General features: G+C 53.5%; 386 protein-coding genes, 3 tRNA genes, 4 pseudogenes and 1 riboswitch (2 of these 394 running past the window's edge). Of the genes and pseudogenes, 276 read left to right on the top strand and 117 right to left on the bottom strand.

Features of this window, described 5'->3' with window-relative positions:
* The 3 genes from F605_RS0102610 to F605_RS0102600 form a co-directional block, all read right to left on the bottom strand.
* Positions 1–357 carry the beginning of a malate dehydrogenase gene (locus F605_RS0102610; protein WP_022864357.1) on the bottom strand. 642 nt of this gene lie to the left of the window's left edge, so 357 of the gene's 999 nt are visible here — the first part of the coding sequence; its start codon is at positions 355–357; the stop codon falls past the left edge of the window.
* A 244-nt stretch (positions 358–601) separates the two neighbouring features.
* Positions 602–1,048, bottom strand: a complete 447-nt coding sequence (locus tag F605_RS0102605; protein ID WP_027723531.1) for a GtrA family protein — start codon at positions 1,046–1,048, stop codon at positions 602–604.
* Positions 1,049–1,057: 9 nt separating this feature from the next.
* Positions 1,058–2,557, bottom strand: coding sequence for an RCC1 domain-containing protein (locus tag F605_RS0102600; RefSeq protein ID WP_022864356.1), 1,500 nt, complete (start codon positions 2,555–2,557; stop codon positions 1,058–1,060).
* Between the two features lie 166 nt (positions 2,558–2,723).
* Between F605_RS0102600 and galE the strand changes: the two genes are divergently transcribed.
* Positions 2,724–3,713 carry a UDP-glucose 4-epimerase GalE gene (gene galE, locus F605_RS0102595; protein ID WP_022864355.1) on the top strand — a complete coding sequence of 330 codons (990 nt, stop codon included), beginning with the start codon at positions 2,724–2,726 and terminating at the stop codon, positions 3,711–3,713.
* A 134-nt stretch (positions 3,714–3,847) separates the two neighbouring features.
* Here the strand turns inward: galE and F605_RS0102590 are convergent, their stop codons facing one another.
* The 3 genes from F605_RS0102590 to F605_RS0102580 are packed head-to-tail and all read right to left on the bottom strand — an operon-like array spanning position 3,848 to position 7,326.
* Positions 3,848–5,239 (bottom strand): LCP family protein, encoded by a 1,392-nt coding sequence (locus tag F605_RS0102590; protein WP_022864354.1) that lies wholly within the window; start codon positions 5,237–5,239, stop codon positions 3,848–3,850.
* A 50-nt stretch (positions 5,240–5,289) separates the two neighbouring features.
* Positions 5,290–6,612, bottom strand: coding sequence for an LCP family protein (locus F605_RS09450; protein WP_022864353.1), 1,323 nt, complete (start codon positions 6,610–6,612; stop codon positions 5,290–5,292).
* A 51-nt stretch (positions 6,613–6,663) separates the two neighbouring features.
* Positions 6,664–7,326: a uracil-DNA glycosylase gene (locus F605_RS0102580; protein WP_022864352.1), complete on the bottom strand. Its 663-nt coding sequence runs from the start codon at positions 7,324–7,326 to the stop codon at positions 6,664–6,666.
* A 104-nt stretch (positions 7,327–7,430) separates the two neighbouring features.
* On the opposite strand from F605_RS0102580, the gene F605_RS0102575 reads away from it, so the two are divergent.
* Positions 7,431–8,045, top strand: a complete 615-nt coding sequence (locus F605_RS0102575; protein ID WP_022864351.1) for a LytR C-terminal domain-containing protein — start codon at positions 7,431–7,433, stop codon at positions 8,043–8,045.
* Between the two features lie 308 nt (positions 8,046–8,353).
* Positions 8,354–9,988: a chaperonin GroEL gene (groL, locus tag F605_RS0102570; protein WP_022864350.1), complete on the top strand. Its 1,635-nt coding sequence runs from the start codon at positions 8,354–8,356 to the stop codon at positions 9,986–9,988.
* A gap of 172 nt (positions 9,989–10,160) precedes the next feature.
* Here the strand turns inward: groL and F605_RS0102565 are convergent, their stop codons facing one another.
* The 4 genes from F605_RS0102565 to F605_RS0102550 all read right to left on the bottom strand — a co-directional run bounded on the left by F605_RS0102565 (position 10,161) and on the right by F605_RS0102550 (position 14,247).
* Positions 10,161–10,451, bottom strand: a complete 291-nt coding sequence (locus F605_RS0102565; protein ID WP_022864349.1) for a WXG100 family type VII secretion target — start codon at positions 10,449–10,451, stop codon at positions 10,161–10,163.
* Between the two features lie 220 nt (positions 10,452–10,671).
* Positions 10,672–11,805 (bottom strand): HD domain-containing protein, encoded by a 1,134-nt coding sequence (locus F605_RS0102560; protein ID WP_156005235.1) that lies wholly within the window; start codon positions 11,803–11,805, stop codon positions 10,672–10,674.
* Positions 11,806–11,902: 97 nt separating this feature from the next.
* A complete protein-coding gene (locus tag F605_RS09445; protein WP_022864347.1) occupies positions 11,903–13,543 on the bottom strand; it encodes a sensor histidine kinase in 1,641 nt (546 codons plus the stop codon).
* Entirely contained in the window at positions 13,543–14,247 is a 705-nt protein-coding gene (locus F605_RS0102550) for a response regulator transcription factor (protein WP_022864346.1), read from the bottom strand. The genes F605_RS09445 and F605_RS0102550 overlap by 1 nt, the downstream gene beginning before the upstream one ends.
* A 148-nt stretch (positions 14,248–14,395) precedes the next feature.
* On the opposite strand from F605_RS0102550, the gene F605_RS10900 reads away from it, so the two are divergent.
* The 8 genes from F605_RS10900 to F605_RS0102510 all read left to right on the top strand — a co-directional run bounded on the left by F605_RS10900 (position 14,396) and on the right by F605_RS0102510 (position 25,269).
* Complete coding sequence (locus F605_RS10900) at positions 14,396–15,247, top strand: pantoate--beta-alanine ligase (protein ID WP_022864345.1); 852 nt, start codon at positions 14,396–14,398, stop codon at positions 15,245–15,247.
* Positions 15,248–15,297: 50 nt separating this feature from the next.
* The gene (lysS, locus tag F605_RS0102540; RefSeq protein ID WP_027723529.1) at positions 15,298–16,839 is read left to right on the top strand and encodes a lysine--tRNA ligase; all 1,542 of its coding nucleotides are present in this window, start codon (positions 15,298–15,300) and stop codon (positions 16,837–16,839) included.
* A 74-nt stretch (positions 16,840–16,913) separates the two neighbouring features.
* Entirely contained in the window at positions 16,914–18,101 is a 1,188-nt protein-coding gene (locus F605_RS0102535; RefSeq protein WP_022864343.1) for a cobalamin-independent methionine synthase II family protein, read from the top strand.
* A gap of 19 nt (positions 18,102–18,120) precedes the next feature.
* Positions 18,121–19,305 (top strand): mannose-6-phosphate isomerase, class I, encoded by a 1,185-nt coding sequence (manA, locus tag F605_RS0102530; protein WP_022864342.1) that lies wholly within the window; start codon positions 18,121–18,123, stop codon positions 19,303–19,305.
* Complete coding sequence (locus F605_RS10895) at positions 19,305–20,081, top strand: TIGR03089 family protein (RefSeq protein WP_022864341.1); 777 nt, start codon at positions 19,305–19,307, stop codon at positions 20,079–20,081. Before manA ends, F605_RS10895 begins: the two co-directional genes overlap by 1 nt.
* Before the next feature lie 130 nt (positions 20,082–20,211).
* Positions 20,212–20,505 carry a WhiB family transcriptional regulator gene (locus F605_RS0102520; RefSeq protein WP_022864340.1) on the top strand — a complete coding sequence of 98 codons (294 nt, stop codon included), beginning with the start codon at positions 20,212–20,214 and terminating at the stop codon, positions 20,503–20,505.
* Between the two features lie 4 nt (positions 20,506–20,509).
* Positions 20,510–23,947 carry a glycosyltransferase gene (locus tag F605_RS0102515; RefSeq protein ID WP_022864339.1) on the top strand — a complete coding sequence of 1,146 codons (3,438 nt, stop codon included), beginning with the start codon at positions 20,510–20,512 and terminating at the stop codon, positions 23,945–23,947.
* Complete coding sequence (locus tag F605_RS0102510; RefSeq protein WP_022864338.1) at positions 23,944–25,269, top strand: DUF5719 family protein; 1,326 nt, start codon at positions 23,944–23,946, stop codon at positions 25,267–25,269. Before F605_RS0102515 ends, F605_RS0102510 begins: the two co-directional genes overlap by 4 nt.
* 93 nt (positions 25,270–25,362) lie before the next feature.
* Here the strand turns inward: F605_RS0102510 and F605_RS0102505 are convergent, their stop codons facing one another.
* On the bottom strand, positions 25,363–25,782 hold the full coding sequence (locus F605_RS0102505) for a metallopeptidase family protein (protein WP_022864337.1): 420 nt from the start codon (positions 25,780–25,782) through the stop codon (positions 25,363–25,365).
* Positions 25,783–25,844: 62 nt separating this feature from the next.
* Between F605_RS0102505 and F605_RS11255 the strand changes: the two genes are divergently transcribed.
* From F605_RS11255 to hpf, 6 genes are all read left to right on the top strand, one after another.
* Positions 25,845–26,324: a DUF3499 domain-containing protein gene (locus tag F605_RS11255; protein ID WP_022864336.1), complete on the top strand. Its 480-nt coding sequence runs from the start codon at positions 25,845–25,847 to the stop codon at positions 26,322–26,324.
* Positions 26,325–26,415: 91 nt separating this feature from the next.
* The gene (gene mtrA, locus F605_RS0102495; protein ID WP_027723527.1) at positions 26,416–27,099 is read left to right on the top strand and encodes an MtrAB system response regulator MtrA; all 684 of its coding nucleotides are present in this window, start codon (positions 26,416–26,418) and stop codon (positions 27,097–27,099) included.
* 6 nt (positions 27,100–27,105) lie between these two features.
* Positions 27,106–29,082, top strand: coding sequence for an MtrAB system histidine kinase MtrB (gene mtrB / locus F605_RS09425; RefSeq protein ID WP_022864334.1), 1,977 nt, complete (start codon positions 27,106–27,108; stop codon positions 29,080–29,082).
* A complete protein-coding gene (locus F605_RS0102485) occupies positions 29,079–30,863 on the top strand; it encodes an LpqB family beta-propeller domain-containing protein (protein WP_022864333.1) in 1,785 nt (594 codons plus the stop codon). The genes mtrB and F605_RS0102485 overlap by 4 nt, the downstream gene beginning before the upstream one ends.
* 148 nt (positions 30,864–31,011) lie before the next feature.
* Positions 31,012–31,761 (top strand): ComF family protein, encoded by a 750-nt coding sequence (locus tag F605_RS0102480; protein WP_022864332.1) that lies wholly within the window; start codon positions 31,012–31,014, stop codon positions 31,759–31,761.
* Positions 31,762–31,910: 149 nt separating this feature from the next.
* Positions 31,911–32,579, top strand: coding sequence for a ribosome hibernation-promoting factor, HPF/YfiA family (gene hpf, locus F605_RS0102475; protein ID WP_022864331.1), 669 nt, complete (start codon positions 31,911–31,913; stop codon positions 32,577–32,579).
* Between the two features lie 162 nt (positions 32,580–32,741).
* Here hpf and F605_RS09420 read toward each other — a convergent pair whose 3' ends face one another.
* Both F605_RS09420 and F605_RS0102465 read right to left on the bottom strand, forming a co-directional pair.
* Positions 32,742–34,193: a threonine/serine exporter family protein gene (locus F605_RS09420; RefSeq protein WP_022864330.1), complete on the bottom strand. Its 1,452-nt coding sequence runs from the start codon at positions 34,191–34,193 to the stop codon at positions 32,742–32,744.
* 141 nt (positions 34,194–34,334) lie between these two features.
* The gene (locus tag F605_RS0102465) at positions 34,335–35,936 is read right to left on the bottom strand and encodes an aspartate:alanine exchanger family transporter (protein ID WP_022864329.1); all 1,602 of its coding nucleotides are present in this window, start codon (positions 35,934–35,936) and stop codon (positions 34,335–34,337) included.
* A 380-nt stretch (positions 35,937–36,316) separates the two neighbouring features.
* Here F605_RS0102465 and F605_RS0102460 point away from each other — a divergent pair, with 380 nt between their 5' ends.
* The 6 genes from F605_RS0102460 (at position 36,317) to ilvD (ending at position 44,106) form a co-directional block, all read left to right on the top strand.
* Positions 36,317–38,101: an acetolactate synthase large subunit gene (locus tag F605_RS0102460; RefSeq protein WP_022864328.1), complete on the top strand. Its 1,785-nt coding sequence runs from the start codon at positions 36,317–36,319 to the stop codon at positions 38,099–38,101.
* Positions 38,102–38,106: 5 nt separating this feature from the next.
* Complete coding sequence (ilvN, locus tag F605_RS0102455) at positions 38,107–38,619, top strand: acetolactate synthase small subunit (protein ID WP_022864327.1); 513 nt, start codon at positions 38,107–38,109, stop codon at positions 38,617–38,619.
* Between the two features lie 2 nt (positions 38,620–38,621).
* Positions 38,622–39,647, top strand: a complete 1,026-nt coding sequence (gene ilvC / locus F605_RS0102450) for a ketol-acid reductoisomerase (protein WP_022864326.1) — start codon at positions 38,622–38,624, stop codon at positions 39,645–39,647.
* Between the two features lie 160 nt (positions 39,648–39,807).
* Entirely contained in the window at positions 39,808–40,863 is a 1,056-nt protein-coding gene (locus F605_RS0102445; RefSeq protein WP_022864325.1) for a 3-isopropylmalate dehydrogenase, read from the top strand.
* A gap of 100 nt (positions 40,864–40,963) precedes the next feature.
* Complete coding sequence (locus F605_RS0102440) at positions 40,964–42,127, top strand: branched-chain amino acid aminotransferase (protein WP_022864324.1); 1,164 nt, start codon at positions 40,964–40,966, stop codon at positions 42,125–42,127.
* A 107-nt stretch (positions 42,128–42,234) separates the two neighbouring features.
* The gene (gene ilvD / locus F605_RS0102435; protein WP_022864323.1) at positions 42,235–44,106 is read left to right on the top strand and encodes a dihydroxy-acid dehydratase; all 1,872 of its coding nucleotides are present in this window, start codon (positions 42,235–42,237) and stop codon (positions 44,104–44,106) included.
* Between the two features lie 296 nt (positions 44,107–44,402).
* Here ilvD and F605_RS0102430 read toward each other — a convergent pair whose 3' ends face one another.
* From F605_RS0102430 to F605_RS09415, 3 genes are read right to left on the bottom strand one after another with little or no spacing between them, the layout of a single operon-like run.
* A complete protein-coding gene (locus F605_RS0102430) occupies positions 44,403–44,897 on the bottom strand; it encodes a GtrA family protein (RefSeq protein WP_022864322.1) in 495 nt (164 codons plus the stop codon).
* Positions 44,894–46,489 carry a xylulokinase gene (locus tag F605_RS0102425; protein ID WP_022864321.1) on the bottom strand — a complete coding sequence of 532 codons (1,596 nt, stop codon included), beginning with the start codon at positions 46,487–46,489 and terminating at the stop codon, positions 44,894–44,896. Before F605_RS0102425 ends, F605_RS0102430 begins: the two co-directional genes overlap by 4 nt.
* The gene (locus F605_RS09415; protein WP_022864320.1) at positions 46,489–47,127 is read right to left on the bottom strand and encodes a TetR/AcrR family transcriptional regulator; all 639 of its coding nucleotides are present in this window, start codon (positions 47,125–47,127) and stop codon (positions 46,489–46,491) included. The genes F605_RS0102425 and F605_RS09415 overlap by 1 nt, the downstream gene beginning before the upstream one ends.
* A gap of 260 nt (positions 47,128–47,387) precedes the next feature.
* Between F605_RS09415 and F605_RS0102415 the strand changes: the two genes are divergently transcribed.
* The 3 genes from F605_RS0102415 to F605_RS0102405 are packed head-to-tail and all read left to right on the top strand — an operon-like array spanning position 47,388 to position 51,357.
* On the top strand, positions 47,388–48,845 hold the full coding sequence (locus F605_RS0102415; protein ID WP_022864319.1) for an aspartate aminotransferase family protein: 1,458 nt from the start codon (positions 47,388–47,390) through the stop codon (positions 48,843–48,845).
* The gene (locus F605_RS0102410; RefSeq protein WP_022864318.1) at positions 48,842–49,888 is read left to right on the top strand and encodes a class II aldolase/adducin family protein; all 1,047 of its coding nucleotides are present in this window, start codon (positions 48,842–48,844) and stop codon (positions 49,886–49,888) included. The genes F605_RS0102415 and F605_RS0102410 overlap by 4 nt, the downstream gene beginning before the upstream one ends.
* 59 nt (positions 49,889–49,947) lie before the next feature.
* Positions 49,948–51,357 (top strand): aldehyde dehydrogenase family protein, encoded by a 1,410-nt coding sequence (locus tag F605_RS0102405; RefSeq protein WP_022864317.1) that lies wholly within the window; start codon positions 49,948–49,950, stop codon positions 51,355–51,357.
* Positions 51,358–51,445: 88 nt separating this feature from the next.
* Here F605_RS0102405 and F605_RS0102400 read toward each other — a convergent pair whose 3' ends face one another.
* Positions 51,446–51,931, bottom strand: coding sequence for a beta-class carbonic anhydrase (locus F605_RS0102400; RefSeq protein WP_022864316.1), 486 nt, complete (start codon positions 51,929–51,931; stop codon positions 51,446–51,448).
* Positions 51,932–52,081: 150 nt separating this feature from the next.
* On the opposite strand from F605_RS0102400, the gene F605_RS0102395 reads away from it, so the two are divergent.
* Positions 52,082–52,154: transfer RNA gene (locus F605_RS0102395), tRNA-Ala, on the top strand.
* A gap of 289 nt (positions 52,155–52,443) precedes the next feature.
* Here F605_RS0102395 and F605_RS11595 read toward each other — a convergent pair.
* Positions 52,444–52,584: pseudogene (locus F605_RS11595) on the bottom strand (IS3-like element IS987 family transposase); the annotation flags it as partial.
* A gap of 988 nt (positions 52,585–53,572) precedes the next feature.
* Here F605_RS11595 and F605_RS0102385 point away from each other — a divergent pair.
* The 4 genes from F605_RS0102385 to F605_RS0102370 all read left to right on the top strand — a co-directional run bounded on the left by F605_RS0102385 (position 53,573) and on the right by F605_RS0102370 (position 57,701).
* Positions 53,573–54,253, top strand: coding sequence for a GNAT family N-acetyltransferase (locus F605_RS0102385; RefSeq protein WP_022864314.1), 681 nt, complete (start codon positions 53,573–53,575; stop codon positions 54,251–54,253).
* A 71-nt stretch (positions 54,254–54,324) separates the two neighbouring features.
* Complete coding sequence (locus F605_RS0102380; RefSeq protein ID WP_022864313.1) at positions 54,325–55,257, top strand: restriction endonuclease; 933 nt, start codon at positions 54,325–54,327, stop codon at positions 55,255–55,257.
* A 170-nt stretch (positions 55,258–55,427) separates the two neighbouring features.
* Positions 55,428–55,925, top strand: a complete 498-nt coding sequence (locus tag F605_RS0102375; RefSeq protein WP_022864312.1) for a PTS sugar transporter subunit IIA — start codon at positions 55,428–55,430, stop codon at positions 55,923–55,925.
* A 162-nt stretch (positions 55,926–56,087) separates the two neighbouring features.
* Positions 56,088–57,701, top strand: a complete 1,614-nt coding sequence (locus F605_RS0102370) for a bacterial Ig-like domain-containing protein (protein ID WP_022864311.1) — start codon at positions 56,088–56,090, stop codon at positions 57,699–57,701.
* A 348-nt stretch (positions 57,702–58,049) separates the two neighbouring features.
* Here F605_RS0102370 and F605_RS09410 read toward each other — a convergent pair whose 3' ends face one another.
* The gene (locus F605_RS09410) at positions 58,050–58,871 is read right to left on the bottom strand and encodes an alpha/beta hydrolase family protein (RefSeq protein ID WP_022864309.1); all 822 of its coding nucleotides are present in this window, start codon (positions 58,869–58,871) and stop codon (positions 58,050–58,052) included.
* Between the two features lie 152 nt (positions 58,872–59,023).
* Here F605_RS09410 and F605_RS0102355 point away from each other — a divergent pair, with 152 nt between their 5' ends.
* Positions 59,024–59,347: a hypothetical protein gene (locus F605_RS0102355; protein ID WP_022864308.1), complete on the top strand. Its 324-nt coding sequence runs from the start codon at positions 59,024–59,026 to the stop codon at positions 59,345–59,347.
* Between the two features lies 1 nt (position 59,348).
* Positions 59,349–60,458: a VIT1/CCC1 transporter family protein gene (locus F605_RS0102350; RefSeq protein ID WP_027723520.1), complete on the top strand. Its 1,110-nt coding sequence runs from the start codon at positions 59,349–59,351 to the stop codon at positions 60,456–60,458.
* 5 nt (positions 60,459–60,463) lie between these two features.
* Here the strand turns inward: F605_RS0102350 and F605_RS09405 are convergent, their stop codons facing one another.
* The 4 genes from F605_RS09405 to F605_RS0102330 form a co-directional block, all read right to left on the bottom strand.
* On the bottom strand, positions 60,464–61,291 hold the full coding sequence (locus tag F605_RS09405) for a trimeric intracellular cation channel family protein (RefSeq protein WP_022864306.1): 828 nt from the start codon (positions 61,289–61,291) through the stop codon (positions 60,464–60,466).
* A gap of 165 nt (positions 61,292–61,456) precedes the next feature.
* Positions 61,457–63,460 (bottom strand): MFS transporter, encoded by a 2,004-nt coding sequence (locus F605_RS09400; RefSeq protein ID WP_022864305.1) that lies wholly within the window; start codon positions 63,458–63,460, stop codon positions 61,457–61,459.
* A gap of 39 nt (positions 63,461–63,499) precedes the next feature.
* A complete protein-coding gene (locus F605_RS0102335; RefSeq protein WP_022864304.1) occupies positions 63,500–63,985 on the bottom strand; it encodes a MarR family winged helix-turn-helix transcriptional regulator in 486 nt (161 codons plus the stop codon).
* 106 nt (positions 63,986–64,091) lie between these two features.
* On the bottom strand, positions 64,092–64,883 hold the full coding sequence (locus F605_RS0102330) for an HNH endonuclease family protein (RefSeq protein WP_027723519.1): 792 nt from the start codon (positions 64,881–64,883) through the stop codon (positions 64,092–64,094).
* A 94-nt stretch (positions 64,884–64,977) separates the two neighbouring features.
* Between F605_RS0102330 and hrpB the strand changes: the two genes are divergently transcribed.
* A complete protein-coding gene (gene hrpB / locus F605_RS09395; RefSeq protein ID WP_022864303.1) occupies positions 64,978–67,635 on the top strand; it encodes an ATP-dependent helicase HrpB in 2,658 nt (885 codons plus the stop codon).
* Between the two features lie 74 nt (positions 67,636–67,709).
* Here hrpB and pgm read toward each other — a convergent pair whose 3' ends face one another.
* Complete coding sequence (pgm, locus tag F605_RS0102320; RefSeq protein ID WP_022864302.1) at positions 67,710–69,380, bottom strand: phosphoglucomutase (alpha-D-glucose-1,6-bisphosphate-dependent); 1,671 nt, start codon at positions 69,378–69,380, stop codon at positions 67,710–67,712.
* Positions 69,381–69,464: 84 nt separating this feature from the next.
* Between pgm and tadA the strand changes: the two genes are divergently transcribed.
* Positions 69,465–70,043, top strand: a complete 579-nt coding sequence (gene tadA / locus F605_RS0102315; RefSeq protein WP_022864301.1) for a tRNA adenosine(34) deaminase TadA — start codon at positions 69,465–69,467, stop codon at positions 70,041–70,043.
* Between the two features lie 86 nt (positions 70,044–70,129).
* Here the strand turns inward: tadA and F605_RS11250 are convergent, their stop codons facing one another.
* Positions 70,130–70,705, bottom strand: coding sequence for an N-acetylmuramoyl-L-alanine amidase (locus F605_RS11250; RefSeq protein ID WP_244865169.1), 576 nt, complete (start codon positions 70,703–70,705; stop codon positions 70,130–70,132).
* Between the two features lie 46 nt (positions 70,706–70,751).
* Here F605_RS11250 and F605_RS11510 point away from each other — a divergent pair, with 46 nt between their 5' ends.
* Both F605_RS11510 and F605_RS0102305 read left to right on the top strand, forming a co-directional pair.
* Entirely contained in the window at positions 70,752–70,985 is a 234-nt protein-coding gene (locus F605_RS11510; protein WP_051132079.1) for a hypothetical protein, read from the top strand.
* A gap of 327 nt (positions 70,986–71,312) precedes the next feature.
* Positions 71,313–72,815 (top strand): CoA-acylating methylmalonate-semialdehyde dehydrogenase, encoded by a 1,503-nt coding sequence (locus tag F605_RS0102305; protein WP_022864299.1) that lies wholly within the window; start codon positions 71,313–71,315, stop codon positions 72,813–72,815.
* A 15-nt stretch (positions 72,816–72,830) separates the two neighbouring features.
* Here the strand turns inward: F605_RS0102305 and pdxT are convergent, their stop codons facing one another.
* Both pdxT and pdxS read right to left on the bottom strand, forming a co-directional pair.
* Positions 72,831–73,400, bottom strand: coding sequence for a pyridoxal 5'-phosphate synthase glutaminase subunit PdxT (gene pdxT / locus F605_RS0102300; RefSeq protein WP_022864298.1), 570 nt, complete (start codon positions 73,398–73,400; stop codon positions 72,831–72,833).
* Between the two features lie 35 nt (positions 73,401–73,435).
* Entirely contained in the window at positions 73,436–74,350 is a 915-nt protein-coding gene (pdxS, locus tag F605_RS0102295) for a pyridoxal 5'-phosphate synthase lyase subunit PdxS (RefSeq protein WP_022864297.1), read from the bottom strand.
* A gap of 409 nt (positions 74,351–74,759) precedes the next feature.
* Between pdxS and F605_RS0102290 the strand changes: the two genes are divergently transcribed.
* On the top strand, positions 74,760–75,626 hold the full coding sequence (locus tag F605_RS0102290; RefSeq protein WP_022864296.1) for a sugar phosphate isomerase/epimerase family protein: 867 nt from the start codon (positions 74,760–74,762) through the stop codon (positions 75,624–75,626).
* Positions 75,627–75,878: 252 nt separating this feature from the next.
* On the top strand, positions 75,879–76,913 hold the full coding sequence (locus tag F605_RS0102285; RefSeq protein ID WP_022864295.1) for a LacI family DNA-binding transcriptional regulator: 1,035 nt from the start codon (positions 75,879–75,881) through the stop codon (positions 76,911–76,913).
* Between the two features lie 166 nt (positions 76,914–77,079).
* Here the strand turns inward: F605_RS0102285 and F605_RS0102280 are convergent, their stop codons facing one another.
* The 3 genes from F605_RS0102280 to F605_RS0102270 form a co-directional block, all read right to left on the bottom strand.
* Positions 77,080–77,907 (bottom strand): MetQ/NlpA family ABC transporter substrate-binding protein, encoded by an 828-nt coding sequence (locus tag F605_RS0102280; protein ID WP_022864294.1) that lies wholly within the window; start codon positions 77,905–77,907, stop codon positions 77,080–77,082.
* Between the two features lie 180 nt (positions 77,908–78,087).
* Positions 78,088–78,828, bottom strand: coding sequence for a methionine ABC transporter permease (locus F605_RS0102275; protein WP_022864293.1), 741 nt, complete (start codon positions 78,826–78,828; stop codon positions 78,088–78,090).
* Positions 78,825–79,847, bottom strand: coding sequence for a methionine ABC transporter ATP-binding protein (locus tag F605_RS0102270; RefSeq protein WP_022864292.1), 1,023 nt, complete (start codon positions 79,845–79,847; stop codon positions 78,825–78,827). The genes F605_RS0102275 and F605_RS0102270 overlap by 4 nt, the downstream gene beginning before the upstream one ends.
* 333 nt (positions 79,848–80,180) lie before the next feature.
* Here F605_RS0102270 and F605_RS0102265 point away from each other — a divergent pair, with 333 nt between their 5' ends.
* A complete protein-coding gene (locus tag F605_RS0102265; protein ID WP_022864291.1) occupies positions 80,181–81,485 on the top strand; it encodes a TrpB-like pyridoxal phosphate-dependent enzyme in 1,305 nt (434 codons plus the stop codon).
* Positions 81,486–81,567: 82 nt separating this feature from the next.
* On the opposite strand, the gene F605_RS09390 is transcribed toward F605_RS0102265, so the two are convergent.
* The gene (locus F605_RS09390; RefSeq protein ID WP_022864290.1) at positions 81,568–83,112 is read right to left on the bottom strand and encodes an AMP-binding protein; all 1,545 of its coding nucleotides are present in this window, start codon (positions 83,110–83,112) and stop codon (positions 81,568–81,570) included.
* 562 nt (positions 83,113–83,674) lie between these two features.
* On the opposite strand from F605_RS09390, the gene F605_RS0102255 reads away from it, so the two are divergent.
* From F605_RS0102255 to F605_RS10875, 3 genes are all read left to right on the top strand, one after another.
* Positions 83,675–84,766 carry a 1,4-dihydroxy-2-naphthoyl-CoA synthase gene (locus tag F605_RS0102255; protein WP_022864289.1) on the top strand — a complete coding sequence of 364 codons (1,092 nt, stop codon included), beginning with the start codon at positions 83,675–83,677 and terminating at the stop codon, positions 84,764–84,766.
* Between the two features lie 114 nt (positions 84,767–84,880).
* Entirely contained in the window at positions 84,881–85,963 is a 1,083-nt protein-coding gene (locus tag F605_RS0102250; protein ID WP_022864288.1) for an o-succinylbenzoate synthase, read from the top strand.
* Entirely contained in the window at positions 85,960–88,119 is a 2,160-nt protein-coding gene (locus F605_RS10875) for a thiamine pyrophosphate-binding protein (RefSeq protein ID WP_022864287.1), read from the top strand. The genes F605_RS0102250 and F605_RS10875 overlap by 4 nt, the downstream gene beginning before the upstream one ends.
* A gap of 190 nt (positions 88,120–88,309) precedes the next feature.
* On the opposite strand, the gene F605_RS11245 is transcribed toward F605_RS10875, so the two are convergent.
* Together F605_RS11245 and F605_RS09370 are read right to left on the bottom strand one after the other, a co-directional pair.
* On the bottom strand, positions 88,310–89,263 hold the full coding sequence (locus F605_RS11245) for an InlB B-repeat-containing protein (protein WP_022864286.1): 954 nt from the start codon (positions 89,261–89,263) through the stop codon (positions 88,310–88,312).
* Between the two features lie 357 nt (positions 89,264–89,620).
* On the bottom strand, positions 89,621–91,027 hold the full coding sequence (locus F605_RS09370; RefSeq protein WP_022864285.1) for an isochorismate synthase: 1,407 nt from the start codon (positions 91,025–91,027) through the stop codon (positions 89,621–89,623).
* Between the two features lie 397 nt (positions 91,028–91,424).
* Here F605_RS09370 and rpsL point away from each other — a divergent pair, with 397 nt between their 5' ends.
* From rpsL to F605_RS0102135, 19 genes and pseudogenes are all read left to right on the top strand, one after another.
* A complete protein-coding gene (gene rpsL, locus F605_RS0102225; protein ID WP_022864284.1) occupies positions 91,425–91,799 on the top strand; it encodes a 30S ribosomal protein S12 in 375 nt (124 codons plus the stop codon).
* Between the two features lies 1 nt (position 91,800).
* On the top strand, positions 91,801–92,271 hold the full coding sequence (gene rpsG, locus F605_RS0102220; RefSeq protein WP_022864283.1) for a 30S ribosomal protein S7: 471 nt from the start codon (positions 91,801–91,803) through the stop codon (positions 92,269–92,271).
* A 21-nt stretch (positions 92,272–92,292) separates the two neighbouring features.
* On the top strand, positions 92,293–94,455 hold the full coding sequence (fusA, locus tag F605_RS0102215; RefSeq protein WP_022864282.1) for an elongation factor G: 2,163 nt from the start codon (positions 92,293–92,295) through the stop codon (positions 94,453–94,455).
* A gap of 128 nt (positions 94,456–94,583) precedes the next feature.
* Entirely contained in the window at positions 94,584–95,774 is a 1,191-nt protein-coding gene (tuf, locus tag F605_RS0102210; RefSeq protein WP_022864281.1) for an elongation factor Tu, read from the top strand.
* Between the two features lie 230 nt (positions 95,775–96,004).
* Positions 96,005–97,274 (top strand): annotated as a pseudogene (locus F605_RS09365) (IS30 family transposase).
* 90 nt (positions 97,275–97,364) lie between these two features.
* Positions 97,365–98,045, top strand: a complete 681-nt coding sequence (locus F605_RS0102200; protein WP_156005232.1) for a pilin N-terminal domain-containing protein — start codon at positions 97,365–97,367, stop codon at positions 98,043–98,045.
* 507 nt (positions 98,046–98,552) lie between these two features.
* Positions 98,553–98,861, top strand: coding sequence for a 30S ribosomal protein S10 (gene rpsJ / locus F605_RS0102195; RefSeq protein ID WP_022864279.1), 309 nt, complete (start codon positions 98,553–98,555; stop codon positions 98,859–98,861).
* Positions 98,862–98,872: 11 nt separating this feature from the next.
* Positions 98,873–99,541 (top strand): 50S ribosomal protein L3, encoded by a 669-nt coding sequence (gene rplC, locus F605_RS0102190; RefSeq protein ID WP_022864278.1) that lies wholly within the window; start codon positions 98,873–98,875, stop codon positions 99,539–99,541.
* A gap of 2 nt (positions 99,542–99,543) precedes the next feature.
* On the top strand, positions 99,544–100,188 hold the full coding sequence (gene rplD, locus F605_RS0102185; protein WP_022864277.1) for a 50S ribosomal protein L4: 645 nt from the start codon (positions 99,544–99,546) through the stop codon (positions 100,186–100,188).
* 4 nt (positions 100,189–100,192) lie between these two features.
* Positions 100,193–100,498 carry a 50S ribosomal protein L23 gene (rplW, locus tag F605_RS0102180; RefSeq protein WP_022864276.1) on the top strand — a complete coding sequence of 102 codons (306 nt, stop codon included), beginning with the start codon at positions 100,193–100,195 and terminating at the stop codon, positions 100,496–100,498.
* Between the two features lie 14 nt (positions 100,499–100,512).
* Positions 100,513–101,349, top strand: a complete 837-nt coding sequence (gene rplB / locus F605_RS0102175; protein ID WP_022864275.1) for a 50S ribosomal protein L2 — start codon at positions 100,513–100,515, stop codon at positions 101,347–101,349.
* A 14-nt stretch (positions 101,350–101,363) separates the two neighbouring features.
* On the top strand, positions 101,364–101,645 hold the full coding sequence (rpsS, locus tag F605_RS0102170; RefSeq protein WP_022864274.1) for a 30S ribosomal protein S19: 282 nt from the start codon (positions 101,364–101,366) through the stop codon (positions 101,643–101,645).
* 27 nt (positions 101,646–101,672) lie between these two features.
* The gene (gene rplV / locus F605_RS0102165) at positions 101,673–102,041 is read left to right on the top strand and encodes a 50S ribosomal protein L22 (protein WP_022864273.1); all 369 of its coding nucleotides are present in this window, start codon (positions 101,673–101,675) and stop codon (positions 102,039–102,041) included.
* Positions 102,041–102,937 (top strand): 30S ribosomal protein S3, encoded by an 897-nt coding sequence (gene rpsC / locus F605_RS0102160; protein WP_022864272.1) that lies wholly within the window; start codon positions 102,041–102,043, stop codon positions 102,935–102,937. The genes rplV and rpsC overlap by 1 nt, the downstream gene beginning before the upstream one ends.
* A gap of 1 nt (position 102,938) precedes the next feature.
* A complete protein-coding gene (gene rplP / locus F605_RS0102155; RefSeq protein ID WP_022864271.1) occupies positions 102,939–103,358 on the top strand; it encodes a 50S ribosomal protein L16 in 420 nt (139 codons plus the stop codon).
* Entirely contained in the window at positions 103,358–103,588 is a 231-nt protein-coding gene (gene rpmC / locus F605_RS0102150; protein WP_022864270.1) for a 50S ribosomal protein L29, read from the top strand. The genes rplP and rpmC overlap by 1 nt, the downstream gene beginning before the upstream one ends.
* 5 nt (positions 103,589–103,593) lie before the next feature.
* On the top strand, positions 103,594–103,878 hold the full coding sequence (rpsQ, locus tag F605_RS0102145) for a 30S ribosomal protein S17 (protein ID WP_022864269.1): 285 nt from the start codon (positions 103,594–103,596) through the stop codon (positions 103,876–103,878).
* 300 nt (positions 103,879–104,178) lie between these two features.
* The gene (locus tag F605_RS0102140; protein WP_022864268.1) at positions 104,179–105,378 is read left to right on the top strand and encodes a Gfo/Idh/MocA family protein; all 1,200 of its coding nucleotides are present in this window, start codon (positions 104,179–104,181) and stop codon (positions 105,376–105,378) included.
* A 91-nt stretch (positions 105,379–105,469) separates the two neighbouring features.
* A complete protein-coding gene (locus tag F605_RS0102135; RefSeq protein WP_051132107.1) occupies positions 105,470–107,062 on the top strand; it encodes an MFS transporter in 1,593 nt (530 codons plus the stop codon).
* Positions 107,063–107,569: 507 nt separating this feature from the next.
* Here F605_RS0102135 and F605_RS0102130 read toward each other — a convergent pair.
* A complete protein-coding gene (locus F605_RS0102130) occupies positions 107,570–108,325 on the bottom strand; it encodes a sulfite exporter TauE/SafE family protein (RefSeq protein WP_022864266.1) in 756 nt (251 codons plus the stop codon).
* 417 nt (positions 108,326–108,742) lie between these two features.
* Between F605_RS0102130 and F605_RS0102125 the strand changes: the two genes are divergently transcribed.
* Complete coding sequence (locus tag F605_RS0102125; protein ID WP_027723514.1) at positions 108,743–109,870, top strand: zinc-binding dehydrogenase; 1,128 nt, start codon at positions 108,743–108,745, stop codon at positions 109,868–109,870.
* Positions 109,871–110,360: 490 nt separating this feature from the next.
* On the opposite strand, the gene F605_RS0102120 is transcribed toward F605_RS0102125, so the two are convergent.
* A complete protein-coding gene (locus F605_RS0102120; protein WP_022864264.1) occupies positions 110,361–110,591 on the bottom strand; it encodes a hypothetical protein in 231 nt (76 codons plus the stop codon).
* A gap of 438 nt (positions 110,592–111,029) precedes the next feature.
* Here F605_RS0102120 and F605_RS0102115 point away from each other — a divergent pair, with 438 nt between their 5' ends.
* A complete protein-coding gene (locus F605_RS0102115) occupies positions 111,030–111,788 on the top strand; it encodes an HAD-IIB family hydrolase (protein WP_022864263.1) in 759 nt (252 codons plus the stop codon).
* Here the strand turns inward: F605_RS0102115 and F605_RS10870 are convergent.
* Positions 111,778–113,238 (bottom strand): hypothetical protein, encoded by a 1,461-nt coding sequence (locus F605_RS10870; RefSeq protein WP_022864262.1) that lies wholly within the window; start codon positions 113,236–113,238, stop codon positions 111,778–111,780. The genes F605_RS0102115 and F605_RS10870 overlap by 11 nt on opposite strands.
* Before the next feature lie 235 nt (positions 113,239–113,473).
* Here F605_RS10870 and F605_RS0102105 point away from each other — a divergent pair, with 235 nt between their 5' ends.
* Together F605_RS0102105 and F605_RS09350 are read left to right on the top strand one after the other, a co-directional pair.
* Positions 113,474–115,462: a hypothetical protein gene (locus tag F605_RS0102105; protein ID WP_156005229.1), complete on the top strand. Its 1,989-nt coding sequence runs from the start codon at positions 113,474–113,476 to the stop codon at positions 115,460–115,462.
* 112 nt (positions 115,463–115,574) lie between these two features.
* Positions 115,575–116,762 carry an ADP-ribosylglycohydrolase family protein gene (locus F605_RS09350; RefSeq protein ID WP_022864260.1) on the top strand — a complete coding sequence of 396 codons (1,188 nt, stop codon included), beginning with the start codon at positions 115,575–115,577 and terminating at the stop codon, positions 116,760–116,762.
* Between the two features lie 61 nt (positions 116,763–116,823).
* Here F605_RS09350 and F605_RS09345 read toward each other — a convergent pair whose 3' ends face one another.
* From F605_RS09345 to F605_RS0102085, 3 genes are all read right to left on the bottom strand, one after another.
* Complete coding sequence (locus F605_RS09345) at positions 116,824–117,660, bottom strand: polysaccharide deacetylase family protein (protein ID WP_022864259.1); 837 nt, start codon at positions 117,658–117,660, stop codon at positions 116,824–116,826.
* A 129-nt stretch (positions 117,661–117,789) separates the two neighbouring features.
* Positions 117,790–118,647 (bottom strand): 5'-methylthioadenosine/S-adenosylhomocysteine nucleosidase, encoded by an 858-nt coding sequence (locus F605_RS09340; protein WP_022864258.1) that lies wholly within the window; start codon positions 118,645–118,647, stop codon positions 117,790–117,792.
* Positions 118,648–118,661: 14 nt separating this feature from the next.
* A complete protein-coding gene (locus F605_RS0102085; RefSeq protein WP_022864257.1) occupies positions 118,662–119,123 on the bottom strand; it encodes an S-ribosylhomocysteine lyase in 462 nt (153 codons plus the stop codon).
* A 471-nt stretch (positions 119,124–119,594) separates the two neighbouring features.
* Here F605_RS0102085 and nrdH point away from each other — a divergent pair, with 471 nt between their 5' ends.
* The 3 genes from nrdH to nrdE all read left to right on the top strand — a co-directional run bounded on the left by nrdH (position 119,595) and on the right by nrdE (position 122,542).
* Positions 119,595–119,843 (top strand): glutaredoxin-like protein NrdH, encoded by a 249-nt coding sequence (gene nrdH / locus F605_RS0102080; RefSeq protein ID WP_022864256.1) that lies wholly within the window; start codon positions 119,595–119,597, stop codon positions 119,841–119,843.
* A 144-nt stretch (positions 119,844–119,987) separates the two neighbouring features.
* Positions 119,988–120,401: a class Ib ribonucleoside-diphosphate reductase assembly flavoprotein NrdI gene (gene nrdI / locus F605_RS0102075; RefSeq protein WP_022864255.1), complete on the top strand. Its 414-nt coding sequence runs from the start codon at positions 119,988–119,990 to the stop codon at positions 120,399–120,401.
* Positions 120,386–122,542 carry a class 1b ribonucleoside-diphosphate reductase subunit alpha gene (gene nrdE / locus F605_RS0102070; protein ID WP_022864254.1) on the top strand — a complete coding sequence of 719 codons (2,157 nt, stop codon included), beginning with the start codon at positions 120,386–120,388 and terminating at the stop codon, positions 122,540–122,542. Before nrdI ends, nrdE begins: the two co-directional genes overlap by 16 nt.
* A 138-nt stretch (positions 122,543–122,680) precedes the next feature.
* Here the strand turns inward: nrdE and nrdF are convergent, their stop codons facing one another.
* Complete coding sequence (nrdF, locus tag F605_RS0102065) at positions 122,681–123,655, bottom strand: class 1b ribonucleoside-diphosphate reductase subunit beta (RefSeq protein WP_022864253.1); 975 nt, start codon at positions 123,653–123,655, stop codon at positions 122,681–122,683.
* A 119-nt stretch (positions 123,656–123,774) separates the two neighbouring features.
* Here nrdF and F605_RS09335 point away from each other — a divergent pair, with 119 nt between their 5' ends.
* The gene (locus F605_RS09335) at positions 123,775–125,505 is read left to right on the top strand and encodes an ABC-ATPase domain-containing protein (protein ID WP_022864252.1); all 1,731 of its coding nucleotides are present in this window, start codon (positions 123,775–123,777) and stop codon (positions 125,503–125,505) included.
* Between the two features lie 336 nt (positions 125,506–125,841).
* Here the strand turns inward: F605_RS09335 and F605_RS0102055 are convergent, their stop codons facing one another.
* The 3 genes from F605_RS0102055 to F605_RS0102045 all read right to left on the bottom strand — a co-directional run bounded on the left by F605_RS0102055 (position 125,842) and on the right by F605_RS0102045 (position 129,493).
* Positions 125,842–127,329 (bottom strand): amino acid permease, encoded by a 1,488-nt coding sequence (locus F605_RS0102055; RefSeq protein WP_022864251.1) that lies wholly within the window; start codon positions 127,327–127,329, stop codon positions 125,842–125,844.
* Positions 127,330–127,517: 188 nt separating this feature from the next.
* Positions 127,518–127,997: a low molecular weight protein-tyrosine-phosphatase gene (locus F605_RS0102050; RefSeq protein ID WP_022864250.1), complete on the bottom strand. Its 480-nt coding sequence runs from the start codon at positions 127,995–127,997 to the stop codon at positions 127,518–127,520.
* Positions 127,998–128,053: 56 nt separating this feature from the next.
* On the bottom strand, positions 128,054–129,493 hold the full coding sequence (locus F605_RS0102045; protein WP_022864249.1) for a GuaB1 family IMP dehydrogenase-related protein: 1,440 nt from the start codon (positions 129,491–129,493) through the stop codon (positions 128,054–128,056).
* Positions 129,494–129,668: 175 nt separating this feature from the next.
* On the opposite strand from F605_RS0102045, the gene F605_RS0102040 reads away from it, so the two are divergent.
* The 3 genes from F605_RS0102040 (at position 129,669) to F605_RS10865 (ending at position 132,242) form a co-directional block, all read left to right on the top strand.
* Positions 129,669–130,199 carry a phosphoribosyltransferase gene (locus tag F605_RS0102040; RefSeq protein ID WP_022864248.1) on the top strand — a complete coding sequence of 177 codons (531 nt, stop codon included), beginning with the start codon at positions 129,669–129,671 and terminating at the stop codon, positions 130,197–130,199.
* Positions 130,200–130,233: 34 nt separating this feature from the next.
* Positions 130,234–130,764 (top strand): SprT-like domain-containing protein, encoded by a 531-nt coding sequence (locus F605_RS0102035; RefSeq protein WP_022864247.1) that lies wholly within the window; start codon positions 130,234–130,236, stop codon positions 130,762–130,764.
* 86 nt (positions 130,765–130,850) lie between these two features.
* A complete protein-coding gene (locus F605_RS10865; RefSeq protein WP_022864246.1) occupies positions 130,851–132,242 on the top strand; it encodes a serine/threonine-protein kinase in 1,392 nt (463 codons plus the stop codon).
* A gap of 10 nt (positions 132,243–132,252) precedes the next feature.
* On the opposite strand, the gene hrpA is transcribed toward F605_RS10865, so the two are convergent.
* On the bottom strand, positions 132,253–137,091 hold the full coding sequence (hrpA, locus tag F605_RS09325) for an ATP-dependent RNA helicase HrpA (RefSeq protein WP_419184827.1): 4,839 nt from the start codon (positions 137,089–137,091) through the stop codon (positions 132,253–132,255).
* A 91-nt stretch (positions 137,092–137,182) separates the two neighbouring features.
* Here hrpA and F605_RS0102020 point away from each other — a divergent pair, with 91 nt between their 5' ends.
* The 3 genes from F605_RS0102020 to F605_RS10860 all read left to right on the top strand — a co-directional run bounded on the left by F605_RS0102020 (position 137,183) and on the right by F605_RS10860 (position 139,404).
* Positions 137,183–138,478, top strand: coding sequence for an FAD-dependent oxidoreductase (locus tag F605_RS0102020; protein ID WP_022864244.1), 1,296 nt, complete (start codon positions 137,183–137,185; stop codon positions 138,476–138,478).
* A 1-nt stretch (position 138,479) separates the two neighbouring features.
* Complete coding sequence (locus F605_RS0102015) at positions 138,480–138,776, top strand: ferredoxin family protein (RefSeq protein WP_022864243.1); 297 nt, start codon at positions 138,480–138,482, stop codon at positions 138,774–138,776.
* Positions 138,777–138,840: 64 nt separating this feature from the next.
* Positions 138,841–139,404, top strand: coding sequence for a GNAT family N-acetyltransferase (locus F605_RS10860; RefSeq protein ID WP_081639093.1), 564 nt, complete (start codon positions 138,841–138,843; stop codon positions 139,402–139,404).
* 183 nt (positions 139,405–139,587) lie between these two features.
* On the opposite strand, the gene F605_RS0102005 is transcribed toward F605_RS10860, so the two are convergent.
* Positions 139,588–141,531, bottom strand: coding sequence for an OPT family oligopeptide transporter (locus tag F605_RS0102005; protein WP_022864241.1), 1,944 nt, complete (start codon positions 141,529–141,531; stop codon positions 139,588–139,590).
* Positions 141,532–141,797: 266 nt separating this feature from the next.
* On the opposite strand from F605_RS0102005, the gene F605_RS0102000 reads away from it, so the two are divergent.
* Positions 141,798–142,352, top strand: coding sequence for a YagU family protein (locus tag F605_RS0102000; protein ID WP_022864240.1), 555 nt, complete (start codon positions 141,798–141,800; stop codon positions 142,350–142,352).
* 579 nt (positions 142,353–142,931) lie between these two features.
* Positions 142,932–143,684 (top strand): VIT1/CCC1 transporter family protein, encoded by a 753-nt coding sequence (locus tag F605_RS0101995; RefSeq protein WP_051132077.1) that lies wholly within the window; start codon positions 142,932–142,934, stop codon positions 143,682–143,684.
* Positions 143,685–145,320: 1,636 nt separating this feature from the next.
* Here the strand turns inward: F605_RS0101995 and cas3 are convergent.
* Positions 145,321–148,080 carry a CRISPR-associated helicase Cas3' gene (gene cas3, locus F605_RS0101990; protein WP_040765046.1) on the bottom strand — a complete coding sequence of 920 codons (2,760 nt, stop codon included), beginning with the start codon at positions 148,078–148,080 and terminating at the stop codon, positions 145,321–145,323.
* A gap of 2 nt (positions 148,081–148,082) precedes the next feature.
* The gene (gene cas6e / locus F605_RS0101985) at positions 148,083–148,775 is read right to left on the bottom strand and encodes a type I-E CRISPR-associated protein Cas6/Cse3/CasE (RefSeq protein WP_022864238.1); all 693 of its coding nucleotides are present in this window, start codon (positions 148,773–148,775) and stop codon (positions 148,083–148,085) included.
* Between the two features lie 177 nt (positions 148,776–148,952).
* Here cas6e and F605_RS0101980 point away from each other — a divergent pair, with 177 nt between their 5' ends.
* Genes F605_RS0101980 through cas5e form a run of 4 tightly spaced genes read left to right on the top strand, consistent with a single transcriptional unit; the run spans position 148,953 to position 152,970 of the window.
* On the top strand, positions 148,953–150,518 hold the full coding sequence (locus tag F605_RS0101980) for a type I-E CRISPR-associated protein Cse1/CasA (RefSeq protein WP_022864237.1): 1,566 nt from the start codon (positions 148,953–148,955) through the stop codon (positions 150,516–150,518).
* Complete coding sequence (gene casB / locus F605_RS0101975) at positions 150,511–151,080, top strand: type I-E CRISPR-associated protein Cse2/CasB (RefSeq protein WP_081639092.1); 570 nt, start codon at positions 150,511–150,513, stop codon at positions 151,078–151,080. The genes F605_RS0101980 and casB overlap by 8 nt, the downstream gene beginning before the upstream one ends.
* 40 nt (positions 151,081–151,120) lie before the next feature.
* Positions 151,121–152,278, top strand: coding sequence for a type I-E CRISPR-associated protein Cas7/Cse4/CasC (gene cas7e / locus F605_RS0101970; RefSeq protein ID WP_022864235.1), 1,158 nt, complete (start codon positions 151,121–151,123; stop codon positions 152,276–152,278).
* Positions 152,275–152,970 carry a type I-E CRISPR-associated protein Cas5/CasD gene (gene cas5e / locus F605_RS0101965; protein ID WP_022864234.1) on the top strand — a complete coding sequence of 232 codons (696 nt, stop codon included), beginning with the start codon at positions 152,275–152,277 and terminating at the stop codon, positions 152,968–152,970. Before cas7e ends, cas5e begins: the two co-directional genes overlap by 4 nt.
* Positions 152,971–153,316: 346 nt before the next feature.
* On the opposite strand, the gene F605_RS0101960 is transcribed toward cas5e, so the two are convergent.
* The 7 genes from F605_RS0101960 to F605_RS09300 all read right to left on the bottom strand — a co-directional run bounded on the left by F605_RS0101960 (position 153,317) and on the right by F605_RS09300 (position 161,619).
* Positions 153,317–154,726 carry an ATP-binding protein gene (locus tag F605_RS0101960; protein WP_040765162.1) on the bottom strand — a complete coding sequence of 470 codons (1,410 nt, stop codon included), beginning with the start codon at positions 154,724–154,726 and terminating at the stop codon, positions 153,317–153,319.
* A 216-nt stretch (positions 154,727–154,942) separates the two neighbouring features.
* Positions 154,943–155,326: a monovalent cation/H(+) antiporter subunit G gene (mnhG, locus tag F605_RS0101955; RefSeq protein WP_022864233.1), complete on the bottom strand. Its 384-nt coding sequence runs from the start codon at positions 155,324–155,326 to the stop codon at positions 154,943–154,945.
* Positions 155,319–155,669: an MrpF/PhaF family protein gene (locus F605_RS09315; protein WP_022864232.1), complete on the bottom strand. Its 351-nt coding sequence runs from the start codon at positions 155,667–155,669 to the stop codon at positions 155,319–155,321. The genes mnhG and F605_RS09315 overlap by 8 nt, the downstream gene beginning before the upstream one ends.
* A gap of 5 nt (positions 155,670–155,674) precedes the next feature.
* Positions 155,675–156,403 (bottom strand): Na+/H+ antiporter subunit E, encoded by a 729-nt coding sequence (locus F605_RS0101945; RefSeq protein WP_022864231.1) that lies wholly within the window; start codon positions 156,401–156,403, stop codon positions 155,675–155,677.
* Entirely contained in the window at positions 156,396–158,108 is a 1,713-nt protein-coding gene (locus tag F605_RS09310) for a Na+/H+ antiporter subunit D (RefSeq protein WP_022864230.1), read from the bottom strand. The genes F605_RS0101945 and F605_RS09310 overlap by 8 nt, the downstream gene beginning before the upstream one ends.
* Positions 158,105–158,533 (bottom strand): Na(+)/H(+) antiporter subunit C, encoded by a 429-nt coding sequence (locus tag F605_RS09305; RefSeq protein ID WP_022864229.1) that lies wholly within the window; start codon positions 158,531–158,533, stop codon positions 158,105–158,107. Before F605_RS09305 ends, F605_RS09310 begins: the two co-directional genes overlap by 4 nt.
* Positions 158,530–161,619 carry a Na+/H+ antiporter subunit A gene (locus F605_RS09300; protein WP_022864228.1) on the bottom strand — a complete coding sequence of 1,030 codons (3,090 nt, stop codon included), beginning with the start codon at positions 161,617–161,619 and terminating at the stop codon, positions 158,530–158,532. The genes F605_RS09305 and F605_RS09300 overlap by 4 nt, the downstream gene beginning before the upstream one ends.
* Positions 161,620–161,929: 310 nt before the next feature.
* Between F605_RS09300 and sucC the strand changes: the two genes are divergently transcribed.
* The 5 genes from sucC to F605_RS0101905 all read left to right on the top strand — a co-directional run bounded on the left by sucC (position 161,930) and on the right by F605_RS0101905 (position 170,663).
* Positions 161,930–163,096: an ADP-forming succinate--CoA ligase subunit beta gene (gene sucC / locus F605_RS0101925; RefSeq protein WP_027723507.1), complete on the top strand. Its 1,167-nt coding sequence runs from the start codon at positions 161,930–161,932 to the stop codon at positions 163,094–163,096.
* 29 nt (positions 163,097–163,125) lie between these two features.
* Positions 163,126–164,058 carry a succinate--CoA ligase subunit alpha gene (gene sucD / locus F605_RS0101920; RefSeq protein WP_022864226.1) on the top strand — a complete coding sequence of 311 codons (933 nt, stop codon included), beginning with the start codon at positions 163,126–163,128 and terminating at the stop codon, positions 164,056–164,058.
* A 267-nt stretch (positions 164,059–164,325) separates the two neighbouring features.
* Positions 164,326–166,602 (top strand): cell division protein PerM, encoded by a 2,277-nt coding sequence (locus F605_RS0101915; protein WP_022864225.1) that lies wholly within the window; start codon positions 164,326–164,328, stop codon positions 166,600–166,602.
* Between the two features lie 29 nt (positions 166,603–166,631).
* Positions 166,632–166,710: riboswitch (ZMP/ZTP riboswitch) on the top strand.
* Positions 166,711–166,736: 26 nt separating this feature from the next.
* Positions 166,737–168,347, top strand: coding sequence for a bifunctional phosphoribosylaminoimidazolecarboxamide formyltransferase/IMP cyclohydrolase (gene purH / locus F605_RS0101910; RefSeq protein WP_022864224.1), 1,611 nt, complete (start codon positions 166,737–166,739; stop codon positions 168,345–168,347).
* A gap of 183 nt (positions 168,348–168,530) precedes the next feature.
* Complete coding sequence (locus tag F605_RS0101905; RefSeq protein WP_022864223.1) at positions 168,531–170,663, top strand: alpha/beta fold hydrolase; 2,133 nt, start codon at positions 168,531–168,533, stop codon at positions 170,661–170,663.
* Between the two features lie 49 nt (positions 170,664–170,712).
* On the opposite strand, the gene F605_RS09295 is transcribed toward F605_RS0101905, so the two are convergent.
* Complete coding sequence (locus tag F605_RS09295) at positions 170,713–172,188, bottom strand: L,D-transpeptidase (protein WP_162138266.1); 1,476 nt, start codon at positions 172,186–172,188, stop codon at positions 170,713–170,715.
* Positions 172,189–172,510: 322 nt separating this feature from the next.
* On the opposite strand from F605_RS09295, the gene rpmE reads away from it, so the two are divergent.
* From rpmE to F605_RS0101775, 25 genes are all read left to right on the top strand, one after another.
* Positions 172,511–172,729: a 50S ribosomal protein L31 gene (rpmE, locus tag F605_RS0101895; RefSeq protein WP_024059374.1), complete on the top strand. Its 219-nt coding sequence runs from the start codon at positions 172,511–172,513 to the stop codon at positions 172,727–172,729.
* Between the two features lie 159 nt (positions 172,730–172,888).
* The gene (locus F605_RS0101890) at positions 172,889–173,938 is read left to right on the top strand and encodes a galactitol-1-phosphate 5-dehydrogenase (RefSeq protein ID WP_022864221.1); all 1,050 of its coding nucleotides are present in this window, start codon (positions 172,889–172,891) and stop codon (positions 173,936–173,938) included.
* Positions 173,939–173,943: 5 nt separating this feature from the next.
* Entirely contained in the window at positions 173,944–174,894 is a 951-nt protein-coding gene (locus F605_RS0101885; RefSeq protein WP_022864220.1) for a sugar-binding transcriptional regulator, read from the top strand.
* Between the two features lie 2 nt (positions 174,895–174,896).
* Positions 174,897–175,538 carry a deoxyribose-phosphate aldolase gene (gene deoC, locus F605_RS0101880; protein ID WP_022864219.1) on the top strand — a complete coding sequence of 214 codons (642 nt, stop codon included), beginning with the start codon at positions 174,897–174,899 and terminating at the stop codon, positions 175,536–175,538.
* A gap of 28 nt (positions 175,539–175,566) precedes the next feature.
* Positions 175,567–177,105, top strand: a complete 1,539-nt coding sequence (locus F605_RS0101875; protein WP_027723504.1) for an FGGY-family carbohydrate kinase — start codon at positions 175,567–175,569, stop codon at positions 177,103–177,105.
* 209 nt (positions 177,106–177,314) lie between these two features.
* Positions 177,315–178,418: a peptide chain release factor 1 gene (prfA, locus tag F605_RS0101870; RefSeq protein WP_022864217.1), complete on the top strand. Its 1,104-nt coding sequence runs from the start codon at positions 177,315–177,317 to the stop codon at positions 178,416–178,418.
* 19 nt (positions 178,419–178,437) lie between these two features.
* Positions 178,438–179,292 carry a peptide chain release factor N(5)-glutamine methyltransferase gene (gene prmC, locus F605_RS09290; protein ID WP_051132076.1) on the top strand — a complete coding sequence of 285 codons (855 nt, stop codon included), beginning with the start codon at positions 178,438–178,440 and terminating at the stop codon, positions 179,290–179,292.
* Between the two features lie 76 nt (positions 179,293–179,368).
* Complete coding sequence (locus F605_RS0101860) at positions 179,369–179,773, top strand: hypothetical protein (protein ID WP_022864216.1); 405 nt, start codon at positions 179,369–179,371, stop codon at positions 179,771–179,773.
* Between the two features lie 9 nt (positions 179,774–179,782).
* Positions 179,783–180,406 (top strand): L-threonylcarbamoyladenylate synthase, encoded by a 624-nt coding sequence (locus tag F605_RS09285; protein WP_022864215.1) that lies wholly within the window; start codon positions 179,783–179,785, stop codon positions 180,404–180,406.
* Positions 180,407–180,415: 9 nt separating this feature from the next.
* Positions 180,416–181,561 carry a glycosyltransferase family 4 protein gene (locus tag F605_RS09280; RefSeq protein WP_022864214.1) on the top strand — a complete coding sequence of 382 codons (1,146 nt, stop codon included), beginning with the start codon at positions 180,416–180,418 and terminating at the stop codon, positions 181,559–181,561.
* Positions 181,558–182,076 carry a Cg1360 family ATP-synthase-associated protein gene (locus F605_RS0101845; protein WP_022864213.1) on the top strand — a complete coding sequence of 173 codons (519 nt, stop codon included), beginning with the start codon at positions 181,558–181,560 and terminating at the stop codon, positions 182,074–182,076. The genes F605_RS09280 and F605_RS0101845 overlap by 4 nt, the downstream gene beginning before the upstream one ends.
* A gap of 177 nt (positions 182,077–182,253) precedes the next feature.
* Positions 182,254–183,051 (top strand): F0F1 ATP synthase subunit A, encoded by a 798-nt coding sequence (gene atpB, locus F605_RS0101840; protein ID WP_022864212.1) that lies wholly within the window; start codon positions 182,254–182,256, stop codon positions 183,049–183,051.
* Between the two features lie 57 nt (positions 183,052–183,108).
* Complete coding sequence (atpE, locus tag F605_RS0101835; protein ID WP_022864211.1) at positions 183,109–183,312, top strand: ATP synthase F0 subunit C; 204 nt, start codon at positions 183,109–183,111, stop codon at positions 183,310–183,312.
* Between the two features lie 23 nt (positions 183,313–183,335).
* Entirely contained in the window at positions 183,336–183,890 is a 555-nt protein-coding gene (locus F605_RS0101830) for a F0F1 ATP synthase subunit B (protein ID WP_022864210.1), read from the top strand.
* Positions 183,890–184,720 carry a F0F1 ATP synthase subunit delta gene (locus tag F605_RS0101825; RefSeq protein ID WP_022864209.1) on the top strand — a complete coding sequence of 277 codons (831 nt, stop codon included), beginning with the start codon at positions 183,890–183,892 and terminating at the stop codon, positions 184,718–184,720. The genes F605_RS0101830 and F605_RS0101825 overlap by 1 nt, the downstream gene beginning before the upstream one ends.
* Positions 184,721–184,748: 28 nt before the next feature.
* Positions 184,749–186,404 (top strand): F0F1 ATP synthase subunit alpha, encoded by a 1,656-nt coding sequence (gene atpA, locus F605_RS0101820; RefSeq protein WP_022864208.1) that lies wholly within the window; start codon positions 184,749–184,751, stop codon positions 186,402–186,404.
* A 2-nt stretch (positions 186,405–186,406) separates the two neighbouring features.
* Positions 186,407–187,330 (top strand): F0F1 ATP synthase subunit gamma, encoded by a 924-nt coding sequence (locus F605_RS0101815; RefSeq protein ID WP_022864207.1) that lies wholly within the window; start codon positions 186,407–186,409, stop codon positions 187,328–187,330.
* A 27-nt stretch (positions 187,331–187,357) separates the two neighbouring features.
* On the top strand, positions 187,358–188,803 hold the full coding sequence (atpD, locus tag F605_RS0101810) for a F0F1 ATP synthase subunit beta (RefSeq protein WP_022864206.1): 1,446 nt from the start codon (positions 187,358–187,360) through the stop codon (positions 188,801–188,803).
* Entirely contained in the window at positions 188,803–189,060 is a 258-nt protein-coding gene (locus F605_RS0101805; protein ID WP_022864205.1) for a F0F1 ATP synthase subunit epsilon, read from the top strand. Before atpD ends, F605_RS0101805 begins: the two co-directional genes overlap by 1 nt.
* Before the next feature lie 38 nt (positions 189,061–189,098).
* Positions 189,099–189,518, top strand: a complete 420-nt coding sequence (locus tag F605_RS0101800; protein ID WP_022864204.1) for a DUF2550 family protein — start codon at positions 189,099–189,101, stop codon at positions 189,516–189,518.
* A 66-nt stretch (positions 189,519–189,584) separates the two neighbouring features.
* Positions 189,585–190,283: an endonuclease NucS gene (gene nucS, locus F605_RS0101795; protein ID WP_027723501.1), complete on the top strand. Its 699-nt coding sequence runs from the start codon at positions 189,585–189,587 to the stop codon at positions 190,281–190,283.
* Between the two features lie 40 nt (positions 190,284–190,323).
* Positions 190,324–191,544: an N-acetylglucosamine-6-phosphate deacetylase gene (locus tag F605_RS0101790; RefSeq protein WP_022864202.1), complete on the top strand. Its 1,221-nt coding sequence runs from the start codon at positions 190,324–190,326 to the stop codon at positions 191,542–191,544.
* The gene (locus F605_RS0101785) at positions 191,545–191,826 is read left to right on the top strand and encodes a hypothetical protein (protein WP_022864201.1); all 282 of its coding nucleotides are present in this window, start codon (positions 191,545–191,547) and stop codon (positions 191,824–191,826) included.
* 111 nt (positions 191,827–191,937) lie between these two features.
* A complete protein-coding gene (locus F605_RS0101780) occupies positions 191,938–192,711 on the top strand; it encodes an alpha/beta fold hydrolase (RefSeq protein ID WP_162138265.1) in 774 nt (257 codons plus the stop codon).
* 197 nt (positions 192,712–192,908) lie between these two features.
* Complete coding sequence (locus F605_RS0101775; protein WP_022864199.1) at positions 192,909–193,322, top strand: ACT domain-containing protein; 414 nt, start codon at positions 192,909–192,911, stop codon at positions 193,320–193,322.
* 22 nt (positions 193,323–193,344) lie between these two features.
* Here F605_RS0101775 and F605_RS0101770 read toward each other — a convergent pair whose 3' ends face one another.
* The gene (locus F605_RS0101770) at positions 193,345–194,418 is read right to left on the bottom strand and encodes a DNA adenine methylase (RefSeq protein ID WP_244865150.1); all 1,074 of its coding nucleotides are present in this window, start codon (positions 194,416–194,418) and stop codon (positions 193,345–193,347) included.
* 89 nt (positions 194,419–194,507) lie between these two features.
* Here F605_RS0101770 and F605_RS0101765 point away from each other — a divergent pair, with 89 nt between their 5' ends.
* Entirely contained in the window at positions 194,508–195,854 is a 1,347-nt protein-coding gene (locus F605_RS0101765; RefSeq protein WP_022864197.1) for a DUF4921 family protein, read from the top strand.
* Positions 195,855–195,988: 134 nt separating this feature from the next.
* On the opposite strand, the gene F605_RS0101760 is transcribed toward F605_RS0101765, so the two are convergent.
* From F605_RS0101760 to F605_RS09275, 6 genes are read right to left on the bottom strand one after another with little or no spacing between them, the layout of a single operon-like run.
* The gene (locus tag F605_RS0101760; protein ID WP_022864196.1) at positions 195,989–196,234 is read right to left on the bottom strand and encodes a CsbD family protein; all 246 of its coding nucleotides are present in this window, start codon (positions 196,232–196,234) and stop codon (positions 195,989–195,991) included.
* Positions 196,235–196,246: 12 nt separating this feature from the next.
* A complete protein-coding gene (locus tag F605_RS0101755; RefSeq protein WP_022864195.1) occupies positions 196,247–196,879 on the bottom strand; it encodes a hypothetical protein in 633 nt (210 codons plus the stop codon).
* Positions 196,876–197,472, bottom strand: a complete 597-nt coding sequence (locus tag F605_RS0101750; RefSeq protein ID WP_022864194.1) for a hypothetical protein — start codon at positions 197,470–197,472, stop codon at positions 196,876–196,878. The genes F605_RS0101755 and F605_RS0101750 overlap by 4 nt, the downstream gene beginning before the upstream one ends.
* Complete coding sequence (locus F605_RS0101745; protein WP_022864193.1) at positions 197,469–197,825, bottom strand: hypothetical protein; 357 nt, start codon at positions 197,823–197,825, stop codon at positions 197,469–197,471. The genes F605_RS0101750 and F605_RS0101745 overlap by 4 nt, the downstream gene beginning before the upstream one ends.
* Positions 197,826–197,839: 14 nt before the next feature.
* A complete protein-coding gene (locus tag F605_RS0101740; protein ID WP_022864192.1) occupies positions 197,840–198,034 on the bottom strand; it encodes a hypothetical protein in 195 nt (64 codons plus the stop codon).
* 23 nt (positions 198,035–198,057) lie between these two features.
* Positions 198,058–198,552, bottom strand: coding sequence for an Asp23/Gls24 family envelope stress response protein (locus F605_RS09275; protein WP_081639128.1), 495 nt, complete (start codon positions 198,550–198,552; stop codon positions 198,058–198,060).
* 175 nt (positions 198,553–198,727) lie between these two features.
* Between F605_RS09275 and F605_RS0101730 the strand changes: the two genes are divergently transcribed.
* The gene (locus F605_RS0101730) at positions 198,728–199,741 is read left to right on the top strand and encodes a hypothetical protein (RefSeq protein ID WP_022864190.1); all 1,014 of its coding nucleotides are present in this window, start codon (positions 198,728–198,730) and stop codon (positions 199,739–199,741) included.
* 3 nt (positions 199,742–199,744) lie between these two features.
* Here the strand turns inward: F605_RS0101730 and F605_RS0101725 are convergent, their stop codons facing one another.
* Entirely contained in the window at positions 199,745–200,290 is a 546-nt protein-coding gene (locus F605_RS0101725; protein ID WP_022864189.1) for a gamma-glutamylcyclotransferase family protein, read from the bottom strand.
* Between the two features lie 294 nt (positions 200,291–200,584).
* Between F605_RS0101725 and F605_RS0101720 the strand changes: the two genes are divergently transcribed.
* Positions 200,585–201,028, top strand: coding sequence for an Hsp20/alpha crystallin family protein (locus F605_RS0101720; protein ID WP_022864188.1), 444 nt, complete (start codon positions 200,585–200,587; stop codon positions 201,026–201,028).
* 131 nt (positions 201,029–201,159) lie between these two features.
* Here F605_RS0101720 and F605_RS0101715 read toward each other — a convergent pair whose 3' ends face one another.
* Both F605_RS0101715 and F605_RS0101710 read right to left on the bottom strand, forming a co-directional pair.
* Positions 201,160–205,959, bottom strand: a complete 4,800-nt coding sequence (locus F605_RS0101715) for an InlB B-repeat-containing protein (RefSeq protein WP_022864187.1) — start codon at positions 205,957–205,959, stop codon at positions 201,160–201,162.
* A gap of 227 nt (positions 205,960–206,186) precedes the next feature.
* Positions 206,187–206,933: an alpha/beta fold hydrolase gene (locus F605_RS0101710; protein ID WP_022864186.1), complete on the bottom strand. Its 747-nt coding sequence runs from the start codon at positions 206,931–206,933 to the stop codon at positions 206,187–206,189.
* Between the two features lie 193 nt (positions 206,934–207,126).
* Between F605_RS0101710 and F605_RS0101705 the strand changes: the two genes are divergently transcribed.
* The 4 genes from F605_RS0101705 (at position 207,127) to pgi (ending at position 213,417) form a co-directional block, all read left to right on the top strand.
* Positions 207,127–208,353, top strand: coding sequence for an NADP-dependent isocitrate dehydrogenase (locus F605_RS0101705; protein WP_022864185.1), 1,227 nt, complete (start codon positions 207,127–207,129; stop codon positions 208,351–208,353).
* 206 nt (positions 208,354–208,559) lie between these two features.
* Positions 208,560–209,402, top strand: a complete 843-nt coding sequence (locus tag F605_RS0101700; RefSeq protein ID WP_022864184.1) for a substrate-binding domain-containing protein — start codon at positions 208,560–208,562, stop codon at positions 209,400–209,402.
* A gap of 22 nt (positions 209,403–209,424) precedes the next feature.
* Positions 209,425–211,692 carry a 6-phosphofructokinase gene (locus F605_RS0101695; RefSeq protein ID WP_051132074.1) on the top strand — a complete coding sequence of 756 codons (2,268 nt, stop codon included), beginning with the start codon at positions 209,425–209,427 and terminating at the stop codon, positions 211,690–211,692.
* Positions 211,693–211,719: 27 nt separating this feature from the next.
* Positions 211,720–213,417: a glucose-6-phosphate isomerase gene (gene pgi, locus F605_RS0101690; protein ID WP_022864182.1), complete on the top strand. Its 1,698-nt coding sequence runs from the start codon at positions 211,720–211,722 to the stop codon at positions 213,415–213,417.
* 347 nt (positions 213,418–213,764) lie between these two features.
* Here the strand turns inward: pgi and F605_RS09270 are convergent, their stop codons facing one another.
* The 3 genes from F605_RS09270 to F605_RS0101675 form a co-directional block, all read right to left on the bottom strand.
* Positions 213,765–214,838: a polysaccharide deacetylase family protein gene (locus F605_RS09270; RefSeq protein WP_022864181.1), complete on the bottom strand. Its 1,074-nt coding sequence runs from the start codon at positions 214,836–214,838 to the stop codon at positions 213,765–213,767.
* A 65-nt stretch (positions 214,839–214,903) separates the two neighbouring features.
* Positions 214,904–215,752, bottom strand: coding sequence for an aldo/keto reductase (locus F605_RS0101680; RefSeq protein WP_022864180.1), 849 nt, complete (start codon positions 215,750–215,752; stop codon positions 214,904–214,906).
* 244 nt (positions 215,753–215,996) lie between these two features.
* A complete protein-coding gene (locus tag F605_RS0101675; protein WP_022864179.1) occupies positions 215,997–216,425 on the bottom strand; it encodes a GNAT family N-acetyltransferase in 429 nt (142 codons plus the stop codon).
* A gap of 402 nt (positions 216,426–216,827) precedes the next feature.
* Between F605_RS0101675 and dnaK the strand changes: the two genes are divergently transcribed.
* The 8 genes from dnaK (at position 216,828) to F605_RS09245 (ending at position 227,080) form a co-directional block, all read left to right on the top strand.
* On the top strand, positions 216,828–218,705 hold the full coding sequence (gene dnaK, locus F605_RS0101670) for a molecular chaperone DnaK (protein WP_022864178.1): 1,878 nt from the start codon (positions 216,828–216,830) through the stop codon (positions 218,703–218,705).
* Between the two features lie 105 nt (positions 218,706–218,810).
* Positions 218,811–219,590 (top strand): nucleotide exchange factor GrpE, encoded by a 780-nt coding sequence (locus F605_RS09265; protein WP_022864177.1) that lies wholly within the window; start codon positions 218,811–218,813, stop codon positions 219,588–219,590.
* Positions 219,591–219,611: 21 nt separating this feature from the next.
* Positions 219,612–220,619: a DnaJ C-terminal domain-containing protein gene (locus tag F605_RS0101660; protein WP_022864176.1), complete on the top strand. Its 1,008-nt coding sequence runs from the start codon at positions 219,612–219,614 to the stop codon at positions 220,617–220,619.
* Positions 220,619–221,062: a heat shock protein transcriptional repressor HspR gene (locus F605_RS09260; RefSeq protein ID WP_022864175.1), complete on the top strand. Its 444-nt coding sequence runs from the start codon at positions 220,619–220,621 to the stop codon at positions 221,060–221,062. The genes F605_RS0101660 and F605_RS09260 overlap by 1 nt, the downstream gene beginning before the upstream one ends.
* 39 nt (positions 221,063–221,101) lie before the next feature.
* Positions 221,102–222,079, top strand: coding sequence for a hypothetical protein (locus F605_RS0101650; RefSeq protein ID WP_022864174.1), 978 nt, complete (start codon positions 221,102–221,104; stop codon positions 222,077–222,079).
* 223 nt (positions 222,080–222,302) lie between these two features.
* Positions 222,303–224,924 (top strand): ATP-dependent chaperone ClpB, encoded by a 2,622-nt coding sequence (clpB, locus tag F605_RS09255; protein ID WP_022864173.1) that lies wholly within the window; start codon positions 222,303–222,305, stop codon positions 224,922–224,924.
* 335 nt (positions 224,925–225,259) lie between these two features.
* Complete coding sequence (locus F605_RS10855) at positions 225,260–226,204, top strand: TetR/AcrR family transcriptional regulator (protein WP_146001695.1); 945 nt, start codon at positions 225,260–225,262, stop codon at positions 226,202–226,204.
* 12 nt (positions 226,205–226,216) lie between these two features.
* Positions 226,217–227,080 carry a serine hydrolase domain-containing protein gene (locus F605_RS09245; RefSeq protein WP_022864171.1) on the top strand — a complete coding sequence of 288 codons (864 nt, stop codon included), beginning with the start codon at positions 226,217–226,219 and terminating at the stop codon, positions 227,078–227,080.
* A gap of 5 nt (positions 227,081–227,085) precedes the next feature.
* Here the strand turns inward: F605_RS09245 and F605_RS0101630 are convergent, their stop codons facing one another.
* On the bottom strand, positions 227,086–227,877 hold the full coding sequence (locus F605_RS0101630) for an exodeoxyribonuclease III (protein WP_022864170.1): 792 nt from the start codon (positions 227,875–227,877) through the stop codon (positions 227,086–227,088).
* Positions 227,878–227,918: 41 nt separating this feature from the next.
* Here F605_RS0101630 and pyrE point away from each other — a divergent pair, with 41 nt between their 5' ends.
* The 13 genes from pyrE to F605_RS0101565 all read left to right on the top strand — a co-directional run bounded on the left by pyrE (position 227,919) and on the right by F605_RS0101565 (position 241,831).
* Positions 227,919–228,494 (top strand): orotate phosphoribosyltransferase, encoded by a 576-nt coding sequence (gene pyrE, locus F605_RS0101625; RefSeq protein ID WP_022864169.1) that lies wholly within the window; start codon positions 227,919–227,921, stop codon positions 228,492–228,494.
* A gap of 2 nt (positions 228,495–228,496) precedes the next feature.
* The gene (locus F605_RS0101620; protein WP_022864168.1) at positions 228,497–229,270 is read left to right on the top strand and encodes an SDR family NAD(P)-dependent oxidoreductase; all 774 of its coding nucleotides are present in this window, start codon (positions 228,497–228,499) and stop codon (positions 229,268–229,270) included.
* A 4-nt stretch (positions 229,271–229,274) separates the two neighbouring features.
* The gene (locus tag F605_RS0101615) at positions 229,275–229,886 is read left to right on the top strand and encodes a TrmH family RNA methyltransferase (RefSeq protein WP_051132103.1); all 612 of its coding nucleotides are present in this window, start codon (positions 229,275–229,277) and stop codon (positions 229,884–229,886) included.
* 149 nt (positions 229,887–230,035) lie between these two features.
* A complete protein-coding gene (fbaA, locus tag F605_RS0101610) occupies positions 230,036–231,061 on the top strand; it encodes a class II fructose-bisphosphate aldolase (protein WP_022864166.1) in 1,026 nt (341 codons plus the stop codon).
* A 363-nt stretch (positions 231,062–231,424) separates the two neighbouring features.
* A complete protein-coding gene (locus tag F605_RS09240; RefSeq protein WP_022864165.1) occupies positions 231,425–232,411 on the top strand; it encodes a glycosyltransferase family 2 protein in 987 nt (328 codons plus the stop codon).
* Positions 232,404–232,856, top strand: coding sequence for a PssD/Cps14F family polysaccharide biosynthesis glycosyltransferase (gene pssD / locus F605_RS0101600; protein WP_022864164.1), 453 nt, complete (start codon positions 232,404–232,406; stop codon positions 232,854–232,856). Before F605_RS09240 ends, pssD begins: the two co-directional genes overlap by 8 nt.
* Positions 232,853–233,389 carry a glycosyl transferase family 28 gene (locus F605_RS0101595; RefSeq protein ID WP_022864163.1) on the top strand — a complete coding sequence of 179 codons (537 nt, stop codon included), beginning with the start codon at positions 232,853–232,855 and terminating at the stop codon, positions 233,387–233,389. Before pssD ends, F605_RS0101595 begins: the two co-directional genes overlap by 4 nt.
* Before the next feature lie 64 nt (positions 233,390–233,453).
* Complete coding sequence (glf, locus tag F605_RS0101590; RefSeq protein ID WP_022864162.1) at positions 233,454–234,629, top strand: UDP-galactopyranose mutase; 1,176 nt, start codon at positions 233,454–233,456, stop codon at positions 234,627–234,629.
* 3 nt (positions 234,630–234,632) lie between these two features.
* Positions 234,633–235,499: an ABC transporter permease gene (locus F605_RS0101585; protein ID WP_022864161.1), complete on the top strand. Its 867-nt coding sequence runs from the start codon at positions 234,633–234,635 to the stop codon at positions 235,497–235,499.
* A 4-nt stretch (positions 235,500–235,503) separates the two neighbouring features.
* The gene (locus F605_RS0101580; protein ID WP_022864160.1) at positions 235,504–236,271 is read left to right on the top strand and encodes an ABC transporter ATP-binding protein; all 768 of its coding nucleotides are present in this window, start codon (positions 235,504–235,506) and stop codon (positions 236,269–236,271) included.
* A 199-nt stretch (positions 236,272–236,470) separates the two neighbouring features.
* A complete protein-coding gene (gene carA / locus F605_RS0101575) occupies positions 236,471–237,676 on the top strand; it encodes a glutamine-hydrolyzing carbamoyl-phosphate synthase small subunit (RefSeq protein WP_022864159.1) in 1,206 nt (401 codons plus the stop codon).
* A complete protein-coding gene (carB, locus tag F605_RS0101570; RefSeq protein WP_022864158.1) occupies positions 237,660–240,941 on the top strand; it encodes a carbamoyl-phosphate synthase large subunit in 3,282 nt (1,093 codons plus the stop codon). The genes carA and carB overlap by 17 nt, the downstream gene beginning before the upstream one ends.
* A gap of 2 nt (positions 240,942–240,943) precedes the next feature.
* Positions 240,944–241,831 carry a sulfite exporter TauE/SafE family protein gene (locus tag F605_RS0101565; protein WP_040765041.1) on the top strand — a complete coding sequence of 296 codons (888 nt, stop codon included), beginning with the start codon at positions 240,944–240,946 and terminating at the stop codon, positions 241,829–241,831.
* 210 nt (positions 241,832–242,041) lie between these two features.
* Here the strand turns inward: F605_RS0101565 and F605_RS0101560 are convergent, their stop codons facing one another.
* The 3 genes from F605_RS0101560 to F605_RS0101550 form a co-directional block, all read right to left on the bottom strand.
* Entirely contained in the window at positions 242,042–242,755 is a 714-nt protein-coding gene (locus F605_RS0101560) for a PspA/IM30 family protein (RefSeq protein WP_022864156.1), read from the bottom strand.
* 68 nt (positions 242,756–242,823) lie between these two features.
* Positions 242,824–244,806, bottom strand: a complete 1,983-nt coding sequence (locus tag F605_RS0101555) for a TPM domain-containing protein (protein ID WP_022864155.1) — start codon at positions 244,804–244,806, stop codon at positions 242,824–242,826.
* Between the two features lie 88 nt (positions 244,807–244,894).
* On the bottom strand, positions 244,895–247,900 hold the full coding sequence (locus F605_RS0101550; protein WP_022864154.1) for a hypothetical protein: 3,006 nt from the start codon (positions 247,898–247,900) through the stop codon (positions 244,895–244,897).
* Between the two features lie 132 nt (positions 247,901–248,032).
* Between F605_RS0101550 and F605_RS0101545 the strand changes: the two genes are divergently transcribed.
* From F605_RS0101545 to F605_RS0101535, 3 genes are all read left to right on the top strand, one after another.
* Entirely contained in the window at positions 248,033–248,410 is a 378-nt protein-coding gene (locus F605_RS0101545; RefSeq protein WP_022864153.1) for a cold-shock protein, read from the top strand.
* A 28-nt stretch (positions 248,411–248,438) separates the two neighbouring features.
* On the top strand, positions 248,439–249,212 hold the full coding sequence (locus F605_RS0101540; RefSeq protein WP_022864152.1) for a DUF3027 domain-containing protein: 774 nt from the start codon (positions 248,439–248,441) through the stop codon (positions 249,210–249,212).
* Positions 249,213–249,335: 123 nt separating this feature from the next.
* On the top strand, positions 249,336–250,811 hold the full coding sequence (locus F605_RS0101535) for an NCS2 family permease (protein WP_022864151.1): 1,476 nt from the start codon (positions 249,336–249,338) through the stop codon (positions 250,809–250,811).
* A 129-nt stretch (positions 250,812–250,940) separates the two neighbouring features.
* Here F605_RS0101535 and serC read toward each other — a convergent pair whose 3' ends face one another.
* Positions 250,941–252,083, bottom strand: coding sequence for a phosphoserine transaminase (serC, locus tag F605_RS0101530; RefSeq protein WP_022864150.1), 1,143 nt, complete (start codon positions 252,081–252,083; stop codon positions 250,941–250,943).
* A gap of 161 nt (positions 252,084–252,244) precedes the next feature.
* Between serC and F605_RS0101525 the strand changes: the two genes are divergently transcribed.
* Positions 252,245–252,931 (top strand): metal-dependent transcriptional regulator, encoded by a 687-nt coding sequence (locus tag F605_RS0101525; RefSeq protein ID WP_022864149.1) that lies wholly within the window; start codon positions 252,245–252,247, stop codon positions 252,929–252,931.
* Positions 252,932–253,199: 268 nt separating this feature from the next.
* Positions 253,200–253,934, top strand: coding sequence for a C40 family peptidase (locus tag F605_RS10850; protein ID WP_022864148.1), 735 nt, complete (start codon positions 253,200–253,202; stop codon positions 253,932–253,934).
* A 699-nt stretch (positions 253,935–254,633) separates the two neighbouring features.
* On the opposite strand, the gene F605_RS0101515 is transcribed toward F605_RS10850, so the two are convergent.
* On the bottom strand, positions 254,634–255,704 hold the full coding sequence (locus tag F605_RS0101515; RefSeq protein WP_022864147.1) for a PDDEXK family nuclease: 1,071 nt from the start codon (positions 255,702–255,704) through the stop codon (positions 254,634–254,636).
* Positions 255,705–256,440: 736 nt separating this feature from the next.
* Here F605_RS0101515 and F605_RS0101510 point away from each other — a divergent pair.
* From F605_RS0101510 to secA, 7 genes are all read left to right on the top strand, one after another.
* Positions 256,441–260,118 (top strand): leucine-rich repeat protein, encoded by a 3,678-nt coding sequence (locus tag F605_RS0101510; RefSeq protein WP_156005226.1) that lies wholly within the window; start codon positions 256,441–256,443, stop codon positions 260,116–260,118.
* The gene (locus F605_RS0101505) at positions 260,066–265,321 is read left to right on the top strand and encodes an MSCRAMM family protein (RefSeq protein ID WP_022864145.1); all 5,256 of its coding nucleotides are present in this window, start codon (positions 260,066–260,068) and stop codon (positions 265,319–265,321) included. The genes F605_RS0101510 and F605_RS0101505 overlap by 53 nt, the downstream gene beginning before the upstream one ends.
* Complete coding sequence (locus tag F605_RS0101500) at positions 265,314–266,885, top strand: SpaH/EbpB family LPXTG-anchored major pilin (RefSeq protein ID WP_022864144.1); 1,572 nt, start codon at positions 265,314–265,316, stop codon at positions 266,883–266,885. Before F605_RS0101505 ends, F605_RS0101500 begins: the two co-directional genes overlap by 8 nt.
* Before the next feature lie 295 nt (positions 266,886–267,180).
* Entirely contained in the window at positions 267,181–268,221 is a 1,041-nt protein-coding gene (locus F605_RS09230) for a class C sortase (protein WP_022864143.1), read from the top strand.
* 116 nt (positions 268,222–268,337) lie between these two features.
* Positions 268,338–269,243, top strand: coding sequence for a universal stress protein (locus F605_RS0101490; protein ID WP_022864142.1), 906 nt, complete (start codon positions 268,338–268,340; stop codon positions 269,241–269,243).
* A 1,328-nt stretch (positions 269,244–270,571) separates the two neighbouring features.
* Positions 270,572–271,765 carry a methionine adenosyltransferase gene (gene metK / locus F605_RS0101485; RefSeq protein ID WP_022864141.1) on the top strand — a complete coding sequence of 398 codons (1,194 nt, stop codon included), beginning with the start codon at positions 270,572–270,574 and terminating at the stop codon, positions 271,763–271,765.
* A 163-nt stretch (positions 271,766–271,928) separates the two neighbouring features.
* Positions 271,929–274,706, top strand: coding sequence for a preprotein translocase subunit SecA (gene secA, locus F605_RS0101480; protein WP_022864140.1), 2,778 nt, complete (start codon positions 271,929–271,931; stop codon positions 274,704–274,706).
* A gap of 149 nt (positions 274,707–274,855) precedes the next feature.
* On the opposite strand, the gene F605_RS0101475 is transcribed toward secA, so the two are convergent.
* Positions 274,856–275,479: an Rv3235 family protein gene (locus F605_RS0101475; RefSeq protein WP_022864139.1), complete on the bottom strand. Its 624-nt coding sequence runs from the start codon at positions 275,477–275,479 to the stop codon at positions 274,856–274,858.
* 292 nt (positions 275,480–275,771) lie between these two features.
* Between F605_RS0101475 and F605_RS0101470 the strand changes: the two genes are divergently transcribed.
* Positions 275,772–276,311 carry a DUF6912 family protein gene (locus F605_RS0101470; protein ID WP_027723497.1) on the top strand — a complete coding sequence of 180 codons (540 nt, stop codon included), beginning with the start codon at positions 275,772–275,774 and terminating at the stop codon, positions 276,309–276,311.
* Here the strand turns inward: F605_RS0101470 and F605_RS0101465 are convergent.
* Positions 276,308–276,736 carry an HIT family protein gene (locus tag F605_RS0101465; protein WP_027723496.1) on the bottom strand — a complete coding sequence of 143 codons (429 nt, stop codon included), beginning with the start codon at positions 276,734–276,736 and terminating at the stop codon, positions 276,308–276,310. The genes F605_RS0101470 and F605_RS0101465 overlap by 4 nt on opposite strands.
* A gap of 193 nt (positions 276,737–276,929) precedes the next feature.
* Here F605_RS0101465 and ftsZ point away from each other — a divergent pair, with 193 nt between their 5' ends.
* From ftsZ to F605_RS0101400, 11 genes are all read left to right on the top strand, one after another.
* The gene (gene ftsZ / locus F605_RS0101460) at positions 276,930–278,270 is read left to right on the top strand and encodes a cell division protein FtsZ (RefSeq protein ID WP_022864138.1); all 1,341 of its coding nucleotides are present in this window, start codon (positions 276,930–276,932) and stop codon (positions 278,268–278,270) included.
* 6 nt (positions 278,271–278,276) lie between these two features.
* The gene (gene pgeF, locus F605_RS0101455; RefSeq protein ID WP_022864137.1) at positions 278,277–279,023 is read left to right on the top strand and encodes a peptidoglycan editing factor PgeF; all 747 of its coding nucleotides are present in this window, start codon (positions 278,277–278,279) and stop codon (positions 279,021–279,023) included.
* A gap of 109 nt (positions 279,024–279,132) precedes the next feature.
* A complete protein-coding gene (locus F605_RS0101450; protein WP_022864136.1) occupies positions 279,133–279,597 on the top strand; it encodes a cell division protein SepF in 465 nt (154 codons plus the stop codon).
* 3 nt (positions 279,598–279,600) lie between these two features.
* Positions 279,601–279,930, top strand: a complete 330-nt coding sequence (locus F605_RS0101445) for a YggT family protein (RefSeq protein ID WP_022864135.1) — start codon at positions 279,601–279,603, stop codon at positions 279,928–279,930.
* Positions 279,931–280,112: 182 nt separating this feature from the next.
* Positions 280,113–280,913 carry a DivIVA domain-containing protein gene (locus tag F605_RS10845; RefSeq protein ID WP_022864133.1) on the top strand — a complete coding sequence of 267 codons (801 nt, stop codon included), beginning with the start codon at positions 280,113–280,115 and terminating at the stop codon, positions 280,911–280,913.
* A gap of 124 nt (positions 280,914–281,037) precedes the next feature.
* On the top strand, positions 281,038–281,580 hold the full coding sequence (gene lspA, locus F605_RS09220; RefSeq protein WP_022864132.1) for a signal peptidase II: 543 nt from the start codon (positions 281,038–281,040) through the stop codon (positions 281,578–281,580).
* Positions 281,573–282,493, top strand: coding sequence for an RluA family pseudouridine synthase (locus tag F605_RS0101425; RefSeq protein ID WP_022864131.1), 921 nt, complete (start codon positions 281,573–281,575; stop codon positions 282,491–282,493). Before lspA ends, F605_RS0101425 begins: the two co-directional genes overlap by 8 nt.
* Before the next feature lie 95 nt (positions 282,494–282,588).
* Complete coding sequence (locus tag F605_RS0101415) at positions 282,589–283,362, top strand: ComEA family DNA-binding protein (RefSeq protein ID WP_156005215.1); 774 nt, start codon at positions 282,589–282,591, stop codon at positions 283,360–283,362.
* A 7-nt stretch (positions 283,363–283,369) separates the two neighbouring features.
* Positions 283,370–284,998 carry a ComEC/Rec2 family competence protein gene (locus F605_RS0101410; RefSeq protein ID WP_022864129.1) on the top strand — a complete coding sequence of 543 codons (1,629 nt, stop codon included), beginning with the start codon at positions 283,370–283,372 and terminating at the stop codon, positions 284,996–284,998.
* Entirely contained in the window at positions 284,980–285,948 is a 969-nt protein-coding gene (gene holA, locus F605_RS0101405; protein ID WP_022864128.1) for a DNA polymerase III subunit delta, read from the top strand. Before F605_RS0101410 ends, holA begins: the two co-directional genes overlap by 19 nt.
* 30 nt (positions 285,949–285,978) lie before the next feature.
* Positions 285,979–286,380, top strand: coding sequence for a Fur family transcriptional regulator (locus F605_RS0101400; protein WP_022864127.1), 402 nt, complete (start codon positions 285,979–285,981; stop codon positions 286,378–286,380).
* Between the two features lie 24 nt (positions 286,381–286,404).
* Here F605_RS0101400 and F605_RS0101395 read toward each other — a convergent pair whose 3' ends face one another.
* From F605_RS0101395 to rpmB, 6 genes are all read right to left on the bottom strand, one after another.
* Positions 286,405–287,235 carry a TrmH family RNA methyltransferase gene (locus F605_RS0101395; protein WP_022864126.1) on the bottom strand — a complete coding sequence of 277 codons (831 nt, stop codon included), beginning with the start codon at positions 287,233–287,235 and terminating at the stop codon, positions 286,405–286,407.
* Between the two features lie 24 nt (positions 287,236–287,259).
* On the bottom strand, positions 287,260–287,640 hold the full coding sequence (rplT, locus tag F605_RS0101390; protein ID WP_022864125.1) for a 50S ribosomal protein L20: 381 nt from the start codon (positions 287,638–287,640) through the stop codon (positions 287,260–287,262).
* A gap of 21 nt (positions 287,641–287,661) precedes the next feature.
* Positions 287,662–287,862, bottom strand: coding sequence for a 50S ribosomal protein L35 (gene rpmI / locus F605_RS0101385; RefSeq protein ID WP_022864124.1), 201 nt, complete (start codon positions 287,860–287,862; stop codon positions 287,662–287,664).
* Between the two features lie 62 nt (positions 287,863–287,924).
* Positions 287,925–288,620, bottom strand: a complete 696-nt coding sequence (gene infC, locus F605_RS0101380; protein ID WP_022864123.1) for a translation initiation factor IF-3 — start codon at positions 288,618–288,620, stop codon at positions 287,925–287,927.
* Positions 288,621–288,910: 290 nt separating this feature from the next.
* Positions 288,911–289,483 (bottom strand): TM2 domain-containing protein, encoded by a 573-nt coding sequence (locus F605_RS11505; protein WP_022864122.1) that lies wholly within the window; start codon positions 289,481–289,483, stop codon positions 288,911–288,913.
* A 139-nt stretch (positions 289,484–289,622) separates the two neighbouring features.
* Positions 289,623–289,808 (bottom strand): 50S ribosomal protein L28, encoded by a 186-nt coding sequence (gene rpmB / locus F605_RS11240; protein WP_081639087.1) that lies wholly within the window; start codon positions 289,806–289,808, stop codon positions 289,623–289,625.
* A gap of 194 nt (positions 289,809–290,002) precedes the next feature.
* Here rpmB and F605_RS0101370 point away from each other — a divergent pair, with 194 nt between their 5' ends.
* The 9 genes from F605_RS0101370 to F605_RS0101330 all read left to right on the top strand — a co-directional run bounded on the left by F605_RS0101370 (position 290,003) and on the right by F605_RS0101330 (position 299,277).
* Positions 290,003–291,937 (top strand): dihydroxyacetone kinase family protein, encoded by a 1,935-nt coding sequence (locus tag F605_RS0101370; RefSeq protein WP_022864121.1) that lies wholly within the window; start codon positions 290,003–290,005, stop codon positions 291,935–291,937.
* The gene (locus tag F605_RS0101365; protein WP_022864120.1) at positions 291,934–294,171 is read left to right on the top strand and encodes an ATP-dependent DNA helicase RecG; all 2,238 of its coding nucleotides are present in this window, start codon (positions 291,934–291,936) and stop codon (positions 294,169–294,171) included. The genes F605_RS0101370 and F605_RS0101365 overlap by 4 nt, the downstream gene beginning before the upstream one ends.
* Positions 294,172–294,237: 66 nt before the next feature.
* Positions 294,238–294,840, top strand: coding sequence for an RsmD family RNA methyltransferase (locus tag F605_RS09210; RefSeq protein ID WP_022864119.1), 603 nt, complete (start codon positions 294,238–294,240; stop codon positions 294,838–294,840).
* 63 nt (positions 294,841–294,903) lie between these two features.
* Positions 294,904–295,428, top strand: coding sequence for a pantetheine-phosphate adenylyltransferase (gene coaD, locus F605_RS0101355; protein WP_022864118.1), 525 nt, complete (start codon positions 294,904–294,906; stop codon positions 295,426–295,428).
* A gap of 15 nt (positions 295,429–295,443) precedes the next feature.
* Positions 295,444–296,133, top strand: coding sequence for a hypothetical protein (locus F605_RS09205; protein ID WP_022864117.1), 690 nt, complete (start codon positions 295,444–295,446; stop codon positions 296,131–296,133).
* Between the two features lie 55 nt (positions 296,134–296,188).
* Complete coding sequence (locus F605_RS0101345; RefSeq protein ID WP_022864116.1) at positions 296,189–296,779, top strand: YceD family protein; 591 nt, start codon at positions 296,189–296,191, stop codon at positions 296,777–296,779.
* A complete protein-coding gene (gene rnc, locus F605_RS09200; protein WP_022864115.1) occupies positions 296,776–297,495 on the top strand; it encodes a ribonuclease III in 720 nt (239 codons plus the stop codon). The genes F605_RS0101345 and rnc overlap by 4 nt, the downstream gene beginning before the upstream one ends.
* Positions 297,496–297,550: 55 nt before the next feature.
* Positions 297,551–298,459, top strand: coding sequence for a bifunctional DNA-formamidopyrimidine glycosylase/DNA-(apurinic or apyrimidinic site) lyase (mutM, locus tag F605_RS0101335; protein ID WP_022864114.1), 909 nt, complete (start codon positions 297,551–297,553; stop codon positions 298,457–298,459).
* A gap of 197 nt (positions 298,460–298,656) precedes the next feature.
* Complete coding sequence (locus F605_RS0101330) at positions 298,657–299,277, top strand: response regulator (protein ID WP_040765138.1); 621 nt, start codon at positions 298,657–298,659, stop codon at positions 299,275–299,277.
* Positions 299,278–299,679: 402 nt separating this feature from the next.
* On the opposite strand, the gene dapD is transcribed toward F605_RS0101330, so the two are convergent.
* A complete protein-coding gene (gene dapD, locus F605_RS0101325; protein WP_022864112.1) occupies positions 299,680–300,663 on the bottom strand; it encodes a 2,3,4,5-tetrahydropyridine-2,6-dicarboxylate N-succinyltransferase in 984 nt (327 codons plus the stop codon).
* A 17-nt stretch (positions 300,664–300,680) separates the two neighbouring features.
* Positions 300,681–301,403, bottom strand: a complete 723-nt coding sequence (locus tag F605_RS0101320) for a Maf family protein (RefSeq protein WP_022864111.1) — start codon at positions 301,401–301,403, stop codon at positions 300,681–300,683.
* A 213-nt stretch (positions 301,404–301,616) separates the two neighbouring features.
* Between F605_RS0101320 and F605_RS09195 the strand changes: the two genes are divergently transcribed.
* From F605_RS09195 to F605_RS0101300, 3 genes are read left to right on the top strand one after another with little or no spacing between them, the layout of a single operon-like run.
* On the top strand, positions 301,617–302,717 hold the full coding sequence (locus F605_RS09195) for an adenylate/guanylate cyclase domain-containing protein (RefSeq protein ID WP_022864109.1): 1,101 nt from the start codon (positions 301,617–301,619) through the stop codon (positions 302,715–302,717).
* 60 nt (positions 302,718–302,777) lie between these two features.
* Positions 302,778–303,458 carry a response regulator transcription factor gene (locus F605_RS0101305; RefSeq protein ID WP_022864108.1) on the top strand — a complete coding sequence of 227 codons (681 nt, stop codon included), beginning with the start codon at positions 302,778–302,780 and terminating at the stop codon, positions 303,456–303,458.
* Between the two features lie 6 nt (positions 303,459–303,464).
* Entirely contained in the window at positions 303,465–304,787 is a 1,323-nt protein-coding gene (locus F605_RS0101300) for a sensor histidine kinase (protein ID WP_022864107.1), read from the top strand.
* A gap of 110 nt (positions 304,788–304,897) precedes the next feature.
* Here F605_RS0101300 and F605_RS09190 read toward each other — a convergent pair whose 3' ends face one another.
* Positions 304,898–306,178 (bottom strand): DUF4032 domain-containing protein, encoded by a 1,281-nt coding sequence (locus F605_RS09190; RefSeq protein WP_022864106.1) that lies wholly within the window; start codon positions 306,176–306,178, stop codon positions 304,898–304,900.
* 111 nt (positions 306,179–306,289) lie between these two features.
* On the opposite strand from F605_RS09190, the gene F605_RS10835 reads away from it, so the two are divergent.
* The 3 genes from F605_RS10835 (at position 306,290) to F605_RS0101280 (ending at position 309,472) form a co-directional block, all read left to right on the top strand.
* Positions 306,290–308,038 (top strand): serine/threonine protein kinase, encoded by a 1,749-nt coding sequence (locus tag F605_RS10835; protein WP_022864105.1) that lies wholly within the window; start codon positions 306,290–306,292, stop codon positions 308,036–308,038.
* A gap of 119 nt (positions 308,039–308,157) precedes the next feature.
* A complete protein-coding gene (locus F605_RS0101285) occupies positions 308,158–309,063 on the top strand; it encodes a DsbA family protein (RefSeq protein WP_022864104.1) in 906 nt (301 codons plus the stop codon).
* A gap of 333 nt (positions 309,064–309,396) precedes the next feature.
* Positions 309,397–309,472: transfer RNA gene (locus tag F605_RS0101280), tRNA-Thr, on the top strand.
* Positions 309,473–309,483: 11 nt separating this feature from the next.
* On the opposite strand, the gene F605_RS0101275 is transcribed toward F605_RS0101280, so the two are convergent.
* Positions 309,484–310,617, bottom strand: a complete 1,134-nt coding sequence (locus tag F605_RS0101275) for a glycerate kinase (RefSeq protein WP_022864103.1) — start codon at positions 310,615–310,617, stop codon at positions 309,484–309,486.
* Positions 310,618–310,702: 85 nt separating this feature from the next.
* On the opposite strand from F605_RS0101275, the gene F605_RS11590 reads away from it, so the two are divergent.
* From F605_RS11590 to F605_RS0101245, 8 genes are all read left to right on the top strand, one after another.
* Complete coding sequence (locus F605_RS11590) at positions 310,703–310,858, top strand: type II toxin-antitoxin system RelE family toxin (protein ID WP_211209980.1); 156 nt, start codon at positions 310,703–310,705, stop codon at positions 310,856–310,858.
* A gap of 118 nt (positions 310,859–310,976) precedes the next feature.
* Positions 310,977–311,390, top strand: coding sequence for a DUF1643 domain-containing protein (locus F605_RS09180; protein ID WP_022864101.1), 414 nt, complete (start codon positions 310,977–310,979; stop codon positions 311,388–311,390).
* A 51-nt stretch (positions 311,391–311,441) separates the two neighbouring features.
* A complete protein-coding gene (locus tag F605_RS0101260) occupies positions 311,442–311,816 on the top strand; it encodes a TnpV protein (protein WP_001129922.1) in 375 nt (124 codons plus the stop codon).
* A 366-nt stretch (positions 311,817–312,182) separates the two neighbouring features.
* Positions 312,183–314,102, top strand: coding sequence for a tetracycline resistance ribosomal protection protein Tet(O) (tet(O), locus tag F605_RS0101255; protein WP_022864100.1), 1,920 nt, complete (start codon positions 312,183–312,185; stop codon positions 314,100–314,102).
* A 51-nt stretch (positions 314,103–314,153) separates the two neighbouring features.
* Complete coding sequence (locus F605_RS11230) at positions 314,154–314,327, top strand: cysteine-rich KTR domain-containing protein (protein ID WP_002779755.1); 174 nt, start codon at positions 314,154–314,156, stop codon at positions 314,325–314,327.
* Positions 314,328–314,813: 486 nt separating this feature from the next.
* Entirely contained in the window at positions 314,814–315,257 is a 444-nt protein-coding gene (locus F605_RS09175) for a sigma-70 family RNA polymerase sigma factor (RefSeq protein WP_473242984.1), read from the top strand.
* Complete coding sequence (locus F605_RS11635; protein WP_473242985.1) at positions 315,248–315,325, top strand: hypothetical protein; 78 nt, start codon at positions 315,248–315,250, stop codon at positions 315,323–315,325. Before F605_RS09175 ends, F605_RS11635 begins: the two co-directional genes overlap by 10 nt.
* A gap of 94 nt (positions 315,326–315,419) precedes the next feature.
* Complete coding sequence (locus F605_RS0101245; RefSeq protein ID WP_027723486.1) at positions 315,420–315,605, top strand: hypothetical protein; 186 nt, start codon at positions 315,420–315,422, stop codon at positions 315,603–315,605.
* A gap of 255 nt (positions 315,606–315,860) precedes the next feature.
* Here F605_RS0101245 and F605_RS11500 read toward each other — a convergent pair.
* Positions 315,861–315,953: pseudogene (locus F605_RS11500) on the bottom strand (type II toxin-antitoxin system RelE family toxin); the annotation flags it as partial.
* A 40-nt stretch (positions 315,954–315,993) separates the two neighbouring features.
* Positions 315,994–317,211, bottom strand: a complete 1,218-nt coding sequence (locus tag F605_RS0101235) for an amidohydrolase (RefSeq protein WP_022864099.1) — start codon at positions 317,209–317,211, stop codon at positions 315,994–315,996.
* A 537-nt stretch (positions 317,212–317,748) separates the two neighbouring features.
* Between F605_RS0101235 and F605_RS0101225 the strand changes: the two genes are divergently transcribed.
* On the top strand, positions 317,749–321,261 hold the full coding sequence (locus F605_RS0101225) for a SpaA isopeptide-forming pilin-related protein (RefSeq protein WP_022864097.1): 3,513 nt from the start codon (positions 317,749–317,751) through the stop codon (positions 321,259–321,261).
* Positions 321,262–321,534: 273 nt separating this feature from the next.
* Here F605_RS0101225 and F605_RS09170 read toward each other — a convergent pair whose 3' ends face one another.
* The 3 genes from F605_RS09170 to F605_RS0101215 form a co-directional block, all read right to left on the bottom strand.
* Entirely contained in the window at positions 321,535–322,521 is a 987-nt protein-coding gene (locus F605_RS09170; protein WP_272867065.1) for an MFS transporter, read from the bottom strand.
* A 3-nt stretch (positions 322,522–322,524) separates the two neighbouring features.
* Positions 322,525–322,764 (bottom strand): hypothetical protein, encoded by a 240-nt coding sequence (locus tag F605_RS10825; RefSeq protein ID WP_051132069.1) that lies wholly within the window; start codon positions 322,762–322,764, stop codon positions 322,525–322,527.
* Between the two features lie 61 nt (positions 322,765–322,825).
* Positions 322,826–325,375, bottom strand: coding sequence for a Cna B-type domain-containing protein (locus F605_RS0101215; RefSeq protein ID WP_022864096.1), 2,550 nt, complete (start codon positions 325,373–325,375; stop codon positions 322,826–322,828).
* Between the two features lie 259 nt (positions 325,376–325,634).
* Here F605_RS0101215 and F605_RS0101210 point away from each other — a divergent pair, with 259 nt between their 5' ends.
* The 8 genes from F605_RS0101210 (at position 325,635) to F605_RS0101175 (ending at position 340,580) form a co-directional block, all read left to right on the top strand.
* Positions 325,635–326,945, top strand: a complete 1,311-nt coding sequence (locus F605_RS0101210; RefSeq protein ID WP_022864095.1) for a G5 domain-containing protein — start codon at positions 325,635–325,637, stop codon at positions 326,943–326,945.
* Between the two features lie 20 nt (positions 326,946–326,965).
* Positions 326,966–327,376: a hypothetical protein gene (locus tag F605_RS0101205; protein ID WP_022864094.1), complete on the top strand. Its 411-nt coding sequence runs from the start codon at positions 326,966–326,968 to the stop codon at positions 327,374–327,376.
* A 407-nt stretch (positions 327,377–327,783) separates the two neighbouring features.
* Positions 327,784–333,528 (top strand): Ig-like domain-containing protein, encoded by a 5,745-nt coding sequence (locus F605_RS09165; protein WP_022864093.1) that lies wholly within the window; start codon positions 327,784–327,786, stop codon positions 333,526–333,528.
* A complete protein-coding gene (locus tag F605_RS0101195) occupies positions 333,525–334,493 on the top strand; it encodes an AAA family ATPase (protein ID WP_022864092.1) in 969 nt (322 codons plus the stop codon). Before F605_RS09165 ends, F605_RS0101195 begins: the two co-directional genes overlap by 4 nt.
* A gap of 3 nt (positions 334,494–334,496) precedes the next feature.
* On the top strand, positions 334,497–335,747 hold the full coding sequence (locus F605_RS0101190) for a DUF58 domain-containing protein (protein WP_022864091.1): 1,251 nt from the start codon (positions 334,497–334,499) through the stop codon (positions 335,745–335,747).
* Positions 335,744–338,401 carry a transglutaminase TgpA family protein gene (locus F605_RS0101185; protein ID WP_022864090.1) on the top strand — a complete coding sequence of 886 codons (2,658 nt, stop codon included), beginning with the start codon at positions 335,744–335,746 and terminating at the stop codon, positions 338,399–338,401. Before F605_RS0101190 ends, F605_RS0101185 begins: the two co-directional genes overlap by 4 nt.
* Complete coding sequence (locus F605_RS0101180; protein WP_022864089.1) at positions 338,382–339,833, top strand: serine/threonine-protein kinase; 1,452 nt, start codon at positions 338,382–338,384, stop codon at positions 339,831–339,833. The genes F605_RS0101185 and F605_RS0101180 overlap by 20 nt, the downstream gene beginning before the upstream one ends.
* 39 nt (positions 339,834–339,872) lie before the next feature.
* Complete coding sequence (locus F605_RS0101175) at positions 339,873–340,580, top strand: FHA domain-containing protein (protein WP_022864088.1); 708 nt, start codon at positions 339,873–339,875, stop codon at positions 340,578–340,580.
* 1 nt (position 340,581) lies between these two features.
* Here F605_RS0101175 and ptsP read toward each other — a convergent pair whose 3' ends face one another.
* Complete coding sequence (ptsP, locus tag F605_RS0101170; RefSeq protein WP_022864087.1) at positions 340,582–342,255, bottom strand: phosphoenolpyruvate--protein phosphotransferase; 1,674 nt, start codon at positions 342,253–342,255, stop codon at positions 340,582–340,584.
* Between the two features lie 365 nt (positions 342,256–342,620).
* Between ptsP and F605_RS0101160 the strand changes: the two genes are divergently transcribed.
* From F605_RS0101160 to F605_RS0101045, 24 genes are all read left to right on the top strand, one after another.
* On the top strand, positions 342,621–344,705 hold the full coding sequence (locus tag F605_RS0101160; RefSeq protein ID WP_022864085.1) for a PTS fructose transporter subunit IIABC: 2,085 nt from the start codon (positions 342,621–342,623) through the stop codon (positions 344,703–344,705).
* 35 nt (positions 344,706–344,740) lie between these two features.
* Entirely contained in the window at positions 344,741–345,001 is a 261-nt protein-coding gene (locus F605_RS0101155; protein ID WP_022864084.1) for an HPr family phosphocarrier protein, read from the top strand.
* A 67-nt stretch (positions 345,002–345,068) separates the two neighbouring features.
* The gene (locus F605_RS0101150) at positions 345,069–345,995 is read left to right on the top strand and encodes an HPr family phosphocarrier protein (RefSeq protein ID WP_022864083.1); all 927 of its coding nucleotides are present in this window, start codon (positions 345,069–345,071) and stop codon (positions 345,993–345,995) included.
* Positions 345,996–346,036: 41 nt separating this feature from the next.
* Positions 346,037–346,486, top strand: coding sequence for a nucleoside-diphosphate kinase (gene ndk, locus F605_RS0101145; protein WP_022864082.1), 450 nt, complete (start codon positions 346,037–346,039; stop codon positions 346,484–346,486).
* 13 nt (positions 346,487–346,499) lie between these two features.
* Complete coding sequence (gene smc / locus F605_RS0101140; protein ID WP_022864081.1) at positions 346,500–350,177, top strand: chromosome segregation protein SMC; 3,678 nt, start codon at positions 346,500–346,502, stop codon at positions 350,175–350,177.
* 83 nt (positions 350,178–350,260) lie between these two features.
* A complete protein-coding gene (locus F605_RS0101135; RefSeq protein ID WP_022864080.1) occupies positions 350,261–351,025 on the top strand; it encodes a hypothetical protein in 765 nt (254 codons plus the stop codon).
* Positions 351,026–351,113: 88 nt separating this feature from the next.
* Positions 351,114–352,439 carry a signal recognition particle-docking protein FtsY gene (ftsY, locus tag F605_RS09160; protein WP_022864079.1) on the top strand — a complete coding sequence of 442 codons (1,326 nt, stop codon included), beginning with the start codon at positions 351,114–351,116 and terminating at the stop codon, positions 352,437–352,439.
* 35 nt (positions 352,440–352,474) lie between these two features.
* The gene (gene ffh, locus F605_RS0101125; protein ID WP_022864078.1) at positions 352,475–354,061 is read left to right on the top strand and encodes a signal recognition particle protein; all 1,587 of its coding nucleotides are present in this window, start codon (positions 352,475–352,477) and stop codon (positions 354,059–354,061) included.
* Positions 354,058–355,176 carry an amidohydrolase family protein gene (locus F605_RS0101120; RefSeq protein ID WP_022864077.1) on the top strand — a complete coding sequence of 373 codons (1,119 nt, stop codon included), beginning with the start codon at positions 354,058–354,060 and terminating at the stop codon, positions 355,174–355,176. The genes ffh and F605_RS0101120 overlap by 4 nt, the downstream gene beginning before the upstream one ends.
* A gap of 24 nt (positions 355,177–355,200) precedes the next feature.
* A complete protein-coding gene (locus F605_RS10820) occupies positions 355,201–356,253 on the top strand; it encodes an inositol monophosphatase family protein (protein ID WP_022864076.1) in 1,053 nt (350 codons plus the stop codon).
* Positions 356,254–356,543: 290 nt separating this feature from the next.
* Entirely contained in the window at positions 356,544–357,035 is a 492-nt protein-coding gene (gene rpsP / locus F605_RS0101110; protein ID WP_022864075.1) for a 30S ribosomal protein S16, read from the top strand.
* A 2-nt stretch (positions 357,036–357,037) separates the two neighbouring features.
* Positions 357,038–357,286: an RNA-binding protein gene (locus tag F605_RS0101105; protein ID WP_022864074.1), complete on the top strand. Its 249-nt coding sequence runs from the start codon at positions 357,038–357,040 to the stop codon at positions 357,284–357,286.
* A gap of 89 nt (positions 357,287–357,375) precedes the next feature.
* The gene (rimM, locus tag F605_RS0101100) at positions 357,376–357,861 is read left to right on the top strand and encodes a ribosome maturation factor RimM (RefSeq protein WP_027723484.1); all 486 of its coding nucleotides are present in this window, start codon (positions 357,376–357,378) and stop codon (positions 357,859–357,861) included.
* Positions 357,862–357,881: 20 nt separating this feature from the next.
* Positions 357,882–359,276 (top strand): tRNA (guanosine(37)-N1)-methyltransferase TrmD, encoded by a 1,395-nt coding sequence (gene trmD / locus F605_RS09150; protein ID WP_022864072.1) that lies wholly within the window; start codon positions 357,882–357,884, stop codon positions 359,274–359,276.
* Between the two features lie 135 nt (positions 359,277–359,411).
* Positions 359,412–359,762: a 50S ribosomal protein L19 gene (gene rplS / locus F605_RS0101090; RefSeq protein WP_022864071.1), complete on the top strand. Its 351-nt coding sequence runs from the start codon at positions 359,412–359,414 to the stop codon at positions 359,760–359,762.
* Positions 359,763–359,856: 94 nt separating this feature from the next.
* Complete coding sequence (gene lepB, locus F605_RS09145) at positions 359,857–360,606, top strand: signal peptidase I (RefSeq protein ID WP_040765125.1); 750 nt, start codon at positions 359,857–359,859, stop codon at positions 360,604–360,606.
* A 1-nt stretch (position 360,607) separates the two neighbouring features.
* The gene (locus F605_RS09140) at positions 360,608–361,447 is read left to right on the top strand and encodes a ribonuclease HII (protein WP_081639083.1); all 840 of its coding nucleotides are present in this window, start codon (positions 360,608–360,610) and stop codon (positions 361,445–361,447) included.
* Positions 361,444–361,749, top strand: coding sequence for a DUF2469 domain-containing protein (locus F605_RS0101075; protein ID WP_022864068.1), 306 nt, complete (start codon positions 361,444–361,446; stop codon positions 361,747–361,749). Before F605_RS09140 ends, F605_RS0101075 begins: the two co-directional genes overlap by 4 nt.
* A gap of 108 nt (positions 361,750–361,857) precedes the next feature.
* Positions 361,858–362,421, top strand: coding sequence for a redoxin domain-containing protein (locus tag F605_RS0101070; protein WP_022864067.1), 564 nt, complete (start codon positions 361,858–361,860; stop codon positions 362,419–362,421).
* 2 nt (positions 362,422–362,423) lie between these two features.
* The gene (ahpF, locus tag F605_RS0101065; protein WP_022864066.1) at positions 362,424–363,980 is read left to right on the top strand and encodes an alkyl hydroperoxide reductase subunit F; all 1,557 of its coding nucleotides are present in this window, start codon (positions 362,424–362,426) and stop codon (positions 363,978–363,980) included.
* 160 nt (positions 363,981–364,140) lie between these two features.
* Complete coding sequence (locus F605_RS0101060) at positions 364,141–364,509, top strand: YraN family protein (protein ID WP_022864065.1); 369 nt, start codon at positions 364,141–364,143, stop codon at positions 364,507–364,509.
* Between the two features lies 1 nt (position 364,510).
* Positions 364,511–366,064 (top strand): YifB family Mg chelatase-like AAA ATPase, encoded by a 1,554-nt coding sequence (locus F605_RS0101055; protein ID WP_022864064.1) that lies wholly within the window; start codon positions 364,511–364,513, stop codon positions 366,062–366,064.
* Between the two features lie 30 nt (positions 366,065–366,094).
* On the top strand, positions 366,095–367,264 hold the full coding sequence (gene dprA, locus F605_RS09135) for a DNA-processing protein DprA (protein WP_040765121.1): 1,170 nt from the start codon (positions 366,095–366,097) through the stop codon (positions 367,262–367,264).
* A complete protein-coding gene (locus F605_RS0101045) occupies positions 367,243–368,178 on the top strand; it encodes a tyrosine-type recombinase/integrase (RefSeq protein ID WP_022864062.1) in 936 nt (311 codons plus the stop codon). Before dprA ends, F605_RS0101045 begins: the two co-directional genes overlap by 22 nt.
* Positions 368,179–368,331: 153 nt before the next feature.
* Here the strand turns inward: F605_RS0101045 and F605_RS0101040 are convergent, their stop codons facing one another.
* A complete protein-coding gene (locus F605_RS0101040) occupies positions 368,332–368,874 on the bottom strand; it encodes a M23 family metallopeptidase (protein WP_022864061.1) in 543 nt (180 codons plus the stop codon).
* A 419-nt stretch (positions 368,875–369,293) separates the two neighbouring features.
* Here F605_RS0101040 and rpsB point away from each other — a divergent pair, with 419 nt between their 5' ends.
* The 15 genes from rpsB (at position 369,294) to F605_RS0100965 (ending at position 383,835) form a co-directional block, all read left to right on the top strand.
* The gene (gene rpsB, locus F605_RS0101035; RefSeq protein WP_022864060.1) at positions 369,294–370,175 is read left to right on the top strand and encodes a 30S ribosomal protein S2; all 882 of its coding nucleotides are present in this window, start codon (positions 369,294–369,296) and stop codon (positions 370,173–370,175) included.
* A 34-nt stretch (positions 370,176–370,209) separates the two neighbouring features.
* The gene (tsf, locus tag F605_RS0101030) at positions 370,210–371,046 is read left to right on the top strand and encodes a translation elongation factor Ts (protein ID WP_022864059.1); all 837 of its coding nucleotides are present in this window, start codon (positions 370,210–370,212) and stop codon (positions 371,044–371,046) included.
* Positions 371,047–371,268: 222 nt separating this feature from the next.
* Positions 371,269–371,967, top strand: coding sequence for a UMP kinase (gene pyrH, locus F605_RS0101025; RefSeq protein WP_051132098.1), 699 nt, complete (start codon positions 371,269–371,271; stop codon positions 371,965–371,967).
* Positions 371,968–371,971: 4 nt separating this feature from the next.
* The gene (frr, locus tag F605_RS0101020; RefSeq protein ID WP_022864057.1) at positions 371,972–372,529 is read left to right on the top strand and encodes a ribosome recycling factor; all 558 of its coding nucleotides are present in this window, start codon (positions 371,972–371,974) and stop codon (positions 372,527–372,529) included.
* Positions 372,530–373,420 carry a phosphatidate cytidylyltransferase gene (locus tag F605_RS0101015; RefSeq protein WP_022864056.1) on the top strand — a complete coding sequence of 297 codons (891 nt, stop codon included), beginning with the start codon at positions 372,530–372,532 and terminating at the stop codon, positions 373,418–373,420.
* Between the two features lie 138 nt (positions 373,421–373,558).
* Positions 373,559–374,767: a dual-specificity RNA methyltransferase RlmN gene (gene rlmN / locus F605_RS0101010; protein WP_027723479.1), complete on the top strand. Its 1,209-nt coding sequence runs from the start codon at positions 373,559–373,561 to the stop codon at positions 374,765–374,767.
* A complete protein-coding gene (locus F605_RS0101005; protein ID WP_022864054.1) occupies positions 374,760–375,311 on the top strand; it encodes a DivIVA domain-containing protein in 552 nt (183 codons plus the stop codon). The genes rlmN and F605_RS0101005 overlap by 8 nt, the downstream gene beginning before the upstream one ends.
* Positions 375,312–375,364: 53 nt before the next feature.
* Positions 375,365–376,579, top strand: a complete 1,215-nt coding sequence (gene dxr, locus F605_RS0101000; protein ID WP_022864053.1) for a 1-deoxy-D-xylulose-5-phosphate reductoisomerase — start codon at positions 375,365–375,367, stop codon at positions 376,577–376,579.
* 9 nt (positions 376,580–376,588) lie between these two features.
* Positions 376,589–377,878, top strand: a complete 1,290-nt coding sequence (locus F605_RS0100995; RefSeq protein ID WP_022864052.1) for a M50 family metallopeptidase — start codon at positions 376,589–376,591, stop codon at positions 377,876–377,878.
* 156 nt (positions 377,879–378,034) lie between these two features.
* The gene (ispG, locus tag F605_RS0100990) at positions 378,035–379,165 is read left to right on the top strand and encodes a flavodoxin-dependent (E)-4-hydroxy-3-methylbut-2-enyl-diphosphate synthase (protein ID WP_022864051.1); all 1,131 of its coding nucleotides are present in this window, start codon (positions 378,035–378,037) and stop codon (positions 379,163–379,165) included.
* 372 nt (positions 379,166–379,537) lie between these two features.
* Positions 379,538–381,400 carry a proline--tRNA ligase gene (locus F605_RS09130; protein ID WP_156005209.1) on the top strand — a complete coding sequence of 621 codons (1,863 nt, stop codon included), beginning with the start codon at positions 379,538–379,540 and terminating at the stop codon, positions 381,398–381,400.
* 3 nt (positions 381,401–381,403) lie between these two features.
* Positions 381,404–381,895 carry a peptide deformylase gene (def, locus tag F605_RS0100980; protein WP_022864049.1) on the top strand — a complete coding sequence of 164 codons (492 nt, stop codon included), beginning with the start codon at positions 381,404–381,406 and terminating at the stop codon, positions 381,893–381,895.
* A 439-nt stretch (positions 381,896–382,334) separates the two neighbouring features.
* Positions 382,335–382,832 (top strand): DUF3145 domain-containing protein, encoded by a 498-nt coding sequence (locus F605_RS0100975; RefSeq protein ID WP_022864048.1) that lies wholly within the window; start codon positions 382,335–382,337, stop codon positions 382,830–382,832.
* A gap of 1 nt (position 382,833) precedes the next feature.
* Positions 382,834–383,268: an acyl carrier protein gene (locus F605_RS10815; RefSeq protein ID WP_022864047.1), complete on the top strand. Its 435-nt coding sequence runs from the start codon at positions 382,834–382,836 to the stop codon at positions 383,266–383,268.
* 120 nt (positions 383,269–383,388) lie between these two features.
* Positions 383,389–383,835 carry a hypothetical protein gene (locus tag F605_RS0100965; RefSeq protein ID WP_156005207.1) on the top strand — a complete coding sequence of 149 codons (447 nt, stop codon included), beginning with the start codon at positions 383,389–383,391 and terminating at the stop codon, positions 383,833–383,835.
* Between the two features lie 173 nt (positions 383,836–384,008).
* Here F605_RS0100965 and F605_RS09120 read toward each other — a convergent pair whose 3' ends face one another.
* Complete coding sequence (locus tag F605_RS09120; protein ID WP_022864045.1) at positions 384,009–384,350, bottom strand: DUF4298 domain-containing protein; 342 nt, start codon at positions 384,348–384,350, stop codon at positions 384,009–384,011.
* A 221-nt stretch (positions 384,351–384,571) separates the two neighbouring features.
* A complete protein-coding gene (aceE, locus tag F605_RS0100955) occupies positions 384,572–387,319 on the bottom strand; it encodes a pyruvate dehydrogenase (acetyl-transferring), homodimeric type (RefSeq protein WP_022864044.1) in 2,748 nt (915 codons plus the stop codon).
* 307 nt (positions 387,320–387,626) lie between these two features.
* Here aceE and F605_RS0100950 point away from each other — a divergent pair, with 307 nt between their 5' ends.
* On the top strand, positions 387,627–388,055 hold the full coding sequence (locus F605_RS0100950; RefSeq protein WP_040765034.1) for a DUF3052 domain-containing protein: 429 nt from the start codon (positions 387,627–387,629) through the stop codon (positions 388,053–388,055).
* A 12-nt stretch (positions 388,056–388,067) separates the two neighbouring features.
* On the opposite strand, the gene F605_RS0100945 is transcribed toward F605_RS0100950, so the two are convergent.
* A complete protein-coding gene (locus F605_RS0100945; protein WP_022864042.1) occupies positions 388,068–388,433 on the bottom strand; it encodes a hypothetical protein in 366 nt (121 codons plus the stop codon).
* Positions 388,434–388,706: 273 nt separating this feature from the next.
* Positions 388,707–388,780: transfer RNA gene (locus tag F605_RS0100940), tRNA-Val, on the bottom strand.
* 250 nt (positions 388,781–389,030) lie between these two features.
* Between F605_RS0100940 and hflX the strand changes: the two genes are divergently transcribed.
* The 3 genes from hflX to F605_RS0100925 all read left to right on the top strand — a co-directional run bounded on the left by hflX (position 389,031) and on the right by F605_RS0100925 (position 393,671).
* Positions 389,031–390,548 (top strand): GTPase HflX, encoded by a 1,518-nt coding sequence (gene hflX, locus F605_RS09115; protein WP_022864041.1) that lies wholly within the window; start codon positions 389,031–389,033, stop codon positions 390,546–390,548.
* Complete coding sequence (locus F605_RS09110) at positions 390,549–392,543, top strand: ATP-dependent DNA helicase (protein WP_022864040.1); 1,995 nt, start codon at positions 390,549–390,551, stop codon at positions 392,541–392,543.
* 135 nt (positions 392,544–392,678) lie between these two features.
* Positions 392,679–393,671 (top strand): L-lactate dehydrogenase, encoded by a 993-nt coding sequence (locus tag F605_RS0100925; protein WP_022864039.1) that lies wholly within the window; start codon positions 392,679–392,681, stop codon positions 393,669–393,671.
* 26 nt (positions 393,672–393,697) lie between these two features.
* Here F605_RS0100925 and F605_RS09105 read toward each other — a convergent pair whose 3' ends face one another.
* The 5 genes from F605_RS09105 to F605_RS0100900 form a co-directional block, all read right to left on the bottom strand.
* Positions 393,698–395,491, bottom strand: coding sequence for a GAF domain-containing sensor histidine kinase (locus F605_RS09105; protein ID WP_022864038.1), 1,794 nt, complete (start codon positions 395,489–395,491; stop codon positions 393,698–393,700).
* Entirely contained in the window at positions 395,481–397,292 is a 1,812-nt protein-coding gene (gene cydC, locus F605_RS0100915; protein WP_022864037.1) for a thiol reductant ABC exporter subunit CydC, read from the bottom strand. Before cydC ends, F605_RS09105 begins: the two co-directional genes overlap by 11 nt.
* On the bottom strand, positions 397,293–399,074 hold the full coding sequence (cydD, locus tag F605_RS0100910; protein ID WP_022864036.1) for a thiol reductant ABC exporter subunit CydD: 1,782 nt from the start codon (positions 399,072–399,074) through the stop codon (positions 397,293–397,295).
* Between the two features lie 366 nt (positions 399,075–399,440).
* The gene (cydB, locus tag F605_RS0100905; RefSeq protein WP_022864035.1) at positions 399,441–400,577 is read right to left on the bottom strand and encodes a cytochrome d ubiquinol oxidase subunit II; all 1,137 of its coding nucleotides are present in this window, start codon (positions 400,575–400,577) and stop codon (positions 399,441–399,443) included.
* A gap of 21 nt (positions 400,578–400,598) precedes the next feature.
* Positions 400,599–402,134, bottom strand: a complete 1,536-nt coding sequence (locus tag F605_RS0100900; protein WP_022864034.1) for a cytochrome ubiquinol oxidase subunit I — start codon at positions 402,132–402,134, stop codon at positions 400,599–400,601.
* Positions 402,135–402,647: 513 nt separating this feature from the next.
* On the opposite strand from F605_RS0100900, the gene F605_RS09100 reads away from it, so the two are divergent.
* The 3 genes from F605_RS09100 to F605_RS09095 all read left to right on the top strand — a co-directional run bounded on the left by F605_RS09100 (position 402,648) and on the right by F605_RS09095 (position 406,966).
* Positions 402,648–404,978, top strand: a complete 2,331-nt coding sequence (locus F605_RS09100) for an Rne/Rng family ribonuclease (protein WP_081639125.1) — start codon at positions 402,648–402,650, stop codon at positions 404,976–404,978.
* Positions 404,979–405,170: 192 nt separating this feature from the next.
* Positions 405,171–406,742 (top strand): sodium-dependent transporter, encoded by a 1,572-nt coding sequence (locus F605_RS0100890; protein ID WP_022864032.1) that lies wholly within the window; start codon positions 405,171–405,173, stop codon positions 406,740–406,742.
* A 2-nt stretch (positions 406,743–406,744) separates the two neighbouring features.
* On the top strand, positions 406,745–406,966 hold the full coding sequence (locus tag F605_RS09095) for a methionine/alanine import family NSS transporter small subunit (protein WP_022864031.1): 222 nt from the start codon (positions 406,745–406,747) through the stop codon (positions 406,964–406,966).
* A gap of 185 nt (positions 406,967–407,151) precedes the next feature.
* On the opposite strand, the gene F605_RS09090 is transcribed toward F605_RS09095, so the two are convergent.
* Positions 407,152–408,003 carry a TrmH family RNA methyltransferase gene (locus F605_RS09090; protein ID WP_022864030.1) on the bottom strand — a complete coding sequence of 284 codons (852 nt, stop codon included), beginning with the start codon at positions 408,001–408,003 and terminating at the stop codon, positions 407,152–407,154.
* 148 nt (positions 408,004–408,151) lie between these two features.
* Here F605_RS09090 and F605_RS10810 point away from each other — a divergent pair, with 148 nt between their 5' ends.
* Positions 408,152–408,784 (top strand): hypothetical protein, encoded by a 633-nt coding sequence (locus F605_RS10810; protein WP_022864029.1) that lies wholly within the window; start codon positions 408,152–408,154, stop codon positions 408,782–408,784.
* An 89-nt stretch (positions 408,785–408,873) separates the two neighbouring features.
* Positions 408,874–409,950, top strand: a complete 1,077-nt coding sequence (locus F605_RS0100870; protein ID WP_022864028.1) for a quinone-dependent dihydroorotate dehydrogenase — start codon at positions 408,874–408,876, stop codon at positions 409,948–409,950.
* Here the strand turns inward: F605_RS0100870 and F605_RS09080 are convergent.
* Positions 409,947–410,576, bottom strand: coding sequence for a DUF3043 domain-containing protein (locus tag F605_RS09080; protein WP_022864027.1), 630 nt, complete (start codon positions 410,574–410,576; stop codon positions 409,947–409,949). The genes F605_RS0100870 and F605_RS09080 overlap by 4 nt on opposite strands.
* 116 nt (positions 410,577–410,692) lie before the next feature.
* Between F605_RS09080 and F605_RS0100860 the strand changes: the two genes are divergently transcribed.
* The 5 genes from F605_RS0100860 to F605_RS0100840 all read left to right on the top strand — a co-directional run bounded on the left by F605_RS0100860 (position 410,693) and on the right by F605_RS0100840 (position 415,396).
* The gene (locus tag F605_RS0100860) at positions 410,693–412,042 is read left to right on the top strand and encodes a M20/M25/M40 family metallo-hydrolase (protein WP_022864026.1); all 1,350 of its coding nucleotides are present in this window, start codon (positions 410,693–410,695) and stop codon (positions 412,040–412,042) included.
* A complete protein-coding gene (locus tag F605_RS0100855) occupies positions 412,043–413,044 on the top strand; it encodes a hypothetical protein (protein ID WP_022864025.1) in 1,002 nt (333 codons plus the stop codon).
* A gap of 70 nt (positions 413,045–413,114) precedes the next feature.
* Positions 413,115–413,474 carry an iron-sulfur cluster insertion protein ErpA gene (gene erpA, locus F605_RS0100850; protein ID WP_022864024.1) on the top strand — a complete coding sequence of 120 codons (360 nt, stop codon included), beginning with the start codon at positions 413,115–413,117 and terminating at the stop codon, positions 413,472–413,474.
* Positions 413,475–413,493: 19 nt separating this feature from the next.
* The gene (locus tag F605_RS10805; protein ID WP_022864023.1) at positions 413,494–414,390 is read left to right on the top strand and encodes an FKBP-type peptidyl-prolyl cis-trans isomerase; all 897 of its coding nucleotides are present in this window, start codon (positions 413,494–413,496) and stop codon (positions 414,388–414,390) included.
* Between the two features lie 19 nt (positions 414,391–414,409).
* Complete coding sequence (locus tag F605_RS0100840; RefSeq protein ID WP_022864022.1) at positions 414,410–415,396, top strand: FKBP-type peptidyl-prolyl cis-trans isomerase; 987 nt, start codon at positions 414,410–414,412, stop codon at positions 415,394–415,396.
* A gap of 203 nt (positions 415,397–415,599) precedes the next feature.
* On the opposite strand, the gene F605_RS0100835 is transcribed toward F605_RS0100840, so the two are convergent.
* Complete coding sequence (locus F605_RS0100835) at positions 415,600–416,226, bottom strand: superoxide dismutase (protein WP_022864021.1); 627 nt, start codon at positions 416,224–416,226, stop codon at positions 415,600–415,602.
* Between the two features lie 261 nt (positions 416,227–416,487).
* On the opposite strand from F605_RS0100835, the gene F605_RS0100830 reads away from it, so the two are divergent.
* Positions 416,488–416,874: a response regulator transcription factor gene (locus F605_RS0100830; protein ID WP_022864020.1), complete on the top strand. Its 387-nt coding sequence runs from the start codon at positions 416,488–416,490 to the stop codon at positions 416,872–416,874.
* A 50-nt stretch (positions 416,875–416,924) separates the two neighbouring features.
* Here the strand turns inward: F605_RS0100830 and F605_RS09070 are convergent, their stop codons facing one another.
* Together F605_RS09070 and F605_RS0100820 are read right to left on the bottom strand one after the other, a co-directional pair.
* Entirely contained in the window at positions 416,925–418,736 is a 1,812-nt protein-coding gene (locus F605_RS09070) for a DEDD exonuclease domain-containing protein (RefSeq protein WP_022864019.1), read from the bottom strand.
* Complete coding sequence (locus F605_RS0100820) at positions 418,733–419,134, bottom strand: hypothetical protein (RefSeq protein WP_022864018.1); 402 nt, start codon at positions 419,132–419,134, stop codon at positions 418,733–418,735. The genes F605_RS09070 and F605_RS0100820 overlap by 4 nt, the downstream gene beginning before the upstream one ends.
* Positions 419,135–419,196: 62 nt before the next feature.
* Between F605_RS0100820 and F605_RS0100815 the strand changes: the two genes are divergently transcribed.
* From F605_RS0100815 to F605_RS09065, 3 genes are all read left to right on the top strand, one after another.
* Positions 419,197–420,018, top strand: a complete 822-nt coding sequence (locus F605_RS0100815; RefSeq protein ID WP_022864017.1) for a lysophospholipid acyltransferase family protein — start codon at positions 419,197–419,199, stop codon at positions 420,016–420,018.
* Between the two features lie 233 nt (positions 420,019–420,251).
* On the top strand, positions 420,252–421,463 hold the full coding sequence (locus tag F605_RS0100810; protein ID WP_022864016.1) for a pyrophosphate--fructose-6-phosphate 1-phosphotransferase: 1,212 nt from the start codon (positions 420,252–420,254) through the stop codon (positions 421,461–421,463).
* A gap of 275 nt (positions 421,464–421,738) precedes the next feature.
* On the top strand, positions 421,739–423,136 hold the full coding sequence (locus F605_RS09065; protein ID WP_022864015.1) for a class II 3-deoxy-7-phosphoheptulonate synthase: 1,398 nt from the start codon (positions 421,739–421,741) through the stop codon (positions 423,134–423,136).
* Positions 423,137–423,209: 73 nt separating this feature from the next.
* Here F605_RS09065 and pknB read toward each other — a convergent pair whose 3' ends face one another.
* Entirely contained in the window at positions 423,210–425,321 is a 2,112-nt protein-coding gene (pknB, locus tag F605_RS0100800) for a Stk1 family PASTA domain-containing Ser/Thr kinase (RefSeq protein WP_022864014.1), read from the bottom strand.
* 84 nt (positions 425,322–425,405) lie between these two features.
* Here pknB and F605_RS0100795 point away from each other — a divergent pair, with 84 nt between their 5' ends.
* Complete coding sequence (locus tag F605_RS0100795; protein WP_022864013.1) at positions 425,406–425,747, top strand: Rv2175c family DNA-binding protein; 342 nt, start codon at positions 425,406–425,408, stop codon at positions 425,745–425,747.
* A gap of 10 nt (positions 425,748–425,757) precedes the next feature.
* Here F605_RS0100795 and F605_RS09060 read toward each other — a convergent pair whose 3' ends face one another.
* Positions 425,758–426,828 carry a polyprenyl synthetase family protein gene (locus tag F605_RS09060; protein ID WP_022864012.1) on the bottom strand — a complete coding sequence of 357 codons (1,071 nt, stop codon included), beginning with the start codon at positions 426,826–426,828 and terminating at the stop codon, positions 425,758–425,760.
* 136 nt (positions 426,829–426,964) lie between these two features.
* Here F605_RS09060 and F605_RS0100785 point away from each other — a divergent pair, with 136 nt between their 5' ends.
* Positions 426,965–428,890, top strand: a complete 1,926-nt coding sequence (locus F605_RS0100785) for an RNA polymerase sigma factor (RefSeq protein WP_022864011.1) — start codon at positions 426,965–426,967, stop codon at positions 428,888–428,890.
* A gap of 127 nt (positions 428,891–429,017) precedes the next feature.
* Complete coding sequence (locus F605_RS0100780; RefSeq protein ID WP_022864010.1) at positions 429,018–429,251, top strand: DUF7455 domain-containing protein; 234 nt, start codon at positions 429,018–429,020, stop codon at positions 429,249–429,251.
* A 66-nt stretch (positions 429,252–429,317) separates the two neighbouring features.
* Here F605_RS0100780 and F605_RS0100775 read toward each other — a convergent pair whose 3' ends face one another.
* The 3 genes from F605_RS0100775 to F605_RS0100765 all read right to left on the bottom strand — a co-directional run bounded on the left by F605_RS0100775 (position 429,318) and on the right by F605_RS0100765 (position 433,375).
* Positions 429,318–430,403, bottom strand: coding sequence for a hypothetical protein (locus tag F605_RS0100775; RefSeq protein ID WP_022864009.1), 1,086 nt, complete (start codon positions 430,401–430,403; stop codon positions 429,318–429,320).
* Between the two features lie 300 nt (positions 430,404–430,703).
* Positions 430,704–431,732, bottom strand: a complete 1,029-nt coding sequence (locus F605_RS0100770) for a hypothetical protein (protein ID WP_022864008.1) — start codon at positions 431,730–431,732, stop codon at positions 430,704–430,706.
* 143 nt (positions 431,733–431,875) lie between these two features.
* Positions 431,876–433,375: a PAT1 family protein gene (locus tag F605_RS0100765; RefSeq protein WP_022864007.1), complete on the bottom strand. Its 1,500-nt coding sequence runs from the start codon at positions 433,373–433,375 to the stop codon at positions 431,876–431,878.
* A 212-nt stretch (positions 433,376–433,587) separates the two neighbouring features.
* Between F605_RS0100765 and F605_RS0100760 the strand changes: the two genes are divergently transcribed.
* The 3 genes from F605_RS0100760 to F605_RS0100750 are packed head-to-tail and all read left to right on the top strand — an operon-like array spanning position 433,588 to position 437,847.
* Positions 433,588–435,714 (top strand): DNA gyrase/topoisomerase IV subunit B, encoded by a 2,127-nt coding sequence (locus F605_RS0100760; protein ID WP_022864006.1) that lies wholly within the window; start codon positions 433,588–433,590, stop codon positions 435,712–435,714.
* Positions 435,715–435,754: 40 nt separating this feature from the next.
* The gene (locus F605_RS10800; protein ID WP_022864005.1) at positions 435,755–436,843 is read left to right on the top strand and encodes a GNAT family N-acetyltransferase; all 1,089 of its coding nucleotides are present in this window, start codon (positions 435,755–435,757) and stop codon (positions 436,841–436,843) included.
* Complete coding sequence (locus F605_RS0100750; RefSeq protein WP_022864004.1) at positions 436,843–437,847, top strand: GNAT family N-acetyltransferase; 1,005 nt, start codon at positions 436,843–436,845, stop codon at positions 437,845–437,847. Before F605_RS10800 ends, F605_RS0100750 begins: the two co-directional genes overlap by 1 nt.
* 40 nt (positions 437,848–437,887) lie before the next feature.
* Here F605_RS0100750 and F605_RS0100745 read toward each other — a convergent pair whose 3' ends face one another.
* Positions 437,888–440,257 (bottom strand): DNA gyrase/topoisomerase IV subunit A, encoded by a 2,370-nt coding sequence (locus F605_RS0100745; RefSeq protein WP_081639123.1) that lies wholly within the window; start codon positions 440,255–440,257, stop codon positions 437,888–437,890.
* Positions 440,258–440,534: 277 nt separating this feature from the next.
* On the opposite strand from F605_RS0100745, the gene F605_RS0100740 reads away from it, so the two are divergent.
* The gene (locus F605_RS0100740; protein ID WP_022864002.1) at positions 440,535–441,704 is read left to right on the top strand and encodes an alkaline phosphatase family protein; all 1,170 of its coding nucleotides are present in this window, start codon (positions 440,535–440,537) and stop codon (positions 441,702–441,704) included.
* A gap of 37 nt (positions 441,705–441,741) precedes the next feature.
* Here F605_RS0100740 and sepH read toward each other — a convergent pair whose 3' ends face one another.
* Positions 441,742–443,043 (bottom strand): septation protein SepH, encoded by a 1,302-nt coding sequence (gene sepH, locus F605_RS10795; RefSeq protein ID WP_022864001.1) that lies wholly within the window; start codon positions 443,041–443,043, stop codon positions 441,742–441,744.
* A 168-nt stretch (positions 443,044–443,211) separates the two neighbouring features.
* On the opposite strand from sepH, the gene F605_RS0100730 reads away from it, so the two are divergent.
* The 4 genes from F605_RS0100730 to F605_RS09045 all read left to right on the top strand — a co-directional run bounded on the left by F605_RS0100730 (position 443,212) and on the right by F605_RS09045 (position 445,326).
* Complete coding sequence (locus tag F605_RS0100730) at positions 443,212–443,514, top strand: DUF4193 domain-containing protein (protein ID WP_022864000.1); 303 nt, start codon at positions 443,212–443,214, stop codon at positions 443,512–443,514.
* Between the two features lie 9 nt (positions 443,515–443,523).
* On the top strand, positions 443,524–444,255 hold the full coding sequence (locus F605_RS0100725) for a DUF3710 domain-containing protein (protein ID WP_081639080.1): 732 nt from the start codon (positions 443,524–443,526) through the stop codon (positions 444,253–444,255).
* The gene (locus F605_RS0100720; RefSeq protein ID WP_022863998.1) at positions 444,255–444,590 is read left to right on the top strand and encodes an OB-fold nucleic acid binding domain-containing protein; all 336 of its coding nucleotides are present in this window, start codon (positions 444,255–444,257) and stop codon (positions 444,588–444,590) included. The genes F605_RS0100725 and F605_RS0100720 overlap by 1 nt, the downstream gene beginning before the upstream one ends.
* A gap of 136 nt (positions 444,591–444,726) precedes the next feature.
* Positions 444,727–445,326: a DUF3159 domain-containing protein gene (locus tag F605_RS09045; RefSeq protein WP_022863997.1), complete on the top strand. Its 600-nt coding sequence runs from the start codon at positions 444,727–444,729 to the stop codon at positions 445,324–445,326.
* On the opposite strand, the gene F605_RS0100710 is transcribed toward F605_RS09045, so the two are convergent.
* Entirely contained in the window at positions 445,323–446,024 is a 702-nt protein-coding gene (locus F605_RS0100710; protein ID WP_022863996.1) for a potassium channel family protein, read from the bottom strand. The two genes, F605_RS09045 and F605_RS0100710, sit on opposite strands and share 4 nt — an antisense overlap.
* Position 446,025: 1 nt before the next feature.
* Positions 446,026–446,733 (bottom strand): potassium channel family protein, encoded by a 708-nt coding sequence (locus tag F605_RS0100705; RefSeq protein WP_244865146.1) that lies wholly within the window; start codon positions 446,731–446,733, stop codon positions 446,026–446,028.
* A 47-nt stretch (positions 446,734–446,780) separates the two neighbouring features.
* Here F605_RS0100705 and F605_RS09040 point away from each other — a divergent pair, with 47 nt between their 5' ends.
* The 12 genes and pseudogenes from F605_RS09040 to acnA all read left to right on the top strand — a co-directional run bounded on the left by F605_RS09040 (position 446,781) and on the right by acnA (position 459,952).
* Positions 446,781–448,949 (top strand): APC family permease, encoded by a 2,169-nt coding sequence (locus tag F605_RS09040; protein WP_022863994.1) that lies wholly within the window; start codon positions 446,781–446,783, stop codon positions 448,947–448,949.
* 17 nt (positions 448,950–448,966) lie between these two features.
* A complete protein-coding gene (locus F605_RS10790; protein ID WP_022863993.1) occupies positions 448,967–450,364 on the top strand; it encodes a class I SAM-dependent RNA methyltransferase in 1,398 nt (465 codons plus the stop codon).
* Between the two features lie 507 nt (positions 450,365–450,871).
* Entirely contained in the window at positions 450,872–451,321 is a 450-nt protein-coding gene (locus F605_RS0100685) for a hypothetical protein (RefSeq protein WP_211209979.1), read from the top strand.
* Positions 451,322–451,362: 41 nt separating this feature from the next.
* Complete coding sequence (locus F605_RS09025) at positions 451,363–451,779, top strand: DUF2975 domain-containing protein (protein ID WP_081639078.1); 417 nt, start codon at positions 451,363–451,365, stop codon at positions 451,777–451,779.
* Between the two features lie 74 nt (positions 451,780–451,853).
* Positions 451,854–452,003, top strand: a pseudogene (locus F605_RS11555) (helix-turn-helix domain-containing protein); the annotation flags it as partial.
* Between the two features lie 83 nt (positions 452,004–452,086).
* Positions 452,087–452,290 (top strand): type II toxin-antitoxin system RelB/DinJ family antitoxin, encoded by a 204-nt coding sequence (locus F605_RS09020; RefSeq protein WP_022863989.1) that lies wholly within the window; start codon positions 452,087–452,089, stop codon positions 452,288–452,290.
* A gap of 163 nt (positions 452,291–452,453) precedes the next feature.
* Positions 452,454–452,999, top strand: a complete 546-nt coding sequence (locus tag F605_RS0100670; RefSeq protein WP_022863988.1) for a glutathione peroxidase — start codon at positions 452,454–452,456, stop codon at positions 452,997–452,999.
* Between the two features lie 109 nt (positions 453,000–453,108).
* Entirely contained in the window at positions 453,109–454,059 is a 951-nt protein-coding gene (locus F605_RS0100665) for a metal ABC transporter solute-binding protein, Zn/Mn family (RefSeq protein WP_022863987.1), read from the top strand.
* Complete coding sequence (locus tag F605_RS0100660) at positions 454,052–454,717, top strand: metal ABC transporter ATP-binding protein (RefSeq protein WP_022863986.1); 666 nt, start codon at positions 454,052–454,054, stop codon at positions 454,715–454,717. The genes F605_RS0100665 and F605_RS0100660 overlap by 8 nt, the downstream gene beginning before the upstream one ends.
* Positions 454,714–455,505, top strand: coding sequence for a metal ABC transporter permease (locus F605_RS0100655; RefSeq protein ID WP_022863985.1), 792 nt, complete (start codon positions 454,714–454,716; stop codon positions 455,503–455,505). The genes F605_RS0100660 and F605_RS0100655 overlap by 4 nt, the downstream gene beginning before the upstream one ends.
* A gap of 9 nt (positions 455,506–455,514) precedes the next feature.
* Positions 455,515–456,957, top strand: coding sequence for a hypothetical protein (locus F605_RS09015; RefSeq protein ID WP_022863984.1), 1,443 nt, complete (start codon positions 455,515–455,517; stop codon positions 456,955–456,957).
* Between the two features lie 292 nt (positions 456,958–457,249).
* Positions 457,250–459,952, top strand: coding sequence for an aconitate hydratase AcnA (acnA, locus tag F605_RS0100645; protein WP_022863983.1), 2,703 nt, complete (start codon positions 457,250–457,252; stop codon positions 459,950–459,952).
* A gap of 290 nt (positions 459,953–460,242) precedes the next feature.
* Here acnA and F605_RS0100640 read toward each other — a convergent pair whose 3' ends face one another.
* A protein-coding gene (locus tag F605_RS0100640; RefSeq protein ID WP_027723472.1) for a chloride channel protein crosses the window boundary here: on the bottom strand, positions 460,243–461,373 show its 3' portion. Its footprint extends 669 nt past the window's final position; the window shows 1,131 of its 1,800 coding nt (coding positions 670–1,800); the start codon falls outside the window, past its right edge; it ends in the stop codon at positions 460,243–460,245.

Here is a 461,373-nt window from a genome sequence, read left to right as displayed (position 1 = left end):
CTTGCCTTGCGGGCCGAAAATGCCACCATTGGCGGCTAGTAGGTCTGCGCGCTCCATGCCTTTACTGCGGGGGCGAGCTCCCACCAAGAGACCATAGGAGCAGCCGGCGAAGGCCTGGTTGGGGTCATCATAAATATCTACGCCTGCTAGTAGCGGGAATGCCGAGTCATTAAGCTCCATTGCGGTGCCTTCCGCAGCTTTAACCGCTTGCGGGATTTCCAGTAGGTTTAACTTTACTGGCTGATCGGGGCCCAACATAGCGCCCGAGGCAATACGGAATAGGAGGGCGTATCCGATATTACCGGCAGCACCGGTAACGGTAACGGTAACAGGTTTCTTGCAGCAGCATTCTGCCATGTGATTCTCCTTCGATGAGAATTGTTTTCCTACCGACCACTCCCGGTCGGTCAAGCCAACTAGACTTATGTTTCCACCCTAACGCTTTAAGGTGGCATCTGCCACTAAAAGATTTCTTAAAAATACCTATATAAACGCAGGTAATAAGGCGCATCTCGATATCGAGAAATATTCATTGACCCTTAGTCCTAACTGGGGGCGCTGGTAAAAACTCTCTTTAGACGCGTCCTCAGAAAATCAGACTTCACTCGCGCTGCTGCTTACCGGTAAAAATCAGGTGTTCATACAAGAAAAAACGTAAAATAGTTCCTAAAATCAATCCGATAATATTGGCGGAGATATTGTCAGCCAGCAGCGAGGTCAACCCCAAAAGGTAGTGGCTGATGCCCAGACAAATAACCGCAGGCACCATTCCGAGTAAGTTAACTACCGCGAAGCCAATAAACTCTTGCAGGCGATTGTCGGTGCGTTGGTTGCGGAAAGTCCATTGCCGGTTAACCACCCAGGAAAATATGGTGGCTACCGCGGCGGCTAAAATTTTGGAAGTCAAGGGGTGTGAGGAAAGCCAACTTACCATTAACAGGTTGAAAACAGATACATCAACCAGGTAGTTCATTCCGCCCACTAGACAGAACTTGATAATCCTGATCAGGCGTCCGGGGGCGCGTAGATAGGTGTAGAATTTTCCCACGGCTTAAGATTACAGGCGGGAATAGACCGGGGTGATCTGGGCGGTTCGCGCGTTTGAAAGCCGATCGCTACGCCTTCCATCTGCTAACTGTCCCTGCGCCCAGTTGCCTACACAGTACATATTGTTCTGTTTATCTAACATGCAGGTAAAGGTACTTCCCATAAAGATAGTGGAGCGGGCATTTGCCCCTAGGCGAGCATCTAAACCACTAACCGCGGGAGCTGCCCCGATAATCTGCGTGTTATTGCCAGCTACCCGTTTAGTTAGAGCAATCCCCGGTCCCAGTTGGCCGAAGTCATTGCGTCCCCAACAGTAGGTACTGCCACTGGGAGTGACTGCACAGCCCCCGTAGTAGCCTAGGTACACCTGGCTAACTTCTGGGAGGGAGCTGATCAGTTCCGGCTGCAGCATTTTGCCTCGCGTAGACATATCGCCCGGTTTTCCTGCCTGACCGTCGGTGTTGATTCCCCAGCAATATAGCCGTTTATTTTCAGCAATTGCGCAGCTGCGATCCCCTGCGGCTCGCAAAGAGACGAATTTAAGCTGTGAAACCGGGACCGGGCGCAGCTGGTAGTTGACTGCCAGGCGATCGTTCCAACCGTCCCAGCCAGCTTTTACTCCCCAACAATAAACCGTGCCGTCTTGCTTGAGCGCACAGGTGTGGTCATTACCGGTGGCGACCTCTTTTACTTCGGTCATTACCGCTACCGGTTTTAGCTGATTCCCAATATTAGTGCTGTTACCCACCTGCGCCATTTCATTGGCTCCCCAGCAAGTAAGTACTCCGGAGTTGGAAAGGGCGCAGGCATGGCGCCCTCCTGTGGCGATTTGAGCGGTATCTGCGGGCAGGGTCGCTACCCGCAAGGGATTGAAAGACCCCGATAGTTGGGTTCGGGACTTAACCTGTCCCAGTTGTCCAAAGGAGTTATCTCCCCAGCAGTAAACAAACTTGTCGGTGCCCAGGCCGCAGGTGTATTCCCGCCCCGTGGAAATCTGAGTAAATTTCACCGGTTGATTCGCTATGGTCTGCGGTAATATTGCCGGTTGGCGAGTTATGGGAATCCCTAACTGACCAGAATCGTTCACTCCCCAGCAGCGGGCAGTGCCATCGGTGCGCAAGCCACAGGCAAAAGAACCAGAGGCAGAGGCACGCCGTAAGTCCTGGGCTACACCCACCTCTTGCACCGTGTCGGAGGGGGAAGTGGTTTGGTTAAAAGTGGGAACCGGAGAAGGGCCGGGCTGTACCGGACGCAGCGACAGGATAATGCGCGGACCGTTAAAGGTAGGAGTAGGAGAAGGTCCGGGCATCACCGGATCGTAATCAGAAGTCGGAGTAGTGGTAGTGGGCTGGGGATTTACTGGTGTCAGGGTGATTTCATAGGTAGGTTTTACGGCGCCCGCGATGGAGGTAGTGGGGGCGATAATTAGAGTTCCCAGGGCAACGAATACCGCCACTACTGCCAGCGCTACCTGCATTCCAATGCGACGTTTAGACGCGGCGTCACGCACCCTGGTTCACCTCCTGCCTAACCGAGAACCCTATTGATACTCCTTAGCCCATTTTAACCTATTTTTAACGAAGTTTGAAGTCAGAAAACAGGTAAAAGCTGATTAAAATCCCTGAGAATTCCCGGTTAAAGACAACGATCGCCGTCTGCTGAAGTAATCTGTTGCTATGAGTATTTTAGTTGTGGGAGGCGCGGGTTATATTGGCGCTCACGTAGTGAGACTTTTGGCTCAGCGTGGAGAAAAAGTAGTAGTTATTGACGACTTGTCTTATGGAACCGCAGATCGGATCGGTGACGCCAAACTAGTCCAGCTAGATGTGGCCGCCGCGGGAGCGCGAAAGAAGATCTTCCAAACGCTCATCGACGAGGACGTAACCGCAGTTATTCACTTTGCCGCGCGCAAGCAGGTGGGAGAATCGGTTGAAAAACCCATGTGGTACTACCAGCAGAACGTAGGGGGATTGGCCAATGTTATGGCAGCTATGCGTGATGCCGGTACCCGGCAGATGATCTTTTCCTCTTCGGCAGCCGTCTACGGTCAACCAGATGTGCCAGTAGTTTCCGAAGACCTTGCCGGTAAACCTATCAACCCCTATGGAGAAACCAAGCTGATAGGGGAATGGATGATGGCCGATTGTGAACGCGCCTGGGGTCTGCGCTGGATCGGACTGCGTTACTTCAATGTAGCGGGCTCCGGTTGGGACGAACTGGGTGATCCCGCTCGCCTCAACTTGATTCCGATGGTGCTGGAGCGTCTTGCCAAAGGACAAAGTCCCAAGATTTTTGGCACCGATTACGACACTCCGGATGGCACCTGCATCCGTGACTATATCCATGTTCGTGATTTGGCGGACGCACACCTACACGCCCTCGATTACGTGGCCTCCGGGAAAGAAATGGAACACCATGTGTTCAACGTAGGTACTGGGCAGGGGACTTCAGTTCGCGAAATCATCGACGGTATTCGGGAGGTAACCGGGATTGAATTCACCGCGGATGAAGATCCGCGTCGCCCTGGGGATCCCGCGCAGTTGATCGGCGACACCACCAGGATCCGGGTTGACCTAGATTGGAAAGCCGAAAACGGAATTAAAGAGATCCTAGAGTCAGCTTGGAGTGCTTGGCAGGCCGGACCAGATCGCATTCCCGGTGTTTAAACACCTTGAAACGTCAGTATCCTTCCTAGTTTTCCCGCTCGCAAAATCTGCACCGGGGGACTAGAGGGATATTAGCTGCCCAAAAGCCGGGTATCTCGCCCTGGCTAGCTAAGCTGCGCGATTTTGCTGGGAGGCTACTGGAACTGGTGATATTGGCTCGGCTGCAGGGTACCCTTTCGGAAAGCCGACCAGAAACTGGGGGTTCTCTGCTCATCTAAGAGCACCATGGCTCCATGCCCGCCGCGGTAATAAGCCATTTTGGCAATGGGAGGAACCCCAGTGAGGTTATTGCTGGCGGCGCTGCGATAGGCAAAGAGCATCTTACCCAGTGCCCAGGCACCTGAATCAGAATCACAAGTCAGATTGCTTGCCCCCGCGTTTGCCAAGTCGCGCTGCTTGAAAGGGCTGAGGAAGGTCGAAGGGGTAATCAGAGTTTGTGACAGCTTAGAAACCACCTGGCGTTGACGTTCCGCCCTCCCAATATCCCCGCGAGGATCTTGGTGTCGCATCCGGGAAAATGCCAACGCAGTTGCCCCATCGGCCTGGTGGCAGCCACTCTTCCATTTCAAAGCAGAATCGGCATCGTCGACATCATAGTCGAGGCAGAGTTCCACCCCACCTACTGCGTCTACTAGTTGGGTCACCGCACCCATGGTTACCTCAACATAGTGATCTACCTTGACTCCGCTTACTCCCTCTACCGTTTTTACCAGTAGTTTCGGTCCTCCTAGTGCGTAGGAAGCATTGAGTTTATTGAGGCCGCGTCCGGGAATATTAACTGCGGTGTCGCGGGGTAGGGATACTAGTTCCGCTACCCCATTGACTTTGCGCAGCAGCATAATGCTATCGGCGCGAGCCCCGCGAACCCAAGGCTGTTGCACGCCCCCATCGCTGCCATCGGAGCGCTGATCGGAGCCGGCTATTAGCCAAGTTTCGCCCTCCCCAGCCGGTAACTCTGAGAGGGCGTCAACCCGGTTTAGCTGGGAATCCACTAGGTGCCACAGATAAAACGGCCAGGCGATAACGAAAACCAGGAGCACAGTGAGTGCCCATTTAAAAACTCGACGCGCAGGGAGGCGGAGACGAGGAACCTGGGGAGAGCGCGAAGGCGGGGTAGGCTCCAGTTTGGGAGTGGCGGGTTGGCTATGCCGCGAGCCAGAGTCTGCGGGAAGATGATCGGCGGGCATTACCCGAGTGCGGGTAGGAACCGCACGTCCCGCAAACCGGGACTCAGTACGCGGCTGTATCGGAATATATTGTGCCTTAGAACTGGATGACGCGGCGCTAACTCCCTGATCTTTAAGACGTCGGGAGATCGCTGGGCGCGAAGGACGCCCCGGGGAGGGGGATTGAGGATTCCCGGCACGATTCGCATTCTGGTCAGAATCTAAATAGGTGCGACTAGCGGAAACTGTAGAACGTTGCCGCCTTTGCTGCGGAGCGTAGGAGGGGGGAACTGCTTGACTTGGCCGGGGGCGTCGCCTATTTGGAGGCGGGAAAGATTCCGGTGGGTTCTGTTGACTCAAGTTATTTGCTTCCTAACTGTTAACCGGAGGGCGCTTTAAATCCCTGCTTATTAATTCCCTGCTTCGCATTTACGTTGCAGCTCAGCTAGTTCTTCGGGGCTTAATTTGGAGTTAAGCGAACCGCTTTGACGCAGATCCTCCGCTGGCCGCAAATCTTGAGAGGTAGACCCTGAAGTCGCAGGAGTCTCACTCGCAGAAGCGGAAGGGGAGGCACCCGCCTGTGGGGACTGGGAAGCAGAGGTCTGTTCGGTAATAGTGTGAACATTGCCGTTTCCATCTCGCACTTCCACCCCGGGGGGTAGGGAAGTGTCATTGATGAAGGAATCCCAAATCGGCTTCGCTTTTTTCTCAGACAGCAATAGCCGGTTGTGGTCAAAAGGAGCCTCGTAGACAGGGAGGGTGAGGAAGAGCAGCTGATCTGGTTTAAGTGATTGCAAGGACCAGCCCAATCCGGCCAGCTGGGAAACTGAAGAAAGCCCCTCTGACATGGTTAAAGCTCCCAAACCATTACCTACAAAGCCATAGAGCTGATTCAGGGAGGTAAGCATGTTCTTTTGTAAGGCTGCCCGCATCATAATGCCCATCACTGCCTGTTGGCGCTGGATGCGTTGGATATCGGAACCATCCGATCCTTTGACTCCGTGCCGCACCCGCGCGTAGGCTAAGGCTTCCTTGCCGTTGAAATGTTTACAGCCGGGTTCTAGCACTAGCCCGGAGTTTATTTTGTCGTTTATCTTGGTGGGGACGTAAATGTTGATTCCCCCCAGGGCGTCGATCATTGATGAAAAACCATTGAAGTCCACCACTATGGATTCATCAATATGTATACCGGAGAGTTTTTCCACCGTTTTCCAGGTGCACACTACCGCCGAGGCGCGGTCACCGCCTAGCGATCCAATCGAATATGCCCAGTTAAATTGGGCTCTTTGGGGCTTAGAAGTGCTGCCATCACTACGTTGACAAGCAGGAATATCGACTATTAGATCGCGGGGAATAGAAACTACATTTACCTGAGAACGATCCTTAGAGATATGCATAATCATCGTGGTATCGGAGCGTTCGGTGGGATCGTCGTTATTAGTTAGAGTCTGGTTACCTTTGCCGGCGCGAGAGTCAGAACCAATTATCAAAATATTGAGGGCGCGCCCGTCGTAGGAATCCGGAGGTGTGCGATTAAGTAAAGTTGAGGTTCTTAAGTTGGTGACTCGGCTGGATAGATCCTGGTAAATGAGGAGTGCACCAGTTAAGGAAAATGACAACAAAAACACCAAGGCGCAGGATAAAGCACGTCGTATCTTGGGAGGATACGGCGGCTTTTTAGCGTGGCGAATACGCCCGATATAGTCTTTCGCGCTCTTCTTGTGTGAACTCACGTGTCCTACTTTATGCTGTTTGCGCCTAATTGTAACGATTTGGATAAGGAGTCAGGGAAGTTGCCAATTTACCGGAGCCGCCCCTAACTGCTGCAACCAGGAATTGGTACGCGAAAACGGACGCGAACCGAAGAATCCCCTGGAGGCCGAAAGAGGTGAGGGGTGGGCAGACTCTATACAAGGAGTTTCCCCCAGTGCAGGCCGCAAAGACTGTGCTTGCTTTCCCCATAAGATGGCGACCAGGGGTCGATCCCGTTGTACCAGAGCTGAAATAGCGCAGTCGGTTACTTCTTCCCATCCGCGACCGCGATGAGATCCCGCTTCATTAGGGGAGACAGTGAGTACCCGATTTAGCAGCATTACGCCCTGCTGAGCCCAGGGACGCAGATCCCCGCTGCTGGGCAGGGAACAACCTAGATCTTCGTGGAGCTCCTTGAAAATATTTTGCAGCGACTTCGGGATGGCTACTCCCGGTTTTACCGAAAATGATAGTCCCATCGCGTTCCCCGGGGTGGGATAGGGATCTTGTCCCACGATCAATACTTTTACCTGATCATACGGGTAGGTGAAAGCTCGAAAAATGTCTTTGCCAGCAGGAAAATAGTTATTTCCTTCCTCCCGCAGCATTTTACCCATCTCGCTGATTTTGCCAGCTACCGGTTTCATAGCCGGCACCCAGGAAGGGTGCATGATTTTTTCCAGGTTGCTACTCATGCTGCTACTTTACCCTGTGCACGCAGATAAACCAGGAGAGGCAAATGTGCTTTATCGGCGTGGCAGGTATGCGGCCGGTATCCGGATGCGGTTAATCTGGGCTTGTGAGCAAACAAGAGTTTCCGCCAGATGAATTCGACGCGATGGGCGAAGAAGGTCCCTCGGGGGCTCATCGCCGTCCTATTAGGCGCTGGCAAACCCTGCTGCCAATTTTGATTGTATTGGTTTTAGGGCCGGCTTTGGCCTGGGGCGGGGTAGCGCTCATGAAGTCCACTGGCAAAATTGACGAGGTTAAGTCGACTGCCACTGCCAGTGCTACTGCTACTACTAGTGATAGTGTCACTATCCCCAGTACTCAACCGACGAAGATTAATAAACCTGAAGATTCTACCTCGCCGGATGGAGGAAATAGTTCTCAATCAAGTGTGGCGGCTGCAGAGAAGGCCAATGTGCGGGTACGGGTGCTTAATGCTTCTAAGCGTTCGGGTTGGGCGAAAGAGGTAGCAGACGACTTGCAGTCTGAAGGCTTTATTAATCCGGTGGCCACCAATTCTCAGGCTCGGGGTTTAAATGGTTCTACGGTGCTTTACCGGGGGGCAAAGTTCAAGGCTGCTGCCGAGGAGGCCGCTAAAGTTGCCGGAATCTCCCGGGTTGAAGATGCCAATACCGGCAAGTATCAAATCGGAGATACTGATATCGCCATTTACCTGATTAAATAACGGGCTAAGTGGTGACTCCTCGCAGATTTCGCGAGGAGGAGATGCTTACTAGCCAGTTTTTCGCGGGTATGTTCTCTGTCAGGATATTTTTCCCTTGTAGAGGGCGAAAGTTTGCACTTGGAGTAGGAGAGTGCCAAAATCGTATCTAGCACTCGAACCTAGAGAGTGATAAAAATCGAGTTCTTGATGAGGGGGCAATGTTCCGAGACAGGATCGGCGCAGGGTTCTCGTCCGTCGCGGGCATCAAGGCTGGATCAAAGATCTAACCGCGTGACGCGATCGCGTTGCGATGGAGGGAATAAAAGCATATGAGCAAGATTATTGCTTTTGATGAGGAAGCTCGTCGGGGAATGGAGCGAGGGCTAAACACCCTGGCCGACACGGTGAAAGTAACGCTAGGACCGCGTGGTCGCAACGTGGTTTTGGAAAAGAAGTGGGGCGCCCCCACCATCACCAAAGATGGCGTTTCGGTAGCTAAGGAAATCGATCTCGAAGATCCTTACGAAAAGATTGGCGCTGAGCTGGTTAAAGAGGTCGCTAAGAAGACCGATGATGTGGCTGGTGACGGCACTACTACCGCAACCGTATTGGCTCAGGCGCTGGTACGCGAGGGATTGCGTAACGTGGTAGCTGGGGCGAACCCGATTGCCCTCAAGCGTGGCATCGACAAGTCGGTAGAGGCAGTTGTGGATCAGCTGCACTCCGATGCCAAAGAGATTGAGACCCGTGACGAGATCGCGGCTACCGCTTCTATCTCCGCCAATGATCCCGAAATCGGGGCTTTGATTGCGGATGCCATGGAAAAGGTGGGCAACGAAGGGGTTATTACCGTTGAGGATTCCAACTCTTTTGGCACTCACCTGGAAGTCACCGAGGGTATGCGTTTCGATAAGGGCTACATCTCTGGTTACTTTGTAACTGACCCGGATCGTCAGGAAGCGGTACTGGAAGACCCCTACATCCTGTTGGTGGAATCGAAAGTTTCCCAGATTAAGGATCTGTTGCCGCTGTTGGAAAAGGTCATGGCCACCGGTAAGCCGCTGCTGATTATTGCGGAGGACGTAGACGGGGAAGCTTTGACCACCCTGGTGCTGAACAAGATTCGCGGTACCTTCAAGACCGTTGCGGTTAAGGCTCCGGGATTCGGTGACCGTCGCAAGGCAATGTTGCAGGATATGGCGATTCTAACTGGCGGCCAGGTAATCTCCGAGACCGTGGGGCTCACCCTGGAAAACGCGGAACTGGATATGCTGGGTAAGGCTCGCAAAGTGGTAGTCACCAAGGATGAAACCACTATCGTGGAAGGTGCGGGAGCTGCCGAAGATATCGAGGCTCGCGTAAAGCAGATTCGTCAGGAAATCGAGAACACTGAATCTGATTACGACCGCGAGAAACTGCAAGAACGCCTGGCCAAGCTGGCCGGCGGGGTTGCAGTTATCAAGTCCGGTGCCGCCACCGAAGTGGAAATGAAAGAGCGTAAGCACCGGATCGAGGACGCGGTTCGTAACGCCAAAGCAGCTGTTGAAGAAGGCATCGTGGCCGGCGGTGGGGTTGCCCTGCTGCAGTCCGGTTTGAAGGCTTTGGACAGCTTGAAGCTTGAAGGCGATGAAGAAACCGGCTCCTCCATTGTGCGGGTGGCCCTGTCTGCCCCGATGCGTCAGATTGCCGAAAATGCTGGTTTGGAAGGCTCGGTAGTGGCGGAACGGGTAGCCCACCTACCTGCTGGTGAGGGTCTGAATGCCGCCACTGGCGAGTACGAGGATCTACTCAAGAGCAATATTGCTGACCCGGTTAAGGTTACTCGTTCTGCCCTGCAGAATGCGGCCTCAATCGCGGGGATGTTCTTGACCACTGAAGCGGTAGTAGCTGACAAGCCGGAACCTCCGGCTGCACCTGGCGCCGATGAGGCGGCCGCAGCTGCCGGTATGGGTGGAATGTACTAAACCGTACTCAGTTGGTTTTTGCTACTAGGTAGCAAAAACCAAGGTGATACTAAAAGGTGGGGGCGAACCGAGAGGTTCGCCCCCACCTTGTCTCTCCATTAGGGGCTAATGCGGGTTGATGCCCATGTCCTGCCCCCTCGCGTTAATACCGATATCGATATGCGGTTAACACTTAACCCGCAAACATGGCGGCGGCACCACTTTCAGCTTCTTCATAACTTGCGGAGGCAGCTTGCAAGGCCTGACCGATGGAATCCAAGGCTGCTTCCATTTGGGCTTGGGCGGCGCGCCAACGAGTTGCGCAATCGGCGAAGGAACTAGCAGCTGCCCCGGTCCACGATCCTTGCAGCGCCTGTACTTGCGCCATCATGGCGGCAGCATCGCTGCGTAGCTGTCCGGCGATTGCTGCTGCCTGAGCTCCGGCTGCCGCTACCTGACCGGAATCTACATTGAACTGTGCCATTTTGGTTTCTCCTTAAAATAACTGATTGATTGGCTTTCGCCCTCAATCTAGAACCGGAATAGCCCAGCTAGAACCTGCACGATAATAGTTTTAGAAAACCGACTCCTTAGCTGTTCCTGGGGACAAACTATTAGCCGGGTCAGGGGTAGGAAGACATGAGCAGTAATCGCAGATCGAAAAACTCCGCACCCCTAATCTGGGGAGATCGGAAAAGGAATCCCTAAAATTCGGTAAGGGAATCCTCGTCATCAGCTGAAGAATACATGGTCTCTTCTGCCTCCTCATCTGCGGGGATAGCAGTCGTTTCTTCCTCTTCAAAATCTTCTTCCCCGGAGTCGATGCGACGATAATCGCCATTTTTAATATTGACTTTCCGCATCGTCAAAGTGGAAAACTGATCAGCCACATTCTCCATTGAAGACAGTCCATTTTCGCTCGCATTAAGGGCATTTTCAGCTTGTAAACGAGCGCTACGCTCTTCAAGATCTTTTCTCTCGGTCGCCGATAGTTTTCTCAAGGGAGTCTGCAAAGAGCTCGGTTTTTCTCCCCCATTTAGAATGGGTCGTCGCCCAACTGTGCGCGGGGATGCCCCCTTGATAACCACGGTTTCGGAAGTGTCTGCACTGCGGACTTTTTCTTTACTGCGAGGAGGCAGTCCCACTCGCTCTTTCCCGGAAGCATCCCCGGGGATCAATGTCGATAACTTCGCGTATTCACCCTCTAAATTCTGGCGCGCCGCATTTTCATTGCCACTGCCCAGAGGAGAACGAAAAATGGCATCGCGCGCTAATAACTTGGAGATTAGCGACCGGCGTAACCGCGCGTAGCGCAGCGGTTCCATAGTGTCCATTTCCGCTTGCATTAACTGGCAGTAACTACGGTAATCCTGAGGAGAAGCTCCCAAGTAAGACATAGAGGCATCAACGAAAACGCAGGCGTCCAGATCGTCAGGCGGTGGCTGGCGTCCTTCCAGCATTAAAATCAGTTCTCCCACCCGGATAGCCAACTCTTTTTGCAGTCCCATTTCTGCTAGGCGAGTGAGGGCAAAATCGGCCGAGGCCGGATAGTTCTCGTAGTTAGTAGTGTTTTTAGCCCGCGTTTGCGACTGGGTGATTACCCCGTGATACCAGGCAGCAACTGTCAATACCGCCGGCTGCTGGGAAGTGTTCGTAAAATGATCCAGACAGGTAAGCAAACGAATTAAATGATTCTTGGTATGGAATTGGCGTCCAGTAGACTGCCACATTTGCAGTAACGTCGCTGCTTCTTTACGCAATAGGGTATCGTCGGTGATCCCGAGCTCTCGCATAGCTTTGACGAATCCCGTCTGCAGCCAAGATGGTGCACCTGGCATAGCCTTTGTACCCCCGACGTTTGAGTGTTGCAGTGGTTATCCTACGGCTAAAACCGTCATAGAGAAAATACAGTCAAGGAAGTCTTCGTAACTGCGCTTATTCTTCAACATTTTTCGGCATATCGGGCTCTGCGCTCCGGGAAGTTTTCTTTCCCGTACTTTTCTTAAATACTTTGCCGGTTTTCTTACTCGGTTTTTTCTGCGCCTTAGGAGGAGGAAGCGCCGGGAAAGATATTCGGATTGTGAGCCCCCCGCCGGCAGTAGGCAGCGCCTGGGCAGTTCCGCCATGTACTGCGGCGATAGCCGCCACGATCGACAGTCCGAGACCAGTGCCGCCGGTTTCTCGGGAACGGGAACCGTCGCGGCGATAAAAGCGGCCAAAAATCTCGTCAAGTTCTTCCTCGGGGACGCCCTCGCCGTGATCACGTACTTCTAAGATTGCGGTGCCGGCGTCAATCCCCGCCAAGATTTCTACCGGCACCTGTGGGCTGGTATAGCGTTCCACATTCCCAATTAGGTTGGTCATCACTTGGGTGAGTTGGTCACGATCGGCGAGCACCAGGGCGCTTTCTCCCTCATCCAGCTGCAAGGCAGAGCCATCTAGGTGGAGTAAATTGATTTCACGTTCTGGCGAAAGTGCCGATAAGTCTAATGCTCCTGCCGCGGCTATCCGATAGAGATCTACCGCCCCCATTTTTATTTTCCGTCCTTCGTCCAGACGGGCAAGTTTTAGCAGATCCTCTACTAGCAGTCCCATCCGGGTGGCTTCTGACTCGATCCGCCCCATAACTTCTTCCACCCGCTCGGGAGGAACCCCTCCCATCTTGTACAGTTCCCCGTATCCGCGGATGGCTGCTAAGGGGGTGCGTAACTCGTGAGAAGCATCAGACACAAATTGACGTACTTTTTGTTCGTTGCGCTTTTGGGTAACAATCGTTTCCTCAATCCGAGAAAGCATAAAGTTGAGCGCAGAAGCCAGCGAAAGTACCTCTCCGGCACGTACCTGGGATAAATCTATACGTTCGTGCAGGTCACCGGAGGCGATTTTGCCGGCGACTTCCTCCATTTGCCGCAGAGGACGCAGGGAGACTTGCACTAATACGTAGGCTAAAACCCCGCCGATCAAAATTATTATGAGTGAGGTGCCCAAGACGTTAATGCCGGTAGCAGTCACTGTTTGGGTAACGGTTTGCAGCGGCAGCGCCACTATCAAGGTACCGGTGATCTTGGGATTTTGGTCGCTACGAATTGGCAGCATAATGGCACGCCAAGATGAGGAGGACTCGCCCGCAATCGTAAAAGGCTTTTCCCACTGGATATTGCGGGAACGTTCTGCCAGCTCTAAAGCTTTAGAGTCCGGGCGTCCCCTGTCTAAAGCCGCAGCAGAAGAGGTAGCTTCTGCTACCTGTCCCGCGTAGTTGACTCGCACAAAATAGTTGGTGGGTTGATTCCCCTGGAAAGTACCTTTATCCAGTAGATCTACTAAATCATTAGTTTTTATTCGCGAGGCAGTGGCTTTCAGATTGGAATCTATCTGCGCGGCCAAATGCGAATGCAAAATCCCCAGCATCGCGGCTCCGGTTCCACCCAGTCCACCGGCCAGTAGCGCCATAATAATTAGCACTAGCCGCCAGGTGAGTGGGATTCGTTGCCAATAGGTGCGGTGCTGCTTACTGTCCTTTGGTGCCGGATTCTCTGCAGAAAATTGTTCAGCTTTGCCGTCTGCTGCTGCCGTCATTAGTGCTTTCCGGTGCGAATCATGTAGCCGATACCCCGGCGGGTGGTGATAATGTCCCCACAGGATCCGGGCACATCCAGTTTGCGACGCAGATAGGAAATATATGATTCCACAATCGCAGCTTCGCCGTTCCAGTCGTATTCCCACACGTGGTCAAGGATTTGGGCTTTCGAAACCACTCGCCCTTCGTTAATCATGAGGTAGCGCAGCAATTTGAACTCGGTAGGGGAGAGGTCGATTACCTGCCCAGCGCGCCGTACTTCATGGGCGTCCTCGTCTAAAGCAATATCGGCCACTCGGATAATCGCATCTTCGCCAGCCAGTCCCCGGGTACGTCGCAAGATAGCGTTAATCCGCGCCACCACTTCCTCGAGGCCGAAAGGCTTAGTTACATAATCGTCCCCGCCCACAGTCAGACCCTGGACTTTATCACTCATATCGTCTTTTGCGGTTAGAAAAAGAATGGGGGTGGTGAAACCATTTTCGCGCAGGCGGCGGGTGACGGTGAAACCGTCTACGTCAGGCAACATTACGTCTAATACGATCAAATCCGGATCGGTGGATTCTGCCTGTTTTATCGCTTCGGAGCCGTTAGCGGCAGTGAAAACTTCAAATCCGGTATAACGCAAGGAAGAGGCCAGGAGGTCGCGGATGTTTGGTTCATCATCTACCACCAGGAGGCGGGCAGTGTCATTAGCAGTCATGCAATAAATTATTACCGAGAAAACTGGATAATAGCTGAATGAACTCTGGCAGCTAGGTGGGTGAAAGCTTAGCGTCAGCAGGTGTCAATCTCGGCTCTCGGCAGGTAGAATCAAGCCAGTAACAAAAAGATAATCTGAGGGAAATAGCGTGAATAAAGCGAAAGAACCGCTGGTAGTACATGATCGCCAGACCTTGGCGCGGGTAGAAAAAAAGGCCGGAACCGTGGGGCTGATGGTCACCCGTGGCAACTGGCATCCCGGGCATCAGGCTGCTTTTACTGAGGCCAGCGGGCGGGTAGATACCCTGGTGGCTTCGGTTTATACCGATCCGGTAGGGTCAGCCTTTGAGACTACTTCCGATATGATTAGCGCTGCTGATTTGCAGTTAGCGGCGCGCAGCGGGGTGGATATTATTTTCGCGCCCTCAACCGAAGCTTTTTATCCTTTCGGAGCGGCACTAACGGTTTTAGACCCCGGGCAGATCATCCGGAAATATGAAGGTGCCCATCACCCTGGGCAGGCACGGGATCGCCTAACCCAATTGGTGAAGATGCTGGGTATCGTCCGCCCCCACAAAGTGTTTATCGGGCAGTGCGACGCCCAGTTATTAGCGGCGGTGCGCTTGGTGGTGCGGGATTTGGATATTCCGGTTTCGGTAGAGGTGGTTCCTACTTTCCGGGATTTGGATGGGCTTACGGTTTCGCAGACTACTCTGGCGCTGTCTGCCACCCAGCGCGAGGATGCAACCTGCTTCGCAAAAGCTCTGTTTGCGGGGGTGCGCCAGGCAGCGGCCACCGGATCTGGGGCGGCAGTGCTTGCGGCAACTCGGGAAGCCCTCAATGATAGTGAGGCCGAAATCGAGTATCTAGATTTGGTGGATCCGATTTCCTTTGACCCCTGGCAGACAGACGGGCCTAGTACCGCTTGCCTGATAGCAGCGGTGAAGCTGGGTGACGTTCGGTTGCGCGATAACCAGTTAGTGGTGCTTTCCCGTCCTTAAACCCGGGTCGGATTTAGCGAGATTGAACAGGTTAACCGCTCATAGCTAACATGGAGGGCGTGAGTGAAGCTAATAACCAAAGTGTGCCTGAACAGATTCGTATTCGCGCTGAGAAACGGCAGCGCCTGATTGACGATGGTCGCAACCCCTATCCCATCGCGGTTCCCATCACCCATACCCTCAGTCAAGTGCGGGAAAAATACCCGAACCTAGCGGCTGGGGAAGAAACTGAGGACTTCGTAGGGGTTGCCGGCCGGGTAGTGTTTTCCCGCAATACCGGCAAACTCTGTTTCGTAACTTTGCAGCAAGGTGATGGCACCCGCCTGCAGGCGATGCTTTCTGCCGCCCAGGTGGGTAAAGAATCCCTAAGTGAGTACAAAGCCGATGTGGATCTAGGGGATCACCTGTTTGTTTACGGGCGGGTAATCGCCTCCAAGCGCGGAGAACTTTCGGTAATGGCGCAGCCGGGCGCAGAAGGACAGCCCGCCTGGCAGCTCACGGCAAAATCTTTACGCCCCCTGCCGAAAACTTTCAAAACTGAGGACGGCCAGGAAGTTTCCCTCTCTGAAGACCAGCGAGTACGCCACCGGGAAGTAGATATGATCACCCGGGAAGCTGCTCGAGAAATGGTGCGCACCCGCGCGAAGGTGGTAGCTTCCCTGCGCGCCACCCTGAGTGGAGAAGACTTTATCGAGGTGGAAACCCCGATGCTGCAAACCCTGCACGGCGGGGCAGCCGCACGTCCCTTCGTCACTCATATGAACGCCTATGACACCGACCTGTATCTGCGGATCGCTCCGGAACTGTTCTTGAAGCGCTGCCTGGTGGGCGGGATTGACCGGGTTTTCGAAATCAACCGTAATTTCCGTAACGAGGGCGCAGATTCCTCTCATTCCCCCGAGTTCACCATGCTAGAGGCCTATCAGGCCTACGGAAATTATCGCCAGATCGCGGAACTCACCCGCCAGCTGGTGCAAAACGCGGCGCAGGCTGCCCTGGGAACCACCGTCGCCACCTTGCCGAATGGGGAATCCTATGATCTAGGGGGAGAGTGGGAATGGATTGACCTTTATGGCTCCCTATCAGTGGCATTGGGACAAGAAATCACCCCGCGCACCCCGCGGGAAGAACTGGTAAAACTAGCCCAGGCGCGCGAGATTGAAGTCGAAAAATTCTATTCTCCCGGCAAACTCGTGGAACTGCTGTGGGAAGAAGAAGTAGGAGACGACCTCTATGCCCCCACTTTCGTAGCGGACTTCCCCGAAGACACCTCTCCGCTGGTGAAATCACATCCCGAAAAACCCGGACAGGTACAAAAGTGGGATCTGTATGTACGCGGATTCGAGCTGGCCACCGGTTACTCGGAACTGAACGACCCGGTGATTCAGCGCGAACGATTCGAAGCGCAATCCCTAGATGCCGCCAACGGCGATCCGGAAGCTATGCAAGTTGATGAAGAGTTCTTGCAAGCAATTGAAGCCGGGATGCCGCCAGCCGGAGGTATGGGGATGGGGCTTGACCGCCTGCTAATGGCGATTACCGGCCTCGGAATCCGTGAAACCATCACGTTCCCGCTGGTAAAGCGGATTTAAATAATCCGGGCGCGCCGCAAATCCGTCTGCGCCCTCCAAAACTTTTATTTCAGTAATTTAGGAAGAGAATAAGTATGCCCGTAAAAACTACCCATGTGGGTTCCCTACCGCGAACTCCCCAGCTTTTAGAAGCCAATAATCTGCTGTCTGCCGGGAAAATCAGCCCCCAAGATTTCGAAGAAGTGATCGAACGTGCCTCCGCGGAAGTGGTGGCCAAGCAACGCGAAATCGGGATCGATATTGTTAACGAGGGCGAGTACGGCCACATCACCTCGGGGGCAGTCGACTATGGCGCCTGGTGGAACTATTCTTTCTCCCGCCTGGGGGGTCTTACCCAAACCGATGAGGATCGCTGGGCTAAAACCGAGGTTATTCGCTCTGAACCCGGCAATATTCGGCTCACCACCTTCACCGACCGGCGCGACCGCAACCTGTTCCGGGAAGCCTATGAGGATCCGGATTCGGGAGTGCTCGGCAACCGTAACTCCGTCGGCAACCCGGTGATTACCGGTCCGCTGAGCTATATCGGGACCGATGCTGCCCGCCGAGATGTAAATCTGCTGCTTAAAGGGCTGCAAGCTAATGGTTTAGATGCCTCCTCCGGTTTTGTTGCTGCCCTTTCGCCCGGATCTTGTGCGCGGGTAGAAAACCGTTATTACCGCACCGATGAGGAAGTGGTTTGGGCGTGCGCAGAGGCGATGCGCCAAGAATACAAAATCATCACCGATGCGGGGCTCACGGTACAGATTGATGACCCCTCCATCGCGGAATCTTGGGATCAAATCAACCCGGAACCTTCCTTAGAGGACTACAAAAAGTTCATCGGGGTGCGTATCGAGGCTCTGAACTGGGCGTTAAAAGATATTCCCACCGAACTTACGCGGTTCCATGTGTGTTGGGGTTCCTGGCACGGCCCGCACACCACCGATATTCCCTTCGCCGATATTGTGGGGGACGTGCTGCGGGTAGATGCCAAAGGCTACACTTTTGAAGCCTCCTCCCCGCGCCATGCCCACGAATGGCGCATCTGGCACGAATACCAATTGCCGGCGGACAAGGTGCTAATCCCGGGGGTGGTTTGCCACTCTACTAATGTGGTGGAGCATCCACAGCTGGTTGCCGATAGGTTGTCGCGCTTCGTGGCAGCAGTCGGCCCCGAGCGGGTAATTGGTTCTACCGACTGCGGACTGGGCGGACGCCTGCATTCTTCAATCGCCTGGGCGAAACTGCAGTCCCTGGTAGACGGGGCGCGCCTGGTTTAGGGCAGGAAAGGTTCGTGAAGTGCTGAGGCTTTCCGGGGCGGTCAAAGACTATGCTTGGGGATCTCCCCGCGCTATCAGTGACTTTACCGGGATCGATTTTGGCGGCCAGCGGGTGGCCGAGCTATGGTTTGGCGCCCATAATGGGGCGCAGACCCTAGCGGGAGGACGACCGCTTTCGGAAGTCATCGCCGCAGATCCAGTCGAGATTTTAGGTGCGGATGTCGCGGCGCGTTTTGACGGACAACTGCCGTTCTTACTGAAAGTGATCGCTCCCGAGCAGCCGCTATCTTTGCAGGTACACCCGGGTAAAGAGCTGGCAGAGGCAGGTTTTCAAGCCGAAGAAGAAGCCGGGATCCCCCTAGACAGTCCGCGGCGAAACTATCGAGATCGTAACCATAAGCCGGAAATGATTTTCGCGCTTACCCCCTTCGAGGCCTTCGCGGGTTTCCGCGCTCCGCGTCGGGCGATCGAGGTATTAGACAATCTGAATGCCCCCCTAGCGCGGGAAATGCTAGAAATTTTACGCGCCCATCCCGGCTATCGCGGTTTACGGGCAGTGGCGCGTAAGCTGCTCGCACCCTTAGATGAAGAACGCCGAGTGCAAATAGAAGCAGTTATAACCGCTTGCCAAGACCGCCTAGATCGGGGAACTTCACCCTCGCTCAGGGTAGACCGGCAAGCAGTCGCCCTGGCGCGCACCTATCCGTCCGATCCCGGAGCGGTGCTATCTTTACTGCTTAACCCGGTCACTTTACGTGCGGGCGAGGCATTATTTATCCCTACCGGCGCGGTACACGCCTACGTCTCCGGCTTGGGTATCGAAATTATGTCTTCCTCCGATAACGTGTTGCGTGCCGGGCTCACTCCCAAGCATATTGATGCTGGCGAAGCCCTCCGGTGTATGGATTTTCACGGCGCACCCCCCGTGCGGATTGCCCCGGAAATGAATGGTCGTGGCACCGGGATCTACTATGCGCCAGTGGATGATTTCGAACTTTCTGCTTCCGAGATAACCGGCGGGGAATGGATTCCGATTCCCGGTTTTGGGCCGCGAATACTGTTAGGGGTCTGCGGCGATCTGGAAATTGGAGTGGGCGGGGAAGTAGAGACCATCAGTACCGGCCAAGCCGTCTTTGTTCCGGCAGCTGAGGGAACGGTGCGTGTACGGGGAAACGGGAAACTAGCGCAAGCGGGAGTGCCGTAATGGAAGCTGAATATTGCTGGGATAGCCACTGGGTAAGTGCCCTTGCCGGGATCTCTTCTCCGCGGCTTACCTGGTATGGCGAGGATCGCATAGAGCTATCGGGACAGGTAATAAATAACTGGGTAACTAAGACCCAAAATCTTTTGGCGGGTGACCTAGCAGCTCAGCCCGGCGGGGTTTTAGCCCTGGGACTAGGGCTTTCCTGGCGCGATTTGCTCTGGCGAATCGCAGGGTGGGGGCTAGGTATGACAGTGAAGAGCCTGACAGATCCTGCCCCTGACAGCGCAGAGACGGCAGAGCTAGTTGCAGATCCTGATCTAGTCGCCTGCGCGCTAAATGATCCGGGCGCTGGTTCCGGTTTTGTGGATAGCGGAATCGAAACCTACCTGGTCAGCCTGTCTCCGCTGGCTTGGCGGTACCCGGAGGATTTACCTGCCGGGTTCCTCGATGGAAACCGGGAAGTGCTTTCTCAAGCCGACCAATTGCTTTTCCCCCTGCCTGATCAAGCTAGCCTGCTAGGTGATACCTCTTTGGAAATATGCGCGGATGGAAAAATAATTTCGGATTTTCCCCGCTGGTGTGAACAGAACTGTCCGGGGGGCCGAATCTTAATCAAAGTAACTTCCGATACAACCCCACATTCCCTGGCACTAATTGTCGGGCAGATTTGGCGTTACCAAGGTGCAGCGGTAGTCCTAGAGCCAAATTGTGGGGAAATCGAGAAAATCTCTTCTCTAGAACACATAACCAAAGTTGTTGAACTTAGCTGCAGGTAAAAGGCCTTTTCTAAGCTTTAATGTGAACGGCAATCTTAGAAAATCTATACCATTTTTTCGACTGACTTCCCCGAATGACACGCTTGTAGTTTATACTCTTAGAGAAACCTATTTTTGCGAGGAGAAGAATATGTGGAACATATTTGGCGAGGGACCCATCTCGTCTAATCCGCAATCCTGGCAAATTGGGCAGGATGATCAAGGCCCCCTCTCATGGCAAGAACAAGCATTATGTGCCCAAACCGACCCCGAGGCGTTTTTCCCTGAAAAAGGGGGATCTACTCGGGAAGCAAAAGCGGTTTGTGAGCTTTGTGAAGTTCGCGATGAATGCCTCAGTTATGCCTTAGAAAACGATGAACGCTTCGGAATCTGGGGCGGTCTTTCGGAGCGGGAACGGCGCAGATTACGGCGCAATGTAGGGTAGCCCAGTGGCCTCTGCCTCTGAAACATCCGCTTCCTACCAGCATCCCAGCGTCCAGGTTTTTATAGCTACGCGGGGACTTACTCCTTATCTGAAGCAGACTTTAAAAGCGCTGCGTGCTAGCCGGCACCCAATAACTTCCCTGGTGGTCGTAGATACTGCCGTTGATAGTACCCTCACTCCCTCTGAGCTGCGCCCCTATGCGCCTTTGCATTATTCCCAGGTAAAAGCCCGCAACCTGGGGCAGGCGGTTAGCGCTGCCCGGGCTGGCAATCTAGAGGCCGTGGACTATCTGTGGCTACTGCACGATGACTCTGCCCCCGACCCGGCTTGCCTGGGGGAACTTGTCCAGGCGTTCGAGAACTCCACTACCTTGGGGATTGCCGGCCCGAAAGCCCTGGATTGGGATAAACCGGAAACCTTGGCATCGGTGGGGATCCACGCTACGCGTGGCGGCCAGCGCCTCACCCCCTTCGATCCGGGCGAAGTCGACCAGGGACAATATGACGGTATCAGTGATGTACTGGCGGTAGGTACTGCCGGGCTGCTAATAAAAGCTCAGCTCTGGGATCGTTTGCGGGGCACTAGCCCCTTGCTGGGGCTATTCACTGAAGGGCTGGAGCTGGGACGCCGCGTACGCCTGGCTGGCTACCGCGTTTGTCTGGTGCCGGCAGCACGGATTTACCACGCGCAAGCCGGACTCTACGGATTACGCGAATATATGGAGGATAAAACCTCCGCTGGTCAGGGCACCGATAAGCAGAGTAAAAATACCGCAGGAGAGCAGAGCAAAAAGTCTCCCGAAGTAGACAAACCGGCGGCTAGGCCAGCAGAACAGCGCCCGGACAGAAAGGACAACCCGCCGATTGAAGGGGCGTCCTCGTCGCCGGAAGTCGAAACTCAGGCTGATAGACAAAAGGAACAGAGCCCAGAGGAAGAGCAGGCTGCCACCGGGGATAACGTGCGGCTGGAAAGCGAAGAAGAGGGGCAACCGGAAGATCCGGATTCTCCTGTTCCCCATCAGCCAGTTTACGTTTATGACCCGGTTCCGGTTACGCCGGTGGCAGCCAAGGCTTCTCGAGAAAAAGAGCAATCTTGGTCGGCGCGGCGCGCTGACAGCTATATCTACCGTGCCCTAACCATAAGCTCTGTGCTCCTGCCGGTATGGTTGCTTTTGCTGCCACTTAAATCGTTGCTGTTAGCTCTCTATTGGGTGGTGCGCTCTGAAGGTGAGCGAGCAGCGGTAGAGATTAACGCGGCAAGCCGCGTGTGGGGATCATTAGGGAAAATCCTGGCGGCGCGGCGGATTCAGCGGCGCCAATCCCAGGTCTCCCGGAGCGAACTTGCCCGCCTGGAAGTACCAGCTAGCAGGGTACGTGAAAACCGTCGTCTGATTCGGCGGGTAAACCGCGAAAGCGGACAGGAAGTGCTCAAACTGGGGATGGTAGCTAAATCCCAGTTGGACAACATAACTTGGCACGCCCAAATAATAGCTTGGCTCCTCGCCTTATTCTTCCTGCTTATAAGTTTTTTTGGGATGCGAGATTTCCTCGGGGGAATGCACGGGGGATTCTGGAGTGTGCTGCCTGGAAGCTGGCATGATTTTTGGATATTGGCAACCAACTCTTGGCGTACCTTTTCTACTGGGGTGAGTGGCCTCCCTGACCCGATCGCCTATCCGCTGCTGGCAATCACCGCGCCTTTCGCTATTTTCGGGATAGCTCCCACCACGGTCTTGCGTTGGCTACTGATTTTGTCTCCACTAGGGGCCGGGATGGGGGCTTGGCTGGCAACGGCGGCATTCACTCGGGTCAATGCGGTGCGAGCCCTGATCGCTCTCAGCTGGGGCGGAGCGCTACCTTTCTTAGTTTCGGTACAGGCGGGAAATATTTCCGCTGTCCTTAGCTATCTATTCTTGCCCCTGGCAGTATGGGGAATTGTTTCCTTTTTTGACCTGCGTCGCCCCTATCTGTTGGCGGGAGTTATGGGAACCGAGACCTATCTGCCAAACTATTCGCGCAGCACTGCCGCCGGCCTCGGAGCGCTCTGCCTAGTGGTGGTGAGCGCTGCCGCCCCGTGGCTGTGGCTAGTGGCCTTAGCATTCGTCTTAGTTTGCGCCCTGAGTGTCACGCTAAAGAAACATTTGCCCTGGCGGCGAGCCTGTACGTATCTAGGTGGCGGTTTAGCAATCCTGGTTCCGGCCTTGGTTACGCTGTTACCGTCTTTTATCTGGGCGCTACGTACCCACAGCCTGCACGCTTATTTGTTCCTTACCCCCTCAGCTGCCACCCCGCTAACAATGCGCTCTCAGCTGCACCTTTGGGGACAGACGCTAGCGGGAGTGCCTCTTTACTTAGGGATAGCCTCTCTCGCCAGCGTGCTTTTAGCCGCTGCCGGAGCGCTATTTACCGGACGGGAGCTATTAGCCACCCGCATAGCCTGGTTGTTTACCCTGGTAACTGCCTTAGTGGGAATGTTTGCGGTGACGCAAACGGTAGCGCCCGGACAAAGCCCCTGGCTACTTTCGGTATTTTCGGTAGTGCTAATGGGGATGCTCGGGGCGACCTCGCTGGGGTGGAGTGCGGTAAAACCCCCTAAACAGCTCCGCTATCTGTTAGGAAGCCTAGTTACCGTGGCGCTGATATTACCCCTGGCCACCATAGTTACCTGGGCGCTGCCTACAGCGAACATTCCCTTGCAGGCCGGTTCTGACCGCGCGCCGGTAGCTTTCTCGATTCTGTCCTCCTCGGAAAAACGAACCCGGATGCTGCTGATAGATAGGGAAGGGGATCACTATCAGGTAGCGATGCGCCGCGACGCGGGGCCGGGTCTGCTAGCCACCAACTGGCAAATCCGAGCTAAAGCAACTGGCCAGATTGCTGCCCCCGAAAGTGGGGTGCTGGTGGCACTAATAGCTGGAAATGACCATCAAGCTGCAACCAAATGTGCGGATTTAGCGGTAGAACAGTTACTGCTTACCAAGCAGGCGACCGCTGACGGACTGGGCGCCAAGCTAAGCGCTTCGAGCTATTTTCATCCGGTCTCTAGCAATGATGATTACAGCGTGTGGCGCCTGGATACTTCCAAGTTCACTCCTCCGCGCTCAGCTGCGCGAGTGCGCATTGCCGCTGGAAAACGCCACGAAACGGTTCCCTCGGGGGTGCTAAGTGCGGAGAAACCCCTGGCTTCCTCCGCGAACGAACGGCAACTATTGCTGGCGGAATCAGCTTCGCCGGCCTGGAAAGCCCAAATAGCTGACCGGGAGCTTGAGGCTCGATCCCAGGGAGACCGGCAAAGCTTTACTATTCCTGCCGGTGTTTCCGGAAACCTCCAGGTGTACTTCACTACCCCCGGCCGTTATCTAGCGGTAGGGGCATTCCTGCTGGTCTACCTGGGTGCAGCAGCTGCCTGTCTGCCGCTGGGGGACAGGAGGAAACAAAAATGAAAAAACCAGCCGCTAAATCTTTGGTTTCTCTGTTCTCGGCGCTAGTAATTCTTCTGGCTGCATTGGCAATTGCCCTGGTTATACCCAAAACGCTTCCCGCTACCTCCAGCTCCGACAATGGTGGCCGTGAGGTGGCAGTCCCGGCCGGAATTCGCCAAGTGGTATGTCCTGGAATGTTAGGGAGCGCCCAGGCTTGGGTGCAGGGAACTTCCGCCGGGGGAGCTGCAGAACTTACCGATAGCTCCGGGAAGCTAATCCCGCCGGGAACTGCGCAGGCAGTCAGTAAATCTGGGCTGCAACTGCAGGTAAAACCGGTATCTGGAAAAAATTCGGCAGCCGTGGGCTACGTTAGTGGCAGCGGGAAAGAGGGCGAGAATGGATTTTTCGCGGACTATTGCGTTGCCCCCACTAATCGTGCCTATTTTCTAACCCCCGGTACCACCACCGGCAATGCCTCCACTTTGTACTTGGTGAACCCAGCGGGAGCAGCGGTTACTGCTCGGATCCAGATTTGGACGGAACAGGGGCCCTTGGCAGCCAAAGTGACACAAAAAATCCCAGCCCACGCTAGCAGCTCTCTAGTATTAGATGGGCAAGCACCAGGATTTAATCGGCTCGGAGTATTGGTAGAGGCCGAGGGGAAAGGGGTTAGCTCTTGGGTCAGTTCCACTTTGGCAACTGGGGCCCAAAAGGCTGGCGCAGCGTATTCTCCAGCTCTCGCCTCTCCCTCCCCAGAAGTGCTGATTCCGGCAGCTAAAATTACTGGTAAAGCCAGTTTAAGGGTGCTTAATCCCAGTTCGGCGGTGGCGACTTTGCAAGTTTCGCTGCTGGATACATCAGGGGAAACCACGGTGCCTGCCCCCAAAAAGTTACAGGTCTCTAGAGGAGCGATTTTCGATATTCCCCTGGGAGGAGTAAAGGACGGTTTAACTGCAGTCAAGGTTAAATCAGATCAACCGGTAGTGGCCGCGGTTTTCGCCCAGGAGACCTATGCGCAGCAGAGCACGCTGGCAGTTTATCCCTCTGTATCTCCCAGTACTTCCGGAGCGGCGCTGAGCAATCAACAAGCTGCTAATCTCGCTTTTACCAGCGCACAAGAACAAAAAATTGTTTTAACTTCTGCCGGGAAAACCCAGGAGGTAACGCTAAAACCAGGCATCTTGACCTTGGTAAAAATACCTGCGGGAGTCTGGCAGTGGCACAGCGAAACTGCGATCCACGCCGGGCAGCTGGTGGGAGATCCCGCCGGAACTTTCCGCACGATAGGGGTCGGGAAAGCAGTCCGGGAAATAGCCGCGATTACGGTAAAAATTAACCCCTAAGAGCTAGCAAGGAGCACAAAGGATCATAATCGGGTGAGGGCGCAGGCAAAGTTATTGCCAAAGCGAATGTCTTAAAGATTTCTTGCGTATCGCCTAGAAATATCCGGGGAAAACCTCTTCGGGTAAACACCCGATTTCTGTACTGAGATGCTCTGCAAGTACCGCTTTAACTGCTTGTGCTATTTCCTCCGCGCTGCGACAGCGCCACTGAATGGGCAAGCGATACACCACAATTCGAGTAGCTAGCTTCCCGCTTTTATCTGCGGGAAATAACCGTCCTAAGACCGCGTGTGGAGATTCCCAGTCTGCCGGATCTGAGGGAGGAATATCTTCCACCCCAAATTCGATACGATTAACTACCTCATGTTTGCGGGCAGCTTGGGTAGCCAAATCCACCACCAGTTGATCAAAATTTTCTCGCCGTGTTTTCCAGGCGGGGATCATCGGCAAGAAAGTTACTCCGCGTGCCCCGCGTCCGTGGCGATCTCGCCGGTTTCGTGTCAAACCCCTCACGAGAACGCACCTTACCGCGAGTTAGACTTGGGTTTTATTTCCCGCGCCGCTAACGTGCAATTGTGCGGGTAACTAGATCTTGTTCTAAAAACGGCTGCAATCAGGTAGCAGCCGCTACTTTAACCTATGTATATAAGGATTCCACGGTCGTCCTCGGCCCCCTTGCTACCCAGGCAGAACCGCACGCCTACGATCTTTGTGCCGAACACGCGAATACTTTGACCGCTCCCCGGGGCTGGCAAGTAGTCCGGCTAGCCAGTGAATTTACTCCCGCGGAGCCCAGTGATGACGATTTAGAGGCCTTAGCAAATGTGGTGCGGGAAGCTTCCAAGCGGCGGCATCTTCCCACCGCGAAAGTAAATAAGAACTGGGATGGGCGGCTGAGCCCCGAAGCCACCAGTGGAGGTAGCGTACACGTGGGGCACGAGTATGATGCCGGCGTTAAACAGGGACTTTCTGCCGGGCGTCGGCGAGTACCAGAGAAGCGCCGCGGGCATTTACGCCTCCTACCGGGAGGATTGCCGGATCCGGCCAGCGAATAGGTTTAGCCAGTTTTTCTCCTCGCCCGCAATAAAAGGATTCATAGGTGGGCAATAGCGGCAAAAATAGCAGCGGCGTGGCAGAATGGAATTCATGACCGTGAAAATTTTGGTAGTAGATGACGATGAGGCACTCGCAGAGATGGTGGGCATTGTAATGTCAACCGAGGGTTATAAGTCAGTCTTCTGTCATCACGGTGACGAGGCTTTCAATATTTTTCAGGAAAGCCAACCAGATTTAGTGTTACTGGACGTAATGTTGCCTGGCAAAGACGGAGTCGAAATCTGCCGACAGATTCGCGCCGTATCCGATCTGCCGATTATCATGCTGACTGCTAAATCAGATACTGCCGATGTGGTGGCGGGGTTAGAAGCCGGAGCAGATGACTATATCCCCAAACCTTTCAAACCTAAAGAGCTAGTAGCCAGGATTAAAGCGCGGCTGCGGGGACGCACCAGCGAGGGACAGGACGAGGACGTAGATCTGGGAGATCTCCATATTAACGTGGCTGCTCACGAAGTTTTCCGTGGCAGTGAACGTATCGACCTCACCCCGTTAGAGTTTGACTTGCTGCTGACCTTGGCGCGCTCCCCTTGGAAGGCTTTTAGCCGAGAAGAATTGTTAGAAGAAATCTGGGGATATCGCCACGCTAATACCGATACTCGTTTGGTTAATGTGCATGTGCAAAGGCTCCGTGCCAAAATCGAGGAAGACCCCGAACATCCCAAGATTGTGCGCACGGTGCGGGGAGTTGGCTATCGCGCTGGGGGCAACTAAGGGGATATGAGCAGCGAACCCCCAGCCCAGTCAGCAGCGCGGATAGAAGCGCCCAGCAGTTTTTGGGGATTGCTGCGGGACAAGAAATGGCGATCGGCTTTTCGCCGCCTGGGAAACCAAGTTGCGAACTGGCCGCCAGTCCGCTTTTTTCTGTCTTCGATTTCCGCGCGGCTAACCGCACTAATGGCATTAGCTACTGCGATGATGATGGTGATCTTGATTGTCTCCGTAACCTCGCATGTGTCTAATGGGATTTTTCAAAAACGTTTAAATATTGTGCTACAAGATGCATCCTTGCGCACAGAAAGTTTGCAAGCTGCTTTTGACGCCACAGTGACTGATTCGGTCAGTGGCGTACAAGATGCGGCCTATACTTTAATGTCGGATCAGCGAGATGCCTCGGCGGGTGCCGGTGGGGTGGGGGCGATGCTGCTGCGGGATCCAAATGAGACTCGTCCCCTAGCTATCAACGAGATTATTGACCCCGAACAGCGCAGCTTAATTACTCCACAGTTACGCAGAGCGGTGGAGCAAAAAGGGGGAGTCCACTGGCAATCCGTATCTTTGAAAAACTCGCAAGCGGAGAAAACTCCGGGGATTGTTGTAGGCTCGCGGGTGTTTTTACCCTTGGTGGGTAGCTATGAAGTTTATATGGTTTATTCCTTAGCCTATGAACAGCAAACCATTTATATGGTGAACCAGGTGCTTATTTTCGGAACCGTGGTGCTACTAGCGGTACTAACGGTACTGATGGCGGCGGTTTCTTATTCGACTATGGCGCCTGCGCGACGAGCGGCGAAGGCTGCGCGCAAAGTCTCGGCCGGCAATCTGCAAATCCAGCTGCCGGTACGCGGCAGTGATGAGTTAGCACAGTTATCCCAAGCGTTAAACGATATGGCTAGTTATCTGCGCGAACAGATCAGTGACTACGAAGAACTTTCAACTTTGCAGCAGCGGTTTGTATCAGATGTTTCCCATGAGTTGCGCACCCCGCTGGCCACTATCCGGATGGCGGCTGACTTGATCTATGACGAGCGTGACCAGTTGTCGGAAACCAATGCCCGCTCAGTTACGATTCTGCATCGCCAAGTTGACCGTTTTGACAAGATGCTCGCGGACCTGATTGAGATTTCCCGAATTGATGCTTCAGTAGCGCAACTTTCTTTATCCGAGGTCAGCCTGGCTTCTCTAGCAGCCGGGGTTTTGGAATCTAACCGGGCGTTGGCCGAGAGTTTGGGGGTAGAGGTACGTCTAAGCACCTTCGGCGACACCGTGGCGCAGATAGATGAAACCCGCGTTACCCGAATTACCCAAAACTTACTGGTGAACGCGATCGAGTTTGCGGAAGGAAAACCGGTACAGATTACGGTGGCCGGCTCGCAAACCGCGGTAGCTTTGCAGGTACGTGATCACGGTCCGGGAATGACTGACGCGGTTGCGCAACATGTTTTCGATCGTTTTTACCGCGCGGATCCTTCCCGTAAACGTACCACCGGCGGTACCGGTCTGGGGCTGGCGATTTCTGCTGAGGACGCGGCGTTGCACTCCGGTTTACTTACGGTTTTGTCCTGCCCTCAGCAGGGGTCGGCTTTTACTCTGCTATTGCCCCGGCAGCAGGGAGAAGAAATTGCAGATCTGCCCGAGCAGGTCGAAAACCAGGATTTGATTACTGCCCGTTCCCAGTGGGCAGCCACCCATCCTGAGGATATTTTGTTGTCGGAAGATTTAGAGGATACTTCTTTGGAAGTGCGACATCTAGAAGGTGGCGAAACCGAGCAGCAAGAAATCCCGGTAAGTGCGGCAGACAGCCTCCCGCAGATGCCGGCACAGCTGCCTGCAGATATGAAGGAGTCTACTGTCGCTCAGCCGTTGCCCCATATGCCAGCGTCAGACACGGTGATTGATATTCAAGAGCGGATTAAGAATCTGGAAGCCGACGAGGCTGCCCAAACCAGCAAAGGCGTAAAGGGGGAAACCCGATGAACTGGTTAACTTATAGGCGCCAGCATCGGGTAAGGAGACTGCTGTGGACGCGGCGAAAAGATCCGCTGGCCTCCTTGGGAAAGCTGAGCGCGCCCTCGCAAACCTTGAGACATGAGAAAAATGGGGTTAGAAAGCGATTTTGCCTGGGGATAGTGTCCGCTTTTCTGGTTTTTAGTGTGGCAGCTTGCGCTTCCCTGCCTGATTCCGGACCGGTTCACGAAGGCCAGGTAGATTCGGATTCTCGTAACCCGCTTGCCCAGTTGGCTAGTGGCCCAATTGATGGCTCTAGTCCCGAGAAACTACTCGCAGATTTCCAGCAGGCCTGCGCAGCAGGTACTTACGATGACTATGGGATAGCTAGACAGTTCTTAACCTCTGGTACTCGTCGTAGCTGGCATCCGCAAAGCCAAGTAACGGTACTTAAGCCGAAGACAGAGTTAAAACTAACTTTTACTGATGATTCAAAGGCAGCTACCGGCAGCGGACAACCGGTATTGCGGGTAAATCAAGTGGGAATGCGACAAAGTTTCCGGGAAGAGGAAACCATTAAATACGAGCTGGCGAAGGAAGATGGCCAGTGGCGGATTAATTCTTTGCCTGATGGAGTGGTGCTAACCAACACGGCCTTCAAAAATGCTTATTCGCAGCGTAACGTCTACTACTGGTCTAGTGATCATCGCTTTTTAATTCCTGATCCGCGGTGGGTACCGCGCAAGAATATTGTCCAATATTTGCTAACAGCACTGTTCTCTGCCCCTACCGGTGATCTTGAAGGTGCGGTTAGTGTCCATGAGCCGATTACGAAGATTCCTTCTAACTTGGTTACGGTGCAAGGGCGCAAAGCGATGGTGCAACTGCCCGACACTTTACGATTGCGTTCCGAAATGGAAATGACGCGGTTATATCAGCAGCTGCGAGCCACTTTGTTGAATGTTGCTGGGATTGATGAAGTTACAGTTTCGCAGAACGGGAAAGTGCTACCGGATCCTAGCGAACAGCCAGCTCCAGTGAAGAAGCAGATGATGCTGGGGGTGAAGAATGGTGAGGTAATTGAGGAATCCGATACCCGCAATGGGGTATTTACGGCCGCTCAAGACCTGGCGGGGGAGATCTCTTGGCCTACTCCCGGCCCGGTTGGTACTGATTTCCAGGTGGCGATTCGCGGTGGGACGGAACTGGTGCGTTTGCAACGGGGAAAAGCCCCTCAGGTTCTTTACCGGGGCGAGAATCTGCGAGTTCCGCAAGTTGACCCTTGGGGTTGGGCGTGGACCGGAGATGCTTTCAAACCAGGAGACCTGGTGGCAGTAAATAGTAATTTCCAGGTAGTGCGAGTGAAAATTCCCGAGGGCGAAAAATGGAAAATTCCGTTTTTTGCGCTTAGTTCTCCGGGGGTGCGCGGCCTAGTCGTATGGCAGGTGGGCTACAGTTTTCAAGGCAAAATGGTAACTGTGCTCCGGGGGGAAGATGGTACCCCCACCCAGATCGTGCTGGGCAACCTTGGTACCGACATCCTGTCCGAGGTAACTTCGGCGGCTTGGATAGATTCGGGTAAGGTGGCGATTTTACAGCCAGGAGCCACCCCGAAAATACAGGTTTTAGCGATTAACTCTTACGATGATTCCTTCGAGGCAGCGCCAAAGTCGCAATATCTGGTGCCTAATCCTCCCAATGGGGATGTGCAAGTAGTTAACGATCGGGGAGCGCGGCTAGGGCATATTCAACAGTCGTGGCGAGTGCTCGAAAATGGCGTTTCCTATCCCACATTTGCAGGCACCAGATAACCTTCACCTGCGGTCTTTTCTGATTGCCGGTGTTTTCACCTCGGTGACGCTTGGGGAGCTTTGATCCCCAAGTTAAATCGTTAGGAGTTTTCCTGACAAAATTATTTAGTGCAGCTACCGCCGTTGACGATGGCAGCAAGCTATAACCATGGGTGAGCACCTTCTTTCCGGCAATACTCCTAAGATTTCCACCAGCCTTGGCGCGCAGGTGGCTAAGACGTTTCGGGGTTTTTCTACCCTAATATTTCCGGAAAGCTGCCCCGGCTGCGGCCAGCTGGATACTTTGCTGTGTGATCGGTGTAGAGGGATATTTTTGCGCCCTCCCCATAGTGTGAGTGCCGCAATCCCTATAGATGCCGGCATAGTTAAAATTTGGACGCTCAGCGTCTACCAGGGGTCGGCTCGCAAAGTGGTGCTGGCGATGAAACATTCGCAAGCCCCGTACTACCAGGAGTTACCCTTCTTTTTTGGAGCTACGGCAGGAAAGAGTATCGCTGCTAGCTTTCCGCGTCCGGTCATTGTGTGTCCCGCGCCTTCCACTTTCCATTTTGGCAAAACTGCGATCTCATCTACTGCTGGCAGGCTGGCCGCCGGCATTACCTCCGCTTTAGAAGCGGAAGGCGTACCAGTAAGGCTATCGGGTTTGTTAGAGCTAAAACCGGGAAGTAAGAAACAGGCAGGGCGCAGCTTTGAAGAGCGGCTGCGCGGGCGAGCCGGTAGCATGCGGTTAGCAACGAAAGCGGATTTAGATTTTAGTGAGGAAGTGTTGCTAGTTGATGACGTGATTACCACCGGAGCAACCATCCGGGAAGCAGTTCGGGTGATAAATGGGGAACAAGCACAGGTGAAAGCGGTGTTCTCGTTTAGCGTAGCAGAAGGCAACCTCAAAACCGCTTAATCATGCTGGGTAATGAGGTAAAATTCTGGTACTTGAAAAGCCCAAAGATGGGCGAAAGGGGGTGGTAGCTGCAATCACCGCGACCGGAATGATCCGGTTCGCATCGATTCGGGATCTTTGATCCCCATACCGTGCCCTGGAGGACACCAATGGAAATTATCGTTGAAGCACGTAACGCTGAAATCCACCCCAATTTCCGCCAATACGCCGAGGAAAAAGTCGCTAAGGTTGAACAATTTTATCCGCGGGTACAGCGGGTAAACGTGGAACTTACTCACGAACCAAATCAGCGGCAAGCAGACACCTCCGAAAAAGTGGAACTGACAGTTTTCGGTAAGGGACCGATTATTCGCGCCGAGGCCAGTTCTTCTGACCGTTATGCCTCAGTAGATATTGCTTGTGGCAAGCTCTATGAACGTCTGCGTCGCGCCCGTGATCGGGCCAAGGATCATCGCCGTCACCGGGATCCTCACCGTCACGAAGAACCTTTAAAGATTGAGGAACTCAATTTGCGAGATGCGGCTAAGGCGGTCACCCCGAAAGATGATGAGTTTTCCCCCGATATTGCGCGGGAAAGACAAATCGGGGTGCCTGATGAAAGCCAATTAGGGGATTCCCCAGTGGTGGTGCGGCAGAAACTGCACGAAGCATCAGTGATGACGGTAAGCGAGGCTCTTTACCAAATGGAACTGGTAGGACATCCGTTCTTCGTGTTTATCGATTCTGAAACCATGCAACCGTGCGCGGTTTATCATCGTCGTGGCTGGACATACGGGGTTATTCGTCTGGATGCCACCGCGACTCCCCGGGAAAAATAATCGCCACCGTAGCCGATTATTGCCATTAATGAATACCAGCTACCCCGTGCGGTTGGTATTTTCCCTATAACTCGTGGCCTAGAACCTTGGGACAAGTGGTAAATCTCGAAAATGTGGAGGGGGGACGCCGACAATCGTCGGCGTCCCCCCTCTAACTTTTAGTTAACGCATCTGGAAACGGCGATTGCCGTCATTCCACCCGGTTTTCTCCAACATCTGGGGTTGCGCGGTATCACGGTCAATCCGCCAGTCAGGATCAGTGAGCATGCGGGAAATCGCCAGACCCACCCCGATAGACAAAATCACAAAGAAAACTTGCACTAAAGCAGCGCTGGCTTGGGGAATATCACCATTGGAAAGGTGGGTAATCGCGGCATAGAGAGGCACTCCCGGAATCATGATGACCACTGCAGGCACGGTAAGTGAAGTACGGGAGAACCGGAAACCGCTGAGGCGAGAAATAAAGTGTGCCACGATCCCAATAGTTAAAGCTGCCAGACCCACCGCTGCTTGCGGTAACATCCCCTGTGCCACTAGGAACAGTCGTCCTACGTTAGCGAATCCGGCAACTAGGGCAGCGCAGATCGCCACGTGGGGGCGGATGGAAAATAGCACGGCGAAACCGAAGGAAGCCACCATCGAACAGATAAATTGCAGTAGGTAAAGAGCTATTCCGGCGACCGGGAAAGCTGCGGGCGGATCAATATGCCACTGAAATATAGTGGCAACCATCCACACCGAAATCCCGGCTGAGATAACCAGCATTAGAACGTAGGTCATGCGGGAAATTCCGGCCAGGAAATCCATCCTTACCAGGTCTAATATTGCGGTTACCAGGGGGAAACCGGGAACCAGGAACAATACTGCGGAAATAATTCCCTGCGGGTGACCGACCGAAAGCAGCCCGGACAGCAACAATGCCTGACTAATCCCCATGTAGATTAGGGAGGCAAGTAGACCGCAAAGCATCCACACCCCAAAATGGTTGGCGTGACGCTTTAGCATCGCGCGGCGCAATATCTGTCCACAAAGAGCCGCAATCGCCACCACGGAGCATTCTACGAGTCCGCCCCGGTTTAGAAAACAAAAGCCGGCGCAAGCAACCCCGGAGGCTAGACAGTTGATAACGGCAGGATAAGGGGGCTTACGATGAATAATTTCGTCGATACGCTGCTGGGCATCTTCCACTAGCAATCCCGGTTTTAAAGAGCGCACAAACAAGCGTAAATCATCTAGACGAGCGGCATTAGTCCCGAATGCGCGTTGCTCATGAGACTCAGTCCGGAAAGTTCCATGCGCATAAACCGAGGTTACGATCTCTGAAAAAGTTACCTGGGAGTGCTGGGCTTCGATCCCCACGGCATTGGCGAGCCTCGCCATGGAAAACTTAACAAGGTAAGCACTAGCACCCGCTGCTAACAGCGTGCGTCCCAGATGGGTTACTACCCCGGATTGGGCAGCCAGTCTGTCCCGCAAGAGACGTAGCTGATCATGCTCACTGCCGTGCGGGTTCAGAATCTCGCCTTTAGGGGCGGTGGCCCCAGAAGCAGTGCTAGCGGGCGTGGACTGGTCTTTATTGGTGCCGTCTTTATCTGCGGAAGGTGTTCTATGCATAAAACAATTATCACCCTCCCTGCCTCGCTAATCCGGGACGAAGGAGGTGCGTTAGGCGCGATTTAGATTACACAGCGTCAGCTAGTTAAAAGCTGACGCCGTGTTTAAAAAATATTTATTTTTGTAAATTTAACTATAGATTTACAGGCCACCCAGGATTTGGGCGATTAGAATCTTCCCTACCATAGCTAAGGGGTAAACCAGGGAATATCCCAACGCTACCCGAGCATCAAAGTTGGTGCGGTTATTCGCATAGGCGAGGACGGCCGGCTGAGTTTGCGCGCCTGCCAACAGGCCGGACAGGCGAGTACCACCCATCTTGAATCCGTAGCGCATTACGAAGTACAAGCCGAAGCCTACGGTGAGGGTGACTGCCATACCCACCAATAAAATCCCGAGCCATGCCCCGGAGGTAAATGCTTTCTCTATCTGACCGCCAGCGTTATATCCTGCTTGGGCTAAGAAGATTAATAGCCCCAGTTCTGCGAGAACCTGGCAGGCGGTGTAAGGCAAAGTAGTGGGGAACGGACCGATGCGGCCAACCTTGCCGAAGATTAGTCCTACCAGCAGGGTTCCTGCGGCTGAACCAATAGAGAAGTACTCCCCAGTGGGAGTAAGGATGGGGAACTCGCCGATCAACAGACCGAGAACCATGCCAATACCCAGAGCCACCGGGTTGATCGAGGTAAGACCAGTGGTGGAGTCTCCGAAATATTTCGAAAGTTCTTTCAGATTTTTTGTAGGGGCCACTACCCGCACGCGGTCTCCGAGCTGTAGAACCAGTTCGGGCCGACCCAACATATCAGTATCGCCACGACGAACCCGAGAAACCGTTGCCTGGTAGCGTTCCTCCAGTCCAAGCTCGCCCAGGGTGCGCCCGGATAGCTTCGGGTCAGAAATGGTGATCCGGCGGTAGTCCCAATCGGTACGATCGGCGGAAAGAGAAATGGAAGAGTCGTGTCCTAGCTCGGAGATCACCTCTACTACTAGGTTTTGGGGGCCGACTACGGTAGCTAAGAAGCCTTTACCAAGTCTAGTGTCGGGAGTGGGACGCACAATGGGTCCGTCCTCAGTTTCCCGAAGTCGGGAGAAACGGACGTTTCCATCAACATGGGCCCGAATATCGCGCACCGAGGGACGGTCATCGCGCTCGATCCGCACGGTGCGGGAAACCAAAGCAACCGGCCGGTCTTTATCGTTCTTGCCGTAGTTCAGTGCCAAGGTGGCCACAATCAGCATCCCGAAAACCCCAAAGAGGTAAGTAATCGAATAGGCAACGGTCGCTGCCTTCTCGTCACCAGAAGCTGCTCCTGCCGCTGCTAGTGCCGGGGTGTTAGTAATGGCGCCGGCGAAAGTCCCGCCGATAGTGGCCGCGTCCATACCCGCAATCTTGCCTAGCAGGTAAGCTACTACGCCGCCTCCAGCCAGGACTGCGAAGGTAGCGGCCATAATCCCCAAAGATTTCTTAAGGGAAGCAAAGAAAGAGTTTCCAGAGTTTATCCCAATGGCGAAGGCAAAGAGGGCAAGCCCCAATTTGCCGAATGTGTGCGGGATGCTCGCAGCCATATCTTCTACGCCTACAGAAGTACCCCAGGCGGAGATGCCGATCGCTAGGAAGAGGACGGCAGCCGCCCCCAATCCGATTCCTTTAATCCGAAAATGTCCCAGGTACATCCCGATACCGATTAACCCGAAAAGTACCAGTACCGGTTGCTCTGCCAGGTATTGGAAGACTGTCTGCACGGTGCCTCCTTGTAAAGCCATACAACGATATCTATCTTGTCACAGTCTCTCTCAGGACCGTCAGACCAAAGTCCATTTACTAGGTGGAAATAGCGAGGAATGTGTCACCATTACGGCGAAACTTAATGCTTTCCCAGTAAGGGTCCGTAGCTTCGCGTATCAAAAAGTGAGACGACGCCACTCGCGGAGACCACACTGCGTAGGGTTTAGCTTGTTATGACGAAACGAATTATTAGCCTAGTCGCCCTAGTACAGCTGGTACCGGGGAGGGCTAGACGCGTCTAAAAATCGTTTCCAGACGTAGCAAGCCCTAGGTAACAGCGCCTAGGGCTTTTTTGTTTAGAAAAATCGAGGAAAAATCTACCAGAACGGGGATAACGATGAGCAACAAGGAGCAATCACCGGGCGCGGCTCCTCCTCCCAAAAGGATGAGTGGAGCTCGCGCAGTGGTCGCTACCCTGGAACGCCTGGGAGTGACCGATGTGTTTGGTTTACCAGGCGGGGCAATTATGCCGGTTTTCGATGCGCTCTATGACTCGCCGATCAACCAGATCATAGTGCGTCACGAACAAGCCGCGGGACATGCGGCCGAAGGTTACGCGCTGTCGAGCGGGAAAACCGGAGTAGTAATCGTAACTTCTGGGCCAGGGGCAACTAACCTGATGACCGCTTTGGCGGATGCCCACATGGATTCAGTGCCGTTGGTGGCGATTTCGGGGCAGGTAGCTGCCAGCGCAATCGGCACTGACGCATTCCAAGAATCTGACGTGGTGGGGGTATCGATGCCGATTACCAAACATAATTTTTTGGTAACTGAGCCGGCAGAAATCCCCGCAACCCTAGCTAAAGCCTTCCATCTGGCCTCTACCGGACGTAAAGGACCGGTGTTGGTGGATATCGCCAAAAATGCCCAAGTTGGCGAACTTGATTTTTCTTGGCCAGTGACAGTGGATTTGCCTGGCTACAAAGTTCCGAGCAAACCGCACGCCAAGCAAATAAAAGCCGCTGCGAAACTGATGGCGCAGGCAGAAAGGCCCGTGCTCTATGTAGGCGGAGGCGCGCTGGCTGCCGAGGCCACGGCAGAGCTAAAGGAACTGGTGGAAGTTACCGATTTCCCAGTGGTACTTACCTTGACCGCGCAGGGAGCGTTCCCGTCCTCGGATCCCCATTGCTTAGGGATGCCAGGAATGCACGGTTCGGTGCCGGCAGTGACTGCCTTGCAACGCGCAGACGTGATGGTGGCGCTAGGGACACGTTTCGATGACCGGGTAACTGGCCGTCTGGATGCTTTCGCCCCTGACGCCAAAGTGATTCACGCTGATATTGACCCCGCCGAAATCTCGAAAAATCGGGTAGCGGACATACCGATCGTGGGAGATCTGCGGCAGACCCTACAGGGACTACTGCCGAAAGTTAAAGAGGAAATGCAGCGTAACCCGCGGGACATTTCCGGTTGGAAACACCATTTGGATTACATCTGTGAGCGTTACCCGCTTGCCTATGATGAACCAGATGACGGTCTCCTCCCCGCCCAATATGTGGTCAAACGGATCGGGGAAATGGTGGGTAAGGACGCTATTTATTGCACCGGCGTGGGGCAACATCAAATGTGGTCGCAGCAATTTTTGCCGCACGAAAACCCGCGGGGCTTCCTCACTTCCGCCGGCTTAGGCACTATGGGGGTAGCGATTCCCGAGGCGCTCGGGGCGCAAGTAGCTAACCCCGGGGTGCAAGTCTGGGCGATTGATGGGGATGGTTGTTTCCAGATGACCAATCAAGAGCTCGCGGTCGCGACCTTAGAGAATCTGCCGATCAAAGTGGCGATTATTAACAACTCGGTGCTGGGGATGGTGCATCAGTGGCAAGAATTGTTCTTTAACTCGCGCTTTTCGGGCACCCTACTGCAAGACGGTGAAGGCGGTAAAGATATCCCGGACTTCGTGAAACTGGCGGAAGCCTATGGAGCGCTAGGGTTGCGGGCACGCACTAAAGAACAGGTCGACCAGGTAATCGCGCAGGCCATGGAAACTAATGATCGCCCGGTGGTGATTGATTTTCGAGTCTCTACCGATTCTCAAGTCTGGCCGATGGTGCCAGCCGGGGAATCAAATAGCAATGTTATCTATGCAGGCGGGCAGGGTCCAGTCTGGGAAAATGAGGAGTGATCGTGATGGATAATCGCCACACCCTTTCCATCTTGGTGCAAAACCAGCCCGGCGTCCTCGCGCGGGTAGCTGCCCTGTTCACTCGGCGGGCTTTCAACATTCATTCCCTAGCCGTCGGAGAAACCGAAGAACCTTCGATTTCTCGGATAACCGTACAGGTAGATGCGGAAGATTTACCTTTTGAACAGGTAACTAAACAGTTAAATAAACTGATAAACGTGCTGAAAGTGGTAGAGCTCCACCCCCAGGACGCGGTCACCCGCAAATTTGTGCTGTTTAAAGTGCAGGCGAATGCGCAAAATCGTTCCCAGGTGCTACAGATCGTGGATCTGTTCCGCGCTTCGGTAGTAGATGTTAACCGCGAATCTCTGGTTATCCAAGCTGCCGGGGTGCAATCCAAACTGGAGGCACTGATGGAGACGTTAGCGCCTTACGGTATCAACGAAATCGTGCAATCGGGGGCGGTCGCCATTGGCCGTGGCCCGCGTTCAATCACAGATCAACTAAAGGAGAAGTAACAATGGCTGAAATCTTTTACGACACTGACGCAGATATGGCCGCACTTGCGGGTAAGAAAGTTGCCATTATCGGTTACGGCTCGCAAGGTCACGCTCATGCTCTAAACCTGCGCGATAGCGGGGTAGAGGTAGTTGTAGGGCTGCGGGAAGGCTCGTCCTCGGTAGCTAAAGCTAAAGAGCAGGGTCTAGAGGTTAAATCGATTGAGCAGGCTACCGCGGAGGGCGACATTGTAATGGTGCTGGCCCCCGATCAGGTACAGCGGATGGTTTATGCCGAAAAAATTGCCCCTAATCTGAAACCGGATGCCGCGATTTTCTTCGCCCACGGTTTCAATATCCGTTTTGGTTACATTCAACCAGGCGTCGGCCATGACGTGTGTATGGTGGCGCCGAAAGGCCCCGGTCACAAGGTACGTGCCTCCTATGAGGCTGGCTACGGTACCCCGGCGGTTATCGCGGTGGAACAGGATGAATCGGGTAACGCTTGGCAGGTCACCAAGGCCTATGCGAAAGCTCTGGGGGCTACTCGCGCGGGCGTAATCAAGACTACTTTTACCGAGGAAACCGAAACCGATCTTTTCGGGGAACAGGCAGTGCTCTGTGGCGGGGTATCTCACCTGATCCAGGCCGGTTTTGAGACCTTGACCGAGGCGGGGTATCAACCGGAGATCGCCTACTTCGAGGTTTGCCACGAGATGAAACAGATCGTGGATCTGATCAACGAAGGCGGAATCACCAAGCAACGTTGGTCCTGTTCGGATACCGCCGAATATGGCGACTATGTATCTGGTCCGCGAGTGATTACCGAACAAACTCGCGAGGCAATGCGCGGCATTTTGTCCGATATTCGCGATGGTTCTTTCGCCAAACGTTTCATCAATGATCAAGATAACGGAGCTCAGGAGTTTAAACAGATGCGTGCAGCAGAAGAAGCCCATCCCATCGAGAAAGTAGGGCGCGAACTACGTGCCATGTTCTCGTGGAACCAAAATGATGATGACTACCAGGAAGGGCAGGCGCAGCGCTAAGGGCGGACTTCGCATGATGACCGTAGCTGCTGTTGTGGCCGGTTCCCGAAAAGATGTGAGAGGGGGCTTGAGCCGAGCGAAGCAAGGCTCACTGGGGTCCCCCGAACACTTTTCGGGAGCCGGTCAACGGTAGTAGCGCGGAGGAAGGTTAGTTACAACTATGGGTAATACCATTAAGCTCGCGGTTATTCCCGGGGACGGGATTGGCAAGGAGGTAGTTGCCGAAGGCCTAAAGGTCATGGACGCTGCCTTGGCTGGTAGCGGGATTACAGTCGATAAAACTGAATTCAACTTGGGGGCTGCTCGCTACCGGGAGACCGGAGAAATTCTGCCTGAGGCCGAGCTAGACAGCATTAAGAACCACGACGTGATTTTGCTGGGGGCGGTCGGAGATCCCGCGGTTCCCTCCGGGGTGCTAGAACGCGGCTTGCTGCTCAAGTTGCGTTTCAGTCTGGATCACTACGTTAATCTGCGCCCTGCCCACTACTACCGGGGAGTGCCTACTCCGCTGGCGAACCCGGGAGAGATTGATTTTGTAGTAGTTCGAGAGGGTACCGAGGGCTTGTACTGCGGTAACGGCGGAGCAATCCGGGTGGGTACCGACCAAGAGATCGCCACCGAAGTTTCCGTCAACACTGCTTTTGGGATCGAACGGGTGGTGCGCTTCGCGTTTGCCCAGGCTGCCAAGCGGCGTCAGCACGTAACTTTAGTGCATAAACACAATGTGCTGGTTCATGCCGGGCATCTATGGCGGCGAACGGTAGAACGGGTCGCGGAAGAATACCCGGAGGTTACCTGGGATTATGCGCATGTAGATGCCGCTACTATTTACCTGGTGCAAGACCCGGCACGATTTGACGTAATCGTCACCGATAACCTGTTTGGCGATATTTTGACTGACGAAGCAGGCGCGATTACTGGGGGAATTGGGCTGGCGGCCTCGGGAAATATCAATCCTGACCGCACCTTCCCCTCCATGTTTGAGCCGGTACATGGTTCGGCACCCGATATCGCCGGGAAGGGGATTGCGGATCCCACGGCCACGATTTCTTCAGTAGCGATGCTGCTAGAAAACGAGGGCGCTGGCCAGCAGGCAGACAATATCCGCGCCGCGATCGCTGCCGATATGGAGGAGCGCGCCCTCGCCGCCGAGCAAGGTCAGCCTTTGCAGCGCAGTACTAGCCAGATTGGGGATGCGATTGCTGCCCGCCTCTAAGGGGGGGCGAAAATCCGTACTCTGTTGAGAAAAACTGGTCACCCGGTGACCTTGAAAAAAATTTAAACCCCACAATAGGCTCCCCGGAGCCGGAAAGAACATGATGATGAGCGAGAATGGTTTAACCCATGTGCCTACCCAGTTAGAGGCGGCATCGCAAGTTCCATTGCCGAGCGCGGATGAGTTGGCGGGGCGTTTTGCTTTGCAGCCCAACCAGCATCCAGCCAGCGAGGAAGAATACCGCGAGATTATGGATTCTTTGTCTTTTGGCTCCAAGTTCGGCGACCACATGGCGGTTGCTGAATGGAAAGCCGGCGAAGGGTGGAGCGGACACCGCGTGCAAGCCTTCGAAAATCTCAGTCTCTCGCCGGGGGCGGTAGTGTTTCATTACGGCCAAGAAGTTTTCGAAGGGCTGAAAGCCTACCGCCATAAAGATGGCTCTATCTGGGCTTTTCGCCCTCGCTATAATGCTGCTCGCCTAAATGCTTCGGCGCGGCGTCTGGCGCTACCGGAAATCCCGGAAGAGGACTTTGCGGCTTCGGTAGTAGACCTGGTGCGTGCCGATAAACGTTGGGTACCAACCGCCCCCAATACTTCCCTCTACCTTCGCCCCTTCTTAATCGCAACTGAGCCTTACCTGGGGGTGCATTCTGCCAATGAAGCGAAATATCTGGTGATTGGTTCTCCTTCTGGTGCCTATTTCTCGGGAGGGGAAGCCAAAGGGGTGTCCATTTGGGTTGACCGCCACTACCATCGGGCCGGTCCAGGTGGTACCGGGGAAGCGAAATGCGGAGGCAACTATGCGGCCTCTTTGCTGCCCCAAAATATGGCGGCCGAGAAAGGCTATGAGCAGGTCTGTTTCTTGGATACCACCCACACCAACCTGGAAGAACTGGGTGGCATGAACGTGTTCGTGGTGCGTAGGGACGGTTCAGTGCACACCCCGCGTCTAACCGGAGTAATTCTCGAGGGCGGAACTCGCTCGGCGATCTGCCGGTTGCTGCGCGATAGCGGCACCCCGGTTTTCGAGCGTGATATCTCTCTAGAGTCGCTGGTAGATGATATTCGCTCGGGTGAAGTGAGTGAAGTATTCGCCTGCGGAACTGCCGCGGTAGTAACCCCGATTGGGCGGCTCGGCTCCGATGATTTCGAGGTGGAAGTGCCTTGCGGACCGGTTACCGCCAGTATTCATCAGCGCCTGGTAGACATCCAAAATGGGGAAGCTCCCGATCCTTACGGCTGGACGTACCAGCTTTGTGACTAGCTAGCGTTTAGGAGGGCGTGGGTTCTGCTGTTAGCAGCGGGGCTCGCGCCCTCGTCCTCGTAAGCCCATCACCCCGCCAACAATAGACAATATTTTTTAGGAGAAAAATGGCTTATCCACTTCGTTCAAGAACTTCCACTGCCGGCCGCAATATGGCAGGCGCCCGCTCGCTGTGGCGTGCCACCGGCATGAGTGACAGTGATTTTGGGAAACCGATTATTGCCATTGCCAACTCCTTTACCCAGTTTGTTCCTGGTCACGTACACCTAAACAAAGTGTCTCCGCTGGTGGCGCAGGCTATTAAAGCTGCGGGCGGGGTAGCGAAAGAGTTTAACACCATCGCCATTGATGACGGGATTGCCATGGGGCACCAGGGGATGCTCTATTCTTTGCCCAGTCGGGAAATCATCGCCGACAGCGTGGAATATATGGTGAATGCCCACTGCGCAGACGCCCTGGTTTGTATCTCTAACTGCGACAAGATCACTCCGGGAATGATGATTGCCGCTATGCGCCTCAACATTCCCACCGTGTTTGTCTCTGGCGGTCCCATGGAGGCCGGGCGAGGGATCGACCCCAATATGATTGTGGGGCCGTCCCAAAACGGGCACGGCAATCTGATTACGGTAATGAATGCCACTGCTGACCAGGAGATTTCTGATCAACAGCTGACCGAGATCGAAAAAGCGGTCTGCCCCACCTGTGGGTCTTGTTCGGGAATGTTCACCGCTAACTCGATGAACTGCCTGACGGAAGCGCTGGGGTTGGCGCTGCCCGGAAATGGTTCCACCCTGGCAACTCACGTTGCGCGCCGGGAACTATTTACCCAGGCAGGAAAGCTAATAGTGCAGCTATGCCAGCGTTATTATGACCAGGAGGAGGACGCGGTTTTGCCGCGGCAAATCGCATCGCGGGAGGCGTTCCTGAATGCCATGAGTCTAGATATGGCGATGGGGGGTTCCTCAAACACCGTGCTACACCTGCTGGCAGTTGCTCGCGAAGCCGGGGTGCGCTTTGATTTGGAAGATATTTCCCGACTGGGGCGCAGCGTGCCTTGTCTGTGCAAGGCGGCGCCTAACCACAATGATTACCATATGGAGGACGTGCATCGCGCCGGCGGGATTCCCGCACTGCTGGGAGAACTTGACCGCGCCGGGCTATTAAACCGTGAGGTCACCTCGATTCACGCGCCCTCGCTAGAAAAATGGCTAGCCGATTGGGACGTACGGGGTGGCTCTGCGACTGAACAGGCGGAAGAATTGTTTAAGGCAGCTCCTGGGGGAGTGCGTACTACCGAGCCATTCTCCACTGCTAACCAGTGGAAAGACCTGGATGCCGATACGGTCAGTGGTTGTATCCGCGATACCGCCCACGCCTATTCGGCCAACGGGGGATTGACGGTTTTGCGGGGGAATCTGGCAGAAAAAGGTGCCATTATTAAAGCCGCTGGAATCGATAGCGACCTGTACCATTTCCGCGGTAAAGCGATCGTGATGGAATCCCAAGAAGAGGCCATTGAGAAAATCCTAAATCACAGTGTTAAGCCTGGTCACGTAGTAGTGATTCGCTACGAAGGGCCGGCGGGCGGGCCGGGAATGCAAGAAATGCTCTACCCGACCTCCTTCCTAAAGGGGAGAGGATTGGGTAAAAAGTGCGCCCTAATCACCGATGGGCGGTTTTCGGGTGGTACTTCCGGGATTTCGGTGGGGCATATTTCTCCCGAGGCCGCTGATGGGGGGTTGATTGCCCTGATTGAGGACGGCGATGAAATCACTATCGATGTCAACACCGAATCCTTAACCCTAGAGGTGTCGGAAGCAGAACTGAATCGCCGTCGCCAGCAAATGGAACAGCGTCCCCATCCCTACACTCCGCGCAGCCGCAAACGCACAGTTTCTGACGCTCTGAAACTCTACGCTGCCTGCGCTTTAAGTGCCGACCAAGGCGGCGCCCGCGATGTAAGTCGGGTGACAGGTTAAAGTTCTGAATGCCAATAACCTCCGGTATTACTGAGCTGGCTGTCAAAAAGATGCGAATGGGGGCTTGAGTCGAGCGAAGCAAGACTCACCGGGGTCCCCAGAGCGCTTTTTGGCGGTCAGCGTCACGATACCAGCGTGCGTTTAGATAAGCAGTTTTGACGAGTAGTAACGGCTGAGTAGCTGAGCTGGGGGATGAAAAGATGCGAGAGGGGGCTTGAGCCGAGCGTAGCTAGGCTCACTGGGGTCCCCCGAGTGCTTTTCATCCCCCGGCGGTACCCAGCCCGGGTGTCGGCGAGCTACTTAAGTGCTAGGTCGTTGGTGTTTTCCGTGCCGCGGAACACTACCCACTTCCACCAGGCGAACTCGCCAATGAAGTTAAGAATCATGGTTACGCCCTTGATAATGAAATCGTTGACGCCGGCGTTGGCGGCCAGCGCCCCCAGCCACATAGTGACGGGAATAAAGAAGGCGTAGAAAACCGCAACTTTGGCCATTGCGATCGGAACGTTATTGGCGGACTTAAAGGTGTAACGCCGGTTGAGGGTGAAGTTATAGATCACCGACAAAGTAATGGAAATAAAGTGGGTCCAAGCGTAGGGCAGGGGAGTTAACCACTCTAAAAGGGAGAAGCTGGCGGCCTCCACCAACCCGGCGGAGATAGATAGCAAAGTGAACTTAAGGGCTTGAATGGCAGCTTCTTTACCCTTAGCGGCCTCGCCAGGCAGAGGTGCTTTTTGGGTAGCTGCGGGTTCGCCCTCGGTTTCCGAGGGAAGATTTCCTTCCGAGTTCATCGAATCGCCTCCAATTGCGCGAAAATCTTTTTATTTGCCGGATAAATATCTTTAAAAGCCGCGAACATTTGGTCGTAGCGGTCTTTGTGCTCAAGGTTCGGCTGATAGGAGGCGGTAACCGGTACTAGGGAAGACGCTTCCGCTAGTGAAGGGATTTCCCCTAGTCCGGCGGCTATCACCAGCGCGGCTCCTACCGCTCCTACATCTTGCGGATTGGCTACTGTGTCCACGGGTTTGCCGGTAATATCAGCCAGAATCTGGCAGGTAACCGGGCTGAGCGCCCCGCCGCCTACAAACCGCAGTCGGGGAGCGGTTTTAACTTTCTTTTCTTGGGTTTCCAGGAACCAGCGCACGTGATAACACACGCCCTCCGCCACTGCGCGTAGCAGCTCGGTTTTCCCAGTTTCTAAGCCAATCCCGATAAAGGCTCCCCGGGCATTGGGGTCTTCGAAGGGGCAGCGGTTGCCGTGCAGCCAAGGCGCAAATAGCACCCCACCGGCTCCCGCGGGTGCGGAGTCGATGACGGTTGACATGTATTCGTAGAGGGAATGGAACTCGCTTTCAGGATCATCCGCCACATCTCTTTGATCCAGGTAAATATGGATCTCATCTTTAGCAAGATGGTCGCGTACCCACTCCAGGCATTTTCCGGCGGTTTCCATCTCGGCGAAATAGTTATAGTTTCCGCTGATAGCTCCCACCACCGTGGCAATCATGGCGGAAGTGTCGATCGTGATCTTGTCGGTTACGGTTTCCACCCACCCGGAAGTACCCACATATACGTGGGTGTCGCCCTTCCTAGCGGCCCCCGCCCCTACCGGGATCAAGGAGGCATCCCCTCCTCCGGAAAAGACCGGCACCCCTGCTTTCAACCCGAGTTCGCGGGCTTGCTGAGGGCGAAGTTCCCCCACGATATCGGTAGAAGCCACGATGGGTGGCATCAGCTGCGGGTCTACCTTCAGCATCTTTAGCATTGCGGGGCTGAAACGCTTTTCTTTTGAGCGAATATCGTACAGCAACGTAGAAAATGCGCTGTCCTCACTCATAGTAAATTCGCCGGTCATCCGGGCAATGATCGCATCTTTAACGTCTAGCCATTTATGGGCTTTAGCGAGTTCTTCCGGCCGGTTTTCTTTCATCCAATGGTATTTCCAGACCGGATCTTTCGCCGAGGCGGACACTGCGCCGGTATGGTAGAGGCTGCGCAGCAGTTTCACCAGGTTAATCCCGGCTATCCGGGGAGCCTGGCCAGCAATTTTTCGCAGCTGGGAGCCGCCGCGCTGATCCATATAAGACATTGAAGGGTGTACCGGACGAGCCTCTTCGTCTAGCAGCACTAGAGACTGCATTTGGGAACAGAAGCTGATCCCCTGGATTTGCGCTAGTTCCGTCTCCGCCTGGGCTTTTATTTGTGCGGTAGCGCTAGCCATTGCTGCCCACCAGTCATCGGGGTTTTGTTCAATGCCGCCCCCGGGAACTACTTGCAGTCCGTAGCCTTCGCTGGCACTGGCCACCGGGCGTATCTGGTCGCTGACTTCAAATAAACAGGTTTTAACGCCGGTGGTTCCCACGTCGTAGGTTAAGCAATACATTAAGACCTCTTTTCTAGGGCCGACCAGAGGATTTCCGTCATCTGTTCGGCAAATTCGTTTGGTTCGGCCACTTGGTAAAGCTGGGCGCGTCCTTTGAAATAGGGGGTAGATAGCGAGTACTGCATCATTACCATGGCATTATCGACGGTGAAGGACAGGACTTCCGCAGGTAAATCCGTGCGGATGTCTCCCCGCTCTTGTCCCTGTTCAATCAGCTTTACCAGCCCAGATGCGGTATAGCTTTCCAATTCACGGGCGATATCAAGGGTTAACTCCCGATTCCCGATCGCGGTGATCTCGTGGTAAAGCTGCTGGTATTCCGGATATTCCTCACAAGCATTCACGGTGAGCAGCATCAGTTTACGGATTTTTTCCCGGCCGCTGATTTCTGCTTGTAGTATCTCGCCGATATCGGTTTCGATAAGCCCGGCTCCCAGGTGAATCACATAACGGAACAGATTTTCTTTGGTTTTAAAGTACTGAAACAGTGATCCTACGGAGATTTCGGCAGCTTTAGCGATCCGGTTGGTATTCGCGGCTTCGTAGCCCTTTTCTGCGAACTCACTGACGGCTGCGTCAATGATCCGCCTTGCTTTCTTAGGATCTAACTGCTGGAAGCGCTGCGTTGCCCATTCCATTTATGAATTCCTCTTTCCAGTGAGTGAGCTCTCACTTATCTGGCGTGATAGTAACACGTTTTCGCGTCTTTCAGACGTGTTTTCGGTTATTAGCTGAGGGATCGGGAGAATTGCTCTCGACAAAATAAGTTATTATCCCAGTTAAGAAGCGATTTGGAGGGGGTGGTTATGGGCGGCAATCATTGACAGTAACGCCCCCAAAGGTTAATCTAGGTCACGTTGTTGTGAGTAAGCGCTCACGTTGTCTAATGGGGGTCAAAATGGATATCAATCGTCCCGGAGCGCGGCAGGTAACGCGCGAGCTAGATGAGCTAATCAAACAACCTGTTTACTCGATTTCTTCTTCCGCTTTGCGTGAGTATGAGGACGAGTATTTTGCAAAAAAGTGCACCAAGTCCCGGACGATGATCCGGGAAGCGCAGGAGGTAATCCCGGGCGGGGTGCAGCATAATCTGGCATTTAATCATCCCTTCCCCCTGGTATTTACCGGCGCCAACGGCAATAAGTTGAGGGATCTGGATGGCAATGAGTATCTGGACTTCCTGCAGGCGGGCGGACCCACAGTTCTGGGGTCAAACCCCCCGCAGGTGCGGGAAAAAGTTATTGACTTACTCAATACTTGCGGCCCCTCCACCGGGCTTTTCCATGAATACGAGTACCGTCTGGGCGCGCTAGTGCGCGACCTGATTCCCTCTGTGGATATGTTCCGGGCTTTTGGATCCGGTACCGAAGCCTGTATGGCCTCAATTAGGGTGGCACGCCTAGCCACTAAGCATCGCCACGTCCTAAAAATGGGGGGTGCCTACCATGGCTGGTCAGATCAGCTCGCCTATGGGATCCGGATTCCAGGGTCAAAGTTTACCCAGGCCAGCGGGATTCCCCTGCGTTGTATGTCGCTGACTGACGAGTTTTTCCCCGGCGATCTCGAAGACTTGGAACGCAAACTAAAGCATAAGAAACTCACCGGTGGTACCGCCGCGATTATGATCGAGCCGATCGGGCCGGAGTCCGGTACTCGGCCGATTACTCAAGAATTTTTACGAGGCGCGCGGGCGCTGGCTAACAAATACGGAGCGCTACTTATTTTTGACGAAGTAGTGACCGCCTTCCGCATTTCTGAGCATGGGGCGCAGGGCTACTTTGGAGTAATGCCCGATCTGACTGTATTCGGCAAAGTAATCGCCGGTGGCTATCCCTCTGCGGGTGGCCTGGGAGGGCGCAAAGAATATATGCGCTACCTCGCCGCGGGGATTCAAACCGGAGATAAAGTTAAGAAAGCGCTGGTCGGGGGAACTATGACCGCGAATCCGCTGTCTTCGCTGGCCGGTTACTACACGATTAAAGAGATCGCCGAGACCTCAGCATGTGATCGCGCCGCCAAGATGGGGGATCGCTTAACCGATGGGCTGCGCGCCCTCATCAAGCAATATCGCCTGCCGTTTGTGGCGTTTAACCAGCGCAGCGTGTGTCACCTGGAGACCGTGGGGACTATGCATTTTGCGATCAACTGGAAGAAACCCTGGGAGATCCCGAACGTTTTGAAGGCGACCAGCCAGCGGAAGAAAGAAATGGAGCATATGGGCGCGGCCTATATGGCAGAAGGAATCGTGACTCTGGCAGGTTCCCGCCTTTACACCTCGGCTGCTTATAACGAAGAGGATATCGACCAGGCGCTTGCTGCCTTCGAGCGGGTATTCCAAAAGGTGGTAGAGCTGTGAACTGTGATGAAAATAAGAAGCGTGCCAAGCTAGTCGAGCTTTCGCATCAGCTGCTCTCCGATGGGCTAGTGGTGCGCACCTGGGGGAACTTTTCGGTACGCGGCAGCGGGGACGACTTTTTGATTACCCCCTCGGGACGCCGCTACGAAACCATGACTGAGGAGGAACTTCCTGTATGTACCGGACCTAAAGATTGGTCTGGCCCTTATAAACCTTCCTCTGAATACCCGATGCACGCCCTTACCTATCGCTTATTTCCGCAGGCGCGGTGGGTGATTCATACGCACCAGCCCTATGCGTCTGCGCTGTCGCTGGCGAAAAAAGATTTCCCGCTGGATGAAGAAGCACAAGCCGAATTGGGACAAGAGGTGCTGCCGGTGGCTCCCTATGGGTTGCCCTCGACGAAGAAGCTGCACCGCGGGGTGGAAGAAACCCTGCAGCGCACCGGGGCGCAGGTGATTTTGATGAAAGCCCATGGCGCCATGATCTGGGCAGAAAGTGCCGATCAGGCACGGCGGCTCGCAAATGCTTTGGAAAAGGTAGCCAAGGATTTATATCAGCGGGAGCTCTCCTGCTTGCCGCCTTTGCCTGCGCGTTCGCTTACTTCCCGGCGTGAAGGGGAGGGTGACGCCCTAGTTTGGGTTGATGAGCAAGGCCGTCCCACCACCCCGGACGCTGCTACGCAGGCGAATCACTTGCGGATTTATCGACAGCGCCCCGATGTTGGCGCTATTATTACCTGCCACCACGCGCAGGTGGCGGACTTTTTTGGAGGAAAACTACCTGCCTACCTGGATGATTTTGCGCAGATTATCGGCCTGAAAGCTGATGGAACCACCCGAGGGAATGCGGTACTGACCAACACGGCGGCCTATTGCCTCGGCGCGGATCTGGATGCTGCTCACAGTGCGCAGATAGTGCTAGAGAAAAACGCCTTAGCGGCGCGTTACGCCCGTGTTTGCGGGGCAAAGCCGTTAAAAAAGGCGGAAGCACTGTTAATGCGGGAAATCTATCGTCGTAAATATTCAAAACAGGCTAGTTGATAGCAAAATAATAGGGAACCGGATAGGAAGAAGGTGCTCGCCGGTAGAGAGGGACAGGCATGAGTAGTTCGCAAGGGCAAGCTATTAGGCAGGCGGTAGAGGAGGCTCGTAGCTGTTTTAACCGCGGAACTACGATTCCGATAGCAGGACGGCAGAAAAATCTCACTGCCCTGTTACGGGAAATAGAAAAATCGCAAGCAGAGATCTATCGCGCCCTCAAGCATGACTTAAATAAAAGTCGCGCCGAAGCCTATATGAGCGAAATTTCCCTGGTGAAAGCGGAAATAAAACATTTACGGCGTCGCCTACCTTGGCTGGCTCTGCCTCGCCCAAAAATACCTGCCCTTTCCCAACTGCCCGGGTGGCTGCAGGTGCAACGCGAACCCTACGGGGTGGTGTTGGTGATGAGTCCGTGGAACTATCCTTTTCAACTCACTATGGAACCCATTGCTGCCGCTATCGCCGGCGGAAATACGGTGGTAGTCAAGCCCTCTGCCTATACCCCGCATACCTGTGAGGTGATTGAAAAAATCTTGCGCCGCGCCCTCCCGCCCGGAATGGCGAGCGTTATCCGTGGGGGACGCGCCGAAAATACCGCCCTGTTAGAGCAGCGCTTTGACCATATTTTCTTTACCGGCTCCCCGGCGGTAGGACGCGTAGTAATGGAAGCCGCGTCCCGCTACTTGACCCCAGTAACTTTGGAACTGGGCGGAAAATCTCCTTGTTTTGTGGATCGTACCGCCAATATCGAAAAAGCGGCACGCAGAATTCTTTTTGGAAAACTGCTTAACGCAGGGCAAACATGCGTCAGTGTCGATTATGTTTATGTACACGAGGACGTGCGAGCGCAGCTAATTGCGGCTTTGCAGGCGGGAATCGCCCAGGTTTTCCCCACTGAGCAATACCGAAAATCTGCGTTTGTAAAAATCATTTCTCCCAAACATTTTTCCCGCCTGTCGGGGCTGCTCGCGGGACAAAGACTGCTGGGCTCGAATGGAGGAGGCCGAGCGGAAGATTTTCTTGACCGGCAAACCCAGCAAATCAAACCGGTGATTGTGGACAATCCTTCCTGGGATTCTCCGGTGATGTCGGAAGAAATTTTTGGCCCGATTTTGCCGGTTCTTACCTTTACGGATCTGGAAGCAACTTTGGCGGACTATGAAGAGCGAGAACATCCACTGGCTCTATATATCTTTACGAAAGATCGGAGCTTTGCCCGGCAAGTGATGAGTAAAGTGAACGCCGGGGGAGTATGTATCAATGACACTTTGCTCCATATGAGCTCTTCGAAGGCACCTTTTGGGGGCGTAGGTAACTCGGGGATGGGAAATTATCACGGAGACTGGTCGTTTAAGGCCATGACCCGGGAACAAACGGTTCTCCGTAAATCATGGCTTTTTGATATTCCGGTGCGCCACCACCCCTATGGAGAGAGATCTTTTAAAATCCTGCGTTCCCTGTTGCGTTAGCACCTAGAGGGCGGCGGAGCAAAGTAACGCTACTCTTTCAGTGTTGCAACAGGTATTAATGGCAAGGTACGGGAACTGCTGTTCCGGTCTAGAGGCTTACTTCCTCTAGACGCGCAGTCTTTACGTCGAGGACGAATCCGCGGACAGTGCCGCCCACGAATGGGCTGTCTAGCAGTTTTTTCATGTCGTTTCTAACTGATTCGCGCACGTCCTTGAAGCCTCCGGGCCTCCAAGTGGGACGCTGTCCAGTGTCTTTTTCTAGTTCGGCGAGAAATTCTTCATCATCGGTCTTTGACATTCCGCAGTCGGTGTGTTGGATCAGCATTACATACTCTGTTCCCAGGCTGCGTTGTGACGCGGTGAGGGTGCGGATGGTGTCCTGGGTGACCAAGCCACCGGCATTGCGGATCACGTGGATTTGTCCGGGTTCTACCCCCAACATGGTTTCCACATCAATCCGGCAATCCATGCAGGTTACTACCGCGACTTTCATTTCGGGTAGATGGGGAGCTTCCCCGGGAAACTTCGCGGCGTAGGCGGTTTCGTTTTCTAGTAACTGTTCGATGGGGTCCATGGTCGCTCCTGTTTTTCTGACGGTTAGTTAAATGGTAATAAATCTGCCTGTTTGGCGGGGTATAACCGAGTGATTTTTCTTGAGCGCAATCCCACAGCCTCATAGTTTGCAAATTTGCCCGTTACCCGCTTAGGCTTTTGAGAGTACCTAGGGGCTATGGCGCAGTTGGTAGCGCGTCTCGTTCGCAATGAGAAGGTCAGGGGTTCGAATCCCCTTAGCTCCACTGAAGGGACGCTCATTTTGATACAAAGTGGGCGTCCTTTTGTATGCCCGAAATCTGAACGCAAAGACAGGTCAGAGAGGATTTGTTTTCGTCTGGTCTGTTGGGCGGTGCCTGCAGGTAGGGGAGTAGGGCAGCCGAATTTCGGGTACTCGTGCTGCCTGGTGCGTGCCCGCAGGTCTGTCTTGGACATGCGGAAGGACTGCTTGACGTACCACAGGTCGTGGCAGGAACTGATCACCTCCCGACTTGCACAGTTTTTGTGTGTCATTTCGCCAGAGCATTGAGGATGTGACGCCAACTTTAAAATTTCATTCGTGCGCCGCAGCTCCGCGTTCTCCTGACGCAAACGCTTGAGTTTGGCGCTTTCCTCAGTGGAAACCGGAGGACGGACTCCGGCATCCACACGCGCTCGCATCACCCAGCGCCGAAGAGGTTCCCGCGACGTCCCCAACTTCATCGCGGTATCGGCGATCACGCGGGTTTCAGAAACTCCCAGATTATCCCGCAGACGATCCTCAACAAGCCTTACAGCCCGCTCCCCAAAAACTTTTATATAGTTCCTTGGCATGCGAAATCCTCTCACAAAAACCTCGGAACAAAACCCGGGATGCTTCAACGCCGAATCCTTACTGTGCGGGGGAACCTTGTGAGATACTGAATTATGGCTATCGCTGAATGGATTGTGCTCGCGGTTCTCGTGCTAGTTGGATTTGCCATTTGGTGGCATTTCTCTCTGCGAAGGAGAATTGACAAGAGAGTGCATGAAGCTTCGCCCGAAGAGCGTGAAGCTTTGATGAAAGTTCAACGAGATATTGATCGTGGCAAGGCGGCGAGCCAGGGATTCTTCTTCTAGGTACCGTAGGCTGCGACTCGTCTACAAGGAATGTCTGATGACTGGGCTTGGCCAGGATCGCGCTAACCAGAGACCTGTGGCAGCCAAATTAGTTGATCCGTCTGTGTGAGTATTCGGTAGTCACGATAGGGCGCCCAACGCATGAACTTTGGGTTCGGACATGAGAGTTCTTCTCGGAGGTCTCTTGATACCCTAGTCTGCGCTCTGTGGGGCTACTCGTTCGAGAACGAGATCCGGGTCAATGCCGGACGCACTCACTTCGATGAGTCTTTCACCACCCTCTCAGCACAATTGAATCGAGTAGTTCTTAGTGAGTGCTGGGATCTGTGCAGAGTATGAAGAAATCCAGAACATAAGAATAGACCTGCAAAGAGACCCCATAGGAGTTCTTGAAGGAGCGATTGCAACTATGGGAAGAATTGGGTCTATCCCGGAAGAAATCTCGCAACGGTATCAAAAGTACATAGACCTGGAAATCTTACAACCCTAAACCTAGAGTCAACAAGATAACCTGCGAACTATCACCAGAAATAATCCTAACTAGCTTTTGGGCTAGGGTTGAGGGGTGCAAATCGAATATCAAAACCACCTGGAGCCGGGTCAGGGAGAAATCCTGGTTCATGAACTTTTGGAACAGGCTTTTGGCCCTGAAGAACTCGGGGAGCCGCAAGATTTAATCACTCAGCTGCAGGCTGGGCAGTTTCAGACTTTTTCTGCTTGGGAGGGGACGCGCCCGCTAGGGGCAGCGATATCCTGGCCGGCGACCAGGGAAGTCACTTTGTTGAGTTGGCTGGCAGTCAGTCCCCGCACTCGCGGACATGGCGTGGGATCCAGCCTTTTCCGCCAGGCGATTTCCGCTCTGGAGACAAGCACTCATCCCCTTTTGATTTTAGGAGAGATTGAGGACCCCACCAGCCACTCCGCCTCGGAAGATCACGGTGATCCGCAACGGCGTTGGGCTTTTTACCAGCGCCTGGGAGCCAAACGCCTGGACTTTCCTTTCATAATGCCGCGCCTTAGCTCAAACGTGCCAATAGGGCAGGATATGTGGCTTATCAGTTTCGGAGGGCGCGCTCACGCGGGAATCGACGCTAGTACTGGTAGTCTTGCGGGGCAAGGCTTGGGTCGTCCTCTAGAAAAATTCTTGAATAACTACCTAGAAGACAGTGGGGAAGTGCGGAACGCAGACGGAAAATACCGCGCCGAGATCGAACAAATGCTGACCGTCGCCGCCAAGCTGGATTAATCCCCCCCCCCCTAAAGCAAAAGCCGGATAAGATCGACTTGAGAGCAGAAGATAACCAGGTAGGCGAAGAAATGAGCATAGAAAACACCCCAACTATTTACCAATTTAGGCCCGTGGTTCTTCGAGTTCTGCGAGACGGTCAGGTGCGACACGTCCGCGAAATCTGCAAACTTGTTGCCGACTCGATGGGGTTAAGCAAGCAGCTGCGTCAAGAGCTTATCCCCTCCGGTAAACCGCGTTATCAACACCGTATTAACTGGGCATGCTTTGGTCTTTTTCATGCGGGTCTGATAACCCGACCTCGCCGGGGACATTGCCAGATTACCGATGCTGGACTCCAGGTTGCAGAGCGTAATCTTTCCATCTATACCGATAAAGACATGCTCGAATGGGAAGTATGGGCGAAATATCAGGAAGAGATTGCTCAGCGCAAGCCGAAAAGTGGCGAGGCGGAAGCAACGACTGACCCTAGCAGCAATCCGATTGAAGTGATGAGTAATGCCGAGCGCGATTTTAATGCGCAAGTAGAAACTGAACTCCGCAAATATCTGCAAGATTCCTCGCCAGAGTTTTTCGAGAAAGCGGTCATCGATTTGTTATGGGCTATGGGATACGGAGGTGACTACGGGGGTAAACAGCATGTGGGTCGCTCTGGTGACGGAGGTATCGACGGGATTATTCGCCAGGATGCATTGGGGTTAACCAATATCTATATCCAGGCAAAACGTTATGCAGATACCAATAAAGTTGGAGATCCGGAGATCCGTAATTTCATAGGTTCCTTGGATTCACGTGGCGCCAACCTAGGAGTGTTTATCACTACCTCGGACTTCCAACCCCGCGCAGTCACTACTGCAAAAAATTACCGACACGGCAAAATCATCTTGATTAACGGAATTAAACTCACCGAGCTGATGCTTAGTTATGGAGTGGCGGTTCACCAAGCAAAGCAGTTCACGCTTTACAGCATTGATGAAGATTTCTTCGAAGAATCGATTGCTTGAGGACGGTGAACCATGCTTCGTTTTAGACGGCGAGGCGGCGTAGCAGTTTTCAATGACCGCGGGTATCGCCCGTCGCCCTCTGGAAAACAACACATTTTCCTGGAGGATGTGGGCGGGCTAGGCTGGTTTGTAAAGAAAGCTAGTTTTCCTTTTTGGGATAGGGGTGAAGCATGGAGGAACAGACCGTGCAAGTGGGTGCGCCGATTCCCGGGCGTATCGTGAGCTTGCGGCAGGTACCGGATTTGGTGTTCTCCGGCATGATTGTGGGGGCGGGAGTAGCCTTGCGCCCGCTGCCGGGATCGAAAGAAGTAACTGCAGTAGCTCCCATTTCGGGGCGCTTAGTTAAGCTGTTTCCCCACGCCTTTATGATTACCAGCAGAGAACAAACGGTATTGGTGCATTTAGGGATTGACACCGTGAAGATGCGGGGGGACGGTTTTACCTGCCACGCCCTCGAAAATGAAATGGTTAAAGCCGGAGAGCCCATTACTACTTTCTCGGTTAAACAAATTGAAAAGGCGCGCTACTCGCCGTTATGCCCGGTGGTGGTATTGGATTCCACCCCCTCTGAACTGGAAAATCTCCGTCCGGAAGGTAATCAGGTCGAAGTCGGGGATTTGCTGTTTGAAATCAGTGCCGCCCCTACCGGCGATCCCAGCGAGTGGTGACCCCTGCACCCTAGTTTTCGAAGATGATTAACCGCGCCGAGTACCGCTTGTATTCAATGACTTTAATTACTTAACCAGCTTTTAACTGCGACTAGCCGTTATCATTAAAGGGTGTAAACCGATTTTAATTTTACACCGACGAAGAATTTGAGTGGAGAGAAAATGTCGAAAACTATGGAAAGAGTGGTCAGTTTCCTGCTGGCTCCGCTGCTATTAGTGGGGATGGGGTTACTGGCTGTCACGCAACTGCCAAGTGCTCACGCCGAAGATAGTAACTCCGAGAAAACGATGCGGATTGAAATCCTACCGGAAATATTTCTCAAACCCGGCAGCAAGGAATTATTCTCCAAACCAGAGGAAACTGTCGGAGTGAAACGCACGATGGACGTATATGGCGGAGCCCCTACAGGACAGGTTTTGGAAGCTTGGAAGAAAGTTGCCTTCCAGGTTTTTGACGGCGAGGGCAATCTGATTGAGACCACCACCGGTACGGTTGGAGATCAGAATCGTTGGAGTGCAGGTAAATACCTGGGACCATATAAGCAGGGTGAAGCCTATACCGTAAAGGTGGATCCCTCCACGTTGCCGGATGGGTATCACTCGTGGTTCACAGCCCTAAGTTCTGGGTATCCGGAGGCTAGAGGCGGAAAAACTGACCTGATGACGGTAAGCAAAGACTCCCAGTCCGCAACTAATGCCGCGACCAACTCTAACCCGATTGCGGAAACCCGCTTCCACATGGACTATGTAAACATTGCCTATACGAAGACCCCAGAAGTCGCTAAAGATCTTTTCAGCTTAGATGCTGAGGGCAAAGTGACCGGTCTTAATCCGAAATATAAGGCCGGCAGCGACTATGTGCTCAAGCCCATCGATAAAGATTGCAAGGTGGTATTACCTACCTCGGCAGAGACCGATAAGCTCGCTGCCGAAGGATATAAGCCTGGAAAGTACTATTTCTATTACGGAAAAAAGCCGTTTCCGGTTTCCGCGGTGAAATGCTATGAGGGTTTTGGGTATCTAAAAAAATGGAAAGGCGACGACCAGGTAAACACTAACACCAAATTTAAAACTTCCAGCGTCTTCACCGTGATGTTGGATCAAAAGATCCCGGAAGTTACCTTCTATAAGGGCGCGCCTGAGGAAGGTCAAGAGCCTGAAGTGCTGGCTACCCAGAAGGTTTATTACCGCCACTCTCTTGGCACTAACTGTCTAAGTGACGGAAAGACTTGTCTGCCGAAGCAGCTCCCGGCGGCTCCCGCAGCTCCCGCGGGGCAGGTTTTCAAAGAATGGAATACCAAGGCGGATGGCAGCGGGCAAGCCTTTAACGCTGACACCGTAGTTATGTCGAATATGGCGGTCTACCCCGTGTACCGCCCGAACACCCCGCCGGTATTAGAGGTTAAAGACGCCACTATTACCGCTGGCGATAAACTTGATCTCCGTTCGCTGATTACTAAGGCGTTCGATGAAGAGGACGGAGCTGACCTCGCCGGAAAGGTAGTGATTGCAAAAGGGAACTTCGATCCGACTAAACCGGGTACTTACGAGGTTAAGTTCACCTTGACCGATATGAACGGGGAAAGCGTATCTGCCACCGCGAAGGTTACGGTGAAAGAAGCAGCTAAAACTAAAACTCCGCAGCCTGACTCGAAAGTGAAGCAGCAGATGCCACCAACCGGAGCTGCTGGGATTAGTGCTTTAGGGATTGCTATGGTTTGCCTCTTAGTGGGTATTGCCGCCACTGCCGGAGCCCGCGTAAGCCGGAAAAGGTAGACTCTAGGCTCGCGCCGCCGCTAGACTCCTCCCTCTGGGCGCGGAGTCTGGGGCGCAGAACCGGGTAGACAGAGAGTGGGGGGCGGATTCCTTTGGAATCCGCCCCCCACTTTTGTTCCCCATCTCAAGCAAATAAGGAGATATCGATACGCTCAATCCTTATTGCTGGTCTTAACTCTAAGATACGTTCCTGGAAGGGAATATAAATGAACCTGGAAGTATCCTCTACGTTTGGTAAAGGTTGCACTTCACAACGGTTTCTGAAGATTCGCTTTATTTTTCCCAAGAAGTTCCTGAAGGTTAAAATCCCAGGTAGGGGCAATATAATGTAAGTTATTGTTCGTAAACCTAGTTGCTGGCAGGGGGAACTAGGCGGCTAACCCAAGCGACTACCTGGTCACGTAGAAAATCTACTTTTTCCGCATTCGGGAAGTTCCCGTCAGGCTTGCGATAGTTGGTAGGCAATTGCCCGTATAGGCTGAGCTTTTCTAAGAACAGCAATTCACAATTGGGAGGCAGTAACGCCTGGGGATCTTCGAGCAGGGGTGCAAACCACTGGGAAGCCAAGGTTTGGGGATCAACTACAAATAAAGCTGGTAACGCAATATCGTGCAGTAACTTCTCGGTATCAACCATGGTTAGTTCCCCCAGGGTGCGCTTACCGATCACAAAATAGGGTCGCGAAGCCCCCTGGTCGTTGGGGATTCGCGTATGTCCCACCCGCTCCAATTCGGCTAGCTGGGAGGAAGAAAACACGTCCTCCCATGGGACCTCGGCAGAGCCTAGAATCGGCGCAGTTAACACTAGCGCCTGCACCTTATCGGGTACGGCGCGCAAAGCCACCAATACCCCCGATCCATCTGCGTGCAGCACCTGTTGGTCAAATCCGCGTTCAGAAAGCCAGCCGCAAGCTGCTTTGAGATCTTCTATCTGATTTTCCAAGCTGATCACGTCATCGGCGCTGTTTCCGCAACCCGAAAAATCTAATTGCAAGGTGCTATATCCAGCAGCGCGATAGGATTTTGCGAAAGCATCAAACCATCCTAAACCGTGCCGATCCAGTAAAAATGAGTGCGCGAAAATCACGGCGCGATTACTGGCGTCCACTGGAATTACAAAGTCGGCCGCCAAAGTTACCCCGCGAGAAGTGGGGATTCTGATTTCACTCATATATCCACCGTAAACGGTGAGGCATAAAATATGTTGTGAAAAAATACAAAAAATACTTAAGGAAAGCTTCTAATCTTTCCTCATAAAGCCCTCGCGCCTCCGTGAGATAGAATGGCTAGCAGTTGTTCTTGTCGACGTGAAAGGTGTTAGCCGTGGGAAAGAAACTTTTGACCGTCCTCGGCATCGGTGCTGGTATCGCCCTAGTTCGCCGCGAACTTCGGGAGAATCCCGAGGGCGGGGTGGCTAAAACTGTTAACGCGGTGACCTCCAACCCCCAGGTGCGCCGAGCAGGCGATGTCACCAAACAAAAAGCTTCCGAGATTTTCCGTCGTCAAGGCGAAGTTGTCACCGACAAGATTGCGGACGTAGTTAAAGAACGAATCTTCGGGGTAGCGCCGGCCAGTAAATCGGAACCGGAATTCGTAGATGTAGAGATTGAAGAAATAACCGTTGAAGGACCGGATTCCCGCCTCTAAAATGGCTGATGCAATTGCTAAAAGTGCAGGTGCTGACCCACAGCAGGTATCCCCAATTTCCAAAAAACAGCTACGGCGGTGGCGGAAATACCTCGCGGAGGAACGTTTAGAGGCCGATACTTATCGTTATCTGGCCAGGCGGCGCAGTGGGGATGAGCGGGAAGTTCTGCAAGAATTATCAATCGCGGAAGAGCGTCACGAGCAGTATTGGTTGAATCTTTTGGGTGAGGACGCGCTTCCCACTCCCCGGGCAAGCCTGCGTTCGCGCCTCCTTAATTTTTTCACTCGTATTTTCGGCACCATCTTTATGTTGGCGATGATGCAGCGGGCGGAACAGCGTCACGACTACGAGGCTGACCTGGATGTTCCTAAGGAAATCGTGGCGGATGAAAAAATTCATTCCGAGGTAGTGCGGGGTCTTGCCGCCCGGCAGCGAGCCACTATCTCGGGGAGTTTCCGGGCTGCAGTTTTCGGGGTAAACGATGGCCTGGTCTCTACCTGCGCCCTCATTTTGGGAATTTTTGGTACGGGAGTTTCTAAAACCACCATTATTGCTACTGGTTTGGCCGGTCTACTTTCGGGCGCCCTGTCCATGGGGGCGGGGGAATATGTTTCGGTACGTTCCCAAACTGAACTTTTGGCTTCCTCATCCCCAGATCCTGAGTCCGAACATGCCATCGATAAATTGGATATGAACGAAAACGAATTGGCCTTAGTGTTTCGGGCGCGGGGAGACGATGCCGAAACCGCTGACCGTAAGGCTTCCGCCGCTTTTTCAAAGATTAAAAAAGGTGGGCATGCTCATTTAGAGGCGAATAATCAGGAATACGAAGAAATCGGTACCGGTATGAAAGCAGCGATTTCTTCGTTCACTTTCTTCGCTATCGGGGCCTTCGTTCCACTGTTTCCGTTTTTGCTGCCGCTTTCACCCTTACAAGGCGCGATAGTGGCGGTGATCTTAGTAGGTTTGGCGCTAATTATTGTGGGCGGAATCGTGGGGCTGCTTTCGGGGGTTGACCCGGCTCCTAAAGCCCTGCGCCAACTAATGATCGGTTACGGAGCCGCAGGAGCCACCTACCTGTTGGGGCTAGGAATCGGCACGCGGCTGTAAGCTACTTAAATCCCGTTGTCGGAGGTTGGACTGTTAGCCGGATTCTCCCGGGAACCAGGATCTTCCGGGCATGCGTTTTCATCACCGCCCAAGCCATTGTCGCCCTTAGTCTGCTGACCAGTATTTTTAAAGCGCCGTTGCCGACTATCGCGCCATCGTAAAATCTGCCGCAACTGACGGGGGGTGAGAGTGATCCTAATATCCGGCGCCTCGGGAAGCACCCAACCTCGCCACTGGGACAAGAGCACAAATACCAGAGCGGTTATTATCGACAGCGCCATTCCTAGTACCGGCATCCCGAGTTTGAAAAATACCACCATGATCACTGCGGAGGTCGCAGCGGGCGTGGCGTAAAGGTTGGCACCCCCAAAAATCTTGGGGATTTTTCCCACCATCACGTCGCGGATGATGCTCCCGCCTACCGCGGTAGTTAATCCCATCATCAGTGCAGGTAGTACCCCTAGGCCTAGGGCGAGCGTTTTTTGGGCTCCCGTGGCAGCCCAGCATCCCAGGCAGAGGGCGTCAGCTACCGTGATTAACCGGTTTGTCCATTTTGATTCGAGGCGCCAAAAAAATGCCACGGTCGCTCCCAGGAGGGCGCCACCTAGATAGAACGGATCGGTGAACGCTACCGGAATCTGTTGTAGTAGTACGTCCCGGGTCATCCCGCCCCCTAGTGCGGAAATAACCGCTAGGGTAGCGAAGCCTACCGCATCGAAATGGCGTTCCCGCGCAAGTTTTGCTCCGATGATCGCGGCGCAAAACACTCCGGTCACATCAACTGCTCGGAATGCGAGCTCGAGGACTTCGGGGCCAAAGGAACTTGTGGGCATACCCCTATTTTTCTCTTTTTCTCCCCATTTTTTCCACTCATGGGTTTATCGCCGCCTCAGCTTTCCCTCCATTTTGAGGTACGCAGATGCGCAGAAGCGGGCGTTTATCGGAGTTTGGGCAGGAGGGAAAACTCGCCCCTACACGCCGAAATAGCTGGAGTGCTTTTACCGAGCCAGACCCAAATCCGGATCGGGATTGATAATGGCATCGATTTTGCGTTTCGAAGGTAGTCCCGCCAGCAGTAATATCCCGGCTAAGGACAAGATGGTATAGAACCAGAACAGGCGAGTGAATCCTTCGTTTAGCCCCAACTGGAACGCGGTCTCTATCTGGTCGCGGTGGGACTCAATATCTTTTAGATATTTAGCTCGCATCTGTTCCACACCAGGAGGCACCGTTCCCATCTTGGCTTTCATCTTCGCTTCTTGTTGATCAAACATATAGTTCGCGATGTCTTTACTGCGATCTACTACGTTGGTAACATCAGCGGTTTTAATTTTATTTTGCAGAGAAGCAGGCATATCGGACATCTTGAATCCCCTATCGGCTTTCGTCTGGGGAGCAGCCGCTTTAGGACTAGTTTTTTTCTCCGGGGTATTCGCCTGGACATTAGAGGGCATAGTCTGATTCTTCGCTTGCTCCTGCGGAGGCATTGCCTCCTTTTGGCCTTGGGCTTGCGGCGGCATCCCGGCGGGTATCTTGCCGTCAGCTGCGGGCACCTCCGCCGTCATAGCGGGCATCTCCATAGCCGGCATCGCGTCCATGACTTTACCGGACAGTCCTCCCATCGCGGTGGCGAGCAAACCAACTAGAATCGCGGGAGCCAAAGTGGTGCCTAGGGAGCGGATTAGAGAGAGTGTCGCCTGGCCGGAGTTAGCGTCAGTTTCGGGAATCAGGTGCAAGATCAGGTAGGTTAACGGCGCCCCCATCAGGAATCCTAGTCCTAGCCCCATCACGAAAATGGAAACCGAGTTAGAAACTAGACCTGGGTAGGGGCTAGCCCAGTAGATCAGCATGAAGCCGGCGATTGTCGAAATCAGTACGCCTACTCCAAGCACTGCTCGCGGACCGAAACGGTCAGTTAGTCGTCCACTTAAAGGCGCCCCGATAGCTGAGGCTACGCCAATAATGATTGTGGGATATCCACCGGCTCCCGAGGGCAGACGTAGGCAGTTTTCTGCGAATTGGGGGATGAACATGACGGTCATCATCAAAATGCCGGATACTGCCCCGAACATAAGGGTAGTGCCCACGTTGATAGTGGCGAAGTATTTGAAGTCGATTATCGGATCCTCGGCGCGCACTTCCGCTATCCAAAATGCGGGGATCAGCACCAGGAAGATTAGTAGACCACCCCAGACATCGCGATCGCTAAGCGATTCGCTGATCTTAGTGAAATCCAGGTTTTGGAACGCCCATAGCAGGGCGGTAATCATCACCACCAGAATGAAAATGCCGGGTAAATCCAATTTTCGGGTGGAACTTTGGGGTTCTTGGGGCAGGGCCCAAATTCCCAGTAGCACTACGATTATTGCGATAGGAACGTTGATGTAGAAAATCCATTGCCAGTTTTCCTGTCCGGCTATATCTAAAACCAAAGATCCTGCAGAGGCGCCAAATACCGAGGCAGCACCGTACACCATACCGACCAGCCCCAGAGCCATTCCGCGCTTGGGGGGAGGAACAATGGTTCCTACCGCGGCGGTGGCCACCGGAACCATCCCGCCACCCCCGATTGCTTGAATCGCCCGAGAAGCTAGCAGCAGCCCTAAAGAGGAGAAATCTTGCGACAATCCACACCCGAGAGAACCCAGTCCAAATAGCCCGATAGCCAGCACGTATACTGGCTTGCGGCCAATAATGTCCGCGATTTTTCCGATAACGGGGATCGCTGCCGCATAGGCGAGGGTGTAAATGGTAAAGACCCAAACCCCCACTTTGTCATCTACCCCGAGCCCATTTTGAATAACCGTGCGCGCTGGGTTCACGATCCCCATATCTAGGGCGCCCATGCCGATACCTGCTAAGTAGAGGACGAGGACGAGTTTCCAGCGCTTGGGAGCGGTAAAGTCGGCCGTTGCGGCCGCGCCTTTCCCCTTGGCCGCTGCAGAGGTTTCTTTTGTTTGTGCTGTCCGTGCGGTATTTGAGGGATTAAGTTCAGTGCTCATTTTAGATCCTTAGTTTTGCCAGTGAATTTTGGCGAAGTCTTAATCTTCGAGGTCGTGGGAAGTGTCTAAGGATTCCACGAAGTCTCGGAGCATTTCAGTAAAGATGGTTAGTTCTTTTTGGCTGCGTTCGGCAAATAATCCGCTGAGACCGGCCTCCATAGGGGCAGTGAAGTCGTGCCCAATTTGCCCACCTAATTCCGAGATCCGCAGAACCGTCTTGCGCCGGTCGGCCTCATTAGTTTCCCGATTTACGTAGCCTGATTCCATGAGTCGATCGGTTAGGTAGCTAACTGCCGCCCGGGTGATATGCAATTGTTCGGCTAATTCCGAGGGGGAGAGGGGAGCGCCTGCCAGTTCTGCCTGCCAGATTTGTAATAGCGCTTCCCCGTCTTTCCCATGTAGCCCCATTTTTGAGGAATACCGGCTAATCAGGTCATTTGAAGCAAAAACTAGTCGGTGTAATTCGTACAGAAGTTGGTCTAATAGCTGCTTACGCTCATCGGCAGGTTGTGAAGTGTTGTCCATGTAGTTAAGTATATTAATAATTAAGAAACTTAAGCAACAAGAATCTAAAATTACCTACCCCTGCGCATCTAGGGCTATAACACTCGCTGACTATTACCGCACCAGGCTAACCAGCGGGGAGGGGCTGCGCGGGGCAGGAGGCCGCCACTGCCGCCATCGCCCGTTTTTCCTCCGGGGTAACCCACAACTGCCATTTCTGTTTAATCGCAGTCTGTAAAGCCACATACTGACAATGGAACCCTTTATTTGGGGGCAGCCAACTCGCGGCATCTTTATCTTGCTTATCTTGATTGGCGGGCCCATCAACCGCCAGCAGGTTCAACGGGTCATTGGCGAACTGTTCGCGACTGTGGGCATCCCACCGGCTGGCTCCGGTTTTCCAAGCATTGGACAGGGCAACTACGTGATCAATTTGTACCTTGCTGGAGCTCTGAGCGCCCTTGCGAAACTGCTGGTAGCGACCGGTGTAGGGTTCGGTAAACTCCCCGGAAATTACCACGCAATCATGGGTTCCGGTCTTGGCCTGCACCTGGGACAAGTCACGCCTTAAAATATCGTTCCGGGTATCACAACCATTGCGATCAATATCTGCCCAACGAACCCCGAACTGGGAACGCTCATAGGGGGAGACGCTTTCCCACTCGCCCACTGGTAAAGAGGCAACTGCCTTGACTAAATCTGTTTGCACCGATTCGGAGAGGATTTGGTCCGCGCTTTTACCCCAATCAGGAAGCGCTATCTTGGGGGCTCCTTTGGTGGAAAGTCCGGCTAAATCTGGACCTAAACCGGGAATAAAAGCCCAGGCTAACAGGGCAAGAATTAAGGTGGCGATGACCCGGTTTCCCCAGGAACCCTTCCCTGGCCGCCACCGGCGTCTACCGCGTCTGTTATACCCCATGTATCTATTGTGCTTATTTTGGAGACGGTTTCCTATTTAACTGTTCCGCTGCCGGAAGTATTGGCTTTTTTCTTCCGCGGTGCACAATAGAAGCATGTTCACGCTTTCCCAGGCAGGCGCCCTCGCCCCCGAGCTGCCGGCGAAGAGTATCTTGCCGGAGTTGCAAGACGCCCTCGAAACCGTGGGGAAAGCGATTGTTACTGCCGAGCCGGGGTCGGGGAAAACTACTTTGGTTCCTCCGGTTTGTTGGGCGTTAGAGGACGCGCGAGCAAAAAATAATTCTCCGGCAGCTGAGGTATTAGTGACCGAGCCGCGCCGGATTGCCGCTCGGGCTGCCGCCAGTTACCTGCAGACATTGCTGCCTAAAAGTGAGGATAACTTGGCAGCTAAAGTCGCATTTTCTGTCCGGGGAGAATCTACTCGGGGTCACAATACACGCCTAGATTTTGTCACTGCCGGCCTGTTTTTGCGGCGCCTGCTGGCAGATCCGGAAATCTCGGGTATCGGCACCGTAATTATTGATGAGGTACACGAACGGTCACTAGATACCGATGTCTTATTAGCTCTGCTCTGTGAAGTGCGTCAGTTGCGCCCCGAGCTGCGAATAGTGGTGATGTCCGCGACTATAAATAGCGATCTTTTCCGCCAGGTCTTAGGGGAAGATACCCCGGTTCTAGAGGCGGAGGGCAAGCTTTTTCCCCTGCAAGAAGTATTCGCACCGCCGCCAGCGCGGGTGCGGCGGATTAGTGAGCGCGGCACCTCCTGGGAGTTTCGGGATTATTTGGCCGATCTGGCGTTAAAGCATCGTATCCAAGGTGACACTCTAGTGTTTGCCCCCGCAATCGCAGATGTGGAGGCGATTGCCGCTACTTTGCGGTCGCGCGCCAGTCACCCGGAACGAATCCTGACCTTGCACGGGCAGTTACCTCCCCGCGAGCAGGCAAAAGTACTGTCCCAGGGTGCCTCTTCTGCTAGTGAGGAAGCTCTGAAACCTGGGGAAGGCAGGATTATTGTGGCCACTTCGGTGGCCGAATCGGCACTGACTGTTCCCGGGGTTCGCCAGGTGATTGACAGCGGACTATCGCGGGTTCCGAGCCGCCGCCTGCGCGGAAATGCCGGAGGTCTCAGCACTTTGAGTTGCTCGCGAGCCGCGGCAACACAACGCGCAGGGCGCGCCGCGCGCCTGGGACCCGGATATGTGATTCATGCTTATGACCAGCAAACTTATGCGCGTATGGAACCCGATACGCAGCCGGAAATCATGTGCAGTGACTTGACCGAGACATATTTGCAGCTGGCGGATTGGGGGCAAACCGATCTGGAAGTTCTGGCGCTGCCTACTTCCCCTCCGCCTGCTGCCTGGCAGCAGGCGGAGAAGGATTTGCAGGCTCTCGGCGCCTTAGATGCAGATTCTCGAATTACCGCTTTTGGGCGTCAGCTGGTACAAATTCCCGCTCACCCACGTTTGGCACGCGCTTTGATTTTGGGGGCGCGCCTGGTGGGTGAGCGCCGCACCGCCCAGGTGGTGGCAGCTTTGCAGGCAGATGTACGCAGTCCAGACGGTGATTTATGGGCAGCGATTCGCCGCGCGGAACGCCAAGGAGATAGAACTTATCGCAGCGAGCGTAGCCGCTTTGAAAAATTGGCGCGGCGATATCAAGGTATGGCTACTGGTAGTGAAGGATTTGTATCTTCCCTGTCAGCTCGGGGCGGGCAGCTAGGGCAAGACAACGCTAATAGTCAGACTCCAAGTTCACCAGCAAATTTGGAAAAACTTGCGGGAGATTTAAGCGTGGGATTAGTGGTGGGGATGGCTTTTCCTGACCAAATAGGACATTTAACCAGTAAAGAGGGGGTCTATCAGCTGTCTGGTTCGGGAGCAGCTCGCCTAGACAATGACAGTTCTTTATCCACCAGTAAGTGGTTGGCGATTGCAGAAATAGGGGTGCGTAAAGGAGGGACCGATCTAATTCGTCTAGCCGCCCCTCTCACCGAGGAGCTGGCTTTAGAACTAGGAAGTCACCTAAAGCAAGAAAAGTATTTGGCAGAATTTCGAGATGGAAAAATAGTTGCGTGGCAGCAACAGTGTCTAGGAGAAATCCTTCTGCAGCGACAAAAAGCGAAAATCCGGGAACCTGAGCGCGTCCTCGAAGCCGAATATCAGCGGGTGGGGCTAGGTTTTCTGTCTTGGAACTCTAAAGCCGCTCGCTTACGTGCCCGCTTGTGCTGGGCGGCGCACTATTTTCCCAATGTCCCTGCAGTTAGCGACCAGGATTTACATGACAACCCCCGCTTCTGGCAGGTGTTGCTCAGTTATTTTGCAGACGGAAAAAACGCTGCGAATGCCCCGGTAACTGCCTGGCTGGAGGGAGTGCTGGACTATGAGACTCGGCGCACTTTGGAAAAAGAAGCACCCAGCGAGTTTTTACTTCCTTCCGGCCGGCGTACCGCTATTAGCTATCCAGACGATATCACCAGCGGTCCGCCTCGGGTACAGGCGAAATTACAAGAGTTCTTTGGACTGCAAGCCGCGCCTAAAATCCTGGGCGGCCAAGTCGACCTGGCGATGGAGATGCTGTCACCGGCAGGACGCCCGCTGGCGTTAGTGACCGACTTAGAACACTTCTGGGAGGAAGTGTATCCGCAGGTTCGAGCGGAAATGCGGGGCAGGTATCGCAAGCATCCGTGGCCGGAAGATCCCCGCGCCGCCCTCGCCACTGCCGCCACCAATCGCCAACTCCGCTCCCGGTAGGAGGGCGAGGATTACTTTTGTCTCCCACAGTAAGGACGAGAGAAAGAACCTAGCCCCCTCACTTATTACGTGCTCTAGGAGAGGGCGGCGCCTACTACCTCTTGTGCTTCGGAGATTACTTGATCAACGTGCTGGTCACCTTGGAAGGATTCCGCGTAAATCTTGTAGATATCTTCGGTACCCGAGGGGCGAGCCGCGAACCAGGCGTCCTTGGTGACTACTTTCAAGCCGCCGATTTCGGCGTCATTACCGGGGGCACGCACCAGTTTGTCGGTGATGTCTTGACCGGCGAGTTTCTCCGCGGTGACGTCCTCAGAAGAAAGTTTCTTGAGCTTGGCTTTCTGCTCCGGGTTGGCGGCGGCCTCGAAACGCTTGTAGCTGGAAGCTCCGAAACGTTCCACCTGCTGCTTATGTAGCTGCGAGGGAGAAGTACCGGTTACTGCCAGGATTTCGGAAGCCAGTAGCGCCAAAATAATGCCGTCTTTATCGGTTGTCCAGACAGACCCGTCCCTACGCAAGAAAGAGGCACCGGCCGATTCCTCACCCCCGAAACCGATAGTCCCGGAGAGTAGTCCTGGCACGAAATACTTAAAGCCCACCGGAACTTCCACTAGTTTGCGCCCCATATGGGCAACCACCCGGTCGATTAGCGAGGAGGAAACTAAGGTTTTCCCGACCCCGCAATCCGCACCCCATTCCGGTCGATGGGTGTACAGGTATTCGATGGCGACTGCCAGGTAGTGGTTGGGGTTCATTAAGCCATCCGGGGTGACGATTCCGTGGCGATCCGAATCGGCATCATTGCCGGTCGCAATATCGAAGGGCGTAACCCCGTCCTCGTCAGGCGCCATTTTTTCCCGCAGCGATGCCATTGCATAGGGGGAGGAGCAGTCCATGCGGATTTTCCCGTCCCAATCCAAGGTCATGAAGCTGAAGGCGGGGTCCACGTCCGGGTTGACTACCGTCAGGTTCAGGTCGTGGCGTTCAGCAATCATGCCCCAATAGTCCACCGAAGCCCCACCTAACGGATCCGCTCCGATGCGTACTCCCGCAGAGCGAATCGCGTCCAAGTCAATCACGCTGGGCAGTGCATCCACATATTCATGCAGGTAATCATGGGGGTGGACGCAGTCGGCGCGCGTTAGATCCGCTAGGGTAGAACGCGGAACATTCCGCCAGCCGTCCTCAAGAATTTGATTAGCGCGATCAGCAATCCAACCGGTGGCGTCCACATCTGCCGGACCGCCGGTGGGGGGATTGTATTTGAAGCCACCATCGCGTGGCGGGTTATGTGACGGGGTGATTACAATCCCATCAGCTACGTCCGCGCCCGAGGTGCGCACCTTGCCAGGCGCCCCATTGGCCTGCAGGATCGCTAAGGAAACTGCCGGGGTCGGTACATAGGAGTTGCGCGAATCGATCCGCACGTCCACTCCGTTAGCCACCAGCACCTCTAGGGCGCTGCGGTGAGCAGGCTCCGAAAGGGCGTGGGTGTCACGCCCGATAAATAGCGGTCCGTTAATCCCCTGGTTACGGCGATATTCCACAATCGCCTGGGTGATAGCCACGATGTGGGCTTCGTTAAATGCATGGTCGAAGGCGCTACCCCGGTGTCCCGAGGTGCCGAAACTAACCCGCTGGCTAGGCTCGGCGGGGTCTGGCTCCAGGTCGTAGTAGGCGGCTAGGAGGTCATCGACATTGATTAAATCTTCTGGTTTGGCTTTCTGCCCGGCTCGTTCAAACATGTATTAAGTCTTTCACTTATTTGTTTTTTTGTCTGCGGAAAAGACCGTGTTTTCTTAGCTAAAAATGCCGGGTAAGTTGGAGCTATGGATCGCTTTGACGAGGTAATGCGTCGCGCTATGGATTTGGCGACCTGCGCGCAGCAGCAATCGGATGTTCCAGTGGGGGCGCTTTTGCTCGCACCTCGCGTCGAAAATACTGTGCCTATGAGCGTCCGGAACGCGGATAGTTTTGCCGCGGAGGAGGTGCTGGGTTCCGCGAGTGAGGGCGCGCCTACTCCCAAAAGTGCTTCCCCTTCTTACCTGGGGGACTGGGAAATAATCGGACAGGGCTGCAACCAGCGCGAAACCTTTCCTTATGATCCCACGGCTCACGCGGAGATTATGGCTTTGCGGCAGGGCGCAGTCCGCCTGGGCACTTGGCGGCTCACCGGCACCACCTTGGTGGTTAACTTGGAGCCTTGCACTATGTGTGCCGGGGCTCTGGTTAATGCTCGGGTTTCGCGGGTAGTGTTCGGTGCCTGGGATGAAAAAGCGGGAGCGGCCGGCTCTGTCCGTGATGTTCTGCGCGATAGCCGCCTAAATCACCGCATCGAAGTCATTGGCGGGATTTTAGAGGAGGAATGTTCGGCGCAACTAAAAGACTTCTTTGCTAGTCGGCGCTAAGGCTTTTAACCAATTCCGGCAAACAGGTGGATAGGCGAAATGAAAATAGGGTTTAGCAGCTTAAATACTTTATCTTCGAGTCTGCCTTAACGGGCGGAAAAGAAGCTTAGGATTCCTTGGGCGAGGCCGGCCGCGTATTGCTGTTGCCCCTCGGGGCTCGACATGCGCTGGGCATCCTGGGGGTTACGCATTTCCCCCAGCTCCACCATGACTGCCGGTACCTGCGCGAAATTTAGTGTGGCGAGGTCAGAGCGGGGGACTGGATTCGCCCCAAAAGTCGTAGAGGGGGTGAGTCCCGCGCCTCTAAGACCGGTGGCAACTGCGCGTGCCAACTCCCGGGAAGGTTCGCCTTGGGCAGCGTTTAGCGGGGGGCTGGAAACCATCACAAAAAATCCGTGGGGAGCGCTGGACTTTGAACCGTTACCGTGAATAGATATCAACGCTGCCGCGTCATTTTCGTTCGCAATTTTCCCGCGCCTATCCACACATACTTCCGCGTTACGGTCATTATCTCTAGTAAGAACCACTGTGGCGCCCTGTTTCTGTAGTTGATTGCGCAGATAGTCGGCTACCTGCCAAGTGAATTTATATTCCGGATATCCGGCATTAGTGGCGGTGCCGGAGGTATTACAAATTTTGCGGCCTCCGCGCCCATTGGAAATCGGGTTGCTTAGCTGCCTGCCCTTCCCGTGGCCAGGGTCAAGGACAATGACCTTTCCGCTCAGTGGTTTAGTAGCGGGAGTAGTTGCTGCCCTGGGAATGGCAGGGGTAGGCGGGCTGGAGGGCGCCTTAGCTTTGGGGGAAGAGGTGGCGGTTTTGGGTGTTGACGGGGAGGGGACAGTTCCAGGTGTTGCTGCCGGGCTGCAAGCAGTAAGGGTTAAGGATCCCACGCTGATAAACCCCAAAATTGCGAGCATTATTTTGTCGCGTCTGCGGGGATGATGGGGAAGCATGCTCTAACCCTAACTCCATATTCGCCAAGCGGGCAGGTAAACGTTTGCTAAGGGGTGACATTTGCTGCTTTCCGTGGTCTCAATGTTTGGTTAGCGGGCACCTAATCCTGTTTCCGAATTCTGTTTGGAAAGCGATGTTCAAGCTGCTGCTCCCGCATATCCCGTGGTAAAAGAGATTTTTAACTACTCCTCTTGTGTCTGGGACTTAAGTCGATTAGAGTAGACTTTGTAAGGACAATTAAGCCAGTCGTGGTGATGCTAATAGCTTAGGCATGATCGGCGATAAGGTCAGCGGAAATCGAAGGAGATACTGACAATGGTAAAACAGTTGCAGCACTGGATTAACGGTGAATATGCGCAGGGAAAACCTTCCGGAGAAATTAAAATCGAAGATCCGGCGCTAGGTGAAGTAGTAGCTACTGTTCCCTCCGCATCAAGTGAAGATCTGGATCACGCAGTAGAAATTGCTAAAAAAGCGCAAAAAGAGTGGGCAAAACTCTCACTAGCTAAACGCGTGGACATTATGTTCAAGATGCGCCACCTGGTTTTGGAAAACCAGGACAAGATGGCACAACTGATCGTGCAGGAACACGGCAAGAACTACTCGGATGCGATCGGGGAAATCCAGCGTGGCCGGGAAACCCTTGATTACGCCTGTGGAATTAACGCCAATATGAAGGGCGAACATTCCTACCAGATTTCTACCGGCGTTGATATCTTCACCGTGCGGCAACCGGTCGGAGTAGTGGCGGGGATTTGCCCGTTCAACTTCCCGGCAATGGTACCCATGTGGATGCACCCGCTGGCTATTGCCACTGGTAACGCCATCATTATTAAGCCTGCTTCTTCCACTCCTTCCGCTGCGCTCTTGACCGGTGAACTGTACAAGCAAGCGGGACTACCGGATGGCATTTATCAGGTTTTGACCGGTAACCGTAACCTAGTTACCTCGATTTTGGAGCACCCCGGAATTGATGCGATTTCCTTTGTGGGATCCACTCCGGTTGCACATATCGTACAGAACACCGGGGTTGCTCACGGCAAGCGCGTTCAGGCGCTGGGCGGGGCAAACAACCACGCCATCGTGATGCCGGATGCAGATATCGATTTCGCCGCCAAACATATTTCGGCAGCGGCTTTCGGAGCAGCTGGTGAACGCTGCATGGCGCTGCCGGTGGTAGTAGCTGTGGGAAGCGCTGGTGAAAAACTAGCCGAGAAAGTTAAAGCCCACGCCGACAAGATCCATGTAGATCAAGGCATGGTTGAAGGCTGCGAGATGGGGCCGGTTATTGACAAGAAAGCTCAGGAGCGGATTGAAGGTCTGATCACTGATGCTGAAGAACGCGGTGCGACTATCGTGCGTGATGGCCGCGGATTCCGGCCAGAAGGCTACCCGAACGGTTACTTCGTAGGGCCCACCATTATCGATAACTGCCCCAAAGATGCCCCCGCTTATTACGAGGAAATCTTTGGTCCGGTGCTGGTTATTACCCGCGCCGACACCTATGAGGAAGCCATCGAGATCGTTAACTCCGCTCCCTTCGGCAATGGCTCTGCCATCTTCACCAATGACGGCGGGGTAGCGCGCAAGTTCACCCTTGAGGTTGAGGCTGGGATGGTGGGCGTTAACGTCCCGATTCCGACCCCGGTTGCTTACTACTCCTTCGGTGGCTGGAAAGACTCCCTGCTTGGTGACACCCATATTCACGGCCCGGAGGGTGTGAAGTTCTACACCAAGGCCAAGGCAATTACCACCCGCTGGCCGAGCGAATCCGGGCACTACGAAGCCACCATGAGCTTCCAGCGTGAGGAAGGCTAGAGGTAGCTAAAGAACCTAAAGGTTCAAAAACATTTGGTGCAGGCGCGGGTCGCCGGTCAATTCGGGATGAAAAGTAACCCCGATTTGATTGGCGGCTCGCGCCCCCACAATTAGCCCATTTACTCTTCCGAGTTCTTCAACTCCCGGGCCGACCTCGCTAATGCGCGGAGCGCGAATGAAAGTCATTGGCAGATCTTCCATGCCCGCAAAGTCAGCTCGGGCATTAAAGGAACCGAGTTGGCGGCCGTAAGCATTACGTTCCACGGTTACGTCCAAGGTGCCGAGTGCGGTGCGATCCACGCTGCGCTTACCCATAATCCGCTTGGCCAGCAAGATTAATCCAGCACAGGTGCCCAGCACCGGCATCCCGGCGGTGATCATTTCCCGCAGCCGCTCCGCCATCCCCAGTTCAATCAGTAGTTTTGATTGCACCGTGGATTCGCCGCCTGGTAATACCAGACGGTTAAAACCGGTCTGCAGGTCTGCGGCTTCGCGGAGCTCAACTACCTGAGCTCCCAGTTTTTCAAGGCAGTGTTCATGTTCAATGAAAGCCCCTTGAACTGCGAGTACGCCAACTTTCTCCATTTAGTTTCGCTTACCGTTTCTGTTGGGGGGGGGAGTTACTTTCCGCGCTCTGCCATCAGCAGGTCAATTTCGTTTTCGTTGATCCCCACCATGGCTTCGCCCAAGTTTTCGGACAGCTGGGCAATCAGTTTCGCGTCTTTGAAGTTAGTTACCGCCTTGACGATGGCGCTAGCGCGTTTGGCGGGATTACCGGATTTGAAGATACCGGAGCCTACGAACACGCCCTCGGCACCGAGCTGCATCATCAAAGCCGCATCGGCGGGGGTGGCTACTCCGCCTGCGGCAAAGTTAACCACCGGCAGACGCGAGGAATCGTGTACTTCTTTGAGTAGCGATAGCGGTACTTCTAGCTGTTTGGCGGCTTCAAAAAGTTCATCCTCGCGTAGGCTAGAAATCCGCCGAATCTCGGCGTTCATCTCGCGCATATGGGTAACTGCCTGTACGACGTCACCGGTTCCCGGCTCGCCCTTGGTGCGAATCATGGTCGCGCCCTCGCCAATGCGGCGTAGCGCTTCACCTAGATTTCGTGCCCCACATACGAAAGGTACTTTGAACTGGGTTTTATCAATGTGGTAGATGTCGTCGGCGGGGGAGAGTACCTCGGATTCGTCGATGTAGTCGATCTCGATAGCTTCTAGCAGTTGTGCTTCTACAAAATGCCCGATGCGGCACTTCGCCATTACCGGGATGGACACCGCTTCTTGGATCCCTTTGATCATTGCCGGGTCACTCATCCGGGAAACGCCTCCGGCGGCCCGAATGTCGGCGGGAATACGCTCTAGTGCCATCACCGCTGCTGCGCCCGCATCTTCGGCGATCCGTGCTTGCTCCGGGGTGGTGACGTCCATAATCACGCCGCCCTTTAGCATTTGCGCAAGTTGACGATTGAGCGCCACCCGCTCTTTGAGGTCGTCTGCATTCTGGACGCGGGGAGCGTTTCCGGTTTCCATTTCGGTTCCTTCTTTCTGTACCTAGCGCTTGGGGTCGCCTAGTAAAGCGTGGCATGACCCTCTAGGTTTATACTTTACAAATTAACCCAGCAAAATAGTTATTTGTATTAAGAAACAGGCGCTGCTAGCGAAAAGCTAGTGCCTAAGAACTTCTTGTTTTTCAGCTGAAAAATAAAGTGCGAGACCCTTGACAACCTCGCTTAACGCGTGTTAAATAGCGATAGGTGGACATTTGTCAAGAAAAATTGGCAAAAAGAAAAACCTGGCGCACTCTGGATTAAGCGAAACGTTTCGGGTAAACTGGGGGTGCCCAAGATCGGGTGGAGCAATGAGGCTAGAGCTTCGACAGAAGAAGACTCAAGACCGCCCTACGGAAGATAGCTATTGCTACAACAGAAGGAATGAATAAATGGTCAAGATCGCCCTCGACCCCAATATGTATTACTGGTTCATGCCAGTTTCGCAGACCCTGCATAAAGCACGAGAGCTAGGGTTTGACTATGTGGAGCTGTCTCCTACGGCAGATTTTCACTTTTGGCATCACTACCCCAAAGCTGATGACGAATATGTTGCTGAACTGAATAAGGCACAGAAAGAATCTGGGGTTAAGATTGCCACCTTGAACCCGGTGTTTAACTGGGCGTGCGTAGATGAAGAAGAACGCCAAGCCCAGGTGCGCAACTGGCGCCGGCTGCTAGAAATTGCCGATCAGCTAGACGTGCGCGAGATCGTTTCAGAATTTTCCGGCGACCCCAATACTCCCCGGCGCTGCGAACATCAGTGGTACAAGTCCATTGAAGAACTCACTCCCGATTTTGAAAAATATGGGATCCAGCTGCATATGGAAGCGCACCCCTATGACTTCGTGGAGCTGCACGATCCCGCCATCAACCTGATCCGCGGGGTAAATAAACCCTGGATTGGCTATGAATACTGTGCCCCGCACACCTTCCACCTTTCGGATGGTAAAGGTGATGTGGAACGGATGCTGCGCTCTGCTGGCGACCTACTTAAAGAAGTACATGTCGCCGATGTGTTCAACCACAAGGCCTTCGATGGAAACCGTTACGTAATTAATCCTCCGGGAGTTGATGCTCGCGTGCATCAGCACAACGAGATCGGCATGGGGGAAGTTCCGTGGGACGAGCTGTTTAGCACCCTGCGGGATATGAACTTCGACGGCGTGTTATCTCTGTGCGTATTCGGTTGGCACGACCGGGCTGATGAAATCAATAAGAAGATGATTGCCCGGGTAAAGAGCGAGTTTGGGCAGTAACAGTTATTCGGTAAAAGAATAGGATTTGGTTTTTCCGAGGGCGTAGCAGGCGTCCTCGGAAAAACCATCCTTTAGGGCTGCTCTTCTTAGGGAACAGCAGTCAAAAAAGATTAAGTTCTCCAGATTTACCTGTGGATATTAGGATAAAGCAATGTGCATTCTAGGAAGCTATCGGTTAATGCCAAAATGTGGTTCAACGGTGGTGCTTCGCCACTTTCTAGGGTTATTTAGCGATAATCTTAAGGCAATGCTATGAAAGAAAAACTAACTATTTCCGATGTGGCCAAGGAAGTGGGAGCCTCCATTTCCACGGTGTCTGTTGCGCTGTCCGGACGGCCAGGAGTCTCAGATAAGCGACGCGCGGAGATTCAGCGCGCCGCTTTTGAAATGGGGTATCGTCCAGATCGGCAGGCTGCCCTTATTCGCCTGGAACGTACGCACCTGATAGGTGTGGTGTTCTATATGGAGCAAGAGTTCCAAATATCGATGATGGATCCGCTCTTTCGTTATGCTGAAGAACAAGGATATCGCCTGGTGGCAGCTGGTTGTGTGGGGAATCGCAGCGAAATGGATTGCATCGAGTCCTTGATGCAAGATCGCTGCGAAGGGATTGTGCTAATAGGTACCAAACTTTCTGCCGAGTATTTGGAAAAAATTGCGGAGGTGACCCCCCTAATTACCCTGTGTCAAGAAGTGGGGTCCCACAGTGTGGATGCTGTGGTCTCCAACGATGCCTATGGGATTTCAAAATCTTTTGAGTACTTGTGGGAACAGGGTTTTCGCGACATTGTACATATCAGGGGTGACAATCAAACCAATGCAAACGTGCGGGAAGCGACCTTTAAGCAGTGCCTTGCAGATAAGGGTTTAGCAGCAGAAGAAAGTACTTCGCTGCGGATCTATCAAGGTGGGCAAAACCCCGGTGATGGGGCGCGGGTGGCCGATCAGATACTATGCCAGGTCAGTAACGGAGAAAGGGTAATGCCGCGCGCAGTGATCTGCTTTAATGATCTGAGTGCCCAAGGATTTATGATTCGGATGTGGCAAGAGGGGGTGCATATACCTCAGGAAATCGCGGTGGTGGGTTTTGATGATACCCCGATCGCATCCGAACCCTATGTGGAACTAACTACCGTGAGCCAAGATCGGGAAAAACTGGCCAGTTTAGCTGTCAAACGGCTGGTAGAACACGTGGAATTCTTCTTTGATAAAGAAAACCATGGCAAAAAATGGGATGCGGTTGAAACCCAAGTGGATACTCGCTTGATTGTGCGCAAGACCGCCTAAAAACTTGCAATCTGAAAGTTATTGCTATCCGCAATAGGTGACTGCGGACTAGTAGTGGTAACTACTCGTAGATATACATAGCGGGGGGCGGGTTCGAAGATTTTCTTCGAACCCGCCCCCATAGATTTCAAGCGATTAGATTTTCAAAGCGACTAGGTCAGTCGAATTAAAAACCAGGTAGCACTGCCTTATTCGGCCACTTCTTCTCGATGAAAGCCTTTACTTCCGGAGAGTGCAGCAACGCGTCCAGCTTCTTAATCGCTTCCAGCTTTTTGGAATCCTTCTTCCAAACCAGAATGTTCAGGGAAGGGTTGTCCTTGGGGGATTCTAGAACCAAAGCGTCGGAAGGCTTTTTGCCGCCATCTAGAGCAAAGTTACCGTTAATTACCGCGATATCCAGGTCAGCCAGCGAGCGTACCAACTGGGGACCTTCCACCTCAGACAGGTCAAAGCCACGCGGATTGTATTCTTTAGACTTGGCAATCACCGCCACCAACTGTTGATTTTCATCCTTCGGCAACTTAATCAAACCATTATCAGCCAGTAGCTGCAGGCCGCGCTTCTGGTTAGTTTCTTCAGTGATGACCCCAATCTTGGCGCCGTCCTTCAGATCCTTAATATCCTTGAGCTTTTCGGAATAAATACCCACCGGCTCCAAGTGGATTCCCTTACCGTGGTCGAACTGCCAGTTGTTCTTAGCGGTCTTCTCATCGAAATAGGGAACCGTCTGATAATAGTTGGCATCCAGATCCCCAGAGTTCAAGGCTTGATTCGGTTGGTTATAGTCGGTGTACTCTTTGATTTCCAACTCGATGCCCTGCTTCTTAGCCAAGTTATCGGCCACGTAACGCAAGATCTGCGCATGCGGCGTAGGGGAGGCTCCCACAATTAGTTTGTTGGCGTCAGCAGCGGAATCTCCGCCACCGCAAGCTGCAAGTCCCAATGCCAAGCTAGCAGCCCCAGCTGCGGCTACAATTTTCTTCCAAGTTTTCATTTTCTTTTCCTTTAAATGGTTGTTATTTAGGTAGTTTACAAAGTTTTCCTGCCCGTCCTCGCCTGCGTCTATAGAGCGGCCGAGGATGGAAGCTTCCCCAGATACCTAGCATGGTGCCAGGGAATAATAATTTTTACTGAAAACCGCTAAGAGCGGTGAGAATCTCCGACTGGTTTTCCCTTAGCGGTGATCGACCAGCCGGCTAAGCATGTCGCCCACCCACTGTACGATGACTACGATCAGCAAGATGTCTATGACCACGATTAGCATCACGTCACCCATAAAGCGGGTGTAGCCGTAGTTCATGGCGAGAGCACCTAGGCCGCCGGTACCTAAAGTACCTGCCATCGCGCCGTAACCTATCAAAGAAATCAAGGTGACGGTAATCGACTGGATTAGAGAGGGAAGCGCTTCGCGTACCTGCACCCCCAACATGATTTGCCAGTTAGAGGCCCCCGCCATTTTTGCGGCTTCCAGTTTTCCGCTTTCTACGCCTTGCACATTAGATTCCACCAGGCGGGCAAAGAAAGGCGCCGCCGCCAGAGTTAGTGGCACTACCGCCGCTTTCCACCCTAAAGAGGTGCCCACCAGCAGGCGAGTGAAGGGGATAATCGAAATCATCAAGATTACGAAGGGCAGCGAGCGGCCTACGTTCACGATGAATCCCAGCACCGCGTAGAGCACGCGCGCGACCTTAGAAGCTGATAGTAGCCCCGCCGGAGCAGTAGCTACTAGCAGCAAACCAATCGGCAGTCCCAGCAGTATCGAGAAAAATCCCGACCATAGCGACATATAGATGGTTTCTAAAGTGGCGTCCAGAAGATTATTAGTAATTACCGGATTGGAAAACCAACGGCCGGAATCATCCGCAGCCAGGGGCATCAGGGTCGCAACCTGTGAGGTAGTAACGATAAGACTCATGCCCGCACCTCCGTATAGACGTGATGATTTTCCAGTTCCCGAATAAAGCCGTCCAGTTCCGTGGTTTTTACTCCCAGAGCTAAGCGGCCAACCTGCGTGGTTCCCACGGTTTCAAAGGTCCCGGCCACAATATCGCCACCCAATTGGGCGACCAGATCCATAACTTTAGATCCGGTAGGCACCCCCGGCGACGAAGTGAAAGCAATATCCACTACCGAGGCGGGCTGACCGTCTAAAGTTACTTCATCGTCAACAATTGGGGGCGGAACCAGGTCTTTTGCTAGGCGGGAGGAAGGATCCTTGACTACGTCCTCCACCGAACCGGTCTGCACAATCTTTCCGCCCTCTAGCAAAGTAACGTGGGTGCAAATCTCCCGCACCACGCTCATCTCGTGGGTAATAATCACCACGGTTACGCCCAGACGATCGTGTACATCCTTAATTAAATGCAGAATCTGCTGGGTGGATTCAGTATCCAAAGCGCTGGTGGGCTCATCGCATAGTAATACTTGCGGTTCATCAGCAAGTGCTCGGGCGACCCCTACTCGTTGCTGTTGCCCCCCGGAAAGCTGGGAAGGATAAGAGGAACCGCGGTCATGCAGGCCCACCAAATCGAGAAGCTTTTGCACCCGCTCGTGGCGTTCCCCGCGTTTTTGACCCGCCAGATATAGCGGATAGGCAATATTGCCGGCGGCAGTACGTGAATCCAGCAGGTTAGCCGCCTGAAACACCATGCCTATCGAACGGCGCGCCTGACGCAAATGCTTTTCCGAAAGAGTGGAAAGATTTTGTCCTGCCACCAGGATTTCCCCCGAAGTGGGATGCTCCAAGGCAGTTAAGCAACGAATCAGCGTAGATTTTCCGGCTCCCGATTGCCCCACGATGCCGTGGATTTCTCCGGCCCCAATTTTTAGGGAGATACCGTCGAGGGCGTGTAGCTTGTCCTGCTTTTTGCGGGGATAAATTTTATAGACGTCCCGCAACTCAATTAACGGATTTTCCGCTTTCGCGTTACTCATAAGTTCCTTCCCATCGGTCCTGGCATTAGCACCGTCTTATCGGTTGCTGCAGCGCGCGAGCCAGGTCTCTGCGCTGCTCTTGATGGCTACGTTTAGATTAAAGCCTCGAGAAACAAAACGCCAATTTTTGAGACGGCTTGTAGTTGCTCTCACGTTTTCGTTAGCATGAGGGCATGGAAGAAACAGCAATCAAATCGATTCAGTGGTGGTGGCTCGCTTAGGCGGGTCCTTTCTTTCAGGTATTTATAGAACCCGCCAGTTGGCGGGTATTTTTTTGTCTCCCGCCAGCGGAAACTGTATTAATAGAAGTGATATTTCATTGAGGAGCAAGAGATGACTGATAACCCTAGAATCCAACCTTTAGGATTTCCGATCGATAACCATATCCCTGCTCGCTGGTACAACCTGGCTGCGGATTTCCCGGAGCCGATGCCTCCCTACCTGAACCCGCAGACCCGGGAGCCAATCACCGCGAAAGACTTGGAACCGTTATTTGCTCCCGGACTCATCGAACTAGAGATGAGCAAGGAACGCTATATCGATATTCCCCAGCGGGTCCGAGAACTGTACACCAACTTCCGTCCCGCTCCCCTTTATCGTGCTCATAACTTAGAGCAGGAATTAGGTACCAAGTGTCGTATCTACTACAAATATGAAGGTAATTCGCCGGCCGGATCCCATAAGCCCAACTCGGCCTTAGCGCAGGCTTATTACAATGCGGTGGCTGGGATTAAACGGCTCACCACGGAAACTGGTGCCGGGCAGTGGGGCGCTTCCCTGGCGATGGCCTGCTCCATGCTGGGAATGGACTGTGAAGTATGGCAGGTGCGTTCCTCCTACGATCAAAAGCCCTATCGGCGGATGCAAATGGAAACTTACGGTGCAAAATGCTGGAGTTCGCCCTCCGATCGCACCGAGGCAGGTCGCCGCATCCAAGCTGAAAACCCCGATACTTCTGGGTCTTTAGGAATGGCGATTTCAGAGGCAGTCGAATCTGCGGTTTCGGATCCGCAGGCGCACTACGCTTTGGGCTCGGTAATGAATCAGGTGATTATCCACCAGACGGTAATCGGCCTGGAAGCCCAAGTTCAACTGGCTAAAGCTGGTGAATCCGGCGCGGACTTTATTTTCGGTTGCGCCGGGGGCGGCTCTAACCTGGGCGGATTGTCCACTCCTTTTATCGGCGAGAATCTGCGCGAAGGAAAGAACTCGCGGGTGGTGGCCTGTGAACCGGCTGCCTGTCCTTCGCTCACGCAAGGCGAATATCGCTATGACTTTGGGGATATGTCGGGGCTGACGCCGCTAATGAAGATGTATACCCTGGGGCATGAGTTTGTTCCGGATCCGATTCACGCTGGTGGCTTGCGTTATCACGGGATGGCACCGATGGTGTCTCACGCCTACCACCTGGGATTGATGGAAGCACGCGCCTATCCGCAAGAAGAAACCTTTGCGGCCGGGCTCGAGTTCGCGCGCGCCGAGGGAATTATTCCCGCTCCGGAATCTACCCACGCGGTAGCCGGCGCACTGGACTTCATCCGCTCCGGGGAGGCTCGGGATGGTCAGGTGCTCTTGATCGGACTGTCTGGTAACGGGGTGCTGGACTTGGCGGCCTATCACCAGGTGCTACAGAAGTAACTGAACTTTTGGTAGAGGCGGCGGGGTTTTCCTCGCCGCCTCTTCTTATTTGGGGCTAATGCCAGTTTGGTCAGTAACCCCGTTATTTGCGCCAGGTGCGGTTTTCTTTATCGGCGGCGCGGGCGGCAGCTTGTAGGGCGCGGCGATCTAGTTTCCCACTGGGCAGCAGCGGAAATTGGGGGAGTAGCGCCACCGCGCGGGGCAGATGCGCGGGCGGTAACTGCTGTCTGAGGGATTCGCGCAGTTGGTGGCCTAATTGAGCCAGGTCGCGGGTGTCATCGGGCCTTGGGGTGGGCAAAGCGGCAGCCGAAAAAACTGCGCAGAGCAGCTGTCCCCATTCCTCATCGGGCAGCCCGCAGAACTCTATTCCCGAAAATCCCGCCTGTTCCGCCGCCCGGGTCACCCGGGGGAGGGAGATATTTTCCCCGCCGGAAATGATGGTGTCATCCAGGCGGCCGAGCACTTCCAGTTGAGCTGGGGTGGAGTCATCAATAGTTTGGGTTGCGACTTTACCCGCGTCCTCGTCCTCAAAAATAATTCTGCCCGCATCATTGGTAGCCAGCCAGGTTTGCCCCGAATGTTCGCGGATTTCTGGATCTGATTCTGCCTCCAAATAGCCGCTCATCAAAGTGGGGGTAGACAGACAAATCCTGCCCCCGTTAACTGCAACTTTGACTCCCGGCAGGGGGACACCGTCATAGACGCAGCCCCCGCAAGTTTCGGTCATCCCGTAGGTGGTGACCAGTTTCAACCCCTGTTCGCGTCCGGCAGCAAGCAATGAGGGCGAGATGCGCGCCCCGCCTACCAGGATCGCAGAGCAAAGGCGCAAAGCCTTGAGGGTTTCTGGATCGGCGAGGGCGCGGGTCATCTGCGTGGGAACTAGCGAGAGATAAATAGGGGCGTTCGCCGGGGAAATATTTTCCAGTGCCTCCCTCAGGCGCGAAAGTTTAAAACCGCCGGTCATATCAATAGTTGCCGGCTCAGTTCCCCCCGCATAGGCGCGGGCAATCACTTGGAAACCAGCAATATGATCTCGGGGGAGCGCCGACACCCAAGTGCCGGCACCCCCTAAACGCTGGGCGGTTGCCTGATGGGAGGCGCGCAAAGCCGCCAGAGAAATTCCCACGAGGCGTCCCCCGGGTTTCGTAGAACCAGAAGTCGAAAGAATAAAACTTACCTGCTCCGGCAGGCGTTGCAACCGCGATGCTTGCTGGCGAGCCCAAGAGCGGGACAGACGCTCGGTACGCGCTGGGAAAAATACCGGGTGGTAATCTGCCAGGATCCGCAACGCAAAAAAGGGTTTCGCCGGGCTGGCAACCGCCGACAAATCAATAGTGGGTAAGGAGGTAAATTTGTCCGGCCAGAGGGCGGTGCGCAGCGCGGTAAAGAATAAGGTATCGTGCGCAGGATTATCGGATACCGGTAGAAAAATCAGCGGTCGCACGGCAGGAACCTCGCGGTTTTCTCCCAGTTCTTTCCCTGCACTCAGTTCGCTTTGCAACCAGATGATCTGCGGACTATTTTCAGCTTCCTTAATCTGGGAATCTTTAGCACCAATGTCGCCCTGAGGAGCTAAAACTTCACTGGCTGCCTGAGCCTCCCTGCTCGGTGGGGGAACAATACGCAAAGCTAACCTCCGAAAATAACCGTCACCGCCCAGTCTATCGCCACTCCCGGCTATCCGAATTCAAGCACGGGGGCTAGGTTTTCCTTCCGCATCGGGTCGGACCGTAAAAGCGCTCGGGGGACCCCGATTTCCTCGCCAAAGCGAGGATAGGGAACTATCTCAAGAGATTAATAGGTATGTTTCCGACTAAGGAAGATAGTCGTGGCTTGCGTGTCCCTCTCGTGTCTTTTACCGGCCGCGACCCTAGCTTGTCAGCTGAGTATCCGGTGTTTTCGGCAATGAGGTCTTGTCTGTCCTTCGGCATAAATCCGCCCCTGCACACTCAGTGCGTATCTCGCGGGTTTTTCGTACCAGCCGTGACCCTAGCGCGGGGGGAGAAGTTTTATCCGAGCAGGCTAGGCGGGCGTAAAACTCGAAAAATGCCCTTGGGGCTTTTTCGAGTTTTTGGGCAGGAGGAAAAACTTCTTCCCCCGCGCACAGGCCGGGAGGAAAACTTCTTGCCTCGCGTGGTACTGACTTAGGGGGAAACTTGGGAAACGTGCTCACGCGGTAGGGTGGGGGTATGAGCCAGCTTGCATATGTTTCTGACACTTTTGACGCGCAGCGTTGGATTCCAGTTCCCGGCTTTGAAAAGCTAACCGACCTCACCTTTCACCGGGCGGTAGTGAAAGCGGGAAGCCCGGATGCCTCTGCGTCCGCGTCCTCGTCCGAATTGAAAGAGCCAAAAAATCCGTATAAGCCGGGACGGGATCGCTATGAACTAAGCGACTTAGCGGCCACCGAATTAGCCGATCGTGGGAAAAGCGGGCAAAAACTTCCGGTTTTGCGAATTGCCTTTGATCGCCCGCAGGTGCGCAATGCTTTTCGTCCCCATACCGTAGATGAACTGCTAGCTTGCCTGGAATATGCGCGCAGCGGCGCCGATGTAGCGGCGGTAATCCTCACCGGGAACGGTCCGAGCGACCGCGATGGAGGCTACAGCTTTTGCTCCGGCGGTGACCAGCGGATTCGTGACCGGGGTGGGTATCGCTACGAACAAGAAGGCGCTGATCCAGATGCGGAAGTTTCCCAACGCCGCCAAAACCTGGATTTGGCGCGTACTGGACGCTTGCACATTCTGGAAGTCCAGCGTCTGATACGTGCTATGCCGAAACCGGTGATTGCGGCGGTTCCCGGGTGGGCCGCTGGGGGCGGACACTCTCTGGTGGTGGTGTGTGATTTGGCGCTGGCGAGCCAGGAGCATGCGCGCTTCAAACAAACCGATGCCAATGTGGGCTCCTTTGATGCCGGATACGGTTCGGCGCTGCTGGCGCGGCAGGTGGGAGATAAACGCGCGCGGCAAATCTTTTACCTGGCGAACACCTATGATGCTCAGCAAGCGGCAGACTGGGGAGTTATCAACGCGGCCGTTCCGCACCCGCAGCTAGAAACCGTGGCGCTAGAGTGGGCACTTACTGTAGCCCGCAAATCCCCGCAGGCTATCCGGATGCTAAAATATGCGTTTAACCTGGCAGATGATGGTTTGCTGGGGCAACAGTTATTCGCCGGGGAGGCTACTCGCTTGGCCTATAGAACCGATGAGGCCGAGGAGGGGCGGCGCGCCTTCTTGGAGCATCGGGAACCGGATTGGTCAACTTTCCCCTACTACTATTAGGCTTTTCTGGGCAAATAGGCTGACAATAGAAAACGGTAGAAGTTAGCCCGGTCGGTGCCAGGCAAGGGCTATGGGAATCAGTAGCAGGAAATTAGAAACAACAAGGGAAACGTGATGGCAGGAAATATCAGTACCCCGATGCTAGTGGAAGTACCGGAGGCACAAGTTAGTGTCCTCGGTAAACTATTTGAAAACTCTGAGTTTCCCGCGATCGACATTGACCAGGCACTGGTGTATTCCCTGCCGCTCGTGAACCGTTTCCGCCGCATAATTGTGCGCGAGGGCGTGTTGCTGCGTTCCGGGAACCGTTGGGGAGAGTTCGCTCCCTTCTGGGATTATGGCCCGCACGAATCGAAACGGTGGCTATGGTCAGCCGTCAACGCCCTCACCGAGCCAGCACCTCAGATAGTTCGGGGCAGCGTACCGGTGAACGTGACCGTGCCGGTGGTATCGTCCAAACGCGCCGCGGAAATTGTGGAGCAAAGCGGAGGCTGCCGGACTGCGAAAGTTAAAGTTGCTGATCGCGGCACTGAACTTGCCGATGATGTAGAACGGATAAAAGCCGTGCGCGCCGCCCTCGAAAAACAGTTTGGGCAGGATTATCGGATTCGCGTCGATGCTAATGGGGTATGGAGCCTGGCAGAAGCCAAAGCCGCGATTGCTGCCCTAAATGAGGCTGCGGGGGGACTGGAATATGTGGAACAGCCCTGCAAGAGCGCGGAAGATCTTCTAGAGCTACGCGCCACGACCTCGGTGCCGATCGCGGTTGACGAACTGATTCGCCGCTCCCCAGATCCGCTATCTGACCTGCCCGATGGCTGTGCGGATGTAATGATTGTGAAAATCCAGCCCCTGGGGGGAGTATCGACGGTTATCGATTTGGCGAAGAAAGCCAAGCAACGCGGCCTGGAAGTGGTGGTTTCTTCCGCAGTTGATAGTGCGGTAGGTATCGGACTAGGGGTACGCGCCGCCGCCGCGATGGCACAGCTTCCGCATGCCTGCGGCCTGGCCACCAGCCAGTTGCTTAAATCTGATGTTTCTCGTCAACCCTGGCAGGTACGGGACGGTCAACTAGCAGTGCGAGAAGTAGAAGTAAACACTGATTTAATCTGCGCTCCCAGCAACGATGATCACCGCGACCTGGTTAACCGTTGGAGTCAGCGGATGCGAGACGTGGCGGAGGTAGCTAGTCGGTGAGCGACGTTTCTTGCTCCTTAAGTGCCTCCCACGACAAGCAAAATATGGAAGGGGCAGGAGAAAATCTGGATGATGCGACTGCCTTTGCGCGGCTAGCGGTCAGCGAGCTAGTGCGCGCGGGAGTGCGCGATTTCGTGATTTGTCCCGGCTCTCGCTGTGCGCCTCTCACCTATGCTTTGGCGGCGTTAGCACAGGCAGGGATAGTGCGTACCCATGTGCGCTTGGATGAACGTTCTGCAGCGTTCTTTGCTTTAGGGCTGGCAAAATCCGGTATTTATAAGGGCGAGGAAGCGGCCTACACTCCGGTAGCGTTGGTAGTGACTTCGGGTACGGCAGTCGCGGAGTTACATGCCGGATTATTGGAGGCTTTCCACTGCGGCATCCCGCTGATTGCGTTGACCGCTGATCGTCCTCGCGCTGCCCGCGGCACCGGGGCGAACCAAACTACCTGGCAGGAAGGGTTTTTTGGGACTGCCTGCCCAGTAGCGCTAGATATTGACGCCAGCGAGGACGACCTATCAGCTACCAAAGACCGCCTGGGGGCGGCGCTAGCGCAGGCTGGGGGACAGGGAGAGAGCCGACGCGGGCAGCGCTACCCGCTACATATTAATTTGGGGTTTGCGCCGCCCTTGGTGACTTCCAATACCTGGCAGATTCCTGCTGAGCTGCTAGCTCACCCCTCTGATAAGGACATCTCCGCGCCCTCTTCACTAGTATCCTTGACAACGTCGCTAACGGCTGATGGCGCCGAAACAACGCCCCGAAAAAACGCAAAAACCCTGGTAGTTTTGGCCGATCAGTGTCCCCCGCAGGTGGCGCAGGCAGCACAAAGTTGGGGACTCCCGGTGTTGGCGGAACCAACCGTTACCCTGAAACCGGGCAACGTGGTGCAGATCGCGCACACTCCACAGGTGCTTCCCGCCCTCGCTGCTGAAATCGAGCAGATTATTATAGCTGGACACGCCACTTTGTCTCGTCCTATAAGTGCCTTGCTTTCCCGGGGCGATATTCCCATCTATTGCCTGCCTAGCTTGGGAGCGAAAACTAATCTCACCGGTAAATATGTTCCTACCACTACCGCGCAGGTGGATACAGTTTTCCCTGCGGCTGCTAGCCCTGCCTGGTTGGCGCGGTGGCGCGAGGTAGCGCAAGGGGTGGAACGTGCCTATCGCCGGGGGGTGGATCGGCGGGCAGTGACCGTGTGGCAAAACGCTAACTATGCGGCGTTTGATCCTCGTGATCTTTCGCAGGTAGCAACGGAGAGGGCGACTGCGCCTTCGGGAAACCTAAAAAATCATGTTTTTGCGACCTCTAGTGAAGAGGGACAGGGCGCGAGTGAAGCTGCTCACCGCCTCCGGATGCCCACGTCCGAAGGAGCCCCGGAACTTAGCGATAACCTGCGGGAATTAGAAATGGGGATCGATCCTTTCGCTCTCGCCCGTATTTACGAGGACGTCTATGAAGCCTGGATTAATCGTGACCCCGATTCGACTAGGAACAGTGACCCATCGGCGAGTAAGCCCCTCAGCAGTGCGGATAGCGTCAGGGATGCGGATGGCGCGGGGAGCGTGCTGGCGCAACCTGACGGTAAGAAGGTGACCGCCGCTGGTGCCCCTCCGCTGACTATGCTTGGTGCCTCTAATACCATTCGCGCTTTCGATTTGGCGGCGCGCGGAGATCGGGGGATTCGCTATTGCGCGAACCGTGGTCTGGCGGGCATTGATGGAAATATTGCTACTGCTTTGGGGTTAGCTGCCGGAACTGGGCGTGCAGTCCGGCTGATTGCCGGCGATTTGACCTGCCTGCATGATTTGACCGGCTTGCTCACCGGGCAATTGGAGGACACGCCTACCGTACAGGTAATGGTGCTCAACGATGGGGGAGGACGTATTTTCGCTACCCTAGAGCACGGTGAACTGGCGAACCCGGAAGTCTTCGAACGCTATTTCTTAACGCCGCAGCGTTTCGACCTGTCTGCCCTGGCCGCCGGCCTCGGTTGGGACTACCGCTGCGCTCAGGACATAGAAGAACTGAAAACAATTCTTTGTGAGAAACCGCGCCGGGAAATCGTAGAAATTAATGCTTATCTACCAGATTTGCGTGCTCGCCGCGCCGCCTTAGAATCTGAAATTCGGCGGGAGCTAGCTGCCCTCTAGTTAGGTTTTGCGTTTAGAGGGCGTGTGTCTGGGGGGGGGGTAGTCACTTCGTGACCGACAGCAGGGTTGGTTGTTCTCTTTGAGAACTGAGACTCCTGCCTCGGTAGGGCAAGAAAAAATTTTGGGCAGCCAGAAAAATCTGGCTGCCCAAAATTCTTGAGAAGTTTTCCGGTATAAACCCGAGTTTTCCTTAAAGGATTGCTTTCTTACGGCGAGAGGCAATCAGTACCGCACCCGCGGCGGTCATCGCAATAGACATCGGGATTGCCAATAGGGAGTGGCTACCAGTAACTGGGGTTTTAGCCTCCCCCTGGGGGATCTTCTTGGCAGCTTTTACAGCTTTGGAACCGGTAGCTACCGAGGCAGTGCCCCTATTAGTGGCAGAAGGCTTTGGCTTAGGTGCCGGATTGGGTGCCGGTGCCGGCTGATTTTCGGAATCACCAGGTTGTGCAGGCTGCGGATTTTCGGGGGCTGCGTTTTCATCTTCAGTCCACTTCGCGTAAACGGTGATGTTCTGACCTAAAGCTACTTCGTCCATTTTTTGAGTAAGCGCTGCATCAGCATACCAACCTGCAAATTTGAAACCCTTTTTGGTGGGCAGATAATCAGCTAGGTCAATAACCGTGTTTTCGGGTTCGGTGACGGGATTAATATTGCTGCCGCCATTGGTGTTGAAGGTAAGCGTATGGTTTTGGGGAATGCGCTTCAGCTCGAATATAGCTAGCTTATGTGCAGCATCATATTCAACCGCTTTTTCGCCGGTTTCCAGTTCAATCTGCTCTTTTGTCAGGCCATCGAAATCATAACCGGTGGTGGCGCTAAAGCCGATTTTGATGCGATACTTAAATTCGGGGGCAAAGGTCCCGGTAGCATCTTTCCAAGCATCTGCATTCCGGTCAGCCTGTAAAAACTTTTTGGACTGAACCGTTACATTCTCGGTGGAAGTTCCAACCTGAACTCCGTTGGGGGATTGACCAAACTCGTAATTAAGTACGCTGAATTTCAGCGCAGTGATGTGTTTAGACCCTGCAGGATCCTGAGCCCAAGCATTTGCAGCGGAACCCGCAAAGAATAGTGTTGTCATTGCAAAAAGTGTTGCCACTATCAACGCCAGCAAGCGGATGGACCGTTTGTTTTCGTTCATTTATTTTCCCTTCGATTGGTTAGTGGAAATTTCTGGGGTAACCCTTTTTATTAGGACAAAGTTATACAGTAGAAAAATATGCTGTAAAATTTTTTATTTCTGCCTAAAATAACTGCTTACACTGTTGTGAACTGCTTATATAGGGAAATTTCTTTCAGAGAGGTGGTGAAAATATCCTCAAAAAATTTTTCTTTGAAAAACAAATTGGCCCATAGGTCCTATAAGATATTCCAATACAATTAATTTAGCTTTAATCAAGAAAATTGATGGCACTGCAAACGTTGCTTGCGGTAGTAGGGGGAAACTTATCTTTGTTATTCCTGGAATAGTTAGCGGTACTTGTTATACAAACTCGGTTTACGCCTGGAGGGCGCGGAGCAGCGGCGACATTTTGGTTTCAGTTTCGGCCAGTTCGCGCTGGGGATCAGAATCTCCCATAATCCCTGCCCCCGCGATCAGGCGATAAATGTCTGCGCGCTCCGGGTCACGCTCGGCGCAGCGCAGGGCAATCGCCCATTCACCCTCGCCACCGGCGTCCATCCAGCCGATTGGGGCGGCATAACGGCGCCTATCCATAGCCTCTAGGGCCGCCAGGCGCTGGGCCGCTACCTTCCGGGGCTTTCCACAAACCGCGGCCGTGGGATGGAGCGCCGCTGCCGCCCGCAAAGAAGTAACCGCCTGTTCCGCCAGGTTTTCAGCGGTAATATCGGTTGCCAAATGGGTAACATACCCCAGGTGCAGCAGATGCGGGGCAGGTATCTCTAAATCTAAGTTCAATTCAGTTAGCGACTCCTGGGCGCTTTGCACTGCCAAGCGGTGCTCGAGCTGCTCTTTCGGATCGCTTAGTAAGCGTTGTTCCTGGGAAGGAACAGCCGAGCCGGCGAGGACGCGGCACAGCAGCCTCCCTTCGCTGACGCTAGCCAGCATTTCGGGGCTGGCTCCTACCAGGTCACCAATCGCATAAGTCCAGCAAGTGGGGTATTTGTCTGCCAAGTATTTGGTGACTCTCGCCAAGGAAACCTCGCGGTCAAAGCGTAGTTCTTTATCGCGGGCGAGCACGATTTTGTCTGCGCGTCCGGCGCGGATTTCTGCTGCCGCGCGCGCCACTGCAGCCTTCCAGGCATCTGGCTGTAAATGTGGGTGTGCTTCGCTTACTATCTGTGCCGGGCTGGCGGGAGATAGCGGGGATTCCTCAGCGATGAAGCTGGCTGCAGGTTGCGCCGTTTCTCCGGAATTTCGCCGCCGTCCTCGGAAATCTGCTTGCCCCGCCTGCCAACGAGCCTGCCAGAGCCAGGTGTTAGCGCCACTGGAAACTACTGCTAAAGCCGGAACTAATAGCAAGGAGGGGGTGGAGGAGGTAAACCCGAAACTACCCAAAACCAGTGGCCAGTTGATTTTTTCTGCTTCTGAACAGCAGTTTTTCTCCGCTGCTGCCTGCCGTAGTTTGGCAGCTATCCCAGATTTTTCATCCTCGCCACCGGAAATAACCTGAGCATGTTCGCATAAATCCTGCCACGCTTCCTCGGCCTTCGTAAAGCTGTTTTCCCCGCTAAAGTGGGCCTGCCAAGCTACACCTAAACCCGCTAACTTAAGCCGCTCCCCGCTCCAAACCGTAAGGGTGCTGCGGCTAGCTGCGGCGGGCGAAAGCAAATGTTGGTTATGTTTTAAAAATGCTATTACCTGCTTAAAGTCGCAATTATCACCGCTTAGTCGGCACAGGCGGTATTGCAAAACTCCGCTCGCGGGCAGGCTAGAGGAACACACGATTCCCCATAATAAGCCAGGAAGCAAGCGGACACTAACCTCCCTGGAATATCGGCAAAGGATCTCGGAATCCTAGCTTTACTCATGGAATCAGTCACAAAAGCGCTTTTATTTGCTAATCCGGTTTGACCAGCAATAGGGGGGCTGACTAATTTTAATCATGGTGCCCGCGATACCGGGCCCCGAACTAGTCAGATTTTCTGGCACGGGCTCTTCTCCGTTGAGCTCCGGACGTTAAGGGTAAGTCAGTTAGGCGCGATCCGCTGACCACCTAGGCAAGCATCCTGTGCAGCCTTAACCTGGCGGGCCGGCCCCGGCGGTGTAGTATGCCCGTTTCTGGGGTCGATATTTCGGTACCGCGTGGCAAGTGTTTCGACATTAAGTAACAGGAGAAGTAGTGCCTACCATCCAACAGTTGGTCCGCAAAGGACGCTCAACTAAGAAGGCGAAGAGTAAAACTCGCGCGCTAAAGGGCTCGCCCCAGCGCCGCGGCGTTTGCACTCGTGTGTACACCACCACCCCGAAGAAGCCGAACTCGGCATTGCGGAAAGTGGCGCGTGTGCGTCTGTCCAGCGGCATTGAAGTGACCGCTTACATCCCCGGCGAGGGACATAATCTGCAAGAACACTCCATTGTGCTGGTGCGCGGTGGACGTGTAAAGGACCTGCCCGGTGTGCGTTTCCACATCGTGCGCGGCGCGCTGGACACCCAGGGTGTGCGTGACCGTGGCCAGGGCCGGTCGAAGTACGGCGCGAAGAAGGAGAAGAAGTAGTATGCCTCGTAAAGGTCCAGCTCCCAAGCGCCCTTTGGCGGTTGATCCGGTTTACAACTCGACCATCGTCACCCAGTTGGTCAATCGGGTGCTGCTAGACGGCAAAAAATCTTTGGCGGAACGCATCGTCTACGGCGCGCTCGAGGGCGTGCGTGAGCGTACCGAGCAGGAACCAGTAAGCGTTCTAAAACGCGCTCTGGAAAATGTTCGCCCCGCTCTAGAGGTACGTTCTCGCCGCGTTGGCGGCGCCACCTACCAGGTTCCGGTGGAAGTACGCCCGGCGCGCGCCACCACTTTGGCGCTGCGTTGGTTGGTTGACTTTTCGCGGCAGCGTCGTGAAAAGACCATGACCGAACGCCTCATGAACGAAATTTTGGATGCTTCCAACGGCCTGGGTGCTGCGGTGAAGCGTCGTGAAGATATGCACAAGATGGCGGAGTCCAACAAGGCTTTTGCCCACTACCGCTGGTAACTCTAACCGGAAGGAACAATTGTGGCATTAGAAGTGCTTGCTGACCTATCTAAGGTTCGCAACATCGGCATCATGGCTCACATTGATGCTGGTAAAACCACTGTAACCGAACGCATCCTGTACTACACGGGCATCAACTACAAGATTGGGGAAACCCACGATGGTGCCGGCACTATGGACTGGATGGAACAGGAGAAGGAACGCGGAATCACCATTACCTCCGCGGCAACTACCTGTTTTTGGCATGGTCAACAGATCAACATTATTGATACCCCTGGTCACGTTGACTTCACCGTCGAGGTAGAGCGCTCGCTGCGCGTCCTGGACGGAGCCGTAGCAGTATTCGATGGTAAAGAGGGCGTAGAACCCCAGTCTGAAACCGTATGGCGTCAGGCTGACAAGTATGACGTTCCCCGTATTTGCTTCGTCAACAAGATGGACAAGCTGGGTGCTGATTTCTACTACTCGGTAAAAACCATCGAGGATCGCCTGCACGCTAAGCCGGTAGTCATGGTACTGCCGATTGGCGCCGAGTCCGAGTTCAAAGGAATCGTTGACCTGCTGGAAATGCGGGCGGTCTATTTCCCGGAAACTTTCAGCGAAGAGCAGGCCGCAGCCGCCAATAAGAAGGGCGCGAAAGTATCCAAGGGAGACCCCACTTTGGGTGCGGTTCTCGAATATGGGGAAATCCCCGCTGATCTGAAAGATCGCGCTGAAGAATACCGCGAGAAACTGATTGACGCGGCGGCCGAAGCCAATGACGAATTGATGGAGGCTTACCTGGAAAACGGTGAGCTCACCAACGAGCAGATCATCGCCGGTATCCGGGAACTCACTTTGAAGAGCGAAATCTACCCGGTGTTTGCGGGCAGCGCGTTCAAGAACAAGGGCGTACAGCCGGTTCTAGATGGGGTTTTGCGTTACCTGCCTTCCCCGCTGGATGTACCGCCGCTGGAAGGACACAGCCCCAATAACGAGGAAGAAGAAATTCTTTGTCCTCCCGACGAGAACGCTCCTTTGGCGGCGCTGGCATTTAAGATTGCCGCGCACCCGTTCTATGGCAAACTGACCTACGTCCGGATTTACTCTGGGCACATTAAGGCCGGGTCGCCGCTATTTAACGCCACTAAAGGGCGCCGCGAGCGGGTGGGCAAGATTTTCCAGATGCACTCCAATAAGGAAAATCCGATTGAAGTCGCGCATGCTGGAAACATTTACGCGTTTGTGGGACTCAAAGATACCACCACTGGCGACACCTTGTGTGAGAACGATCATCCGGTAGTTCTGGAATCGATGAACTTCCCGGATCCGGTTATTCACGTGGCTATTGAGCCCAAGACCAAGGCTGACCAGGAAAAGCTGGGCATCGCGATTCAGCGCCTGGCGGAAGAAGACCCGACCTTCACCGTGCGTCTAGATGACGAGACCGGCCAGACCGTGATCGGCGGTATGGGCGAGCTGCACCTGGACGTACTGGTAGACCGGATGAAACGCGAATTCCACGTGGAAGCAAACGTGGGTGCACCGATGGTTGCCTACCGCGAAACCATCCGCAAGACGGTCGAGGATGTGGAGTACACCCACAAGAAACAGACCGGTGGTTCTGGCCAGTTCGCAAAGGTACTGGTCACCTTCGAACCGCTCCCCACGGATGCGGAAGAACCATACGAGTTTGTAAACAAGATTACCGGCGGACGTATTCCTCGCGAATACATTCCTTCGGTAGACCAGGGCATTCGCGAAGCCATGGAGGGTGGCGTCTTGGCTGGTTACCCGCTAACCGGTATTAAGGCGACCTTGACGGATGGTGCTTACCATGACGTTGACTCTTCGGAAATGGCATTCAAGATTGCCGGTAACATGGTTTTGAGGGAGGGCGCTCGCCGCGCTAAGCCCGTTCTGCTGGAACCGATTATGGCCGTTGAGGTCCGGACCCCAGAAGAATACATGGGTGACGTGATGGGCGATCTTTCCTCTCGCCGCGGATTTATTCAGTCCATGGACGATGTCAATGGAGTGAAGGAAGTCCGGGCAAAGGTTCCGCTGTCGGAAATGTTTGGGTATGTGGGCGACTTGCGTTCAAAGACGCAGGGTCGTGCCGTTTACACGATGCAGTTTGACAGCTACGATGAGGTCCCCCGCTCAGTTGCTGAGGAAATCATTGCTAAGACCCGAGGCGAATAGCCCTCGCGGGTACCTTTTAATTTATTAAAAATCACAGAAAAACCCGTAGGAGATCATTCGCGTTGGGTGTTAACCTTTACTTTGACAACCAAGCGATAGATAACTACCCGAGTCCAGGAGGACATTAAGTGGCTAAGGCTAAGTACGAGCGGACTAAACCGCACGTTAACATTGGTACTATTGGGCACGTTGACCACGGCAAGACCACCTTGACCGCGGCTATCACCAAAGTGCTGCACGATACCTATCCGGAACTGAACGATTTCACTCCTTTCGAGGACGTAGACAACGCTCCGGAAGAACGTGAACGCGGGATTACCATTAACGTTTCCCACGTGGAATACCAGACCGAGAAGCGTCACTACGCACACGTAGACGCCCCCGGTCACGCCGACTACATCAAGAACATGATTACCGGCGCTGCACAGATGGACGGCGCGATCCTGGTGGTTGCCGCAACTGACGGCCCCATGGCGCAGACCCGTGAGCACGTACTGCTCGCTCGTCAGGTGGGCGTGCCCGCCATCCTGGTTGCGCTGAACAAGTGCGACATGGTTGACGACGAAGAAATGCTGGAACTGGTTGAGGAAGAATGCCGCGACCTGCTGTCCAGCCAGGACTTCGATGGCGACAACGCTCCGGTAGTCCAGGTATCTGCTTTGAAGGCGCTCGAGGGCGACGAGAAGTGGGTTGGCCAGGTTCAGAAGCTGATGGAAGCGGTTGACGAATACATTCCGGAACCGGTTCGCGATCTGGACAAGCCGTTCTTGATGCCGATTGAGGACGTCTTCACCATTACCGGTCGTGGCACCGTAGTTACCGGTCGTGTGGAACGCGGTAAGCTCCCGCTGAACTCCGAGGTGGAAATCCTGGGTATTCGCGATCCGCAGAAGACCACCGTTACCGGTATCGAGACCTTCCACAAGTCGATGGATCAGGCCGAGGCGGGCGACAACACCGGTCTGCTGCTGCGTGGCACCAAGCGTGAAGACGTGGAGCGTGGCCAGGTAGTAGTAGAGCCCGGCTCGATCACCACTCACACCAAGTTTGAGGGTCAGGTCTACATCTTGAAGAAGGACGAGGGTGGCCGCCACAAGAGCTTCTACTCTGGCTACCGTCCCCAGTTCTACTTCCGTACCACCGACGTTACCGGCGTCATCACCCTGCCCGAGGGCAAGGAAATGGTTATGCCCGGCGACACCACCGAAATCTCGGTGGAGCTCATTCAACCGATCGCTATGGAGGTCGGCCTGGGCTTCGCTATTCGTGAAGGTGGCCGCACCGTTGGTTCCGGTCGTGTAACCAAGATCGATCTGTAAACTAAACTTTTAGTTTAACTCGCGCCCCGAGAGGTAACTCTCGGGGCGCGTTTTTTATCCATTTAACTAATTCGAATATGCTGCGAGTAATCTTAAAAAGAGCTTGACGGGTTAATGGTCTGTAACCAAAAATGTTTTTCAAAGGTATCTCACTCGCCCCTCCTCTTAGGTTCTAGTGGTGGTTGCAACACCGTGTTTGAAAGGATGTTTCAACGGTGTTGTATGAGTATATGGGTGTTGTTTACCCGTCTCGTTCAAAGATGTGTGCTGCTCGGCGTGAGCATTATGTAGAGCTTTTGCGTCAGAGACTGAATTTTACGCAAGCACCAAAGCGGTGGCGTTTCCAAACGTACCGGGAAAGTATGGCGTAATGGACGTACTCGCTCGAGCGGGCGTAACGAAAAGACTAGCGTTGCCTGGTACTGTGCAAAAATGGAGATCCCTGAAAATGTTGAACCGTACTATCTAGGCCTGCAAGAGCACATCATTATCACCGATGGACTTCATACAGGTGAAACTATTCGCGCGATTGCCGCAGAGTTATACAGGGCGCCCTCAATGATCAGCCGCGAGATAAATAAACATCGCCGCCCTCTAACAGGGCACTATCAGCCATATCGCGCTGACCAGCAAGTAGCACAAGCCAGGAAAAGGCCTAAGCCAGCTAAGATTAACCGTAGTGCGCTATTGTTTCAACTGGTGGAGGACGGGTTAAAGAAACACTGGAGCTCGGAGCAAATTAGCAGGTGGCTGAAGAAAAACTATCCTGATAACCCGGCAATGAATATGTGTGTAGAAACCATTTACCAAGCGATCTAGGTTCATGCCCGTGGACAGCTAAAGCTTAAGGTTAAAAAGATGCTGCGTACAGGACAAGCCAGGCGTAAACCACATGAACAACCCCAGCATCGCACACCCCATTTTAAAGACCCTATGACAATGATTGCTGACTGTCCAGCACAGGTGAATGAGCGGATCGTCCCAGGACACTTGGAAGGGGATTTAATATGCGGCGCCGGCAATAAGTCCGCGATTGGCACGTTGGTGGAGCGTACAACCCGGTTCACGATTTTGCTGTATCTTCCTAATCACCATGATGCCGGCAGCGTTCAAGAAGCAATCGTGAAAAAGATGCAAAAACTTCCAAAACTACTACGTAACTCTCTTACCTGGGATCAGCGATCTGAAATGGTGCTGCACCAGAAAATCACTACCTCGCTAGATATGGATGTTTTCTTCTGTGGCCCTTATTCTCCTTGGCAACGAGGCACAAACGAGAACACCAATGGTTTGCTAAGACAGTACTTCCCAAAAGCTACCGACCTGTCCCAGTACCGAGAAGAATATCTTGACGCAGCCGCTGAAGATCTAAACGATCGACCACGCAAGACGTTAGAATACGATAACCCCAGCGCGGATCCTCAAACTGCTTGCCTAAAACCACCAACCGTTGCAACCACCCCTAGAATCCGCCAATCCCCGTCACCGACGCGGAGATGACTACTCATTACCCGCCACGAAAAGCAAGGAGGACACAGTGAACAGCATGCGACGCCAGTTGTAAGCTGCTTGGGGATGCTGGCCGCACTAATGATTGCCTTGGTACCAACCTCGGCGACGGCCTCACCGCAATCGGATCAACCAGCAGTAGTGGGTGATATCACCGGCCTCGACCCGACAAGTTTCAATCCGACGCGCCTCGGACAGTTGCATATAACCAAGACTGCCTCCAACCCCTATGACGACCCCAAACCGGGGGCCTTGCCGAACGGTCCGGCAGGGGGACAGGTGATTCAGATTAACCGGGTCAAAGGGGTAGATTTGCCTACCGCAGATTGGACACAGTTGCAAAAGATGACGGTAAAGCAGGCCGAAGCCAAAGGCTTAGAACCGGCAATGACCATGACTACCGATGACGCAGGCAACGTTACCTTCACTAACCTGCCGGTGGGGCTCTACCTGGTGAGTGATCAAAAACCGGCAGACACCACCCATAAATATGGTCGCATCAAGCCGTTCCTGATTACTATGCCCTCCGGCAATCCTGACCTGCACGTATGGACTTTCAATATTTCGGTTGCGCCCAAGATGATGGCGGAGCAAACTCCGGCGCCATCGACACCGCCTCCCGCCAACCCGCACATGCCGAAAACCGGTGTCTACGTGGTGCCATTCCTGATTGCAGCAGGCGTGCTCTTTAGCACCGGCATCGTGGTGGCAGCCGCGCGGCGCCGTCGCCAAGACGAAGAAACTCCCGCCGCCGTTAAATAATTCCGTCGTAACATAAAAAACTCCATCCCCCGCGCGGTATCCAAGCCCGCGCGGGGGATTACTATGCGCCGTGCCTCCTGCGAATTACACGCGCGGGAGGAAAAACCTAGTTTCCGCGCAGGAGGTTAGGAAAAACAACCCTTGCGCGGCAGAAAATGAATGCCGCGACACGCCCGGATGCGGGGACGTGGGGTCATTCACATGAGTGCAGCTTGAAAGGGTTCTGGCGAGCGCGTTAAAGTAGTTTACTGGCTCTAGTTGGAAGGTGCGCTTTGCGTACCCGCTCTCCTAGCGCCCGGCAGCAAGAAAGCAGGAATCGATTCGTGCCTGGTGAAACAGTTCGCCAGGGATCACGCAGATCACCTCCCTAAAGTTTTTAGGGATCCTTGCGCTTGCAACCGGCTAAGTTCGCTCCTGCGTGCTTAGCGCAAGCAAGGGAGGAAATCCCCTGGCAGGCCCGGGATAAACACCGGGGAAACATCTACGGAAGAAGAAGAGGTAGACGGAATGGCGGGACAGAAAATCCGCATCCGGCTGAAGTCGTATGACCACCAGGTCATTGACTCGTCCGCGAAAAAGATCGTGGAAACGGTCCAGCGCGCGGGCGCCACAGTGGTAGGCCCAGTACCTTTGCCGACCGAAAAGAACACGTTCACCGTGATTCGGTCGCCACACAAGTACAAGGACAGTCGCGAGCAGTTTGAAATGCGTACGCACAAACGGCTCATCGATATTGTCGACCCGACGCCTAAGGCAGTCGATTCGCTAATGCGTCTCGATTTGCCCGCTGACGTAAACATCGAGATCAAACTCTAAGGAAAATAATTATGACCACGCAGACCCAGCCGGCTGCCGCAGTACCCACTCGGGCACTTCTCGGCCGCAAGCTAGGCATGACGCAGGTTTGGGATGAGGACGGAAAAGTCATTCCCATCACCGTCGTGCAGGTCGACAAGAACGTGGTGACGCAGGTTCGCGACCAAGAAACCGATGGCTACACCGCCATTCAAATCGGTTTCGGCCAGATTGACCAGCGCAAAGTCACCAAGCCCCTTGCCGGCCATTTTAATAAAGCAGGCGTCAGCCCCCGTCGTCACCTGGTAGAGGTGCGTACCGGCGGAGATGACGAATTTACTCTTGGCCAGGAACTGGCTGCCGACATTTTTGAAGTCGGCCAGAAAGTGGATGTTACCGGAAAGACCAAAGGTAAAGGCTTCGCCGGGGTTATGAAGCGCCACGGCTTTGCCGGCGTTTCCGCCTCCCATGGTGCTCACCGTAACCACCGCAAACCTGGTTCTATCGGCGCTTGCGCGACCCCCGGACGCGTATTTAAAGGCCTACGTATGGCCGGACGCATGGGTGGGGATCGCCGCACCATCCAAAATCTTAAAGTTCAGGCAGTCGATGCTGAAAAAGGCATTGTCTTGGTTACCGGTGCTATTCCCGGCCCCAAGGGCGGCATTGTCCTGATTCGTAGTGCAGTGAAAGGTGCGTAACTATGACTAATCTTTCGCTAAACGTAACTGATCCCGCTGGCAAGAAAGTAGGCAGCATTGATCTGCCCGCCAGCATTTTTGATCGGGATCCCAATATTGCTTTGATGCACCAAGTGGTTAACGCCCAGCTCGCGGCGGCTCGTCAGGGTACTCACTCTACGAAGACCCGTGGTCAGGTGCGTGGCGGCGGCAAGAAGCCGTGGCGTCAGAAAGGCACCGGTCGGGCTCGTCAAGGTTCGATTCGCGCGCCCCAGTGGCGTGGCGGCGGGGTAGTACATGGCCCGCACCCGCGCGATTACTCTCAGCGCACCCCCAAGAAGATGAAGGCCGCAGCCCTGGCTTGCGCCCTGTCTGATCGGGTACGCAAGGATCGTATGCATCTCGTGTCCCAGTTGGTTGCCGGGGAAACCCCCTCCACCAAGGCGGGGCGCGAACACATTGAATCCCTGGTAGATCAGCGCTACGTCTTGGTAGTGCTGACCCGCTCGGAAGAAGAACAGGTATTGTCGGTGCGTAACCTGCCGCAGGTACACCTGCTGATGGTTGACCAGCTCAACACCTACGACGTGCTCAATAACGAGGACGTTATCTTCACCGAGGCCGCGATTCGCCAGTTCATCGCCGATAAGACCGGACAGGAGGCGTAAAGCAATGGCACTCGAGGTTACTAAGAACCCGCGGGATATTATTTACCGCCCGATCGTCTCGGAAAAAGCCTATGGCTTAATGGATCAGGGGAAATACACTTTCGAGGTAGACCCCAAAGCCAATAAGACCGAGATTCGGATCGCCATCGAAAAAATCTTCGATGTGAAAGTAAAGAACGTAAACACGATTGCGCGCAAAGGTAAGCGGGTACGCACTCGCACCGGATATGGCAAGCGGAAAGATGGCAAACGCGCCATTATTACCCTCGCCGAAGGCACAATCGATATCTTCAACGAAGCGTCTGCGTAAGGGGTGAACAAGTAATGGGTATTCGTAAATACAAGCCGACTACTCCCGGGCGTCGCTTCGCGTCGGTTTCCGATTTCGCGGAAATCACCCGTGACCATCCGGAGAAGTCTCTGCTGCGTCCTATCCACAAAACCGGTGGACGTAACAACGACGGCCGTATCACTTCCCGCCGGCGCGGCGGGGGACATAAGCGCCGTTACCGTGTGATCGATTTCCGTCGTCACGACAAAGATGGGGTGCCCGCAAAGGTTGCCCACATTGAATATGATCCGAACCGCAGCGCCAATATCGCTCTCCTGCACTATGCAGATGGCGAGAAGCGTTACATCATCGCCCCCAATAAACTGCATCAGGGCGACCGCATCGAACAGGGGCCGGCTGCTGATATTAAGCCCGGCAACTGCTTGCCGCTAACCAACATCCCGTTGGGTACCGTGATTCATGCGGTCGAGATGCGTCCTGGTGGGGGAGCCAAGATCGCGCGCAGCGCCGGAGTTTCCGTGCAGCTAGTGGCGAAAGAAGGCAAATATGCCCAGCTGCGGATGCCCTCCGGGGAAATCCGTAACGTAGAGGCTGCATGCCGCGCCACCATCGGCGAGGTAGGCAACTCTGACCACGGCAATATCACTTGGGGTAAGGCCGGGCGGATGCGCTGGAAGGGACAGCGTCCGAAGGTACGTGGTGTGGTAATGAACCCGGTTGATCACCCGCACGGTGGCGGCGAAGGCCGTACCTCCGGTGGTCGTCACCCGGTTAGCCCCTGGGGCAAACCCGAGGGTCGTACCCGCCGTCCGAATAAAGCCAGCGATCGCCTGATTGTGCGTCGTCGGCGGACCGGCAAGAAGCGTTAGGTAGGAGATAAATCATGGCACGTAGCCTAAAGAAAGGTCCTTTCGTCGACGACCATTTGATGAAAAAAGTCGACGCTCTGAATGACGCCAATAAAAAGTCGGTTATCAAGACCTGGTCACGCCGCTCTATGATTACCCCCGATTTTATTGGGCACACTATCGCGGTACACGACGGACGCAAGCACGTTCCGGTGTACGTCACCGAAAACATGGTTGGTCACAAGTTGGGCGAATTCGCTCCTACTCGGACCTTCCGCGGACATGACAAGGACGACCGAAAGGCACGCCGCCGTTAGGCGCGCCGGAAGAGAAAGAAGGCAAAGATGGAAGGCATGGCGAAAGCGCGTTTCGTGCGCTCTACGCCGCAGAAGTCGCGTCGCGTCGTGAACATGATTCGCGGCAAGAACGCCCTCGAGGCCTACGACATCCTGCGTTTCGCTCCGCAAGCGGTCGCAACTGATGTTCGCAAGGTGCTTCGCAGCGCAATGTACAACGCCGCCGCTAAAGCAGATCGGTCTGGCGACAAAGAGACGTTTGCGGAACTGAAAGTTTCGCGGGCATACGTAGATGAAGGCCCCACGATGAAGCGGTTCCGTCCGCGTGCGCAAGGGCGTGCGGGACGAATCCTCAAGCGGACCAGCCACATCACGATCGAGGTTTCTGACGGCAAACAGGAAGAGGAGAACGACTAATGGGACAAAAGGTTAGCCCTACCGGTTTTCGGCTAGGTATCACCACCGATCACCGTTCCCGCTGGTTCTCGGACTCCACTAAGCCGGGACAGCGTTACAGTGATTTCGTAGATGAAGATGTGCGCATTCGCAGGGTAATGGAAAAGAACCTGGAGCGCGCCGGGATTTCAAAGATCGATATTGAACGCACCCGCGATCGGGTACGGGTCGATCTGCACACCGCTCGCCCCGGTATCGTTATTGGCCGGCGCGGTGCAGAAGCGGATCGCCTACGTGGCGATCTGGAGAAACTTACCGGCAAGCAGGTGCAGCTAAACATCCTCGAGGTAAAGAACCCCGAGATTGATGCGCAGCTCGTGGCACAAGGAATCGCGGAACAGCTGGCTGCTCGTGTGTCTTTTAGGCGCGCAATGCGTAAAGGTATGCAGTCGGCGCTGCGCGGGGGAGCCCTCGGTATTCGGGTGCAGTGCTCGGGTCGTCTGGGCGGCGCAGAAATGTCGCGTTCAGAGTTTTACCGTGAAGGTCGGGTACCGCTGCACACGCTGCGTGCCCTGATCGATTACGGTTTCTACGAAGCTCACACCACCTTCGGGCGCATCGGCGTAAAAGTGTGGATCTATAAAGGCGATCTCACCGAAACCGAATTCTCTCGTAAACAGGCTGAATCAGGCGGTCGCGGAGGACGCGGCGGGGCTCGTCGCGGACGCGCAGGTCGAGATGGCGGACGCGGCGGACGTCGCGGACGCGGAGAAGGCCGACAAGAGGCAGCTACCCAGGCACCGGCAGAAAACGCCGAGGCTGCGTCCTCGGATAAAGAGGCACCCGCAGCTGAAGCTCCTGCTGAAAAGCCGGTAGCCGAGGCCGAGAAGCCACAAGAAAACGGAATGGAGGAGTAACGTGTTAATTCCTCGTAGGACTAAATGGCGCAAACAACATCGCCCCAATCGTAAGGGCATGGCCAAGCGCGGTACCGAACTAGCGTTCGGTGAATACGGGATTCAGGCTCTCGATCACGCCTATATCACCAACCGGCAGATCGAAGCCGCTCGTATTGCGATGACCCGTTACATTAAGCGTGGCGGTAAAGTGTGGATCAACATTTTCCCCGACCGTCCGCTGACCAAAAAGCCGGCCGAAACTCGTATGGGTTCTGGTAAAGGCTCTCCTGAATGGTGGGTGGCTCCGGTAAAACCCGGTCGCGTACTATTCGAACTGGCGGGCGTGTCTGAAGACGTCGCTCGGGAAGCGATGAGCCGTGCGCAGCACAAGCTGCCGATTAAGACCCGGTTCATCAGTCGTGAAGGCGGTGATCAGTAATGGCAAAGGGCCTTAAAATGTCTGATTTGGATTTGCTGGATGAAGAACAGCTTTCCCAGAAACTAGACGAAGCTAAGACCGAGCTGTTCAACCTGCGTTTCCAGCTGGCCACCGGTGCTGGTGAGGATCGCGGTCAGATCGGGCAGTTGCGTCGCGATATTGCCCGCATTTACACCATTGCTAGAGAGCGGGAGCTCGGTATTCGTACCGCTCCGCAGGCTGAGGAGTAGGATTCATGAGCGAAGAAACAGAGAAAACCGCTACGGTAGAACGTAATCACCGCAAGGTGCTGCAGGGCTACGTGGTGTCCGACAAAATGGACAAGACGGTAGTTGTGCAGGTTGAAGATCGCGTTAAGCACCGCTTGTACGGCAAGGTTATTAACCGTCGTAAACGCTACAAGGTGCATGACGAGAACAACGAATGCGGCACTGGCGACTTGGTACGGATTATGGAGACTCGTCCTCTGTCCAAGACCAAGCGTTGGCGGGTTAGCGAAATCATCGAGAAAGCCAAGTAGGTTTTCGATAGCTTTTTCAGGGATCATAGTGCTTAAGATCTGACAAGATCTTTAGTTTGATTCCTAATAGCTACAAGGCGCGGGGAGAGTTTAAACGGGCATTTGCCCGGGAAAACTCTCCCCGCGCCTCTTTATATCTGCAGCTCCGACCGCAAATGCCACTATTTAATGTAACAATGTTAAGTCAAAGCTAGACAAACCGAAATCTTTCGGTTACATTGGAGGGCGTGCGTTAGCGAGCAGGGAGGCTCCGACGCGCTGAATGGATATCAGCCGATGGTGGCTGGGTAAGGAGTTTATATGTCCGACAAGAAAAAAATCGGCGTAGGGGTAATATCCCTGGGCTGGATGGGGCGTTTGCATACGCGTTCCTATAAGGCGATGGCTGAGCGTTTCCCGGAGTTGGGAGCTGAGGTGCGTTTGGTGGTTGCTTGTGATCCGATCGCAGAGACTCAAAAGCTCGCTGTGGAGGCTTTGGGCTTTGAGAAAGCGGTTGCTGATTACCGTGAGGTGCTCTCGGATCCGGAAGTGGATGTGGTCTCTATTTGTTCGCCGAATTTTTTGCATCGTGAGATTGCGGTGGCGGCGGCTGAGGCTGGTAAGCCTTTCTGGATTGAAAAACCGATGGGGGTTAGCGCCGCAGAGTCTCGCGAGATTGCTGAGGCTGCGGCTAAAGCGGGGGTTAATACGGCGGTTGGTTTTAACTATCGTCATACTCCGGCGGTTGAGCAGGCGCGGGAAATGATTGCGCAAGGTAAGCTGGGGCGGATTACCAATGTTCGTTGCTGGTTGATCGCTGATTATGCTTCTAGTCCCGATGGGCCTTATACCTGGCGTTACGACCGGGAAAAAGCGGGTGCTGGTGTGGTTGGTGACTTGATGAGTCATGGCGCTGACCTGGTGCAGTATATTTTGCGTGATCGGATTAGCTCGGTTTCTGCTTTGACTGACACTTTTATTAAGGAGCGTCCTATTCCTACTAAGGCTGGTGTGGGTCATACTGGTTGGGAAGTTTCTGACGAGAAGAAGGAAGTTGGGAACGAGGATTATGTGGCCATGATGGTTCGTTTCGATTCCGGCGTGGTGGGGACTATGGAGTCCTCTCGCGTGAGCGTAGGGCCGCGTGCTGAGTATGTGGTGGAAGTTTATGGTACCGACGGTTCGGTGCGTTGGAACTTTGAATACCTCAATGATTTGCAGGCTTGTATTGGTCAGGATAATGGGGTTGTTCACGGGTATGTGCGTTCCATGGCTAACCCGCATTATCCGCATTTTTCGCGTTTTCAGCCCGGAGCGGGTACTTCGATGGGCTTTGATGATATGAAAGCGGTCGAGTGCTTCCAGTTCCTCTCGGGGGTGTTGACTGGTGAGCAGATAGCGCCTTCGGTGTCTGATGGCTGGTCTGCTGCCGAGATCGACCAGGCAACCGTAGCCTCGGCTGCAGATGGTAAATGGCATGAAGTCCCCAAAGTAGCTGGACCCACCACTTACGACAAATAACAATCTCCTCTCAATAAAGAAAGTTTGACCAGTGGAAAAATATAATGAAAAAACTCCTCTCAACGAGTTAAGTAAAGATAAACTGCGCGAAATGGTGCAGGAAACCCCAGCATCGGGAAAGCATCGCGGAGTTATCGCCGTAGCGGCGGTGGCCACTCTCGGCTCCCTGCTATTCGGGTATGACACCGGGGTTATCTCCGGGGCCTTGCCCTATATGTACATGCCCCATGGCGCAGGCGGCATGGGAATTACTCCGGCTCAAGAGGGCGCGATTGGCGGTATTCTTACCCTCGGCGCAGCCTTCGGAGCGCTATTTGGAGGACGCCTCTCCGACCGTTACGGTCGCCGGCACAACATCATCATGCTGGCAATCTTGTTCCTGATCGGCGCCATCGGTAATACTTTTGCCCCCAATATTTGGGTAATGTATCCCTTCCGCCTGATCCTGGGGTTGGCCGTTGGCGGCGCCTCGGCAACGGTGCCGGTATTCCTGGCGGAAACCGCACCTAAGCGGATCCGCGGTACCATTGTGGCCGTTGACCAGCTGATGATTGTAGCCGGGCAGCTGTTAGCCTTCTCGATGAACGCCATCATTAACTCTGCTCATGGTGGACCCAAGATTACCGTCAAATCGGATCCGTCTGGGGTAGTGAACGCAGGCGAATACTCTTGGGACGCCTTAAACCAGATTGTTGCCAAGCACCTGGGTAGTAACGATGTACAAGCAGCCCATGATTTTATCGCTAATATGACGATTTCTGGCGGTAACGGTGCCGCCTGGCGCTGGATGATTGTGCTATGTTCGGTGCCTGCCATCGCTCTGTGGATCGGGATGCATCTGATGCCGGAATCTTCCCGTTGGCATGTTTTGCAGCAGGAAGTTTACGCCGCTATTGGTTCCTTGAAGCGGATACGCGACCCCCGGAAAGATGAAGATCTTACCGAGGAACTACACGAGATGGTCGAAGCTCGTCAGAATGAAAAACATGGCAAGAAGGGTACTTTCCGCGACGTAATGAACACGCCGTGGCTGCGTAAACTGATGTTCGTTGGCATATTCCTGGCGATCGTAAACCAGACCACCGGGGTAAACACGGTTATGTATTACGCACCGAAAGTGCTGGGCATCGCGGGCATGGGAACTTCTGCCGCGATTACCGCGCAGGTCGCTAACGGCGTGATGAGCGTAGTGGGCTCGGCAATCGGCTTGATCCTGATTACCAAGTTCCGCCGGCGCACCATTTTGATCTGGGACGTTACCCTGGTAGGTATCCTGCTGCTGGGAATCGCCCTAATCTTCCAGTTTGTGATTGCTCCTCATGATGCAGCCGGCAGTGTACCGGTGTGGGCCGGGTACTTGGTGCTGTTAATGATGTCGCTATTCATGCTGGTGGTACAGTCTTCGAACGGTACCGTAGTCTGGACAATGTTGGGCGAAATGTTCCCCGCAAATGTCCGCGGAATTATGAATGGTACTGCCATCTTCTGCATGTGGATTATGAACGCCATTATCACCTGGACCTTCCCGCCGATGATTGCCGCTCTGGGCGGTGGACCCACCTACGCGATGTACGGGGTGCTGAACCTGATCATCGCAGTGGCGTTGTTCAAGATCATGCCGGAAACTTCCGGACGTTCCTTGGATGAAATCGAAACCTACATGGAGCACATTTACAGCAAGTAACTGCTAAATCTACAGGTGAAAACCTGTAAGTCAGTTACCTGATGCGCGGGGGCGAGCTCAGCTCGCCCCCGCGTTTGCTATAGGTTGTTGCCGTTGATAGCTGTCGGTGTAGGGGGTTGTCGGTTGTCTCTCGTGTCGAGGCTGGCTCGGTAAAAGCACTCCGGGGACCCCGATTTCCTCGCTAAAGCGAGGATAGGGAATTATCTCAAGAGATTAATAGGTATGTTTCCGAATAAGGAAGATACTGGTGGCTTGCGTGTCCCTGTCGTATCTTTTACCGGCCGCGCCCCTAGTATCCCGAAAATCTTCCTCTCGACATGAAACCGCCTCCCGCATTTTCTGTTGTTAACAGCAGCTACTGTCGCTTGTGTCCCGGTGCAGGGAAGGGTTTTTCCTCCCGCCCAAGAATTCGCAAAACCTAGCGACGTTTTCCGAATCTTTATGCCCGCCGCGCCCACTCGGATAAAACCTTTCCCGACGCGATTGGGTTACGCGGTGAAATCACGCTTAGAGCAGCAGGAACACTGCGGAAACGATGGTTAGGGCAGTGACAATTGGATCGAAGATCTTATTGTCGATGCGACCTATCCACCAGCGCCCCAGGAGAGCTGCCCCCAGGACTAGGGGAGCTAGGCATAGGGCGATCAGCAGCATTTGCCGGTCAATCAGGCCAATACCGGCGGAAAAGGGTAGCTTTAGTAGGTTGACGATAAAGAAAAACCAGGCTTGAGTGCCCATGAAGCGGCGGACTTCAAAGCGGGAGGCCAGGAAGTAAAGGGAGACTACCGGGCCTCCCGAGTTGGCGGCCATGGTAGTGAAGCCGGATAGGGAACCGTAAAAAAGCCGCGCGGGTAGGGAAGTGCTCATAGAGGTAGCCAGGTCGCGCCCGGTGCGACGCGCATACCAGATTAACCCCAGGGTAAGAGCGGTCAGTGTCAGAATAATAATCCCGATAGAAACTTTCATCACCTGGTTAGATACTTTTGCCAGAAAAATGGCACCGATGGCTACCCCCACCGCTACTGGTGGGAATAGGCCGCGCAGAACTTTCCAGTCAGCATCTTTACGGTAGGTCCAGATGGCCAGTAAATCCCCGGTGAGCAGCATTAGCAGCATCAGGGCAGTGGAGGGACGGGTAGGCATTACTGCAGCGAGGATGGCGACCGGTATGCACGCTAGTCCCGGAAGGGCGGTTTTTGCTAGTCCGCACATCAGGGCGCAGGCTACCAAGATAGCGATTAAACCGGGAGTGAGGTCAAGCATGGTTTCCTTTCTAAGATCCGGTAGATACCGGAGGTGTTCGCGGCGCCATCGCGGCGGGCTCGGGAGTTAGAGTCAGTATCTGAACTTTGTTGGCTCTAAGGAATAAGGTTAGGGAACCCAGGACGGTTCCGGTCGGCGATAAACCGTTAGAGCTATTGTTATTACATTTATATAGTAATGCCAACGCACTCCGAAACTGGTTTGAATTTTCTTATCCAGCATTTTTGCTTGTGTCCATGGTCCCGCCTACGTCCTCTTTAATAAAATCTTTAGGTAAAAAAGCAACTTTTTGTCAAAATGTATGGACAAAGTTTGGAATCTGTACGATACTGGAAATAACTGGCAGGAGTGGCTGTGGTAGCCGCACCCGTCAAGGCTGAAAAAATTAAGATTTAAACGCTAGCAAAGGAGCAGGATATGACGATTCCCGAGACAATGAAGGCCGCAGTTCTTCGTGATGTTGAGAAGGGACTGGAAGTAAATGAGATTCGTACCCCCCACCCCAAGGCGGGCGAGGTACTCATCAAAGTTGCTGCCTGCGGTCTTTGCCACTCTGACCTGCATGTAATCGGGGGAGCTATCGACTTCCCCAAGCCCTGCGTCCTTGGACACGAAGTTGCCGGTCAAATTGTGGAGCTAGGTGAAGGCAATGAACATACCGGACTGGAAGTTGGCCAGTATGTTTCCGGAGCCTTCCTCATGCCTTGTGGGCAGTGTGAAGCCTGCGCGTCTGGACGTGACGACCTATGCGCGCCTTTCTTTGACCTCAACCGTTTGCAGGGCAAACTCTACGACGGCACCACCCGCCTGGCCGATCTAGATGGCAGTGAAATCGCCATGTACTCCATGGGTGGGCTCGCCGAATACGCGGTAGTGCCCTCCACTTCGGTAGCAGTGGTACCTGAAAGTATGGATTTGGTTTCCTCGGCGATTATTGGTTGCGCCGCTATGACCGCCTATGGAGCGGTACGCCGCGGTGCTGACCTGCACTTTGGTGAATCCGTGGCGGTAGTTGCTACCGGAGGCGTGGGTTCTAACATTATTCAGATCGCCAAAGCCTTTGGCGCCAGCCAGATCGTGGCAATCGATATTTCCGATGACAAACTTGCCAGCGCCAAAGAATTGGGTGCCACCGACGTGATTAATTCGGTCACTCAGGACGCGCGTGCGGAAATTCTCAAGATCACCGGCGGTAAAGGCGTAGATGTGGCTTTCGAGGCGCTCGGTCGCCCGGAAACCTGGACCACCGCTTTGGATGTACTTAAAGATGGAGGCCGCATGGTGCCGATCGGCCTGGGTGCCGGAGTACAAACCGCGCAAGTAGAGATTAACCGTCTAGTACGTCGCTCTCAGCACATTCTGGGATCGTACGGCGCGCGTACCCGTCAGGATCTGCCGGAGGTAATCCGGATGGCCGATCTGGGAATGATTGATTACCAGAAGATTGTTACCAAGCGGATTCCGCTAGAAGAAGCCGGCGCCACCTACAAGCTGCTGTCTCAGGGCAAGGTACAAGGCCGCGCTGTGGTTGATATGTCGCTGTAGGAGTTACTTCTGTTGGGGTGATTAGCTAGCTGCTAGTTGCCGTAACTGGGCGGGTAGGTTCTTATCTAAAAAAGAACCTGCCCGCCCTTTTTAGGTATAAGCATTATTTGTCTCTATCCCTTAGCGGAGACATTTCTGGGGTGCCTGCCGCCAATAGCCCTAAGATTCGTGACTAGCTAGTGCCCAAAAATGTCGAGGTAACACCCAATATGTCTAATTAAAAGAGAACCGAGGTTGTCGAGCCTCGGCGTGAAATTAGAAAAGCGGGGCGGATGGAAATCCATCCGCCCCGCAAAGGTAACAGTCTTGAGAGAGCCTGCCGAGACTAGTTTCTTTAGGAGGCTGTCCAGACCATCTTGGCACCTGCCACTGTTAGTGCTTTAGCGCCTAGACTTTCTGAGTTTTATTCAGCTATATTTTTTTCTAGCTCAGCGAGACTTTAGGCGTCGCTGGCAGCGACGCGCGTGGTTTAGGCAAATGCCGGGTAAACCTATTCTCCCTTGAGCTGGAAATAAATGTTGGACCAGGCTAAACCAAATCCGCTAGCAGCGGTCAGGAGCCCACCCAGGATCGCGGTGACCGCGTAAGCGGAGAATGCGCCAATCAAAGTGATCGCTACGCCCGCTACCATCAAGGCGGTGAGGGCGATGTAGGCAACCATCGTCGGCACCTCGAGCCGAGTGGAAGACATTGAAATCGAAGGAGCAACCAAAGTAGCCATTTTTATTTTCTCTCTTTCTGTTCTGTCGATTCGAAAAGTTCGGTTGAACTTTTTCCCTCGTGGAAACGTTTACATGATTACTATAGAAGCTTCCCGAGAGGGGAGTCAATGTCAGGACAATAAAAATGAGAACTTTTGGCGATTTGCGGTTTTTAAACTTAGCAAAACTGCTGGTAGGAGCGATAAATGATAGATTAAAATCGCCTTTGTGAAAACGATTACACGGCTGTGTAAGGAGGTGAAATGGTCGCGATATCCCATTTTTAAGTCGTTTCGGCGCCGGCGCTGTAGCTATACCTAGAGAAGCGATCCGCGGTTCCGGTTAACTGAGAGTAAGTGTCTCGGCTGAACTGCCTCATGCAAATGCGGTTCCGCTTTAGTCTTAGCCTTACAATGGCTTTTTGACTACCTTGTGTAAGTACGGCAGAAAGGCAACAAGTGGGCGCGATTAAGGCGATGATATTTGACCTGGATGGTACTTTAGCGCCCTCGAAACAGGCAATGCCGCCCGAGATGGCAAGGGTTTTTGCGCGTCTTACCCGGGCTTTACCGACCGGAGTTATCAGCGGGGGATCCTTCCGGCAATTCTCCCGGCAACTTTTAGACCCCTTAGCGGGACAGGATTTCTGCCCGCAGCAGTTACATCTGCTGCCGACCTGCGGTACTCGCTACTATCTATTTGCAGGCGGGGACTGGAAGGCACAATATGTGCTGAAAATGGCGCCAGAGCAGGTGGAGAAAGCGCGGAAAGTAATAGAGGATGTCGCTCGTTCCCTCGGTTACTGGTGCGAAAATCCGGTGGGAGAGATAATCGAAAACCGCGGTTCGCAACTAACCTATTCCGCCCTCGGGCAACAAGCAGCGAAGCAAGAAAAAGACGCTTGGGATCCCAGTGGAGCTAAACGCGCAAAGTTAGCTGCTCGTGCCGGGAAACTCCTGCCAGAGTTAACGGTACTTTCTGGCGGATCCACTTCCGTGGATATTACTATGCGCGGGATTGACAAAGCCTATGGGGTGGAGAAATTTCTTGCGCAAACGGCACTGGAACCTGCCCAAGTCCTATTTGTGGGGGATCGTCTTGACCCGGATGGAAATGACTATCCGGCGGTGCGTACCGGAGTGCAAACCTGCGCGACCACCGGCCCGGGGCGGACCCAAGAAATTATCGCGCAGGTATTGGCGTCCGTTAGCAGTTAACGCGGATCGGGCGGTTGTCGATCACGTTCTTGCGAATCCTCCAGCCCGCTATCACTAAGACCATTGCCAGGATAGTTACCGAGCCGCCAATGGTTCCGGTGCTAGCCAAAGCCGGACTATTGCTGGGCGTCGCTGATTCTGTAGCCTTCTTTGCTGGCAGTGTTTTTTCCGGGGTGGCGGTAGTCGGTTGGGGCTTGATCGGCGCTTCGTTTTGAGGCTTAGCGGTTTGGGAATCCGAATTCGGCTGGGTTGAATTTTCTTCCTGGGCTGCGGCTACAGCGCGCGCTTGCGCAGTCACGGCGGCGGCTTTCTTTGCTTCTGCAGCCTGGGCGGCCTGCTGAGAGGCTTCCGCTGCCGCCTTTGCTGCCTGCTTAGCTTTTTCTTGCTCAGTGGCCTTCAAAGCGGCGTTTTCAGCGGCCGCGGCCTGGGAAGTGTCCGCAGGTTTGGAATTACTGGTCGACTGAGGGGCGGTAGCGGCCTTAGAGTTTGCAGTCGTGGCAGTGCGGGAGGACTGAGAGCTCGCCATGCCTACCTTTTGGGCGGCGTGAGCGTTGCTCCCGGTTGGCGGGGTGCTAGCGGCCTGTTCCTTGGTAGCTTGGGCTTTGGTGTTATTAGAAGTGCCGGTGTATCCGCTTTCAGGAACTGCAACTTTGCTGCTCGGGATGGTTGCGGAAACTGTGCTGCGCGGATCGCCGAACCAGCGCTGATAAATCTTGAAGAAATTGTAGTTACCGTCCGAAGAGCAGAGATCAGAATTGCCTGAGAGTAAAGCTTCATTAGGCTGGTAGGGGGTGTAGTTGTAGAGCGATGCAGTCGCCTGGTTTTCCAGTTTCACTTTGGAAGACCCGCATCCATCTTGGTAAGAAAATTGGATGTCGGTGGTTATTCCACTGCGGAAGCTGTAGTTTGTCGATTTGATACGGTAGCGCTGGAACTGGTGTGCAGACCGGTAGATCTGGTTTTGTACTCCGTAATATTGCTCGCTGCAGGGTCTGCCGTCCGGGCATCCGTAACCGGTGAGTTTATTTTGCTTAGCAGCTGTTAAGTTCTTGGTAATCCCGGACTGTTCCTTTTGGATGGTCACCAATAAAACTTTGGGGCTAATCTGGCAAGCCTGGGAAACTTTGTAGATAACTTGGGAAACTGGTTCACTGTTTACGCCCTGGTAACTGCCTTTGCAGAATTTGTCGGCATCAATAGATCTAGTGTTTAGGCGGATATTTTTCAGGCATCCATTTCCGCGGCATGCTGCTCCTTGAGTATTCAAGAAATTTTGAATCTCCGTCACTGACATGGAGGGGGTCGACTGGTACATGTTGGCATCAGAAATAATGTTTCCTGCCCGGAAGCCAGTTTCGCCAAACGCTGATGAAAGGGGAACTGAAAGTACTGCTAATGATAGGGCGAGAATGCCCGCTGCTGTTTTATAAATATTTTTCTTACTAACCACTGGGACCATCTTGTTAAGTAAGTTGTAAATGTTGCAAATGTTTCTATTGTTATTAAAGTGTATTTTAGACGGTTTGTCCAGCCAATTTACAAAAATAGGTTGGTCTTCGCTGGGGAAAACGGCTTAAGTAGGGGATAGTTTCCGCAGCTTGTCCCCAAGTGGAAGGCGCTAATAAATATCCTGAAAATATTTTTCGGATCTGGTTTTGTCGGTTTCTACGATGGAATCTGAGGCTATGAAAACAGCAAAAAGCAGTGGTAACACTTCCGCAAGAAATAATCAGATCCCCGGTTCGTCCTCAAGGATTAGTCCTCAACGTCGCCAGCGTGCTCGGAGACGAAAATGTCTCAGCCTCCTCGGGTTAGCTGCCGCGATCGCCATGATCACCTCCGCTATGGTTGTTACCGATCAAGGAACTTCCCAAGCAGCCGGACCTGGGGCGGCCTGGAAAAACTATGGCAACTCCAAACTAGAGTTAAATGCTCGTAAATCTATCGATGGTAGCAAAGTGGCGGTCTGTGCCACCGATCGGCAGATTAACTCTCCGCGCAACAAGTGGATTAACTACCAGGGGCGCCGAGTAATCGGTGCGGGGCAAGAGTATAGATCTAACGGAGCGACCTTTGAAGTTAAAGATAAAGTAAAAGGAACGACTGTAGTATTTCCGGCAGCGCAAGAATACCGAGTAGCTTACCTAGCCGGACAACTTCGCGGTGCTATCGATAAAGGAGACCCGGAACTGGGGGCTACCGTATACGCGATTCATTCGTTATCGGGGCGTTTAACTGCGGAGCAAAACCGTTCCGCTCAGATTAAGCAACGGGCTGCCCAGCTTGTGCAGCAAGCCGCCGCCTATGCCGGCCCCTACCAGATGGCAGCCCCGGAAATAAAAGTAAACCCGGGATCCACGCAAGGAACCGTGTACCTGCCAGTGCCTCAAAGCGCAGCTGGTCGCCCGATGAGCGGACTCAAAGAAAGCGTTACCTTAACGGGACCGGCACATTTTTCCAGTAAAGGTCAACCCAAAACCCTTAGTACTTCCTCGGTGAGCACCGCCAAAGAGCTCCCGATAGAGGTAACCGGTCCCGGGAAAGTGAGTGCCCAGGTGCAGGTGTTAGGGCTGCCGCCAGTTAGTTACGAAATCTGGGAACATACCCGTTGGCAGGATTTGCTGATCGCCGGCCCGAATTCGCAAATAAGCACCAGTGCAGCTACGAGCGTTGAGCCACGACAGTTCTTTGCGGTAAAAACGCAGACGCAATCGCAAATGAGACCGCTAGAACAAGGAGCGGAACTAGCGGACACCATTTTGGTGAAAGCCGAAGAAAAATGGGGGAAGACTACCGGACAAGAAACCTGGCAAACCGTGATGATCGACTTGTCGCTTTACGGACCTTTTAGCTCTGCGCGCGGCCCGGGACAGATCCCAACAGAGGCTCAGCCAATAAAAACCTGGCAGTTACCCGCTACTCCCAAAAATGCGGAAGAGGCAGAAAACGGCGTCACTATCTCTAACGAAACTGATCCCTATAAGATAGACCAACCAGGTTTCTATACTTTCGTAGCCGCTGCGCATCGGGACTTACAGCCGGAGGATACCCACTTAAAAGCAGACTATGTACCCAATTTTTTTGAGGAAGAGGAAACTCAGGTACTGCCGTTTTCTCCGGGGGTAAAAACTCAGGCGAAAGTAGTAACCGATAAACAGGGCAAAATATTGACCGATCAGGTAGAACTGAGAGGATTTCCCGACGATCACCCGGATTTTGTGGGCACCGGCAAATGGAAAGGTGATGAACCGGTAGTCCGTAATGACCTTTACTGTCTACCTCAACCCATTAAAGATCAAGATACACAGGGGAAAGAACCCTTAGCTAGGGTGGAGCTACCGGCTAAGAACGGAACTTATACTGTGGACAAAGATAAGGACGGAAAACCGCTCAGCCTGGAACGCTTGAAATGTAAAGACACTTATGTGTTTGTCACTAGCTATGAAGGGGACTCGCGGACGCAAGCTTTTAGAAGTTCGGAAACCGAAACAGATGAACAATATGCCCTGCCTCAAGCCCCGCCTCCGCCTACCTCCTCTACGCCGCCTCCGCCTTCAAGCGAGCAGACGGTACTATCTGCCACTGGTGCCAGTCCCTCAGCTCCGCTGTCGGCGGCGCTAATCGCCCTCGGGTGTGGAGGACTGCTAGTTTCCTATCGTGCTCGCCGCAAATAAGCCTGCCCGCTATCAAGGATAGCTAGCCTGAACCCCTGGCTATTTCGCTAACCACGCGTTATAGCCAGGGGAATCTCGCCTATCCACTAGTAGGTGCATTAAAGTTGACAGGGTGGCTGATGCGCGTGATAAAAATCCAGAACGCACCGATCAAGAAAAGGACTTGATCCGGCGCGGCGGACAAGCACCCCTAGCCATAATGGCAGATCGGGCTAGTGGCGTCCTCGTGGGGCAAGCTTGTGGTAACGCGCTAGGGGTTGGCTACGAATTCAAAACTCCTCCTCTAGAGGGAATTCCCCGAATGCTGGGAGCAACGGGACGTCTAAGTCCGGGAGAATGGTCAGAAGCCACCCAGCTGGGAATCTGTATAGCAGAAGTAGCGGTCACCGGAATCGATCTGACCACAGAAGAAGGCTTGGATGCCGTCGCTACCCGTTATTTAGCCTGGTATCACGGGGGAAGTCGTAAAATAGATGCACCCACCAGGGTGGTGCTAGAAACCACCAGTAACGATATTTCTAATATGAATCCCGCCCGAAAAATGCGTTCCGCTGCCGCCTATTTTCATTTGCGTACCCGCCGTACTTCCGGAGCCGGTCCGCTTAGCCGCTGCGCTATTTTGGGGCTCACCCGGATAAAAGATCCCCAGTGGACAGCAGAATCAGTGCGAGCGGTGACCGAACTAACTCACGTGGATCCTTTAGCCAGTGAGGCAGCGGTGATCTATACGGAAGCGATCCGCCGGGCAGTTACTGATCCGCTTCCCGGTGAAGAAACTTGGGGCAACCGGATCAACCTGGGGGCGGGAATAGCGCTGCTACCCACAGCTCGCCGCGAACAGTGGCAGGAATGGTTGCAACAAGCCGAGGAAACCTACTTCAAACCGCCGCGTGACAACACCTATGCAGTTACCGCCCTACAGGCAGTGGCAGGAATCTTGCAAGCTGTGAAAATCGAGCATGCCGAGATGCCGCTTAGCGGACAAGACGCCCTCCGCCGCGCCACCTCCCTCGCGGTACAGCTGGGAGGCGCAACTGATGCTATTGCCGGTTTAGTAGGGGCATTATTTGCAGCCGGAATTGGGCTCGCGCAAATCCCTGCCGATCTGCAAACGAAGTTGCACGGATGGCCGGGACTAAAAGCCGACGCTCTTGCCGAAATCGGGTTAGGAACCGCGCTTGCGGGGGTAGTGGGAACCCACGGAATGGCTCGAATGATTGCCTCCGCGTCCTCGCTGCACGATCTGGTCGCGGCCCATCCCGATGCGGAAGTAGATGCTATGACCAGCCCGGAGTCTTAAGCCTCCGGGAATAAATAAAGAATTTCGGGGACAGTCTGTCAGAAAAACCTAGCTGTCGCGATTACTCGCGAACCATGTTTTGATCAAAATAAATCTTGCCGGGAGTAAGCGATCCTCCGAATAATTCGGGAACTGTCACCATCGTGAACCCTTGAGAGCGTAGATATTTAATGATCTCGGGTACTGCTTGAATGCTGGTGGGGTGAATATCGTGCATCAAAATAATCGACCCCGGTTTAGTTTGCTGTTGAACCTGAGACAATACCGCGTTTGGGTCACGATGCTTCCAATCCAAAGTGTCAACATCCCAGATTAGAGCAGCATGATTTAAGGATTTCAAGACAGAAATTACCCGGGGGTTAAAAGCCCCATAGGGTGGGCGAGTGAAAGTAAGTTTCGCATCCGGGGCAGCTTTCTTGATCGCGTCTGCCGTGCTGGTTATTTCGTTGACTATTTTGTCGTCAGGAATCTTAGTTAACTGCGGATGGTTCCAGGTGTGAACACCCAGGGAGTGCCCCTCTTTGAACTCTCGTGCCACCGTATCCGGGTAAGTGACAACCGCTTTGCCCACCAGTAGGAAAGTAGCGGGAACATTTTCCGCCTTTAAAGTATCCAAAAGTTTCGGAGTGTCAGGACCGGGGCCATCATCAAAAGTTAACGCCACACACTTTTCCTTAGTGCAATCCACCGGAGGACGAGTAGGGGTGGGAGTGGTGGTGGGGGTAGCTTTGGGGGTCTTAGTTTTCGTGGGAGTCGTTTTAGAAGTCGTGGAGGAAGCGTTCGGGGTTCCCGAATCTCTGGTTGCGGCGTAAGCGACCACTATAGCCGAGCACAATACTGCGACCCCTACTATTAGCCCAATGATTACTTTCAAATTACGAGGACGCGACGAGGCCATGAATGTTCTCCCACTGCAAATAAGATTACATGGAAATCATACCGCGCCGATTAGAGGACAGTCTTGATCAGGCGCAAAAGTGGCCGATATCTGTGTCACAATGTGATATTGCTGGCGGCGTGACTAGATCTAGCAGGACTCAAGTAGGCAGATCGTGGCTGCCGCGGAGAGCGCCCCGCAAACAGCAGCGTTACCGTGATATACGTCTTGACCTTCCGGGGAGCAAAGGTCGGAAACGCAGCGCACTGCCAAGAAGGGAACCTGGGATAAAAATGCTACTTGGGCTGCGGCTGCTGATTCCATTTCTGCAGCTAGAGCCGTAGGAAAGGCTGAACGTACTGCACTAACATTGGCTTCAGTAATAAAAGAATCCCCGGTGGCGATGGTACCGCAGCGTACCGGGATCTCCTCTAAAGCGTCGGCAAGTTCCGTCTCTGCCGCAAAAACTGGATTTTTAAATCGGGAGGCAGCGGTTTCCCGGGGTGAAGGATCCTCGCCAGGATCGGTTAAGAGGCTACGGGCGCTCGACAGTAATCTTTCATTACCTGCATAGTGGGCTGGCATGCCTGGGAGCTGCCCGCGCTGATAACCAAAAGCGGTAGCGTCTGCGCTGTGAAACACGTAGTTGTCACCGAAAATAATTTCCCCGACTTGGCTGTCTTTGGCTAAACCCCCAGCGGTGCCTGAATATAGCACTTGGTGTGCCCCTAATACCTCAATCGCGATCGCAGTGGTGCGGGCAGCATTAACCATTCCCACCCCGCTTTGTACCCCGAGGACTTCTCCGGGAATCTCCGGTAAATCCAGGGGGTAAAAACATAGTCCTGAGACTTCCCTAACCGGGGTCGGAAGTACTTTTTTGGGGTTAGATGGTTGGTAGGAGTCTGAGAAGCGGTGAGAAAGACATTCTTGCAACCAAGAACGGTTCACCAAAGGAGCTAGCTCGGTAAGTTCCGCGCAGATAATAACAGTCTCGTAGCTGCTCATAACCTATTTATCCCCTAAGCGTAGATCTGATTCCAGCTATCGCGAGCCGCTAAGAAACGCGCGGTAGCCTGCTGCGCTCCTTTAAGGCTATGGTTCGCGCCCCATCCGCATTGGCGTTCATTTGCTGCGGGGACCTGGTCAGCGCGTTGAATATCCTCAAAAGTTAGCGCCAATAGCTGAGTGAACTCGTCTGGTTCTACCCCTAACATCAGGGCGTAAAATCCGGTTTGGCATCCCATCGGTGAAAAATCAATCAACTTATCGGTATGGTTGCGCATCAGTTCCGCGGTGAGATGCTCAATCGAGTGCACGGTGTACATTTCCAAATGTTCCTGGTTTGGTTGGCAAAAGCGCACATCGTATTTGACCAGTTCGTCGCCGCCCGGTAACTGTTTGCGATCGGCCACCCGCACAAAGGGAGCGGCCACTTTCGTGTGATCTAGGTTGAAAGATTCCACGTTCATGCGCTCACTCATCGCCTGCTCCTTAGTAGTAGCTGTTCTGGATACCATCTTATCTGCAACCATTCGTGTGCGGGGGCTAGCTTGCCGTCGTTGCGGGTCTGGGGCAAACTTTTCCCCCGCGCTTACCAGTGGGCGCTAGGCAGAATCGGCCCCTGTGCGCGGACACCTGTGACACGCCGGGAAAAGTTTATCCACAATTTTTGGTGGAACCGCTCACCAATAATCTCGGGTATGGGTTTTACTCAAAAGCCAGGCAGACGCGGGGCGGTCAGCCTCGAAAGAGGTTTCGTATCCGGGGTATCCCCAGAAAAATGCCCTCTTTCCACCGGTTATCCCCAAACACACTATCTTGGGGTACTGGTGTTAAGTCACTACTAGGTGTAGTGTTTAGTTCATCGCCAAAATGTGGCGGCATAAAAACTACACTGATGTTATTCTTTGAATAGCGCAGACGAAGAAAGCCGATTTAAGGAGCGCAGAAACATGTCGATCACCGTTTACTCTAAGCCTCGTTGCGTACAGTGTGATGCGACCAAGCGCGCCCTCAAAAAGCAAGGAATTGCTTACGCGGAAGTTGATATGAGCCAAGATCCGGACGCTCTGGAACACGTAAAATCTTTAGGATTCGTGCAGGCTCCGGTAGTGGTAACTGATACCGATTCTTGGAGCGGATTCCGTCCCGATAAGATCAAGGGGACAGCGGTCGCCGCGCGGGCGGTGGCTACTGCCTAAGGCGGGCGCATCCTCCAAAAACTATTAAAATATATTTCGGATACCTGTCGCCTCCCAGGGGTGCGGTATTGCGGAACCAACAGAAAAATAGTGCATCCCAGAGCAGGTATTAGCGAGAAGCGAAAACAGTAAGGCAGGTCAAAGGTGAGCGATACGGAACCTCTGCTAGTCTACTTTTCTTCCGCAACGGGTAACACTAAGCGTTTTGTAGAGAAACTAGGTTTTCGCAGTAAAAGGATTCCCCTGCGTCCTCGCGATGAATTCCTCTATGTAAACGAACCCTATGTGATTGTGGTGCCTACCTATGGGGGCGGCAACATCAAAGGGGCCGTGCCCAAGCAAGTAATCAAGTTCTTAAACGAAAAGAGCAACCGCGAGCACTGCGTAGGGGTTATCGCCAGCGGAAACACTAACTTTGGCAAAGCGTATTGCATTGCCGGCGATATTCTCGCCCAAAAACTGAAAATCCCGTTTATGTACAAGTACGAACTCTTGGGAACCTCCCAGGACGTTGAGATATGCCGTAAAGGACTGAGTGAGTTTTGGCAGAAAATCTAACTGACACCGGAGTAGAAACCGCGCCCGCTCCCGAGCTGGACTATCACGCTTTAAATGCGGAACTGAACCTGTATGACAAAGAGGGAAAAATCCAATTTTGGGCAGATAAAGAGGCAGCCCGCCAGTACTTCCTGCAGCACGTAAACCAGAACACGGTGTTCTTCCACGACCTGGAAGAAAAGATGAAGTACCTGGTAAGCGAGGGTTATTACGAACAGGAGGTGGTAGAGCAATACCAGTTCCAGTTCATTAAGGATCTATTTAAACAGGCTTATGCCTATAAGTTCCGTTTCCCCACTTTCTTGGGGGCATTCAAGTATTACACCTCCTATACTTTGAAAACTTTCGACGGTAAACGCTACCTGGAACGCTTCGAGGATCGGGTATGTATGGTGGCGCTCTACCTGGCGCGTGGGGATGAAGAACTGGCCAAGCGTCTGGTAGACGAGATCATGACTGGTCGTTTCCAGCCGGCTACCCCCACTTTCTTAAATGCCGGCAAGAAAGCGCGCGGGGAACTGGTTTCCTGCTTCCTGCTGCGCATTGAGGACAATATGGAATCCATCGCGCGGGGTATCAACTCTGCCCTGCAGCTTTCTAAACGCGGAGGAGGGGTAGCCCTCTCGCTTACTAACCTGCGGGAAGCGGGCGCCCCGATTAAGAAAATCGAGAATCAGTCCTCCGGGGTAGTTCCGGTAATGAAACTGCTTGAGGATTCCTTCTCTTACGCCAATCAGTTGGGGGCGCGGCAAGGCGCCGGAGCGGTCTATCTCAATGCTCACCACCCCGACATTATGGAATTCTTGGATACCAAGCGGGAAAATGCGGATGAGAAAATCCGGATTAAGTCTCTGTCCCTGGGGGTAGTAATCCCGGATATTACTTTCCACCTGGCACGCAATAAGGAACCCATGTACCTGTTTAGCCCTTACGATATAGAGCGGGTCTACGGGAAACCGATGAGCGATATTTCCATCACCGAACATTATCGGGAAATGGTAGAGGACGGGCGGATCCGCAAAAAGAAGATTGACGCGCGCCGTTTCTTCCAGACCCTGGCGGAGATCCAGTTCGAATCCGGCTATCCCTATATTGTTTACGAGGACACCGTCAACCGGGCTAACCCGATTAAGGGACGTATCTCCATGTCCAACCTGTGTTCAGAGATCTTGCAGGTCTCGGAAAAGAGCGAGTTCAACGAAGACCTCACCTATGAGCAGGTGGGTAAAGATATTTCCTGTAACCTAGCTTCGCTAAATATTGCCAAGACTATGGACTCTCCAGACTTTTCTGCCACCATCGAGACCGCGATCCGCGGCTTGACCAGCGTATCTGACTTGTCAAATATTCGGGCAGTGCCTTCGATCGAGCGCGGCAATAGCATGAGCCACGCTATTGGACTCGGGCAAATGAACCTGCACGGCTACCTGGCGCGGGAAAAGGTTTTCTATGGCAGTGAAGAAGCCTTGGATTTCACCAATATGTATTTCATGACCGTGGCGTTCGAAGCGATTAAAGCCTCGTGCAAGATTGCGAAAGAGCGTGGGGAACGCTTCGAAGGCTTCGAAGATTCCCAGTACTACTCTGGGCAGTATTTCGAGAAATACATTAACGGCGATTGGACTCCCCAGACTGAAAAGTGCCGGGAGCTGCTAGAAAAATCGTCAATCAAGGTGCCTACCAACGAGGATTGGAAGAAGCTGGCCGAAAAAGTCCGGGAATACGGAATGTATCACCAGAATCTGCAGGCGGTGCCCCCAACCGGGTCGATTTCCTATATCAATAACTCCACCTCCTCCATCCACCCAATCGTGGCCAAGATTGAGATTCGGAAAGAGGGCAAGATCGGGCGGGTTTACTACCCGGCTCCCTATATGGATAACGACAACCTGGAGTATTACCAGGATGCCTACGAGATTGGACCGGAAAAGATTATCGACACCTATGCGGTGGCCACCCAGCATGTCGATCAGGGACTCAGCTTGACGCTGTTCTACCCGGACACGGTCACTACTCGCGAGGTAAACAAGAACTATATTTACGCTTGGCGCAAGGGGATCAAGACCCTTTATTATATGCGTCTGCGTCAGCACGCCCTGCAGGGAACCGAGGTCGAAGGCTGCGTATCCTGTATGCTCTAGGGATGCTCGGCTACTCCAATGGGCGCTAGGGTGTTAAGAGTTTAATAACATACAAACAGCTGCTGGTGGGGAAGAAAATTTATTTTTCCCCACCAGCAGCTGTTAGTTTTCCTTTAGCGCAGCTGCGTCCTTAAGTATCTAGAAGTCCCAGTCATCATCCTCGGTATCGACAATCTCGCCTATTACGTAGGAAGATCCGGAACCGGAGAAGAAGTCATGGTTTTCATCCGCCGAAGGCGACAGCGCCGCCAAAATCGCGGGATTCACATCGGTAGAATCCGCCGGGAATAGTGCCTCGTACCCCAGGTTCATCAGGGCTTTATTGGCGTTGTAACGCAAGAACTTCTTTACATCCTCGGTCAGTCCCAGGGGGTCATACAGATCTTCGGTATAGGATTCTTCGTTGTCGTAGAGTTCTGTCAACAGGTCAAAGGTGTAATCCTTGAGTTCTTGTTGACGTTCCGGCGAGGACTCGTTGACCGCCAACTGGTATTTATAGCCAATGTAATAGCCATGCACCGCTTCATCTCGAATAATCAGGCGAATCAAATCCGCGGTGTTAGTTAGCTTGGCATGTGCCGACCAGTACATGGGGGCGTAGAACCCGGAATAGAACAGGAAAGACTCTAGCAGGGTAGAGGCCACTTTGCGTTTTTCCGGATCATCACCTTGATAGTAGTTCATGATGATATGCGCCTTGCGCTGTAAGTTATCGTTTTCTTCACTCCAGCGGAAAGACTCATTGATCTCGGTGGTGGACAGCAGGGTAGAGAAAATCGAGGAATATGATTTCGCGTGCACGCTCTCCATAAAGGCGATATTGGTGTAAACCGCCTCTTCATGCGGGGTGCGGGCATCCGGAATCAGGGAAACTGCGCCCACCGTGCCCTGCAAGGTATCCAGTAAGGTCAGGCCGGTAAATACTCGGTTAGTCATCACCTGTTCTTCTGGTTTCAGGGTTTTCCAAGAAGGTAGATCATTCGACAGCGGAATCTTTTCTGGCAACCAGAAGTTCCCGGTGAGCCGATCCCAAACTTCCTGATCTTTATCGTCCTGGATATCGTTCCAGTTGATTGCCTGGATTGTGTCAACCAGTTTCAGCTTGTCAGTCACGAAAAATTCCTTCCATCCTCAGAAATACCCGTGCAGCCGTCTAGTGGCGCTCGGAAAATGCCTCATGGTACTTAGCTAGTCTACAAGGCGAGTCAGCGTGCGTCATAGAATAGGGAACTATGCGGGATGCAGATGAGCTAATTCGGAAAACAAAATCACTCGATGGCCGCTCCTATGGCGGCTATAAACAACTAGTCGGTCAATGGAGTTTTGGGGACTTTACTTTCGCTATCGACCGGGTGCAGTCCGACCCCTTTGCCCCACCTTCCGCCTGCCGAGTGCTGGTTCCGCTGGATACTGTGCAGATCCCCGCCGAGATTGCCACTGACAAGTTGGCACGGATAGCTACCGGTGATTTTTTGGCGCGGCGAGCCCGCAAAATTTTCGGGACGCGGCGTTCAGGTGGGAAATCTGAGGCGCAACTGCGAATAGCGCCGGTGGGGCAAGAAATCTTAGCGCGCTCCTCGGTAACCCTGAGTGAAGACGGGCTGGAACTGCGCGTCCAGGTACCATTCCCGGCAGCAGGCCGACGGATTTTAGGGCGTAATTTTGCCCGCTTCTTGGACTACGACCTGTGCGAGTTAGTCTATAAAACCGTATGTTTTGGTGAGGACGACGGCCCGGATTTAGCCGACCTTACTCGCCATATTCACACGCTTAAAGATCATGCGGCACTGCAAAAGATGCTTAGCGAGCGCGGCTGGGTGGCCTTCGTGGCGGATGGGGCACTGCTGGCCAGGGCTTCCGGAATTAGCGATTTACCGATGAAAAATGCGGTGCCTTTCCACCTACCTACGGTGTTAGGTGAGGACGCGCCCTCGCCCTTAGTGCAAAGCGTAGAGCTGCCCTATAGCGGGAAAATCTCGGGAATGGCGATCCCTAAAGGAATCACCGTGATTGTAGGGGGCGGATATCACGGCAAATCCACGCTGCTAGAAGCGTTAGAGCGTGCGGTGTATCCCCATATTCCGGGGGATGGCCGGGAACTGGTAGCTACTTTGCCCGATGCAATAAAAGTACGGGCTGAGGACGGACGCGCAATAACTGGCACCGATATTTCTTTATTTATCGGCTCTCTTCCAGGGGGAAGTGACACGCGGCAGTTCTTTACCGAAAATGCTTCCGGATCAACCTCACAAGCAGCGGCAATTACTGAAGCCATAGAGTGCGGCTCGCGGGCTCTGCTGATTGATGAAGATACCTCGGCCACCAACCTTTTGTTGCGAGATAGCCGGATGCGACAACTGGTGCGCAGCGAGCCGATTATTCCCTTAATCGACCGGGTAGGGGGCATCCGGGAGGAACTGGGAGTATCCACCATTATGGTGATGGGAGGCTCGGGAGATTTCCTGGATTTAGCCGACCAGGTGCTACTGCTAGAAAATTATCTTCCCTACGATGCCACCGCGAGGGCGCGGGAAGTAAGCAGGGGAGAGGTTGCAGCCAGCAGCACGGATAACGCGGCGGCTCCCTGTCCGCAAGAGGCAGTACACAAACGCCTCCTGCTATCTTGCCCGCCTCCGCCTGCAGGACGGCGCGAAAAAACTCGCGCCGAAGGCACCGCCACATTGCGCTTGAACCGTGAAGAAATCGATATTTCCGCCCTTGCCCAAGTAGTTGATCCCGGGCAAGCAGAAGCGATTGCTTACGCGATTCGTACTTTGGTCACTGACGCCACCGGTAAAGAAACTATTGCAGATGCTTGCGCCCGTTTCGCGACCGAGTTCGCGTCCTCTAGCTGGCAGGCTTTCGCCGCCGGACGCTACCCGGCGTTCCTGGCCGCCCCCCGCCTCCAAGATATTTTCGCGGCGCTTTGCCGCTATCGCCACCTAAAAGCCCGCTCCGCCTAATTCCTGCTGTATTAGTCCGCGTACAGGGGCGGATTTTGCCTCGCGCCCCGAAATCCGGAAAATGCTCTGGCATTTTCACGGATTTATGCCGCAGCCTACCCTGCGGCATAAATCCGCCCCTGCACGCTCATTGCGTACCTTGCGGGATCCGCGTTCCCGCTCAGATGTTTACATGTGCGATACCAGCGAGCGCGGGGGCTAGGTTTTATCCGAGTGGGTGCGGTGGGCATAAGAATTCGGAAAACGCCGCTACGTTTTCCGAATTCTTGGGCGGGAGGAAAAACCTAGGCTCCGCGCGGGAACTGCAACCGGGAGGATCTAAAATCTGCGGGCGGGTTATTTGGCTTGGTACTCCTGGGCGGCTGCTAGTTCCCGGCGGCGACGGTCCGCAAACTCGGCGCGGATTTTCGCGTTGTGGGGATTGCGGCTCGCCAGGAACGATAACCCAGCGGTGATAGCAATCCAAAGCAGGCTGGCCAACATGGCGAACCGCGTTGCGGGATCGAGGGCGAGGACGAATACCATCGCCACAATAAAGACACTGATTACTGCGATAGAAAAATATCCACCGGGCATGGCAAATATTGATTCTTCATGCTTTTGGGGCAGGCGCCGGCGAAACTCTACGTAGGAGGCCACGATCATGACCCATACGAACATGAATAGCACCGAGGCCACCGAAGTTACCAGGGTAAACGCTTCCATTACCGTGCCGCCTACTGCCATCAGAGCAATGGAGGTAAGCAAGAATAGACAGGTAACAATCAGCGCGTTTAAGGGTACGGAGCGACGGGAAAGCTTCCGGAAGATCTTCGGGGCGTCACTGCGCAGCGCCATGGCGTACATCATCCGGGAGGTGGAATAAACTCCCGAGTTACACGAAGAGGCGGCCGAAGTCATTACCACCAGGTTCACTAGTGAAGCCGCAAAGACGAGTCCTACGAGAGAGAACAGTCCAACGAAGGGGGAAGATTCGGGGTCGAGAGAATCCCAAGGAGTCACCGACATGATCGCTGCTAACGCCAAAACATAGAACAACAACACCCGCAACGGAATCGAATTAATGGCTTTGGGGAGCGATTTCTCGGGATCTTTGGTTTCTGCGGCCGTAGTACCAACCAGCTCAATCCCTACGAAACTAAAGATTGCCAGTTGGAATCCGCCTAGGAATCCGGAAAAACCATTCGGGAAGAACCCGGAACCAGTAACGCCCGGGCGCGACCACAGATTAGTGATGGTGGCGTGCTGGCCATCGGGAGCAGTAAACCCGATAATCACCATTACGGTTCCGCAACAGATCAGGGCAATAATCGCGACGATTTTTATCATCGAGAACCAAAACTCGGTTTCCCCAAAAGCCTTTACCGTGAGGGCGTTAAGGAAAAATAATAGTGCCACGGTAGCAATCGCGGGAATCCAACGCGGCAGATCTGGCCACCAAAAATTGAAATAACCGGCAATCGCGATCACCTCGGCGGTGCCGGTAACTATCCAACACAGCCAATACGTCCATCCCACTACGAAGCCAGCGCCTGGCCCCAACAGGTCGGTAATGAAATCGGCGAAGGTGCCATACTTATGATCGGAAACCAGTAGTTCCCCCATGCATCGCATAACCAGGAATAACACTGCCCCGATAATGGTGTAAACCAACAGTACTGAAGGACCCGCCAAGTGAATCGTGCGTCCGGATCCCATAAACAGGCCGGTACCGATGGCTCCGCCAATCGCGATTAACTGGATATGCCGATTCGAGAGGTTGCGTTGCAATCCCCCCGAATGCTTATTGATAATGTCCTCAACCTCGACTGGTTTATTTGGCATGGGCGTTCCCTTATCGATCGCTTTTCGTTTCCTCGATTTTAAGCGCTAAAACCCAAAACTAAGCAAACTGATGCCCATGTGCGCGTGATTAGCTTTCCTCTGGTATCGGGTCGACCCTAGCCCCCGCGCCGGCCACCTCTAGCTACGTAAAAGAAAATATCGAGGTTGAGGGCATTCAGCGAGAAGGGTCAGGAGATCTCGGAGAGGACTTCTAGGAGTACCGGAGTTACCCGCTCGATTACTTCCAAGGTGTCGGCGAATTCGCGATCCCCGCCATACCAAGGATCGGGAACCTCCATATCGTCCGGGCTGGCTTCGGGATCGAATTCGCGGTAGAGACGAATTTTGCTCTCATCGGCTCCCCAACGCTGTGCTAGGCGGGTGAGGGCGCGCTGATGACCACTGGTCATGGCGAGTAGTAGATCAAAATCTTCGAAATCACGGCGACTGATCTGACGGGCATAGTGATCGGGAACCAGCCAACCGTGATCTTCTAGGATATGTACCGCGCGGTAGTCTGGAGGGTTACCGTGTTCTTCGTCAGAGACTCCCACCGAATCAAAAACCAGGTTATCGCGGGTTTCTTCTTCAGCCTTTTGGGAGGCAACTGCCTGTGCCATGACTGAACGGCAAATGTTACCGGTGCATACGAACAGTACCCGGGTCAATGGGATTCCTTTCGTTAACCATTTTGGTGGTGTGCCCTTGTCATATTGACGCAGGTTTACCAGGAGCTTTCTACGGGGGCGCCCTCTTTATATCCGGCGGCGCTTTGAATCCCGACGATTGCTTTTTCCCGGAATTCAGCCTGGTTAGTGGCGCCCGCATAGGTGAAGGAGGAACGCACCCCCGCCAGAATCTGGTCGATCAAGTTCTCTACCCCGGGACGGGCAGGATCCAGATACATCCGCGAGGTAGAGATCCCCTCTTCGAATAGTTCTTTACGGGCGCGTTCAAAGCCGCGGGAGGTGGCATTACGGTTACGAACTGCCCGGCGTGAGGCCATCCCAAAGTTTTCTTTGTAGGGGCGTCCATTCCCGTCGCGCACAATATCGCCCGGAGATTCGTGAGTACCAGCGAACCAGGAACCGACCATCACGTTAGAGGCTCCGGCTGCCAATGCTAAGGCCACGTCCCGCGGATGACGTACGCCGCCGTCAGCCCAAACATGCTTCCCTAGTTCGTGGGCGCGGCGAGAACATTCGAGTACTGCCGAAAATTGGGGGCGGCCTACGCCAGTCGCCATCCGGGTAGTACACATGGCGCCTGGACCAATGCCGACTTTCAAAATATCGGCGCCGGCAGCAGCCAGTTCGGAGACTGCGTCCGCGGTGACCACGTTTCCTGCCACGATTGGTACTTCCACTCCGGTGGCTCGTACTGCCTCTAAAGCCTGGATGGTTTTATCTTGATAGCCGTGGGCAGTATCGACCACTAAGACATCTACGCCCGCTTCTACCAGTTGGCAGGCGCGTCCGGCCACGTCACCGTTAATGCCGATCGCCGCAGCTACCCGCAGTTTGCCATCTTTATCGGTGTTGGGGGTGTAGATGGAGGAACGCACGGCACCCGGCGCGGTCATTACCCCGACTAGGCGTCCGTCAGTATCAACTACGGCGCCGAGCCCCAGGTGTTCTTCCGCAAGCTGGCGGTAAGCGTCCTCGGGGCCGATCCCCTCCGGCAAAAGTAAGGTGCGGGTGTCCATCACGGTATGTAGCTGCGCAAAGTGATCTACTCCCGCCAGCGCCGACTCGGGGACCACTCCGATCGGGCGGTTTTCTTCATCTACGACTAGCACCGCGCGGTGGGAGCGCTTAGAAATCAAGGACAGGGCCGCTGCTACCGTGTCGTGAGGACCGAGCACTACCGGAGTGTCATAGACCGTGTGGCAGGCTTTCACCTCAGCTACAGTCTTAGCGATGATGTCACCGGGAACATCTTGAGGCAGAGTTACTAGACCGCCGCGGCGAGAAACTGTTTCCGCCATACGTTTACCGGCAACTGCCGTCATATTTGCGACGATAATCGGCACCGTAGTGCCACTGCCGTCGTCGGAAGATAGATCCACGTCGAAGCGGGAAGCTATTCCCGAACGCGAGGGAACCATAAAAACATCGTCATAGGTCAGCTCATAAGGTGCCGACATTCCATTTAAAAAGCGCACGGCTACTCAGCTTAGTGCAAAGAAAGCAAAAGGGGGAGACCTTAATTTAAATAGATAATATTACGAGGAACACGGGGGAAGTGTTTTCCCAGGTAAATAGCTAGAAAGGAATAATTTGAGAAAAATATCCGCTCGCAGTTTCAAAAAGTTGGCTGAAGATAGCTAGGCTAGTTTTATGGCAGATACACAAGATCGGGAAGTGCTCACCTGGCAAGGATTCGGAGATGCGACCCGACAAATCGCGCAAAATATTGTAGATTCCGGGTGGATGCCCGAGTTAGTAGTGGCGGTGGCTCGCGGGGGGTTATTACCGGCGGGTGCTTTGTCTTACGCGTTAGGACTAAAAGCAATCGGCACCATGAATGTAGAGTTCTATACCGATATAGAGGAAACTCTGCCTGAGCCAGTGCTGATTCCGCCGCTAATGGACGTCTCGGCTCTGTCCGGTAAACGAGTGCTGGTAGTCGATGACGTTGCCGATTCGGGAAAAACTTTAGAGTTAGTCATGCGGCTGATTCGCGAACGCGGGATTCCTTCGGGACAAGAAGGTGAGCGGGTAGCGGTTTCAGAAGCTAAATGTGCCTGTATCTATGTAAAGTCGCGGTCGATTATTACCCCGGACTACGTGCTAAAGCACACCGACAAATGGATTAATTTCCCTTGGTCGACCCTGCCTCCGGTGACTGCGGAAGGGCTAGGACACTAGGCGCAATCGCTAGTTACCATCCCCGCTAGGCGGAGTGGCAGGGCTGCTCGTGAAAGTAGACAGCTTGGAAGAGGTATTAGCGTTAGCGCGGCGCACCCTGGACGCCTGCGGCTTGCAGGACTGGGAAGTTGGCCTGGATCATGCGCGCCGCCGTGCCGGCGCCTGCCATTTTGCAGATAAACGGATTAGTTTTTCCCGTTATTTGTTGCCACTCTACGATTCGGATGCCGCGTGGGAGGTGGTTTTACACGAGGTCGCTCACGCGCAAGTGGGACCGCAGGCCGGGCATGGTAAGCGGTGGCAACAGGCAGTTAAGTCTTTAGGAGGGCGCGCTGAACGTACAGTAGCCCCGGACGCGCCCTCACTCCCGGCTCCCTGGATCGGGGTGTGTAAAGCCGGCCACCGTATTGAACGTTTCCGTACCCCCACCCGGGTTTTGGCCTGTTCTAAATGTTCGCGCGATTTCCGGGTAGAAAATATTTTCACCTGGACATACCGGGGAGGGGCTCCCCGACACCACCGGGCATACCTGCGCGAACTCCAAAAAATCTGTAAGGATCATTAAAAGTAGGAGCTAGGGGAGAGAGGATTTCTCTTTTTGAAGCTTTAAACTGGATGCTGAAAGATTATCGACCAAGTTGCAGGGAACGTATGGATAATTATCAGCCGGCACACGCCCATGCCGGACAACCCTTCCCTGCTGCCGAGAATCCGCAGAACCCGGTCATACGGTCTGACCCCCAAGGCTCTACAGTTATAGCTGGGTATCGGCTGTTAAAAGCCTTAGGGTCGGGCACCATGGGCGAAGTATGGAAGGTTGCCGATCCCCGAGGAAATATTTACGCCGCAAAAATTTTGCGTTCTAAGCTAGCAATTAAGCCGGGCATCGCGCAGCGTTTTCGCATGGAAAAAGATCTGGTTACCGGGGTGCGGCATCAAAACATTGTGGAGGTTTATGACCTGATCCAAACCCCGGAATATATGGCGATCATTATGGAATATACCGATGGCGGGGATTTGGGGGTGCTACTGAAAAAGCAGGGCACGCTGCTGCCCTTAGATGCTGTCTACTATTGCATGGGGATTGCCGCTGGTCTTTCCCCGATTCATCACGCGGGGATTGTGCATCGGGACTTGAAGCCCTCGAATATTTTATTGAAACGACAAGGGGGCTACCTGGTGCCCAAAATCGCGGATTTTGGTTTGGCCAGATGGATTGATCCTCGTTACGAAATCCAGACTACGAAGCGTTCGGGAACCCCTTACTATATGGCGCCGGAGATGATTGAAGGCAAAGGGGTAAGTTCCAAAACTGATATTTATTCCCTGGGGGTGATTCTTTACGAGTTACTCTGCGGAGTCACTCCCTTTAGAGGGACAGTGGGGGAAGTCTTAAACCATCAGTTCTACGATATGCCGGGAATACTTCCGGGAATTCCCAGTTCCTTGTGGAATGTGATGACCCAAATGCTGGCGAAAGAGACTTCGGTGCGCCCTAGTGCTGTCCAGACCCACGCCCTCTTAAAGTCAGTAGTTGACCAGGTGCGCCCCCTGGAGGCTCTGCCGGTATTAAAGGAGCCCCCACGGCCGCAACCGTTAGAGGATGTGGTGAAGGTTTCCCCAGCAGATGCTAAGACTTCCTTGGCATCGGTAAAACCGATTATTCCCGCCCATAATGAGGACGAAACCCAGTCGGGGCAGACCGCTCGCGGGCAGGTGGAACTGGTGGCTCCCGCCTGGCATCCGGTAACTTTACCGCCAGCAATTATGGATAATACTGAGGAGGCTATCGGGGCCGGAGCTGGCTCCCCCGGGGGATTCTCGCCGCCGCGGGAGCAGGAGGAGTCCGCAAACGAGCAAACTTTAGGGGCTTGGGAGAACATTCCCGGTTTTGCCGAGAACCTGCCGAAGTCATCCCCCCGTCAGGGTGCGCCTGCTCCCCGCCGGAGCGCAGCGAAAGAAATCGTAGGGGGAGTGGCGATCGGGCTGGGGGCCGGCGCCCTAATCACCCTGGTAGCAGCCACTATTTTGCTATTGCTCTAAGGGAAACAGCTTAGACTTGCGCCTGTTTTAGGAGCTTGCTTAGGCGCGGCAGGGAAACCCGCTCCCGCGTACCTAAGGGTTGGGCAAATAGCGAAACCCGCAGTTCTTCTAACAGCCAGCGCCCGTGGATTAAGGACGCTACCGCAGCAGGATCTGCGGCTAGATTATCTCGGTTTGCTAGATTTTCGCGCGCGCCTTCCCAGATAGCTAAAGCCTGTTCTTCCTGGTGAATCGCGCTGTTTTGCCCCTGGCTTGCCTTTTGTAGGCGGGTAGCTATCGCCTGCAGGTAACGCCCTAAATCTGCGGTTCCCTCGCATAAATCCCACAGGAACCCCGGGTAGATTAGCTGCGGTAGCTGAGAGCGCACCTGGGTGACTTCGCCTAAAGCGCTGAGCGGGAAATGCTCAGATAGGGCGGCTGCCACTTCTCGATAGCTGGCACCAACTTCTCCAATTTTTCCGGCGAGGGCGTATACCTCGTCCTCGAAACGGTCACGGAAATCTGCAGCCAGCTGCCGCAGGGTCGAAGAATCTCTAACTGTCCAGGTATCTACTTTTGCTTGTTCCAGGCAACGCCAGGTGGCAACCAGCTGTAGCTCTGAAAGCAGATTCGCTTTTTCGTAGGGCAGTGCCGCCAGGTTTAACGCTAAATGCGCTGGCCAGCGGGTAGAAATCCGGGCAGGAGGCAGGTAAAGCTGGGAGCATAGCAGGTAGGTAACCCCAAAGTGGTGGGAACGTTGAGCTGGCTGCAAGTTTTCAAAGCGGGCTACTCGTACCGGGAAAACGGGGGAGCTTGGATTCTGCTGATTGCTGTTTGTGCTGTTTTTATGGGTGGAACGCGGGTTTTCGTAGCGGTTTTTTTGTGGGCCAGACAGTAGTGATAATCCGAAAGGCCGCGGCAGGCGCTGTGGTAGTAAGCCCGGGAAGGCTTCTCCAGGTACCCCGCCAGCATTAGTGGTTGTTTGCGCAGGTAGAACTGCCGCTTTCCCACGTATTTGCGGCCAGGAAGGAGAAAAATCTGTTTCCGGGAAACGCTGTTCGTCGGCTTTATTAGCTTCGCCGCTGCCCGAGGTCGGCTTGCAACGTTCCGGGTTTTTCTTTCCGCTTTCGGATTTGCTGACTTGCGAAAGCGCTTCCCGGATTACTTGCTTGCGGGCGGCCCGTCCTTTCTTTCCGTAACGCTTTTGCAGTTTTTCAAGGTCGCGAGAATATATCTGTTCTTTCCCTATCCGAAGCGCAAAGCGAATCCGCAAATGCGCAGGCAAAGCCGTGACTGCCTGGGAAAAGTCTTGTGCAGTTACCTCCACGGCGCGTAGCTGGTCGAGAGCCGCGATGAACAGCGAAGCCAGCGGGCGCGAGGGTGCAGTTTGCTTCTTATTAGGCGAAACTTCCGTTAGGTTGCGATGGTCAGTCTGTTTAGGGGTATCCGCCGCTGCGGGTGCAGCGGCTTGGGGAGTGCCTGTCCCTGATAAGTCCCCGTTTTTTCCCTGTTCTGTGCTCTCCGAGGGGTCTGAATCTGCGTTCTTGGTGCTGCCTCCATCCCCCGAAACTTTGGACTGATTTTCACTGGAAGGCGCGTTATTACTTTTTTCAATCCCCGCCCAAGCAGCTAGGCGCCCCAGAGAAGCCTGCAACGCTTCCTCCTGCTTAATCTGCACCGGGGTAGGCTCGCGGCTTTCGGTAGTGCCAGTAGCAGGCTTGGGGTTGGCCAGTTCGCGCTCAATCCAGGTGCTCACTTCCGCCGCCACCTGTGGGGCAGGAACTAACTGGCGGCGCACCGTTTTCGGTAGCGCCCGGATCAGCGCAGTAAACAGCTCCGGCCACAAGCCCGGGACCGTCCATTGAAACTCTTGCGGATCCAGGTAGGGCAACTGCTCCAAGCTAACCTGGCAGGTAATCCCATCTTCTTCCTTGCCGGGGGCAAAGTGATACTGCAGGGGCAAACTAAAATCTGCTCCTATCCAGCGGTCGGGGAACCCGGCGCGAGACAGCCGGGTAAGTTTGCCCGCCAAATCAGTTCTGCCCCCAATGGAATGATCTGCGGCTTTACCACTGGAGTAGTTGCGGGGCGCTTGTTGGGTGGCAGCGGGGGTGAGCACCACGTCCTCGGGGTAATCCAAAATATGGGGGTCATCTTGACGCTTGAACCAGGCCGCGAAAGTTCCCGGATTGGTTACCTCTTTGCCCAAGCGGGCGGCGAAGAAAGCCGCCAAGGCGTCCTCTCCGGCAACTATTCCGGCCTGACGGGTGCGTTGCTCAACTTCCCGGGCGCGCTCCAGTATCTTTTCATTGCGTTTCAAGAAGGGATAGTTCAAGGGGGCATCCCCCCTGACCAGGGCATTAGCAATAAAGAGGGCGCGTGCCCACTCCCGGGCAGTTTGCGGGGTCTGCTCGCCAGGAAGATCCAGCTTATTTGCCGCAGGCGATAGCGCGGGCATCATTTTATTTCCCAGCCGGGACAGAGGAACTGGCACGTCCGCGGCAATAGTGAGCCCGTAGAGGGTGACTCGTTCCGGCACTAGCGCCGTGCCTTTCCTACTTGACCAATACGGCTCCCCATAGGAGCGTTTCACCAGGTGTTTTCCGGCGTGAATAATCCAATCGGGATTAACCCGGGCAACATTGCGGGCAAACAGCCGGGAGGTTTCCACCAGTTCCGCAGCCATTACCCAATCGAATGTGCGGTTAGAGAGCCCCGAACCTGGCCAAATGGTGAAGCGGGCGCCGCGCGGCGCTAGGTACTGTTTGGCGCGCTGATCCCAGTTCCCAATCCCCGAAAGCATCCCTACCAGCAGGGACCGATGAATAGCTTCCGTGTCAGAATATTTAGAGGTGAGGTTTTGGCAGGCCACAATTAGCTCACGAGACTCCGGATCTGGCTGGTAGCTCGAGCGAGAGGGCTTCGCTAAGGGGCGGGCGCTAATTCCCAGTTCTTTTAATAGTTGCCGCAGTTGGTTAGTAAGATCTTGCCATTCGCGAGTACGCAGGTAATGCAGAAATTCACGTTGACACATTTTCCGGAAGGCGCTTCCGGACAGATCGCGGGATTGGGTGCGCAGGTAGCGCCAAAGATTAAGGTAAGTGAGGAAATCGGAACTGGAATCCAGAAAACGCGAATGAGCCTGATCGGCGGCTTCTTGGTGTTCTAGAGGGCGCAGGCGCACATCTTGCATTGAAAGTGCCGAAACTATTACTAGTGCCTCCGATACGCAGCCGCGCCGGTCGGCCTCCAGCAGCATCCGGGCCAGTCGCGGATCGATCGGCAGCTTCGCCAGGCGTTTCCCCAGCTTAGTTAGGCGGTAACCTTCGGCGTTTTCGCCCCGCTCCGAAAGAGCACCCAGTTCGTAAAGCAGCTGTTCCCCGTCCCGGACTTGCCGCGGATCCGGGGCGTCGATAAAGGGAAAATCGGTGACTTTCCCCAGGTTTAACGAGGCCATCGCCAAAATTACTGCCGCTAGGGAAGTCCGTAAAATCTCGGGTTCAGTGAATTGGGGACGTGCCAGGAAGTTTTCTTCCGAATATAGGCGGATACAAATCCCGTCACTGATTCGTCCACAGCGCCCCGCTCGCTGACGGGCGCTGGCTTGAGATACTTCCTCAATCGGCAGGCGCTGCACTTTGGTGCGTTGGGAATAGCGAGAAATCCGGGCCAGACCGGGATCGATCACGTATTTTATGCCCGGCACGGTCAGCGAAGTTTCCGCCACATTGGTGGCCAGCACTATCCGCGGATAAGGGTGGGGGGCGAAAACGCGTTGTTGTTCGGCCGGGGATAACCGGGCAAACAGGGGCAGGATTTCTATTGCGCCTGGGGTGGTTGAGCGTTCCCCGGCGCGCACGTACCGGGAACCCAAGTGTGCGGCGAGGGCGGCTTCAGTGTCCCGAATATCTCGCTCGCCTGGCAAAAACACCAAAATATCACCGGGGTCGCCAGAAAAAAGTTCATCAACCGCCTGGCAGATTCCCTCGGTTTGGTCTTTTGTTTCACCGCTGGCGGCGCCCTCTTTTTGCTGGTTAGAGAGGCGTTTGCGGTTTTCCCCGCGGGCTCCCTCATCGCCCTCATCACCCTCTGCGTCCTCATCCTCGCTATCGGAGCCATCCAGGGGGCGATAAAGCACTTGAACCGGGTAGGTGCGCCCCGAAACCTCAATAATCGGGACTGGGGAACCGGGGCGGGAAAAATGTTCGGCAAAACGTTGGGAATCAATAGTTGCCGAGGTGATAATCACTTTCAGATCCGGGCGGCGGGGCAGCAAGCGCGCCAAATACCCCAAAATAAAATCAATATTCAGGGAGCGTTCGTGGGCTTCATCCACGATGATCGTGTCATAGCGTTTCAGCAGAGGATCGGTGCGAATTTCCGCTAGTAGAATCCCGTCCGTCATCAACTTGACCATGGTTTTGCTAGAGACCACGTCGGTAAAACGCACCTGGAAACCGACGGTTTTTCCCAGCTCTTCTCCCAGCTCGTGGGCTATCCGGGTAGCCACTGAGCGGGCAGCAATCCGGCGCGGCTGGGTGTGTCCGATGAGGGCGCCGCGTCCTCTGCCTAGCTCTAAACAAATTTTTGGCAGCTGCGTAGTTTTCCCGGATCCAGTTTCCCCCGAAACCACTACCACCTGGTTATTGGCGATAGCTTCGGCGATTTCTTGCCGCCGGGCGCTAACCGGTAATTCCTCGGGAAAGTTGATCTTTGCAGGAGGGTTATTTAAGGCTTTTGTGCGGCGGCGAACTGGACGGTCACTTTTCTCGCACGGTTTTTCGCGTCGCTCAGCCCGCTGATTCTGCCCGCTAGCTTCCTGCTGCCCGCTCATTGTCCTCCTTACCTCTGAGAAAAGTCTAACGGGTATCGCGTCCGCGGCATTATTGAATGCTGCCAACTGCGATAAGGTAGAGATTCCGAAGCAGGTAATCCGCCCAGTGGAGGCAGCGAGATAAAACATGAGCGTGGAATACGATTTCGATGTCATTATCGTAGGTGGCGGCGTCGCCGGAACGGTATGTGCCTACCTATTAGCAAAAGAGGGTCACGAGGTCTTATTGATTGAGCGGGGCTCGGAAGTAGGGGCTAAGAACCTTTCGGGTGGGGTGTTTTACTGCCAGGTAATGAACCAGATTTTCCCGGACTTTATTGAGAAAGCCCCCCTTGAACGGAAAATTAACAAGAACATTTTGTCTTTCCTGAACCCGACCTCCGCGGTCAACCTGGAGTATTGGGATCAGCGCCTAGCAGAACCAGTCAACGCCGTCAGCGTTTTGCGTGCCAAACTGGATCCCTGGCTGGCGGAACAGGCCGAAGAAGCCGGAGCCACCATTATGCCGGGCATGAAAGTCGATGAACTGGTGCGTGAGGACGGGAAGTTCTGCGGGGTGCGCGCCGGAGAAGACACCGTTTACGGCAAAGTAATCGTGGCTGCAGATGGGGTGAATTCCTTCCTTGCCCAGTATGCCGGGATTCGCCCGCAAGAACCCCTTAGTCACCTGGGGGTGGGGGTGAAATCCGTTATCCAGTTAGGGGAAGAAACCGTTAAAGAACGCTTCAACCTGCAAGAGGGCGAGGGCGCGGCCTACCAAATGGTGGGGGACTGCACTCAAGGAGTAGCAGGCGGCGGTTTCCTGTACACCAACCGGGATTCGGTTTCTATCGGGATCGTGGCGATGCTAGATGACCTGAAGAAAAAACAGTTATCTTCCTCTGAACTGCATGATCATTTCTTACAGCATCCCTTTATCGAACCGTTCCTGCGCGGGGGAAAGCTGGTGGAATATGGCTGTCACCTGGTAGCCGAGGGTGGTAAAGCCATGCAGCATGGGCTGGTGCATGACGGGCTGATCCTAATAGGAGACGCGGCTGGGTTTACCCTCAACACCGGGTTCACGATTCGGGGAATGGATTTGGCCGCCGGATCTGCTCAAGCCGCTGCCAGTGCCATTGATGCGGCGCTTAAAGCGGAAAACTTTAGCGCGTCCTCGTTAAATAAATATCTAGAAAACTACCAAGCGTCTTTCGTGGGCAAAGATATGGAAACTTTCGCGCGGGCTCCGCAGTTCCTCCACAATCAGGAACTATACGGCCAGGTAGGTGAGCTGGCGGCGGACGTGTTCCACGGGGTCTATAACCTGGATACCACCCCGCGCCGGCGCCTATTACCGGTGGCGCGGGCGGCGCTAAAAAAATCGCCACTAAGTATCCGCCGTCTGGTGAAACTTGGTTTACAAGCAGTGAGGTCGATTTAAAATGACTGATTACCTTCCCGAATCCGTATCTGAGAGGCTTACCGCCAATATTTATGAGGTAGACGAAGAAGAATCCCATATTTCTATCGATCAAGAACTAGCGAAAGCCACCGGCGCCGGAAAACTATTAGAACGCGTTTGTCCCGCCCACGTGTATAAAGCTCGCAAGGACGGCTCGGTCGATATCGAATACGCGGCCTGTCTGGAATGCGGCACCTGCCTGGCAGTAGCTCCTCCCGGGGTGCTCAAATGGCATTACCCGCGCTCCATGATGGGTATTAGCTATCGCCAGGGCTAAGCGTTATTAGGAAATTGCCCTCGGAAGTCACCCCTATAGAAGGAAAATAAATATCCTTAAAGGTATGAGTACCCCTATGCAGATTCGCCAAGCCGAGACCGCCCGCGACATGTTAGACATTTTTGCGACCCGCCGCGCGGTTTTTCACCTGGAACAGGGAATCTCTCTGGATCGGGAAATAGACGATATCGACTTCGCTAAGGGAACTATCCACCTTTTAGGTGAGGATGCCTCGGGTACTATCGCGGCCGCCAGGATCTCCCCGCCAAAAATCGGGATTCCCACCGACCTGGCCGAAATGTTTCCCCAGTTGCCGCGGGACACTATAACCGGGAAGCTAGGACGTTTTGCCGTACTACCCGCTGCTCGCGGGTGTGGAAACGGTAAAGAACTGGTGCGGGGCGCCGAACGATTAGCGCTTAACAGCTGGGGGAGTTCCGAGGGGGGCGGAGTAGTGCTACTGCAAGTCACAGCGCAGGCTCCGGTGATTGGCTTTTATCAAAAACTTGGTTACCAGCTAATTCCTTCCCGCGACCCCTACTTGGATGCCGGAATTGACCATCGCGACCTAGTCAAACTAGTGGAGCCGCAGGCCAGCGTAGTGCAGTTCCCCGGCCGTTGGCTTTAGGCTGCGCGGGGGATTGGTTTTATCCGAGCAGGCGCGGTGGGCATAAGAATTCGGAAAACGTCGCTACGTTTTCCGAATTCTTGGGCGGGAGGGGAAACCAATCCTCCGCGCACCAACGTCAGTCAGTTGCGTGCGGGTAAAGAGGGATTTGATTCTCCTCTAGCGTCATCAATTTGATTGATTTTAAGCCTCGGCCTGCTGCTTTGCGCGGCGGTATCCCCAGGCGGCTAAAGCAACGAAGATAGCCAGCCCCACGAGGGAGGACACTCCCGACCAGGAATCAGGCACGATGGCTAGTGGTTCCTCACTGCCGGTAGTGCCCACAATCGCGGCATAAACCACGCCCCATAGGCTTTCGCCTACGATCAACCCGGTAGCCAGCAGGGTGCCCATTCGGGACGCGGCCTCGGGATTCTTCCGAGTTTTTGCCCAACGGTTAAAGAGGACCCCGCAAGTCGCGCCAATCGGAATCAGGATGGTCAGGGTAATAGGTAGATACATTCCCATCCCCACTGCGATCGGGGGCAGCGAGTAACGGGAAGTGGTGTGCTTTAGAATCTCATCGATCAAGATGATGGCCACCCCGATCAATGCTCCCAGCCCTAGGCGACTCCAATCAATATCGCCTCCGAATACGCCCTTGGTTAGCTCTGCGATTAGGGAGGCTTGCGGAGCGGCCAGTGCATTCTTACCGGCACCGGGTGCTCCTTGGAAACCAAAAGCATTATTCATTAAATGCAATACCGGCGGAATAATCAGGGAACCAAAAATTACCCCGATTATCAAGGCCACTTGCTGTTTCCACGGGGTAGAGTTGACTAGTTGGCCGGTCTTTAGATCTTGCAGGTTGTCATTAGAAATAGTGGCAATCCCGAAAACAATAGCTGCAGTAAATAAGGTGTAGGCAACTAAGGTTTTGGGGTCACTTCCAGCGGGTACTGCCGCCTTAATCACCAGGGCAGTCAGAATCGCAACTAGGATGCCTACTCCGGAAACCGGGCTGTTGGAGGAGCCGATTAGTCCCGCCATGTACCCACAGACACTGGCAACTGCTAACCCGAGAGCCAAAATAAACAGGATCGACAGGAAAATCAGACCGCCAGTGTGATGCTCCAAGGGGGTGCCCTTTAGGAACAACCATAAGAGCATGCCGATCGGGATCATGAGTGCCAAAGTAATCCCTACTACCCATCCCAGAGACAGGTCGCGTTCTTGCGCGGGAACATTCACTCCCGCTTTGCGCCTACGTGAAGCTGCCAAGGATTCGCGCATTCCTCGGATGATCGGAGCAATGATTTTTAGGAACGTCCAGATAGCGGCAATGGCGATGGTCCCGGCACCTACAAAACGCACGTCGGAAGCAAAGATTCCTTGCACGCCCTCGGCAATATCTCCGCTGCCGAGCTGGCCGGAAGAAAAGTAGGGGAGCAGCACCCCGTAACTGATGACCATGCCGCAGATCATGGCGATGCCCACCCCCAGACCGACCAGGTGACCGATGCCGATGAGTGCCAAGGAAAGACTGGTACCTACCATGGTTCCTCCAGCACCAACTTTGAAAGCGGTGGTTACGCTGGAGAGCGCGATTTTTAGGTTGGTGAGCAGGGAAAAGAAGGCAGAGGAAATCGCTCCCCAAATAATCACACGCAGGCCGCGGCGATTATCGGCGGCGCCTTCGTGAGTGTCTCCGACTTTTAAGACTTCCGCGGCTGCTACGCCCTCGGGAAAAGCGAGGTCAGAACCGGTTACGAGGGCGCGCCTTAAGGGGATAGAGTAGGTGACTCCCAGGATGCCGCCTAGTGCACACAAGGCAGCGGTGGTCCAATAGGGGAAACCAGTCCACCAGCCCACCATGATTAGGCCCGGCAGCACGAAAATGATTGCCGATAAAGTGCCGGCTGCAGAAGCGATGGTCTGCACGATGTTGTTTTCTTGCACGGTATGATCTTTGAAATACCGCAGAATCGCCATGGAAATAACTGCCGCTGGAATCGAGGTAGCGAAGGTTAGCCCCACTTTTAGCCCTAAATAAACATTCGCGGCCGTGAAAATTAAGGTGATGATTCCCCCGATAATCACTCCGCGAATAGTTAGTTCTTTTACTGCTGTTTTCGATTCAGTTGTCATTATTGGGCAATCTCCTTGGTTGAATACACCAAAAACAGGATACGACCCGGCGAAAGATATTAAGAAATCAGGATATAGGTAAAAGGAGTACGGATAATACGGTCAAAAGTCGATATTTGTGAGGTCTTACTCTCTTATCGTCGGATACGGGTAAAAGTGTCTCTTCGTCCCCGCAGATTGCAACCATAAAAACAACAGGTCTATTTTTTTAAAAGGGCAGCGAATAATCGCTGCTTATTTATTTAGAAACTGTATGAGAGTTACATATGAATATTTTGGAAAAAACTGATCCGTCCCGGCGTCGTCTGGGAGTAGCGGTGCTCGTGGGCCTAATCGGAGGTATTTTTAGCGCGATTGTGAAGTTTGGTTGGGAAGTTCCTTTCCCTCCCCGTACTCCCGAACGCAATGAAACTAATCCTCCCCAGGAGCTATTGCAACAGTTAGGGATGAGTCACGATGCTTCGCATACTTCCGTGGTCTTCAACGGTAATGAGCTGCCGATTTATTCGTTTATTATCCACTTCTCGTTTGCGATTGTCTTTGCGATTCTCTATTGCGTGATTGCCGAGTATTTCCCCAAGATCAAACTGTGGCAGGGTGCAGCCTTCGGCCTGTTGATTTGGGTATTGGCGCACTTGATCGTGATGCCCGCTATGGGGACGGTTCCGGCTCCCTGGGATCAGCCTCTAGCCGAGCATTTTTCGGAGGCGCTGGGACATGTTGTCTGGCTGTGGGCAATCGAAATCGTACGTCGTGACCTGCGGAATCGGATCACTCATGAACCGGATGCGGAAGTGTCGCTGCAGGCAGCTAATCGGTAAAAGATACCTTCTTTAGGTCGATATTTATTAACGCGCGGGCGCAGATTTTTTCTGTGCCCGCGCGTTAGTGTCTAGGCTGGGATTGCCGAGTTTTTTAGGCCGCCAGCACGCACCCTCCTGCCTAGCTGTTCTTAGGGTTAGGGCAAACAAAATAAGCAAGAGCCCTGTTTTGTTAATCTGCTTCTTTTGGGAGTAAAACAGTGGCGTTTTCTCCTAGTAAACATACTTTTATCAGCTAATTCAGGGAAAAATCTAACTAAGGTAAGCCCTACTTTTCCTCATGAAGGTCTACTCTTAACCCGGGTTACGTCGCTAGCGGGAGCTAAGCGCCGTTATGAAGGGGATTGATCGTGCCGCACGATTTATGCGTCCCTTTCTCGAGGGCGCGGGGTAAGAATCCCAGAATTTTTCCTTTGGCTCGCCTTCCCTTAGAGATGGGGTCTCTTTCGCATGGGCTGGTCTGTGTCTAGTCGCGGTATCTCGTTTTTTAATTCGCAAAAATTTTTGTCTTGCTAATCTGACCTTGCAGTCAGAAAAAATATCGAACGACTTAAACGTGCTGGTAAATGGAGGTGCCAAATGAGTTTGGTGGGAGAAAGAATATTAGGTGCTTCTTCCGGTACGCGAGAGCGGGACGAGCATACCGATGAAAGCGTGAAGACGGCCTCCAAGCTTAATTGGTTGCGTGCCGGGGTGCTGGGAGCTAATGACGGCATTGTGTCGACTGCCGGCGTAGTGGTCGGGGTGGCCGCCGCTGATCCGCAAAATAATATTGCAATCTTTACCGCCGGGATGGCGGCAGTGGTCGCGGGGGCGATTTCTATGGCGGCGGGCGAATATGTATCCGTATCTACCCAAAAGGATACGGAGCAAGCGCTGGTTCATAAAGAAAATACCCGGCTGAGGAAAGATCCCGAGGGTGAGTTTGCGGGTCTGATTAAGGTCTATGAGGGCAAAGGACTCTCGCCGGAAACCGCCCGGTTAGTAGCGAAAGAGTACTCTGCGATTGATCCGGTGGCGGCGCAGGTAGAGGCGCGTTATTCGATTGATTCGCAAGAATTTGTTAACCCGTGGAATGCGGCTTTTTCTTCTGCGATTTCCTTTGTCTTAGGCGCGGTCTTGCCGATGCTGGCTATCCTGCTGTTCCCTCCGGCCTCCAAGTTTGTCGCCACCTTCATTTTGACGTTGGTGGCGCTAGGCTTGGCGGGTTACACCTCAGCTTGGCTTTCGGAAGCTCCCCGAGGACGTGCCGTCATTAGGGTTATTACCGGCGGCGCCCTCGCCATGCTGATTACCGGTGCCGTCGGACACCTGGTGGGGCTGTCGCTGTAGTAGCCTGCAACTGGAGCGGATAATCGGGAAGGTTTGCGCTCGATATAGTCGAATATACCCCCACTAGCGCGGGGAATACGGGCGTTCACCGTTGGTGGCGCACCAGGTTTCGGAATTACCCCCGCTTGCGCGAGGAATACAGCGTGCCTGCTTCTGCTCCTGCGTTTAGCCCGGAATTACCCCCGCTTGCGCGGGGAATACCATTTGATGACGTGGGTTTGGGGGTTCCACATGGAATTACCCCCGCTTGCGCGGGGAATACTGGTACGGGATGCGCGGCTATTGGTGCGCCATGGAATTACCCCCGCTTGCGCGGGGAATACTCACCTCGGGGATCACGGCAACGACAAATCATTGAATTATCCCCGCTTACGCGGGGAATACTCACCCTGGATTTTACCTTTACCGAGGATCAAGGAATTACCCCCGCTTGCGCGGGGAATACTGCTTTTGCCTGTCCTGCCACTCGATGCTAATGGAATTACCCCGCTTGCGCGAGGAATATGCACCTGAAACGGTGGCTAGTTCGTTGTAGCTGGAATTACCCCCGCATGCGCGGGGAATACATGCGGGTTAGCTCGCCCTCGATTTTGCGGGTGGAATTACCTCCGCTTGAGCGGAGAATACAGCCACGCGGCGATATCGGATTGATCTACCTGGGAATTACCCCCGCTCGCGCGGGGAATACGTTCCTTTGGTGGACACGATTATGAGCTGGGAGGAATTACCCCCGCTTGCGCGGGGAATACGTTGCCGGGATGTGGCGAACTATCATCCCACGGGAATTACCCCCGCTTGCGCTGGGAATATTCTCTCGCGCGGGGATGTTTCGCTTCAAAATTAGAATTACCCCCGCTTGCGCGGGGAATACCAGGAGTTTTGGCAGGAGGGCTACTCAATGCCGGAATTACCCCCGCTTGCGCGGGGAATACTGTGCTCGGTCATAATATGCGACCATCGACATGGAATTACCCCCGCTTGCGCGGGGAATACCAAGCGATTCTTGGGCATTCCACCTGGTCGGTGGAATCACCCCCACTCGCGCGGGGAATACTGCATTTTCGCGGCGCCGCCTTTGAAAACGTCGGAATTACCCCCGCTTGCACGGGGAATACGGTTCCTATGCTTGCATGGGAACACATCTTGCGGAATTACCTCCGCTTGCACGGGGAATACACTGTCCCACAGGCAATTTTAGATTAACCGTTGGCGATATTGTTGAACTAACATCTCAAACCTGATTTTTATCGATTGCTAGCTACAAAAGAAGGTTCTCGACAAGTAAGAGCCCGTCGAAGTCCCAAAGCTCACCTCTATTCCACGTCCTTGGGTCGCTCTGGTCTAAAGCGCGAAATGCGAGTGGGATTACCAATTTTGTTTTGTAATAATCAGCTAGGCCGAACAGGAGCGCCCTAGCATCACTTATATGAATTATTCCTAGGGCGGGATTTAGTGATAATGCCGCACAGGCGCAAGCTGTGCAGCCATAATTATTATTCCTCTATGCTCTATACGGCAGTATTCAAGATATAGGAAGGAGATACGATCCGCCTCACGTATCTGGTGGTTAACGGGTATTTTTGCAAATATTAGAGCTTGATCGGAGTAGGACACGACTGCGCCTCTCAAATAGGGTTTATGAATCTACTAGTAATCCTAAGGTCGGGTCATAGCGTAACGATCGGGAAGAATCTATCCCCGTGTTATCAAAATCTAAAATATATTTCCCCCGCAATAAAGCGGGAGCTGACTCATTGATCTGCGTAATGTAATCGCTGTTATTTTCAAACTTTCGTACTACTGTGCTCGCTGAGATAGGAATTTCCGCTTTGAGTGCATCAAGCAACGCCTTGTGGTAGCTCCTAACTTCCCATTCTTTGCGCGGTATGTTTATTAGTTTCTCCAAATGTTCTTTTGAGGTGGCTCCGAGAACATTTGCTTGTGATCCGCAGGCAATGACAAAAGCTTTGGGACGATCTGTAAAACGTGTCAGCGGAGTTTCGCCCTGAGCGTTCTCTTTATTTCCTAATGGGCCGGTTAGTTTTTCAAAACTGGTCAGAGTTATCCCGTCTTCGCCTAGCAGGTTTGTAAGTGGTTCGGTCCAATACTCTGCTCTCATAGTTTTAATTCCATCTGCCGCTATGCTCTCAAAATCCGCTTCGCTTTCGAGAGTGTTGTAGCTAACCCAAGCCTCATCAACGAATTCCTGTATTTGTCCTGGAACTTCTATAGATCCGCGATGTTTGCGCAACCATTCAAAGGTTCTACGCATTGCCGCTCGGGGATAAGGGAAACCCCAACTAGCAAAAGTTTCACTCTCAAAATTTGTACCCGAAGCTATGTGCATAAACAGGTTACTAACGCCGGGTATTCGCGATATACGATCCGCATCTTCTCGGCGCCAACACCTACCGGCTCTCTGAATCAATGAAGCAGCTGGAGCTAAGTCTGAACTTATTAGATCAAAATCTATATCAAGGGAAGCTTCAATAGCTTGAGTACCAACCACTGTTAACCCCTGAATAGTAGATCCGGGACCGAGAAACTTAGTCAGATTATCGGAAACAAGAGACTTATGAGCCGCAGTCATTCTAGAGTGAAGAACGATTACTTTTTGCCCGGATTTTTTTATTTCAAATGCGATTTCTTGGGCATTTTTTATAGTGTTTGTAAAAATACCTATGCGTGCTGTAGGAAATCTTTTACGAACCTGTTCATGCCACTGGATGTGCGACTCTGCGAGGTGTTTGTAGCTGTTTTTTTCTTTCTCAAAATCGAGCTGGTAATCAATCTGGTATCGTTTTTCGGGTGTTAGAAGTTGTTTCTTGGTTGACCCCTTATTTGTTAATAGAACTGATGGAAAACTGGGTGCAGGAACTATGGGAACTGTTGGTTTTATCGCGGTCTTTTCTCCCTCCGAATATGCCCCAATTAGCTGCTTGAGTTGTTCGTCAGCCAAAGTGGCAGAAAGCAACGTTACCCTGGTGCCTAATATTCCAAGCCAGTGGAGAATAGGTTTTAGTAATTCAGTCTGATAGGCGTCTAAGGTGTGAACCTCGTCAATTACGATGTGTGCATTTGCGAGGGCGGTAAGTCGTAAATGTGTCCACTTCAAGGGTAAAGCTGCCATTGCAAGCTGATCAACAGTGCCCACGCAAATAGGCGCAAGTAGTCGGGCGGATCCTTGCCGAACAAAATCGGTTGGGTGAAGAGAATTAGTGATTAGATCTGTCTCAATGTGTGCCTCGTCAAGCGGCTGATTGTAAAACTCTTCTAAAACAGCCATCCCATGCGCAAGTGAGGCTATATTTCCAGTCTCTTTTAGTAGCAGCTGAAAGCGCTCCATTATAGCATTAGAAGTTGCCTGAGTGGGGAGTAAAAAAATTAACCGTTCATGCTCGTAACCGTTAGCGTGATGGCGTAGCAGTGCTGCTTCTGTTTTTCCTGAACCGGTAGGCGCCATTATCGTTAGCAGCCCTGCACCCATATCGCGAACCGCTAATTGCGCGGGTCGGAGTTTCCATTTTCCAAATAAAGTACTCGAGGGATCTTTTAGCGGAGCAAACGTGCCCAGAAGACGGCGAACTCTACGTTCCATTCGTTCGTAACTAGTGATTATCCATTTGTCAAGCAGGGAGTGGTTCAGGGGAATATTTTCCAATACTTTTCGCTGTTCAGTTACCCAATCATTTCCTGATGCTAAGCGATCCGAAATAATAGTTATACCTGAAATGAGTAGCGTATCAATGGGGGATAGATCAGCAGGGAGACTTTCATAGGAAACACCAATTTCTCGTACTAGAATTTTGCGATATGCAATGCGGATATTTTTCCATTCGCCCCCTCTAAAATCCTTCGTGCTCTCAGTACGTCGAGGGACACGAAAAGTTCCATGGTGACCCAAACAAGCAAGTCCCAACCAGTTAGGGCTTGCGTACAGGTTGCTGAGTCCGGATTCGCATTCGAAAAAGTCTAATGCCGCCACTTGCTCATGTCGGCGTATCGAAGAGTTGCGAGCGATTGCCCCTCCGGCTTCGGGACGTCTGAACCTGGAGGAGTCCAGATTTGATAACACAGATTTTGCAAACTGAATCGTAAATGGCTTTTGATCGTCATCTTGTGTACCGACAGAAGAAACATCGGATTTAACAGCCAACTGGCCTTGGAACACCGGGTTTATTTTTCCCAGGTCATGTGACGCCGCAATTAGAGCCAATTTCTTAACTGATTCAGTACCGAGGCAGTCATTCAAGCGGGTTTGCAAACCTGCTCGCAGCCAAACTTGATATACAGCGATTGCGGCAGTGGCGCTGTCTAAGAGATGCAGTATAGCGGGATATGTGGCACCAGTGACAGGGTCATATTTTGCCCAAAAATCTTGAAATGATGTGGACATGCTTATCGCAAGACTTTGATAGTGAGCAGTCCGCACCCATAAGCTTTTGCTCGCCCTATTCCCTTGTTAAGCATATCTTCTAATGCGCTCACCTCCTCTATTATTCCAACCCCATCAATCAAATCGATCTGGATCGTCTTTCCTTTAGATTTTAAATCTTTTGAAGAGTGTATTACCTCCCGTTGATGGTTAAGAATACTAACGTCTGAAAGTCCAGGTGAAAGTTTTTGTTGTAACCAATAGTTCAAGTCACCGTAATTGCTGTTTTCCGAGTAATTGTCCGCTCTTACCGGAATCGCCTCGACAATTTTTTCTCCATTAATTTTTTTGGTGTGCCTACGAATTGCATTGATGCTTAAACGAAAAGCGACCGCTTTTTTAGGTTGTAGTTCGATATTTTCAATAATCCGTGTTTGGCTGTTCGGAGTTAACTTTGCAGGATCCGGAGCTATGTCAGAATGGATAAGGAAAGCTGGTGCCTTTGCGGGCTGTTGCTCAACGCGGAAAAGAATATTGTTGTCTGAGCGTGGATTCGCGCCAAGATTTCCGAAAATCCCCATGACTAATCTGTGGCGCGTATCAGGATTGTTAATGTCTAGCCTTCGCCGGTTTGGTTTCTGTAATTTCTCAGCAGCAATGCTCGAGTATGCTTGCGCGAGTATTTCGTGAACCGGAATTAGGGTTAAAAACGGCATGGTATTTTCCTGTGTTCTGATAGTATCGCAGTGTTATTCCCCAATGGCTGGGGGTAGTTCTGCGTGCCTTGTGGCAATATTTTTTCCTCGCTCCTGCGGGGGCACAAAATTATGCTATCAAAATTATTGACGCGTGTCTTGTAGTTTAGTATTCTGCTGGTATCACGGGGGAGAACTATGGGAAGCAATATCAATGTATTGGTAGATGAAAAGTGGATTCCCACCACGCGTGGATTGATGACTCCACGGGAAGTTTTATTGTCGCCCCTGACTTGTGCTGAAGAAACCCAGGTTCTGCACACAAAAGATCTTTTCGTAGGATCAGGTTTTCAGGTTGGTGCGGTACTCCGTTTTTTGCGAGACATAGTTGTGGTGGCAGAACGATTTAGGCAAGACGCCTCTAGACCTCACCCAGATCAAGTAGCAGTTGACGAGGCGATTAAGCAATTAGCGCCCTACTGCAATCCCTTTGATGCGGATAATCCTTTTCTACAGCAGCCTGTAAATCCAGAAGAGGAACCAAAAGGGGCGGTGAAAAAGCTCTTACCTTCGATGCCCGGGGATGAAGCCGAACAGTTTTGGAACTTCGGAATGACTCAGAAAAAGGTTCTAGATTTACCCGCAGCGCTCTTGACACTTCTCATATTTCATCATTATTCGCCTGCTGGAAACAACAAGTATGCGGGTAGAAAGTGTGAAATGGGTTCGCCAGGGTTACGCTTCGTGGGAAGAGATAACACAGCCACGGAAGTGTTTTGGTTTGATGAATCGATCTATTCAACTTTGTTACTCAACATTCCAAAAAAATGGGTTAAGTCTTCCTCATTACCTGCCTGGGCTAAACGCGAACCATGCCCAGGAGTAAATGATGCTTTTTGGAATGCAACATGGAGCTCCAATGCTGCAGCATGCACCTGGGGTGATCATTGTCTAGTTGAGGTAAAAACTGGGGGAATTCCTGAGAAGTGGCTATTACCAGAGCAAGGAGGGAGCCTAAGCAACAAGTCTCGAGCTAAAGGCATCAGAAAAAAATGGTGGGATGCTCGTAACGAACTGGATCCCATGTATCTGTACTCGGTGAATAATAAGGGAAAATCCCAGGTTGTTAGAGTTGAGTTGGGCAGGGATGCCACTCAGCTTGCAGTTGATTGGACTTCTCAGGGAAATCCCCGGCGATTGCGTGAGCAATGCGAAATACAGGAACGAATATGGAACCCTAACGAAGAATCGAGAATTGCGTTCTTAAGACATCTCATTGGGGGGACAAGTTCATCTCCAATTGTTAGGGCATCAGATTTTTTCATACCGGACAATCCCCGAATCTGGGTTGGTAACGATAAAACAGACGATGATGTTCAACAAGTGGCAAGTTTTATTGATAAGATGCATCGAAAATTGAAACAGGTTTTTTCTGACCGTGCAAGCAGCGGAAACTTGGCAAACCGTGAGCCTAGATTACCGCAACTAAAAAATCTACAGGCTGATGCGTCATCAGAATTTTGGCGCATTTTGTATCCAAAACTCGAGGTACATATTTCTACTTTAAGTGATTCCATACCGGTTGCCGAGATTATGAGATTAGCTCAGAAGGCAGCCATTGATGCCTATCGTTGTGTCGTTAACCCTTATGAGGAGGTAATGTTGCCGCAAGTGGAAACTGTGGGTAGTTTTTTGAGGACATCAACAGCCAGAATGCTACGGATCGCATTGGGTATTCAGGGAGAAGCGAAAAATAATGTCTAATCGTGCATCGTGGGAAACTCTTATTTCATTAATCCTGGTAGCCAGAGAAAACAGTGGGTCATCTAGCCAAAATCGAAAATTAATAGCAGCTATTAGAAAGGGTATTTCCCCTTACACCGAAAGCTACGCATTTCCCTACGTTTTACCATACTGTGATGATGTCGTAAGGGATCAAACATCTGTGCTACGTGCTGCCGCCCTAACAGCTATGTTTCCTGAGATTCCCCAGACAAACAAGGAAAATCCTCTCAAGGTAGGGCAATCCTTTGCTCTAGCATCTAGAAAACTTTCAGAACTCGGTGGGGATTACAGTGCGAATGATCCGGCTAAACCGGATGCAATCGCAAGTCGGTTACGGGTTATTCAGTTTCTGGATATTGAGCAGGCAGTGCTGGTCATCAGGGGTCTTCTTTCGTTATGTAAGAAAGCGGAGATTCCTCTAAACTATTACGCCCTTGCTCGGATTTTAGTCCACTGGGGCAACGGAGTCACTCCGCAATCGAAAAAAGTGCGGCAGGCTATGGTTCGTGACTATTACGGTTACGTTCCTGCGCGCGGGTAACTATTAATAGAAAATATAAACAAGCGAAAGGTTCTTGATCATGTCTAACTTCTTGACAATACATACGATATTCTCTTTACCCTGGTCAAATGTAAATCGTGACGATACAGGAACCCCTAAGCATCTTCTACAAGGAGGGGTTCTACGAAGTAGTGTTTCTTCGCAGGCAATTAAACGCCAAGTGAGGATCTCTTATGAACAAAAATCGAGAGATATCTCAATACGATCTGGGAACTTGGCAGAGCTAATCGGGAAGAGATCTAAAGAGATAAATCCCGATTTAGAGATTCGACAAGCAGTTATGAAGGCCGGTGAGGCATTACGGGCTTTAGTTAAATCTGAAAAAGGCTCTGTAAGTAAAGATGCAAGTGACACCGGGGCTAAATCCTCTAAAAAATCGGATGAAGAACGAGGCGATAACAGTAATCCTAAGGAGCAGCGGCAATCAATTTGGTTGAGCGAAGAAGAAATAGAGAGTTGCGCCGCACAGATTGCAAGCGAAGAATCCGGAGATTTTATCGAAGATGGGAAAACAGGATCCCTTGCAATTGCTGCTTTTGGACGTATGTTCGCCAAGCTACCTAGCAAAAATACTGAGGCAGCGATTGCAGTATCCCCAGCAGTCTCCACCCATGCAGCCACTATTGAAACCGATTATTTCTCAACCGTAGATGACTACCCAAATGAAAAACAAGGCGCTGGATCGACGTATTTAGGTACGGCGTTATATACAAGTGGATGTTTTTATCGCACAGCAACTATTGACAAGGCTCAGCTTCACCGTTCATGGACTGGATTCGATAGGGATGATAGCATCGCTAACTTACGAGCGATGATAGATGCTTTAATCTATGCTCTTCCTAGCGGTAAGAAGAATGTAACCGCTCCTTACGTGGTGCCTGCATTAGTCTTGGCGGAAGAACAAGCACATAGAATTGCCTATGATTTTGAAAACCCGGTTCAGGCAGATCCCGAAGGCGGCTACGTAGCAGCGACGATTCAGCGCTTACAGGAACAGTTCATTTCGGCTCGCCGTTTTGACCCAGATAATTTTAGAGGAGTAACCGCTCTTTCAGGCTCTCACGAGAATCTGGATAGTTTTGATTTTAAGGTGTGCGCAGAAAATGGAACCCAGAATTTATCGGTTTTAACCAAGAATGAACTGATAGACCAGATAATTTCCTGGATAAGAAAATGACTTCAATTTATTTGCGTTTAGCAGGTCCCCTGCAGAGCTGGGCTGGACCGAAAGTATCGGGCAATATTTCGAGAACTCAAAGATACCCAAGACGATCAGCCTTAATTGGTTTGATAGCAGCGGCGTTGGGCTATGAGCGGGGGAAACTTCCTACTTGGCTGGATAACCTTACTTTCGATGTAAGGGAAGACAATCTCGGTCGGTTGGTAGATGAATTTCAAATAATTGGCTCACGTCCAGAATCTTGGGATTTTTCTAGACGTCTATATGTTTTATTGGAACGAAGGCAAGCCCCCAAAAAAGACTTACTGTTTTCTCCTGATTCTCAACATGGTAACGCCATTGCCCGCCGTACGTATCTATCTAACGCTGAGTTTATCGTCCGGATTTTCGTTGGTGAACACGCTGAAGAAATTGATAGAGCTCTAGCTGCTCCAAAGTTCGTTACTTATCTGGGTCGTAAAGCTTTTGCCCCTAGTTTTCCATTTTATTTAGGTATTGGCGACGATAATGAGCTATTTGATATCCCTACTTTCCAGCAAGAGCGCAATTCAGAACAGGCTCAACTGACTGTACGTCGACTGTTGCCACTGGGAATGGAAACAACTTTCCTGGTCAAAGTTCCGGCTATGTCAAATCGATTGGAGTGGCTAGAGCAGGTGGGGAAGTCCTTGCGGCGTCGCGGATTATAAGTTGCGTGTCGAATCGAGCTAGTCATTGGTAATCCAATTTTTAGATTTATAAAGAGGATGAGATTTTAATAGCTAGTTGTCCTCAGAATAGGAATAGAGCGGTTTTAGCGATTAAAGCCGAATGCCCCGCACCTGTGGGGATCGTACCTGGGCAGGACTATGTTTGTCATGGTGAACACGAATATAACGGTTAGCGACTATTCCATGGATGAAAACGATGACCTACGATGAGCTTTACGCTTTTTCGCGCGCGTTCTTTGAAGCTCATACCATCCCCGAACAGACAGCGATTCTAGATAGTCACGAAAAATGCTCTGAACCTGGTCTCGCAAACCCGTGGCTATTTTTAAAGGAAACTGTGCAGTTCCACGTCCTCGCGCCCTTGTGCGTGGCGGGCTAATTCGGGGGTGAATCCTGACTTTACGTAGACAGCATAGCGGGGTGTCCTGTGGTGTTTGACCAGTTTACTGCGGTTTTCTAGGGTTTTCAGGACTTCAATGCCGACGGGTTGCCTGGACCACTTAGCTTCGATGAACAGAGTAGATTTATTCCCTCCGGCGACCAGATCGATTTCTTCGGATTGATGCGTTTTTGGGTCGCTACCCCACCAGCGGGCACGATTTTGGTACAGCTCGACTAGCTTTCCAGTGCTATTGTCGCGGTCGAAAAGATCCGCGACAATCTGCTTGAACCCCAGCCCCATGAAACTGTTGAGTCCTGGAATAACGTTCGCTTCCAGAGCTGCTAAACCTGCACCCAACTCGATAGTCGACAGGTTGGGCTGCACAAATTGGTACCAAAAACGAAAACAGCCGTCTTGAATCCGATAAATGGTTTTTCGCCCGCCCATTTTCATTGTCGCATTCCAGGGAATTTGTTTGTCCACGATACCCAGGTCTATCAGGGCGCCAAGGTAGTTCGTGAGAGCCCCGGTAGGAATCCCGGTTTTTGTAGCGATTTGATTGTGTTTTGAGGCTCCGTCAGAAATTGCGCGCAAAATAGAGCTGTAGCGTTTTGGCTCTCGCAGTTCTTGTTTTAGTAGGTTTCCTGGTTCTTCCACCAGCCGGCCGCTGGGATCAAAGAATAGTTTCGCCAGGTTCTCGGAAACGCTTGCACTGGTGTCAATAAAGTCGAGGTATTCCGCCACGCCACCGGTAGCAGCGTAAAGAACTGCGGCATCCAAACGGGGTAGAGGGGAGAGAAAATCCTCGGTATCCAAAAAATCGAAAGGTCGTAAGCGAATCTGACCGGTACGCCGCCCATACAGAGGACTTTTCGCGGAGAGAACCTGTCGCTCCATGAAACTCATCGACGATCCGCACAAAATCAGGTGTAGTCCTGTCCCTGCCCATTGCGAATCGCAAAACTTCTGCAGTAACGAAGAAATCGGCGGCCAACTCGCCGCCAAGTACGGAAACTCATCGATTGCTAGCACAAACGGGGTGTGGCGAGCAGTATCCGCCATATCAGCGAATAGATCCTCAAAAGAACTATAACCTGCCCGCGAGACCGTTAAGCCTGGCTTGTTTGAGGCTTGGAACTGGGAAAACACACGGGAAAAACTGTTCAAGTTTGTCTTCTCATCGACCTCCAGCGCCAAAAAATATACAGCGAGCTTGTTTGCAATATATTCCCTAATCAGACGGGTTTTTCCAACCCGGCGGCGCCCATAGACAACGGTGAACTCGAAACGATCACTGCCCCACGCTCTCTCTAGTGCTTCTAGCTCGCGTTCGCGTCCGATAAAACGCTCCACCACTTACCCCCGATTCCAGAAATGCAGCTCACTCCCGGATAGCTACCCTGTCGGAGATTAGCAATATCGTAAACATGTATAACGAGATATTGTTAGCAAGCTAATTTTGCTTCAGGAGCAGGGAAAAACAGCATTCAGGTATCAAATACAGCATCCAATGCGTAAAAAAAGTTACATCGAGAGTGGTTTTTATTTTGCTTACGGGTGTACATGAATTTAGCTGTCCCGGGTTACTGCAGGCGCATCTTTACCGGGGACTGGCAAATGTAAGTGGCGGTAAACTGTTGCACCTGCGTCTTTGATCTCGCCGCGTTGATTAGCGGTTCTACCAATCAAGTGCGCACCAATCGGTGCGGTCAGAGTTTGCAGCACAATCGCGAGCAGCACTACCGTCAGCCACGACCAAGTTTGGCGAATCGCCACCAAACCCAGACAGGTCAAAATGAACCCGGTTAACTGCGGTTTTGTAGCAGCGTGTTGCCTTTGCAGCAAAGTCGGCAATTTAACTACCCCGATAGCAGCAATCAGAGTCAACGCAGACCCTAGAGTTAAAATCGCTATCCCCAGGTAGGTGAGGGCGGTAGACCAGCTTTCACTCATCACGTCCTCCTTCCGAGATAACCACGTCCTCTTTAGGCTCCGGTTTCTTAGCAACGTTAGGTCCAGCATCTTGTGCCAGTTCTGCCGCGGAGCGCTGCCCAATAATCCGCGCCACCGCGGTGGCAGTCAAGAAACTCACCAAAGTCAGCACCAATAGAATCTGCATAGTGTCATCACGCTCCCCGGTAACCGACACTAAACAAATAATTCCGATGGTGATCGCCGTCAACAAATCCAAGGCAACGGTACGATTCAAAATCCCCGGTCCCCGCCACAACACGTACAAAGCCAGTAGTTCAGCGACACCGAGCATCGCCCAGTTTAAAGCGAAAATAAAAGTCATAGTGCCTAGTGCCTTTCACTCTCAGGTCGTGGCTGGGCGCCCTCGTCAATGACATAGGGACTCTGGGCTGAGTAGGGGATTTTGCCCTCTGCTACCAGCTGCTCGTAGCGTTGCAAACGCTCCTGAGCTTCTTGAATCTCTGCCTTACTGCCCAGGGCTTTCACAATTCTCACTTCGAGGGCGTGCAAAGATTTCTCTACCCCCCGCGCCCCTTTAGATAGGTCGCGATCTAACACGTGCAAAGTTACTCGCGAGGGGTTTATCCGAGCCCGTACTACTAAAGAACCTGGTACCAGGCAGGTCATAGCGGAAGCCATAGTTAAATAAAACTCTGAGCGAGTAATCATTTCCACTTCAATTATCTGCGGACGCGCCGGTTTCTGCCGCAGCACCACATACGCTACTTGTAAAGCAGACGCCAAAAGATCCCAACCGAAGCGTAGTACCAGCCAAACAACTTGCAAGGGACGGAATCTTTTTACCGGATTAACATGCGGCATCGGGAAAAATACTTGCAACCCCACCGCGATCAGCACGCCACCGCCGATAGACACCGCAGACAGGTCCCGAATTAGCAGCATCCAGACTGCAAACAACCAGGCGCTCATCCCCAAAGAGCAGCGCCGAGGGAGAGTGTATAAACGCTGTTTCAAACTAGGGCGTGGCGGCGCGGTATTGGCAGGAGACACAGCTATGGTCTGCTGAGCCACGTTATCACTGTTTTCGCTAGTCACGGCGGCCTCCTTCCCTTAACAGAGGTCTATTAGACTCCCGCGGGGACAGCGACCAAGCATCAAAAATAAAGCTCTTGGTACTGGTTTTAGCCGCAGTAGTAGCCGCATGGCTATTGTCCTCGTTTAAAGAATCTCCCCAGTTTTCCGAGGCAAGCTTAGAGATCCCGTGTCCGCGTCCGTCCTCTCCCAAAACCGCGCGTTGATATTCAGCGCGGGACATAGAGATAGTGGCCCGTTCGGTGAAAGTGTAGACCGGACCGGCAAATACTGATAGTCCAATCGTTACCGCAGTTAGAAAACCGGTTGCCGCCCAGACTCCCCGGGGAATGCGGGAGGCCGGATTCAAGGTATCGACGGCTACCTCTTCTTCGCCACCACTTTCTTGCGCGGATTCACGTCCCTGCCAGAAAGTTTGTAACCAGATTTTGACCACCACGTACAGGGTGAGCAGGGAGGCAACTAGCCCCGCAGCCAACAGCGCCCAAGCCAGGGGAGTGTTGCGCGCCGCCGTCGCCTCGGCGAGCCCCAGTTTGCCCAAAAAACCCGTCAAAGGCGGGAAACCCACCAGGTTGAAAGCCGGAATCAAATACCAGACTGCTAGCAGCGGGGAAATCTTGGCCAAAGAGTGCAGACGGCGCAGCGAAGTAGAACCGCCCACCTTCTCCATCATGCCTGCCACTAAAAACAAGGTGGTTTGCACCAGAATATGGTGGACAGCGTAAAACACTGCCGAGGCGATCCCCAAGGTGTTAGCTAGAGAAATTCCCCAAATCATGAAACCGATATGGGAAACCAGGGTAAAAGACAGCAACCGTTTAATATCGTCCTGGGCAACTGCCCCCAAGATTCCCACGATCATGGTGAAAATCCCGACTACTGCCAACACCACATCTACTGGGGAGGTCGGGAAAATCAACACCTGCATCCGGATAATCGCATATACCCCAACTTTGGTTAGCAAACCCGCAAATACCGCGGTAATCGGGGCGGGAGCGGTGGGGTAAGAGTCCGGCAGCCAAGCGGATAACGGGAAAACCGCCGCCTTTAAGCCAAACGCCACCAGGAATAACGTTTGGATAAGCATGGCGACTGCGGGATCGATTTCAGTTAGCCGCATAGACAGCTGTGCCATATTCATGGTGCCGCAAGCGCCGTACAGGCAGGCAAGTGCTACCAAGAAAATCGCTGACCCCACCATCGAGACCGCCACATAAACTGTGCCCGAGCGGATGCGATCGCGGGTGCCTCCCAGAGTAATCAATGCAAACGAGGAGGTGAGCAGGATTTCTACCCCCACGTACAGGTTAAACATGTCTCCGGTGAGGAACGCGTTATTCACTCCTGCACATAGCACTAAGTAGGTGGGGTGGAAAATCGGAGTTGGAATATCTTCCGATTCGTGGACGGTGCCTTCCGAAAGAGAATAGGCCAGTACCGTCACCATCACCACTAGGGACGTGCACAGCATTATTGCCGCCAGCCGGTCACCGACCAGAGAAATGCCAATCGGTGCTGCCCAAGAACCCACATCTAAAACCAGGGTTGCCTGGTCAGTTAACACTAAAATCGCGAGGGCAAAGATCAAAGAAAGTGACAGCGTAACAAAGGCAACCGCCGATTGGATACGGTAGTGCCGGCCTAATCCCAAAGTTAGAGCCGCCGCTAGCAGAGGAAGGAGAACCGGTAACGCCAAAATAAAGTTCACAGTTCCCTCCTTTTACGACCGTGGCTCTTATCTAGTTCATCTAGATCCAGGCGTAAGAAGCGTTCCGTATTGCCCACGGTCTTTGCCAGACGCCGATCTTCTAGGTCATCGGTAACCTCATCATGTCCCGATAGTCGCCAGGAACGGTAGGCAAGCGCCAAGCCGAACGCCGTGGTAGCCATCGACAATACGATGGCAGTGAGGATCATTCCCTGCGGCAAAGGATCAGACATTTTCGACAGGGCAGTACCCAAAATTGGGGCAGTGCCGGCGCGTCCTCCCTGGGAAAGCAGGAACAGATTAATCCCATTCCCCAGTAGCCCTAACCCAATAACTATCCGAGTTAAAGTACGTTCGGTGACCAGATAAACCCCGCAGGCAACTAGGAATCCGGCAGCTAATAACAGGCAGAGAGAAACACTCATCGCTTTGCCTCCTGAGGTTCAGACGCGGAAACGCTAGTTTGCACCAAGTCCTTTTCTTTCGCAGCAGAGGAGGAATCTACAGCTTCCTCGCTATTATCCGATAAGCTTGCCGCTTGATCCTTCGGGTCTTGTCGACCGGTAATATCCGCTTCCGGCAGCTGGTGGCCAGCGGATTCACCCTGGCGGTCAATCTCCGAGCCTAGCGATTGCAATAAATCGAGCACTACCCCGATAACCAGTAAATACACCCCTATATCTAGACCCATGGCCGAAGTGAAGTGCAGTTCCCCTAATATCCCTAAATCGATATGTGCTTCTACGCTTTGCAAAATGGTGTAGCCAAACGCTAAAGGAATCAAGGCGCTAACTACGGCAGTAGTCATACCGACCGCAATGATCCCGCCTGGTCTGGCCGGAACCGCTTCTAACAGTTCAAAGCGTCCGCCCGCAAAATAACGGATCGTAATCCCAATCCCGGCAACCATGCCTCCAATAAAGCCACCGCCCGGGTTGTTATGGCCGATAAACAAGAGCCATACCGACACCAGTAACAAAGTGTGGTACAAGATCCGGGTAGAAACTTCCAGCAAAATCGAGCGGCGGCGCGGACTGATTAAGGTAGTAACTGCCAGCCAAGTTTGTTGGGGACCAGCGGAAATTTTCCGCAAATGCCCGCGCCGTCGCTGCGCCCTCATTAATAGGCGGTGTCGGCGTTCCCGATGGGACCTAGCCAGGGCGGTAGATAACCCTCGCAGGTAGATCAGGGCAGTAACTCCGGTAGCGGCAACTAGCAGTACCGAAAGTTCCCCGACCGTATCCCAGGCTCTTACGTCGACCAGCAAGATATTGACCAGGTTCTGACCCCCGGCAAAAATACTTCCTTCCGTAGTGACCAGGTTTGAGACCGGTTCATGAATCCTCGCAGAGGATGCGGATAGGCCCAATAACACGATGCCTACTCCGCAGGCAGCGGCGATCAATACACGGTATCCGGGAGCCCAGCGGCTGACCCGGCGGGAAAACCGAGCTGGCAGGCGTCGCAGTACCAGTAAAAACAAAGTCAGGGTAACCGCCTCTACCACTAATTGGGTAAGCGCTAAGTCCGGGGCTCCCTGCAGTACGTAAACGGCGGCCACTGCCGCTCCACAGGCTGAGAGCGCCAGTACTGCATTCAGGCGGCGTTGGGCAACAACACAGATGGCGGCCATTCCGATCAGGGCAAAACAAATAAATGCTTGCCCGAAAGAATCCGCGAAATGCCAGCTATGCATATCGTTAATTCCCAGTAGGCATACCCCGGTTGCCACTACCGAAACCGTAAATATGATTGAAAGGTCAGCAGGAAGAGAACCGGTTTGCACCTTCCCCGTAATCCAAGCAGCGCCGTGCTCCAAGGAACGGATCGTCCGCGAATACAGGCCCTGGGCGCTCCATCGCGGCGAGAACGCTAACCGCCGCTGCACTCGCGCTAGGCGGGCGCGCTTCCAAAACAGGACAAAACCTGCCGCTAAGATAACGACAGTCACTAAGGCAGGTAAGATCCCCGACCAAAGATGGAGACTCCCCGGATCTTGTTCATAGCTTTGAATCGCGGTTGGGCGCAAAAAACGGTCGAGGATGCTCGGCAAGAACCCGAGGATTACCGAAAGCCCGGTGAGTACCCCGGGAACCACAGTTAGGGTCTTACCGGTTGCCCGCAGTTTTTGGCGATGGGGACAAGCGCCTTCGCGGTCATGCTTATGACTGAAGGCGCCCCAAAAATAGCGCAGCGAATAGGCAAAAGTTAATGCCGATCCCACGATCAGCACCGCGAGAACTACTGCCGACTGCCGGTTGTCTGCCGAGCCCATAAGGGCGGTAATCGCATGTTCTTTCCCCAAGTATCCACTGGTGATCGGGATTCCGGACATGGACAGGATTCCCGCGAGAGCGCAGATGGCCAACGTGCGAGAACGTTCCCCCAGGCCGCAGAGACTGGGGAACTCGCGGGTGCCGGTTTGTTTTTCAATAGTCCCGGTGGTCAGGAATAGACCGGATTTAAAGGTGGAATGGGCAGCCAGAACACACAAACCAGCCAGGTATAGCTGGGGGGTGCCCGAACCGATAAGCATAGTCAGGAATCCCAGCTGGGAAACCGTGCCGAAAGCCAACACTAGTTTTAAGTCGGTTTGCCGCAGCGCCGCGTAGCCTCCTAGCAGCATCGTCACTGCCCCTAAAATGACAATAGCCCAGGTAAGTACGGGAAAACGAGCAAATGCGGGCGCAAAACGGGCGATTAGGTAGATTCCTGCTTTCACCATGGCCGCCGCGTGCAGGAACGCGGAAACCGGAGTGGGGGCGGCCATCGCGGAAGGGAGCCAGAAGTGAGTCGGGAAAATTGCCGACTTGGTAACTGCCGCAAATAAGATCAAAGCTAATCCACTGCCTGCCGCTACCGGTTCGATCGGCGTTCCCAGGGCAGCCGGGGAGGACAATACGGTTAAGAGCTCGCTGATCCTAAAGGAGCCTCCCGGCATGATCCCCAGGATTACAAACCCTGCGAACATACTTAAAGATCCGGTGGTGGTCACCAAAATCGCCTGGCGGGCGGCGGCACGAGAGGCACGTTCTTCAGCTTCGTGACCAATCAAAATAAAGGAACTGAAAGTAGTAATTTCCCAGAAGAAGTAGAGGGTCATGGTGTGATCTGCCAAGACCAGACCGGACATAGAGGCCGCAAACCCAAGGAAAGCGGCAATGAATTGGCGTAGTCGCGGAGAATCTTCGGAGAAATATTGCGCACAGTAAACCAGGATTAGCGAACCGACCAGGTTAATCACTATCAGCATCAGCCAAGATAGCCCGGTCAGTCGAAACCCTATCTCTAGATCCAGCGCGCTTGACCATTGATAAAACTCAGCTAACCCTTGCGATCCCGTGCCGAAAGCCTGACGAGTGTGCGATAGCGTCCAGACGAGGGCGCTAAAGGGCATAAGAGCAGCAAAGTAAAATGTGCGTTGCCTAAAATACTTAACTAGGAAGGGGATCAGCAACGCCACCAAGAAGTAGCACACAATCAGCGGGGCGGCGCGATCCCACAAGAGCATAGCTATTTCCAATCTACTTTCTTGATTTTTCGTGCAACAGCTTTCAATTGAGTATTAATCGTATCGTGAACCACAAGTATTAGGGAGTTTCGCCCGGAAAAAGACAGAAATTTGCCTGGGAGGGAGAAAAACTGCCTTTCGCGCCCTCGTTACTAGATTTGTGGTAGGTGATTAGTTATGCCCCTCTTGCGTAAAATCAACCCCAGCTGATAAGTGAGGGAGAGCACTTTCTCGTGACGTAATAGGCGCGAATATGCGGTACTATAGTCCTATATCTTGATATCAAGGTACTTAATGAGAGGACGTGCAAGTGGACCTTTACGAATACCAGGCTCGCGACCTGTTTGAGGCACATGGAGTTCCCGTGTTGGCCGGGATTGTGGCCGAAACTCCTGAAGAAGCTCGAAAAGCAGCCGAGAAACTCGCCCAGCCCCTAGTGGTGGTAAAAGCGCAGGTGAAGACGGGTGGCCGAGGCAAGGCTGGCGGAGTTAAACTCGCCCGCAGCCCCCAGGAAGCGCGGGAAAAAGCCGAAGAAATCTTGGGTATGGATATTAAAGGCCATACCGTACACCGGGTGTTAGTTGCCGCTGGTGCGGATATTGCTTCCGAATACTATTTCTCGATTCTGCTTGACCGTTCAAACCGCCGCCACCTGGCTATGTGCTCTAAAGAGGGCGGTATGGAGATCGAGCAACTGGCCAAGGAACGCCCGGAAGCTTTGGCGAAGGTGCCGCTGCCGGTTACTGGTATTGATGAGGATGTTGCCCGCAAGATTCTTGCACAGGCCGGTTTTGAGGACGAAGAGCTGATCGAAAAGGCTGTTCCGGTGCTGGAAGGGCTCTGGGACGTTTACCAGGGCGAGGACGCCACCCTCGTAGAGGTAAACCCCTTGGTATCCAGTGAAGAGGGCGAGATTATTGCCCTGGACGGGAAAGTAACTTTGGATGATAACGCCCGTTTTCGGCAGCCTGCTCACGAAAAGTTGGTAGACAAACGTACCGAGGATCCTTTGGAAGCCAAAGCTAAAGAAAAGGGCTTGAACTACGTGCACCTGGAAGGTCAGGTGGGAATTATCGGTAACGGCGCCGGTTTGGTGATGTCGACTCTGGACGTGGTTGCCTACGCCGGGGAAGAATATGGAGTGAAACCAGCGAACTTCCTCGATATTGGGGGCGGCGCCTCCGCGCAGGTTATGGCTGATGGGCTGGACGTGATTCTGGGTGATCCCCAGGTCAAGTCGGTATTTGTAAACGTATTCGGAGGAATCACCGCCTGTGACCAGGTGGCTTCTGGAATCGTGAAAGCAATCGAAATGTTGGGCGATAAAGCCACTAAGCCGCTGGTAGTGCGGCTAGACGGCAACGCGGTGGCGGCTGGTCGCAAGATTTTGGAAGATGCGAACTTAGAGCAGGTTACCATGGTAGAAACTATGGACGCTGGCGCCGCCCAGGCAGCTAAACTCGCTGCTGGCTGTTAAGAATCGGTAAAAGAATAAGGAGAAACCAAATGTCAGTATTCCTTGATTCCTCAGCCCGGATTGTCGTACAGGGCATGACCGGTTCCGAGGGGCGCAAACACACCCGATTAATGTTAGGTGCCGGTACCAATGTGGTAGGGGGTACCAACCCCAAGAAAGCCGGGCAAACGGTCGATTTCGATATCGTCCCCCTGGGAGAGGCCGCAGAAAAGAAAGGCGTTAAAGCCGGAACGGTTTCGGTGCCGGTTTTTGGCACCGTGAAAGAAGCGATGGAAAAAGAGGGCGCGAATGTTTCGGTAGTATTCGTCCCTCCGCGTTTTGCTAAGGGCGCGGTGTTAGAAGCGGTCGAGGCGGGAATGCCGCTGATCGTAGTGATCACCGAGGGGATTCCGGTACAAGATTCCACCGAGTTCGTAAATGCCGCCCTGGAAAAGGGCTGCCGGATTATCGGTCCGAACTGCCCGGGGATCATTACGCCAGGACAGTCTAATGTGGGGATTACCCCCGCCGATATTACTGGTTCTGGGCCTATCGGATTGGTATCCAAGTCCGGTACTTTGACCTATCAAATGATGTTCGAGCTGCGCGACATTGGCTTCACCACCTGTATGGGGATCGGTGGTGACCCGGTGGTGGGCACCACCCATATCGATGCACTCGCGGCCTTTGAAAAAGATCCCGACACCAAGGTAATCGTGATGATTGGTGAAATCGGAGGCGATGCGGAAGAACGCGCCGCCGACTATATCGCCGCTAATGTTACTAAGCCGGTGATCGCGTATGTAGCAGGCTTTACTGCGCCTAAAGGTAAAACCATGGGACACGCAGGCGCTATCGTCTCCGGTTCGGCCGGGACTGCCCAAGCCAAGAAAGAAGCCTTGGAAGCCCATGGGGTAAAAGTCGGGAAGACTCCTTCCCAGACTGCCGAGCTGGCCAGGGCGGCATTTAAAGCTCTTAGCTAACTGACGGTCAACGCTAGATAGCTTGGCTGTCTGGCTGTTGGCTGACTGCTCGCTAAATTCTGGATACCTATAGATATCTCTGGGGGGGGGCGGCGCAACGCGCCGCCCCCCCCAGAGATTATTTGCTGCCAGGCCTAGCGGACCGCGGTGCGCCTAAGCGGTAAGAGAGCGAAAAAGTGGACAATAGTAGGGATGTTGCGCCGGCCTAATCTTCCCAAAAATCCTCGGCAATCTGCAGGAGCCAGGAAGCAAGTTGCGCATACCCAAATGGGGACGACCGATAAACCGGCCAGAAATATTCCGCGGGAAAGCGCAAAGCAACGCCCGGGGCCAGCTAAGCAAGTAGTTTTTAAAGGACAAAAACACCCGGCTAGCAGCGTAAAGGCAGTTGGGGGACGCGGATTGTTAGCGAAACTGCGGCTACCGCGCAAGAAAACCCTAACCGGCGGGAAAGCTACCGGAGATGCCGGCATCACCAATCCCAAAGCTGGCTCCCCCAAAGGGCGGCGCACCCTCACTGTCAGAATTCCCCGCGGAATTACCCGGATGGTGGCAGCCGCCCTCCTTAACTGCATAATTCCCTGGTTTATTTTCTTGGCCATCAGCGCGGGAGTATATTTTTCCACCTCGGCCAACCCCTGGATGGCTGACACGGTTTGGACGGATTCCTTAGCCGTAGGTTCCAGTATCTGGGCTCTCGGATTCGCGGTTCCTCTCCATGCGGGTGTCGGGCAAGCTGCCACTTTATCGGTGATTCCCCTGGGCTTGTGGATAGCTTATCTCTGGCTAGGCGGACACTTAGCACGCACTTTCGTCCTCGAAAGTAGAGCTGTACTGTGGGTTTACCCCTTGGCGCAAGCGATAGTCGCCTCCCTGGTGGGACTAGTAGTGCGCGGATCCTACAGCCTGGGGGCACTATTCTTTTGGGCGCTACTCCACGGTTTCGCCACGGTTATCTATGCTTTTTATCTCTTTGATCGCAATCAGCGTCCCGATACGGAAAAACCTTCCCGGCGGCATCCCCAAGCGCGCTTAAAGGTTGACTTCGAGGGTTTTACCAGTTGGAGCCAGCAGTTTATTCTCCGCGTGCGCAAACCGGATCATGCTTACGATCAAGATCTAGAAAACCGGCGCCTCGGTATTGACCGTGATGAACGCAGCTGGGACGGCACTAATAGCACTTGGACCGTACCCGGCTGGGTTATTTCCGGGGTGCGTGCGGGTTGGCAAATCTTCAAGCTATTTGGGATTGCAACCTTAATCCTGGTAATAGCCCAAGTGTGCACCCATTTCCCGGCAGTAAAGAATATCTATGACCTCTATGGTCTGTCCCTAGGGGCAGGGATTCTAATTTGGTTGGCACAACTGCTCTACTTGCCGACTGTGCAAACCTGGGCGCTAGCCTGGATTTTAGGGCCGGGATTTCACCAAGGAACCGGCACTATCCGTTCGCTGACTGAGGTAAAAACCGGCCCTATTCCGGCAGTCCCCATTTTGGGGGCCCTACCTACCCAGACTCCTGGGTACTGGATACCGGCAGTGATCGTGGCGCTCAGTCTGTTGTGCGGATACCTGTTTTATACTTCTATGGCGCGAGTAGATTTCTTCTCCCACGTGGCTTCTTTCCTGGTAGCTACCCTTTCGTTTACTGTTTTAACTACTTGGTTCTGCTTCTTAGCTTCTGGCTCCATCGGCGCGGAACGCATGTCCGTATGGGGGGCAGACCCGCTGACCACCGCGGCGATGGGATTCATATTGGTGTGGATCCCGATCCTGCTGGTAGCAACGGTTGTGCACCCGCGCGCTCGTGCTTACCTGGCAGATAATTTCTGCAAACTCAAGAGGGCGAGCGAGCGGGCTAGCCGGCAAGGCTTTGCAGCTGCGAAAGAAAAAGCGAAAGAAATCCAGTCCCGGAATGCCGCTAGTGCCGAATCTGCGGTGAAGGAAGATGACGCGAAATCTGGCGCCCCGGAAGCAACCGGAGCGGACGAAAAAGCGGCAGAATCAGCAGGGGACGGTAATTCATCGGAGGTGTCCCCAGCTGCAAACCAGGCGACGGAAACTGAACAAGTAGCGCAACCGTCAGAACTTCCGCTAACAGATTCGCACCCTGCCCCCGCTGGTGAAGCAAGCGGTAGCGAGGGCGAGGCGGAAAAGAAACCTAAAAATACTGCCGAAGATAGCAAAGACTCCCGCGAAACCACCGAAAAATCGCAAGCTGACCAGGCGAGTAAACCAGCCGTCCCTCCGCAGACTCCGGAAGAAAAATTTGCGCGTTCGCGGGGAGCCCTCCCGGTTAACACCGAGGAAATAAAAGATCTGGCCACTGATTGGGCAGAACGCAAAACCGATGAAGTTATCGCCAGAGAACGCCAGGAACTGGAAAAAATAAAATCTTCTGCCCAGCGGCTTCCCACAGCTGAGCTGAAGCGGCCAGCAATTAAACGCTCGATTTTTAAGCGGGGCCGTCTGCAAGTGGGCAAACCGCGCCGCGACGCTGACGACACTTCCACCCAAGCCATCGAACTTCCTGACCAAGACTAACTTTCGCCGCCGAAGCCAGCAGGGTAGACTGGCACTAACGTGACTGGCGAAAAAAGTGGATTACCACTGGGGAACGTAAAAGGACAGTCGCTCGCCTGGGCTGGACAAAGAATGCAACAAAAGGATCCCGCGTCATGAGCGAAATTAAACCCATTAAACGTGCCCTGGTAAGCGTCTACGATAAAACCGGCCTGGATAAACTGGCGAAAAGCCTGCAGGCCGCCGGGGTAGAGATTATTTCCACCGGCTCCACCGCCCACCAGATTTCCGCTGCCGGGGTAGAGGTAACTGAAGTTTCCCAGGTGACCGGGTTTCCCGAATGCCTAGACGGGCGAGTAAAAACCCTGCACCCGTTGATTCACGCCGGGATTTTGGCTAACCGGGAACTGCCTGCGCACGTTGCCCAACTAGAAGAACTGAAAGTAACCCCGATTGACCTGGTGGTTTGTAATCTTTACCCCTTCGCCGACACGGTAGCTTCGGGCGCGGGGTTTGCTGATTGCATCGAAAAAATCGATATCGGAGGCCCCTCGATGATTCGGGCGGCTGCCAAGAATCACGCCGATGTGGCAGTGATTGTCGATCCCAGTTCCTATGATGATCTAGCGGCTGCTTTGCAGCGCGGGGGCTTCACTGCCGAGGAGCGCCGCGAACTTGCAGCTAAGGCTTTTAACCACACCGCTATTTACGACACCCAGATTTCTTCCTGGTTTGCTAAGCAACTCCAGGGCGAGGACGCGGCTACCACCAGCAGCGCCCTGCCTAACCTGGAAGAGTGGAAACCCCAGCTTAAGGAACTGCACAGCTTGCGCTATGGGGAAAACCCGCATCAAGAGGCCGCGGTCTACCGCTTCACCGATGAAGAAGGCGGTCTGGCACAGGCAGAACAACTGGGTGGCAAACCCATGAGCTACAACAACTACACTGACGCCGATGCAGCTTGGCGCGCCGCCACCGACCATAGCGAGCCTTGCGTGGCAGTCATCAAACACGCTAATCCCTGCGGGATTGCAGTTGCCGAGGACGTAGCGAAGGCACATCTGCTGGCACACGGCTGTGATCCGCTGTCCGCTTATGGCGGAGTGATTGCCTGCAACCGTGAAGTTACACTGAAGATGGCGCAGCAAGTGAAACCGATTTTCACTGAGGTTATTATTGCCCCCGACTACGACGCCGAAGCGCTGGAGCTGCTGCAGACTAAGAAGAACCTGCGGATTTTGCGGATTGATGCGGATGCCCCGGTGGAATGGGAGTTCCGGCAGATTAGCGGGGGAGTGTTGGCGCAAACTCGTGACCGTCTGCAGGCCGAGGGAGATAATCCAGAAAACTGGACTTTGGCCGCGGGACCGGCAGCCGATGAAGCCACCCTGGCGGATCTGGCGTTTGCCTGGAAGACGGTGCGGGCAGTAAAGTCGAACGCTATTTTGCTGGCGAAGAATCAGGCCACCGTGGGCATCGGCATGGGGCAGGTAAATCGCGTTGATTCTTGCGCCCTGGCTGTCCAACGCGCCAACACCTTGGGGCAGGTACCGGAAGGTCAGGCTGCTCCCGAGCGGGCCCGTGGCTCAGTGGCCGCCTCTGATGCTTTCTTCCCCTTCGCTGATGGCCCCCAAACCTTGATTGAGGCGGGCGTAAAAGCCATTGTGCAGCCAGGGGGTTCGATTCGTGACGAGGAAACTATCAAGGCCTGTCAGGATGCAGGGGTAACCCTCTACCTGACCGGTACTCGCCATTTCTGGCACTAGGGCATTAATAACGGCTGGACGGCAGGTAATCTTTAAATTGAAATCCGCCAGCTAATCGCCAGATTAGAGTGACAAACGCTAAGCCTGAGCGAAAGATGTGATACTGGTACTGATAACCTGGGGACGCCGACCGGCGTCCCCAGGTTATTTTGATTTTCCAGGTGTGCAGTTAGGAGATTGCAGATGATTATCGCAGCAACAGATGGTTCCTCCCTCGGCAATCCCGGTGCCGGCGGCTGGTGTTGGTATCTGTCACCTGAGTGTTGGCGTGCCGGCGGATTTACTCTGGGAACTAATAACCAGGCAGAACTGATGGCAGTAGCCGATTTACTTACCGAAACTGCCACAGTAGCCGATGATTTATTGATTCAGGCGGACTCCCAATACGTGATCAATATTTTGACCAAATGGCGGTTCGGATGGAAGAAAAAAGGCTGGAAAACTGGGGGCGGTAAACCAGTAGCCAACCTGGAGCTGGTCAAACGCCTAGATCAGTTACTCTCTGACCCTGCTAGGAAGGGGAAGGTCAGTTTTGAATGGGTAAAAGGACATGCCGGTCATCCCCTAAATGAGCAGGCAGACTCCCATGCGCAGGCGATTGCGCGGGCATACCAGTCGGGCTCTCCCCGGGAAGCGGATTTCGGACCGGGCTGGAAATCGGGAAAGGAGAGTACCAGTGAGCGAACTTCCGATACACCAGCTGAGGACGCTGCTAAAACCGCAAAATACCGGTATCCAGAAGACCCCCGCGAAACTAGAAGTCAGCAAAACCCGGTCGCTCCCGCAGCAGCGCCAGCGCGCCCTCTTTATCCGCAATTAGAACAAAATCCTAACCCCAAAGAGTATCGCCAAGGACGTTACCTAATCCGCGAACACGTTCTGACGGTTCCTCTCTACCACTCAGAAGTGGCGCTAAAACTGTTCCCGGACTCGGCGAAAAATCCGGTAGTAAACCTGGCGCGCGGGACAGATATCCAGGAGAGCGGAGTGCAAAGCGAATTATTTGCGGTCACTTCCAGTAGTGCAGAAACCTCTGTCAAATCGCCCGGAAAACCTAAAAGCTCGGAATCCAACAACCAGTTCCTACCCCCCTGGGTAGATGCGGAAATCCGGAAAACCAATATCCAGATCTACGCCCGCGAAATCGCCTTCGACGATGATGAAAACCGACCTTACCTGATCTTTTTCCAAGGAGGTCCCGGGTGTAAAGGATCTCGCCCGGCCGATTGGTCTTCACCTTGGTTCGGTGCTGCCCTGGAAAAATATCGGATCATCATGCTTGACCAGCGGGGAACCGGACGTTCCACTCCGCTCGATAACGTTACTATTCCCGCTTTGGGTTCCCGCGCCGGAGCCTGGTTGCGGCTAATGCGCGCTGACCAGATCGTAGGGGACGCCGAAGCATTACGCCGCGCCCTCGGCATAAAAAAGTGGACCGTAATGGGGCAAAGTTTCGGCGGCTTTATTATTACCGCCTATCTGTCTCGTTTTCCCGAGGCTATCGAAAAAGCCTATATCACCGGGGGACTACCGGGACTTACCAAGGTAAACCGGATTTACGAGCAAACTTTTGCGGCCACTGCTCGGCGCTGCCAAGAGTTCTACGCCCTACCCGGCATGGAAGAGGCAGTCCGGCAAACCTGCGCGCACGTGCTAGAACATGATGAGTATCTGCCCAACGGAGAAAAACTTACCCCCAATAGGATTCGGCAGGTAGGACTAGAGCTGGGACGCAGCTACGGCCTAGAGAACTTGCGCTATCTGTTTGAGGCGCCGTTTGTACAGACCGGAGGTAAGCGCCACCTCACGCAAGAATTTTTAGGACAGGTAGGAAGCCGGGTTAGTTTTGCCCTAGATCCCCTCTACGCCCTCTTGCATGAAACTATTTATGGAAATGCGGTGCCGCAAAGCGAAGTAGAGCCGACCGCTTGGGCGGCAGATCGGATTCGCGAAAAGGCTCCTGGGTTCGCCCAAAATGGTGATCCTCTCGACTATGAGCAACCCTATTATCTAACCGGGGAACACTTTGGGCGTTGGGTATTCGCACAGGATCCGTCGCTCCAGTCCCTAGCGGAACTAGCGGATGACTTGGCGGCGGAAACCGAATGGCCGGTGCTCTATGACCCGCAGAAATTGGCGGAGAATCAGGTACCGGTACATGCGGTAGTTTACCGGGACGACATTTTCGTTCCCCGCGCCTTATCGTTAAATACCGGCAGGGTCATGGGAGCCAATATTTTAGAAAAACCAGACTGGCATCACGACGGGTTACGTGCCTCCGGAGACCTGATCATTTCCTGGCTGCTATCTAACTGAAAACCGGGGTTACCGGCAGCTGATATAAGGTAGTTCCTTAAGGCTATGCCTAACTGTGGGAAATAACCGGGGTTCCGATTGGTGCCCAATCGTAGAAATCGCGTGCCCCGCCAACCGGCATATTCACGCAACCATGCGAACCCCCCGGGCCGCCCCAACCGAAAGATCCGCGCCAGGGGGCTCCGTGCAGCGCATAACCTCCGGAAAAGAACATAGCGTAGGGGACATCCGGAGAAACGTAGCGGCTGCCGTCAGTGTTAAAGCCCCGCATGGTTTTGGAACGATATTTGCGTTCCACAGCGAAATTGCCCTTAATGGTGGGGGTAGCAGGAGCTCCGGGAACCATGGCGACCGGACCTTTGACAACGGTGGCACCCTCATATCCGGTTACGGAGTAGTTAGACAGGTTGATATCAATCCATTTTTCTCCCGGCGCAGCCATATAGGCTAGATTTTCCGCGCCATCAGCAATGGTCTTGTCTTTGACGCTAGCTTTTTCCACCTGGGTTTCGTAACTAACGGAGCTATCTTTTCCAGCTGCAAAGTTCTTACTGATCTCTTGGATAAGTTTTTCGCCGTTGCTGACCGTTACGCCATCTTTAGGTTCGGTTTCGGTTTTTAGAACTTTGCCAGCACTATTGACGAATCGTTTGCCGTCAACTTTCTTAACCTCGACTGCCTCTTTATTCTTATTCACCCATTCTCCGACAGCCTGCTGATTTGCCTCAGGTTTAGCGGTTTTACTGATAGTAGGGATCTTTACAAAGCTAACCTTTGCTTTTTGGTCAGCGGTAAAGGTTTTTTCTCCCGCAGTGATGGTGACTTTGTTTTCAGTTAGTTTAGCGGCTGCATTTGCCATTTGTTGTGCCATATCTTGGCTGGCCAGCGGTTTAACTGGGCTCACCTTTATCGAGGAATTTTGATCCTGCTGAGTTTCCATAACTTTGTTGGCTGCCGCGATCAGAGTCTGAGTATCAGCCCCGAATCCATCTTTGCCGGGAACTACTTCAAATCCGGTTCCTTCAGCATTAGCTTTGACTACCGGCTCGGTAGCAGGCTTGGAGCCGGGAATATCTTTAGAAAGATCCTGCGATAGTTTGTTGGTTACTGCCGGATCGATGTCGTGAACGATATCTACTTGGCGGGAACTAAATAGGCTGCTGACATAGCTGAAAGCGCTGTTGCGTTCCGTCGCGTTCTTCGCAGTAGCTTTCGCGTCTAACCGGTAGCCGATTTCTTGCGGGGTAAATGATTTCTCTGCAATTCCCTGGCCTGAGAAAGTTGCCTTGTAGTCGGTTTGGGCGGCTTCCAGTTGTTTCTGGATCTGGGAGCTGGTCATTCCCGATACTTTGACTTCCCCTACCGTGGTGCCCGGCAGTGCCTTTTTCCCTATCGCATAGTAGGTCACATAAATAGCGAATGCCGTTACCAGCGCCACCAGCGCGGTAACTATCACGGCAACGGTAATTTTTGCTTTCTTCGACATTGGTATCTGTGCTTCCAAAACGGCTCGATTAAATAACATCTTCATCCTAACGGCCTTTAATGACTTCCAACATGGCCAGGTTAGGTAAGTCTGCTCACAGTGCAGGTAGAGCCGGTTTTTATCCCTCTTGACCAGCAGGAATAACCTGACAAGATTCCTGCTGTTATTAGATTGTTATCAGAATTGTTATTCGGATGGTGAACATGGGGGTCGGGTAGAAGAAATAAAAGGTCACCCCCACCACATTTTGCCTGAGAACTGGCGTTAGTAACGTGCAAAGTGGCATAATCAAATCCGGTTCCGGTTCACCTTATGTAACCTGCATTTGGACCCGGCGCCCTGAGAACCTCAAGGAGAAACCATGAAGCAGGGAATTCATCCCGAATACGTCCCCACCACGGTTACTTGCACCTGTGGGAACACTTTTGAAACCCGTTCTACCATTACCTCCGGCACTATGCGGGTAGATGTGTGCTCCGCCTGCCACCCCTTCTACACCGGTAAGCAGAAGATTATGGATACCGGAGGGCGGGTTGCTCGCTTCGAAGCCCGTTACGGCAAGCGCAAGCGCGAAAAGTAAGCTTTGTATAAAGTGTGGCCGGCCAACGGGTCGGCCACACTTTATATTTTTTACTGCACCAATGGTGCAGTTTTTTCTTTTATTGCCGTATATATTCCTTAAACAACTAGCGTTTAGTTAGCAAGCAAAGAAGCTTGTTTAGACTGATAGGAGGCAGATATGGCAGTAAAAATGACTGCAGTGGTTATGTATGGGGTTGACGATATTAGGCTGGAACAGGTAGATGTTCCGAAACCTGGATCTGGGGAAGCGCTACTCAAAATTGCTGCATGCGGAGTTTGCGGATCTGATTTAGACAGAATGTACAAAAAGGGACCGCATAAACTGCCACTTATCACCGGGCACGAGTTCTCGGCGGTAGTAGAAGAAGTTGGCGAGGATGTAACTTCTGTGAAGGCTGGCGATCATGTGACGGTGCCTCCCATGCTGCCGTGCTTTAACTGCGGACCTTGTCAGCAGGGGCACTTCTCGCTGTGTGAAAACTATGATTATTACGGATCGCGCCGACACGGAGCCTACGCAGAATACGTATGCGGGCCGGCTGATTTGTTATTGAAGGTTCCCGATACTCTGGACTTGAGAGCTGCAGCTATGGTGGACCCAGCTGCTATCGCTCTGCATGCTATTCTTCGCACTAAGCTCACTGTAGGGTCAAGAGTTGCGGTAACGGGCGGGGGCGGACCCATTGGACTTTTCGCAATTCAGTGGGCACGAATCATGGGTGCTTCCCTAGTTGTATCTATTGATGTGACAAAAGAGAAAATACCGTTAGCCAAGGAAGCCGGAGCCGATGAGGCAGTTAGCGACTGGGGGGATCTGGAAGACATCGGCGGTGGATTTGACGTCATTATTGAGACTTCCGGAGCCAGAGTTGTTCCTGATCTTGCAGTATCTGTACTGGCTCGTCACGGAGAGTTAGTCTTGATTGGTATTCCTAATGCTGATATCACCATTTCGGATTCAAGCTGGGCACGTTTGATGCGTTTAGAAGCGGCAATTATGGGGTCATGGAACTCTTTCTCTGCGCCGTTCCCCGGCCATGAATGGAGAACCGCGGTAGAGAAACTTAATTCCGGAGACCTGAAATGGGAGTTTATGATTACCCACGAGCTTGGCTTGGATGCTGTAGCAGAAACTATAAAACGTATGTATAACCGGGAAATTCATAGCTCTAAAGTTATTTTCATGCCGGATAAGACTCGTCAATAGTTGATATGAAGCTTCCCAGTGAATACCGCAGAGAACAGGTCTTGGGGGCGGCCAGACTATATTTTTTAGAAAGGAAAACCACCTCCCAAGTTGCACAAGAGCTGAACTGTTCCCGGTGGACGGTGCGGCGACTACTGCAAGAAGCCTATGACGAAGGGTATGTTTCGATAGAAATCGTTGATCCCTATGTCCGGGTCAGTTCTCTTGAGAAAGAAATAACCAATCGTTTTTCGCTTTCCCGAACTATCGTAGTGCGGAATCGTTTGAATCTAGAGGATACTGTTACTGCAGTAGCCAATGAAAGTGCCAAGTACTTGGCTGGGCTTAAGCCTATGCCTCAGCTTGTGGGAGTCTCTTGGGGACGCACACTCGCTAAGGTGGCGAAAGCATTGGAATCAGGATGGGCAGTAGATCCTATGATTGTCCAACTTAATGGGGGCGTAGCTGCACTCTCTTCAGCTCAATCTGTCCAAGAAACTATTTTGAGCTTCGCACAAAAGGCAAGTGGTAAAGCTAAGGGGCTGCCTTGTCCAGCAATTGTTTCAAAAGTTTCATTGGCAAAAGATCTTCGCGAAGATCCTGGAGTAGTAAGTGTGCTCGATATTGGACGTCAGGTCGATGTGGCGATTTTTTCACTGGGAGCTTTGAGGTTCGACTCGGTACTCGTTGAATCTGGATGCATTACCCGCCAAGATGTTAGCTATTTAAGAGCAAATGGTGGCGTAGGTGATATTCTCGGCCGTTTTATTAACGGAGCCGGAGAAATAGTGAGTCCGGAGTTGGAATCGAGAACTATTGGTGTTGATTTAAAAACACTGAAAAGGATTAAAAATTCCATTGGGGTAGCCGTTGGTGAAAACAAAGCGTCAATAACCAGAGCTGCTCTAAAAGGTGGCTTTATGACCACTTTAATTACCGATGAAAAAACAGCTAAGGAAGTATTAGCAGAAAGGTAATCATGACAAAAGTATCTGCAAATATTATCGATCACACCCTGCTGGCTCCCGAAGCCACATCCGAGGATGTCAAAGAGCTAATTGAGGAAGCAGTGGAACTCGGTACTTACTCGGTATGTGTCTCACCAAGTATGTTACCTATTTCTACTCCTAAGTCTTTAAAGGTGGCTGCCGTGTGCGGTTTTCCGAGTGGTGCTCATGCAAGTGAGGTGAAAGCTCTCGAGGCAAGACTAGCGGTAGAAAATGGTGCTGACGAGATAGATATGGTTATTAACGTTGGAAAAGCTAAAGAGCATGACTGGGACTATCTTGTCTCCGATATCAAAGCAGTACGGGATGCTATTGGCGAAAACGTGGTACTTAAGGTAATCATCGAATCTGCATGTTTGACCAAGGAAGAGATTGTTAAAGCATGTCAATGCGCAGAAAAATCTGGAGCTAATTTTGTGAAAACTTCTACTGGATTTCATAAATCTGGGGGAGCATCCGTAGAAGCTGTGAAGCTAATGCGCGAGACGGTGAGTGACGAAATAGGAGTTAAAGCCTCTGGAGGCATTCGAGATCCCGAAACGGCTTCAGCAATGGTTGATGCGGGAGCCAATCGCCTGGGTTTGTCTGGTTCAAGAGCGGTTCTAAGTAAGTAAGAAATATCTATTAACAATGGGGTTAAAAATGGCTGATAAATTATTGCTGAGTATCGATGTTGGAACTGGAGGAGTACGAGTTGCTGCTGTTACTCCAGATGGCAAGATGCTTGATTCAGCATCTGTTTCAGTGGAGACTTACACTCCTAAACCCGCTCATGCTGAGCAAAATCCCCAAGACTGGTGGGATGGATTAATAACTGCTATTGAAAAGTTGCTGCTTAACTTGCCAGCTGACGCCTTCGCAGGAATTGCAGTCGATGGGACTTCTGCAACGGTAATCCCTTGCGATAGCAGTGGGAATCCTCTTCGTCCCTGCCTGCTGTGGATGGATGTTAGGGCTGCTAAACAAGCTGAAAAACTAACCAGTACCGGGGATCCTGCTCTTAAATACGCGGGAATGCAAACGGTATCTGCCGAGTGGGGTGTGCCCAAGCTTATGTGGCTGGCCGAAAATGAGCCCAATATATATAAAAAGGCAGAGGTATTCGTTGATTGTATCGACTGGATGAATTTCAAGTTAACAGGCGAGTGGGCAATGTCGATTTGCACAGCTACCTGTAAATACTTCTACGACTCAAACTGGTCAGGCTGGCCCACTAGCCTCTACGAAGAGGCGGGAATTCCCGACGCCCTAGGAAAACTACCTAGGAACGTGTTAAATATGGGCGAAGTAGTGGGTGAGCTAAGTAGCGCAGCTGCCGAAGAGCTCGGTTTGCCTGCGGGAATTCCAGTCACGATGGGAGGTATCGATGCTCATGTCGGTGCAATCGGTTTAGGGGTCGTTGACGAAGGATCCTTGGCTCTAATTACCGGTTCTTCTCACGTAATGCTGGGGCAAACAGATCAAGCTATCTATGCCAAAGGGATTTGGGGAGCATATTATGATGCTATTATTCCTGGTCTTTACACAGTTGAAGCAGGACAGATTTCTTCCGGTTCAGTAAATAATTGGTTCACCAATAGGTTTACGGTTGATGCCCATAGTTCCAGCAACGTATCCGGAGATCTTTACAAGTATTTGGATGCACAAGCTCAAAAGATTCCAATAGGCTGTGACGGTGTTGTAGCACTGGATCATTTCCAAGGAAATCGTTCTCCGTTTTCCAATCCCTATTCCCGGGGAGCGTTCACTGGGCTGACTCTTTCGCATACTGAAGCCCATTTATACCGAGCTGTTCTGGAGTCGGTTTGTTATGGAACAAAAACTATTTTTGACACATTCCGGGATAAAGGTTTCGACCCGGTAAAAGTGGTGGTTTCTGGCGGACCGACGAAATCGCGATTCTGGATGCAGATGCATGCAGATGTCACTGGGGTGCCAATGTTATTCCCGAAGAATACAGAAGGGCCGCTGATGGGTGGTGCGATATTAGCGTCAATTGGTGCCGGATTGCATGAAGATATTGGGAGCGCAGCAAAAGCTATGGTTGAGATGGCGGATGCGATTGAACCAAACTCAGATGCAACTAGCGAGTATCAGTTCTACCACCAGAGATATTTAGAAATATATGAAGCCCTAGCTCCGATAAGTGGCCGAATAGCGCGCCATATTTCCGAAAGCTAGAGTACGGCGTCAAACGGGGGTGCGGTTCAGTATGGGTAACTGCACCCCCGTTATTGGTGTAAATAGTTGCAATAGATCATTTCACTGTATTCCCATACTCTTCTAAATTTATATTTATTTTCCCAGAGATCCCGGACATCCATTTTTTGGTTCGTCCCGTAGGCAACGTAGAGTAGAAGTCAGTTCGCGAAGATTAATAAGGAGCAACTGTGGGATCGCCGATTGACGAGGAAGCCGTAAAGGCTCTAATCGCAGAAAAAACTGAACTGGAAATGAAGATGGGCGATCCGCAAGTGCAAAAGGATCAGCAAAAGGCACGTAAGATCGGTCGCCGGCACACCCAACTAGCACAGATAGCGAAAGCCTATGAGGCCTGGAAGAGTGCCGAGGGAGATTTGCAGGCCGGAAAAGAGCTAGCTAAAGAAGACCCGGACTTTGCCGCCGAGATTCCCCAGATGGAGCAGGCAGAAAGTCAGGCGCTAGATAAGTTGCGTAAAGTGTTGGCTCCCCGTGATCCCGATGATGCTCGTGACGTCATTATGGAGATTAAAGCAGGTGCGGGTGGGGACGAGTCCGCCCTCTTCGCTGGGGATTTGCTGCGCATGTATGAACGTTACGCCGAAGCCAAAGGCTGGAGCCTGCAGGTTCTGGACTCTACCGTCAATGACCTCGGGGGAATAAAAGATGCTCAGATCGCGATTAAAGCCAAAGGAAACGTGGCCCCTGAGGACGGGGTTTGGGCGCACCTCAAATATGAGGGGGGAGTGCACCGGGTGCAGCGAGTACCGGTAACCGAGTCGCAGGGGCGTATTCACACTTCTGCTGCCGGGGTGCTCGTGATGCCGGAGGTAGAAGACGCAGGGGAGATAGAGATCGACCCCAACGAGGTGCGGGTAGATGTATTCCGCTCCTCCGGACCGGGTGGACAGTCGGTTAATACCACCGATTCCGCGGTGCGGCTCACCCATATTCCCACCGGAATCGTGGTGAGTATGCAAAACGAGAAGTCACAGATCCAAAACCGCGAAGCCGCGTTCCGGGTATTACGAGCACGCTTAAAAGCAGAACAAGATGCAAAACGGGAAGCAGAGGCGGCAGAGCAGCGTCATTCCCAGGTACGTACGGTGGATCGCTCCGAACGTATCCGTACCTATAACTTCCCGGAGAATCGGATTGCTGATCACCGCACCGGTTACAAGGCTTACAACCTCGACCAAGTTCTTGATGGGCAATTGGAACCGGTGATCGACTCGGCCATCAAACTTGACGAGGAACATCGGCTAGAGCAGCTTTCCGGAAAGTCGGATAAATAGGCGCTGCGCGGATTAGCTGATGAGCGAGGCCGGTTTCTCCCGCCAACAGGCATTTAGCTGGGCGCACCAGCACTATGCGGCAGCTGACATGGAGCCGGCGCGAGAAATTATGGCTCTATATTGTGCCGCCTGTGGAGCCAACGAATTTTTGTTTGCCCCCCAGGTTTTGACTCCCGCTCAAACGCAGGTTTTCCGGGAACTTGTAGAACGGCGCTGCGCCCATGAGCCATTGCAGCACCTATTAAAAGAGATGTTTTTTGGTTCCTTCCGCTTGTTTTCTAGTCCCGATGCTTTCATTGTGCGTCCGGAAACCGAGTATCTTGTAGAACTAGCCCTGCGCCCGCAGGGGGCGCGGAAAGCAAGGTTAGCAGCGGATTTATGCGCCGGATCGGGTGCCATTGCTCTTACCCTTGCCCGCGAATTGCCTTCAGCTGAGGTTTTTATGGTGGAGATCAGCGAAAAAGCCTTGGGGGTCGCGCGGAAAAATCTGGAACGTTATCCAGATCTAGCGCAGCGTATTACCGTGAGTTGCGCAGATGTTGCCGAACCTGACCTTTGGGAAGAGCAGGTGGGCAGTTTCGATCTGATAGTTAGTAACCCGCCCTATGTGCCGCCCGGTACAATTACGCAACCAGAAGCACTAAAGGATCCCCCGCTCGCACTTTGGGGCGGGGGAGAAGACGGTCTCCATATCCCGAAGCAAACCGTGAAACAAGCATTTCGGTTGCTGAGTAAAGACGGAATTTTGGCGATGGAACATGACCCTACTCAAGGGGAAAAGCTCCGTGAATATGCTGGTGAAATCGGATTTTATCAGATGAGGACGCAAGAAGATCTCAATGGACGTCCTCGTTATTTATTGGCACGGAAGTAAAAATCGGGTCAACCTGTCTCTTAAATGATGCTAACGTTAAGGTAAAATGGCTGGAAGATAGCAAAAAGGGGCGGAAATGGTGGCTTGGTTTCGCGCGGTCGTGACAGTAACCGCCGTAGCGTTGCTACCCATATTTTTCACCGCTACCGCCTTCGCTGAGGATCCGTCCCCCCAACCAACTCTGCACTATGTGGAAGCCCCTCTTGATCGTCCCCCTAACGCTGCCTCTAAAGAAGTAACTCCTGCAGCCGGGGCGCAGCCAACCACACCGGCGCCCTCCCCGAAATCTAGTGAGCCTACCGCTACCCCTTCCGGGCAGACGGATACTCCTTCCCCGCAAATAAGTGACCCGGCTGTCCCCAGGCAGTTAGCCAAAACCGGAGGCCAGCGCGATATTTGGTTGACTGGATTTTCACTGTTCTGCATTTGGGTGGGAAGTGCAGTGGTGACCTATGGGCGTAAACAGAGCCGAAAACGCTAATATGCAAGTATGCGAACTCCGCTAAGTAAACAAGATATCGTCACTCTAAAAAGCTTGATCGCGGCCGGAAAACTACTGGTAGTTCCGACAGATACTGTCTATGGGATCGCGGCAGACCCTTTCTCAGCTTCTGCAGTAGATCGGCTGCTTACCGCTAAGGGTAGGGGGCGAGATTTTCCCTCTCCGGTGCTGGTGAGCAGTATTTCGCAAGCGGCTGCATTGGTGCCTGAAATTCCTCCTTTGGCCAGAGCGTTTATGGAGAAATTCTGGCCAGGCGCTCTGACTGTGGTGCTTCCGGCGCGAAAAGATTTACCGCTTGACCTGGGGGTAACGGGAGGAACCGTGGCGGTACGACAGCCTGATCAAAGGGATCTTTTGCAATTACTGCAGGAAAACGGGCCACTGGCAGTAACCTCAGCTAATCTGCATGGGTTACCGCCTGCGCAAACGGTGCCGCAAGCGCAAGAATATTTCGGAAATAAGGTTGCCGAATACCTCGACGCGGGACGTAGCCAGATTGGGGAACCCTCCACCATAGTTAAGGTAGAGGAAGCAGAATACTCGGTGCTGCGTAGCGGGGCAATCCCGCCCCGGCAGCTACAGCTGGTGGCCGGGCAAGCGGCGAAACAATAGGGAGAGACCGTGAAAGCCTATCTGTTACTTGGGGTAATCGCCTGCGCGATTACTTTCTTGGTGACCCCGATAGTGCGCCGGATATCCCTGGCACTTCACGTTTTGACCCCCGTAAGAGAGCGTGATGTTCACCAGGTTCCCACTCCGCGACTAGGCGGAGTAGCCATGCTTTGCGGACTAATCGGGGCGTTTTTGATTTCCCGGGAAATGCCTTATTTTTCCCAGTTTTACGCCGATCCCCAAGTATGGGCACTAATCTTTGGTTCGATTGCGATCACGTTACTAGGGGTAGTAGATGATATCTACGACTTAAACTGGTGGACAAAGCTCTCTGGCCAGGTCTTAATCGCAGCTGCGGTTGCTTGGCAGGGCATTCAAGTGGTTTCATTCCCCATCTTTGGCATGACTATACCTTCGACCAAGATGTCGATTCTGATAACCGTGCTGATCATAGTGTTTTCTACTAATGCAGTTAACTTTGTGGACGGGCTCGATGGCTTGGCTGCCGGGATCACTTTGATCGGAGCCGGAGCGTTCTTTATCTATTCTTATCTATTGATTCGCCTCACCAACGCCCAAAGTTACGCCTCTTTTGCTGCCATGATCGGAATCGTAATCGTGGGGGTTTGCCTAGGTTTCCTGGCCTCTAACTTTCATCCCGCCACTATTTTCATGGGTGACTCGGGATCGATGTTGCTGGGAATCACCATTTCCTGCATGTTTATCGTGGTCACCGGACAAATAGACCCAGTTTCCCTAGGTACCTCGCAATTCCTGCCGGCAGCGATTCCGCTGCTTTTGCCGCTGGCGGTGATGGCTCTGCCCTTTGTTGACATGATCATGGCGGTGATTCGTCGCTTGGCCAATGGCCAAAGTCCTTTCAAACCAGATCGTCTGCATCTGCATCATCGCTTACTGAAAATGGGGCATTCACATCGCCGGGCGGTGTTGGTGATGTACCTATGGGCGTTTTACTTCTCGGTACTGGCAGTTTGTCTGCTAAAGCTCGACTGGGTTGCGGAGTTAATGTTGGCGCTGCTAGGGGGGATAACCTGTCTGATTGTTACCATTTCCTACTTGCCGGGATTGCGTAGCTATTATGCGAGGGGCTTCAATTCTTATCCCCGGCACGCGCGTGAAAAGGAGGAACAATGACCGAGGACGCCGAGAGGTTCTCCGCAGAAACGCCAGGAAGTGATGATAGCGCCGCGCGCAGTGGCGCTAGCAGGCGGGAATCGCAGGGGTCGGAAGTCTGTGCAGTTTCCGATCGCTACGGGGCACGTATGGCTATTCGAAAAGGAAACCGCGTTGTCGTGGCGATATTGGCGATTATGACCCTGGTTGCCGTACCGGTGGCAGGAATATTTCGTTCTTGGCCAGGAGCATTAGGGGCACTAGCTGCCATGGTAATCATGTGGGTGGTGGCGGCAGTGGGGATCGGGGCTAACCGGCTGGTATTGCGTGATCCTCTACGCACCGGCGGCTATGTTTTTGGAGCCTATTTAGTGAAACTGGTCATAGTTATTGTGGCGGTAGCGCTACTGCGTCCTTTGCCGCAGGTGGATAGCAAAGTTATTTTTCTGGTGTTAGTAATCGCGATTTTACTAACCACCCTCGGAGAGGCGCGGGTGGTAGCAAAAACCAATAAAATTACTATCGGAAAAGTCTAGACAAGGTATAATTATAGTAAAGTCCCGTCTAGTTACCGGGGACGCAGGTCCTATGCTAAGTTATTTTAAAGATATTTGGGAGTCCGTTCCAGAGACCGAAATTAAGCGTTAAGATGGAGTCCAGATCACAGTTTTCGGCCAGATTGGCAGAAATGAAGGGAACAGATAGTGTCACTGATGCTTAGTGGGCTAACCACCCTGATACCGCAAGGCGGTTTCGAGGCACCTACCATTGACGAATTTTTTCCAGACGTAATAGCTTTTGCCGGTACCCCCTTCGAGATGAACCGCATTACCTTGGTGCGGATAGTGCTGCTAGTGGCTTTCCTGATCTGCGCAATCCTATACACGCGCCGAGCCAAAATGGTCCCCGGGGCGGCACAATCTACTATGGAATACCTGCTGGATTTTTGCCGCACCAACATTTCTGAACAAGTGATGGGTAAAGAATACGCCAAGAAATACAACGGTTTTGTGACCGCAATCTTCTTTACCGTCCTCTTTATGAATATCGGGGGAGTGATCCCCGGGCTAAATATTGCGGGTAGCGCCGTGGCCGGCATTCCGCTCCTACTGGCAATATTTGTCTGGTTTCTGTTCATCATCGCGGGAATCCGGGCACAGGGATTTGGGGGCTACTTTAAATCCTCATTATTTATCCCGAACGTTCCTAAAGTGCTCTATGTTTTGCTGACTCCCATCGAGTTTTTCTCAACCTTCATCGTTCGTCCCTTCACTTTGTTTGTCCGGCTTTTAGCTAACATGATCGCCGGACACATGCTGTTAGCGCTGACTATTTTGGCCTCCAACTATTTCCTACTTACGGCCGCCGGAGGTTTGAAGGTAATATCGCTAGTCACCTTCCTGGCCGCAATCGCGGTAACCGCTTTCGAGATTTTTGTTGCGTTCCTACAGGCCTATGTGTTTGCCGTGCTGACCGCGGTCTACGTCGAGCAGTCGGTACACGCCCATTAAAGACTTCCGCTTTCAGCGGGAAAACCCACAAATAAAGAAAAGAAAGAGAAGAAAACAATGACTGGATCAATCGCTACTATTGGATACGGCTTAGCCTGCCTCGGCCCTGGTATCGGTCTCGGTATTTTAATTGGTAAGACCCAGGAATCTATGGCTCGTCAGCCCGAACTAGGTGGCCGCCTAACCACCAATATGTTCATTGGTATCGCCTTCGTGGAGGCGCTGGCACTGATCGGTTTGGTTGCCGGCTTCCTGTTCTAATCTAATCGCAAAAGGGAAACTTGATGTTAAACATGATTCAGCAGGCCGAGGCAGGTGAACACAATATTCTGCTACCTGCGATTCCCGAGTTGGTTTGGTCTGCGATTATTATCGCGATCTTCTTCTTCGTGATTTTGAAGTACGTTTATCCCAAGTACAAAGAAATTACCGATCAGCGCGCCACCACTATTAAGGAAGGTTTGGAAAAGGCGGAGCAGGCGAAACAGGAAATCGCTGATGCTAACGCCCAATCTGAACTGGCGTTGCGACAGGCTCACGAGGAAGCAGCCCAAATCCGTTCTGACGCGCAAGAGAGCGCAAAGCGGATTGTGACGGAAGCGAAAGCCCAAGCTACCCAGGAAGCTGAACGCATTAGCGCTCAGGCGCAGCGGCAGGTAGAAGCGAACCGACAAGCGGCAGAGATTTCTCTAAAGACTGAAGTCGGGATGCTGGCTGCAGAACTAGCAGAGAATATTGTGGGCGAACAGTTGGCGGATCGGGATCTGTCTTCACGGGTAATTGACCGTTTTCTGGATCAACTGGAAACCTCCTGCGAAAAGGAAAGTGTTAGGAAATAATGCGAGCATCCAGTAGGCAAGCCCTAGAGCAGGGCAAAGCGGTTTTAGCCCAGCAAACGGGCGTAGCTGCTCACAGTTTTTACGACTGGGCAGATGACCTCTTTGTACTCTCTGACCTGGTGCAAGGCTCAACTAGGATTGCATTGGCGCTCACCGATCCGGCTCGTAACCACCAAGATCGGGCGGGATTGCTCGCCGCTTTGGCGGATAACCTGTCAGAAGTAGCGGTGACTACAGTACAGACTGCTCTTAGCGCGGCTCCCAGCTCCCAAGAACTGCCCACCGTGATTGAAAGTCTCGGTGAATACGCAGTGCAATGCGGTGCTCAAATCGAGGGTAAAGCCATCGAGATTGCGGACGAAATATTTGCTTTGGAACGATTCGTGCGCGCTAATCAGCAGGTACGTTCCGCGCTTTCGGATCGTAATCGAGACTCCAAATATCGAGTGCGCTTGCTAAAAGAACTGTTCGGCTCCAGTCTGTCACGGCCGGCAACAACTTTGGCAGTCCGCGCCGTTAGTGCAGTTAGTCGGGATGGCAAACTTGAGAATTCGGTTTCCCTAACCGGAAACTTGCGTCATATGCGTCGTGACCTGGCAGCTGCCGGAGATGCTCTGGTGGCAACGGTGCAGGTGGCGACGCCGCTTGCCGATGCTCAAGCAGAACGACTCCGGGACATCTTGTCGCGGCGCTATCAAAAAAACATTCACCTACAGGTGAGCGTAGAACCTTCGGTGCTAGGGGGCATGAAAGTTCGGGTGGGTTCCCAAATTTTCGATGGCTCTTTGGCTACCATCATTCAAGAAACAAAGCAGAAACTGGCCGGGTAGTACCGGAACGTTAGGAAAAGGCAATTTCATGGCTGAACTTCAAATCCAACCGGAGAAGATTCGTGACGCCCTCGCGGACTTCGTAAGCTCCTATGAGCCCACTCGCTCTACCGAGGACGAAATCGGGCATGTAGTGATGGCGGCTGATGGTATCGCGCAGATTGAGGGCTTGCCGGGGGCAATGGCGAATGAACTTCTCAAGTTCGCTGACGGCACCACCGGATTGGCAATGAACTTGGAAGATCGCATGATCGGCGCGATTGTACTAGGGGACTTTTCTGGTATTGAAGAGGGCCAACCGGTGCGCCGTACCGGAGAGGTGTTATCCGTTCCTGTGGGTGACGGATATCTAGGGCGCGTGGTTGATCCCATGGGGCAGCCCCTAGACGGCCTGGGCGAGATTGGGGATATCGAAGGACGCCGAGTCTTGGAGCTGCAGGCTCCCGGGGTGATGATGCGTAAATCCGTGCACGAGCCCCTGCAGACCGGTCTAAAAGCCATCGACTCTATGATTCCGATTGGGCGCGGTCAGCGGCAGCTGATCATTGGGGATCGCCAGACCGGTAAGACTGCGATTGCGATTGACGCCGTACTTAACCAGCGCGAGAACTGGGAAAGTGGTGATCCCAACAAGCAGGTGCGCTGCATTTACGTGGCGGTTGGTCAAAAAGGTTCTACCATCGCCAGCGTACGCGGCCAGTTAGAGGCCGCCGGAGCCATGGAATACACCACCATCGTGGCAGCTCCCGCTTCCGATTCTGCCGGCTTCAAATATCTGGCACCCTACACCGGTTCGGCTATCGGTCAGCACTGGATGTACCAGGGTAAGCACGTCCTCATCATTTTTGACGATCTGTCCAAGCAGGCAGAAGCCTACCGTAGCGTTTCTCTATTGCTGCGTCGCCCGCCGGGGCGCGAAGCCTACCCCGGTGATGTTTTCTACCTGCACTCGCGGCTGCTAGAGCGCTGCGCCAAGCTTTCGGATGAGCTGGGCGGAGGCTCGATGACCGGCTTGCCTTTGATTGAAACCAAAGACAATGACGTGTCGGCCTATATTCCCACCAACGTCATTTCGATTACTGATGGCCAGATTTTCTTGCAGTCGGATCTGTTCAACTCGAACCAGCGTCCGGCGGTGGACGTGGGGATTTCAGTTTCTCGTGTAGGCGGCGATGCGCAGGTCAAAGCGATGAAGAAAGTCTCTGGTACTTTGAAGATTACTTTGGCACAGTACCGCGATATGCAGGCTTTCGCGATGTTCGCTTCCGATTTGGATGCCACCACCAAGCGGCAGCTAACTCGGGGTGCGCGGCTGATGGAATTGCTGCGTCAGCCGCAGGCAACTCCCTATGAGGTTGAGGATCAGGTTTGCTCGATTTGGGCAGGAACCAGCGGATATCTGGACGATATTGAGGTTTCTGATGTGCACCGCTTCGAGTCGGAGATGCTGGCTTATCTGCATGCGAACTCGGATGTACCCGCCAAGATCAAAGAAACTGGGCAGTTCGATTCCAATACGGAGCAAGCCTTAAAAGCGGCGGTCGAAAAATTCCGTAGCGGTTTCGTTTCTTCCCAGGGAGTTCTCGAATCGGAAGTTAATATTCCAGAAGAAGTTTCCGAAGCTGAGCACGATAGCGAAAAACTGGTGGTAGATCGCCACAACAAGAAAGATAAAAAGGATTAACCTTGAGCGGAAAGCAGCGGATATATAAGCAGAAGATCAAGGCCACGCAGACGCTGGGCAAGGTCTTTCATGCTATGGAGCTGATCGCGGCCTCGCGGATCGGGAAGGCTCGCGAAGCTGCCACTCAGTCCACGCCCTTCGATACGGCAATCACGCAGGCTTTGGCGGCTTTAGCGATACACTCTTCCTTTGATCATCCGATCACCAGGGAGCGGCTGGATACCGATCGGGTAGCAGTCATGTGTGTTACCTCCGATCGTGGTTTAGCGGGAGCTTATTCGGCCTCTATTTTGCGGGAAACCGAAAAACTGGTGGATCAGCTAAAAGAACAGGGTAAAGAGCCGGTGCTTTACGCCTATGGGCGCAAGGCCGAAAGTTACTTTCGCTTCCGCGGAGTTCCGGTGGAACAGTCCTGGAGTGGTAACTCGGATTCTCCCACCATCGAGCAATCTTACGAGATCGCCGATGTCCTTACCGACGCTTTCTTGGCAGATGTGATTCACCAGGGAGTCTGTGAGGTATACCTGGTATTCACCCGTTACGTGAACATGGTCAAACAGGTTCCGATAGTGCGCAAAATGTTGCCACTGGAGGTCATCTCGGAAGAAGAAGCGGAAGAGATGGATATCAACCTGGATGAGCCGCAGAGCAAGGTACCCCCGCTATACGAGTTCGAGCCCAGCCCAGAGGCCGTTCTAGACCAGATCTTGCCCATGTATGTGCGTTCGCGGATTCGCTCGGCGCTGCTGCAAGCAGCTGCCAGTGAGCTCGCCAGCAGGCAAACCGCAATGCACACTGCAAGCGATAACGCCCAGGACATGATTGAGCGTTACACTCGCCTGGCTAATAACGCACGTCAGGCAGAAATTACTACTGAAATAACGGAGATCGTCGGCGGGGCAGAAGCTTTGGCCGCCGGTCGCTAGAGGAAACAAAGGAATAAGGAGACTCTAATGAGTGATACCGAACGGACTACGGGCGTGGGACGGGTTTCCCAGGTGATCGGCTCGATCGTGGATGTGGAGTTCCCACCGGATCATCTGCCGGAAATGTACAACGCGCTGGAGACGATGATCCAGATTGAGGGGGAAGCCGCTCCGCATAAGCTCACCTTGGAGGTAGCGCAGTTCCTAGGGGACGACGTGGTGCGCTGCCTAGCGCTTAAGCCCACTGATGGGTTGGTGCGCGGACAAGAGGTAACCGATACGGGAGCTCCCATTTCGGTTCCGGTAGGCGATGTTACCAAGGGACACGTATTTAACGTGACCGGCGACTGCCTCAACCTGGAAGAGGGCGAGACCCTCGATATTAAAGAACGTTGGCCGATTCACCGCGATCCGCCCTCGTTCGATCAGCTGGAATCTAAGACCCAGATGTTCGAAACCGGAATTAAGGTTATCGATCTGCTCACTCCCTATGTACTGGGCGGAAAGATTGGCCTCTTCGGTGGGGCAGGCGTAGGCAAGACCGTGTTGATTCAGGAAATGATTCAGCGTGTAGCCCAAGATCACGGCGGCGTGTCCGTCTTCGCGGGCGTGGGTGAGCGTACTCGTGAGGGTAACGACCTCATCCATGAAATGGATGAAGCGGGAGTCTTTGATAAGACCGCACTGGTCTTCGGACAGATGGATGAGCCTCCGGGGACGCGTCTGCGCATTCCATTAACCGGTCTGACCATGGCGGAATACTTCCGGGATGTGCAGCATCAGGATGTGTTGCTGTTTATCGACAATATTTTCCGTTTCACCCAGGCCGGCTCCGAGGTATCCACCCTGCTCGGGCACATGCCTTCGGCAGTGGGGTATCAGCCGAACCTGGCTGATGAAATGGGTCTCCTACAGGAGCGGATTACTTCGGTGGCGGGACACTCGATTACCTCGCTGCAGGCGATTTACGTGCCTGCTGACGACTACACCGACCCGGCTCCGGCAACTACCTTCGCACACCTGGACGCCACTACCGAGCTATCGCGTGACATAGCTTCCCGTGGTCTCTACCCGGCGGTTGACCCCTTGTCTTCGACTTCGCGGATTTTGGATCCCACCTATGTGGGTAAAGAACACTATGAGGTAGCCACTAAGGTGAAGTCGATTCTGCAAAAGAACAAAGAACTGCAAGATATTATCGCGATCCTAGGCATGGATGAGCTCTCTGAAGAGGACAAGCTCACCGTCAACCGGGCGCGCCGGATCCAGCAGTTCCTGTCGCAGAACACCTATATGGCAGAGAAATTCACCGGGGTCGAAGGCTCCACGGTTCCGCTGGCGGAAACCATCGAGGCGTTTAAGCGCATCTGTGAAGGCACCTACGATCACATTCCGGAGCAGGCGTTCTTCAATATTGGTGGGATCGAGGATCTCGAGCGCAACTGGGCGAAGCTACAAAAGGAAGCGGCGTAATGAGTTCGCTTTCGGTTAAAGTAGTTACCCGCTCTGGGGAGCTGTTTAGTGGGCAGGCGGGATTCGTCTCCCTGCCCACTACCGAAGGCTCGCTGGGGATTTTGCCTGGTCACCTCCCTTTTTTGGGTACTATTACCGCGGGAAAAGTTAAAGTCGGGATGAAAGAGAACGACCCGGATGCCCGGGTTTTTGAAGTAGTTCCGGGATTTGTTTCCGTTGACGAGGATAAGGTAACCATCGTCGTTGATGGGTTGTAAACCGAAAAAGATTTGGTTTTAGGCGATATAGTTAGGCCATGACGGCGCTCAAAGTTCTTCTGCTCATCATTTTGGTGATTGCCGCCCTAGTGGCATTAATAGCGACATATTTTCTGTGGCGCATGAACCGGTTATATCGTCAGGGCGCTTTTTTGTGCTCCTATCGACCGGACGTAACCTCCGGATGGACCGAGGGCTGCGCAGTCTATGAGGCCGAGTCTTTGAACTGGTATAAGGCAGCGGGTCTTTCTTTCCGTCCCGATAAAACCTGGCCACGCCGGCAGATAGAGTTAGGGAAAGTCCACAATTACCTGTCCAAAAAAGGGATACGGAACGTAGCGGTACCGGTCACGGTGAATACACATCGTTTTTGGCTGTTTCTTTCCGAGGACGACCACGCCGGCCTCGTATCCTGGGCAGAGGCGGCTCCTCCTCGCGAAATTCCCCAGTCCTGGTAAAGGGCTTTGTAAACCCCATAATCGATCGGGTGAACCATGTTTGCCTATAGCCTAGAATAGATTCCCATGCGCGTACTTTTCGCTAATTGTTCCGTTGAATACCACGGTCGTCTAACCTCATTCTTGCCAATGGCGCCTCGCATGATCATGGTGAAAGCCGATTCTTCGGTGCTGATTCACTGCGATGGAGGCTCCTATAAACCCCTGAACTGGATGGCGGGGCCGGCTACTATCGAAGAATTACCGGTACCGCCCGAGGACGAGGCTGCCGGGGTAGAGCAAGTGTGGCTAGTAGAATCGGCGAAAACTGGGGATCAGCTGAAGCTGCGGATCGGGGAGGTTTTCTCGGAAACCAGTTGCGAGCTGGGGGTGGATCCCGGACTGCAAAAAGACGGGGTGGAGGCGCACTTACAAGAGCTGCTAGCTGCCCAAGTCCCGGAAATCTTGGGATCTGGATGGGAATTAATCCGGCGGGAATATCCCACTCCGGTAGGTCCGGTGGATTTGCTGGTCTTTGACCCGGAGCTGAACCATGTTGCTATCGAAGTCAAGCGGCGCGGGGAAATCGACGGCGTCGAACAACTTACCCGCTATCTAGATTTGCTTTCTCGCGATCCGATTATGCCGGAAGTTCGGGGAATCTTTGCGGCACAAGTAATCAAACCGCAGGCCAGAACGCTTGCCGAGGATCGGGGGATTCGCTGTCTAACCTTGGATTACGATAGCATGCGAGGAGTAGACGACGCCGAATCGCGCCTGTTTTAAGCAATGACAATACAACTTATCGGGCAGGAGCATTGTAGCTATGAATGAAGTATTCGCCATCCGCGGACGAGTAGTAACCGCGAGTCGCATCATTACCGATGGGGCAGTGGTAGTTTCCGGAGATGCCATTGTGTGGATCGGGGAATCAACTGCCGCTAAGGAAGCTGGTTTTGGTGACGAAATTTTGGCAGCCACTGCTCCTAGCGACGATCGCTACGTGCTGCCCGGGTTGATCGACGTGCACTGCCACGGAGGTGGCGGGGTTTCATTCCCCGATGCGCAAACTGAAGACCAGGCGTTGGCGGCAGTGGCTGAACATCTACGCTGGGGAACTACTTCTCTGGTAGCCTCCCTAGTTACCCAATCCCCGATGGTATTGCGCGAAAAAGCAGAATTATTGGCCGGAATGTGCGAGGCGGGTAAACTCGCGGGTATCCATTTTGAAGGCCCTTTCATCGCTCAAGGGCATTGCGGTGCCCAAAATCCCGCCCATATTCAAGCCCCGAATGCACCTTTAGCGCGCGAACTGTTGATTGCCTCGCGCGGTTATGCGGTGTCGATGACTTTCGCGCCTGAAAAACCCTATGCGATGGGGCCTTCCGGAGTGGCCGAAACCTTGATCGCGGGTGGGGCAGTTCCCTCCTTTGGTCATACCGATACCAGTTCTGGGAAGATGCGGGACGCCTTGGTAGAAGTACGACAAACCCTGCAACATGCGGCGCATGCCCGCTGCGCGCACGCCACGGTAACCCACCTATTTAACGGCATGGCACCGATACATCACCGCGAGCCCGGACCGGTTCCGGAGATCCTGGCGGATGCAGCCGGCGGCGGAGTAATCGTAGAACTAATCGCCGATGGCACTCATGTAGCTCCCTCTTTAATACGTAATGTTTATGAACTGATCGGGCGCGAACAGATGGTATTTGTTACCGATGCGATGGCGGCGACCGGTATGGGCGACGGTGACTACGTCCTGGGCGGACAAGCGGTAACTGTCAAAGAAGGCGTAGCCACTTTAAGCCAGCGCGGGGGAGGCCTCGCGGGGGGAACTTCCCATCTGATCAATCAGGTTAAAATCGCCCATAAAGCAGGAATCCCGCTGGTAGATGCGGTGTATTGTGCTTCCAGGCAGGGGGCAAAAATCTTAGGCAACCCTCAGTTAGGGGAAGTGGCTCCCGGGAAATTCGCTGATTTGCTGGTCACCGATGCAGATTTGAATCCTATGGAAGTTTATAAACGCGGATCCCGGGTATTTTAAGTGGCTAGGCGCTCTCGTAAGCGTCCCTGGGGGGAGCATCGTCCGCTACGGATGGAATCTTTAGCTTCCATGCCGCGGGCAGTTTCCCGTCCAGATGGCGAATTTAAGGTGCAATACCTATCCCAGGCGCGTAAGACCTATCTGTGCCCCGGGTGCAGCCAAGAGATCCAGGTAGGACAAGCACATGTGGTGGCTTGGCGAACCGACTCTCTTTTCGGTACCCAAGCTGGTCTAGACCAGCGTCGCCACTGGCACCGCTCCTGTTGGGAACGCGGCCTCTAGAGCTTTCCCCGTTAGGGAGTTTCTCAGAAACCGGAAAATATAATTCCGTAACTATCACGCCAGTTTATGCGACCCTGTCCGCCGAGCTGTGCGAAGATGGGGAATATGAACGTGGCTATCTTTACGCGTGATGCGCATAGAATGGCGGGCACTCCCGCAGTAGTTTTATTAGCAGCTTTCCCCTATGACCATCGGATGTGGGAAGGGGTGGCGCGTCGTTTCGAGGGCGTACCGGTGATCGCAATTGATCCTCCCGGGTTTGGCCATTCCCCGATTCCGTTAGATCCGCCCTCTTTAGAAATCTATGCGGATTATGTAGCCCAGGCGGTTCGTGCAGAAGGGGCTGAAAAAATACTAGTGTGCGGTAACTCTATGGGGGGATATACTGCACAGGCGATGATTGAACGGCACCCGCGTCTAGTGGGCGGAGTAGTGCTCGTGGGGACCAAAGCCGATATCGATACTCCGGCCGCCCGGGCTGCGCGCACAGAAATGGCAGTCGGTGCCTTGGTAGGCAGGGCACAGGAACAACTGGTGAAGTCTATTCCCACTATGTTGGCCAAAGAGACTCTCACGGATTTCCCTAAGATTCCGGAGCTGATGGAAAAATGGATTAACGAGGCACCCGGGGAGGCCATCTCTTGGGCGCAGCGTGCTTTGGCAGCTCGTCCTGGCCGTCTCGAGACCCTGGGACGAGCACAAATACCGGCAATGGTGGTTCGGGGGGAACAAGATCAAAACTCCACTGCTGCGCAAGCCGAGGCGATGGCCAAGGCGCTCGGCACCCGGGTGGTTTCGGTGCCCCGCGCGGGGCATCTGGTGCCTTTAGAAGCGCCCTCGGCGGTGGCACGGGCAGTGATGAGTGTTTATCGACGGATGTCCTGATTTTTAAGCCGGGATTAAGGTTAAAGGGGTCGGGCGGAAGCCGATCTTTTCGCGGCCGGATTAATGAGCCAGTATTTTAAAACAAGTTGCTGAATACCGCCTGAAAATTTTGGTATTTACCTGCTGAAACCGGAAAATATCGACCGGAGTGTGAGACTAGAAAGCACGGACAGGCCTTAGCCCCCTACCTTAAAACTATGAGTTCGTATTCTGACTTTGATCTAGCATTGTCTAAGCTGCATCCCCATATGTATGGCAAGTATGTGTTCTTGTCAGAGCGGGATGGGTTGCCCGCGGTGTTAGAGCCGTTTGCGCAGATAAGAGAGGAAGAAGGACTCACCTCAATCGTGCCCTTAGAACAGGCAAAAGCTGCGGGTTTGGCCGCGGGGAAAAAGATCTATCGTCGAATTACTTTGGACTGCGACGTTTCCCTCGAAGAAACCGGGTTGACGTTTACTGTAGCTTCCCAGCTGGCCAGCCAATCTATTCCTTGCAATGTTTTATCTGGCCTGCATCATGATCACTTGATGGTGCCGGCAGCGCGGGCGCAAGAGGCAATATCTCTGTTAGAGCAGCTCTCCCAGCAAGCTAAGGGCTGGCTCCAATACTAAAAACTGCTAACTACCGGACAGCTTAAGGGAGTAAAGCCGCGCTGATCTGAGAAACGGTCGCACTGCTGCCACCTACAAACACATTTTCGGTATTACGATCCGCTCCCGGCTTGCCCACTTTTTTCCCTCGCGGATCATAGATCCCAATTTTTGCCCCCACATAGCGGCGCTGCGAAAATCCAAACTTTTTTACCTGGGGAAAGCCGGCCTCCAAGATGGCGTTAACCATCTCGTCCTCGTCGATCCAAGCCTCGTCATTATAGGAAACCACGATGGTTTTGGCTCGTACCCGGGTAAGCAGAGAAAAGAAACTTTGCGCCATAGTGCGCTTGGAGTTAAACGCTGAGCGGTGCTGATCGCCGCGGGCATCGACCCGTTTGCGCGCTACCCCGTAGGCTTCCGGGGAGTCCCAACGCACCAGGGTCTCCCAAATATGGTAGTTCGTGAAATAACGGTGCTGGTTGTAGGGGGGATCGAGATAGGCGAGATCCACTGTCGGTACCTGGTCAACTAGCTGCAGGGCATCGCCTTGCAGCGCCTGTCCCTTGCCGGACAACAGCTGCGGCAAACGTAGTTCTAACTGGTTATAGGAACGCGGCGCCCACTTTTTCAGATAGGCCATCTGGACTCCGGTGGTGGAATCTACCCGGTCGGCGGCTTCCATCAAGGAGGTTAATAATATCGGGAATAACGGATCATCTTGCAGGTCAATCAGGTAATCCCGGCAAGCGTCGATGCGCTTTCCATTGTGGGGCTGGAAGAAGCGCGCCTGGCGACAAAAAGTCTCGGTGAAATAACCCTCTTTACCTTCCAGGGAGCTCATGGCGTCTAGATGGGTGCGCAAGGTAGCGACATCAACGGTGTCCGCATCGGTTTCAATATAGGTTCGCGCCAGTTGATAACTATAGGAGGCCAGGTCGCAGGCAGTGGTGAAGATCCCGCGACGCTTAAACTCTTGGGCAACCCGGGTGGTACCGGAAAAAAGATCGAGAGCGCTGCGCGCACCGGCAGCGCTAGCAATGTTTCCTAAAGCGGGTACTAGGTTACGTTTTGACCCCAGATATTTAATCAACTGACCTCCTTCCCTTTCGCTCACTATAAACCAGACCCCCAGCATTTAACGCATCTGACTTACACGCGCTGGGAGTGGGCGAAAAAGTAGCCGGAGGCAACTAGGGTGGAAGTATGGCAAAAGAGGAAGCAGCAGCCGCACGGGCGTTAGTTAAACTGGCAGATGGAACCGTTAAGCAACGAAATCAGTTAACTGGAACCGAGGTGTGGACTGTCCCGGGCCGGGGGCATCGCCCGCTTTCTAAGCCGCAGGTTAACCCCACGCCTATTAGCGCCCAAGACCATACCTCTACTTGTGCGTTTTGCTCTGACCGCTATTTAGAAACCCCACCCGAAAAATCTCGGATTGTACTGGGGGATCAGGAGCTTCCGGAAGATAAGACTACTAGCTGTGGTAGTTTTCGGATGGTTGAGGGGCTATCCGCGGAGCAGCTCAGCAAATATCCGGCAGATTTTCGCCGGATTCCCAACCTATTTGAGATCGTTTCCTACCAGTACTGGCACCTGAATCATGGTCATGAACCTTCCGAGAAGGAACGCCAACATTTGGCGGAATATCTTTCTACCCCTACCGGGTATGACCATGTGCTGCGGGTAGTACGCGCTAAACTGCACCAATACGGGATGAATGACGAGGAGATAAATAGCCTCAGTGAACCGGAAATGTTGGGGCAAGCGAATTCTTTCTTCTCGGGTGGACATGATCTGATTGTGGCTAATCGGCATTTTGTTCCGGGAGCGACTGATTCCTCTCAGCTGGCTTCGGCCGGTACCCTCACTCCGGAGGAACATCATGCCTATACTGCCTTCACCGCCAGCGCGCTGCGAGAGCTCTACGACCTGGATCCGGCAGTCAAGTATGTGGCGGCTTTCCAAAACTGGCTAAAACCGGCGGGTGCCAGTTTCGATCACCTCCATAAGCAACTGGTGGCGATTGACGAATTTCCGGTTCAGACCACGCAGGAACGCGAACGTCTACGCAAAGATCCCGATATATACCACACCATCTTGAAGATTCGGGCTACTCGCGGCCTTATCCTGGCGCAAAACGAGGACGCGATTGCGATGGCTGGGGTAGGGCACCGTTATCCCACGATCGCGGTTTGGCCGCTCGGTAAACCCTGTAATCCTTGGGATGCCGGAGAAAAGAAGACGCGGGCGGTTTCTGATATTTTGCATGCGATCCATGCGGCTACCGGCGCCGATGTTCCTTGTAATGAAGAGTGGTACCACCGTCCCTTATCAGTTTCCACTCCCATGCGGTGGCGGATTTTGGTTAAATGGCGGATTTCTACCCTGGCAGGTTTCGAGGGCGGCACCCGTATTTATCTAAACACGATTGATCCTTGGGGGATTTCTCGGCGAGTAGTTCCGCGCTTAAAAGAGCTACGCGCAGCCGGCAAGATTGCGGATATGCGCATTGGCGACGAAACTAAGGTTTCTCCTTCCCACCTGGATTAATCGGGGCAGACCTAGAAATCTCTGCCTGTGGGGCTGCCGGAAGCGAGCATTAGGCAAGTAGACCTAAAAGGATCGGGAGGCTAACGCCTCCCGATCCTTGCATTAGTTATTTTATAGTCTAGTTTTCCCTGGATTTACTTATCGTCAGAGAAACCTTCCTTGATTTTTTCGGCAGCAGCCTTCAGATTAGCGCCGGCTTCTTCGGCCATATCCTTGGCTTTATCGGTAAAGTCAGAAACTTTGTCTTTGATTTCGGCTCCGACCTGGTCAGCTTTTCCTTCGGCTTCTACGTTCTTGTCTCCGCTAACTTTGCCAGCAGCTTCTTTAGCTTTGCCACCTAGATCTTCAGCGGTGTTCTTAATCTTGTCGTCTAGTCCCATTTTCTTCTCCTTTTATTTTTCGGAATCTACGCGATCCGCAGATCCTAAATTGCTTCGCCAATTCGTGGTTATCCGCACCAGAATGGGCATTTTTATTCCTAAAACTTGATCAAGCTTAGCGATTGCCCGGTCAAGCTCTGCTTTTACCTCTCGAGGGTTCACTCCCTTAAAAACTGCGGCACTAAGTAATAGTCCGGGCTGTTTCTTCACGTCCCAAGAAGCCACCTTCAAAGACGAGATCCAGCGGCTGTCACTGATTTCTTCCTCGACAATGTCTCGGATTAACCCCAGTTCGGCGGTAATCTCGCCCTCTTTTTTGGATTCTTTGCCGGCCTTATTTAAAGCCAATGAGCGGATCTTGCCGCCCCCTTGGGAAAATATCCAGACAACTAGCATCAGGATAATTATGATTACCAAGGTTAGGGCACCCGCCTGGAACGAGGAGATCTCTCTTCCTTGCACCTGGAAAGTTGACTGTCTAGTCAGAGTGGTAAAACCCGACTCCACTTTAGAGCGGTAGTCAAGTATCTGACGGTGAATCGAGGGCGAGGTCGCGCCGGAGGTAATCGAAATTCCGGCGGCTAGAAACAGTAAACCAAAAACAAATAACAAAATACGGTTCAAAGCTCGCGGTAGTTTTTTCACTTTTCCAACCTCCCTACGGTAGCGACCTTAACTGCGGTCTTTAACCGCGGTCGCAGCTGCCAGGAAGCGATTTCTGTGGTGGCTAACTGCTGCATTTGTTCTTGGTCTAGGGGACGCCCAGTAGTGGGAGTGATAGTGCTTATCGAACGGCGTTTGCTAACTGCGGTAGAGACGGCTCCTGGGGGGAGACCGGCTTCTTCACGCACTAAAAGGGAAATCCCGGCGGCGACCACCGCGTCATCCACCACATAGGCAGCGCGCTCGTCACCAAGCGCGTGTTTACTTAAAGTACCCGGCAGTACCGCTTTAGCTAGTAAGAGTAACCCGCAGAGCGCTAGTAGCACTCCTAAGATAATTGCTAGGGGGCGGTGGCTGTCACTTAGAGCCGCAAATCCTTGTCGCCACATCTCAGCTAGATTTACGAGCAGAGGCTCGTTCCCCGACAGGGCGAGTACGCCCTCGGTAGTTAAAAAGCCGAGAGCGGCAACGATAATGATCGCTAAAATAACGCTGGTTAAAGCGCGGGAGGAATGAGTTTCCCGCCGGACGAGATAAGACACATAAGGTCCGGATTTGCTGGATTGTTTACTCATTGCAGCTGCCTCCGTTCCTGGTGCTTGTAGAGTCCGGTTAGTCTCAGGTTTACCCGCCCCACTTTTACTCCAGCGATCTGACTAACGCGGGTAACGATATCTTGCCGAGCCGCACCTGCCAGTGAAAACACCGAAGTGTCCGGGGTCTGCAGGATGGTATCCAGGGCGCGATAATCTAGAGGGCAAGAAATATCTATCCCCAATAATCCCTGATCATCATGGGTGCTAACTTTAATCAGCTCATTGGGAACCCTGATTCGATCTCCGGTAGCGGCGGCCACAATGGTTTGGATAGCGCGTGCAGAGACCGTAGTGATTCCCGCAAGCTCTGATGGTTCCTTATCGGAATGCATGAGCCTCCTCCTTCTTAGTCGGAGGTGGTAGTGTGCTTGCCGATTAGGGCTTCACCCACGCCTTTCAGATCAAGCTTTCCCGAAGCCGCCCTGCCCAATACTGCTCCGACGGCCATAAACAAAACGGCGACTAAGAATCCGAAAAATCCGTGAGCTACGGCCATATATGCCAGAAAAGCACCACAAAAAATACCGGCGATGGTGGTCATCTTATTTTCCTTTCCGGCGAGGGTTACTTCAGATCCTTTTTGTCTTTCCCGTCTTCGTCTGTTTCATCGTCTTCATTGCCAGGTACGTGCACATCCGTAACCTTAATGTTTACCTCGGTAACTTCCAGCCCCACGAGCCCTTCGACCGCCGAGAAAATAGCTTCCCGTACCTTGTCGGCCACTTCGTGTACCGGGTAGGGGTATTCCACAATCAGCACTACATCCAGCGCAGTCTGGGTCTGCCCAATTTCTACCGAGATTCCCTGGGTGATGCTCTCCGAGGCGCCAACTTTGGAACGCAAAGCCCCCAGGGCGCGAGCAGCGGAGTTACCCAGATCGTAAACTCCAGGGATCTCTTTGATGGCGAGACCGGCAACTTTGGCCACTACCTGGTCGGCAACGGTGGTCAGTCCCTGGCCTTGATCCTCGGCAATGTTATTTGCAGGGATTAATTCTTTGGCTTCTTCAGTGGTGGGTACTACGGTCGGGTTCTTCTTATCTTTTTGGCTATTTGCCATGATTTCTATCCCTACTTCGTTGGGTAACATTATGCTTTCAAAGACCGACAACCAGCTATTTTGTAATCCTGATTTTAATCGACCTATTTTCAGGGTATCGAAGATTTCCCCAGCTCGCGACCGCTAAAGCCAAATAAATGAGCATATAACCGGGTGTTCCCGGTAGTATCGCCCTATGAGTAATGAAGCAGATAAAGAAGAAACGGCTGGGCATGGCTTAGAGGATGCCGATAATACTTCCGCGAACCTGGAAAAGGTTTCACCGGCAGCGAAAGAGGAGGGAAATCCCTCGCCACAAACCCGCGAGGACCACAGTAAAGAAGTTTCCGCTCCCACCCTTGAGAGCGAGGAGCCGGATCCAGAAGCTGAGCAACCTGACCAGCCGGAGGAAGGCGGCAATGACGCGGCGGATAGCGTTGACACCAGTGAAACAGAGCTTAAAATCCCGGAGATTTTACCCTTAGGGGGCGCACGCGAGGACTCGCCGGAGCAGCCAGAAGATGACGACGAGAAGGATGACGACGAGCGGGTCTGGGGTAACCAAGTTGGCGGGCATGTCGACCGGGAGGAAGTTCCGGTAACGCCCGCCGGTAACGCATTTGATGTTTCCCAGATTTCGGTAAAGAAATCTGAGTCGGTAAAGAAGACGCATTCAGGTTCGCGTCGGGTTGTCGCCTGGATTTTGGGGGTAGTAGCCGTCATCACCCTGGTGGTAGTAGGGCTATATGCCAGTGGGATTTTACAAAAGATCTTTAATCCCGAAGGTGCCGCCTCCCCCAAGGAGGGCGCGCGGGCCTATTACGGGGCGCTACTGGACAAGGACGCCGAAACTTTATGTGTGCTTAGCTCCCCGACTGCGCGCGGGGAACTGGTGGCAGCTTTAAGTAAAAAATCCGCAGAAAACAGCGATAGTGTGGAGAAGTGTACCGCTGCCGCGAAGGAGGCGTTTGCGCAGGTTCCGGACAATCCGGCTATTAAGCTAAAAGATATGGTGTTTGCGCCCGAAAAAGCGGCAGATGCCGGGGGTACGAAAGCGATTCTGATTAAGGATAAAAAAGGTACGCCCCTGCAAATAATGGGGTGGCAGGAAATCGATGGACGCTGGTTCCTGGCGGGGCAACAGTCCCAGCAGCAGGTAATGATGAAGTATCAGCAATCCTTGGCGGCGGGCGCTAAAGGAAAGAAGTAGGCTTTAGCGGTCTAGCTCGTCCTCGTCGTCGGCGAAACGTTCGTCAACGTTGGGGTCTTCAGTGTCTTCGAGGGAGGGTGATAGCTCCTCCCACTCTTCCTCATGGTTTTCCCAATCGCCGCTGGGGGAGAGCACCAGCTCCCCGCGGTTTTCGCGGAAGGAATCCGCACTTGCCATATAGGCATAGGCGCGCACGTCTTGGGTGGGGCCTTCCCAGGTGCTGTCCTCGTCCGGGAACACCTCTACCCGCACGATTTGCCGGGTGTACATATTGTTGGGTTCGCCTTCCCCTAGGTAGCCTTCATATTCATCGAGTTCCTCTAGAGTTTCCTCAAAAAGGCGCTGTTCAACCAGTAGTACCTGTCCCACGATTCCAGTGCCGCCGATAGAACGAATCGCCATCGGATAGGACGCTCCGATATACAGGGAGGCTTCCCGCAGATAGGCCGGGGCGAACTCGGTCACTGCGGCTTTTAGACTGGAGCCAAAGCCGCGCGAGCCAAGTTTCAAGGTGCCGTAGACGAATAAAGGTAGGTATCGCGTGCTCATGTTTCCATTTTCTCAGTAGCGAGCGTTTTTAGGGCGTCTTTGAGGCGGCGTTTCGGTCTGAGATTACTGGCAATCCCCAAAGAGGAACAATATTGCCTGTTAAAACAACTTTCTTTGTTGTTTGGAGGGTGCAGGGAAAAGAAAAAACTAAAGTTGAGCTTAGGGCGCTTAAGTTTTCGCCTCCAGAATAATTTACTAGCACTAAGATGCTTCGAGTGCCAAAATGAGAGGCGTGAGGCCGAGAAGCTCTCGGCAAGAAGATTTCCCGCAGCTTTGCGGGGGTAAGGAGTAATCATGGTTCGCAGGTATGATCCCTTCCGTCAGATGGAAGCAATTTTTGATGACGCTATGCGTCAAGGTCCCTCCCGGGCAGCGATGCCCCTGGATTTGTATCGCGATGGGGAAAAGTTCATCGCCCTCTTTGATCTGCCGGGGGTGGATCCGGCTAGCGTAGATATCGATATTGAGGATCGCACCCTCACTATCCGGGCCGAGCGCAAATCTCCCGAAATTGAGGGCGCCCAGTGGCTGACTCACGAGCGTCCCTTCGGTACTTTTGCTCGCCAACTTACCTTAGGTAAGGGGGTGGCTCTTGACCAGGTAGAGGCGGAATATGTCGATGGAGTCCTCAAGCTGGTTATCCCGGTGGCGGAAGAAGCTAAGCCTCGCAAGATTGCGGTGCTGCGTGGTACTCGCCAAATAGAGGGCAGCGGCGAGATTCTCAATGACGCCGATTAGTGGGGGATTACGCCCCATGGGCAGTAGATCTCGGGAGCAGTAAATAATTTTTTAAGGGTGGGGACGCGACGGAAGTCGCGTCCCCACCCTTAGTTAGTTTTACCCTCAGGGGTTATTGCCAGCTTTGCCGGTTAGTGTTTTGCCCATTTTCTGCGCATTAACACCACGCCGCCAACTGCGGTAAACAAAGCTGCCGCATAGAGGAAGAGCAACCCGTTAGCCCCAGTCACCGGGCCGGGCGACACTATTGGCTTGGCGGGCACTATAACTTTCTTAACAAAGACCGGAGCAATCACCGTGTCCTCGGTGAACTTGTGGCGCTTGCCGAAGTCATAAACTCCGTGCTTAGCCTGGCCCTCATTTTGGGCAGCCTTATTCGCGCTCCACTGTTTAAACCCGGATGCGGCCTTATCTTTATCACTGACTGCTATCTCGGGAATCTCTACCAAAGCCTTGGGATTCACCCAATAGCTCTTAGCGTGGAGATGGCTCAGGTGGCTGGTGGGATTCACGGTCACCTTGACATAGGGCTTGCCCTCCAAGAGTTTCGCCAAATCGCCATGAGGACCGGTTGCCTGCTTCAAGAAGTCCGGCATAGCTCCCGTAGGGGACGCATCGTACCGGTTCTTATAAACCCTTATCGGCAGATCGATTTCTTCAATCTTTTCTCTGCCCGCAAACTTGACTTTTGCTTTCAGGATTACTTTGCGTACAAGTTCTTTTGAATCCGGTTCTTCTTTTACCAACTTGTAGAGATCATCCGGGGTTTTTACTACGTTACCTTGATCATCTACGAACTCTACCGTCGCGTCCTCAGGCAGCTTCGTTATCTTGGTTTTGTCTTTACTCTGCAGTTGAATAGCTGCTTTCAGCTCCTTCAGAGTGGGCACGAAATTATTGATCCAGGTGCCATCGGGAGCCTTAAAGGACTCGGTAGTTGCCACCCCTTTAGTCATCAGATCTGACCAATCGAACTGTGCGGTAAAGGTATGGCCTTTTGTGATTGGGGTACCTGGCGCTAAAAGCGGTTCCCCATCCCACTTTTTAAAGCTCTTGCCCTCTTCCGGAGTGAGATAGTACTTGTTTTCATCCGGCTGCTTTCCATTCTCCAATTCCTGGGGAACTGGGAGCAGGTCAGACTTAAGACCCTTCAGTACATCGTAATTAATTTCCTTAATGGGTTTTCCATCTTTATCTGTGCCGAAGGAGCCGCCCTCACTGGCCTTAAAGGTTACCCGGACATATCCGTCCGGAGTCTTTTCGTCTTTCGGCACCTCGATGACTCTTACATCCTGATAGTAGAAGGTAATCTCATCGGAACCGGTACCATTGATTCCTTTGAATTCATTGGTATCTTCATCTACATCGTAGAAGAGCTGCTGCTGCGGATCTGAAGTCAGCCTCCAGCCGTTTATCGGCTTGTAGTTGCAAGCATCGTAATGCCGCGCCCCACTGGTGACTGGTTTTTGATCCAGGATGCGGTATTTCTTTATAATTGCGTTCTTTTCCGCATCGGTAGTGGCTTTCGCCAGCTCTGCCTTAGCTCTTTGGTCCACATAGTTGACCTTGTAATCACGGGTCCGGAAGGGTCGATAGAAGAAGTGGAACTCATTGTCCTTGGCTTTCGGATTATCAACTAACTTCCCGTCTTCTAGAATCTGTTTCGGTTCTACCCTAAGCGTCTGGAAATAGGTGTTACCTTTCGTTGCCCGGTTACCGTTACCAAGCTCGTCAGCCAGCTTTTGATAATCCTCATAGAGTTTTTTAGTTTCTTCGTCTTTGGTGTTCCGCATTTCTTCATCGGAAGCCAAAATCCATTTGGCATCTTGCTTAGAACCAATGGCGGCCACGTATTTATCGGCGCGCTGGTTTCCTTTAGTTTCTATAGCCGGATTATCCTTCACGGTCTTATCAATTGCGAGATTGTTATCCAAGAAGTGGTGGAAAACCTTTACATCCTGCATATCATTTTTTACCCAAATGGCTTTCAGGTAAATGGGACTTACTACGTCGTTACCGTAGGAGTAAAGTTCCGGAACTTTATAGGTGTCCCGATAAGAGGTGTCCACTTTGTCGGTGTATTCGCCGGTATTGGCATCTTTCTGATAGCGCAGTACCTCCCAACCCATGAAGCTATGGCCTTTCCGGGTTGGTTTTTTCGGTTGTACCAGTTTTTGCCGCTGCACTACAGTAAAGACTTGCTTGTCCCCTTCGTTTTCACCCTTTTTCGCGTAGGTGACTTCTTTTTGGTCGGCAATATCGCCTTCCCTAATGGTCTTAGGGGCGGTGGTAACATTCTTTTCCTCAATGGGATCTAGCTTGCCCCCATTGGGATCGAAGGTTACCTTCCACTTATAGTCCGGCTCCCCCCACTTGGCGTAGAGCACCAGGTTGTGCGCGGGCATAGTTTCCTTGTTTTCCCAAACCAGTTTCTGCCCCGCCGGGTCTAGCGCCCAACCCTTAAATACCATTTGGGGCGCCAGTCCCTTAGGTCTCTTAATCCGATCATTTCCCTCGTCATCTTTTTCCACCAGATCGCTCAGACCTAGTTTCACTAAGGTCTGCGGGTCATCTAGTTTTAAATCCTTTAAGGGTTTTTGGTAGAAGACGTCTGTCTGATTGGTGTCGTTGTACTCACTGTCGTCCTTGAGATTTGCGGGATCATTGTTGAACCGCAACTTGTACTTATTCCGGTGGTACTTAAAGCGAATATAGCCATTTTTATCAAACCCGGGATCGTCTGGGTCTGCTGGGTCGCCGAATTCATCGGTACGGTTAAAGAAGGTGCGCATAAACTGCATATCGCCCTTGGTTTTTTCGTTGCCATAGGGGTCTATTACCGTTTCGTTAGGAAGGGGAGTTGTCTCTTTCCGCTCATCGTTCGTAGCAGCAAGCTCATCCGGGTCAAGCTGCTTCGAGACTTCGGATCGGTTGTAAGGGGTAAAGCCCTGCACCTGTGGATACTTGTGCCCATAGGATTCCGATTCGGTATCCGACTTGGTTCGATAAAGATTATAGTCAATGATGGTCTCTCCGGGCTCAAACCCATCCATCCAAAAGTCCATGTGGTGAGGCATTGGCTGGGTGTTTTCTTTGGGGCCACCCCTTTGTTCGATACCAAAGGAAAGAGTAGTGAAAGTTTTCGGGTTAGCAAGCCAGTTGACCTTCAGGGTGACGCCATTTCCGGCATCAATCTCGTTAGTGTAACCACCCTTCTGGTTGTAGGCTGCCATATCTAGGAAATCTTCAGCCGATAGCCGGTAGGGAGGGGTGTCACGGTAAATCCATTGTGGATTAGCGAAGTTTGGTCCCCACCCAAAACTTTGCTTACCCTCGGAGAAACCCTTGGTTTCCTGGGCGTCATCTGGCCACTCTGTCATCAACTGGTTAAACCGGGCCTTAAAGTGGTAGGGGTTTCCTGGTTCCCCTAACTTTTCGCCGTGTCTCCAAATTTCGGGATAGAAAGTAGCTTCATCTGGTTTAGCATTTGACTTCGTAAAGTAAAGGTCATACACCTGGCGGTCGTAATAGATGTTATAGACGGTTTTGCCGGTGGAAGAAACCGCCTTTACGTTTGGGCTATTTGGATCAGCTGGGCTATTTGGATCAGCGTTTTCTTTATCGGTTAAAACTTTATTGTATGTATAAAATTTATTAAGGTAAAGGAAGGCGTCGCGGTAAAATTTTTGGTTGTTCCATATTTTATTTAACCGTGCCTGATCTAGATCCGGAAACTCCACCCCTTTTACCGTCTCCTTTGCAAGGTCTGGACGAGTACCGGTGGCCTGACCCCTATAAACATGGGTACCTACGAAGTCATATTTGTCTAAAAGAGAAGCCCCCTCGGGGTAGTCGGCCTTTTCCGTCCAGAACTGCACTGCATAATCTGCCTTCTTGTTATTTTCCCACACCGCAGTGAACTTGACGTTTTCAGCCGGCATAATCAGCTTGGCGTTTAAATCTTCAATCGCCTTACCGTTGCTGTCTTTAATAACTTCGCCGGCCTTAAAGGTCTTGCCAGATTCATCTTTTAGGTCCATCGAAGGCTTCCAACCTTGGAAGGTGGCTCCCACTTTAGTGGGGATATCTTTTTTCTCGAGGGTGGGGATGACCTGTCCGTAGTACAGAGTACGGGAAGGAACTTCCGTACCCCCATCAGTGTCGAAAGTGACGTCATAGTGGTTACGGTTGTAACGGTATTCCACGGAAAAATTCGTAGTGTCTTGGGGAACTTGTACCGTAATAGAATCAGCTTCTGGAATAAAACCCGTTATTTGATCTTTATCTAAAGGCGTAACTTTTAGATCGGAACCGACGCTACCTTCCTGGGTAGTTTCAGTTATTTTTGTTTCCCCGGGTTTTGGACCGTATTTGTCAAAATCATTGATGTCTTGAAAAACATGCTTAATCTTGACGTTATTTTTTGCAGCCGGGTAGTCAAAGGATCGAGTTTTCTGATAGGCCTTTCCGCATACATCATCGCCACTGGGCGAGGTAACGGTTTTAGCTTCATCAACAACTTTCTGATAGGTAATAAGAAAATCGTTTAAGGGGGCTCCGTTATCCTTGGGCTTATTGTAACCCAGGAAATCCGGGAGGTTAATAGTCTTATTTACCTTGGCTCGTTCTTCTGGGGTAGCGGCTTCCCCCACGCTTGCCACATAGGGCTGATAGTTGATGGCATAGTCTCCGTCTCTCTCAACCCGATAGTCGCTGCGCAAAGTGTAAATAGCTGGCTGCTTCGGATTCTCTACGAACTTTGCCGTCGTTGTGTCAGCAGGAAGCTTCACTGGTTCCAGTTCCATGGAATTTTGGTATTTGCTGGTTTCCGCGGCGTCAGCTGTTAGCGGCCGGGAAAGTATCACTGCCGCCGGAAGTATCAATGCCAGTGCCAACAGTAGAGCCAGGGTTTGCTTGAACGAAACTTTCATGGGGGACTTCCCACCTCCGACACCAAGATTCATTTTTGAGGGCAAATATTGGTGTTTCTACCTATTAATTATTTCGGCCATTAAAACACTGTTAATTTAATATAAATTAGCTGCTTAAAGCAAGCTCTCAGGCCTAACTAACAGCGATTGCGGGCAAATGGTGAGTGCTGCCTCATTCGAGGTGTGGGTGAGAACAATTTGTCCGGATCGAGGTGAATCTATAGGTTTTAGTTCCCTTGGCGTTCTAGCCCCTCGCTGGCGCGCGCAGTGAACTCAATGATCTGACTGGCGACGGTTACCGGATCAAAAACTTGCAAAAGGTGGCGGGAGGAGTCGGCGCGCACCAGCCGGGCATCAATCGCCCGGGCAAACGAGGTCAGCCCTTGCCAGGTTTTACTATTGCGGCGGTGAGCTGCGGAAATCACCAGTTGGGGAAGCTGGCGATCCAGCAGGTCAATCTCTTGCAGGTCTTGCCAGGCCATATAAAAGGAAGGTTGCTCGCGGGCGGCACCCCGATAAAGCCAAGCGAGGAGCTTTCGCTCTATTTCCTGATAGAGGGGGCTGGCGCCCTCACAATTTCCCTCAAAAGAGGGATCTATCTGCACGATTCCCACAGGCCGCACCCGGGAGGGAGCAGGGGACTTTAATAGCCATGCCGCCCAAACTCGCACCAGCATCGCCCCATAGGAGTGTCCCACCAGCACTATAGGCAGGGGATTATCAAAGGTGGCTCCCAGGTGGTGTGCAGTTTTTTCTCCGCCCGCCTGCATTTCTGCAACTAGGCTTTGCCAAGTTACCTCCGCGTCCTCGTCGGGGTGCAAAATCGGGGAGCGGGTAGAGCGGGCGCAGTAAAAGGCGCGACAAAGAATCGGGAACGTCAGGTTCCAGCTGCGCATAGACCCGCCCAGCCCGGCCTCGAGCCAAATCAGGGGCGCCGGCCTGGCCCCAGGAGTTTTGCCAATCTGAACCCGCATATAACCAATTTAAGGTAAGAAGCTACTTTGGGCGAAGCGTTCATCGCTGCGCGGTGGTAGCAGGGCTGGGAATACCTGGGGCTGTGAGCCGCGAAATCGCCTGCCAGCCCACAGTGCTAGCCATTGCGAATTTATCTCGATGTCGAGTAAAGTTAAGGCCAAGGACTTAAAACTAATAGCTTTGGAGTTATTCATGGCAAAGATCAAAGTAGCCGGCCCGATCGTCGAACTAGATGGCGATGAAATGACCCGCATTATTTGGCAAAAAATCCGTAACGAACTCATCCTTCCCTATCTGGACGTGGATCTTCGTTACTACGACCTCAGCGTCGAAAATCGGGATGCCACCGGTGATCAGGTAACTATTGATGCCGCTAACGCGATTAAAGAGCATGGAGTTGGGGTGAAATGTGCAACCATCACCCCCGATGAGGCGCGGGTGGAAGAGTTTGGGTTAAAGAAAATGTGGAAATCCCCCAATGGCACTATCCGCAATATCCTGGGCGGTGTGATTTTCCGCGAACCCATCATTATGAGCAATGTGCCGCGCCTAGTGGGCGGGTGGACAAAGCCGATCGTGGTCGCCCGCCACGCCTTCGGTGACCAATACAAGGCTACTGATTTCAAGATTCCCGGCGCTGGCAGTCTGACTATTACTTTCCATCCTAAAGACGGTTCCCAGCCTATTGAACATACTGTGGTTGAATATCCCGAAGGTGGGGGAGTTGCCATGGGAATGTACAACTTCAACGATTCCATTAAAGATTTTGCGCGCGCGTGCTTCCGCTACGGCCTGTTGCGTGGTTACCCGGTGTACCTGTCCACCAAGAACACTATTTTGAAGGCCTATGACGGGCAGTTCAAAGATATTTTTGCCGACATCTATGACACCGAATTCAAGACACAATACGAGGAAGCCGGCCTCCACTATGAGCACCGCTTGATTGACGATATGGTGGCCTCTTCCCTTAAATGGGAAGGTGGATATGTTTGGGCCTGTAAGAACTATGATGGCGATGTTCAGTCCGATACGGTAGCGCAAGGTTTCGGTTCCCTAGGGCTGATGACCTCGGTGCTAATGACCCCCGATGGGCGCACTGTCGAAGCCGAGGCGGCGCATGGTACGGTAACCCGGCACTATCGCCGCTGGCAGCGCGGAGAAAAGACCTCCACCAACCCGATTGCCTCTATCTTTGCTTGGACTCGCGGTCTGGCGCATCGCGGCAACCTAGATGGTACCCCGGAAGTTTCTCACTTCGCGCACACACTGGAAAAAGTCATCATTGCCACCGTGGAAGGCGGGCAAATGACCAAAGACCTAGCGCGCCTGATTGACGAGGATCATCCCTGGCTAGACACCGATGGCTTTATGAATGTGTTGATTGAGAATCTGGCCGAGCGTCTAAAACAAGATGCTTAACCAAAATCCCAGTTGACCTTGGGGTTTTAACGGGTGACTTCCACCTGGAAATCCCCGAGCCTGCTAATCTCTTCGGGGCGGACGCAAAGAAGAAGCGTCCGCCCCGATTTTTCACGCTGGTCGCATCGTTGAAATAGGCTAATATTGAGTAGAGAGTCAGGCGCTCAGTAACCTAGTAGATTTGGCGTGGCCAGAAAGGGGGCATAGTGGCGAAGAATTCGCAGGCAGAAGCTAAACGCTTCCTATTAGTAGTTCCCCCGATGCCCCATAGCTCCCCAGTGCTCAGCACGATTATGCGAGTAGCCTTCGAAACTGCCAAAATTGGGATTGATTTAATCCCGGTGCAGTTAGACAGTGATCAACTTGATGTTGATGCGCTAGCTGACACTGCAAAACTTATCGGCCCTATATTGCCGCTGGTGTCCTTTAATGCAGAGCAAAATAAGCAGTTGCAAAGCCTAGGGGTACAGGTTGAGCCGGCAATCTTTGCCACCGATTCTCCCATGTATCCGGTGGTTGCCGCCCTCTATGGTGCCTCTGGGCGGGCGATGGCCTCGCGAATGGTTTCTTCTGGCCACCGCAACCTGGTGTACCTGTGTTCTTCTAGCCCGATGTTAGAAAACTTAAACCAGTTGCGTTATGCCGGGGTGCTACAAGGATGTATTTTCGGGGGTTGCCCCACGCCCACCATGCTGACCACCGAATATAACTCTCCTAATCTTTCTGGAGAGCTGGTACAACTGTTTTCAAAGAATCCCGGGGTTGATGGATTTATCTGCCATAACGATTTCCTAGCGATGGAAGTAGTCCAAGCGCTGCGAATGTGTGGACGGATGGTTCCTAACGACTGTGCCGTTATCGGGGTAGGCAATGCCCCCGAAGGGCAACTATTCAACCCCCCGCTTACCTCCATCGATTTCAATCCTGAAGCCAGCGGGCAGATCTATGCCCAGGCGCTCGGGAAATTCTTGTCCGGAGACAAGATCGATGCACCAGATCCCAAAGAAGTTGACAAAATGATGACGCTGGTTGCCAGGGGAAGCGCCTAGGTACCAGCCTTCCAGAGGAGGAATGATGGGTCAGCCCACGCAACCGGAACCAAAACGGCTAGGAGTCTTAACCTCGGGCGGGGATGCCCAGGGAATGAATGCTGCGGTACGCGCGGTAGTGCGCACCGCTATAAAGATGGGTGCACAGCCGTATGCGATCCTGGAAGGTTGGCAGGGAGCAGTTACCGGCGGAGACATGATCAAACCGATGGGGTGGTCAGATGTATCTAGTGTGCTCAATAAAGGAGGCACTGTAATCGGGACTGCCCGTTGCCAGGAATTTCGTGAACGGTCTGGACTGCGTAAAGCTGCTAAGAACCTGGTTTTAAAGGGGATTGATCGGCTAATTTCTATCGGCGGAGACGGCTCCCTAGCGGGTACTAACGAGTTTCAAGAAGAATGGCCCAGCCTACTAGAAGAACTGGTGCAATTGGGGGAACTAACCCCCGAGCAGGTAGCCGGACACGAAAAACTGCGAGTAGCTGGCCTAGTTGGTTCTATCGACAATGATTTAGTTGGCTTTGATATGACCATCGGCACCGACTCTGCCCTACAGCGGATCCTGGCGGCTCTAGATGAACTCTCCTCGACTGCCGCCTCCCATCGCCGCACCTTCGTAGTAGAAGTAATGGGACGTCACTGTGGATACCTGCCGCTGATGAGCGCAGTTGCCCGCGGGTGTGACTATGTGTTCATCCCGGAAGCGCCTCCGGAAGACGGATGGCAGAAAACCCTAGCGAAAAAACTAGAAGCGGGGCGTCAGGCAGGCAGACGTGAATCCATCGTGTTGGTAGCCGAAGGTGCTATTGATCAGGACGGTAATCCCATCACCGCTAATGATGTATGCGACGCCCTCGAGCAAGAAACCGGGCAGCGTCCGCATCTGACTATTTTGGGGCACGTACAGCGCGGAGGCACGCCCTCAGCCTATGATCGCTGGATGCCCACTGCCCTCGGATATGCGGCAGTGTATGAAGTGCTGCACCAAGATCAAAGCTCTGAGCCAGTGATTATTGGTGCCCGTAATAACCGAGTCGCTCGCTTGCCCTTGATGAAAGCAGTAAACGATACGCGCGCAGTCGCTAAGTTCACTAAGGCGCAAGAATACGAAAAAGCCGTGCAGGCACGTGGGCGTTCCTTCAGCGAGATGTTGGCCCTCAACGAAGTAATGTCGACTCCTCCCCAGCAGGACGTACTACCGGAAGGTGCCCGGCGGGTAGCCATTATGCACGTAGGGGGACTAGCGCCCGGGATGAATACCGCCGCGAGAGCGGCAGTACGACAAGGTATTGACCGCGGGTTTGAGATGCTAGGAATCTACGGTTCCTTTGAAGGGCTCATGTCCGGAAAAGTCAAGCAGCTAGCTTGGGAAGACGTTGAAGGCTGGGGTTTTGATGGCGGCGCAGAGCTCGGAACCTTGCGTCCGATTCCTCGGGTGGAAGAATATTATGCGATCGGAAGAGCTCTAGAAGAACAACGCATCGACGCCCTCATCGTAATCGGTGGTTACAACGCCTATTTGTCGATTAATCAGATGCGTCAAGAAACCTCCCGCTACCCGGCGTTTAATATTCCCATGATCTGCATTCCGGCATCAATTGACAACAATTTGCCGGGATCTGAGCTTTCTATCGGAGCTGACTCAGCCCTCAACAATGCGGTCTGGGCGCTAGATCGTATCCGCGAATCCGCAGCTGCCTCGCGGCGCTGCTTCGTAGCCGATGCGATGGGACGTCACTGTGGATACCTTTCACTAATGTCGGGTATCGCGGCGGGAGCCGAGCTGGTTTACCTAGACGAAAATCCCTATGACCTGCAGGATCTAGCGAGCGACGTGAAAATGATGCGGGACTCTTTCCGCGAAGGTCGCCGCCTCTGCCTGGTTCTGCATAACGAAGAGGCCGGGGGCAGATATGACCGAGAGTTCATTGCTTCCGTGTTCGCGCAAGAATCGCAAGGGATGTTCGATGTGCGTCACTCAGCCCTAGGTCACCTGCAACAAGGGGGAGAGCCCTCGCCCTTTGACCGCATCTTAGCCACTCGCCTAGTGCGGGCAGCGATCCAAGAACTCAGCGAGCAATTCGCCCAGAATAGAAGCGAACCATTAGCGGTGGGGCTATCGGCTCAGGGAATTGAAACCTTCCCGTTGCTGCAAATGCAACAAAAAGTTGACCCCCAGGTGCGTCGTCCTCTCAACCAATGGTGGTTACCGCTGGTTGATATAATTTCGGTGGTTTCCCGCGACGAATGGGACATTGAAGTCCGCCCGTTGCCAATCACCGACCTATAAACGAAACCACTTCGAACAGGAGAAAGCATGAGCGCCCCGATTGACCCCAGCACTACCCAGGCATGGCAAGAGTTAACCAATCTTGCCGAATCTTTCCAGGCGGATCTCGCCGGTTGGTTTGAAAAACAACCCGACCGCGCCGAACAACTCAGTTTCACTGCCGCCCATTTGCGGGTTGACCTGTCAAAGAACCTGGTGACCACCCCCGTATTGGAGGCACTGGCTCGCCTGGCGGCGCAAACCAAAGTCGAAGCTCGCCGCGATGCTATGTTCACGGGGGAACATATCAATACCACCGAGGATCGCGCGGTACTCCATACCGCACTACGGCGTCCGCGGGAAGATAAACTCGAGGTTGATGGGCAGGATGTTTCTGCCGATGTGTCCGCCGTTTTAACGCAGGTTTACGATTTTGCCGAAAGAGTGCGGGCAGGCGAATGGCTGGGGGTTACTGGTAAACCGATTAGCACGGTAGTCAATATCGGTATCGGAGGCTCAGATTTAGGTCCCGCCATGGCCTACGAAGCGTTACTTCCCTATGTGAAACCGGGGCTGCAGTGCCGTTTCGTATCGAATATTGATCCCACAGATCTTTGTGAAAAAGTAAAGGATCTGGATCCGGAAACCACTCTATTTATCGTGGCCTCCAAAACTTTCACCACTTTGGAAACTCTCACCAACGCCCGGGCGGCTCGCACCTGGCTGCTAGACCAGCTGGCTGCTCGCGGAATCTGGGAGGGCAAAGATAGCGCCGCGCAGCTAAGCGAGCAGGACTCCCGGCAGGCAGTCTCTAAACATTTCGTAGCGGTGTCTACCAATCTGGAGGCAGTAGCCGAATTTGGTATTGATCCGGATAACGCTTTTGGTTTTTGGAATTGGGTAGGAGGACGCTATTCGGTAGATTCCGCAGTCGGAACCGCCCTGGCGGTCGCGATTGGTAAAGAAGGATTCTCTGATTTCTTGGCCGGTATGCACGCTATGGACGAGCATTTTCGGACGGCTCCCCTCAGTGAGAATGTCCCGCTGCTGATGGGGCTAATCAACGTGTGGTACCGTAACTTCTTGCATGCGCCCACCCACGCGGTCTTGCCCTATTCTCAATACCTGCATCGCTTCCCAGCCTACCTGCAGCAGCTAACTATGGAATCCAATGGTAAAGCCGTGCGCTGGGACGGGAAAGCGGTAACCTATGATACCGGCGAAATTTTCTGGGGAGAGCCGGGCACTAACGGTCAGCATGCCTTCTACCAGCTGATCCACCAGGGAACCCAAATGATTCCCGCCGACTTTATTGCCTTCGCCAATCCCACCTGGCCGCTCAAAGATGGTGACAGCGATCAGCACGAGCTATTCTTGGGTAACTTCTTTGCCCAAACTCAGGCGCTTGCTTTTGGGAAGACCGCTGACCAAGTGCGTGCCGAAGGTACCCCGGAACCCATCGTGCCGGCGCGAGTGTTCCCTGGTAACAAGCCGTCGACCTCAATCATGGCGCCGCGGCTAACCCCCTCGGTATTGGGGGAGTTGATCGCCCTTTATGAACACATCACTTTCGTGCAAGGGGTCGTGTGGGGGATTAACAGCTTCGACCAGTGGGGTGTGGAACTGGGCAAACAGCTCGCCAAGGCCCTCACTCCGGCAATCGCCGGTGACCAGGAAGTCTTGAAGCAGCAAGATCCCTCCACCAAAGCATTGATCGACTACTACCACGCTAATCGCGAAAACTAGCCTGCATTAACTCGGGGGCTAGGAGGTTGGTGCGCTAAAAGCGCTCGGGGCTCCGTTGAGCTTTGCTTCGCTCGGCTCAAGTCGCCCTCTCGCATCTTTTAGCGCACCAACCGCTGCATAGTGGGCCGATTTATTCCAGCTGTGCGCGGGGGCTAGATTTTATCCGAGCAGGCGCGGTGGGCATAAGAATTCGGGAAAGACGGAAGTCTTTCCCGAATTCTTGGGCAGGAGGAAAAATCTAGCCCTCGCATTTACCGCCGCACCAAGCTATTCCCGGGAACGGCGATGGCTGTTCGTCAGGTGGGAGGAAGAATCTAGCCCGCGCTTTTACCTCACTGACTTTTTGCTTAGAGACTGGCGATGTAGCTTTGGAGGCTTTGATCGCCGCTGACTCGTACCCGGGGGTATTGGCGGAAATCGGCTCCGGGCTTTACTTTCCCGTATTTGGTGGTGAAAGCGGCTTTGATGTCTAACTCTTTAACTGCTGCCAATCCTTCCTCGGTAACATCTCCGAAAGGATAGGCGAAGGCATCTCGGCTTTTTACCAGGTAAATAGCTTTTGTGAGATCCGCCTTGATCTGATCCTTATTCAGTGCGCTAATCAGTCCGCCGTGCCCGATATGTCCGCCCGGTTTATGCATATCCCAAGAGTGTGACTGGTAGTCAACATAGGGGCTGGGATTATTGCGAATTGTCTGCTGGCTGGCAGCAAGAGTTCCAATCAGGAAGGAAGTGGCCGGGATCTGATACTTGTCTAATAGCGCTCGCCCATGTTGCAAGAACCCGGGATCGCCATCATCAAAGGTGAGGATCACACTTTTTGCTGGGAGGGCTATCTGCTTGTCTGCCCAAGCACGCAGTTCAGAAAAACTAGGGTAGTAAAACTGGTTAGTTTTAAGCCACTCCAGTTGTTCTTCGAGCTTTGGGATGGAGATAAAATTATTATTCAGCTGACTGGGCGGATTCTGGGGGTCATACACGTTGTGATACATCATCACCGGAAGCCCCTCTTTAGCCCAATCTCTAGATTCGGGGGCAACTACTGAGATCTTTCGATGTACTTTTGCCTGGGCATTGTCGCTGAGACAGCGATAATAAACGGTATATTCCCCAACCCTTTTAGTATCAACTTTCCCCGTTGTCTCCACTTTTTCTACCATCCCGGAGCGGTCATCAATACAGTAGGCTCCGGATTCAATATAGGGATCGCCGCGCCGGACAATGGTGTTCGCGTCTCCATGTAATCCCACCGTTAGGTGCGGGTAATCTACCGGTGAGGAAGTCGGCGACTTAGAGCGTGAGTGTTCCTGCGTCGCGGTATTTTTCGCGGGTACCTCCGCTTTCGGGCTACCCGAAAAGAAGGTAAACGCTAAGGCAGAAACGATGACTACCACCAGGAGTGATAGCAGAAATATCCCCACTCGCGTCCCCAGGGATCGCCGGGGACGGGTTGCCGCGTGACGAGGGCGAGGCATGGCCGGGGTGCTTAGAGGCGATCCATAGTGTCGGGGTGAGAACCGGAGCGCCCGGCCTCGCCCTTATCTAAAGAATCTAAATCCGCTTTAGCCTGTGCATCTAGCTGGAAATCAAAAATATCCAGGTTCTCTTTAATGCGTTCCGGGTGAACCGACTTGGGGAAGAGGACATCTCCGCGCTCAATTCCCCAACGCAGTACTACCTGGGCAGGGGTTTTCCCGAGGCGCTTGGCCGCCGCCACTACTTTTTCTTCCCCTAAAACATTTCCACGTGCCAGGGGAGACCAAGCTTCGGTCACGATATTGTGTTGGCCATGGAAAGCGCGCAGCTCGTTATTCGGGAATTGGGGATGAATCTCTACCTGGTTGACTGCCGGGGTTACTCCCGTTTCCGCGATCAACCGCTCCAGGTGATTGATCTGGAAGTTAGAAACCCCCACGGTGCGTGCTGTTTTGTCATACTGGAACTCTAGGAGAGTGCGCCAGGTCTGCACGAAATCTCCCCCGTAGAGAGTGGGAAGTGGCCAGTGAATTAAAAATAGATCCACATAGTCGGTGCGTAGATCTTCCAGGCTCTGCTGGAAAGATTTCCGGGCATCCTCGGGGAGGTGCTTGTCGTTATTGAGCTTGGTGGTCAAGAAAATTTCGTCGCGGGGAATACCGGACTCTTCAATAGCGCGTCCCACTTCCGCCTCATTGTGGTACATTTGCGCGGTATCTATATGGCGAATTCCTAGATCCAAGGCGTATTTCACCGCATCTACGCAATCTTCCGGGGCAATTTTGTAGGTTCCAAAACCGAATTGCGGAATCTGGTAACCGGTGGAAAGTCCCACGCTGGGAATGGACAGGGCGCTCATGTAATCATTCCTTAGATCTCGACTGCTTTTGCCCCTATTGTTACCTGAGCGGCGCCCTCTTTGGGTAACATTGCTAGCTAACTCACGCTTTTGCCCGCGTAGCTCCCCGCAAGAAACTAAAAATAAAATGATTCTACCAGCTAAGATAGCTTTTTATAGCGGCAGTGTGTTTTATCTTGCACCAAGATGAAAGCCGGCTGGCGTCCTCAGGCGGGCGTGTTGGGGCAGATAGCAGCGGGGGTAATTAGTCGGCGTAACGGTAAACGTTAGTTTCGCGCTGTTTAAATCCACAGCGCCGATATAGCCGGTTGGCAGCTTCGCGCGAGGGGCGAGAGGTGAGATCCACGGTTTTAGCCCCGACCTTTTTGGCGTGGCATACCGCTGCCTCTACTAGTTTTTGTCCCGCTCCCTGGCCGCGGGCAGCGGCATCTACCACTACGTCTTCGATCCAAGCCCGTTTTCCGGTGGGAATTTTGAAGGTAGCTAGGGAAAGCATCCCTAAAATTTTTCCCTCTTCGGAGCGGAAAACTAGCAGATAAACTCCATCTTGTTCGCAGAAATCTTTGATTTGCTGGGGGCTTAATTGCTTAGCAGACTGCGAAAGCTGGGGGATGAGGCGCGAAAATGCCTCTACAAGTTCCTCGCTGAACTCTTCAACCAGTTCGACTGCCATGTTTTCTCCTTTGTGTTTGGGAAGGATCCTACCTAGAAAAGATATACGCTGAAAGCGCAATTTGGGAAGTGGTTTAACCGTAGCAGGCCTTATTCCGGGGGTGGTTTAGCCCTAAGGGCGTTTTCTCAAGATAAAGCCCCAGTTTGATGCCTTTTTTAGCTCTTTTTTTAAAAATGTTTGGGAATAAGGGAATAAAAGCCATGCGGTGAGAGTTGAGTTAAGTAGACTCAGGTTTTCAGGTTGCGGCTTGATAGTCCCTCAGGATTTGATAACCTTGAGCGTGTAAGGCTCAAGGTGGATGAAATCTAAGCGGACGTCGTCAAGATTGAAAGTATCGGGTGTCAGCCGGCAGAGCCGAGAGCTAAAAAGACCAACTAAATACATTCTTAGGAAGGAAAGATTATGGCACGTGCAGTAGGTATTGACTTGGGCACCACTAACTCCGCGATTGCGGTTCTAGAAGGGGGGCAGCCCACGATTGTCGCCAATGCGGAAGGTCAGCGCACCACCCCCTCGGTAGTGGCATTCTCCAAGGCCGGGGAAGTTCTGGTGGGCGAAGTTGCCAAGCGTCAGGCGGTAACTAACGTAGATCGGACCATTGCCTCCGTGAAACGTCATATGGGAGATAGCTCCTGGAAAGTAAAAATTGACGATAAGGAATACAACCCGCAGCAGATCAGTGCCTTCATTTTGGGCAAGCTGAAGAAAGATGCCGAAGAATACTTGGGGGACTCGGTACAGGACGCGGTAATCACCGTCCCGGCCTACTTCAATGATGCGCAGCGCCAGGCCACCAAGGATGCCGGTAAAATCGCAGGGCTGAACGTATTGCGCCTGGTGAACGAACCCACTGCTGCCGCCCTGGCCTACGGCTTGGAAAAGAGCGACAAAGATGAATCCATTTTGGTCTTCGACCTTGGTGGTGGTACTTTCGATGTTTCCTTGCTGGAAGTAATGAAAGACGAGGACGGATTTTCCACTATCGAGGTGCGCGCCACTAACGGCGATAACCGCCTGGGTGGTGACGACTGGGATCAGCGGATTGTGGATTGGCTAATCGGTACGGTGAAAACTAATACCGGTGTGGATTTGTCAAACGACAAGATCGCCATTCAGCGTCTGCGTGATGCTGCTGAGCAGGCTAAGAAGGAACTGTCTTCTGCCACCTCCACTCAGATTTCTTTGCAGTATCTATCAATGGCCGAGTCCGGCCCGGTTCACCTAGATGAGCGTCTCACTCGCGCCCACTTCGAAGAAATGACCCAGGATCTGTTGGAGCGCACCCGCAAGCCCTTTGAGCAGGTAATCGCGGATGCCAAGATTCATGTCTCTGATATTGACCATGTGGTGCTAGTAGGCGGCTCCACCCGGATGCCCGCAGTAGCTGAGATGGTGAAGACCTTGACCGGCGGGAAAGAAGCCAATAAGTCGGTTAACCCCGACGAAGTGGTGGCCAGCGGTGCCGCGTTGCAAACCGGGATTATCCAGGGCGACCGCAGTGACGTCCTCCTGATTGACGTAACTCCTTTGTCGCTAGGGATTGAAACCAAGGGCGGAGTGATGACCACCCTGATTAAGCGTAATAGCGCGATTCCAACCAAGCATTCGGAGATTTTCTCTACTGCGGAAGACAACCAGGATTCGGTGCTAATCCAGGTGTTCCAAGGTGAACGTACCTTTACCCGCGACAACAAGTCGCTGGGAACTTTCCAACTCACCGGAATCTTGCCGGCCCCGATGGGGGTTCCCCGGATCGAGGTCACTTTCGATATCGACACCAACGGGATTGTGCACGTCTCGGCGAAAGACCAGAACACCAATAAGGAACAGTCAATGACTATTTCTGGGGGGTCGGCACTTTCCAAGGAAGAGATTGACCGCATGGTGAAAGAGGCCGAAGCGCACGCGGAAGAGGATAAGAAGCGGCGCGAGGAAGCTGATTTGCGTAACTCGGCGGAACAGACGGTTTACTCGATTGAGAAACTGCTAAAAGATAACGCTGAGAAGCTGCCCGAGGAAATCGCCAAAGAGGTACGTGAAGCCTCCGATAAGGTAAAGAAGGCTTTGGAGGGTGAAGACATCGAGGCCGTGAAGACCGCGATGGAAGAACTCAACACCAAGTCGCAGAAGATTGGGGAAACCCTCTACGCACAAACTCAGGCCGAGGCTGCCCAAAGCCAGGCCGAGGCTGGTGCCTCCGGTGCTGAGGATGCCGGCGCCGGGGCAGAAGATGACGTAATCGATGCCGAAGTTGTCGACGAAGAGGACGAAAAGAACTAGCTTTTCAGTTCTCGGCTGTCTGGGGCGCTCGCGAAAGTGGGCGCCCCACCGACAGGAGGTAAGAGTTTGGACGAGCACAATGGGAAACGGAGGATAAAGATCAAGGTGAAAGACCCATTGCATCCCACTTCGGAACCAGAGCCAGAAAAACCAGCGGATGCTTCCGCCTCACCGGCAGACCAGCCGCCCACCACAGGAGCACCGGAAGCCACTGCAGGTAACCAGGATAAAAAGGCGGAAGGTTTCCCAGCGGATGCCTCTGTCGAGTCGGCTCTGGTGGACAGTGAGAAACCGGGTGAAGCTGCGCAGGAGGAAAACGCTGCTTTCGCTGATCTCGCCGCGCGCCTGGGGGAAGAAATCGCTGATGCCCCGGTTCCTGCTGAAGAGGTAGATAGCGTGTCGGCGGACACGCATACAGATCCCGAGCCGGCTGTGGAGATTGACCAGCTTAAGGCGCAAGTAGCGGAGCTGAAAGAGCAGTTAGCGCGGGCGCGGGCAGAAACCTTTAACTTGCAGCAGGAATATTCCGGGTATGTTAAGCGTAGTAAGAGCGATATGTCTGCCCATCATAGCGAGGGGCAGAAGGCAGTGTTACAGGTACTGTTGGGCGTCCTTGATGATGTGCAAGCAGCTCGCGATGCCGGGGATCTAAAAGGTCCCTTCGAAGCGATCGCTAAGAAACTAGAAAATACCTTGGAAACCAACTTTGGGCTGACCCGCTACGGCAGTGCTGGGGAAGAATTTGACCCCAACGTGCATGAAGCGCTGATGGCGCAAAGTGGTGGGGAGGGTGAACCCAGTATTGCCCAGGTACTCCAGCCCGGATACAAAGTGGGCGAAGATGTGCTGCGGGCAACGAAAGTAATAGTAAATAACCCAGATTAGGGATTAAGGAGGTGAGCATTCATGGCCGGACAAGATTGGATAGGCAAGGATTTTTACGGCACTCTGGGAGTGTCAAGAAAAGCGGATCAGTCTGCCATTAAGAAGGCTTACCGGAAGCTAGCACGTAAATACCATCCCGATCAAAACCCCGGCGATAAAAGTGCCGAGGAAAAGTTCAAGGCGATCGGAGAGGCATACCAGGTACTGTCTGACCCAGAGCAAAAGCGACAATACGATGCTATTCGCGCTATGGCGGGCGGTGGTGCCCGTTTCAACGCCGGCCCCGCTTCAGGTCGTGGTGGGGCCGGAGGCTTCGAAGACGTATTAGGCGCTATGTTTGGGGGCGGAACCGTTCCCGGGGCCGGCTCCGCTAGGATCAATCTAGGAGAAGGCGACCTCGGCTCCATGTTTGGATCTTTGTTTTCCGGAGGAGGACGAGCCAGTTATGGGGCACCCGGTTCCTTTGGAGCGGGGAGTGGTGGTTATCCCGGCGGCGGGAAAGGTCAAGATTTGGCCGCGGAAGTCACCCTAGATTTTCGCACCGCTATTGCCGGCAGCACCATGAAACTGACGGTGGATGGCAAGAGCATGACCGTGCGCATTCCCGGCAAGATCCGCGACGGTAGGAAACTACGGCTGCGTGGCAAAGGGCGGCCAGGACCAGCTGGAAATGGTGACCTGGTAGTGACGGTGCACGTTACCCCGGATCCGGTGTATTCCTTCGATGGTAAGGCTCTGCAAATGCAGCTGCCGGTGACCGCGGCGGAGGCGCTGGCAGGCGCCACGGTGAAAGTGCCGTTGCTGGGAGGGAAAACTGCCACTATTAAGATTCCTGCTGGGGCTGATTCTGGCACTAAACTGCGCCTGCGTGGCAAAGGGGTAAACGGTTTGGATGTGGTGGCTACAGTGCGGATAGTTAATCCGCGTAAGCCTTCTAGCCGGGTAGTTGATATTGCCCAACAGTTAGGGGAAGCGATTCGCGCCGATCACCCAGGTTTCGATCCTCGCGCTGAGCTTGAGAGAAGCTAATGGCGGGATCAATGGAAACCCTCTATGTGATTTCGGTGGCCGCAGAGTTGGCGGGAATGCATCCGCAAACTCTGCGGCAATACGACCGCATCGGCCTGGTGATTCCGCGACGTACCAAGGGCAGGGGACGGCGTTATAGCGCGGAAGATATCGCCGAACTGCGAGAAATTCAGCGTCTTTCTCAAGAAGAAGGAATCAATCTAGCGGGCATTAAACGAGTGCTGGAGTTGCGGCGCGCTGCCGCGCGTTTAACTGCCGAAAACCAGCATTTGCGGCAGCGATTAGCTGTTTATGAACGAGGGCGTGGACGGGTGTTTTCGGCCGCGCCCACCGGTGAGGTATCTCCACTTACGAAGTTTCCCGGCTCGCGCGTGGTGCGGGGGCAGGAACTCGTTCCCTATCTGCCCGGGCAAATGATTATTTGGGGCGAAAATCGGGGCTAACGCTTACAATTGGGCTCAGGCTAATCAATGGGAGGAACTATGAGCGAAACCCCTAACAGGTACGGCGCGCACTCGAACGAGCAGGAACGGTGGGTGTTGAATGGAGAGCTGCACTCTGGCAACCCGGCCTCACAAAGAGAAACCGCTACGTCGGCATCCTCGCAGTCGGAGTCTTCTGTAGGGCAAATGTCGACTTCAAATGCAGCTATCGGTGAAAATAGTGCCCCCTCTGGGACACTAAATAGTTCTTTGCCGGACTTTGGGGGAGGGAATTCTCAGTCTCCGTCGTTCCCGGAATCACCCCGTAAGTTTCCCGTTCCTCCCGGTTATGAGGGCAATGAGTCCTGGAATGCTCCCTCGGGAATGCCGCGAGCTGGGGGATCAGGAAATCTGGGGCCGGGCAGTTTTTCGGGTCTTGGAGATAATCCCGTTACCCCACCACGGACTCCTAAATCTCGCGCGCTCCCCATCACGGTTTTGGTAGTGGGAATCGTGCTGATGCTGGTGGTGGCGCCGATTACCTTCGTCACGATGATAGTGGTTTCTGCTCTGCAAATTGATTCCAATAAAGAGATCCATCCAGGGGGCAGTTCTATTACCCGAACTGCTGACTACCAGGGAACTTCGCTGCTGATTGTGGAAGCCTCTAATGATGCTGACGTGCGGTGCGATGCTACTTTTAACGGGGACAAGATTGAGTCCCGATCCGGGGATGATTCTTTAGCGGCTGGTTTTGCCTCCGACCCGGATAACGATGCGCAGCATGCCTTCGTCTACAATCTTAATTCTCACGGAACCTTGAAGGTTAAATGTGAGCCCATCGATGACAAAGACGCCACTATCACCTCGATTGGAATTCTCCCTAACCTTTCCTTCGGTCCGATAATTGCTGCTTTCGTGGTGCCTACGATTATCGGCTTCACCGGCCTGGGGCTACTGATTTGGGGGATTGTCTGGACAGTTAAACGCGGCCGGGATAATCGACAGGCATTAATAAATAACTCCTACTATCGGTAGTCGTAGGGCTGGAGCCTGGCTTATCTGTTGAGTACAGGGCTTTTTTGCTAGCTAAGTTAGCGTTTACTTAGCATTTTCCCCTGCTTATTTTGGGGGCAACAAATACTGGTAGTGAGGTAGCTAACTCAAAATATAGAGTTGAGTGGAATAAACTCAACTTTGGGGGTGTTGGACTAAATAGCAACACCCCATCCCACCCGGATGGGAACACGGGAGGAAATAAATGGAAACTAAACTTACTGTTAAATCTCAGGCCGCTTTAGGGGATGCGGTGCAAACCGCGCAGGCCAACAAAAATCCCCAGGTAGAGCCAGAACATCTTTTAAATGCCTTGCTGGGGCAAACCGACTCGATCGCCTTTGCGCTCCTGGAGGCGGTAGTGCCAAATCGCATGCAACAGATTAATGCGCCGCTGCATCATATGCTGGGGACGCTGCCTAGCGTTACCGGCAGTTCCGTCGGGGAAGTACAAACCTCCCTGGCTATGCGGCGGGTTATAAATAAAGCTGGCGATCTGGCGCGCGAACTTAGCGACGAATACGTCTCTACCGAGCACTTATTAATCGCCCTCGCAGATGAATCCGAAGGACAAACAGAGGTTAGCCGCCTATTAAATAAGGCGGGAGCCAGCGTGCAGGCATTGCGCGAAAAGCTCAAGGAAATTCGCAAAGACCCGGTAACTTCTGAAGATCCCGAAGCCTCTTTCCAAGCTCTGAAAAAGTACGGACGCGACCTTACCGAAGTGGCACGCAGCGGGAAACTAGACCCGGTGATCGGACGGGATAAAGAAATCCGTCGGGTTATCCAGGTGCTCTCGCGGCGCACTAAGAACAACCCGGTGCTAATCGGGGAGGCTGGGGTGGGTAAAACCGCAGTCGTAGAAGGCCTGGCACAGCGGATTGTGGCCGGCGACGTTCCTCAGTCTTTGCAAAATAAGAAACTGATTAGCCTAGATCTAGGGGCAATGCTTGCCGGAGCAAAATATCGCGGTGAGTTCGAAGAACGCCTCAAGGCCGTCCTCGAGGAAATCAAGAATGCTGGCGGGGAAGTCATTACCTTTATTGACGAGCTGCACACGGTAGTAGGTGCCGGGGGTGGATCCGAAGGCGCCATGGATGCGGGAAACATGATTAAACCCATGCTGGCCCGAGGTGAGCTACGGATGGTGGGTGCCACCACCCTGGACGAATACCGGCAAAATATCGAGAAAGACCCGGCTCTAGAGCGCCGCTTCCAACAGGTGTTCGTAGCCGAACCCTCGGTAGAAGATACGGTAGCGATTCTGCGCGGGATCGCCCCCAAATACGAAGCGCACCATAAGGTCACAATTACCGATGGGGCGCTGGTGGCAGCGGCGAAACTTTCCGACCGCTATATCACCGACCGCAACCTACCGGACAAAGCCATAGACCTGATTGACGAGGCCGCTTCGCGGCTGCGGATGGAACTAGATTCCAGCCCGGTCGAGGTAGATGAAAAACGCCGTCAGGTTGACCGGCTGAAAATGGAAGAAGCCTATTTGGCTGATTCCGAGGGTGAAGGCCTAGATGAACAGACCAAAGCCCGTCTGGAAGATTTACGCGCGGAAATCGCCAAGGAACAACAAGTCTTGGATGACCTCAATGTGCGGTGGGAATCCGAAAAAGCCTCTCGCAATAAAGTGGGGGATCTGCGTGCCCAACTCGATAAGCTAAATACTCAGTTAGAGCGGGCAATGCGTAGAGGCGATTGGGAAAGCGCCGGACGGCTGCAGAACGGAGAAATCCCGCAAATCCAGGCCGCGATCGCCGCTGCCGAAAAGCAGGAGCAGCAAAGCGATGACTACGACGCGATGGTGGTCGAAAAAGTCGGACCTACCGAAGTTGCCGAAGTGGTGGAGTCTTGGACGGGTATCCCCACCGGAAAAATGCTGCAAACCGAAACCGAAAAGCTGCTGCATATGGAAGCGGAGATCGGGAAACGGTTAATCGGCCAAGAGCAGGCAGTCCAAGCAATATCGGATGCGGTGCGCCGCTCGCGGGCCGGGGTTTCTGACCCCAACCGTCCTACCGGTTCCTTCCTTTTCCTCGGTCCTACTGGAGTCGGTAAAACCGAGCTTGCCAAGTCCTTAGCGGCGTTCCTCTTTAATGACCCCGCCGCGATGGTGCGCATCGATATGAGCGAATACGGAGAAAAGCACTCGGTATCGCGCCTAATCGGAGCGCCCCCGGGCTACGTGGGATATGAAGAGGGCGGACAGCTAACCGAAGCGGTACGGCGGCGTCCCTACAGCGTGATTCTGCTGGACGAAGTCGAAAAAGCGCATCCGGAAATCTTCCATGTGCTGCTGCAGGTGTTAGATGATGGGCGACTGACTGACGGACAAGGCCGGGTAGTTGATTTTCGGAACACTATTTTAGTGCTGACTTCTAACCTGGGCTCGCAGTATCTGACCGAGAAAGATATGAACGAGGACGAGAAAGAACGTCTGGTTATGGAGGCAGTAAAAGCCAACTTCAGGCCGGAGTTCTTGAACCGACTAGACGAGATTTTGATCTTCAAGCCGCTCAGCCGGGCTCAGCTCGCAAAAATTGTGGATTTGCAGCTGTCTCAAGTTATGGAGCGCCTAGCTTCCCGGCGGTTACAGCTGGAGGTTAGTGAGGACGCTAAGAACTGGTTGGCTAACCGTGGGTACGACCCAGCGTTCGGGGCGCGCCCGCTGCGTCGCCTGATTCAAACCGAGATCGGCGATCAACTGGCACAAGGGCTGCTAGCCGGAAAGTGGGAGGATGGTTCCGTGATTAAGGTGACGGTACCGCAGGGGCACTCCGCTCCGGCGGGAAGGTTCCATCTTGAGCTAAGTTAATGACATGATGTCAGAAAAGTGACGTCGAGGACTAATAGTCCCCGGCGTCACTTTTTGCTATCTTTTTACTAAACAGTGATGGTTCCGCAGGTTTCCTGGTAATTTTTACTTTCAAAAGCAAATATATTCTTAATGCGGTCTTTGCTTGTGTAATTAAACTATGAAATCTGGTTGATTTGTTAGGTGCTTTGCGGGGAAAAACTGTATCCTAGTTAGAGCTTGGGATTTTTATACCCAGATATAGAAAAGATAATAGGCGGTAGGCAAAGGGGGGGGGTGCCCAGGTGCCCAAACCAGCACACAAGAGCGGGGAGCGCGGGCCCTACGCCGGTGGCGTGGCTCGACGCGAAGCCATACTTGACGCGACCGTAGACATGATTGCGGAAGTTGGCTACCACGGCCTATCTATGCGCGATGTGGCTCGCCGTGTTGGTATTTCCCACCCGGGGGTTATCTATCATTTCCCTTCAAAAGAAGCCCTGCTCATGGCGGTTATTGAGCGCTATGAGGATCGCTCTAACTTCGACGTACAGGCAATGCGGCATATGCAGCCGTTCGAAGTGTTTAACGCCTTTACTGAACTGTCTACCGAGCTTAGCTCTAACCCCACGATCGTGGAAATGGAGTGCATGCTTTCCGTGGAAGCCTCCAACGAAGTGCACCCCGCCCACGACCACTTCGCAGCCCGTTTTGAGGGCTTGCACAGCGTTCTGACTAGCGCATTTAGTCAGTTACAAGCAGACGACCTGATTAACAAGGATGCCGATCCGAAGACACTGGCGCATTCCCTTCTGGCCGAGTGGTACGGCCTGCATATCCAGTGGCTCTACAACAGAGACGGGGTAGATGTGGTCGGTTCCTTGACTAACTTGATTATTAATCAGGTCGATCTTTCCAACCCCAAGGCACTTCGTGCCATCATGTCCAGCGGTTTTGCGTCCCCCTCGGCAATGGCTGCAATCGAACAAGTGGCTGGGTTTACCTTGGAAGATTTGTTGGAAAAAGGATACATCAGCCTTTCCTCCCAGGAAATGGAGAAATACGGACTTTCGGACGTGCCCGAGGACATCCTGGACAAGATTGTTCGTTCTGGCATCCTGACGGCCAGCGACCTCGAGTACGCGCAAGAGAATCAGGCTCTCAGTATCGATTTGTTGGGGCGTTTGGTTATCAACGGCGTTCTCGAAACCGAAGAATACAATACCTTGGCGGATGTTGGCGTCGTGCCGCGTGAAGCGGTGGCGGCACTTACCGCAGTTATGGCAGCTCGCCCCTTCTAGGAATTTCCCCGGATGGCTTCTGCTCCAGTATCTGCAGTTTTAAAGCAGTTCCCTTTCCCCGTCTCTTGCGCGCTTTTTTCCTTTGAAGCTGCATCTTTACGATCCAGCGGTCAGCTTTTAAGAACCTGGGGCGACCAGGATAAAGTCTATCCTTGGATGTCGGTGACCAAACTGGTTACCTCCCGCACGATTTTGGGGGCGGTAGAAAATGGCGTCCTCGACCTAGAGCGGCCCCTAGCACAGCTACCGGGGGTGAGCGAGCCCCATCCGGTAAGTGTGGCCGACCTGCTGGCGCACCGGGCCGGCCTAGATCATGAAAAGAGAGAGTTTACCCGCGCCCCCCATAGCCGTAGGGTGTACTCGAATTCTGGCTATGAGATTCTCGGAGAGCTACTCAGCGAGCGCAGCGGGGTTCCTTTTGCTACCTGGGTAGCGGAAATGGTTTTTTCTCCCCTAGGAATTAAACGCGAACTGCGCGGGTCACCTGCCTGGGGTATGTACGGCAGCCTGCGAGAACTTTTGGCTTTTGCTTTCGAGGCCGCCTGTCCGCGTTACCTGTCCCCAGGGCTGTTTTCTGCCTGGTCAGGTAGTGATGGGATGCAGCTACCCGGAGTGGTACCCGGGTATGGATTCTATCGCGACAATGCCTGGGGGCTCGGCTGCGAAGTCCACGCCGGAAAAGACCCACACTGGACACTGCCTGGCTCCAGCGCGCAAACTTACGGACATTTTGGGCAATCCGGATCTTTCCTGTGGATTGACCCTGCCTCGCGTCTGGGAGCAGTTTTCTTAGGGCAAGAGTCTTTCAGCGCTCTCCACAAGCAGCTATGGCCGAAGCTAAACCGCGCCCTGCGGGAAGTAGCCAAAACTGCCTAAGGGGTTTAGGGAGCCACCTCTAAAATTACTGGCACATGGTCAGAGGCACCTTTGCCTTTGCGTTCCTCGCGTAAAGACTCGGCGGTTTGGATCCGCTGCGCTAGGGCGGGGGAACAGTAGGCAAAATCTATCCGCATCCCTTCATTGCGGGGGAAACGCAGCTGTTTATAGTCCCAATAGGTGTACCCATCAAACAGGTCGCGGGTAACTTCAGTAAGACCGGCAGCTTCGAAAGCAAAGAAAGCGTCGCGTTCGGGTTTAGACACGTGAGTGGCGCCTGCAAACACCTGCATATCCCACACATCTTGGTCAAAGGGGGCAATATTCCAGTCACCCATCAGTGCCAGTTGCGCCTGGGGATCCTCCTCGAGCAGTGAGGATGCATATTTGCGCAAGTTTTCTAGCCAGGAGAGCTTATAGCGGTAGTGGGGGTGAGAAAGCTCGCGACCATTGGGAACATAGAGGGAAAAGACTTGCACCCCGCCGCAAGTAGCGCTGAGGGCGCGCGGTTCCACCACCGGTTCTTTCCCCGGGTTAGCGTAGGCGGGTTGAGCGGGAAAATCTCGCTGCACGTCCTCGAGACCCACCCGAGAAATAATTGCCACCCCATTCCACTGATTCGCCCCATGTACCGCGACTTCGTAGCCCGCAGCGGTGAAAGGCTCATAGGGAAACTGCTCCGGGCGACATTTGGTTTCTTGTATCGCCAAAACATCCAAGTTTTCCCGCTCTAATAGGGCGCTTACCCGGTCTTGCCGAGCCCGAATAGAGTTAACGTTCCAAGTTGCAATCCTCATGTGCTAACCATATCGGTTATAAAACCGATAAACTGAATGCCATGACCGCTAATGATTCTCAAAAAGCTCGCCTGGTTTCCTTAATCAAAGAGCTATCTGTTAAATACGGTGATTTCACGCTGGCCAGTGGAAAGAAATCCTCATTCTATATTGATCTGCGCCGCTCTACCTTGCATCACGAAGCCTCGGTGTTGATTGGGCATGTGCTACTGGATCTGCTGGAAGAGTCGGGTTTCCTGCCAGAAGATATCGACGCAGTCGGGGGGCTGACTATGGGAGCCGATCCGGTAGCCTTCGCGATCATGCAGGCGGCCTCGTCGCGCGGCCTCGATATAGATGCCTTTGTAGTGCGTAAAGAAGCCAAAGATCATGGCATGGGACGGCAGATTGAAGGCCCAGATATTGCGGGTAAACAGGTAGTGATCGTAGAAGATACTTCTACTACCGGTGGTTCGCCTATTCAGGCGGCGAAAGCGGCAGAAAAAGCAGGTGCCAAAGTGCTTTGTGTAGCGGTGGTGGTGGACCGCGGCGATGTGGCGAAGCAAAAAGTTAACCAAGCGGGCTGGAAATATCTAGCGGCACTAAATTTGGCAGACTTAGGAATCGAGGGGGATTAAAGATGTCGTGGGTTTTAGTAACCGGAGCTTCCAGCGGACTAGGACTAGAGTTTTGTAACCAGTTGGCAGGGCGCGGACACAATGTGGTGATGGTTGCCCGGCGCGAAAACATTTTGCTGGAACAGGCGCAACGGATCGAAAACTTTTACGGGGTCACCTGCGAGGTGTTGCCAGCAGATTTAGCTTCGCAGGCCGGCTTAAAAGCGGTGGCGCGACGTTTGGCTTCCGAAGAGCGTCCGATTTCGCTACTGGTTAATAATGCTGGTTTCGCCCTGGCAGAAGATTTTGTTGACGGATCTGCATCCCAACAGGTACGCGGATTAAACGTGATGGTGCGGGCAGTCATGTTGCTGTCGCAAACCGCGGCTTCTCGGATGCGGCGGCGAGGACGCGGCGCGATTTTGAATGTTTCTTCGGTAGCCTCCGGAACGGCGATGGGAACCTATGCGGCGCATAAAACTTGGGTAGAAATCTTCAGTTGCGCCCTAGCGGAAGAACTACGTGGTAGCGGGGTTCAGGTCATGGCACTGAAGCCCGGTACTACCGATACCGGCTTCTTCAGTAAGATCACCACCAAGATCGAGGACGTGCCCACCATTGCTCGCCTAACGCCGGAATACGTGGTGGAACAGGCATTGAACGACCTGGCGCGGGGCAAGGTAATCTCGGTACCTTCCGTGATTTATAAGGTTATGGATTTCTTGACTTGGAAAGCACCCCGCTCCCTGGTGTGCCGCTTCACCGGTTACTTGCAGCGTGACCGGTTTAAAGTCTAATCCGATGGGTAACGGAGTTGGACCGTGGCCGGGAGGGTTAGAGCACTGGCCAGAGGGCGAGCATTGGGATCCGCACCTACTTGCGGAAGGCGACCGGCGCAATGTGGAAGATCGTTTCCGCTATTGGCGTCGGGATGCGATACGGGACTTCCTCGATAGCGAGCGTTTCCCGTTCCAGGTGGCGATCGAAAACCTCGACCATGATTTCAATATCGGTTCTATCGTGCGTTCAGCAAATGCTTTCGGCGCTAACTCGGTACATATCGTAGGAAGACATCGCTGGAACAAACGGGGCGCGATGGTAACTGACCGTTACCAGCATGTTGATCATTTCCCGGATGCAGGCTCTTTTGCCCATTGGGCGCGGGGAGCAGGGATCGCCCTCATTGGGATTGACAATGTGGAAGGTTCCCAGCCGCTGGAGGATGCGGTTTTACCGGCAGAGTGTTGCCTGGTTTTCGGGTCTGAGGCCAATGGTTTAAGCCCGGAAATGATCGCGGAGTGTGCCGCAGTTTATGAGATCACCCAGTACGGTTCGACCCGCTCCATAAATGTAGGAGCGGCGGCAGCAGTTGCCATGTGGGCGTGGGTTATTCAGCATCGCGAGCAAACTTAATAACGATACAAAACCTATACCCAGGCTTTTAGCAAGATTTATTGCGGCTTGGTGAGTTTGGTGAGGAGTCTTGGGACACAAGACCCTGCACTAAGCTAGACCTTGTGAGAGAATGAAAACGTAAGAACTCTATCTTAAAGGAGGGCCTCGTGCCTATTGCAACCCCTGATGTATATAACGAAATGCTAGATCGCGCTAAGGAAGGAAAATTTGCTTATCCCGCGATCAACGTTACTTCTTCCCAAACGCTAACTGCTGCTATTCGTGGTTTCGCCGAGGCAGAGTCCGACGGGATCATCCAGGTTTCGGTAGGCGGTGCCGAATACTGGTCAGGCTCTACCATTAAAGATCGGGTAGCTGGCTCCCTGGCGATGGCCGCCTATGCACGCGAGATCGCTAAGAACTACCCGGTGACTGTAGCATTGCACACTGACCACTGCGCCAAGCAGAACATTGACTCTTGGATTCGTCCTCTAATGGAGCTAGAAGCTGAAGAGGTCAAGGCTGGTCGCCTGCCTTTCTACCAGTCCCATATGTGGGATGGCTCCTCCGTTCCGCTGAAAGAAAACCTGGAAATCGCTCAGGAACTGCTGGATCTGTCGGTTAAGGCCAACACCATCCTAGAGGTCGAGATCGGCGTTGTCGGTGGCGAAGAAGACGGTATCGTTGGCGAAATCAATGAGAAGCTCTACACTACTCCCGAAGATGGCATGAAGACCGCCGAAGCTTTGGGATTTGGTGAAAAGGGTCGCTATCTGACCGCTTTGACCTTCGGTAACGTCCACGGTGCCTACAAGCCGGGACACGTTAAACTGCGTCCGGAAATCTTGGGTGAGATTCAAGAGGCCGTAGGTAAGAAGTACGGCAAGGGCGATCGTCCGTTCGACCTGGTAATGCACGGTGGCTCCGGCTCTACTGCCGAAGAGATCGCCACTGCGGTAAAGAACGGCGTTATCAAGATGAACGTAGACACCGACACCCAGTACGCTTTCACTCGTCCGATCGCTGACTGGATGTACAAGAACTACGAAGGTGTTTTGAAGGTTGACGGCGAGGTCGGCATCAAGAAGCAGTACGACCCGCGTTCTTGGGGCAAAGCTGCCGAAGCCGGTATGGCCGCTCGCGTAGTCGAAGCGTGTGAGCGTCTGGGCTCGGTCGGCACCATGATGAAGTAACTCTGCTGTCTAGCTAGTTACCTAAAGATTTAAGGGTAGCCCTGGCGGATTTTCCGCCAGGGCTACCTTTTTTATTCCCCTATTTGTCCACGAAGCATTACTGTGGAACCTAAGTTTTTGTTGGCGAATGCTCGCTTTAAAAACTAAATCTTCCTCCTGCCTGGAGGACGTGCGAGCAAAGTAGTCTCTTTTTCGACTCTGGAGGGTGTTTTTGTACAGGGAGGGTGTTTTGGTACGGGGAGGGTGATGCGGTAATCCAGACGGGAGTAGACAGACACTATGTGATGGAAATCGGAGGCAATCACCGTTCCGTATCTTCCCGCTTAGATATGATGGAAAGAACCAAACAAAGGAGATAAGGCCATGCGCGGAGAATGCCAAGTATTTGCGGTGGTAGTAGCTTATAACCGTGCTAAACTGCTTCGCGAATGTTTGGACGCTATCGCCGGACAGGTCAGACCGGTTCAGCGGGTAATCGTGATTGATAATGCCTCAACAGATGACTCTGCACGTATCGCGCAGCAGCACCCGGTAGTAGACCGCGTAATTGAGCTCTCAGAGAATACCGGTGGCGCGGGCGGATTTTGTGCCGGAATCGCGCATGCCCTGGCTTTTAAAGAACTAAAAAATCAAGATTTCATCTGGATTATGGATGACGATACCATTCCTACTCCTGATGCGTTAGCACAGCTACTTGAGGCCGGGCAGCGCTATCCTGGATCCCCAGCACTGCTGGCGTCACAGGCACAGTGGATCGACGGCAGCGAGCACCCCATGAATGCCCATCGAGAAAGGCCGCTGCTATCACCCGACCGCAAACGAATCGCCCGGCGTTTAGGACTGCGCCAAGTGCGCGCGGCCTCATTCGTGTCAATACTGGTAGAGGTAGCACAGGTACGCAGGAGTGGTTTGCCGATAGCTGATTACTTTATCTGGAATGACGATCTGGAATACACCGCCCGACTGCTGAAAAACCGTATCGGGTTGTACGTACCTACCTCGGTGGTGGTGCACAAAACCCGCGCAGCTGCCGGCGCGACCGATGATCCCGGGGATCGTTTTTATTACGAGACCCGCAATAAAATTTGGTTTCTATTGCGCTCGCGGGGACTGCTCTGCCTGGATCGGGTACTTTATGGCGGTTCCATGTTAGTTCGCTGGTTCCGGATGTGGCTATCTAGCGGGGAAAAGAAAAAGATGCTGCGCCTGGGGGTAAAAGGAGTGACCGACGGGTTGTTATCTGGGCCGCGTCCTAATGAAGAGATTTTTGCTTCCGACCCGGAAACTGCGAAACTAGTTACAGCCTGTGAAAATGCAGTCCAAGTGAGAGCAGATAAGAAGCATGGTTAAAATTCTTTTTGCTGGCTCATCCGGCGGGCATTTAGCTCAGCTCTATACCCTTAAGCCTTGGTGGGAGCAGCAACAAACCCTGTGGGTAACTTTCGATACTCCCGATGCCACCTCACTTTTGGCTGATCAAAAGGTTGTATGGGCGAAACATTCCCCTGATCGCAACCTCCATGACGTGTTCCGTTCCCTGTGTTTAGCCTGGAAGCTTTTACGCTCAGCTCGCCCGGAATTGGTGGTGTCTGCAGGCGCCTCCCTGGGAACGGTTTTCATTGTGCTCGCGCGGTTAATGAAGATCCCCACTATCTATATCGAGGTGTTTGATCGGATCGAAATCCCCTCGCTATCAGGTAAAATCTGTTACCGCGTAGCAGATCGCTTCGCCGTGCAATGGCCTGAACAGTTGAAACTTTATCCGGGTGCCACGGTGATCGGACCGCTATTATGAGTGAAACTGCCAGTATGGGTAAAAAAGATAATCGCGAGCTTTGCGCTGACTACCTGTTTATGGTGGGAACCCACCATATGCCTTTTGATCGTTTAATTCAGATGGCGGATCGCTTCGCTCGCGAAAATCCGGATGCTTCCGTCTTGGTACAATATGGAACTTCCCAACCTCCGAAAGAGGCGAACGGGCGCGAAAACCTCAGTCACCAAGAGATGGACGCCCTGGCTGAGAACCTGAAAGGTGTGGTGTTACCGGGCGGGCCTTCCCTGATGATGGAATGGTTACGGCGCGGTTTCCTGCCGGTGATCGTACCTCGCGACCCAGAACTGGGCGAACATATCGACACTCACCAAATTCGGTTTTCTGACTTTATGGGCGAGCGTTCCCTAATCGCCCTCGCCCATGATTATGGCCAGGTCAAAGCAGCTCTTGCAGAGCCCCAACCGGTATCTGCAGCCCAGTTAGACAAGATTGACAGTGCCAGTGCAGTTAGAGCCTTCACAAAACTGGTGGCGTCGTTGCTGGCAGATTAATTTTTAGGGTTAACACGGTAGGATTAAGAAAGCTATAAACGCGCGCAAGACAAGGGGAAGCCACGTGAATACGGATTTAGTGATTGTTGGATCCGGACTGTTTGGTCTAACAATGGCAGAACGAGTCGCCAACGACTTAGGGCGGCGGGTCACCATCGTTGAAAAACGCGATCATATCGGGGGCAACGCCTACTCTTACCGCGACGAAGAAACCGGTATCGAGATTCATAAATACGGGGCACACCTGTTCCACACTTCCAATGAGCGGGTGTGGGAATATGTCAACCGCTTCACCGCATTTACCGATTATGTACACCACGTGTATACCAATGTCGGGGGCGAAGTCTTCCCCATGCCGGTCAATTTGGGAACCATTAACCAGTTTTTCCGCTCTGCGTATTCTCCCGATGAAGCCCGCCAGCTAATCGCCTCCCAAGCCAGCGCTATCCGGAGCGAAGACGCAGAACAGAATTTCAGAACCAAAGGGATTTCCCTGGTAGGAGAGCCCCTATTCAAGGCGTTCTTTGAGGGGTACACCGCGAAGCAATGGCAAACTGATCCCCGAGATCTTTCGGCGGCTATCGTGTCGCGTTTGCCGGTGCGCTACAACTATGACAACCGCTATTTTTCCGATAAATACGAGGGGCTTCCGCAAGATGGATATGCCACTTGGCTAGAAAGAATGGCGGATAACGATCTGATCGACGTGAAACTATCGACCGACTTTTTCGATTCCTCCCAACCTTTCAACCGCGACGCCTGTATCGGGCAGGTTCCGGTGGTGTACACCGGGCCGGTAGATAGGTTCTTTGACTACCGCTATGGGGAGCTTGGATGGCGTACCCTCGATTTCGAGTGGGAGACCGTAGCTACCGGTGACTTCCAGGGGACTTCGGTAATGAACTATGGTGACCGGGAGGTTCCTTACACTCGGATTATTGAATTCCGGCATTTCCATCCAGAGCGGGATTACCAAAATGAAAAAACGGTGATCGCCCGGGAATATTCGCGCACTGCCAGCAAGGACGATGAACCCTACTATCCGATTAACACGGCTCGCGACCGGGAACAGTTACTGGAGTACCGCACCTTACGCGATAAGTTGCCCCACACCCTTTTTGGAGGTCGGCTGGGCTCCTACAAATATTTTGATATGCATATGGCGATTGCCTCGGCGCTTTCCCGCTATGACAACGTGGTTAAACCCTTTTTTACCGGTAAGCAGACGGATGGGGAATAACTGGTGAGTGTCAGCACTGATTTTACCCGGCCGGGTACTTCCCGCGGTTTATTCGAGGTTTTCCGGAAACAGTACCTGCTGCAACTGCTAGTACATAAAGAACTGCGGGTACGTTACCGGGGTTCCATACTGGGGATGCTCTGGTCCTATGCCAAGCCAGCTACTCAGTTCCTGGTGTTTTACTTCGCTATCGGTGTGTTCATGGGAATGAACCGGAACATTACCAATTATGTGGTTTATATGTTCGCCGGGGTAGTAGCGGTCAACTATTTTTCTGAAATCTTCGGTAACTGCACGCGATCTCTCGTACAAAACCAGGATTTGGTGAAAAAGATTTATTTACCGCGCCAACTTTTTCCGGTTTCTTCCGTGTGGGTTGCGTTCGTGCATTTTGTTCCGCAACTGCTGATTCTGATTATTGGGAGTCTGATTTTCAATTGGCGACCGGGAGTAAAAAATCTACTGGCAGTGCTGGTAGCATTCGTTATTCTCACGATTTTCAGCTTGGGGCTCGGCCTGCTTGGCGGAGCTTTTAACGTGCTATATCGCGATGCCGAAAATTTCGTAGATTTGATTTTAATGGTAGCTACCTGGGCTTCTCCGGTGCTTTACAAATGGTCAATGGTTTACCACGTACTGGGAGACTGGCAGGGAGGATGGCTGTGGTACGTCTATCAGCTGAACCCCTTAACTACGGTAGTGGAACTTTTTCATTATGGCTTTTGGATACCGACTGCGGGAGTATCCGAGGGCTTCCCGGACAACTTTTCGTTAATAGTAGTGGCATCTACCCTGATATCAATTCTGTTGCTGCTAATAGGGGATAAAGTTTTCCGCCACTATGACGGGCGTTTCGCCCAGGAGCTGTAAAAACATGGCCGATAAGAGCGTGAAAGTTGATCCTGAATTAGTCCAAGCCGATACGGTGATAACCGCGCAAGACGTGGTCAAAGACTTCACTATCCGTAACACCCACACGCTTAAGGATATGTTGGTGTGGTCATTGACCGGCAGACGCGGACAAATGCGCGACCAATTCCGGGCTCTCGATCATGTTTCTTTCAATATTTCTGCGGGGGAAACCGTGGGGTTGCTGGGATTTAACGGATCCGGAAAATCAACCATGTTGAAGCTAATCTCCGGGGTAATGCAGCCCTCGGCCGGTGTTGTGGGAGTCCGGGGGAAAGTTGCTGGATTAATCGAGGTGGGTGCGGGATTCCACCCTGATTTAACCGGTCGGGAAAACATTTTTTTGAATGGTGCCATTCTGGGGATGACTCGCGAAGAAATAGAAAATCATTTTGATGAAATCGTGAATTTTTCCGAGATTCATGAATTTTTAGATACGGAAGTTAAGTTTTATTCTTCCGGAATGTTCCTGCGGTTAGCGTTTTCGGTGGCAGTTCATACCGACCCGGATATATTTTTGATTGATGAAATTCTGGCGGTGGGGGATGAACCTTTCCAAAAGAAGTGTCTTGGTAGAATTACGGAGCTATCTGAGGCGGGAAAATCACTGGTGATCGTCAGTCATGACCTCGACTTGATGGGACGTTTTTGTGAACGCGGAATCGTTCTGAAAAAAGGAAAAAAGGTGCTAGACGGGCCTATCGCCGATGCGGTTAAGTTAATGCGTTCTTAAGCAAAATGCTAGCTACTTTGCAAAGGGTTGCGGACAGTTAGCTCTCATATTCGCCTGCTGGTAAAAAATCACGTCCAGATAGTGCCTTACGGTATGCTTGTAGGCAGTGAAACTCTTAACCATTTGCTCGCGCCCGACCGGTGCGGGCAATTTTTCTATACGTCCTCGTTTAGGCGAAGCGTAGATAAGGAGTAATCGTATGCAGCAGGACTGCTCGGATCTGGCCTTAATCATGCTGGAGGACGGGTTCATTGCGAAAGGCAAAGCCTGGGGTAAGCGGGGGCGCGCTCTGGGGGAAGTGGTGTTCGCAACCGGGATGACCGGATACCAGGAAACTTTGACTGACCCGTCCTATCACCGGCAAATAGTTATTCAAACCGCTCCTCATATCGGAAATACCGGGGTAAACGAGGTAGATCCCGAATCGGGACGGGTCTGGGTAGCCGGATATGTGGTGCGTGATCGCGCCCGGCGAGCTTCCAATTGGCGCTCTACTGGCGACCTGGAAGACCTCTTAAAATCCCAGGACGTGGTAGGGATTTGCGAAGTAGATACTCGCGCCCTCACCCTGCATTTGCGGGAAGCTGGCGCCATGCGCGGCGGGATTTTTTCCGGTGATGCCCTCCCGGCGGGGGCTGCCTATCTTGACCAAGCCACCCGCGACCTTTTGGTATCAGTGGTGCGCGACCAGCCGGTGATGGCAGGCGCGGCGCTGGCCGCTGACGTGAGCACCCCCGAAAAATACGTGGTGGAGCCTGCTGGTGAATATGAAGGTAAAGAACCCTTAGCGGTAGTGGCTGCCCTAGATCTAGGGATTAAAGCCCGCACTCCCGAGCAGATGGCTTTGCGCGGGATCCAGGTGCATGTGTTCCCGCAGCACTCTAACTTTGCAGACATTATGTCGGTGAACCCCGATGGGGTGTTCTTCTCTAATGGACCGGGCGACCCGGCCTCTGCAGACCACGAAGTAGCTCTGGCGAGGGCAGTACTAGATGCGGGTATCCCCTTCTTCGGAATCTGTTTCGGTAACCAAATCTTGGGGCGGGCTCTCGGTTACGGCACCTATAAACTTGCCTACGGTCACCGCGGGGTAAACCAACCGGTGGTAGACCGCGAGAGTGGAAAAGTGCAAATCACCGCTCATAACCACGGTTTCGCGGTAGATGCTCCTGTGGAACATCCCTCGGTAGCTCCTTTTGATGGAGGGCGTTACGGGCGGGTAGAAGTATCCCACCTGGCGCTAAACGATGGGGTAGTGGAAGGCTTGCGTGCTCTGGATCTGCCGGCTTTCAGCGTTCAGTACCATCCCGAGGCGGCGGCCGGTCCCCACGATGCCCAATATCTATTCGATAAGTTCCTAAGAATCATGCAGGAAACAAAGGAAAAAAATGCCACGCAGAACTGATCTTAAATCTGTCCTAGTTATTGGTTCCGGGCCGATCCAAATCGGTCAGGCCTGCGAATTTGACTATTCCGGGAGCCAGGCCTGCCGCGTGCTCAAAGCGGAAGGGCTACGAGTTATTTTGGTTAACTCCAACCCGGCAACCATTATGACCGATGCGCAAATGGCGGACGCCACCTATATTGAGCCGATAACCCCGCAGGTGGTGGCCTCGATTATTGAAAAGGAACGCCCGGACGCTCTGCTGCCTACTTTGGGTGGGCAAACCGCGCTGAACACCGCCATTGCCCTTTCCCAAGATGGCACCTTGGAAAAATACCAGGTGGAGCTAATCGGGGCGAGTGCCCAGGCAATTAATGCCGGTGAGGATCGTGAAGAGTTCAAAAAGGTAGTGCACCGCTGCGGAGCGGAAGTGGCGCGATCTTTTATCGCCCACAACCTGGCAGATTGCCGGAAAGCCGCCGAAGAGTTGGGCTATCCACTGGTGGTGCGCCCGTCTTTCACGATGGGTGGCATGGGCTCCGGGATTGCCTATAACGAGCAGGACCTAATCCGTATCGCCGGGGGCGGCATGGCCGACTCCATTACCTCCGAAGTGCTGCTGGAAGAATCAATTCTGGGGTGGAAAGAATACGAACTGGAGCTGATGCGCGACAAGGCCGATAACGTGGTCGTGGTCTGCTCTATCGAAAATGTGGATCCGGTCGGGGTACATACCGGCGATTCCATTACCGTGGCACCGGCGCTCACCCTAACTGACCGGGAGCTGCAGAATCTGCGCGATATTGGGATTAACGTAATCCGGGAAGTAGGGGTGGATACCGGCGGGTGTAATATCCAGTTCGCAGTGCACCCCGACACCGGTCGGGTGGTAGTCATCGAGATGAATCCCCGGGTGTCTCGCTCCTCTGCCCTGGCGTCGAAAGCTACCGGTTTCCCGATTGCGAAACTGGCCGCAAAACTGGCTCTGGGTTACACTCTGGACGAGATTCCCAACGATATTACCGGTTCGACTCCAGCCTCTTTTGAGCCTACTTTGGACTATGTAGTCGTCAAAGTGCCGCGTTTTGCTTTCGAAAAGTTTCCGGCTGCCGACCCCACGCTGACCACCGCTATGAAGTCGGTGGGCGAGGCGATGGCGCTGGGACGCAACTTTACGGAAGCCCTACAAAAAGCCCTGATTTCCTTGGATAAAGCGGGTACCTACTTCCGCTGGGATACCCCGCTCTCTTCCTCTAAAGAGGAACTATTAGAGCAGGTTAAGACGCCTACGGAAAAACGCCTAATCCAGGTGATGGATGCGATCAGGGCGGGGGCTAGTCTAGAGGAACTCTATGCGGCCACCAAGATTGACCGCTGGTTCTTAGATCAGCTTTTCTTGCTGAATGAGGTCGCGGAAGAAATCCGGGAAGCCGAAGCGATTAGCCCTCAACTATTGGTTAAGGCAAAACGTCACGGTTTTTGTGACCTGCAGATTGGGCAGATTCGCTCGGTATCCGATCAGGTAGTGCGGGAGGTTCGCAAGGCCTTCGGGATTCGTCCGGTTTACAAGACAGTAGATACCTGTGCTGGGGAATTCCCCGCCCAAACCCCCTACTACTATTCCACATACGACTTGACCAGCGAAGTTAAGCCGCGTCAGCGTCCAGCAGTGATTATTTTAGGTTCCGGTCCGAACCGGATTGGGCAGGGAATCGAGTTCGATTATTCCTGCGTGCACGCTACCCAGGAACTGCAATCTGACTATGACACCGTAATGGTTAACTGCAACCCGGAAACGGTGTCTACCGACTACGATATTTCTTCGCGCCTGTATTTCGAGCCGCTTACTTTCGAACACGTGATGGAAATTTATGAGGCCGAATGCGCGGCGGGTCCGGTAGCGGGGATGATTGTGCAGCTAGGCGGGCAAACCCCGCTGTCTTTAGCCTCGAGCCTGCAGGCGGCTGGGGTGCCGATTGTGGGTACTCCACCGAGTGCAATTGACGCCGCCGAAGACCGCGAACTCTTTGGGCGGGTGCTGGATGAGGCAGGTCTACCCGCTCCGGCGCATGGGACTGCTACTACCCCGGAACAAGCCTTTGAACAGGCTGAAAAAGTGGGTTATCCGGTTCTGGTGCGTCCTTCCTTTGTGTTGGGAGGACGGGGAATGGAGATTCTTTATTCTCGAGAAGAACTTGACTCCTATCTGCATCGCTACAACCTATCTGATCCTACGGTGATGACCGGACCGCTGCTGATTGATCGTTTCCTCGATGATGCCATCGAGATCGATGTGGACGCCCTCTATGATGGTCAGGAGCTGTTCCTGGGTGGGGTAATGGAACATATTGAAGAGGCCGGGATCCATTCTGGGGATTCTTCTTGCGTACTGCCCCCAATCACTCTCTCGGATGCGATTATTTCCCATATTCGTACCTCGACCGAAAAAATCGCGGCCGGAGTGGGGGTGCGCGGCCTGATCAATATTCAATATGCCCTGGTTAGCGGGGTGTTGTATGTGATTGAGGCTAATCCTCGGGCTTCGCGCACGGTACCCTTTGTGGCTAAAGCGACGGGAGTGCCGCTAGCTAAGGCGGCTGCCCTGGTGATGATGGGGTCTTCGATCGCACAGCTTAAGGAGCGCGGCTATCTGCCCGCGGATGATTCCGATTTTGCTACTCCCGGCCGGCCAATTGCGGTTAAAGAGGCGGTGCTACCGTTTAAGCGTTTCCGAGATAAAGATGGCCGGATCGTGGATACAGTTCTCGGGCCAGAAATGCGCTCTACCGGGGAAGTCATGGGGTATGACCGAGATTTCCCCACCGCCTTTGCCAAGAGCCAAACTGCTGCCTATGGAAATCTACCCGCTAAAGGTACCGTGTTCGTATCGGTTTCTGACCAGGATAAACGTGCCTTAGCTTTGCCAGTATCTCGGTTATTTGATTTAGGGTTCTCGATCATGGCTACTGCAGGTACGGCTGCTTTGCTACGTCGTTACGGGATTCCGGTTACCGAAGTGCGAAAAGCCAGCCAAGGACGCGGCCCGAACGGGGAACAAACGGTAGTGGATATGATTCGCGCCGGATTGATCGATATGGTGATCAACACCCCCGGTACTTCCGGGGCGAGGGCGGATGGTTACGAAATCCGTACCGCTACTACGGCTGCAGATAAACCGATCGTTACCACTATGTCCCAGTTCCAGGCGGCGGTGCAGGCGATTGAAGCTACTCGCGACCGCACTTATGGGGTGTGTTCACTGCAGGAATACGACAAAGCTAAGTAGTGATGTTTCTCCTGGGAGCCGCCGCTATCGGGCTAACAATCGGCCTGATTGTGGGGGCGCTGGGCGCCGGTGGGGGAATGCTATTTATTCCGGTGCTAGTTTATTTACTGCATTTTTCTCCCCATGAGGCGGCGGCTGCCTCCCTGATTATCGTGGGGCTGACTGCTCTGGTTTCGCTGATACCGCATGCGCGTTCAGGCAATGTGCAGTGGCGGAGGGGTTTACTCTTTGCGGCCTTTAGCGCTGCCGGGTCGATCGGGGGTTCTCACCTGAATGCGATCACTCCCGGCGACTACTTGATGTTACTGTTTGCGCTGTTAGCGGCGGCGGTAGCTATCGCGATGGCGCGGAAAGGGATCGCTTCCAGGCGCCAGTATCGGGATCGGAGTCGGGAAATTGTGCAGGAGGATGCCGGGGAGATTTCCCCGCATACTGAAAGCATAGGCGGGGAAGCTGCTTCCTCGGCGGCCGAACCGGGGGTGATAAACCAGGGAAAACAGCCCCGTCCCCTGAACAACTCGTTATTTAAATGGGTGCTGGCGGCGCTGGTAACCGGTTTCTTGACGGGCTTCTTCGGAGTTGGCGGCGGCTTCGCAGTGGTGCCCGCGCTAGTGATTTTGCTGCACCTTAATATGCGACAGGCGGCGGCCACTTCACTGCTGATTATGGTGATTTCCTGTGCCTCCTCACTGCTGGTACGGATAGGAACGCCCCTAGATATTGACCTGGTAGTGGTAACGGTTTTTGCCCTCACCTCTATGGTGGGAGGGGGGATTGGTCCTATCCTCACCCGTCGCGCAAAAGAATATCGCCTAACTTTGGGGTTTGCGTGCTTGCTAGCAGGGGTGGCTATCGTAACTCTCAGCGAGCAGATTTTGTCCTGGCAGTAGCGTCATTGCCAAACCTGCGGGCTGCAGTGTCATTTGCCTAGGGGGGGAGAGAGGAGGCTGGTGTTGGCCGCACCTAAATGTAAGCTTCTCTTGCTCCTGAAAATTGTGACGCAGAATTTGATACATATTTCCCGAATAAAATGCTTGCTGGCGCCAGAAAATGTTTCTGACGCCAGCAAAATCTAGAAGAACTGTTGGTTTAAGCGGGAACTACTGGTTTTTCAAAGCCGCGAGACGAGCCTCAATCTCTGCCGCCGAACCAGACTTTTCCAGTTCCGCAAACTGATTCTCTAAGGACTCAGAGGCCAGCTCTGCGCGTCCGGCTGCCAGGGCTTCCTGCTTGCGGATTTTCTCCTCGAAACGGTTAAGCTCACTGGTGGGATCGGCCAAGTTAAACTTTTGTGCGGTTTCTTGTACTCGGTTTTGGGCTTCCGCGGTCTTTTGCCGAGCCACCAGCTGATCGCGTTTGCTCTTCAGGTCCTCTAGTTTGGTTTTCATCCCGGCCAGCCCCTGCTTGAGCTGTTCTGCCATTTCTTTTTGGGAAACTAGGAGGGGTTCTTGCGACTTCACTTGCTGTTCAAAATCAATCTGCTTACCTAGCGCCAGGCGTGCCAGATTATCGAGGCGTTCGGCCTCGGCCACATCCCCGCGGTGGCGTGCTTCTTCTGCCTTGGTTGAAGCTAAAGCAGCTTTTTCACCCCATTGAGTTGCAGCGGCACGGTCTTCCTCTAGATCTTTTTCTGCCAGCCGCAGGTTTCCCACGGTCTGCGCAACTGCGCTTTCAGCTTCATGAATCGAGTTGGTATAGTCGCGAATCATCTGGTCAAGCATCTTTTCGGGATCTTCTGCCCGATCTAACAGCGCATTAATATTGGCTTTCGCCATATTGGTAATCCGCCCCAGAATCGTTTGTTTCTCTGCCATAGTGCCTCCTACTACTGGTTGATCCTATCTAACTAGCAATTTTACTGGAAATATCGGAGTTTGGCTGGTTAAAATTTTCCTCCAAAGCCGCCGCCGGAGTTACCTCCGCCGAAACTGCCCCCAAAACCTGAGCCGCTACCTCCGCCAAAGCCGCCACCGGACCAATCAGAATTGCCGCTGCCCGCGCCCCAGTTGTATCCGCCTGCCGCACCCCGGCCGTTGTTTAAAATCCCGCCTAGAATCATCCCGGTGAGAAAATCACTACCGCCTCCGGGCTGACTTCCCCAATCGTTGCGGCGCTGCTGGTACTCCAAACTTGCGTTCTCTTGAGCTTTATCGGCGGCTTCTCCGGCCATCTCCGCCAGCTTTATCCCGGTATCTCCCCGAGCATCCTTTGCCTGCTGGTAGAGGGATTTGGCGCGCGCTAGATACTGGCGAGCATCCAAGCCTAGCGCTCCTCGGTGGCTAGAAACGTAGCTATTTGCGCTAGCAATCCGGGCTTGCGCACTATCTAAAGCCGTCTGTAATCTCGCTGCGGCCTTCTGTTTTTGTTCCCGGTCTTGCCGGTATGGCGCCAGCGCTTGATCCAAATCTGCTTCCGCTTGGGCAATCGCGGATAGCGCCGCCAGGGGATCTGCCTGCCCGTCTCGAGCCTGCAGACAGTTATCAATTCCGGCCTGCGCTTTACTGCAAAGCGTCTGAAAGATCGACTTATCCTGCAAGTTAAGTCGTTTTACATCGTCTAGGTCAGAAGAAATCGAAGTCACCGCCGCCAGTAGCGACTGCTTTAGGTTCGCCAATTGTCCCTCGGCCTCGGATACTTCTTTTATCAAGGCGCGCGCCTGGGCAATTGCTCGTTCCGCGGTTTGTACCTGTACTTTCAGGGCGGGCGAGCTCGACTGACCCTGCAGGGGCTCCAAAGTTTCTCGCGCGGCTCCCAAGAGGTTTTTGATCTGCTCGGGAGCCTCATCCAGCGAGGTTAATATTGCGTGGGGGTGGGTCTTATGCAGCGCAGCGATGATGTCAGGAAGCTGATCTGCCTGGGTTTCTAACTCTGAAATTAGCGATAGTTGGTTCTTGATTCGTTGAGGTAAAGAAGCTAGGGATTCGCGCAGACTCGTGATTTTCTCGGCCTGCTCCGATAGTAACTTTAGGCAGCGTTGAGCCTGCTTTAAGGCCGCTTGCGCCTGTTGGATTTTTGCAATACCGGCTAGGGAATCCAAGCTCGCTAAGTTTTCCATAGCGCTATCTCGTGCTTGGGTGGCCTGCGCTAGCACCTGGGCATATTCTTCGGTTTGTGCGGTCCCTAGCTGCATCTTGGCGAACTCTAGTTCTTCTTTTGCCCCTCGGATGGCGTCATCGGCGGCCAGTACCGCTGCGCCTGCTTGCTCTAGAATCTGTTTATCTGAGGCGGCCTGGCGGGTTCTTATTTGCGCGTGAGTCTTTGACTGTTTACGGACAAAAGCAATGATGCCGACCCCGATTCCTGCTACCACCAGGATTAACGCTAGCGGTCGCAACCAGCCACCCGTCCTCGCGGATTCTTCCTCGCTTACGGCTCCGCCCCGATCAGAGGAGGAAGCGCTAGTGCTAGCAGCAAAAGCCTTAATCGCTTGATCCCATTTCCCTTGGGAGAGCAGGGGTTCAATTCCTTGAACGATCTGGTTTTGCCTACTATCACTAATGTGTACGTCAGCGGTGGGACAAATGTAGTAAGCACGTTCCTCGACCGCGATGGCTAGCAGTACGCTCTGGCTGCTGCCCGCGCCCTGATCCCGGGACTTAACGCACCATTGCTGCGCGTCTAGCGGCGCAAAGCTTTCAGTGAGAGCCGCATAAATCTGATAGTCAGCGCGGGAGGCTTCGCTAAGTGCTTGCGCTACCTGGCCGGAGTTTTCCAGATATCCACTCGGATCCGACAAGTGCTTGTCAAAAGTATTGGCAGGCGGGGTAGCAAAGGCAGGACTGGCCAGCGCGATGGCCAAGAGCGTACCCGTCAGCAGCACCCAGAAGGCGGCGAATAAGCGTTGCCGGAATCGAGCTAAGCACATACCTAGATCTTATCGGCAAGTGGGCTCGGAAGCTCACCTCAGCGTAAAAGTTCGGCTTTTAGAAGAGGCCTTGTCGGCAGGGCTGCTCTTAACTGCGTTTTGCTACATCGTTTTCGGCTAGCCGCAAAGCCTGCTCAGTTTGTTGTTGCGCGCGTTGCAAGAGGCGCAAGGCTTCCTGAGGATCGTGGCTTCCCGGCTGGTCAAGACGGGTCAGAGTGCGGTTTGCCAGGTCAAGCATGGTGCGGGCAGCCACTCCCACTTTTGCGGTATGCACCCCGATATAGTCATCGACTGCTGCCATCAAAATCGCGACCTGCTCACTAAGCGGTTCAACTTTTTCCGCAAAGGTCAAAGCGGTCTCAACTTTGGCGGCTGCTCGTAAGGCGGCCTCTTCCGCATGTGCTTGTCGCGCGATCTTTTGCGCCTGCAATAAGAGATTCTCGGTGCGTACAGTCGCTTTCAGAACCTCGTTTTCTTCTCCGGCGTGATCCATAGTTTTGGCGTCCTCGATCAGGTTCTGAGCTCGAGACAGCAATTTATGGGCTCCCATGACATCTTCGCCGATACGAGCGGCTTTTTGGGGGTCAACGTTTTGGATACGTTCTACAATCAGTCGGCATCTGACCAGTTCTTCCCGGCAGTCCACGATTTCCCGCTCGAACCGACCAAGGATCTCGTTTAGCGGGGTTTGTTGGTGATACAGATTCGTAAAGTGGGTGATCTGGTCACGTAGTTCCCGCAGCGGCCCCGGCAGGTTCTCGGCTACGATCTGTTGATCAATCGGGCGGGACTGCAACTGAGCGGTAGCGAACTCCGCAAATGCAGCCCGGACGCTATCTTGCGCACGAACTAGCGCTAAAGCAAAAGGTTGGGTTACAGTCTTGCCTACCCGCTGTTGTGCTAGCGACAGTTTGCTGGCTCCCTTACGCGCCCACGAATCTGCCTGGCGTAACACTTTCGTAAAGTCGGGTTGCGGATGCGCCGCCGGTTGCTGCCTTGCGGGAACGGGGTGCGCTGGCATCTGCGAGGCGGCGGATTCCCGAGAGGAGGGCTGTGAGGATGCAGGCGAGGTAGCCGCTAGAGCAGCGGGAGCCTGTGGCTTTTCTGGCGCCGGGGCTGGCTGTAAGGACGAGGAGCGGCTTCCTGGTACTTGCCCCGTTGAAGAGGAAGGAGCCGGTCGGTTCCCCGCTGCCGATACCTGTCCCGATACCTGCGGAATTGCCTGCGGAGATATTGGCGGCAAAGAGCGCGCCGTCAACTTGTCAACTGCCGGTGCCATTTGCGGAAGCCTGGGCACCGCTCCCGTCCCGCGCTGTTCTGCGTGGTAAGAGGAATTGTCCGGTACCTGGGGGGCAGCCTCGTGATCCGCAGAGGAAGTAACCGCTGGCGTATAAGCCGCGTTCGTGACTGGCTGCTGAGGTAACGCTGGCCGGGTGGTCTCCGGTTTTTCCAGGGTAGCGTTAGGGTGCGCAGCCGGTGCCGCCGGAGAAGTTACTGTGTGCAAAGGCAACGGAGAGGCAAACGGCTGGCTTGGCGGTTGCGGAGCGTTAACGCTTGCCGGCAGGGGACTAATCTGTGGCTGAGCGGTGTTGGCGGTACTGGGAGTGGACAAGGCCGGTTTCTGGGCTTGTTCTTCCCGGAAACGATCAGCTGCCTGGGCACGCGCTTTCGCTCGGGCAATCTCATCGCGACGCTCCTGGCCATAATCCCTAATTTGCGAGGCAGAAGTAACTTGGGTGTCATCGTCATTGGCCTGCGGAGGCAAATAGGTAGTTTCGCCCGGACGCAGCACTGAACTATGCCGCTGCGGCGCCGCGGGGCTCGCGGTTGCGGACGTCAAGGGCGAGTTGGTGGCAGTCGGGGTGTAAGGCGCGTTTGCCTGTGGTGCAGCAGGTATTTGGTTGGCCGCGTTGTCCGCGGTAGTGGCAGGGGCATGAGAGCTAGTGCGGGCTAACGCGATTTGATCTAATTCCGCTAATGAAGGAACTTTTCCGCCCGTTGTTTGGGTGTCCAAACTTCCCGGAAGAGCGGTGGGAATAGCAGGTTCTGCCTTGGCGGCCTCAGTCTGCGCGGTTCCCGTGGCTGTGGGCGCCAAGTTCGCCTCTTTGTTCACGACATCAGTAGCAGCCTTAGGTGCCTGCGGAGTCGGAGCTGCCGGGACGGCCGGCGAAGCTGCGGTTGCGAAGTTTTCTGGGGTAACCGCGGCGAAGTCTGGTTTATTGACTTTATCGCCCAGTGTCTTCGGGGACTTTGATTTAGCTGGCGCTTTATCTTTTTTGCGTCCAAGCCGTAGGCGGAATTTACCCTTACTAGGCTGCTCGTCCTCGTCCGCGTTAACCGCGGCCGCTTTGGAAGATTCTTTACTCGCAGAGCCCGCGGAGTCTGCGCCGCCGACTTGCCGGGTAGCTAAGGTGGAGGTGGGCAGTTGGCTCGCGGCTTCCTCTGGGGAGAGCCCTTCACCCTGCTTGCCCGGCGCCTGCTCTTCGGCGCGGTTTTGAGCTTTCCTGCGTGCCCGGATTACCCGAGAAATCACGATAATCACCACGATCAGTGCAATTAGGAAAGCAATCATCGCCCAGGGGGAAACCGCCAGTCCCGAGCCCATTTCCGGAGCCTTCACTGAAAGCGCATCTAGGTACGCTAAAACTGCCTCGGGGTATTTTTGTTGATTTAACAGGGGCACCATTTTTTCAGAGGCGATGGCAGATAATTCTTCTTGGGAGAGTTTTGCGGCGTTATCTGCAGAAGCCAAATACATAGTCTGATTAGGGTTATCAGCGACTATCGAGAGCATATAGGAGCCCTGGGGGGCACCCGATTTTTGCAGCGCCATCAAGTTCCAATTGCTGACGGTGTCATTGGAATACTCCGAGGGGAAAGCCACGTAGACGTGTAAGCCAGAACGATCCAAAGAAGTTAGCCGCTCTTTAACCTTGTCGGCCTGCCCCCCCAGCTTATTGGCAGGGTCATATACATGATCGGAAATCTTTGGCGGCTCTTCGGCGTACGCGACATCCCCGGTGACTGCGAAACTAGCAAAAAGCGCTGTTAGAAGCAGTATTGCCAGTAAGCCGGTTTTCTTTAAGACTCTCACTTAAGTTTTCTCCCTAAATAATGAGGCTAGCCCGGAGCGGATTAAATCCTCACTTTGCATTATCATATGCAAAGAAGTGGGTTATATGTTGCCTCATGTAACCTAGATTAAGAAAAAGTAGGGGAGAAATCAGTGCCAACCGGAAAAGTTAAGTGGTTTGATGCCGACAAAGGGTTCGGGTTTATCACTGCGGAAGACGGCTCGCAGGTGTTTTTACATGCCAGCGTGTTGCCTGCTGGCGCGAAACCTCCCTCGGCGGGAACGCGGGTAGAGTTTTCAGTTGCCGACTCCCGCAGAGGTCCGCAAGCCCTATCGGTGCAGATATTGCAGCGCACGCCCTCAGTGGCAAAAAATTTGCGGCGCAAACCTAAAGACATGGTGCCGCTAGTTGAAGACCTAATTAAATTATTGGACGCCTCTTCCGGGCATTTGCGACATGGTCGCTACCCGGAAAATGGTGCGAAGATCGCGCAGCTGCTGCGGGCAGTTGCCGATGATTTCGACGCCTAGGGGCGGCGGTGAACTAAGAAAGACGCACATGAGTGAAACTACCCGACGCAAAGCGGGAAAAGTAGATACCATACTGGCCAGCGCGGTCGATCTTGCCCGCGAGGGACTGGCTCCTATCGCTAAACCGGAAGAAATCGGCGAACATTTGGGGGCCACTAGTGAAGGCGAACGCCTGGCCACCCACAGTTTTGAATGCCTGAAACCCGGTTATCGCGGGTGGCATTGGGTAGCGGTTTTAGCGCGGGTGCCGCGGGGACGCAAAGCCACAGTCTGCGAAATCGATCTACTTCCGGGCGAGGATGCACTGCTAGCACGCCCCTGGGTGCCCTGGGCACAGCGCCTGCGTCCTCAAGATGTAAAACGCGAGGACGTACTACCTTACGTACCCGATGATGACCGCCTCGATCAGTCCTATGCGGACACCGATGCCGAAGATTTAGATCGGCGCACCGTGGAGGAACTGGGGCTGGGGCGTCCCCGGGTGCTTTCGGCTTGTGGTCGTGCTCAGGCTGCTAAACGTTGGTACCACTCGGAGCAAGGCCCGGCGCGGCGGGGGATGACCCGGAGGAAACTCCCGGAAAATACCTGTTCAACCTGCGGATTCTTGTTGAAGATAGCGGGCAGTATGCGCACCATGTTCGGGGTGTGTACCAATGAATGGTCGGTCGATGATGGCCGAGTGGTTTCTATGGATCACACCTGTGGCTCCCATTCAGAAACCGATGTGAAGGTGGATACTTCCCCTTGGCAACCCACTCCGGCGCGCTTGAATGAATTGGATGTAGAGCAGGTAGAAATTTAACGCCCGGAGGCCAGGTGCTAAGGGCTAGGTACTTGCGCGGGATTCTGCAACTAAGTTGCAGATAGCGGGCAAGATTGGAAAAACCCTGGGAATCTCCCGATAATAAGCCTGTAAGTAACTTCTATGCCCCTGGTGGCGGATTGGACAGTTATCTTGTCTTCTCAAGACACGGCGAAAAAGTCGGATAGTTCCTTAGATCGTTTCTTTAAAATTTCGGAAAGAGGCTCCACCGTTGGGCGGGAAATCCGCGGCGGCCTGGTCACTTTCTTTGCGATGGCCTATATTTTGGTGGTTAACGCCGCGATTTTAGGGGTGGCAGCCCCCAAAGATATTAGCCAGTCCGCAATCGCCGCCGGCACCGCCCTGGTCGCCTGCGTAATGACCCTGCTGATGGGGTTAGTCGCAAACTTCCCGCTGGCCTTGGCCTCCGGCATGGGGCTAAACGCCGTGGTGGCTTTCACTTTGGCCAACCCCGAGGCTTTAGGGCTTAGCTACCAGGAAGCGATGGGCTTGATCTTTTGGGAAGGCGTGGCCATCACCATCTTAGTGTTGACCGGTTTTCGGGAGGCCGTGTTTAAAGCGGTTCCGGCCCAGCTAAAAACTGCGATTAGCGTAGGTATTGGACTATTTATTGCGTTTGTCGGTCTGATTAATGCCGGGATTATTCGTCCCGGAGGCACTCCGGTGCAGCTGGGGGTCAACGGCTCCCTGGTAGGCTGGCCGGCGTTGGTCTTCTGCGTGGGACTGATGGTGATCATTGTGCTCTATATCCGCAAGGTACAGGGCGCGATTCTTATCGGGATTGTGGGCGCCACCGTTTTGGCGTTCATTGTGCAGGCTTTTGCCCATCTGGGCTCGCGCGCGGCCGATGAAAAGGCCGTGTCTGCATGGGCCTCTAACGTTCCGCAGCTGAAAGGCTCCCCGGTTTCCCTACCTGATTTTTCCACTATCGGTGCGATTGACTTCTTCGGTCCCTTCACTAATCCCCACACCACCGCGGTGGGAGTGGTACTGCTGATCTTCTCGCTGATGCTGGCGGACTTCTTTGACACTATGGGAACCATGGTAGCCGTAGGTTCGGGTGCGAACCTGCTAGACGAGAACGGCAATCCGCCCAAGACCCGCGAAATTCTGCTGATTGACTCGCTTTCGGCAATGGCTGGCGGCCTGGGTGGCGTTTCCTCTAACACTTCCTTCGTGGAGTCGACCTCCGGGGTTGGCGAGGGCGCGCGCACCGGTTTGGCTTCGGTAGTCACCGGACTACTGTTTGGGGTGTCTATGTTCATCGCCCCGCTAGTGGAGCTGGTGCCCGCCGAGGCGGCCTCGACCGCCCTGGTATTCGTAGGCTTCCTAATGATGGTGAATGTGCGCGATATCGAATGGACCCGTGCGGACGTGGCGATTCCCGCCTTCATGACCATTATGATGATGCCGTTCGCCTATTCGATTACCGTCGGTATCGGATTCGGTTTCATCACCTACGTGGTGGTAAAGATTGCCTCCGGACGGATTTCACGGATCCACCCCCTGATGTGGGTAGTTTCGGTTCTATTTGTAATCTACTTCTGCTTGGGACCGATCCAAGCCCTGCTGTCGTAAAGCAGGTGGGGCAAAAGCCTTAAGAAACCAAATAGTCCGTGGGAGTGACAAGTGCCGCTCCCACGGACTATTTGGTTTATAAGCGTGCTGTAGTGTCCCTTAGCGGGCACAGTTAGGGTGTTTTGGTTGCTAGAGGCGGTCGATCACGTAGTCTAGGCAGGTGGTTAACGCCTGGGTGTCGGCCACTTCCACATTGGGGAAGCAGGCCACCCGGATCTGGTTGCGTCCCAAAGCTCGGTAAGGATCAATATCCACGATCCCGTTGGCGCGCAGCTGGGAGATTACCTGATTAGCATCAATATCGTGGAAATCAATGGTCACCACTACCGGGGACTGTTCGTCCGGATCGGACACATAGGGGGAGGCGTCCGGGTGGGAACGCGCCCATTCGTATAGCACTGCCGAGGACGCGCGGGTACGTTTTTCCATCTCCGCCAGTCCGCCCTGGGATAGCATCCATTGCACCTGGTCTTCCCATAAAATCAAGGTGGCAATCGCCGGGGTGTTTAAAGTCTGGTCTTTAACCGAGTTCTTCAGCGCGACCGAAAAATCCAGTATCGGCGGAATCCAGCGGCCGGCACCCGGGTCTGCTTTGATTTCTTGCGCCCGTTCCTGAGCGGCGGGGGAAGCCAATGCCACCCACAGCCCGCCCTCGGCGGCGAAACATTTTTGTCCCGAGAAGTAATAAACGTCGGTTTGCGAAATGTCGACCTGCACCCCGCCTGCGACCGAAGTAGCATCTACCAGGTTTAATCCGCCTGCAACTCGCTTTACCGGACTGAGGGCGCCGGTAGAAGTCTCATGCGCGGGATAGCAATAGGCATCGATTCCCTCTTGCCCGCCACGCAAAAGCGCGATCTCACTGCTGGTTTCTCGGCCCTGCGCCCTCGCCGATACCCCTCCGAGCTCTAGTGCCGGATCTTTAAGGTGGGGCGCCCCGCTGACGGTTTCCGCAAACTTGGCACCAAAGGAACCGAACACCGCGTGTGCAGACCGCTCCCTAATTAAAGAGGACGCCGCCACTGCCCAAAAAGTGGTGGCGCCGCCGTTACCGAGCACCACCTCGTATCCGTCCGGTAGGGAGAACAATTCTTTTAGCCCCCCGCGCAGCGAACCCACCAGGTCTTTGACGGGAGCTTGCCGGTGCGAGGTGCCAGGCAGGTCGCTGGCAGCAACTTTCGCAAGGGCGGTTTTTCTTATTGAGCTGGGTCCGGCGCCAAATTTCTTGTTTTCGGGTAGCAAATCTGCGGGAATGTTAATGAAGTTCTCCATAGGAAAAACCTTACTCTAGGTGCATAAATCGGTGCGAATCTAGAGATTGCACTCTGGGATAATACTGGTGGAAACGAAAATGTTCCGGTTAGCGAGTTAACCTAGGAGAGGGTAAATGCGCGGCGATAGCTCCCGCGTAAGGCACGGCGTTAGGGGCATTGATGGGTGACCTGGTTGATACTACGGAAATGTATCTGAAAACTGTCTACGAGATGCTAGAGGACGGAGTACCGCCACTGCGTGCCCGGATCGTGGAACGTTTAGATCATTCGGGGCCTACCGTTTCCCAAACTGTGGCGCGTATGGAACGTGATGGTCTGCTTTACTTGGCGGATAATCGTCGCATTGAGTTCACCGAGCAGGGGGTGGAGCTAGCGCGGGAAGTGGTGCGCAAACACCGTCTAGCAGAGCGTTTGTTATTGGATCTGATCGGGTTGGACTGGGTGATGGTTCACGATGAGGCTTGCCGCTGGGAGCATGTAATGTCCGACGCGGTAGAGATGCGCCTGCTGGATCTGTTGCATCACCCTTCTACCGACCCTTACGGCAATCCGATTCCCGATGGGCATGACGGGATTGAGGGGGCTGGGGCTTCCATTTCTCAGATCGTTGAACAATATGGCGGCATTGTGGCTACCAAAATTGTGCGCATTGGTGAACCGATCCAAGCGGAACCCCGCATGCTGGCATTTTTCGATGAAGCGGGTATTTCACCTGGTAGAGAGGTAAATCTGCAACCTGAGAATGGTCAAATTGCTGTTATCGGGGTCGACACGGAAAAAACTGTGTTACTTGACACGTCTCTAGGGCAACACCTGTTTGTCGAAGAGATTTCTAATCAAGATTAACCCTATTTCATACAGGCTTTGAACTGCGTTAATAGCCTGTTTTTGCGACCTGTTTTCCGGTTTTGCGGGCGCGTGTTTTTGTGGGGCGAGCCACTTGCGTGTCGGGGTGGTCCGAAAGATTAAAAAACTTTCGTAACCAAAACGTGACATTCCGTTATCGAAGCATTATATTTAGTTACGACCAATCGGTCAGAGAACCTTTTTGGGTAGCTACCAAAGAGGTTTTCCGGCCAGAAGCGAAATAAGCACTTTTAGGAGAGCTCTCATCGTGACACAGAAACTTCAGGCGCGTCACCGCGCTCCGAGCCGTCCCTCCACTCCAGTTTCTCAAGCTGCGAAGTCGCTGTTTTCCTCTGAAAACGGTAAGCGCTTGTCGGCACTGGCAGGCTCGGGAGTTGCTCTGACAGTAGTGGCAGCGGCCGCCGTCCCCGCTAGCGCGGACGCCACCGTTGCCAAGCAAATCGCCACTTCCGTTGATTCTGCACAGTTGGCAAAAGGCACGGTTGAGAAGCTGACTGTTAACCAAGAAGTTACTTCTGAGGTTGGGGCGGCTGCTCAGTCGGTGGCAGCTGCTAAGGTGACTTCTGCTCCGGCTACACCCGCGGCTACCCAGAACACCCAACGCTCGTCCTCGGATTCTGCCGAAACTTTCGTGGGGCGCGACCTTGGTAAAGCCGATGGTACCGCGGTAGGTATCGCGATGCAGTATCAGGGCGTTCCCTATGTTTGGGGCGGAACTACTCCCAGTGGCTTCGACTGCTCCGGGTTTGTGGGTTATGTGTACCGCCAGCTCGGCTATTCGCTTCCTCGTTCAACCGGTGGGATTGCGGCTTCCGGCACGAAGCTTCCTCTCAGCCAGGCTCAGCCCGGTGACATATTGTGGAAGTCGGGTCACGTGGCCATTTATGTTGGCGGCGGAAAGCTGATCCACGCCCCCAAACCGGGTGATCGGGTAAAGGTAGCGCCGATCTATTCGAACGGGTTCAAGGTTATTCGCCTGTAGTAACTGCGTGTCGGTAACGACCTAGCGTTAGGGGGAGCTTCTGATGCCTGTTAGGTGCTGACCTGGAAAGATGGTATTTTCGATGAAGGCAGTGCCGATATATTCTTAATAGTTTTTGCCGGTTGTGGCCCGAGGTAACCCCTCGGGTCACAACCTTTTTAGCTACCTGCATTCTTCTGCTACTTATACGCTTATTAACACTTGCACTCTTTTATCTACTTACTCCCACTTTCTTCCGTCGCCGGCGGGTCTTTCCGTCGCTGGAGGGTCTTGTCGCGCGCGGAGGGCGCTTCTGCACGTGGAGGGCGCTTCTGCACGTGGAGGGCGCTGCTGTCGCGCATTTTACCTGGTTATGTGTCTACACCTGACTTTTCCACCCTCCAAGGAGTTAGAACATAAAGAAATTTATGTCCTATTAGGTGAGTGGGTAGGTGCGGTTTTTGCTATTCAGTAAGGAGGGCGCATGTACTCCTTTTAATTAGGATGGCAGGTTCATCTTCTGCGGGCAGGAATATGCTTATGAGGTGCGGACGGAAAGATAGCGACAAGATATGGACGGAATAAGGAGGACGAGCTAAGGAGGAGGAATTACTAGGGACGATTGATCCGTTTCATGCGTGAAACAACCACTTCCCGCGAGGATCCAAAACCACAAAAGAACTGTTCAAAGCGATACTGGAATCAGGGCGCTTAAGATCTCTACATATTAAAGGCAGGCTTTTTCAATCTATATAGGGGTGGAAGTGCCACACCGTTCCAACTGGTGCCGAGCCGCTCCCGCAGGAATTTGGCGAACCCCAGAGTGTCTGCCACGTCCTCGTAGGTGAATCGGTAAATATGCCATCCGAGTTTTTGCAGCCGACTTTGACGCTGTTTTTCACCCTGGATAGCCTCGTAAGCTTTCTGAGGATCATTGCTTCGATATTTCTGCATCCCGTCGATTTCAAAAGCTTTACGAATCTTCGGGAGTGCAGCATCCAGAAAGTAGCTTTGAGCGGTGGAAATCTTAACTTGGAACTGTGGAACTAGTCGTTTTACCTGCGCTAACTGTGCGGCGGCATGAAATAAAGATTCCGCGTAGCTTTCAAATCGGGGATCCATGTTTGCGAGGATTCGCCGAGCTTGAGGAGCGCCGAGCCGCTTCCGGTACTTTCTGGCCAGGCTATACATCTGCGCGCGCAGTTTTGGAATCCGGTCTGCGAAAGCCTCTCGGCCACGCCGATCAAGCTGACCCCACTCCGGAATAAGCTTTCTAGCTGCGGAATCGGCTACTGCTTGGGCGCTTCCGGCTGGGAGCCAGGCGGCACATTGCAACGTGGTCGTAGGAAGGTCGGTGATGCGCACTCGGTGACCGATAAATTTAGTGGAATCTTTTGGGAGGCTGATTTTATGGAAAATCAGGGGAGTCGGGGGTATTTTCGTGCGGATAGGGCGCCCTTGGGAGGTGTCGACATCAACCCAAGCTGGCAGCAGTTTCTTTTCAAAATGCCTAGTCGAGGTGTGTAAAGGAGTATCGCCTCGCAGCGATTTTAGGGACAGGCCATGCAGCAGGGCGGCAGTAACTCCGATAAACACCGGGGGAGTATGGCACCGCGCCGCGTGGGAGGCGATTTGTCCTAACTTTACATAGCGGATTCGTTGCCATTTGTCTGCTGATTTCAAAGGCCTGATCACGTGTCCGCGCCCGACCTGAATTAGGGAGCCGTTCGCTAGGGAGTCTGCAAGGACTCTCCGCGAAAACGCCTGGGTACTAATTAATTCAGGAAACATAGCTACACCTTGACAGCTATGGTGAACAAACTCCTGTTCCTAATAATCGGGCAAGGACACTTTCAGTTTGTTGCCCGCTGGGGACTGGCGTTATTGGCGCATTATTGAGATGCCGCGGGAGGATGTTCTTGTGCGGGGAGGGTGTTTTGCTCTCGGGAGGGTGGAATGGTTGCGTGTTTGGCGGAAAGTGCTGGTGGGTTCTGGCGAAAGCACCCTTCGGCGACAAAATGACCCTCCAGGGTTGAAAATGCCCTCCGGGGACGGGAATACCCTCCAAAGCCAAGTTGACCCTCCAGCGCCGAAATTGACCGCCGGTGCTACTGGGAGTGCGGGCGGCGCAGGAGTGGCCTCATCAGGCAGCACATGGGCGTTTTTGTCAGGCGCACAGCAGTCTTCTTACCAGGCAGCAAAGTAGTGTTCCCGCCAGGCGCACAGGAGTCTTCTTGTCGGGCGGCAAATCGGGGTTTTCGCCGGGCGGCAGCAACATTAATATTCCCGCGATGAGGAAATCGTTAATGGATATATAGATAATCTGGGATTTCCAGGACGTATGTCCTAGTGTCAGAAATAATTTTTAAAAAGCAGCCGTAAATGCGTAAAAATCTAAATATTTTACGACCAACTATCTTCCCGAACCGTTGCGAACAAAAGATTAGTTTACTATCATGGAAATGTAATACGTTGAGGTGAAATTAGCTGCCATAGGTGGCGGCTGACCCGTGTTAGAGGTGTTTACGTGGCAAGTAAGACGCTTAGTAGAAGGCTGGTTGCTTCGCTATCTGTTTTGGGGTTGTTGTTATCGTCTTTGCTGGTGATTGTGCCGATGACGGCGCCCGCAGCAGAGCAGCCAAATGCCAATGACCCCACTTCCACCAGTACTAATACCTCCACTAATAACAACTCCGCAAAGCCTGCTGCCAACGCCACTAAACCTAGCCCGTCCGCATCCAAAAACCCTGCAACCGGCAACCAAGCAGCCCCCTTTAACTTCGAAGATCCCAGCGCGGGCGTTCCTCCGGCACTTCGTAGCCCGATTCCGATGCGGGGAGGGGTGCCGACTGACCCTCGTTTCACTTTCAACGGAACGGAAATCACCGGCCTGACCGATGCCGGTAAAACGGATCTTAAAAATAATCACGAACTGACCATCCCCGATGGCACCACCAAGATCGCGGCGGGCGTATTTTCGGGGCTGAAACTCACTAAGGTCACGCTTCCGGCTTCGGTGACGGAAGTAGGCGACCGCGCCTTTTACGATAATGCGATTACGGAACTTACGGCTCCGGGGTTGCAAACTATTGGCGAGGGCGCGTTCCAGAAGAACCAGCTAACTACTTTCGCTTCGGATACGGTAATCAGCATTGGCGAGGGCGCGTTCAGCGATAACCAGTTAACCAAGGTGAATATCACCGACGCCCGCCCGGATGATCCGCAGAACCCGCCCCAGCGGTTAACCACTATTTCGGCGAATGCTTTCCGTGACAATAAACTAACTGAGGTCACCCTGCCGAAGTATGTGACCGAGATCGGCGCTAGTGCTTTTGCCAATAACCAGCTGAAAACGATCAATTTGCCGGAGAACCTGCAGACAGTAGGCCAGGAGGCCTTTAGCGGCAACCAAATTGAAAAGGTGAAGATTCCCGCTACTATCACCACCTTTGGCAAGGAAGTTTTTTCGAATAATAAGCGCTGGGTGGTGCTAGAAAAAGCTGACGGGCAGCCCTCGCTCCCGGCCGCAGTAAAGTCCGAAAAGTACGATTCCGGCTTTGGTCAGGTAGCTGCCGAGGATGCAGTCTCGATCACCATTAACTACATCGATGCTGATACTAATAAGCCCCTGCGCAGCCCGCAGGTGCTACAAAGTGAGTTCACCGAACCGGACGGAGTCTATTTCGCGGGCGAAAAAAACACTATTAAGGCGCCGCAACTGGCTGGCTACGCGGTGACTCCGGCTTCTCAAGATATTACCCCGCAGTCCGGAGCGGAAAATGCGGTTACTTTTACCTATAAGAAAACTGATTTCTCGCCCAAGATCAGCGGGGAAATCGTCAAGCATATTCCCCAAGGTGGAGACGGTTCCAAAGCAGCTTTGCTGGCAGGGGTGACCGCAGAGGATATTGACGGCAACGATATTACTGCCTCTCTGACTGTCTCTCCAGAAAAAATTGACACCAGTGTGCCAGAGGCTACCTACGATGTCTACTACACGGCTACTGATTCTCAAGGGCGCACTAAGACGGTTAAAGGCAAGGTGGCAGTAGGTCCGGATTGGCCAGAAAAAACCATTTGTGCTGGTTGGCAGGTAAAAGATTTCACTTACAACGGGGGAACCATCACTGGGTTCAGCTCTACCGGTAATCAGAAACACAATGGTGGGAAGACCGCTGATCCCTGGTGCTGGCCGACAGTAGGAGACAAAGGGCAACCTATTACCGCCATTGGTGACCGAGCCTTTAATGGTAAAGGTCTTACCCGGCTCCCGGATTCTTGGGGTTCCATAACCAGTATCGGGAACCAGGCGTTTGCATCTAGCAGCTTCACCGAGGTGCCTAAATCTTGGGACAAAGTTACTACCATTGGCGATTCCGCCTTTGCTGGACCTTCAGGCTATCGGGGAGGAGAGCTTAAGGCTCTGCCTAAATCTTGGGGAAATGTAACTACCCTGGGGGAAAGTGCTTTTTCGAATAATAAGATTACTGCGCTGGAAGCTCCGTGGGGGAAGATAACCAACCTTCCAAAAAATGTTTTTTCCAATAACCAGATAGCTTCAGTGCCGGATTCTTGGGGCGATATTACTAATATCGACGAATCTGCGTTTTATAAAAATCAGATTACTTCCTTACCCGATTCCTGGGGCAAAGTAGCTTCTCTAGGCAGAAGTGCGTTCTCTGACAATAAGCTCACTGCTTTGAAGGCTCCGTGGGGCAAGATCACTACCCTGCCAGACAGCGTTTTTGAAAATAACCTCTTAACATCACTCCCCGCTAGCTGGGGGAAAATTACCTCCATCGGTAATAGCGCTTTTTCCCAAAATTATTACAATAGATCTGAATCGATGGCACTCCCGGATTCGTGGGGGGAAGTTACCTCCATTGGGAATCAAGCGTTTGCAAATAACCCGAACACTGCCCTTCCCGCGTCTTGGGGAAAGGTATCAAGGCTAGGTACTAAAGCTTTTTATAACAATAATATTAAGGCCGTACCCAACTCTTGGGGCAATATCACCGCCCTACCTGAGAGCGTATTTGAACAAAACGAAATAACCTCGCTACCGGATGACTGGGGATTGGTTGCCACTCTCGGCAAGAGTGTATTTGCCAGTAATAAGCTAGTTGCTCTGCCGGATTCTTGGGGCAAGATCACCACTATCCCGAGAGAGGCTTTTTTCAAGAACGAACTTGCGTCGTTGCCTGCTTGGGGCCCAATCACTAGCATCGGACAAGCCGCTTTCCACCGAAATAGGCTGACTGTACTCCCGGACTCTTGGGACAATGTCACCACTATTGAGCCGTGTGCCTTCGCTGGGAAAAAGGTCTATGACGACGGTACTTATCCGCAGTTTTCGGAGAATAACAGTTGCTATTCCAATCCCGGTTCAGGCGATACCAACTTTAACCAGATTCAGTCCCTGCCTTCTTCTTGGGGCAAGGTAAAAACTATTGGATTCCACGCTTTTATGGGCAATACCCTCACCGGTCTGCCGGACTCCTGGGGAGAGGTTTCGACCCTCGGTGAAGAGTGCTTCAAAGATAATAAAATTACTGCTCTGACCGCTCCCTGGGATACTTTTACTCAGATTCCCCGCGGCGTGTTCTTGAATAACGAAATAACAACTTTACCGTCGTCCTGGGGAAACCTAAAGGACATCGGTAGCTATGCCTTCACGAACAACCGCCTCCCGGCATTACCAGCCTCCTGGGGCGAAGTGGAATACATCAGATATGGCGCATTTGCCAATAACGCATTAACTTCTCTTCCAGATTCTTGGGGGAATGTAAAGAGCCTGGGGTTGCGGGTACCGGGTAAGGATCGTCCTGCGCGCAACGAGCCGGCTGCGGGGGTATTTGGGCGAAATCTCAAACTCTACGAATGGGACAATCCGATAAACAAGGACAAAGATAAAAATAGGATTACCTCTCTTCCAGAGTCTTTAGAAAATATCGTTGAACTAGGGCAGAACACTTTCTATGGGATGCCGATTGAAGATCCCGTGTTTACGGTTCCGGACACTCCCTTAGATAAACCAGATAGTGACTTAAAGCATCCATATAACCGCTTGGAGCGCATTAGGGCTCTGTTCACCCAGACCTGGTGGGGGGGGAGGCAGAGGCTCCTACGCCGGCTTCAACGGTCCAGTTTATTTGCGGCCAGAGTCAGGGAAGAACCCCGACAATATCACCGGTTACGGTGGTGATCGAGGCATCATTATCCTCACCGATTCCCAGGTGCGGGTACGCTACCTTGATCAGCAAACCGGTCAGCCGGTAGCTCCGGAAATGAACCGTCCAATTAACAGCCGAGAGGGCGATAGTAACCAAAATTATGTGCTAGTTCCTCCCATGGTGAAGGGATATTCGCTGCCTCCTACCCAGACCATAAAGCTAGATGGTAATGACAAGGACATAGTTTTCCGTTACCAGAAGGCTCCTGCCGAGTTGTCGGGTTCTTACGCCCGTCTGAATTTGACCGGAAAAATAAACCAGCCAGGCTGGCCCGAGTCCAACGAGCTAGAAGAGCAGTTCGGCAATAATATGCGTACTGACATCACCTACGGTGGGGATGCTGGCACCTCGATAGTTAAGAATGGGACCATCCGGATAACTTATGATCCCACCCGGGTAGAAGTTGCGGATTGGGATAATACTTCCAGCCAATACTTCCGATCAGTAAAGGTAGTTGCCCCAGGAGTCCTAGAAGTTAAGCTGAGGCCGAATTACGATAGCTCCATACGAACAAGTATTCCTATCTACTGGCGTATAAAGAAGCGGATTACCGCCTCGGATGCAGTGTTCCCGGTTAAGGCCGAATTGCTTGATACCGCCTCGGATGGGAAGCAGTATGTGTTGACCCCGCACCCGGCTTCTAAACCGGGACCGGTGAACCTTAAAGGTTACTATCCGCTGCCTACCTTCAAGAAAGATACAGTCGGATGCGAACTTGCTGTATGCAGGGACTACGATGACGATCCGGAAGGGGACGTCAGCACCTCTGGCAATAACGCGGTCACCTTTACTTTTGAAGTAGAGAAAATGCTGCGGAACGTGCGGGGTTACACCATCACTGACCAGTTGCCGCTATATACGAAGACAGATGGTACCCAAGCGCGTGCCCAGTTCGTAGCTTCTGAAAACCCGGGGTGGAAGCTAGGTGACGATCAGGTCACCCTCACTTACACTAATACCCAAAAACGTCTGACCACGGAATACTCAGGTCTAGGGAGCTTGAAGTTGCATTTCCCGGGGGCAAAGAAACAAAAACGGATTGATAACCACGCCGATTTTACCCTCACCCCCGAAGAACAAGGTCCGAAGGAACCGCTAATTACTGGGGCGGCAAATACTTACTTTAGCTTCTATAAACCGATGGAGACCGCACCCCCCGGCGTGCCCTTAACGAAGGTTGCTGCCGGTCCGCACTTCCGTGATGGAGTCGCGGTAATCTACGACAGCAAGCAGGATCGTAATACAGAATTCGATTGGAATGTACTTACCAGGAACACATCGGATACTCCTGTCACCCTAAATCTTAGGGACTTCGACCTTGATGACCGTTTACAATACACCGCTATTACTCCCGACCCAGTGTTTGTAGGGGGCAAACTGGAGATTATTAGTCCCACTGGTGAACCGGATACCTATCAAGTTCTTTATTCGGTTGGTATTACGGGAACTGACCGTATCGACCTGCCGGAGAATCTTACCTCCTACCAGAACGTCCAGTTGCGGTGGAGCAGCGTTAAGGCAATGCAGCCGGGACAAAGCACTATTACCAAGATTCACACCAAGCTCCGTGACCCGAATCAGAACCTCTGTAACGGACTGAAGTGCCAAGCTGACCTCAGAAATAAGGTACAGGGCGGAGAACGTATCAAAGAGGCTCATGTCAAGGTGAAGCCCGAGGGCAAAGTTCTTAAAGCTCGTAAAGTGAACACTTTTGCCAAGGCAACTATAGCCGGTAAAACCGGTACCTATACCGTGGGTGCCGAGCTGGAAACCGATTATGGTGATCCCTTGACTGCTTTCGAGCTGGTAGATGTGCTACCCAAGGGCTTGGAAGTTAACCGGGTGACGCTAACTCAAAAGTTTGCGGAGCTGCCCGGAGCGCGTTATGAGATCCTTTCCAACTTCAATGGCACCGGACGCGTAGCGGTTCGTTTCCAAGCCGACCAAGTCACGGATCCGAACCAGGTATACAGTGTGGGACAACTAGAGACCACTATTACCAATGGTGTTATCGACGGTGACATTATTAACGAAGCGTTTGTACGGGCGCAGGGAAATGTCCGTTACCTAAATGAAGTGAAGAACCCGATTGCGGGTACGGGAACGTGGTCGAAAGCGGAAAATACCACCCGAGTCGCGGTTGGGGATGAAACCTACATAACTAAGCGGATTCGGGAGCGCAAGCCCAATGCCCCCTGGATTACCGAGATTAGAACTGTCGGGGGAGCGAACTTCGATTATCAGCTGCGCTTAGGCTACGGGACGCGCCCGGAGCAAAATCCGGTGGTCTATGACTTACTGCCGGTGGCAGGTACTCCTGCCCGCAAAGGTTCCACCCTGATTAACCAGTATGATCCCAGCGGGCGAATCAGCTTCCAAATGGCTGATGGAACGGCTGCTACTGGTTGGAATACCTTCTATACCTGCGATACTGGTATCGCGACGAAATATGACCTGGATCGTGCCAACTGGCAGAGCACTCCTTGCTCGGCGGTAACGGGGTTGAAATTCACTAATACCAACCCGCAGCAGCCGCGCAGCGAAGTGCGGATCACGGTACCGATGATTGCCGGCCCCAAGGGCGCGACTCCGCTTTCCCAAGAACATTTGGGTAAGCAGGCGATAAATGATTTCTGGAGCGTGTCTAGTTCTCACGAAGGGAAACTGGAATCCAACCCGGTGATTAACACTTTGGTGCCGCCGGCGGTAAATATTGAGCTGACAAAGTACGGATACAAAGCCGAGCCCTTACAGTCAGCGCAGAAGAAACTGCTCGCAGGAGCCAAGTTTGGCCTCTATGATAAAGAGGGCGCGCTCAAAGCCACCGCTATCTCTGGCTCTAACGGCAAAGTCAGGTTTACGAATGTGAATGCCGCCCCGGGTTGGACAGTGCGAGAAATCGAGGCTCCGACCGGGTATGCAGTAAGCGATAGAGCATTTATGCTGTCCGCCACCGACTTTAGTGCGACTAATTTTGATTCTGCTACCGGCACCTACCAGATTAAAGCGCCTGATGTTACCAACATGGGCAAATGGTATCCAGTCGAGCCGATTCGTGGTACCGCCGAGTTTAAAAAGGTGGATAAGAACGGTCAACCCTTAGCGGGAATCGAGTTCACGATTACTCCGCTACCGGTGCAACAGAACGATGGCACCATGTTTGTGCCGAACTCAGCTCCGAGGACGGTGCGCTCTAACGATGACGGTGACGTAAAGTTCTATGGCATTCCTGCCGGTAAATGGCGCTTAACCGAGAATCCGGGTGATCGTCACCTGCAGCCGATTGCTCCGATTGACTTTACGATTACTCGTTGTTCCACGGGATGTACTCAATTCCGTGGGTTGAATCTGACGTTCGGCTTCGGGGATCTTGGTCTGGTTTTTAACGATAAAGGCTCGGTGTCCTTGTCGAAGCTAGGCGTGCGCGGCATGGCTGATAAGAATAAGTCCTTTGGCCAGTGGAAGCGCGGTGACGGGGTGATTAAACCCGGCGCGACCTTCGCCCTCTATAAAGGCAATACTGCTTCGGCTACCAACCTGGTTACGCAGGTAACCACCGGGGGACCAGACGCTAATGCCATCTTGAAGGATCTGGTGATTAACCAGGTCTATACTCTGAAAGAAATCACGGCTCCTGCCGGATATGTCAAGAACGATGCCCCGCTGCAGTTCCAGATTGATGAGGCCGGCAAGCTTAAGGATGCTGCCGGGCATCTGTTGTTCGAGCAAAGCGAGCTACTGGTGCCCAATGAGGAACAAAAGCAACAGTCTTCGCTGGTAGTCACCAAGGTTGACCCCAATGTTACCGGCGATGCCCGCAACCTTGCTGGCGCCGAGTTCGGCCTATTCAAGCAGGCCGACGATGGTTCTTGGCCCGCCGAGCCGATTAAGAAGGCAACTACAGTCGATACCGGGCAAGCAGAGTTCACCGAACTGGATGGCGGTATTTACCGGGTGAAAGAGCTGAAAGCTCCCATCGGGTACTATGTTGACCCCCAGGCGCAATACGATTTCATAGTTGATGATTATAAGGCGCAGCAGTTTACTTGGACGGCCAATAATAATCCTTCTCGCCTGCGGGTTTTCAAGTTCGAACCCCTGGTGAAGTCGATTGATGAAGCGGCAGCGGACAAGGTGGTGTCGGGCACTCCCGGCGCGGTTAAAGTGCCAGGCCAGGTGGCAGGCACCTTCAATGTGGTGATTCCGCTTTCCGGTGCCAAGTTCACCTTGTATGAAGAGGACGAGTCGACGGAAGTGGCTACCAACCTGGTTACTGGTAGTGACGGTTTGGTTAACCTGCCGGCAACCGTGAAGCTGGATCCGAACAAGATCTATAAGCTGAAGGAAATTCAAGCTCCCAGCGGTTATATCCTGAAATCTAACCCAATTTCGGTGAAAGTATCCGACTATGCCCTGCTAGAAGGGTTTACCGGACTGATCACTATGGAGGTGCCTAACACTAAGGACACCGGCAGGATCACGGTTTCGAAACTATCGAAAGAAACCGGTAAGCCGCTGGCGGGTGCGGAATTCACCCTAACGGCGCCTGATGGAACCAAGAAGACGCTGGTTACTAACGAGGTCGGCCTCGCCACCTTTACCGGCCTTACTTTCGGCGTGAAGTATAAGATTCAGGAAACTAAGGCTCCGGCGGGTTATATGACCACTGATGAAGGAACAGAAGTTACCCTGACCGGCGACAATCCGCTAATAACTTTCAAGCGCTATAACCAACTATCCGAGACCGAGGTGGAGCTTAATAAAGTCTCCGATGCCGGTACCGCAATAGAGGGAGTGGTCTTCGAGCTTTCTCAGGAGGGCGCGAGCGGAGCTGCTCAGACTTTGACTACTGATAAGAACGGGAAAGTTAAGTTCAAGGTGATACCTGGACAAAACTACACCTTAAAGGAAACCCAAACCAGCAGGGGTTACGCCCTATTGCCGCAGCCGGTGAACTTCACGGTAGACGGTAGCGGGAACGTGACCATTATCAGTGGAAAAGGAAATGTAAATACCGTTAGTGGCGGGAATGGATCCCTGACTGTCACTAACTACCCGGAAGGGAAACTTCCCTTGTCGGGATACGCCGGTGCTTTAGAAGTGTTACTTCTAGGGTGCCTGGCATTAGGGATTGCTATTGTAGTCACTCTATTTGAAAGGAAGAGAAGTGAGTAAGAAAAAGTTATTAGCCGTGCTAACCGGCATGGTGATGGCCTTTATGGGCCTGGCAGGCGTCGGCGCCGCCAGTGCTGATACTACGTTGACCCCGGGTGCATCGCAGCCCACTACCGCATCTTTGACGGTGCATAAGTATCTGGGTGCGACTACGAATTTGAAACACGATGGTACCGCGATTGACGCTGCCGAGCTTACCGGTAAAACACCTTTGGAAGGGGTTAATTTTAAGCTCTACAAGGTTGAGGGCGTTGACGTTTCTACCAATGACGGTCTGAAACTGGCTCAAGAAATTGGGGAAGTTTCTTTGAAGGACGATGTAGTCACCACCGGGATCACAGTTGGAGCTACCACTTACAAGCTGGCCGCTAACCCGACGACTATGACAACTGGCACTAATGGGGAAGCTAAGTTTTCCTCTGTACCCAGGGGTCTGTACGTCGTGGTAGAGGATCTAGCCGGATCAGGCACGATTAAGGCTGCAGGTAAAGAGGTTAAGAAGGAAAAAATCACTCCGATTGCCCCCTTCGCAGTTACTTTGCCGATGACCAATCCCGATGGCAAGGCCTGGAATAGCGACGTACACGTCTACCCCAAGAACCAGGAAAATGAACTGGATAAGAAGGTTGTAGACAAGGGCGTTACTACCCTGAATCAGGGCGCTGCAAACGGTATGGATGAGTTTAAGTATGTCTTGACCACCAAGTCCACGGGCGCTGACGTCAATGGCGATGGCAAGATGGATGCCGCTGACCTGGGTAATCTATACCAGATTGTCGACCAGCTGCCCGCCAATGTGGAGTATGTAAAGACTACCGCCAAGATTAACGACCAGACTACAACCGATTTTGATGCCACGACCGTTAAGGATGGTACTCCCGAACGCACCACCGTCACCGTCGCCTTCAAGGGTGCCGGTCTAAACACTATTGCTGGGGGTGCCAAGATCGAGGTTACTCTACACGTTAAGCTAAAGAGCGTTCCGGCTGATGGCTTGACCAAGAACACCGGTAAGTTGTTCCCGAATGATTGGTCTAAGAAGAACGATAAGCCGATTAACTCTCCGGAGGTTGAGACCCGGCACGGCGATATCGTAATCAAGAAGGTTAACAGCGCGGACGAGCCTCTGGCTGGCGCTATTTTCAGTGTCCACCTGGATACCTCGGCCAAGAAAGATTGCTCCAGCTATGGCCCGACTATCAAGACCTCGAATGAGACCGGGGCAGATGGTCTAGCGAAGATCTCTGATTTGCAGATGACTGACTGGATTGATGGGGTAGAAGTACCGGAAGCGAACCAGGTACCCTACTGCCTCGTTGAGGAACAAGCTCCGGCTGGTTACCAGATTCTGCCGCAGGCTATTAAGTTCTCGCTTACTAAGCCGGGAACGGTTACTGATCTGTCTACCGCCAAAGCGGGTGACGGTAACTTCGTGCAGATTACCAACCACAAGAACCTGGGGCTGCCGCTGACTGGTGCGCAGGGGATTCTACTCGTTTCGGCTCTGGGACTAATCCTAGTTTCCATCGGCGTGGTACTAACCGTTAAACGCCGTAAGGACTAGGCGCAAGTCTAGGAAAACTACTAATAGAGTGAACAATAGCCCCTAAGACCAAAGAGGGGGCGGTGCAGATGGCTGCACCGCCCCCTCTTTGCGCCCTCAAAATGGAAACTGCGTGCCAGAGAAAGCGGCAGAAAGCAGACCAGCTGACTAGGGGAGAAGCAGCTAACTAAACAAGCAAAAAGCCCGATGTAGACTGCGGGAAGCTCAAGCATCCGAGTTGGGTTAAGAAAATACCGAGCCAGCTAAAAGAATAGTAAGGCGTAAACAGCTAAGAAAACGAGGGGAGGGAACCGCGGTGCGAAAAACTTTAATCATCATTTTGACAGCAGTGGGAGCCCTGCTCTTGCTGTATCCGGTAGTCGCTATTTTCATTGGCAACGTGCGTATTGGGGAAATCTCGCGCATGCAAGCGCAAGAAATGAAACAGATGTCTGCCCATCCTGATCAGTCTCAGGCGCTGCTGAAAGCGGCACACGAATATAACCACAATATCCGTGGCATCCCCATTCTTGACCCCTACCTCTACCAGATGACTAAAACCGGGTCGGAAGAATATCAAGAATACCTAGCGACCCTCCCTGGAGACGTGATGGCGCGGCTAGTAGTGCCCTCCGCAAAAATCGACCTACCGGTGCGGCACGGCACCGAAGATGACGCGATTGCCCGTGGCGCCGGGCATCTTTTCGGTACCGGACTGCCAGTTGGAGGTAAAGGAGTAAACGCCGTCCTCACCGCCCATTCCGGGATGAGAACCGCCAGTTTGTTTGACGGGCTTCACGATGTCAAAGTCGGCGATATTGCCTACGTGCAGGTGGCAGGAAAAAAGCTCGCCTATAAAGTCCGCGCTATCCACGTAATCAAACCCACCCAGTTAGAGTTATTCCATCCCGTACCGGGCAAAGATATCCTGACCCTGTTCACCTGCACCCCCTACGGCACTAACACCCACCGCCTGGTAGTTACCGCCGAACGTATCCCCCTCAAGACAGCGCCCCCGATGAACGAAGAAGGACCCACCTGGTGGGATGCGTTGCGCTGGTGGATGATCCTCCCGATACTTATTTCCGCAGTGGGAGGGACTATCGTGGCGCGGTACCTGCGAAACGGCCGTAAAAAAGACGATGAAGAAGATAACCTCGAGGAAGCAGAAAATCTCGCGCAAATAGGTAGATTAACCCGGGCGGAAAGAGCAAAGAAGTTCCGGGAATCGCGTAAACGTAAAGCATCGCGCCATTCCGCAGGGTCGCGTAATTCCGCTCGCGCCCCCAAAGCTAGCAAGACCGGCGCAAAAAGCCACCAAACGTCTCTTCAGGAAAAAGAAAAAAGCTTCACCTGAACACCATCCGTTTCGGCCTTAGTTTCAGCGCGCACGGTTCATTTCAGAGTAAAGGCGCCCTCAGGTCTATAAAATAGGAGTCAGCAGGCATAGGCGCAGCAGAAGGGGGACAAATCATGTCGGGAAAAGAAACTATTTTAGTGGGCGTTGACGGCTCCCCAGAATCTTTAGAGGCCGCGGAATGGGCGGGTGTGCGCGCCCAGCAAAGCGGCAGCAAGCTGCAAGTATTATGTGCCTACGCCCTGCCTTCCTATACGGCAGCCTCCATGGATTCCGGATTCGCAGTGGTAGACAATGATGCGATTCGCGAAAGTGCGCAAACCGTAGTTGACGAAGCTATCGCCCATCTCAAAAAACTAGGCTATCAGGCCGAAGGGCGGGTGGAGGCGGGTGATCCCACCGCGATTTTGGTGCAACTGTCGCAGGAAGTCGATCTGATTGTGGTCGGTACCCGGGGAGGCGGCGGGTTCACTGACCGGTTATTGGGGGCGACCTCTTCGGCTTTGCCTGCCTATTCTCGCTGTCCAGTAGTGGTAGTACCGCGGCGGGGTGCGGATGACCAATTCGTGCCAGTAAAGAAAATCGTGATTGGATTTGACGGTTCCACGCGTTCCCGCAAATCCTTGCGCTGCTCTATCAAAGAAGCCCAAGTCTGGGGCGCGGAAGTAACCGCCGTGGATGCGGTTCCCCTGGCATCATCCGCCGGGATCTTGTCCTGGTTGCCGGCAACGGTAGATCGCGACAGCATTTTGCGGGATGTACGTGACCAACTTAAACAAACTTGTAAGGAAGAAACCGCTGATAGCGGGGTGAAAGTACATTCTCACGCCCTAGACGGCAATCCGGCGGCGTTGCTGACGGAATTTTCCACCGCCGTTGACCTGGTGGTGGTAGGTACTCGTGGAGGCGGAGGATTCGCAGGTGCGCTAATGGGTTCCACCTCGCAATCTATCTTGGCTCATGCCGCCTGCCCCGTAATGGTAGTACCCACTGGCGACCGCGAATCCAGTGCCGAGGAATAGTGGCGGCTACTGGGTGCTAGCGGTCTGTTGCCACAGGTAGCGTCATATTCTGGTCGGGTGCTGGGTAATCAAGGCGAGCAGGGTGTCGTTGTGGTACAGGGCAGGGGATAGCTGCTTGTCTCGGATTGTATTGTTCGCTGTGTTATGTGGTGGCGTAGTCAGCACTGAAAACTGAGCATTAGAAGCGCAAGTGCAACGCAAATGGTTTCGTTGCGCTTTGCGTTGCAGCGCAAACCGCAGGATTCTTCCTAGTTTTGTTCTCCTCTTACCGTTCTTCACGAGCTTATGTTCGCACACACCACAAACTGGTCGATTACAAGCACTCTTTACGTAATATGCTGCCAAAGCGAATTTAAAGAGGTATAGCCCCTGATCAGACCCCCAAAATAACGATTTTATACACGCAATTAAGGTATTAAATCTGTATTTTTTCGAATCAAAATGAGTTTTTCTGGCTCCGTCGTGTTGGTTCCCGAGACTCTACTGTCTGCCGCAAGCTTTATCGTCCTGGTGCTTACCCGTCTTACCTGCGGATATTCTTCTTTCTTTGGTTTGTTGGTGCCGCAGCCTCCTAGTGAACGTGCAGGCAATTAAAGGTTTATATGAAATACACCATAAGTTAGCTATGTGTCGTGAAAGTGGTGTTGCGGGACTTTTATGGGGCGCGAATGTCGCCCCAACGCCCAAAATGTGCTGTTTTATGCTTAAAAGCATTTAAAAACGCCAATTTCGCGATAAAAGTTACAAAAGAATACTTAGTTGTATTTAAAAATAATGGAAATTAAGTGTTTAATTTAATGAATTTTCCTGTCGCATTTCTAATTTCAATTTCGATGAATTACGCAACAAAGTTATCCACAGGTTGTCGTCAGATATGCCGGTGTTGTGGCACCAGGACAGATCGTCAAATCTGGATAAAGCTCAGATATTTGTTGTCTTATTGCCGTTTTTAAGCACCCCGTACTCTCGTCTCTTCAACGCCGCGCAGGATCTGGAACTGACTTTTCAACAATTCACTCTGGAGGGTGGAAGTGTCCTAGGGGGGGCGGAAATGTCGCGGGAGGGTGTAATCGTCTCTGGAGGGTGGAAATGTCGGCATTGTACCTGTAGTGGCTTGTGAGGGCGTGCAGAATCGCCCTCCACGGACAAAATCACCCTCCCGGTATCAGAACACCCTCCGGCGCGGAGAAGGTGACATAAACACCCTCCCGGTACCAGATCACCCTCCGGCGACGTTTAAGGGCGTATTATGGTGACTTCTAACGCTTAACTCTGCTTAAGTCCCTCCTATTTCCCGCAACCGCCAGCGCTGCCATAAACTGGAGACTATGAGCGCAAAGCAGTCGATTTTTACTTCTGAATCCGTCACCAGCGGACACCCCGACAAAGTCTGTGACCGCATCGCCGACACCATCGTGGATGCCTTGCTAGAGCAAGACCCGGAGGCGCGGTCTGCCGTGGAAGTGATGGCCACTACCGGGCAGGTGCATCTGGCCGGCGAAATCACCACTTCTGGTTACGTTGACCTGCAGACCCTAGTGCGCGGGACCATTAACGAAATCGGTTACAACTCCTCTGATATTGGTTTCGATGGAGATTCTTGTGGAGTGCTGGTGTCTATCGACCGTCAGAGCCCCGATATTGCTCAAGGAGTGCAAGACTCCTGGGAAACTCGCGAAGGATCAGCGGTAGATGCTTTTGACCAGCAAGGAGCCGGCGACCAAGGGATGATGTTCGGCTATGCCTGCAACGAAACCCCCGATTTAATGCCCGCCCCGATCTGGCTGGCGCATCGCTTATCTAAGCAACTCGAAAAAGTCCGGCGGGAAAAAATCCTCGACTACCTATGCCCTGATGGGAAAACTCAGGTAACGGTACGTTACGAGGACGGGCGCCCGGTAGGGTTAGACACCATCGTGCTCTCCACCCAGCATCGCGCCTCCGCAAACCTCAAAGACCTGCGAGCAGAAGTAAAAGCCGCCGTAATCGACCCGGTCATTGCCCAGGTTCCGTGGATTGAAGATAGCAATTTCCGTACCCTCGTGAATCCAGCGGGACGCTTCATCTTGGGAGGCCCAGCTGCTGATACCGGAGTTACCGGTCGCAAACTAATCGTCGACACCTACGGGGGAATGGCGCGCCACGGTGGAGGCGCCTTCTCTGGAAAAGACGCTTCTAAAGTTGATCGCTCCGCGGCCTATGCGGCCAGGTGGGTAGCCAAGAACGTAGTGGCGGCCGGACTTGCGGATAGGGCGGAACTGCAGGTGGCATACGCTATCGGTTCGGCGCACCCGGTTTCGATAGAACTGGAAACCTTCGGCACCGAAAAGATGGATAAAGCCCAGATCCTTCAGGCCGTGCGAGAGACCTTTGATTTGCGACCGGCAGCAATTATCGATCGTCTGTCGCTGCGCCGACCTATCTATTCTCGTACCGCCGCCTACGGGCATTTCGGACGTTCCGGGTTTACCTGGGAAGATACCGATGTGGCGCGGGAGTTACGGGCAAAGTTAGGGGCGTGAAACAGCGGGCAAAGCTGGGGTGGGACCATCAGCCGGTCAAGCTTGGAGCCTTAAAACCAGTACCACCAGGCGCTACGCCGAGAGGAAAAACTAAAATAACTAATCGTGCTTTTTGCCGCAGCCATATAGAATCGGTAAACGGAGCGAACACACGGGAGAACTAATGTCGTTTTTTGAAAAGATCCTGCGGATGGGTGAGGGACGGATTCTCAAACGCCTAGACCGGACAGCTCACGAAGTTGTGGCGAAAGAGGAAGAATACGCTGCCCTCAGCGACGAAGAGCTAAAAGCCAAGACCGCTGAATTCAAAGAGGCGCTGGCAAACGGGGCAAGTGAGGATGAAATCCTGGTGGACGCCTTCGCGACTGTGCGGGAGGCCGCCTGGCGCGTCCTCAAACAAAAGCCCTATCACGTGCAGGTGATGGGAGGTATCGCCCTCCATAATGGCAATATCGCCGAAATGAAAACCGGTGAAGGTAAAACCCTGGTCGCCACCATGCCCAGCTACCTCAACGCTCTTAGCGGCAAAGGCGTGCACGTAGTCACGGTTAACGACTACCTCGCCAGTTACCAAAGTGAACTGATGGGGCGCGTCTATCGCTTCCTGGGACTAACCGTAGGTTGTATTGTCAACGGTCAAACCCCCACAGAGCGGGTAAAACAATACCAAGCAGATATTACTTACGGCACCAATAACGAGTTCGGATTCGACTATCTGCGCGACAATATGGTGCAGCGAGTAGAAGACATTGTGCAGCGCGGACATAACTTCGCGATTGTCGACGAGGTCGACTCTATCCTGATTGACGAAGCGCGAACCCCGCTGATTATTTCCGGTCCCGCCCAAGGCGAGGCTGATCAGTGGTACAACAAGTTCGCATCCCTGGTAACCCGCCTAGAAAAAGATATGGATTACGAGGTCGACGAAAAGAAACGTACCGTGGGGGTCACCGATGTGGGGATCGCCGCGGTCGAGGATTTCTTAGGAATCGAGAACCTCTACGAAGCCTCCCACACCCCCTTGATTGGCTTCCTCAACAACGCTATTAAGGCAAAAGAGCTGTTCAAACGGGATCGGGACTATATTGTCCGCAACCGGGAAGTGTTAATCGTTGACGAACATACCGGGCGCGTAATGGAGGGTCGACGCTACAACGAGGGCATGCACCAGGCGATTGAAGCCAAGGAACACGTTCCGGTGAAAGCCGAGAACCAGACCTTGGCTACCATCACTTTGCAGAACTATTTCCGCCTGTACAACAAACTTTCGGGCATGACCGGTACCGCGGAAACCGAGGCGGCCGAGTTCATGAACACCTACAAGATCGGGGTAATCCCAATTCCGCCCAATAAGCCCATGATCCGCATTGATCAGCCGGATTTGGTTTACCCTTCCCGGCGCGGCAAGCTCAAGGCAATAGTTAACGATATTAAAGAACGTTACGAAAAAGGCCAGCCGATTCTGGTAGGCACCACCGATGTTGCCAAGTCGGAAGAACTTTCCATCCTGCTAGATGAGGCCGGGGTGCCTCACAACGTGCTCAACGCCAAGCAGCACGCCCATGAAGCCCAGGTGGTGTTCGATGCCGGACGTAAAGGCATGGTTACCGTGGCCACCAATATGGCCGGGCGTGGTACCGACATTATGCTCGGCGGCAACCCGGAACATATCGCGGATCAGAAACTGCGCGCGCGTGGCCTGGATCCGGAGGAGAACCTCTCCGAATGGCAGGAAGCCTGGGAGGACGCCCTTACCGAGGCCGAGGCCGAGGTAGCCGACGAACACGAAGAGGTAGTTGAACTGGGTGGACTCTACGTCCTCGGTACCGAACGTCACGATGCTCGCCGCATTGATAACCAGTTGCGCGGGCGTTCGGGACGTCAAGGTGACCCCGGGGAATCCCGCTTCTATCTGGCGATGGATGACCCGTTGATGATGAAGAACATGGCGGCGTTCGTTACCCGGTTCATGAACTCTTCGCTCTACCCCGAGGATCTACCGCTCGAATCCAAGATGGTTTCCGGGCGTATCCAGTCCGCGCAGCACCAGACGGAAGCGCAGAACTTCGAGATCCGTAAAAACGTCCTCAAATATGACGACGTGATGACTGATCAGCGTGACCTGATTTACACCGAACGTCAAGAAGTGCTACATAAAGAAATCGATCTCGATGAGCTGATTCCTTCTTACCTGCGGACTTTGATTAAAGAGGCGGTTACCCACGCCACCAGTGAAGGCGCCGATTCTAACGAATGGGATTTGGAAAAACTGTGGAACAACCTGCGCGCGGTTTATCCGGTGCGTGCCTCGCTTTCGGAGCTCAAAGACGAGGACGGCTCCTTCCTGCATATTTCGGCTACTGAGCTAGAACATATGCTGCAAAACGATATTGCCGATGCCTATGAAGAAATTCTGGATCAGGTAAACGAGAACCCGATTGCGATTGATCAGTTGGGTGACCAGCCGATGGCAGAACTGGAACGCCGGGTGCTGCTGGCTACGGTGGACCGCCTGTGGCAACAGCACCTCTACGAGATGGACTACCTCAAAGAAGGTATTGGTCTGCGAGCAATGGGGCAGCGTGACCCCCTGGTGGAGTACAAGTCCGAGGGCGCGCTAATGTTCGAAAACATGATGGGACAGGTGAGGGAAGATACTGTCACCGGGATCTTCAATTTCTCCCACCAGTTCCAGCAGGTCTATGAGCAGCAGCTAGAGGTAGAAAAGCAGCAAGCGGAGCAAGCCAAGAAGAAGGCACTGGCGGAAGGCTCGGTAATGGGGGATACCGGACATAAGGAATCCTCGGAAACGGTACCGGCTGGTGCGGGAGCAGCTGGGCAAGGCTCAGCTTTTGGTGCCGAGGCCGCGCGGCAAACCGCCGCGCAAGGCGGTAACCGTGCTCAGCGCCGCGCGCAAAAGAAGCGCCAAAAACGTCGCTAAACTTTCCCGGAGGTGCCGTTAGCGCTAAGGCTAGCGGCACTTTCTGGAACTTCTATTGGCTGCTGCAGATTTTCGGCAACTGGGGGAGAGGTTTAGGGGCAAACCGCGGATAGAACTGATAGTTTGTCGGCAGCCACCGGATTAGTCGTTTATCCGATCTCGAGCGCCGAGATTTTCCATTTTTTCCCGCAGGGGATGATACGCATCGCCACTGCCCGTACCCGAGACCCGTCACTGATACTGACCGCGACTTCGAAGGCGCCGCCACCCTCAGTCCCGATCCCGACTTTGCGACAAAGAATTCGGCGGATCTGAATCGCTGTGGGCAGGGGACGATGTCGTTCACTGCGCGCTAATGCCAGAAAAGGCCTCTTTAAGTCCGGGGTAAACCAGTTAGTTACCGCCTGCGCGGAGCGGCGGCCAGAGAACACTTCGAATATGGTTTTCACGGCGGTTGCTACCCACGGTTTTATCTGAGGTAATGACGATAGGGGTGTGCCTGCCGGTTTAGTAGCTGGGTTCTTACTCGCTTGGGGGCGAGGTAGCAGAGTCTGTACTTCGAGGCGGCCGTATTTGGGGCTTAGGGGAATCCGCGGCAGTTCAGGACAAATTATCGCGCAGGGGCCAGGAGTATCGCCGTCTTGGGGACAGATTGTTACTAACGGTTTTCCGGGCGGAAAAAGCTCTTGCCCCCGGTTTACCTTGTCTATTTCCGGGACAACATCTGTTTCTGTTACCTCCTGGGGGAGGAGGCTTTGCGCTGCTAAACTCATCGACTCAAATCCTTTAAATATTAGAGGAAAATGCTAATTCATTAGAGAAGCGGGGGAATGGAGGCTCCGTTGCCAATGTGCGTTCTCGAACTGTTTAAACAGGTATACGCAAATATTTATATCTTTTAAAGCCGTTTATGGGGGTCTGATAATAAAAAGCAATTAAGAAAAGGTTAAAGAAAAGTGAGTTTTTGTCGGGGTTTTTGTGGTGGGAGCTGGTTGACAATCAGGTATTTGTGCAACACAGCACTTAAGGGCCTGAGATTCCCGGGCTAGCCGCTACAATTGTCAGGTGCGAATTTATCTTCCCCTCGCGGTATCTGACCTGTTAGAACCACATCTGTATTCCCCCTCCGCCTGGCAGGGCAATGCGGGATTTTGTCAGCTTTGGGGGCTGGATCCCCTCGACAGTGAGTCGGCGGAAGATTTGGCGATGACCATGTCCGCTATGTCCTGCCTCCAGGGGGAAGTAGCGGGGTATCCGGGGAGAATAGTCGCAGCGCTCGATGCTAAACCTCAGGAATTGGGCGAGGAAACCGCCCCCGGAGTATTTGCGGTTAAATCTGGCTTTGACTGGCAGCGCTTAGTGAGCCTGCAGGTAGACAGTTCCGACAGCTGGGAGCTTTGCGCAAAGGTGCGCTCGCAGATGGGCACAGAGCAGGCCGCAGCGTGGTGTCGCGGTGACTTTGGCGAGGTAAGTGACGATCTAACGGCAGCGACCTCGCCAGCACTGGAACTTTGGGAAGAGCTGGCCGCAGAGCCTCTTTCCTGGTTTGATGCCAGTGAACTTGATTATTTGCGCCGGGCGCTAGCAGAAATTGCTGTCCCTTAGGCGCGGGCTCCCGCCTCACGGGCGTGTCCCTGGGCGGCAATCGCCTGGCGCAGCTTCTGCATAGCAGCAGCAATCTCCTCAGCAGTGGCCGGTTGGGCATGAGCGAACTTAATGTCTTCCATAGAGTTGGCCGGAATTAGGTGCAGATGTAAATGGGGGACGTCGAATCCGGCGATACTCAGGCAGGAGCGCTCTGAGCCGAACGCCTGCCTTTGGGCGCGCCCGATAATCTGTGCCACTTTCGTTAGGTGCTGTAGCTCTGCGGTGGGGGCGTCCCAGTAGTTTTCGACTTCCCGGCGGGGAACTAACAGCACGTGTCCGGGGGTGATGGGGTTAATGTCGGCGAAGGCGACACAGATATCGTCTTTCCAGCAGAATTCACCGGGGATTTCTCCAGCGATAATGCGGGTAAAAATGGTGGGCATGTTTCCTCCTGAGTTACTTCTTGTCTCTAATAATATGCCGGGAGAGCAAACGGGAAACTTTTATGGGGAAATGGGCAACACGCGCCCATAATGCTTGCTGAAAACTCCTCTTTACATAGGATTTTCGTTTGACCAAGAGGGCTAATAATCCTAACTCTAAACTAAAGCTTTAGGGTTAGATCGGAGGGCGACCGTGACAGTACCAGATACCAACCTGGCAGATATTAAAGTTGTAGGCATCGGCGGGGGCGGAGCAAATGCCGTTAACCGCATGATTGAGTTCGGCCTCAAAGGCGTAGAGTTCATCGCGATTAACACTGATGCGCAGGCACTAATGATGTCAGATGCGGACGTGAAACTGGACATCGGACGGGAAGAAACCCGCGGCCTCGGCGCCGGTGCCGATCCCAAAGTGGGTGAACGCGCTGCTGCTGATAACGAAGAGGAAATCAAAGACACCCTAGAAGGGGCGGACATGGTCTTCGTTACCGCTGGCGAGGGCGGCGGTACCGGTACGGGGGGCGCTCCCATCGTGGCACGGGTGGCACGGGAAATGGGCGCCCTGACCATCGGGGTAGTTACCCGGCCCTTCTCCTTTGAGGGCAAGCGTCGTCATACGCAGGCAGAAGCCGGGGTAGAGGCGCTGCGCAAAGAAGTAGATACCATTATCGTGATTCCCAACGATCGCCTCCTGGAAATCTCAGATCAAAACATCACCATGGTGGATGCCTTCTCCGCGGCTGACGAAGTTCTACATTCCGGCGTGCAGGGTATCACCGACCTGATTACCACTTCCGCCCTCATTAACGTGGACTTCGCAGACGTGAAAAGCGTAATGAAAGGGGCGGGGACTGCGCTGATGGGGATTGGCTCGGCCACCGGGGAAGACCGCGCAATCCGCGCCGCCGAAGCCGCCTTTATGTCCCCGCTACTAGAAGCCGATATCGACGGAGCGCTGGGAGTGTTGATGTTCTTCCAAGGCGGCTCAGATATGGGATTGCTGGAGGTGCATCGCGCTGCCGATATGGTACGCGAAATGGTGCACCCCGAAGCCAATATTATTTTCGGTGCCAACGTTGATGAATCTTTGGGTGACCAGATTCGGGTGACCATTATTGCCGCCGGGTTTGATGATCCTAAGAAGGGTAAAAAGAGCGCGCGGGTAGAGAAGAAAGCTGCGCCCGAGCCGGCCTCCGAACCCGCCGCCTCCTCCGTAAAAGAAAAAACCGGGGAGGACTCCACGGTAACTTCCGCTATCCCGGCCTTCCCGCGCCGCGCAGTGCTTAAAGAGGACGAACGCAGCGTCGGGGATCTACCGCGTACCAGCGTTACCAGAGGAGCGCACCGGCTGCCGGTAACCCCACCCTCGCGCGACGCCTTTAATCGTAAAGAAAATGACACCCCTAGCAGCAGCTACCGCGATAACTTTGGGGTAAACCGCAAGAGCGAGGACGATAGCACCTTAACCGTGCCGCGAGTGTTCGAGGACGACGATCAAGAGTCGGGTCTAGATGTACCCGACTTCATGCGGTAGGCCGCGATGTTTCGCATTGGTGGCGCGCAGGCGGTTTTTACCAACCGGATCGGGGGGCACTCCTCCGGAACATACGCTACCCTCAACCTGGGAGATCACGTCGGAGATAACCCCGATACCGTAGCGGAAAACCGGAGAATCGTTGACGAGGCGATCGGGCGGAAAGTGGTCTGGATGCATCAGGCCCATTCCAACCGGGTAGTGCAAGTCCGTCCCGGTCATACCAATGCTCCGGTAGAGGCCGACGGGATCATCATCGACACTCGCGAATTCGTAGAACTGGGACTAACCACCCCGGCGGCGGGAGTGATGGTGGCCGATTGTGTGCCTCTGCTACTGGCTTCCGATGATGGTCTGCTGGTGGCCGCCGTGCATGCGGGCAGAGCCGGAATGGTTACCGGGATTGTGCGTGAAGCGGTGCTGGCTTTACGGAGACTGGGAGCCCAGAGCGGCAAGATTCATGCCGCTATTGGGCCTGCTATCTGTGGAGCCTGCTACGAGGTCCCCGAGGCGATGCGAACCCATGTGACCGGGCATGTGCCAGCTGCCTGGTCGCGTACTCGGGTGGGAAGCCCCGGTTTGGATCTCCAAGCGGGCGTAATTTCCCAGCTTAGAGCGGCGGGAGCCCGGATTACTTTCGCTTCTAAACGCTGCACTTTTGAAGACCGCAACCTTTATTCCTATCGTCGTGATGGGGCTACCGGTAGGTTTGCGGGAATTGTAGTGGGTAGGCGCGAAGTTCCAGCCGGCTGAACTGCGCATTTAGGTACCTAGTTTTGGGAACACGCCGCGTTAATGCTTCGAAAAAAAGCCAGTCCCGTTTAACGTTTTTGTAGACCAGTATTAGAAGAAGGAGAACCTGATGGGCGCTTTGAGGAAGACGATGGACTATTTAGGCCTGTCCGAACCGCAAGAGAACGAAGAATTCAGCGATGAGCTGGAAAGCACAGTTCCGGATTCTGAAGTTCCCACCCCCCGTCCTCGGATAGTAGAACCGGCATTGCGTTTCCCACATACAGTCAGTTCCCAGCCGGAAGCAGCTGCAGAGCTTAAGCGGATTGTGACCATCCGGCCTACCACCTATAACGAGGCGCAAAACATTGGGGAAGCCTTCAAAGACGGCACCCCGGTGATTATGAATCTGGGGGCAATGAATGACCTGGAAGCGCGGCGGATGATTGATTTTGCTGCGGGTCTCAGCTTCGCCCTCGACGGGGGAATTGAAAAAGTTACTAACCGGGTATTTTTACTTTCTCCGAAATCGGTACAGGTAGACGAGGGTGAATCTTCGCTGGGATCTAAGCGAGACTTTTTCAACCAAAGCTGATAGATGCTCACTTTAGTCTATTGGGTTGGCCAGATAGGCAGATGGCTTCTCCAGCTCTATATTCTGGCGTTGATAGTGCGGGCGGTGCTGTCTTGGGTGATGGCATTGAATCCCAGTTGGCGGCCAAAGAACTCGGTTACGCTTTTTCTTTGTAACTTGGTCTTTGGATTAACTGATCCGCCCTTACGATTTTTAGGGAGATTCATTAAACCTCTGCGGCTTGGGACTATCGCCCTAGATTTGAGTTTTATTGTACTGTTCTTGCTGGTCACAGTATTGATAAATATTTGGATTCACCTGATTAACGCGCTGCTGATTCTTTTACAAAGATAAAACTGCAGAAAATTGCCTAAAGTGTTGCTCAAAATCATAGATGTTACTATTGTTGAAGATGTGGAAGTTGAGCAGATCTCCGGTATGCTTGTTTCCAACTGCAACCTATAGCGCAGAAGTTCCCGCTGGCAGGTAGAGCACCTACCTCGGGAAAAACACGATAGATAACTGAGGTGACAGGTATGGCTCTGCTGACTGCTGAAGATGTCCACTGGAAGCAATTCCAGGCGACTAAGTTCCGTGAAGGATATGACCAGGAAGAAGTTGACGAATTTCTCGATGAGGTCGTAGAGACTATCGCGACTCTGCAGGATCAAAACGCTTCCTTAAAATCTGAACTAGACGAAGTTCGCCAGCAGGCAGCTGCCGGTGGGGTAGTAGCACCCAGTGATAGCGGTGAAGAAACTGCCGCTCTCAAGGCGCAGCTCGAGACGGCTAATGCGCAGATTGCCGAAATGCAGACGCAGGTACAGCAGTACCAGGCGGCCGCCGCCGAGGGCGATCCGCAAGCCGGAGAGCAAATCCAGGCTCTGCAGGCACATTTGGCGCAAACTCAGCAAGAAGCCCAGGCGGCGCTGGCGCAGTCTCAGGCTGAGACCCAGCAGGCCGAGGCAGAAATCGAGCAATTGCGGGAGCAACTGGCACAGGCGGAGCAAAAGTCGCAGGCTGCGCCGCAGTCCAGTGCGGAACAGCCAGAAGATGCCACCTCTATGCTGGCGCTGGCACAGCGGGTACACGACGAATACGTGCGCAACGGGCAGCAAGAAGCTGACCAGATTCTGGAAGACTCCCGCCTCAAGGGTGACCAGATCGTACGGGAAGCCAATGATGAGCGTCGTCGCGTCCTCGAGCAGCTAGAATCTGAGCGTGCAGATCTCGAGTCCCGGGTCGATGACCTCAAGGCCTTCGAAAACGATTATCGCCAGAAGGTGCGCGAGCACCTACAGTCTTTGATCGGTCAGCTAGATGCGCAAGAGGCATAGCTAGCGATTTAAACGTAGTTCCTCCTAAGAGCCAAGGAGGATTAGAGCGGCGCCATCACGTAAGTGGTGGCGCCGCTACTTTTTTATTAAATTTAGGAATAGACTCAACCGACCTGGAAAGAAAATGAATCAGCGAAAAAAACAAAAGCAGGCGCCGCTCCTGGTGATATTCGCGTTCGTAGCGCTACCGGTGTTAATCATTGACCAAGTCACCAAAGCCTGGGCGCTCAGCGTGCTGGAAATAGGGGCACCCGAAAAACCTCTAATCGGTAATTTCATTGGTCTGCAACTGGTGCGCAACCCCGGGGCGGCCTTTTCGCTGGCAGAAAGCTTTACTTGGGTGTTCTCGGTAATAGCGGCGGTGGTGCTGGCCATTATCATTTGGAGTGGACGCGCGATGACTAATCGTGCCTGGCAACTTTCTCTTGGGCTACTGGCAGGAGGGGCGCTGGGAAACCTGGTTGATCGCCTCATTCGCCCTCCGGGAATCTTCCGCGGGCACGTGATTGATTTTTTGAACTACCGTTCGATGTTCGTCGGAAATATTGCGGATATCGCGATTGTGGTCGGGGTAGTGGCCGTAGTGGTGCTAGTGGTGCTGGGCGTCCCCTCGGTTAGTGGTAATCACTCCTACAAACCGGAGCGGGTGCGGGGCAAGGATGCGTGAACGGGTTCAGATACTGCTCCCAGAAGGTGCGCACGGCAAGCGCCTTGACCAAGTATTAGCAGCTGAACTGGGGATTTCCCGTTCCCTGGTTGCCAAACTGATTAAACAAAAAGAGGTAAAGGTTAACGGAGTAGTTTCGCGAAAATCGGCGGAGGTAGCTCGCGGTGACCAGGTGGAAGTGCTGCTGCCCGATACCTCCCCCCAGAGTTTAGAAACTCCGGCGCCGCTTCCGATTCTGTATCGGGACGCCGATATCGTGGTGGTCAATAAACCGGTGGGGATGGCGGCGCATTCTGCTCCCGGTTGGCAGGGGCCGACGGTTGTTGGTGCCCTGTTGGCGGCGGGAGAAGAAATCGTTACCTCCGGTCCGATAGAGCGGACAGGAATCGTTCACCGCTTAGACGTGGGAACTTCTGGGGCTATGGTAGTGGCCAAGTCGGAGTTAGCCTATGGCCGGTTGCAGGATGATTTTCGCGAGCGCCGGGTGAAGAAGATTTATCATGCTTTGGTGCAAGGCTATCTAGATCCGCCTGCGGGAACTATTGATGCCCCGATTGGGCGGCATCCTTCCCGCGATTTCAAAATGGCGGTAGTTGCCGGGGGTAGACCGGCCATAACCCATTACCGCACCTTGGAGTCTTTACCGGGGGCGTCACTGCTCGAGGTGCAGCTGGAGACGGGGCGGACGCATCAGATTCGAGTGCATATGGAAGCAATTGGGCATGGGATCGTAGGTGATCCGATATATGGGGCAAATCCGCACCTAGCGCAGAAACTGGGGTTGACCCGGCAGTGGCTTCATGCGGTGACCTTGGGGTTTGTCCATCCGGTAACCGGTGAGCAAATTAGTTTTCAGGCCCCTTTACCCGCTGATTTAGAGGACGTATTAACCCGCTTGCACCGCGGATTCTGATAGCGGTTTGTCCCCCGTCCTAGGTGGAGTTACCTTTTCCTGTTGCGAACTTTTTAAAGCTTGCCGAGGGCGCAGCAGCAACCTATTTTCGCTCTATGGCTCCAGAAAAACCCAGCTATACCCGCTCTCAGTTTCGCCAGGCGTCCTCCCAGGCTCCCCGGGCGCACCAGCTTTTGCAAGCGGCGGAAACCCGGTTGCGTTCTGATCCCCGCGGTCTCCGCCTGCGTTGGGCGCCTTCCCCGCGAATCGTGTCGGCAGCGCTAATAGCAGTGGTGATTGTGGCAGTGATGGCGGGGTGGGCGCAAGGTAAGACTCTCAGTAGCGGGGGTTCTCCCGCAATCCCTAGTTTTAGTTCTCCTACCCGCGCCGCGCCAGGGCGGGCACCTGGCGTTACCGGAGAGGTACTGGTGGATGTGGTGGGTAAAGTGAAAAAACCGGGAGTGGTACGCCTAGAGGCTTCTGCGAGGGTACAAGACGCGATTAAAGCCGCTGGAGGAGCGCTTCCGGGTACAGATCTGTCGGGTCTAAATCTCGCGCGCCGTCTTAGCGACGGGGAACAGCTGCGGGTGGGAATTGAGGAAAGCAGTGGGGCGGGGGCCGAGGCGGCGGCGGAAGCAGGCGCGGCCGGAAGCAGTGGACAATCGGCCGATGAGGGCGGTGTCGCCGGTGCGGGCGGCGGGAAAATCTCTATTAATGAGGCTTCGAAGCAGCAGTTAGAGCAACTGCCAGGGGTGGGAGAATCGCTAGCGCAAAGGATTGTAGATTATCGCCAAACGCAGGGACGTTTCCAAAACCTGGAAGATTTGAGGAATGTTTCCGGAATCGGGGAGAAAAAATATGCGGCCTTGTCCGGAATGATCAGGCTCTAGACAAGCTATGCAGGGGCGAATCCTAGATTTACGCTTAACGCCAGCAGCCATTATTGTCTGGCTGGGTGCCTGGCTTTTACCAGCTCTTCCCTTAGCATGGGTGCCATTTATCGGTGCCTTAGCCCTTGGGGGCGCTGTCTTACTGTTGCTGGTTAGCTACTGGAAAGTTCTCCCCGGGATTATCCTGGGGTGTGCGCTGGCTTTAGGAGCGCTGGGCGGGGTGGCAGTGTCGATCAGCCAGGCAGCGCGGGTGATAGCCGCTGACCCACTAGCGCGCGCCTGGCAGGGGCAGATCGATAAAGTCCAGGCAATAGCAGAGGTAGAGACGCCGCCGCGAAAATACGCCGCCGAAAGCGATCAACAAATAACCCAGCTACGCCTATTATCAGCCCGCCTGCCACCTGCGCCAGCAGTAAAAACTGGTCTGAAAGTGGTGGCCTTTGGTCAACACCTGCCCAAATATCCTCGGGGAACTGTTGTGGAAACTGTCTTGCAGCTAGAAAAACCGTCCCGTGCCGGGAGATCTAACGCCGGGGAATCTAGCCAAGATTTAACCACGGTAATCAGTGCAAATACTCTATTGGAGATCCCAGGAAGAATTATCGCTACCCCAAAGGTAAGAGCCGGGCCGCGCGGGGCGGCGGCCCTTAAACAAAAGTTCGCGGCCCGATTGGAAGAAAAACTGGTAGCTGCAGATTCTCCGGCAGCAGCTACGCTGCTGCCGGCCATGATACTGGGGATCCGCGCCGATGCGTCTGCGGATACCGAAGCCCTAAAAACTGCCGGGATCGTGCATATTACCTGTGTGTCCGGGATGCATATCTCGGTACTACTTTCCCTGGTAGCGCTACTTAGTGCGGGGCTGAAACGCCGCTGGCGTCTGCTTTCGTGCGCCAGTTTGTTAGTGGGATACTGCCTGCTTCTAGGGTCTTCTCCTTCGCTGCTACGGGCGGCGGTCATGGGAATGGTTGCCCTTCTGGCTTTAGCTAGGGGCAGAGAGCCGTACTCTTTTACCGCCCTCGAAATTGCGATCATCGGTCTGCTAATTTTTGAACCCGGATTCGGAGCCGATACCGGTTTTTTGCTCTCAGTTAGTGCTACTGCGGCAATTGTACTGGTAGCTAAGCCATTAGAGGAAAGGCTGCAAAAGGGAATCGAGACTGCAAAAATACAGGGGAGCGGGCGAATCCCTCTACTGCTAACGCGAAAATATCCTCCATTTTTTAGAAAGTTTTTATCTGCTTTCCTCTCTGTAAGCGCAGTTAGCTTGGTAGCGCAGCTAGCCTGTCTACCGGGGCAATTGCTAATCCGTCCCGGAATAAACACTTTGACCGTGCTCGCTAATGTGGCTATCGCTCCGGTAGTGACTCTGTTGATCTGGGGTGGAGCCTGCCTAACATTTTTGCCACTGCCGGGAACGCTGTTGGCAAAAATACTGGGAATCGGGTGTACCTGGGTGATGGTAGTTGCCCGGGCTCTCGCCTCCAATCGGCTCGCAATTTTGCCGTGGCCAGCGGGTGGACCAGGGATCCTAGCTTTGGGGATAGTGGTGGTGGGGCTGACCTATATTTACCGCTGCTACTTTCCAAAAAGGAAGATAAATGGCAATGTTAAAGCATGGCCTCAAAGCAGATGAGTTGGCGCGATTGCACTTTAAGCTCCGGGGTGCTGATTCGCGGCCCCGAGAAGCTGCTAGCAGATCGCGCCCTGGCGCGTTTAAAACAGCTGGGGCGAAACCAAGACCCCTCTCTAGCGGTGACTGAGGTGACTGCTAACGGCTATCAGGCAGGTTCCCTAGATTCCTTGACTTCCCCCTCATTGTTTGGAGAAGCCCGCCTGGTGGTGATACCCGATTTTGAATCCGCCGATGAGGATTTAGGACAGGATCTGGCAAGTTACTTAGCCGCGCCGCAAGCAGATTGCTGGGTGGTAGCCATGCACGATGGCTCGAATAAAGGAAAACGCCAGGTAGACAAGATCAAGAAAGCAGGGGCGCGCGAGGTAAAAGTCGCGAAGATAAAAAATGCGCGCGACAAACTATCCTTAGTGGTCGAAGAAGTCCGCACGGCGGGCGGACGCATTGAGCCCGCTGGAGCGCAGCTGCTAGTAGATGCGCTCGGTGGGGATTTGGCGGAGCTAATCGGAGCTGCCCGCCAGTTAGTTTCTGACTATCCGCAGGCGGTAACTTTGCAGGCAGTGCAACAGTTCTACGGTTCGCGGGTAGGGGCTACCGGATTTAACGTAGCTGACGCCGCCGCGGTGGGGAATCTTGCGCGTGCCCTGGTGTTGCTGCGGCAAGCATTTTCTTCCGGGGTGGAGCCGGTCGCGATTGGAGGCGCGCTCGCCCTCAAATTTCGCAACCTGGCAAAAGTTAGCGCACGGGGAATAAGCCCTGCTCAGCTGGGAATGGCGCCTTGGCAGATGGAAAAAGCCCGGCGAGAAGTACGCGGATGGAGCGATGCCCACCTGGCGGAGGCGATTAAGATTATTGCGCAAGCTGATGAAGATGCGAAAGGTGCTAGCCGGGATCCGCAATACGCGCTGGAGGCGGCAGTTAGGAAAATCTGTCTTTTGCGTCAAAACTGAGGCGATGCAGGAAAGTAGGTAATACAAACAATGGCAATGCAGCGAAAAACCCGGCAGCGGGACGCCATTATGGCAATCATGGCTGATGAAACAGATTTTCGATCTGCCCAACAGATACACGCTGCCCTGGTGACGGCCGGACAAACCGTGGGGCTGGCTACTGTTTACCGGAATTTGCAGATCCTGACTGAGGGTGGGGAGCTTGACAGTTTACGTTCCGAAGAGGGCGAAACCCTCTATCGGCGCTGCGCTGCGCAGCGCCACCATCACCACCTAGTTTGTCGAAATTGTGGCTATACCGTAGATATTCAAGATGACCAGTTAGAACAGTGGATTGCCGAGATCTCCCGACGCTATCAATTCAGCGATATTGAACATATGGCAGATGTATTTGGCCTGTGTGCCGACTGCACGGATAAATCAACGGGATAAGGTTTGCGGAGGATCTTCGCCTGTTTAGCGAATGCGGGCACTCGCGATGGCGTGTAGGGCGATCGCGGCGGCAGTTGCCACGTTTAGGGACTCGGCCCTTCCCCACATAGGGATGGCGATGGTTTCATTACAGAGGGCGATTTCCTCGCTAGATAAACCTTGGGCTTCATTACCCAGGCAGATAAACAGCGGTGAGGCCGCCACCGAATCCGAGGCTGTAAAAGCCGGGAGATATGTTTCGGCTGCTCCTGACAGGCCCACTAGGCAGCCATTGTTTTCCGCGCTCACCCCCGCTAAAGAACCGAAGGAGGCACCGGAGTAAACCGGCAGGTGAAACAGGCTCCCGGCACTGGCGCGGATAACTTTGGGGCTCGAGGCATCGGCGCAGCCTTCCAAAGCCAGTACCCCCGCCAGGCCACAAGCATCGGCAATCCGAATGATGGTCCCCAGGTTGCCGGGATCTTGTACCCGCGCGCATACCGCCCAAGCGCCCTCTTTCAAAGCCTCCGCGGGCGGAAGCTTATCGCTAGGGAGCAGGGAAAGCTGGGCAGTGGCCGCAATTCCTTGCGCCGAGGGCGCGAATAACTTCATTACCGATGGGGTTACCGGATGTACCCAGGAAGTAATTCCTAGCGCCTCCCGCGCCACCTGGATAGCGGGGGAGGGGGCACGGTTATGGAGATACACATCCCGCACCGCTTCCGGGTAAAAACGCAGCAGTTCGGCGCAGGCTTGCGGCCCTTCTACTAGGAGTAATCCTTGCTTTAAACGAAAACTACGCCTAGACAGATTGACTAGAATCCGCACTCGCTGAGAGCGAGGATTATCAATCATGTCTAGGCGTAGATTAAGCAATAAGCTAACTTCTTATTAGCGGCTTTAAGCAGCCGGAGCGTTTACGTCCTTCGGTAGGGCAGCTTTCGCTTTTTCTACCAGCTGATTAAAAGTATCAATATCGTAAACCGCTAGCTCGGAGAGCATCCGGCGGTCAACTTCGATTTCCGCTAGGCGCAGACCCTGGATAAACCGGTTGTAGGTCATGCCCTGGGCGCGGCAAGCGGCATTGATCCGCTGAATCCACAGTTTCCGGAAATCATTCTTGCGCTTGTGGCGATCGTTGTAGGAATAAACGCCCGAGTGTAGCAGCTGTTCTTTGGCCTTACGGTATAGGCGAGAACGCTGACCACGGTAGCCAGAGGCGCGATCCAGTACGGTGCGACGTTTCTTCTTAGCATTAACTGCTCGTTTTACGCGTGCCATCTCTCTTAATCCTCTCCTTGCCTACTTGTTGCCAGCCAGCAGCTTATTTACGCGCTTGGTATCGGCAGGAGCCACTACCTGATCACGGCTGAGGCGACGGGTCTGTTTGGAAGATTTGTGTTCTAGCAGGTGGCGTTTACCCGCCTTTTCCCGCATTAGTTTTCCGCTTCCGGTTCTGCGGAAGCGCTTCTTCGCACCGGAGTGCGTCTTCATCTTCGGCATTATTTTTCCTCTCTACCGGCACGCCGGTGGTTCTGCCTATTTCTTAGGCGGTTCGGACGTCCCTACTTTTTTGCTTTGGCGGCGGCTGCAGCTTCCTGAGCCTCTTTGGCTTTCCGCGCTTTACGGGCATCCTTAAGTTGTTGCCGGTTCATAGTCTCGCCACTTTGCTGATCGCGGCGGCGACGCTGATCCGACTTAGTATGGTGTTTACGTTTCGTGGGAGCCAGCACCATAGTCATATTGCGCCCGTCTTGGCGGGGCATAGATTCTACGGTGGCCATCTCGGTTACGTCCTCAGCTAGGCGTTCTAAAAGTTTTACGCCCAGTTCGGGGCGAGACTGTTCGCGCCCGCGAAACATAATCATGACCTTCACTTTGTCCCCGCCTTCAAGGAACCGCACTACGTGACCTTTCTTGGTTTCGTAGTCGTGGTCGTCGATCTTGAGGCGGAAACGAATCTCTTTTAGCTGGGAGTTTGCCTGGTTACGACGGGCATTACGAGCCTTTTGTGCGGCTTCGTATTTGAACTTGCCGTAATCCATCAACTTACAAACTGGAGGTTTCGCCGTGGGGGCGACCTCTACTAGATCCAAGCCAGCTTCGGTGGCTAGGCGCAATGCATCCTCGATCCGGACTACCCCTACTTGTTCCCCGCTGGGACCAACTAGGCGTACTTCTTTCACCCGGATGCGGTCATTAATGCGTGTCTCGTTGCTGATAGCTACTCCTTGCTTGAGTTTTCTGGAGGCTTTAAACAAGAAAAGCCTCCGCTTATTGAGCGGAGGCAGCGAAAAAACGCGCAGATGCTTTAAACATCTGTTCTTACCCGATACCCGCGAGCATCCAGGTGGGAAAACCTCCACTTTCGTACCAGTTTCCTGGTCGGTTACTACCTAATCTAGCAGACCAGATCGCCTTAAGGGAAGCTGAGAGTGTTCCGAGGATCTTTGAACTTCCTCACATGGGAAAACCGGAAGCGCAATCAGTGGTAGTTTTCCCTGTGGGCACACTTGGTGCTGGGAACCAAAAGAAACCGGCTCGATGCTAGTTAGTCACGTAGAGGTATCCCCTCGGCATCGACTGCCCAAGAAGATCCTGGTTTTGCCGTCAAAATTAATATGCCTTCGATTAGACCCCAGATACCTGAAATGGCAGCTAGGAATCCCAAAGAAAGTAGCGAAATCAGTAGTTGCGCTACTGCTTTTCCGGTGTTTCCTAGGTAGAAATTGTGCACCCCTAAACCGCCCAAGAAAATACCGAGCAGACCGGCTGCCATTTTTGACTTTTGATTCGGGTACTGCCCAGGAATGGGATTCGGCATAGGAGAGGCCATGCCCGGAGCCGGCTGCCCAGGAATAGGCGGATATTGCTGGTAGTTACCGGGGGCTTGCGGGAAGGGCTGTCCCTGGGGTTGCCCAGAACTATTCCACTGGTAGTTGCCACTATTTGGGGCAGGAGGTATCGGACTCTGGCTGCCCGGCTGGGGCTGGTAGGGCTGAATCTGATGGAATTGCCCACCAGGAGCTCCCGGATTTAAAGAGCTATCCGGATTGTTAGCAGCGGGAGACTGCCCTGAGTTGTTGGGGAAATCACCGTATTGGTTTGGGTTGTTCTGGCTCATGAGAATCCTTTAGCTGTTAATGGACGAGAAATCATTATTAACTTTACATAGAATCTCACGTTCAGGTGGAATAACTTTCCGGGTGGGCATAAAAATAACGCCGCCTGCCAGAGGCAGACGGCGCTGATTTTCCCCTCAGCTAGCGAGCAACACGCCCAGACTTGAGGCACTTGGTGCAAACATTCATGCGCTTGCGGCCACTACCAACAACGGCGCGCACGCTTTGAATATTCGGGTTAAAACGGCGGTTCGTGCGCCGGTGGGAGTGCGAAACGCTCTTCCCGAAACCGGGGCCTTTTCCGCAGATGTCACAGGTGGCAGCCACGATAGTCTCCTTCAAGTATTCTTCTAGTTCTGGGCTAATAACCCAGATATCGGCAACCCGACCAGATTAACCGATTCGGGGGGCAACAGCCAACTACCAGGTGGTTATTGTGCCAGGCTTCACTGAAAACTCGCTAGACTATGAGAGCGGGTAGGCGAGGACCCCGGGCATAGCTGAGAAGGAAGGAGACGGCGGTGGGAGAAGAAGAACCCCTAGCAGATCTGTTTTCTTTTGCGGATTTCGCTCGTGCCGCCCGGGAGAAAAAATCGGTTAAAACTGTTACTCCGGCAGCTGCTTCGCAACCGGATGATTATCAGTGGGGAAAAATAACTGATAGCGGAAACCAAAGCGTAAAGAAGAGCAAAACCTTCCCGCGCCCTCGGAATCAGGGGAAAAAAGAAAGCGGGGCGCAACCGCAGCAGAACGCCGAGCCCAGTGGAACCACCGGCTTACTTGATTTTGAAGTGCCGCAGGTAGTGCCGAAGTCCGCGAAACCCAAAACTAAACGGCAACGGGAAAATGTAGCGCAAACTCTGGAATCTGCCGAACGGGTAGACCTGCTAGTTACCGGAGCCAATATTCGCAGTTGGGTAAAGATTAGCGGGGAAGTTCTACAGGCTGGGCAGCCAGCCTTAGATGCTATGGATTTACAGAGTGAACTTGACTCTGATACCGGTTCAAACGCCCTACTGACCTGGGATAAGGTGGCGCTGACAGTTGCGGGATTACCTGCCGGTGCCGATAAAGACGCTCGTTGGGTTCTAGAGGCAGTTGCCGATTCCTCCTTGGCGGGAGCCAGGGGAATGATCGGGATTGTACTCGCCGAGTTAGCCAGCGTTGCTGCCGGGGCGACCAGCTCGCCCTCCTTGAACCCGGTGCAGCTGTTAAAAATATTGCGTTCTAGCAGAGATTGTTCTGAGCGCTGCCTGCTCCCCGCAGTTGAACGCCTGGATCCGCCCACCCTCTCGGGGCTGATAGAAGAGGTAAACGCAGAGCTGGAAACCCAGCCAGACCAAATGTCGATCGAAGATATTCTTTCTCGTGCCTGGCTGGCTAGCCAAGTGGCTTTAGTTGAGGGCGCGGAAGATAACCGCGGGCGTCCCGACGCGCGGGCAGCGGTGTTGATGCTGCTCATAGCGGCCATGCTAGAAACTTATTCCCGGGAAAACCAGCAAGAGATCGGAGCAGTCAACACCAGTTTGCAGATGATACGGGACATGGTTCCTGCCTCTCACCCGGGGGTGCACGCGCCCACGCGAATGAACTCTTTAATGCTTACCTGGCGCGGGGAAGTCGATAACTCACGCTTCCAGCAATTACGTAAGCAACTAGAAGAAAACGGGGTTTACGGGGCGATGACCGGTAGGGCCGACATGCTGGGGATTGGGCCTCGCATGTTGCTGGTGCGCAGCCGGCATCCACGGAGAGTAATCGAGCTTTTACCCGAAAATTCGGGGATGGTGTTGATCCGCCCGCCCTTACCAGTCGAAACTGAGGCCTCCGCTTCCAATCTGGTGAGTCTGGGGTCTTCGCATACCATTCATCCGGTTAGACCAGCGGTGTTAGCCTATGCTTCGGCTCCCGGATTGGTAGCAGACATAGCTAACTTGGGGGCTACGGTAGTCTATTCGCGTCCCGGAATCTCCCCACAGGTACTGCCAGTGATTGCGGAAATGGAACAAGAAGTAGTACAAGTCTTACCCTGTGACCAGGTAAGTGCCGCGGAGCTGGCCAACATGGTACGACCTGCCAAAGATCAAGGTATCGAGCTGATGGTGGCTCCCACGCAAGACGATTTGCAAGTATTGGAAGCCGCGCGCGCCCTCACGCAAGTGGTTTCTTCAGCAATTGCGTGTCCCGATTTAATCCAGTTGCAGCGTTCGCGCACTTTTGACTCCTTAGCGAGGCAACGCACCTTCAGCGTTACCCCAGAAATGCCTTTTGAAATGCTTTCTTCCTCGGTAAACCGCGATGATGTGCAGGCAAGAATTTTGAGTGGGCGGGGAGAAGACTCCGAAATGATCTCCCGGGTGCAAAACGCGCTTTTCCAAGGCGCCCCGGGAATCCGGATCGAACTTATCAGCGGCGGGCAAAGAGGAGCCACTGTAGTGGGGGTGCTCTCTTCGTGAGCAACAAATCTAACTCCCTAGCTGGTGCATCTCTAAAGAATATTTTGGGACGGGCAGCCGGGAAACTGGAAAAAAAATTTGGGATTAAAACTCCCCTGGAACTGCTGTATTTCTTTCCGCGGCGCTATCACGAGTTAGGGGAGCTCACGGCTTTTTCTGGACTCATTTTAGGGGAAGAGCAATCGGTAATCGCCCAAATCGCTGACTCTTCTCGAAGGCGCACGCGCGGCGGAAAATGGATGCTTTCCCTGCAACTAAGCGACGGGGAAACCCTGATGGATGCGGTGTTTTGGGCAAAAAGCCAGCATCTCATCAACTGGATGTCCTCACAACTGCAGGTGGGGCAAACAAAACTATTTTCTGGTCGCCCCAGTCTTTACCGTGGACGTCTGCAACTGTCCCACCCCTCCTATCAAGAGGTAGAAGATGAAAATCTGGACGCCGCCAGCAACCAGGCAGCTAAAGTGCAGGCACAGCGTCCCGAACCGATTTATCCCGCGAAGGCGGGGCTACCGACTTGGACCACGCAAAAAGCGATTGCCGTGGTTTTAGAGTTATTAAAGTCCCAACCTTTGGATGATCCTCTCCCTGCCGATATTCGGGTGGAGCAAGGACTATTGGAACTAAATACGGCTCTAGAGCAGATCCATCGTCCGCAAACTCGCGGGCACTACGAGGCAGCACGCAACCGTTTTCGCTATGAAGAAGCCTTTGTATTACAGGCGGCTTTAGCCGAGCGGCGTCAAGAACTCGCCGAAGATGCCCCGATTCTAGAGGAGGTATCCGAGGGTTTTACCGAGAAGGTCGCCTCCACGTTGCCTTTTGCTTTAACTGATTCCCAGCAGCAGGCTTTAGCCGATATTGGCCAGCGGATAGCATCTGCGCGTCCGATGAATGTGTTATTACAAGGGGATGTGGGCTCCGGTAAAACCGTAGTGTCGCTGCTGGCGATGCTGCGAGCTGTAGATGGTGGCCGGCAAGGGGTTTTCATGGCGCCCACCGAAGTTTTGGTACAACAGCATTTTTCTACCCTCACTAATCTGCTAGGGCAGTATGCTCAGCCGGGAGGATTCACTTTGCGCGGAGGCGAGGGAGTCCCGATTTACCGCCTGACTTCCTCGATGCCCACTGCGGAAAAACGCCGCACTTTAGATGCCCTTAAAACGGGGCAGCCAGCGCTGATTGTGGGAACTCATGCGTTGCTTTCTAAACGCGTAATACTTACCTCCCCCGGAGTGGTGGTTATCGACGAGCAACACAAGTTTGGGGTGCGGCAGCGTGATCGGTTGCGGCAGGCAGAATCGGGCACTCCTCATTTGCTGGTGATGACCGCAACCCCGATACCGCGCTCCGTAGCTATGACCTCTTTTGGGGATCTGGATTTCATGACCTTGCAGGGAATGCCTCCAGGGCGAGCAAAAGTAGCGACTTTCCGGGTAAATACCGCTAATCGGAGCTGGACAGCACGTACCTGGCAGCGCGCCGCCGAAGAAATCAAAGCTGGTCATCGCGTGTTTGTGGTGTGTCCGGCGATTAAACCCGGCGCGCAAAGCGAAGAGGGTACTACCCTCTTAGAGGACGAGGATGCCGCAGAGAATATTGCAGCAGCCGCAAAAGAACCCCTCGCGAACGTTTACGATACCGTCAGGCAGTTGCAGGCACTACCGGTGTTAGCTGGAATCGAAATCGGGATGCTACATGGACAAATGGATGCGGAAGAAAAAGATCGCGCCATGGCTGATTTCACTAGCGGGAAAACGCCGCTACTGGTGTCTACCACGGTAATTGAAGTGGGAGTAGATGTCCCCCAGGCGACGATGATGGTGATTCTAGACGCTGACCGTTTCGGTCTCGCCCAGTTGCATCAGCTGCGCGGGCGGATCGGGCGGGGCAAATTCGGGGGAGTGTGCCTGGTCTGGTCGGGGGCGCAGCCAGATACTCTTGCCAGCAACCGCCTCGATGCTTTCACCAAAACTACCGACGGTTTCGAACTGGCGGCTATTGATTTGCAGCTGCGCGAAAGCGGAAACATTCTGGGAGACAGTCAATCGGGTCGAGCGTCCTCGCTAAAAATTTTGGATCTGCTGGCTGACGAGAAAGTTATTTCCCAGGCGCGTAAAGATGCAAAGAGGCTGGTGGAAGCCGATCCGCAGCTACAACAGCATCAAGTGCTACAGCAGGCGATCTCCCGACGGGTTAGCGAAGAAGAACAAGAATTTTTAGAGCGCGGATAGCGGTGCCTTGAAAGTTATAACCGGGAGCCGCTGTAATATGAACCTAGCTAGGGTTAAACTGTCATCATGATGAGAATAATAGCTGGAACTGCCCGAGGTACTCAGCTAGCCGTACCCTCCTCGGGTACGCGCCCCACTCAAGACCGAGTTCGGGAAGCAATTTTCTCTGCCCTGCAATCTCGCGGAGCCACGGAAGATGCCTGCGTTTTGGATCTTTTTGCCGGGTCAGGAGCTTACGGTTTTGAGTCTTTATCACGCGGGGCGCTCAGCTTGGATTTGGTAGATCGCGCGCAAAGTGCCGCCAAAATAATCCGCAAGAATCGTGGCTCTTCCCCGGTTTTTGCCCCCGCAAAGCTCTATGTGCAATCAGCTCTGACTTTCTTGGGGTCGCGGCTTCTAGGAGCCAACCCCAACCCGCAGTGGGAATTGGTTTTTATTGATCCGCCCTATGCTATGAAAAATAGCGAAATTCTGGAAGTGTTAGACCAGCTGCACCCGCTTTGTGACCCGGATGCCTGGATAGTGGTGGAACGTTCAGCGCGAGACGAGGCTCCCGATTGGCAAACGGAGCACTGGGAGGAGGAATCGCGCAAACTGTACGGAGAAAGTGCGGTATACCTTCTGCGTCCCGCCCTCGAATACCCGGAAAATGGGGTAGGAGAAGCCTAGTTTTCCCTATCTACCCGCGTGGGACGCCGCATACAGTGAGTGCTTACCGGTATTTTGGAAGCTATGAGTACTGTTGTCTGCGTAGGATCCTACGACCCCCTTACCTTTGGGCATCTGGACGTTATTACCCGCGCAGCCAATATTTTTGATCGCGTGATCGTGGCGGTAGCCAAAAATTCCAAGAAGACCTACCTTTTCCCCGCCCGCAAACGCGAAGAGTTTATAGTCCAATCCACCGAGGATCTAGCGAATGTGCAGGTAGTTACCTGGGAGGGGCTAGCTTGTGACCTCGCAACCCGCTATCAGGCAGCAGCGCTGGTGAAAGGGATTCGTAACTCTAAAGACACTGACAGTGAAATGACTCAGGCTTTCGCTAACCGGCAACTTTCCGGGATTGACACTATTTTGATTCCCACTTCTCCCGAAAATGCTTTGATCTCGTCCTCGGTAGTTAAAGAAATAGCTGCTTATGGAGGAGACGTTTCCGGATTTGTTCCCCCCGAAGTAGCCCAGGCACTGCAGCGAGAATTCGATGCGTCCTCGGAAAATGGTAACCCTACCCGCGAACTAGCGAACCCGTCAGCCTAAAAAGGAAGGAAAAATATGGAACCCCAGGAAGAACCCCAGTACGCACCATCAGATGTGATTGCAGTCCTTGACCGGCTCACCGAGATGATTGAGGCGGGACGCAGCGTTCCCTTCTCTGCTTCGGTAATGATTAATCAGGCCGAAGGGGTGGAGCTGCTCGATAATGCGCGCGCGGCACTCCCGGCTGACTTGGTTAACGCGGATCGGATTGTGGCCGATGCTAATAAGGTGCTAGATGCCGCCGATGAAGAAGCAGAGCAGACGATTTCCGATGCGCGCGCGGAAGCGGCACGGGTAACTAGCGAAGCGAACCAGAACGCAGAACAGACTATTGCGCAGGCAAATACGCAGGCTCAGGAGACTGTCGCTGACGCCAACCGGCAGGCAGAATCGGCGATTGCGCATGCCAGTGCCCAGGCGGAAGAGACCGTGGCCCAAGCCAATGAGCAGGCAGCGCAGATTTTGCAGGAGGCACGTCAGCGTGCCGACCAGTTGATTTCTAAAGAGAACGTTTACCGCGAGGCGAAACAAGCAGCGGAGCAGACCATCGATGGCGCTCGCGCGGAAGCCAAAGATTTTATGGATCAGTCTGACCAATACGTCAACCAGGCACTTTCTCAACTGGAGGAACTGCTGGGAGCAATTGCAGAGCAAACCCATAACGGGCGTGCCCAGTTTTCACGCCAGGAGCGCCCCCAGTTCTAGTAACTGAGGGTGGGCTTGCTGGCGCCACGGCAGAATACCCCTTAGGCTGAGGGGCATGAAGCAAGTTAAGAAAGCCACGATCCCGCTGGAGCTAACCGGTTTAGGTTCTAGCGAGGGGGATAGTAAAACTTGGCAGCTGCAGGTAACTTTACCTAAGGCGATTGGTACCGAAGATATGGCGGTTCCGGCTGGACAGTCCCTAGAGTTACAGCTGCTGGCGGTGGCAATTTCCGAGGGCGTATCCCTGAGCGTTAACGGAGCTGCCCGCGCGGAAGGGAAGTGCGTACGCTGTCTGCAACCGCTAGAAAAATCCCTGGATTTTTCCTTGAGTCGGGTCTACTACTATCCCGAGGAACTCGCACACCTGCTAAATGAGGTGAGTGACGACTCAAGCGTGTATGCTGATTTGGACGAGGCCTATCAGGTGCAGCCAGATTCGCGTTTGGATCTCGAGCCACTGTTGATAGACGCCATCGTGCCACAGATTCCCTATTCGGTGCTGTGTAGTCCCGACTGTCCGGGTCTTTGCCCCGAATGTGGAATCATGCTGGCAAAGGCTGAAGCGGGTCATCACCACGAAAAGATCGATCCGCGTTGGTCGGTGCTAGCGAACCTATTTGATGAACAGGAGAAAAAGGACGAATGAGTCGCGGTTCGCAAGATTTAGCGGAGCTGCTAACCAGATGGGGGATCGAGCTAGACCCCGAGATGGTGGTATTGGCGCTTACTCATCGTTCTTTTGCACACGAGCAAGATAATCTGCCCAATAATGAGCGTCTAGAGTTCTTGGGAGACGCGGTTTTACAGCTAATAGTTACCGAACGTCTTTACCAAACCTATCCCACTCACCCCGAGGGGCATTTAGCAAAAATGCGTTCGGCCACGGTTTCACAGCCCGCGTTGGCGCGGGTCGCCCGCGATATCAATCTGGGAGAATTCATACTGCTAGGGCGGGGAGAAGAAAAAACCAAAGGTCGAGAAAAAGATTCGATTCTTTCCGACACGGTAGAAGCGATGATTGGGGCTACCTATCTGTGCCATGGATTAGAAGCCACTCGCAAAGTAGTTGAAAACTTGTTGCAGGACTTGCTGGATCACGCTCTAGAGCGGGGAGCAGTCATGGACTGGAAGACTACTTTACAAGAACTTACTGGTCAGTTAGGGGTACGTAGTGTAGAGTTCGCGGTAGAAGGTACCGGTCCAGATCATGACCGGCGCTTTACGGCTCGAGCTCTAATCGGGGACCGGGTCATTGGATCCGGCAAGGGACGTTCCAAAAAAGTAGCGGAACATGAGGCCGCCCGCCAGGCGGTTATGGCCTTGCGGGAAGAACACGGGGTAACCACCCCCCTAGGTTTTTAAGGCGTTTGTCAATCAAAGTTAGATGGTTACTTTAGGTTTTGAGGGGAACTGAAAAATGCCAGAATTGCCAGAAGTTGAGGTCGTGCGGCGCGGCTTAGAAAAACAGCTGCTGGGCGCCAAAATAAAAGAAGTCGAAGTTTTCTTTCCCGGTTCTTTGCGTGGCCAGGACATTAAACGATTTTGTGCTGCTCTAGAAGGGTGGACTATCACCGCTGCAGTGCGGCGCGGTAAGTTTTTGTGGTTGCTCGGTGAGGATCGAGAAGGCCAACAAACCCTGTATTCTTTAGTGATTCATTTGGGAATGTCTGGTCAGTTGCTGATTAACCAACCGCAGATAGAACTGTCCCACAAAAACCAGGGACATCTGCGGGTGCGATTGACTATGGAAGACGACAGAACCGTCAATTTTGTAGATCAGCGTACTTTCGGACGGATGGTAGTAGAACCCCTGGTAGAGACCAGGGATAAGAAACCGGGAGGACTGGGAGCAGGATCCCACCTAGTTCCCCGCAATGTGGAATTGAATGTTGCCCGGGACGCCCTCGATCCCAATGTCGATTTAGAAAAAATTTCCTCCACGGTTCGCAAGCGGAAGAGTTCTATTAAGCACTCCTTATTGGATCAAAAGTTAGTTTCGGGAATCGGCAATATTTATGCTGATGAAACTTTGTTCGCTTCCGGAATCAACCCGGGGCAAAGAGCAGATTCGCTTTCGGAAGCACAGATCCAAGAACTGTTTAAAACCGCCGGAGCAATCATGAAAACCGCAATCAAACACGGCGGAACCTCTTTCGATGAGCTTTATGTGGACACCAGCGGCAACCCCGGGTATTTCGAGCAAGAATTAAAGGTTTACGGACGCGGTGGTGAGAGTTGTAAAACTTGTGGCACCACCTTGGAGAAACTGCAACAATCTGGACGTACCGCCACCTACTGTCCGCAGTGTCAACCACTGCAGGATTAGCTGTCCCCCTAAAGCTTGTAATCTGGGTTTGGTAAATGTAAAAGCCACCGTTACCCGGAAGTACCTGAGTGTTTGGAGTTTTTTCTACCTCACTAGGTGCAACTTTGCGGAAAGGTTATTTGCCTGCTGAGAGGATTAGGTAGAATCAAAGAGTGAAGATGCAGCAATCGCAGACAGTAGAAGAACCCACGCGGGTAATGATTATTGATGACCATGAAATTGTGCGTCGGGGGATTGCCGAAATCGTAGATCGCACTGTCGGCATGGAGGTAGTGGCCGAAGCGGGAACCGTGGAGGATGCGGTACGCCGCGCCGAACTGGTATGTCCAGATGTGGTGCTCGTAGATTTACAAATGCCCGATGGAACCGGCATTGATGTGATGAAACAATTGCGGGAAGTATCGCCGGATTCCCTGGCAATTGTGCTTACCAGTTTTGATGATGACGATGCCTTAGCAGAATCCCTGCAGGCCGGGGCGAAAGCCTACGTATTGAAAACTGTACGCGGAGCCGAAATTACCGATGTTATTCGGGCGGTAGTAGGAGGACGGGTACTGCTGGACGACCGTACCGTAACCCGTCGCCGTGCCGGGAACGAAGACCCCACCGCGAATCTGACGCCGGCAGAACGCAAAGTATTAAACCTAATTGGAGATGGTCTTTCTAACCGAGAAATCGGTGAAAAACTCGGGGTCGCGGAGAAAACTGTAAAGAACCACATCACTTCGCTGCTGGCCAAAATGGGGCTGCAGCGTCGCACGCAGGTGGCTGCCTGGGTGGCCAGTCAACGCTCCGCCGCTTGGCGCCATCAGTCGTAGTCAGTCCCTGGGTAAGGGGCGGGTGGTAAAAGTACTCGGGGAGTTTGTGCGAAATTGGCACACGGAACCTAGCCTTTTTTCGCATCTGGTTAGCGCGGGGGCTAGGTTTTTCCTCCTGCCCAAGAAATCGGAAAACGTAGCGACGTTTTCCGAATTCTTATGCCCACCGCACCTACTCGGATAAAACCTAACCCCCGCGCATAAGGGTTGGGCTGTAAAAGATGCGAGAGAGGGGGCTTGAGCCGAGCGCAGCAAGGCTCACCGGGGTCCCCCGAGTACTTTTACAGCCCAACCCGTACCAGGATGACAGTCTAGATCCGCGTTGTTTAAGCCCTGCCGGGAAGAAGAACGCTCATGCAAGTCGAACGCGGAGCAGCGAGCCTGCGGGCGGCGGGATAAAAATTACGGGTTTATGCGGGAGGTGGCGGCTAGCTTGATTTCTTTTCCTGCCCGGGGTAGCGCCTCTACGCGACCGGATTGGGAGTTCCGCCGGAAGATTACGTCGGAAACTCCCGAGAGTTCCGAGGCGGCCACCACTACCGGCTCCGCAAAGTAGCCTTCGGCTGAGGGAGCCACTCCGGCGTGGGGGAGAACCGATACTTTGGTACCGGCGGTCAGGTTTAATCCCGCTTCCACCACGCAGTCATCACCCAGCGCGATTCCTAGCCCCGAGTTGGCGCCTAGCAGGCAACGTTTTCCTAAAGAAATTTGTTTCCCAGTCTGACCGGAAACCGTGGTGGCGGTAGAGGCGCCGCCTCCGATATCGGAGCCGTCATCGATCACTACCCCTTGCGCTACTCGTCCCTCAATCAGACAAGCCCCCAAAGTGCCGGCATTAAAGTTAACGAAAGCCGCATGCATCACGGTGGTGCCGGGTGCTAAATAGGCGCCTAGACGTACTTTTGCGCCATCGGCGATGCGCACCCCGGAAGGGATAATGTAGTTAACCATCGGTGGGAATTTATCTACGCTAAGTAGGTGAATTGGATGGCCGAAGCTTAAACGCATCCGCATACGGGTATTTTCGAAGTCCTCGACCGCACAGGGGCCTTCGGTTGTCCAGGCAACAGTAGGTAGACGAGCGAAAATTCCATCGAGGTTAATGGTGTTTGGCTTTACCAGGCGGTGGGAAAGTAAATGTAGACGCAGGTAGGCATCGGCGGTGGAGCGGGCAGATTCGTCCAGATCGATCGATACCACGGTAGCGGTGCGGTTAACCCCTCGTCCGTCGTCGCGCCCCTCAATCTGGCTTAGCTTTTCGATTAACTGGGCATCTGATTCGTTTGGCTGATCACCTAGGTAGGGACGCGGATACCAAACGTCTAGGGTTTGACCGGTTTCGCTTACGGTTGCGAGCCCTACCCCGCGTGCTTTTCTTTCACTCATAATTCAACCTTATCCGTTCAGGATTTTTTTGGTAAGACCTTCCATAAGTTTGGCCAAAAAAAGCCAAGTTCATTTAATAGTTTACGTACTAAGGGTAAAGAAATCCCAATAATTCCGTGGGGGTCGCCCTCAATTGATTCAATATATGCCCCGCCTAGTCCATCGATCGTAAAACCTCCGGCAACTTCCAGCGGTTCCTTAGTTTTGGCATAGGCACGAGCTTCCTCCGGGCTAATCTCGCTAAAATATAAGGTGGCTTGCGAATGACCTGCTACTTCATTTTCAAAGGTAAAGCCGGTGGTAGAACGCTTTAAAGCTAGAGCACAGTGACCGGTAAATAAAATGGGAGTTGCTCCTGAAAGCTCATTGATCTGCTGCAGAGCCCGTTCAAAGCTGTGGGGTTTTCCCCGCAACTTGCCGTTAAGTAGCAGCATAGAATCGCAACCTACCACCGCAAAGCGTTCGCCCACGGGGAGATTCTTAAGCTCTTCTCGTACCGTGTTTGCTTGGGAAAGATTATCAGGGCAAAATCTCTCCGGGGTGGTTAGTAACTGCCCGATATGACGAGCTTTCGCTTGAGCTAAAGCGGTAACTACCTGCGATGGATCTGTGGTTTTAAGTCCGGCGCGCACTGCGTCCTCGTCAATATTTGCCGGCCAGGCAAGAGGGGTAACGCCCGCCTGGGTTAAAACTTTCAGGCGAGCTGGGGAGGCAGAAGCTAAAACAAGGCGCTTGGTCATAGAACCTATTTTAAGAAGCGTAATCCGGAAACTGTAGAACTGCGAATTGGGTTACGCGCTGGCTAGCTGTTAGGCAGCAGACCGGAAACCGGAAATGATAAAGGGCGGGCAAGGGCAAATTGGCGCTACTAAGTGCCGGGGAAGTTTCCGTTATTGGACGGAGATTGCCGGGTCTGCTGGAAAAAGTGAGGTCATTCACCTTAAGGTTGAGGGGTGAGTGAATCCTTATCTGCAGCCCAGATAGCGCGCAACACCGTGATGCGCCCGGTGTGGAAACTCATCGGGGGTGCTCCCACCATGACTATGCGGGAGATGGCGCAGCAACTGGGAGTCAGTGTTGCAGAAATCGACCATTTTTGGATTTCCTGTGGATTTCCGAAGGCTGATCCCGATACCTATATGTTTACCGAGCAAGATGCGCAGGCAATCGGGGAATGGAGTCAAGAATTTGGTGAGGGAGCCCTGGGGCGCAATACCGTGACCTCCCTACTGCGTGCACAGTCCTATATGGCTGATCGCCTAGTGTTATGGCAACTAGAGGCGATTGTTACGGATTTTCAAGAACGCATGAATCTGGATGATACTTCCGCCCGCTTGCTCGTCTTAGACAAAATCGACGAATACATCGACCTGTTGCAGTCACAACTGGGGTATGCGTGGCGCCGACAGATGGCATATCTGTTGCTAAATACTAACCGGGAAGTAGAAATGCGCGAAGGCAAAGCCGCTGCTACCGATTCCTATCCTTTAGAGCGCTCTATGGGATTTGTGGACATGGTGGCCTATACGCGCCGTTCTTCTACTATGAGCGGAGCCGCCTTGGCTGATCTGGTGCAAAGTTTTGAAATGGCCTGCCGGGATGTAATTACTACTCGCGGAGGGCGGGTGGTTAAAACCCTGGGAGATGCGGTCTTGTATGTTGCGGACGATCTGCTGGTGGCCGCGGATATTGTCTGTGCCATTGTCGAGCTCCTAAAATCCCGGCCGGAGATTTTACCGGTGCGTGCCTCCTTAGTTCACGGACGGGTAGTTTCCCGTTCTGGCGACATTTTCGGCCCCCCAGTTAACTTGGCTTCGCGTTTGGTAGATATTGCACCGCGGGGACAAATCTTGATGGATGCTAACTCCGCCAAGCAGCTGCAAGCTATTGATGAAAAAGGGTATTTCGCGGTCAGGCCGGCTACCACTAGAGACCTACAAGGGTTGGGTGAGGTGGAAGGATGGCTGCTTACCCGCGGACAGGCTCAGCAGGGCGAGCAGCCTTTTATCCATCGCAGCACCCTAGAGATAGCTTCTTCGCCAGTAAAAAAATAGTAAAGCTAGTTTCAGTTCGCTGTAGTAGCGACAAAGTTTTTTTTAGATTAGCATGGGAATATGACTACAGTTTTACTTGTTGAAGATGACCCGGCAATCTCCGAACCTTTGGCACGAGCCCTGGGGCGAGAAGGCTACGAAGTGCGCGCCCACGGCACCGGTCGGGGAGCCCTCGGCGATATTCTAGGAGCCGATCTGGTGGTCTTGGATCTGGGTCTGCCCGATATGGACGGTTTAGATGTGGCTCGGGAGATTCGCTCCCAAGGCTCATCCGTGCCGATTCTGGTACTTACTGCCCGTACTGACGAGGTCGACATGGTGGTCGGCTTAGACGCTGGTGCTGACGATTACGTAACCAAGCCCTTCCGTTTGGCAGAGTTACTGGCCAGAGTGCGCGCCCTGCTGCGCCGTGCCGGAAGTGACTTCCAGGATGACACTCTGGAAGCGCAGGATATTAAGATCGATGTTTCTGCTCACCGCGCCTTCCAAAATGGGCGGGAACTGCAGCTAACCGCCAAAGAGTTCGATCTGCTGCGGATCCTGATTAAGGAAGCCGGCAACGTGGTGCCCCGGCAAGTGATTATGCAGGAAGTTTGGGGCTCGGATCCGGCCGGTTCCACCAAGACCCTCGATATGCATATTTCCTGGCTGCGTCGCAAACTGGGCGATGACGCCGCCTACCCCTATTACATTTCGACAGTACGGGGAATGGGATTCCGTTTCGAGACTGAACGAAAGTAGCTTGCCATGCGCCGGCGCGCGCTGTTAATGGTTTTCCAGTCGGTTCTGGTTTCCCTAACCCTACTGGGGTTGCCGCTGGCGATTCTAGCCCCCTCCTATGTGTGGCAGTCTAGTCAGGCGAACCAGGATCAACTCACGGTTAATCTTTCTCGTTACCTGGATCAGATTGGTACCCGCGACCTGGAACGTACTCGGCAAGCGGTCTCCAACTGGCAGCGGGTTTATGTGCCCGAATCAGAGATCAGTATTGATCAACAGGAAAGGCGGATCTACCACTCGGGAGCGGTAGATGCTAACTGGCAGCTATACTCCCATGCGCGCAGTGCCGGTGGTCTCTACGTTTCGTTACGTTCCTCGGCGGTGCCGGTGATTTGGTCCGCGGTAGGGGCAGTGTGTGCCGTGCTGATTTGTGGAGCAGTTGCCCTGGGGGCGGGTACCGCCTTCGCATTTCGCGGTTCTCGACGCTTAGCGGCACCCCTTATCTATCTTTCCGCCCAGGCTGAGCAAGTTGGGTCGGGGGCAGTCCAAGCTCGCATCCAACCTACCGGGATTGAAGAAATAGATCTGGTCAGCGAGGAACTATCTCGTTCCGGGGAACGGATTATTGGTCGGATCGCCAAGGAACGCCAATTTGCTTCCGATGTTACGCACCAGTTACGCACCCCCCTGACTGCCCTGTCTATGCGAATTGAAGAGATTGAATATCTCACTGATGACCAGGAAGTACGCAGCGAAGCCGAAGCTTGCCTAGAGCAGGTAGAACGAATCACCCAGGTGGTAGAGGACTTAAAGAAACGCGCCGCGCAAGCCAATCATGGGAATGCTCAGGCGGTGAAGATAGATGATATTTTCCGTCAGCAAAAGAATGAGTGGGAGGCGCAGTTTGCGGCAGTCGGCCGGGAAATTGTTTTCAAAAACCAGGTAACCGATCGCTTGCCACTAGCCACTCCTTCTTCATTATCGCAGGCAATCGCTACTTTAGTGGAGAACTCCTTGAAATATGGGGCGGGCACGGTCACGGTTTCTACTCGCAAAGGGGTTTCTAGCCGCTCCATATTTGTGGAAGTTACCGACGAGGGCGAGGGCGTGAGTGAAGAAATAGCTCCCCATATTTTCCGGCGCGGGGTTAGCGGTCATGGCTCCAGTGGCATCGGACTGGCGCTCGCGAAAGATCTCATAGAGGCGGATGGCGGGCGTATCGAGCTCACCAGTCGCCAGCCGGTAGTATTTACGATTTCTCTCTCAGCGGTTTCCGAATCCATGTCTCCGGATCGGCTCTTGCCACAGGGAGGATTAGTGGTGGTGGGGCGCCGCCACGGGCGCCAATAACTCAAAATCGTTGGCAGGCGGAAACCATTGGAGCCAAAGTCTGGGCGTGGGCATACCCCGACTAATTATTTCCGTAATAAATACTGGGTTACTGCAGCCAATGCTACTGGTTACAGCTCATTTAGGTCCAGATAGTCGGCAGCATCCGCCGTTGCTGTCAAAGGCATCGGCAAGACCACCTGTTCATCGGGGCGGACTGCCAGTTGGGTGCGGATGTAGTCTTTAACCGCTTCGCGGGTATGGATATGATGTCCTGCTTTTTCGGACATAAACCAGCGATGTTCTAACACCTCATGGAAGATCTGTGCTGGCTCTAGCTTTGAACGTAAATCATCGGGGATCGCGCTAATAGTGGGGAGGTAAACCCGTTCTAGCCAGGTGGTTGCCACTAGACGTAGCGGTAGCTTCTCCATTTTCTTGCGGCGTTGATAGGTCAAAATATCGGTGTAGATCCGTTTGGCTTGTTCTTCTTGAACTTCCAGACCGGTTAAATCTTTTACGCGCCGCTGGAAATGCCCGGCCTCGACTACTCGTGGCGCGAAGCTGAGGAAATCTCCGTCCTCGTCGCTTTCGATTTCTACCTGACCGATATCGAACCCGAGTTGCCCGAGCCGCTCGGCACGCGCTCCTACTCGCCAAATCTCATCGGCCGGGATACGTTCGGCTCCGGTTAAATCATTCCAGAGGTCGTGGTAGCGTTTCTCCAGGTAGTCGCCAACAATAGTAGCGTCAAAGTCTTCATCTACCAGGCCTCCGGCCTGCAAATCCATTAGTTCCCCGATGATATTCATGGCACCTAAAGACACGTCATATTCGCGGGAACGGTCGGAAATACTGTCATAAAAGCGTCCGGTTTCTGCATCTACCAGGTAGGCGGCATAGGTGCCGGCATCACGGCGGAAAAGGGTGTTAGAAAGGGACACGTCACCCCAGTAAAAACCGTTTAGATGCAGGTGAACCAGCAGCGCAACTAGGGAATCAAGCACCCGATTGAGGTTGTCTTGAGATAAATGTTTGGATAGTAAAACCCGATAGGGAAGGGAATATTGCAGGTGGTGAGTGACGAGGGCGGCCGGTAGATCCTCGCCGTTTTTATCGACTCTTCCCGCCACCACCGCGGCCACGGATACGGTAGGCAGTTCCTTACTTTGCAGTTGGCGCAGCATTTGATATTCATGTAGCGCGTCCTGCTCAGAGATCTCTTTTACTGCGAAAATCGCGCCCCCTGCCTTAATAAAACGCACCACGTGGCGGGAGATTCCCCGCGGAAGGGCAGCGAGGAGCTCATTGGGCCAATCCTCTAAAGGCAGCGACCAGGGGAGAGTAGGAACTAAAGAATAGAAGGAGGAAGTACCAGAGGTAGTAACCCGAATTTTCTGCTTGTTTGGCAATTTTCCTCCTCTTCGCAATTGCTAAGACAATTCTGACATAGGGGGTTGGGTAAGTGCGAACGCATTTAGCTAAACTCAGATAAAGAGAGTTAGAAAACAGGTAGGGAGACAGTGCTCGAGCAGGAAATCGGCGGATACAAGGTACTTAAGGCCTTGGGGGCAGGGGGGATGGCTTCAGTTTATCAAGCTGAATCCCCCACTGGTCGCGAGGTAGCGCTGAAGTTCTTGCATCCGCAGATTGCTAATGACCCCAATGCTCGCAAGCGTCTGCAACGGGAGGCGGATGCGATTAACCGAGTCAGCTCCTCCGGGGTGGCGAAAGTTTTTGAGGTAAACACCGCCGGGCAAACCCCGTATGTGGCTATGGAACTAATTCGGGGAGTAACTATTGCCGAGGACGTGAGCGCCAATGGCACTTGGGATTTGCCAGACTTGATTGACCTCGCGCAATGGCTAGCAAAAATTTTGGGGGAGTTGCATCGCGCCGGGGTGGTGCATCGCGATATCAAACCCGCTAATATCATGATCGCCAAACAGGGGCCAGTGCTGATTGACTTTGGGATTTCTCAAACTCCCGGTGCTGAACGTTTGACCGCCACCGGCCTGGTTACCGGGACTCCCGGCTATATTTCCCCGCAGCTTATTCACGGCGAGGATGCGCGCCCGCGTGATGACTGGTGGGCTTGGCTGTGTGTATTACTTTATTGCGCCAGTGGGCATCCGCCCTTTGGTTCCGGCCCGGTGGAGGTGGTGTTGGGGAGGATTACCACTGGTAATCCCGACCTATCAGGGCTACCCGAGTCCTGGCAACGGGTTTTTGCGGCTGGTTTCCAGGTGGATCCAGAGCGTAGAACCTCTCCCCAGGAACTGATAGCGGCGTTGCAGGCGGTAAACGAGGGCAAAGATCCCACGCCTTATTTATCTGCCGGTTTAGCGGCGGGAGACGCCCCAGGGGCGGAAGGAACATCAGCTACCGCAGTTTCCGAATCCGGGGCGCTTCCCCCGAGTTTTTCTCCACATCTCAAGCAAGAAGACCGGAGGCAAGCTGTAAATCTGGGAGTGGATCCGCCTGGTCAGGAAACTCGGCGTTATCCTCCTGAGGCGCCAGCGATCAGGGGTGAAGCCGATAGATTCTGGGAAGCAAATGGCGGCTATTTGAGTAACCCTAGCGACGCCAGTATTAATCAGCCGCAGGGGGCTTCGCCATTGGGTGTGCCCGGCAGTAGGCAAGCGGAGCAGTTAGCGGCGGCGGAGGTGCAATGGCAGCCGCGTTATCTCCCCCAAAAGTTACCGCAGGCTTGGCTATCCTGTTTGCTGTTGATGCTGGCCTTGTGTTTTGGGGTGGGGGCATTCCTGCACCAAAATGATCCCCAAATGGTCGTAGAGTCGGATCTGTATGCGGCAGTACTCATGCTGCTGGTGGCGATTTCCGCGTTTTTCGGGGTCTTCAGGGCGCGCCTGCGGGATGCCCAGCTGGCCTCGGGGTTGCTGAAACCTCCCCGGGCGGCACTGCGAGCCCAACCTCTGCTGGCGCCGTTAATCGGGGCAGTAGTGGTGACTGTGCTGGTAGGGCTAGGGGTGATACTGCTGGGGCAGTTCGGTTACCAGCCGCTAGTGAATGTCAGCTACCCGGTTTTGCCGGAAGGATTACGGGAGAGACCGGAAGTTTATAGAGCCTTTTTGTACTTGGGGTATTCCCTGTTCGGGATGATTGTTGCGTTCTGTTCCCGGGCTTTCCGCGTAGGATTTGGCTCCATAGTGCGCTTATTAGGTGGAGCCGGGGCGCGTTTCTTTTGGTGTCTGGTGGCGCTGGCAGCCGGGGTAGGTGCGCAATATCTGGTAGTAGGCGGGTACTGGTAGGAGAAGTTTGTAACTTTTACTGGTGAGAATCCCGGATAAGGTGGGAGCCGGGCGCGTCCTCATCTATGCTTAAAGCAAGTAATTTAGGAAAGTCGCAGGAAAGTAATAGCGGGAGAGTCATGGCACAGAAAAAAGGCAAAATGCAGGCCGCTAAGGGTAAAAGCTCGGCGAAAAACGAAAAAAATCGCCAACAAAAAGTTTGGAAGCAGGTAGAAGCGCAGCGGGAAGCCGCGCGGCGTCAGCAAACCGTGAAACGGTTAGTGATTGGGATAATTGCGGTACTAGTGGTGGCGGCAGTCGCCCTCGCCGGATACCTGGTTGCCCAAAGTGGAAATAATAAAGCTAATGGGGACGTGCTTTCCGGTAAGCGCCCAGAAAAAATTGCTACCCTCTCCGGCCAGGAAGCCGTTGATGCGGCGCAGGGGATTTTGCTTAGTGAAAAAGGTGTTTACCAGGCTACCTCGGGAGTACCCACGATTGAGATGTGGTTTTCCTATGGGTGTCCTGCCTGTTTGAATCTGGAGCATCAGCTGGGGGATAAGATCCTGGCTTTTGCTAAAGATGGTAAAGCCAATCTGGTGCTGCATCCGGTGGCTACTCACGCCCTGCCGTGGACGATCATCGCCGGGAATGCTTCTATGCAGGTAGCGGCAGGTCAGCCAGACAAGGCGCTGGCTTTCCACCAAGCGTTGATTGCTGCCGGATATGGAGTGATGTTCGCCAAGGGTGAGGAAGTAGGCTGGAAGGATCAGGGTAACTCCACGCTGATGACCGATCCGGGTAAGTCGCTAGAAAAAATTAAGGAAGTTGCCAAGAAGGTTGGGGTTAAAGACGAGATCATTAGCTCCTTCAAGGCAGAGCCCCAATCGGCGCTGCTGGAGAAGTGGCAAAAGCAGTGGGCGGATGCTGCGGGTAAGCAAACCCAACAGGTAGGTACCCCGATGTTTGCCTCCAATGGGAAGTTGGTTGAGAACCCGATTAACCAGGATGGAAGTTTTAACGAGGACGTGCTGCTCGGGAAGTAATAGGTCTGGGGCTGGAGGCTGAACGGGGATTAGGTCTCAGTCAGTAGCAACTCGGGGCGAAGTAGGTGGGTCTCACCTAGGTAGGGATCAGGTTTGTCCCAGCGGTAGATTAGTGAGAACTACTTTGCAGCTGCTCAAGAAAACCTTAAGAACCGGGTCGCATCTAGCTGCGGTTTTGTTCATTTACTAAAGCCGTGACAAACTAAAGGGCGTCTTCACTTTCGAGGACGCGAGGCGAGTGCTGCGGGTACGGGATACCTACCCAACGCACAGGTTTCGTAAGGGTCGCGTGCGTTACGCACGAACCGCGCCCTCTGTACGCATTGCGTACCCGCCGACTTAGCTCAGTTGGTAGAGCAGCTGTCTTGTAAACAGCAGGTCATCGGTTCGAGTCCGATAGTCGGCTCCACGGGAGAATAATTATTGTCGCGCAGCAAGTATCCGGCAGGTCATACGCACTGTTTCCCTTAGTGATGACTGAGCTTTTTCGAGAGCCTCTGTTAAGCTCCCTACTTCGCGCACTGTCGGGATGATGGCGGCAAAGCCGTTTTCGTGTAATGAATCTGCGTTGCGCCCTAAATTGCCGGTGAACGCGATAGTAGGGATGTTATGTTTGCGGGCAGTGAGCATAACTCCCCAGGGAGTTTTACCAAATTTCGTTTGGTAATCCATGGAACCTTCTCCAGTGAAAACAAAGTCTGCCCCGGCAAGATGATCTTCTAGATTGACAGCATCGATTACCACGTTGACCCCGCTTTGCGGTTTTGCGCCTAGCAATGCCATAAAAGCTGCGCCTAAACCGCCTGCGGCGCCTGCGCTGGGAGTTTGACTAACGGGACGCCCGCTGGTTTTATCTAGCAGGTTTCCCCATTGCGCTAACGCTGCATCGAATAGGGCGATTTCTTCAGGGGAGACCCCCTTTTGAGGGCCGAAAACTGCGGTGGCACCCCATTTTCCGGTGAGCGGGTTATCGACATCGCAAGCAAGAGTGACCGCGATTTTCTGCCAGCGTTTACTGAGGTTGCTGATATCTAGGCTGGCAGCATCAGCTAAGGCGAGTGGGTATCTGTCGATGAGGTGACCGGAGCTATTTTTAGCAACTGCTCCCAACTTCTGCGCCATTCCCCAGCCGCCGTCGTTAGTGGCAGAGCCACCTAAACCAACAATCAGGCTGGTAGGCGAAAGTTCAAGTATCTGATTGAGTAGCTGCCCGACGCCCGCGCTCGTGGCTTGATGAGGATCTAACTCTTCTGTAGTTAAATGTTCAATCCCGACGGCTTCAGCGATTTCGAGGACTGCGAGCTTTTTCGCCGCTATCCATCCGAAGTATGCGGTCCTCGGGCGCCCTAATGCGTCGGCTACCTGAGCCGAACGCATTTCACCGCCGAGTGCATCAACTAAGGAGCGGGTGGTGCCTTCTCCGCCGTCAGCCATGGGAACCTCGATACATTCGGCATCGGGGAAAACGTCGCGAACGCCAGCGCTCATGGTAGTGGCGACCGTAGCAGCGCTCATGGTTCCCTTGAACGAGTCTGGAGCAAGGACAAATTTCATTACTTCTCCGATCTTTAACGCTGGCGGGGTAGTCGATTGCTGCGTCTAGCCGACCTGCGAATATTAGTAGCTTAGCTGTTTGCCGGTGCTGGTTAGGCGTTATGATCGCCAGCTTTGGGAATTATTTTGTGGCTACTGGCGTTACCGGGTGGGAAACTATCGGCTCATTACTGAAATTCGGGACCGCGAACTGATTATTGTTCTGGTTGATCTGGGGCATCGTAAAGACGTTTACCGTTAATAATCGGCGCTAAAGGCTGCAGCTATCTGAAAGTTAGCTAGGGGAGGGTGAGAAGAACGTGAGTATGAAAAATCCGGTGTATCCCGGGGTGGTAATCCCTGAGGATTAGAATGTAGTTGTGGATGCAGGATTCCAACAAGCGTGGCGCAGCGGAGATTTGGTTTTTCCTGCTGATCCTAAACTAGTCGGCGAGCGTTGGTTTTTACGTACTCCAGTGAATCCTGAAAACAGTCGAGACTTGGTTTTCATTGGGATTAACCCCTCAAGTGCGACCCGGTTGTCTACTCAAAAATATGGTGGGGATCCGACAACTGAAATGATTTTGAAGTTTTTCAGTCTAAACGCTGAGGGAGCACCGGGAGATTGGCGTTCAATGACTATCCTCAATCTGGTTCCTTTTATCGGGCAGTCTGGTGACCTACCTGACTGGAATGATGCTTTAGGTCATCAAAAGATTCTTGATTCCCTAACAAACACCAGGCAGATATTTCAAGAGGTTCTTCCAGTATGCCCGGTGGTTCACTTGATGTAGGACGGATTTTGCGGACATTCAAAATAAAAAAGAATGTGGAGGTAACAGACAATGGCAAAATCATTATTTGAGGAACTGGGCGGCAAATACGAAAGGCAAGGGGATTATTTGATACCGTGCTTAACTGTACCCGCCGAAGAAGAACAGGCAATAGGCATCTGGGGGCAACGGCATTTAGATTATCTAAAACAGTACCGTAAAGTTACATACACCAATCTTCTTACAAGCGGCAGGCTAAACGCCTACCTTGCCGACATCAACAGACAGGCACAGGAACGCTTTGAAAGGCTCATAGAGGGTATGAAACAGGCACAGGGCATAACGGAACAGCTAAAGGCAGAAAACGCCTTAGAATGGACAGGATGCCTCAATAACATAAGGGCTTGTGCGAGGGAGATTGTGGAAAAGGAAATTATTTTTGCATAAACAGATGATTAGTGGCAGGGGGAAATCCTGCCGCTTTTTCTGCTTTAGTTTGTCAGCTTGACAAATAAAGGGTTAAGGAATATAATTAGATTCAGTATTATACAAGGAGTTAATAAATATGCGGCAAGGTATTCTTAAATAAACTGTCAATTTGATAGTGGGAACAAAAAGTAGCAGTCCCGTTTCACTTTTAATATGGGGCTTAGTTTTTTGTACCCAGTTTAAGAATACTTTTATCATGTAATTTTATATGCCCGAAAACATATAAGTGTTTTGGGGCTATTGGAGTTATTTACCCAGTGATAGGAGTATTTATCACTGGGTATTTTTATGCCCTTTTTTGGGTGTTGATAGGAGGAAAATCACATGAAAATAATTAACTTAGGCATTCTGGCTCACGTTGACGCAGGAAAGACAACATTAACGGAAAGCTTATTGTATACCAGTGGTGCAATTGCAGAACTAGGGAGCGTAGATGAAGGCACAACAAGGACAGATACAATGAATTTGGAGCGTCAAAGGGGAATCACTATCCAGACAGCAGTGACATCTTTTCAGTGGGAGGATGTAAAAGTCAACATTATAGATACGCCAGGCCATATGGATTTTTTGGCGGAAGTATACCGTTCTTTATCCGTATTAGACGGAGCAGTATTATTAGTTTCTGCAAAGGATGGCATACAGGCACAGACCCGTATACTGTTTCATGCACTACAGATAATGAAGATTCCGACAATTTTTTTCATCAATAAAATTGACCAAGAGGGGATTGATTTGCCAATGGTATATCGGGAAATGAAAGCAAAGCTTTCTTCGGAAATTATAGTGAAGCAAAAGGTTGGGCAGCATCCCCATATAAATGTAACGGACAATGACGATATGGAACAGTGGGATGCGGTAATTATGGGAAACGATGAACTATTAGAGAAATATATGTCAGGGAAACCGTTTAAAATGTCAGAACTGGAACAGGAAGAAAACAGGAGATTCCAAAACGGAACGTTATTTCCCGTTTATCACGGAAGCGCTAAAAACAATCTGGGGATTCGGCAGCTTATAGAAGTAATTGCCAGTAAATTTTATTCATCAACGCCTGAAGGTCAATCTGAACTATGCGGGCAGGTTTTTAAGATTGAATATTCAGAGAAAAGGCGGCGTTTTGTTTATGTGCGTATATATAGCGGAACATTGCATTTGAGGGATGTTATTAGAATATCTGAAAAAGAGAAAATAAAAATCACAGAGATGTGTGTTCCGACAAACGGTGAATTATATTCATCCGATACAGCCTGCTCTGGTGATATTGTAATTTTACCAAATGATGTTTTGCAGCTAAACAGTATTTTGGGGAACGAAATACTGTTGCCGCAGAGAAAATTTATTGAAAATCCTCTCCCTATGCTCCAAACAACGATTGCAGTAAAGAAATCTGAACAGCGGGAAATATTGCTTGGGGCACTTACAGAAATTTCAGATGGCGACCCTCTTTTAAAATATTATTTGGATACTACAACGCATGAGATTATACTTTCTTTTTTGGGGAATGTGCAGATGGAAGTCATTTGTGCCATCCTTGAGGAAAAATATCATGTGGAGGCAGAAATAAAAGAGCCTACTGTTATATATATGGAAAGACCGCTTAGAAAAGCAGAATATACCATCCACATAGAAGTCCCGCCAAATCCTTTCTGGGCTTCTGTCGGGTTGTCCATAGAGCCGCTCCCTATTGGAAGCGGAGTGCAGTATGAAAGCAGAGTTTCACTTGGATATTTAAATCAATCGTTCCAAAATGCGGTTATGGAGGGGGTTCTTTATGGCTGCGAGCAGGGGCTGTATGGATGGAAAGTGACAGACTGTAAAATCTGTTTTGAATATGGATTGTATTATAGTCCTGTAAGTACCCCCGCAGACTTTCGGCTGCTTTCCCCTATCGTATTGGAGCAGGCTTTAAAAAAAGCAGGGACAGAACTATTAGAGCCATATCTCCACTTTGAAATTTATGCACCGCAGGAATATCTCTCACGGGCGTATCATGATGCTCCAAGGTATTGTGCAGATATTGTAAGTACTCAGATAAAGAATGACGAGGTCATTCTGAAAGGAGAAATCCCTGCTAGATGTATTCAAGAATACAGGAACGATTTAACTTATTTCACAAATGGGCAGGGAGTCTGCTTGACAGAGTTAAAAGGATACCAGCCAGCTATTGGTAAATTTATTTGCCAACCCCGCCGCCCGAATAGCCGTATAGATAAGGTTCGGCATATGTTCCACAAGTTAGCTTAACAGCTTGCAAAAGTCATATAAAATGAGATTTGAAAGGATTAGAGACTAATTATGATGAAATGCGAATGGATATTGTGTCCTGTTTGTGGGAGCAAAACCCGTAATAAAATTAGGAAGGACACTGTTTTGGAGAATTATCCCCTTTATTGTCCAAAATGCAGACAAGAAAGATTGATTAAAGTTGACAACTTGAAGATAACTGTCATCAAAGAGCCAGACGCTTAAGACGCAGAGCCGATGAAATTGTGGAACAATTCACGAATCATCGGCTCTTTTTGTTTCGTATTTGAAAGAACAAACTCACCAAATAAAAAAACGATATTCGGGTGGGTTATTTTGTTATACCCTAAATTACCCTCTGAATTTGTTTTTAAATTTGGAGGGATTTTTTTATGTCCTTTTTTCGGGCAGTTATCTATCTGCTCATACGAAGCAAAATTTATCAATACATAGCATATCAGAGAACGGCAGGAAACCAGTTAAAAAAATTTCTGCCAGTGCAACGGTACTTCTCACCTTGAAAGTAGAAGTACAATCTCCATACAATAGAATTACTATTTCCTATAACCGTAAAGGTCACAGAGCCTTTGCGGTTTTTCTTTTGTCGATTTTTGTTGGAAAGTGCCGTAGGGCTGTTTCTGATATGCGGTGTCGTTCTCCGCCTCTCCATCTGGATTTTTTACATTTCAAAAATTCAGATGGGAGGTATTTATGGTGAAATATGCACCAAGAAAGGTATATATCAGAGAAAGTGGCGGCTATGTGGAATTATCCTACACGGAGTTCTGCCGTTGCAGGGAATCCGACCAGACCTATATGGACAAGCTGTTTATCCCCATTCAAGGCTGTCTGCTTGAAGTCGTGAGGGAGCAATACACAGACTTCTACCGTGACAAGGAACGGTGGCGTTATCTGCAAAAATTAGATACAAAGAATAGACTGCTATCTCTCGACGGATTTACGGACAGCGAGGGGAATCCTCTGGACTTTATCACTGATGAAGCGGTGGACATTGCAGAAACCGTTGTCAATGCGGTCATGGTGGACAGGCTGAAAGCCGCCCTGCCTTTGCTGTCGGATAGTGAACAGGAGCTGATACAGGCAATTTTTTTGACGGACTTTCCGAGCGTGAAGTCGGGGCGAGGTTGGGCATAACCCAGAGCGTTGTAAACAAACGCAAAGCCAGAATCCTAATAAAACTAAGAAAGATAATAGAAAATTAAAATTTAAGGCGTTCAGCCCCCTTGTTTTTTCCTTTGGGAAGATGAGGGGGCTTTTCTCTGCCCTCTCAATCAATTCTGATTGGAGGAAGTAAGAATGGCATACAACCACGGACGGGAGGACAGGAAATGGCGTATCTGGAAAGAAGCGGAGGAAAAGCTGCTGCGTGAGTGCGGCGTTGATGAAGCGACCATTGAGCAGATACGCATGGCGGACAGGGCAGACTTCAATTCCAACAGGCGGTTTTACCGATGGACGAATGATGTGGGGCAGCCGCAGTGACAAGAAATTCCCCTGGAAAATGGAGGTGCTCGAGCAGCTAATTCCCGAGATTAGCGTGGACGTCTGTGTAGGTCACCAGATCCAAGCTTATTTATCGAAGAGTGGATATCCGCTGCACCCAGGTTTTGGCGGTCTAGCCCACTGGCGAGGAAAAGAACTCCTCGATGCCCGCCATCTGTTAGCAAGCCAGTAGCCGAGAATATTGCAGAGAAACCTATCGTTAATCGAATTACTCCCCAATAGGGAACCAGGTCTCTAGCGGTAAATGCGGCTTCTGTGTCCGATTTCGATTGCGATCACGACCAGTTCCTGATCTTTGATATCGCAAAGTATGCGATAGCTACCTACCCGGTAACGCCATTATCTAGATAGGTTAGCGCTCAAGTCTCTACTTCCCCAGCCAAGCCAAGATGGCAGCGAGGGCGGCTTCAGTTCCGGTGGCCAGCGTGGGTTGCATGATGGGTGCGAACTTGGGGTTGTGGTTGGGGAACCCCGGATTCTCCTCGCGAAATCCTCCTAATCCCCAATAACAATAGGGGATCCCGAACGCATCCGGGATAGTGCTGAAATCTTCCGAGGCCGGGACTTCTCCGCAATCACCTACGCGCTCAGATCCAAAATGCGCTATAAACGCGTCAGTCACCGTTTTGGTGGTTTCGGCATCGTTATTGGTCAGCGGATAGGAATCGTAGAGCTCAAACTCGGCAGGCTCGGGGCTTCCGGCTGCATCGCATTCGGCCTTCACCATCCGTTTAATTGCCGCCAAGAGGTGCTTGCGCACCTGCATATCGTAGGCGCGGATATTGACCAGCAAGGTGGCGCGTTCGGGAATAATATTCGACTTGGAACCGGCTTGCAGCGAACCTACGGTTACTACCGCCATCGTAAAAGGGTCGATTTCGCGAGACACAATAGTTTGCAGGCGTAGCACAATCGCCGAGGCCAGTACTACCGGGTCAACCCCCATGTGAGGCATAGACCCGTGCGAGCCTTTACCATGTACCGTAATTTTCAAGGATGCACCGGTAGAGAGGATGGCGCCCACATGGGTGCCAACGGAACCGGTGGGCATGGGGCCAGTGAGGACGTGCTGGCCAAAAGCCACATCGGGGCGCGGGATTTTCTCCACGAGCCCGTCGGCAACCATCGATTTTGCGCCCTCAGCGGTTTCTTCGCCAGGTTGAAAAAGCGCAACATGGGTGCCACTCCAGGATTGCCGGTTCTCGGATAGTACCCGGGCTGCCCCCAGACCGGCAGTAATATGCACATCGTGTCCGCAGGCGTGCATCGTGGGTACTTCATTCCCGTTCTTATCACGCCGAGTAATAGTGGAGGCGTATTCCAGCCCGGTTTCTTCCTTTACCGGTAGTCCGTCGATATCGGCGCGGAAAAGCGTGGTCTTACCACTGCCGTTTTGCAGTACCCCGACTACGCCGCCACCGATTTTTTGGGTTTGATAACCAAAATCTTGCAGCTGCTGATAAATAAAATCGCAGGTTTCGGTTTCAGCCATAGAAAGCTCAGGATGCCGATGTAGCCACTTGTAGGTTTCCTCCTGCCAGGAACCTAGCTTTTTTACGGCCTCCGCAATATCAAAATCGCTCATCTTAAACTCCTCCTATTTTTCTTAACTCTATTTTGCTCCCGCCGCCAAATCGCCTCCCGGTTGGGGGGTGGGGCGACAAATTAGCTGATTTCGCTATCTGTGGAGGGTGCTTTTATCGCTGGAGGGTAATTTCGTATGGGGTTTTGTTATGTGAGGTGGTGAGGGGTGACGTTTTCACCCTCCCGGAACAGAAGCACCCTCCAGCGCGAAATAAGGGGGGCGGGTGGTTCAGATGTCTTGGGGGCTCTGTGGCTGTAAATGAAGGTGCGCGAAGCTACGTGGGGAGGGCGGGCACTGGAGTTCTGAGGGCGGCTAGGGTGGCTGGGATGGCTCCCGGGAAACTTGAGGTTAGGGCGGTGAAGTAAAAAACGTGAAGTCGCTATTTTTTAGCATCAAAAAGCGTTTGGGAAATAAAATGTTTCTCTGTATTTCTAAAGGTAGAGGGTATATAGTAGGGTGGTATATGAGAACATAATTAATGCGGCTTAATCGCTGTGAACAGGGGAAATAGCCGCATTAACTTAGGGAGAGATAAGTATGAAAACGGGATCCACTCGTGCAATGGGGCAAAAAAGGAAGTATCGTGCCTTAAAACTATTGCTTCCCTTGTTAGCGTTTACGCTGCTGCTGGGGTTCGGGCCGCAAGCCGGGGTCAGCTATGCCGAGCCTGGTGAGGATGGTACTTCCACGCCCGCGCAGACAACCAGCGATCCCGTTGTCACTACTACTTCGCCTACCCCTGCCGGCGCCCCCGCGACCTCGCCGGGCGAGGGCACTACTCCCGCAAGCCCGACGCAGCAATCAGGTCCCGCGAATACACCGGGCGCGCCTGCTCCGGATCCAGCAGGCGACACTTTTGACCTCACCAAGTTCCTGACTGATGATGCGACGCTGTCATACGGTGGCGCTGAACTTAAGAAAGATGAGGAAGGGAAATATAAAGTCCACCCAGATACTCCCTACCAGCTAAAACTGGGTTTCGAAGAGGTGCCGGGTGATGCAGGGCAAATACCTAGCGCTAAAGAACTCGTCTACGCTTTACCTGCCGCGCTGCAGGCTTTTCCCACCAAAAATCCGCTGGAGTTCACTATCGACGCTCAGGGGGAAAACGTTGGGGGCAATATCTTTTGGGTAACAAAAGACAATAAAATCCATGTAAAGTTAGCTGATAATCAGAAACTAAAAGAGTCCCAACAGGCCAAGTTCTTTGTCACCTTGGATGTAAAGTTCGATAAAGATGCCTCCAAGATCGACCTGAAAAATGGCGTCCATATGGATGTGGTGATTTCTAACGATCCTGACCTGTCTATCACCAAGAGTGCACGCCATGATTTTGCTGCCGGGAAAGTGTTCTACACCCTGACTGTTAACTCCATAAACACTAACGAAAATGTGGTGATTTCTGACGAGATCCAAGGTGACGACACCGCGCTTCACCTGGACAAAAACCCGAAAGCATTCAAGATCAAGTCCTCGAATAAGCAAGCCCCCAAACCTGGGCAACCGGTCTTTGAAAATAATGGGTTTAAGCTGACCATTCCGAAGATGACGCACGGGGAGCGGGTCACGGTCGAGTACTCCGCCAGCGTTGATTACTCCAAGATCGATCCGGACAAGGCCGGCACCGCAGAGCAGACCACCAATAAAGCAAACGTGGTTTCTGACCAGATTCCCGCCCCCAAAGAGACCACTAATGACCTGGAGCATAAGCTAAAGATCGGTACTATCACCAAGAATACCGGTGCAGCTAAAGAAACGGCTCCTAAGTCCGGAATCTACGAGCAGTCCTGGACACTGGACGTTAATAAGTACTGGAAGCTGAAAGTGGCAGGTAATACTGTCAAGGACTCCATTCCCGAAGAATTCCAAAAGATGATGAAGTACTCGGGAGACGGCATTACGGTCGTGGTAAACAAGGGTAGAAAAGACGCGGACGGGAATTCTATTGAGCAACCCGCGAAATTAATTAAATGGGCAGACGTTGGAATCACAGACTTGAATAAACAGTTCGAGTGGTCATATCTGTTGCCCGATACTGACCCGGCAAACTCTAGCTACGAAATCACCTACACCACTAAGGTAGATGTCACCAAGCAGATTGTGCCGACTTCGGTGAAGAACGGTGCTTCCAGCCGTACTCCTAATAATACGAGTGCCCCGGAGGAAGTGGTGGCCCCCACCGTCGGCCTCAATCCTCCCCATATCTTTAACGTTGAAAAGAAAGCCTTTTCCGCCAATCCAGAAAAGGTTACTTGGGAGGTGGCCGTCAATGTGGTGCCGCAGGGCTATGACTCCCTAGTATTGACGGATACTCTGCCCGCGGCCAAGAGTGGCGACAAATCTTTCCAGGACAAGTTTATTCCTGAAGACCCTGAACATCCTGAAAAAGATATCAAGGTCGAGGGTCTGTTGCCGGGCGAGGGTTGGACGTTCGTGAAAGACGAAAAGAACCCGGAAAAAGGGTTCACCATTAAGTTCTTCAAAAATAAAGAGCAACAAGTAGAAGGACTTCTGGAAAACACCGAAACAGATAAAGATGGCAAGCCCATCGAGCGCACGGTTAAGGTCACTTTCACTACCACCAACGACCAGGAATGGGTAAAGGCTTACCGCGCCGGTGACGAGAGCCTCTACCGGCACGTAAACCGGGTGAAAGCTACCGCCAATAAAATTGACCGGACCGCCTCGGCAGCGGCAACCCCGGATCCCGAAGGTATTCACAAAACCTTCAACGGCATTAAATTCAAGGAAATCGGCGGGGTTGACTATCCGGTGTTCAACTACCGGCTACGCCTAGAAGGACTGGATAAATATGAAAAAGATGCCTTCCAGATTACTGACACGTTCGATGCCAAGTTGTTAAAGCTGGCTGACGACCCGGCGCCCAATGTTTCCGGCGAAAAGAACCTAAAGATCACACAGCAAGATGGCGTGATTAACTTCGAGATGCAGACTGATAAGTTGCCGAAGGATTCAGACGGCAAAATAAAATCAATCTATTACCTGGACTACTCGCTAATTCCGGTTAGTCGGGCAGCGCTAGATGCCATCAATAAGAACCCGGAAAGCTTAAAGGTCAGCAACACCGCCACTTGGGGGCCGGTGACCACGAAAGCTGTGGATGCCGAATACAAGTATGCCCCGCTCACCAAAGAGCTAACTGACAAGCCTACTTTAAGTAACAACTATGTGGCGTCCTTTACGGTCACCATCAACCCCGGCGCGCTAGATATTGCTAATGGGGCGCTGGCTGCGAACTTCAAAGACCAGATGACAAATCTGCGTTTGCAGCCGGAGACCTTAAAGATGACCCCCGCCGATTATGATTATCGTCCGGTGTATAAGGACGGGGTGCTCACTATGCAGGTGCCGAACAAACAGAAAGTCGTAGTCACCTACAAAGCCAAAGTAATCGGCAAAGACCTGGTTAACTACGGTAACGAGGTCGAGGTCGGACACGAACAGTCCAAGGTCGAAGCTTCCGTGGCAGTGCGGATGGCTGCGGGAGGTAGCGCCCCCAACCCCGGAATCACTATTCACAAACACGATTCCCGTGACTTGACCACTCAGCTGGAAGGCGCCGAGTTTGAGCTCTACCGGATCGTTGAGGGTGAGCCGCAGCCGGTAGTCGGTAAGCTCAGCGAAGATCAGGAAAAAGCGGAGCCCCTGCGGTTCACTACCGATAAGAATGGGGAAGTCACCATTAGGGGCGACCAGGATAAACTCGGGTGGTCACTGTTGGTTAGCGACGAGAAAAACCAGTACGAGTACCAGCTGAAAGAAGTGAAATCTCCTAAAGGCTACAAGCTACTAGAAGAGCCGCTGACCTTCACCATTTGGAAGAATCCTGCGGATGAAACCCAGCAGTACGATGGTGCCTATCTGTATGTGCCCAACGAACCAGAACCGGGTACCAAGATTCCGGGTAAGCCGGGTGACCTGCATAAGAAGCTAGGAAAGACTGGTGCGCAAGTTAGCGTGGCGTTAGGTGCCATGCTGGCATGCCTCGCCGGAGGATACCTAATCCTACGTCGCCGCGAACAGCGGTAATACATCCTCAGGCACGGGGCGGTAAAAGCGCTCCGTAGTCTCTGCTTTGCGCGGGGAATATATTTTTCCTCCCGCCCAAGAAATCGGGGAGAGATATAGTCTCTCCCCGATTTCTTATGCCCACCGCGCCTACTCGGATAAAACCTATCCCTCTCGCGTACTTGTGTGCTGAGCGTAAAAGATGCGAGAGGGGGCTTGAGCCGAGCGAAGCAAGGCTCACCGGGGTCCCCCGAGTACTTTTACGCTCAGTGCACGAACAGGTACGGAAAGAGGTTAGTAACCGGATTTTTGTAGGGGCGGGATTTTTCTCAGGAGCAGGGCGAACACTACTACTAGGGCAATCAGGGCGGCGGTGAGGGCGACTAAACCTGACCAACCCCAGTGATACCAGGCGATACCTCCTACAGTGCCGAAACAGGAGCCTCCCAGGTAGTAAGAAATGGAATAGGCGGAGGCGGCTTGCCCGGCAGCACCCACTCCCGCCACGGCGCGGGCGGTTACCCAGCCGGAGGCGGTGGCATGAACCGCAAAGAATCCGATAGCGAAAACTATCAGTGCGGGAATCACGATCCACAGGGTTTCAAAAATGGTCAGTACCAGGCCGATTAAAGTCAGCAGCGCCGCCATGGGCATTACTCGCCGCCTGCCGTAGTGGGCAACTAGGTTGCCACTCACCGAGGCGGCCAGGGAACCGAAGGCGTTGACTAGGAAGAACCCGGACACTATCCACGCGGGGAAAAGGTAGGGGGCGGCGCTGAAACGATAGGGCACCATATTGAAAATCGCCTGGTAGGCTCCCAGAGTTAGGGCGCCAATCAGGAATAACAAGGCTAATCCCGGCTCAGTGAACACCGCTTTGGTGTGGGCGATCAAGGTTTTTAAGCCCGGGGGAGACTTCTGGAAGTTTTCTTGGGGAGGCAACAGCCGCCAGACTAACAGCGAGAATAAGACTCCGGCCACGCCAATCACGGTTAACACCCAATGCCAGGGCAGGAAATGGGAGATGACGCCGCTGAGGATACGCCCGAAAAGACCGCCCAGGCCGGTGCCAGCGATATAAACCCCAGCTGCCCGGGGTAAATCCTTGGCGCACACTTCCTCGGCCAGGTAGGCGGTCGCAACTGCGGGCAGACCGGCAGCCGCTAGACCTTGCAGGAAACGTCCGGCGAGTAACAGATGCCAGGTAGGGACAAAGCCGAGGATCATGCCCACCAGGGAGGTTACCAAAATTGAGGTCAGCATTATTGGCCTGCGCCCCAGCCGTTAGGAGGAGGGGCCGACCAGGAATAAGGCAAGTGCTAAGCCTCCGGTGGTCAGGGAAACCGTCAGGGACGCAGCCGAAGGATCTAGGTGAAAATGCTCCGAGATTTCGGGCAGTAACACCTGGGTTTCGTACATTTGCGCGAAACTGACGAACGCGGCAATAAATAGCGCGAGTTCAATGCGCCGATATTCGGGGTCTCCCCGGGAGTAGCCACCGCTATCGCTTCTTTCCGCAGCCATAGCGGCAGTCTACGCCTGTAGGGCTTTTGACCCGTAAATCACTGCCAGAATCTGAACTGTTTTAGCCGTTTTGCAGCCGGCGGCGCACCAGCACAACTCCGGCAGCGAGCGCCAAGATCCCCAGCGCTAGAGCCGCACTAATTCCAGAGCCGGTACGAGGCAGTGGGGGAGTCTTCTTCGGGGGCGGAGGAGTATGTCCTGGCGGAGGAACCGTACAAGTATTGGTAACCGTGAATCCCTTGGTGGCGTCACCACTTACTTCGCTGCGGTACCCTTTGATTTCTACCTCGGAAACGGTGTATTCGGCGAGTTTACCGTCAACATACTTCGGCAGATCCTCGAACTTGCCTTTCCAGGAGTTGGCAGCGTTTAGAGTGAGCTTCTTATCGGTTGCTTTCCCGTTTGCTAGCAGCTTTACCTCGATCTGGGCGGCTGCTGGGCAAGTACCATCCGGGTTCGCCCATTTCTTAACTACCTCGACCTTGGTGGGCATCTTGTTGACTACCGAAATCGTGTAGGTCAGATTTTTCTGGTCTTTGGTTCCATTGTCTACGACGAGCTGGTAGCCATCCAGCTGATTGCCACTTCCGTCGTGTTCCCTGAAAGTAATCGGCAGTTTCTCGCCGGTCTTCGCATCGAGCAGGGTGTCGGGATCGGGGAAGTTTTCAAGCGTGGCCGTCCAGTTCTTTTCTTTGCTCAGTTCCACCTGGTCGACCTTATAACCGCCGACTAGCACGTCCAGGGTTATCTTGGTGGGACGCTGCTCCGGGTCATCGCCTTGCCAAGCCTTCTTCACCTGAAGCTTCCACCTTTCGGACTTGCCGAAAAACAAATCGCCGTTATTGGCTATTCCCCCGCCACTGATGCCTGTACCAGTAGCAGTATTGTTTTCGATAATTACTCGGGCGAGTTTTTCAGCGAGTTGCTTTGAGTCTTCACTGGGCAGCGACTTGTATGCTTTATTTTCGTTAATTTCCTGGTCGTACGGGATACGAGTGTTTTTGCCGCCCTCTTTATATCGAGGAAGCTGTCTGTCTGGCGCCCAGTTGGAGTGGTAGCTGTAGATAGATCCATCCTGATACCAGAGGCGCTGCCCGCCTCCTAGCATTCGGGGGCTAATGGAAACAGGTCGTCCGCCATCGAAATCTTTCTCGTATTTATGCTTGGTGATACTGACAAAATCGTCACCGGCTCCCCTTAAATCACCCCTATTTGGTGCGGTGTTGCCAAACAGAGCTACTCCCTTAGTGATGTGGAGAGTAGTGTGGCCAGTATCGCAGTTCCAGACCCCACCGCCTTGCTGGCTGATGGGGTGTTTCCCGGCGCCGATTAAAAATGCATCTTTAATCGTGTTATTCCTGATCAAGGCATTATTGATGGTGAGGTGGGAACCCTTGTCATTATAAATGGCACCGCCACCCCAAAAGCCTGCGGATTTGTTTTCCGAGAAATAAGCGGCATTAATTGTGGCTTCCGCTTTACCGCCAAAAGCGGCAGCACCTCCGGATGTTCCGGCACTGTTTCCGGTAAATGAACCGCCATTGATAGTTATTTTGCCACCATTGCCGAGAAAGGCGCCGCCCCATTTTTGTGCCTGGTTATCGCGGAAGTCTCCACCGTCGATGGTGTGGTTGCCGCCGAGGGTAACTAACGCTCCGCCGAAACCATTAGCCGCATTGTTTTTGAAAGTACCGCCCGAAATCTGAGATTTTGAATCATCTAAATAGAAGGCTCCGCCGTTACCGGAGAAGTCGCGGCTAGCCTTGTTATCATGTAGGTTTCCGTTGCTCATTACCAGCGATCCGTGTTCCAGGGCTAGTGCGCCTCCACGCTCGGTGAAGTTGTCGTGGATGTTCCCACCCGAGATATTTACATTAGTGTGATCACCAAAGATGGCACCGCCATATCCGTTAGATCTGGAATGCTGAACGCTGTTATCAGAGATTTCGCCGGCCTTAATGTTAAGGATGGCGGGTTTTTCTTCACTTCCCCAGAGTCCCAGGGCTCCACCTCTAAGGACGCCTTGATTAGCCTTAATAGTTCCGCCATTGATGCTGGCCTTCCCGTTATAGATGGTGATGGGAGCTAACTTTTTGGCATCTACACCCTCGGGAGTGACAGCGTTAGCTACTTTCCCCTCTGGGGTGGTGTTCTTCGAGAAGTCGGCAGTCCCGCTCATGGTGAAGTTGCCGCCATTAACGAAAATCACCGGACCGGCGGGGTCGGAATCGTGGATGGATCCGGCGCTAAAGTTTAAGTCTCCGTTTACCGTGAACTGTGCCTTGGTGAAGGAGGGACCGGCCAGGTTCAGTTTCCCGCCGGATTTCACTTCCACTGCCGTCTTGTTAATTCCGGTAACTGTGCCCGCTCCCTTCAGGGTGAGCTTTGCGCCCTGAGGAACTACCAGCGGTTGTGACTGCTCATCCAGGGTGAGGTTGCCGGTGACAGTCAGGTCATTTTGCCCGGAAGCGGCTTTAGCCACTAGATCGTCCCAGGTGGTCACGCCTTCGGCCGCTGCCGGATTGGTTGAACCCAGCGCCACAATCACCGCGAGGGTCGCGAGGGTGGCTAGGAACTGAAAAACGGAGGAAACTTTTTTCTTGATTAGCACTATTTCATTTTATGTAAATGGGGGAGGGATTGCAATGGATTTCTATGTGCCTACATTCATAGTTAAGCGTATTTGCAGGTAGAGGCGATATTCCGGTTGCAGTGCAGTAATGTATCTGAAAGACTATTCACGAATAGTTAAGAAAGCAAACAGGCTGCTATTTCGGAAACCGCTACTCGCGGAAAAATCAGAGCGGTCTGGGAGCTGGGAACCGTAAAATACCCGGTTGACCAGCTCCGCGTTGAGGGAAGGAAATAAGTTGAACTCTGTAATCGCTAAGGCGATGCCGCGTAAGCTCGGGGGCGTCCTCGTAACTTTGCTGGCGATAGCACTTACTGCCGTTGGGATTGTGGCCGCCGGCCCTAGCGCCACCGCTGCCGACGGTGACGGCACTCTTAATATTGGTCTCCGTTGGACTACTTACGCCGAACCTGCCGATGCGAAAAAAGCCTGCAACCCGGAGCAAGCGGGAAAGTCTGCCGGCAAAATCTCCTTTTCACTCAGGCTCAGCGGAAAAAATAAGAAAACTGGGGAAATCGAGAATTTTTGGTCCCGTCGCCTTACCCCGGAGATAAATTATTGCGAAATCAAGAAGATAACCCTGCAAGAGGTAGAAAACTTCAAAGGAGACGCGACCTATACTAACTTAGCGAAGCCAACAGATCTCAACAATATTGAAGCTTACTGGTCTGTGAATGGTGAGGATGTCCGGGGAAGAGTTAAGGGTTCTGCGAACCTTTTGGAAGAAGGGGACACCCATTGGATTTCGCTTGTGCAGCAGGCGAATCAGGACGTAAATAATACCAAGTTGACGGGGATGATTGCGCCCTGGCACGAAGGCAAGCTAAAGGTAGCGGCCAGTTACGATGTACAGAAGAAGGGCGAGCAACGCAAACATTACGGCTCTGGGAACAGGAGAGTGACCGAGTTTGAGGGAGTATTCAATTTCGAGGACGGGAAGAAATTCTCAATGCTTACTCTGCCTAACCGGAAAGGGGAGAAAGTTCTCCGGCGGCTAACTCCTGGCGGAGATAGGTTCGAGATTTGGAACCAGTATGTGGGCAAGAACAGGGACTACTTCCTAAAAGTACAGTTCCTGGACAAAGAGGTGGCGGCTGCGCCCTACTATTCGCTAAATGTCACCGGCAATGATCTCGATGGCTGGGAGATTGAGCTGAAATCCAAGCTGCAGAAAAAGACATACCAGGCCAAGAAGGCTCTCCCCTTTAAGGTAGAGCGCCGCGCTAACCCCAAACTAGCGAAAGGGCAAGAGCGGATTGTGCAGCAGGGAGTCCTGGGAAGTGAAGTGACCCCCATGCTCAAGTACTTCTACCTAGATGCCAGCGGTGCCGAACAGATCGTCAAAGATGAAGCTACCGGAGACGTAGTCAAGACCGCGGCCAAGACCCAGATCGTGGAATATGGAACCGCAGTGCAACCTAATAAGAGCAAGAAAGCTGCTCCCCGTTTGAAAGACACGGGCGTGAGTAGCTGGGGAGTCTTAATAGCTAGCATTGCCTCGCTAGCCGCAGGAAGCGTCCTAGTAGCGGCGCGGCGGCGCCAGAAATAGCTGCAGCGATAGGGGAAATCATGCCGGGGAAGACCACGACCCATCGCGGTCTTTGGCGTGTCCTTATTGCCCTAGAGATAGTCGCGATCGCTCTCTGCCTGGCGTGGGGGGCTAAAACCTTCCATACCTGGGTGGAGAGCGAAGCGCGCAATAGAGCCGCTAATGAACAGATTGAAACGCAGGGGCGAAAAATTGCAGCAGCGCTCACTCGGAGTGACCAGGCCGAAGTAGCCAAATTAGTAGGCAGTAGCGAAACCGCGGCCTTCCTCAGCGCGCAAACGGCAGGGAAAAAAGTGACCCTGCCGGAAAAAGGAGTGGTAAATGAAGTGGGTAGTCGCTACCTGGTAACTTTCCGCACCGGACAAGAGAAAACTATCTCCCTCCGGTTAAGCTGCACCAAGAACTTAGCCTGCAGCGGCACTATTCCCTAATAACACCCCGGATAGGCGCGGCAGTTACTCGCGGTCTAATAGCCAGGCGGAGACGCGTAAGCACCCTCCCTGGCAGCTCTGTAGAAGCGGCAGTGTCAAAAACGATAGCTGTGGAAAACGTGCCAAAAGCGGTGGTAGTGACCCGAAGTTTAGTAGACTCATTAATTGGTAATCACTTGCAGGTTAGTTCCCCACCTGCGCGGAAATGTTTTCCCAGGTTGGCGGGGAAAAGATGATGAGAAGAGGGCATCGCTGTGGCCAGGTCGCGGGGAAATGAGTCGCGGGAAAGCAAAGGGCGCTTTCGGCACTCATCTCGCCCTTCCCAGAGGCAAAGCGAATCCTCACAGTACCGAACCGGCAGTACTGACTATTCCAGTTTTCGAGCGCGGCGGCAGAAGAGCGCGAAAATGCGCTCTCGACTGCGCAAAGTCTCCCTGGCGGTCCTCACGGTTCTCAGCCTGGTAATTGCCTATCTTGCCTGGCAGCATCCCGGTATCACCCGGGCGCAGGTGGACCTTAATGACGGCGGAATCTGGGTAACTAATCAATCCCAACACCTGGTGGGGCATTTAAATTTTCCCTCCCGCGCCTTAGATGGGGCAGTCCGCTCCAAAACTGGACAGTTTGACGTTACCCAGGCAGGGGAGAACGTTAACTTTCAAAATCTAGCAGCCAGCGAAGCCGCAAAAATTGACCCCAAGAAAGTACGGCTAGAGACTTCCTCTTCCCTGGGGAAAGGACAACAAATTGCCCAATCCGGCTCGAACCTGGCAATCCTGGACCCCGAAGCCGGATTGCTGTGGGCCGGACAATCCCTGCTGTCTCAAGAGCGTAACCGCGCCAATGCTACGGTGCGTTCCCTGCGAGGCGCCCAGCTGGCAGGAGGGGAAAAGGGGACATTCTTCCTGGTCTCTCCGACTAGCAAAGAGTTAGTGACCGTCACCAAAGAAGGAAAACTTTGGAAAGATGAACGGGTACAAATTCCGCAGATTCCGGTGAACGCCAAATTGGAAGTGGCGGGGATTGGGAAACAAGCAGTCGCCCTCGACAGTGCGCAGGGGGTGCTGTACCTGCCCAGCGGGAAAAGAATAAAAGTATCTGGTTCTCAGTTGGCGCTGCAAGAATCCGGACCCGCAAAGCCCTATGCCCTACTCGCAGACCAAGACAAACTGATCAAAGTAAATCTCTCCAGCGGGGCTACCACGGAGATTCCCTCGGGAGGAAGCGCCGGAAAACCGGCACGACCTGCAGTAAAAGCCCATTGTGTGTATGGTGCCTGGGCTGGGAGCGGAAAATTTGTGCGCGAATGCGCGGGGAAAGTTTATCGCCCCACCCAAGAACTGACACGACTGAAAACTGCTCAAACCCCGGTGTTTCGCAAGAACCGCGACCTGGTGGTGCTGAATGACACCACCGATGGGGCAGTATGGTTAGCGGACAAAAACATGGAACTGGTAGATAACTGGGACGAAATCTCCACCATGTTAAAGAAACAAGAGGAGCGCGAAGATTCTCCCCAGATAACCGAACAGATAGCGCAAAAAGATCGGCAGAAAGAAAACACCCCGCCGGTGGCTCGTGACGATAGTTTTGGGGCGCGGCCGGGAAAAATAACCACCCTGCCGGTGTTAGAAAATGATTCCGATACCGATGGCGATTTACTAACCGCCGAAGTGTTAGGCCCGGTCAGCCAAGGCGAAGTCAAATCAATACGCGGAGGTGCCGCGTTGCGGATCGAGCTGCCCGCCGCCGCCTCCGGAACCGTAAACTTTACTTACCAGGCGAAAGATGGTCGCGGAGGCGTCGATACCGCCAACGTGACCGTAAAGATCACCCCGGAGCCGCAAAATTCTGCCCCGGTACAAAAACGGGTACCCACGGTAGTGGTCGAATCTGGAAAACAAATCGAGTACAACGCGCTCCCGGCCTTTTCTGACCCCGATGGAGACCCGGTGTTCTTATCGGGCGCTGCTTCTAACGGCGACAACCAGGTGGAATACCGCCAAGAAGGCACCTTAGTAATCCGCAACCAGGCCAGCGGGGTGGGGAAAAAAGAAGTAAAAGTACTGGTCTCCGACGGGCGGCAAGAAATTTCGGGGCGCGTGATTGTGGATGTGCGCGCCGCCGGAAATGTGCCGCCGGAAGCCAACGGCGATATGGCGTTCGCCCGGGCAGGAAGTACCATCACCATTCGTCCCCTGGCTAACGACACCGATGCCAATGGAGATCCCTTGACCCTGGCGGGGGTAAATATTGAGCGTGCCGGACCGCAAGTAACCCCGGATTTGGCAGGCGGAACGCTATCCTTCCGTTCAGATCAAGAAGGAATCTACTACTTGACCTACACGGTCTCCGATGGGCCAACCACTGCCACCGGAGTTATCCGTGTTGACGTCGCCTCCTCTGGAAAACGTGGAAAACCGGTGGTAGAAGACGATATGGCGGTACTGCCGGTAGGGGGGCAGGTATTAACTGATGTGCTCGCCAACGATTCCGATCCCGCAGGAGAGGTTCTGGTCACCCAGGCAGTAACCGTGGGCGCGTCCTCACCCCTGCGGGCAACCGTGATGGATCATTCGCTGTTAAATATCACGGCTCCCCGCGGAATAACTAAAGCCGAAACCTTGAAATACCAGGTGTCAAATGGGCATGAAAGCGCCGAAGGGGTAGTTACAGTTATCCCGGTAACCACTCAATCGGCCACTACACCTCCCACCGCAAAACCCGATGAAGCCAAAGGGCGAGTAGGGGACGTAGCTACCGTTGATGTGCTGGCCAATGATCGCTCCCCGGTGGGTTTGACCCTAAAAGTCGACCCGAAATTAACCACCTCCACTCCGCCGGAAGCCGGAAAGTTCTTCGTCACCGGCAATCAAGTGCGTTTCCTGGCGAAAAAACCGGGAAAATATGAAGCCACTTATACGGTGAAAGACACCAACCAAAACCAAGCCAGTGCGCGGGTAAAGGTAGAGATAAAACCGGCGAATGCCTCCGATAACTCTGCTCCCGAACCCCGGGTAGTGACCGGGAGGGCGATTTCAGGGCAAGCCACCCGGATACCGGTTGATCTGACCAATATTGACCCTGACGGAGATTCCGTATCCCTGGTAGGAATCGCCGATGCCCCCAAGATGGGGGTAGTAGATATTGGCCCCAGTTGGCTCAACTACCAGCCAATAGCTGGAAAAATTGGGACTGATACTTTCAGCTATATCGTGGAAGATCGTTTCGGGAAACAAGGAACTGCCCGGGTGCAGGTAGGGGTGGCTCCCGCTGCCAGTCTGAACCAAAACCCGCAGGCCAACCCGGATGAGGTGCGAGTACGGCCGAACCGCCCCCTCGCCGTAGCAGTGACTGCTAACGATACTGACCCCGACGGTGACGGGGTTAGCCTGATCTCAGAATCACTACAAAGTCCCGGGGATAGCGTGAAAGTGGCTGCCCGCGAAAATGCGGTAGTGCTTACCACCCCCAAGAAAGCCGACTCCTACGGGATTCAATACTCCATCACCGATGGGCGGGGCGGACAGGACACCTCGATTACAACCGTACAGGTAGACCCCTTTGCCCCCTTGCAAGCCCCCGAGGCCGCCGATGACCTGGTGACTGCGAAAGAGGGGGGACGGAAAGTGGGTGACCCCATTGAAGTGGACGTCCTCGCCAATGATATTGACCCGGATGGGGATGGCGCCGCGCTCACGGTTAGCTGCCAGCAAAAAGGAGTGAGCGTCAAAGGGCAAAAGCTGATAATTCCCGCGCCCTCCCAGCGTCAATTGGTGCTTTATACCGTTACCGACCAGGACGGATTGAGTGCCAATGCCATAGTTAACGTCCCTGGGGTATCCGAACAAAAGCCCTATATCGACCCCGACACTATCCCCATAAAAGCCAAATCTGGCGAGACTCTAACCGTTGATTTAGCTTCCTATGTGATTACCCGCAAGGCGCGTACCCCGCATATCCATTCCGCGAAAGCCATTACCTTGGGGGCCGGATTTACCGGCGGAGTAAAGATATCGGGAGACGATTCCTTCCAAGTAAACATCAATCCTGATTTCTTTGGGAAAACTTCCCTGGTGATGCAGGTTAGCGACGGGAAAGCGAATGATTCTTCCGCCCTCAGCGCCTCTTTAACCCTGCCCATCGAGGTGAAACCCACTAGCAATCGCCCGCCAATTTTCACCCCCACGCGCATAGAAGTAGCTGCGGGCGAAGATGCAGTCAGCGTTAACTTGGCAGATATGGTTAGCGATGAAGATGGGGATGATCCCGCGAAAATGCGTTACCGCCTCGGAGCGGTTCCCGCAGGTATTAAAGCTTCGCTTAGTGGCAGCCGGCTTTCAGTTGCGGCCGAAGCCGGTAAAGCTAAAGGAGACGCCGGCTATATCGAAGCCACGGTGGAGGACGGCTCCGGGCCTACTATCGGGAAAATCCCGGTGCGGGTGGTCAGCTCTACTCGTCCTTTGATCCAGGTGACCGCCATTGATTTAGAGGGCGAATCCGGAAAGACTCTCAGCATTGATTTAAGTCGCTACGCTACCAACCCCTATCCCGGAAAATCCTTGAAAACCGTGGGGTCACCGAACATAGTGCAAGGAGCCGGACAGGCTTTGGCCTCCGGAACTCAGCTGGAAGTTACCCCGGCAGCCAGTTTTAAAGGTGACCTGGTGGTTTCCTACACTTTGCAAGATGCCAGTAATGATCCAGATCGCCAAGTAACCGGTACTTCCCGGATCCGCGTTTTGTCTACGCCTGATGCTCCTACCGCGGTAACCGCTAAAGTCAGCGAATCCACTACCGCCACCATCAGTTGGATTGCCCCCGCGGCTAACGGTGCTCCCATCACTAGTTATAAAGTCACCGATTCGGTTTCCGGGAAAACGGTCACCTCCCGGGCAACGCTGGTAGATTTCCCGGGATTGGAACCGGGGAAGACCCACAGCTTTACGGTGATAGCCACTAACCGGGTGGGGGATTCTAAGCCCTCGGGGGCTTCCCCACCGATAGAGGTAGAGGTTACGCCCGGCGCCCCCGGCAATCCCAGAGGCACCATCGGAAAGACAGCGGGAACCGCGACCCTTACTTGGGAGGCACCCAGTACTAACGGGGGGTCTCCGATAGATCACTATGTGGTGACTATAGATGGTGGCGGTGCTCGGGAAGTTAAAGGTACCACTTATCCAGCTAAAGATCTTCCTGGCGGCCCCCATAGATTTAGTGTGTACGCGGTCAATACCAAGGCGGGGCCGGCGGCAACTGGTGACTTCGAAACTTTCGGTTCCTTCAACGAAAGTGCAGTCAGCGCTACTTTAGAGCGCGCCGGATCTAAATTAGCCAGAGTGTATTTGCAGGGGGCGGAGGCTCCTGCCGGAGATAACGGAGAATGTAAGGCCACCAGGGTAGCGGGAAACCCGGTAGCAGAAGATGGAACTTTCCAGTTTAAGGATCCGCGGGCAAAAAATGGTCTGAAAGTCGAATACACCTGCGATTTTAGGTATAACAAAGGTGCATATAAGCCACTAAAAGCTAATCTCGGAGCACAGGAGAATCCCCAGATTACCGCTATGGTAGAGCTGGCAAACCGCAGATCTGCAACCGGAACGGTGATAAAAGTAGATGTTTCCGGCTTGGAAACCTGGGATATTAACTCCTTGGAACTGGCGGTTTCTGGGTCAGGACCGGGGGGAGCAACTCTCGCCGACTATCAATATCAAACCCAGATGATGGCGGGATCTGGATGGTGGATCACGCTTAAAGAGCTACAACCGGGGCAGACCTGGAAAATCACGGCGGATCTCAAAATAATGCCCGAAGGAACCCGAGTAGCTAGACAGCAACTGGATATCTCGACCCTGCAGGCTACCCCTGATCCCTATAGCACTAACTCTAGTTTTAGTGAGCCGCTGGCATCGATGTCCTACCTGCAAAATTGGTACCAGCTGACCCCGTTGCTGCCAGTTTCAAAGCCGCTGTGGCCGCACCTGACCCCCCTAATAGAACTGCCGGTGACCACTCCGGCAACCGGAACCTGTTGCCGGTACTCGGATTTCCCGTCGCCGCTACGCGCCCTTGGGGGCGATAAATATCTAAAATCCCGTCTTAGCGGGCAGGATTTACTTGCCCGGAAAACCGAAAAGGAGATCGCAATATGATCCTGAAACAGGCCGAAGCTGCTGAGTTCGCCACCCGTTTCGCGCAGATAGCCGAAAATGTTGATCAGGCGATACTCGGCAAAGGACACCAGGTGCGCCTAGTGTTAGCGGCTTTCCTCGCAGGCGGACACGTCCTATTAGAGGATGCGCCCGGAACTGGGAAAACCGCCCTGGCGCGGGCGCTAGCTGCCTCGGTGGATGCCTCCCATAGCCGGATTCAGTTCACTCCCGATATGCTGCCCACCGATATTACCGGAGTGACCGTCTATGACCAGAAAACTAAAGAATGGGATTTTCACGCCGGACCGATTTTCGCCAATATCGTATTGGCGGATGAAATCAACCGGGCCAGCCCCAAAACCCAATCTGCCCTGCTAGAGGTGATGGAAGAGCGGCAAGTCAGCGTAGATGGAGTGGTGCACCCGGTGGAATCACCGTTCCTGGTGATCGCCACCCAAAACCCCGTAGAGCAGGCAGGTACCTATAAACTTCCCGAAGCGCAGCTAGACCGCTTCCTGATAAAAATTTCCCTCGGGTATCCCGACCAAGAAACCGCTATTAAGATTCTTTCCGGTGCCGCCCAACCGGATTTATCGAAGGATCTAAAACCGGTAGTTGAATCCGATGAAATCGCTACCTGGGAACAGCTAGGACTGCGAAACTACGTCGACGGGCAGATTACCCGGTATGTGCAGCAACTCGCGGAAGCGACCCGCTTGGATGATGCGGTTAACCTGGGGGTTTCAACCCGAGCGACTATCGGGATGATGCGGATGGCCAAAGTGTGGGCGGCTTCCCAAGGGCGCCACTATGTGTTGCCGGATGATATTAAGACCCTGGCAGTACCGGTTTGGGCGCACCGGATTATTATGGACGCCGACGCCCTCTTCGAAGGAGCAACCGCGCAAAGCGTAGTTGAGCGGGCACTAAACGAGGTACCTCCGCCAGTGGATTCGCAGGCCTAAATAATGAAACTTTCCGAAACCACCACTACTGCGCTAAAAACCGCGCTAAAAAGCGGAAATAAAGCCTGGAAACAGGCGCGCTCGAGTACCTACCTTACTGCTCTGCGCAAAATTCCGCTCACCGGTTTGGGGCGGTTAGTCCTGTTGGGGGGATTGGCTAGCCTGGGTGCCTACCTGGCATGGGATTGGGCGGAAGCTGCGGCCATTATGTTTGCCGCGCTCTTGGCGCTGCTGGCGGCGGTAGCGCAAACCTGGGGCGGAGGTGAGCTGGCGCTGCGGGTAACGGTAGCGCAAGATCGGCTCCGCAAAGGGCAAGAGCTAATAGGACGCGCGGTGGCGACCAACAATGGGCGCCGCGCGGTGCGGGCGCTGAAAATAGAGCTGCCGCTGGGAACCGAACAAGCCGATATTGCGGTACCTACTTTGCGTTCCGGCAAGAGTTTCACTCGGGAATTTCAATTGCAAACCAGACGGCGAGAAAAGATTGTGGTGGGGCCGCCCCGCACGGTGCGGGAAGATATTTTGGGATTAATCCGCCGGGTGCGGTCTTGGCCGGAATCGCAAGACGTATATGTGTATCCCAACTTCACTTCCGCCCTGGGGGCTTTAAGTGGCTATTCCCGAGATATGGAGGGAGCGACCTCGCAGGTCATAACCAGTTCAGATGCGGCGTTTCATGCCTTGCGTCCCTATGAAAGTGGGGATGATCGCCGGCATATTCACTGGAAAATGTCTGCCCATACCGGTCAGTTAATGATGCGGCAATACCTCGAGACCCGCCGCTCCCACCATTTGATTGTGTTGGATTTGAAACGAGAAAACTACCGGGAAGCAGACTTCGAATTAGCGGTAGAGGCAGCGGCCTCCCTGGCAGTATCCTCCCTGTCCAGTGGGCAGCCCCTGACGCTTTATGCGGGGAAAACCGTATTGAAAGCGGCCACTGCCCGGGCAGTTCTAGATTTTCTAACCGAAGTGCAGCCCGCAGAGGGCGCCCCAGACTATCGCCACCTGGTGCGCTGGGCGCTAGCTCATGAAGCGCAGGCTTCGGTGTGTTCCCTAATCTGCGGGCCGGGAGTAAATATGCGCCGACTGCAACAAATCTGTTTGTTACCGGCTGCCGATATGGCTACTACCGGTATTCGCGCTGATGCCGGCGCTACCTTAACCCGCCGAGGAGCCTCCTCTCGTAGGCTGCTAAATATTGGGGAGCTCTCGCAGCTACCGCCGGCATTAAGCGGGGGGAGTCTAGCGTGAAAAGATCCGAGATTGTGAGCCTGAGCTCCCTGCTGCTCCTAGTCGTTCCCTGTTACCTGTTTTCTTTGCCATTTGTAGGTTTCACCGGGGCAATAGCGGCCAGCAGCGGAGCGCTTTTAGGCTGCCTAGTAGCCCTGGTTAGCCGCCGCTGGCACCTGGGAGTAGTCTCCATTTTAACCTTGTTACTAGGGGTGTATTTGCTCTTTGGCCCCACTCTGGCGGCCACTGATCCCTTGGGGCGAAAGTTTTACCCCACTCTATCCGGTTTGCAACTGCTAGTGACTTCCGCGGTGACCTGCTGGCGAGATACTCTCACGGCACCCTTGCCGCTGAGTGCAGCCGGGGGAGCAGCGGTGCTACCCTTCCTCACCTGCCTAATTACCGCGCTACTAGCAGGATTAGCCGCGGCTTCCCGCCGGCCTTGGGTGGCGCTAGTCCCCGCCACTATTAGTCTGGTGGTAGCGATTGCCTGGGGATCTCAGCTAGTCCCGGCAGCGCGCTGGGCAGGAGGTGCCTATTTCTTCCTCGCGTTGCTGTGGTGCGGACTGGTCAGCGAGGCCGCGGCCAAGGCACGAACCCGTGCAGTTAACCTAGCGGGAGCAAGGAAGAAAAACCGTTTTATCCGCCCGCTGGCGATGGTGGCGGTTACCCTAATTATTTGTCTGGCCTCGGCATCTTTGGCGGGGATTACCGGGCGAGACAACCGGGAAGTGCTGCGCACGCATGTGCTTCCGCCGGTGGAACTGGAAGATTTTATTTCGCCGCTAGCCTCTTTTAGGCACCTTTCCCGCGACTGGAAAGACAAAACTATTGCGGAAGTAAAAAACTATCCGGCGGGTACTCGGATGCGTTTTGCCACTATGAATGCCTATGACGGTACCGTTTTCAAAATCGATCCCCAGTTAAATGCGCAGTTCGTGCAGGTGGATTCGATTCTAGATAAAGGGGTGTCCGCTGACAGTAAAGCCCAAGTTAAGCTGGTCAACTATGATCAACCTTGGGTTCCGTTGCTAGGTGATGCGCAATCTCTAAAATTTACAACCCAACCCCAGCCGGTAGTCTATTATTCGGCCTCCCTACGCTCGGCTTTTACCGCTAACCCTGCAGATCTGTCCTATCAGATAGGTTTTGCCAAGGAACGTATTCCTAGCGATTCTCGGATCTCTGGCCTAGAGTTCGATCCCATACCGCAAGGTAAAGATGAAGCGGTGCCGGTAGAAATTGCCGAGCTCAACAACCAGTTAACTGCGCGGGCGACCGGCCCCTTGCAAAAGGTGCGCAATGTGGAGTCCTATCTATCGGGGCAAGGTTTCTTCTCCGATGGCTCCGATGGACTTTCTCGACCCGGGCATCGCGCCGCCCGGATGAGCCAGTTTTTCCAAGGGAAAGAACTAATCGGAGACGATGAACAATACGCGGTAGCGATGGCGCTAATGGTCAGAGCGTTCGGGGCTCCAGCGCGAGTGGTGCTCGGTGCCTATCCGGGCGATAAAAAAGCAGGTGGGAACCTGAAACTTAAAGGGGATAACGTTCACGCCTGGGTAGAAGTGAAATTTAAAGAGGTCGGGTGGATCCCCTTCGACCCCACGCCCCCGCGCGATCGCGTACCTCGCACCGATCAGCCACAACCCAAATCGGTTCCCAAACCCCAGGTACTGCAGCCCCCGCCGCCACCGGCTACTCCACCGGTGTTACCGCATGTGGAAAAACAAGCCCATGCCGATAATCATTCCACGGGAATGCAAATTCTGGCAGCGCTGGCGCAAGTCGCCAAATATGGTGGTTGGCTGCTGCTATTGCTTTCTCCCATCTTGTTAACGCTCTTAGCTAAGTGGTATCGCTCCCGGAGGAGGCAGCGCGCTAAAGAACCCCAGGATCGTCTCAAGGGAGCTTGGGAAGAAATAGTTGACCGTTTCCGGGATCGCGGAATCCGGCTCCCGGCGGGGGCTACTCGGCAAGAGGCCGCCTGGATAATCGATAGTTATTTGGGGGCTATCAGCCAGGCGAAACCGCAGGCAGGAGCGCGCGAACTGGCAGGGATCGCTGATTACTTGGATTACAGTCCCAGCAGCGATAGCGAGATTGATTCCGATTGGGCTTGGCAGCTAGTTAAACAGCTGACTGACAGCTGGAAAGTGGCAGCTGGGAAAGCTAAAGCACTGGTGGCAGCGATTCGGCCGTCCTCGCTTTGTAACCGGTTTATTCGCAGTAGTTTTGCTAAAAAGCTAGAGAAAATTCCCGGGGTGGGGAAAGTCTTAACTCCCCGTAAAGAAATGTCGCTACCGAGCCTAGCTTTGGGACTTACTGAACAGGAATATCAGCAGTTGCGTACTCCCTTGGCGCCCGGCAGTAGCGAAGAAACTACCCCGGGCCCGGCGGGAGGAGTAGCATTTTCGGAAGCCACCCGCCTAGGACAAGTAGGACTGCCGCAGCCTTCCCGGTCGCCGGTAGACGAAGCAACTGCGGTAGCTAAGGAACCGAAACGCGGGGCAAATCCAGCTGCTACTGCGCAACCACCGGCTCCCCCGAGGCCTCCGGAGCCTCCAGTTTTACCCCCGGAGTCGCTAGACTATACCCGCCGGGCGCCCTCGCCCCAAAATACGGATGAAACGCGGTTACGGAAAGGGGATGATCATGAGCCAAACACCCCCTAAAATCCCGGGATTTAGCGTGCAATCGCTGTTAGGTAGAGGCGGATTTGCTGATGTTTATCTCTATAAACAAAAACGTCCCGCCCGCAAAGTAGCAGTCAAAGTACTGCGAGAACTAGGCAGTAGGGAAGGGCGCCAAGTTTTCACTACCGAGGCCGACGCGCTAGCTGCTACCTGTGCTCACCCGGCAATCCTGTCTTTATTCCAAACCGGAAAACTCCCGGATGGGCGTCCCTATTTGGTATTGCAGTACTGTCCGGTGGCGAATTTGTCGCAGCGCGTCCGCCGCCAGCCGCTTTCACTTGCAGAATCCTTAGATACCATTATTCGCTTGGCAGGAGCCTTAGAAACGGTGCATCGAGCCGGGCTCGCCCACCGGGACGTGAAACCGGCAAACGTGCTGTTTTCGGAATTCTCCACCCCGGTTTTATCGGATTTTGGTTTAGCTTTGCCATTGGGTAAGCCCCTGGCTCATCGCGATGTTTTAGGGTTATCGGTGCCATGGGCGCCTCCCGAACAGCACGACGAAAACTCTTTGGCCGAAGCCACCAGTGATATTTATTCCCTGGCGGCAACTATGCATTCGCTAGTTACCGGGGATAGTCCCTTCGAGATTCCGGGCGGTGATAACTCGGTATCTGCGTTGACTCAGCGGGTTTTACATTCAGATCCCCGCCTGGATGCGCCCCAATTGATCTCCCCTTTGCGTGAGATTTTGGCCTGGGCATTGCAGCATGATCCGGCGGAGCGCCCCGAAAGTGCCGCGCAATTTGGGGCCACGCTACAGGAAGTGCAGCGCCGACTCTCTCTTCCGTTGACCAGCATGGATATCGCAAGCGATAATCCGACTTTGGCGCAGGTGGTTACCGATCCGGATGTTACCCGCCTTAAGGACGCCTCCGGTTCCCAAGGCTCCATGCCGGATAAAGAAGGTGGGCGGGCAGATAGTCCCTTAATCGTGGGGAGTTACTCTAGCGCGGCACTTTCGCGTTCCCTACTACCCACATCTCGGCTGGGATGGCGGCGGATTCTCCTAGCCATTATTGGTGCGCTGGTGTTGATAGCCGGGACTGCTGCCGGGGTCTCTTACTATTTCAACGCGGGTACCAGCGCGGTTAAAACTGCGCCGAGCTCCAGCGAGCCCCTGATTACTGCCTCGGCGGATGACGGAATTATTGCTGAAATTTCCCCGGTTACTGCCCTGGAAGGAAAATCCACCGCGGATGGCCAAATTGTGCTTACCTGGAAAGCGGGCGGTGGGGATTCCCCGGCGTCCTACCAGGTGCAGGTGATCCAAGATGGTAAGGATGCAGGTACTCATACGGTTACGGAACCGAAAATAACTCTCCAGCCTCAGGGAGGTAAATGGTGCGTAAAAGTTTTTGCGCTTAGCTTAGATGGGAAAACCTCGCCTGGGGTAGACTGGTGCCAATAGCACAGCGCAAAATTGCCGGTTGGTAATGGAGGCAAATCAATGGATAACGATCCCTACCAGTACTACCCGAACCAGTCGGGTGCAGCGAATGCAGGTTATGTACCGCCCAGCGGGATTTATGGATCCCCCCAGGCGGAATCCGGTGTACCGGCGCATGGCAACCCCGATCCCTATGGTCAGCAGGCGAATGCTGCCTACCCTAATCCCTACGGCGAGCAGCCTGCGGTACCCCAATATCCGGGCTATTCTCCCCAGGGCGTTCCTGGTTATCAAGAGGGCGCATATAACCAACCCGGCTATCAGCAACCCGTCTACGAACAGCCGCAATATCAGCAACCCTATGGTCAAGCCGGCTATGGGCAGGGACAATACGGGGCAGTGCCCGAGTGTCAGCCAGCTCCCCGCTATACGGTTACCTCCGGGCAGGGGCAGTCCATGATTTTAGAGGACGCGATTGTGGTGGGCCGCCGCCCCGATGCTGCCACTTCTTCCTATCCACAAGCCCAAACTATGAGCGTTCCCAGCCCGGCTAAACAGATTTCCCGCACTCACTGTTTGCTGTATATCGACGAGGGCGGAAACCCCTCCCTGAAAGATTTGGAATCGGTAAATGGCACGCGTTTGCGTCGCGGGGGACAAATCTACCCGATAGATCCGGCGCAGCCGGTGCAGCTACAAGCCGGCGATATTGTCGATTTAGGGGAGGGACAATACCTCTCGATTGGCACTGCTCCCGCCGGATACTAATTTAGTACCCAATCCCGAGGGCACTGCGGGCTTTGTTCCGAGCATCTCCGCTATCGACCGCTTCTAAAATGGCGTGAGCAGCATTTTCACACTGTTCTGCGGTAACTTTTCCCAGTTGGGCACCCACCCCGGGAATAGCTGAGGCCGCCATCGATAGGGAAGTGACCCCCATACCGATGAGTACGCACGCCAAAATAGGGTCAGCCGCTGCCTCCCCACATACCCCTACCGGCTTACCTAGATGCACTCCTGCTCCGGCTACCCGGGAAATCAAAGTTAAAACCGCCGGTTGCCACGGATCCGTATAGGTTGCCAGATTAGCGTTCATCCGATCGGCAGCCATCACATATTGGGCGAGGTCATTAGTGCCGATAGAAACGAAATCAACCTCCGCTAAGAACTGGTCAATCATAATCGCGACTGCCGGAACTTCCACCATAATTCCGGCAGTAAGTCCCCGTCCGCGAATCAACTTCGCTACCCACTTGGCCTCGGACAAGGTAGACACCATCGGTACCATCACCCAGTTTTTTCCCTGATGTCCCTGGGAGGCTTGTGCAATGGCATCTAACTGCCGGGTGAATAGATCTTCGTCAATCCCGGTAGTGCGCAGCCCCCGCACCCCGAGGGCAGGGTTAGGTTCTTCCTCTAAAGTGGCCCAAGAAATCGGTTTATCCGAGCCGGCATCCAAGGTGCGAGTAACCACTTTTTTATCGGGGAAAGCGGCGAACACTCGCGAATAATTTTCTGCCTGCTCCGCGCAAGTAGGTTCTTTCATGGAATCTAAGAAACAAAGCTCGGTGCGGAAAAGCCCCACGCCCTGCGCATATCCGGCAGCCGCTTTCCTTGCGCCTTGGCCATCTTGCACATTGGCGAGCAGTTCTACCGCTTCTCCGCTGGCGAGGCGTGCCGGGCCTTGCCAATTGCGGATAGCTGCGCGTGCTCTCAGGTCAGCTGTAACTTTGGCACGCGCCTCATCGGGGGCGGCGCCGATAGTAATTGAGCCGAGGGAGGCATCTACAAATACCGGTTCCCCCTGCGAAATCTGGTGGAGTTTACGCACCGCCACGATACAGGGGATCCCCAGTTGGCGAGCGATAATCGCAGTGTGCGAGGTGGGGCCGCCCTGTTCAGTAACCAAAGCCAAGATTTCTTCCGGATTAAGGCCGGCGGTATCGGCGGGGGCAAGGTCGTCGGCGAAAAGCACTGCGGGCTCGCTTAGGTGCGGTAGTCCCGGTTCTGCTTCCCCTAGTAGTTCGGCTACCACCCGCAAGCACAGATCGTTTAGATCGATGGTGCGCTCTGCCATCAACCGGCCGGCCTGCTCGAACATCCTGCAAAATGTGTCGGTGGTGGTCATTACGGCGCTGGCAGCCGGGGTGCCTTTATTTATCGCCTGCACCACCATTTTCTTGAATCCGGGGTCGCGAGAGAGTTCAGCTTGCGCAGCTAAAATATCCGAGGCGGTGCCGATAGTGTCTTTGGCGCGAGTCAGCAGACGTTCGGATACCGTTTGGGCAGCTTGCAGGTAGCGCTCGACCTCAGCCTTACGCTTAGACAACGGGATTTTAGCGGCAGATAGTTCGGGGATCTCAAAACGGCTCACCCAGGCGGCCGGTCCGTAAGCTAGGCCATTTACTACCGGAGTTCCATAAATTGTTTCTGTTGCGGACAACTTTTCTCCTCACCGAGGCCTTTTAATGATCACAGTGTTACACGTCTCGATGCGTTTAACAAGATAAACACAGAAACTCCCGCCTTAGCGGGGAGAACAGCAGATAAAGAACCTAAAAGACCCTACAAACCCTCAAAACTATTGAACTGTTGGGGAAACGTTAAATAGAATAACCGCAAACGAGCAGCAGCGCCGGAGAAACTTGTCGAGAATGAAACGGCTGTGGGAAGGCAAAGATACCGATTCCTGGGGCGCAGGCCTGCGCGAAAACGGAACCCGGTCGCCTACCTCAGAAAATATCCCTCTCGAACAAGTTAAAATAACCAAACTAAGCTTTTAAAGTTGCCCCACAAAATAGGAGAAGCATGGCAGAGGAGAAGCTTATAATCCCGATATTGGCGAGTTTAGACGAGCCCTTGGGAGCCGATAAAGACAGCGTGATTACAGCACTGGCAGCTAAAATTGCTGCTAGCGGTCGCGCTGACGAAAATAAGTTGGTCAGCGACCTCTTGGCGCGGGAAGCTAAATCTGCGACCGGAATGCCCGGTGGGATCGCGATTCCGCACTGCCGTTCCCAAGCGGTGAATACTAGCGTTCTTGCTTTTGCGCGCTTAAAAGAGCCAATAACTTTTGGAGCCCCAGACGGCCCGGCCGATTTGATTTTTATGATTGCCGCTGCCGAAGGGCAAGGACAAGAACATTTACAGCTGCTGAAAAAACTGGCCCAAAAACTGGTGGATAAAAATTTCCTAGCTGCTTTAAGGTCTGTAGATTCTACCGAAAAGGCAGCGCAAATCATTAGGGAGGCTGTATCTCCGGCCGCACCGCCGGTACCTACACTTGCCCCAGTTGAAAAGCAGAAAGCTGCCCCTAGAGTTACGCCGGAGAAGGCTGCCCCCACGTCCCACGCTCCCCTAAAACCAGCAAAGCCGCAGAGGAAAGACCAGAAAACCGCCGATGAACAGGATGAATATTTGGTGGCGGTGACTTCTTGCCCCACCGGGATTGCGCACACCTATATGGCGGCAGATGCCCTACTGAATAAAGGTAAAGAATTGGGAATCCCGGTGCATGTAGAGGCACAAGGATCTGGACACCTGGAGCCATTAGATCCTGCCCTCATCGCCGGAGCGGCGGGAGCTATTTTCGCCCACGATATTAGCGTGCAGGATCCGGAGCGTTTTGCCCAGTTGCCCCTAGTAGATGTGGGAGTAAAAGCGGCCATCAATGATCCCGAGAAACTAATTCAGGAGGCGATAGCAAAAGCTAAAGCCCCGCAGGCGACTTCCGCATCCGCTGTTGAGCCGGCTAAAAAAGCCAAAATCTCCAGCTGGGGAGGCCTAATCCCAAAGGCAGTAATGGCGGGAGTTTCCTATATGATTCCCTTCGTGGCCGCGGGCGGTCTTTTAATCGCTTTAGGATTCCTCTTGGGAGGCTACGATGTAGCCGACCCGGCACAAGATATCTCTCTGAATTTCTCGCTGTGGAAGTTGCCAGATGCTGGCCCCTTCGGGGAAGGAAAAATTCTTACCAACCGTTCCGGACTGCCACTGTACCTGGGAGCTCTGCTAGTCTTTCTGGGGCAAACTGGAATGAGTCTGCTGGTGCCGGCGCTTTCAGGATATATCTCGTATGGCTTGGCCGGCCGGCCTGGTATTGCTCCCGGTTTTATTGGCGGGGCGATTTCCTCAATCGTAGGAGCCGGTTTTATTGGGGGGATAGTCACCGGAATCCTGGCCGGAATCATTGCCAACTGGCTGTTTACTTTGAAATCTCCGCGTTGGTTAGCGGGGATGATGCCGGTGGTGATCATACCGTTAATTACCACCCTGCTCATGGGCTTGTTAATGCTCTTGCTGCTGGGACGCCCCCTGGCGGCTTTGATGAGCGGATTGCAAAATTTGTTGAACTCTTTGGCCGGCTCCTCTGCGATCCTGCTGGGGATCGCGATCGGTCTAATGATGTGTTTCGACCTGGGAGGGCCGGTCAATAAGGCTGCCTACCTGGTAGCAAGCGCCGGATTGTCGCAAGCTACCGATGGGGCGTATGAGTTCATGGCGGCAGCTATGCTAGCCGGAATGGTTCCGCCCTTAGCTATGGCACTGTCCGCTACCTTGCGGCCGAAACTATATTCGCCGGCAGAACAACAAAGCGGTAAAGCCGCTTGGTTATTGGGGTTATCTTTTATTACCGAGGGCGCGATCCCCTTTGCTGCTACCGACCCGTTGCGGGTAATCCCCTCCATGATGGCGGGCGGGGCAGTAACTGGTGCCCTGGCTATGGCACTAGGGGTAGGCTGTCGTGCTCCCCATGGGGGAATCTTCGTACTATTTGCTTACTCCAATATTTTTGGGGCACTTATCGCCCTGCTAGCGGGAGTAGCAGTGGGGGCGGCGACAGTTACCATCGCCAAGATGAATCGCAAAAAACCGGTAGCAGCCAAGGCATAAGCTTAAGCGGCAGATAAACAAGGAAAACATAAATAATGGCTTCTAAAACAGTGAAAGTAGGATCCGCGGTGGGACTACATGTTCGCCCGGCCGCGATTATCGCCGATAAAGCCGCTGAGTTCGCGGAAGAAATCACTATGGCAACCGCTGGGGGAGCGCCCGTAGCTGCCACTTCGATGATGCTAATCATGACCTTAGGGGCCGAATGCGGCACGGAGGTCACCGTGGAAAGCGAAAATCCGCAGGCAGTGGCGGCGATTGCGGAGCTAATCGCCAAAGACCTGGATGCCATCTAATAGGGTTTAAGTCGCAACCAACCGCGCGATAACCTAGAGGAGACATCTGTACCTGGGAGGAAAAATCATGCGTCCGCAAACCGCCTTTATTATCGTTTCGCAGTCGCAGACCCTGGCACGCGGGGTATGCGAAGTGGTCTCCACGCTAGCTCCGGAAGTTATTATCGAGCCCTGCGGGTGCCATGATGAAGGTTTGGGCACCGCCTCGCAAATAGTGACTACCCAGGTATCGGCGGTAATGGAAAAAATGTCCGAGCAGGGCGCAATCGTCTTGATGGCAGATTTTGGAGCCGCCCGTCTGGCCTGCCAGCAGGTAATCACCGACTTGGGAGAGCGCTCGCTGCGCCTGGGACGCGGCCCCCTGATAGAAGGAACTGCCGCGGGGGCAGTGGCGGCTGCGCAAGGTGCCGACCTGACAGAAGTGTTGCGTTCGATTAGCGCGGCTGCCCAATTTTTCCCCGAAGAGGACGCCGCCGATATCTTGCCCCCTGCTCCCGCTGTAGACCCGCTCGCTCCGCGAACTGTGGTGTACGGCGGCACCGAGCCGCTTTCGGCGCGTCCGGCTGCGCGACTAGCGAGGATCGCTACCGGATTTGATGCTCAGGTGACCATTAATGATGTCGATGCGGGTAGCGTATTGGCGCTGATGGGGTTAAAAGTGCAGCCGGGAGCGGAACTACGGATTGCTGCCGAGGGCGGGGAGTCTCGCCGGGCACTAGATGCGGTAGAAGCAGAACTTAGTGACTCTAACGCGCCTTGGCCAGAGGAAATCGCTACTGACCAGATGTCAGAACCGGAAGCTGTGACGCAGTTACGGGCAGCTGCTGCGCAAACCCCAGAACCGCACCAGGATGCCGCTGTCGAAAAAAGTAATACTACCTCGGAAAATATTGTGCCTCCGCCTCCTACGGATATCCTGGCGTCCTCCGCCGAATCAGCGGAGTTAATAAAACGAATTGGAGTCGGACCTTTGCCGGTATCCTTAGAAAAGTAAATCCCGAGGAAAAGAACGGGAAAAGAAGAAAGGTTGCGGCAATGAGCGGACTGAAACTGGATCCGAATAAGGAATACACCTTGATGCTGGTGAAACCCGATGGCTATCATCGCGGATTGGTCGGAAAAATTTTGGCGCGCATCGAGCAAAAAGGTTACGCAATCGTGGCGTTGCGGGTAGCAGAAGCTACCGATGACGAGCTGCAGGATCACTATGAAGAGCATCGGGGTAAGCACTTCTTTGAATCTATGGTTGATTTTATGCAGAGCGGAAAGATTGTGGCTGCCGTTATCGAAGGTACCCGGGTAGTGGAAGGAGTGCGTTCCCTAGTGGGATCCACTAACCCCACAGAGGCCGCCCCCGGGACCATTCGCGGAGATTTTGGACGCGACTATGACAGTGGGCATATCCAGAACCTGGTACACGCGGCGGATTCAACCGCCTCAGCTGCTCGCGAAATTAAGATTTGGTTCCCGGAAATCTCTGAATAACGGGAGTAAATAGATGTATGTAAAGTCGTTGACGCTGCGCGGATTTAAATCTTTCGCCAGCGCCACCACTTTGCAGTTCACTCCGGGAATCATCTGCGTAGTCGGCCCCAACGGTTCCGGCAAATCCAATATTGTTGATGCCCTTGCCTGGGTGATGGGAGAACAAGGCGCCAAGAATCTGCGCGGCGGATCCATGGCGGATGTTATTTTTGCGGGTACCAGCTCCCGCGCTTCCCTCGGGCGTGCCGAAGTAGCGCTCACCATTGATAACACCAATGGAGAACTGCCGATTGATTATTCGGAAGTTACCATTTCCCGGACTCTGTTTCGCCAGGGCGGCTCCGAATATGCGATTAACGGTACCCCCTGCCGGCTGTTAGATATCCAAGAACTGCTGTCCGATACCGGTATGGGACGCAATATGCATGTGATTATCGGGCAGGGCAAACTCGATCAGGTACTTTCAGCGGATCCCTCCCAGCGCCGGGCTTTGATTGAAGAGGCCGCGGGGGTGCTAAAACACCAGCGGCGTAAAGAGCGGGCATTGCGCAAACTTGAGGGATTGGAAGACAAGCTCTCTAGGCTTTCTGATCTGACTCAAGAGATTCAAAAACAACTGGGGCCATTAGCGCGGCAAGCGAAAACTGCGCGTCGAGCGGCGGTTTTACAGGCGCAGGCGCGTGACGCTGGGTGTCGGATCCTGGCGGATGATCTGCAGCAGCTCCGCTTGCAGCTCGCCCGCTATCAGGAAAGTGAACAAACTCTGTCGCTTAGGCGCGAAGAATTAGCGACGCAGCTGATTAAACAGCGTGAAAAACTAGAAAAATTAAACGCTGATGCGCAGCAAGGTGATTTAGCGGGGAGAGCCGCTAATCTTTGGCAACAACTGACCACCCTCACCGAGCGTTTGCGGGCGTTGGGGGCGCTGGCAGGAGAACGAGCTGCTTCTCTGTCGAAACCGGAACCGGTGCCATCTGGTCCTAGCGTTGCAGAACGACAAAAGCATTTAGCGCGGCTGCAAAGCGAATTGGCAGCTAAGGACGAGGAGGCTTTGGCACGGCGCAAACAGTGCGATGCGGCGCAAGCTGCCCGGGAAGAAAGCACCCGGAAGGTTGGGGAACTAACGCGTCAAGCCCAGGAGTTACGGGAGGAAGTACAGCAGAAAACCCAAAAGAGTGCCCGCCTTGAACGAGAATTAGAAACCGCAAAAGCACGTTTAGAGGCGGCGCGCTCGCGGCTTAAAAGAGCGGAAAGCTCGGCTGATGCGGCGCGGGAAAAACTGTCGGCGGCGCGGGCAGAACAAGCGGCCCATCAAGAGGAGACCGTGGAAGCGGGAACCGATGCGGCTAGTCGCTACCGAGAGCTGTCAGAGGTTGAGAATGAGGCACGCAACCAACTAGAAAAAGCTCGTGACCAGCTGCGGGAAAGCGAAGCTAAAGCGGTGGCGGCTGCTGAAAGCGAAACTAGTCTCCGCCAAGTCTTGGCAGCCTCTTCTAACCAAGCGCAAAATGCTTTCACCCAGGCGGCTAAGCCAGACGGGGAACTGGCTTCTTTGATTAGTGTTTCTGATCGGTGGGAAAAAGCGATTGCGGCCTTGCTGGGTTCCAGCGGCGCCGCCCTGGTGGTAGAAGCTTCCCAGGTAGACGCGGGATTAGGAGCGGTTAAAGACAACACCGGGATTGTTAGCTGGGTACTAAGCGAGGGGGTGCAGGAACAGCGAATCCCCCTTGGCGAAGTGCAAAATACCGAAAAAGACGGCGTGCTCCCAGCCACGGCAGCAGTCCAGGCGCCCCGCGCCCTGCATGCGGTATTAAAAGCATTACTGGCTAAGAGTTATTTGGCGCCAGATTTAGCGGCTGCTCGTACCCTGGTGGCAAAGATTCCCCAGGCGCGAGTAGGGGTAGTAGATGGCACCGTTATCAGTAAATATTTAGGAAGTACCGGCAGCGGCGGAGTTAACCGCATCCAGGTGGAGCGCCAGCTCCGTTTAGCGCGCCAGGGAGCGGTGCAAGCCCAGGAGCAGACCGAGAAAGCCCGCTCTCAGGTAGAGACGAACACCCAGGAGCTTTCGCAGGCGGCGGCAGCCAGCGCGCAGGCATTGAAAACCCTGCGGGCGGCTGATGCACAGGCGGCTGCGCAAGCCCAAAAACGAGCACTTCGCGAAGCGGCAGTTCAAGGAGCCGAGAGTGAAGCCCAACGGGCAGCAAGCGAGGTAGCGCAAGCACAGAAAGATGTGGACTCCTGCAGTCAGCAGGTTACCGCTGCCGAAAAAGCCTACAGCGAGTTCGCCGGCAGTGAGGATTTAGCTCCTTTGCAGGCCGCCGAGCAGGCTTTAGAAAAGGCGCGCGCCACGGATTTGGCGGCGCGGGAAAAAGAAGCGGAAACCCATCTGGCTTTAGCGGCCGTCACCCAGATCACCACTAATTTGCGGGACCGCTTCCAAGGAGAAGTTAAATCTTTGGAGCGTTTCCAGTTGCGCTTGGCAGCCAGCAAACAGCGGGAGATCAAACATGCTCAAGACGCTCAAAGAATGTTGCAGGTAGCCTCCTGGTGTGAGGTGTTTGCGCGTCAGGGAGCACAAGTGGCGCAAGTAGCAAAAACTTGGCGGGAAAGCGCCGATGCTGCTCGTGAGGCATCTTCGCAGACAGCGCAACAGTTGCGTAAAGAAATTGATCGGTTAAATAAAGAGTTAGCCGAGTTAAACGATCTTTCTCGCCGCGATGAGGTGGCAGCTGCCGAATATAGAGTGCGCGCGGAGCAGCTAACCCAGCAAGCCCAAGAGCGGTATGCCCTGTCCGAGGAAGAGCTGATCGCGAGTTTTGGTCCGCAGCAGTTGGCTCCCGACCCTGATTTTTTGGCGCGCAAAGCAGCCAATGCGCAAGCAGCAGCCGCCACTGCCTCCAAAGCAGAGGAAGCGGATAGAGACGAACCTGAGGGCGAGGAAACGCCAAGCCCCGACAAAGGCCAGGAGCAGACGGAAAATAACGGTCAAGAAAGTGCTATAGAGCCAGAAGAAGGACACTGGCGTCCCTACGATCGCGCAGAGCAGAGTGCGCTGCTAGAAAAAGCTAATCGAGCGATCTCGCGGCTGGGGAAAGTAAATCCGCTGGCATTGGAAGAGCATAGCGCCCTCGAAAAACGCTTCGAGTTCTTAATGGGACAGCTAAAGGATCTGCGTACCTCCAAAGCTGATCTGCTAGTAGTGGTGCGGGAAGTAGATAACCGGGTAAGAGAAGCCTTTGAACAGGCGTTCACCGATATTTCCCGAGAATTCACGGAGGTATTTGCCCGGCTGTTCCCCGGGGGGACCGGTTCGCTAAAACTAACAGATAGTAGCGATATGCTCACTACCGGAGTAGAAGTCAACGCGCGGCCGGCCGGAAAAAACGTACAGCGTCTGTCCCTGCTTTCCGGCGGGGAACGTTCCCTGGCGGCGCTGGCCTTTTTAATCGCGATTTTTAAGGCTCGTCCTTCGCCCTTCTATATTTTGGATGAGGTAGAAGCCGCCCTCGACGATTTGAATCTTTCCCGGATGCTGGAGCTGTTCAAACAGCTGCGGGAAGTTAGCCAAATGATCATAATTACGCACCAAAAACGGACGATGGAAGTGGCGGATGTGCTCTACGGGGTTACTATGCGTGATGGGGTTTCTCGGGTGATTTCCCAGCGAGTGGAACCGGTAGATAGCTAAGATCACACCCAAATCTGGTAACAGTTTGGTATCGGTCAAGATCCGAGATCGGTAATTTCCTTAACTCTAGGCATAATAGAAACGTGACTGAACCGTTAATCTTGCTATTCGTGGGCATTGGCATCACTGTGTTGATAGGGGTGCTGGTGGTAGCGGTAATGGTTCGTACCCGCCGTCCCGGTGGGGGGATTCGCGAATGGATCCGCGAGTCCGCCGACTCTTGGCAAGAAAACGACTATCGCTCCCGTGGAGAACACGGCGGGGAACGGGTGCGTTTAGATACTTTGTTAGCCGAGGCTTCCCCTGGCGATTCTGCTAACCCACTTGCAGAAGTGGAGAATTTACGCACTGCTGCCGAGCAGATGTGGGGAGAAGAAGTAGGCGCGATTCGCTCCCGCCGCGCCGAAAAGGAAGCTTCCCGGGCAAAAAAAGCGGCGGATTTACCGGCAGCAGCTGAGGAGGCTGCCACCGGGCAACTACCTCCTACCTTTGCTCCTGCGCGGCGGCGTCGCTTCCCAAAAAATGTAGAGGTTCCGGTTAAGAAAGACCCCGAAGACGCCACCAGTTATCTGCCGGTAGTGGCTAGCGAAAATGCTTCTACAGTGCCCCGGCCTGCTGGCAGGAAAACAGAGCTAGCTGCAGATGATCACGCTTTGGAGAGCGCAAAATCGGAGCCGGAAAACTCTGAGTCGGAAACCTGCGAGCCGGCTAAACCTATTCGTCGCTGGGCGCGCAACTTCACTCCAGACTCACCTGAAAATGAGACCCCCGGAGACGAAAATGATTTGCCCCCAGAGGAGACCTTCCAGGTGGATAAAGTTTCTTGGCAGCGAGTGCACGCAGAATAACTAGCAATCTACCTGCCTGAATAGCGAGTTTGGGCTTTCATAAGCTGGCTAATATGACCTAGACGCGCCAATAGGTGACAATAGGGATATGGATTTTCTTTTTACTCCCCTCGGGATTGTGGTTGTAGTTCTAGTTCTGGCGTTAGTGGGAACTGGCGGCGCGCTGGCGGCGCGCTCGGCGAAAGCTAAGAAGCAGCTAGAGGCCTCTAAAGCAAAACAACTGGAAGCCGCTGCCGGTGAAACTGGTGAAAAGGAAGCAGGTTCCGCAGCTGCAGAGCTGGAAACTGAAGCAGCTGACCAGGTTAAAGAAGCTGAAGTTGCCGCTGAAGAGAGCGCGGACACGGTAGCTGAAGAGGACGCGGTTGCAGAGCCTAAAGCTATGGAGTCGGAATCACCAGCCGCGGAACCGAGTGAAGCTTCTGCTCGGGAAGAGGAACTATCGCTGGCTGCCCCAGAGCAAGAAAGTTCCCCAGGTGCCCTCGAAACCCCCGAACCTGCCCAAGGGCGCATGCAGCGCCTGCGTTCCCGCCTGGCTAAATCAGGTTCCTTCGGCAAAATGCTGCTCGGGGTGCTCGGTCGCGGGGATCTGAGCGCCGAGGATTGGGAAGAAATAGAAGATACTTTGCTGCTGGCAGACTTAGGGATTGCTGCCACCGACGAATTGATGGAAGAACTACGCACCCAGGCGAAAGTGTTGGGCACCTCCGATCCGGAGAAAATCCGGGAGATTCTGCGCGCAAAACTGATTGAGCTGGTAAACCCGGATCTAGATCGCAGCTTGCACCTAGAGCAGGCCGATGGATCTAAGCCCGGGATCGTCCTCGCCGTAGGCGTAAATGGCACCGGGAAAACTACCACCGTCGGCAAGATTGCCCGGATTTTGGTGGCAGAAAATAAGTCGGTAGTGCTGGGAGCAGCCGATACTTTCCGGGCAGCCGCCGCTGACCAGCTAGAAACCTGGGCAAACCGGGTTGGGGTGGAAGTGGTACGCTCCGATAAAGAGGGCGCCGACCCGGCTTCGGTAGCTTTCGACGCCGTGAAATATGCGAAAGATAAAGACCTGGATGTGGTGCTGGTAGATACCGCAGGACGTCTGCAGAATAAAGCCGGTTTGATGGACGAGCTAGGCAAAGTGAAACGGGTGATTGAAAAGAGCGCCCCGGTGACTGAGACCCTGCTAGTTCTAGATGCCACCACCGGGCAAAACGGGATGCAACAGGCAAAAGTGTTCTCCGAAGTAGTCGATATCAGCGGCATTGTACTCACCAAGCTCGATGGGACGGCTCGGGGCGGAATCGTGGTCAGCGTACAACGCGAACTATCTGTTCCGGTCAAGCTGGTCGGTCTCGGGGAAGGGCCAGATGATTTGGCGCCTTTCGTACCCGAAGACTTCGTTGACGCGCTGCTGAAGTAAACTAGACGGCGAAACTATTTCCAGGAGGAAACACTTTGTTCAATAGCCTGTCTGATCGCCTAGCCGATTCCTTTAAGCGTCTGCGCTCTAAAGGTTTGCTGACCGAGGCGGATGTTGACGCTACCGTCTCCGAGATTCGGCGTGCCTTGCTAGAGGCCGACGTTGCGCTGCCGGTAGTTCGCCAGTTCACCAAAGCGGTGCGGCAAAAAGCCTATGGGGCAGCGCGTTCAAAAGCGCTTAATCCCGGCCAGCAGGTAGTCAAGATTGTTCACGAGGAACTGGTAGAGGTCCTGGGCGGAGAGACCCGGGAACTACATTATGCGAAGCGCGGGCCTTCCGTGTTCATGTTGGCCGGTCTGCAAGGTGCTGGTAAGACAACCCTCGCGGGGAAACTCGGCAAGTGGCTGCGGGAAGAGGAAGGCAGACGCGTCCTCCTGGCTGCCTGTGACCTGCAGCGTCCCGGTGCGGTTACCCAGCTAAAGATCGTGGCCGAAAAGGCCGGGGTAGATATTCACGCCCCCGCAGCCGGGGACGGACAGGGCGATCCGGTCGAGGTCGCACGTTCGGGATTAAATCTGGCGATTACCGAGGGATATGACGTAATCATTGTCGATACCGCCGGACGCCTGGGCGTTGACGAAGAAATGATGCGCCAGGCACGCGATATTCGCGACGCGGTTAATCCTCACGAGATTCTATTCGTCCTGGACGCCATGGTGGGCCAAGACGCAGTGCAAACCTCGATTGCTTTCCGCGATGGGGTGGGATTTACCGGGGTAGTGCTCTCCAAACTCGATGGTGACGCTCGCGGCGGGGCGGCGCTTTCGGTACGCGGGGTAACCGGGCAACCGATTCTCTTTGCCTCTACTGGCGAAAACTTAGGTGATTTCGAACGATTCCATGCCGAACGGATGGCCGGACGCATCCTCGATATGGGCGATATGCTCACCCTCATCGAGCAGGCGCAAAAAACCTATGACCAAAAAGAAGCTGAAGAGCTGGCCCGCAAGATGCAGAAAGGGCAGTTCACCCTGACTGACTTTATGGCGCAGCTGCAGCAGCTCCGCAAGATGGGGTCGATGAAGAAACTGATGGGCATGCTGCCCGGCATGAATCAGTACCGCGACCAGTTGGATGCCTTCGATGAAAAGAGTATCGACCGGATTGAAGCCATCGTAAACTCTATGACCCCGGCAGAACGCGATGATCTGTCCCTGCTGAATGGTTCGCGCCGCGCCCGGATTGCGCGCGGTTCTGGCACCACCGTTACCGAGATAAATGGGCTGGTAGAGCGGTTTACGCAGGCTTCGAAAATGATGAAACGCATGTCCAATGGGGGAGGCATCCCCGGGATGCCCGCTATGCCCGGGATGCCGGGCGGACGCGGGGGCGCCACCAAGAAGCAGCGGAAGGCCGGTAAGAAGAATCGCCGCAAGTTCGGCAACCCGGCAAAGCAAAAACAGTGGGAAGCTCAGCAAGCCGCTAAGAGCGAGGAAACGGCTCCGGCACCTGCTGCCGGTAGCGCTTTCGGGATGGGAGTTGCCCAACCTGCAGCCCCAGCGGCTGCTCCCACTTTGGATGACTTGCCCGATGACTTGAAACGGATGTTGGGTCAGCGATGAAGCTGCTGAGCGGCAATTTTTATTACCGCGAGGAAGCTAGGCAGGCTCCGCGCTGGGTGCGGGGGCAGTTATCGATTACCGAGGATGGATACTTCGGGGAATTTACAGCAGCTGACAACGCTGGTGGCGACTATTTTCTGCCCGGATTTTGCGATGTGCATTGCCATATTGGGTTTGCGGCGGTAGGGCAAATAGCCACCCCACAAGAAGCCTTAGCGCAGGCGCAGGCGGATCGAGACTGCGGAATTTTAGCGATTCGTGACTGCGGAAACTTGGAATATGCCTCTGGGATTTTAGACAATCCGGCGCTGCCACCGATTATTCGCTGCGGCCGCCATATTGCGCGCCCTAAACGTTATATGCGTCTGCTGCCGATAGAGGTGGAGAACCTGGGTGATTTACCGCAGGTGATGGCTAAGCAAGCAGAGCAAAGTGACGGCTGGGTAAAAATTGTGGCCGACTGGATTGACCGCTCCCAGGGGGCGGACTCAGATTTGGATCCCCTGTGGCCCACCGAGATTTTGCAGGAAGGAATCGCGGCCGCGCATCAGGCTGGGGCGCGAGTAACCGCGCACGCATTTTCCCATAAAGCAATCGCGGGCTTGCTAGAAGCCGGGATTGACTGCATTGAGCATGGCAGTGGGATCGATGAAGAGCAGGCGCAAGAATGTGTTCGCCGGGGGATTCCCGTTACCCCCACTTTGCTGCAAGTTGAGCTGTTTAAGCAGTTCGCCGCGCAGGCGGGTAAGAAATATCCAGTCTATGCGACAACTATGCAGCAAATGTGGGAGCAGCGGCGCGAACACTTTGCGATGCTGCACGCCGCGGGAGTGCAACTACTGCCCGGCACTGATTCCGGTGGTTATCAGCCGCATGGCGAGTTGGGACGGGAACTGGCGCTGTGGGAACGCGGCGGGGTTTCCCCTCGCGAGATTATTGATTTAGCGACCTGGCATGCCCGCGACTATCTGAGGATTGGTGCTATTGAACCGGGAGCCCGCGCCGACTACCTGCGCTATTCCTCTAATCCGGCTGACGATCTAGTGCGGGCAACTAAACCCGAAAAAGTGGCGTTACTCGGGCAAGAGTTTTACCCCGCAGCTACGGTTAACTAGGACTAATAGCCTAAAAGGATAATAATGGAAGCTATGAAAACTTCGGGAATGAGCCTTGACCACGCACTGATGATAATCGCGGGGGAGGCCGCACAGCAGGTAGGGGTTTACCTGCGTAATGCCTTTCGCGCGCCCCTAGAAGTGTTCTTAAAAGCCGGCATTCACGATCCGGTCACTATCCATGACCGCTACGTGGAAGCTAGGTTGCAGTACCTACTGGGAAGCGCAGTTCCAGGATCCCGGATTTTGGGGGAGGAAACCGGGGAGCACGTCCTCGAGAAAGAAAAAGTGGCTGCCGCCGGGGCATTAACCTTGGAGCAAGTCCAGCGCGCCAGCTGGGAAGGGTCGCCGCGCCCCGGGGTAGAGCCGATTTTGATCGACGAATTCGCTTGGGAACAAGCTATTGCCGAACAACGCGAGGACGCCCCGGGAGCGGGGGAACTGGCGGAAGCCCAAGAGCTAGTAAAAGACTTGGGAAAGCGAGTACGTTGGATTGTGGATCCCATTGATGGTACCGCCAACTTCGCGTCCGGAGTATCCTATTTCAACACCTCTATCGGGGTAGAACTAGACGGAAAGCCGGTGGCGGGGGTGATTTATGTGCCCTATACTCGCGAACTTTTTATCGCGGATTCCCAGAAAGCAACTCTGTATGAAAGAGAACGTGCAACCGAGATGCACGCCGATAATGCCCACGCTGAAAACGAAGGCATCATTACCGGGTATTTCCCTTTCCGAGATCAAGATCCACGGCGGGTCGAAAAATCCTGGCAATTGGCCAGCCGGCTAGCTAATGCCTATGCGACAGTCCATTCTCCCGGTGCCGGAGCCTTGGATTTGGCGCAGGTAGCCGCAGGACATACCGCAGTGGCCTTTGGAACCGCCATGAGACCGTGGGATGTGGCTGCCGGTATTCACCTGGTGCGGGTGGCCGGGGGGCAGGTGCATACCTGTGAAACTCCCCGTAACCGGGAAGATCCGGAACATTTGCGGGGCGCCTTTGTAGCTAGCTCCCGCGATTTAGATCCGGTTACGGCGCGCGCGGCGGTAGAACAGTTCCTACGTTCTTTCAGGTAGGACTATTGCGGCTTTAACCAGGACGTGGCGCGGGAAAATATAATTCTCCGGGGTTTTCGCGGACTTTTCCTGCCTCCCGGATTAAAACCGGTGTGAATCTGCTCAAAGATGCCTAATAGCAGGCTTTTAAAGTGGAAACTATCCGCTAAGTTCTGGCAGAATAGCTAGTTGTACCGGGCCAAAACACCCCCTCTCTGTGTGGCGGCCTTGTCTCGAGAGCTTGATCCAGGTCGAATCCCACCGGCTAGGGCGGGCGCTCAGCAGTCAATAGAACAGGAGAAACCACAAAAGTGGCAGTTCGTATTCGTTTAAAGCGTATTGGTAAGATTCACTACCCGGTGTACCGGGTGGTAGTGGTAGACAGCCGCAAGAAACGCGACGGCCGGGTAATCGAAGAGGTTGGACAGTACAACCCCAACGAAGAGCCGTCCTTTATTCAGGTCAAGTCTGACCGTATCCAGTACTGGCTCGGCGTAGGGGCGCAGCCCTCCGACGCAGTTCGCCGGTTGCTGGTGCTTTCGGGGGATATTGCCCGTTTCAACGGTAAAGAAAACGTGGAAAGCTGGATTAAGACCAAAGAAACTCTCACCGCCGACCAGGCTCGCGAAAAGAACGTGAAGGCCGCCGCCGACGAGGCGCAAAAGCGTAAAGCCAAGGTCAGCGAAGAAAAAGCTAAGGCTGAGGCAGAAGCGGCAGCTAAAGAAGCCGAGGAAGCAAAAGCCAAGGAAGCGGCAGAATCTGCGGAAGCTGAAGAAGCTGCTCCCGAGAGTGAGGAAGCCTAAACATGTTGGCGGATGCGCTAGAACATCTAGTTAGTGGAATTGTCGATCACCCGGACGATGTACGGGTGGATGAACGCAATATGCGGCGCGGCAAACTGCTAGAGGTGCGGGTTAATCCGCAGGATCTCGGACGCGTAATCGGCCGGGGAGGTCGCACCGCGCGGGCACTGCGCAAAGTTATGGGTGCGCTATCTACTCGCGGTCCGGTTCGAGTTGATGTAGTCGACACGGATCGCCGTTCGCGCCGCTAGAGACGACTTTTAAAGGCGAGCCCCATGAGGATTCATGGGGCTCGCGCTTTATCTGCAGGTATATTCTGGGGATGAATCTGGGGGAGAAAATGGATTTGGTAAAAGTTGGGCAGGTAGGTCCCGCGCGTGGCCTTAAAGGAGAGGTACTAGTACGTCCCTTTACCGACTATCCCGCCGAACGTTTCCAAGCGGGGGCAACTCTTACTACCGCCGCTGGGGAAGAATGGACAGTGGCTTCCTATCGGGAAATAAAAAATCGCTGCTGCCTGACTTTTTCCCATATCACTACCCGGGAGGGCGCCGAGGATATTCGGGGGACCGAACTTTTTGCCCCCGAGACTTCCCGCGAGGATGAATACTCACCTATGCAGTTAGAGGGGTTAACGGTCAGCAGTGCCGAGGGAGAAACCCTGGGGGAGTGCACCGGGCTAGAGATCGGGGGATTCCAAGATCGCCTGCAGGTAACTACCGCCGCCGGCCAGCTGGTAGAAGTACCTTTTGTGAAAGCCTTAGTTACCGGGATTGACCTGGAAAATGGAGTAATCACCGTGGATGCCCCCGCGGGACTGTTTTAAGGTAGCGGAAAGGCACCCCGATGCGGATAGATATTATTTCGATTTTCCCCCAGTTCTTTGATTGCTTAGATGTTTCCCTTATGGGTAAAGCCCGCTCCAGCGGGATTTTACAAACCCAGGTTTGGGACCTGCGGGACTGGACCGAAGATGTCCATCGCACGGTGGATCGCGCCCCCGCGGGCGGGGGCGCGGGGATGGTAATGAAACCCGATGTGTGGGGCAAAGCCCTTGATCAGGTGATTGAACAGGCTGGTGCCACTAAAACAGTGCTGGCGATTCCTACCCCTTCGGGTATTCCGCTCACTCAAAGGCAGGTGCGCGATTTAGCCGCAAACACCGATCATCTGGTGGTGGCCTGCGGGCGCTATGAAGGTATCGACCAGCGAGTCAGCCAGTACTATCAGCAGTTACCCAGCGTTGAGGTACTGCCTTTTTCTCTGGGAGACTATGTACTAAACGGTGGGGAAGTAGCCGCCGTGGCCCTGGTAGAAGCCACCTGTCGCCTCCTGGAAGGCTTCGTGGGCAACCCCAATTCCTTGGTGGAAGAATCCTATGAACTGTCCGGCTTGTTAGAGTATCCCGCCTATACGCAGCCGGCTACCTGGCGCGGCCTGGATATCCCTGCGGTTTTGCTCAGCGGGGATCACCAGAAAGTTAAAAGTTGGCGCCGCCAGCAATCCCTAATGTTAACTGCCAAGCGGCGTCCCGATTTGATCTGGGAAATAGAGCGCGGCGCCCTCGAAAAATCTGATCGTGAAATCCTGGCTGCTCAGGGATTCCTGCCTGCTCCCTATAGCCAGCGGGTGCGCTTTCGCCGGGCGCAGCCGGGAGAAGCTGCCGCCTGTTCAGCTATAGCTTCCCGCTTATTCCCGCAGGCCTGTCCGGATTATTTACCCGCAGATGCCATTAAGCGCTTCATAGAAGAAGAACTTAGCGAGCCGGCTTTTAAAGCTTATCTAGCCGATCCAGGAACTTTAATCCTCTTGGCAGAAGTGGCCCCCGGTACTCCCGGGCAAGAGGAAACTACCTGGGAAACCGCCGGCTATACCCTGACCCACGTGGGCGATCCCGGATTTTTACCCCCCGAAGAAAACCTGGTGAAAGTAGCGGGAGAAAACTGTGCCTACCTTTCTAAATGCTATCTGGACCGGCGTTGGCGCGGCTCGGGGCTCGCAGGCGCCCTGCTTGAAGTAACCCATGCTTACCTGCAAGAGCGCTTTCCGCATCTCACCAAGATTGGCTTAGGGGCTAACCAGGGGAACCGGCGGGCGTTAAAGTTTTACCGCCACCACGGTTACCGCAAATGCGGGCGCCGCACCTTCCTAGTGGGGGGAATCGAAAACCAAGATCTCATCGCGGTTAGGGATTTCACAGCCCACCAAGTTCCGTCTTGGGCGCAAAACGTGGCACAATAAGCAAGGTTGTATAAGTAGGCTGCGAAACCTGCCGCAGGGGGCCGCAAATGCCGCTTAGCAATGCTAGATACGCCGGCTAGACCGGCCCGATAGCTGACGTTACCTGCGGAACGAAAGCAATATGAGGAAACTACATTGAACATCATCGATGAGATTAACCAAAAGAGCCAGCGCTCGGATCTGCCTGATTTCCGCGCCGGAGACACCGTAAAAGTAAACGTACGGGTTACCGAAGGCGGAAACACTCGTATTCAGGTATTCCAGGGGGTAGTAATCGCCCGCCACGGCAAGAAACAACCGAATGCTACTTTCACCGTACGTAAAGTTAGCTTCGGAATCGGGGTAGAACGTACCTTCCCGGTAAACTCGCCGACTATCGAATCTTTAGAGGTAGTAACCCGCGGCGATGTGCGTCGCGCTAAACTCTACTACCTGCGTGAACGTCACGGGAAAGCGGCTCGCATTAAAGAGCGTCGCGACTCCTAATCACGCTATTTGTCAATCGGCTCTGCCTGTAGGCAGAGCCGATTCGCTATATATGGCATGATGGAAATGTTGATTGATGGTGGGAGATAAACGTATGAAAGATGCGCGAGAGACAAACGATTTAGGGCTGTCGGGGACAGGTTCCCCCGCCCCTAGTGGTCGGCGCGCACGTAAGGCTCCCTCCAAATGGTGGCTGATGCTTCGAGAAACTCTAATGATGGTGATAGTAGCGCTAGCTATCTCCGCGATTATCAAAGCTTTCTTACTGCAAGCCTTCCAAATTCCTTCCTCTTCGATGGAACAAACTCTGCAAATCAACGACCGGATTATCGTTTCCAAACTAGTTCCCGAATATCGTCAACTTAACCGCGGGGACGTAATCGTTTTCCAAGATGACGATAACTGGCTGAAACGCAATGCGGACACCCCGAGTCCCTCCCTGCTAGGGAAGTTACTGACTTGGGTAGGTCTGCGCCCCGACGACTCCCAAAATCACCTAGTGAAACGGATTGTAGGCCTGCCCGGGGATCGGGTGCAATGCTGCGACACCAACGGCCGGCTAAAAGTTAACGGAGTCAGCGTAGACGAAAGCGGGTATATCAACCCCGGAAGCGCTCCCTCGTTAATCAAATTCGATGTGACTGTGCCCACCGGAAAACTTTGGGTGATGGGCGATAACCGCTCCAACTCTGAGGACTCGCGTTTCCACATGAAAGAACCCTCCCAGGGATTCGTTTCCCTGGATCAAGTTACCGGACGGGCGTTCGCTATTATGTGGCCGATAAACCACCTGTCGACAATTAAGAACACTGACGCCTTCGCCGCGGTTCCGCCCGCTCCCTAAAATGACCACCGTACCTTCCCGTGACCTGGAACTATCTCTCCTCAAAGATGCGGGGGATCGTTATGGGGCAGGCACAGCTCTGCCAGCTTCGACATCTCAAGTCCCGGCCTGGCAAATGTGCTGCGTTGGCGGTATTGACGAGGTCGGCCGCGGGGCAATCGCCGGGCCGCTAGCGGTGGGGGTAGCCGTAATTGATGGTACCGAGGGGGCGCCTCCCGCTGGTTTAACCGACTCAAAACAGTTAACTCCCCGGCGGCGCGAAGCCATGTTTGACGAGCTTTCTGTCTGGCCAGCAGCCTGGGCAGTCGGAATGGCCAGTGCCGAAGAAATCGATCAAGAAGGGCTGACCCCGGCCTTGCGGCTCGCTGCCTTCCGCGCCCTAGCAGCATTGGAGGAAAAGGGATTTTCTCCGCGATTGCTGCTCCTAGATGGCAGCTTTGACTATCTATCCGCCCCCACGGATTTATTTGCGGCCGCTAGTGTAGACCAGTCAGCATCCGCGGCGAGCACGTCCTCGCCAACAGAAATCCCCCGGGAAGTCACTACCGTAGTAAAGGGAGATGGCAAATCGGTAGTTATCGCCGCTGCCTCCGTGCTAGCAAAAGTTACTCGAGATAGACTAATGAGCGACCTATCCGATCCCGGATATGGTTGGGCAAAAAACAAGGGATATGCGTCCGCGCAGCATCTGCAGGCAATCGCGCAAATGGGACTAGAAATCGATCATCGTCTCAGTTGGCATTTGCAGGGGGTATCCTCCGCATCCTTAGCGAAAGCCTGGCGTGCTCGCCGCGAAAACCGGGCGCAGCCTCCGCTAGTTTTCAGTAGTCAGAAGGGATGACATTGGGCATTGAAGATCTAGAGGCGTACGAGAATCATCAGGAGCTTGCCCTGTTTCGTGAATACCGCGACGTGGTTTCCATCTTCAAATACGTAGTGGAAACCGATCGTCGTTTCTACCTGGCGAACCAGGTAGATGTGCAGATGCACAACAATGGTGGGGATGTTTTCTTTGAAGTAACTTTGCAAGATGCCTGGGTATGGGACATTTATCGTCCTTCCCGCTTTGTTAATCGGGTAAAGGTTTACTCTTTTAAAGATATTAACGTCGAAAAGCTGCCCGAATCGGAAATAACTATCTAGAACACCTGTCCGCTTTAGGCATTTACCTAACCGGGGTAGCAGGTGGCTGTTACCATATAAGAGAACTACTAGACAGCTAACGATGGTTAAAGGCGAAAGAGGCTGACAGTGTCCAAAATCAATACTGTAGCACCGGACTGGTCCGGGATAGCGTTCTACAATGACTCCTTTGTCGATGTATCCAGTGAAGATTACCGCGATAAATGGGCGATTGTTTTCTTCTACCCGGCAGATTTTTCCTATGTTTGTCCTACCGAACTAGAGGATCTGGCTGACAATTACGCCCAGCTACAGCGGATGGGAGTGGAGGTCTACTCGGTTTCTACCGACAAGCATCATTCCCATAAGGCCTGGCACAACAGCTCGAAACGGATTCAAAAGATTTCTTTCCCCATGGTGGCTGATCCTACCGGCAAAATCTCGCGTGCCTTCGGATCCTTGGATGAAGAGTCCGGGTGCGCCTATCGCTGTACTTTCCTGATTGACCCCAGTGGGATTATTCAATACGTAGAAACCACTTCCGATGCAGTCGGACGCAGCGCGGGAGAACTGCTGCGGAAAGTGCGGGCGGCTCAGTATATTTACGACCACCCGGATGAAGTCTGCCCCGCGAACTGGGATTTGGGTGAAAGTACTATTACCCCGACCTTTGATCTCTCCGGGAAGCTATAAACATGTTAGAAGAAAAGATACTTGACCAGGTAAAACAAGTTATCGGGTTGATTAAATACCCGATTGAGCTGGCTACCTCGCTTGATTACAGTGAACATTCCAAGCAGACTTCCGAGATTTTGCACCAGATTGCGGGATTATCGGACTTGATCCAGGTCAAGTGGGAAGAAAATCCCCGCAAACCTTCCTTTGCGATCCGGCGCGTTGATTCCGATATCAGCGTTCGTTTCGCGGGGGTGCCGACCGGAACCGAGTTCAACAGTTTCGTCTTGGCGTTGCTGCAGGTAGGCGGGCATCCGGTGAAAGCAGATGCGGATATTATTGCCGCGATTAAAGAGATTTACGAGCCCACCGAGTTCACCACTTATGTTTCGCTTTCCTGTATGAACTGCCCGGATGTGGTACAGGCCTTAAATGCGATGGCGGTGCTGAATCCCCTGATTAAACACACTACCGTGGATGGGGGAACTTTCTGGGAAGAATTCGAGCATCACCACCTGCAGTCAGTTCCCACAGTGATTAAAGATGGAGAAGTCTTCCTGCAGGGCCGAGTAACCCTCGAGCAAATCGTCTCCAAGATCGGTCGGGGAATGACCGGGCTGCGACTCAAGCGGTTGAATGCCTTGGAGCCCTTTGATGTGCTCGTAGTCGGGGGTGGCCCTGGAGGCACTGCCGCGGCAGTTTATGCTGCGCGCAAACAGTTGCGGGTCGGGATGGTGGCCGACCGGATCGGCGGGCAAGTCTTAGAAAGCGGACAGATCGAGAACCTGATTACCCTCGAGCGGGTGCAACCGGAAGAGCTAACTAAGACTTTCCAGGCTAACCTGCGTGATTACGCGGTGGAGCAGATCAGTGGAATTCGGATAGAAAAAATTGGGGATCGGGGCGAGGACGGCCTGTTCCCGGTCATTACCGAGGGTGGGGCGGTGCTGCGGGCACGCGCGGTAGTGATCAGTGTTGGAACCAATTTCAGACGCCTAGATATTCCCGGAGAAGAACAATACTTAAACCGAGGGGTCACTTTCTGTCCTCACTGCGATGGCCCACTATTTGCTGATCGGAAAGTTGCGGTCATGGGCGGGGGAAACTCTGCGCTAGAAGCGGCAATTGACTTAGCGGCTTTGGCACGAGAAGTTACCGTGATTGACCTAGCAGACCAGCTGAAAGCCGATAAGGTATTGGTCGACCGCTTGCAGGCACTGCCTAATACTAAAGTTGTTAATTCTGCCAAAGCCACCAAGGTGCTGGGGGATGGACATCGGGTTACCGGTCTGGAATATCGTGACGCCGCGGGTCAGACGCATGAATTGCAAATGGATGGCATCTTTGTACAGATCGGCTCGATTCCCAACACCGATTGGTTGCAAGAAACGGTGCAGCTAGAAGACGGCTACATCAAGGTAGATAACCGGGGTGCTACCTCGGTGCCGGGGATTTTTGCGGCCGGGGATTGTACCAATACTCCCCATAAGCAAATTGTGATTGCCTTGGGGGCCGGCGCTAATGCGGCTCTGGGAGCTTTTGACTACCTGATCCGCAGCCCGGAACAAACAGACTAGCTTTATTGGATCCAATTTAGAGGACTAGTATCCGCGTCCTTCCTGGGATTTACCGGCTGACCTGGCGGGTTTGCTTGTCCCCAGGGAAGCTAGTTTTTCGTTTTCCTTGACCGCACAATTAAAAGTTTAGTTCCCGGCTGCTGCGGGCAACCCTTAAGGAATGGGAACAAAAAACCGCGAAATCGGTGCGGCCGGGGAGGCTCTGGCCGCCCGCATGCTGACAGAGAGCGGATATCAAATAATCGAGCGCAACTGGCGGTGTCGCTTCGGGGAACTCGATATTATCTGCCGGGATCCTCAATCTGCACGGCTAGTTTTCGCGGAGGTAAAAACCCGAACTACCCGGCAATATGGGGGCGCAAAGCGGGGAATAGGGCGCGAAAAGTATAGGCGCCTGCGTCAGTTAGTTAGCCTGTGGCTCAGCAGTCATCCTCAGGCGCGAGCCGGCAGCGGAGTGCGCATCGATATGATTGCGATCGACGCTTCCCAGGGAAAAGTGCCGGTGATTACCCACTGTCGGGGCATTTAAAATGCCCCAAATCGGAACCTGTTTTGCCCTCGGAATGGTGGGATTAAGCGGCCACCTGATTAAAGTCGAAGCCCACCACACCCAAGGATTACCAGCATTTGCACTGGTGGGACTGCCGGATGCTTCACTTAGAGAATCCCGGTCGCGGGTGGAGGCCGCGATTGCTTCTACGGGTCTGTGTTGGGAGCCCACCCGGTTGACAGTTAATCTTTCACCCGCGGAATTGCCCAAGACGGGCTCCGGTTTCGATTTACCGATTGCGCTGGCAGTAGTGGCTTCGCGGTATGCCGGGGTGCAAAAACGGGCAGCCGGAATGGTGTTTTGTGGAGAGCTGGGCCTGGACGGACGGGTCTACCGGGTAAAAGGAATCTTGCCCCAGGTTTTGGCGGCACGGCGTGCTGGTTTCAAGAAAGTGATGGTGGCGTCCGAAGCGGTCGCGGAGGCCTCGCTGATTGACGGAATAGAAATTATCGGGGTATCGCACCTGGTAGAGGCATTGCTGTATTTGGGGATGCGGAAAATGAAAGCGCGGGTAGCAGAAGTAAAAGCCAGAGCAACCCCCGTTTCACGGGAGTTAGTGCCAGAATCCGTCCCCGAGGATCCCCCCGACTTACAGGAGGTACGGGGCGCGTTTCTGGCGCGGCAAGCATTGGAAATTGCGGCTGCCGGGGGACATCACCTGAGTTTTATTGGGGTTCCGGGAGCGGGAAAAACCATGTTGGCGCGCTGCCTGCCGGGGATTTTGCCACCCTTAAATGATGAAGAAGCCCTAGAAGTAACTTCTATTCACTCCTTGGCAGGTACCTTCCTACCTGCTAACGGGTTGATGCACTATCCGCCGTTTATCGCTCCGCATCATTCTGCCACCTTGCCGGCGCTAATCGGCGGAGGAAGTGGCATCGCCACGCCGGGCGCAATTTCCTTAGCGCACCACGGCGTCCTCTTCCTAGATGAAGCCCCCGAATTTCAAACCCGCAGCTTGGATGCTTTAAGACAACCTTTAGAAACCTCAAAAATCACGGTACATCGCTCCCGGGCGGTGACTAGTTTTCCGGCTGCTTTCCAGCTGGTGATTGCGGCTAATCCCTGTCCTTGCGGAATGTGGGGGCAGCTAGGAGAAGAATGTAAATGTACCCCCTATCAGCGGGTACGTTATTTAGCTAAGCTTTCTGGTCCGCTTATGGATCGCATCGACCTGCAGTGCCAGGTAGGTCGTCCCAAAATAACGGATTTAACCACTACCGAGGTGCCAGAAAGCAGCAAAACTGTCCGTGAGCGCGTATTAGCGGCGCGCCAACGCGCGCAGCGGCGCTGGAAAGACCAGGGTGTCGTCCTCAATGCGCGGATCCCGAGCCGAGTGTTGAAGCACACGCTGGATGCAGCTACTAAAGAGCGTCTAGACCGGCTAGTGGGGGCGGGGCGAATTTCCATGCGGGGAGCTGAGCGGATTTGCCGGGTAGCCTGGACCGTTGCCGATCTACACGGTCGGGACAAACCCAGCCGGGAAGATTTTGGGTTGGCATATTCGCTCAAGAATTCGCAGCGTCCCCATTAGGAGGTTTCTACCGTGGAAAGAGAGGTAAATATGGATGATAACTACCAGTACCAGCTGGCCTGTGCCAGTTGGTCTCAGCTAACTGAGGCGGGGGATTCGGCAGCGGATTTACTGCTTAATGAGCTCGGGCCGGTTGCCGCGTTAAAAATTGCTCGGCGTGCCGCGGGAGATGATCCCGGGCGCTGGCACACCTATTTGCCGGTAGAACTATTGCGGCGCACCGGCGCCGATAAATGGGATCAGAGTTTTGCCCGCTGGCGAAGCCGCCTGGAAGCACTCGACCTCCCCGCCCTAGAAAAGCTGCTGGCAAAGGGGCGTTTTAAGTTAGTTACTCGCCGCGATCCCGATTGGCCAGCAGCCTTTAATAACCTTAGTGATGCTCCCTGGGCACTATGGGCGATTGGGGATACCTCCCTTATGAACCAGGAAAGCAATAAAACCGTGGCGATGGTGGGGGCGCGCGCAGTTTCCGCCCTCGGCCACGATATTGCTACCGAACTTGCCTGGCGCTGCGCCGGAGAGGGGATGACCTTAGTTTCTGGGGGTGCCTACGGGGTGGACTGCCTGGTTCACCAGGCATGTTTGCGAGCCCAAACGCCTACCATCAGTCTGCTGGCCGGAGGACTTGATCGTCCCTATCCGGCGGCAAATAGCGACATGTTTAAACGGATTAGCAGCAGCGGCCTGTTGCTCAGTCAATACCCTCCCGGGGCGCGTCCCACCCGGTGGCGTTTCTTAGATCGCAATCGTCTAATTGCGGCACTAGCAGGGGCAACCGTAGTGGTTCAGGCAGGTTTTCGTTCCGGAGCGTTAAATACTGCCCGGCACGCGATAGAGCTAGGCCGGCAGGTAGGGGCAGTGCCTGGACCAATTAACCAACCCGAATGGGCAGGTTCCAATCAACTAATCAGAGACGGCGCTACTTTGATTACTGGTGCCCAGGACGTCCTGGAAATGGTTGCGCCCCTGGGAACGGTAAATACTGAAAGAGGCCGCGTAGAAAGCGGTTACCTGGATGGTTTGGATCCGTTGAGCGGGCGGATTCTGGATGCTACTCCGCTGCGTAGTCCCGCGAGCTTAGAGGCAATTGCGCGTGCCAGCGGAGCAGCTATCGAGGAAGTAGCCGCAGTAATGGGTAACCTGGAAATGGAGGGACGAGTGATACAGATAGCCGGCAAATGGAAAAAGACGGGGGTCTAAGAATGCGAGCAGCGAAGCGGGGGGAAGTGCTCGAAGATTATCGCCACTACCTAAAATATGCGAAATCGTTTTCTCCGGCCTCGATTAAAGCTTATCTGGCAGATCTGCGTGGGTGGCTGGACCATTGCCAGATCAAAGAAGAGCAATCTATTCTGCCGGCCTGCACGGTGCTGGCAGCGCGTAACTGGTTAGCCCAGCTGCGTGCGGAAGGGCAATCCAACACCACGATTGCCCGCAAAATAGCTGCCTTGCGTGCCTTCTCGAAATGGGCGAAACAAAATCAAGTGGTGGAAACGGATTTTGCGAAGCAACTGCGTACCCCGAAAACTGCGAAGAACCTGCCCCACCTACTATCGGTTGACCAAGCAAAACAACTGCTTTCCTGGTGTGAAAGCCAAACAACATCTGATGCGGTCATGGCGCGGGATTGGGCGATTTTCGAATTGATTTATGCTACGGGGGCGCGAGTGGGAGAAATATGTGCCCTACTTCCGGCAGATATTGATTTTGAATCTCGCACCGTGTGCCTGTGGGGTAAAGGATCTAAAGAGCGAATAGTCCCATTTAGTCCTCAAGCCGCTAAAGCCCTCCGCTTTTACTTGCAGAGGGCGCGGGGCGAACTTCAAAAGTCGCCGCCTGCTGACGCCCTCTTTTTAGGAGCCCAGGGGGGAGCAGTTTCGGAAAGAATCGTGCGGGCACGCCTGCACCGCGCCTGTGCCTTGGCGGGAGTACCCGACTTAGGGCCTCACGGCCTGCGTCACTCCATGGCTTCCCATATGTTGGAGGGCGGAGCAGACCTGCGGGTAATCCAAGAAATGTTAGGACACTCGGCACTGTCTACTACCCAGCGCTATACCCATGTGGATGCGCAGCGGATAATCGGCGCCTACCAGCAGGCCTTCCCCCGCGCCTAGACTGTTAAAGTGTTTCGTTTAACTGTAAATGGAGGAATGTGGCCGGTACGCAAGCGGGAGAGGTCGCGAATAAGTAGCTGTAGGTAGCGGCCTGATATCTGCAGTTACCAGTACACCTAGACGCGGAAATCCGCGTCTTAAACCCACCCCTGCTTAGGGATCAGGGAGCAAGCGAATCGGTCCCAGGATGAGCAGCAGGGGATTTAGGTAGTGGTAATCATCGATTTTTGCCCCAAAATGCAAACCCGGGTGCCCTGCCTGAAGGATTCCAATCTTTTGGCCAGCTGCCACCGTTGCTCCCACCACTAAATCACTTTTGACCGGGGTATAGGTGGTGCGAATCAACTCCGAATGTTTAATCGAGATGCTGGGACTGCCCGCAATAGTTCCCACAAAAAATACGGTTCCCTCTCGCGCACTATAAACCTCACTGCCTGCCGAAAGCTCCAAATCAACTCCGCGGTGACCACTTCCCCAGGGGGATGCTGGCGGGTTGAAAGGACGCAAAATTTTGACGGGAGCGTGACTGGGCCAATGATAGAACCCGATTTCGCCAGAAAGCTGCCGCAGATCTACCAGCTGGGCGTTACTAGCCGGGCGAACAGTAGCCGGAACTGACGGAGCAGGACCAAACGCCAGTAAACAAATAGCGGATAACGCCGCTAAGAGCAGCAGCGGAGGAGAAGAACGCTTCACAGCTTCTAGCCTGGACGCGGTAAGAACTGGCGGAAACTCTCAAATAAGCTAGGAAGGAAAACCGGTAGACATCCGCCGGTGGGGATAGCTGGGAAAAGTAGAAATACCAGTAAGATTCGGGAAACTGTCAGCAGATTAACACTGTTCAGTGCCCTTTTCAGCTTGGGGTAGGCCGCTATTTCCCGCTAAGCTAGCTCTTAGCACCTGGCTTGCCAGGTGACTTCGCGTACGACTACCAGCCTAGCTGGGTCACGCTGGCTTCGGTCCTGTTTTCCGGTGGCTAGGTTTCGGGTCAAACCCGAAACTACCTCCATCAGTGAAAACGGGTGTCAGCGGACGTCGTGCCAGGAACCGAATTGAAACCGTAAGCGGGGCGATAGCCCCAAAACGCGTGCGCCTTTGCGCACTGAAAGGAAGTCATGGCGGTAGTAACCATGTCTGAGCTGCTGAAGAGCGGCGTACACTTTGGACATCAAACTCGGCGTTGGAACCCCAAGATGAAACCCTTCATCTTGACTGATCGCAACGGTATTTATGTAATCGATTTGGCGCAGTCTCTCGATGGTATTAATCGCGCCTACGATTTCGTGCGGCAGACCGTGCTGCGCGGGGGAAATATCCTCTTTGTCGGCACCAAGAAGCAAGCCCAAGACTCCATTGCCGAGCAGGCCGAGCGGGTAGGGATGCCCTATGTTAACCAGCGCTGGTTGGGTGGCATGCTGACCAACTTCGGTACGGTACACAAGCGCTTGCAGCGTCTGCGCGAACTAGAACAAATCGACTTCGATGATGTTGCCGGTTCTGGACGCACTAAGAAAGAACTGTTGATGATGAGCCGCGAGAAAGACAAGCTTTCCCGCACTCTGGGTGGTATCCGCGATATGGCGCGTATCCCCTCCGCCGTCTGGATCGTTGACACCAATAAAGAACACTTGGCAGTAGCTGAAGCCAATAAACTAAATATCCCGATCGTGGCGATCTTGGACACCAACTGTGATCCGGATGAGATCGAGTTCGGGATTCCCGGCAATGATGACGCTATCCGCTCGGTAGCCCTGCTTACCCGGATTATTGCCGATGCCTGCGCCGATGGCTTGATTGCGCGCTCGCAAAAAGCGGCCGCTAAGAAAGAAGCTAGCGAAGAAGGGGCTTCCTCCAGTGAAGAAGCCGCTCCGGCCAGCGAAGAACCCTTGGCCGATTGGGAACGGGAACTGCTAGAAGGTACCGCAAAGAGCGAAGAGGGCGAAGAAAAGAAAGCCGAAGAGCCGGCAGCCCCCGCCGAAGCAGAAAAGTCTGAATAATCCGCTAAGGATCGTTAACGAGAGGAACATACTTATGGCTATTTCGATGCAAGACATTAAGGAACTGCGCGAATTGACCGGCGCAGGTCTGATGGAAGTTAAGAAGGCACTGGAAGAAGCAAACGGCGATAAAGACGCAGCCGTAAAAGCGATCCGTTTAGCGGGTAAGAAATCCCTAGCTAAGCGGGAAGATCGTTCTACTGCCAATGGTCTAGTAATGGCGAAAGTACTGGACACCGCGGACGGACAGGCCGGCGTGATGGTAGAGCTGAACTCCGAAACTGACTTTGTGGGCAAGTCCCCCAAGTTCGTGGAGGCCGCCGAAGAAATCATGCAGGCACTGGTCGACAGCGGGGTAAGCACTCGCGACGAGCTGCTAGCTGCTAAATGTGGTGAAGGTACCGTTAAGGACAAGGTCGAGGAAATCGGCGCCCTCTTCTCTGAAAACATTGTTTTGGGGAAGGTAACCCGGATTGAGGGCGAGGCTGTAACCAGCTACCTGCACTACTCCTCCGCGGATCTGCCAGCGCAGGTCGGGGTATTGGTAGCCACCGATAAGGCGGGCGCCGAAGTTGCACACGATATTGCGCTGCATATCGCCGCTTACAGCCCCCGTTTCATTGATCGCGAGGAAGTTCCCCAGGCTGAAATGGATAAGGAACGCGAAACTCTGCGGGAAATGACCCTCAAAGAGGGCAAACCGGAAAAGATCGTTGACAAGATCGTGGAAGGCCGGATGGGCTCGTTCTACAAAGACAACTGCCTGCTCGACCAGGATTTTGCGAAAGATCCCAAGAAGTCGGTAGGACAGATCGTGAAAGCTTCGGGTGGGAAAGTTACTGCTTTCGCTCGCTTCCACGTAGGCTCTTAAGCATATAAAGAGGTGGCCTCAGGAAAATAAAATCCTGAGGCCACCTCTTTATATCCAGTCGGTAAAAATAGATTTGCTCCAATAACAACAAGATCTCGGGGAGAAGCACCCCAGGTTCAGTGCTTCGGGTTAAGGTAGTAACAGGCGTGCTGCCCGCAAGGAAACAACAATATTAAGGGGATAAGGGTGAACCAGAAAGTCGGAAGTAAACAACGCAGAGTGATGCTGAAAGTATCCGGCGAAGTCTTTGGGGGCGGACAGGTCGGCATGGATCTGGACGTAATCAACTCGGTAGCTCACCAGATTGGGGCGGCAGTCGAGCAAGGAGTCCAAGTCGCAGTGGTAGTCGGCGGCGGAAACTTTTTCCGGGGAGCAGAACTATCCCAGCGCGGTCTTGATCGGGCGCGTGCCGACTATATGGGAATGCTCGGAACGGTAATGAACTCCCTGGCCTTGCAGGATCTGCTAGAACAGGCAGGCGTAACCACTCGGGTGCAGACCGCGATCACTATGGGGCAAATCGCTGAACCCTATATCCCCTTAAAGGCAGTACGCCATATGGAGAAAGGTCGAGTAGTGATCTTCGGTGCCGGATCGGGATTACCGTTCTTTTCTACCGACACCGTGAGCGCCCAGCGCGCCCTCGAAACCCATTGCCAAGAGCTGTTAGTAGGTAAAAACGGGGTTGATGGGGTTTATAGTGCAGACCCGAAGAGCGATCCCACTGCCACCCGCTTTGACCACCTTACCTACCAAGAAGCCTTACAGAAGGAACTGAAGGTTATGGATGCCACTGCTTTCAGCCTCTGTATGGATAACCACCTAAATACGCGGGTATTTGGAATGTCTGAGCCCGGCAGCGTTACTTCAGCGCTGCTAGGTGAGACAATCGGTACATTAGTTTCTGCTGACAAGGAGTAACCAAGTGATTGACGATATTCTGCTCGAAGCCGAGGACAAGATGGAAAAAGCCATCGAGTTTTCCCGGGAAGAGTTCACCGCGATTCGCACCGGGCGAGCCAATGCCGCCATGTTCAACCCAATTTTGGTGGAGTACTATGGGGCGCCTACGCCCTTGCAGCAACTGGCTACCATTAATATCCCGGAGCCGCGCACCGTGCTGATCGCCCCCTATGATAAGTCCTCTACCAACGACGTCATCAAGGCAGTGCGGGACAGCGACCTGGGAGTTAACCCCACCGATGAAGGCAACCATATCCGGGTGACCCTTCCGGAACTTACTGAGGAGCGCCGCCGGGACTACGTGAAACTAGCGGGACAAAAGGCCGAGGAAGGGCGGGTTACCATTCGCGGTATTCGCCGTAAAGCTATGGATCAGCTGGGCAAGCTCAAGAAAGATGGCGAGGCCGGCGAGGACGAAGTGGCACGCGCCGAAAAAGAAATCGAAGCTTTAACTAAGAAACAGGTAGACGCTATGGATGCCCTGTTGGAAGCCAAAGAAAAAGAACTAATGGAGATGTAGTTGAATCCTCATCCCCCCGCCGGACGCGAGGGATCTGCGTCTTTAATGAACCCAGAACCTACCCAGAATCCTCCCGCAAAACCGAAAAAGTCGCGGGCAGGACGTAACCTACCCGCCTCAATTGCGGTAGGGGTAGGCCTTGGCGTCTTGGCGTTAGCGATGCTGCTGGCACCACCGGTATTTTTCTTGGTGTTCATTATGGTAGTGGCAGTGATGGCGGAAGTGGAAATGGCGACCGCCGTATCCCGGATTAAAGTCAAACTATGTTTGCCGCCCCTAGTGGTAGGCAGTATCGGGATGCTGCTATGCGCCTACCTGCTCGGACCCGAGGGGGTATGGGCGGCGCTACTAGCTACTTTGATCGCCTGCGCTATCTGGCGTCTGAGCAGTGGTCCTTCCAAGCATGCCACCCGTGACCTGCTGGTGACTAGTTTTGTCGCCATCTATCTGCCGTTCTTGGCCTCGTTCGTGGTGATTATGCTGCATAATCCGCATCATCCTGCCCCGATTATCGTGTGGATAGTGATCACCATCTGTAACGATATTGGGGGCTACGCGGCGGGGGCGCTTAAAGGCAAGCACCCCATGGCTCCAGCGGTGTCTCCGGCCAAATCTTGGGAAGGGTTCGCCGGTTCGGTAGTGATGTGCACGGTGGCCGCTGCAATCGCGGTTTGGGTGACCGGAACTCCGCTTTGGGCAATCGGGGTGCTGGGGGTTCTGACTCCTATTATTGCCACCTGTGGTGATTTAGGAGAATCCCTGATTAAACGGGATTTGCAGCTAAAAGACATGGGTAACTTACTGCCGGGTCATGGCGGAGTAATGGATCGTCTGGACTCGCTGCTAATCACCGTGCCTCTGTTTTTCCTAGTGTCCCTGGGGATCTTTTAGGGGGCGCGAAAAATATAAATGGCAAAGCTAAAGCAACCCGGATCGGGTGAGAAGCGGAAACCCAGCAGAGGGCGTACACCTTTTAAGGGCGCTGCCTCTGCCAGTAATACTACTGGCTCCGCTGGTGATAAAGAGTTGATGCGCCGCGCTAAGCCCCGGCGCGATCCTGCCCAAGTAATGCCCACCGATCAAGCCCCCGAGGGTGCTAGCAGCCCGGATGCGCGTCCGGTATTGCGTTTTCAAGCAACTAGACGAGCCAAACCGCAGGCGCATCTGGCCGATTTTGACCTGGCGGGACGCAAACAGTTGCTAAAAGAGGCCGGTTTTCCAGCTTTTCGCGCCGACCAGTTATCGCGTCACTATTTCACCCACCTGACTACCGATCCCCAGGTAATGTCGGATCTGCCCGCTAAAGGACGAGAAGAACTCACGGATCTGGCTTTTCCGCCGCTAGTTGAACAAGTAGTGGTGCGCAGCGGTGACCAAGGGATGACCCGCAAATACCTCTGGCGGCTTTTTGACGGCGCCGAAGTCGAATCAGTGCTAATGCGCTACCCCTCCCGCGCTACCCTCTGTATTTCTTGCGAGGTGGGATGCGGAATGGCCTGCCCATTTTGTGCTACCGGACAGATGGGGCTGACCCGCAATCTTTCTACCGCCGAAATCGTGGAACAGGTGCGCCTGGCACGTAAAGCCTGTGAAGAGGGCGAACTGGGCGGGGATCCCTGCCACCTCTCCAATGTGGTGTTTATGGGGATGGGCGAGCCAATGGTGAACTATCGGGCAGTACTGGGCGCGGTGCGCCGCCTGATAGCTGATCCGCCGGAAGGATTCGGGATGTCGGCGCGGGGAATCACGGTTTCCACGGTGGGACTAGTGCCGGGAATCAAAAAACTCACGGCAGAAAAAATCCCGGTCACCTTGGCGATTTCACTACATGCCCCCGATGATGAACTGCGTGACCAACTGATTCCTTTGAACTCGCGCTTTAAAGTCAGTGAACTGCTAGATGCGGCTTACGAATATTTTCAAGCTACCGGCAGGCGGGTCTCCATCGAATACGCCCTGATTAAGAATATGAATGATCAAGCCTGGAGGGCGGGGCTGCTGGCAGATTTGCTGAATGCCCGCGGACGCGGCTGGGCACATGTGAACCCAATTCCGCTAAATCCCACTCCCGGATCGATCTGGACGGCGAGTGAATCCCGCGTCCAAGCAGAATTTGTGGATACTCTGGAAAGTAAAGGTATCACTACCACTATCCGTGATACCCGCGGACAGGATATTGACGGAGCATGTGGCCAATTGGCAACTAAATCTATGAAGGAGAGGCTGGGAAGTGAGTGAGACCAATTTCCCGCGAGCCGGTTTTTTTACCCGCGGATATGACCCGTCCCAAGTAGACGAGTTTTTTGCTGATGCCCGCAAGGCCTATGAGGGTGGGGTGCCGGCGGAAAAGTTTTCGGCTGCCCAGGTGCGGGGTGCCCATTTTGACCTGGTACGACGCGGCTATCAAACTAGCGCGATCGACCAGGCGATGGATCGCCTAGAGGCCGCCTTCGTGCGCCGGGATCGCGCCGATAACGTGGCAGTTAACGGTTCCCAAGCCTGGATGGAGCGGGTGGCGCAGCGGGCAACCACTCTCTATCCGCGGATGCTACGTCCGCGGGGCAAACGCTTCGCCCACCCGGACGGTAAAGGCTATGACGCGGTACAGGTAGACGAGCTGCTTGACCGGCTGGCACAGTATTTCGATTCGGACGAGGGGATTACTTCTGCCGAGATTCGCAACGCCACTTTCAAAACCGCTAAGAATGAAAAAGCTTATAAAGAGGGCGTAGTCGACGCCTATCTCTCGCGCGCAGTAGAAGTCCTGCTCGCGGTGGAATAAGCATTTAAGTTCGGCTACCAGCCAGCAAAATATTTTTCAATCGGGGAGGGACAGTGCGCGACGTTTTTATCTTGGGATCCACCGGATCCATTGGTACTCAAGCACTGGAGGTAATCGCTCAAAACTCTAAGCGGTTTCGTGTCTGCGCTCTCAGCGCCGGCGGGGCTAACCTAGCTTTACTGGCCAGCCAAGCCGCCCAGTTTCGCCCCGAGATGGTGGCGATTTCCCAAGATAGGGGCGAGGAATTCGCCAGTGCGCTCGCTGCGGAACTTCCGGGAGGCGAAAACTATCAACCCGAGATCCTAACCGGGGAAGACGCAAGTGCTCGGGTGGCGGGGAAAGCCAGCCGCGAAGCGGTAGTACTCAATGGGATTAATGGCGGAGTGGGCCTGGCTCCCACTTTGGCCGCTTTGGAAAGCGGAGCTACCTTAGCGCTGGCAAACAAGGAATCTTTGATTGTGGGCGGCGCCTTAGTGAAAGCTGCCTGCCAGCGCCCCGGGCAGATCGTACCGGTAGACTCCGAACATTCGGCGATTGCGCAGGCTTTGGCGAGCGGGGTTCACCATAAGGGGCTAACTAGTGTAAACCAGGATGGCTGCAGTGAAGTTAGTCAGATTATCCTCACTGCTTCCGGCGGGCCTTTCCGGGGTAAGAAACGTGCGGATTTAGCTGAGGTCAGCGCGCAGCAAGCCCTTAATCACCCCACCTGGTCGATGGGTCCGGTGGTAACTATCAACTCGTCTACCCTGGTAAATAAGGGTTTGGAATTGATTGAAGCGCACTTGCTGTTTGAGGTTGCACCCGAGAACATCGTGCCGGTGATTCACCCCCAGTCGATTATTCACTCCGGGGTGACTTGGCGCGATGGGGCCACTATTTTGCAGGCTTCCCCGCCCGATATGCGTCTGCCGATTGCCCTGGGGCTAGATTGGCCCACCCGCCTAGAAAAAACCGTAACCCCCCTGGATTTCACCAGCGCTCAGCAATGGACATTTGAACCGGTAGATCACGAGACTTTCCCAGCGATAAAGCTGGCGCGCCAGGCAGTGGCGGCCTCCGCCTCCCATCCGGCGGTCTATAACGCCGCCAATGAAGTATTCGTAGATGCATTCCTGGATGGAAACTTGCCCTACCTGCAAATAGTGGATTCTTTAGCGCAAGTATTAGCCGAACATACCGGCATTGATAATCCGGATTTAGCCCAAATTATGGAAGCACAAACCTGGGCTAAGAGTAAGGCTCAGCAAATTGTCATGAACGCTAGGTAGGGTATCCCTATGGCGTTTTTGCTGGGCATAATAATTCTAGTTATCGGGCTGATTATCTCTATTGGCCTGCATGAATGTGGGCATCTGTTGCCCGCTAAGAAGTTCGGGGCGTTAGTTCCCCAATTCATGATTGGTTTTGGCCCCACCTTGTTTTCCCGTAAACACGGGGAAACCGAGTATGGCGTTAAAGCCTTCCTCTTAGGGGGATATTGCCGCATCCTGGGAATGTACGGGCCGGGCGACCCTGATCAATTCGGCTACAAGCTGGACGGCAAGAAACTTTCAGTGCGCCAGGCACGCGCCCTCGATGCGGAGCAAGCCGAAGACTTGGTTCCTACCTGGTCGCAGGAAGCCCGCGACGCCTCGCTTTCCGAGATTCCTTTATCTCAGCGTCAACGTGCCTTTTATAACCTGCCGGTTTCCCGCCGCCTGGTGGTAATGTTTGGCGGGCCAGTAATGAACCTATTTTTATCGTTTGTGCTGATGGGGATAGCAATGTTGGGGATTGGGATTGCCACCCCCACCACCACCGTTGATAAAGCCGTCTGCTTAAAGTCAGGACAAGTGGTTGATTGCGCTCAAGAAGGTGCCCAGCCTTCCCCGGGAGCCAAAGCCGGGATTAAACCGGGAGATAAATTGCTCGCCTGGGATGGCAAAAAAATCAATACCTGGGAAGACCTGCGAAAATATGCTGGGGCTACCCATGGTGACGCCACCGTGTCGGTCCAGCGTGGTGGGGAAGTTCTGGACCTGCAGCTTTCCGGGGTAGAGGGGAAAGCCGGCCTCTATGCGCGTTCGGTACGGCAAAGCACGGGGCTGGCCACCTATGGGCAAACCATGTGGCAAATGTTCTATCAAACCGGGGCGGTAGTCTTAAAACTTCCGGTAGCAGTCTGGGACGTGGGGGTTGCGGTATTTACCGACACTCCGCGCGATAGCTCCGGAATCATGTCGGTACTGGGGGTAGGGCGCATTGCCGGAGAAATCGGAGCGGCTCCTGCCACCCAAATTACTTTTGCTGACCGCGCCGGAGGAATGCTTTCTCTGCTAGCTTCGCTCAATATGGCGCTGTTTGTATTCAATCTGATTCCGCTGCCGCCCTTAGATGGGGGACATATTGCTGGCGCTTGTTGGCAAGGAATCAAAAACAGCTATGCCCGGCTGCGTTCGCGTCCCGCTCCCGGCCCCATCGATGCCGCAAAAGCCGTGCCCTTAACCTATGTGGTGGCGGGGCTGTTGATTGCGATGACAGTGCTGCTGATGGTGGCCGATATTGTGGATCCGATTCGCCTGCCGTAGCCTCCGGCGATATTACTAACGGTAGACCTGGCGATATTCCTATCGGGATACCCGAAATGCAGCGAGGAACTGCGCAGGTAGAGGGGGAAGGGTTGGGGAAAGTAGGGGTTTAACGCTCTAAAGCGTCATAATAGGAACGTGAGTGTTGAACTAGGAATGCCGGAAGTAAAACCGATGGGTTTCCCGCGGAAAGAAACTCGCAAGATCCATTGTGGAAGCGTAGCTATTGGGGGAGATGCCCCCATCAGTGTGCAATCTATGTGCACCACCAAAACTACCGATATTGGGGCTACCTTGCAGCAGATAGCGGCGTTGACCGCCGCTGGTTGCGATATTGTGCGGGTCGCCTGCCCTAGTGCCGATGATGCCCAGGCGCTGCCTATAATCGCCCAAAAATCTACTATTCCGGTAGTTGCCGACATCCACTTCCAGCCCAAATATGTGTTCGCCGCAATTGAAGGCGGCTGCGCCGGGGTGCGGGTTAACCCCGGAAATATCCGCAAATTCGATGACCAGGTAGAAGAAATCACCAAATGTGCCCGCCAGCACGGCACCGCGTTGCGGATTGGGATCAATGCCGGTTCTCTCGACCCCAGGGTAATGGCGCGCCACGGCAAAGCCACCCCGGAAGCCTTAGCAGAATCGGCGGTTAATGAGGCGCGGCTCTTTGAGCAATACGATTTTCACGACTTTGCGATCTCGGTTAAACATCATGACCCGGTAACTATGATTCGCGCCTACGAGCTGCTGAGCGAAATGGGGGATTGGCCGCTGCACCTGGGAGTAACCGAGGCGGGACCGGCTTTCCAAGGCACTATTAAATCGGCGACCGCCTTTGGTGCGCTGTTGCGCCAAGGTATCGGGGATACTATCCGGGTGTCGCTGTCGGCTGACCCGGTGGAAGAAATCAAAGTCGGCATCGAAATCCTGCAGTCGATGGGGCTAAAAGAACGCACCCTGGAGATTGTTTCCTGCCCGTCTTGCGGGCGCGCCCAAGTTGATGTTTACCAGTTGGCAAACGCCGTTACTGATGCCCTGAAAGACGAGATCAAAGTGCCGTTGCGAGTAGCGGTGATGGGGTGTGTTGTAAACGGCCCCGGCGAGGCGCGTGAAGCCGATCTGGGGGTAGCCAGCGGTAACGGCAAAGGGAAGATCTTTATCAAAGGCAAAGTGATCAAGACGGTTCCCGAGGAAGAAATCGTGCCCACCCTGATTGCGGAGGCGCATCGCCAAGCCGAGCTGCTAGGCTTAGAAGAAGGCTCCGGCGAAGTTGAGGTAATCGCCTAGCCTAGTTAGGCAGGAGCGGGAAAGCCTAAGGGATCAGTAATGCGCGTGAGCAGATTTTGCCTCACGCCCCAAAATCCAGAAAATGCCTTGGCATTTTCACGGATTTAACGCCCGGAGCCTACCCTTCGGCATAAATCTGCTCACGCGCTTAATAGCGTTCCCCTCTCGCATCTTTTCCCGCGGGGAGGATTGGTTTTTCCTCCCGCCCAAGAATTCGGAAAACGTAGCGGCGTTTCCCGAATTCTTATGCCCACCGCGCCCACTCGGATAAACCCAATCCTCCCCCTGCCCAACCTAAGTTCGTGTCTTCTCCCACTCCTGCTAGAACGGCGCGGTTTAGGTTCCTTTGCATCATCTACTAAACTGGCGAACGTGGCTTACAATATGTCGACTTATTTTGTCAGGACTTTGCGGGAAGACCCGGTAGATGCCGAGGTGGATTCCCATAAACTGCTGGTGCGCGCCGGTTATATCCGCCGCGCCGCGCCCGGGATTTACACTTGGACCCCGCTAGGGTTACGCACGATTCGGCGCGTAGAGCAGGTGGTACGGGAAGAAATGGATCGGATCGGCGCCCTCGAGGTGGCTTTTCCGGCGCTGCTGCCGCGCGAACCCTATGAAGCAACCAACCGTTGGGAAGAGTTCGGGCCTTCCTTGTTTAAGCTGCAGGATCGTAAGGGCGCTGACTATCTGTTGGCACCTACTCACGAAGAAATGTTTACCCTGCTGGTGAAGGACTTTTACTCTTCCTACAAGGATCTGCCGGTCGTCCTCTACCAGATTAAGGAAAAGTATCGGGACGAAGCGCGGCCGCGGGCAGGATTGATTCGCGGACGCGAATTCATCATGAAGGACGCCTACTCTTTCAATATCGACGATGAAGGGCTAGAAGCCTCCTACCAAGAGCAGCGCCGTGCCTATCAACGGATTTATTCGCGGCTGGGGCTAGATTTCGTGATTTGTTCCGCGATGGCAGGCGCTATGGGAGGTTCCCGCTCCGAGGAATTCATTTTCCCCTGCGCTATCGGGGAAGATACTTTTGTGCGCTCCGAGGGCGGCTATGCGGCCAACGTGGAGGCCGTGACCACTATTGCGCCCGAGCCGCAAGATTATTCGCTGGTTTCGGCTGCGATTGAACGTAAGACTCCTGGCGCACACACTATTGAAGCGCTAGTGGATTACTCTAATGAGCATTTCCCGCGCGAAGATGGCCGGGCGTGGACTAAAGCAGACACTTTGAAAGCGTTTATGGTGGCGGCCACCTATGCGGATGGCAAACGGGAAGTGCTGCTGCTGGGAGTACCCGGGGATCGCGAGATCGATATGCGCCGCCTGGAAGCCTCCCTAGGGGCAGATGTAGAAATGGCCACTCCGGAAGATATGGCCGCGTACCCCAATATTGTGCCGGGCTTTACCGGCCCCACCTGCGCCGGACCTGACCATCCGGATCGGAAAGTAGACGAGGACGGAAATATTTCTGGCAGCCCCCGCCTGCTCCTAGATCCGCGGGTAGTGGAAGGTACCGAATGGATCGCCGGTGCCGGCAAAGAAGACACCCATATTTATCACCTGGTGGCCGGCCGGGATTTCCGCGCTGACGGCTTTATTGAAGCCGCAGAAGTGCGCGACGGGGATCCGGCGCCTGATGGTTCCGGAGCCCTCGAGACCGCCCGCGGAATCGAAATCGGGCACATATTCGCCCTCGGAACGAAATATTCCGAAGCCCTGGGGTTAAACGTGCTAGATCAAAACGGGAAATCCCAGGTAGTGACCATGGGATCCTACGGGATTGGGGTTTCCCGGGTAATGGCCGCCATTGCCGAGGAATATCACGACGAAGTGGGGCTCAAATGGCCAACCAATGTGGCACCCTTCCAGGCACATGTACTGGTAACTGGTAAAGGGGCAGAACTTTTCGAGGCCGCGCAAACGCTAGGTGACCAGCTCACCGCCGCCGGGATCGATACTCTGATCGATGACCGCAAGAAAGTATCTGCCGGAGTCAAATTCAAGGATGCGGAACTGCTCGGCATGCCCTGGCTGGTAGTGATTGGGCGCGGACTGAAAGATGGAACCGTGGAAGTGCGCTGTCGCGCCACTGGCCAGCGCCAGGAAATCCCAGTTGCCGAGGCCTTCCAGTATGTAAGTGACCAGGTGCGCCAGGATCTTGCGGAAGCCTATGCGCGGGCAGAAAAAATCGTTCCCTCAGCGGCAGCGGGTAGCGAGGAGGAATAGACTATGGCGTTTCGAGAAATCAGAGTAATCGGGGATCCCATTTTACGCACCCCCTGTGAACCGGTGGGCGAAATCGATGAGCATATCAAACAGTTGGTAGAAGACCTGCTGGAAACGGTAGATGCCGATGGGCGCGCCGGTCTAGCCGCCAACCAGATTGGGGTAGGGCTGCGGGCTTTTTCCTGGAACATCGACGGGGAAGTTGACTATATTCTTAACCCGCGTCTGGTAGAGGTTTCTGAGGACGAATACCAAGATGGCGATGAAGGCTGTCTTTCGGTGCCGGGACTGTTCTTTCCCTGCCAGCGTGCCTGGTACGCGCGTGCCGAAGGTATCGACTTGGATGGCAAGCCGAAAGTGGTTGAGGGTGAAGAGCTGATGGGACGTTGCATCCAGCATGAATGCGACCACTTGGATGGGCATCTGTACTTAGATCGTCTGGATCGGTTAACTCGCCGCAAGGCCTTTAAAGAGATTCGCGAAAAAGGTCTGTAGCTGAGCCTGGGCGCTTGTAGGGCGCGGCCGGGGAAAGCACTCGGGGGACCCCGGTGAGCCTCGCTGCGCTCAGCTTAAGCCCCCTCTCGTATCTTTCCCCGACCTCGACCCGCACTAAGAACCTGGTGCCTGCAAGTAAGCGTGGAATCTAGGTTTTTCCTCCTGCCCAAGAATTCGGAAAACGTAGCGACGTTTTCCGAATTCTTATGCCCACCGCACCTATTCGGATAAAACCTAGCTCCCGCGCTGGGTCACCCCGCACTAAACCACAGGTGTCACTTTGGCCTCAGTGGTAACAAAATTGGTGGTCAGGGGCTTTTGGGCTTGTTGAAAATCGCTATCGAGGGCAAAATAGAAAGTGAGACACCGCGTGTCATCACTCTGTAGTGCGCATAGGCCGTTGGGGAAGACGAACCTTGCGAACACTAAAGGAGAAGCGATGAACAAGGATTACACCCGCGGTGTACTTTTCGTGCACTCATGCCCTCGTGCACTTTCTAGCCACGTGGAATGGGCGGTAGGCGCAGTTCTAGATCAGCGCGTCAACTTAGAGTGGACGGAACAGCCCGCCCAACCGGGAATGTTCCGCTCGGAACTGTCCTGGGTAGGGCAGATTGGTACCGGCGCGAAACTAGCCTCCGCCCTGCGCGGATGGGAACATTTGCGTTTCGAGGTCACCGAGGACGCCTCCATAAATAACAATGGGGGGCGCTGGTCATATACCCCCGACCTGGGAATTTTTCATGCCCAAACCGATGTGGTGGGTAACGTAGTGGTCCCGGAGGACCGGGTGCGCTCTGCGCTCGCGCAAGGAAGCCAAGAAGATTTACGCCGCCTCCTGGACTTGGCGCTAGGCACCGCGTGGGACGAAGAACTCGAACCTTTCCGCTACGCCGGAGCCGGAGCTCCGGTACGCTGGCTGCACCGAGTGGGCTGAGATGGCGCTAGATGCCGATGCCCTAGCGGCGCTCGCCGATTTTGGTAAGAGTTTGCCCGGAGGGTCAGAGGGCGAAGATAGGGGAGAGGGCGAATCTGCGCATAGCTCTAACGAGGAATCCGGGACCGTTTCTGAGGAGAGTAGTGGTAGTACCCCAGATGCGTCCTCGGGAAGTATTCCTCCTGCCTGGGAAAACTTTAGTGGTGAGCCAGCGGTTATAGCCTGTCTTTTGGAGGCCGTGGCTGCGGAAACTGACTGTGAGCAAACGGATTTGTTGCCAGATGCAAGCTTGAAAACGCAGTTAGATTTTGATGATTTGTCGCTGTATGCAGTGGTGGCGCGACTCGAGGGGGAGCTGGGCGAAAAACGCTCCGATAAACAGATCGCAGCATGTAAAACATTAGGGGAGCTGGCTCGCCTCTATCAAAGTCACTAATCCGATAGCTATTCCAGTTATCGGCTTTAACCAGGGGTTTACCTGGCCTCTAGATTTCGTTAAAATTATCGTGTTTACCTGGAAGAGTAATAAGCATAAATATTGATGGAAGGGTTAAAAATGGATGACGCAGATGCAGCTGCAGGCGTAGCTACAATTATTGGGGTAGGGATCATTATCCCGATGTTGATCACCTTGGCTCTAGAAATCCTGTTTATTTGGCTGGTATACCGAGACACCAAGAAATACTCTGACGCCGCCTGGGAACGCTCAGGACAAAACAAGGTGCTTTGGCTGGTCTTAACTTTCTTCTTAGGGGTTATCGGATTGGCGATCTATTTTCTGGCCATCGCTCCCAAAGTACGCGAAGCAGACATGGCCATAAAATCTGCTCAAGCTCCTGGTTATGGTCAGGTAAGTCTAAACGGACAATACGGGCAATACGGCCAATATGGGCAAAACGGACAGTTTGCCCAAGGTAACCCTCCCGTACAGGCGCCTCCAAGTGGAGATTTTGGACAGGCAAACCAGGGGGAACAGTTCTCTTCTTCGCAACCTCAGGGATAGTCGCAGAACGGGTTAGTATCAGGCAGGCTTTAAGCGCTTTTGCTTTGCCAAGTTGCAGTGTTTGGGCGTGTCGGAGCTAATTGTTAAATATCTGAGATAACTTTAAAAACACAATAACCTAATAATCCTTCCGGCGAGAGGAAATATTTCCTCTCGCCGGATTTATTTTTACCCTACCTCGGACTGTTGTTTGGGGTCTCCTGAGCGGAGTGTGCGAGTTCTTGTAGACGCTGGCGGAGGGCTTCGGCGTCGCCGAGGACATCGTAGACGGCGTCCTCCGAAAGTACCCCGCGCGGCAAATCTTCCGGCAAAAGCCCCTGATTGTCGGCCTCCAGATCCTCCCACCAGGCTTTCCCGGAATAATACTTATCCAAGGCATGGTAATCGCCCCACATCTGCTCATAGGTGTCGAGAGCGCCCTCGACAGTATTAATCGCGTCATTGAGGCGCACCAGCGCCGCCTCCATCTGTGATACCCGCTCGATTATCTCCGCAGAAACTTCAGCTTTTTCCATAGCACTATCCTCCCACATCTCACCAGCATCTGCCGATCGTAATAGATATCTCGGGAGGGCGTTCTAACTGTCTAACCGTTGTCAGCAGATTAGTGTTTCTACCAGAAGAATCCACAGGGAAACCCCAGGAAAACCAGGGTTGTCCGCGTCTGCAAAATAGCAAAAGCAGGGGGGCGCCCACCGCACGGTGGGCGCCCCCCTGATGTTATTGCTACCAGATATTACTGTTCGCCAGAAGAACCAGCATTAGGATTCAGCAGGTCATAGCGATTTAATGCCTGGGTAACCACCGAGCGATCCTGCAGAACCCCATCCTCATTCAAAGCCTCCAAGGCCTGAACTACCAGGGATTCCGCGTCAATCAAGAAATGGCGGCGCGCGGCGGCCCGGGTATCGGAATACCCGAAATCAGAAGCGCCCAGCACCTTATAGCGTCCCGGCACCCAGGGGCGAATCATATCGGGAACCAGATGATCATAATCCGAAGTCGCGATCACCGGGCCGCTAGCATTACGCAGCCGCTGAGTAACATACGGTAGGCGGTATTCCTCATCGGCATGAATCAAGTTGTGACGATCGCAATCCATACCGTCCCGGCGCAGCTCATGCCAGCTGGTCACCGACCAAACGGCAGCGTCCACCCCCCAATCCTGCATCAAAAGTTTTTGTGCCTGTAGCGCCCAAGGAACCGAAATTCCCGAGGCCAGGAGTTCCACCTTGGGGCCGCCATTTTCATAGTGACCAGTCAGGGCGTACATGCCGCGCAAAATTCCCTCAACATCTACCCCTTCGGGTTCTGCTGGTTGCTGAATGGCCTCGTTATAAACCGTCAAATAGTACATGACGTTCTGGTCCCGTCCATCGGAGCCGTCCCCATACATCCGTTGGATACCATCGCGAATAATGTGCCGTAACTCGTAGGCATAGGCCGGGTCATACTGCACAAATGCCGGGTTAGTGGCGGCAATGATCGGGGAGTGCCCATCAGCGTGTTGCAGCCCCTCACCGGTCAAGGTAGTCCGTCCCGCGGTTCCGCCAATCACGAAGCCCCGGGCCAGCTGATCTCCGGCCGCCCAGAACTGGTCGCCCGTCCTCTGAAAACCAAACATCGAATAGAACAGGTAGAACGGGATCGTAGGTGCCCCATTAGACATATAGGAAGTGCCCGCCACTTGGAAAGCGGCCGCCGCTCCCGCTTCGTTAATTCCGGGGTGCAGAATCTGCCCATCTTTGCCCTCGGAATAATGCAGCATCAAATCCTTGTCCACCGCCGTGTAATTCATACCCAGGGTGTTATAGATCTTCGCCGAGGGGAACATCGAGTCCATCCCGAAAGTACGCGCCTCATCGGGAACAATCGGTACGATCCGCTTGCCAAACTCTTCGTCTTTCAAGAACTCTTTCATCAGGCGCACCAGCGCCATCGTAGTGGCAACTTTCTGTTTCCCAGAGCCACCTTTGAGCACGTCATAGACGGAATCGTCAGGCAGGGAAAGCTGCATCTGATTGCGTTCCTTAGGACGCGAAGGCAAGAATCCGCCCAGCTTTTCGCGCCGCTCAAACATATATTGCAAGGATGGATGATCCTGCGGGGGACGGTAGTAGGGAGGTAGCTGCGGATCTTTTTCCAGCTCCTCATCCGTAATCGGAATATTTAGCCGGTCGCGCAGCGCCTTCAAATCTTTCAAGGTCAGCTTCTTCATCTGGTGGGTAGAGTTGCGTCCCGCGAAAGTTTCACCCAGCACATATCCCTTAATGGTGTGCGCCAAGATGACAGTTGGCTGTCCCTGGTGCTCCATCGCCGCATGATAAGCGGCGTAAACTTTGCGGTAATCGTGACCGCCCCGACGCAAATCCCAAATCTCCTCATCGGTCCAATCCTCCACCATTTTCGCGGTGCGCGGATCCCGACCGAAGAAGTGTTTGCGCACATAAGCGCCATCATTAGCTTTGAACGTCTGGTAGTCACCATCCAGGCACTCGGTCATTACTTTCAGCAACGCATGGTCGTGATCCTTGGCCAGCAGCCGATCCCAGCCACGACCCCAAATCACCTTGATAACGTTCCAGCCGGCGCCTCGGAAAAATGCCTCTAATTCCTGAATAATCTGCCCGTTGCCGCGCACCGGGCCATCCAGGCGCTGCAGGTTACAGTTCACCACGAAAGTGAGGTTGTCGAGTTTTTGCTGTCCCGCCAGCTGCAGCAGCCCCCGCGATTCCGGTTCGTCCATCTCGCCGTCACCTAGGAACGCCCAAGTGTGCTGGTCAGAGCAGTCTTTGATTCCTCGATTAGTTAGATAAGTGTCAAACCAGGCTTGAGTAATCGCCTCGGCGGGTCCCAGACCCATAGAAACAGTGGGGTATTCCCAAAACTCCGGCAGATGCCGCGGATGCGGATAAGAAGGCAGTCCGTGGGGAGCTTGCGATAGTTCCTGACGGAAACCATCCATATCTTTCTCTGATAGCCGCCCCTCTAAGAAAGCGCGGGCATAGTTACCGGGGGAGGCGTGTCCTTGGAAAAACACGTGATCCCCGCCGCCCGGGTGCGATTTGCCCCGGAAGAAATGGTTAAAGCCCACTTCGTAGAGAGTGGAGATCGACGCATAGGAAGAAATGTGTCCCCCCACGTGGACTCCCTCGCGTTGTGCCCGGGTAACTTGCACCGCCGCATTCCAGCGCATCCAGCGGCGATAGTCACGCTCAATACGTTCATCACCGGGGAAGCTCGGTTCATCTTGCGGCTTAATAGTGTTAGTAAAGGGGGTATTGAGGTTCGCGGGCACCGCCACGTTTTGCTCGCCCGCCGCAGACAGCATCCGCAACAAAAGATCGCGAGTACGCTCCGGACCACGTTCTTTAATCAGATCATCCAAAGAATCCAGCCATTCACGGGTTTCTTGAGGATCCGGATCTGGTAGGGCAGTAGCTAACTCGTGTACAGAGTCCAGGGATGCTTTATTTTCGCTCATAGGTTTTGTTGCTCCTCCAACAGAAAAGACCATACGAGTCTAATTGTTATCTATTTTCCGCGCTTTGGCTACCGCACTAACTACGCTCAGAGGGGAAACAGGCGGCGTCCGAGAAACTCCTAAAATTTACAGATTTTGTTCCGCGCGCCTCCCCGGTAGCGATAAATCCTCTCTAACAGGGCATATAGAAACAGAGGAAGAGCAAAGAGACAACCGGATAATCGAAAGTTAGCGAAGGAAGGCACAATTATCCCAATGTCTGCATCCGCGTTTTCACCTATTGCTGTAATCATGTAACTTAGAGAGCGTGGAAACCACACGCGAAAGGCATGAAAGTTCCCTATCCGTATCGGAGATGGGGTTTAAGAAAGAACAAGTCATTCAAGAATTTGGTTGGGACGAGGACGTCGATGAAGATCTTCGCCAAGCCATAATGGATCAGATTGATGACGATTTAGCAGATGAAGATTTCACCGCGATGACCGATGGCGCCCTGGTTTGGTGGCGCGATGATGACGGTGGCGTCGATGATCTCTCCGATGCGCTAATGGATGCGATGGGCAATATGGATGAAGGGGGATATATCTGGGTCCTCAGCCCGATCGCCTCTGACCCCGGTGCCGTTGATCCTCGTCTAATCGAAGAGGCCGCAAAAACAGTCGGGATGAATCCCACCACCTCGGATGTGGTTTCCCCCCAATGGGCGGGTACCCAAATAGTTTCCCGCGGTCGCTAAGTAGCGAAATATTTACTTTTGCCGAGAACCATCCCGGTAAAGGTAACCCGCGGCTAGATTCGCGACTATTAAGCCTGCTGTAACTGCTATAAACCCAAAAATGTTTATAGTGGTAGGTTGGGAGAATACATAGAAGGATGAGAATCCCGCAAGGAACAGCATCGTCCCGGTCAGGTAAGTAATTTTTGCGGCCTGCGAAGCGGTTGTTTTACTCGCAAAAACAATCCCTATAGCTGCAAACAGAAATGCGAGAACTAGCACGCTAGCCGGCACCCAAGTGGGGGTAGAAGCGGTGGACTCCCAGGCATACCCCCACAACCCGCCGATTAACCCGGTAAGCGCCAGCGAAGAAAATAACGGTATCCACCTGTAGCACATAAAGTGATATTAAACCCTGCAGGGATTACATAGAACTTTCTCACCCTCACTAATACGAAAACCCGAACGCTTTTCGTGCCGTTCGGGTTCCTCATTGGGCTTGCAACACTTCGTGTTACGCGCCGTTTCCTCGCTCTCACTGGCAAGCAAGTAAACTTGCTTGCCGTTCGAGCTCTCCTGGTGTTAGTAATCCCTGCGGGTTTACACACAATTTCGTCACCCTCACTAATACGAAAACCCGAACGGTTTTCGTGCCGTTCGGGTTCCTCATTGTGGGCCCAGAGGGACTCGAACCCCCGACATCCACGGTGTAAACGTGACGCTCTAACCAACTGAGCTATAGGCCCTAGACCTGTTAAAGAATACCTAATCGCGCGGAAGAAAGAAACTTCTCGGACTGTGAAATGCGTCGAACCTGTTCAGCTGACTCTGCGAAAGCTTTCGCTCGCAGCTACCTTCCGCGCGTCTTTTTGCAGCTAACGCGGGGTCATGCGAAAATGAAATAAGCCAAGAACACCAAGGGAGGCGGCGCAAATACCTGCGGAAACGGAAGTCAGTAAACAAGATCTGGACAGAGCCTATGATCTGGTACGCCGCGTGCGTAGCCGGAGTCTAAAGCGGCGCAAGACTGATTTCGACCTCGGATCCGCCATCGACAATCGCCCCGAAAAACCCCCGCGGCACTATCCGGACGCTGACACTCCCAAAGAAGGGTTAGAACTACTGGATTGGACCAGTACCGCCCTGACGCAACAAAGTTCTCATGGCGGAGATTTTTCACGGCAACTACGCGAAGAATTTCAGCGTACGAATGCCTCTGACCTAGATATTTCCGAGGTTGAATATCGGCGGGTACAGCTGGAAAGAGTTTTCCTAGTAGGTATTTATGATTCCGATCGTAGCCGGGCGCAGCAATCTTTATCGGAGCTGGCGGCGCTCGCCCAAACTGCGGGAGCCGAGCTGGTAGGCGCCGCTCTACAGCGGCGCAGCGCCCCCGATGCCGCAACTTTTGTGGGGCGCGGGAAAGCTAAACAGTTAGCTGAGCAGGTGGCGGCACTGGAAGCCGATACCGTGATTGTGAATGCGCAGTTGCAGCCCTCGCAGCGACGGGGACTTGAAGACCAAGTCAAAGTGAAAGTCATTGACCGCACCGCGGTAATCCTCGATATTTTCGCCCAACACGCCTCCTCCCGGGAAGGTAAAGCCCAAGTGGAGCTAGCACAGCTGCAATACTTACTGCCGCGCCTGAGAGGCTGGGGACAATCAATGTCGCGCCAAGCTGGCGGGCGAGTATCAGGAGGAGCCGGAATCGGCGCGCGCGGCCCGGGGGAAACCAAACTGGAAACTGACCGGCGCCGAATCACTAAACGAATTGCGAAACTGCGGCGCGAAATTAAACAGATGAAGAAAAGTCGCGATACTAAACGCGAAGGACGCCTTAACAGTTCGCTAGCCTCGGTCGCGATCGTGGGATACACCAACGCCGGAAAATCCTCCCTACTGAATGCGCTGGTAGATGCGGATGTGATGGTGCAGGACGCCCTATTTGCCACCCTGGATCCCACCGTGCGGCAAGCAGAAACTCCCGATGGGCGTACCTACACTTTGTCCGACACCGTAGGTTTTATTGACGAACTCCCGCACGAACTGGTGGAGGCCTTCCGCTCCACCCTGGAAGAAGTCGAATATGCCGATGTGATCGTGCACGTGGTTGACGCTAGTCACCACAACCCCGTCCAACAGGTAGCAACCGTGCATGAAGTGATAGCAGATCTACCGAACGTTTCCCAGATTCCCGAGATTATCGTCCTCAATAAAGCCGATCTGGTAGATGCCCTGCACATTCGCGCCCTGCAATCTGCGATTGGGGGAGGAATCCCGCTATCTACTCGTACCGGGCAGGGAATCAACCAGTTACAGGAAGCAATCGCGAACGCGTTACCCTCTCCGGAAAAACCTATCGATTATGTGATCCCTTATGACCAGTCGGCGCTGGTGGCTCGGCTTCACGAGGAAGGGATTGTAGACAAAGTGGAATACTTAGAAAACGGTACTCACGTGGTAGGACGCGCCGGTCCCGCCCTCGCCCAAGCTATCCTCGAGGCGGCGAATTAGATGGAGAGTCCGGGAGCCTCCCCGCTAGTAGCCACCGCTGATCTAGGCAAAGGTGGCGGCGGCAAAGATGCTCAGATGGCGCGGAAAATTCTCAGTACCTGTATTAATCAAATTGGGGGCAGTGAACGCGCCGAACAGGTACAAATGTGTAACCTGGTTGCCCGCTCGTTTTCCCTGTCAGGAAGCCAATTAGTGGGGGCGGGAACCGGTACCGGAAAATCTCTTGCCTACTTGGCAGCCGCCTTCCAACGGGCAATCGAACACGGGGACAGAGTAGTAATCTCCACTGCCACCTTGGCTCTGCAGCGCCAGTTGCTTACCTGCGATATCCCCACGGTAGTGGGTGCTTGCCGCGAGCTCGGTTATCCGCCCCCTACGGTGGCGGTATTAAAAGGCTGGTCGAACTATATTTGTCGTTGGAAATTAGCGGCTCCCGAAGAAATCGAAGGGCTGTTCCCCAGCTATGAGGCCGCCGATTATTCCCCCAGCAATATTGGTAAACAGCTGCAGCGCCTGCGAGACTGGGCAGAAGAAACCGACAGCGGTGACCGGGATGAACTTCAGCGGGGAGTATCCCTAGCGGCCTGGCAGCAAGCCTCAATTACTCCTAACCAATGCCAAGGGAAAACCTGCCGGTTTTTCACCGATTGTTTCCCGCGTGATGCCCGTCTGAAAGCCCAAGATGCCGATATCATCATCACCAATCATGCTTTGTTGTCCATCGAAGCGCTTACCAGCGCAGAGTTACTGCCAGAGTTCGACCTCTTGATCGTAGATGAAGCCCACGAACTACCTTCCCGCGCTCGCTCCCAAGCCTGCGTGAGCCTCGCTGGCGGCACTATTGAAAAAGTAGCGCGCGGGGTGAGTAAACATTTCCACCTGCCGGTCACTTCCCTGGAACAGGCGGGCAAAGAGTTTACGAAAATCATAGAGAAACCAGAAGAGGGCGAACTGAGCGAACTACCAAAGAAATTAGAAAATATCTTAACCACTCTGCAAATAGAACTATCTGATATTTCCGGGGAAGTCACCAGCAGCGCCGACGAGGATGAACAACGGATAAAACAGCGTATCGTCCTCGCTCAGATTGAAGAGGCGCTGGATGCGTGCGAGATAATCGCGGCCTTTGACCCGGAAAAATCGGCCGCCTGGATCGCGGAAGAAAAATCCGGGAGCCGCCGCCTCTATAGTGGTCCGCTGGACGTGGGCGGGGATCTTTATGCGCGACTATTTAAGGGACATTCCTGCGTACTCACCTCAGCCACTATGCAACTAGGGGGATCCTTTGAGGCGATCGCAACGCGTCTCGGTTTCCGGGACAAGAATGTTTGGCAAGGAAGCGACCTGGGTAGCCCCTTTAACTATCGGCAGCAAGGGATTTTATATGTGGCCGCAGATCTGCCACGACCAGGGCGCTCCGGGATCAGTGAATCAGCACTGAACAGAGCCCTCGAGTTAGCGGAAGCTGCCGGCGGTGGGGTTTTAGGGCTATTTTCTTCACTTAAAGCTGCCGAACAAGCCGCCGAGTATTTCGCAGCAGAAAGTGATTTACAGATTTTTCTGCAGGGGGAAGCACCGATAAATCAGCTAATAACGGACTTTGCCGCCAGTAAAAACTCTTGTCTCTTCGGCACCCTTTCCCTGTGGCAGGGGGTGGATTTACCGGGCGATAAATGCCGCCTCGTCCTCATCGATCGTATCCCCTTCCCGCGCCCCAACGACCCCTATATCTCTGCCCGTACCCGGGCAGCAGAGGCCGCTGGGCGCAGTGGATTTGCGGAGGTATCCCTATCTCATGCTGCTTTACTTTTGGCGCAGGGGGCGGGCAGATTAATTCGTACTCGCAGCGATAAAGGCGTGGTAGCCGTGCTAGACCAACGCCTAACTAGTGCCCGCTATGCGGGCTATCTCTTAAAGTCTTTGCCCCCATTTTGGCGAACCACTGATCACCAGACAGTTATTGGGGCGTTAAATCGCCTCTCAGAAAAGGAATAGCAAACCTATCGATATCAGACCTGGCAACGTAAATGAATCCAATATCACCTCGTTGCTAGGTAGTTGTATAGCGACACCAGCGGTGCAGTGACGATAAAATAAGAGGTGAGAGTTAATTTGCCCCAAGGAGAAAAAATGTCCAAAGAACGTGCGAATTCCCTCTATCCCGCGTCGTTGCTTACTCGCCGCTCGAAAGTTGGGATTGTAGGTGCCGGATTCGTAGGAACCGCTCTAGCTTACGCCTGCCAAATCAAGGGTGCGGCACGCGAAATCGCCCTCTTCGATATTAATAAAGCCAAAGTAGAGGCAGAGGCGCTAGACCTGGCGCACGGGATTCAATTCACTCCCGCGGCTTCGATCTCCGGGTCCGATGATGTGGAAGTACTACGCGATGCAGACGTGATCGTGATTACCGCAGGCCCCCAGCAGAAACCCGGACAGTCCCGCCTAGATATGGTGCAGGCGATGGCCAACATTATGCATTCGATTTTGCCGAAAGTGCTAAATGTTGCGCCCGACGCCATTTATATTTTGGTTTCTAACCCGGTAGATATCGCCACCTATATGGCTTTGAAGATGAGCGGACTACCCTCACACCAGGTTTTTGGTTCCGGTACCGTGCTTGATACCTCCCGGATGCGCTATCTGATCTCCCAAGAGACCGGGGTGGCAGTGCAAAACGTGCATGCCTATATCGCTGGTGAACATGGCGACTCCGAAGTTCCCCTGTGGTCCAGTGCCGAGATTGGGAACGTGCCGCTTTCGCGTTGGGGAGCCACAGTCAATGGTGGCATCTTCGATGACAAGCTGAAACAGCGTATTTCTAAAGACGTCGTGGAATCGGCCTACCGGATTATTGACGGTAAAGGGGTAACTAATTTCGCGATCGGACTTTCGGTCACCAATATCATTTCTGCCGTTATGCGCGATGAAGACCGGGTGCTGACGGTATCGTCACTGCTAGATAACTGGAATGGGATTTCCGGAGTATGTATGGCAGCTCCCACCCTGGTGGGGCGTTCCGGGGTAGGGCGGGTATTAGATCCGCCCATCACCCTAGACGAGCGCGATGCGCTAACCCGCAGCGCCGAAAAACTCGCTGAGGTCGCAAAAACGGTAGGGCTCTAAAACTAATCAGCCGCTGGGAAGTGTCCCTAACCCAGGGGCACTTCCCAGATTACTTGCAGGCCATGTGGGGAAGCTGGCTGTGTGAAACAGATGCCACCATGGCGGCGGGCACGGCTTTTTAGATTATCCAGACCAGATCGTCTGGTAACTGTCGGATCCAGACCATGCCCATCATCGGTCACTACCACTCGGACAGAACCGTTGGTGCCCATCCCCCTGATACTCACCACTACTTGCGCCGAGGACGCGCCCGCATGGCGGGCGGTATTAGATAAAGTTTCGCGTACTACCGCGACCACATCATCAGAAATATCGTGTCCTACTCGTTGATCGGCCTCGGCAATCAGGATTTCTTCATGGGAAGGATCAGAGGCAGAGAGGGTTTCCCCGTCAATATCTAAAACGAAGGAGGGGGCGAACCCGAGTAGGCGACGTGCCAGGGAAGCTTCCCTTCGAAGCCGCTCTACCAAATCTACTGCCGCATCTGGTTCGCGCAGGTTGTGAACAATGGCGCGGATCTGTTTAACCGAGTCATCAACGCTAGCTAAGGCATCTTGCATCAAAGATTCAGCCGTGGCCGAATCCAGATCAGCTCCACTGGCGAAGGCCGCGCGGATACGTTCCAATTGCATCCCCGTGGCAAAAAGTTGTTGAATTGCCAGGTCGTGCAGGTCTTCACCAATCTTGGCTCGTTCATCTAACAAAGTGGCGATATTGGCAGCATGCTTGGCATCAGCAATCTCCAAAGCCAAAGCTGCCTGGGTCGCAACCTGCTCCGCCATTTCTAACACTGCCGGATCGAACTCGGGTTTTCCCGGCAGACGCAGCAGCAACAAAACGCCAATAGCGTGCGAACCAGCCAATAGGGGAGCATATAGTGCTGCCCCAAACCGCGATAACTCCTTAACCCGCAAGGTGGTTGCCCGCGCCAAAGAATCGACAATCAGTCCCTGACCTTCTTCCAACACCGTGCGCGCCCGCCCATGAGGAGGAAAGGCGACTCCGATAAGGTCTGCGGAACCATATCCAGACGCAATTTCACACACCCAGGTATCTCCCACTGACGGAAGGATGAGTAGGGCGGTATCGGCGTCAGCCACTTCCCGTACGGATTTTGCAATAAACTGCAGCGCGTCCTCTTCTTCGGTTCCTTCTAATAAAATCGTGGTGAGCTGCTGAGAAACTCGCGTCCAACGTTCTCGGGATCGCGAAACTTCGTACAGGCGCGAATTCTCTACTGCTACCGCCGCCAAAATCGCTAATCCCGACACGTATGCTAAGTCCTGATCGCTATAGCCCCCTGGACGGTTACACAGATACAGGCGTCCATAAACCTGTTCATGGATCCGCAGCGGTACCCCCAAAAAATTGGTCATCTCCGGGTGTATAGAGGGATATCCAGTGAAACGGGGATCAGAGTGCAAATCATTAGAGATAATGCCGTTATCCACTGGGATATCTCCGATAATTCCCCGCCCGATCGGGGGATTACCTAAAGCTTCTCGCTCGTCGTCGCTTAGTCCGTGGATATAAAAAGCGCTAGTTTCCCCCCGAGAACCCAAAATCGACAGTGCTCCGTAAGGAGAGGAAGTAACTTCACAAGCTTGATCTACAAAGGATTGCAAAACTTTATCCTGCTCCAGGTTTCCCATGAGCTGCAATACGGAAGAAATCAAACGCGTGCTGTCTGCTGGCAGGGGAGAGCTATGCGCTAAGTCCAGGTTTTTCTCTGCCGAAAGGTCTGGTTGTGAGGGCGCCACTGCCTCATTTGCTTCCGGCTCGAAGTGGGGAACTGGGAAAGATGACTGCTTAGAAGACATCGACTTGCTCCTGACGTAGGCTCCAAGCATATCCGGGGTGGTTTTCGGCCAGCTCCTGGTGCGTTCCCTGGGCCACGAAAGTTGCCGGTTCCTCTAGGCGGCCATGTGGCTTATCCATGATAAAAACCTGATCTGCCTGGTCGAGTGGGGTTAGCCGATGGGTTACCAGGATGACTCCGCGTTTATGATCCTCACTACCGGCAGTAAGTAAGTCTCGCAGCAAAGCATCAGCGGTTTCGGGATCTAAATGTTCTCCTGGCTCATCAAGTGCTAATAGCGGTGCTTTCGCTGCCAAAGCGCGCGCTAGCAGGATGCGGCGACGTTCTCCGCCCGAAATGGTGGTGGCTCCCGAACCTAACTCGGTTTCTATCCCCTCCGGCAAAGAATCCAGCCAGTCACCTAAACCGGCTTCTTTGAGCAGTTCTTCGCCCTTGGAAACAGACAGTTGACCATTGGCGACCCGCAAGTTTTCTAGAATGGTGGTCTCGAAAATATGGGCATCCTCGGGGGTAATCACAAAACTTGCGGCTGCCTGCAGACGCGGCAGCGAGAAAATATCAACCCCATCAATTTTTACGCTGCCAGAGACTGGCTTGAGCAGGCCGGCTAAGGTGTAAAGCAGTGTGGTTTTCCCAATGCCTGACTGCCCCACTATTGCCAAGTGATCCCCGGGAGCCAAACGCAGATTGATACCGGTAGCCACCACCGGGCCGCCCGGCCAGCCAATAGCGAGGTCCTTGGCTTCTAAAATACTGGTCGCACTAGGATCGAGGGTGCTATTAGCGTTTTCTTCTTCCGCTTTTTCTGCCTGTATCTCTGCTTCTTCCGGCAGCATATTCATGATTCTCACCGCTGAAGTTGCGGAGATAACTAGCTGCTGAGCGGCGGGACCCAACTGCGCGGTTCCCTCGAAAGCAGAAAGCGGAGTAAGCGCCAGCACTGCCAACATTACCTCGGGGATCGCTTGCTGATTGACCGCAAAAATCCCGAAATAGGCAGCCATGATCACTGCCATCAACATCCCGAACACATCGATAGCCGCCGCCCACGCTGCAGGTTTTGCAGAGGCATCTTTCGCCTCATAAAGCTGATCTTCTAGCTCGGATAACCCCGAAAGTACCTGCTGGGTTTGCCCATCAACCGTGATTTGGGCCGCGCCGTCAACAATAGTCATTGCCACTTCGGAGATGTGGGCGCGGCTTTCGGTTTCCCGGCGCTGGGCAATCCGGGTGGAGCGAATAGTAAATAACGGCCCCACCACTCCGGAGAGCAACAGGCCTAGCACCAAAAATAGTCCGGCTCGCCAATCTACTAGCGAAATCCCCACTACCGTAATGATCCCCACGATGGTGGCTACCATTGCCGGCAGCAGGCTTTTGACCACGAAATCGCCGATATTATCAACATCGGTTCCCATCCGGTCGAGAATATCTCCGCGCCGCAAACTGGCAATTCGCGCAGTATCGGAATGCGACAGGGTCTTATACAGATTAGTGCGCAGGGTAGTCATCCCCGAGACCCCCAACTGGTGGGAGGCCAGGCGCTCTAAATAGCGGAACACCGCTTTCGAAATCCCAAAGAAACGCACCGATACCACTGCTACTTCTAGGTAGAGGACGGGAGGCATTTGCGAGGCGCGGGCAATCAGCCAGGCGGCAGTTGCACCCAGAGCAATTGAGGCACCCAATCCGGCGGCCCCCAAAAAACAGGCGAGGAATAAGGTTCCCGGTTTAAGTTCCAAAAGTTTTATCGCCCGCTTAAGTGCCCGGCGTTCTTCAGCAGTAATCAACCAAGTCTTCATTTATTCCAACCCCCGGGTCGAACCTAAGAATTCAGGAATCTCCGCCTCACTGGCACGCGCTGCCTGCGGCTCGCTATCGCGATACTCCGCGGCCTCTTCAGCGGTAAAGGCCATCGAGGAAATCGGCACTACCTGGTCTGCGATCTGGGCAAGTTCCTTGCGGTGAGCAATTAAAACTACGGTTTTTCCCGCATCCTTTAGCTGCTGGACAACTTGGGCGACCTGGGCAACCAAATGCGCATCTAGGTGTGCCGAAGGTTCATCGAGAGCAATTAATTGTTTTGTAGACAGCAGGGCGCGTACCAGAGCCAGACGTTGGCGCTGACCGACTGACAGGCCTTCCCCGCCGGCGCGCAAGAAAGTGTCCCAACCTTCCGGTAGCTTCGCTACTACCTCCTCGAAACCGGCTAGACGCGCTGCTTTATGCACTTGCTCCCCGGGAGTCCCCTGGGGGAAAAGCTCCGCGAGATGAGCGGGGCTCTCCGCAATATTTTGCGCCAAGGTGCCGGGTAAAAGCAGAGGCATTTGCGGTAGCCAAGAAGTTTGCTCCCACCAGGAGTCCGGAGAAACCTCGTCTAAATTAAGGGTCTTACCGGAAGCATCGGTGAGGGTAATGGTGCCGCGATCACTAGAGAGCTGTTTTAATAGCGCCATTACAGTAGTGGTTTTGCCTTCCCCAGATTTACCCACTAAAGCGGTGATGGTAGCCGGTTGAATCACTAGATTTACGGCGTTAGGCGCCCAGGCGCCCCGCGAACGCATCCCCAGATCGTTGATAGTAATAGTGGTTTCTTTTAAGTCCGGAGCCGGCTGCTCGCCCCCAGTAGCCGGGGGAGTTTCCAAAATTTCAAAAGCCGATTGCGAAGCCGCAAGCCCATCAGCGGAAGCATGAAAGAACTTGCCAACCTCGCGTACCGGTGCATATACCTCGGGAGCCAGCATAATCGCGATTAATCCGGTGTAGAGATCGAGGCCGCCACTGACCATCCGCAACCCTACTGTGACTGCCACGATTGCCACTGACAGGATTGAGATGAACTCCAGGACGGCACCTGATAGGAACGCGATCCGTAAAGTCGCCATCGTGGTTTGAGTATAGGTTTTGCCGATAGAAGAAATCTGTTTTTCGGGGCCGCGGTGCCTGCCTAGGCTCTTCAAAGTGGCAAGACCGGCAATAAGATCCAGTAGCTGCCGCCCTAAATGCTGCATTGTGGCCAGACGACGATCTGAAGCTGTTTGGGTCATCAGCCCGATGATCACCATAAATATCGGTATCAAGGGGATAGTAATTATCGCCACCAGTGCTGACCAAAAATCCATGACTGCCATGACCACTAAAACCAGGGGAGTGACGGTAACTGCCAATATCAGCTGCGGGATATAGTCCACGAAATAGGGGCCGAGCTTTTCCAAGCCACGGGTAGATAAGGTGACCGCGTCGGTACCTTTACGTGCCAGCCAGCGCGGCCCCAGTTTCAGACAGTGGGCAAGCACTTGGGAACGCAGTTCGCGAATCGCCTTCTTAGCCGCCTTATGTTGGTGGTTGGAACGAAAATAGGTCAGACCTACCCGCGCTAGCGATACGATAGCCAGCCAAAAAGCGTAGTGAGCTACCTGATCCCAGGACTGGCGCAAAGAGATAACCGGAGAAATCAAGGCAGCAATCAGGAAGCATTGGGCGATAACTAGTCCTGCTTGCATAATACCGGTGACTGCGGTGATGGCGATGGCTAGACGCGCAGACCGGGCATATTTCAGCAGTTTCGGATCAAGTGGTTTCAAAGCAAGTATCCTCCGTGCAATTAATGGGACTATTTTCCCACAGGAACCTGAAAACTCTAAACGCATCCCAATCTAGGCTGAGGTTGTGCGCGGGAGAGGGATTTCTCCTCCTGCCTAAGAATTTGGAAAACGTAGCGACGTTTTCCAAATTCTTATGCCCACCGCACCCACTCGGATGAAATCCCTCTCCCGCGTTCATTCCGGGTCCGGGGTGTCGGTAACAAGCCCTGGCGCTTGGGTCAGCGGTTTAAGCCAGGTAATAAAAATAGTGTTGGCCTTGGCTGAATAGCCAAGGCCAACACTATTTATTTAGTTTTATGGTTCAGCACCTAATTGGGAGTTACCTGATAGGTGCCGGTTATTTGCCTAGTTTTCCGTGAGGAAAGAAGCACCCTGACGAATCTTGTCCCAAGGCAAGCCCGGGTTTTCATCGAGTTCCTCAAGGGTAACTTTCAGCGGCATCCGCGTGTAGCTCCAGTAGGTGTAACCCAAGACGATGGGCACTACTACCAGGGCGATCACTAGCATAATCGCCAAAGTGGACTGCGAGGAGGAAGCATCCCAGATAGTCAGAGAGAACTCTGGCTTAATGGAGGACTTCATCGCATTGGGGGCCATCGCGGTAAAGATCCACGCTACTGCGCCTGCGATCCCGACGGAGTGGGCGAGCAAAGTACCCCATTCGGAGCCGCGAAGCGCCATCATAACCGTGGCAATGAAAGCCAGAGCTGCAATGATTAGCGGGATCCAAGCCATAGCCTGGGAGGCGTACAGGAACTGTCCCCACAGCGCGGCAACCGCCACCAGCACGGTGTCCGCAATCGCGAACTTTCCGAGCAGGTTCTTAGCGCGGTTCTGAACTTCACCGGTGGTGCGCAGCGCCAAGAAAGCCAAGCCCTGAGTAGCGAAGACCAACGCTAGCATGACCCCACCCGCAATGGTGTAGGGGGTGAGCAGCGAGAGGAATACGCTACCGGCAGGAGCGCCCTGAGAAGTGAAGTTGTGTACGTGCTTGCTGAGGTCAGGTGCGCCTGCCAAAGCATCGCCCGGGGTGTTGTACTGGGTGATCGCAATGTTCATACCCTGTACCAAGTTAGCAAATGCCACCCCGAACAGAATCGGAACTAGCCAGGCTACAACGGACTGCCAGCTATCCCAACGGCCACGCCAGGCAGCAGAGGACACCTTACTGCGCCACTCAATCGCACAAATACGCACGATCAAGCAGAACAGAATCAGGAACAGCGCCAGATACATTCCGGAGAACATGGTGGCGTACCATTCCGGGAAGGCCGCGAAAGTTGCGCCTCCGGCGGTCAGCAACCAAACCTCGTTACCGTCCCAAACTGGGCCGAAGGTTTTTTGAACCTGAGTGCGTTCTTGGTCGGTCTTGGCCACCATCGGCATTACCATACCGGCGCCTACACCGAACCCTTCCAATACCAGATAGCCGGTCCATAGGACGGCGATCAGGATGAACCAAATAACTTGAAGAATAGTCATCTCTTTGATCTCCTATCTGAATTAGTAAGCGAAGCTGAGGTTCTTGCCAGCGTCCTCGCCATGTACTGCCTTCTCGTTGGCAGTGACGTGGACACCTTCCTTAACGTAACGCTTAATCAACAGGAACCAGACGATGCCCAGTGCCAGGTAGATAAGCGTGAAGCCCAGCATGGTAACCAGTACCTGCCATGCGGGGACCGCGAACGACAACCCGTGCTCGGTGAGCATAAATACCGAAGATCCATCAACTTCCATATCCACTGGGTGCACGATGAAGGGCTGACGGCCCCATTCGGTAAATAGCCAGCCGAAGCTGGTGGCAAGATACGGCATCGGCAAACACCAGATAGCGAACTTGCCCAGTCCGGTGGACTTAGAAATCTTGCCATTCTTAGTGGCGATTAGACCCCAGATTGCCAGGATTGCGGAGAAGATGCCAAACAGCATCATCAAGCGGAAGCTCCAGAAACTGAAGATGATGTTCGGGCTGAAATCAACCGGCTGCGACTGCATATCGTATCCGCGCTGGCTGAGGATTTCAGAGAACACAGATCCGTACTTTTGGTTCAAGGTATCTAGACCCTCAACCTTGCCGGTGAAGCTATTGGTAGCCATGAAGGAGTAGACCCCAGGAACCTCGCCAATCTTGGTAATGTCCTTGCAGGTGGCATCCAACGGACCAAAAGCAGCAATAGTGAAGGGCGCGCCTTCTCCAGCGTTCGGAGTCTCGCAGAGAGCCTCGGCGGCCGCCATCTTCGCGGGCTGATCCTTGGCGACTAGCTGACCTTGAATATGTCCGGTGACCGCAGTTAGCAGGCCACCAACGATCATGACCACCATGCCGAAGCGAGCAATCGGACGCCAAATATCGCGGGCCTCGGTTTCGGCGCCGGCATTGGCCGAGCGGACCATCCACCAAATAGCGATACCGGCCACGAAGGTGCCAACCAGCAGCCAGGAGGTAGTTAGGACGTGAGTGTAGGCCGCCCATAGTACCGGGTTAAGTAGTACCTGGAAGAAGCCAGAGAGGCCGTCCAGCTGTGCACGGCCGGTTTCCGGATCAAAAGTTGCCCCTACCGGGTGCTGCATCCAGGAGTTCGCCCCGATAATCCACAGAGCAGAAGTGTTTACCCCTACGAATACTAGCCAAGCGCAGGTAAGATGGGCTTTCTTTGATAGTCGACCCCAACCGAAGATCCACAGTCCTAGGAAGGTGGACTCCATAAAGAAGGAGATTAGAGCCTCACACGCTAGCGGTGCACCAAAGATGTCACCTACGAAGCGGGAGTACTCGGACCAGTTCATGCCGAACTGGAATTCTTGCACGATACCGGTAGCAACACCGAGTGCAAAGTTAATTAGGAACAGTTTCCCAAAGAACCGTGTCGCCTTCAGCCAATATTCCTCACCGGTTTTGTGCCATTTTGTTTGCATAATGGCAACAAGGAGGGACATGCCGATGGTGAACGGAACCAGGATGAAATGGTAGACGGTAGTAATACCGAACTGCCATCGCGCCAACATAGTGGCATCTAATGCTGTTGAAGCAATAGTCATTCTGCTCGCCTTTCCGTTTCTAGTCGGTTTAGAAGTCGTTGTACGACAGGAGCTTGTTGATCCCAAGATCCATAGTGACAACGTTGTCACTTAGATTAGCTCCTTTTTCAGGCGGTCGCTAAGCTTTTCCCAGGATTCCCTAAGAATTGGCGTAGTTTTACGACAGAATTAAGAAATATGGAATAATGATCTTGGTTGGTTTTCATCGTCGCATCGCGAGGAAAGCTACCCCGGAGGGACTATTTTCCTAGGAAAACTCTCTGGCGTGGGGGAAATATCCTCATGCAAACAAGGGCTTCCGTCCTAGAGGACGGCGTAATATAGGGGACTCGCAGGTGCGGGCGCGTCCAGGTGAGATCAGTGGTGAAAAACCCCAATAATAACGAAACAGAATTTAATCAAAATAGCGGCGCTGCGCTTTTTTCCGGGCCTACTTTTTCCGCCCCGAAGAGAATTGAGTCTTCTCCGGCAGCTCCCGCTCAGCTCCCGGCGGCACCGGCTTTTGGGGCTCCCATGTTTGCGGCAGCCCCCATTATTGAGCCAAGCGCCCCAGAAGGGGCAGACGTAGAAAAGGATGCCAAACCGAAACGGCAGGGAAAGAAAAAGACCGATAGCCAAGGGGAGAAAAACGGTCAGTCGAACAATGGAAAGACTGACAAGAAAACGCGCGGGGCGAAAAAGTCTCGTAAAAATGAAACTTCCGAAGGAGACAACCCGTCCTCAGAAAAAGGCAAGGACAATCACGCAGATAAAGCCCAGTCCCAGCCGGAGGGCAACGATTCAAATCACTCCAATGGCACCCCAAACGGATCCGATGAGGAAGATAACGGAAGTAGTCGGCGTCGTCGTCGGCGCCGCAGCCGGGGAACAGTAGAAGCTAGTGACCAGATCGAACAGGTTAAGGGATCTACCCGTTTAGAGGCCAAGAAACAGCGGCGCCGGGAGGGGCGTAAGGAAGGGCGTCGACCCAAGGTTATTACCGAGTCCGAATATCTGGCGCGGCGAGAAGCAGTAGATCGGACTATGCTGATCCGCTCCAAGGATGGGTTAAACCAAATAGCCGTGCTAGAAGACAACGTGCTGGTGGAACACTATGTATCCCGGCACACTCAAACCACTATGGTGGGATCAGTTTACCGCGGCAAGGTGCAAAATGTATTGCCCTCTATGGAAGCGGCCTTCGTTGATTTAGGGCGCGGGCGTAATGCGGTGCTCTATGCCGGGGAAGTCAATTGGGATGTTGCGGGGATGAAAGGCCGACCCCGGCGGATCGAGGAAGCCTTAAAATCTGGCGATTCTATTACCGTGCAGGTAACTAAGGATCCGATCGGTCACAAGGGGGCGCGACTTACTTCCCAGGTCACCTTGCCGGGTCGTTTCCTGGTTTTGGTACCGGGCGGATCGATGACCGGTATTTCCCGGAAACTCCCCGAGGGTGAACGCCGCCGCCTGAAAAAGTTGTTAAAGGTAATTGTCCCCAAAGATTTCGGGGTAATTATTCGGACTGCCGCTGAAGGGGCCAGCGAGGAACAACTGCGCCAAGACGTAGAGCGTCTGCAAAAACAGTGGGAAAAGATTGAAAAGAATGCAGCGTCCTCCAAATCGGCTCCTTACCTGCTGCATGGGGAACCCGAACTAGCTTTGCGGGTAGTGCGTGACGTCTTCAATGAAGATTTCCAAAAACTGATTGTGCAGGGCAAAGAAACTTTCGGGCAGGTTGATTCCTATGTGAAAGAGTTCGCGCCTGATTTACGGGAGCGAGTTGAACAATGGGTGGGTACGGACGATATTTTCGCGGCTCACCGCGTTGATGAGCAACTCGCGAAGGGTATGGATCGTAAGGTGTGGCTACCTTCGGGGGGCTACCTGATTATTGACCGTACTGAAGCGATGACGGTTATTGACGTTAACACCGGTAAATACACTGGTTCCGGGGGAACTTTAGAGGAAACCGTAACCCGCAATAACTTAGAGTCTGCCGAGGAAATTGTGCGGCAGTTGCGGCTGCGCGATATCGGGGGAATCGTAGTTATCGACTTTGTCGATATGGTGCTCGAATCCAACCGGGATCTGGTGCTACGCCGCCTGGTGGAATGTCTGGGGCGAGATCGCACTCGCCACCAGGTTACCGAAGTTACCTCCCTGGGACTGGTACAGATGACCCGCAAGCGGGTAGGAGAAGGATTGGTAGAAGCCTTTTCTACTCCCTGTGAGCACTGTGAGGGACGCGGGTTTATCGTGCATACTGACCCGGTAGAAAACGGGGCCAATAGCGATGAAAATCTGCTTTCGCAGGGGAATAAACGTGAGAGCAAAGACGGGAAACGTTCAAAAACAGAATCGAAGAATCGCGCCTCTATGGCCAAAGTGGCGGCGGCTGCCAGTAAAGCTCACCAAGAGCAACCTGACTTAGCGCGCCCGGAGAACGAAGAGCAGGCGGCCTCGCCCGCAGAAAAACATGACTCCCGGGAACGGGGGAGGAATCGCGCTAAAAGAGGCTCTAATCACGAGGACGCGGCGAAAGCGCCTAAAAAAGACGTTAAGAAGGACGCGGTAGCAGAAGAAGAACCGGCAGCTGAAACTTTCCCCAAGACAGCTAGAACCGAAAAGCTAGCCAAGAAAGCTGAACAAAGCACCAGTGGGCAAGCTCGAGCGGCTGCCACCTCCGGTACGGTTACTCCAGCCTCTGAGGGGGCGGTGATGACTATTCAAAACACTGGCACCGCCAAGAGCGTGAGTTTAGAACAGTTAGGGGCGAGTAGCCCCACCTGGGAAAAGAAAATAGAATCTGATGAGGGGCAGGGCGAACAAGGACCTAGACGTCACGCCGCAGTAACTGCCTAGAAACCCCTAATATCTGCACTTTTCTCCCGTTGACCTGCACGGTTAGCGGGAGAAAAGTAATTTTGGGGTAACTGACCACTCAGAGGCAGTCTCACCATGTGAATATTTTCGTCCGAAAGTTGGCGGATGGGATTACTTTGGCTCTAAGCAATTGCGGTTTGACATTTTTTGTCCGGTCTTTAAGGAGTTGAGATGTCTGAGATGGTTTCAAAGCCTGCTGCGTCCGATCAGACCAGTCGACAGTCATGGGGGACACAATACGGATTCCTGATTGCGGCAATTGGTTCTGCTATCGGATTGGGAAACATTTGGCGTTTCCCCGGTGTTGCTTATCAAAATGGTGGCGGAGCATTCATAGTTCCCTATCTGATTGCCCTCCTAGCCATTGGATTACCCATGCTGATGCTGGACTACGCGATTGGACACAAGTTCCGGGGCTCCCCGCCTCTGGCGCTAGCCCGGGTAAACCGGCGCACCGAAGCGGTAGGCTGGTGGCAGGTCGGCGTATGTTTCTTCATCGTCGTCTACTATGCGGCCATTATTGCTTGGGCGCTGCGGTACACCGTATTTTCCTTTACCCGCGCTTGGGGAAATGATCCGGCAGGATTCTTTTCCGACAAGTTCTTGCAGGCGCAGGACACTACCTCTATTTCGATTACCCCGGTATGGGGGATTGCGCTGCCTTTGATTCTGGTTTGGGTAGTTACCATCATCCTCATCGCCCTGGGGATCTCCCGGGGTATCGAATGGATCACCAAAATCTGTATTCCCCTGCTGGTAGTGCTGTTTATAGCTATGGTGATCAAGGCGCTAACCTTGCCGGGAGCAACCGATGGCTTAAACAAATTCTTTACTCCCGATTGGAGCGCCCTCTGGAATGGGAAAGTGTGGATCGCGGCCGTGGCGCAGATCTTCTACTCCCTGTCAGTAGGCTTCGGGATCATGATGACCTACGCCTCTTACCTCAAGAAACGCTCCAACCTGACCGGTACCGGTCTGGTAGCAGGCTTCGCTAACTCCTCTTTTGAAATCCTGGCTGGGATCGGAGTGTTCGCCACTTTAGGTTATATGGCGCATCTACAGGGAACCTCAGTTGACAAGCTGGAAAACATTAGCGGAGTGTCGCTGTCTTTCATTACCTTCCCGCAAATCATCAACGAGATGCCCGGTGGCGCTATCTTTGGGGCGCTATTCTTTGCCTCGTTGGTGCTGGCTGGAATTACCTCGATGGTTTCCCTAGTGCAGGTGGTAGCCGGGGCTTTCCAAGACAAAATTGGGTGGACTTCTAAACGCGCCTCGTTGATTCTCGGGATTGTGCTAGCGGTGGTTTCGGTGTTCTTCTTCGGAACTACTACCGGGTTGGCGGCCCTGGACACGGTGGATAACTACATCAACACCATTGGGGTGGTGGGAGCGGCGCTGTCGCTATGCGTGATCGTAACGGTAATTACTCCGTCGCTGCGAACCCTACGGATCCACCTGAACGTTACCTCCGCGGTGAAAGCTGGTAAATGGTGGGAAGGGCTAATCGGGTTCGTAATCCCGGTGCTCCTAGTGTTCATGCTGGTACCTAATCTAGTGGACCTGATTTCCCACGGTTATGGTGATTATCCGCGTTGGTGGACTAATACCTTCGGTTGGGGAATGTTGGCGATCCTCTTGGTCTTCTCAGCGGTAATGCCCCGTTTGAAGTGGCATAAGAGCACGGAGATATCGCCTTCGTTTGATTTAGAAAATGTGGATTGGAACAAGGAGGAAGACTAGCTATGACCGGGGAAGCAATATTGATGATGCTGGTCGCCATCCTAGTTATCTGGGGCGGCCTGGTGGGGTCGGTGGTAGCGCTGCATCGCATGGATCCGCCCTATCAAAAAGGAGAAAACTACTCGGAAACCGACTTTCATCCTCATCCGGGCCTTACCGAGGCTGACTTTATTGAAAAGGAAGTGAAAGAGGCCGCGGACGCCGATGAAGCCAGCGAAGGGTAGGAAAACCCATTCCATTGGGGTTTTATTTCCCGATTGGGCGCAGGTGAGGCCTTCTCACCTGCGCCCTTTTGGTTTTATAGACGGTATAGTGCTGTGTATTGGTTTTTAAAGCGCTAAAAACCATATCGTGCCCGCAAGATTTTGGGGACAATAGGGGCAACAAATTTGCTATCTCTACAGAGAGCTTAAGCGCATCCAGTTTTTACCGTTAAGGCCTGGCTGACGGCGTAACAGGCAACTGCCCCCGCGGCAGCTACATTCAAAGAATCCACTCCATGACTTAGCGGGATTTTTACTAGCTGGTCACATTGGGTCAATGCCTGCTTGCTCATGCCCGGCCCTTCCGTGCCCAGCACTAACGCCACTTTTGGTTCCCGTCCTCGCGCAACCTCAGATTGCAATGCAATACAAAAATCTGGCAGGGAAATCGCCTGGTTAGATAAGGCTAGCCCCGCTACCGTAAATCCGCGTGCTTTCAGAGCGGAAGTATCGGGCCAATCATCAATGCGGGTCCAAGGTAGCGAAAACACAGTTCCCATCGAAACCCTAACTGCCCGTCGATAGAGCGGGTCAGCGCAATGAGGACTGGTCAATATAGCGTCGAATCCCATCGCGGCGGCTGAGCGGATCGCGGCACCCACATTGGTGTGGTCGACCAGATCTTCCAATATCAGCACTGCCTGCGCCGCAGCCAGTACTTCGTCCAGCTCCGGCAGAGCAGGACGCTCCATCGCGGCGATAGCCCCGCGATGCATACTGAATCCAGTAAGCTGGATCAATTGCTTTTCTTCCGCCACAAAAATAGGGATCTCGCTGGCGCGTGTGCCCAAGATTTCCTGCAAACGCCCTAACCAATGTGCACTGGTTAAAACTGCGCGAGGCTGATGCCCGGCAGCGAGGGCTCGGGAAATAACTGAAAAACTCTCTGCTAGGTATAGGCCGTGTTCGGCTTCAAAACTTTTGCGCAGGTTCACGTCTTTTAACCGGGTAAAATCATTTACCCGCGGATCTGATAAATCTGCCAGCGGAATCAACACGGTACTAGTTTAAAGCCTTGAATCCGCCATCAAGATTTCCACATTTTTTGCGCTCGAAAAGTTTTCCCGGTCTGGTTATTTCCTATTTTCTTTGGCATCAAGGTTGACGCCAAAGTTGTTTTCAGTAACCAACCAGCAAGGAGTAACTATGACCACCACCTCATCACCTACCCGCAAATCCCCAAAAGCTGCCTTGGGGGAACGCCTGAAAGGCTCCGATTTTTTCGCGCTAACTACCCCGGAATTCCTGGGGAAAGATGGCGATAATATTCTCCTAGATATGCTGGAGGACGACCCAGAGCTCCCTAGCGGACTCTATGGCCCTCTGGGGTGGCTGGCACAAACCAAAATCCCGGAAATCCTTAAATCCTATGTAGCTCCCGGGCAGGGAATGGGAGACTATCAGCGTTTCCACGGTCTAGATGCCGAAGGGGCAGCAAAGCTGCGAGACGCGCTTCCCCGAGTCGCTTTAGCGGATCGGCAAAATGAGGCCCCTACTTTGTTAGCGTTTTTAAACGCCTGTATTGCTAATCCGGGTCGGGTGTATCTTTCGGGATATATAATTGGATCTTCGCGTTGGGACGAGCGCGTCAGTGTAGACACTATGTTTGTAGTTGAAGCTTCTGCTGAAGCAGCAAGCGAGCCTACTGCCCGGCAGGCGCGAGCAATCTGGCAAACCTACCAGGAAAAATTAGCCCTGGGGCAGGCTTGTGCGCCTGATGAACTCTATAGCGCCGATCCGCGCTGGGCTTGTCCTGGTTGGTGCTTGTGGTGGGACTAGCCGAAAAAACGTCAAACTCGAAACGAGTATCAGCAACTAGCCTGACTGCCGGTAAGTACCGGCAGTAGCTTTTCAGTACAATTGAGGGCGTGCTATATCGATTCTTGTACAAACACCTGATTGCGCGCTTTGATGCCGAAAAATGTCACAACGCCACCATGCGAGCCATGTATCTAATTTCTCAGGTTCCCGGATTAACCGGGCTGATCCGGATAATTTTCTCCGGGTCAGTAGGAACCTTGAAAGGTGGATGGGTAGGCGATGAGCGGGGATTGAAATCCCTGGCCCGGCCAGTTCCTGGATATGTGGGCTTGGCAGCGGGGATGGACAAAGATGCCGTAGCTCCACTGCAATTCGGAGCTTTTGGATTTGCATTCGTTGAGGTGGGGACGGTTACTCCGCGTCCCCAACCTGGAAATGAGCAGCCGCGCCTATGGCGGATATTGCCGCTGCGGGCAGTGCGTAACCGGATGGGATTCAATAATCAGGGTGCCAAGGAAATGTCCTCTCGTCTGCAGAAGCTGCGAAGCAGCGCAGCAGGCAGATCCCTAATCCTGGGGGTAAATCTAGGGAAGAATAAGACTACCGATCTGGCGGCGGCAGCCGATGATTACCGCACCAGCGCGCGGATACTCGCAAAATATGCCGACTATCTAGTAATCAACGTGTCTTCTCCTAATACGCCGGGACTTCGCAGTTTGCAAGCCAGTGAGCAGCTGCGTCAGATCGGGCAAGCAGTAATTGCTGCCGGAAGACAAAGTGCTGGAAGGGAAGTTCCAGTGTTAGTAAAACTGGCTCCCGACTTACAAGATGAGCAGCTAAAAGAACTCGCGGAAATCGTAAAAGAAGTCGGACTGGCAGGAGTGATCGCCACCAATACCACCATTAACCACGATTTTGGCGAGGGCGGACTCTCAGGTCCTCCTCTAAAAGAACGTGCCCTGGAAGTAGTGCGCTTGCTGCGTCAGGAACTAGGCGATGACTACTTGATTATCGGGTGCGGCGGAATTGAGGACGAGGCTAGTGCTCGTCAGTTCCTGGACGCGGGAGCTGACTTACTAGAGGCGTTCACCGCCATGATCTATCAGGGGCCCTCCTTTGCGGGAAAGCTCAATAAACAGCTTGCTGGCGAGCTTCCCGCCTTGCCGTTGCGGAAAACTCGTTAGAGGCGAGAACGCATATAGGAGCGAATATCCCCAGCGTACTCACTAATATCGGGACGCGGCCCGCGCGGACCAGAGGGGCGAGGACGACGCATTCTCCGCGGACTAGCCAGGCGCATCAAAATGTAACGTCCGTTTCCTTTCTTTACCCGTTTATCCCCATTCGTAACCGTAAGGAGCGTCCGATTAATAATCATGGTGGTCACCACGGCTTCGATAATCGCCAATAACAGCAGCCCCCACATTGAAAACAGCAAAATAGCGTTCAACTGTTGGTTGCGAGAAAACGCAATCGAAAGGATCAGGAAAGCTAGCACTATCGGCATGAACAGTTCGCCAATAGCGAAGCGGGAATCTACGAAATCCCGAATATAACGGCGTACCGGGCCTTGATCATTATAGGGAAGGTAACGTTCATCTCCCTTGCCATCCAAGGCGGCTTGCTGTTTTTTGTAGAGCTTATCGCGTTGCTCACGGCGACGCTTACGGGCTTCTTTCTTGTCTACAATCAGGGGCCGATGATTTTTTGCCTCCGCGACTTTGCGTTTCGGGGTAGGGCGACCTTTGCCCTCTCCCTTATCAATCGGGGTCTCGATTTCTTCATCATTGTTACGTCCAAAAAGTTTCACCCGTCCAGGTTATCGGGGGAGGCCGGGCAGGGGAAATCTGTCCTACCTTGCGGCTAGATTTGTCGCTCATAGCTATCCTTTCCCCCTTGAGGGCGTATCGGGGTAACCTGGCAAGCATGAGTGATATTTCGGAATATAAAGCGGCTACTAACCGTATTTTTGATGATGTGAAAAACGAGCTAACCAAGCTGGTAGCAATTCCTTCAGTTTCTTCTGCTTCCCGCACGGAAGTAGAAAAATCTGCCGGGCACCTGGCGCAATTATTCTCAAATCTGGGCATGGAAACGGAAGTAAAAACTGCGCCGACGCCCACTGGGGAAGAAGGAATGCCGGCAGTTATCGCCCGCAAGATTGTAGATCCCCAGGCCAAGACGGTATTGCTTTATGCTCATCATGATGTGCAACCGGCCGGCCCTGTCGAGCGTTGGAATACTGAGCCCTTTGTCGCTACCGAAAAGAATGGTCGCCTCTATGGGCGAGGCACCTCCGATGACGGGGCGGGAGTAATGGTGCACTACGGCGCGCTCCTAGCATTGGGAGATAAATGCCCGGTTAACGTAACTTGCTTTATTGAGGGCGAAGAAGAGATCGGCTCGCCCTCATTCCGGAATTTTATTGAAAAATATCGGGAAGATTTAGCCGCTGACGCCATCATTGTGTGTGACTCCGATAACTGGCGGGTAGGAGAACCGGCGCTGACCGCAACTTTGCGGGGAGTAGCCAGTATGGATGTGAAAGTTAAAGTAATGAACACTGCCCTGCATTCGGGAGCTTTTGGAGGTCCGGTGCTAGATGCAGTCACGGTTGCCAGTCTGTTGCTCGCGAAATGTTTTAATCCCGATGGCAGCTTGGCAGTACCCGGTCTAGGGGGATCTACCAGTGCTGATGTTCATTATCCGGAAGAATTGTTCAAGGCGGATGCCCAGGTAGTGGAAAGCTTTGAGCTGGCCGGAAAGGGAGATGTGGCAGCGCGTCTGTGGAACCAGCCGGCACTTTGCGTTATCGGTTGGGATCAGCGTTCTCGCGCCGAAAGCGCCAACGCCCTCGTTCCGGAAACCTGTTTGCGGCTGTCCTTGCGTACTGCTCCCGGAACCGATAGTGCCGAATGTGCCCAAGCATTGAGCACCTTCTTGAAAGAAAATGCCCCCTTCGGAGCGGAGGTAGAAACCGAGATTCTCGAATGCGGTCCCTCGTATCAAGCCCAATCTTCCGAAGCTGAAAAAGATATGAAATGGGCGCTATCTGCCGCTTGGGATAAGGACGCGGTAGATATTGGGTGTGGGGGAGCGATCCCTATGACTGCTGACCTGGCACAAGTATTCCCGCAGGCTGATATCTTAATTACCGGGGTGGAAGACCCGGCCACTAATGCGCATTCAGAAAATGAATCCCAAGATTTAGGCGACCTGAAAAATGCGATTACGGCCGAGGCACTGTTCTTGGCTCGTCTAGGCGGTCGGGTATAAGTGCAGGTAGTTCTGGCGGCGGCCAGCACTAAAGGGGGTAATGCCCGCGAGTTAGGGGACGCCTTCAAAGCGGGCTGGTTAAAGCAGCAAGGCCGCGATCAGCTGCAGGTAGTACCCTATTCTTGGGCATATTCGGAAGTGGCAGCTAGTTGTCCGCTAGCGGATCTATTTTCGAGGACGAGTAATCCCGCTAAGGCAGGTAGCACCTTACCGATGCTACTTAAAGCCGGCAAAGGTCTGTATCTGCCCGCTGTCTGCGGAAAGCAAAACCTGCAAAGTGAGTATTTGTCACCGGGAGCGTTGCCTGCCGCAGACCTAGAGAATTTACCGGATTTTCCCTGGCGATTCTTAGCGGGAGTGGCCGCCGCTTACGGCGCGCGGGAAATGAGCCCGCAGGTGTGGGAATCTTTAACACGGGATCTGACCGGGGCGCTGGTAGTTGTCGGGAGTCAAAAACCATTGTTTTCAACTTCCGGGGTGCTAGCTCAGATCGCTAAAACTAGCCCCCAGGTGGCGCAACAAACTAAAGAAAACTGGGAGGAGGTGCTCACCGAAGCCGAAAAATACGGGCACCATCGCTACCTTAAGGTTTCAGCTTTAGCTGCCGTTGAAACTGTTCCGGGTGCCCAAATGGGGACTTTGCCTGGAGGAGGGTGCGGCTGGGGAGTGGGGGAACTGCTGGGAAGGCTGGGGGCTCGCCTGGACTTTGCAGCAGACTTCCTTGATGAGCGAACCCGGATGCCGCAGATTTTAGAAACCACAGATTTGCTAGTGGCGAATACCGAGGAACTTTCCCCCTGGAACCTACCCGGCTCTCCGCTAGAAGATTTATGCGACAAGGCTAGTCGCTTAGGTCTGCCAATAGTGGTAGTTACCAGTGAAAATAATCTAAGCAGGGGAGAGATTGCGGAGCGGGGAATCGATGGGGTTTACCAATTTTCCCCTGATAATGTGGGTATGAGTGAGGCCGGACTTCGCTTAGCGCGTACCTGGTCGCAATAGCCACTGGAGCCACCTTGGACTAGGCTAAGGACTAACTTAGTTCATCTAGAAAACATTTTGAGGAACAAATATGAGTGAACAACAGGCTGAAAAGAAAGCTACCCACAAGGTTACTTTGACCGATGCGGCTACGGAGAAAGTAAAATCACTGCTAGACCAGGAAGGTCGCGATGACTTGCGCCTGCGGATAGCGGTGCAGCCGGGAGGATGCTCGGGACTTATTTATCAGCTTTATTTCGATGAGCGTCTCTTGGAAGGGGACGCAGTAGTCGAGTTTGCCCCCGGAGTAGAAGTAGTGGTCGATAAAATGTCCAACCCCTACCTAGAGGGCGCCTCCATTGATTTCTCCGACACCATTGAGCGTCAAGGTTTCACGATTGATAATCCGAATGCGGTAGGGTCTTGCGCCTGCGGGCAATCGTTCCACTAAATACAGTTAGGATTTTGCCGTGAAACGTAAACTTTCTGCTTCTGTCGCTGCTATTGCGCTGCTGACCGCGTCATTAGGTGCGGGTCTGGCCGCTTGCAGTAGCGATGGTTCCTTCTCAGATTTCGGAGTGAAAGTTGAGGGCGAATACGGAAAAGCCCCCAAAGTTAGTGCGGGAGAGGGAACCGCGCCCAAAGATTTGAAAGTTGGCACCGTTAAAAAAGGTACCGGCGATAGCTGTGGCGCGGACGCAGTGCTAAAAGTTAACTATCACGGTCAACTGTGGAATGGGAAAAAATTTGATTCCAGTTTTGATCGGGGCAAACCTGCCATCTTTTCTTTAAAGCAGGTAGTTCCTGGATGGGGACAGGGTCTTAAAGATGCGAAACCGGGATCGCGCACCCTCTTGGTGATTCCTCCCGAATTAGGATACGGGGATCAGGCAACTGGCGATATTCCCGCTGGATCTACCCTGGTATTCGTAGTCGATACTTTGAAATGCTTCTCTGCCTCGCAGATGAAGAAAGGTGAAGAGCAGCTGGCGCAGGCCAAAGTCACCGGAGAAACTCTTCCTGGTCTGGAAGTTACCGGAAAATCGGGGGAGAAACCGGTGTTGAAGGTTAACGCGGGGCAGCTCGCCAAAGATCGTGCCGTGACCGTGCTTGCTGCCGGAAAGGGAGCCCCGCTAAAAGCTGATGACGTGGTAATTGTGCATCAAAGTTGGGTAGACCCGCAAGGAAAGACGGTCTCTACCTGGGACAGTAAAACCCCGATGCCGCTGCAAGGCGAAAAAACCTTGGCAGAGTTAGGGTTGGACAAGGAGCTAGTCGGTAAACACGTCGGTTCCCGTCTGGCCTTAAGTTCCATGCAAAACGGGCAGGCGGTAGCATTCGTAATGGATATTGTGGGCACCCTCTAAAAGTTTGATAGGCGCGGACATGCACATTCATAGTGTTTCTTCCCTACCGCTGCGAGTGCGGTCAGTGCGGGTAATAGTCCTGGTGTTGGTTGCCGCCTTGGGAATATCCCTACTTTCCGGGTGTTCTTCTGCCGCTTCCGACGCCTCCGCTGCGGAGGTAAAAGGAAAATTTCCGGCAGTAACGGGGGAGCTAGGGCAAGCTCCCCAAATGGAGGCCGGATCGGGGAAAGCCCCAACCAGTTTGCAGGTACGGGTACTTCACGAGGGCGACGGGCGGCCGGTGACCGCTAAAGACCAAGTACTCATGGATACGCTCGGAAACCTGTGGGACGGGAAAACTGTGATGAGTACCTTCCGGATCGGGGACTCCGCGCAAGGGTATGCGATGAGTGAAGTTATCCCCGGTTGGAAACAGGCTTTAATCGGCAAGAAACTACGGTCGCGGGTGCAGATCACGGTGCCTCCGCAGCTGGGATTCCAGGGAGAAGCCGCGAAGAGAATTCCTGCTAACTCCACTATGGTGTTCGTGATTGACCTGATTAGCGCTATGGATCTTAGTGACGTTTCCGCGCTGAAACAGGCTAAGAAAATAGATAAATCTTTCAGTAAATTACCTAAAGGGATAAAGATTAGTGGAGCCCCCGGTGCCCAGCCGCAGGTAACTATTGATCCGGCTTTACCTGCCCCGAAGACAAAACAGGTAATAATGCTTTATCAAGGCAAAGGGCCGAAACTGGAACCGGATGATTTTCCCGGAGTGCATTTGACCGCTGCTAGCTATGAAGACGGCACCTGGTCAAAGGTGTCTAGTTCATGGCCTAGTGGAAAAATGGTTTCTACTCCCTCTACTGTGCAGACCACCCCGCAATTCCTGGGGGTACCGGTTGGCTCGCGGATGGTGATGATAGATCCCGCCGAGGGCGAGCGCCAAGGGGCGAAAGCGCATCCGGCGCGCATCGCTATTTATGACATTGGTGCCAAGCAAACCAGCACTCGCCTCGGGTGACAGGTTAAAGACGCTGCCGAGTTCTTTGATATTTAAAAGCTAGCTTTATCTTATGGGTAAGTAGTTTCCGATTTTTTACCGGGAACTCATTGTTACGGGGGTGTTTTTCCCGAGTGGGTGCGGTGGGCATAAAAATTCGGGAAGCGTATTAGCGCTTCCCGAATTTTTGGGCAGGAGGGAAAATCGCTCTCCCGCGTTAGTTGCTAGGCCAGGTTGATTAGGGACTTAAAGTTCTTTTCAGCGTTCTCGAAACGAGCAGCAACGTTTTCCCAATTAACCACGTTCCACCAGGCCTTCACGTAGTCAGCTTTCACGTTCTGGTAGTCCAGGTAGAAAGCGTGCTCCCACATATCCAGCATGAGCAGAGGAGTTACCCCGACAGGTACGTTACCCTGCTGATCGAAGAGCTGGAAAATAATGAGGCGGGAAGAAATGGAATCCCAGGCCAGGACTGCCCAACCGGAGCCTTGTAGACCGGTGGCTGCGGCCGTGAAATGCTTTTTGAAAGCTTCAAAGGAACCGAAGTTTTCGGTGATGGCAGCTGCCAGTTCCCCTTCGGGTTCCCCGCCGCAATCCGGCCCCATATTGGTCCAGAAAACCGAGTGGTTGGTGTGCCCGCCCAAGTTGAAAGCTAAGTCTTTCGAAAACTGATTGACCGCTGCCAGATCGCCGGCTTCACGAGCGGCTGCTAGTTTTTCTAGGGCGGCATTTGCCCCGTTCACATAGGTGTTGTGGTGCTTGTCATGGTGTAGTTCCATGATCTTGGCAGAAATGTGCGGCTCTAAAGCGGCATAGTCGTAGGGCAGTTCCGGAAGCGTATATTTCTCCATGTAAATGGATCTCCTTTGTAGTTTTCGGGTCCGCCTAGCCTCCCTCCGGCTGGGCGCTGTCCCCACCTAGTTTAGGTGCTAAGTCCTATAATTGCAGCCCCAGGAAATAAGCTGGCAGCTTAAAACCGATTTTCAGGTGGCGCATTGCTGGGGATTTTCCCCAAATGGCGTCCTATTCATGCTCTAAGTCCGCAAGAGCGTAATAGTCGGTTACAATGAGAGCCAAAAGCACTTGCAAGCGTTTACTTAAGGAAGAAGAACATGGCGGAAGCGGAAAAGAATCTGCAGATTTTGTTGTACAGCGATGACCGTGAGGTACGTCGGCAAGTAATAAATTCCGTGGGGATTAAGCCGGCCGCCGATCTGCCTAAAATAGATTGGGATGAGACCGCTACCGCCACTATTACGCGGGACAAGGTACATAATATTCGCTACGATCTGCTGATTCTTGACGGAGAAGCAACCAAGATTTCCGGTATTTCCGTAGCGAAAACCCTTCATGATGAAGAGGAGAATCTTCCTCCTATCCTGATTTTGACTGCCCGGCAGCAAGATGAATGGCTCGTCGGTTGGGCGGGCGCCAAATCGGTAGAGCGTCCTCTGACCCCCCTCAAACTACAAGAGGCTGTCTCGGCGGCGCTGCGTTAACTGAAAAGGTAAAGCTTGGCAGCTAGTAGGAACTAGTGCCCTAGACTCCGCTAGTGCTTGAAAGAAAACGATTTTCGGGCTTCCTCCAATTTTTTCCGTAGTCGGGTGCGGGATAGCATTCCTGACACCGGGCATACCAGCGCTGTAGAATCTGCTATTTGCACAATTCGGGTTCCGGGTTGGTAAAGCTGCTGCGCCAAAATATGTAGTTGTTCCCATAGGATCCCTTGGGCGAGGAAGCGCGGGGCAACAACCGGGAAAACTTCCGCTAAAGTCGCGACAGTTTTGTCTATCGCAATTTTCGGAGCATTAGCGCCGGTAAAGGCAGTTCCTACTATTTTTCCATAGGCGAGGGCGAGGTAAACCCAGCCGCCATGGGACGCTGGCAGAGCAAAAATAAGTTTTTCCGCCGCCAGTAGCGGGGATAATAACTCTTGCTCGGCTTCTGCCTGTGACAGCGCGGCAAGTTGTTCGCGAACTACGGCGGCTTGCTCGAATTCTTGCCTGTCCGCTAAGTCCTGAACTTTTTCTAGCAAGCTAGTTACCGCCTCTTGCTCAGCTTTAGCTCTATTGGTGGCAATCAGCTGGCAGTGTTGACGGTAGCTTTCTTGTTTTTGCACCCGGCAGGGAGCACGGCAGGTTCCCAACTGTTCTAAATAGCAGGAATTCGCAGGATCACCCGGAGAAATCACCTGGGTACAGGTGCGCAGATTCCATTGCTGTGACAGTACCCGGCGGACTCTTTCGGCGCTTTTTCGGGTAGTGAAAGGTCCGAAGGTTCGGGAGGCATTTTTTCGCTCTACCCGTTTGGAAAGTTTCAGGCGCGGAAAATCTTCATTAGTTAGTTCCAGTAACCAGTATTTGTCGGGGCGGGTGCTGGCACGGTTGAAAGGAGGGTTAAGCCGGGCGATCAGCTCTAGTTCTTTTAGGCGCGCCAAGAGGACGTGGGGAAAACAAATATGCTGAATCCGGCGGGCGGCAGCTAGCATCTCCCGCATTTGTCGGCGTTTTTCACTTAAAGTGGTGTAACTGCCTACTCGCGTTCGCAGGTTGGAGGCCGACCCTACGTAGAGAGGTTTTCCTGCCGCGTCCTCAAAAATATAGACTCCCGGACGTGCAGGCAGATCGGCTCCCAGTACTCGTTTTGCCCGAATTTGCCGGGGAACCTTTTGTAGTACCCGAAAATCTTGTGTGTGGGTAAGACCCGCCCCTTGCCCCAGATCAAGTAATCCCTGGAGTACCGTGACAGTGGCCAGGACATCGTCGAGGGCGCGGTGGGTAGGTTTTTCTGCTCCGAAATAGCTAGCCAGAGTGGCGAGGCGATGATTGGCTACGAAGGGGCGCGGTAGCAGCAGGCGGGCAATCGCCAAGGTATCGACGGTGAGCGCCGGCGGGAGCGGGGCGCCGAGTTGTTCGGAGGCGCGGCGTAAGAATCCGGTATCGAAACTCGCATTGTGGGCAACCAGGGCATTTACCGGGGGAGAGTCAGGGTGATCCGCCCTCCAAAAATCAAGAAACCGCGAAAAAACCTCTTCCAGGGGGTCAGCGGCAAGCACCATTGAGTTAGTAATCCCAGTTAGCGCTACGATTTTCGGGGGAATCGGACGGCGGGTTTGCACTAGAGAGCGAAAAGTTCCGCATAGGCGTCGCTGATAGTAGCGGGCCGCCGCTATTTCAGTGATTTCCGCCCCGGCTCCCATTCCGGTGGTTTCTAGGTCAACCACCAGGAAGCAGCAGTTCGATAGCGCCGTTCCTAGCTGGGAAAATTCTCCTTGGGGACCGATTTCATTTGTGGACGGTCGCAGGGTATTTAGATGAGCTCGTAAAGCACGGGAAGGTGGACCGAAGAACTGGGCACTCACACCCTCGCCCCATCATCGTCATCCCATTTATTGGTCAAGGCGCTGCGTCCCCGCGGACGCAGGTATATCAAGAGACCGCAAAATAACGCTAAATCTAAAAATCCGAGGACGTGAAGCCAACCCGGTAAGGCAACTCCGGCGATATAGGTAGCTACCCAGGCTATCAGCACTATGATGGTAATCACTAAGAGGCGCACTCCAGCGCGCGGGCGGGGGCTGGCGGGCAGCGTCGGGGGGTGAAACTGGTCATTTGGCTCTGCCAATTCGTAATCTCGCGGCCCAGGGGCAAAAATACCGGTATCATTTAGCCTAGAGGTAATATCCAAAAATTCATCATCTACGCGACGTTGGCTTGGGTTGCGGCGGCGATGCGCCCCCCACTTCTTGGGGAGTTTCATAGTCGTTAGTCTAGTCGGTCTTTAGGGATCGGTCAGCTAGCCCGGGCGGGAAGGAAGCTTACGTGTTTTATCGGATGTTGAAAATATTCTTAGGGCCGATTCTAAAGGTCCTTTACCGACCCTGGATAAAAGGAGCCGAGAAGATTCCCGGTACCGGGCCGGCGATTCTGGCTTCGAACCATCTAGCGGTGATTGATTCTTTCTTCTTGCCGTTGATGATTGACCGGGAAGTAGTTTTCGTGGGCAAAGCTGACTATTTCACCGGTAAAGGCCTAAAAGGTGCTTTCGTGAAGTGGTTTATGACCCAGGTAGGTACGATTCCGATTGATCGTTCCGGGGGGAAGAAATCCCAGGCCGCCCTACAAAAAGGATTAGCGCGCTTACAATCCGGGGAACTGTTTGGGATCTACCCGGAGGGTACCCGCAGCCCCGATGGCCGGCTTTATCGCGGTAAAACCGGGGTGGCACGGCTGTCGCTACGCTCGGGCGCGCCGGTGATTCCGGTGGCCATGATTGGCACCAATATCGCCCAGCCGATCGGTACCCGGATTCCGCGTCTACACCGCATCGGAGTGGTTATCGGTGATCCTTTGGACTTTTCCCGCTATCAAGGGATGGAAGATGACCGTTATGTGTTGCGGGCAATTACCGACGAAATCATGTATTCCTTGATGAGTCTATCGGGGCAAGAATATGTAGATCTGTATGCGGCTGACGTGAAAAAGGCGCTCGCTTCCAAGAAAGATGACGAGGACGGCGTGGCCACCGAGCCCAAAGTGGAGGCCCCCGGCGGACGGCAGGCTCCGCAAACCGAGGTTCCGGAGCCGCCAGAAGATGACGCATCGCAAGAGGGTAAAACCGATTCTGCCCCCTCGGTGCAGTAGGAAACGGTTTTGGCTCTCAAAGTAGCAGTTTTAACTAAACCTAGCTAGCTGCCCCCCAGTAGGCGAATGACTGGCGGTTGACGGATGATGCCCAGTAGCTACTCGGGCGTGCCCCGCCCTCTTTTCTTGCTCAAATAGGTGAAGCTCTTCGCGTTCTTCAGTCAGCTGTGTCTTATCGACTAGACTATTAGCTGACGGAGCCGATAACGGCAAACAACCCTTTTGGAGGAAATATGACGATTAAACGTGTGGCACTGCTAACTGCGGGCGGATTCGCCCCCTGTCTATCATCAGCGGTTGGTGGCTTGATCGAACGTTATACCGAGCTGGCCCCGGAAATTGAAATTATTGCCTACAAGTACGGCTATCACGGGTTGCTGTCCAAGAACTATATTGTGGTGGACGAAGAAGCCCGCAAAAATGCTGGTCTATTGCATCAATATGGGGGATCCCCGATTGGTAACTCGCGGGTGAAGCTTACTAACACTAAGGATCTGGTAAAGCGCGGCCTAGTTAAAGAGGGCGCTAACCCGCTAGAGGTTGCGGCAAACCGGCTGGTAGAAGACGGGGTAAATGTGCTGCACACTATCGGTGGCGATGATACTAACACTACCGCGGCAGATTTGGCGCACTACCTGCATGAACACGGCTACGAGTTGACCGTGGTGGGGCTACCCAAGACTATTGATAACGACGTGATTCCGGTACGGCAGTCCCTGGGTGCTTGGACCGCGGCTGATAACGGGGCGCTTTACGCTGAACATGTGATCGCTGAATGCCAGTCCAACCCGCGGGAACTGATTATTCACGAAGTCATGGGACGTAACTGTGGTTATTTGACGGCCGCGACTGCCCGTTCCTATCGCAAACTTTTGGATAAGAAAGAATGGCTGCCTTCTATGGGACTGACTCGCGAATCTCGCGATATTCACGCCATTTTTGTGCCTGAGGCACATATCGATATTGAGGGCGAGGCTGCTCGCTTGCGTAAGGTAATGGATGAGGTCGGGAACGTTAATATTTTCCTCTCCGAGGGCGCGGGGGTCAGCGAAATCGTGGAACAGATGGAACAGGCGGGAGAGACAGTTCCGCGCGATCCCTTCGGTCACGTGCAGTTAGACAAGATCAATCCCGGTCAGTGGTTTGCGCGCCAATTTGCCGAGCGGATCGGAGCAGAAAAGGTGATGGTGCAAAAATCGGGTTACTTCTCGCGTGCTTCTGCGGCGGGTGTTGAGGATCTGCGGCTGATCAAGTCCATGACCGATTATGCGGTGCAGTGTGCGCTGGAAGGTAAACCGGGCTTGATCGGGCATGATGAAGAAAATGGCGATGTTTTGAGCTCAATCGCCTTCTCACGGATCAAAGGCGGTAAAGCCTTCGATATTAATACCCCCTGGTTCCAGGACATGATGAAGGAAATCGGGCAGGAAGTAGAGCCTGCCTAAGGTTTAGTTAGTGCTTTTAGCTCGCTCTATCGGTCGAGTGAATTAGCGCTGATATTCCTGGTGCTTTAAGTTCTTTGGCTCTCGCTGCGGCCAGCAGCGAGAGCCAAAGAAATTCTGCTGGCAGATCCAGCTGGTGGGTAGGCAGCTATTTGCTCCGCATTAACTACCAAAGCTAACCGGAAGCATGAAAAGTGGGGGATACCTTCTCCTGGGGTAATAAGTTCGTTTTACGGACTTATTCGTCTTAAAATCCAAAACTTACTAGGGTGGGGTTCGTGGACGAGAAAACAACTAGAGCGCTGAATTCGTGGCGGGGTTGCCCGGCAAACCAGCAGCCCAACTATCCAGACCAGGAACAGCTGCAAGAAAAGTTAGCTGACCTGCGCACTCGTCCTCCTTTGGTGTTTGCGGGCGAGGTAGATGCCCTGAAGGAACTATTAGGGCAAGCCAGCCAGGGCAAAGCCTTCGTACTCACCGGTGGGGACTGTGCGGAAACTTTTGCCGAGTCAACCGCGAATCGGGTACGGCTGAAAATCCAAACTATCTTGCAAATGGCGATTGTGCTTACCTATGGGGCCTCTTTGCCGATTGTAAAAATGGGGAGAATGGCTGGTCAATATGCCAAGCCTCGCTCCAGCGACACCGAAACCCGCGACGGAGTTACCTTACCTTCCTACCGCGGGGATGCCGTTAACTCCTTCGAGTTCACCCCCGAGGCGCGCCGCCCAGACCCGGCACGCCTGCTAGATACCTATACGCGTTCGGGAACTACTTTGAACTTGATTAGGGCATTTACCCAAGGTGGTTATGCCGACTTGCATCGGGTTCATGAATGGAACCGGGGTTTTATCTCTAACCCGGCCTATAAGCGCTTTGACGCGCTAGCCTCTGATATTGATCGCGCGATTTCCTTTATGGATGCCGCCGGCGTCAACGCCGATGAGCTGCGTACCGTAGATTTTTATAGCGCCCACGAATCCCTACTTTTAGAATACGAGCAGGCAATGACCCGGGTGGATTCGCGTACAGGTGAACTGTATGACACTTCGGCGCATTTCCTGTGGATCGGGGAGCGCACCCGGCAGCTAGATGGCGCCCACGTGGAGCAACTATCGCAAGTGGCCAATCCGATCGGGGTAAAAATCGGCCCTAACGCCACCGGAGATGATTTAGCGCGCTTGCAAGATAAGCTCAATCCCGAGGCCGAACCGGGGCGTCTTTCCTTTATTACTCGCATGGGGTCGCAGGAATTAGAGGCTGTCTTACCCGCACTTTTGGAGGCACAGCTGCGTGACGGACGTCCGGTTACCTGGATGTGTGATCCCATGCATGGCAACACTATTAGCTCCTCCTCTGGCTATAAAACTCGTAGCTTTGAATGCATCCTGCAAGAGGTAGCTAAGTTCTTTACCGCGCATCAGGAAGCGGGGACGATCCCCGGCGGAATCCATGTGGAACTGACCGGAGATGACGTTACCGAAGTGATCGGGGGCAGCGAACACCTGACCGAAGATTCTTTAAAGAATCGCTATGAAACCCTGGTAGACCCCCGGCTTAATCACCAGCAATCTCTGGAATTGGCATTCCAAGTGGCAGAGATGCTGCAACAGCGGCACGACACTTTAGGTAATCCCCTGCGCGCACCCCTAGAGCCCTGGGGATACACGGTATAAGACCGCCTGGTTCGCACTCGCAGGCCGCCCCAACGATCTTTGAGCAGCTAGGTCGCCTTCGAGAAAAACCGGCTTAAACGTAGGTTAAAGTGACCGTGGATCCGCTCTTTAACTTGGTGCCCCCAGCCGGGGATTGGGAATAAACTCGGTTGGGAGAGATCCCCAGCAGTTGTTTTTGCACCTGTACCTGGAAGCCGAGATCGGTTAATTTCTTTTTTGCCTGTCCCATGGACAGTGCAGTCACGTTAGGTACCTCCACCATTTCTGGCCCTTGGGAAACCCGGACTTTTATCTGATCGTGATGGTAAACCGTAGTTCCCGCTGCCGGTTCTTGTCCGATGATTTGTCCGCGCGGAACCGAATCCGAAAACTCGGTAGTTTTAGCCATCTCCAATTTGAGATCACTTAAGGTTTTCGCGACTTCTTCTTCGCTCTTGCCCGCAAAATCCGGGAGCGTGATCGGCTCTTTACCTTTTGAAACCGTTACCTTCACTCCGCGGTGGTGACGTAAGGTGGTGCCCGCTTCTGGATCGGTAGCGATAATTTTCCCTTTTCCTATCTCATCGGAATATTCTTCATTGCTGCCAGCGAGCTTCAGCTTTGCCGCTTTGAGCAGCTTCCCCGCTTCAGCGCCCTCCTTACCCTGAAGATCCGGCACTTTCACATATTCAATACCTCGAGAAATATATAACTCTACCTGTGATTTCTTTTTAGCTTTTTCTCCGGCCTTAGGATTAGTGCGCGTAGCTTTACCGGCAGCGACAGTGTCGGAATATTCCCGTTTAGTCTCCACCTTAAACTGGGCTTTTATCAGCATTTCCCGCGCTTGCGCCACAGTCTTGCCTTCCACATTAGGTACTGGAACGCGCCCTCCCGGTCCCAAAGTGAAATACCAGCCTGCTAGAGCTGCCGCAATCACTAAAATCCCAGTGATAATTGCTGCTATCCAGCGTTTTTTCTTTCCCTGCTCGGTAGGAGGCTCCGAGGGGGCATGGGGATTCGCGCTTTCGACCACGGTTAGCGATTTTTCCGGGTGAGAGGGAGTCGAGGCAGAAGGATTATCGGCAGGCAAGTTAGGGTTATGAGGACGAATCGGAGCCGCAGGAACCTGCGGAGAGGCCACTGGCAAGACAGGTAGCCGGGCAGTGCCCCCTTTGCCTAGCGGGGTACGTTCAGTTTCTTTTTCTGAAGTCCCACTCGCCGGGCGCTGCGCGCGACGCTGAAGCAGCTCGGGGCTAAGGCAATCTATAACTGCCTTAACTAGCTGTAGAGCAGCTCCGGCATCTACCGGACGATCCTGGGCATTGCGCGCGGTAAGCGCCGCTACCAGATCATCGACTTCGCTAGGAATCCACGGAACCTTGCCTGAAAGCGGGGGAACATCCTCGCTCACGTGTTGCCAGGCAGTACGAATCGCGGTATCCCCTTGGAAAGGTGGCAGTCCACTGATCAGTTCATAGGCCATGATTCCCACGGAATACACGTCGCAGCGGGCATCTGAAGTAGTCTCGGAAATAAGTTCTGGCGCCAGATAGGTAACCGTTCCCATCACCGATCCGGTAGTGGTGCCGGTAGCTTGGTTAACCGCGTGGGCAAGTCCAAAATCGGCCACTTTTACCTGTCCGGAAGGAGTAAGCAGAATATTTTCCGGTTTAATATCGCGATGAATAATCTGCATTTCATGGGCAGCCTGCAGAGCCTGTAATACCTGTTCGGTAATATCGAGGGCGCGCCCTAAAGGTAAAGTGCCCTCTTGACAAAGGAGCTGTCGCAAATTGGGGCCGTTAATAAACTCCATCACTAGGTAGGGGCGGCGCCGCCAAGATCCCTGATCAAAAATCTGCACAATTGCCGGATGCATCAGGCGAGCCGCCGACCGAGCCTCCGACTCAAACCGTTCCACTAGGGAGACGGTATTCGCCAAGTGCGGGTGCATCATTTTTAGCGCTACATCTCGCCCTAAGCGTTCATCATGAGCCCGGTAAACGCTGGCCATCCCGCCGGTATCAATAATCTTCACTATCCGGTAACGCCCATCGATCAGGCGTTTTATCATATGGTCTTCGTCAGTGGCGCTGTGGCCGATTTCCGGAATCTGACTAGTAGCATCGCCCTCTGCACGCGAGATAGACGAATCCTGTGGGGTCTCGCTAGCGTGGCTGCTGGCTTCCGGATCGTTTCTCATAAGGCAATCCTAGCGGGAGGCGGCGGTATTGGCGGGAGGCGGCGCGGATAGGAGTCGGCTTGCCCTCTCGGATAGGGTTAGACCATGGATATGATCAGTTTCGCGCAAGTTGCCGAGCGCCTGGGGGTAAAAGTTACTCGTGCGCACCGGCTCCTCAATGAGCACCGTTTGTTAGCCCTCCCGGATGAGCAAGGGAAACTACAGGTAGTAGCCGAATCGCTTCTGGAAACCCCCGAGGGCTGGACTCTCGTAGAACGCCTGCCAGGAACGATGCTCACCTTGTTAGATGGCGGTTTTACTGTTCAAGAGGCAACCGAGTGGGTGCTAGCTGCCCAGCCCCTATTGGATGGACAGCGGCCTATTGACCTATTGCGAGCCGGCAGCCACAGCAAAGTGAATGCGGTAGCTGCTATGCAGGCAATTTAGGCTCGCAGCTTTAGGATTCCCGTTCCACTAGGGCGCGTCCTAAACGCAGCAGAGCCTCGCGACCCGCATTATCAAACTCGCCACTAGCTACTAGAGCGTCACCTTTAGCGGCATATTCGGTGATGAGCTGGCGGTGCTGGTCTCTGACGCCTTGGCTATGCAGGGCGGAAGTGACTGCCAAGATTTGTTCTTTAGAGGCGGCGCGGTTACCGAGAACCTGATGTAAATTCGCGCGCGCGTCCTCGTTAAGTAGCTGTTCAGCTAGGGACCACAGTACCGTCTTTTTCCCTTCGGTTAGATCGCCACCCGCAGGTTTACCGGTTTGGCTGGGATCGCCAAAAACGCCGAGTTCATCGTCGCAAAGCTGAAAAGCAATTCCCCAATATTCCCCGATCGTGAAGAGGGTTTTTAGCTGCTCGGGGCTAGCTCCGGCCAGGCGGGCTCCGAGAGTGAGCGGGTGCGCCACCGAGTAGCGTCCGGATTTGTGACGAATAACCGTTAAAATCTGTTCGCGCGCATGGGCGGGGTCAAGCTCATCAGTTTCGAGACGTAGATCCAGGTACTGTCCGGCGGCAACCTCGCGGGTCATTTCCGTCCAGTTAGCGAAGAATGCGTCCGGGTCTTTGGCGGTGGCGGCGACCTCGAAAGCACACTGGTCGGCCACTGAGAGCAGCAGATCTCCTAAGAGGATTGCCGCTAGCCGCCCATATTCTTGGTGATCGCCGCGGCGTTGCTCCGCTAAATGCCTTTTCGCGAAACTGATATGGGATGCGTCTTTACCGCGGCGCAGGGGAGAGTTATCAATAATGTCGTCATGAACGAGGGCGCTGGCTTGGTATATCTCCAGGGCTACTCCCAGGTCGAGTACGGGTTTTGCCGGGGTATCATTGCTGGCAGTTATCGCTTTCCAGCCGGTGTAGGCCAGGCGTGCCCGGGTACGTTTTCCACCTTTAAGAGCTGCCAGACCTACTTCAAATAGTTCTGCTATTCCCGTTAGCTCTTGCCAGCGGGATACCCCGGCTTGCCACGCCAGCGGTAATAGCTGATTGATTTGAGTGGAAAACTCTGGGGCACTGGGCATCGCTGGTTACTCTCTTTCCTTATCGGTTCTCCTCTAGCCGCGAAAAATCCTCTAGATTTGTGCTAGAAAGTGTGGTATTGAATTATAATTATTGAGCATTCTCTGTGAAATCGTTTAGAAATCAGGAAAGGTCGCTGTGACTCCTCAACCTGCTCAATCTGAATCTAGCGCGAAAACTCCCTCGAAAGCTACTACCGCTAGAAAATCTGCTCCTAAGAAGACCGCTAAAAGCACTGCCAAGAAAACTGCTACCACGAAGAAGACTGCGGTAGCCAGCAAGACCGCGTCGGCTAAGAAGGCGACTACCAGTAAGGCTAGTGACGCTAAGAAGACGACAGGGGCAAAAAAGACCACTTCCACCAAAGCGCCAGCCAAGAAGGCTACCGCTAGTAAAACCAGTACTGCGGCAAAGAAAACTACTGCTGCCAAAAAGGCGGAGCCCGCAAAGACCGCGTCCACTAAGACTGCCACCAAGAAGACTGCGGGCAGTAAAGCTAGTGCCGGGAAGAAAACTACTAAGAAAACTACCGCTGCCAGCAAAACCAGTGCTGCTAAGCAGACGACTGCGACTAAGAAGACTGGGGCGGCGAAGTCTGCTGCGAAAAAGAGCGCAGCTAACAAGACAGCCGAATCCGCGGCAACAGCTAAGAAGACCACCACGGCAGCGAAGAAAGCCGCAGCTAAGAAGACTAGTGCGAAGAAAACTACCGCTAAGAAAACCGCAGCGGCAAAGAAGACAGCCCCGAAGAAAACCACTGCGCGCGCTAAAAAAGCTGAGTTCGAGGAGCTAGAAGAAGACCAAGAGCTGCTAGAAAATGCCGCCGAGGTTGACGAGGTTGACGAAGACGCGGTCGAGCCGGGTGATGAAGATTTAAACGATGAAGAAGAAATCGACCTCGAATCGGAACTTGATGATGACGACGAGGACGATGAAGATGACGAAAAACACGGTGAGGATCGCGAACCCGAAGAAGATGACGATGAAGAAGGGGACGAGGAAGAATCTGCTCCCGCCAATGCCATCGAAGGCTTAAATAAGGCGATTGCCCAGGCAAAGGCCAATGCCAAAGGGAAGAAAAAAGGCAATTCCTTCACCGTTTCTGATTCTGATGAAACTGATGAACCGGCGCAACGAGTCACGGTCGCGGGGGCGACTGCAGATCCGGTAAAGGACTACTTAAAACAGATCGGCAAGGTCGCGCTGCTAAACGCCGCGGAAGAAGTTGATTTGGCGCGGCGGATTGAGGCGGGTCTGTATGCCCAGCATCAGTTAGAAACCGAATCGGAAAATCTGACTTCTAAGATGCGCCGGGACTTGCATTCCTTGGCGATTGATGGCCAGCACGCTAAAAATCACCTGCTAGAAGCAAACTTGCGGCTAGTAGTGTCGCTGGCGAAACGCTACACCGGCCGGGGAATGTTGTTCTTGGATCTGATTCAAGAAGGCAACCTAGGTTTGATTCGCGCAGTTGAAAAATTCGATTACACCAAGGGATATAAGTTCTCTACCTATGCCACCTGGTGGATTCGCCAAGCGATCACCCGCGCGATGGCCGATCAGGCGCGCACTATCCGCATCCCCGTCCACATGGTAGAGGTAATCAACAAGTTGGCGCGGGTACAGCGGCAGATGCTGCAGGATTTGGGTCGCGAACCTACTCCCGAAGAACTCGCTAAAGAGCTAGATATGACGCCTGAAAAAGTGGTGGAAGTCCAAAAGTACGGGCGGGAACCGATTTCTTTGCACACGCCTTTGGGTGAGGACGGCGACAGCGAATTCGGGGATCTGATTGAGGACTCGGAGGCAGTTGTGCCTGCCGATGCAGTCAGCTTCACCCTGTTGCAAGAACAGTTGCGCCGCGTCCTCGACACCTTGTCGGAGCGCGAAGCCGGGGTAGTGTCGATGCGTTTTGGTCTTGGTGATGGTCAGGCTAAGACTTTGGATGAGATCGGCAAAGTTTACGGGGTGACTCGTGAACGTATTCGCCAGATCGAATCCAAAACTATGTCGAAGTTGCGTCACCCCTCCCGCAGCCAGGTGCTACGCGACTACCTGGATTAGGGTCGCCGCCACACTTTGAACTTTCCGCCGTCCTTGCCAAATGCAAGGACGGCGGTTTAGTTTTGCCAGACGCGAAAGCTGGAGCGCTGGGCGTGACTTCCTTAAGTCAGCAGTAGAAAATGAAGACATGAGTGAGCAAACCTATGTTTTTGATGCGACTGATCGTTGCGATACCTGCGGAGCGCAGGCGTGGGTTCTTGCCCGCCTGGAGGCCGGCAATCTGTTTTTCTGCGCCCATCATGCCCATGCTCTAGTGCCGGCTTTGCGTGCTAGCGGCGCCGAAATCGTGGATAACACTTCGCAGCTGCATTTAGAGGAGGCCGAAAACGCTCCTCTGACTTCGCTTTCTCGCGCCCGCTAGGGTGCGGGTTGCTGGAGTAGTTTTAGCTCCTAGATAGCGTTAGTCTCTAAGATTCAACTTTTCTGATTACTGCTTCTGTCCCGGCTGCTCTGCTGGGGTAGCTTGATTCCGATCCTCTGGATTTCCCTGTTGGCCTGCTGCTGGTTGTGGGGGAGTGGCGGGAGTTGGGAACCCTGGAGTAGGGGTACCATAGCCTTGATTTGATGCTGGATAATACCCGCCATTTGGGTTTTGGGGATTAGCTGGCGGGTAAGGATACGGGTAGGAGGCTGCTCCCGGCGTACCCGGGGCTCCTAATGGCGGATATCCTGGCGTTGAAGTCTGGCCGGGGGATCCGGGATTAGTAGGCGGAGCTGGGAAGTAGCCGTATCCGGGCGGGTAGCCACCTTGAGCTGGTGCGCTTGAAATCGGGGACTGCGCGCCACCTGGCATACCAGGAGCCCCTGGTGCCGCAGGATATCCCGGTACCGGTGACTGGACGGGGTATGCTGAGTTTCCGGGCATAAAAGGAGGCGGCGGATAGGTTCTAGATCCTGCCGGGTATGCAGGGAGGTTTTGCTGCTTTTTCTTGCGCTTGCTTCTCACTATCAGCAGTACAATCACTGCCACAATAATCAGCGCCGCCGGAATCGTGATCCCTAAAATCAACCCCAAATTGGAACCAGAATTCGTAACAGGAGTACCCCGCGTAGCTTTAATAATAACTATGTGATTCTGGTGTATTTGAGTCTCTGTAAGAGGATTTTCTAATGTCCAAGTATTCCCGGAGACCTTGCCTACATCAGGGGTGACGTTCTTTATTTCACCAGGGAGCTTAAATCTCATTGTGCCAATATCGTCACCTGCCACACCTTCTGGCATCCTTAATCCTCGAGAATCTACAAATGCGGATATTTGGTCATCGACAATAAATGTATTATCGATTAAATCCATAAACCCTAGAGATTCGGCAGTGATTTTTCCGCTGTACGCAATGAAAAAATAGTTGTCCTCCACGGAACAGTCACCAATCTCTATAGGTGTCACTTTCAACTGGTCTTTCTTGACTAAGTCACCTACTTCCTTTGAGCTTTCTGTCGTTAGTTTCTTACATATTTCGGTGGAATTTTCCGTATTGAATCTACGGGCAAGTTCCTCTTTAGTGCCCTCCATATGAGACAACCTAAAACTTAAATCAGGAGTAATAGATAAATCAATAATGTATTTATCGGCAGCATGCGCTGGAGAACATGATGCGAATAGGGAAAATATTATTAACCATGTAGCGAGAAAGAAGCTAACGAAGAGTTTATGTAATGTTGTGGTATGAATTATGTTTTTCATAAAAGTTCTCCCACTTTAGTTTTCACATTTCCGAAATTTTTTAAAACTTGCGCTAAACAATAATGCGCAGTATTCCCTCCGAGTGCGCGTAAGGGAGGTGTCGATTAGTGTAGCCATAAGTAACCGAAATTATGCTCGGTGTGCTTTTTCATCTGTATATGCGATAATCGTGGACTTGCAGGATGTAGCAGATGGAGGAGAGGGCTTATTTACCGGCAGTGACACTCCGGACGGTATCGCTGTGGATGGTTCGGGGGTAGGTGTGCGTGCTGAAGAATGCGGATGTGAGTTGGTGGGGTAGGGTGCCTCCGGTGAATAGGTGATGTGAGCGGAACCTGTAAGGTCTGGGTGGGAGCGAGGTATAGCATATGGGGATACGAACCCATTAGCCCCCTGACCATGCATATCCGTATTAGTTTGTTTTCGAGCTTTTTTACCTCTGATCACTAATATCACGATTGTAAAAGTGATAATCAGTGCTAGGGGGATACCTATGCCTAGAAGTATTCCCCAGTGAGAGCCATGACGTGAAGCGGTAATATGAATGTTTTTTACTCGTGAATGTTTTAGAGGTTTATCTAGAGTCCAGGTATTTCCGGATACTTTTCCCAGGTTAGGTTTTACGCTTTTAATATCGCCCGGAAAACGAATTCTCATTACCCCCATATCATCAGCTTTTGCATCTATCGGTAGTCCTAAGTGAAAGGTATCTACTACCTGTAATACTTCTCCATCTATAATCGCTGAGGGGCCGGTAGTACTATACAGTAGTGGCAGGGTGTCGACGGTGATCTTTCCGCTATATTCGAGTAAAAAATATTTTCCTTCAGGAGTGCACTTGTCCACTTTTACGGGCCAAGACTGTGCTTTGAGGGTATTCTGCATATCATTCAATCCGTCGGAAAGTCTTGATCTTAGCTTTTTGCATATTTTTTCGGGGTTGTTCGTTTCGTATTCTTCAGTAAGTCGGCTTATGGTTCCCTCCCTATAAGAAACTTTGAAGCGAAGATCTTCAGAAATAGATAAATCGTGGGCATATTTATCGGCTGCCTGGGCGGGGGAGGCGGATAGAACCACCGAGGAAGCGACCAGCAGTGCAGCCAGCACGCCGCCAAGTAAAAGATGCGGAAGTCTTTGGGCAAGTATTGCACGTTTCATGTGGATTCCTTTATTCGCTCAGCAGCAGATTGTGTGAGCTGCATATATTTCTGATTATATTTCCTTGCTTGGATTAAGGACCCCAGAGGGTAAAGACATTTATTTATCCCATGAGGCACTCGTGTTTTCTCCATCGGGTGCTCTTATCGATGGGAGCCCGGTTCGTTCCCGTTTTCTTCCTCTATACCAGGCGCAGACTGCTCTGGATGCCAAGGGGTACCGGATTGGCCAGCTGGTCGCGGTTGCGGGGGAGCTGCAGGTGAAGGGAATATCGCGGAGGGGACGCCATAGCCTTGGTTTGGCATCGGATAATACCCGCCACCTGGGGCTTGAGGATTAGCCGGCGGATAAGGGTAAGGATACGGGTAGGGGTAGTAGCCGCTGGGCATGGGCGCTCCCGGCTGTGCTTGCGGGGGAACATTTGGTGGGTAGGGCGCTGCTCCCGGGATGCCGGTAGTCCCCGTCGTAGCAGGATAACCCGGCATTGGAGGCTGGGCAGGGTATCTGGGCACAGGGGGTGGAGCTGGGAAGTAACCGTACTGGGGTGGGTATCCATTTTGAGGGGAAACTACGGGGGCAGGAGGCTGAGCAGCGCCAGTTACAGGAGGCTGCTCTAGAAACATTCCGGCAGGGCCAGGAGCAGACGGCTGATTCTCGGGCAATCCCTCAGCTTGAGCCTGGGGCGGATGCTCGCTCGGCACTTCCGCTGCTTCGTTCCTAGGGCGATGCTCAGTCGTCATTCCCAGTGTGCCGGGGTCAGCTGCTCCAGCTTCTGGCATATTGGGTGAGGTGCTTGACGCATCTTGAGCCTTGGGCATATTGGCCGTTGGTTGGAGCCTATCGAAATTCTGAAGGGGATCAGGGCTTCCGGGCGCGGGCCTTTGATGGCGATATTCGCCGTTTTCTGAACTAGGAGGTGCCGGGGGATGGATGCTGGAATCGGGTTTAGACCTGCCGGAGTTTTGCGGCATCTTCTTGCGGCGTCTTGTTACTACCACCACCTTGACTGCTGCAATAGCTATCAGTAGTAACGTAGTGATGATGATGAGATGCACCGGCCTTACACCAGAGAAAAAGGAGGGTTTATTACGTTCAGCGGTAATAGTTACTGTCCTATCTATTTCGCTGGCCCTGTCCACATACCACCTCGCGAGCTTGAAGTGACCGATATCGGGATCCACGCTTTTTATTTCGCCGGGGAATGCAATCAAGATTGCACTGCTGTAGCTACTGTCCGAATCAGCTATTTCACCTAATGCGGGAGGGACAGTGAGTGTAATTTCATCATCAGTTATCTTCCAGCCGACACTGTTATTGTCACCATCTTTGAGTCTTCCCGTGAAATTCAGATCTATAATTTTCCCGCGACGCTCACATTTTTCTACCTTGAAATTTTCCAGATCTGTGAAGTCTTCCGGAAGAAAACTATTCGATGATTTTAGCAACTCACAAGTTAAAGTACCTTCAAGTAAGTTTGCAGATTCTTCAGGTAGTGGAATTCTCATATATGCGTTAACTGTTAAGTCATCGTCTATATACATGGAAAGCAGTTCGTCATAAAGAGCATTTGCGGGTGCGACCGGTATTAGTAGCGCGAATGCAGCTAGTAGCGTACCGAGTAGCATTTTTGCTAGGTGTTTCATGGCGATTCCTTCTTCCCTGACTAGCTAAAGTCAGTTACTGAGGCATTTTTCTCTGCTTTTATTAACTCATATCTTCATTCCGTCGGAGGTAAAACCAACCCCCTAAAAATATGGAAACTCCTCCTCAAAAACTCTGCGGGAAGTGCCTCACAATCACTCGCGGTCGGAAAGCCGCTAGCGACCCTAAAAGTGGCACCCCTTAAACTAGGAGGGTGACACTCAAGACGAAATCGGATTACACCGCCCGGCATCTGTCGGTATTAGAAGGACTGGACGCAGTTCGCAAGCGTCCCGGTATGTATATCGGATCCACCGATCATCGCGGGCTGATGCACTGCCTGTGGGAGATTATCGACAACTCAGTCGATGAAGCCCTCGAAGGCTACTGTGACCAGATCGAGGTCATTATCGGCGATGATCATTCGGTTTCAGTAGCAGATAATGGCCGCGGTATCCCCGTCGATGAAGTCCCCGGGGTGGGACTATCTGGGGTGGAGGTTGTCTACACCAAGCTACACGCGGGTGGAAAGTTCGGTACCGGCTCTTATGGCGCCGCTGGCGGCTTGCACGGGGTGGGCGCCTCGGTAGTTAACGCCCTCTCGGCTCGCCTAGATGTGCAGGTAGATCGGGGCGGGAAAACCTATCAAATGTCTTTCCTGCGGGGGGAACCCGGAGAGTTCGACGACACCGAATCCCGCACCCCTACCTCGCCGTTTAAGCCCTTCACTAAGGAATCCAAACTGAAGGTAGTGGGGAAAGCTGCTAAGAAAAAGACCGGGACCCGGGTGCGTTTTTGGGCAGATTTCCAGATTTTTCCCAAAACTGCGTCCACTGGATTTTCTTGGGAACACCTGCTAGAACGCGCGCGTCAAACCGCTTTCCTAGTTCCGGGACTAACTATTATTTGCCGCGATGAACGCCCGGAAGAACCCCTAGAAGAATCTTTTAAAGCCGAGGGCGGAACCGAAGACTTCGTGGACTTCCTCGCCCCCGATCAGGCAATCGTAGATACCTGGTGTATCCGCGACCAGCGCACCTACAGTGAAACTGTGCAACAGCTAGACCAGAAGACTGGGCATTTGCGCCCGGTCGAAGTCGAACGCACCTGCGATATTGATATTGCCCTGCGTTGGGGTAATGGCTATGACACTGTAGAGCGCTCCTTCGTAAATATCGTGGCCACTCCCATGGGCGGCACTCACATTATGGGGTTCGAAAACGCCCTGGTACGGGTGCTGCGCAGCCAGATCGATAAAAATAAGAAATCGAAGCGCCTGAAACTGACCCAAAAAGAAGCCAAGATCCGAATTGAAAAAGAGGACGTGATGGCGGGGCTGACCGCGGTGGTGACCGTGCGGTTGCCCGAACCCCAGTTCGAGGGGCAAACCAAGGAAGTATTAGGCACTCCCCAGGTGCGTCAGGCGGTGTCCAGCGCAGTTAGCTCCTGGCTGGAGAAGAAGTTCTCTTCCACTAAACGCGATGACAAACAGCAAGTATTTGCCCTGATGGAAAAGGTAGTGGGGGAGATGCGGGCGCGAGTGAGCGCGCGGCATCAAAAAGAGATTTCCCGGCGTAAAAATGCGTTGGAAACCTCCTCGCTACCGGCCAAACTCGCGGATTGCCGCTCCAATAAAGTTGAGGACTGCGAACTATTTATCGTGGAGGGCGACTCGGCACTAGGTACCGCCAAGCAGGCACGCTCCGCGGATTTTCAGGCGCTACTGCCGATTCGCGGAAAAATCCTCAACACCCAAAAAGCTTCTACCTCCGATATGCTGTCTAACGCCGAATGCGCAGCGATTATTCAAGTAATCGGGGCCGGTTCCGGGCGCAGCTTCGATCTGGACTCGGCCAGATATGGCAAAGTGATTATGATGACCGACGCCGATGTGGATGGCGCGCATATTCGCACCCTGCTGCTCACCCTATTCTTCCGCTATATGCGTCCCCTGATTGCTGCCGGGCGAGTCTATGCGGCAGTGCCCCCGCTACATCGGATCGAAATCCCCGCTCAAGGGCGGAAAAAGAAAGAAATTATTTATACCTATTCCGAGGACGAACTACATCAGCGTCTGCGCGCCCTCGCCAAGAGTGGACGCAAATATAAAGAGCCTATCCAACGCTATAAAGGTCTGGGCGAGATGGATGCCTCCCAACTGGCAGAAACCACCATGCAGCGCGGCAAACGCACCCTGCGGCAAATCACTTTTGCCGATGAAGCCGCACTGCAACAAGCCGAAAATATTTTCGAGCTACTTATGGGATCCACAGTAGCGCCGCGGCGGGAGTTTATCGTGGCCGGTGCTGATGAGTTAGCGGCAGAACAGATTGATGCGTAACAGTTTCGGTTTGTCGCTGGACCCCCGTTAAGATAAAAACATGTCAACTTTGCGCGAAAGGCTAGGGAGCCTGCCAGCTGCCCCGGTACCCCCGGCACACCTGGGATTATATTGGCGACCCTCGCGCGAAACTGACTCTTGGAAAATCCGGGAACTGATCCACCTAACCGAACAGCACTCCCATCCCGCGCGCCCTACTTCCGAGGGCGAGATTACCCGCTTAACCCAGGCGCTTAGCCACCCGGAATTGCAAGACTGTCTGATCGGTCTAGATTCCCGCGGCAACCTGGCGGCTTTCGGGTCAGTCACCCTGCAGCCAGATGAAAAAACCTATGCCCGTGCCGACCTGTTCGCGGTCACTGCTGAGCATTGGCGAGGACGTGGAATCGGCAGAGCTTTACTGGCCTGGCAAGATGTGCGGGCTCGGGAACTGATGCTGGATTACTATGGCGAAGACTATGAACGCCCCGCCCAAATCCGAAACGTGGTCGATGAACGCGCCGGAGATCGCCGCATGCTCTATGCAGCTGCCGGGTTCTCGGCGCAACGCACGATTAAAGTTTTTTCTCACCATCTCGCTCCTGCCACCCTGGCTGAGCTGCCCGGAAAGTTCCCTATTAAAGACGTGCGGATAGTATCTGCCCGGCGCCTCTCGCCGGATCAATGGGAAGAAATAAAAGCCCTACATGTTGCAAATTCTGCCCGGCTATATGCTGCCAAAGGAGATGCTTCCCGCTGGTGGGGGCGGGTAGTAGCGAACCTGGCGCCCGATCTTTCTTTCGTAGCTATCTCTATGAGCTCCGGGCGGGTGCTGGCGTATTGCCTGGTGGTTTACCGCAATCTTTGCCAAAGCAGCTGCCTTGAATCCGAGGGGGCATCGAACCAAATAATTCCGGCAGTAGCCGTCGATATTTTTGGCGATGACCGGCGAAATGCCGATAGTCACGGCTCCGATTATGCGGTGCTGAAACACGTGCTTTCCCAAGTACTTATAGCGTGCGCGGATTCCGGCTATAAACAAGTCTTCGCCGAGGATAACTATCCAAAACTAGGTGATCTGTCCCGGGTATGTACCGCCTGTGATTTTCAGCTGGCCGGGGCACGCATGATCTATACGGTGGAGCTGTAATGGAAGTACTCGCATGGTCATTGCCGGCAGGCAGCGGAAACTTTTCCTGGCGCAAGCTCGGTCCCGATAACGTGGCGGAAATGGGGAGCCTGATCCACCGGATCGAAGAGTTCGACAATCCGCCCTTTCGAACCGCAATTTCTGAAGTAGAAGAGTTTTTTGCCGCGCCCTCCAGTTGGCGCACGATCGGTGCCTTTGGCTCAGAAAACAACCTGGTTGCCTATGCGCAGGTGCGTCCGCGGTTACTGTTAAACGAAGTGGTTTGTGAGGGCGGGGTAGATCCGCGCTACCGCGGCCAAGGACTGGGACGCGCCTCCATATCCTGGCAAAGAGATCAGGCGCGAGCCTTGTTAGACCATTCCCGTCCCGGGCGGGCGCTATTTTATGTGGAAGATATTGCCCCAGAACTTTCACAATTACTGGTAGATGCCGGTTATACGCAAACCGATTCCTTCGTGGATGTCTCTCGGGATCTGTCCCACTCAATCGAAGTGCCTGCGCTTTCCTATCCGTTCCAGATTGTCACCTGGGATAAAGAACTTGATGACCTGTTACGGCAAGCTGTCAACCGGATCTTGGAAAAGCGGAAAGCCGGGGCGGGATACACTTCCGAGGATTGGACTACCCGCCGCGGAGCATTCACCCCGGAATGTTCTTTCGTGGCGCTAGATAAAACCACTGATCGTTCCGAGATTGCTGGCTTCGTACTGTCTTCGATCTATCGGCAAGATTGGACCGCGGTAGGGAATCGACAAGGCTATATCGATTTATTAGGGCTCCTTCCGGGGTGGGAAAACGAAGCGATTCTAAAATCGTTAATCGCGGTGGTGCTGACGGCCTTTAAAAAACAAGGATTTGCCACCGTGGGAGCGTTACTGCCCGAGACTGCTGACCCCGCCACCCGGCATCTGTTTTTAGAGGCAGGGTTTAAAGTTATCGGTACCTCCACCCAATACGCGATCGAAACTCCGGCCTCGAAAGAGGACGCTAACTCCAGTAGCTAGTTTTTAAGTATCACCCGGTGCTCGAAAAGGCACCTCAGTATTACCCTAAGAAGTAGATTTGCCGCTTTAATCCGCTCCCGGATGCATCCCGTTTATCAGTTTGCTCCGGTAAAGAAAGAGGGGAGCCGTCTTTGCTGAGGGCGCGCGGGGGAGTGGCAGTAATCGCGGCCAATGCCAAGCGGCTTTCACCCTTTAGGAAACGTTGACAACGCACTCCCTGTCCGGCGCGTCCTTTCTGGGGATACTGCAACAGGGGAGTGACTTTGGCGCTGGTTTGTCCGCTGCCTGGTTCGGAAGTTGCAATCCCCGCTACCGTTACCACCAGGGAAGATTCTAAGGCGTCGACGCTAACCAAAGCGGCGGCGATTACTTGGTCGCCCTCAGAAAGTTTCATCCCGGAAATACCTTGGCCAGTGCGTCCTTGAGGACGTACTTTATCTGCCGGGGTACGCAGCAGTTGCGCCGCCGCAGAAATCAGTACAAAGGCACCCTCATCGCTGCCACTGCCCGCGGCCACCACCTGATCACCGGAGTCCAGCGTGATTATGGAATAAGAGTCCTGGGTAGCCAACACCTGGGGACGGATCCGTTTAATCACCCCGCCAGCCGTGGCTGCCCACCAGGTAGGACCGTCCTCATCTAGGGGAACTAGCCCCACTACTTCCTCGCCGTCCTCTAAATTCAGTAGCCGCGAAATCGGAGGGGTACCGCGCAGAGAGGGCGCCGCTGCCGAACGCACCAAAGCTGGTACTTCCAGGGCAGCTAGTTTATATAAAGTCCCCTGGGAAGTAACCGCTCCCACCTGGCTGCGGGCGGTGGTAAGGGCAGTAGAAATAATGGTATCCCAAGGCTCGCGCCCCTGGTCAGTAGATAAAGCTTCATGCCCGGGGAAACGTGCCACTAGGCCGCTTGCCCCTAAGACTACGGTTGCCGGCTCATCCGGGATCTCCAAGGGGGTATCTTGATCGGCCGTTAACTGGGCAGCGCCCTCTTCTTCCAGCAGTACCGTCCGCCGAGGATCGGAGCGTTTTTGAGCTACTTCCCGCAGCTCGCTCGCCACCAGCTCTTGGCGTTTTTCTCGCGAGGCAATCAGGGCTTCCAATTCGGCGATTTCTGCGGTCAAACGGTCGCGCTCGGCCTCTAACTCCAGACGAGAAAACTTTGTTAACCGGCGTAGTTGCAGGGACAGGATGTGTTCAGCTTGTACTTCATCTAAGTCAAAAGCCTCTATTAGGCGAGATTTTGCCTGGGCGGAGTCCTCGGAGGCACGAATAATCTGTATAACATCATCGATATCGAGGACTGCGATCAGCAGGCCGCGTACCAAATGCAGCCTTTCTTGCCGTTTACGCAGGCGATACTGGCTGCGGCGCATCACGATTTCCATCCGGTGATCTAAGAACACCTGCAGCATTTCTTTTAGACCTAAGGTGCGCGGCTGCCCATCTACCAGCGCTACCGCGTTAATCCCGAAAGAATCTTCCATGGGAGTGTGTTTAAACAGGGAAGCGCGCACTGCCTCTGGGTTAAAACCGGATTTTACTTCGATAACTAGGCGGAGATCATGTTCGCGGTCAGTTAAGTTAGTGACCGCGGAAATCCCCTTTAACCGGCCTTTTTGTACCCCGTCCTTGATTTTTTCAATCACTTTTTCCGGGCCCACCATATAGGGCAGCTCGGTGACCACAATCCCCATCTTCCGGGCGCTAACTCGCTCAATCGAGGTCTTAGCACGGGTGCGGAAGATTCCCCTCCCGGTTTCGTAGGCTTGGCGGATACCATCCAGTCCCACAATAATGCCCCCGCCTGGCAGATCCGGGCCGGGAATAAAACGCATTAAATCTTCGGTGGTGGCCTCCGGGTTTTCTAGCAGATGAATCGCGCCGGCCACGGTTTCTCCCAGGTTGTGGGGAGCTATATAGGTGGCCATTCCCACGGCAATTCCGTTCGCGCCGTTAACCAATAGATTTGGAAACGCCGCTGGCAGCACTGCTGGCTGCAGGAACTGATTATCGTAGTTGGGTACAAAATCTACGACGTCCTCATCGAGATTGGACACCATATCTTGGGCGGTTGGAGCCATCCGCACTTCCGTATAGCGCGCCGCGGCCGGACCATCATCTAGAGAACCGAAGTTTCCATGTCCATCTACCAGCGGCATCCGCAGGTTAAAGTCTTGCGCCAGGCGCACAATCGCGTCATAAATAGCGCTGTCCCCGTGAGGGTGGAGCTTACCCATAACTTCGCCCACCACGCGAGAGCTTTTCACATGCCCCTTATTAGGCCAGAGCCCCATTTCGCTCATCATATAGACGATGCGCCGCTGTACCGGTTTTAAACCATCCCGGGCATCGGGCAGGGCGCGTGCATAAATCACCGAATAGGCGTATTCCAGGAAGGAAGTGCGCATTTCCTCGGAAACATCAATATGAGTAATTTTTTCCGCTACCGGTTCGGGGGAGGAAGGGGTCGCTTTTTTCCGTGGCGGGCGGGTAGCCACAGCTTTCGAGGGCGAGCTTACCCGTTTTTCTTTCAGGTCTGGCTGGTCGAGGGCATCCGCTGCAGGCAGGGCTGCAGAAAACAGATCAGGCTGACGGGGTTCATTCGACTTTTCGCTCACCCTAATATCAAAACAAAAAACGGGGCACTAGTCAGATTCGGCTCGCGGATATGAGAAGATAAGAGGTATGGGTCACCGTGAGAAAACCACTACTGGAATGCGAATATGGGATATTTTACCCACGCTGTTCGGGGCGCTTAGCTGGCGGGAAGAAACCAAGTTTTCGGCGGAGTTACGGCCACTAATCGGGGAAAATAAGCGCCGGCTATGCCTAGTAGTCATTGATGGCATGGGGCAGCAGCTACTCTTGTCGCGGCGCGGGCATCTCCCCTTTATGCGCCCGTATCTCACGCAGGCCTCAGACACGCTAGGGCAAGCGCTGCGAACCTGCGTCCCGTCTACTACGGTAGCTGCTCTCACCAGCCTTCATACCGGTCTTTCACCTGCCCAAACCGGGATGCTGGGGTATCAGTGTTGGGATCCGGTTGCGAGACGCGTCCTCAACCTTATAACTTTTGAAGGCTATGGGCGCTCGGCTCAATCCTGGTGCGACCAGCCGACCCATTTTACTTATGCCCGTAATGCCTCTCTGGAATCTGTAGCGTTAGTCCCGCCTGACTTTGTGGGATCTAAGCTTAGTGAAATCACTTTGCGTGACGCGAACTTAAAAGTTTCTACGAAGCTTTCCGAGCGTTGCGCCCAGGCAGCTACTGCCTGCAAACAGGGGGCTGACTACGTATATCTTTACTGGTCACAACTTGATCATTGGGGACATAATCTGGGATGGTCGCATCCCCGGTGGTTGCAAGAACTAGAGACGATTGACCGGGCTCTTTCCGAATTGCGTGCGCAGTTACCAGATGACGTGCTGATGGCGATAACCGCAGATCACGGCATGGTGAATGTTAATGATGCTTCCACCGTTGATATAGCAGAATCAGCGCTCGCCTCCCAGGTGGCAGCGATCTCCGGGGAGCCGCGCGCCCTCCATATTCACCTTAAGGAAAAATGTTTAGGTGAGGATCCCGCCGGTAATCGCACCCGGAAGGCTCCTAAGGCGCAGGTTCTCGCACAGTGGCAAAAACTACTTGCCGGGCGTGGCCAGATAATAGCTGATTACCGCCAGGCGTACGGTGATATTAGTGAACCTGATCGTATCGGGGACTTCACCATTTTTGCGAAGGAAAACTATCAATTTGTAGATTCTCGTTTCCATAGTCGGGGAGTTCTACAAATGGTGGGAGTACACGGATCATTAACCCCGGCAGAGATGGAAATCCCCCTAATCCTGGTATAGCCAGCAGGACGCTATCCCGGTACCGGCTTACTGGCTTTTACCGCGGCTTGGTGCCAAAGACGATATCGTCCCAGCTGGGAATAGATTTACGGTGAGAACGCCGATGTTTTCCTCTGCTTTTGGCGGTATTTTCCCCGGAGGCAAGGATAGTTTTATCGTTTTCCTCCACATTTTCCATCCCCGGAAGAACCAGAGCTTCCTGTCCGGGATCAGCGCTGGGGGGAGGGGGCGCCGGGCGAGAAGGTGCCTCGGCTTCATTCTTTCCTAAATCTGCGGGAGCGCGTCTCGTTAAATCCAGATTAAGAGCCTCAGCTTCGGAAAGATTACCTACAAAAGTAGGTTCGCTGCTATCCCATACCTCGTTGGAGCCGCGGTTATCTGGTGGTAGTTGCGCGGCTGGCTCCGCCTGCGGGATCGTCGATTTTTCTCCCAGTGCAGACTTCCCGGGGGGACTAAAATCGCTTGGCGGCGGCGCGGAGGGAGGCGTAGCCGGGTTTTCTTCCGCGGCTGGTGATCCTGGGCGCTTGCCGGAAAGGGAAACTATTTCTGCCGGGGTACTGTTCTCCGTATCGGTCGGTTCCTCCTCTAAATCGGAGGACGCCTCTAGGTCGACTTCTTCGGGCAGGTCGAGCTGCGGGGAGGTATCACGTTTTCCGCGCGCCGCCGCCAGTGCTTCTAAGAGTGCTTCCGTGCCGGTATCAGGTTTTTGCGGGGCGGTAGCCTCCGGGGAGGACATGGGGAAAAATTCTTCGAAACTTGATACTTTAGAAGCCGGTTGGGAAGCCTCGGTTAACCAGGTAGCTTCCTGGTCAAGAGCACTAACGGTGGAAGAGCCGGGCTCCATATGCCAACGGGCAGTTAAATCGCGGGCATCTTGAGTGAAAGTCAAAATGATTTCCCACGGTCCTTTACCACCGCGAACCGCATCCCAACGCAGAGAAGCTGCAGAAACCCCCCGTGCCGCGAGACGATCTACGACTAGCTCGCCCAAGCGAGGAGAATCTGATTCTCCTCCTATCTGACAAGATTGCGCCAGATTCGCAATATGGCGACGCTCCGCCAAAATCGGAGTAGCGTAACGTTGCACTTTTGCCAGGGGAAGTTCAAATTTATCTGCGATTTCGTTGGTGGTACTGCCGGCGCGAATCAGGGATTGGATTTTACGCGGGGGAACGGTTTTCTTCGGACTTTGTGGCACCGCCTCCAGGTTAGGGCGCTCCGGACGTAGCGTGTCGCGTAGTTCCTGGGTAATGGCCAAAGCATAGCGGGTGCCGTCCTCATCATTGAGAATCAGCTGATTACCATCTGGGTGCAATCCCAACAGCTCTAGGTCTTTCATGTTCCTCCGTTCCCTTGCTTAGAGATTGCCACGTTCAGGGGCATTTTTTGCCTATTAGGCGCGGTGTGTCTGTCGTATCTAGCATTTTAGGGCTTGAAGTGTTAATATCCCCGCGTCTATTGTTTATTTAACTGTAGACTCAAGCACCACTTTAAGAAGGGACGAACCGTGGCAACAGATTATGACGCCCCCCGCAAAAATGAAGAAGAAGTCGAGCAGGACTCCCTGGAAGAACTGAAGGCTCGCCGCGCGGAGGCCAGTGGTTCTTCCGAAGTCGATGAAGACGAAAACGCAGCTGCAGAAGATTTTGAACTTCCTGGCGCTGATCTATCTGGTGAAGAACTTTCTGTGCAGGTCATTCCGGCGCAAGATGACGAGTTCACCTGCTCGGTTTGCTTCCTAGTTCAGCACCGTTCCCGCCTGGCGGGAGCGGTTGATGGCAAACCGGTTTGCCTCGACTGCGCTGAATAAACTGGCGTTATGAGATTATTTCCTTCTCGACGTAAACGCATAGCTCCAGAAGAATCTTTGCCGCTAGCTGCAGACATGGATACCCCCGGCCAGCCGGGGGAAGCCGCTAATTCTGCAGAGTACGCCGCGGGGGAGCTTGCCCCAGCTCCCGGTGAGGGCGAGGTGGTCAGTAATGCGCAAATCTCTAAGCAGCAAGGCCCTTACAACGAGGGCGAGTCACCGGCAGGCAGCGAATTTTTGGATCTGGGAGTTTTGCGGATCCCCATGATCGCGGGATTACAAATCCTTCCAGTTCAAGACGGCAGTGGCAATATCCTGGCACTAGAAGTGGTGTCGGGAACTGCGCAGATGCAGTTAGCTGCCTTCGCGATGCAACGTTCCGGGGGGCTATGGGATGAAATTCGCCAGGAGCTTGCTGACCAGCTTAAAGCTGAGGAATACCAGATTTTCCCGCTTCCCGGTCCCTTCGGAGAAGCAGTGCTGGCGCGTCCTATCCCGGAAGGTAAATCTGCTATAGAGGGCGCAATGCCCCTACTCTTGTGGGGGATTGAGGGCGATCGCTGGCTGCTGCGCGTGATTTTAAGAGGACAGGCAGCCGAGGAAGAAAGCGCTCGTGAAGGCCTGCTAGCAGTCTTACACGGTATGGAGGTAGTGCGCGGGAATGAAGCCTACGTACCGGGAGAAACGTTACCAATCGAGTTGTCTGCAGATCTAATTGAGCAGTTAGGGATGGGTGAGTAGTGGCTTCCCCCGATAAGACTCCCGCAGCTCCAGAAGGGGCACAATCGTATATCGCTTCCCAAGTACGCGAGGTAACTGAGCGACAAAAAGCCTCCCTATTTGGGGTTTTACGTTCGGTTACTTTTCCAGCCCCTACCGGAGCCGGTTCTTTTACCGCCACTTTATTTGACGGTACCGGCTCAATAGATGTGGTGTGGTTAGGGCGGAAAAGTGTTCCCGGCATCAAAGCTGGAATTCGTCTAGCGGTGCAAGGAACGGTTATTGCTCGCTCCAACGGGTTTTGTGTTATCAACCCTACTTTTCAGATTGAGCCGGTTCGCGGTAATGAACAGTAGTTTAGAATCAAGTGATAGCCGCGGTGAGCAGCCAGAATCCCCGTACCTTTCTGCGGAGGTTGATAGGCGGAGAGAATCCCCACTGACGGGACAATTCGGCGCTCTAGGGTCTCAGTTAGAATCGCAGCAGTTTTCTATGCGGGAAGCCATCGGCGGGCCTTTAGGAGCCTTAGAAGCTACCTTGCCCACCATTTTGATAGTGGCGATCTATCCTTTTACCCATTCGCTGCGACTGCCAGTGATCTTGGCGCTGACAGCGACGGTTTTTTTCGGGGCGATTCGGATGCTGCGCCATCAAAGCTTACGCCAGGTGATAGCCGGACTTGCCGGCACCCTAATCAGCGTATTTTGGGCCTGGCGTAGCGGTCAGGTGGAAAATTTTTTTGCCTTTGGATTTTGGATAAACGGGATTTACTCAGCGGTGTTGCTGGTAACTATTCTGGCTCGCCGACCGGCTATCGGCTGGCTGGTAGCCGGGGCGATCGGTAAACTAGACAATTGGCGCCAGGGCGATGCCCGCAAATTTTATGAACTTTCCCGGCTCTGTACTTGGTTGTGGATAGGGCTTTTTACCTTGCGGTTAGCGGTGGAGCTACCCCTGTATTATGCGAACCTCTTGGTATCTCTGGGAGCGGCCCGGCTGATCCTGGGGTTGCCCGCATTTGCCCTGGTAGGCTATTTTAACTGGGCGTTACTGCGCGGCGAAACCGCACGGTTGCGCGGCAATGACCACTAATCTTCTTGCGCCGGATCAGCTACTTCTTCAGGCGGAGGCGCAAACAGAGCAGTTATCTGCTCTAAATCGTCTTCGGCTGTAGAACTAAATAGCATCAGCAGTTCATCTAGGCCTTGCAGCAAAGTATCCGGGCGGGGAGCGAGGGGGCGCGAATCACGCAGAACTGCTGCCAATACTACCGAAGGGGGCAGGTCGAGGGCGGAGAGGGGCTGCCCGGTTAAATCAGAATCTTTGGGTACGGTTAGGGAATACATATTGGTGTCAGAAGTGTGGAAGCGGAACAGATGCACCGGAATTCCCACAGACACTACTTCTTCCACTAGAGCAGTCATCACTCGCGGGGTAGAGACCGCCACGTCTACTCCCCAAGCATCATCGAAGAGCCACTCGTTCTTGGGATTATTTACCCGCGCCACGGTCTTTGGCACCCCGAACTCGGTTCTTGCCAATAGGCAGACCACCAGATTCACTTTGTCGTTTCCAGTAGCGCAAACTACTACGTCGGCCTCGCCAATCTCGGCTTTAGAAAGCGTATCGAGGGAGCAGGCGTCCCCTAATACCCAGTCTGCCTGGGGAATCGAGGCTACTTCCATGCGGGAAGGATGATTATCGATCAAGGTAACTTCATAACCATTAGTGACCAGTTCGCGGGCAATAGAGCGTCCTACCGAGCCGGCTCCAGCAATCACAATCCGCATATTATTCCTCCTGCGCTGGGGGCCGTTTGAAAGCCCTCTCTATCTGCTCTGCTCGCCTCGATGGCACCGTACAAATCAGTTCGTCACCTTCTTGGATTACCAGGGTAGACAGGTTGAAATAGGGTTCACCATCGCGTCCAATATAGGCCACTTTGATATCCAGAAGTTTTTGGGTTTGCTGTAAAGAAACCCCCACCCAGTCTTCGCAGGGGAAAATGCGCAGCATTTTCACCTGATAGACCGAATCTGAATACGCCAGCTGGGTATCATCCGGTAGCATTAGGCGCAGCATTTCCGAAGCGGTCCACGAAACGGGAGAGGTAGTGTTAATCCCCAGCTTGCGGTAGATTTCCGCGCGGCGAATATCGTAAATCCGGGCGACCACCCGGTCAATCCCGAAGGTTTCTCGCGCGATCCGAGCCGCCAAAATGTTGGTGTTGTCCCCGTTAGAAATGGCGGCGAAAGCATAAGCTTCCTCGATATTGGCGCGCTCTAGCACTTCTCGATCGAACCCAATCCCGGATACTTTTTGTCCCGAAAAATCGGTGGGAAGTTTACGGAAAGCATCGGGGTTGGAATCGATGATAGCAACCGAATGTCCCTGTTCGTCCAAGGTCTGAGCGACTCTGGCTCCTACTCGACCCGAGCCTAAAACTACGAAGTGCATGCAAGTAGCGTAAACCTTTTCTGGGCTATTTTCAGCTTTCAAACCAGCAGAAACTATTAGTTTTGGCTAGATAGTGGGATGATCGGGATGTGAAAGACGACAAAGAACGCTGGGAAAGCCCAGCCCTGCGTAAGCCGCAGCTGATGCGGGAAGGGCTATCAAAACGTTATGCCCTCCCAGTTTTTGCTTCGAATGCGCTGTCTTCAGTTTCTTATGCTCCGGATCAAATCCTCTTGACCCTAGGGGTAGGAGGAATCGTGGCCTCTGGTATTTCCCTGTGGGTAGGGGTAGCGGTTTTCGCGGTCATGGCAGTGGTGATTATTTCCTACCGCCAAGTAGTATTGGCCTACCCGCGCGGAGGTGGAGACTACGAGGTGACGCGGCAAAACCTGGGACAATCTGCCGCTCTGGTCACGGTCAGTGCGTTGTTAGTTGATTATTCTTTGACGATCGCGGTTTCTACATCTGTATGTGCCAGCTACGTAGGTGCGCTCTTTCCGGCGCTCAATACTCATCAAGTTTTAGTTTCCGTAGCGGTAATTGCAGTTTTGACCCTGTTGAATCTGTCAGGGATGCGTGAGTCCGGAAGGCTATTTGCCATCCCCGCCTATCTATTTATGGCATCCATTGCGCTATTAGCTATCTGTGGGCTTTTGCAAGAAGCCTGGGGCTCATTAGGGCTCGCGGAGACGGCGCAGATGGAGATCTTAAAGGCCACTCCTTACCAAGCAGGGCTTACCGGCATGGGAGGATTGCTGCTGTTTCTGCGGGCATTTTCAGGAGGCTGCATCGCCTTGAGTGGGGTAGAAGGGATCAGCAATGGGGTGCCTGCTTTTAGGAAACCACGCCCTAAAAACGCGCGGATCACCCTGGCGGTCTTTGCGCTGATCAGCGCGGCAATGATGTTTTCCATGCTGCATCTGGCGAAAGTGACGGGAGTGAAAGTTCCTGCGTTTGACTCCCAATTGCTTAGCGTAAATGGGCCACTTGCTGCCATGGAAGTCCCCCCGGTGATAGCGCAACTGGCGGCTACTATCTTTTCCGGCTATCCCTTAATGGCCACCCTGGTCATTGTGATTACCGCGGTGATCTTGATCTTTGCGGCTCACAGTGCCTTTAATTGGTTTTCGCAACTTACCCAAGTTCTTTCCCGCGATGGATTTTTGCCACCCCAAATTTTTCGACGGGCAGACCGAAGTTCTCTCTCCCCAGTTATCTGCGTCCCGGCTTTGGTTGCCGCAGTTTTGATCACGGTTACCGACGCGCAATCACCCAAACTAATCGAGATGTACATTATCGGGGTTTTTATCTCTTTGACTCTTTCGCAACTGGGGATGCTCAGGCACTGGAACACGAAACTGCGTTCGCGGACTTTTCAAAAGAACCGGAAAATATTGCGACGCCGTTGGATGGTAAATGCGATCGGTTTCATCTGTACCGCCACCGTGCTGATGATGGTAACTATCTCGCGGTTTACTCATGGTGCCTGGGTGGCTCTAGCCATGATGGCAATCGTGTTTGTACTCTTGTGGAGGATAAGAAACTACTATCAGCGCTCTAGCCGGGAAACCGAAGTGGCTGATTTTGCTACTGCTCGTTCCTTGCCTTCCCGGGTGCAAAGCCTGGTGCTGGTTTCTAACCTAGACAAACCCACTATGCGAGCCATCTCGTATGCGCGTGCCTGTCACCCTTCCTCACTATCTTTAGTTCACGTCGAGATTGAACCCGATGATTTTGCCCGCCTTAAAGAAAGCTGGATGCAAAGCGGGGTAGAAGTGCCACTGACGGTGCTAGCTTCACCTTTCCGCGATATTACCGGTCCGCTGCTGCAACACGTGCGCTCTTTGCGTAACCGCTCTCCCCGCGACCTGGTGGTTATCTATATTCCCTGCTACCAGGTGAAATATCCCTGGCAAAAGTTTTTACATAACCGTTCTGTGGATCGTATCCGCCACCAGCTGCGGGATTTGCCGGGGGTATTAGTAGTGATGGTGCCGTGGAACTTCTCCCGAACCCGCAAGCAAGCGGATCAGCAAGATGGGGTAACCGCGTTGCTTCCTCCGGAAGAATACCGCCAGTCTTCCCCGGTGTATGGAAGGAGAGCTCAAGATATTACCCGGGGGGCATTTGTGGGCGATAATGATCATCTTCCCTGGATTAATGGTGTTCACGGTGGCTGGGGGATAGAACAGTCGTCCTCGGGTCGTAAATCGTCTGCTCCTGAGGATGTTCAGCCGGACTTTTCCGCTGATTTTTAGGTATCGAGCATTAACTTATGAATGAAGTTTCCTTGCAACTACTGCGTCCAGTTCATGGTGGTTACTGTCTGGCACATGAAGATGGACAAACCTATATGGTGCGTTTCGGATTGCCGGGGGAGCAGGTAACAGCTGTCCCGGTCGCTAAAAAAGGCAAAGTTATTTTTGCCGAGGTGAGCGAAGTGCTGCAGGCTTCACCTCAGCGGCAAGTGCCGGTGTGGGCTTTGGGCGGTCCGGGAGGCACGGGCGGGGCAGATCTTTGCCACGTGAAACTGCCGTACCAACGCCAATGGAAAGCACAGGTACTGGGGGATTGCCTGCGGCGCCTAGGAGGTGAGGAAGTTTACGCGCAAGCGTTGGCTGCCAGTGGGGGAGAGCTAAGCTGCCAGGGCGTAAGTAGCGGACACGCTGGCGGCGAGGACGGTTTAGGGTATCGTCTGCGCGCCGATTTTGAGGTCAGTTCTGCTGGGCGCCTGGCGATGACTAAGTTTCGCGGGGAAGAACTGGTAGAGATCGATAGCTTCCCGCTGGCGGATCCGCTGATTAGTGACTCTTCTTTATTTAGCGACCCCAACAGCTGGAGCCAGGTTTTTACGCCGGGAGGGCGCGTCCGGGCATGGGCGAGCGCGAACGGGCTGCGAGTGTGGAACGGACGCTCCCTGTTTGATGAATCGGCTCATCCGGTTACAGAAAAGAATGTGCGTTTAACGGTTCCCGGTTTCGGGGACTACCTGGTGGCCCCGAGTGGTTTCTGGCAGGCGCACCGCCAGGCGGCACGGATTCTATGCGAGCAGGTAATGGCAGCGGCTACCAGCGATTTTGGGCTAGATAGCGGGGTATCTACTGCTCAGGGGGAGGGCCTAGGAAACCCTGTCAATGGCGCGGCTGACGGGAGTGTCGAAGAGAGCGAGCGTAGCGAGGCAGACGCGAGTAGCGACCGCCCGCTAATACCCGGGGACCGGCGGTGGGATGAAATCCTGGAACTGTACTCAGGGGCGGGACTGTTTTCGCGTCCTCTGGCTAAAATTTTGGATAGGGGAGGACGCCTGAGCACTTTAGAGGGGTCAAAGCCTGCAGTAAAAATGGCGCACAAGAATCTTTCTGGAGTGCCTGGACGTCTGCAGATTCGCGCTGGGAGGGTAGATCCCCGGGCGCTCGCGGATTATGCCGACAAGATGAAGGCGCCGCCCCTGGTGATAATGGATCCCCCGCGTAGCGGTGCCGGAAGGCAGGTAATGGCGGCGCTGGCAAGCCTAGAGCCGGAGCGGATTATTTACGTGGCCTGTGACCCGGCTGCGCTTGCCCGCGACCTGAAAGTCGCCGTATCCAACGGCTATCAGATCGCGTCTTTACAAACCTTCGACCTCTTCCCCCACACCCACCACGTGGAGATTGTAGTATTGATGTATAGATAATAAGATAACAGATTATAAAAGTAGGATTGCACTCAGTAAAATTGAAACAGCCTTAACTGAGAAAAATATAGGATATGATGGAGACTTAGAAATCGCTCTTATTCCAGAACTTTTAGAACTAATGTTTTGGTGGAAAAATCGGATTCTAACAAAGTTCTAAATGAGTCTTAAAATTCTGCCTCAAATAATTGAATTATGGGGACTAAACATAAAGTCAGAAGAATTCCCTAAAAAAGCAAGACTAACAGAAAACCAACAACTACACCATTGCTTCTATTAAGGGCAGTGGAACTTGGTCTTTCTGTTTCTGATTTATTCCTACTGACAATTGGGCTTGTAAATGATATGTTCACAGAAAAGAATAACGATGAATATAAATACAAAGAAGTAGCTACGAAAGAAGACTTTGATAAGTTTTAAGTCATTACGAATGATATTGACAAATTATAATTATCGTTTTACCATAATTAGATGGGGAGGATTATAATGAGGAAAAGATTTTTAATAATGGCTATTTTTCTTGTTTTTTCTATAGTTTTAACTTCTTGTAGTCCAAATACTACAACAGAACAAACAAGTAGTAAAAAAGAAGAAAAGATTGAAATATTTGATTCTAATAATAAAAAAATTGTTGAAACAGAAGAACAAGAAGTTCTAGGCTACTTTAGTAATTTGACAGGAATGAGTGCAGAAAATATTAATGATAAAAATTTCGACGCTTATTTTAAAGAAATACCAGATGATGCAATAGAGTCTTACCACTTCTTATTAATCAGTAAGAGAGAGGATAAAAAAGCTACAAAGATAGATTTCTATATTTATGAAAATTATCCATATATTACAATGGAGGGAATGCCCTTGATGCTATCTTCATTAACCTGGGAACTTTCTAAAGAAGATTTAAATTATTTGAAGGATAGAGTACAAGAATGGAAAGATGTAGATGATAATAGATAAACGAAAGTGTTGAGGAAAAGTTATGAAGAGTTTTATTTCTAATTTTCAAAGATGATGTAATAAAAGTAGTAGAGTCTCAACAATTTAATCTACAAGGGGTTTCACTTCCTTTTATTATTTATTCATGTTTAAGTGCAGTTATGATATTCATTGTTGCTGGTTTCTCATTGGATAAATTTGAGAAGATTTTAGTGAATTTAGAGAAGAAAGATTATTTTTCAGACTTAAATTCAAAATATACGAAAAACATTTTAATAGCTATTTTAATTTTGACAATATGCCAAATTATTTCTAAGCTAGTCTTCAATTATTTTAAAGTTGACAATGTTAGCGGTGTTTTTAATTTAACTATTAAGGACTATTTAACGAATATAATTTTTATGGTTGTAGCATTTTCATCAATGATTATATCTGATACAGGAAAATCCTTAAAAGAAGATTCGGAAAGTATAATTTGAAAATGAAAGATCAAATAATTATAAATCTAGATCAAGTATTAAAAAAGAAAAATATGACATAGAAAGAGCTTGCAGCAAGGATAGGGATAACCGAAGCAAATTTATCAATATTAAAAACTGGAAAAGCCAAAGGCATAAGGTTTAACACTTTAGCGAGCATCTGTAAGGAGCTTGATTATCAACCAGGTGATTTACTTGAGTATGATAATGAAGAATATCAATAGTAAAATTAATGTATCAAATATAATGACAGTGTAGTGACTATGCACAAATTTGGTTATATAATAAGGTCAAAGGAGATGAGGAAATGGCTACAACAAATTTGAATATAAGAGCAGATAAAGAAATAAAAGAAGCTGCCGAAAAGATCTACTCCAGTTTAGGCTTAAATATGACTACTGCAATTAACATATTTTTAAGGGCGAGTGTTAGAGATAGTGGCATTCCATTTGATTTAAAACTTAATGTTCCAAGTGATGAGACGGTGGCGGTGATGTCGCGGGGGAGCTAATGGGTACGCATTGGAAGGGAAAACCGGTCCGCTCTATTGTCAACTCTTCCCGGGGAGGGAAAGAGATTTCTTATTAAATCACTTGGCGAATAATCATAATTATTAAAAAATTTGTGAATGAATAGGAAATACCGGAATTTGGTATTGGATTAAGGAGCGACAAATGGCGACGATATATGACTTTGAAGTAAAAGACCGACAGGGGCAGCTGGTAAAGCTAGAAACCTACAAGGGCAAAGTGATACTGATTGTAAACACCGCTACTGGATGCGGGTTCACTCCCCAGTACGAGGCTCTGGAACAGCTGTATGAACAGTTCAAAGAGCAGGGATTTGAAATTTTAGATTTCCCTTGCAATCAATTTGCAGACCAAGCGCCAGGAACGGCGGAGGAAATTCAACAGTTTTGCACGGTGAATTTTGGAACAAAATTTCCCCAGTTTGCCAAGATTGAGGTTAACGGGGATAACGCAGAACCGCTATATGCATTCCTAGCTGGTGAAAAACCTTTTGAGACCTTTGGCAAGGGCCTGAAAAACTTCGGGCTCAAAAAGTTTGCTGATAAAAATAACAGGAAATTTGGGGAAAAGGCCTATATTAAATGGAACTTTACGAAGTTCTTGATTGATCGCGAAGGGCAGGTACTTGCTCGCTTCGAACCCACCGTGGATATGGAGGAAGTTAAGAAAGCTGTCGAGCAGGCCCTCTAATCTGTAGCGGAAAAATACTGAAACTCAATTTGATAACCATTCTCAGTACTGTTAAGTTTTTTGAACGAAATAAGTATTTCGCATAGTAAAACTCAAAACAGTTAGGAAAATGGTGCATAAAGATAGCTTCAAAACCCTTCTGGCCTCACTGATTGCCGCCCTCTTGGTATTTTCTGCAGCAGGCTGTAGCGCACACGCGCAGGGAGGGGCTAACGCGGAAAACACTGGAGAAAAAGATAAGCCCCTGGTCTATGCGACTTTCTTCCCGGTAGCTGATCTGACCAACCGGATCGTCGGTGACAAGATGGAAGTCAAAACCATTATTAAAGGCACTCAAGAGCCCCACGACTTTGAACTACAAACCAGTGATCGCGCCGAAATCGCAAAAGCCGATCTGATTGTTTACAACGGCGCCGGAATGGAGGGATTTATAGAAGACCTCCGCGAGAGCCTGGGGAGTGAAGAAAAATTCCTAGATCTATCGCAGGGGCTAACCCTACTAAGAAATAAAGATGCGGCTCGCACTGATACCACCGCAGTTAACCCCCATACCTGGCTCAGCGTTAAAAACGCTCAGACCGAGCTGAAAACAATTTGTGAAAAAGTTAGCGCCCTAGATCCTAAAAATGCTAGCTATTACCAGGAAAATCTGGAAAAAGCCCAAGAGAAATTCCAGGTGTTAGACAAAAAATTTGCTCGGGAAATCGCTAAAGTTCCCGCTGAAAAACGCTACTTTGTTGCCTCCCATGCAGCCTTTAACTATCTGGCAGACGACTACGGGCTCAAACAGGTAGCAGTCACCGGGATTTCACCCGAGGACGAACCCTCGGCTAACCAATTGGCTACCATTGCTGATTTCGTGAAGAAACATCAGATCAGCACGATCTTTTTTGAAGGGAAAGCCACTCCGAAAGTCGCAGAAACCCTAGCACGCACTACCGGAGCAAAAACCGGCACTCTTTACACCATGGAGCATCTAACTAAGGAGGAAGAGGCGCTCGGATATCTGGGGCTAATGGAGAAAAACTTAACTAACTTGATGGAATCGTTCGGTGAATAAGGTCCTGGAAATAAATAAAGTCGCTTTTGCGTACGGGGATGTCCCGGTGCTGCAGTCAGTGGATTTATCCCTCACTGCCGGACAATTTGTAGCGGTAAGTGGCGATAATGGAGCAGGAAAATCCACCCTAATGAATCTGATACTGGGGAATTTGCGTCCCTCGCAAGGGCAAATCCGTCTTTTCGGAGACCTGAGTAACGTAGACGGCCACTATCGCGACCTCGCCTATCTTTCCCAAAACGCGGTCAGTGGCTACCGCAATTTTCCGACCACCGTGGCGGAGCTAGTGCGGGTCTATCTGGCGCAACTGAAAAGAAAAAGCGATCCTACCGCCCTGCTGGACACCGTGGGGTTAAGCGGGGTGCGCACCCATCGTCTGCGCGAGTTATCTGGGGGGCAACTGCAGAGAGTAGGAGTCTTACTGGCACTCCTGAAACAGGCGCGTCTGATTCTCTTGGATGAACCTACCGGCGGTATAGATCAAAAGTTTTCGCTTGATCTCTACCACCTTTTGCGGGAGCAATGTGACCAGGGGAAAACGGTTTTGATGGTTACCCATCAATTGGCGGAAGTTGCTCCTTTCTTAGATGCTGCTTATCGCTTGTCTGCAGGGAAAATGACTTCCCTTGAGCTAGAAAAACTTGAGGTTAGCCGATGAGCCTCTTTGCTTACGACTTCATGCAACGTGCCTTCCTGGTAGGAACAGTACTGGCGGTAATCTTGCCCTTAATCGGCTTGCCGATTGTACTCAAACGCCTGTCGATGATGGGGGATACGCTCTCACATTCTTCGCTGGCGGGAGTAGCTGCCGGGCTGGCTTTCGGTTTTAACCCCTTAGTGGGATCGGTTATTGCCTGCGTAATCGCAGCTCTATGTGTAGAGGCAGTACGAGTACGTTTGCGTGCCTACCAAGAGATTTCTACGGTTATTGTGTTAGCAGCTTCGATTGGGCTCGCCGGAATTTTTACCAGTTTTTCCGGTGGATCTAGCGCCATCACCACCTATCTATTTGGTTCTATCGTTACTTTAAGTGACCTGGAATTGTATCTAGTGATAGGGGTGGGGTTAGCTGTGGTGGTGGTCTACAGTACCCTGTATCGCCGCCTCTTTTTGACAATATTGGATCCTCCGGCAGCTCGGCTATTAGGGATAAACATTCGCGTCCTCAATTTTGTGTTCGCACTGTTGGTGGCACTAGCGGTATCGGTAGCGGCAAAAACCATCGGATCCCTGATAGTCTCCTCGATTCTGGTAATCCCCGCGATCGGGGCTATGCAGTTCGCGAGAACCTATCGCGGCACCCTGGTGCTGTCAGTGATTATGTCTTTGTTCTGTGTGTATGCGGGGCTAGTGGTCTCGTTTTATCAAAACCTGCGCCCCGGCGCGGTAATCGTCCTCATATCGGTATTTGGGCTGCTTACGGCCTTAGTCTTTAGAAAAAAGTAAGGAGAAAACATGGCTAAAACTAAGCTAATAGTAGGGGCAGGGGTAGCCGCTGCTCTACTGGTGACTTCCAGTGCGCTGGCATTTGGGGGTGCTTTTAATAACGGTGAGGGCGGCCTCAACGGCTCAGGGGAAACTGCCGCTGTGGCAGAAAAAATAGCGCCTCGTCCTCAAGAACCCAAGTTCAAACTAGATGAAACCACCCAAGTCTTAGTGGACGGAGAAGTAGCTAGCGATGAAATCGTGAAAGTAATAAAACACGGTGATCACTGGCATGTGTTTACCAAAGACGGACGTGAAATCATTACCTACACCGATCCGGCTAAAGCCAAGAGTGCGGGACAACTGCGCAGTACCGCGAAAGTACTATCTGCAGGGCAATTGGGGCAGGTGGCATCGCAGGGAGTAGTAAAGATCCTAAAACATGGCGACCACTACCATATTTACACCGCAGATGGCCAGGAGTTTGTCACCTACAGTAATCCCAGTGGCCTTTATCCCGGGATCGCTATCGGAACATATACCGGCACTCACGGGGGCTCAAAGGTGGTAAATCCCAGCTACCGTCCGTGGCATCCGCAGGTAGTTCCGGCGGGTGGTAAAACTAATCCTTCCGGAGTACCGGGTAAAACAGTTAAACCCCATCCGAGCGGGAAACCAATCCCCGGAGGGGGGTTACAACTGGTGCGGGTGGTTTCTTTGCCGCAACTGGCCAAGCTGCCAATCGTGAAAATCTTGCAGCATGCAGATCACTATCACGCCTATACGCAGACAGGGGAAGAGTACATAACCTACGAAAATCCCGCGAAAGTCTTTCCGCAAATAAAGATAGGGCAGTACTCCGGTTCGCATGGCGGGAATGGGAATACCACTAAGCCGAATAGCGGCGAAAAACCCAGCAAACCGGGGAGGCCGCAACCAGAAACTGAGCAGCAGCCGAAACCCGGTGACCACTCTGGCCAAAATCAAATTGATGATTCTGAGCGAGTCGTAAAAATTCAACGCCACGGAGACCACTGGCACCTGCATTTCGCTGATGGGCATGAAGGAATCAGCTATACCGATCCTTCTGATCTCTATCCTGATATTGAAATCACCGAATATGAAGAGGAAAAACCGCAGGATACTACCGAGGTTAGCGAAGACGAAAAGTTTACCTATGACCAGGTAGAAGCGAAACTAGTCGTCCCCTTGGAGTACATCACTTACGGCAATGTCACCCATGCCACCCGCTTTGACCAGGAAAATCAGCGTTTTGTAATTCCGCATTACGATCACTACCATTACATGACCTTGGATACCATTATCCAGTTCGCCCGCGGGGGCAAGGATAATATGTTCCATGGCTATAGTGCCCGGCAGGTAGTGGCCACTTTGAAGTATCTGATTTTGCACCCGGAAGCGCGGCCTAAGGGCGAAAATGGCTGGGGGAGCGCCGCGGAGGTTACTCCCTAGAAAGTTCTAGGAATGCTTGGCGGAAAGTAACGTAAAAGAAAATTAGGTAAGGAAATTCTTTTTAAAATCCTGGGATTCTAGAGAGAGTTTCTTACCCGCGGGCTGAGGAAGAGCGGTGCTCTTTCTTCAGCCCGCGTAATCATCTACTCAGGTGGATAGGGGTTTTAAGTTTCCGGTATGCCACTTTCTGCCTTTCGTGGGTGGGTAAAAAATCGCACCACTGGCATTCGCTCGCTCCGCAAAGTATCTTGATATCAAGAGAAAATATTTTTATTTCCTGCGGGAGGTTGCAATGAGTTTAAACAGCTTTGGTGCTGCGACCCAGCTAAGTGTTGGCGATAAGAGCTATAAAATCTATGACCTAAAGGCGGTGCCTGGCACCGAAAAATTGCCCTACTCCTTAAAAATCCTGGCAGAAAACTTGCTACGTAATGAGGACGGGGAGAATATCACCAAAGAACAGATCGCGCAGATTGCGAACTGGGATCCCGATGCCCAGCCCAGCCAGGAAATCCAGTACAGCCCGGCGCGAGTTTTGATGCAAGACTTCACCGGAGTTCCCTGCATCGTTGACCTGGCGACTATGCGCGATGCGGTGGTGAACCTAGGCAAAGACCCGGACCTGATTAACCCGCAGGTACCAGCGGAAATGGTTATTGACCACTCGGTGCAAATCGACGTATTCGGCTCTAAAGATGCCGTGGAACGAAACATGGACATCGAGTACCAGCGGAACCAGGAACGCTACCAGTTCCTACGCTGGGGTCAAGGCGCCTTCGAAAACTTCCGGGTAGTACCCCCGGGGACCGGGATTGTGCACCAGGTAAATATCGAATACCTGGCGCGGGTAGTATTCGCCGATAAGGACGAGGACGGCGCGCTGGCTTACCCCGACACTTTGGTAGGTACCGACTCCCACACCACCATGGTGAATGGTTTGGGCGTCCTCGGCTGGGGCGTCGGCGGGATCGAGGCCGAGGCGGCGATGCTTGGCCAGCCGGTATCGATGCTGATTCCGCGGGTAGTGGGCTTCAAACTGACCGGTGAAATCGCGCCGGGAGCTACTGCCACCGATGTGGTACTAACTATTACCCAAATGTTGCGTGACCACGGAGTAGTCGGCAAGTTCGTCGAGTTCTATGGTGAGGGCGTGGGGGCAGTTCCGCTGGCCAACCGTGCCACTATCGGCAATATGTCGCCTGAGTTCGGTTCCACTGCCGCAATCTTCCCCATCGATGAGGTCACTATCGACTACCTGCACCTGACCGGTCGTAGTGAAGAATCCTGCGCCTTGGTACGTGAATATGCTAAGCGGCAAGGACTATGGCACGATCCCGCTCACGAGGCGCGTTACAGCGAATATCTGGAACTGGATTTGTCCACCGTAGTGCCTTCGATAGCTGGCCCGAAGCGTCCCCAAGACCGCATCGAACTAGCGATGGCCAAAGATTCCTTCAAGAAGATTCTTCCTGACTATGTGGCGGGCGATAAGACCATTGATCCGAAGCTGATGCGTCCTACCCGCCCCAGTCAGGTGAAACTGGCCGGAGGAGAAGAAGTAGTAATGGATCATGGCAACGTGGTGATTGCCTCCATTACTTCCTGTACTAACACTTCGAATCCCTCGGTGATGATGGCGGCTGGTTTGCTCGCCAAGAACGCCGCGGAAAGGGGTCTAACGCCAAAGCCGTGGGTGAAAACTTCGCTGGCGCCTGGCTCCCAGGTAGTGCGGGACTACTACGAAAAATCTGGTCTGATGCCCTATCTGTCACAGCTGGGCTTTGACATTGTAGGTTATGGCTGCACTACCTGTATCGGTAACTCTGGGCCGCTGCCCGAGGAAGTTCACAACACGGTAGAGGGCTCAGACCTGACCGTGGTGTCCGTCCTCTCTGGTAACCGTAACTTTGAGGGGCGGATTAATCCGGATGTAAAGATGAACTACTTAGCATCCCCGCCGCTGGTTATTTCCTACGCGCTGGCTGGAAGCATGGATTTTGATTTCGAAACTGAGGCGCTGGGGACAGATAACCGCGGGAATCCCGTCTATCTGCGCGATATTTGGCCAACTGCCGAGGAAGTAGAAAAAGTAATCGGCCAGGCTATTGACCGCGATATGTATCTGCAGGATTACCAGAGCGTCTTTGAGGGCGATCACCGCTGGCAATCGTTAGAGGTTCCCGATTCACCCACTTTTGCCTGGGATGGTGACTCCACCTATGTGCGCCGGGCACCCTTCTTCGAAGGAATGCCGGAAACCCCGAACCCGGTGAAAGATATATCCGGAGCCCGGGTGTTGTTGAAACTTGGGGATTCGGTAACAACTGACCATATTTCCCCCGCGGGTGCGTTTGCTGCCAAGACTCCGGCTGGTCAATACCTCAGTGCTAACGGGGTGGAGCGGCGCAACTTCAACTCCTATGGTTCGCGGCGCGGTAATCACGAAGTGATGATGCGCGGTACCTTCGCAAATATCCGTATCCGTAACCAGCTCCTCGATAATGTCGAGGGTGGTTTCACCAAGGACTTCACCAAAGCGGACGCTCCGGTAGTGCCGGTTTATGATGCTTCGGTCTCCTACGCCCAGACCGGCGTACCCCTAGTAGTGCTTGGCGGTAAGGAATACGGAACCGGATCTTCGCGTGACTGGGCAGCTAAAGGCACCTTACTGCTGGGAGTAAAAGCGGTGATAGCGCGGTCTTTCGAACGGATTCACCGCTCCAATCTGATTGGTATGGGGATCTTGCCGCTGCAGTTCCCCGAGGGTGAAAGCGCCGATTCCCTGGGTCTCGACGGGACTGAAACCTTTGATATTAGCGGGATTACCCAGCTCAATGAGGGGGTAACCCCAGCGACTATGAAGGTGACCGCGATTAAGGCAGATGGCTCCGTCGTAGAGTTTGACGCCACCGTGCGGATCGACACTCCCGGTGAAGCCCAGTACTACCGCCACGGTGGCATCCTGCAGTATGTGCTGCGCAACCTAGTTGCCTAGTTAACCGCTAGAAACTTGGCCACCAGCCCATAGTATCCGGGGTGGCAAAAGCGCTCGGGGGACCCCGGTGATTCTTGCTTCGCTCGAATCAAGCCCCCTCTCGCATCTTTTGCCACCCCGGATTTTTGCTGTTTGCCGTTTTCGTAGGGTGTAGAAATAACACGCGACCGACTATTTGCACATGTAATAGGGGTTAGGTAAAGATAAAATTCAACGCACAATTGCAGAAGCCCGGTACCCGATTGGGAGGCTAGCGGATGCAGCCGGTTTTTACCACGCCCAGAGTGGCGTTAGCGGTGGCGGTAATGAGTCCAGCGTTTGCGGATCCGGCTGCCTAGGGAATCGCCTAGATCGCGCTGGTTAAGCGCGCGGGTTTGCTGACGATACAGCTTGACAATCAGGTCGCGTCCTCGCACATAACCCAAGACTTCTTGGGAGCGTCCTATCACTGGCAGGTTTGAAAGTGAGGACTCTGCCAGCTCCTTGAGAATCTGGCTAGGGAGCTCTTGGGGAGTGCAGAAGGCTGCGGACAAAGGGATCTTAGTTAAGGGCGTATCCGCGCCGCGTTTGTCGATTTCTTGGCCGATCAGCAGGGCGCTCACGGAGCCTTGGAATTCTCCCTGAGAATCTACCACCGCCAAAGAGTTCTCGCCGCAAGTTTCCAGGGTGTTTTCGGCCTGAGCGAGGGTGATATCTTGACTTAAAACTTGCGGTGGCTGATGCATTAAATCCGCGGCGGTGCTGCGTCCGAGCAAAGTAGCAGAGACGGGATCGGAAAGCCGGTCACCGCGCCTATGTAATTTTTGGGTATAAATAGTCGACCGGGTCATAAACAGGGAAATTCCGGTGGCAATCGCTACCGCCAGCATCATCGGGAGAATCAGAGAATACTGCCGGGTCATCTCGATAATGATGAAAACCGCGGTTAGGGGCGCGCGAGAGGCCGCCGCGAAAGCCGCTCCCATCCCGATTACTCCATAAATCGCGGTCGAAGAAGCCGACCAAGGCTGAACTAGCTGTCCCACCGCCATCCCTGCACAGGCGCCTACAAATAAGGTGGGACCGAAGACTCCGCCGGCTCCCCCCATAGAAATAGTGAAAGCGGCACTCACGGCACGTCCTAAAAGTAACGCTATAATCATCCAGACTGGAAAATCGCCGGAGAGTACCCGCAACTGTACGCTTTCGCCGGTGCCATACAAAAGAGGAAAAAAGTAGAGAAATACTCCCAGCAGCAGGGAACCAGCAACCGGACGAAACCAAGCATTCCAGTGATATACCAGGTCGATTCCATCCCAAACTAGGTAGATAAGTTTAGAAAACCCGATTCCCGCCAGGGTTGCTACCAAAGCCGCCGCTGCTACTAGCAGGTAATCGCTTTGGGAAAACAGATCTAAAGATTGGCTGAGAGGAACACTGGC

The sequence above is a fragment of the Varibaculum cambriense DSM 15806 genome, from assembly GCF_000420065.1.
GTDB classification, from domain to species: Bacteria; Actinomycetota; Actinomycetes; order Actinomycetales; family Actinomycetaceae; genus Varibaculum; species Varibaculum cambriense.
This window is presented reverse-complemented; position numbering and strand designations above follow the sequence as displayed.

What these genes read in the sequence shown, in the direction of transcription:
- F605_RS0102290 (WP_022864296.1), top strand. Translation starts at nt 74,760, where the DNA reads ATGGTCAAGATCGCCCTCGACCCCAATATGTATTACTGGTTCATGCCA.
- F605_RS0100795 (WP_022864013.1), top strand. Translation starts at nt 425,406, where the DNA reads ATGGATATGATCAGTTTCGCGCAAGTTGCCGAGCGCCTGGGGGTAAAA.
- F605_RS0102370 (WP_022864311.1), top strand. Translation starts at nt 56,088, where the DNA reads ATGTCGAAAACTATGGAAAGAGTGGTCAGTTTCCTGCTGGCTCCGCTG.
- rpmI (WP_022864124.1), bottom strand. Translation starts at nt 287,862, where the DNA reads ATGCCGAAGATGAAGACGCACTCCGGTGCGAAGAAGCGCTTCCGCAGA.
- F605_RS09260 (WP_022864175.1), top strand. Translation starts at nt 220,619, where the DNA reads ATGGCGGGATCAATGGAAACCCTCTATGTGATTTCGGTGGCCGCAGAG.
- rplC (WP_022864278.1), top strand. Translation starts at nt 98,873, where the DNA reads ATGACCACGCAGACCCAGCCGGCTGCCGCAGTACCCACTCGGGCACTT.
- F605_RS0101330 (WP_040765138.1), top strand. Translation starts at nt 298,657, where the DNA reads ATGATTATTGATGACCATGAAATTGTGCGTCGGGGGATTGCCGAAATC.
- F605_RS0101190 (WP_022864091.1), top strand. Translation starts at nt 334,497, where the DNA reads ATGAAACTTTCCGAAACCACCACTACTGCGCTAAAAACCGCGCTAAAA.
- rplD (WP_022864277.1), top strand. Translation starts at nt 99,544, where the DNA reads ATGACTAATCTTTCGCTAAACGTAACTGATCCCGCTGGCAAGAAAGTA.
- F605_RS09305 (WP_022864229.1), bottom strand. Translation starts at nt 158,533, where the DNA reads ATGAGTGTTTCTCTCTGCCTGTTATTAGCTGCCGGATTCCTAGTTGCC.
- F605_RS09110 (WP_022864040.1), top strand. Translation starts at nt 390,549, where the DNA reads ATGGAGAGTCCGGGAGCCTCCCCGCTAGTAGCCACCGCTGATCTAGGC.
- rplW (WP_022864276.1), top strand. Translation starts at nt 100,193, where the DNA reads ATGGCACTCGAGGTTACTAAGAACCCGCGGGATATTATTTACCGCCCG.
- F605_RS0101890 (WP_022864221.1), top strand. Translation starts at nt 172,889, where the DNA reads ATGGCAGTAAAAATGACTGCAGTGGTTATGTATGGGGTTGACGATATT.
- F605_RS0101875 (WP_027723504.1), top strand. Translation starts at nt 175,567, where the DNA reads ATGGCTGATAAATTATTGCTGAGTATCGATGTTGGAACTGGAGGAGTA.
- F605_RS0100710 (WP_022863996.1), bottom strand. Translation starts at nt 446,024, where the DNA reads ATGCGGATTGTGATTGCTGGAGCCGGCTCGGTAGGACGCTCTATTGCC.
- F605_RS0101825 (WP_022864209.1), top strand. Translation starts at nt 183,890, where the DNA reads ATGCGAGCATCCAGTAGGCAAGCCCTAGAGCAGGGCAAAGCGGTTTTA.
- ilvD (WP_022864323.1), top strand. Translation starts at nt 42,235, where the DNA reads ATGGCTTATCCACTTCGTTCAAGAACTTCCACTGCCGGCCGCAATATG.
- pssD (WP_022864164.1), top strand. Translation starts at nt 232,404, where the DNA reads ATGGTTAAAATTCTTTTTGCTGGCTCATCCGGCGGGCATTTAGCTCAG.
- F605_RS0101715 (WP_022864187.1), bottom strand. Translation starts at nt 205,959, where the DNA reads ATGAAAGTTTCGTTCAAGCAAACCCTGGCTCTACTGTTGGCACTGGCA.
- metK (WP_022864141.1), top strand. Translation starts at nt 270,572, where the DNA reads ATGAGCGCAAAGCAGTCGATTTTTACTTCTGAATCCGTCACCAGCGGA.
- F605_RS0101535 (WP_022864151.1), top strand. Translation starts at nt 249,336, where the DNA reads ATGCCCCTGGTGGCGGATTGGACAGTTATCTTGTCTTCTCAAGACACG.
- F605_RS0101560 (WP_022864156.1), bottom strand. Translation starts at nt 242,755, where the DNA reads ATGGCAGAGAAACAAACGATTCTGGGGCGGATTACCAATATGGCGAAA.
- F605_RS09285 (WP_022864215.1), top strand. Translation starts at nt 179,783, where the DNA reads ATGCGAACTCCGCTAAGTAAACAAGATATCGTCACTCTAAAAAGCTTG.
- F605_RS0101160 (WP_022864085.1), top strand. Translation starts at nt 342,621, where the DNA reads ATGGCAGAGGAGAAGCTTATAATCCCGATATTGGCGAGTTTAGACGAG.
- rplV (WP_022864273.1), top strand. Translation starts at nt 101,673, where the DNA reads ATGGAAGGCATGGCGAAAGCGCGTTTCGTGCGCTCTACGCCGCAGAAG.
- F605_RS0102105 (WP_156005229.1), top strand. Translation starts at nt 113,474, where the DNA reads ATGAAAACAGCAAAAAGCAGTGGTAACACTTCCGCAAGAAATAATCAG.
- F605_RS0102255 (WP_022864289.1), top strand. Translation starts at nt 83,675, where the DNA reads ATGAGCCAGCTTGCATATGTTTCTGACACTTTTGACGCGCAGCGTTGG.
- atpE (WP_022864211.1), top strand. Translation starts at nt 183,109, where the DNA reads ATGACTGGATCAATCGCTACTATTGGATACGGCTTAGCCTGCCTCGGC.
- cas5e (WP_022864234.1), top strand. Translation starts at nt 152,275, where the DNA reads ATGACTTCAATTTATTTGCGTTTAGCAGGTCCCCTGCAGAGCTGGGCT.
- F605_RS0101045 (WP_022864062.1), top strand. Translation starts at nt 367,243, where the DNA reads ATGGAAAAAGACGGGGGTCTAAGAATGCGAGCAGCGAAGCGGGGGGAA.
- rpsQ (WP_022864269.1), top strand. Translation starts at nt 103,594, where the DNA reads ATGAGCGAAGAAACAGAGAAAACCGCTACGGTAGAACGTAATCACCGC.
- F605_RS0102565 (WP_022864349.1), bottom strand. Translation starts at nt 10,451, where the DNA reads ATGGCACAGTTCAATGTAGATTCCGGTCAGGTAGCGGCAGCCGGAGCT.
- cydC (WP_022864037.1), bottom strand. Translation starts at nt 397,292, where the DNA reads ATGAAGACTTGGTTGATTACTGCTGAAGAACGCCGGGCACTTAAGCGG.
- cas3 (WP_040765046.1), bottom strand. Translation starts at nt 148,080, where the DNA reads ATGTCCACATCATTTCAAGATTTTTGGGCAAAATATGACCCTGTCACT.
- ilvN (WP_022864327.1), top strand. Translation starts at nt 38,107, where the DNA reads ATGGATAATCGCCACACCCTTTCCATCTTGGTGCAAAACCAGCCCGGC.
- cas6e (WP_022864238.1), bottom strand. Translation starts at nt 148,775, where the DNA reads ATGCCGTTTTTAACCCTAATTCCGGTTCACGAAATACTCGCGCAAGCA.
- F605_RS0100965 (WP_156005207.1), top strand. Translation starts at nt 383,389, where the DNA reads ATGGATGACGCAGATGCAGCTGCAGGCGTAGCTACAATTATTGGGGTA.
- F605_RS0100740 (WP_022864002.1), top strand. Translation starts at nt 440,535, where the DNA reads ATGGGTCACCGTGAGAAAACCACTACTGGAATGCGAATATGGGATATT.
- casB (WP_081639092.1), top strand. Translation starts at nt 150,511, where the DNA reads ATGTCTAATCGTGCATCGTGGGAAACTCTTATTTCATTAATCCTGGTA.
- F605_RS09340 (WP_022864258.1), bottom strand. Translation starts at nt 118,647, where the DNA reads ATGAGCAGCTACGAGACTGTTATTATCTGCGCGGAACTTACCGAGCTA.
- F605_RS0102120 (WP_022864264.1), bottom strand. Translation starts at nt 110,591, where the DNA reads ATGGCTACTTTGGTTGCTCCTTCGATTTCAATGTCTTCCACTCGGCTC.
- F605_RS09400 (WP_022864305.1), bottom strand. Translation starts at nt 63,460, where the DNA reads ATGAGCACTGAACTTAATCCCTCAAATACCGCACGGACAGCACAAACA.
- F605_RS0101765 (WP_022864197.1), top strand. Translation starts at nt 194,508, where the DNA reads ATGGCAAAAGAGGAAGCAGCAGCCGCACGGGCGTTAGTTAAACTGGCA.
- F605_RS09105 (WP_022864038.1), bottom strand. Translation starts at nt 395,491, where the DNA reads ATGTCTTCTAAGCAGTCATCTTTCCCAGTTCCCCACTTCGAGCCGGAA.
- F605_RS09060 (WP_022864012.1), bottom strand. Translation starts at nt 426,828, where the DNA reads ATGCCCAGTGCCCCAGAGTTTTCCACTCAAATCAATCAGCTATTACCG.
- F605_RS0102140 (WP_022864268.1), top strand. Translation starts at nt 104,179, where the DNA reads ATGTCCGACAAGAAAAAAATCGGCGTAGGGGTAATATCCCTGGGCTGG.
- sucD (WP_022864226.1), top strand. Translation starts at nt 163,126, where the DNA reads ATGTCAGTATTCCTTGATTCCTCAGCCCGGATTGTCGTACAGGGCATG.
- F605_RS0101410 (WP_022864129.1), top strand. Translation starts at nt 283,370, where the DNA reads ATGCAGGGGCGAATCCTAGATTTACGCTTAACGCCAGCAGCCATTATT.
- F605_RS0101760 (WP_022864196.1), bottom strand. Translation starts at nt 196,234, where the DNA reads ATGGGACTAGACGACAAGATTAAGAACACCGCTGAAGATCTAGGTGGC.
- F605_RS0101720 (WP_022864188.1), top strand. Translation starts at nt 200,585, where the DNA reads ATGGTTCGCAGGTATGATCCCTTCCGTCAGATGGAAGCAATTTTTGAT.
- F605_RS09445 (WP_022864347.1), bottom strand. Translation starts at nt 13,543, where the DNA reads ATGACGGCAGCAGCAGACGGCAAAGCTGAACAATTTTCTGCAGAGAAT.
- F605_RS0102055 (WP_022864251.1), bottom strand. Translation starts at nt 127,329, where the DNA reads ATGCCAAATAAACCAGTCGAGGTTGAGGACATTATCAATAAGCATTCG.
- F605_RS0100840 (WP_022864022.1), top strand. Translation starts at nt 414,410, where the DNA reads ATGCACATTCATAGTGTTTCTTCCCTACCGCTGCGAGTGCGGTCAGTG.
- F605_RS0100830 (WP_022864020.1), top strand. Translation starts at nt 416,488, where the DNA reads ATGGCGGAAGCGGAAAAGAATCTGCAGATTTTGTTGTACAGCGATGAC.
- ndk (WP_022864082.1), top strand. Translation starts at nt 346,037, where the DNA reads ATGAGCGGACTGAAACTGGATCCGAATAAGGAATACACCTTGATGCTG.
- F605_RS0101860 (WP_022864216.1), top strand. Translation starts at nt 179,369, where the DNA reads ATGGTGGCTTGGTTTCGCGCGGTCGTGACAGTAACCGCCGTAGCGTTG.
- secA (WP_022864140.1), top strand. Translation starts at nt 271,929, where the DNA reads ATGTCGTTTTTTGAAAAGATCCTGCGGATGGGTGAGGGACGGATTCTC.
- F605_RS0101345 (WP_022864116.1), top strand. Translation starts at nt 296,189, where the DNA reads ATGAAGCAAGTTAAGAAAGCCACGATCCCGCTGGAGCTAACCGGTTTA.
- F605_RS0100820 (WP_022864018.1), bottom strand. Translation starts at nt 419,134, where the DNA reads ATGAAACTCCCCAAGAAGTGGGGGGCGCATCGCCGCCGCAACCCAAGC.
- erpA (WP_022864024.1), top strand. Translation starts at nt 413,115, where the DNA reads ATGAGTGAACAACAGGCTGAAAAGAAAGCTACCCACAAGGTTACTTTG.
- nrdH (WP_022864256.1), top strand. Translation starts at nt 119,595, where the DNA reads ATGTCGATCACCGTTTACTCTAAGCCTCGTTGCGTACAGTGTGATGCG.
- F605_RS10820 (WP_022864076.1), top strand. Translation starts at nt 355,201, where the DNA reads ATGGAAGCTATGAAAACTTCGGGAATGAGCCTTGACCACGCACTGATG.
- rpsG (WP_022864283.1), top strand. Translation starts at nt 91,801, where the DNA reads ATGCCTCGTAAAGGTCCAGCTCCCAAGCGCCCTTTGGCGGTTGATCCG.
- F605_RS0101555 (WP_022864155.1), bottom strand. Translation starts at nt 244,806, where the DNA reads ATGTGCTTAGCTCGATTCCGGCAACGCTTATTCGCCGCCTTCTGGGTG.
- F605_RS09165 (WP_022864093.1), top strand. Translation starts at nt 327,784, where the DNA reads ATGCGCTCTCGACTGCGCAAAGTCTCCCTGGCGGTCCTCACGGTTCTC.
- F605_RS0102015 (WP_022864243.1), top strand. Translation starts at nt 138,480, where the DNA reads ATGACTGATTACCTTCCCGAATCCGTATCTGAGAGGCTTACCGCCAAT.
- nucS (WP_027723501.1), top strand. Translation starts at nt 189,585, where the DNA reads ATGCGCGTACTTTTCGCTAATTGTTCCGTTGAATACCACGGTCGTCTA.
- F605_RS09420 (WP_022864330.1), bottom strand. Translation starts at nt 34,193, where the DNA reads ATGCATAGAACACCTTCCGCAGATAAAGACGGCACCAATAAAGACCAG.
- pyrE (WP_022864169.1), top strand. Translation starts at nt 227,919, where the DNA reads ATGACCGCTAATGATTCTCAAAAAGCTCGCCTGGTTTCCTTAATCAAA.
- pgm (WP_022864302.1), bottom strand. Translation starts at nt 69,380, where the DNA reads ATGTTTGAACGAGCCGGGCAGAAAGCCAAACCAGAAGATTTAATCAAT.
- aceE (WP_022864044.1), bottom strand. Translation starts at nt 387,319, where the DNA reads ATGAGCGAAAATAAAGCATCCCTGGACTCTGTACACGAGTTAGCTACT.
- F605_RS09210 (WP_022864119.1), top strand. Translation starts at nt 294,238, where the DNA reads ATGATGAGAATAATAGCTGGAACTGCCCGAGGTACTCAGCTAGCCGTA.
- F605_RS10810 (WP_022864029.1), top strand. Translation starts at nt 408,152, where the DNA reads ATGACCACCACCTCATCACCTACCCGCAAATCCCCAAAAGCTGCCTTG.
- F605_RS0100810 (WP_022864016.1), top strand. Translation starts at nt 420,252, where the DNA reads ATGACGATTAAACGTGTGGCACTGCTAACTGCGGGCGGATTCGCCCCC.
- F605_RS09095 (WP_022864031.1), top strand. Translation starts at nt 406,745, where the DNA reads ATGACCGGGGAAGCAATATTGATGATGCTGGTCGCCATCCTAGTTATC.
- dnaK (WP_022864178.1), top strand. Translation starts at nt 216,828, where the DNA reads ATGGCACGTGCAGTAGGTATTGACTTGGGCACCACTAACTCCGCGATT.
- F605_RS09140 (WP_081639083.1), top strand. Translation starts at nt 360,608, where the DNA reads ATGACCACCGTACCTTCCCGTGACCTGGAACTATCTCTCCTCAAAGAT.
- F605_RS0101475 (WP_022864139.1), bottom strand. Translation starts at nt 275,479, where the DNA reads ATGAGTTTAGCAGCGCAAAGCCTCCTCCCCCAGGAGGTAACAGAAACA.
- F605_RS0100890 (WP_022864032.1), top strand. Translation starts at nt 405,171, where the DNA reads ATGTCTGAGATGGTTTCAAAGCCTGCTGCGTCCGATCAGACCAGTCGA.
- F605_RS0101490 (WP_022864142.1), top strand. Translation starts at nt 268,338, where the DNA reads ATGTCGGGAAAAGAAACTATTTTAGTGGGCGTTGACGGCTCCCCAGAA.
- F605_RS0101750 (WP_022864194.1), bottom strand. Translation starts at nt 197,472, where the DNA reads ATGAGTAAACAATCCAGCAAATCCGGACCTTATGTGTCTTATCTCGTC.
- F605_RS0101320 (WP_022864111.1), bottom strand. Translation starts at nt 301,403, where the DNA reads ATGACCAAGCGCCTTGTTTTAGCTTCTGCCTCCCCAGCTCGCCTGAAA.
- F605_RS0102460 (WP_022864328.1), top strand. Translation starts at nt 36,317, where the DNA reads ATGAGCAACAAGGAGCAATCACCGGGCGCGGCTCCTCCTCCCAAAAGG.
- F605_RS0102330 (WP_027723519.1), bottom strand. Translation starts at nt 64,883, where the DNA reads ATGGGGTATAACAGACGCGGTAGACGCCGGTGGCGGCCAGGGAAGGGT.
- F605_RS0102265 (WP_022864291.1), top strand. Translation starts at nt 80,181, where the DNA reads ATGACTGATAACCCTAGAATCCAACCTTTAGGATTTCCGATCGATAAC.
- F605_RS0101540 (WP_022864152.1), top strand. Translation starts at nt 248,439, where the DNA reads ATGAGTGAAACTACCCGACGCAAAGCGGGAAAAGTAGATACCATACTG.
- coaD (WP_022864118.1), top strand. Translation starts at nt 294,904, where the DNA reads ATGAGTACTGTTGTCTGCGTAGGATCCTACGACCCCCTTACCTTTGGG.
- F605_RS0101630 (WP_022864170.1), bottom strand. Translation starts at nt 227,877, where the DNA reads ATGAGGATTGCAACTTGGAACGTTAACTCTATTCGGGCTCGGCAAGAC.
- hrpB (WP_022864303.1), top strand. Translation starts at nt 64,978, where the DNA reads ATGTTCACGCTTTCCCAGGCAGGCGCCCTCGCCCCCGAGCTGCCGGCG.
- F605_RS11245 (WP_022864286.1), bottom strand. Translation starts at nt 89,263, where the DNA reads ATGAACGAAAACAAACGGTCCATCCGCTTGCTGGCGTTGATAGTGGCA.
- rpsS (WP_022864274.1), top strand. Translation starts at nt 101,364, where the DNA reads ATGGCACGTAGCCTAAAGAAAGGTCCTTTCGTCGACGACCATTTGATG.
- lepB (WP_040765125.1), top strand. Translation starts at nt 359,857, where the DNA reads ATGAAAGATGCGCGAGAGACAAACGATTTAGGGCTGTCGGGGACAGGT.
- F605_RS0101580 (WP_022864160.1), top strand. Translation starts at nt 235,504, where the DNA reads ATGGCCGATAAGAGCGTGAAAGTTGATCCTGAATTAGTCCAAGCCGAT.
- F605_RS0100670 (WP_022863988.1), top strand. Translation starts at nt 452,454, where the DNA reads ATGGCGACGATATATGACTTTGAAGTAAAAGACCGACAGGGGCAGCTG.
- F605_RS0102200 (WP_156005232.1), top strand. Translation starts at nt 97,365, where the DNA reads ATGATTGCCTTGGTACCAACCTCGGCGACGGCCTCACCGCAATCGGAT.
- rpsC (WP_022864272.1), top strand. Translation starts at nt 102,041, where the DNA reads ATGGGACAAAAGGTTAGCCCTACCGGTTTTCGGCTAGGTATCACCACC.
- F605_RS09410 (WP_022864309.1), bottom strand. Translation starts at nt 58,871, where the DNA reads ATGAGTGAAATCAGAATCCCCACTTCTCGCGGGGTAACTTTGGCGGCC.
- rplB (WP_022864275.1), top strand. Translation starts at nt 100,513, where the DNA reads ATGGGTATTCGTAAATACAAGCCGACTACTCCCGGGCGTCGCTTCGCG.
- F605_RS0102040 (WP_022864248.1), top strand. Translation starts at nt 129,669, where the DNA reads ATGGCAGATACACAAGATCGGGAAGTGCTCACCTGGCAAGGATTCGGA.
- lspA (WP_022864132.1), top strand. Translation starts at nt 281,038, where the DNA reads ATGAATCAGCGAAAAAAACAAAAGCAGGCGCCGCTCCTGGTGATATTC.
- mtrB (WP_022864334.1), top strand. Translation starts at nt 27,106, where the DNA reads ATGAGCAGCGAACCCCCAGCCCAGTCAGCAGCGCGGATAGAAGCGCCC.
- F605_RS0101120 (WP_022864077.1), top strand. Translation starts at nt 354,058, where the DNA reads ATGAAGCTGCTGAGCGGCAATTTTTATTACCGCGAGGAAGCTAGGCAG.
- F605_RS09240 (WP_022864165.1), top strand. Translation starts at nt 231,425, where the DNA reads ATGCGCGGAGAATGCCAAGTATTTGCGGTGGTAGTAGCTTATAACCGT.
- F605_RS0101275 (WP_022864103.1), bottom strand. Translation starts at nt 310,617, where the DNA reads ATGAAATTTGTCCTTGCTCCAGACTCGTTCAAGGGAACCATGAGCGCT.
- F605_RS0102020 (WP_022864244.1), top strand. Translation starts at nt 137,183, where the DNA reads ATGAGCGTGGAATACGATTTCGATGTCATTATCGTAGGTGGCGGCGTC.
- F605_RS11505 (WP_022864122.1), bottom strand. Translation starts at nt 289,483, where the DNA reads ATGAGCCAGAACAACCCAAACCAATACGGTGATTTCCCCAACAACTCA.
- F605_RS10790 (WP_022863993.1), top strand. Translation starts at nt 448,967, where the DNA reads ATGAATGAAGTTTCCTTGCAACTACTGCGTCCAGTTCATGGTGGTTAC.
- F605_RS0102440 (WP_022864324.1), top strand. Translation starts at nt 40,964, where the DNA reads ATGATGATGAGCGAGAATGGTTTAACCCATGTGCCTACCCAGTTAGAG.
- F605_RS09405 (WP_022864306.1), bottom strand. Translation starts at nt 61,291, where the DNA reads ATGCCCACAAGTTCCTTTGGCCCCGAAGTCCTCGAGCTCGCATTCCGA.
- F605_RS09315 (WP_022864232.1), bottom strand. Translation starts at nt 155,669, where the DNA reads ATGACTTTTATTTTCGCTTTAAACTGGGCGATGCTCGGTGTCGCTGAA.
- F605_RS0101285 (WP_022864104.1), top strand. Translation starts at nt 308,158, where the DNA reads ATGGCACAGAAAAAAGGCAAAATGCAGGCCGCTAAGGGTAAAAGCTCG.
- groL (WP_022864350.1), top strand. Translation starts at nt 8,354, where the DNA reads ATGAGCAAGATTATTGCTTTTGATGAGGAAGCTCGTCGGGGAATGGAG.
- ispG (WP_022864051.1), top strand. Translation starts at nt 378,035, where the DNA reads ATGCCGGAAGTAAAACCGATGGGTTTCCCGCGGAAAGAAACTCGCAAG.
- rimM (WP_027723484.1), top strand. Translation starts at nt 357,376, where the DNA reads ATGGATTTGGTAAAAGTTGGGCAGGTAGGTCCCGCGCGTGGCCTTAAA.
- F605_RS0101995 (WP_051132077.1), top strand. Translation starts at nt 142,932, where the DNA reads ATGAGTTTGGTGGGAGAAAGAATATTAGGTGCTTCTTCCGGTACGCGA.
- F605_RS0101595 (WP_022864163.1), top strand. Translation starts at nt 232,853, where the DNA reads ATGAGTGAAACTGCCAGTATGGGTAAAAAAGATAATCGCGAGCTTTGC.
- F605_RS0102560 (WP_156005235.1), bottom strand. Translation starts at nt 11,805, where the DNA reads ATGCCAGGTGCACCATCTTGGCTGCAGACGGGATTCGTCAAAGCTATG.
- F605_RS09335 (WP_022864252.1), top strand. Translation starts at nt 123,775, where the DNA reads ATGCGGGATGCAGATGAGCTAATTCGGAAAACAAAATCACTCGATGGC.
- def (WP_022864049.1), top strand. Translation starts at nt 381,404, where the DNA reads ATGGCGTTTCGAGAAATCAGAGTAATCGGGGATCCCATTTTACGCACC.
- F605_RS0101400 (WP_022864127.1), top strand. Translation starts at nt 285,979, where the DNA reads ATGGCAATGCAGCGAAAAACCCGGCAGCGGGACGCCATTATGGCAATC.
- mtrA (WP_027723527.1), top strand. Translation starts at nt 26,416, where the DNA reads ATGACCGTGAAAATTTTGGTAGTAGATGACGATGAGGCACTCGCAGAG.
- F605_RS0102510 (WP_022864338.1), top strand. Translation starts at nt 23,944, where the DNA reads ATGAAAAAACCAGCCGCTAAATCTTTGGTTTCTCTGTTCTCGGCGCTA.
- F605_RS0101180 (WP_022864089.1), top strand. Translation starts at nt 338,382, where the DNA reads ATGAGCCAAACACCCCCTAAAATCCCGGGATTTAGCGTGCAATCGCTG.
- F605_RS0101705 (WP_022864185.1), top strand. Translation starts at nt 207,127, where the DNA reads ATGGCAAAGATCAAAGTAGCCGGCCCGATCGTCGAACTAGATGGCGAT.
- F605_RS0101175 (WP_022864088.1), top strand. Translation starts at nt 339,873, where the DNA reads ATGGATAACGATCCCTACCAGTACTACCCGAACCAGTCGGGTGCAGCG.
- F605_RS0100745 (WP_081639123.1), bottom strand. Translation starts at nt 440,257, where the DNA reads ATGCGCACTTCCTTCCTGGAATACGCCTATTCGGTGATTTATGCACGC.
- trmD (WP_022864072.1), top strand. Translation starts at nt 357,882, where the DNA reads ATGCGGATAGATATTATTTCGATTTTCCCCCAGTTCTTTGATTGCTTA.
- F605_RS0102335 (WP_022864304.1), bottom strand. Translation starts at nt 63,985, where the DNA reads ATGGACAACACTTCACAACCTGCCGATGAGCGTAAGCAGCTATTAGAC.
- F605_RS09015 (WP_022863984.1), top strand. Translation starts at nt 455,515, where the DNA reads ATGGCTAAAACTAAGCTAATAGTAGGGGCAGGGGTAGCCGCTGCTCTA.
- pyrH (WP_051132098.1), top strand. Translation starts at nt 371,269, where the DNA reads ATGCTGAAAGTATCCGGCGAAGTCTTTGGGGGCGGACAGGTCGGCATG.
- F605_RS0102485 (WP_022864333.1), top strand. Translation starts at nt 29,079, where the DNA reads ATGAACTGGTTAACTTATAGGCGCCAGCATCGGGTAAGGAGACTGCTG.
- F605_RS0101565 (WP_040765041.1), top strand. Translation starts at nt 240,944, where the DNA reads ATGTTTCTCCTGGGAGCCGCCGCTATCGGGCTAACAATCGGCCTGATT.
- dapD (WP_022864112.1), bottom strand. Translation starts at nt 300,663, where the DNA reads ATGAGTGAAAGAAAAGCACGCGGGGTAGGGCTCGCAACCGTAAGCGAA.
- F605_RS09120 (WP_022864045.1), bottom strand. Translation starts at nt 384,350, where the DNA reads ATGGAAAAAGCTGAAGTTTCTGCGGAGATAATCGAGCGGGTATCACAG.
- F605_RS10865 (WP_022864246.1), top strand. Translation starts at nt 130,851, where the DNA reads ATGGATAATTATCAGCCGGCACACGCCCATGCCGGACAACCCTTCCCT.
- F605_RS0101155 (WP_022864084.1), top strand. Translation starts at nt 344,741, where the DNA reads ATGGCTTCTAAAACAGTGAAAGTAGGATCCGCGGTGGGACTACATGTT.
- ftsY (WP_022864079.1), top strand. Translation starts at nt 351,114, where the DNA reads ATGGATTTTCTTTTTACTCCCCTCGGGATTGTGGTTGTAGTTCTAGTT.
- F605_RS0101790 (WP_022864202.1), top strand. Translation starts at nt 190,324, where the DNA reads ATGAATGAAGTATTCGCCATCCGCGGACGAGTAGTAACCGCGAGTCGC.
- F605_RS09175 (WP_473242984.1), top strand. Translation starts at nt 314,814, where the DNA reads ATGGTGAAATATGCACCAAGAAAGGTATATATCAGAGAAAGTGGCGGC.
- F605_RS0102275 (WP_022864293.1), bottom strand. Translation starts at nt 78,828, where the DNA reads ATGAGTCTTATCGTTACTACCTCACAGGTTGCGACCCTGATGCCCCTG.
- F605_RS0102130 (WP_022864266.1), bottom strand. Translation starts at nt 108,325, where the DNA reads ATGCTTGACCTCACTCCCGGTTTAATCGCTATCTTGGTAGCCTGCGCC.
- F605_RS0102380 (WP_022864313.1), top strand. Translation starts at nt 54,325, where the DNA reads ATGAGCATAGAAAACACCCCAACTATTTACCAATTTAGGCCCGTGGTT.
- F605_RS0102430 (WP_022864322.1), bottom strand. Translation starts at nt 44,897, where the DNA reads ATGAACTCGGAAGGAAATCTTCCCTCGGAAACCGAGGGCGAACCCGCA.
- F605_RS0101660 (WP_022864176.1), top strand. Translation starts at nt 219,612, where the DNA reads ATGGCCGGACAAGATTGGATAGGCAAGGATTTTTACGGCACTCTGGGA.
- F605_RS0100780 (WP_022864010.1), top strand. Translation starts at nt 429,018, where the DNA reads ATGAGTGAGCAAACCTATGTTTTTGATGCGACTGATCGTTGCGATACC.
- F605_RS0101445 (WP_022864135.1), top strand. Translation starts at nt 279,601, where the DNA reads ATGCTCACTTTAGTCTATTGGGTTGGCCAGATAGGCAGATGGCTTCTC.
- F605_RS0102135 (WP_051132107.1), top strand. Translation starts at nt 105,470, where the DNA reads ATGGTGCAGGAAACCCCAGCATCGGGAAAGCATCGCGGAGTTATCGCC.
- F605_RS11230 (WP_002779755.1), top strand. Translation starts at nt 314,154, where the DNA reads ATGATGAAATGCGAATGGATATTGTGTCCTGTTTGTGGGAGCAAAACC.
- F605_RS0102085 (WP_022864257.1), bottom strand. Translation starts at nt 119,123, where the DNA reads ATGAGTGAGCGCATGAACGTGGAATCTTTCAACCTAGATCACACGAAA.
- F605_RS0101675 (WP_022864179.1), bottom strand. Translation starts at nt 216,425, where the DNA reads ATGGCAGTCGAACTGGTTGAAGAGTTCAGCGAGGAACTTGTAGAGGCA.
- F605_RS0100765 (WP_022864007.1), bottom strand. Translation starts at nt 433,375, where the DNA reads ATGAAACACCTAGCAAAAATGCTACTCGGTACGCTACTAGCTGCATTC.
- holA (WP_022864128.1), top strand. Translation starts at nt 284,980, where the DNA reads ATGGCCTCAAAGCAGATGAGTTGGCGCGATTGCACTTTAAGCTCCGGG.
- F605_RS0101980 (WP_022864237.1), top strand. Translation starts at nt 148,953, where the DNA reads ATGGGAAGCAATATCAATGTATTGGTAGATGAAAAGTGGATTCCCACC.
- F605_RS0101845 (WP_022864213.1), top strand. Translation starts at nt 181,558, where the DNA reads ATGACCGAGGACGCCGAGAGGTTCTCCGCAGAAACGCCAGGAAGTGAT.
- F605_RS09245 (WP_022864171.1), top strand. Translation starts at nt 226,217, where the DNA reads ATGGCTTCTGCTCCAGTATCTGCAGTTTTAAAGCAGTTCCCTTTCCCC.
- F605_RS0100900 (WP_022864034.1), bottom strand. Translation starts at nt 402,134, where the DNA reads ATGACTATTGCTTCAACAGCATTAGATGCCACTATGTTGGCGCGATGG.
- F605_RS0101465 (WP_027723496.1), bottom strand. Translation starts at nt 276,736, where the DNA reads ATGCCCACCATTTTTACCCGCATTATCGCTGGAGAAATCCCCGGTGAA.
- cydB (WP_022864035.1), bottom strand. Translation starts at nt 400,577, where the DNA reads ATGACTATTCTTCAAGTTATTTGGTTCATCCTGATCGCCGTCCTATGG.
- F605_RS09300 (WP_022864228.1), bottom strand. Translation starts at nt 161,619, where the DNA reads ATGCTCTTGTGGGATCGCGCCGCCCCGCTGATTGTGTGCTACTTCTTG.
- F605_RS0100655 (WP_022863985.1), top strand. Translation starts at nt 454,714, where the DNA reads ATGAGCCTCTTTGCTTACGACTTCATGCAACGTGCCTTCCTGGTAGGA.
- F605_RS0101300 (WP_022864107.1), top strand. Translation starts at nt 303,465, where the DNA reads ATGCGCCGGCGCGCGCTGTTAATGGTTTTCCAGTCGGTTCTGGTTTCC.
- F605_RS10860 (WP_081639093.1), top strand. Translation starts at nt 138,841, where the DNA reads ATGAGTACCCCTATGCAGATTCGCCAAGCCGAGACCGCCCGCGACATG.
- pknB (WP_022864014.1), bottom strand. Translation starts at nt 425,321, where the DNA reads ATGAGAAACGATCCGGAAGCCAGCAGCCACGCTAGCGAGACCCCACAG.
- F605_RS0101915 (WP_022864225.1), top strand. Translation starts at nt 164,326, where the DNA reads ATGGGGACGACCGATAAACCGGCCAGAAATATTCCGCGGGAAAGCGCA.
- F605_RS09205 (WP_022864117.1), top strand. Translation starts at nt 295,444, where the DNA reads ATGGAACCCCAGGAAGAACCCCAGTACGCACCATCAGATGTGATTGCA.
- rpsJ (WP_022864279.1), top strand. Translation starts at nt 98,553, where the DNA reads ATGGCGGGACAGAAAATCCGCATCCGGCTGAAGTCGTATGACCACCAG.
- F605_RS0101525 (WP_022864149.1), top strand. Translation starts at nt 252,245, where the DNA reads ATGGGTGACCTGGTTGATACTACGGAAATGTATCTGAAAACTGTCTAC.
- F605_RS0102400 (WP_022864316.1), bottom strand. Translation starts at nt 51,931, where the DNA reads ATGGACCCCATCGAACAGTTACTAGAAAACGAAACCGCCTACGCCGCG.
- F605_RS0102270 (WP_022864292.1), bottom strand. Translation starts at nt 79,847, where the DNA reads ATGAGTAACGCGAAAGCGGAAAATCCGTTAATTGAGTTGCGGGACGTC.
- F605_RS0102280 (WP_022864294.1), bottom strand. Translation starts at nt 77,907, where the DNA reads ATGAAAACTTGGAAGAAAATTGTAGCCGCAGCTGGGGCTGCTAGCTTG.
- F605_RS0102415 (WP_022864319.1), top strand. Translation starts at nt 47,388, where the DNA reads ATGGATATCAATCGTCCCGGAGCGCGGCAGGTAACGCGCGAGCTAGAT.
- F605_RS09415 (WP_022864320.1), bottom strand. Translation starts at nt 47,127, where the DNA reads ATGGAATGGGCAACGCAGCGCTTCCAGCAGTTAGATCCTAAGAAAGCA.
- F605_RS0101775 (WP_022864199.1), top strand. Translation starts at nt 192,909, where the DNA reads ATGAGTTCGTATTCTGACTTTGATCTAGCATTGTCTAAGCTGCATCCC.
- F605_RS0101695 (WP_051132074.1), top strand. Translation starts at nt 209,425, where the DNA reads ATGATGGGTCAGCCCACGCAACCGGAACCAAAACGGCTAGGAGTCTTA.
- F605_RS0101245 (WP_027723486.1), top strand. Translation starts at nt 315,420, where the DNA reads ATGGCATACAACCACGGACGGGAGGACAGGAAATGGCGTATCTGGAAA.
- carA (WP_022864159.1), top strand. Translation starts at nt 236,471, where the DNA reads ATGCAGCAGGACTGCTCGGATCTGGCCTTAATCATGCTGGAGGACGGG.
- lysS (WP_027723529.1), top strand. Translation starts at nt 15,298, where the DNA reads ATGGAGGGCGTGAGTGAAGCTAATAACCAAAGTGTGCCTGAACAGATT.
- ilvC (WP_022864326.1), top strand. Translation starts at nt 38,622, where the DNA reads ATGGCTGAAATCTTTTACGACACTGACGCAGATATGGCCGCACTTGCG.
- F605_RS0100725 (WP_081639080.1), top strand. Translation starts at nt 443,524, where the DNA reads ATGAGATTATTTCCTTCTCGACGTAAACGCATAGCTCCAGAAGAATCT.
- F605_RS0100685 (WP_211209979.1), top strand. Translation starts at nt 450,872, where the DNA reads ATGGCTATTTTTCTTGTTTTTTCTATAGTTTTAACTTCTTGTAGTCCA.
- rpmE (WP_024059374.1), top strand. Translation starts at nt 172,511, where the DNA reads ATGAAGCAGGGAATTCATCCCGAATACGTCCCCACCACGGTTACTTGC.
- mutM (WP_022864114.1), top strand. Translation starts at nt 297,551, where the DNA reads ATGCCAGAATTGCCAGAAGTTGAGGTCGTGCGGCGCGGCTTAGAAAAA.
- F605_RS0102285 (WP_022864295.1), top strand. Translation starts at nt 75,879, where the DNA reads ATGAAAGAAAAACTAACTATTTCCGATGTGGCCAAGGAAGTGGGAGCC.
- mnhG (WP_022864233.1), bottom strand. Translation starts at nt 155,326, where the DNA reads ATGAGTGAAAGCTGGTCTACCGCCCTCACCTACCTGGGGATAGCGATT.
- F605_RS0101620 (WP_022864168.1), top strand. Translation starts at nt 228,497, where the DNA reads ATGTCGTGGGTTTTAGTAACCGGAGCTTCCAGCGGACTAGGACTAGAG.
- F605_RS0101615 (WP_051132103.1), top strand. Translation starts at nt 229,275, where the DNA reads ATGGGTAACGGAGTTGGACCGTGGCCGGGAGGGTTAGAGCACTGGCCA.
- F605_RS0101225 (WP_022864097.1), top strand. Translation starts at nt 317,749, where the DNA reads ATGAAAACGGGATCCACTCGTGCAATGGGGCAAAAAAGGAAGTATCGT.
- rpmC (WP_022864270.1), top strand. Translation starts at nt 103,358, where the DNA reads ATGGCAAAGGGCCTTAAAATGTCTGATTTGGATTTGCTGGATGAAGAA.
- F605_RS0100665 (WP_022863987.1), top strand. Translation starts at nt 453,109, where the DNA reads ATGGTGCATAAAGATAGCTTCAAAACCCTTCTGGCCTCACTGATTGCC.
- F605_RS0102405 (WP_022864317.1), top strand. Translation starts at nt 49,948, where the DNA reads ATGAGTAGTTCGCAAGGGCAAGCTATTAGGCAGGCGGTAGAGGAGGCT.
- pgi (WP_022864182.1), top strand. Translation starts at nt 211,720, where the DNA reads ATGAGCGCCCCGATTGACCCCAGCACTACCCAGGCATGGCAAGAGTTA.
- F605_RS0101235 (WP_022864099.1), bottom strand. Translation starts at nt 317,211, where the DNA reads ATGAGCGATTTTGATATTGCGGAGGCCGTAAAAAAGCTAGGTTCCTGG.
- F605_RS0100750 (WP_022864004.1), top strand. Translation starts at nt 436,843, where the DNA reads ATGGAAGTACTCGCATGGTCATTGCCGGCAGGCAGCGGAAACTTTTCC.
- F605_RS0100975 (WP_022864048.1), top strand. Translation starts at nt 382,335, where the DNA reads ATGAACAAGGATTACACCCGCGGTGTACTTTTCGTGCACTCATGCCCT.
- tsf (WP_022864059.1), top strand. Translation starts at nt 370,210, where the DNA reads ATGGCTATTTCGATGCAAGACATTAAGGAACTGCGCGAATTGACCGGC.
- F605_RS0101805 (WP_022864205.1), top strand. Translation starts at nt 188,803, where the DNA reads ATGAGTTCGCTTTCGGTTAAAGTAGTTACCCGCTCTGGGGAGCTGTTT.
- F605_RS09345 (WP_022864259.1), bottom strand. Translation starts at nt 117,660, where the DNA reads ATGGCCTCGTCGCGTCCTCGTAATTTGAAAGTAATCATTGGGCTAATA.
- atpA (WP_022864208.1), top strand. Translation starts at nt 184,749, where the DNA reads ATGGCTGAACTTCAAATCCAACCGGAGAAGATTCGTGACGCCCTCGCG.
- F605_RS0100775 (WP_022864009.1), bottom strand. Translation starts at nt 430,403, where the DNA reads ATGGAGGGCACTAAAGAGGAACTTGCCCGTAGATTCAATACGGAAAAT.
- F605_RS0101745 (WP_022864193.1), bottom strand. Translation starts at nt 197,825, where the DNA reads ATGCATTCCGATAAGGAACCATCAGAGCTTGCGGGAATCACTACGGTC.
- F605_RS0101830 (WP_022864210.1), top strand. Translation starts at nt 183,336, where the DNA reads ATGTTAAACATGATTCAGCAGGCCGAGGCAGGTGAACACAATATTCTG.
- F605_RS0100995 (WP_022864052.1), top strand. Translation starts at nt 376,589, where the DNA reads ATGGCGTTTTTGCTGGGCATAATAATTCTAGTTATCGGGCTGATTATC.
- rplT (WP_022864125.1), bottom strand. Translation starts at nt 287,640, where the DNA reads ATGGCACGCGTAAAACGAGCAGTTAATGCTAAGAAGAAACGTCGCACC.
- clpB (WP_022864173.1), top strand. Translation starts at nt 222,303, where the DNA reads ATGGAAACTAAACTTACTGTTAAATCTCAGGCCGCTTTAGGGGATGCG.
- F605_RS09275 (WP_081639128.1), bottom strand. Translation starts at nt 198,552, where the DNA reads ATGGCAAATAGCCAAAAAGATAAGAAGAACCCGACCGTAGTACCCACC.
- F605_RS0102550 (WP_022864346.1), bottom strand. Translation starts at nt 14,247, where the DNA reads ATGACTGCTAATGACACTGCCCGCCTCCTGGTGGTAGATGATGAACCA.
- F605_RS10800 (WP_022864005.1), top strand. Translation starts at nt 435,755, where the DNA reads ATGTCAACTTTGCGCGAAAGGCTAGGGAGCCTGCCAGCTGCCCCGGTA.
- F605_RS0102425 (WP_022864321.1), bottom strand. Translation starts at nt 46,489, where the DNA reads ATGTATTGCTTAACCTACGACGTGGGAACCACCGGCGTTAAAACCTGT.
- F605_RS10825 (WP_051132069.1), bottom strand. Translation starts at nt 322,764, where the DNA reads ATGGCTGCGGAAAGAAGCGATAGCGGTGGCTACTCCCGGGGAGACCCC.
- F605_RS09020 (WP_022863989.1), top strand. Translation starts at nt 452,087, where the DNA reads ATGGCTACAACAAATTTGAATATAAGAGCAGATAAAGAAATAAAAGAA.
- F605_RS09100 (WP_081639125.1), top strand. Translation starts at nt 402,648, where the DNA reads ATGTTTGCGGCAGCCCCCATTATTGAGCCAAGCGCCCCAGAAGGGGCA.
- F605_RS0101415 (WP_156005215.1), top strand. Translation starts at nt 282,589, where the DNA reads ATGGCTCCAGAAAAACCCAGCTATACCCGCTCTCAGTTTCGCCAGGCG.
- prmC (WP_051132076.1), top strand. Translation starts at nt 178,438, where the DNA reads ATGAGCGAGGCCGGTTTCTCCCGCCAACAGGCATTTAGCTGGGCGCAC.
- F605_RS0101730 (WP_022864190.1), top strand. Translation starts at nt 198,728, where the DNA reads ATGAGTAATGAAGCAGATAAAGAAGAAACGGCTGGGCATGGCTTAGAG.
- pdxS (WP_022864297.1), bottom strand. Translation starts at nt 74,350, where the DNA reads ATGGAAACCGGAAACGCTCCCCGCGTCCAGAATGCAGACGACCTCAAA.
- F605_RS0101885 (WP_022864220.1), top strand. Translation starts at nt 173,944, where the DNA reads ATGAAGCTTCCCAGTGAATACCGCAGAGAACAGGTCTTGGGGGCGGCC.
- F605_RS09045 (WP_022863997.1), top strand. Translation starts at nt 444,727, where the DNA reads ATGCGGGAAGCCATCGGCGGGCCTTTAGGAGCCTTAGAAGCTACCTTG.
- pdxT (WP_022864298.1), bottom strand. Translation starts at nt 73,400, where the DNA reads ATGGAGAAAGTTGGCGTACTCGCAGTTCAAGGGGCTTTCATTGAACAT.
- F605_RS0101740 (WP_022864192.1), bottom strand. Translation starts at nt 198,034, where the DNA reads ATGACCACCATCGCCGGTATTTTTTGTGGTGCTTTTCTGGCATATATG.
- F605_RS0100835 (WP_022864021.1), bottom strand. Translation starts at nt 416,226, where the DNA reads ATGGAGAAATATACGCTTCCGGAACTGCCCTACGACTATGCCGCTTTA.
- F605_RS0101305 (WP_022864108.1), top strand. Translation starts at nt 302,778, where the DNA reads ATGACTACAGTTTTACTTGTTGAAGATGACCCGGCAATCTCCGAACCT.
- F605_RS0102480 (WP_022864332.1), top strand. Translation starts at nt 31,012, where the DNA reads ATGGGTGAGCACCTTCTTTCCGGCAATACTCCTAAGATTTCCACCAGC.
- F605_RS0101515 (WP_022864147.1), bottom strand. Translation starts at nt 255,704, where the DNA reads ATGTTTCCTGAATTAATTAGTACCCAGGCGTTTTCGCGGAGAGTCCTT.
- F605_RS0102305 (WP_022864299.1), top strand. Translation starts at nt 71,313, where the DNA reads ATGGTAAAACAGTTGCAGCACTGGATTAACGGTGAATATGCGCAGGGA.
- F605_RS0102520 (WP_022864340.1), top strand. Translation starts at nt 20,212, where the DNA reads ATGTGGAACATATTTGGCGAGGGACCCATCTCGTCTAATCCGCAATCC.
- F605_RS0102580 (WP_022864352.1), bottom strand. Translation starts at nt 7,326, where the DNA reads ATGAGTAGCAACCTGGAAAAAATCATGCACCCTTCCTGGGTGCCGGCT.
- ahpF (WP_022864066.1), top strand. Translation starts at nt 362,424, where the DNA reads ATGTTAGAAGAAAAGATACTTGACCAGGTAAAACAAGTTATCGGGTTG.
- acnA (WP_022863983.1), top strand. Translation starts at nt 457,250, where the DNA reads ATGAGTTTAAACAGCTTTGGTGCTGCGACCCAGCTAAGTGTTGGCGAT.
- F605_RS0101800 (WP_022864204.1), top strand. Translation starts at nt 189,099, where the DNA reads ATGACGGCGCTCAAAGTTCTTCTGCTCATCATTTTGGTGATTGCCGCC.
- F605_RS11510 (WP_051132079.1), top strand. Translation starts at nt 70,752, where the DNA reads ATGACCTTTCCGCTCAGTGGTTTAGTAGCGGGAGTAGTTGCTGCCCTG.
- atpB (WP_022864212.1), top strand. Translation starts at nt 182,254, where the DNA reads ATGCTTAGTGGGCTAACCACCCTGATACCGCAAGGCGGTTTCGAGGCA.
- F605_RS09295 (WP_162138266.1), bottom strand. Translation starts at nt 172,188, where the DNA reads ATGTTATTTAATCGAGCCGTTTTGGAAGCACAGATACCAATGTCGAAG.
- F605_RS0102535 (WP_022864343.1), top strand. Translation starts at nt 16,914, where the DNA reads ATGCCCGTAAAAACTACCCATGTGGGTTCCCTACCGCGAACTCCCCAG.
- F605_RS0101450 (WP_022864136.1), top strand. Translation starts at nt 279,133, where the DNA reads ATGGGCGCTTTGAGGAAGACGATGGACTATTTAGGCCTGTCCGAACCG.
- F605_RS0101650 (WP_022864174.1), top strand. Translation starts at nt 221,102, where the DNA reads ATGAGCGAAACCCCTAACAGGTACGGCGCGCACTCGAACGAGCAGGAA.
- F605_RS0101060 (WP_022864065.1), top strand. Translation starts at nt 364,141, where the DNA reads ATGGGAACAAAAAACCGCGAAATCGGTGCGGCCGGGGAGGCTCTGGCC.
- F605_RS0101055 (WP_022864064.1), top strand. Translation starts at nt 364,511, where the DNA reads ATGCCCCAAATCGGAACCTGTTTTGCCCTCGGAATGGTGGGATTAAGC.
- F605_RS0102250 (WP_022864288.1), top strand. Translation starts at nt 84,881, where the DNA reads ATGGCAGGAAATATCAGTACCCCGATGCTAGTGGAAGTACCGGAGGCA.
- deoC (WP_022864219.1), top strand. Translation starts at nt 174,897, where the DNA reads ATGACAAAAGTATCTGCAAATATTATCGATCACACCCTGCTGGCTCCC.
- F605_RS0102005 (WP_022864241.1), bottom strand. Translation starts at nt 141,531, where the DNA reads ATGACAACTGAATCGAAAACAGCAGTAAAAGAACTAACTATTCGCGGA.
- tadA (WP_022864301.1), top strand. Translation starts at nt 69,465, where the DNA reads ATGGATCGCTTTGACGAGGTAATGCGTCGCGCTATGGATTTGGCGACC.
- F605_RS0100925 (WP_022864039.1), top strand. Translation starts at nt 392,679, where the DNA reads ATGTCCAAAGAACGTGCGAATTCCCTCTATCCCGCGTCGTTGCTTACT.
- F605_RS10815 (WP_022864047.1), top strand. Translation starts at nt 382,834, where the DNA reads ATGGCGCTAGATGCCGATGCCCTAGCGGCGCTCGCCGATTTTGGTAAG.
- rnc (WP_022864115.1), top strand. Translation starts at nt 296,776, where the DNA reads ATGAGTCGCGGTTCGCAAGATTTAGCGGAGCTGCTAACCAGATGGGGG.
- F605_RS0102350 (WP_027723520.1), top strand. Translation starts at nt 59,349, where the DNA reads ATGGCTGATGCAATTGCTAAAAGTGCAGGTGCTGACCCACAGCAGGTA.
- pgeF (WP_022864137.1), top strand. Translation starts at nt 278,277, where the DNA reads ATGTTTCGCATTGGTGGCGCGCAGGCGGTTTTTACCAACCGGATCGGG.
- dprA (WP_040765121.1), top strand. Translation starts at nt 366,095, where the DNA reads ATGGATGATAACTACCAGTACCAGCTGGCCTGTGCCAGTTGGTCTCAG.
- F605_RS0102445 (WP_022864325.1), top strand. Translation starts at nt 39,808, where the DNA reads ATGGGTAATACCATTAAGCTCGCGGTTATTCCCGGGGACGGGATTGGC.
- galE (WP_022864355.1), top strand. Translation starts at nt 2,724, where the DNA reads ATGAGTATTTTAGTTGTGGGAGGCGCGGGTTATATTGGCGCTCACGTA.
- F605_RS0101905 (WP_022864223.1), top strand. Translation starts at nt 168,531, where the DNA reads ATGATTATCGCAGCAACAGATGGTTCCTCCCTCGGCAATCCCGGTGCC.
- F605_RS0101260 (WP_001129922.1), top strand. Translation starts at nt 311,442, where the DNA reads ATGGCAAAATCATTATTTGAGGAACTGGGCGGCAAATACGAAAGGCAA.
- F605_RS0101075 (WP_022864068.1), top strand. Translation starts at nt 361,444, where the DNA reads ATGACATTGGGCATTGAAGATCTAGAGGCGTACGAGAATCATCAGGAG.
- F605_RS0101150 (WP_022864083.1), top strand. Translation starts at nt 345,069, where the DNA reads ATGCGTCCGCAAACCGCCTTTATTATCGTTTCGCAGTCGCAGACCCTG.
- hpf (WP_022864331.1), top strand. Translation starts at nt 31,911, where the DNA reads ATGGAAATTATCGTTGAAGCACGTAACGCTGAAATCCACCCCAATTTC.
- F605_RS0100860 (WP_022864026.1), top strand. Translation starts at nt 410,693, where the DNA reads ATGAGTGATATTTCGGAATATAAAGCGGCTACTAACCGTATTTTTGAT.
- F605_RS0101425 (WP_022864131.1), top strand. Translation starts at nt 281,573, where the DNA reads ATGCGTGAACGGGTTCAGATACTGCTCCCAGAAGGTGCGCACGGCAAG.
- cas7e (WP_022864235.1), top strand. Translation starts at nt 151,121, where the DNA reads ATGTCTAACTTCTTGACAATACATACGATATTCTCTTTACCCTGGTCA.
- F605_RS0102375 (WP_022864312.1), top strand. Translation starts at nt 55,428, where the DNA reads ATGGAGGAACAGACCGTGCAAGTGGGTGCGCCGATTCCCGGGCGTATC.
- rlmN (WP_027723479.1), top strand. Translation starts at nt 373,559, where the DNA reads ATGCGCCGCGCTAAGCCCCGGCGCGATCCTGCCCAAGTAATGCCCACC.
- serC (WP_022864150.1), bottom strand. Translation starts at nt 252,083, where the DNA reads ATGGAGAACTTCATTAACATTCCCGCAGATTTGCTACCCGAAAACAAG.
- F605_RS0101710 (WP_022864186.1), bottom strand. Translation starts at nt 206,933, where the DNA reads ATGCGGGTTCAGATTGGCAAAACTCCTGGGGCCAGGCCGGCGCCCCTG.
- F605_RS10845 (WP_022864133.1), top strand. Translation starts at nt 280,113, where the DNA reads ATGGCTCTGCTGACTGCTGAAGATGTCCACTGGAAGCAATTCCAGGCG.
- F605_RS0102125 (WP_027723514.1), top strand. Translation starts at nt 108,743, where the DNA reads ATGACGATTCCCGAGACAATGAAGGCCGCAGTTCTTCGTGATGTTGAG.
- purH (WP_022864224.1), top strand. Translation starts at nt 166,737, where the DNA reads ATGAGCGAAATTAAACCCATTAAACGTGCCCTGGTAAGCGTCTACGAT.
- F605_RS0101195 (WP_022864092.1), top strand. Translation starts at nt 333,525, where the DNA reads ATGATCCTGAAACAGGCCGAAGCTGCTGAGTTCGCCACCCGTTTCGCG.
- atpD (WP_022864206.1), top strand. Translation starts at nt 187,358, where the DNA reads ATGAGTGATACCGAACGGACTACGGGCGTGGGACGGGTTTCCCAGGTG.
- F605_RS0100770 (WP_022864008.1), bottom strand. Translation starts at nt 431,732, where the DNA reads ATGAAACGTGCAATACTTGCCCAAAGACTTCCGCATCTTTTACTTGGC.
- F605_RS0101205 (WP_022864094.1), top strand. Translation starts at nt 326,966, where the DNA reads ATGCCGGGGAAGACCACGACCCATCGCGGTCTTTGGCGTGTCCTTATT.
- carB (WP_022864158.1), top strand. Translation starts at nt 237,660, where the DNA reads ATGCCACGCAGAACTGATCTTAAATCTGTCCTAGTTATTGGTTCCGGG.
- rpsB (WP_022864060.1), top strand. Translation starts at nt 369,294, where the DNA reads ATGGCGGTAGTAACCATGTCTGAGCTGCTGAAGAGCGGCGTACACTTT.
- F605_RS0100945 (WP_022864042.1), bottom strand. Translation starts at nt 388,433, where the DNA reads ATGTGCTACAGGTGGATACCGTTATTTTCTTCGCTGGCGCTTACCGGG.
- sepH (WP_022864001.1), bottom strand. Translation starts at nt 443,043, where the DNA reads ATGAAAGACCTAGAGCTGTTGGGATTGCACCCAGATGGTAATCAGCTG.
- smc (WP_022864081.1), top strand. Translation starts at nt 346,500, where the DNA reads ATGTATGTAAAGTCGTTGACGCTGCGCGGATTTAAATCTTTCGCCAGC.
- F605_RS0101105 (WP_022864074.1), top strand. Translation starts at nt 357,038, where the DNA reads ATGTTGGCGGATGCGCTAGAACATCTAGTTAGTGGAATTGTCGATCAC.
- F605_RS10895 (WP_022864341.1), top strand. Translation starts at nt 19,305, where the DNA reads ATGGAAGCTGAATATTGCTGGGATAGCCACTGGGTAAGTGCCCTTGCC.
- F605_RS0101725 (WP_022864189.1), bottom strand. Translation starts at nt 200,290, where the DNA reads ATGAGCACGCGATACCTACCTTTATTCGTCTACGGCACCTTGAAACTT.
- F605_RS0101680 (WP_022864180.1), bottom strand. Translation starts at nt 215,752, where the DNA reads ATGAGCGCCCTGTCCATTCCCAGCGTGGGACTTTCCACCGGTTACCAG.
- F605_RS0102000 (WP_022864240.1), top strand. Translation starts at nt 141,798, where the DNA reads ATGAATATTTTGGAAAAAACTGATCCGTCCCGGCGTCGTCTGGGAGTA.